Here is a 461,373-nt window from a genome sequence, read left to right as displayed (position 1 = left end):
CTGGAAACCCCAAAGTTGCCATTATAGCCTGAGTAAGAAAGATGGTTGTGATACTAAATTCTATATTGATAGATGCCGTCATATAGGATGAGAGCATAGCTAAAAATAAGCTAGTGACGCCATAGTCTCTTGGTATGTTTATTGGATTGCCATAAACTTATTTTTGACTTCAGATACGATTCTTTGCGCTATTTCAGCTCGTTCTTTAGTAAATGTATCTGAATGACCGTAGCAAAACTGAACTGGGTTTCCTCCCAGATTCTTAGCATAAGTAAATTCAATACCGTCTAGATACTCATCATGTAGCCTAAGTAATTCGTTCACATAACGAATACTTAGTGTATTTTTTGAACTAACAATTTTTTATCTTCTCGGCAATTTTCGTAAAAATTAACCTAGATTTTAAGCTCGTTCACCACTTGAACAAGAATTGAACGAAGTATTCTCGAACTCAGCCATTACGAATCACCTTCGGCGAGGAGAGCTGAAATCTGATATCTTTGACCTTCGGTCAGTTGCTGATAACTCATGGTAATATAGCTTTGATTTTGGCGATGAGAAGCATACCACTCGATCAGTCGCTGACTTTCTCTCACTAGTTCAACCATGAGTGTTGCACTTATTATCTGAATTCAGCGTTCACTTATAAAAATTCACTATCTTCATCCTGATTTTTATCTTTATTTTTATTCTTAGAAAGATGTTTAGCAGCTTTGGCTCTCATCGTGTCTATGCAATATTTAGCTCCCAACAGGCTAAACCGAGACACCTTAAATTGTCCACTTTCCATAGGAACCACTACACCTAATTTAGAACTAGTTCTCACGATCTGATCTATTTTATCGAAATTATTAAAAATAAGAACATTTTGATGATCGACTTTATTTCCACATGACAAGGTGAGATTTAATGCCCCCTGTTCACTATTGACTAATACTGGATATTGATGCCCTTTATGACAGGTAATATCTATCCCAATCAAAAACAGGCAACTCTTATTTTTAAAATAACAATATTCACCAAAGACATGGCCACTTTTGTTTTTAGTTGCAGCGTAATAATAACTATCACCTTCTGTATTAACGGCCCAATCTTTATAGATTTTTATCTTTGCCGATATTGGAAAACAAACCATCATAGAAATTAAGATAACAATAAATCGATTCATAATAATCCCTTATATTTTACAGCGATAACGATTTGGTAAGAGTACAACCCGATGAACGCCCCAATCTAGCTCATATTTTTATCCCTTTAACGTTTGGTTATGCCCGATTTCAAATAATAAGTGCGACACTTAAGAAAAGGCGTAGAAGAGGAAACCAACTGCTGAAAGTGGTACGCTCTTCTCGCCAAAGAAACAAACAGTACGGCCAGTTATCTGGCAGTTCACCTAGGGTGAAAAGATATCAAATTTCGACCCTTTTGGAACTGGGAATCTCTATCTCTGAAATTACCCAAAAAATAAAGTTGTCGATTTAATTTCTTATATTGCTAACTCATGAGCTTATTTATGGTGCGCTCTACATAGATTCTCACTGTTGGTATTTTAGTTAATGGAAAGGCCTTGTTGATCAAATCTGTGTGACAAACGCCGTTTTTCCAAGGCCTTATTCACATCATTGGGTTGCCTAATGAACAGACATACCGAGTCTGTTCATATATGCTTAAAACACAACAGAGGCCAGATACAAACAGGGCAGACCTTAAGACCAGCCCTTTGGGTTAGCAAATGCATGCTCTCACTTTATCTCATGCACTGAGTTTCGCGGCAATTTCTGCCACATGACGACCTTGGAAACGAGCCATTGCCACCTCTTTCTGTGATGGTTGGCGGCTACCATCAGCGCCCGCAATGGTACCAGCACCTAATGGAGAGCCACCTTTCAATTCACTTATATCGGCCAATTCAGGACAAGAGTAAGGTAAGCCAACAACAACAAAACCATGATGGAATAAGGTTGTATGGAAGGATTGGATCGTGGTCTCATTGCCACCGCCAGTCCCGGTTGAAGTGAACACACTACCAACTTTACCGACTAACTTACCTTTGGCCCATAAGCCGCCGGTCATATCGAGAAAATTTCTCATCTGAGCGGCCATGTTACCAAAGCGCGTAGGCGAGCCAAAAATGACAGCATCATAATCAACCAGATCGTCAGGCTTCGCAATTGGTGCGGCTTGATTCAATTTGACCCCTGCGTTTCTCGCCACATCCTCTGGCATCAATTCAGGAACACGCTTAATATCTACCTGAGCACCGCTACTACGAGCACCTTCAGCTACTTCATTCGCCATTGCCTCAATATGACCATAACTTGAGTAATACAATACTAATACTTTCGTCATCTTCCTCTCCTTTTGTCGTCCAGTCATTAATCCTAGTCGTTGAACCTAAGAATGAAAGCTGGGAAGTCCACAATGAATTCTTTTGAGTTTTGACATTCAACAGCTAGTTGATATGGCTTCCTTGATACTTCAGCAGCTTGAGCAATAAATTCGTTTTGTTAAATTGAATTACCACGGGAGCAGGCCCGTTTCTAAACTAATAAAATCCCGATTATTTAGACTATTACTTTTTACCAATTCGACCAACTTTTTAGCGGATGCACTTGGTGTCATATGCGCGTCAGTCGAAGCCATTTTTGTCAATAATCGACCTGGGTGAATAGACACAACCTTAATACCAATATCTTCTAAATCATCAGCCAAACACAAAGAGAGCATATTTTGCGCCGCTTTACTAATACGATAGGAATATGAACAACCACTTCCTTTTGCGGCTAACTCTGATTGCATAGAGAGTGACCCACGCCGTGAGCTAATGTTGATGACAAGTGGCGATAACGAGCGTTTTAACGCGTTCAAACTGCCTTTTACTGTAGAAAGTACAGCGATGCAATTTGTCTCGAACTCTTTTCGTAAATACTGCGCTTGTGTCGATTCGAGCGAAGGCGCTTTTGTGCCCGAACCTGCATTATTAATGACGACATCTACTGTCTGTTCACTAAGCCACCGACCTAGTGTTGATTGATAGTTCTCATCAGTGACATCGCAAACCAGTACACACGCTGTCGGGAACTTATTGAGTAAGCTCGTTTTTGATCCCTCTGAGCGCACGACTAACAGCAGTGAAAAACCGTTATTTAAAAATTGCTCTGCAAGCGCTAATCCTAGCCCTCTACTTGCACCAGTAATCAATACTTTCTTCATAACATTCATTGGTAATTTAACGTTGCCAGAATTTGCCGACTGAAGCAGAGCGTAAGGCGGTCAAATTGATGGCTTTGTTAAGGGGTTTTAAGCACTCTGGTTAATTCTGATAAATAATGAATTTTAAAGCAATTATCAGGCACTGCTAGCTCTGAATTAAACCCCGTAAGAAGTACGCTATACATACCTGCATCTAGCGCTCCTTGGCTATCTATAACTGGATGATCTCCAACATAAACGCATTCTTGAGGAGAAAAACCGGCTTTATTTGCTGTTTTAATGAAGATGTCTGGATTCGGTTTTTTCACTCCAAATTCTTCGGAGCTAACCAAATTACTAATTAAACCATTAAAACTTGTTGATTTTAATGTATTTTCCCTACTCAACTTGGAGCCATTGGAAATAATTCCAATATAATAACCGTTGTCAAACAACCAATTGAGCAGTCTGTTTGCCCCCGGCATCTCAACGGTAGACTTTGGAAATTGTTCTCTCCAATAAGTTGTAATTTCACTAGAGCTTATTTCTTTTGACCACAATAAACTGGATCTCAATTCACAACCTATTGCTTCATAAATTTTCTTATATTTAGATCCCTTAGCTAGATAACCTCCGTTATCAACCTGTTGGATCAGTGACGCAACTTTGTGCCAAGAAACACTAACTAAATAATCGGAATAATGAGCGACAAATGTGCGAGCAAATCTTTCTATACTTGCTATTCGATCAACTAATGTATTATCTAGATCAAAATATATTGCTTTAATCATCCGTTAATTCAACTCTCTAACGCCAAATTAAGATGTGAACAATGCTGACACCTCAGCTAACCCATTGTGCTATAAACACTAAATTAGATTGACGTGAAAACGCCAAGCATTGTGAATCACTCATAAATTTCTTGTTATATGTAGGGGGGCACAACCAAAAATTCTAAAACTTAAGCAATGACTATAGAAGTTCAAACTTTTCGCATGGCGTTCCTTGATGATATTTCATCTGCCAACCTTGACCGGTGAACACCCAGATCGACGAACGCTTAGTAAACGCGCTAACTTCACCCGCTTCTGAAACCCATGCTGATTTGTATAGAAGTAACTGAACTGAAGGTTCTAACAAAATACACTCAAAGTCTTGAGAATGAATGTGACCATTTGAAGGTTCTTCACTTTGCATCATTCCCAAAATAGAAGAGTAGTCAAAGCTACGCCCCGAACGCCCAACTTCTTTAAAGCTCGAATGAAGCAACCTTGCTACTTCGTTCAGATCTTGCCTAATTTCATACCGATGTAGAGCGATTTCCTGCTCAATTAGAACTTCCATTATGTCTCCAATGCTTAAATAAACATATAACGCCTCAATAACCAGCGCAGCTTTGCTGCGTCCGGCGCGGTATTGATTGACTTGTTACACGTTTACTCATGCACAAGCCGCGATAACTTGCTATACATTGAACTTACCAAAGAAGATTTATTGACTCCATAGTGCATTTCCCTGTGGCAGTTTGGGCACAAAGCCACAGCATTTGAAACAGTGTCTGAACCCCCGTCAGCTAAACGACGAAGGTGATGAATCTCTAAAAAAGGCTCACCTTCTGCTGTTGTAAATGGTGCATTAGAGCTACAGCACTCACATTTCCCAGATGCCTCTTTAAGAACCCATGCTTTAACTTTTGGGTCCCTCTTGAAATGAGTTACTTGTGAATAGGCTTTATCAGGCTCTTTGATGCCACGTGGTTTGGAAAGATTTGCTTTTGATTTATAGGAAATAACTTGAGTTTCGAACTCAGCGACCTTGGGTAAGCTTTGCCCTTCTACTTCAGAGACTAGTCTTTCAATTACTGCTGCGTTATTTGAGCCTACATTTTTTGCAGGTTTTAGACCTGAAACCCATTCACGCCCCATAAGCGAGTATACATAGGAGATATTCTGCATTCGATATTCGAATGATTTTTCAGTTCGGCCAAAACGATTAGCAAGTCCAGAATAAATTTGCTTTTTAACACAAGGCACTCCATTCGCCTCGTCAGAGTGCATCTGAACGTATGCTTCCACGGCTGCTTTTAGCTCTTCCTCTGTCCAATTATCACTCAAGTGTAATTCCTATAAACATATAACGATGACATAAACGGCGCGACGTCAGGAGCCTCCGGTGACCGAAGGGAGTATATTTGATGTCGTTTTTATAACGTTTTTATTTATATTCAGTTCATTTTAATTAAATATTTTATTTATTGTTAAACAAATTTTGTCTAGATTCTCTTCTAATATGAAAGGGAAATGACCAGAATCCTTTATTTCCAACTCAATTATATCTGCATTAAATTTTTTAAAGGATCTTGGGATTTCTATTGGAAAGCGATAATCTTTTTCTCCGAATATATTCAAAATAGGGAAAGTAATCGTTGATAGTTCATTAATAATATCAAAGTCTGCTAAGAAGCTTTTAAATAGCGAATCAAATGTTTCTTCTGATAATGTGCTAGACATATTTTCAAAAAAATCTCTCCCATTTGTTTTTTCTTTTTCGGTCATAAATATATCTTCAGGATTAGCATCTTCCAAATCATAAAATTTAAGCATATCTCTATATTTTAACCATTGCTTGGTATTCAACCCTGTATTCAAGAGTATTAACCCACTGATTTTATTTTTAAACAAAGATATATATTTTAATGCGAGAACTCCACCCCAAGAATGTCCTAATAGTATTGGTTTATCTTCACATTTACTTACTAAAACATCTATTTCTTCTATTAATTCATCTATGGTTATATCAAAACCTTTCTTTTGACTATAAAAGACACAATTAAATGTGTCATTTAAGATTGAAAAATATGATTCAAGGTAATCATCAAAACCAGGTCCGCCATGTAAATAGATAATTGTTTTTTTATTCATAACCACCATAATCTAAGACATATCAAATGCTTTAAGCTTCATATAATTTCTTAATTATCATAATTTATTCCATTACAAATACATATTTCAATATCACTTCCCATATATTCTTTTTAAATTCCACTATATTTGCCTGATAAATCTACATAACGATAAAGCGTGCTGGCGTAAAGCGTCCACGTGGCGCGCCTTGTTATGTGGTCGTCTAAAGAGCAGACCTCTGTTTTCATGAGGGCTTAGTTATAACCTCTCGGCCATCTTTAGCCAATCATTGACGGAATTAACTCCCAGTGACAATAGCAAATCTTGCACAGATACCACACGTGTAAGCATCGTACCGCCATCAGATTCTTCCCGTTCCTCAGCTTCTGCAAAAAGCCGGGTCACTAACTGGACAAGCTGATTGTTATGATCGTAAAAATAAGTCTTGGCACGACTAACATGGGCTAGGTAAATTTCTGTTGCAACCAAGGCGAAATCTGGATCGCGCTGTGAAATGGCGTTGAGCCATTCATCAAACCCAAACCATTGATGTTTGTTTTCACTATCAATCTCGAACACATTGAAGCACAGTTGAATCAATTCTACCGGGATGGTTACAGGAGGCGTTTTGTCCTGAAAGATCTTCTCGGTCTGTCGAGCAACTATCGCTGCATGACGACTGTCTGTTCTTAGTCCCGTCTCAATACCAGTAAGACATTGCTCGCGATGCTGTTTGATATTTTCAGGGTGGGTCCAAACGCTTGCCGCCCCCTGCCAAGCTTCGGTAATGTCCAATATGTTCAACTTTCTAACCAAATCGGCAAAATTGATATGCCCCGTTAAAGCAGATAGTGCTGAAATGCGTCCCCATGTTTCCATGTCTTCCTTGCGGCCCTCACGGCGGAGGCGCTCAAGCAAAGGGGCAACCTTCTCGAAGTGATCGAGATAGGCGTAATACAGACAACGTTCTGCGGATTTCCAAAGACCTGCGGAATCCTGCATGGCACAGAAAAATAAATCCCAACCCAGCTCGGGATACCGGCTTTGGAGATACGGCAAGCGTCGTAAAATTAGAGCGCGGATAGCAGGGTGTTCGTTGCTGGCGAATCGACGTAGTGTTGGTGGTAACAATTCGGGTAATGCAATGTTCTGCTCTTGAAAGTTGTTGACCAAAATCATCAAGGCTTCAGCAATATTTCCGGTCATCATATTGATACCAGTGGTAAGCAAATCGACCGAATCCCCATGGATAGTGCTTTCTTCCTTAAGCTTTCCAAAGCCTATTGATAAGAACACCAGCCGCGCAGCAGCTTGTGTCTCATGGATGACGTGTGCACAGGCTTTCAGGGCCTTGGCTGCGGAGCGAGTGAGCTGCCAGTGAGCGGGATGCCTTTCTAGTTCATCAAGAATTTGGTTCGCCAAGGCAGGTGCATCAGGCTCATCGATTGGTATCCAAGTAGCGTTAGCTTGCAAGTTGCCGTAGCGATGTGCCAGGTAGTTGGCAATACCGTCCATGATGTCATTGCAAAATCCTGATGAAATATCTGCCCAATGGGATTTCAGTAATCCCAAGAATCGCGATGGGTGGCGAGATGAAGCCTCGTGTAGCTGCCAACCGACCTCTCGTTCACCACCGACTAAAAAGTCATCGAAATCTCGGTTATGTCCAGTGTAGTGCGCGAGCAAATGAAGTATCCCACCATCACTGGCATTGAGGAAAACCTCATATGAAAATGGGGCGGCGACAGTGCCGCCTCTCGTGCCGATGTATGGCTGTCGATAAAATGTCCCATATATCTTTTCGTATGCATCTAGTATCGCTTGGGTTTCTGATGAACGCAGATGGCAGGGAATCGTGGATATATATTCTGCTCGTTTCTTCAGTACCCATAAACGTGTTTCCTCGTCCGTTACTTGCTCATCATTCCACAAGGTTTGTATTGTTGCCATGACTGAATCTTGTGTATGGCTATCTAGGTAAATAAATGCAGTCTGTATCAATGCGCCTAATTCATAGGAGAGTTCACATTTGAGCAAATCCTTGTCGCATAATAGACGACCGCTCAAGTTTATATTTGCCTCAGGGTTGCTGATTAAAGCGAGGATGGCGAAGTAAACCAACGCCCTTTCGTGGTTAAAGCACAAGCGTTCTCGGTTGTCTTGCCACCAGTCAGAGTGATTTTTGGCGTGATCTAGAATGGCTGCTTCGACAGCATCTAGTAAAAACCGTTCACTATCTATGTACTTATGATCGTTTTGCGTGTGAGTATCTCTATAAGAACTGTCATTCAGGAACCCACTGCGATAGCCTATTCTGTTAACAGATCGGATTTGATTCCATTGTTCGATTGTTCCCAGTGCTAAATCGAGTAAAGCAGTGGATATCACCATCCGCTGTGTCAGGAAGTTTTCACCCTTGTAATCAAACTCATGGGGTTTGCAATGCAATTTATTATCAAAATGATATTTCAATACTTCATCATCATTGATCTCACCAACGATATAGTGCCATAAGGTTTTGTCATCAATAGCGCCAGCAGTGACACTACGTGCAACAGTACGCCCCAATAAACTATGGTCTGGTTTCGGCATACTGAGTAGTCGCTTTAGTAAGGGGGCGACAAGTGGTAAATTTTCTGTCCGAATGTCGGATAGAGAAAAAACTAATTGCTCTGAGATTCTGTTGCCGTCAAGCCAATCTAACGCAATTGAATCCATCCAGAATGCCAATACGCCTGTAGCATCATCATTTGCCCACTGCGCTACCCGATGAACATGGGCTGTAAGTCCATCGGCGTCGTGCGTTTCCTTCAATGCGGGAACCAGATGAGAAAGCCAAAAATGATGCCACTCAACCAACGATGCTTGGTTGTAAATCACCTGGAAAACCTCGCGATGATGGGCGTACAAATCTCGTATCAGCGGCCAGTCATCATCCAGAGGCATCTGCTGGGAAAATGATTCGGCAATCAGGCGGCGGATATGGAAGGCGGCATTGCCTGTCAGTACTGTCCGCAGTTGCTTCCTAAATTCGCGCCGCTCTCCAGTCGCCAACTGCGCAACAAAGCTACGTATACTCGGACGTACGAAGGGCACGGGAGGCAAGTCTTGGATGAATTCATAGAGCGAGACGTCCCGGCGAACAGCGCCACTAATCACCAGTACATCTAGTAGAGTTTGATGGCCAAACGTCAATTTACCATCATGGGTATCGAGCAGGACATTGAGACTGTGGAGTCGTCGCAGGATGTCCTCTGAAGCATTGAAGCGTTGATTCGAAATAGACAGGCTGCGTGACTTCAGCATTGTGTCGGCGATGGCTTCAATCGCTTGCATGGCTTCATCCCCCAGCGTGGGATCGGCCTTTACGATGGTATCGAGGTAGCGTTGCGCCAATACTTGACTGGTCACTACGTTGAAGCTTCCTTCACGCTGAGCCAGTTCGACAAACAGGGCAAGTTCGCGAGGATTACGGATTAGTTCACGGGTGACGGAATCAATAGTCGTCGAATCGATTCCAAGCTTGTCAAGAAGCGGTACAATTTCATTCTCCCAGTCCAACGGCAGGCACTGCAATTCGCAGTCCCATTGCCGAGCGGCGATGCGTCGATCGTATTTACGGTCGAAGTCGCGGCAAGCTGTAATAACGGTAACATTGGGAATCAGTAGCAGCTGGTCAATTTGTGCCAGAAAGTACGTCAATATGCTGTGCTCGCGAGCGATGGACAAGACATCCAGTGAGTCGATAACTACGACAACATGTGCGTCTTCAGCTAAACGGGCGGTCTGTTCTACCCATTGCTCTGGCAGGCCCTGTGCCTTGCGTTCTAGCGCCGTCGCTAGGTCTGCGAATTCGCGTGACTGTATAAAGAGCGGTACTAGGTCAGCTCGGGCTTGCATACGCTGTTCTAGTGCTTCTTGCAGGCTCAGCATCACACAGGTTTTGCCAGAACCAGGCAAACCCGTTAGCAAGACGGAACGTTTCTTGGCATCGATAGCTACTAGGAGTTCCCCCACAACTGGGCTAGAAATGCGCTGCCCGGCAATGTCCCGATGCCAATGCCTGCCAATGACCGAAGTGCTGGCAAACGATTTTCGCACCTCTGAAATGTCAATGCTCGGAACGAGCATTGCGCCCGAGCGATGAAGAATACCTTTGATGTCGTCTTTGGTCAGTCGATGCGGGGTTGAGGCGGATAGGTTCCCGTCCTCTAGCCGACCACCAAGTTTATCGAGGCGTATACAAAGAGCGTTGAAGGCAGCATCTGAGCTACTTACCATTTGGCGCAAACGTTCACGTAGTAAAATCTCCATGCGATCAAAGTCTGGGGTGATCTCGAAGGAGGTACGGTGTAGGAATTCATACACCGAAAGATTGGACACCTTACCGGTAATGCGAGCAGCCAAGTCGCTATTTGTTTTTTCATGCTCTTTGGTCAATTTCGCAAGATAATCGGCCTCATTGCCATGGAGGGTGCTGAATTCACGTAGTTTGGCGAGTGAGCCAAACTCGCTACGCGAATAAAAGCGGACTTGGGCTTGTTTATTTCTAGTCAGTGCTAGAACCGCCTTGTCCAGCTCATCCGCAAGATCAGCAATCGACCATGCCCTGAAATTGGTCTGGTTCTTTTTGCACTGGCAACAAATTAGGGATCCGTCGGATTTTCCAATTACAACATCATCCACCAGATAGGTCGTAGAATCTATCTCAAGCCATTGAAATTCTGGATCGGACAGGACAGTTAATGCCCAGTCAAAGGCAACAAGGGTCTGATAAATATCACCACGGTTGGAGAGTATTCCTGCGATGCTCATTTAGTCGCTTGCCAGAACTTTTGCATTCACATTTCCTACTTTAGAAGGTGTGCATTTACGATTACTTTAGATGGAGCAGTTGTTGGTGCCGCTATTAGTGTTGGATCAGCCCCTTCAATTACGGAACGCTGTCGATCGATATCTGATATAGGGTATAGACATATACACCTATGGACGCTCCGCTTTTGGCAAGTAAAAACAATCGTGATTTTCAGATCTTGCAGCCATATATCCGGATTCTATGTTAAAGGCTTCTGCCTTGATCTCTGATGAGTTCCGCTCATTCATTCCTAATCATTTGTTCCGTACTTTTAAATACGATGTTAGGGACAGGTTTATAAATGTCGATCTGACCTAAATGCCATCAATTGTCTTTGCCTACGCAACCTCTGCGATCCGTTTATTCTTTTATAACTTGTTCTTTAAATTTATCATGATACGCTAAAATTGCCCATGCTATCCGTGCGAGTTTATTTGCTAGAGCAACGATCACCACATTTGGATGGGCTCTCAAACTTAATGCATGTAACCATGACGTCCAACTGTGCTTGGGATTCATATGCCGAATGACGGCTCTCGCTCCGTATAAACAGCCGTCTTAGGTAGCCATATCCTCGCTTATTCATGCCTAGTAATATTGCTCCTTAATAACATAGATATGCCTAAGTTTAGAAAAGGAACGACCATCTCATTATTTGTATATTGCGCGCTCAAAAACTGCATGCACACTTTTATTCTCAATTTATATAATCGTCATGTTATCAGATAGATACATGCGTTTGCTTAAATACACCTAGAGGCAAAGTGTGCGCGCATAATATCTCCCCTGCCATGCCCGATAACTCACCCGCAATAGATCATAACCATCTGATTTATAGTTATTTGGTGTATCCACTTAAAAATAGAGTGTGCGTAAAGAGCTATCAAATGCATTAAATTTTCTAGCGCCCAAAATAATATTCGTTATGTATACCGCATTGGCTATTTAGCTACTCAGCGAACCTAATGCAGAAGTAATGCATTTAACAATCTCTGATAACCACCACGCTACCGCCCCAGGCAAACAGAGACGTTCCTGTCTAAATGATATCGCAATCGCTTCGGACCGCAGATCCACAGGCGAAGTCTTTCAAGAGGAAGCAATTGATATTTTTGATTGTAAATGGTCGGATGAAGAATGCTATGGCTGATTTGATATTTTTTGATTGGGATCAGGCTACTTTTTTGCCCTCATAACGCATTGATAATGAATGACTAACCTAAAAGTAGTAATCGATTGAATAACAATACGAGTTGGATAGATGCACAAAATAAGTGGAGGGATAAAGGTCAGGTTTCATTCACGGGGTTGATAGCGAGCCACTAAATGGCTCGCTATCAGGCAAAGTTTAGTCACGTCGCTGACGGACAGCTTCAAACAAACAGATCCCCGCAGCAACAGAGACATTGAGGCTTGAAACACTGCCGGCCATGGGCAATTTCACCAGTTCGTCACACGTTTCTCGGGTTAAACGACGCATACCCTTGCCTTCTGCGCCCATCACCAGTGCCAAAGCGCCATTTAGTTTGCAATCGTAAATCAACTGCTGCGCTTCGCCTGCGGTCCCGACCACCCAGACACCTTCTTTTTGTAACAGTTTAAGCGTTCTGGCTAAGTTGGTCACCGAAACTAATGGCACCGTTTCAGCAGCCCCTACGGCCACTTTACGAACCGTGGCGTTTAACTGCGCTGATTTATCTTTCGGCACAATCACCGCACACACGCCAGCCGCATCGGCATTACGCAAACAGGCGCCAAGGTTGTGTGGGTCGGTCACACCATCGAGCACTAAAAAAAGCGGGCTTGGATTGGCTTGGATCAGCTCGGGCAGATCATGCTCAGTGTAATTTTTTGCTTCTTTCACGCGAGCCACCACGCCTTGATGGTGTGGGTCTCCCGCGCGCTCATCCAACGCTTTACGATTCATTCGCTGAATACTCAATCCCATCTTTTTAGATAAAGATAAAATTTGTTGCATGCGTTCATCATCACGCCCTTGCAACACGGCTAAATCGATAACTCGTTCGGGATGGCGCTGTAAAATAGCCTGCACCGCATGCAGGCCGTATACATAATATGGACGACTCATAATAATTTAAGACTTCGATGTATTTTTCAATTTGGCCCGTTCTTTTTTACCAGGCCGGCTTTTACGTTTTTTCTTGCGTTTAGGTGTTGCTTCAGTGGTTTTCGGTGCAACCTTTTTCTTTTTCGCTTTACTCGATTTGGGCTTCTCGGGTGCTTTTGCTGGCTCAGCAGTCGAAGTTTTCTTAGTGGCTTTGCGACGGCTTTTACCCGATGGGTTAGCATTTTCGCCAGAAGCTAGCATCAAATCAATTTTACTATCATCCATATTCACACTGGCGACTTTCACTTTAAGCGAATCGCCAATCCGATACCGGATACCACTGGCGCGTCCAATCAAGCTCTGGCGGGCATTATCATATTCAAAATAATCACGCCCCAGATTGCTAATATGTACCAATCCATCAATGTGCAGCTCATCTAAACGGATGAAGAGCCCAAAATTGGTCACCGCTGCCACCTTGCCACTGCGAATTTCTCCGACATGGTCAAGCATAAACTCACATTTCAGTTTATCGCTCACCGAGCGGGTCGCTTCATCGGCTCGCCGTTCTGCCATTGAGCTGTGTTCGCCGAAATTATCCATCTCTTCGATTTTATACAGATAGCCACCATTGGGCGTCCAACGGTGTTTTGGATTGGCCTGCTCTTTGGCTAACAGATATTTTATCACCCGATGTAACAACAAGTCAGGATAACGGCGAATCGGTGAGGTGAAATGCGCATAGCTTTTCAGTGCCAAACCAAAATGGCCGATGTTATCCGGCTGATAAACCGCCTGCATCATCGAGCGCAGTAGCATCGTTTGAATCAGCTCTTTATCTTCGCGTTCAGTAATCTGTTCTACTAGGGCAAAATAATCCTTAGGCTCGGCCTCATCACCACCGGTTAAGGTCAATCCCAACTCATTGAGAAAGCCTCTAAAGTTATTGAGCCGTTCGGTACTGGGTTTATCATGCACTCGAAATAAAATCGGGGCTTTATGTTTTTCAACAAACTTCGCCGCGGCGACGTTCGCCTGGATCATGCACTCTTCGATCATCTTATGCGCATCATTACGTTTTAACGGCACAATCTGCTCAATTTTGCGTTGCGCATTGAAAATAAAACGAACCTCTTCGGTTTCCAGTTCAATGCCACCACGCTGCGCTCGTGCTTGTTTTAGAGCCAGATACAGTCGATGCAACTGTTTAAGATGAGCAACCTGTGCTTGATAACGCTCTTGCAACAGTTCATCCCCGGCTAAAATTGCCGCAACTTTGTTGTAGGTAAGCCGAGCATGGGAGTGCATCACCGCGGGATAAAATTTATATCCAGACAATCGCCCCGCTTCAGAAATCGTCATCTCAGCAACCAAACAAGCCCGGTCAACCTCAGGATTCAGTGAACACAGCCCGTTCGATAACTTCTCAGGTAACATCGGGACCACTTGATCGGGGAAATAGACAGAGGTCCCGCGCTCAAATGCTTCATTATCCAATGCGCTACCGTGGCGAACATAATAAGAAACATCGGCGATAGCAACCCACAGTCGCCAGCCACCCGATTTCTTCCGTTCACAATACACCGCATCATCAAAATCTCGAGCATCTTCGCCATCAATCGTCACCAACGGCAACTGGCGCAAATCGACTCGATTTTGATAGTCCTGTTCACTCAGCTGCTCACCGATACTGTTGATCTGCTTTTTCACATCATCGGGCCAAGCATGCGGAATATCATAGTTACGCAGTGCGACTTCAACTTCAATGCCAGGGTCCATCTGTTCCCCCAACACCTCTATAATTTGGGCTCGTACCACCGGGTCGCTTTTGCTCCCCCGAATTAACTTGGCGACCACGACCTGACCTTGTCGTGCTCCCAAAGTGGCTGAGTCATCCACCCAAACATCAAAATTAAAGCGGCTGTCATCAGGCACAATGAATGACCCTGAACGCTCTTTAAAAAAGCGCCCAACAATCTCTTGCTGTCCAGGTTGTAAAACTCGCAGTATGCGAGCTTCCTGACGCCCTTTTTTATCGACAGGGCCGGGAGCTGCTAAAACGCGATCCCCATGCATCGCACCGCCAAACTTACTAGCAGGAATAAATAGATCATTGCCTTTATCAGCGCAGCGTAAAAATCCATAGCCATCCCGATGGCCGATAACCTCTCCCACAACTAACCCAAGACGTTCTGGCAGGGTATATTCACCTTTACGAGTTGAAGCAAGAACCCCTTGCTGACATAAAGATTTTAAATGAGAATTCAAATCAGCTTCAGCCAGTGAAAACTGATGAGATAAAAACGTAGAAGAAACTGGAGCATCTTGCTGCTTGATAAAAGCGACTAATTCAGACGGGATATCGACATGATTGTCGTCGTTGGGCATATATTCTAACCTTTTATAATCTCGCAAAAAGTAGGCGAGCAATGAGAGTATGGTATAGCTAATTCGGCTCACAGGCTAGTTCTATAAAACTCAACCTCAATTAGCAATGTTATTATTATTGTTCAGGTCGAGCGTCCTTAATCTGGGCAATCACACCTGGCGGCATTTTTTCAGCTAGCGATAAAAGCAACATTGTAGCCTGTTTATGCTGCTTTTTATCGGCAATGATCGAATTATACAACCACTGATAAGCTTGTTTATAATCATACGGACTTCCATAGCCTTGTACCAATAAATTTACGTACTCTAACTTCGCTTTTAAAAAGCCCAGACTGGCCGACTCTCGCAATAACTGAACCGCTCGCTCAGGATTGGCCTGCACTAAAGTTCCATGCGCATAATAACGGCCTAATTGTTCCAATGCCGCAGGTAACCCTTGATGGGCAGACTGCCACATATAATGAATTCCAAGTTTGACATTGCGCGGCACACAAACTCCCCACGCCAGCATGTCGCCCCATAAAAATTGATAAGCGGGTAATTCAAGCTTTTCCGCCCGTAGTTTAATATCCTGATTAAGCTGACAACGATCAGCCTTGACGCGAGCTAACTGCTGATTCTTATTAATCAAATCTAACAGTTCATCTTGAGAATAGATCTGCACGGGCTGCAATGGCGGAGGAGCGCTCGAATCATCTTTAGATTTTTCATGGCTCGTTGCCGATGCGGGTGAATTAAGCTCTGGTGCTGTCATATTGGGCAAAGCATTACTATTAGCCGTCGCACTGATACTACTGGCCGATATCATTAACCCTATAAGACCGATTAAATATACATATAAACGCATGGCAAACTCATGAAAATCTTACCTAACGATTCTATCGGCCTAATATGACAAAACTATAGCCAGCCAGAACTTTTATTCTGACTGGCTTATTTTTGCGAGTTTCAATCAAAGCTGCCGAGCCTGTTCAATCTCTGATTTCAAAATCGGCAGCATTTGATCAAACTGTTCTTGCTCATAGTCACTCAGCGGTCCAATCGGCAAGATTTTCTCTATACCATTTCGCCCAAACACAATTGGCATTGCAAAAAATCCCGCATACTGGCCACCATCATCAATGTAAGCACATATTTGTAAGTCAGGCGTCCCTAAAAGGCCGTTGACTAATTTAAGGCAAAACGCACCAGCAGCTTGCCCCATTGACAGTGTTGCAGAGCCCCCTCCGGATTTAGCATCCACCACTTCTGTCCCCGCGTTACGAATGCGATCGGTGAGCATCTCTACTTCGGCGCGAGTAAAATCGAGGCCTAACTGCGAAAGCAGCGGCAAAATGGTAACGCCACTATGGCCTCCAATCACAGGAATGCGCAGTGGGGTTGGGTCAATTTTTTTACACTGCCCAACAAATGTTTTGGCTCGGGTCACATCCAACGTAGTCACGCCAAATAATTTGGCTGGATCATAAACGCCTTTTTGGCTCAATACCTCTTTGGCTACTGGCACCATGGAATTGACCGGATTAGTAATAATTCCAATACAGGCTGTTGGACAAACAGCTGCAATTTTTTCCATGATCCCTTTGATAATGCCAGCATTGATACTAAATAAGTCAGCGCGATCCATTCCCGGTTTACGCGCTACGCCGGCGCTAATCATCACGACATCTGCATCTACCAAAGCAGGCGTCGGATCATCTCCACTAAACCCTATGATATCCACGTCTGTAGGAATATGGCTTAAATCAACAGCAACGCCAGGAGTCATCGGTGCGATGTCATACAGTGCTAAATGACTATGTTTGGGAAGTCTGTTTTTCAACATTAGAGATAATGCTTGGCCGATACCGCCAGCGGCACCCAATACAGCAACTTTCATATTCATCGTCCCCTTTTGAATCCATGCAGAAATTGCAAGGAATAAAGAAACAATTAGCACAAAATTCAAACAAAAAAACTACTATTGCCGATAAATTGTCGTCAGGATCACGACTAGCAAAAAATATCAGTACATTAATGTGGTGTATTTAGTTATCTGAAGAAACATCTGAAGGATGATCAGGAAAATATTTTTGATAAATTTTTTGGTAGGTGCCGTTCTTGCGAATGGCGCTAAGTGCATCATTAAGGCGTTGTTTTAGCTTGATATTGTTTTTACCAACAGCAATAGCAAAGCCTGCACCAAAATAATCTTTGTTCGTGATGGGGTCAAGCATCGTGTATTTAGGATGTTTTTTTAACCACAATGCGGCAACCGCCTCATCAACAAAAACACTATCGATCTTATTTTTAGCCAGATCATTCAGTGCCATCTGGTAGCTCGTATAAGGCACAATGATAGAGCCATGACGCACATAACGGTCCAGCAAATATTGTTGCTCAGCGGTCCCATTTTGCACCGCTATCACTTTCGAAAAAAGCTGGCTATACGCATCATACTCGCCTTTGGGAACCACAAACACGGCACCATTTAAGAGATAAGGATGGGTAAAAGCTACTCGTTTTTCGCGCGATGGCGTGATATCAATAGCAGAAATTGCGGCATCGTATCGACCAAATTCAATACTGGCCAACAGGCTATCAAATGGTTGGTCGGTAAACACACAATGTGCTTTCATCTGCTCACACAAGGCCTTCACCAAGTCAATGTCAAACCCTACGAAATGTTTATCAGAATTAAGCGATTCAAATGGTGGATAGGAAGCTTCAGTTGCAAATTGAATCACATCGCTATTAGCCATGGCACTATAAGAAAAAAGAATCGCAAGCATCGCTAACGAACTTAGTATGTTAAAGAACTTACGCTTGTACATCACAACCACAACTAAGATCCTATCAACTAAATGAAAATCTGAGATTTATACTATTTGGTGAACATCTTAACAAGCATCCAAATTCTGGCAAAGATGAAAGTAATGCTTTGAATAATTGTTGAATGAATATGCAAATTTGCTGTATATAAAGTTGAATTCCAAAACCAACCCAGTAAACTTGAACCGTAACCAGTTTTAAGAGTCGAACTCATGAAGACCAATTCAGACCGACAAGAATACCTCATTCAAGCATTTAAAGCTTTATTAAAAGAAGAGCGTTTTGGCTCTCAAGCAGAAATTGTGACGGCCCTACAAGAATTGGGGTTTGATAACATCAATCAATCGAAAGTGTCACGCATGTTATCTAAATTTGGAGCAGTACGGACTCGCAATGCTAAAATGGAAATGGTCTATTGCTTACCCGCAGAATTAGGAGTTCCAACGGCAACCAGTCCACTGAAAAACCTCGTGATCGAAATCGACCACAATGATGCCCTCATTGTGATCCAAACCAGTCCAGGGGCCGCACAGCTCATTGCTCGACTACTAGATTCATTAGGCAAAGCTGAGGGGATTTTAGGTACTATTGCGGGTGATGACACAATATTCATCACACCCACGCAGGAAATGGATATTAGCCAGCTACAAAACGCAATTAAAGAACTATTTGAACAAAGTGCAGCACCTTTTGCGTTTAACAGCTAATCTCATTCATCATCCTAGCTGCACAGATCGCCTCAACACTTAAAGAGGCGATCATGTGTCTGCCACGACACGAAGGGAAGGGGCAAAATTTACTTAAATTGCTTCGTCGTCAACTTCCCCGGTACGAATACGGACAACGTGAGCCAACTCATGAACGAAGATTTTCCCATCACCGATTTTACCCGTATACGCAGCACTGGTAATGGCCTCGATAATGCGATCAACATCATCATCTTGGGCCGCGATTTCCAGTTTGACTTTAGGTAAGAAGTCTACTTGATATTCCGCACCACGATAGAGCTCGGTATGCCCTTTCTGGCGACCAAAGCCTTTTACTTCAGAGACTGTTAATCCTTCAACCCCCACTTCAGCAATCGCTTCACGGACGTCATCAAGTTTAAACGGTTTTATAATTGCACTAACGAGTTTCATCTGACCTTCCTCCGAGTCAAATTCTTGTTGTAATCCTTATGATAGCTAAACAACTCTCATGCCAACAATATAAAATTATTTAAAATCATATAGTTAATATATAATTATAGAATCCATTATAAAATATGCATTAATTTGGTGCATATTCCATTCTTAATTGCACCAATTTGGCCATTTTTGTCTGAATTGCTCTCAAAAGAACAAATTAACTTATTGATCCTGTTTGTATTTAATTTAGGTAATCCAGCAAGTGAATATAATCATCATAGCCGCAGAGAGCCTCAACATCCAGTGCAACCAGTGAATCACCGTTATCATCTGTTGGCTCAACCCTCTCATTATGATGAGCATAAATAATGACTTCATCGGCATCAATCTGAGCAGAAAATTCAATTCCTTGGATCACCATAGGTAAGTGCTCAACACAGCGACTTTTTTGCAGTTGACATTGAAAATTCTGATCCTGCCAACTTTGTTCCAGCCACATTGCCAAAGGGCGATGTTCATCCCCACAATCAATACTAAAAGAGCCATCATCAAGATAGGTTAATTCAATGTCCATGATACTTTGATGTTGTTTAAAACGCGGCACTTTAACGCGCGCGTGTTTTATAGGCAAGTAACAAAAAGCCAACCTTACGGTTGGCTTTATCATATTGCTTAGCTTAAGGCCCGTTAGACTGCTTGTTGAATAATCACGTCTTTAGCAACGTTGGTATATTCATCCAACTGGTCAAAATTGAGGTAACGATAAGTATCTGCTGCAGTAGTATTAATTTTTGCTGCATACTCAAGGTACTCTTCAACACTTGGCAAGTGCCCTAAAATTGCCGCAACGGCAGCAAGTTCGGCCGAAGCCAGATAAACATTGGCGCCATCACCTAAGCGGTTTGGAAAGTTCCGCGTCGAAGTTGAAACAACCGTTGAATTGCTGGCAACTCTTGCCTGATTCCCCATACATAATGAACAACCCGGGATCTCAGTACGTGCACCGACACGGCCAAATATGCCGTAATAACCCTCAGCGATCAGCTGTTTTTGATCCATTTTAGTCGGTGGTGCGACCCACAGACGAGAAGGTAATGCACCTTGATAGTTATCAAGTAATTTACCGGCAGCACGGAAGTGGCCAATATTAGTCATACATGAGCCGATAAAGACTTCATCGATATTTTCACCCGCCACTTCACTGAGTAAACGCGCATCATCGGGATCATTAGGAGCACATAAAATAGGTTCTTTGATCTGGTTAAGATCGATTTCAACGACTTCAGCATATTCGGCATTGCTGTCGGCTTCCATCAATTTCGGATCGGCAATGAATGCTTCCATCGCTTGAATACGCCGCTCAATTGTACGACGATCACCATATCCCTCAGCAATCATCCATTTAAGCATCACAATATTTGAATTGAGGTATTCAATAATTGGTTCTTGATCAAGCTTAATCGTACACCCGGCAGCAGAACGCTCTGCCGTCGCATCAGACAACTCAAATGCCTGCTCAACTTTGAGTTTTGGCAGACCTTCAATTTCAATAATCCGGCCTGAAAATGCGTTTTTCTTACCGCGTTTTTCAACTGTTAATAAACCGTCTTGAATCGCCTGATAAGGGATCGCATGAACCAGATCACGCAAGGTTATCCCGGGTTGCATTTCCCCTTTAAAACGAACTAGAACCGATTCGGGCATATCCAGTGGCATCACCCCAGTCGCGGCGGCAAAAGCTACCAACCCAGACCCGGCAGGGAAAGAGATCCCAATCGGGAAACGCGTATGTGAATCGCCGCCGGTACCGACGGTATCAGGGAGCAACATCCGGTTTAACCACGAGTGAATAATCCCATCACCAGGACGCAGCGCGACACCGCCACGGTTCATAATAAAGTCTGGCAGTGTATGGTGCGTTTCAACATCGACAGGTTTTGGATAGGCGGCGGTGTGACAAAATGACTGCATTGTCAGATCCGCAGTAAAGCCTAGACACGCTAAATCTTTGAGTTCATCACGGGTCATAGGGCCAGTCGTATCCTGAGAGCCAACCGTGGTCATCTTCGGCTCACAATATTGGCCAGGACGAATGCCCTCGACACCACACGCTTTACCTACAATTTTCTGAGCTAACGTAAACCCTTTGTCAGAAACCTGACTAGGTTTGGGACGACGGAATACCTCAGATAATGGCAACCCCAGAGATTCACGAGCCCGGTCGGTCAAACCACGACCAATAATCAATGGAATACGGCCGCCGGCACGAACTTCATCTAAAATAATGTCGGTTTTCAGCTCAAAACTAGCCAACAACTCATCGCTGTCATGGCGAGTCACTTTACCTTCATATGGATAGATATCAATGACATCGCCAGTATTAAGATTAGAAACATCAAACTCAATTGGCAGAGCTCCCGAATCTTCCATGGTATTGAAGAAAATAGGTGCAATTTTACCGCCAAAAACATAACCGCCAGCGCGCTTGTTCGGGACATTAGGAATGTCTTCGCCCATCAACCACAAGACTGAGTTCGTTGCCGATTTTCGCGATGAGCCGGTCCCAACGACATCACCGACATAAGCCACTGGATAACCTTTCTCTTTAAGCGAATTAATCAGTTTAATCGGCCCAACTTTGCCAGCTTCATCGGGTTCAATGCCATCACGCGGGTTTTTAAGCATTGCCAGGGCATGTAGCGGAATATCAGGACGTGACCAAGCATCAGGGGCAGGAGAAAGATCATCTGTGTTGGTTTCGCCAGAAACTTTAAAAACACTCAAGGTGATTTTTTCATCTAATTTGTGACGCTGTAAAAACCACTCGGCATCAGCCCAACTCTGCATCACTTGCTTGGCATAAGCATGCCCAGCTTTGGCTTTTTCTTCTACATCATAAAAAGCGTCAAACATTAACAAGGTGTGCGATAAGGCTTTGGTCGCAATCGGAGCTAGTTGCTCATCATCCAGCAGGCTAATCAGCGGCTCGATATTATACCCACCTTGCATGGTACCCAGTAATTCAGTTGCTTTTTGCTTTGAAACCAAAGGAGAACTTTCTTCACCTTTAGCAACCGCAGCTAAAAAACCTGCCTTCACATAAGCCGCTTCATCAACCCCGGGCGGAATACGATTTTCTAGCAAGTCGAGCAAAAAATTCTCTTCGCCCTTAATTGGATGTTTCAATAATTTAACTAACTCAACAGTTTGTTCAGCAGACAGCGGCTTAGGAACAATCCCCAAAGCAGCTCGCTCCTTTACATGATCTCGATAAGTTTCTAACACAACTCGCTCCTTAATCGATTCCATAACGTTTCATTATGGTCGTTAAAATGGCCTGACAATCAGATGATTTTTTAACTTTGAATATTTAAGTATCTAACTGTGTGGAGGTCAATACACTGTGGACAGTAGGTATCATTAACATAAATTCAACAAGTTGTCGACTGATCGCTGCTGATGTTGTGACTACCTATAAAAAAATCAAAAAAAAGAAAAGGCCATTCAAACGTCCTTTTAAGCATGGCTTAATGCACGACTTTTTCAGGATGATGGCATTGTTTAAGACAATGCTAAACAACTCGCGCTTTCACCGCAGCCTCACGGAGCCGCACATCGTACCTCTTTAAATATCAGCATCGGTTTAAAAGCATCCATAGCCGTTTTTTCAGGGATATCCATCTACGAATCACACCGCCTGAGGCCGAACTGCCACGCGTTGCCAAGCTCGATAAACCCTGACAATCGCCACTTGTTTAGAAACCATTTGAGCTCGTCGGCGTAACAAGCAAAAGCACACAGCTTTTTACGAGCAATACACTCGCTGTTTGAAGCGTTTGTAATTTAATTTAAGTAGAAAATTAGGGCAGTCAAATGCGCTTTCAGTTCTGGATAAAAAGTTGGAGGCATCCATTTTGTTACACTTTATGCCGATGCTCAGCGTTAGCGGTATTCGCATATTCCGACAACAAACAGCTAACATTCAGCCAAAAAAAACCCCGGCACACAGCCAGGGCTCATATTGTCTTGCAAGAAAAATGGTTATTTTTTCTTGTTCGCTTTTTTATTTGGCAAGTCAGTAATCGAACCTTCAAATACTTCAGCGGCTAAACCAATGGATTCATGCAAAGTTGGATGCGCATGGATCGTCAGTGCGATATCTTCGGCATCACAGCCCATTTCAATCGCCAGACCTATTTCACCTAACAATTCACCACCGTTGGTCCCGACAATCGCACCACCGATCACTCGGTTAGATTGTTTGTCAAAAATCAACTTGGTCATACCATCGGAACAATCAGAAGCAATTGCACGACCTGAAGCAGCCCATGGGAACAGTGCTGTTTCAAACGCAATACCATTAGCTTTTGCTTCTTTTTCTGTCATCCCAACCCAAGCGATTTCTGGCTCAGTATAGGCAATACTTGGAATAACTTTTGGATCGAAGTAATGTTTTTTGCCGGCAATTACTTCGGCTGCCACATGGCCTTCATGCACACCTTTATGCGCTAGCATGGGTTGACCCACAATATCGCCGATCGCATAAATATGTGGGATATTGGTGCGCATCTGTTTATCAACTTCGATAAAGCCGCGTTCAGTCACGTTCACACCCGCTTTATCAGCATCCAATGCCAGACCGTTAGGAACACGACCCACAGCCACCAATACCGCATCATAACGCACTGGCTCATCGGGAGCTTGTTTGCCTTCATAACTAACGTACAAGCCATCTTTTTTCGCTTCAACACCAACGACTTTGGTTTCTAGCATGATGTTGAATTTAGATTCAACACGTTTAGTAAAGACTTTCACGACGTCTTTATCTGCAGCGGGAACTAACTGATCAGCAAATTCAACAACATCAATGTTGCTGCCTAATGCACTGTATACTGTCCCCATTTCTAGGCCAATAATCCCGCCACCTAAAACCAATAGCTTCTCAGGAACCTCTTTAAGTTCCAGCGCATCGGTTGAGTCCCAAACGCGTTCATCATTGTGTGGGATAAATGGCAGTTGAACCGGACGAGACCCCGCAGCGATAATCGCATTATCGAAGTTCACAACAGTCGTGCCTTCTTCGCCTTCAACGGCTAAGGTATTCGAGCCAGTGAACTTAGCCAGACCATTAACAACTTTTACTTTGCGCTGTTTAGCCATGCCACCTAAGCCACCAGTCAACTGACTGATCACTTTATCTTTCCAACTACGAATTTTTTCAATATCGGTAGTCGGCTCACCAAAGACGACCCCGTGAGAAGCCAATGATTTAGCTTCTTCAATGACTTTCGCTACGTGCAGGAGCGCTTTAGAAGGAATACAACCAACATTCAAACAAACACCACCTAAGGTGCTATAGCGCTCGACGACTACAGTCTCTAAACCTAAGTCAGCCGCACGAAATGCTGCAGAATATCCTGCAGGCCCAGCGCCCAAAACAACTACTTGAGCTTTAATCTCGTTACTCATGGGTTAATAACCTCTCGGGAATAATAACTGTCGGTTTTATGCTCACTGACCGACTCCGCGTTATAAGAGTGTAACGAATCACCTGCGCATTGAGAACTCGTTGGCTCACAATGCAGTGATTTGAGTAAAAAAGCCGGAGATTATTTCCCCGGCTTTTTACTACTAATTACAGAACCAATTTACGCAGATCACTGAGCGTATTGCTGATAGTAGTAATAAAACGTGCCCCATCTGCACCATCGATGACTCGGTGGTCATAAGATAGTGCCAGTGGCAACATCAATCGCGGCGCAAATTCACTGCCATTCCATACTGGTTTCATCGCACTACGAGAGACACCTAAAATCGCAACTTCAGGGGCATTCACAATTGGGGTGAACTGTGTACCACCAATCCCACCTAAACTTGAGATAGTAAAGCAGCCTCCTTGCATATCAGAAGAAGTCAATTTACCACCGCGAGCTTTCTTAGAGATCTCTGTCAGTTCACGAGATAACTCATAAATGCCTTTTTTATTGACATCACGAACAACAGGTACAACCAAGCCATTTGGTGTATCAACAGCGATACCGATGTTGATATATTTTTTCATGACCAGGCTCTGCTCATCATCAGAGAGTGAAGCATTAAATTTAGGATGCAATTCCAGCGCTTTGGCCGCTGCTTTCATCATAAAGACCAGAGGCGTGATTTTAAAGCCAAGATCTTTTTTGGCGACCACTTGGTTTTCGGCTTTACGGAACGCTTCCATATCAGTGATGTCAGCTTCATCAAACTGAGTCACATGTGGGATTTTCACCCAGTTGCGATGTAGGTTTGGACCAGAGATTTTCTGAATGCGTGATAGTGGCTTCTCTTCAACCTCACCAAATTTGGCAAAATCAACTTTCGGCCATGCCAGTACATCCATACCACTGCCGCCACTACGGCCAGATTCTGCACGACTCACCGCATCTTTCACGTAGCTCTGAACATCTTCTTTGGTAATGCGACCTTTGCGGCCGGTTGCCTTGATTTTCTCAAGGTTCAAGCCAAATTCGCGAGCCAAACGACGCACAACAGGGGAAGCATGAACATAGGCAGTATTTTCGACAAAATCATCCGACTTCGCCGGCGCACTGGCAGGTGCTTTGGGTGCGGCTGTTTTCTCTTCAGTTTTAGCAGTGCTAGCAGCGGGAGCCGCAGCAGCGCCTTCAACTTCAAAGATCATCATCAAAGAGCCGGTTTTAACTTTATCGCCTTCGGCTAATTTAATTTCTTTAACAGTACCAGCCATTGGCGCAGGCACTTCCATTGAGGCTTTATCGCCTTCAACGGTAATCAGTGACTGTTCTTCTTCAACTTTGTCGCCTACTTTCACCATGATTTCAGTGACTTCGACTTCGTCGTCACCAATATCTGGGACTTTAACATCTTGGGTTGCAGAAGAAGCTGCAGGTGCCGCCGCTGGTGCGGTTTCGGCTGCTGGCGCTGAAGCTGCGCTTTCAGTTTCAAAGACCATGATGAACGATTCTGTTTTAACCTTATCGCCTTCGGCTACTTTAATTTCTTTGACAATACCAGCCATTGGCGCAGGCACTTCCATTGAGGCTTTATCGCCTTCAACAGTAATCAGTGACTGTTCTTCTTCAACTTTGTCGCCTACTTTCACCATGATTTCAGTGACTTCGACTTCATCATCACCAATATCAGGAACCTTAATGTCATGACTCTCGCGAGCCGCAGGAGCCGCAGTATCTGAAGGAGCCGATTCGTCAGCAGGTTTATCCGCAGTTTCACCCGCTTCATCTTCAAATAACATAATAAACGAGCCAGTTTTAACTTTATCGCCTTCGGCCACTTTAATCTCTTTAACCACCCCAGCGTGAGGCGCTGGAACTTCCATTGAGGCTTTATCGCCTTCAACGGTGATCAGTGACTGCTCTTCTGCAACTGTATCGCCCACTTTAACCATGATTTCAGTAACTTCAACTTCATCATCACCAATATCTGGTACATTAATTTCAATACTCATTCTTCTTAGCCCTTATGCGTGCAACGGGTTAATCTTGTCCGCATCGATACCATATTTAGTGATCGCCTGTGCAACGACACTTTTATCGATTTGACCTTGTTCAGCCAGTTGGTGCAGAGTCGCAACGACAACATAGCTGGCGTTTACTTCAAAATGAAGACGTAAATTGTCACGGCTGTCACTACGTCCGAAACCATCAGTCCCTAATACACGATATGGACCAGGAACATAATGACGAACCTGTTCACCAAACGTTTTGACATAGTCAGTTGAGGCGATAGTCGGCAAGTTATCCAAAACAGTGCTGATGTATGGCTGACGCGGTTCATCCGTTGGGTGCAACATGTTGAAACGTTCGACATCTTGGCCGTCACGAGCCAGTTCAGTAAATGAAGTTACGCTAAATACATCACTTGCAATAGAATATTCTTCGCTAAGGATTTTCGCAGCTTCACGCACCTGCAACATAATGGTCCCTGAACCTAACAGCTGGACTTTCGCTTTGTCGCCACTGTAATCTTCAAGTTTATAAATACCTTTACGAATACCTTCTTCAGCACCTTCAGGCATAGCTGGCTGATGATAGTTTTCATTCATCAGGGTCAGATAATAGTAAACATTTTCTTGTTCACCATACATCCGGCGTAAGCCATCCTGCATGATGACTGCAACTTCATAAGCAAAACTAGGATCGTATGAAACACAGTTTGGAATGACACTAGAAAGGACGTGGCTATGGCCATCTTCATGTTGCAAGCCTTCCCCGTTCAAGGTGGTCCGACCAGCAGTCCCGCCTAATAAGAAGCCGCGCGCCTGTTGATCCCCTGCCATCCATGTAAGGTCACCAACGCGTTGGAACCCAAACATTGAATAGTAGATATAAAACGGAATCATCGGCAAGTCATTGCTCGAATATGAAGTTGCAGCTGCAACCCAGCTTGCCATTGCACCAGCTTCGTTAATTCCTTCCTGCAGAACCTGACCTTTCACATCTTCTTTATAGTATGCAACCTGTTCGCGGTCTTGCGGTGTATATTGCTGACCCCCAGGGTTGTAAATACCAATCTGGCGGAACAAACCTTCCATACCAAAGGTACGAGCTTCGTCGGCTATAATAGGTACGATGTGATCTTTAAGTCCTTTGTTTTTCAGAAGAACATTCAGAGATCGAACGAAGCCAATCGTGGTCGAGATGTCTTTTTTCTGTTCTTGTAACAGTGCGCTAAAGTCATCCAGTGCCGGAATCGGTAACTCTTTGGTAAATTTGCGCAGACGCTGTGGCGTGTAACCGTGCAATGCTTTACGACGGGCATGCAGGTAATCATATTCAGCCGAACCTTCGTCAATAGTCAGATAAGGTAATTCTTTAACTTTCTCATCATCAATATCAAGTTCTAAACGATCGCGCAGGTGCATAACCGAAGTCATGTTCATTTTTTTCACCTGGTGAGCAATGTTTTTCCCTTCGGCAGCATCACCCATGCCATAACCTTTGATGGTTGCAGCCAGAATGACGGTTGGTTGACCTTTAGTCGCTTTAGCATTCGCTAATGCAGCATACACTTTGCGAACATCATGACCACCACGGTGCAGGTTATAAATCTGTTCATCAGACAGATCTTTAACCAATTCAGCGGTTTCTGGATATTTACCAAAGAAATGCTCGCGCATGTAGGCGCCATCTTTTGAAGAAAGTGTCTGGTAATCACCGTCGATAGTTTCGTTCATCAACTGAATCAGTTTACCTGAGGTGTCACGCGAGAGCAGGTCATCCCATTCGCTACCCCAAAGTACTTTGACAACGTTCCAACCTGAGCCTTTAAACTGACCTTCTAGTTCCTGAACAATTTTGCTGTTACCAGAAACAGGGCCATCTAACCGCTGCAAGTTACAGTTAATGACGAAGGTTAAGTTGTCGAGTTTTTCACGAGCAGCAAATGCAATCGCACCGCGTGATTCAGCCTCATCCATCTCACCATCACCTAGGAAAGCATAGACATGCTGCTCAGAACAATCTTTGAGTCCGCGATTAGTAAGATATTTTAAGAATCGAGCTTGATAAATAGATGACAGTGGCGCCAGTCCCATGGAAACCGTTGGGAACTGCCAAAATTCAGGAAGCAATTTAGGATGAGGGTAAGAAGGCAACCCTTTGCCTTCAACTTCCTGACGGAAGTGATCCAGCTGTTCAGCACTCAAACGGCCTTCAACAAAAGCGCGAGAATAGATCCCTGGAGAGATATGTCCCTGATAATAAACTAAATCGCCACCATCTTTTTCGTTAGGTGCACGAAAGAAATGGTTAAAACATGTTTCGTAAATTGCTGCAGCAGACTGGAATGAAGCCATGTGGCCACCCAGCTCTAGATCCTTTTTAGATGCCCGTAAAACAATCATTACGGCGTTCCAGCGGATAATCGCTTGGATTTTACGTTCCAACTCTATATCACCCGGATAGTCAGGCTGATCTTTTAAGGCAATGGAGTTAATGTAATCGGTTACTGCTGGGGCACCAGAGGCCGAAACACCCTCAATACTAGCTTGATGTAATACCTGTTCAATTAGGTACTGGGCCCGCTCAATTCCTTCTTCGCGAATGACTGATTCAATCGCATCAATCCATTCATTGGTCTCAAGTGGATCCACATCATGTTGCAGAAGATCTGACATGGCATATTCCTCAATCATTAAGCTATCTAAAAGATAGTTTTAAGTTATTCTAACTTCCGGTTTTTTTATCCGGTACGAATTCAAAATTGTTCTGAACGGCGCAAAGATCGTTCAATCCGGCTAGATTCACGCCCGATATCTAACAGCGTTTCTTCAATAAAGGCGAGGTGTTGATACGAGGCATCACGAGCCTGCGCCGGCTGTCTTTGTACAATTGCATTGAGCAACAGTTGCCGATGCTGAGTAATTTTCGCAGCGACAGTTGTACGGATGTACAAAATTTTGAAATTATGCAGGATGTTTTGCAAAAGGAGCGGCCGCAAGCCACGAATTAAATGCAAAAACACCATATTATGTGAAGCGTTGGCTATCGCTTCGTAAAAATCCATTACCGCTTCTGATTCAGCCTCAACGTTCCCTTGGTTCTGAGCCATCGCAATATGAGCGTGACAATCGTTGATCTGTTCGAAATCAGCTTCGGTTCCACGCAGTGCCGCATAATAGGCTGCAATCCCTTCAAAAGCATGGCGAAACTCGAGTAGATCTAATTGTCCTTCAGGGTGATCAGAAAGCAGCTGAAATAGCGGATCGGTTAACCCTTCGCGCAAATCTTGCTGCACATAGGTACCGCCACCTTGTTTTCGGATCACAAGGCCTTTGGCTTCCAATTTCTGAATCGCTTCACGTAAAGAAGGCCTAGAAACATCAAACTGCCGAGCCAACTCTCTTTCAGCAGGTAACCGCTGACCTGGCCGAAAACTTCCTTCCAGGATCATAGTTTCCAGGTTATGAACAATCAGATCAGATAATTTTGGATGTTTGACCTTTGGATAAGTCACTGGCTAATCTCTATTGGTAATACCAATTTACAGCGGGCACGTTAACAAAACGTCCTAATGAAGTCCAGTAGTTTTGACCTTGATCAAACTATGGATAATTCACTAAAAAATAAAGAGATGTTGGAAAAAAGCGGCGAGAAAATCAGCCGCCATTAAACAAAAAATAGAGTTTATTCAATGAAATAAAACATGTATTTAACATGAAAGCTCTAAATAAACCGCAATAAAAATAACACTGTAAACGAGTGTTTTGAGAGGTATAAAAAATGCTAAATTTTTGTGAAGCATCTCACATCTTGCTACTCAGCTAATCAACAGACACTTCACCCAGTTAACTAAATTAACCAACCATAAATCGTAAATAATGCGATGATCGCTAATGCCACAAGCAGACTACTTTTTAAGAGCTGCATCATCGCCATTGCATGTTCAGTATTTGTTTTGACTTGCGTGGGAGCGCGAATACACTCACGAGCGATCTGAGCCAGCCAATAGGCATTGCTATGCTGAAAATCACGGAAGCTGGCTAACCAGATTTTAAATCCAGCAGCACTGCTGTAGGTCAGTGCATAACTTAATGCACACAAACGACTGGGGAGCCAATCTACAACATACATCAAACGACGAATAACATGGGGGTTACACCCTTGCTCAGGATGCTCAATCGCCCAGTGTTCCAACGAACGCAGCAGTGCATAACCGACGGCGAGCGCAGGGCCTCCTATCGCAAACCAGAAGACGATGGCAAAATAGTAGCGAAAATTAATCCAACACAAAAATAACCCAGTCTGAAACTGCGAATCGATGGGATGGTTAAGACAACCGGGAAAAAGCTTCGCTAAACGTTCATTAAAATGCTGGCTTGCTAATTGTGGCGCAACGCCTCCTTGGCGCAGATAATCACGAAAAGCACGCTGTAGCAGAGGACACCCAAGCACTAATAACGGCAGGACGATCCACCAAATCAATGAGAGCAAACCAAGCAACCATCCCTGAATGAACCATTGTACTGCCCCTAAAACCAGTGTTGGCAGGACAAAGCCAAATAACAGCCAACTCCAACTATGCCGACATGGCAGCCAACGATACCAGTGTTCACATAATTCATGAAACACCCAGCGTGACTGGCTATGCCGGGTTCGCTCCAGCAACAAAGCAATAATCAAAGCAATCAGGGACATCCCTCATTCTCCTTATGATTTAAAACATCAGTTGGTGGTTGCTGTATCAAAGCCAAGTAGTGCGACCAGTTGAAACCGCTGCCTGGATCTGTTTTACGACCAACTGCAATAGTGCTATGGCCTACCACACGCTGTGGAGTGATATTCGGATAAGTCTGCATAATCACATATGTTAATGCAACCAAAGCATGATATTGTGCTGCACAAAAGTCGCTATCATCGGTCCCTTCCAGTTCAATACCGATTGCAAAGTCATTACAGTTATGCCGTCCATTATATTCGGAAACACCCGCATGCCAGGCTCTTTTATTCAGAGGGACAAACTGTTCCACTTCTCCTGTGCGATCAATCACAAGATGAGCCGAAACATTCAGCTCACTGACGTCATCAAGCTCTGGGTGAATATGACGTGATACCCCACGGGTAAATAGACGCCGAATCTGACCATTGCGGTAGTGGCCTCGAGGAAGGCTGATACAGTGAATGACCAACAGCGAGATATCATCAGGGTCTGGGCGCTCATTATAAAAAGGACTCGGCGTGTGGCGCACCCCATTCAACCAATCCTCAGAATTGTGTCGATTTACCAAATACTTCGTCATTTGCATACGTTATCTTCTGTTATCCCGTTATCTTCAATCATTAACCTTTAATTACCTAATTATCAATAAAGAAAGATAGCCTGTTGATCCATAAATCGAACAAGTGCATTATTAATATAAATATCAGTAAAAATTCCTTTAATAATGTCACGCCTTCAAACAGAAATCAGAAACCAAGGGTTTACACTCATCGAGTTGATGATCACTTTAGCTATCATCGCAGTATTAGCAACAATGGCGATGCCTGTTTATCAAAACTATATGAACCAAGCTCGCTTTAGTTCTGTCATTAACGCAACAGAACCAGTTAAAACCGCTCTGGAAATCTGTATGCAAAGCCATAGCATCGATGAGCTTGAAAAGAGCAGTGATGATAACCCCTGCATCCAAGCAACTGACAGCTACAATGTCAGCAACGATACCGAGACCAACGCCCAAATTAGCTCATTAAATATCAGCCATGAAACCAATGCTTACACCGTGACTGCTAAGGCTAAGGACCTCACAGCTGATGACAACGAACCGGTCAGCTATATTTTAACGGGCACTTTTGATGAACAAACTGGAGTGGTTAGTTGGCGGCGCAGTGGCACTTGTGTGGAACTAGGGTGGTGCTAATGACCGATACGCTTTGTGATGAAGTCTGTCACAGTGATACGGCGAGAAATTTACTAGCTCGGCTAAAAACACACTACCCAAATCGGCGCCAACGCTGGCTTCTAACTTTGGTTAAACAACACAGCATAAACGAGCACGAGCTCTATCAAGCTGCTTGTCGGCGCAGCCATTTGCCAACATTAGATTTGCCCCACCAGGTTACAATGTTACCAGGACAACTAAAACTCCATCATTTACTGGATTTTCAGGTCATTTTAACCAGCCACTACGCGGGCGTTCTGCAGGTGGGATTAATTGACTGCGAAGATCAGTTGCTCATTGATGAGCTAGCCAACCTCAGTCAGCAGGAAATTGAGCCATTAGTGGTGCATCCTCACTGGCTTGCAACGCAGCTTACACAGTTAAGCGAGACCGCAGTATCATCGGCGACGGCCCCATCAGCTCCGGACAATCAGGATGACAACATTGCCATCGCACTCTCACAGCTTATTTATCAAGCAAGCCTAAGTGGCATCTCTGACTTACATTTTGAACCAGTCCCTCAAGGCTACCGAGTGCGAGCGCGAATTGACGGCCTATTGCAGTACTATTACCGATTTACCTCTGAACAAGGTCCTCGAGTTGTCAGTTGGCTTAAGATGAATGCCAATCTTGATATCGCCCAAAAAATGCATCCCCAAGATGGCCGGCTACATCTTCCCCAATGGCAAGCACACCCCTTAGATATCCGGGTTAGCACATTACCCACCATTCATGGTGAAAAGGTGGTCTTACGCTTATTGGGTAGCGATCAACAGCATTTATCTCTATCACAACTGGGAATGGATGAAGCTCAGCTGACACGCGTCTATTATCATCTCCAGCAACCGAGCGGGTTAATTATCGTTACCGGACCAACGGGTTCAGGAAAAACCCGCACCTTATATGCAGCACTCTCACACTTAAATCATCCAAGCGTTAATATAGCGAGTGTCGAAGATCCGGTCGAGATCGAGCTCGCCGGAATCAACCAAGTCGCAGTAAATCCTGCCGCACAGCTTACTTTTGAAAACGTCTTACGCGCTTTACTACGCCAAGATCCAGATATTTTAATGCTCGGTGAAATTCGTGATCAACAAACACTCGAAATCGCCTGGCATGCTGCTCAAACGGGCCATCGAGTTTTATCTACACTACACACCAACAGTGCACTAAAATCGATCGAACGATTACACCAACTTGGGCTCAGTTACCATCAAATTAGCGAATCATTGCAACTGATTATTGCACAGCGACTACTGCGTAAACTCTGTCCCAAATGCCGAGTTAAAACAGCCGATGATCAATATCTGCCACAAGGATGTCGCCATTGTCACGATGGCTATCATGGCCGCATTGGTATTTTTGAACTGCTCTCATTTAACGCAGCGATTCGTCAAGGGATCACTCACCAATTGCCCATGGACGAACTGGAGCACATCGCCTACCAACAAGGGATGCGTACTCTTTATCAACAAGCGACCGAGTATGTTCGACAGGGCATCACGACATCAGCAGAAATATTAAGGGTGTTAGGCCATGCTCCCGAGTAATCTCAACTGCTTTTACTGGCAAGGGATCAATCAAAGCGGACAATCGTGTCGAGGAATTCATATCGCTGACTCGCAATATACATTGATTGAACAACTCGAGTTACGCCAGATCAGTTTATTAAAAACGCACCAGTTACCACGCATCGTCGCTCAAACGTATGCGCGTAAACTCTCAGTAACTAAGCGCCACCAGATCATCGAGCAACTAGCTAATTCATTAACCGCTGGTTTATCGGTTAAACAAACACTTTCGTTAATGCTCAACAGCATCAGTGACAAACGTCTTGCGGCCGTTCTGAGCTTTCTGCACCATCAGATCTCTCAGGGCGAATCTTTATCTGAATCACTGCGGCAAAGTGGGCATTTTACCCACCTTGATCATCAGTTTCTTTATATCGCCGAACAATCAGGTCAACTCTCGCAAACTTGCAACTATTTAGCACAGTATCTAACGGGCCAAATCCAATTGCGGCGCCGTCTCATTAAAGCGCTCAGTTATCCTTTGGTTGTCACGATCATGGCGATTGGCATGTTTGGGTTTCTACTGGAATTTATTGTTCCGCAATTTACACAATTATTTACCAGCTTACACACTCCGCTGCCTATTTATACGCAATGGATTATTAAATTAGCGGCGTTGAGCCACTATTCGTTTGAAATACTAATTTTATTCGTTGGGCTTATTTTTATGGCTCGATACCATTACCAACACCATCACCGCTTTAAACTACGCGTTGATGAATTCATCCTCCACATCCCCGTACTAGGCAAAATGATCCAGTTAAAAGAACAGGTCAAATTAACCACATTGCTCGCAGCGACCTATCAAAGCGGCATGCCGATTAAACAATCCTTTGAATGTGCCGAGCAAATCTGTACCAACCAAGTATTTGTTAGACAAGTCACAGGCTGCGTTAATGCCCTCGAACATGGACAGAGCCTTTATCAGGCTGTGCTTGATGTTGGACTTTTTAACCTCGAGCAACAGCAGCTATTAAAGATCGCACAAGAAAGTGGTACTTTGGCAACAATTCTCGCTAAAATAGCAAAAATGGATGATGACCGACTTGATGTCGTAATGCATATCGCGGTAGACATGATTGAGCCTATCGTCATGGCTTTGGTTGGGCTTTTAATCGGTGGTGTGATTATCGCAATGTATCTACCGATTTTTGAAATTGGCAACGTCATTCACTAAGCTAAGCAGCCTTTTAGAATCTAACAGTATAACTGAGCATACATGGCCTATTTGCACACAATCTGGCAACAACTTCCGATCTTTTTCTGGGTATTATGCGTCGCCGTTGCTTTAGTCATTGGTTCGTTTATGAATGTGCTCATTTACCGACTGCCGTTGATCCTGAAACGGCAGTGGAAAAATGAATGTGAGACATTTTTAGCAGAGATAAAAGATGAACCACAGTTACCACAAGGTCGCTTTGATCTCGCGTATCCACGCTCTCAGTGTCCACACTGTCATCACAAAATTCCGTTTTGGTGGAATATTCCAGTTCTTAGTTTTATCCTTTTACGGGGTCGTTGCCATAACTGTCGCCAAGCAATTAGCTGGCGTTATCCGATTGTAGAGCTCCTCAGTGTAGCTATCACCATATTACTTTTTTGGCGATTTTCACTCTCAATACAATGGCTCTGGGCATGTGTATTTGCGCTGGCCCTTATTGCCGCAGCGTGTATCGATTTAAAAACACTGCTACTGCCCGATCAGCTCACGTTGCCGCTATTATGGTTAGGATTATTAGTCAATACTCATCAGCTCTTTGTATCGACGCATCAATCGCTATGGGGAGCGGCTTTTGGATATAGTTCCCTCTGGGTTCTTTATTGGTGTTTTAAGTTACTAACCAAAAAAGAAGGAATGGGTTATGGCGATTTCAAATTATTCGCCGCCATTGGTGCTTGGTTGGGTTGGAGCTCATTACCCATTATCTTATTGTTCAGTTCTGCCGCCGGAGCTCTCGTAGGCATCGCTGTATTAGCGAAGCAGCGCAAACGACAACAACTACAATTACCATTTGGACCATTTCTAGCGGCGAGCGCTTTAGTTTATCTCGTTTTTGGCGAGCAAATTTACCATTTGTACTGGATGATGCTCTAGGGAGGAGTACGTGATTGTGGCATTGACTGGCGGCATCGCCAGTGGCAAAACGACAGTCGCCAAGTGGATTGCCCAGCAAGGCATCGATTGTATTGATGCTGATGTCATCGCACGGCAGATTGTAGAACCAGGGCAAGACGCTCTCAAGGCAATTTGTCAGCATTTTGGAAAACAAGTACTGACTGCTGATGGCCACTTAAATCGACGTCAACTCAGAGACTATATATTTAATCATCCGGAGCAGCGACACTGGTTAGAAAACTGCTTACACCCACGCATTAAAAATTTGATTGATGAGCAATTATTACGCACATCAAAAACACCTTACACCTTATTAATTGTTCCACTGCTCATTGAAAGTGGCTTTGATAAACTGGCTGATCGCATCTTAGTGGTCGATATTGATCCACAACAACAGCTAAAAAGGATTTGCCAACGCGATCAAGTTGTAATGGAGCAAGCCGAGCAGATTGTAGCAAGTCAGAGTACGCGACAAGAGCGTCTAGCCATCGCTGATGATGTCATTTATAACGACGGCTCACTGGCTGAGCTTAAGCAAAAAACCATGGCAGTGCATCGGCAATATCTGCAATTAGCCCAAGCAAAGTTCGCTTAAGGGCCGTTTGACTCAAGCCTAAACTATCGATAAGTGACTCAAACCCAATTCATTCATATGACTGAAACCAAGAAATTTAAATCCTTGGGTAAATATTCATTACCCATGTGTATCAATAGGCAATGACAGCGCATGATGCAATCGATACACTACACTTAATATCAATAAGTCATCAAAGGTTAGAGTTTTTAATTGTGACTAGTGAATTAGTTTTTGAACATCCACTAAATGAAAAAATTCGCACTTACCTGCGAGTGGAAACACTATTTAATCAGCTTGAGCAGATCAAAACAACTTTGGACGAGAGCGACAGTAGTGTTCAAAATTTTTTCCGCACATTATTTGATTTAAATGACGTGTTAGATCGCTGTGAATGGCGTAGCGATCTACTCAAAGATCTAGATAAGCAGCGCCAGCTGTTCCGACAATGGGCTAATGCACCAGAAATTGATACGAGTAAAATAGATGAGTTAGTCTTAAAGACTGATAATTACTTTCGCACCATTAATCAACATCCGAAACTGGCCAATTTGATAAAAGAAGATCGGTTGTTAAGCCTCATCCGACAGCGCTTAACCCTCCCTGGAGGAGCCTGCAGTTTTGATCTTCCCCAGCTCTATTTTTGGCAACACCAAAGCCTTGAACAACGCATTAGTGATATCGAAAAGTGGCTGCAGCCATTTGCCACCATCGCTGAGGTCATGGGCTTTCTACTCAGCATGCTCAGAGAACAGAGTGTCGCAGAGCAAGTCATCGCTCATGGCGGTTTTTATCAGGGTCAGCGCGAAGGCTGCGCCATGCTCAGAATTAGCATTAATGGGAATGTCAGAGGGTATCCAACCATCAGCGGCCATAAAAATCGTTTTGCAATTAAGTTTATGTCACTTGAAGGCGCCATTACTAATGACCTAAACTTTACGCTAACCTGTTGCAGGAGTTTTCAATGAGTAAAAAGACTTTGGTAAATTGCCCAATTTGCCATAAACAAGCAGAGTATTCAGCCAATAACCCGTGGCGCCCTTTTTGTAGCGAGCGGTGTAAATTAATCGACTTAGGGGAATGGGCGAACGAAGAAAAAGCGATCCCCGGACAATCGATTGCCGAGGATGAAGATAAACCAGATAGCTGGAATTTTTAATGTTCCGACCGTAGTTCATCTAAAATTGGCTGATTAGCTTCAGGAAATGGGTAATCCGCTAATTGTGATTTTGTAATCCATTTTAGCGGTTGCCCTTCTCGAGCCTGTTCTATACCTGTAAAATCACTCACCCAGTAAATATTCAGGTTTACCGCTTTATCGGGATATTGATGGTGGATCTGCTGACGCTTTTGACAGGCTTTAGGATTTATATCAATACCAAGCTCCTCATTTAGCTCTCTGGCTAACGCTTCGACCTCACTTTCACCAGCATCCACTTTGCCCCCAGGAAACTCCCACAGACCTCCCTGATGCTGTTTAGCATTGCGCTTGGCGATAAGGATCTTGTCATTTCGGATAATCACACCCACCACGACATTCACTTCTTCCGTCACTATTTACTCCTTTATCGTCTATAAAAAAGCCCGGAATCAACCGGGCTTTTCGCGTTTAACTTAAACGCCCATGGCAGTGTTTATATTTTTTGCCACTCCCACATGGACAGGGGTCATTACGCCCAATTTTTTGACCTTCGCGAATATACTGCTGAACTTTACGAGTACCTTCCTCATCAGCCCCAGCATTATTATAATCACCGGCACCTTGATGCTGAGCATTCTCGCTCAGTTGTTGTGCCTGTTCACGACGCAGACGCTCCATCTCTTCCACTTCTTCAGGCGCTTGGACCTCAACTCGACTGAGGACACTAATCACATCATATTTAAGTGAATCAAGCATCTGCGTAAACAGTTCAAATGACTCGCGTTTATACTCTTGTTTAGGATCACGCTGGGCATAACCCCGTAAGTGGATCCCTTGACGCAAATAGTCCATCGCGGCCAGATGCTCTTTCCATAACTGGTCGAGTGTTTGCAGCATCACTGATTTTTCGAATTGCCGCATCACCTCTTCACCGACCAATTCAACTTTGACCTGATAAGCCTTGGTTGCTTCTTCGATGATCCGTTCGCGCAGCGTTTCTTCATAGAGCTTGTCGTCTTCATCCAGCCAATGCTGAATCGGCAACTCTAAACCAAAATCATTCTTCAGATGCTCTTCTAATCGTTGGATTTCCCATAACTCTTCCAGCGATTGAGGCGGAATAAAGTTATCAATAGACTGATTCAATACATCTTCACGAATAACATGAATTGTGTCAGAAATATCCTCAGCATCCATCAACTCATTGCGCTGTTCATAAACGACTTTACGCTGATCGTTGGCAACATCGTCAAATTCAAGCAGCGATTTACGAATATCAAAGTTACGACCTTCAACCTTGCGCTGAGCATTTTCAATCGCCCGCGAGACCCAAGGATGTTCAATGGCTTCACCTTGTTTCATCCCTAATTTTTTCATCATGCCACTGACTTTGTCAGAAGCAAAGATACGCATCAATGGATCATCCATCGACAGGTAGAAGCGGCTTGCCCCCGGATCCCCTTGACGACCAGAACGACCACGCAACTGGTTATCAATACGACGAGACTCATGACGCTCAGTACCAATGATATGTAAACCGCCGGCTTCAATGACTTGTTCATGCACTTTTTGCCACTGAGACTTAATTTGTGCGATTTCTTCCTCGGTTGGCTCCTCAATCGCGTCAATTTTCGACTTCCAGTTCCCACCTAAGATGATATCTGTCCCACGACCCGCCATATTCGTTGCAATAGTAACAGCACCGGGAATACCAGCTTGGGCAATAATGTCAGCTTCGCGTTCGTGCTGTTTTGCGTTTAAGACCTCGTGTTTAATCTTATTTTTTTGCAGAAGATCCGATAAATACTCAGAGTTCTCAATAGATGCAGTCCCGACCAGAACCGGTTGACCGCGCTCCATACACCCTTTGATATCTTCAATGATGGCGTTATATTTTTCTTCAGCTGTTAAAAAGACCAAATCACCCATATCCTTACGGATCATCGGTTTGTTGGTTGGGATCACAACTGTATCTAATCCATAAATCTGCTGAAATTCAAATGCTTCAGTGTCAGCCGTCCCGGTCATCCCAGCAAGTTTGTCATACAACCTGAAATAATTCTGGAAGGTAATCGAGGCTAACGTCTGGTTTTCACTCTGAATCGGCACCCCTTCTTTAGCCTCAACAGCTTGGTGCAAGCCTTCAGACCAACGGCGTCCTTCCATCGTCCGCCCGGTATGTTCATCAACGATAACGATTTCCTGTTTTTCGTTGACGATATAATCGACATCACGCTCAAATAATGTATGAGCCCGCAGCGCCGCATTAACATGGTGTAATAATGAGATACTAGAGGCTGAATAAAGTGATTGTTCTTCAGCGAGCAACTCTCTCTCATGTAGCAGTTGCTCTACATATTCCTGACCGCGTTCAGTCAGATAAACCTGTTTGGCTTTTTCATCAACGGTAAAGTGCCCGTCACCGGTATATTCTTCGCTATCCTCTTTATCCTGTTTTTCAAGAAAGGGGATGACCTGATTGACTTGGATATATAGCTCAGAGCTATCTTCTGCAGCACCGGAAATAATCAGTGGAGTACGGGCTTCATCAATTAAAATAGAGTCGACTTCATCGATCAACGCGTAATACAGTGGCCGCTGCACACGTTGCTCTGGCGCATAAGCCATATTGTCCCGCAGATAATCAAAACCGAATTCATTATTGGTCCCGTAAGTAATATCTGCTTTATAGGCGGCAATTTTTTCCTCAGGTGACATTCCGGAAATATTCACCGATACGCTCATCCCCAAGAAATCAAACAATGGGCGGTTCGAGTCAGCATCACGCGTCGCCAAATAGTCGTTCACGGTAATAACGTGAACGCCTTTGCCGGTTAAGGCGTTTAAGTATGCGGGTAATGTTGCGGTGAGTGTTTTACCTTCACCTGTACGCATTTCGGCGATTTTATTGTCGTTCAGTACCATGCCGCCAATCATCTGGACATCGAAATGGCGCATTCCAAAAATTCGTTTTGAAGCTTCTCGAACTGTTGCAAAAGCTTCAGGGAGTAATGCATCAAGCGTTTCTCCCTCATTTAATCGCGAACGAAACTCTGCTGTTTTAGCCTGTAGTTGTTCATTGCTAAGCGCTTCAAAATCAGGTTCCATTTCATTGATTTGTCGGGCAATCTTGCGTAGCTGCTTAATCGTACGCTGGTTTCGGCTACCAATAACCTTGGTAAGAATTTTACTTATCATGCGTATTATCTTTTAAGAGTCATTCAAATTATGATGACACAAAGTGATGACTGACCACTCTGTGAAAATCGTTTCCAAACCGGACAAATTCTGACCTTTAACTCTCAGATGAGCAAACTGGCCAAAATAATTATAAACATGGCGAATTACCATACCATTAACGGATACAATCGCAAATTCATCCTTGTCCATACAAAACAAACGCCTCCACTGAATCGCGGTGCAATGAAAACATGAAGGTTTTAAGGCATGCTCTCAGGATCAGACTGACGTCTTAGATCATCGGCTATCTTGATAGATGGAGGCGTTATATTAAAATTCAACTCAAATAAATTGAGTTTATCCTATCATTTCATTTACGATGGGCCGAGAGTATTGACTCAACTTTCATTTTTAGCAAAATTGCTATTCAATCGCCCATTAACCCGCATCGCAAGGAGTGATCATGGCCAAACGTATTCACCAGCCGGTTGATATTGATCGCTTGTTTTCGCGCGGATCTTTAGCTCAAATAAAGCAAAACACTGAGCAACGAGATAAATTCAGCAAAAGCACGCAACATATTCTACACCAATATCACTTAGATAGCTGTCAGCTCACTCATTTAGAGAACTCAAAAGCAGTGATCAGTGCTCCCAATGCCGCTTGGATGACTCGTTTAAGGCAACTCAAAAGTCAATTGATTAGCGATCTTCGAAAAGTATATCCGGGACTGATTTCACTTGAGATCAAGGTCAATCCAAATTTGGCTAGTATTAAACCAGAACCCACTGTAAAAATCACTAAATCACGTCAAATTAGCACGCAAAGCGCACAAAATATCCGTGACTCAGCCAAGCATCTACCTGATGAATTAAAAGAGAGGTTGGAAAGGATAGCGGCGCTTTGCGGAGAGAAGAAATAGCGCGCCGCTATACAAAATTACTTAGAATGCCTGCAGAGGCTGACTGTAAGTGAGCGGCACTTCAGCAGCTTCATCATCAAAGGTGACAATTTCATAGGCCTGTGGTGTTGCTAACAATTCTCGAGCCAGCATATTGTTTAATGCATGCCCTGCTTTGTAAGCACATAGATGTCCCAAAATTGAATGACCTGTTAGGCAGAGATCGCCAATCGCATCAAGCACTTTATGCCGGACGAATTCGTCTTCGTAGCGAAGACCTTCATCATTGATGATGCGGTATTCATCCAGAACAATGGCATTTTCTAAGCTGCCCCCTAATGCCAAATTATGCGCTTGCATAAATTCAACATCACGCAAGAAGCAAAATGTTCTGGCACGGCTCAACTCTTTGACAAATTTAACACTGTCAAATTCCATTGAAATGCTCTGGTTACGTCCAGAAATCGCAGGATGTTCAAAATCGATGGCAAAATCAATTTTAAAACCGGCAGGATTTGGCCGCAATTCAGCCCATTTTCCTTCTTCGGCCTCTACCCGCACTGTTTCTTTGACACGGATAAATTTTTTCAATGCATTCTGCTGTTCAATGCCAGCTGACTGCAGCAAGAAGACAAATGGACTCGAACTGCCATCCATAATTGGAATTTCCGGCGCATCAACTTCAATGACCAGATTATCTAAACCTAATGCAGCGACAGCTGATAACAAGTGTTCAATGGTCGCAATACGATTACCACGCTCGTCCACTAAACCAGTACAGAGCACTGTATCCTGGACTAAATCAGCGCTTGCCGGAATAGATACCACCGGGTCGAGATCAACCCGCCGGAATACGATTCCAGTATTGACAGGTGCCGGATTGAGCGCAATAGTCACTTTGTTACCTGAATGCAGACCAATACCAGTCGCATGCACAGGTTTCGCAAGTGTTCGCTGTTTAATCATAGGCACTAAAACCCCTCGTCAAATCCGGCCACAGTAAAAATTAGTCGGATATTCTATCATAAGTAAAGACAATTCCACAGCTCATTTAACATCTTAATCCGCTTGACGGCGTAAAAATGCTGGAATATCTAGATATTCTAGATCATTTTTTTGCTCAGCAGGAGCTGGTGAATGCCCACCTACCGCAGCTTTACTTTCTGGTGCAGGTGCTGCAGTTTTCTGCATATTTGATGCCACTGGTTGTGGTTTAGCCGTTTCGTTGCTGACTGAATTATTCACCAGAGTAATATCAGGGCGACGTTCCGCACCAATCCCAGTTGCAACAACAGTCACTCGCAACTCTTCGCTCATATCAGGGTCAATCACCGCGCCCACAACAACTGTCGCATTTTCAGATGCAAAAGCCTTAACGGCATTACCCACTGTTTCAAATTCTTCGATGCTCATATCAAAGCCAGCAGTAATATTTACCAAAATACCGCGGGCACCAGCGAGATCGACATCTTCCAGAAGTGGGCTAGAAATGGCAGTTTCAGCCGCTTCTTCAGCTCGATCATCACCTTTCGCAACACCTGTTCCCATCATTGCTGTTCCCATCTCACGCATCACCGTGCGAACGTCAGCAAAGTCAACGTTAATCAGGCCCGGACGGGTAATCAGCTCGGCAATTCCCTGAACCGACCCCAGCAGGACATTATTCGCAGCTTTAAAGGCATCTAACAGCGAAACACCGCGCCCCAACACTTTAAGCAGCTTATCGTTTGGAATTGTAATTAATGAATCGACAGATTTAGACAATTCATCAATCCCACTTTGGGCGTAGGCACCACGTTTTTTACCCTCAAAGGCAAATGGACGCGTTACCACCGCAACCGTTAAAATTCCTAACTCTTTGGCCACTTCCGCAACCACAGGAGCTGCCCCGGTACCTGTACCGCCGCCCATTCCGGCTGCGATAAATACCATATCGGCACCTTCGAGCAAATCTTGAATTTGTTCACGATCTTCGGTTGCTGCGTCACGACCGACTTCTGGGTTTGCTCCCGCGCCAAGGCCTTTTGTAATGCTACCGCCAATCTGCAGCGTTTTATCTGCACTGGCGTTACGCAATGCCTGGGCATCTGTATTAATTGCAATAAATTCAACACCTTCAATCGATTGCTGAACCATATGCTCAACGGCATTGCCGCCGCCACCACCGACACCAACCACTTTTATAACGGCTTCGTCAGTATGACTATCCATAATCTCAAACATAATTCTCTCTCCGCATGATTCGTTGACCTTTAGGCCAACGGATTAAAACTCACCCTGAAACCAGCTCTTCACTCGTTTCAAAAGATTACTTACAGAACCGGGCGTTTTATCATCAGTAAAACGCTCGTAGCGGTTTTCCCTTCCGTAATGCAACAAACCAACTGCCGTTGCATAAGTTGAAGATTGAACATACTCGGTCAGACCAGCGACCCGCTCAGGCTTACCGACCCGGACCTGACACTGCAGAATTTGCTCAGCACACTCAACAATTCCTTCCATCTGGGCAGCCCCACCCGTTAAAACTACACCTGCACCTAACTGATGCTTCACCCCTTGTTTTTTTAACTTATCACGCAATTCATCTAACTCAGCTTTGACCATTGAGAGCAATTCGCTATAACGCGGCTCAATGACCTCAGCTAATGTTTGACGCTGCAAACTTCTAGCCGGACGCCCCCCTACACTCGGGACTTCAATGGTGTCATCGCGACTGACCAGTTGGCCTAAAGCACAGCCATACTGGATCTTAACATTTTCAGCATCGCCCAACGGCGTACCAAATGCGTACGCAATATCACTGGTCACCGCATTTCCAGCATATGGGATCACAGTAGTATGCCGTAATGCCCCTCCAGTATAGGCTGACAAATCCATCGTTCCGGCACCAATATCAACCAGACAGACACCCAGCTCTTTTTCATCTTCGGTTAACACGGCATAGCTTGAAGCAAGCGCCGAAAAAATCAGTTGGTCAACTTTCAAACCACACCGTTCGACACATTTCACAATGTTACGGGCCATATCATTGTGACAAGTGATCAAATGGACTTTCGCTTCCATTCGTACGCCCGATAAACCGATCGGGTTTTTAATCCCTTCTTGGTAATCAATTGCAAATTCTTGAGGCAAAACATGTAGCACGCGATGTTCATCTTTTAAACGTACCGATTTCGCAGTATGAATGGCATTATCAACATCTTCTTGGGTGACTTCATCTTCGTTAATCGGCACCATACCTTTTTCGTTCATACAGCTAATATGTTTGCCTGAAATTCCAAGATAAACAGAACTAATCTGGCAATCGGCCATCAGCTCAGCTTCATGCACAGCCCTTTGCACTGATTTTACAACGGCTTCAAGGTCATTCACGCCCCCCTTATCCATCCCTTTCGATGAATGCGAACCAACCCCAATGATATTTAATTGGTTATCAGGGAGTACTTCACCGATCAGCACTGCTACTTTTGAGCTGCCAATGTCTAATCCCACAATTAGATTTTTATCTGTCGCCTTGGTCATTCGCCGTCTAATCCTGTTGATGTTTCCAGCCTACTGCCAGGCCATTGTTATAACGTAAATCTGCATAAGCCATTTTTTCCGGATGCAACTGATCATATAAACTAATAAACCGTTGCAACCTTTTTATTCGGTCACGCTGCCCCAGCCGCAACTGAATACCATTTGTTAGTGTCAGAGACCATGAACGCCTTGCATTTAAGGTCACCGATTGTATTGATAAGTGTTTCGCACCAACCAATTTCTGCATGTTTTTCCATGCATTCAGTATTTCGTCAGCAAAATCATCCGGGCCATTTAAATGCACCAGTGGTTTATGAACATCACTCACCGGTGCCTTAAATATCTGGCCCTCAGGATTAAGCAGCTCTTTATTATTCCACACCGCTTCTGGCTGCTGCTCCTGCAAGTATACGCGAAGCTTATTCGGCCATTGTTTACGAACACTGACGTGCTTTACCCAAGGCAGCGCTTCTAGCGCTTTTTGCACCTTATTTACATCTAAGGTAAAAAAATTGCCTGCCTGGGGCACCTGTTTTAAAGCCCTTTGTAAATCAGTATCACTCACGTAATGACGTTCCCCCGAAATCAAAATCGAGGTCATCGGCATCAACTTCGAGTTACTCAGCCGGTGGTAGATATCCACTCCACCACTGACGAAGAAGAGCACTACCGCCAGAAAAAATAACACTCCGGCAAAATACGGTTTATCAATCCGCCCACTGATTGCGCTAGCCGATCGCAACAGTCTGGGAATTGTCCTCAGTGCTACGCGCACCTATCATTCCTACATTCAAAACTGGTTATTATAACGCCAGCTTCTGTACCTTTAAACGCTAGATTTAAAGCCTTAACAACAAAATTCATCGATATCTTGTAATAATGAACTTTCTCTCTAGCAACCATCAGATAACTCTTTCATTTTTTCAATATTCAATCCAAGTTCACCTAACTGCCGAGCGAGTGCACCAATATTGCCAGCACCTTGCGTGATCACCAGATCCTGATCTTGGATAACCTCAGCCAAGCGTACTGGTAATTCCTGAGGAGTTCGCACATATATAGGCTCTAAACCACGTTGCCGCAACGAACGGCATAATGCCCGACTATCAACACCTGGGATCGGATCCTCACCAGCACTGTAGACTTCAAGTAACAACAACTGATCGACCTGACTGAGCACATCTAAAAAATCTTCATAAAGATCACGCGTTCGCGTATACCGATGTGGCTGATAAGCCATCACGAGTCGCCGCTGCGGCCATGCTTGACGCGCAGCAGCAATGGTTGCTGCCACCTCGGTCGGATGATGGCCATAGTCATCGAGTAAAATCGCTTGACCGCGCCCTGTTTCAAATTCGCCATATTGCTGAAAACGCCGGCCAATCCCTTGAAAATTATTCAATGCTTCGACAATAAACTCATCCCGAATACCATCTTCACTGGCAATCGCAATGGCTGCCGCGGCATTTAACGCATTATGTCGTCCGGGCATCGCTAGTTCGATAGCCAATGGGGGTAAGTCATGACGAGTCACATTAAAATGACAACGATCCCGCAACTGTTTGAAATCACTGATCCTTACATCCACGTTCTCAGAAAACCCATACGTAATGACCTGACGCCCAATTTGCGGAATCAGTGAGCTCACGACTGGATCATCAGCACAGACAACCGCCACCCCATAAAAAGGTAGATTGTGTAAAAACTTGATAAAGGTCTGCTGCAAACGACTAAAATCGCCAGCATAAGTATCCATATGATCAGCTTCAATGTTAGTCACTACCGCCATCATCGGCTGCAGATGTAAAAATGAAGCATCACTTTCATCGGCTTCGGCAATCAGATAGCGACTCGTCCCTAAACGCGCATTGGTTCCAGCACTGTTTAATAATCCGCCAATCACGAAGGTCGGATCGCGCTGCGCTTGGGCATAAATAGAAGCAATCAAACTGGTCGTTGTAGTTTTACCATGAGTTCCGGCAATGGCTACGCCATGGCGATAACGCATTAACTCAGCAAGCATTTCTGCCCGCCGTACCACAGGAATACGCAGTTCTCGCGCCGCTTGCACTTCAGGGTTATCGTCATGAATCGCTGAAGAAACCACCACGACACTAGCCCCTTGAACGTGTTCAGCTTTATGCCCAAAAGTAATATCAGCGCCCAATTCGCTCAGTCGGTCTGTCATCAGACTATGCTGCTGATCGGAGCCACTCACCTGATAGCCTTCGTTTGCTAAAACTTCAGCAATTCCGCCCATTCCGGCACCACCGATCCCAACAAAATGGATCCGTTTAACCCGCCGCATTTCGGGGATCATTAAGCGTAATTTAGCCAATTCGACTTTTGTCATTGTTCTACTCATTTTTTACCCATTTGCTGGCACACATCAGCCACTTGCTGAGTCGCATCATTAATTGCCAACTTTAAAGCTTCGCGTGACATCATTTCACGCACCGATGGTTTCGCCAGCTCTTGTAATAATTCACTTAAATGCAAGGCATCAAGTTGGGCTTGCGGTAATATTCGCGCGGCACCATGATCGGCCAGATATCTTGCATTTTTAGTCTGATGATCATCAACCGCGTGAGGTAAAGGCACAAAAATCGCCGGTAATCCCGCGGCAGCTAACTCACTCACAGTTAGCGCACCAGCCCGGCATATCACTAAATCAGCCCAGCGATACGCTTGCGCCATATCATCAATAAATTCATCAACTTGTGCATGATTTACCCCAAGTGCTCGATAACGCTGCAAAGTTGAATCGCCGTTACCTCGGCCCACCTGATGGTGAACCTGTAAGGCTAAATTCCCACATGATTGGATGGCTCCGGGAAGTTGTTCGTTTAAAACACGCGCCCCTAAACTGCCCCCAATCACCAATATATTCATCCGGTTTGTAAAAATCCGCGCGCCTCGGCCTACCTCAACAATCTCTAAGCGCACCGGATTGCCAACCTGTTGTGCGCCTGGCAACGCTTCTGGAAAAGCCACCAAAGAACGATTCGAAAAACGGTTAAGCCAACGATTCGTCATCCCTGCGACAGCATTTTGCTCGTGGATGACCAAAGGGATCCCCATCATTCTCGCCGCAATGCCTCCCGGTCCACTGGCAAAGCCACCCATTCCCAACGCGACATCAGGGCGAAGCTTCTTAAACACGGAGCGCGCCTGCATCACTGCTCGGATGATTTTCCAAGGCGCCGTCAGTTTACGGATCAAACCGTTGCCACGCACCCCTTTAATATCTAAAAACTCAATATCAAAGCCATGCCGAGGGACTAAATCCGCTTCCATACGACTGGGAGTTCCCAGCCAAGTAATTTTCCAACCACGCGACTGCATCAATCGGGCAACCGCTAATCCTGGAAATACATGACCACCGGTCCCGCCGGCCATCACCACCAAATGAGGCATATGCTGGTTCATTCGCCCTCCCTGCGATAGGCTTGTTGATTTGCCTGACGCCATTCATAGTCAATTCTCAGCAACAGACCAATAGCAATAGACATCACCAACAAACTTGAGCCACCATAACTAACAAGTGGCAATGTCAATCCTTTAGTCGGCATCATTCCCGATGCCGCGCCAATATTTACAGCACTTTGAAAGGCAATCCAAAATCCGATGCCGCTCGCTAAATAGCCTTCAAACGGTTGATTGCTTTTCAAAGCACGCTGACCAATAGCAATTGCTTTATAAGACAGCCAAGCAAATAGTGCTAAAACGATACACACACCAACAAAGCCAAGCTCTTCGGCCAAAATAGCCATTACAAAGTCGGTGTGAGCTTCCGGCAAATACTCCAGCTTTAATACTGAATTGCCTAACCCGACGCCAAACCATTGCCCCCGCCCAAATGCCATCAGCGATTGTGTAAGCTGATAACCACTACCAAACGGATCCTTCCATGGGTTCAAAAATGATGTCACCCGTTCCATCCGATACGGTTCAGCCGCAATCAAAATCACCACGGCCACAATTCCGCTGAACATAAGTCCAATAAATTGGACCAATTTGGCGCCGGCAATAAACAGCATCCCGATGGTTGCAACAAACATCACGATGACTGTACCTAAATCTGGCTGCGCCAAAATCATGACCGCTAATACACATAAAACCACCAGCGGCTTTAAAAACCCTTTAATACTTTCGCGGATCTCCTGATTACGGCGAACTAAATAACCAGCCAGATATACGAATAGCGCCAATTTAGCAAACTCAGCGGGCTGAACATTGAGGGGACCAAAGCCGATCCAGCGCTTACTCCCGTTAATATCGTGTCCGATGATCAAAACCAATAACAAACCCGCCATCGTCGCCAAAAGAAATTTGGCATTATGCTGCTTCCATAACTCAACCGGACACTGCACCACGACTGCCATCGCTATCAAACAAATCACCACATATACGGCATGATGTTTAACGAACAAAAATGCACTATGATGAGAAGCCATGCTTTCAGCAATAGAAGCTGATGCGACCATAACCAATCCTAGGCATAACAGAGCGATAGATAACAGCAATAATTGCCGATCATATAACCGTCCGGTTTCAGGGGCTTGTGGTTCTCTTATCCACCGCCAAGGACGCTGCAGTTTCGGGGTTAACCTTAGCTGCATAAACCCTCCACCAACGCTCTGAAATGTTCACCGCGAGCAGCAAACCCGGGATACATATCCCAACTTGCACAAGCTGGCGACAACAAAATGCGATCACCTGATTGTGCTTGAGTCGCTAAATAATCGATGGCCTCAGCTAAGTCCTTCACGCGATGTGCTTGAGGATAAACATTGGCTATCTGATCAGCATCCTGCCCGAAAATAGCGACACCAGCGGTTTTCGCTAACCATGGTGCAAGCTCTGTAAAATCAGCACCTTTACCATCGCCTCCGGCAATCAACCAAGTCTGCCCGGTTTCGTGTTCAAACCCTTGTAAAGCGGCAATGGTCGCACCTATGTTGGTTGCCTTTGAATCATTGATATAGCGAACACCCTCAAATTCAGTAATAAATTCACAACGATGCGTCAAGCCACCAAAGGTTCGAAGAACCTCAATCATAGCGCTACGTTTGAGTCCAGCAGCATCTCCCAAAGCAACAGCGGCCAACGCATTGGCCCAGTTATGGCGGCCACTCATTTTTAACTCACTGCAGGCGATCAACTTAACCTGGCCGGCCATCAACCAATATTCATCATGGTCTTTGAATACCCAGTAATCAGCACGTTGATTTAAAGAAAACTGTTTAATGGTTTGCGTATCCGCATGCTCTGGCGTAGTGGCGAGATCATCAGCATTAACCAAACACGTCTGACAATGTTGATAAATACGGCGTTTCGCATCACGATAATCAGCCAAATCACGATAACGATTCATATGGTCGCTACTGACATTTAATACGGTTGCCGCCAGTAACTGCAGCGAGTCTGTTGTTTCAAGCTGAAAACTGGACAATTCCAACACATACAGCTTGGCATCATGACCAAGCAACTCCAATACCGGAGTTCCAATATTTCCACCAACCTCAACCTTAACACCGGACGCTTTAGCCATCTGACCAACCAGCGTGGTCACTGTTGTTTTACCATTGCTTCCAGTGATACCAATCACAGGGGCATCACAGTGGCGGGCAAATAATTCAACATCGCCCATAATGGCTTTACCAGCACTACGTAATCGCGCAAAAAGTTCGCTGCGCACACTGAGCCCCGGTGCAACGATCAACGTATCCAGAGCCATCAACTCACTCTCAAACAGCTCAAGTTGACCCTTAAAAAGTGATACCTGTGCAGGCAATTGCTCTGCCAAGACAGGATTTTCACGAGTATCAAACACAACGGGCGTAATCCCCTGGCGCAATAAATACTGAACAGTTGCCAGCCCTGAGCGACCCAGTCCGATAACACCATAATGTTGTGCGATTTGCATTTCCATTTACCGCTTGCCTCGACTAACGAACTTTTAAGGTTACTAGACCAATGAGGACTAAAATCAATGAAATAATCCAGAAACGAACGATGACACGCGTTTCTGGCCATCCTTTTAACTCATAGTGATGATGGATGGGAGCCATCCGAAAGATCCGTTTTTTGCGCAGTTTGTATGAACCAACCTGCAAAATAACCGAAACAGTTTCCGCGACGAACACGCCGCCCATAATCACTAGTAAAAACTCTTCGCGCACCAGCACAGCAACCGCGCCTAGCGCAGCGCCAATAGAAAGCGAGCCTACATCACCCATAAAAACCTGTGCCGGATAGGTGTTAAACCATAAAAAGGCCAAACCAGCACCACTTAATGCTGTACAAACAACCATTAACTCACTGGCTTGATGGACATATGGAATAAACAGATACTGAGAAAATTGACTATTTCCAGTCACCCAAGCCAACAGGGCAAAAGCCCCAGCCACCAGCACACTCGGCATAATCGCCAGTCCGTCTAAACCATCGGTTAAGTTAACCGCATTACTCGAGCCAACGATGACAAAATAAGTCAGTGGAATAAATAACCACCCCAACTGCGGCATTATCTCTTTCACAAATGGAATCACCAATTGCGTTTGAGCGGGGTTATCAGCAGTCACGTAGATAAAAATACCGACGCTTAAAGCCACGACCGACTGCCAAAAATATTTCCAGCGAGCCACCAAACCATCAGTATTCTTGCGCACAACTTTTCGGTAATCATCGACAAAGCCAATGAGCGCATAACTGCCAAACACATACAGCATGATCCAAACATACTGATTATCTAATCGAGCCCATAACAGCGTCGAAAGAAATACCGAAGCCAGAATCATCAAGCCCCCCATAGTTGGGGTACCGGCTTTAACCAAGTGACTCTTAGGTCCGTCATCACGCACAGTTTGACCCACTTGTAACAGCTGCAAACGATGAATGACTTTCGGACCGATCCATAACCCGAATGTCAGCGCCGTCAAAAGACTCATCACCGCCCGAAAGGTCAGATAATCAAATAACGCAAAAGCGTGGATGTATTGTTCTAAAAATCCCGCTAACCAAACTAGCATTGGTGAACCTTATTAAAATTTTGTTGAATAAATTGAACAGTCTTTTCCATTTGACTACTCCGAGACCCCTTAACAACGACCATGGCCTCGGCATGATGGGCGTCCAGCATATGCAGACGCTCTAACAGTGCTTTTGCCAATGCCGGTTGATCGTCATAATAGTGACCATAATCTCCTGCACCCTGAACGGCATATTTCATTTGCGCTCCGGTGGCAATCAATTCAATCTGGCGAGCTTTAGCCTGTTCTCCCAGTGATTGATGCGCTTGCTGACTTTGTTCGCCTAACTCGCCCATATCCCCAGCCACCAACATGACAAAGCCATCTCGACCGCTTAAAACATCTAAAGCGGCATTAAACGAGTTCGGGTTAGCATTGTAGGTGTCATCAAAAAGCGTTATATGTTCAGATAGCTTCAACCGCCGTAACCGACCGCTGACACCTGCAAATTCACTTAATGCTTTAGCGCACTCATCTAGCGACATCCCCATTTGCAGCGCCAGCGCAGCGCTCGCGCATGCATTTTTCACATTGTGCAACCCGGGTGTTTTTAATCTGACCCAAGCGCAATGATGCTCAGAACATAATTCAAATTGATAGCACCCGTCACTTAAACACTGTGCATTGCTAGCCCAGATATCCGCCTCTTGCTCTAGGCCAAAACTCACGCAGCGAGCATCGCTTGCTTTTTGTTTAAATAGAGAAAGATAAGGACTATCAGATTCAAAAACAGCGCATCCTTGTTCACTCAATGCGGCAAATATCTCACTTTTTTCATCGGCCACACCCGTGCGACTCCCAAACCCCTCGATATGGGCATCACCAACATTATTAACCAGCGCCACATTAGCTTGCGCAATATTCGCCGTATAAGTAATTTCTCCGGGATGGTTGGCGCCTAACTCTAACACCATGGCCTGATGCTCTTCATTCAAGCGCAATAAGGTCAAGGGCAAGCCGATATCATTGTTAAAGTTGCCCTGGGTATACAGCACGTTATATTTAAGAGCTAAAATAGCACTGAGCATTTCTTTGACAGTCGTTTTACCATTACTGCCCGTAATCGCAGCAACAGGGCCTGAAAATTGCTGGCGTTGAAAAGCTGCGATCTGACCTAATGCAAGTCGCGTATCCTGAACTCGAATCACAGGAATATCCAGCTCAACATTCTGGCTGACCAAGACAGCACCAGCGCCACATTGTGCAACTTGCTGAAGATAGTGGTGACCATCAAAACGATCCCCTACCAGAGCAATAAACAATTCTTCAGGCGCAATATGGCGACTGTCGGTACAGATTGAGCGGATCGGCTGATCTTCACCAATAAGTTGCCCTTGGCAAACTGAAGCGATATCAGACAGATGCATCATTAACATAGGCACTCCTTCACGGCTTGCGCGACAAATGAGCGCTCATCATAAGGAAACTTGTCATGGCCGATAATTTGATAATCTTCATGACCTTTCCCAGCCACCAAGACCATGTCCTCGTGTCCAGCTTGCTCTAATGCAGTTTTGATCGCTGTGCGGCGATCTAGAATCACGCTATAGGGAAAGGAATCGGAAAAACCACGACAGATATCTTGTGCAATTTGCTCTGCAGGTTCAGTTCGCGGATTATCATTGGTTACAATCACGACATCTGCATAGTGTTCGGCGGCCTGAGCCATCAATGGTCGTTTACCACTGTCACGATCGCCCCCGCAACCGAAGATACAATAGAGTTTGCCTTGGCAATGGCTCCTTAATCCTTGTAAAGCTTTGGCTAAAGCATCAGGGGTATGCGCATAATCAACCACAGCCTGAGAGCAGCCATTGAACAATTCCATTCGTCCAGGAACTGTTTTCAATTGATCGCAATCGGTTAACTGACTAAACGCAACCAAACCTAACTCATCTAAGCAGCTGGCTGCGGCTAGCAGATTACTCACATTAAATTCACCTAACAAAGGCACATCTAGCGCATAACATTCCTCGCCATGATAAACACTGATCTGAACCCCTTGAGGCGTCATCGCCACAATTTCAGCCTGCCAATCTGAGTTAACATTCTGACCGTAGCTTACGGCATGCGGATGACGAGCAAGTAACTCAAGTCCAAATGGATCATCACAGTTGACCAACTGCACCTGTGAATCGGTCAGATCAAATAGCTGTTCTTTAGCCTGCCCATATGCCTGCATAGTACCGTGGTAATCAAGATGATCCCGTGTGAGATTCGTAAAAATAGCCGCTTTGAAGTCTATACCAGCCACTCGACCTTGATCTAACCCATGCGAGGATACTTCCATCGCTACCAATTGAATGCCTTGGGCTGCAAACTGACTTAGAGTTCGATAAATAGTGAAAATATCAGCTGTGGTATTCAGTGCGCGATGTAACTGTCCGGGACGTCCATTACCCAATGTGCCCATCAGCGCTGCTGGAATATTGTGCTGATTGGCTAACGATGCCAACAGATGCGTGGTAGTGCTTTTACCGTTAGTCCCCGTCACGCCGATGACATACTCGGGCAGAGGCCCGAAACAACACTTCGCCAGTGTTGCTAACTGCATCTTTAAGCCGTAACAATAAATAACCGGAACACCATTGCGTTGTTCTATAGTGCCATCTTGCTCTGGGCTCAGTGTCTGAGCTAAAACTCCAACAGCACCATTGGCAATTGCCTTGTCGATATATAACCGACCATCACTTAAAGTACCCAGCACAGCCACAAACACACAGCCCGGTTTTACTTGGCGACTATCAATCACCAGATCATCCAAGCTGATATTAACTGATTCTGGCAGCGGGATATCTAACCAGCCCGCCAGCAGCGAAGCTAGTTTAACCTTCATCATCTTTATCCTGTATTGTTGAACCATCATCTAACGAGACCAGACGAATGCCTTGTCCATCAGGGGGGACATTTAAATACTGTAAACTGCCGGACATAACCTTAGAAAACACGGGTGCGGCAATCTGTCCACCGTAATAGCGATCCCCTTTAGGGTTGTTAATTACCACAGCTATCGCCAGCCGTGGGTTACTCACCGGCGCAACGCCAGCAAATAAAGCCACGTAGTTATCACTATAACCACCGGCATCGGCTTTACGGCTCGTTCCCGTTTTACCTGCTACTTGATATCCTGCAACTCGCGCTTTAGGTGCGGTGCCCTGATCGCTAACCACCGACTGCAACATTTTCAGCACCATTTCAGTGTGTTTACGGTCAAAAACTCGGTGCCCTTTAGGTGCTTTATTAAGTTTGAGTAACGAAACAGGCCGGTCAATTCCGCCGGAGCCTAAAATCGAATATGCATGAGCCAATTGCAGTGGTGTCACCGTCAGTCCATACCCAAAAGCCATCGTTGCCAACTCAAAATCAGACCAATGTCGCCGCTGCGGAACAATGCCAGTTGACTCACCATCCAGCCCTGTCCCTAAAACATTTCCAAAACCAACCTTGTAAAAAGTTTGCATCACAGAGTTAATCCCGGAGCGAATCGCCAGTGTCGCGGCGCCAATATTACTCGATTTTTCCAAAATCGTAGTCAAACTCATCGGTCCAAGCACTTCATCGTCACGCACAATATGGTGCCCAATGCGAATATACCCTGGCCGATTGTTGATAATGGTGTCTTTATTAGCCACGCCTTTTTCTAAAGCAGTCAACATAATAAAAGGCTTCATGGTTGAGCCGGGCTCATAAGCATCCGTAACAGCGCGATTTCGATACCGATAACTCTGCAACTGACTACGATCATTTGGATTGAACGAGGGGCTATTGGCCATTGCTAAAACTTCCCCCGTTCGAATATCTATCACAACGACACTGCCAGAAGTTGCTTTGGTTGCTTCAACTTCTCGTTTAAGCTCACGGTAAGCGAGTGTCTGAATCCGCTGATCTAGGCTCAACTCAATAGAATGCCCTGGTTGTTGCTGCTTAATGACCGAGAGATCCTCAATCGTCCGTCCTAAACGATCCTGACGAACTAACCGTTCACCAGGTTTCCCACTCAACCATTTGTCATAGGAACGCTCGATGCCTTCCTGACCATGATCGTCAATGTTTACAAATCCAACTAGATGCGCACTAATTTCACCGGTTGGATAAAAACGCCGTGACTCAGGCTTCAAATACACACCAGGGATATCTAACTTGGACACATAGTCGGCTAAGGAACTGCTCACCTGACGACGCAAATACACAAATCGCCGTTTCGGATTATCCAGCCGACTCTCTAAATCTTTCACATTGGTATGAAGCACCTTAGCTAAGGCTTGCCATTGCCGTCGTTTATCAAAACTATGATGTTGCTGAATCCGCAGTGGATCGGCCCAAATAGCCTGCACCGGCACGCTAATGGCCAGTTCACTGCCGTGACGGTCAGTAATCATGCCGCGCTGTTCACGGGTCGTCTCAACACGTACCGAACGTTTATTCCCTTGACTAATCAGTTGCTTTGCATTCACAACTTGGATATATGCCACTCGTCCAACCAATGCCGAGAAAACCAAGGCGACAGAGATTATCACGACAATGAAACGCCAGCGTATATAGAGATTCCCTAATTTCGGTTTCCGTTTCATGGCGTCACCAGCACTTCATCTTTAGGTTGAGGACGTACCATATGCAGTTTCTGTTTAGCAATCTGTTCAATACGGTTATGTTCATCTAGCGCATTTTCTTCAATTAATAGATGGCGCCAGTCATTGTTTAACTGATCATGTTGATCGATAAGTGCGGCTCGCTGAGTGATCAGTAAGCGAGTATCTTGGGTCGTCACAACAATTGCCATAGCACTGGCCAAACACAAAACGGCAATCAGCCAAAACACCTTAAAATGCTTAAGGTCGCTTAGGATAATGCCGAGTAAAGTGGGCTGGCGAGTGCTCTGGTTCATAGATAAATTCGCTCAGCGACACGCAACACAGAACTACGGGAACGGCTATTAACTGATACTTCCTCAACAGAGGGTTTACGCGCTTTTCCAACTGCTTTTAAGGTTCGTCCTTCATTCAGTTGTGCCTCAGTGAGTGGCAAACCTGGTGGGTAATCTTGACCCTTTTGCTGCTTACGAATAAAGCGCTTAACCAGCCTATCTTCTAATGAATGAAAACTAATGACCGACAATCGGCCTCCGGGAGCAAGAACCTCAACCGCCCCTTCGAGAGCTTGGCTAATTTCATCAAGCTCACTATTAATAAAGATACGGATCGCCTGAAAACTGCGTGTAGCAGGATGCTTATGTTTTTCTTTTACAGGCATCGCTTGGCTAATCAAATTGGCTAATTCAAGCGTGCTACGCACAGGTTGTTGAGCTCGTTGCTCAACAATGGCGGTGGCGATCCGTCTTGCAAACTTCTCTTCACCAAAGGTTTTTAAAACCCAGACAATATCCTCCAGATCTGCTTTCTCAAGCCATTGTGCAGCGCTTTGTCCATGCGTCGGATCCATACGCATGTCTAAAGGCCCATCTCTGAGAAAACTAAACCCACGCTCAGGGTCATCCAACTGGGGTGATGAAACCCCTAAATCTAATAAAACACCATTGATCTTTTTCGCTAATCCAAGTTGCTCAACATACTCATGTAAATGAGAAAAAGGCCCTTTTAAAACAGTGACTCGCGGGTCCTCGAGCGCCAGTTGTTCGGCCACCGCAATCGCTTGTGGATCTCTATCAATCACCAGCAGTTTTCCATTTTTGCCCAACTGTGACAAAATCAGACGGCTATGACCTCCCCGGCCGAACGTTCCATCGACATATATTCCATCGGCAAAAATTTGAAGTGCATCGACTGATTCATTGAGCAATACACTTTGATGTTTAAATTGTTCCGTCATCTATAAAGAAAAATCCCGCAGCTGGTCACTTAAAAATTCGTCGTCATCCGACACGTTTAGATCGCTTTCGATCTGGTCATTCCAATTCTGATCCGACCATATTTCAAACTTGTTCAATTGGCCAACCAACATTACCTGTTTTTCAAGTCCAGCATGTTGGCGCAGCGGTGCAGAAATCAGTAACCGGCCATTTTTATCCATCTGGCAATCGTCTGCATATCCCAATAACAAACGCTGCAAACGACGCTCCGCCGGATTCATACTCGATAACTTACGTAGCTTGCGCTCAATCTCTTCCCACTCGTTAAGTGGGTAAAGCAACAGACAGTTCAAGTTAATATCAACGGTACAAACCATCTGTCCTTGGCACTCTTCGCTGAGCCAATCACGATAACGAGTCGGCATTGCCAGCCGGCCCTTGCTATCGAGGTTGATCGAATTCGCGCCACGTAACATGAGTATATAAGTCCTTTCTGATCCACAATGATCCACTTTTTACCACGTTAGTAAGTTTAAGGAGCCTCCAAGCCCTTTGCAAGCTACCTTGTGCATCCAATTGAGTAATTTTTCAACTTTCTGTTAATAACTGTGGATAATTATCTGATAAGGCAAAAGAATTAAGTCATTCATAAAAAAGTATGAAAAAGCTGAAATAATGCAAAAAGTGAAGTAGATAAGGGATAGAAAGCCCTTAAAAGAGAAAACATCCAGTCAACCCGTTTCTATCTCAGTAAAAACAACCGATAAAATTGAGCTTTTGACACAAATAAAAAAGCGGCTCTCTGAGCCGCTTCATATCCAATCAAGTGCATAAAATTAGGCAAATGGATGACGAAGAATAATTGTTTCTTCGCGATCCGGCCCCGTTGAAATGATATCAACAGGAACACCTAAAATATCTTCTATACGGGCGATATAAGCCAGAGCATTCGCTGGCAACGCATCGCGACTTTTAACACCAAAAGTCGACTGATCCCAACCCGGCAAAGTTTCATAAACGGGTTCAACATGTTCATACCCATCTGCGGCCATGGGGGGAATATCACGAAGCGAACCATCAGCCATTTTATAGCCAACGCAAATTTTCACTTCTTTAAGGCCATCAAGCACATCCAGTTTAGTCAGGCATAACCCCGAAATACTGTTGATCTGAATAGCTCTGTGCATTGCAACAGCATCTAACCAGCCAGTACGGCGACGACGTCCCGTAGTTGCGCCAAATTCCTGACCTTTCTGACAGAGGATTTCACCCACATCATCGGATAATTCGGTTGGAAAAGGACCCGCCCCTACACGCGTTGCATAGGCTTTGGTAATTCCCAAAACGTAATCTATGTAACGAGGACCAAATCCACTGCCTGTAGCAACACCACCTGCTGTGGTATTAGATGAGGTCACAAATGGGTAAGTTCCTTGGTCGATATCCAACAACGTCCCTTGCGCCCCTTCAAACATAATGCCATCACCATTACGTCGGGCTGTATCAAGCAGACTACCAACATCTTTCACCATAGAAGTTAGCAGTGGTGCCAGCTCTTGCATGCGAACAAGAACATCATCATAACTGACTGGATCAACATGATAATAGTGAGTCAGTTGGAAGTTATGATAATCCAAAACTTCTTTCAATTTGACGGCAAATTGCTCCATATCGAACAAATCACCAACGCGCAGACAGCGGCGTGCAACTTTATCTTCATAAGCTGGCCCAATGCCTTTGCCTGTCGTACCAATCGCTTTTTTACCAAGAGCTGCTTCACGGGCAGCATCCAACGCGACATGATAAGGCAAAATTAACGGACAAGCTTCACTCAGAACCATCCGTTCACGAACAGGAATGCCACGTTCTTCTAAGGTGGTCATCTCATCGATCAATGCTTCTGGAGATAAAACGACACCGTTACCAATTACACAGGTAATTTTTTCACGCAATATGCCAGATGGAATCAGGTGAAGGACTGTTTTTTCACCATTAATGACAAGCGTATGGCCAGCGTTATGGCCACCTTGGAAGCGCACTACATAAGCGGCTTTATCGGTCAGCAGGTCAACGACCTTACCTTTTCCTTCGTCTCCCCATTGGGAGCCGAGAACAACTACATTCTTTCCCATTATCCTAATTCAACGCAGTAGTTAAAAATAGAGTCTATCAAATTTACCCAAAAAATGGGAGTCAGAACGCTCAAATATCCAGCGAATTGGTTAAATAGAGTAATAACCGATAAAAGCTCTTCAATCCATTATTTTGAACAAATATTAATAAAAAAACCGACCTTAAAGGTCGGTTTTTAGTTCATTCAGCGACGGTTACTTTTGCAAAGCATCCGGGCCTTTTTTAAACACATCGAAAAACTCGCTATCGGGTTTAATCACCATCACATCATGGCCCGATTCAAAGCTGGTTTTATAGGCTTGCAGACTTCGCCAGAACTCGAAAAACTTCGGAGCTTGAGTATAGGCTTTCGCGTAAATTTTGGCAGCTTGTGCATCTCCTTTACCGCGAATTGTGCGCGCTTTACGATCCGCATCAGCAATCAATACCGAAACAGTTCGGTCAACATTCGCGCGAATAATTTCAGCTTGCTCACGACCTTTAGAACGGTGTTCTGTTGCAACCGCATGGCGTTCAGCCCGCATCCTTTCGAAGATACTGCTACTGACTTCCTTGGGTAGATTGATCTGCTTAATTCGCACATCAAGCACAGTAACCCCAATTTCCGATGATCGAGCAGAACGTTTTAACGCTTCTTCCATAATCGCACTACGTTCACCCGAAACAATTTGATCAATCGTTCGGCCACCAATTTCACTACGTAATCCGTTACTAATTTTACGTTTTAGTAATGACTCAGCCTGAGCAATGCTCCCACCCGTTGTGAGTAGAAATTTACGAAAATTACTAATGCGCCATTTCACATACGAATCGATAATTAGATCTTTTTTCTCAGACGTGAAATATCGGTCAGGTTGACCATCCATCGTCTGGATACGAGCATCCAGTTTTTTAACCGAGTCAATAAGGGGCACTTTAAAGTGCAAACCTGGCCCATAAACATCTGGCTGTTGGTCACTGTTGCGTTTAATTTTACCAAACTGGATAACCAAACCACGCTGACCTTCCTGAACCTCAAATACAGAAGAGTAGGCAAGCAGCAACACCACAATGACGGCAATAATTGAGAACTGTTTCATTTAATTTCTCCCATAGCGGTCAGTGCGTACATCAGTGCGTACATCATCGCTGCGCAAAGGAGCATTGCGCACATCCTTTTGGCTATTAGATGATGATGAAGACGAAGTCGTTGCAGAACCACCAGACTTACTCATATCACTGTTGTCCAAAGTGCTTGACGATTTTTTATGTTTCGCCTGCTCCAATAATTTATCAATCGGTAAATACAACATACTGTTGTTATTTTTAGCATCGATAAATATTTTTGGCGTATGGGCATAAATGCCTTCCATTGTTTCCATATACATACGCTGGCGAGTAATTTCAGGCGCTTTACGATATTCAGGTAACAGCTGATCAAACTGTGACACTTCACCTTCAGCTTTCATGACAACTTGCTGTTTATAAGCTTCTGCTTGCTGAATCAAGCGCTGTGCACGGCCACGTGCTTTAGGTTCGACTTCGCGCTGATAAGCTTCAGCTTTACGGATATAAGTCTGCTCATCTTCTTGGGCAGCAATCGCATCATCAAACGCTTTTTTCACCTGTTCTGGTGGTCGGGCTGGCAAGAAGTTCACATCGACAACCGTAATCCCCATATTATAAGGTTTGATAATTTTATCGATCAGCTTCCAAGTTTCCTGACGAACTTTTTCGCGTCCAACCGTTAAAATTTCATCCATTTTGGTGTGGCCAATAACATAGCGCAGCGCACTATCTGTCGCCTGTCGCAGGCTATCATCAGCATTGGTCACACTAAACAGATATTTCTCAGGATCGCTCACCCGATACTGCACATCTAGTTCAACTCGAACGACATTTTCATCCTCAGTGAGCATAAATCCAGATGCAGGTAGAGAACGAATTTTCGCGACGGCAACCGGAATTACTTTATCAATAAAAGTCGGTTTCCAATGTAACCCAGGCAGTACTTCCCCCTGATAAGCGCCAAAGCGCAGTAAGACACCCCGCTGTTCTTCCTTAACAGTATAAAAACCGCTGACCGCCCAGATGATAACCAACACCCCCACGACAGCAGCTAATACTTTAGGATGGAAAAAACTAGTGCCAGAGCCACCCGGCCCTCCAGGCGATTTTTTTCCGCCTAACAAGGCCATAATACGTCGACCCAGTTTACCAAAAATCGCATCTAAATCTGGCGGTCCCTGATTCTTGTTCTTGTTCTTGTTACCCCAAGGATCACGATCACCGCCTCCTTTATTGCCTCCAGGCTCGTTCCAGGCCATTTGACTCTCCGCTGTTTATTCTGAATTAAAACTTAGTCCGTATCTTGCGAATTGACCACATCTGGCAGCTCATCATAATGTTTACATAAACGTGCCCATTCTACTTGAGGAACGCGAATGTCAAGCAACCAATTGCCTTGTTCGTCCATATTTTCTTCACTGATAGCATCCAACTGATAGAGCTGACTTCTTAATCGGCCCGCTGTTGGAGGCAACATAATATGCTGCTCAACCATCGTGCCTGACAGTCGCTCTTGAATGGCTTGCATCAAGTAATCAATACCAACGTTTTGACGCGCACTAATCCAAACCCTTATCGGGACACCTTCGTCATCACGATCAACATGCGCCTGAATTCCTTCAACTTCATCGATTTTATTCATCACTAACAGCTGAGGAACTTCACTGGCCCCAATTTCATCAAGCACCAGTTGTACTTGCTCAATATTATCACTCACACGATCATCACTACAGTCAATGACATGAAGCAATAACTGAGCATCATGAGTTTCTTGCAATGTCGCTTTAAATGCAGCAACGAGATCATGCGGCAAATGCCGAATAAATCCGACCGTATCAGCCAGAATCGTTGGCCCTACGTCCTGAATTTCTAAACGACGTAGCGTCGGATCGAGTGTTGCAAATAATTGATCAGCCGCATAAACCTGTGCCGTTGTTACACGATTAAACAGAGTTGATTTACCCGCGTTGGTATAACCGACTAATGAAATCGTAGGAACCTCCGCCCGCTGCCGAGCCCGACGGCCCTGCTCACGTTGTTTACTTACTTTTTCAAGCCGTGCCAAGATATTTTTAATCCGAGCGCGCAATAAACGTCGGTCAGTTTCCAACTGTGTTTCCCCAGGACCACGCAGCCCAATTCCGCCTTTTTGTCGTTCCAAATGCGTCCAGCCTCGGACCAATCGGGTCGACAAATGACGCAACTGAGCCAACTCAACCTGCAACTTACCTTCATAAGTTCTAGCTCGTTGGGCAAAAATATCCAGAATTAATGTCGTCCGATCTAAGACTCGGCACTGACATAATTGTTCTAAATTTCTCTCTTGAGCAGGGGATAACGCGTGATTAAAAATAACCACATTGGCTTCATGTTGGAGAACTGCCTGAGCAATTTCTTCGGCTTTCCCTTCTCCAACATAATATTTAGGATGAGGAACATTACGGCTTCCGGTCACCACGGCCACTGAATCGACGCCAGCAGAGCTGACTAACATCTCCAGCTCTTGCAGATCTTCACGGTCATCTTCACTTGAAAAGTGAATATGTACCAGCACGGCCCGCTCACCAGCTTCATAGCGGTCAAACAAGCTTTAAAACTCCTTATTAACAGGCGTAAAACCTGAAAAACAATTAACTTTCGCCACCCTCAGTCGGGGTATGATGCGAAACAGGGCGCGCAGGCACTACCGTTGAAATCGCATGCTTATAAACCATTTGACTGACGGTATTTTTGAGCAAAATAACAAATTGATCAAATGACTCAACTTGCCCTTGTAACTTAATGCCATTGACCAAATAAATAGAAACAGGAATACGTTCGCGCCGCAACGCATTCAAAAATGGGTCTTGTAATGATTGCCCCTTAGCCATTGATGGTTTCCTTATATTGTTATAGTAAATTTACTGTTATTAGTTTTTTTTGACGGTCTTAGTTTTAATTATATACCAGTAACTTGAGGCCTTATAGGCAGAATTTCAAGTTTTCCGGCAAACTCAATAGAAGTTTTGTTAGCGCATTCGCATCCATGCTATCCAAGTGAATGATTTGTTGCCAACCCCGAAGCCAAGTGAGTTGGCGTTTAGCAAGCTGTCGAGTCGCGGCAAGCGCTTTCAGGCGCATCTGTGTATAGTCAAATTCTCCAGCTAGATATTGCCACATTTGCCGATAACCAACACAGCGCATAGATGGCATCTGCAATGATAAATCACCCCGCGCCATTAATTGGCAAACCTCTTGCTCAAACCCTTGCTCTAACATCAAATCGAAACGCTGCTCAATTCGCTGATGCAATACGTGACGATCCTGTGGGGCAATCGCAAATTGATACAGTGGATAAGGAAATTCTGGTGGTTTTTGCGCATTCAATTCCGTTAACGTTTTGCCACTTAAACGGTACACTTCGATGGCGCGCATCAAACGCTGAGGATCATTAGGATGAATACGTGCCGCGCTTTGCGGGTCGTATTCATGAAGCTCTTGATGGAGTCGCTGCCAACCCATTTCATTAGCCTGTCGAGCAATCTCTTCACGCACCGCAGGGTCGGCACTGGGTAATGTCGCAAGCCCTTCAATTAACGCTTTATAATAAAGCATTGTTCCACCCACCAGTAGTGGAATTCTTTGAGCCCGATGAGAGCGTTCGATCGCGTGGAGGGCATCGACTCGAAAATCAGCCGCGGAATAACTCTGAATCGGATCACGAATATCGATCAGTTGATGGGGGTAACGCGTCAATTCATCAGCAGAGGGTTTAGCCGTACCAATATCCATCTGACGATAAACTAATGCCGAATCAACGCTAATCAGGTCGATCGGCAGATGGTCACACAACTGCATAGCCAACGCAGTTTTTCCCGATGCAGTAGGCCCCATTAACGTCAGTACAGGAGCTTGCTCAGTCATCCTTTAATCCCTTTAAAATCACGCACTCATCCAAAAATGTTAGTAATTGTTCACTTAAAACACCATCGTTAAGTTCTAACGACTGCTGATAAACTCCAAGTGCAGATGACCAATTAAACTGCAGCTGAGAACTGCCAGCGATTGCTAATTGCTGACACAACCATGAAGCATCTTCTAAAGCATCGACATGTTGCATCAAAATAGTGACTAACTGTTCTATAAAAGGTTGCTGAGCAGCTCGGCGTAAACTACTTGGAATCGCCAACAAAGTCAGATGCGTTTTGTCATCGCGCACGGCAATGCCTAATTGAGCTAAAAACTCAATATGAGACCGGCTCCAATCGATAGCTTCGCTATCCAAAACGATTTTTTGTGGAAGTAATAATGGCGCAGAAACCACCTTCGGCCACTGCGCAATAAATTGTTTGGTATAAACTTGTTGCCAAGCTTTCGCTAAGTCTAATAATGCCAATTGCGACACTTGGTCGCCGACCAGTAAGTGGCTACCCCCAAGCAACTGCAGTGGACGTAACGCCCCCTGAGCAGAGGAAACGCTCGTCGCTTTGCTAGAGTCGGTCTGCGCATCGGCAAGCCACTGACTTTGCGTCGCTAACTGTTGTTTACTCGGCGCATCATGATGTTTATAACGAACAGGAGTCGGTTGATAGCTGGCGCTCTGGGAACTACGTGTCTGTTGTTCACCCACATTCTGAGGCTCAGGCTCAGCCACTGCATAATTATGATAGTGAGGACTAACCTCTTGGGCATATTCCTGCTCAAAGTGAGGTTGAATGACTTCATTGAGTACTTTTTGAATGTAATCATGAATCAATCTTGCTTGATGAAAGCGCACTTCGTGTTTGGTCGGATGCACATTGACATCTACTTGTTCCGTTGGCAATTCTAGATACAAAACAAAACTTGGATACAATTTATCGTCAATGAACTGAGCAAAGCTCTGGCGAATCGCGTGCAAAATCAGTTTGTCACGAATGACTCGGCCATTCACATAGAAGTATTGTTGCTCTGTACTTGCGCAGGCCGCTTGCGGCGTTCCAAGCCATCCCCACAATCGCAAATTCTGATGCTGATTATCAATCGCCCATGATTGCTCAATAAAGCGCTTCCCAATTACCGCTGCCACCCGCCGGGCATACTGTTCAGGCGTTTTAGCGCCGCGATACTGACGCAGCAGTTTGCCGTTATGCGTTACTTTAATGGTGATATCATAGTGACTCAGCGCTAAACGCTTTAATAGTTCATCAATATGAGTAAATTCGGTTTTTTCGCTACGTAAAAATTTCCGTCGCGCTGGCGTATTAAAAAACAGATCAAGAACTTCAACACTCGTTCCCACTGGATGGGCTGCAGGAGTCACATTAACCCCCATATCCCGACCACTCGCCTGTGCCTGCCAAGCTTTATCCTGATCTTGAGGGCGCGAGGTCAATGTTAACCTGGAAACAGAGCTAATACTGGCCAACGCTTCACCGCGAAATCCCAATGTATGAATATGCTCTAAATCATCCTGTGTCGATAGTTTACTTGTCGCATGGCGAGAAAGAGCCAACGTCAAGTCTTGCTCACTCACTCCACAACCATCATCTCGTACCAAGATCCGCTTGTGCCCTCCGCGATCAATGAGCACCTCAATGCTACGAGCACCAGCATCGATGCTATTTTCGACCAGCTCTTTAACCACCGAGGCAGGTCGTTCAACGACCTCACCAGCAGCGATCTGATTCGCCAGTTGTGCGGGTAAAATGTGAATCGACATTTGTGGTTCCCTGACTACGATTTCGGTATCACCAACACTTGGCCAATTCGCAGCACATTGCTGCGTAATTTATTGGTACTTTTCAAGGCCCCAACACTGGTGTGATAACGCTGGGCGATAAGCGAAAGTGAATCCCCTCTTTTAACGGCATATTTGACTTTACCATAATGAGCTGCATACCACGTTCCGATCGGAGGATGCTGACGGTAATAATTACGCACCCCCATAAAAATCGCATTGGCAATGCGTTGTTGATGGCGAGGTGAAATCAATAATTTTTCTTCTTTCGGATTGGTAATAAAACCTGTTTCCACCAACATGGAGGGGATATCTGGCGCTTTTAGTACGGCAAGGCTAGCGTGCTGAGGCTTATTTTTATGCATATAAGTGACTTTTTTAAGCTGAGCAACAATATCAGAGGCAATCACAAATCCAGTATTCATCGAATGATCCATGCTCATATCAAGCAATGCATGCGCCAAATATTGATCGTTCGGCGAGGTTTTAAGCACTTCTCCCGCTCCACCTAGTAGCTCAGTCGGTTGTTTACTCTGATCTAACCAGCGGTTAATTTCACGGTTTGCCCGACGTGCCGACAAAACCCACACAGAAGCACCATGTGGCTCAGGAGATGCAAAACCATCGGCATGAATGGAAATAAGCAGATCAGCATGATCTTTACGAGCGATCTCCGAGCGCTTGTCCAATGGGATGAAATAATCCCCTTTACGAGTTAACATCCCTTTCATACCGGGCTCTTTGTTAAACAATGCCGCCACTTTTTTGGCAATCGGCAATGTCACATTTTTCTCAAACTTATGATCGGGACCAATCGCCCCCGTATCTTTACCGCCATGACCAGCATCTAATACCACGATAATGTCGCGCATGGCTTTACGGGCACTGGCCTGCGTTTTAACCGGCTTCACCGGAACAGCTTTTTTAGGTACAGGGCTGTTATCAGGCAGATCAATCACTAACCGAGGTTTTGACTCTTTAGTCGCTGGCAGTGGGAATACGGACGGCTTCACTCGCCGAGATAAGTCCAGCACTAAGCGATAATCCACCTTCTTTGGTGGTCGGCTGCGCCGAATGTGCTTGAGTAATTTACCGCGAATATGAACTTTCGATAAATTAACGTTATTGTGAGTCGCGGCCAAATCAACCACGAGCCGATCCGGATTCCGTAATCGAAAATAGCTAAATTGGGGCGCTTGAGTCAGATCAAGAACCACCCTCGTATGTCCAGAGCCAGACCAAGTACGAATACCAGTGATCTGATTGCTCTTAACTGCTTGTGCACTGAATGTCCAAAACAAGACACTTAGTGCAACACACCACTTTAAAAAACGACGCTGCATGATACCTTTATATAAAAATGACTATGAATAACTGTCTATTAACCCTGTTAACAAACGCTTAGCTGCGGGAGAATAAGTCCTAAATTCAACCTCGCGAGAGAGCCCTTGATAGCTCAATAAGATAACCAAATCAGGTTCGCCAATCATCCCTTCGCCTTTTTCAGGCCATTCAATAATAGCAATTTGCCCAGGTCCAAAATAATCTCGAATACCAATAAACTCCAGCTCTTCAGGGTCAGCCAATCGATACAAATCAAAATGATTGATCTGCCACTGACCTAACGAGTAGGGCTCAAGCAGTGTATAGGTTGGGCTTTTCACATTTCCTTGGTGCCCCATTCCCTGAACAATCCCTCGGGTTAGAGTCGTTTTACCCGCACCAAGTTCCCCATTAAGAAATATCGTTAATGGCGCATCGATCTGCGCTGCAATCTTACGACCTAATTCTACTGTTGCCGAGCTATCGGCTAATTCTAGCTGCCAGTTCATCTTATCTATTTAGTTTTCCGGATTAACCAATACCCGAATATGGGCAAATAAATCACTGGCTAACATCCCTCGTTCACCATCTTTAGCTGCACAATCCGCCGCTTGACCATGCAGACACACAGCTAAACATACGGATTCAAACATTGGAAGATGTTGAGCCAGTAAACCTGCAATCATACCTGAAAGTACATCCCCCATACCACCACTGGCCATCCCCGGATTTCCCACATTCAAAACTCGCACTTCACCCGATGGGCTCGCAACAATAGAGCCCGCCCCTTTTAGCAAAGTAACCGCCTGATATTTTGAGGCAATTTCTAAAGCTGCGCTAAACCGGTCATCCTCAATGTCCGCCACCGAACATCCCAACAACCGGGACGCTTCACCCGGATGTGGAGTTAAGACCCAGTTGCGTCGCTCCAAGGGCGATTTTGCCAATAAATTTAGCCCATCAGCATCAAGGACCAATAGAGCATCACTGGCAATCACATGGTTAAATAACCAATGTGACCATTGACTTTGCCCTAAGCCGGGTCCTAAGACATGAACATCTGTCGCTTGCAGAAACTGTGTAACAATGGCTTCATCATCAATATGCACGCCGCGCGCCATCAACTCAGGACGACCACTTAAAATAATAGGTAAGTTCTCAGGCTGCGAGATAACCGTCACCAATCCAGCCCCAACTCGCTGACAGGCTTCGCCGGCCATGCGAATCGCCCCTGGGGTTCCCAAGTCGCCCCCAAACAGAGCAACCCGACCAAACATCCCCTTATGCGCAGTTCGAGAACGTTTGGGAAGTAACCCTCGTAATTTTGAATAGTCACTGCGTTGGCAAGATTTCGGTTCGTGCTCTTGTAACACTGAATCAAGTCCCAAAGAACTATAGTAAAGTTTCCCACAATAATTAGCCGCTTGAGCTGTCAACAAACCTTGCTTAACTCCAATAAATGTAATCGTTGCATCACATTTTAAAGCACATCCCAGAGCCTGACCGGTATCAGCTGATAAACCAGATGGGATATCAAGTGCTAAAATCGGCAATTCCAACAAATTCAGTTCATTGATTAACTGCGCAGCATCATCACGCACATGGCCTTTAAGCCCTGCGCCTAACAGTCCATCAACCACCACATCGATATCTTTGGGAGCCTCTGACAACGTGTTAATTTGCGTTAACTGCTGCAAAGAGAGCTCTTGCCATGCTTGCGCCGCCTCCGCTGGAAATCGGCTGACATCACCATGGACAAGCAGTGATACCTGCATGCCAACCTCTATTGCCAATTTTGCGATCACTAAGGCATCACCACCATTATTACCACCACCGGCGATAATTAATAAATGCTGAGCCTGTGGCCAGCGCTGACGAAGCAGCGCAAAACCATTCGTCCCGGCTAATAGCATTAATTGATATAAAGAAACTTGAGCTTGGGCTGCCAATTTGGGTTCTGCGCGCTTAACTTGGTCGGCAGTCCATAAAGAATATGGTAAAGTCGCGCTATAGTCTGGTGTTATACGAATCATGGCCGAAAATTCCAAAATCGATTTCAATCAATTAGCGCTCGATATCAAGCAATGGGGCAAACAACTTGGGTTTGCACAGGTTGGTATTACTGATACCGATGTGAGTGAACACATTCAATCCTACCGCGATTGGCTATCGCGTGGCTACCACGGTCAGATGAGTTTTATGCAGCGTAACCAGCAATTACGTGAAGATCCAGCGCAATTACATCCCGGAACACTGCGGATTATCAGTGTCCGGATGAATTATCTGATCAACGATGCAGGGTTTGCTTCCACACTCAAAGATCCAAATCGAGCTTATATTAGCCGTTATGCTTTAGGTCGCGATTACCACAAAGTATTACGCAAACGCTTAAAAAAGCTAGCAGAAAAAATTAAGACTGTTTGTGAACAACTCGATTATCGCCCCTTTGTTGATTCCGCTCCAATCATGGAGCGCCCTATAGCTGAAAAATCAGGGTTAGGTTGGACGGGTAAACATTCCCTTCTGATTCACCCAGACGAGGGGTCTTGGTTCTTTTTAGGAGAGCTGTTGATAAACTTGCCGCTCCCAACCGATAGCGCAATCGAGCCTCAATGTGGGAGTTGTGTTGCCTGCATGACCTTATGTCCAACCGGAGCGATTACTGAACCTTATCAAGTCGATGCGCGGCGCTGTATCTCCTATCTGACGATCGAAAACCCAGGTCCGATTGCCGAAGAGTTGCGGCCACTGATGGGAAACCGAATCTATGGCTGTGATGATTGTCAGCTTGTCTGTCCCTATAATCACGAGAGTCAATTGGGCGAAGAAAATGACTTTTTACCACGTCATGAGCTCGATAAAACAACACTACTGAGTCTGTTTGCTTGGGATGAAACCACATTTTTAAGCAAGACTGAAGGCTCACCGATTCGTCGGATTGGCCATGAACGTTGGCAGCGTAATATCGCGGTTGCGTTGGGTAATGCCCCGGCCTCCATCGCAATCATTCAAGCACTTGAAGATGCGCGCCCACAAGCTTCTGAGCTCGTTAAAGAACATATTGACTGGGCACTCAACCAACATCATAAACAACTTTCAACGGTCACCCGTCAAACCAAACGACTCATTCGAATCGTTGAAAAAGGTCTGACACGCGATGCTTAAATCTTAAAATGAACGAAGATACCATGTATTGCAACGGCTATGGCCAGTTTGCCCTAGAGGCTGACTAATCCGTTTAAAGCCATTACGCCGATACAATTTTTGAGCACTATCCATGTGATCCAGTGTTTCTAAATAACACGCTTGATAATAGTGCTGAGCAAATGCCAGACAGGTTTGCATTAATTGTTGACCAATTCCCAAAGAACGCCCTTCTGGTAACAAATACATTTTCTGCAGTTCACAAAAGCCTTCGGTGGCAGTTAACGGCCCAATTCCTGCGCCCCCCAATACTTTATTATGCTCATTGAGCGCCACCCAGTAGTTCATTTTTTCTGGGCGATAAAAGTGGCTCAACGATTTAAGTTGTGGATCAGCACAGGCATACCCCGGTCCACTGGCACCAAATTCAGCCAAAACTGTATGCACAATCTGCTCAATTTGCGCATCATGTTCAGGCTTAATCAATTCGATAACGGCCATAAATGCAATTTCCTAATGATAAGCGTCCAGCGCTCATGTTCTAACATACACGACAGAGCGATCAAAAAAGCCCTGTAAAGACAGGGCCCAAAATGGTGACTCTGCGAACTCACAATGACTGAATAAGTACATTGGCAGTTCGATGTTCCATAAATGATATCCGACTGATTTTATGATGATTTTTTAGTTAGTCGCCGCATACAAAGAATTATTATCTCCAGCTTTAATAACCAGAGCAAGTAATTTTTATTTGCCACAGAAGCAAATACTACCCATAGTTAAAGATTGGATCTAGTCAACATCGCACCATTTAATAACTCGCTTATCTTGTTACATTTTTTCAACTTAAGCTTGACCGTCTCAATGATGCTAGCTAGGATTTCGGCAAATCAACAAGGGCGATACCAATGACTGAACTTGCTCCGGCCATTTCCTTGATAGCCGCCATTTCATTGGCAGCCCAATGGATTGCTTGGCGACTTAAACTTCCTGCGATTTTATTTTTGCTCGCGGCAGGGCTGTTACTCGGTCCTATAACAGGCGTGTTACATCCGGATCAATTACTCGGTAAGCTGCTTTTCCCGATTGTTTCCATTGCTGTAGCGATTATTTTGTTTGAAGGTGCGCTAACATTGCGCTTTCATGAAATTAAAGGTCTGGTGAAGGTCGTCTGGAATTTGGTGAGTATTGGCCTGATTTGCACCTTCATTATTTTAGCCTTTGCCTGCCATCTACTGCTTGGGATCTCTGTTGAAGTCTCGATGCTGTTCGGTGCGATTATGGTGGTCACAGGCCCTACCGTCGTGACCCCCATGCTGCGGACCATTCGCCCACGAGCTGAGCTCGATAAAATTCTGCGCTGGGAAGGGATTATTGTTGACCCACTCGGTGCTATTTTTGCAGTACTCATGTTCGAGTTTGTCATCATTCAAGCCTCTCAAGAAGCAGCGGTACACAGCCTTGCAATTATTAGCAAAACCATTGGCTTGGGGGGAACATTGGGCCTTGGCGCTGGCTATGCGATAGCGGAAACCCTTAAACGGGGTTGGCTCCCCATGTATTTGCGCAAAGTTGGAGTGCTAGCCATTGTGTTACTGGCATATTCACTGAGCGAGCACTTGCAACACGAGTCTGGGCTACTCACGGTCACCGTCATGGGGATGGTGCTGGCCAATCGCTCAGATATCGACATCGGCGATATCATGGAATTTAAAGAGGATCTGTCGGTGATCCTCATCTCAGCATTGTTTATTCTATTAGCGGCCCGAATTAACTTAAATAATCTGGTCGCTTTAGGCTGGCCGTTACTGGCGCTGTTAGCCGTTGTGCAATTTGTGGCCCGACCCATTTGTGTCTTAATCAGTGCCTCAACCCCTAAGCTAAACTGGAAAGACCGCGCCTTTTTATCGTGGATTGCGCCAAGGGGCATTGTTGCTGCCGCGGTCAGTTCACTGTTTGCATTGCGTCTCGAACAGGCTGGGATTCCAGATGCGAGTAAACTCGTATCGCTGTCGTTTGCGGTCATCATCGCCACAGTCGTTTTGCAAAGTTTAACCGCAGGACCAATTGCCCGAATGCTTGGCGTTGTCCAGCAAGCTCCGCGTGGCATATTAATTTTTGGTGCAAATACGCTAGCACGTTCTATCGCTAAAGCTCTGCAAAAAGCTAATTTTGAAGTATTACTTGCTGACCCGGTTTGGGAAAATTATCGCTTGGCTCGAATGGATGGACTCAACGCTTATTATGGCAACCCGCAGTCAGAACAAGCTGAAGCGACACTTGATTTCTCTGGCATTCATCAGGTCTTAGCGCTTTCTCCTAATCGCCACCAAAACGCCATTGCGATTACTCACTTTGCTTATCTGTACAATAGCGAACAAGTCTATTCAATTCGCTCAACTCAGGGCAAAGGGTTTGCGAATCAAGAAAGCGCCACGTTCCGAGCCCGGCAAATTCTGTTTTGGGAAGACTGCACGTTTACCAAACTGAATTCACTACTCAAGCAAGGCTGGCAAGTGAAGCTGACCAAACTTAATGAGACCTTTACTTGGAAGGATTACTCAAATCGCCAGAAAGAAGCTTTACCGTTATTTATTGTCGACCAAAAAGATCAACTGAACCCAGTTGTCAACCAAAGTCAGGTGCCACAACCGGGAGAAACACTCATTGCTTTATCCCCACCGAACGAGTCCAAAGTAACGGCTCATTCTACGGCTAATTAATCAAGCTTATGACCGTTCACCCTGTCATCATAATTTAGCACCATTTAAACGCGCCCAGAACTCATTCAAGTTCAGGCGCGTTTAATTGACTTAGCAAGCTTCATTTAAGCATCACGAGCATATGCCGCAGCTTGCGCAAATAACTCATCATCAGGACGCTGGCCCGTATACAGCGCAAATTGCTCGACTGCTTGCAATGCAAACACTTCACTGCCTTTAATGACGGTTTTACCTTGACTTTGGGCCCGCCGAATCAATGGCGTAAACTCAGGCATCGCCACAACGTCAAAAACGATCTGAGCTTGATCAACCATCACCTCTGGAAATGACAAATCTTGTTCATTAGCCCCTTGCATCCCAATTGGCGTGACATTAATTAAAAAATCTGCCTCAAGCATCTCGGTTGTACTTTGCCAGTTGTACCCATACAAATCTGCCAACTGTTTGCCAGTGGTTTTATTGCGAGCGACCACGGTGCCGCTATTAAATCCGGCCTGCTTTAATGCACAAGCCACCGCTTTTGCCATGCCACCACTACCATACAAGGCAAAGGTCAGATCGGTTGATACTTGATAGCGTTTTAACAATGCTTCAATCGCGAGATAATCAGTATTATAAGCGCTTAAATAACCATTATCGTTGACAATCGTATTGACCGATTGAATCACGTCAGCCGAATGATTCAACTCATCAACATAAGCAATCACTTGCTCTTTAAACGGCATCGAAATGGCGCAACCTCGAATGCCCAACGCACGAATGCCCGCAATCGCAGATTTTAAATCAGATGTCGTAAAGGCTTTGTATAAATAATCCAGCCCCATCGCTTCGTAGAGATAATTGTGAAAACGAGTTCCAAAATTACCAGGTCGTCCCGCCAATGACATACATAAAGTTGTATCTCTGGTGATTTGACGCATATGAGCATGCTCCTTTTTCTCAGACAGTGAGCAATCATCGGCTGATTATCACTGCTTATCGTCAAGTGTTTATCCCACAACTTTATAGATCCCCCCCATAAGCGCAAGCAACTTTAAACGACCTCAATTTAGCAATGTATAAAAAACCCCGATAAAACTGTGATCAAGAGCAATAAGTCTATTTACATTTGATAGCGATTAGTCGGCGAAGGCGTACGCCAATTTTCCTTGAGAAGAAACCAATTTAGCTAGTTGATGTTTATTAAAATGACGCAATTCGCCAAGCTCTCCAACACGGAGCTCTTTCGCCTCAGCTTGGACTAAATATAGTATTTGGAGCTAACTTAACCATTTTATGCACGCTAACAGCCGTTACCATAGCGCTAACATCAGAAGAACGTTTATGGGATCGAACTGAAACCGACTGACTTGGTAAGCAACGTCTTGAATACCCACTTCAGGTTGGGTTGGATGTGAGTAGTCCTATCATGAATTATCAGCTAAGAAAGTCCGGTCAAAATCGGCAGAAGCATTGAACGCAGCATTGTATTTTGCCCACCCATAATAGCTCTTGGAGATGAGGTGCATGCGAAAACGCCAATGGTTTGCTGAGGCAATCTGTATAGAAAGGGACGAACTTGAGAACGGTGACGAAGAACGATATAGAGTTTGCTCAATCATCGTCCAAAAAAGTGTTTAAGGTTCAAGCAGTATTTTTAAAGCAATAATAATGACCGTTTGAGATCAGAAAGTGTCGCACTTTGAAGTTGAATTCGGGGATGAATAATCATGCAGGATATAAAGAATATTGGAGCGGCACACGAGGTTCGAACTCGTGACCTCGACCTTGGCAAGGTCGCGCTCTACCAACTGAGCTAGTGCCGCATCATCGATGTCTCTAGATTTGGAGCGGCACACGAGGTTCGAACTCGTGACCTCGACCTTGGCAAGGTCGCGCTCTACCAACTGAGCTAGTGCCGCTTCACAATTGCAAAAACACGAGAATTCTCATGCCTTACAGGGCTGCGAATTATACGAGAAAAATCGTCCTTGGCAACCCCTTTTTAAAATTTTTAGCCATTTGCTTTAAAAATGATTATTTTGCATCCAGATTAAAAAAAGTATGCTGATAATGTTGTAATTCAGTGATCGATTCACGAATATCGGCCAAGGCTAAATGAGTGCCTGTTTTCTTCACACCTTCTAAAAGTTCGGGACGCCAACGTCTTGCGAGTTCCTTAATGGTGCTAACATCAATATTGCGATAATGAAAAAACTGCTCAAGTTCAGGTAAGTGCACAGCCATAAAACGACGATCTTGACCAATCGAATTGCCACACATCGGTGACACCCCTTCAGGTAACCACTGGCGGAAAAATTCTAAACACTGGTCGCTCGCCTGTTGCTCATCAATATCACTTGCTCGAACACGCTCAACTAACCCTGAACGTGTATGATGAGTCGTGCACCACTGGTCCATCGCATCAAGTTCAGATTCATCTTGATGAATCGCGATAACTGGCCCTTCGGCGAGAATATTAAGCTGTGAATCGGTGACAATGGATGCGATTTCAATCACTTTATGCTGCAGTGGATTGAGTCCGGTCATCTCCATATCTACCCAAATCAGGTTTGTTGCACTTACTGTCATAATTCACCTTTTAACACTAAAATTTTCTGTCTAACGCAAATGCGTTATCATAGACCTTTATCTTAACAGTTTAAAAGCGACATTGTGGCCAAAAAAAAGCGACTCAATCAGGGTCAACTACGCAGAATGCGGGTCAATGCCCAAAAACGTCTCCACAGCGAAATAAGCTATGAGTGGAATGACGAGCAGCTTGGCAAGAGCGAGGATGGCGTTGTCATCAGTCGCTTTGGTCAGCACGTTGATATTCAATCAGAGCATGGGGAAATATTTCGCTGTAATATTCGTCGAACAGTTGACTCGTTAGTCACCGGCGACGAAGTCTTATGGCGTCGCGGCCAGGAAAGTCATTCGGGCATTAAAGGTGTCGTCGAGGCTGTTCAGAGCCGCCGTAGTGAATTATCTCGGCCGGATTATTATGACGGTCTCAAAACGATCGCCGCTAATATTGATCAGGTAATCATTGTTAGCGCCTTAAAACCGGATTTTTCCAGCGACATGATTGACCGCTATCTGGTTGCAATTGAGAACTCCCACCTTAAACCGGTTATTTTACTCAATAAAATAGACTTGCTTGACGATACACTCCGGCCTCAAATTTCATCTATTTTAGAGCAATATCAATCGCTTGGTTATCAAACCTTATACGCGAGCAGCAAAACCGAACATGGCTTAGATGCGCTTAACGAGCAGCTTAGAGGCCAAACCAGTATTTTTGTCGGCCAATCGGGTGTTGGTAAATCATCCCTGGTGAATATGTTACTACCGCAAGTTTGTGCGCAAACGCAAGAGGTATCAGATAACTCCGGTTTAGGCCAACACACCACCACTGCAGCACGTTTATATCCCCTGGCAGATGGCGGGCGGTTGATTGACTCTCCTGGCATTCGCGAATTTTCGCTCTGGCACCTAGAATGTGATGAAGTCACTTATGGTTTTCGGGAATTACGACAATTGCAGGGACACTGTAAATTTAGAGACTGTAAGCATCAAAATGATCCAGGCTGCGCCTTCGTAGAAGCAGTTAAGAAAGGTGATGTCAGTCAATGGCGTTATCAAAGTTATTTGCGTATTTTGCAAAGCATGATAGAAAAACGCCCTGCACGACATATTCCCCCACGTTAATTTTTTATGAGGTTTACAACACGTGCTTGATAAATTACAAGTCGCTTTTCAGTACATTCTTCCCAAAAAGTGGTTATCACGATTATTGGGATATTTGGCATCTGCTCGATGTGGGCGCATCACCACTTGGGTGATTCATCAGTTTATTCGTTATTATAAAGTGGACATGAGCGAAGCGTTAGATAGTAATCCGCAGAACTATCCGACCTTTAACGCATTTTTCACCCGTGAGCTCAAACCCAATGCTAGGCCACTGGTTGAAGGTGACACGACATTGGCACTGCCGGTAGATGGTCGCGTTAGCCAGGTGGGTCCGGTGCGCTTTGACAGGCTCATTCAGGCCAAAGGCCACGACTACAGTGCTCGCGAACTGCTCGGGGGTGATGAAGCTCTCGCCAATGAATTTGCCGATGGCCAGTTTGTCACGATCTATCTTTCTCCCAAAGATTATCACCGCATTCATATGCCCATTGATGGGACACTGCGCACTATGGTCCATGTGCCAGGAGAGCTGTTTTCGGTTAACCCGGTCACCGCACAATACGTTCCTGAGTTATTTGCCCGGAATGAACGGGTTGTCACCATCTTTGATACGGCCATTGGCCCTATGGCGATGGTTTTAGTCGGTGCGACAATTGTTGCCAGTATCGAAACGGTTTGGGCGGGAACCATTGCCCCAGCAGGCGGTCAGGTCAGTACTTGGCAATACCAAACACCGACCCAAGTTAGCTTGAAAAAAGGCGAAGAAATGGGCCGATTTAAATTAGGCTCCACCGTCATTTTATTGTTTGGCCGAAAAGCCATTGAACTGGCCAGTGCAGTTCGTCGTGGTGAAGTCACCCGAATGGGGGCTCATCTAGGTGATTTTCGCACTGAACCTGAATCAGAGCCGGAGCCTTGGCCTGAGACGGAAACTGAGACTGAGTAAAATATTGCCAGAATAACCTTAGTTGCTCCGGTACTTGGGTACTGGAGCATAACTGCCAACGCCAATGTGCTGGCAACAAGCGCTGGTAATCGATCTGGGTAAAACGATCGTCCACTAAAATAACGGTACCGATGTCCTGCTCACTTCGAATCAAACGCCCAACCGCCTGCACCACTCGTTGCATGCCAGGATACTGATAGACAAGCGCAAAGCCATTCTCACCGCGCTGATCCAAATACCTTCGCTGGCATTCATTACTCGGATTAAACTGCGCTAACCCCACGCCGACCACCATAACACTTGAAAGCTGACGCCCACTTAAATCAATCCCTTCTGAAAAAATCCCCCCTAGGACTGCAAATCCCAAAGTGGGCTGATCGGTATTAGCAAGCTCTGCTATAAACTGCTCTCGCTCGCTGTCATTCATATGTGGACTTTGTAGCAACAACGCTAAACGGTCATCGATAAGCTCAGCGACGCTTTGCAAATAAGCAAAGGATGGGAAAAAAACCAGCTGATTGACTTGCTGGGTTGTAAAACTTTGCTCGATTAAGCGGGCCAGCGGCAGATAACTTTGTTGACGGTGACGATAACGTGTAGAGATATCACCAATCAGGAAAATCCCCTGTGATGATGGGTCATAAGGACTAGGTAAACAAAGCTGGTAATGGTCATCATTCAATCCGAGCGAACTTGCAGAGCTGGCCAGCGGTTGCAAGGTTGCAGAAAACAGCACAACTGAATGAGCATTTCCCCAGCGTTTTTTCAAAAGTGGCGCAGGATCCAAACACGTCAATTTCAGTAACACAGTTCCAGGCCGCTCGCCTTGTGTGCTGTCACAGCGTTCTAACTGATAGCGATAAACTTCGCTAAATTGCTCACTTAACTCCAGTAATTGATAAACCTCAAAATAAACCTCCAATAATGCCTCATCCAGCGAGCCATATTGCGCCAAATACTGCTCACAACTGAAGCAAAAACGCCGAGCCGCTCGAAGTAAAGCTTGCGGTGGCTCAAGGGTCACCAGATGCGAACCATCATTTAAAGAAGCATTAATTAACCGGGTCAGTTGACGGCGTAATGACGTTAAAGATCGAGCGATTGAGCTGTCATAATGCGCTTTAGCAATACGCTTCAATCGTAACTGATTCAGCTGGGCACTGTAGAGTGATTTAGCTCGTTTGCAAACATTGTGTGCTTCATCAACCAGAAGTGCATAACGCTCTTGTTGCGCCTCGGTCAACCAGCTTAACGAGCCTTCATTATCCAGCCCATAGTTATAATCACCGATTATGACATCAAACCACGGAGCCAACATCTGAGCTAAAAAATAGGGGCAAATTTGCTGCTCTTTTGCCTGCTGCTCAAGCGTTGCAAAATCAAGTATTGAAGTAGTTAATAGCGATTCTCCAACAGTATAAAATTTATCATAAAAATTAGTAGCATAGGGACAACTTGGCAAGCAAGCACCGGTGGGATTTAAACAGGCACGCTGCTTCCCCGTAAGGACGATAGCCCTTAACCTCGCGCCTTGTTCGTTCAATTGTTCAACTGTTTTTAAAGGTAGATACTGGGTCGAGTTTTTAGCACTCAAATAAACAACTTTATCAATACACTGGCCTAACTGACGTACCGCCGGAAATAGTGTGGCTAATGTTTTACCAATCCCGGTTGGCGCTTCAACCAACAGTTGTTTGCCCTTGGCAATAGTGCGATAAACTCCCGTGGCTAACTCGCGTTGCCCCTGACGAAATTGCGAATAAGGAAACGCGAGTGTCTGTAAAGCCGTATTGCGTTCAGTTTTTAGTTCATCGAAACACAATTGCCAGCGAATAAACCGCGTAAACCAGTTTTCGACTTGCGCACTATCCTGCTCATGCTGATAATCTCTTTGATGCTGAACCAAGACTTTGCCAGCCTCATCAAGGTAGGTTAAAACCAGCGACACCGCATCGGTCTCATTCACTTTGCACCACAGATAGGCATAGATGTAAAGCTGAGAAAAATGAACACTACGCTGGGCATCACTGACTTGATCGGCATTCATTTTAAGCGTTTTGATCTCTTCTAAATAATCACGCCCATCAGATGTAACCCCGGCACCATCAGCGCGACCACTAATATTTAGAATGGCTAATTCATTTTGCCAACGACCCGTTAATTTTAGTTCGCGTTGATAGTGGTTTCCTTGACGCCGCTGATATGCTTTCTGCGCCATAATTCCAGCCATACCGGTTGGCGCAGGTAAAAAACGACTATCAAGCGAGCCATTATTAGCAAAGCGCTCACACAGCTGGCGAACCCCTACCCGAAACGAGTGCATCAGGCACGCTCAATACCAAAACTGACCACGTCGCTCAGCTCGCTTTTCTCAAGTGCTAGCATAAAAACGCGATCTAGTCCTAAAGCAACACCTGAACAATCTGGCAAACCTGCACCCAGCGCACTAAGCAGATTTTCATCCAACGTCATGACTGGTAGATTATTTTCTGCACGCAACTGATTATCACGTTCAAAACGAGTTCTTTGTTCTTGAGCATCACTGAGTTCATGAAAACCATTCGCCAGTTCAACCCCTTTAAAATACACTTCAAAACGTTCTGCGACTCTGGTGTCATCCGGACTGACGCGGGCCAGAGCCGCTTGGGAAGCGGGAAATAAATCGATAAAACAAGGACGCTCTCGGCCGATATTAGGCTCAACACCGAGTGCAAACAAAATTTGCAGTTGACTGTCACGATTGTGTTCTTCACATAACAGTTGTTCAATTGCAAATGTTTTGCCCGCCTGAATAATCTGTTCACGGCTGGCACTCAGTGGATCGATACCCAAATATTGCATGAATGCATGCTGATAACTCATCCGCTCACCTGGGTCACATTTGAGTAATCGCATCAGTAATTGGTCCATTTCATCCATCAGCTGCTGATGGTTAAAGCCAGGGCGGTACCACTCCAACATAGTAAATTCTGGATTATGAATACGCCCGGCTTCTTCATTGCGAAAACTTTTACAAATTTGATAAATAGCGCCACTGCCAGAGGCGAGTAATCGCTTCATATGAAATTCCGGTGACGTCTGTAAATAGAGCGTTTTACCATCTGCAGCTCCAGGGCCGACAAATTGAGTTTCAAAATTACGCAGGTGTAAATCACTGACGCCATATTGACTTAACGCCGGGGTTTCAACTTCTAATACGTTACGTTCGCTAAAAAAAGACCGAATAGATTGCAACAACTTAGCTCGTTGCCGCAGTACTTGAATACTTGCAGAAGGTTGCCAGTTAGCAGAATACACGGCTGCTTGATTACTCATGAAATAATTGCCTTTTCTGTCAGAAACATGCTCAGGATGTGAGCAAATCCAAATTCAATTAACTAATGTTAAGAGGAACAACAAACTGTTGACTTCAATCAACAAGTCCTCCGCAGGGCAAGCCACAATACAAAGAGTATATTAACCGTCAAGGAGAACCCCGTGAAACTGATTCAGACGGACGTTGCTATTATCGGAGCCGGAGGAGCTGGTCTGCGCTGCGCAATCGAGATCGCCCGCACCGAACCCGATCTTAACATTGCTTTAATTTCCAAAGTATACCCGATGCGCAGTCATTCCGTCGCAGCCGAAGGTGGCGCCGCCGCTGTCGTACAAGAGAATGACAATTTTGACAATCATTTTAATGACACTGTCTCAGGAGGCGATTGGCTGTGCGATCAGGATGTCGTCGATGAATTTGTCAAACGCTGCCCACAAGAGCTCACCCAACTTGAACACTGGGGCTGTCCATGGTCACGTAAACCTGACGGTTCAGTGAATGTTCGTCGCTTTGGCGGCATGAAAATCGAACGCACTTGGTTTGCCGCCGATAAAAGCGGCTTTCATATTCTGCATACATTATTTCAAACCTCCATGCAGTATCCCTCGATTCACCGTTTCGATGAACATTTTGTGGTCGACCTGATCACGAATGACAACCAGATCCAAGGGATTTTAGTCATCGACTTGATGGAACACGAAGCCAAGTTAATTCAAGCCAAGTCGGTTATTATCGCCACCGGCGGTGCTGGTCGGGTATATCGCTACAATACCAATGGCGGCATCGTCACCGGCGATGGTATGGCATTGGCATATCGCCATGGTGTTGCGTTGCGAGATATGGAATTTGTGCAGTATCACCCGACCGGGCTGCCCGGCACGGGAATTCTAATGACCGAAGGTTGCCGTGGTGAAGGTGGAATTTTAACCAACAAAGATGGTTATCGTTATCTGCAAGATTACGGATTAGGGCCAGAAACCCCGATTGGGCAACCCAAAAATAAATACATGGAACTCGGTCCTCGTGATCGACTCAGCCAAAGTTTTTACCAAGAAGCTCAAAAAGGTCGGACGATTCAGGGGTCTCTTGGCGATTACGTCAACCTTGACCTTCGCCACTTAGGTGCCACCTATCTAAAAGAACGCTTGCCATTTATCTGTGAGCTGGCTAAAGCTTATATGGGCATTGACCCAATAAAAGAGCCGATACCAGTGCGTCCAACCGTGCATTACACCATGGGCGGGATAGCAACAGACGGCCACTGTGCCACCAGCATGCAAGGGCTATATGCAGTGGGCGAATGTGCCTCTGTTGGGCTACATGGCGCCAATCGTTTAGGGTCTAACTCCTTAAGCGAAATTATTGTCTTTGGTGCTATCGCCGGCCAACAAGCTGCAGAATATGCCAAAACGAGCACCTTTAGTGATGCCAATATACTTGAACAGCAGGCCCAACAGAGCCTTGATCAGGTAATGGCTTTGAAAAATCCAGATGGCGACGAAGACCCAGCCACATTGCGCAATGAAATGGGCGATTGCATGGAAGCGGGCGTCGGCATTTACCGCACTAGTGAAGGAATGCAACAAAGTATCGAAAAATTAACAGAGCTTAAGCAGCGCTACAAAAACATCAAATTAACCGACTCATGTAATGTCTATAACACCGAGTGGCTCTACGCCATTGAGTTAGGTTATTTGCTCGATGTAGCCCAAGCGATGGCCGTCAGTGCTTGGCACCGCAAAGAATCGCGAGGCTCGCACCAACGTTTAGATGGCTATGAGCAACGTGATGATGAAAACTTCCTGAAGCATACTTTGGCATTCTACCAAAACGAGCAATTGCCAAAAATCGAATATTCAGATGTCACAATTACTAAATCACAACCAGCAACTCGCTCTTATGGCGCGGCCTCTGAACAGGCAGCCAGCGAAACGAAGGGAGCATAATGATGGCTGAAGAACTCACGCTACATATCCAACGCTATCGTCCCGGTTACGATAGCGAACCAACCCTGCAGGACTTTCAAGTTCCTTACACCAAAGAGATGTCGCTGTTAGAGGCACTGGGGTACATTAAAGACAATCTTGATTCATCGTTATCTTATCGCTGGTCCTGTCGCATGGCTGTTTGTGGCAGTTGCGGGATGATGGTAGATGACATCCCCAAACTTGCTTGCAAAACATTTCTGCGCGATTACGTCGACCAAGGAGAAATGACAGTCGCACCTTTAGCGCATTTCCCCATTGAGCGAGATTTAATCGTTGATATGAGCGGATTTGTTGAAAAACTACAAGCCGTTAAACCCTATATCATTACCGAGCAGCCCCGTAATGTTGCCGATGGCTGCACCACCCAAACGCCTGCACAATTGGAACGTTACAAACAATTTTCAATGTGCATTAATTGCGGTCTATGCTATGCCGCATGCCCTCAATACGGACTGAATCCAGATTTTACCGGTCCTGCGGCACTGGCACTCTTACATCGCTATAACCTTGATAGTCGCGATGAAGGCAAAGCGCAGCGGATGGAAGTCCTCAATCAAGAAGACGGAGTTTGGAGCTGTACTTTTGTCGGATACTGCTCACAAGTCTGCCCCAAAGATGTTGACCCAGCTGCCGCAATTCAACTCGGAAAAGTGGCTAGCAGCAAAGACTATCTATTACATCTAATCAAACGGGAGAAATAAGTATGTCGATTCGTCAACCCTATATTCGCCCGATGAAGCATAACTGGTGGCTCAAAAACAGTTTCTATCTGAAATACATGATCCGTGAAGGCTCGTCGATTGCGACCGCCATTTACAGCTTGGTTTTATTGTGTGGTCTATTTCGTCTAGCACAAGGAGAAACAGCTTTTGCCAATTGGCTGCATGCCATGCAAAGCCCGGTCGCCATTATCTTTCATCTGGTTGCGCTGTTTTGGGTCCTTTACCATAGTGTGACTTGGTTTAACTTGGCCCCCAAGGCAGCTGATCTCTGGTTTAAAGATAAAAAAGTGCCCGATAGTGTCATTGTGAAATCAATGTATGCATTACTGGCGATTGTCAGCCTACTCATTTTAGTCATTGTCAGTATTTAGGGGGAGCTATGAAACGTTCTAATGAGCCAATTTTTTGGGGATTGTTTGGTGGTGGTGGAATGGTCACGGCAATTGTCATCCCTGTGTGCATTCTCATCACAGGGTTACTGATTCCGCTTGGACTGCTCAACAGCGATACCTACAGTTTTGCACGTGTTGCAACATTAGCCAGCCACTGGCTGGGAGCGCTTATTTTATGGGTGATCATTAGCTTACCCATGTGGCATGCAATGCATCGCATTTATCATGGCTTGCATGATTTAGGCGTCAGGACATGTGCACTGCATAAATGGTTGTGTTATGGGCTAGCCTTGATTGTCACCATCGCCAGCGCCGTTTTGCTCCTGCAAATGCTAATGCGCTAATCAAACAAAAAGCCTGCAAAATGCAGGCTTTTTGTAACAATAGGGTTTACATAGCCGATTTATTTACCAACACGGCTAACGTATTCACCACTTCGAGTATCCACTTTAATCACTTCACCAATCTGGATAAACAGTGGGACGCGTACCACTGCACCGGTGTTTAACGTCGCGGGTTTACCGCCAGTACCAGCTGTATCACCTTTGAGTCCAGGGTCTGTATCAGTCACCTCTAACTCAACAAAGTTTGGCGGAGTAACAGCAATAGGCGCTTCATTCCAAGTGGTAATCACACAAGGGTCTTGTTCAACTAACCATTTATCATTATCACCGACTGCTTTCGCATCTGCGGCAATCTGCTCAAAAGTATTATTGTCCATGAAATACCAGAATTCGCCATCGTTATACAGATAGGCCATTTCCATATCCATGACATCGGCTCCTTCAACAGTGTCACCAGACTTAAACGTTTTTTCCAGTACTTTACCGTTGAGTAAGCGACGCAGTTTAACACGGTTAAACGCCTGTCCTTTCCCTGGCTTTACAAATTCATTTTCCAGGATGGCACATGGTTCGCCATCGAGCATAATCTTTAGCCCGGAACGGAATTCATTGGTACTATATGTTGCCATTATGTCCTCTTAAACCAATTATTCATTTTTCAAATGACGCAAATTGTAACCCGAAACCGCCATAGTTTGCATAACTATTGGCAAAAAGAGCTAGCAGATGTGATCACATCCGTCGATGAGCTCCTTGAACTGGTTGGTCTCAACCCTGATGATTATGTCGAAGACCGCAAAGCAAAACAGCTTTTTGCACTGCGGGTACCGCGCTATTTTGCTAGCCTCATTGAGCCAAACAATCCGGCCGATCCGCTGCTACGACAAGTTTTGCCGATGCATCAGGAATTTATTGAAATGCCCGGATTTACAAGCGATCCGCTTCAAGAGCAACAAGGACCAGTGCCCGGACTTTTGCACAAATACACCAATCGAGTGTTGCTGATTGTCAGAGGTGGCTGTGCCATTAATTGTCGGTATTGTTTTCGTCGCCATTTTCCATATCAAGATAATGCTCCGGGCAGCCACGGTTGGCAGGCCGCGATTGATTACATAGCGCAACGCACTGAGATCAACGAGGTGATCTTCTCTGGGGGTGACCCCTTAATGGCCAATGACCGCCATCTAGCCAAACTCATTCATGCGCTCGCTGAAATTCCACATTTGAAACGGCTGCGAATTCACTCGCGCCTGCCAGTCGTTATACCAAGTCGCATCACTAACGAATTGGTTGAGCTCCTAGCAAAATGCCGACTCAAAACGATTTTGGTGACTCACATCAACCACCCGAATGAAGTCAGCCAAACTTTGACAGAAGCACTAAAACCACTCAAATCACGTGGTATTTGGTTGCTAAACCAAAGTGTCTTATTAGCCGGGGTAAACGATGATGCACAGACTTTAGCCAACCTCAGTGAAGCCCTCTTTGCCAGCGATATTCAACCCTACTATTTACATCTGCTCGATAAAGTCACAGGCGCCACTCATTTTGATGTTAGCCATCAGGATGCAGTTGCCATAATGCACCAGCTTTATGAACTCTTACCTGGTTTTTTAATTCCCCGACTCGTGCGTGAGGAGCCACATAAACCCAGTAAGACCCCTCAGGATCTCGGATTAAGTCTGTTATAATGGCTAATCAGAAATTTCAACCAAAGATGAGTCATGAATCAAGAAAAAGTCATCGAGCAGCTTAAGATTAATATTAAAGCCATCTATCACAAAGCAGTTGATGCCGATAAAGTTATCAGTGCTCAGCAAGCGGATGGATTGGGTCAGTTCGATAAAATCTTCGTTAATGACAGTCCATTTAGCACTGAAGCAGATCATTTTTTGCCCTATGTCGAGGAACTCGCCAATGATCTACTCAGATTGCAACAGTGTGAAGATGAACAAGATTTTAAAAAAGTCTTAGAAACATTAGTGGTTAAAATCGAACTAGCCCATAAAACATTGGCATCATTTAAACAGCTATTAGGCTAGGGACTGTTGACCTCTTGGAAGCAGAAGGCATTGGTTTTGCCATGCCGGCTGCTTTACGCTTGGTTATCTGCGTTCAATAAGCAGGGTTAAGTAATTCTTTTAAATACAGCTCTGTTTGTTCGGTATCCATGAACGGTGCAAAAACCGCCCCGCAAACATAAGCCTGAGGAAATGCGGTTTCAATCTGATATAGCTGTTCGCGATTACTCACCCCTTCAAAAATCACCGTTAACTTTAACTCTTTCATAAAATTAGCTAACGCATCAAGCTGCATAATCCGCTGGGGTTGGGTCAGCTCGGCGCTTAACGGTACCGTTAAGCGCACAAACTCATAACGTGAGCGAAGTAACTGCTGCCAGCTAACGCCGTGAATCACATTATCATCGACTAACACTCGAACTCCGGCCTGATGCAATTTTTTCAATAGATAAAACTGGCGGGTACCGACATATAAATCACCTTGTTGACAAGCCAGCATAAATTGCGCGACCGGGATCTGAAGTTCATTAAGTTTATAAACCAATAGTTGAATAAAAGGCTCATCTAACCAATCCACGGGTAGAGCAAATAACAACATTAATCGCTCATGGCCAATACTCGACCAATAACGATGTTGAGCTAGCGCTAAAGCTAGCCAATGCTCTTTGAGTAGCTGACAGAGCTCGGTTTGTTCAGCTAATTTTAGTAATTCTTCATGTTCAATGCGCCCATATTGAGGATGAATCCAACGTAGCCGCATCTGCAGTGCGACAGGCATTTTATGATTCACCCGTAAAATGGGTTGATAAAGGAGCTGTAAGTGTCTATTAGAGATCGCCTCTTGGAACTGTTCACAGAGATCAATCCAACGCTGCTCACGAGTCAGTAGCTCATGGCGATAATAGTAGATAGATTCATGGTTATTACGGGCTTGCTCAAAAGCTAAGGTGAGACGCAGCAGGCCATCATCGGCTCGATGTAGCTGATGTATATTTTCCACCAGCACTAATTTGCTTCGCAACTGACAACTTTGTTCAGCAAGAATCAGCGTCAAACGCAGTTGCTGATAAAATTGGTCAATAAGTTCTGAGCTGAAATGCTGCGCATCCAGCACCAGAGCAAACTCGTTTTCACTAAACCTTGCAAACTCTAGTACTGCGTTACCCAACGATTGTTCAACCGTTGCTTTGAGCCGTTCACTTATCACGCTCAGTGGATTGATGTTGAGCCGGCTCATCCAAACAGACAATTTTTCAAACGAGATACCGACCAGTACAACGCGAGTATCCTCATCTAAATAATGCTGTAAACGCGAATGTAATGCCCGTCGATTCAATAACTGTGAGAGTGAATCGTGCTGCTTTAACCACCGATAGCGATGTCTTTGAATCAAAATAACCAAAACCAACAGGGCGAAGCAAAAAAATAATCCAGCTAACGCACCCGCTAAAAAGTTTTGCTGCGACTGTAGTTGCGTTTGCAAAACTCGTCGCGATTCCTGAATCCGGTGAAATTCGCGATTTACCAGAACATTAACGGGCCCACTAAAATTTTCGAGCCAGTGGAGAATTTTAGGGATTTCGATATCGTTACGGGGTAACCCTTCCAAAATAGGTTCAATCCGTTGCACTTCTGAAAACATATCGCGAATCAATGCATTGGCCCCATTAATCTGACGCAAATAGTTTGACTCATCGCCATCTAAAAGGACGGGGAAACGACTCCACAAAATATTGTAGCGAAACAGTAGCTGCTGCTTACTTACTCCTTTATATTTATAGAGTTGCAGTGTATTGATAAAACGGCGGTGTTCTTCTTGGAGTTGAACTAATCCCCACACAGCCGAATGAGGCTGCCGCTCAATCATTTTAGAGGTTTGATAAACCTTAAATGCTGCTACAAAACTTACCAGAAGAAATCCCGTGATAATAATGAGAATACCGAAATTGAACAACTGGGAGTTTCTAAACCATTTACTAATACCCATTGAGTTCCGTTATTGATTCACAATTATTTTTCGAAGCTGCCAAATCATATAAGTATTCATTCCTGTATTTTTAAGAGCCTTCGGATAACTATCGAGCGGAAACATCAACCACAAAGGTCCGCGATCACGTACCGTCATCGTCTTGCCATCATCCGACCAAGCCAGAATCGGTTTATATTTGATCACCTTCGACATATCCATATTGACTCGGTAATCGTTCAACGCGACCAACGTTAAACGAGGTGATTCAGCATGGACACTTTTTAATATATCAGCAAGCAGCGGCCCCTTATATTGATGTGGCTTATCCACCCAACGATTAGTCGTTTTATAGATGTATTGCGGAAATTTTTGCAAATCATTGAGTGTAAAATTTACTTTGCGTACGCTGAGCGTAGGTCGAATGTGTCCAGAGATGGTCAGAATAATCGGTTCTGAGGCATAAACCATTTTGCCCCAAGCGCACAAAGCCAGAAAAACCATGACTTGAGCACAACGACTCATCAGATTGGCCATCTATGTTCTCCTCTGATTATTTTTGATATATCAATAGAGTGAATTAGAAAATCTTTACTAGCATAGACGCAAAGCACTCATTCTGCTTTGGCTCCTTATTGCTTTGTTCATTCAAAATGGATTGCTCTTGAATCGTTAAAGATAAAAACATCATTAAAAAATCAAGTCGTTATGAGTATAACTTAAAGTACTAATTAAACGTTAGTAAAGATTAAGCCTTCATAGACATGACACGTTATTTATCACTAAAATAAATATTCATATAATTATAATATTTAGCTATAAGAGATAAAAACTAATAATTTTAAATAACCATGCATCTCTCTTAAAATAGCAGCCAAACATAACGGATGATAAAAAGATGAATAAACTAATTATCGTAGGCTTATTAAGCATCGCTGGAGCGTTAGGAAGTGCTTATGCGAAAACCCCCACAAATACGCTCGTGGTTGCCCAATCACTCGATGACGTTACAAGCCTCGATCCAGCTCAAGGATTTGAACTGACTTCTGTACAAAGTTTTACCAACCTATATCAGCGGCTGGTTCAAGCGAATCCGAAAAAACCCACTGAACTGATGCCAACACTTGCCAAAAGCTGGCAAGCTAGCCCACATAGCCTGACGTTTACACTGCGCAGTGATGCGAAATTTGCCAGTGGTAATCCAGTACGCCCTGAAGATGTTATTTTTAGTTTGTCACGAGTTGTTAAACTCAATCTGGCACCTTCTTTTATTCTCACTCAATTAGGATGGGATAAAAATAATGTAGATCACTACATCAAGAAGGTTGGCCCGCATCAGGTTAAAATTAGCTGGGACGTCAATATTGGCCCGTCATTAGCATTAAGCCTTTTATCGGCACCAGTCTCATCAATTGTCGATGCTAAAACAGTACTCGCGCATGCACATAATGGCGATTTTGGCCATCAGTGGCTCAATACTCATTCCGCCGGAAGCGGCGCTTTTATGATTCGTAAATATGTGCCTCATCAAGTTCTGCTCATGCAAGCCAATCCAAATACAGTGGGTGCAAAGGCAAAAATGAAATATATTTTGCTGAAAAATGTACCTGATGCAGCAACTCGCGCCCTGTTATTAGAACAAGGCGATGCCGATATTATTCGCAACTTAGGCAGTGACCAATTTGCTTCACTTAGCCATAAATCTGGCATCAGAACCGAAGCACTGCCGTACGCATCAATTTATTATCTGATGTTTAATACCAAGGCCAAAAACAATCCAGTCTTGGGCAACCCCAAATTCTGGGAAGCTGCTCGCTGGGCATTTAACTACCAAGGCATTGCCAAAGATCTGCTCAAAGGCCAGTTCCAAACCCAACAAGCATTTTTGCCAGCAGGTTTCAAAGGCGCTTTAACAGGTCAGCCTTACCATTACGATCCGGCTAAAGCCAAAGCTATTTTGCAAAAAGCCGGAATTAAAAACCCACACTTTAAATTGGTTGTCAGCAATCAGCCGCCTTATCTGGACATTGCTCAAGCACTCCAAGCCAGTTTTGCCAAAGCAGGGATTAAGGTTGAAGTCATTCCTGGGGTAAGTTCACAGGTCTCAACCCAAGTTAAAGAACACAATTACGAGGCAGACCTGTCCTCTTGGGGTCCCGATTATTTCGACCCAAACACCAATGCCTCAGCCTTTGCCTATAATCCAGGCAATGGCAGTAAGACGCTGGCATGGCGTGCCAATTGGGAAATTCCACAGTTAAATAAGCTGACACTCCAAGCACGTGCGGCAACCAATGAAACCCAACGGGTGAAACTTTATCAGCAACTACAACGCAAAGTTCGTGCAAGTTCACCATTTGTGTTAGGTCTTCAGAACAAAAAACTGGTTGCGATGCGCTCAACCATCAAGGGTTATATCCAAGGGATTACACCCGATATGGTTTATTATCAGAACGTGACTAAATAATGACACAAACGATACGTTCCGATAACGGGCCACACCGTTCTTGGTTAAGCACAGGCCGCTCATGGATTAGCGGCCTGATTGCCTTGATTTTAACTTTACTCGGGCTTTTGGTGTTTACGTTTGCCTTGTCCCGTGCAGCACCTATTGATCCAGCACTGCAGTTGGTCGGCGATCATGCCAGTCAAGCGACCTATGAACAGGCCCGTCACCAATTAGGACTGGATCAGAGCCTTCCGATGCAGTTTTTCCATTATGTCGACCGGCTCAGTCATGGTGACTTAGGTGTCTCGCTAATCACTCAGCAGCCAGTGCTAAATGATCTCAAGAGCGCTTTTCCAGCAACGCTAGAATTGGCCACCTGCGCCATGTTTTTTGGAGCATTATTTGGGATTACACTCGCCATGTTGGCGGCATTTAAACCGGGGAGCATCATCGATCACCTAGCGCGACTGATTTCGCTGTTAGGTTATTCCGTCCCTATTTTTTGGTTAGGGTTACTCGGGTTATTGCTCTTTTATGCAACCTTGCATTGGTCAGCGGGTCCTGGACGTTTAGATGACATCTATACCTACACGATGGAGCAAAATAGCGGTTTTATCTTAATTGACGCAATTCGCAGTGGCGATCCGGCTATTATAAAAAATGCGATTGCCCATTTATGGTTACCTACCGCCGTATTAGCGTTGTTATCAATGGCTTCGATCACACGATTGTTAAGAGCCTCTCTGCTTGAAGAACGCAATAAAGAATACGTCATATTAGCCAAAGCCAAAGGCGCGAGCGATCTTCGTATCCTATGCAAACATGTTTTTCCAAATGTGCTCGGCACACTCATTACTATTTTGGCGCTGTCTTACACCAGTTTATTAGAAGGGGCTGTTCTAACCGAGACTGTCTTTGCCTGGCCCGGATTGGGGCGCTATTTAACGCAGGCTCTTTTTGCCTCAGATACGCCGGCCATATTGGGTTCTACCCTCTTAATTGGAACCTGTTTTATTTTACTCAATGCGCTTGCTGATACACTAACCCGTTGGGTCGACCCGAGAACACGATGAATCGATCAATACCGCTATCCAGCCGCTGGCAATGGCTAAGCTGGTTTAACACTTTTAATCTGGGCCTAACGCTGGTGATACTATTAATTGCCTGTGCATTGTTTGCCCCACTATTGTCGCCAGCTGATCCGAATGTACAACATATCAGTCAGCGCCTGTTAGCTCCCGATGCCCAGCATTGGCTGGGTACAGACCGCTTTGGCCGAGATTTACTTTCACGAGTCCTGTATGGCGCTCGTCCGACGTTGATCCTTGTCTCTTTGGTTGTGCTGATCACTGTCCCGTTTGGTTTAGCCATAGGTATCTGTGCTGGTTATTTTGGCGGCTGGGTTGAGCGAGTGTTGATGCGTCTGACAGATATAGTTATGTCACTACCGAGCCTTGTTATTGCGCTGGCACTGGTCTCAGTGTTGGGACCTGGATTAATGAACGGGGCATTAGCGCTGGCCTTTACCAGTTGGCCATCCTTTGCCCGTCAAGCTCGCAGTGAAACCCTGGCTCTGCGCCGTAGTGACTATCTTGCAGCGGCCAAAATGCAAGGGATCACCGGAGGAAGACTGATTATCGGCCACATTTTACCGTTGACATTACCCAGCGCAATTATTCGAGCAGCCCTTAATTTAGGTGGCATTATTCTCTCTGCCGCAGGTCTTGGCTTTTTAGGAATGGGGATCCAGCCACCTACGGCTGAGTGGGGGTCGATGGTTGCCAGTGGCAGCCGAGTTATTTTCGATCAATGGTGGGTTGCTGCTGTCCCAGGGCTCGCTATTCTGCTGGCAAGTCTGGCATTTAACCTGTTAGGGGATGGCCTGCGCGACAAAATGGATCCTCGTAATGACTGATACTTTAGTGACGGCCAAAAATCTAAACATCTCACTGACCAACAGCGATAAAGCGCTGGTTAAAGGCATCGATTTTTCGATTGGCCGGGAGCGCGTTGCATTAGTGGGTGAATCAGGCTCAGGTAAATCATTAACGGCTCGCAGTTTAATGGGTCTTTTGCCGGATGCTTTAACCGTCGATGCACAAGAGCTCAAGATCCTGAATAGGGACGTTCAGAACTTTCGTGTTCGTCAATGGAATCAGCTGCGCGGCAAAGATGTCACGATGGTGCTGCAAGATCCCAAATATGCCCTCAACCCCACCCATACCATCGGCCGTCAGGTTGAAGAGCCTCTTATCCTGCATCAGAAATTATCTCGCCGACAACGTCAGCAACAGGTGGAAAACATGCTCGATGCGGTAGGCCTTAAAAATCCCAAACAGCTCAAAAAAATGTATCCACACCAGCTCTCTGGCGGCATGGGACAAAGGGTTATGCTCGCTATTGCCCTAATTAATGACCCACAATTATTAATTGCCGATGAACCAACATCGGCACTGGATCACGCAGTACGTGATCAGGTGTTAGAACTGATCTACCAGTTAGTCGAACAGCGCAATATGGGGCTTTTGCTGATTAGCCACGACCTTGAGCAAGTCGCTGATTATTCGGAACGGGTGTTAGTCATGTATCAGGGCAAAATTGTCGACCGTTTGCCGGCCCAAGAGCTGCCAAATGCGCAACATCCATATACCAAAACATTATGGTCATGTCGGCCGAACCGCGATAAACGCGGTCAGAGTCTACCGGTTTTAGACCGAGCCAAGCTGGAGGAATTCGATGAATCAGCTTGAACTAACCCATGTCAATGTTACCCATGTCATGGGCCACCAGCGTAACACCGTGGTACATAATGTAAGTTTTAGCGTTGAAAGTGGCGAATGTTTTGGCCTAGTCGGTCCCTCCGGATGTGGCAAATCCTCGCTATTATGGGTACTGGCAGGGCTCAACCCCCATTGGGACGGGCAAATAAAGATGCGGGGACAACCGCTAAAAGCGGGAAAACCCTTTACCGGCAAACTGCGCCGTCAAGTTCAGATGGTGTTTCAAGACCCCTACGCATCACTGCATCCGAAGCATCGGTTGCGCCGAACCTTAAGCGAACCGTTGAAACGACTAGGCATCAAAGACATTGATGATCGTCTCGACCAAGGTTTTAAACAAGTGGGGTTAACCTCCGAGATGATTGACCGTTATCCCCATCAACTTTCTGGAGGACAACGACAACGGGTAGCAATTGTTCGAGCATTACTCCTCGAACCCGAATTATTACTCTTAGACGAGCCGACATCAGCACTGGATATGTCCGTTCAAGCCGAAATCTTAAATTTATTAAATGAACTTAAAAGTCGCCATCATCTGAGTATGATTCTGGTCAGCCACGATCCAGATGTTATTGATTATATGTGTGATCATGCGGCAGTTATGCAAGCAGGTCGAATTGCCCAACTGCACGACTATGCAGATGAATGAAGTTAACTAAAACTGGATGAGTCGCTTATTTCATAACATAAGCGGATTTATTAACTAACAAGGAAGATTTATGCGCAAACTACTTGTGGCATTATGCTTAGCCCTCAGTAGCCTAGCTATCTCGGTACAAGCGGCAACACCGAACAAGGTCATTGTCGTCGCTCAATCACTGGATGATATCATCAGTTTAGACCCGGGAACCGGATTTGAACTGTCATCAATACAGAGTATCTACAATACTTACCAGCGACTCATTCAACCCAACCCCAAACAACCCACTCAATTAATTGCTGGGTTAGCCCAATCGTGGAAAATCGAATCACACCAGATCGTCTTTGATCTCAAACCCGGTGCCACTTTTGCTAGTGGCAATCCCGTTCGCCCTCAAGATGTTATTTTTTCTCTGACTCGGGTGATTAAACTTAACCAATCACCCGCGTTCATCTTGGCTCAATTAGGCTGGAATGCCAGCAATGTCGATAACCACGTTAAACAAACGGGTCCTCATCAGGTCACCGTGAGTTGGGATAAAGCAATTAGCCCGCAGGTCGCGTTGGCCGTGTTATCTGCACCAGTGGCGTCAGTTATCGATGAAAAAACAGCCATGAGCCATGCGCAGAATCATGATCTGGCCAGTGGTTGGTTAAAAATGCATTCAGCCGGTAGTGGTGCCTACAGTATCAAACGCTACATCCCCCATAAAGTATTACTGTTGCAGGCCAACCCAACCTCTCCTGGCGGAGCGCCAAAAACACCGATGGTACTCATTAAAAACGTCCCTGATGCCTCAACTCGGCAATTATTGGTTGAACAGGGTGATGCCGATATCGCTCGCAACTTAGGCGCAGATCAAATTGCATCACTGGCGCACAAAGCGGGGGTGAAAACACTCTCTCTGCCCTATGCAACCGTTTATTATCTGATGTTTAATACCAAAGCGAGTCCAACATTAGCCAATCCTAAATTCTGGCAAGCGGCTCGCTGGGCATTTGATTACCGAGGAATTGCCCATGATCTGATGCGCGATCAATTTCAGGTTCATCAGTCATTTTTGCCTATTGGCTTTAAAGGGGCTCTTACTCATAACCCATATCACTTCGACCCCAGCAAAGCCAAACAGATTTTACAATCAGCAGGGATAGAAACCCCCCACTTCACCCTACTGGTTAACAACCAACCGCCATTTGCAGATATTGCCCAGGCTTTACAAGACAGTTTTGCCAAAGCCGGGATTAAGGTGACATTGCACCAGGCCATTAGCTCTCAGGTCGCAAGTCAGGTGAAAGAGCATAACTATCAAGCGACCATTAATTTTTGGGGGCCTGACTATTTCGACCCACATACCAATGCCTCCGCATTTGCCTATAATCCCGAAGATGGTCAGAACAAGACCTTGGCTTGGCGAGCAAACTGGCATATTCCAAAACTGAATCAACAGACTCTGGCGGCTCTGGCCGAACCGAACCCAGCCAAACGCACCCAAATGTATAAAATACTGCAAACAGAAGTCCGTGATAACTCACCATTTGTCATTGCGTTGCAGACCCGTAAATTACTGGCCCTTCGCGAGTATGTGAAAGGTTTTATTCAGGGCACTGCGCCCGGTATGGTTTATTATCAAGATGTGACTAAGTAATTCTGATGGAATAAGATTCAACTTCATCAGATACCGGCAGGTTCTGATGAAGTTTTGTTGCGACGTTTTTTAGAACACAACCAGATCCCGAAAATAATCAGGGCAGCACTGACTAAGTGATACCAATGCAATGTCACAGCGGTAAACCAGATACTAAAAATCCCTCCCGAAAGCGGGATAATATGGGTGTATACCTCACCCCGAGTGGCACCGATTTCACCAATTCCTTTGTTCCAGAATACATACGATAACCACGACGGAAAGATAATCAGATATCCTAAGCCCAATAAAAAACCCCATTGTAAATATGGCGCAATACTTGGTGGCTGATTGACCGCCAATGCTATCGCTGTGACTGGTATTAATATAATCGCCCCCAACAACGAACTAACACCCACAAAAGCCTGGCCATTAATCTGTTTATTTTTTAAGCGTAAGAAAGCACAGTAAAATGCCCAGCTCAATGCAGAACCCATGGTCCATAAATCCCCACGGTTAAAACTAGAAAGTCCAGAGAGCCCACTCAGTTGTCCTTTAGTCAGTAAGAAAACCACTCCAAGCGTTGAAAAAACGACGCCCCAAATACTATTGCCGTGAATATGCTCTTTAAAAATCAATGCATTAATCACTAAAACCATTGCCGGGGTCGTTGACATATATATGGCAGCATTCAGTGATGAGGTATATTGCAGACCAATGTATAAAGTCAGCGGAAACAAAACCTGGCCAAAGAGTGATAACATAGCGACAACTAGGAAGTTTTTCCGTATTAGCGGCCAATTTCGCTGAATCGAGTGCCCATATAAAGCGCACAGCAATAGAGCGGTTAACAACCAGCGGGCTTGCGTTAAGATAAATGGGTTATTATGGGCAACCATTAAATGTCCAACCACATAGTTACCTCCCCAGAACATTGCGGCGAAGGCTAGACATAGGTAAGGCATAAGACGTCTCCGTGTCCGATACTAAGTTGTATCATGATAAGCTTCTTATTAGATATATCTAGCGAACTAATATGATTAATTAGATTTAAAATGAGTTAGATCAAGTGAATATGATAGACTTGCAAACAATACTAAATAGTATCCATTAGTAATGAATTCAAAACGCAAACAACTCATCGAGCAGAGCGCTAAACTTTTTAATCGCGAAGGATTTCGAGCCCCGAGCATTGACCAGATCGTGGCCTACGCCAATATTGGTAAGATGACCTTTTATCGCTACTTTCCCGATAAAATTAGCTTGATAGAAGCCATTCTGGAGCAACGCTTAAATAGCTTTTTAGCTGAGTTAAGCCAACAATTGGCGCAAGTTGATAGCGCCAAAGAGAAACTCTACACGCTGTTTCATTACTATGCTCAATGGTTTGTCAGCAACGACTACAACGGCTGTCTATTTACCCGTTCAAGTTTAGAGTATGGCCAGCAATACCCTCAAATTGCCCACTATAACTGCCACTTTAAAAGTGCATTGACTGAGCAAATTCAGCAAATTTTACGATTATGTCTCAAACCTGAGCCAGCGGAACGAGTCAGCGTCATGGTGTTAATGTTAATTGATGGTGCCATTGCCAGTAGTCAGTACCAGAGCACCTTAATCCGAGAATATCAGCCTGCCGAAACCGCCTTTCAGGCAGCCAAAGCACTTATTTATAGTGAGGGTGGTACGCTTTAATCGCCATGACTTTTGAGTTTTTAAGCTGCCCTTGACGGGCATCTGCAAAAAAAATATGGCTCCCAAACGGCTCACAGTAAAAGGATGAACCCACCTTTGGTCACAAAAAATCCGATATGAGTGCCTCAATATCGGATTTACATTCGGCTCAAGAACAACTTAAGCGATTGATCACATTGTCTTCACGGAGCGTGATAAATCTCAGGTCTCGTTGTTTTAGCAATTGCTTTGATTGTTCGCCAGTGATGAGCTGAACCGATAACGCCAACAACAAAATCCACACATTATAAATCCTGCACCCGCCACTAACGCACCCACTTCACCGATATGAGCCATGCCCAACTGCAAACTCACTTGGCTCCCCAGCAATGCTCCAGAACCAATGCCAAGATTCACAATCCCGGAAAAAAACGCCATCCCCACATCCGTTGCATCTTCGGCCAAAGCCAGCACTCGCAGTTGAAGGCTTAAGAAAAAGAAGGTAATCGCCCCACCCCAAACCAGTGCCAAAAGGCTCATGGTTAATTCTGAACCACTTAAAGCTAATAAGCTTGCCATCACAATGGCCAAAATAGCGACAGCACCATTGAGTAATAACATAGGAAAACGCTGATTGAGATAACTAAACAGAAAACTTGCAGCGATCCCCGCGATTCCGAAGACAAACAAAATAGAGGTTGCAAACTGGCTGGATAACCGGGCAACTTGCTCAATAAACGGTTCAATATAGCTATATGCACTGTAATGTGCGGTGACGACCAACAACGCTAGAATATACACACTCACCAGTGCTGGACGCCGGAATAGCACCGGAATGCTGGCCGCTGATCCGGCATTTTTACTTTCGACCACGGGTAATAGGCGATAGAGCAATAAAGCGACTATCAACGCCGCAAGGCCAATGGCAGCAAATGATGCCCGCCAATTAAAGGCTTCATCAATCACCCGCCCTAGCGGTAATCCTAGGATCATCGCAATTGAAACGCCAAGAGCAACCATACTGATAGCCTTAGTCTCTCCCCCTTTCGGCGCAATCCGCACCGCCAGTGATGGGGTAATCGCCCAAAATACCGAGTGCGCAATAGCAACCCCAAGCCGAGAGACCATCAGAACCTGAAAACTCCAAGCAAATGTCGACAAAATATGGCTTACGATGAACAGAGCAAACAGGCCCATTAACAATTTACGCCGTTCCACATGCCCGGTTAGCAACAAACATGGCACTGACAATACCGCCACACACCATGCATAAATAGTTAGCATAATGCCCACTTCGGCAGCCGACATGGAAAAGGAATGCCCAATATCAGTCAGCAACCCTACCGGTACAAATTCTGAAGTATTAAAAATAAATGCGGCAATCGCCAGCATCGTCACTGGCACCCATGCGGCCACCCCTGAACGACTCATTAATTCTGCCCCAAGCTCAAGTATTACAGGATATCTATAAATGTGATCAAGATCATATAGAAGAGCCTATCTAATAGCGATAGGCTCTTAATTAAATATTTTTAAAATGATTTATTGAGTTGATTTATAAAATATTTTTTATATACCAAACCGTATAGGAGCAAAAGCACGCCCTACTCATACACTCAAGCAACAGTTGCTTGGATATCCTATAATGAATAAACAGTCATTATCCTCACCCGTGACGGTTATTCAGGACATTGAGCCAAAACTGCCACTTTTTCTTGAGTATTTGGGTTAAACTTCAGGCTCCAGACATAGCGACCATCTTTAGGGATCACAGCGACCGTATCTTGGCCGTAACCCCCCAGTTTAACCTTGCCTGCAACACCAGGGGATAAACTCAGCTCTTTGAGGGTATATTGATGATGCCATCCTGGCGTTGCAAATTGAAAGTGATAACTTCCTTTTTTTTCAGTAAAAACAAGTTGGTATAACCCTTTGCCTTTATTATGAAATTGGCGAGCTTGGTTAAATTTCCATTGACTATCTGGGAAATTCCCCACTAAGTAAAGTGGTTCTCCTTTCGAGTCTGCGGCTATATCCGGATTATCACACCGTCCCATCACACCTTGATAATGCAGCGAATGCAGCTGATGAACAACCACCGGGAGTTGGCCAGTAGGGTGCATGACCTGTAAAACACGCGATTGAAAACCGGCAAGTGGCAGATGATAATCCCCTTTTTGATCAGGCCGAATGAGTGTGTGTTTGAGCAAATCCTGCAAGGCACCTTTTGAGGCAATTTCGCTTTGGCTCAAAGTAATATCCTGATGCGTCGTCACCATACTCTGCACATACAACACCACATCATTATGCTGGTATTTATAGTCAATAAAAACGAAAGGATCAGCTCGAATATTGATTCGTTTGCCGTTATATAAGGCGGGATGCTGGCTACGGATATGCATCAACTTTGTCACGAAATTGTGCAATGCTTGCTGATGATTCGAAAGCGTTCCATTAACACCGGAAATAACGGCTGGACTCCGGGCCACATGATCATCACACAACCCCTGGTCGGCACAAATACTTGAAGGCACCTTATCTTCAAAATCTGGTACTTCAGAACCTATCTCTTCACCATAGTAAAGCGTAATCGGCCCGCTATACGACCCCAAAAATGTCAGTGCAGCCCGATGCCGTTGCCAATACATAGGCTCGTCTGGATCGGCAATGCGTCCCCGTTGAAGCAGATCACCAAATCGAACTAGATCGTGATTGCCTATCATTAAATTAGGCTGCGCGTATTTCGGGTAGAGAAGATGTTGTAGAGCAAGGCCTTGCGCCAACCATTTTCCGCCCTTATGGCTGACACCATTCTCATCTACCGCAAAAGCCTCAACCAAGCGATAGCGAAGCGGGAAAGCAAACGCCGAACACATTCCCACTTGATGTCTATTTCCATAAACTTGTTTAGTGATCTGCTGCTGACTCTGAGACCAGTCTTCGCCAACCATATACCCCAATGGGTGAACTTGCTGTCCTTTATCATTGATATAGGTCTGTGACTGACTCGCAGCGCGGACCGTCTGACGCAACTTAACCCATGATGAAAGAGGGACTTGATAAGCCTGATCAAGCCGCCATCCATCAATTTTTAACGTTTGAGTCCAATACCTTATCACTTCTTCATAAAACGGGAGGCTTTGCGGATAACTGACATGCTCGGCAGGTCCTATGGGTAATCGGCCTTCGGGAGATGGCACTATATTGGATTTATGGTGCCCAAAAACACCATCCAAAAACACATAAAGACCTTTCTTATGAGCCTTCTCAACTAACTCTTTTGCTTTAGCCAGTGTGCCAAAATGGGGATCAATCTTAAAATAATCGCTCGCATAATACCCGGTTGCATCAAGACGAGTCATTGCTCTGGTTTGATTAGGAATAGGTTTGGAGTCGAAAATAGGCGTTAACCAAATTGCGTTCATTCCCAATGACTTAATATAGTCTAATGAATCGATCACCCCTTGTAAGTCCCCACCATGCGAACTCGTTCCATAGCCATCTTGATAACCAATACTCGGATCACCATCAACAAAGCTCTCGACCATGATCTGATAGATCCGTAATTGGTTCGTTTTGGCGGCTAGCTCAGCAGGACAGGGAATATCAGTGGCTAACGCTATCTGACTACACATGAGGCTCATCACGACAATCACTAATTGCCAATAACGTTTGAAATAGAACATCACCGCCGCTCCCTTGCATAGATTTGCTCATTTCATTATTGCCATTTCAGCTTATAAAACCCCATCCTTAAGTCATTATTTTTCAGGCGTAGAGCCAAGGATGAGTCGCTAATTAGAATATCCCATCATTGCTAAAAATATTTCGGCTTGATGAATGGCTTCGCGACGATGGCTGATCCCCAGCTTCTGATACAAATTGCGGATATGAGTCTTAATAGTTGTCGCTGCGACATCGAGTTCATCGGCGATCTGCTCATTGCTAAAACCCGAATAGATCAGCCCTAAAACCTGCCACTCCCGAGACGTTAACGGACTCACTTTGATCAATTCGGGCACATCCGGCATCGTGAGTAACTGTTGCACAAATTGCTCATCAAAGTGAGCGACCTTATGTTTGTCATGCTGAGCGATTTGTCGCAGTATTGAACGAGCCCGGTGCATCTCAAGCTCATTCAGCACTTCTAATTGCAATAATTGACGCAGTTGTTGCGCTAATATTTCGCCTTCAATCACAAAATGGCTAATGAATCCGGTCCGAGTCGCGAGGCGAAGGGCCTCAATTAGTGCCTGTTGTGCTTTATACGGCTGCTGAGTATGCCAATAAAGACTATTTAAAATTAGGTAATTTCTATTGAGATCACTAATTAAATTAAATTGTTTAGCATTCTCATTGAGCAATTGTAGTGTTTGTTCAGCCTGTTCATACTGCCCGACAATGATCTGGGCTCGCGCAATATTTCGCCACTGACTCTGCAGAAAATGATTTTCGGCTCCCTCTGGTTTAACCGTTAAATCCAACCATTGTAATGCTGCCTGTTTATCCTTTGTCATCTGCCAGTAGATCACCCGAGGCTTATTGGCATTAATAACCCAATCAATATGTTCATAGTGATGACTTAAGAGATTTTCACAACGCGTCAGATGCTGTCTGGCATTATCTAAGTTACCGCGAACCAAATCACATTTAGCCAACATCGCTAAACATTGTAATTGTTGATGTGCAGAACAGTGCGCTAATACTTCAAGGCCTTTGCGTGCTGCCTGTTCAGCTTCATCTACTCGCCCCCAAGCCCAGAGCAACTGCGAGCGAAGTCGCAATAAAAACTCATGCATCGGAAGCTGTTGTAAGTGCTCAGATTCAACCAGATTAAAAGCCCGGTCCTGAACTTCATAAGCCGCTTGTAACGCCCCTTGCGCAATCAAAATTTCACTCTGTTGGAGCAATGACCATAACGCGTAGTGAAACACCTGATGCTGCATCGCCATCGCTTCACACTGTATCATTGCTTTTAATCCTTGCTCGAGTTGGGCGCGGCAATGCCAAACTTCGCCAATCACGGAAAGTGCCACAATTCGAGCATAATAGTTGGACGCCGATAAATGCTCTTGAGAGTAACGGGCATATTCTTCAGCTTTTGCTAAATCACCATTATTAATCGCCACTTGCGCCCTCAACACACAAAACTCAGCGTGCAGTTCACTATTGATTTCCACGTGATTTGTCTCAAGTGCACTCTGGGCCTGTGTTAATAAAGTTGCGGCTTCATCGATGCGATGTTGACTCTGAGCGAGCCAAGCTCTGAGTAACAACAGATGAGGATAGTTAACAAGTTCGGCAGTTTGAAAATGCTTAAAACACTGGTCCAGTAACATTAATTCACTGCGGTTGAAGAGCGCCCACCCATACTCATTTAAAATTGACATCAGTAATTGGGTATCACCACTTTCTAGAACATGAGCAATCGCTTCATTTGGATAACCTAAACTCAGCCATCCATTGGCTGCATCACGATGGAGCTTCGCTAACTGATCAGCCCTCTCTAGCTGACACCGTCGACGCAGAAAACTCGCGAAAAGCGGATGAAAACAAAACCATTGACCTGAATCATCTAAACGCTGGACAAATAGACCTTGCTGTTCAATCTCCTCAAGGCGTTGCTGAGAATGAGGTTCTCCGGTTACCGCTTCAATTAGTTCGGGGGACATTGAACGAAGCAGTCCACAACGCAGCAAAAAATCACGGGTTTTAGGATCGGTTCGATTAATGACTTCATCTAATAAATAATCTTGCAGATGAGCTGCATTGATCCCGATGAGTCCCTGACTATTGAGCTGCAATCTTTCCTGCTTCTGGCCTCCTGAGGAAATGACTAAAAGCTGTAAGGCGGTCACCCAACCGGCAACATCATCGCACAACTGATCACTGCGCTCTTTGGTGATGGCAACGGGCAAACGACAGGAAAAAAATTGGTGTGTCTCTTCATGATCAAATGCTAACTGCTGACTCCCAATTTCAAGTAATTGCTCGGTAATACGCAGCTTCGCAATACCCAGTGTTGGAATTGTGCGAGATAACAATACTAAGGTTATGTTTTCAGATAAATTCTGAATGAAAAAACGCATAGCCTTGTGAATATCTGAATTTAAAATTTGATGATAATCATCCAGCACCAAGTATAAATGCTCGGGCCATTGAGAAAGTTCCACCAGTAACTGACTAATCAGCGCCGTCAAACTAGCATATTGTCTTTTATTAGCCATCACCGAACTTCGCTGACAAAAATGATCCGTAGCCAGTTGCACCGATTCCACCAAGTAGGCTGCAAATTGCTCAATCGAATTATCTTGCTCATCAAGTGACAGCCAGCCAACGCATTCGACCTGTTCAGCCCATTGAGTCATCATCGTTGTTTTGCCGTAACCTGCTGGGCTAGTCAATAACACGAGTCGATAATGTTCAGCCCCCGCGAGCATTTTTAAAACTCGCGCTCTTGTAACCACATTTTTTAACTGCCTTGGACGACTCAGTTTGCCAGGTAATAACATATTGATTTCATCTTCCCTTATGAACTTCCGGAATCATTTAATTCTATGCCGATAGTTAGACAACGGTTCGAAAGCATGATCGTTTGTAACAATTCATGCTATTTTTTGCACAAATTTATCGCTATTTAGCGGCGTGTTTCACACTTATTCCTACGCCTTTTCTATCCTCCGTTAATTTTCTATATCGCGGATGATGTCCCGTTCGCCCAAAAACTCCAGCATATCTATATGTATATCAACCATGTCTAGAAAGCCTGACAACTAAAATCAACCTAATGGGAACCTTAGCTATGGGACAGCCTTTTAACAGTGAAAAATTTCGAAACTCATTAGTAAACTATTTAAACCATTTGGGATATCACAACCCAACAACATCACAGCAGCCACTCTGGCAAGCCGTATGTCTTGCGATTCAGGATCAACTGCCTAAAACGTCCCCAAAAAAGGCTTTTGCATCTCGCCACGTCAATTATCTTTCCATGGAATTTCTACTTGGTCGACTCACACTGAATAACCTCCAGAATCTAGGATGGACCGAATCTATTCGGAACAAACTCCAAGAATATGATGTACAACTCGTCGATCTTTTAGAATGTGAGCATGATCCGGCGTTGGGAAATGGTGGATTAGGCCGTCTTGCAGCTTGCTTTTTGGATTCGATGGCAAGCATCGAACAACCCGCAACAGGCTATGGGCTGAACTATCAATATGGATTATTCCGACAATCATTTACTCAAGGTCAACAAACTGAATCGGCCGATGACTGGGACAGGGATCATTATCCATGGTTTTGTCAAAGCCCTATTCCTGCAGTAGAAGTTGGTTTTGGGGGCCAGGTTCATTCGAAGAACGGCATCCTTCAATGGATTCCTGACTTTCAGGTGATTGGGAAAGCTCACGACATTGCGATTATCGGCTACCGCAATCATCACCAACAACCACTGCGCTTATGGCACGCCAGTCACCCCCATCCATTTAATCTTAAAGCTTTTAATTTAGGACATTATGCCAACGCCGAAAGCAATGCAATCGAAGCTGAAAAAATCACCAAAGTTCTCTATCCCAATGATAACCATGCTGCCGGAAAACGACTCCGTTTGATGCAGCAATACTTTCAATGCACCTGTGCAATCACTGATATTATTTATCACCACCGTCAAGCAGGCAGACCGCTAGCAGAGCTTCCAAAATACGAAGTCATTCAACTGAATGATACCCACCCTGCCATTGCGATTGTTGAATTACTCCGTCAACTCGTAGACCTGTACCAATGGGAATGGGCGGATGCCTGGCAACTCACCCAACAATTATTTGCCTATACAAACCACACTTTAATGCCTGAAGCACTCGAATGCTGGGATTTACACCTTTTCAAACGGTTGCTACCTCGTCATTATCAATTGATTGAGCAAATTGATGCTTGGTTTTCTGCCACTCTTAAAAATCACCCCGATAAACAACATTACAAAACCAGCAACGCACTATTAATCAAAGGTCACGGAAAGATTCGAATGGCGAATCTTTCCGTGATCGGCAGTTATGCCGTCAATGGGGTCGCCAAGCTGCATTCACGTCTTGTCACCGAAGAATTATTCCCAGAATATGCCAAATTATGGCCCACCAAATTTACCAATGTCACCAATGGGATTACGCCCCGACGCTGGTTATTGATGTGTAATCCAAAGCTGGCTGAACTGCTCAATGACACCATTGGCGAACAATGGCAACACGATCTGTCTTATTTACAATCCTTAGAAAACCATCTTGATAACGCCTCATTTCTCCAAGACTATCAAGATGTCAAACAGAGCAATAAGAACAACCTAGCCGCTCTGATTGCCCAAACAACCGGGATAGAGATCAACCCAGAGGCGATGCTGGATGTACAAATTAAACGCCTTCATGAATATAAGCGTCAACATTTAAAATTACTCCATATATTAGCTCTTTACCAACAGCTCAAAACCCATCCGGATCCCAATTTACCTCCTCGGGTTTTCCTCTTCGCGGCCAAAGCGGCTCCTGGCTATGACTTAGCTAAAAATATTATTTATGCCATCAACCAAGTTGCGGCGGTCATTAACCATGATCCAGCGGTGAACCAACAACTGCAAATCGTCTTTATGCCTGATTATCGGGTTTCTCTGGCCGAGAAAATCATTCCGGCAGCCGACCTTTCTGAGCAGATCTCAACGGTAGGCAAAGAGGCTTCTGGAACTGGCAATATGAAGTTAGCACTTAATGGCGCTTTAACGGTCGGCACCCAAGATGGCGCTAATATCGAAATATTAGACCACGTCGGAGCAGAGCATATTTTCATCTTTGGCCAAACGGTCGAGTCGGCTCGACAACTCTGGCAAAACGAATATCATCCTGAGCAGATCCTCGCTAATAATCCTCAACTGCAAGATATTCTAACCCTGCTCAAAGATGGGACATTTGCTCAGGGCAATAAACAAGCCTTTAAGCCCTTAGTGGAAAGTCTCACCACCGCTGGGGACCCTTACTTAGTGCTTGCCGATTTTGCCAGTTATCTCGACATCCAAAATAAAATCGACGTTCGCTATCAACATCCGACAACTTGGTTCCGTTCCGCCGCAATCAATACCGCTCGCTGCGGCATTTTTAGCTCAGATCGTGCCATCAGAGATTACCAACAACGGATCTGGTTATCTGACGCTCAGCGGATAAAGGGGTAATTTGATGGTCGCACTAGAATCGGGGGAAACGAATTCCCCTATTGCATCTCATTATATCGATGCGCGAGGAGAAGAGATCACCATCGCGCCTCACATCGTAAAACATATTACAACATTAATGGCTTCGCCCAGCTCGTCTGGCCTCACTGATACCGTTGTTCTTTATCCCAGTCACGATTTAATAACACCAACCACAGGATTTATGCCAACTTCCTGGAAATTTATCCCCGAAACAGGAGAACCATTAGAAGGGCTTTGGCAAAGCGGGCAAAAAAGCTGGCGACTCCCAGCCAATACCCCGTTCGGTTATCATCAACTGCGACTTGAGAATGGCATTCAACGCTACTCAATGATGATTATCTGCGCTCCGCAGCGCTGTTTTATTCCCCCACAACTTCAACACTCGGCAGTTTGGGGAAGCTGTATCCAACTCTATACGCTGCGCTCACAAACTAACTGGGGAATAGGTGACTTTGATGATTTAAAAGAGTGGATCACTCGCTGTGCTCAGCAAGGGGCTTCCTTTGTTGGATTAAACCCTATTCATGCCCTCTACCCTGCAGCACCGGAACAAGCGAGCCCGTATAGCCCTTCATCAAGAGAATGGCTCAATATTATCTATATTGCCGTCCCCAAAGTATTAGCATTTCAAACCAGCAAGTGGGCCCAAAAATGGTTCCATCAGCATAAAATACAGCAACAACTTGAGTCACTGCGAAACATGAATTGGGTCGATTATTCGCAGGTGACGAAATTCAAACTCATTGGTTTGCACCTCGCTTTTCGTGAATTTAGGCGACATCCTGATTTTAAAGCAGAGCGCCTAAAATTTGCTGAGTTTCTTAATAAAGGCGGAACCAGCCTTTATCGACAAGGCACTTTCGACGCCTTACATCGCTTCCTGCGCAACAGATTCCCTAATGCTCAAGGTTGGTCACAATGGTCAAGCGCGTATCACTCCCCCGAAGCCCCAGAGGTCGTGGCCTTTCAACACCGTCACCCTAGATTGATCCAATTTTATTGTTGGTTACAGTGGCTTGCCGCAACTCAATTTGCAGAATGCGCAAAAAGAGCTATTCGTTGCCAGATGCCCATCGGATTATACCGAGATGTCGCGGTTGGTGTGACTGGACATGGCGCCCAAACATGGTCTGAACGACACTATTACTGCATGGATGCAGAAATAGGCGCGCCACCGGATATTCTCGGACCGCTTGGGCAAAACTGGAAATTGCCGCCGCTTGACCCTCAGAAGTTAAAACAATTTCATTTTCAGCCTTTCATCGAAATGATCCGAGCCAATATGAAAGGTTGTGGCGCACTTCGCCTCGACCATGTCATGGGGTTACTACGCTTATGGTGGTTACCCAAAGGTGAAGATGCCAGACACGGTACCTATGTGCACTATCCGATCGATACAATGTTAGCGATCCTCGCGTTAGAAAGTCAGCGACATCGTTGTATGATCATTGGTGAAGATCTAGGAACCGTCCCCCAAGCAATTGTAACGAAATTAAAAACAGCAGGTATATTCTCATATAAAGTGCTCTATTTTGAAAAAGATCGAGAACACAATTTCATGCAGCCCGAGCACTATCCAAACCAATCGATTGCCACTATATCGACCCACGATTTACCAACGCTAAAAGGGTTTTTCGCGCATTTAGATCTAAAACTTGGCAAGCAACTGGGACTCTATCCCGACGCAACAGTTCTGAGCGAACTTCATGATGAGCGAACATTAGATTGTCAGAAATTAATCACAACGATAAAGCAGACGTTTAACCTCACACGGTTGCCTGAATCCCAACTCAATCATTTTGTCCATGCTTTCTTAGCGAAAACGCAAAGTGCGCTGCTCGGCTTACAGCCTGAAGATTGGTTAGGCATGACGCAACCAGTTAATATTCCGGGAACGGAAACAGCTTATCCAAACTGGCGGCGGAAACTAACATTGAACATCGATGAGATATTTAGTCATACGGACGTCCTTGAACTTCTAGCACTTTTAGAAGGCATCCGCTCACATCCACAACCAAATGATGAATGAAGTGCCATAACAACGATTAACCTATCGTGCTTTCATCCTGTGAAGATTCAGGCAATCTCTTCGCAGGATATTTGCGCCTTTTAACCACTCAGACATCGCTTTGGTATTACTCCGATACACCACCAAAACGCCTTTATTGAATATAACAAACCAAAAAATCCCTTCTAATTGATGAAGGGATTTCTGATTGATGAAGGGATGAGTGATTCGTCTATCCTTTCACTCCCCCGGCAGTTAAGCCATTAACTAACCATCGCTGAGCAAGCAGGAAAACAACCGTAATCGGCACCGCAGATAACACCGCAGATGCCGCAAAATCTCCCCACAAATAGTTCTGAGGATAAAGATACTGCTGCATCCCCACCGCGAGGGTGTAACTATGCACATCCTGTAATAGTAAAGAGGCCACAGGAACTTCGGTAATAGCCGCGATAAAAGATAAAATAAATACGACTGCAATAATAGGTACAGAAAGCGGTAATAAAACCAAGTAGAAAGCTTGCCAAGGTGTCGCACCATCAATGGCTGCAGCTTCTTCTAACGAGCCGTCAATGGTTTCAAAATAGCCTTTAATCGTCCAGACATGCAGCGCAATCCCGCCCAAATAGGCAAAAATAACGCCACCATGCGTATTTAGTCCCATCCATGGAATGTAATTGCCTAAACGGTTAAACAATGCATATAACGCCACCAACGACAATACCGATGGAAACATTTGAAAAATCAACATGCCTTTTAGCAACGTCTCCCGCCCGGAGAAACGCATCCGAGCAAACGCATAGGCACTGGTGGTCGATAAAGCGACAATTCCTAATGAGGTTAACGTCGCAACCTTGATCGAGTTCCATAACCATAACAGCACTGGGAACGGTGGCAGTGTCACACTGCCATCCGCGTGGTGTACGGTCATTCCTAAGGCTAACTCCCAATGTTCCCAAGAGATCTGCTTAGGAATCAAACTCCCCGTCGAAAAGTTACCCGCCCGCAGCGAAATAGCGATCACCATTAATAGTGGAAACATAATCAACGCGATAAAACAGATCATGATCAAATGAGTCATGAACAACCGCATTTTTTGTGATTTTGCCTGTACTCTTGCCATAATAAGCCTCACTGATCAAACTGAATATGGGATGCTTTCAAGTTAATGACCGCCAAAGCCCCGACCAATAGAAAGATAACGGTTGAGATAGCTGCCGCGAGGCCAAAATCTTGCCCGCCACTCCCTTCAAAAGCGATACGATAGGTATAACTCACCAACAAATCGGTATAACCAGCTGGCGTTGTTGTTCCGAGCCGATCAGGGCCACCATTTGTTAATAGTTGGATCAGAACAAAGTTATTAAAGTTGAAGGCAAAACTAGCAATCATCAATGGCATTAATGGTTTTATTAGCATTGGAAAGGTGATGCGGAAAAAGTTCTGTATGACATTGGCCCCATCCATCGCTGAAGCCTCATAGAGATCATCGGGGATTGCTTTAAGTAATCCCATACACAGGATCATCATATAGGGATAACCTAGCCAAGTATTGACAATCAAAACCATAATCTTGGCCAGCAGTGGGTTATTAAACCATTCTGGCTGAATGCCAAACAGTTGCCCAAGTAATAAATTAATTTCCCCAAAACTTTGATTAAATAGTCCTTTAAAAATCAAAATAGAAATAAAGGCAGGCACCGCATACGGAAGAATAATAAAGACACGATAGATAGCCCTTCCGCGCAAAGCTTCCCACTGGACCAAACAGGCTAACACCATCCCTATTGCCACCGTAAAAACAACCGTTAAAAATGCAAAGATAATGGTCCAGAAAAATATGCCAATAAAAGGAGCGCGGATCCCAGGATCCATGACAATCCGAACAAAATTATACCACCCCACATTAACCGTAAACCCAGGGGTCAGAACATCTTTTCCCCATTCACCATTCGCGAGCACTTGCTGATAATTGCCGACCTTCATATTTGGCCGGTAATGAACCCCAGTTTGTTGATTAATCAGCTCTTGGTTATCCCCTGTTTTATAAAGAGGTATCATGGCGGCAAACGCTCTGAGTGAATTCATCGCTAGCGATTTATCACCAATATGCAAACGTAATTGATTCAGTTGAGAACGATATTTAATAATGGTTCTTAAATTGGCAGCTTTTGCTGCTGGTAATTTAGAGCTCGTTTGCATCTTCAATGTTAAACGAGATTTGCCGAATTGGAACGGTGGGGATCGCCAATATTGGGAGTCAACGGGCCCTAAGACAATAAACCATTTTTTATCAGCAGAATATAAATGAAAAGGATAGCGTTTCGTTTCGACCACTTGACGATCAAGTAACACATTTTCAGCCCGCTCAAGGGTCAGCTGGTGATCACTGCTATAATTCGTAAAACCTATCGAAATGGTATAAAACAACGGAAATAATATAAATAGCCCCATACCAGCTAGCCCAGGATAAACATATCGCCAAGCATAAGTTTTCGAATTCGCAAAAATAAACAACCCTGTACCAACAATTAATATAGCCAGAGCGGCAAAGAGATATTCCTCATGCAAATACATCAAAATTGCGAGATAACCTGTGATACAGGCCAAAAATACGAGCAATCCCCATTTTAAGGTCCGAGAAGATAAGCAGTTGCGCATCACGGAATGATTCATTTGTCACCTCAAATCTAAGCCCGGCTAAACACCGGGCTTGCAAACTTAATGCACAATTCGTTTCTCAGCGGAATTCAAAGCTTCTTTAACACTCTGACGACCACTTACAACATTATTGATGGCACTTCTTTCGGCATACCAGAAAGCACTCATTTGTGGAATATTCGGCATTATTTCACCATTTTTAGCATTTTTCATGGTCGCTTCTATTCTCGGATCTTTAGCTAATTTCGCTTGATAGCTCTTCAACGCGACGGCACCAAGAGGCTTATCGGCATTCACTTCAGCCAAGCCTTTATCCGTGATAAGGTAATTTTCCAAAAATTCCTGAGCTAGCTCTTTATTCGGACTGGCTGCATTGATCCCAGCACTCAAAATCCCGACAAAGGGTTTAGAGGGATGTCCTTCAAAGGAAGGTAAAACTGTTACACCATAGTTAATATGGCTTTTATCAAGGTTTGCCCACGCCCACGGACCATTAATCGTCATTGCTGTTTGCCCTTTGATAAAGGAACTTTCTGCAATGGAATAGTCACTATCTGCATTAATATGGCCGTCTTTCACCAATTTTTGCACAAAAGAAAGTCCTGCCTGAGCCCCTTTATTATTAACGCCAACATCTTTAACATCATAATGGCCATTCTCATATTTAAAGGCATAACCACCCGCGGCAGCAATAATTGGCCAAGTAAAATAAGGTTCTTTTAAATTCCACATAATGGCTGATTTGCCTTCTTTGCGCAGTTTGGTATCTAACGCTGGAATTTGTTCCCACTTCGTTGGTGGTTTCGGTAATATGTCTTTGTTATAGATAAGGGATAGCGCTTCAACAGCAACCGGATAACCAATGATATGGCCCGAATAAGTTACGGCCTTCCAAGTAAATGGAAATAGCTTATTTCGAAACGCTTGAGATGGATGCAAATTGGCAAGCAACCCCGACTTCGCCCATTCGCCAAACCGATCATGGGCCCAAAAAACAATATCAGGTCCGTCACCACTGGCAGCCTGTTGGGAGAATTTTTCTGGTAATTTATCCGGATGTTCCACTCGCACAGGAATGCCTGTTTGAGCTTCAAATGTTTTCCCTACTTTCGCCAGACCATTATAACCTTTGTCACCATTGATCCAGATAACTAACTGGCCCTCTTTAATATTTGCATAAGTTGCTGCAGAAAAAAGGGCAGCCGTCAAAGCCGATAATGCTAGGGCTCTAAAACCTCTTTTGCTCGATACCATGATTATATCCTTCTTAATGTATCTACCGAACAGCTATCGTCTTGGCTACAACTCTCTTACAAAAGAGAACCTTCCGATATCCTCAGCTGATTGTGGAACACATCGTTAGAACTATCATCATCCCTATTGCTACTCCTATAGTCTAGGTTCTGTGATCCTCTCCGCGAAACCCATTGACTTAGCTCTCAAGGGACGAGAGAAACCGCAGATTTTGCATGGCATTATATGTGTTATAATGCGAATCGCCCTGTCGCCTAGTTAGAGCTCATCCATACTTCTCCCCCTTTCATAATCAAGGCAATGGATGATTTCACCCACTAAAAATTAGCCCATAATCTAAGAGTGAAAAACTTGCCAAATACATACTGGCACGGCCAAATTAAGGAGTTATAACGAATGGCTGATCTCAGACTCAATCATGTGACAAAAGCTTTTGGAGAAACAGTGATCTCCAAAGATATTAACTTAAAAATCAATAATGGAGAATTTATAGTTTTTGTCGGCCCTTCAGGGTGCGGAAAATCGACACTACTACGCATGATTGCGGGGTTGGAAACCATAACCTCTGGTGAACTGTATATTGGTGATACGCTGATGAATGATGTCCCACCCGCCAAGCGAGGGGTCGGTATGGTTTTTCAATCTTATGCGCTCTACCCTCATCTAAATGTCGCTGATAATATGTCGTTTGGACTCAAACTTGCGGGCACCCAGAAAGAACAAATTACATTGCGAGTTAACCGTGTTGCCGAAACACTCCAGCTTGCTCACCTGCTTAACCGTCGTCCCAAAGCACTCTCAGGGGGACAGCGCCAACGGGTAGCGATCGGTCGAACCCTTGTCGCCGAACCAGACGTCTTTTTATTAGATGAACCGCTCTCCAACTTGGATGCAGCACTTCGAGTCCAAATGCGCATTGAGATCGCCAAATTGCATAGTCGCTTAAAACGCACGATGATCTATGTCACGCATGACCAAGTGGAAGCCATGACACTCGCCGACCGTATTGTGGTTCTAGATAAAGGGAACATTGCACAGGTGGGGAAACCGCTGGAACTCTATCATTATCCAGTCAACCGGTTTGTCGCTGGATTTATTGGCTCCCCAAAAATGAACTTTATACCGGTCACAGTGACGAATACGGCCATTGACCAAGTTCAAGTGATGCTTCCCAACCAACAGCAAATCTGGTTGCCAGTGCAAAGTGAAGGCGTCACCATTGGCGATGCAATGTCACTTGGAATACGCCCAGAGCACTTACAAAATGCTGAATTTGCTGACATCACCCTCAAAGGTGAAATTCAAGTCGTTGAACAATTAGGTCCTGAAACCCTTATTCATATAGAAATTCCGCAAATCAATGCTTATCTGGTTTATCGAGAAAATGACGTTGTCGATGTTCACCAAGGACAGCAATTTGCCGTAGGACTCCCGCTACATCGGTGTCATCTATTTAATCAAGAAGGTTTGGCATGCCAACGCTTGCATCAAGAAGCAGGGCTCTAGAGGAATAGGGAGAGTCACCTCCCTACTTTTTTAGAATGAACTTTAATTCATTTAGAGGGAGGCATCTGTTCTTTAATGGCTTGGATAAAAAATGTCTTCGCTTGGGTGATCCCAACGCTCTGAGCTTCCCGTTCTAACTGCATCGCTTTAGCTATATCACGTTGCTTAACAGCCTTTTTAATAGCTTGTTTAAAATAATTCGCCGTTTCGGGTAATGCTTTGCTCACTAATGGCGTTCTAATTTGCCCTACATGGACCGCCCCAATCTGCTCATTTAACTGACTGGAAATCGACAATTTTAGCGTACCATTCGCCACATGATGGGCAATCGGATCCGGAATGTCAGGAACCGCATGATTAGTCCCTCTGGCAAAGGCTTTCGCCGGTGCGATCATTTGGGTAGTCTGGCTCAAATCACGCTGATCCGTGTAAAAAAGAATATAGAGAAAGCGCTGGCCAGGACGAGGAACCAATTTAATCTGACCGACCACCCGGTCTGGATTTAAAAATTCGGCAGGCTGGTACTGCCATAGATGAGCGGGATAAAACCGTTCTGCAATCTTTTGGCCATCTAAGACCAATACATTCGGCACATATACCTGACCATCATGAATATCACTTTCAAAATTAATCGTTAAATCTCCACGGTCAGCAGGAATTGCCAGTGCCGCAAATTTACCGCTCACTGAACGTCCCAATATTGAACCCGCTAATGACGGCTCCACTTGCTTCTGATATGGCAATTGGACGGGTTGCCAAGGAATGTTAGCAAACGAGCTTTGCGCAATAGCACCAGCTTTTGAAGCCTCGACGCCCACAATAGGTTGGGCTGCCAAAACACTCGTCAAGCAACTAAAGAAAACGAGCAGTCCAAGCGGCCAATAAATGATTTTTTTCATGCGTTACTCCTTTCAAAAGGGCTGTATCAACAGCCCTTCGAGTCATCATTACCACCAGGCTTCCATCTGAGCGCCAAAAGTGACCTCTTTGTCATCACCCCGGCTGTATGTCGTCGTCATCGTATCGGCAACTTCATTGTTCCCACTGATTCCCCAATTTTCATTCCAATCAGCATAAGTGACAAAAAGCCGCAATGCCGGACGTGACCAAATACTATTCCCCGCCTGCCACTGCTGTGCTAGAGTGACTTTGATCTGGTTATTGGTAGCACTGACAGCCTGCGCTTTAACTCGATCATAGCCCACTTCAAGTAATGTACTCATGACGTTACTCCATTTGTACATTGGCCGAACTCCAGCGGTATACCAAGTGCTTCCTTGACGACCGTCCAAGTTTTTTCTCTGGTACATCGCGACATACATCATGTCCCATTTAGGAGCCAGAGTAACGGCACCGTGATCGAGTACTCGAACTAAGTGACCATCATTATTCACTGAGCCACCACTACTCCGGCCATTACCAGCCGTCATTGAGTTAGTTGCATACTGAACAACAAATTTATTAAATCCACTCATGATGCTTTGAGTGTGTTCAGCCGTCAGCATAAAGCCATTTTTAGAGGCACCATTAGCCAACCGATAACCACTTTTGGTTCGCGCTTTGCCATAATCAAACCCAAGCTCTAATTTGCCATCCTTATTCACAGCCAAATTAGCTAAACGCACATCAAACGTATCGTTATACACGTTATCAGTCCCATTTATGAAACTAGTCGCGCCCCCGGCTTCGGTATTACGTGTTACAGCCAAAGATAATTTACCAAACCCCAGATCGATATCTTCAATCCCCGCACCCGGACCTGAAATATCCCAGTAATAAAAGTCGATCATGTGGACATCATGACGTTTATAATATCGCTTACCAGCCCAAATAGTTGCCCCAGGCAATGAATCGATTAGGTTCCGCCCTTGCACATTCATTTCCCGAAATGCAGGAGAAGTTGATTCCCAATCGTTATCTTGCTTAACGGAATAAGCCACCAAACTGTTCAAATAAAAACTCTTATCTTTATCACGCCATGCTTCTTCACCTAACACAATTTCTGCGTATGTTTCGCACTCATTGCCAAGACGGTATTTACTACCTGCTCCTGTTGCCTGAAAACATTCTTGTTCTCCTCCACTACCAGTCCATCCTATTCCTGAACGGGCATAGCCATGAAAATCAACAGCAAAACTTTGTGCCGACGCTAAGCTAACTGTTGCCGCAATAGCTAAAGGTAAAAATCGAAGCCTCATAAACACTCTCCTTCAGTTATGGCAAAGCTGGTGTTATTGCTGTTCAGCCCTGCCCTCAACACTTGCATTCCAAGCAAGTTGGTTCCTCATTCGCGCTGAGTATGAGCGCAAATTTCAAGGTGGAAATCATCCAAGAGAGTAGAAATTAGAGGGGGATTCAGGTGGAGGACTATCCAGCTTTAACCGCGCGAGGCTCACGCAAAAAATCGTCTAACGCCGGATTTTTTACAAAAATTATGTGATCTATTACTAACAACTTGGCCCATATTAGAATTGCATCACATTTTATCGGCTTGGGGCGTAGTTCGATGAAGGACGGAGGAATAACCATTGCGTTTAAGAGGCTTGCGTAACGCCAACAAATTCGAAGACGTTTGTTTAAGCAAATCACGGTTCAAGAATTTTTTCATGCCATCGGTACAGTTATAGAAAGTATCGATCACAAAAACAATCCTAAAATCACTAATAGCGATCAGAATTAGCAATATTTTGCAAAACCAGCATTCTTACCAAGCTAACGCTGTACTTGGAATATGTATTTTAGATATTCCAATTAGTATCTAAAAACAAATATAAATGTTTTAATTACATTTAATGATATTTATTAACAATGACTTATTTGCGGGCATCAATATACTAAAGCCCGGTAAAACACCACTCCTTAATATATTAAAATGATAACCCCATAGAAATAACACCTTAAAAAATAACTATTATTTTTATTGCACTAAACCATCCAGATAAATAATTTCAACCATATATGATAAAAACAACATCAACGCTATTATTAATTTTATTAAATGTGATATTAATCAGATATTGACGCGCCATTTTTTATTTCAGGTTTATTTAGTGACCAGCTTCAAGTTTTAATTTTTCTGAAATCAATAGGGTAAATAACGAAATCGAAAGGATGAACTGTAGTAAATTGCTGAATCGATTCAGCATGACTCTAAAAGATAACTAGGAGCTCTTTATGAATAAATTGTCGGTACTTACATCCAGCGTGATTCTAGCATTGGCGAGTACATCAGCGATTGCAGCGCAATATGATATTACGAACCAAGGACATTGGGTTCTAACGAACAAAGACGTCGGTACAGCCAAACCATTTAAAATTGAGCAAACTGTTCTACATGGCGGGAAACAAGATGGTGTGAAAGTCCTGACGGTGAACAACGGAGTCATGAATATCACCCTCATCCCCACTCGAGGAATGGATATCTATCAAGTCAAAAGCGGTGATATAACATTGGGTTGGAAATCGCCAGTTGAGCAACATGTCAATCCGAAATTTATTAATTTAGAAGACCGTAACGGACTAGGTTGGTTAGAAGGTTTCAATGAGATGATGGTACGCTGTGGCTATGAGTGGACCGGTCATCCAGGGATGGATAAAGGGGTCATGTTGACTTTACATGGCCGTGCTGACTATACGCCAGCCACTCAGGTGATTGTCAAAGTCGACGAAAAAGCACCTTATGCCATTCATATCAAGGGGGAACTCTTAGAACAACTGTTTAAAAAGGTAAACTTTCAAACCTGGACAGAACTAAGTGTCATCCCCGGACAAAAAGAGTTCAAAATTCATGATCAGCTGACCAACAAAGGGGATTATCCTCACGAATACCAGGTGATCTATCACAGCAACTTTGCTCAGCCACTCCTGGAAGCTGGTGCTAAAATTGAAGCGCCAGTTAAACAGATTTCACCATTTAATGATTACGCGAAACAAGGCTTGAAAACTTGGCAGACTTATCTGGGACCAACTCGTGATTTTGATGAAATGGTTTACAACATCTATCCATATGCCAATAAAGAGGGGAACACGCTAGCCGTTCTGCACAATCGCAATGCAACCAAAGGCATGGCGATTCACTATAATGTGCATGAACTCCCTGTGTTGGGATTGTGGAAAAATACCGATACCATCGGGCAAGGTTATGTCACTGGGATCGAACCAGGAACCAGTTTCTCGTATAACCGCAGCTACCAGCGCGCGCTAGACTTAGTGCCAACGATAGGGGCCCATCAGAAAAAAGACTTTCATCTGACCTATCAGATCCTAGACGGGAAAAAAGCGGTAGCAGCACAAGTTAAAGAAGTTAAAGCCATTCAAGGTAAACAAAAAACGGAGCTTCGTGAGGAACCTTTAGTCAAAGGTGAAAATTTATAATCGGTTGGCATAAAGTCGGAGCATTTCCGGCTTTATGCCTATTTGCTAAATGTGCAGTCAACCAACAAGACAAGCAAAGAAAAAGCAAAATAACAAACAAGGTCCGGAAATACTTTGATTCGGAACCATGACCTTAATGCACTACAAAATCGATCTGCGAATCATTGCCTGTTCATGACATTCATATGATGCCCTAGTCACACGCTTGCATGATCCATAGCACTGTCATTTTATCTCTAAACACCCACAAAGCCATCGTCTCTTATCAGCTATCTTAAGCCGCGACCACCGTACTATCTGTATCAGTTATCTTCAGTGCGTGCAAAGTATCTATCACCACCTTATCATAACCAGTAACACCCCGTATTTTTTACTCTTTATTCATATAGAGAACGCTAAAACAGTTGATTCACTGAAAATAACATAATCAATATAATATCAAACAAAATGCACTGAACACTCACTTGCAATCAAGGAGACATCTACATGCAATATCGTAAGCTAGGTCAAAGCACTATCGAAATAGCACCCATCGTTTTTGGGGGGAACGTCTTCGGTTGGACAGCCGACGAACAACAATCGTTTAAATTGCTGGATGCTCTAGTCGATCATGGGATCAATATGGTTGATACCGCAAACGTTTATTCAGCGTGGGCTGAAGGTCACGTGGGAGGTGAATCAGAATCGATTATAGGTAAATGGTTTGCTAAATCAGGGCAACGCGACAAAATCGTGCTCGCGACCAAAGTCGGGATGACAATGGGCGACGGTTCTCAAGGCCTTAAAAAAGACAACATCGTTAAGTCTGCTGAACAATCACTCAAACGGCTCCAAACAGATTATATTGACCTGTACTATGCCCATAAAGATGATCCAAATACGCCCATAGAAGAAACACTCAGTGCATTTGAAACACTGATTAAAGATGGCAAAGTTCGAGCGATCGCCTCTTCAAACTACAGTGCCGAGCGGCTCAGCGAAGCACTTGACGTTGCCAAAGCTGAAAACCTGCCGTCATACATTGCCCACCAGCCCGAATATAACTTATTTGATCGCAGTGATTATGAATCGACACTAGAGCCCGTGTGTCAGCACAACGAACTGGCAGTTGTGACTTATTTTTCACTGGCCAGCGGCTTTTTATCCGGTAAATATCACACCAAAGCAGACTTAGAAAATGCACCACGTAAAGATTTTTTAGGTAAATACATGACCCCTCGCGGTGAAAAAATTCTCGCAGCACTGGCAAATGTTGCAAATGCTCACCACGTGCCTATGGCCACCGTTGCACTCGCTTGGATCATGCATCGCCCAAGCGTGACAGCCCCGATCGCCAGTGCAACATCGCTGGCTCAGCTCGAACAGCTCGCTCAGGCCGCGACCTTGAATCTTAGTACAGAAGACATGAATATATTGAACGATGCAAGTGATGAGCCGTCAGCCTAACAGGCTATTTTTAATACGGTAGGCTTTGCCAACTTAAGTTAAAAGTCGCTTATTACAACTAATATCAGGCTGGTACGCCACTATTTGCAATGAACAAGTACCAGCCTGAGTTATCCAGCACCACTGAACAAAAGGTGCATCTAAAAAACCACATATCAGAGATGCAAATGCAGTGGAATCAATCTCGCTTGAGCTCGTTTGATAATTTATGTCGCTGCCAATACTCAGATAATTTTTCGAACAACAAAATAATCCCTAATGTCAGCGTCGCTAACACAATAATCGCGGCACTAGCGGTCACATCGATAAAATAAGCGCCGACCAGTCCTCCGACACAGAAAACAAAGGAGCTGAATGCAGCGACGATCATCATCTTCCACAAGCGGTCAGCATAACGCATGCCAATAAATGATGGAATGGTCAGTAATGCGATCGTTAAAATAATCCCCACCACACGGATCAACACCACAGTGGCACAGGCGGTCATTAACAATAGCAAGGTATAAATCAGCCAAACAGGCACGCGTTTAGTCCGAGCATATTCCATATCAAAGGAGATCATCAGTAGCTCTTCGTAAAAAATCGTAGCCAGCACGACAATCAGTGCCACAGCCGAACCCATTACCCACAGATCAAATGATGAAACCGCCAACATACTGCCGAAAAGATAGCTCATCAGATCGACATTATAACCATTCGAAAAATCGAGTAGTAAAATACCAATCGCCATCCCAACCGCCCACATGGCCCCGATCAGCACCTCAGTTCGTTCACGCCGTTTTACTGTCAAAGCCCCCATCAATAAAGCAGTGGAACTGGTAAAGCACAACAGTGTAGGTAACATCGGTAAGCGCAAGGTAATAGCGGCGCCAACACCGCCATAAGCCGCATGGGCAACTCCACCGGCTAAGAAGACCAGTTGGTTAATAACAATTAAGGTTCCAACGACTCCGCAAGCGATACTGGCCAATACTGCCGCCATTAGGGCATGTTGAATAAAAGTGAAGGAGAAAAATTCATGCATAGCGGTGCAATACTCTTAAGCGTTTGAACTGTTAATAATCATTCGCACAACGGGGTAACTGCTCAACAGTTGTGCCAAAGGAAAGTGCCAACATCTGCTCAGTCAGTTCAGGGCCTTTATGGTGAATAACCTGGCGATTAATAAACGCAATATCACTAACGGGCAACGCAGAAGTATTGGGATCGTGAGTAATCAGTACAATCGTTGCGTGCGCATTTAAATGAGATAATAGCTGATAAATCTGCTCCTTAGATTGAGCATCCACATTCGCGGTTGGCTCATCTAATAAAATCAGTCGTGGGGATGAAACCAGCGCCCGAGCAATCAAAACTCGCTGGCGCTCTCCCCCCGAAAGACCACTAAATTTTCGCTTCGCCAATTGAGATAACCCAACAGTTTGTAATGCATTCATCACTCTTAATCGACGCTGAGAGTGTGATAACCCCTTACATTTATACAAACCAAAGTTAACGACATCAAAAACACGAATCGGAAGACGCGATTGAGTGACTGTTATTTGCGGAACATAGCCGATATCAGACAAAGCACAATGCGGCGCTTGCTCAAACAATTTCACCCGTCCGGAAGTCGGCTGAATTAACCCTAATAAGAGTTTAGCAAACGTTGTTTTGCCACCACCATTGGGACCTAAGACCAATAGGAAACCTTGTTCGACGAGCTCTAAACTCGCCTCCTTGAGGACCATTGATTGTTCATAGGCAAAACTAACTGCATTAAATTCAACCGCAACCGGCATTTGCTCGCTCTTCCTTTATTTCGTTCTTATTTCAGCGCTTTAGAAAACGCATGCGCAACAGATACTAAGTTTTTACCCCAATCCGCAGCCAGCGGATCAACCGCAACGACTTGGCCACCGATTTCAGATGCAATTGTTTTAGCAGCTCGTTTTGAGAACTGAGGTTCAACAAAGACAACTTTAATCTGTTTTTGTTTCGCAATATTAATCACTCTTGCTAACTGAGCAGGTGTTGGATCGGTACCGTTAACCTGAATAGGTAACTGATGCAGACCATAAGCCCGTGCAAAATATCCGAACGCAGGATGATACACCAAGAACTCGTTCGCATGTGGATTATTCAGTGCTTTTAAAATTTCGCTATCAATTTTATCAATGTGCAAAGCAAACTTACGGTAGTTCTGACGATAATCAGCCGCATGTGCTGGGTCTTTTGCAATCAATGTGTCACGAATAGTACCTGCCATGATACGGACTAATACCGGAGACATCCAGATATGTGGGTCACCACGGCTAGGTCGACAAGGATATCCTTTAGTTTTTACCGAACCGCCATCATCATCACCCACCCCTTCTGGCCATTGGCGACGACAGATACGGCCATAAACAGGGACGACATCCATGTTAGGATTCACACTGGCGATCCGAGACTGCCAAGCCTTTTCAAATGGAACCCCCATTGGAAAATAGATTTGAGTTTTAGCCAAATCTTTCATCTGCGCAGCTTTTGGGGCATAAGAGTCCGGCTCAGCTCCCGGTGGCACGATAACGGAAACATCCACATGCGAACCGCCGACCTGTTCAACAAAATATTTTTCTGGAACAACACTCACCGCCACTTTAAGTGGCTGCGCATAAGCCAGCGCAGGGAACGCCAGAGCAGTTGCTAAAAGCAACTTGGCAAGTTTAGATACCATTGAAATCAAACTCCTTTAGATAGCAATAAAAACAAAGTACCCGCGGCATATTGAAACCGAGTACTTCTATGTCCTCATTTTGAGTTTTGTTATGTTATAACGTTTTCATTGCGCTTTCAACGTACCTAGACCAATGACACCACAATCTTACTTATAACTCGTTAAAGATTTTTTTATAACCTTCCACTAATGCATTATTCGCGCTAACCACAGACTCTGAAAACTCGGAATACTGCGGCGGAACTTTAGCAATACTCGATAAATCAAACCCAGCACTGACATTCGTCATCGGTGGAATATGAAAATTAGGGCTTAAATCGATGCTATCAACCACACTATTATGACGGATGACACAGCCGTTGCCTATGTGAGTATTAAAAACCACGCTATTGAAGCCAATAAAGACATCATCACCAACATAACAGGGACCATGAACAATACTGCGGTGTGCTATTGAGCTGCGAGCACCAACGTGAATCGCCGCCCCTTCTTTTGAGTGGATCACAACCCCATCTTGAATATTAGAATCACACTTGATCACAATCGGTTCAATTTCTCCGTTTTCAGCTACCTCATCAGCACGAATAACCGCATATGGACCAACAAAAACGTTATCTTCAATGATCACATGACCACAGATAATCGCAGTGGGATCAATAAAAGCTGATTGCGCAACTTGCGGGTAATGGCCTGTCGGATTCTTTCTTAGCATGGCTGCTATCCTTTTATAAATGGTTTTTATAATCAATCGCTACCGCATTGTGCGCGTGTAAACTTTCCTGATGTTCAATCTTAAACCAGTAATCGATGATAAAGTTAAATGACTCAAGCGCCGCTTTGAGCTTACGTGCGGCATCTTCACAAAACATTAAATGTTCGGCATTGAGTTTAGCAAATGCTTGCTCATCTGCTCGCTTAACGGCCGTTTGCACTGGCGTGGCTATTACCTGTTCAATATGCTCAAGCAACACTGAAAAATCAGGAAAATAGCCTTTAACAAACTCTAACTGCAAATAGGCAAAAGAACGCTGACTATGCGGTGTCGCAACCGTCCCCTGCTCACTCACCAACCAATCCAGTAAAGCTTGCTTGTCAATTTTATCTGAGAGAAAGCGCTCTTCAACTGTTTCTTTGTATAACTGACGTGACAACGAGGCTGAACACGGGCAGGTACTAGAATAGATAATTTGTAATTCAGCACTGAGCTTGATCTCATCTGCGATCTGGACAATCGACAATTTAAGCGGATAAGTTGCATAGCCAACCTGCTCACTAAGCAGTGCCTTTTTAGCTATGATTAAATCAAAGGATAAATCGACTCGAGCAGAATGACTCATTCCCTTTTGCGATTCAATCAGCTCTATAAGCAGTGTTTTAAGACAATCAAGAGTGAGTGGCCGGTTGGCTAGATGTTCACACAACTTAAGATACAAGCGCGACATATGAATACCTTTTGCCAGCGGGTCATCAAGACTGACAAACACATTGGCTTGAGAACTGACACTCAACGGCTCATGAGACGGGCCGGAGACCACTATAGGTAGAACGATTTTTTCCATCCCAACCCATTTGATCGGATAAGGTTGTCTCGCGCGTTGCGTCGCCGCCACATCGGGCAAAATAGGGTGATTTATATTTAACATTTCAATTTCCATCTTTACAACATACTGAATGATTTTGTAATGCGCGCCTAAACACACGAAAATTAGAACACATCAATTTATTTTGAAATGTTATATCATAACAATAAATAGCTAAATTTCTTTTACTAAAATTGGTTCCCTAACTAGGGACTATTTCTAAAAAATAATAATGCGAACATTGCCGCAGTAAATGATATGTTCAATGAATAAATGAGGTTTTTCGCATAAACTATTAGTAATTTTTTTATCACCATTCTTATTCATCACCCCCAGAAGGGACTATTGGGAGTAAACGCAGTGAATCATATCTATCGCAGTATTTGGAATGCGGCTCGACAGGTTTGGCAAGTTACCAGTGAGCTAGGGTCTCGCCAAGTAAAAAGCGCAACGAAATCCGTTTTAAAATTAGCGGCCGGCATGTTAATTCTCGTATCAACTCATGTTTTAGCGGAATTACCCACTGGCGGACAAGTCGTTGCGGGCCAAGGTTCCATCGCTCAGGCCGACTCGTCGATGACGATTCATCAATCCAGTCAAAATATGGTTGTTAACTGGAATAGTTTTTCAATTGGTAAACAAAATAAAGTCCAGTTTGTACAACCTGGTTCTTCCTCAGCTGTTTTAAACCGCGTCACCGGCTCCGAAGTCTCATCCATTCGCGGTCAACTGAGTGCAAATGGTCGAGTATTTCTGATTAACCCCAATGGCGTGTCATTTTCCAAGAATGCCCAAGTTAATGTCGGGGCACTTGTGACGTCAACATTGGGGATCTCGAACAAAGACTTCATGTCAGGCCATTATACCTTCTCCGGTGATAGCAATAATGCCGTCATTAACCAAGGCAATATCACAACGGCAGAGGGTGGCTATGTTGCGATGATCGCAGCGAAGATCATCAACACCGGCCATATCACAACTCCCAAAGGAGCCACTTTAATGGGAGCCGGATCGACGGTCACATTAGATATGGGAGGTCCCGTTAAGATCCAAGTCAATAAGTCGTTACTCGATACCTATATTGAACAAGGCGGTGCCATCAAAGCCAATGGTGGCTTAATCTATTTAACGGCTAAAGCCGCTGATGCGCTCTCTTCAAGTGTGATCAATCACACCGGGATTTCTCAAGCGCAAACTCTAAGCAGTAATGCAACAGGTGAGATTGTATTACTGGGAGATATGAAAAATGGTCACATCAATGTTGCAGGAACACTAGATGCAAGTGCCCCTAAACAAGGGAACGGGGGGTTTGTAGAGACCTCAGCTGCGCATGTGAAAATCGCTGCCAATACCAACGTCACCACACTTGCCAAAACAGGAAAAACTGGTCAATGGCTGATCGACCCGACCGATTTTAATATTGATTCAGGGAGTGCGACACAGACCAGTAGCGGCATTGGAGCAACCACACTCTCCAACAATCTCGGTACTAACAATGTCACCTTAGCGACGTCAGCAACGGATACTGGCAGTGAATTGGGAGATATCAACGTCAATGCTGCTGTGAGCTGGAGCAGTAACAACACCTTAACACTGAACGCCCATAACAATATCAATATTAATGCCTCGATAAATGCCAGCGGAGATAGTTCCGGTTTAGCACTTAATTACGGGGGCTATACTCAAAACAGCACAGTGACTAACGGCACCGATTATAATATTAACGCTCCGGTTACGCTCTCGGGAAGCAATGCTTCACTCAGTATTAATGGTCACTCCTATTCGTTGATCCATTCGCTGGCAGAAGCACGCCAATACTTTGCCTCAGGAAAAGGAAATTATGCACTCGCCGAGGATTTAGATTTAAGTAACCTCCCAACACAAACAGAAGCCATTATTCCCTCCTTAGATGGCATCGTAACAGGCCTTGGCCATACCGTTAGCCATATTTCAATAAGTAGCGATTTATACGGCAATGTAGGCTTATTCGGTGAAGTTAAAAATGATTCAATTGTTCGAGATATCGGTGTAACGGACAGCTCAGTACAAGGCTATCAGGATGCAGGCTTACTCATTGGAATCAATCGAGGGACAGTTCATAATGTATATGCGATAGGAACGGTATCCGGACGTTATAGTGTCGGCGGATTAATTGGTCATAACTATGGTAATGTAGACAAAGCTTTTGCCATCGGAACGGTTCAAACTTGGCTTGATTATGGTAGCAATATTGGTGGCTTAGTTGGCTTTAACGAAGGTTCTTTGGATAATGTTTACACGGATACTACCACCACAGTCAACTTTAACAATGCAGGCGGCATAGCTGGCTACAACCAAGGCACGATCAATCATGCTTATGCCGCTGGTGCGACGATTTCCACTCAGGACTCAGGCCGCGCTGCAGGGATCGCACCAAACGGCACCGTCACAAACAGCTACTATGCAACCACCAATGCCGACGGTGAAACGATTAACTCAGATAGTAGCCAAGGGGTCGGTAAAACACGATTAGAACTCGCTCAACAAAGTACCTATTCTGGCTGGGATACCTCTATCTGGAGCATCAATGGTTCTCGAGGCAATGCAGTAGCAGGTTATGAGCTAGGCATGTTCCCTTATCTATCTGGATTAACGCCAAGTAGTTTAATTCAAAATGTCACTGCGTTTAACGCAGGTTTTGGTACCGAGGCAAACCCTTATCAAATCACGCGCTGGTCGCAACTGCAAAATATCAATAATAGTGAGATTCTCTCAAAAGGGTATCACTTTACGTTGGAGAATGACTTAAACAGTTCATCAGCTGCATATAATTTCTATGCCAGTAATAGCGCCAATAGCGGTGCAGGATGGGATCCTATTGGCGACTCTACCCATAACTTCGATGGTTACTTTAACGGACAAGACCATACAATATCTAATCTAACGATAAAGACTAGCAATGATGGTTCAGGCTTGTTTGGCTATACCTCAGCAGATAGTGAGCTCACAAACCTAGCTTTGACAGATATTAATATTTCTGGTGCAAGTTATGTAGGTGGGCTCGTTGGCTATAACCAAGGAACAATTAGCAATACATCCGTAAATGGCCAAGTAAGCGCGAGTGGTGCTAATTTGGGTGGGTTAGTCGGCTATAATAGCAATCAAGCTACGGTATCATCTAGTTATTCAGTGGCTACTGTGACGGGTAAAGGAACAAGTATTGGCGGCCTTGTGGGCTCTAACCACGGTGCTATCAATACGTCCTATGCTGCAAGCTCTGTTACAGGAGAGACATCAGGTAATAACGGACGTTATACTGGAGGATTGGTCGGCTGGAATAAGGGTACGATCACGTCGACATACGCCACATCAACAGTCAATAGCGCAAGTGATCATGTAGGGGGATTAGTTGGCGGCAATGACGGTGGCTCAATCTCGCAAAGTTATGCGCTTGGAGCCGTTAGCGGCGCAGCAACGGTTGGGGGACTCGTCGGTTTTAGCGGTAATGGTGGTACAACAAGTGATAGCTATTATGCAACGACGAATGCTCAAGGTAATGCGATTAGCGGTTACGATTCACTTATCGGTCAGGGCTACAGCTATAGCGATTTACACAACGCGTCGACCTATGCTAACTGGGATATTTCCAGCTCTGGGGGAAGCAGTGCTATCTGGCGCATTTATGATGACCATACAACGCCTTTACTGAGAACATTCTTAACAGCCGCCACTTTAAGTACCAGTAATTCGTCTGCGACACAGGTGTATAATGGTTCAACCGAACTCACCGCAGCCGTTGCGATCCACTGGAATACGGCCGATCACTCCACCTTTGATTCAACATTGGTCAGTGGGAATCTCACCTTAGATGAGAAAAATGTCGGGGCTCGCTCCTTGGTCAATCATTATTATTCAACTCAGCAAGGTTATGACATCATCACTGATTCAAGCCTTAAAAACTTAACCGTACAGGTCACCGCCAAGACACTGAGTTCAGTCTCTATCAGCGCCCGAAATAAAGTGTACGATGGCACCACTGTGGCCAGCTTAAATACATCTTCGGCACACTTTAATGGCATGATCGCAGGCGACAATTTAACTATCGCATCAGCCCGCGGCCAGTTTAGTGATAAAAATGTAGCAACGAATAAAACGGTTTCTATCAGTGGCATTACTTTAGGAGGCACCGATGCTAGAAACTATTCGTTCAATTCGGGAACTGCCACGACAATCGCAGATATTACCCCTCGCCCAGTCACGGTGAGTGCAGATAACCAAAGTAAAATGGTTGGAAGCCCTGACCCAGAGTTTACCTATCAGACGAGTTGTGGAAATTTTAACAGCGATTGTGGACTTGTTGCAGGCGAATCACTGACAGGTCAATTAACCCGAGATAGTGGCGAAAATGCTGGAACTTATGCGATTACCCAAGGCACATTGACCAATAGCAATAATCCTAACTATACGCTGACCTATCAGCCAGGCTCATTGGTGATTAATCCCGTACCTCGCACAGTTGTCATTACTCGGACCGTTTTAGAGCAACCCCGTAGTCATGCTCTCTCAGGGCAAACGGTTAATTCATCAATAAATACGCCCTTAAATAAAAATGAGTCACATATGAATGTTAAGTATGTTTCTAGTGTGAAAGATATCCCTCAAGTGAACTCAAGTCGCTCTCCACTTTATGTTGTAGGGAGTGGTTTGTTATTACCAACCCAACAGTTAAACAATCAATCTATGGAGAATTAAGGAAAACATACATGGACTGTCTTAAAAAATCATTTCCTTATTTGTTTGTGCTGGTGAGCTCGGGTGCAGCGGTTGCTGCGCCGACATCACCACCGAATGCTGGATTAATTTATCAGCAGCAACAAAATCGTGGAAATAACCCTCCTCCGTCCTCAACGCTCCCTTTAAACTTAAAGGGGCAATCGCTTGGCAAAGCGAAGCAAGGAGGAACGAAGGTGGCACTGAAAAAAGTGAATTTCACTGGCAATACTATCTACTCTGATGAGCAACTCCAGCAGGTTATTGGTTCTGTTCAAGGAAAATCATTTGATTTAGCAGGTTTAAAAGAGCTAGCCAATCAGGTCAGCCGTTATTATCGTGAACATGACTATAGTTTTGCTACTGCATTCTTGCCGGCACAAAACTTAAGCTCCGGTGAGCTAACCATTCAGGTCGTAGAGGGGCGGTATGGTCAAGTGACGGTCTCAGGGGTGGATACCTCACTCAATGACGCCATTAAACCCTATCTGAAGCCGTTAAAAAATGGCGAAGTGATTAAGTCTTCATTACTTGAACGCCAATTATTACTCATCAAAGATCTACCCGGTGTCAATGAGCTGCCTGTTTTAAAACCCGGCACCCAAACAGGCCGTGGGGATCTCGATGTGACCGTTACGCCACAGCAACGTGTACATGCACAGTTTGGCGTCAACAACTATGGCAGTCGGTATTCAGGCGAATATCGGCTAAATGCAACTTTAAGTGCTAATCATCTATTTAAGGTTGGTGACCAGCTAAGTTTATCCGGTTCTTATTCGAACGAAGACACTTGGTTAGGAGGCATCAACTACTCACTCCCAGTGAGCTATAATGGACTGCGGGCAAACATTGGCTATTCACACACCGACTACCAGTTAGGACATGGTTTTAATGGCTATACCGGGACGGCGGATATCTACTCCGCAGGTACAAGTTATCCCGTTCTTCGCTCTGAAAACGCAAATCTGTCATTAAGTGCCTCTTATCAATACAAACACCTAGATGATGATATTTTATCCGCCTATGACCGAACAGCGCATAGCCAAAGTATTCCGCTGGCAATTAATTTTAACCACCGAGACACGCTATTAGGTGGCGGAGTGACATGGGGACAGTTGACATTGACCCCAGGTAAAATCAAAGTTGATGAGACTGGTGTCCACTCAAAAAATAGTGGCTTTACCAAATGGAATCTCGATCTATCACGACTACAAAATGTGGGCGCTGGATTTAATCTTTACGCACATGTGCGAGGTCAATGGGTCGATCACCAAACAATCGATGGCTCAGAAAGTTTCTACCTCGGGGGCCCAGATGGGGTCAGAGCTTACCCAGTCGGTGAAGGTTCGGATGCCAGAGGTGTACTGGGACAAGTTGAACTGCGCTATCAAAATTTACCTTATGGACTCAGCCCCTACCTATTTGTTGATAGTGGCTATGCGCCAAATGGCGGTATCGACACCGACGATAGCCGTCGTTTAACCGGTGCTGGTTTAGGTCTCAGAGCCAATTATCATGGCGTTAATTTAACCACTGCCGTTGCTTGGAAAGTGGATGGTGGCGATGCCCTTTCTGACAGTGAACAACGCAACCCTAGAGTTTGGTTCAGCGCCGGCTATCAGTTTTAAGCCAATATAACCCATCAAGGCCAAAGGAGTGTCCCGACACTCCTTTATTTTTGCCTAATTTTCTTGATTTGAACAAATCACTTGAGCATGTCGAAGAGATGGTATGAACCGTGGGGCAAACATATTTATCACCAACGCTATAGCAATGATCACTCCGCCGATGAGCTGATGAAAATTCATCTTTTCACCTAATAATATGAAAGCGCTGAGCAAACCAAATACCGGTACAAGTAACGACAAAGGCGCAACTTGTGAGGTTGCATAGCGGCTCAATAAAAAGCTCCACCCTCCATAACCGACAATAGTGGCTAAAAATGACAGATAAGCGATTGAGAAAATATTATGCCAAGCAATATGTTCTAATGCTTCAATCATGACCGTACTGCCATCAAATAAGAGTGATGTCAGAGCAAAAGCGCCGGTTGGAACGAGTGCGCTCCAGACAATCAGCGACATTGTTGGGGCTGGATGGTTATGCATAATCACTTTATTGGCAATATTTCCCATCGCCCAACATGATGCCCCTGCGACACCTAACGCTAACGCTAAAAGCGAAACACTCTGGGCACTGGAGCCTTGCGCTATCGCCAGTATAAAAATCCCAACTGCGGCTAATATAATGGCCACGATATTATGGAGCTTAATTTTCTCTTTGAGGAGCAGCGCCCCTAACATGATCGTCACAAAAGCTTGCACCTGAGCAATGAGCGATGCTAATCCTGCGGGCAACCCAATTTTTAATGCCCAGAACAATAACGCAAATTGCCCAAAACTAATGGTGATGCCATAGATAAATAACCACTTAAATGGCACTGGCGGACGCTTGACGAAAAAGATCGCCGGAAAAGCCACAAAGAAAAAGCGTAAAAATGCCAATAATAGAGATGGCATACCTTCAAGGCCAACTTTAATCACCACAAAATTCACGCCCCAGATCAGCACGATACACAGAGCTAACAGTTTGTCCCGCAGTAACATCAGCACCCTTTAAACATCCCTTAATGCTCTATCATTATGAGCAAATGAGCTAACGTCAATGTATTTCTGCAGCCCTGTGAATGAACTGTTGAGCCGATATAGGTTCCAACCCCACTTTAATGGAGTGGATTTAAAACTTAATTTGCGGGTTGCGGCGCATTATTGCTCGTATTGTTCTGCTGATACCCGCCCATGCCTTGTCCTTGCCCTTGCCCTTGCCCTTGCCCCATCATCCTTGGCCCCATACCATAACCATTCGCATTATTCGTTTGATAACCGCGCATAGGCTGCCCCATATACCGATGTTTCATAGCATGACGCATATGGCGGCCATAAGCGTTCCCCATCCTCGCATTTGGTCGGCCCGCACAATCACGCCGCTGATTCAGCCGCTGCTGGGGGTGACACTGATTCCGAGTCATTGGCGTCATATTTTGATTTCTCGGATTTACGTTCATATTTGTTCGCGTACTCGAATTATTGGTCTGCCAGTTGGCATAAGCCCCGACAGACATAACTAAAGCAGTTACAATAAAAGCAGCTTTGGTAAAAGTTTTCATGGTTTGTCCCCTTCATCACAATCATTTACCGACATAGCTATTACAGCAATTTTGACGGTGAAATGTGTGTCGCAACTGCTTTGTTTTCTGACGAAGATTGACAAACGTCCCGACTGACAAATTTCGACACACTTTTTAGTGCAAGCTGTATATAGTAACAAGGGGAGAGATTTCTAAGAGGTTGAAATGCAAAAGGCTTATCAAATACTTGTGGTTGATGATCATAAAGATATTCGGGATCTCCTACAGCGATTTTTAAATCAGCATGGTCTTCTCGTCACCACCGCAGCAGATGGCAACGAGATGTATGAGAAAATAACCACAGCGCATTTTGATTTACTGATTCTTGATTTAATGCTCCCCGGTAAAGATGGTATTACCTTATGCAGGGAATTACGTGCTACGACCAATCTGCCAATTATCATGCTAACCGCATTGGGCGAAGATGTGGATCGCATCGTTGGGCTGGAAGTCGGAGCCGATGATTATGTGCCCAAACCTTTTAATCCACGTGAATTGCTGGCCCGAATCAAATCAGTTCTGCGGCGCCATTTTGCCATTCCCAATCTAGAAGAGCAGCTCAGCGCCAATCCAACCCATTATGAATTTTCCAACTGGAAACTCGATACCACCACTCGCGAATTGTTTGATCCACAAGGCACATTGGTCCCCCTCACATCCAGTGAATTCACCATGCTCGCAGCATTTTTGTCACATCCTAATGTCGTACTCAGCCGAGAAGATCTGCTTAAACTGGTTCAGGGACGAGGTGCCGATGTCTATGATCGAGCCATTGATACACTCATTAGTCGCTTGCGCAAAAAAATAGAAACCGACCCCAAACACCCTAAATTGATCAAAACTATCTGGGGCGGTGGTTACCAGTTCAGTTGCGAGGTTATTCATGGGTAAATGGTATCAACGCCAGAAGCTAATCCACCAAATTGCATTAGTAATCTTAGTTGGATTTGCGATCAGCTTTTTTTTAACGTTGTACTTACTCTCGTACGATAAATCACAGCGGTTCCATCAGTTATCGATTTCTGGCGCACTGGCCAGAATTGTTTCGGTCAGTGAAATGCTGGAGAAAACTCCCGACAACCTGCATGATTCAATCCTTTCGGCCAGTCGTAGCTCAGATTTGCACCTGTCATTGAGCCGTTCGCCTCGGATCTCCGCTCATGATGGAACCTCTCCAACCGCACAGCGGTTACTTAGTCAACTTCACTCAAGTGGGATCCAACAAGTACGGCTTAGCTTTGTCAACCAACCCCAGCGACCGATGATGAATCTCCCTTACCAACAAATGCAATCGATGCATCAGTCGATGATGGGAGCCAACAATATCCGGCCCAATAGAAGTTCAATGATGCCAAGACAATCCATGATGGGGGCAGGCAGCAACCGAGCAGAGCACAAAGGCTCTGGCAACCATTATCGTCGCTTTGCTAATGCCGCGGCCTACAGCGCAACCATCAATGGCTCAGTGCAGTTGAGTAATGGACAATGGCTCAATTTTTCATCCGGCATTGAAAATAAAATAACCCACTGGTCCACCAGCGTGCTCATTGCTCTGATCACGATGATGCTTATCACTGTCTTACTGTCCCTTTTTATTATTCACCGCGCCTTAAAACCTATTCGTGAGTTAGGGCAAGCGGCGCAGTCCTTTGCCAAGCACAAACAAGTGAACGAAGTTAGCAACAATGCCCCGCTCGATTTAGCCCCAACCATCAGTGCCTTTAACAATATGCAGCATCAGGTGACTGATTACATTGCCGAGCGGACCAAATTATTAGCCGCTATATCACACGACCTACGAACCCCATTGACAAGTTTGCGGCTACGACTTGAATTTATCGAAGATAGCGAAGACAAACAGCAGATGCTGACTACCCTAGCTACCTTGGAAAAAATGCTGACCGAGACCATGCGCTTTGCTAAAAATGATACGCAAAAAGAAGCCCGCCAAATGACCAAGATCGACAGTTTGCTACAAACTATCGTGGATGAATACGATGAAAAAGGCATTGTAATCAGTTATCCAAAGCCAGCTGCTTTTAGCGCATCAATTGCCCCTGTCAATGTGCGACGCATGATTGAAAATCTCATCAACAACGCTATCCAGTATGCAGGAAATAACGCAACCATTGCGCTGGATGCTAAAAAGAACCATAACCAACTGATCATCTGTGTCAGCGATGATGGCATCGGTATTCCCGAAGAAAAGTTCGATGACGTTCTAAAACCTTTTACCCGCCTGAACGAAGCCCGCGACACCCAAAGTTCCAACATTGGACTGGGGCTTTCAATCACACAATCGCTTGCTAGCGCTTATGGTGGGCAATTGATACTGGAGCCTAACGAGCCACACGGACTCAAAGCAACCATTACCATTGCTTTAAGCTGAATGAGCTAAACAGTTGAAGATGAATTGAAAAATATCAGCCCTACCTGAAGCACTAGTGATCTGCCACATGTTTGAATGGTTTGTATAAATCAATGGCTTAATACTGGTATCTATTTAAAGCAGTCTCAAAAAACAATCACTCCCACTATTTTTTATTCTCGATGTTGTTTTCTGTAGCCTGATGTATCCGTGCTTACTTATTAAGGCTCATCTAAGCATGTTTATTCCTATGGGACTGTTCACAAATTCCCCGGTAAAATGATCATTCGCTCGCAAAAACCAAATAATAAACTCACTTTAGCTTATTATTTGATCTGTGTTAGCTATCAATAACCGTGTCATTGCTAACTTGCAATAAGTGAGTTTATCCAATGGTTAAGGACAATCTTGGTGAGGCTATGCAATTTAGCGCCTGTTTCGTGCGTTTTATCAACTTTATTGATGCTCTCATTCGTGGCTAAAGCAACCACAAATGCTTGCGATCCGGCTAGCCATCATGCCATTGCAGATGGCAAAACAGTCATCACCCAACAATTACAACAAACCATTGATGCCTGTAGCCAACAAGGTGGTGGCATTGTTTCTTTACACAAAGGGCTCTGGCTCAGTGGTCCATTGTCACTCAAAGAAGGTGTAACGCTCAATCTTGAGCAAGGCAGCACCCTACAAGCCGATAACCGTGAAAAACAATTCAAACACGCCTTCATTGAGATGAAAGCGCAAACGGGTGAGGCATTTATTTTAGCCAACCATGTCAATCATGTCGGGATAACAGGCAATGGAACCCTCAATGGCTCAGGGAAGAAGCTCTGGAGGCTCGAAGCTCTAAAAGTGCACCAGATTATAAATTTTCCAGCCACTAAAGAGCATTTGTTCACTCACTCGCCGGGAACACTGACCAATAATATTCCCAAGCCATGGTTAATCGAATTTAATGCTGTAAAGCACGGTCAAATTGGCGCAATTTTAGCAACGAAGTCGCCCATGAAAACCATTGTATTGCGCAATAGCCAATACATTTCGTTGGATGGAACTCGGATTAGCAACCCAGAAAACATCCCCAATAGCGATGGCATCCATATCATCGCTTCACAGCATATCACCATGAAACATCTCGATATCTCAACCAAGGATAATGACATTGCGATTCAATCTGGACGAGCAAACGAGCCATCCAGACCCCATGCAAGTTCTGATATTAATATTTTGGACTCAGTGATTCACCAAGGGCAAGGTATCTCAATCAGCAGCAACACAGCCAACGGCATTGGCAAAATTTATATTCATAGGGTGCGTTTTGCTAACACTCTTAACGGGTTTCGAGTACATTCCACGCGAGGTTATGGTGCACCAATTGGCCCGATTACGATCAATAATATTAAGATGATTGATGTAAAAACACCGCTTTTATTAACTGAAAGTGATGCCGAACCCGCTAGTATCGCCGTGCCCGCATTATCCACTATAAAAGCAGTCTTAAAGCCCAAAACTGCACCGATTATTCACGATGTCAGTATTATCAATTTAGTCGCAGTCAATGCCAATGTTGCTGGCGTATTTAATGGGTTACCTGAGTCTCCCCTGCAAAATATTCAGCTCAAATATATCGATATTCGTTCTAAACGCGGCATCAAGACAAGCTACGCACACATTAGTGCCGCTCATGTTCACATTAGTACTGAACAAGGCCAACCCTTCAACCTAGGGCCAGGCACGGAACTAACGGCCAATTAAACTAACGCCATCACGCCATCAGTATTTGAGATAGATAGCCAGTCAGATATCAGGGGAGTTAAATTTTTCATCCAGCGACCGTCATACATCAGTCAGAGCAATGACTATTTAGGCATTGGGATCAATTTTAAATTACCATGACTCACCCCACGCTGAGAGGTCAGTGAATCAGAAAAATGCTGGAGTGATTGGCGCGGCCCTTTCAAAATCGTCACTTCTAAGCAATCGTCATGGTTAATATGCATGTGTAAGGTAGATACCGATAAATCATGGTGATCATGCTGCAAGTGGGTAAGCCGGCGTGACAGTTCACGGGTTTCGTGCTTAAAGACATAGGTTAATACACCCATACACAGTTGATTATCTTCACTGTCATCCAATATCAATGATTCTCTAACGAGATCACGAACCGCTTCAGAACGGCTGCTATAGCCGCGTGATTCAATCACCTCATCTAAGTGTTCCGCTAAATCATCATCGATCGTTATGGTGATTCGTTGCATTTATAAGCCTCTTTTACTGAGTAAATCCAATTAGTTGTACTGACCATCTTATTTTCCAATAGAGCATTGCTCTATTGCTATAAAAATAAGCAGAAGCAACTGGTTTTAGGAATAATCAATCCAAACAAGATCATCTGCATCGATGTTTCTCATTACAAATGGGACAAAGGGGTAATTATAGTCTTGCTCTGAGCACAGATATCCCTTCAGAGAGTTTAATCTCGAGCAAGAGCTTTTAATAGCACGATAAAAGCAGAACTTAATATCACTTAAGCCATTAAAGCTTGATAGTCAAATCAAGAGATTTCAAGCAAGACCAACACTTTGAAACGACTCTTCCATTCATTAATATTAAATCTCGATAATAAAAAACCCCGGAAATTAAAAACTTCCGGGGTTTTAAAGATGTTATGCGTTTCGATGAAACGTCATAGACTCATGATTACATCATGCCGCCCATGCCGCCCATTCCACCCATACCGCCCATATCAGGAGCAGCTGGAGCATCTTTTTGAGGTTTGTCAGTTACCATACATTCAGTTGTGATCATCAGACCTGCAACAGAACCGGCGAACTGCAGTGCGCTACGAGTCACTTTAGTTGGGTCAAGAATCCCCATTTCCAGCATGTCACCGAAGGCTTCAGTGCCAGCGTTATAACCAAAGTTACCTTCGCCTTCTTTCACTTTGTTAGCAACAACAGAGTCTTCTTCGCCTGCGTTACAAACGATTTGACGCAGAGGTGATTCCATTGCACGCAGTGCCAGACGGATACCAACATTCTGGTCTTCGTTTTCACCAGTGAGTTCGGTAATTTTTGAAGCAGCCCGAATCAGTGCAACACCACCGCCAGGGACAACCCCTTCTTCAACGGCTGCGCGAGTTGCATGCAACGCATCTTCAACGCGTGCTTTTTTCTCTTTCATTTCAACTTCAGTCGCAGCGCCAACTTTGATGACGGCAACACCGCCAGCCAGTTTAGCAACACGTTCTTGCAGTTTTTCTTTATCGTAGTCAGATGAAGTTTCTTCGATCTGAGCGCGAATTTGGCTTACGCGAGCTTCAATTGCAGCTTGCTCACCTACACCATCGATGATAGTGGTGCTGTCTTTGTTAATCACAACACGTTTAGCACTACCTAAGTCTTCCAGTGTTGCTTTCTCAAGATCCAGACCTACTTCTTCGCTGATGACAGTACCATCAGTCAAGATAGCAATATCTTGCAACATGGCTTTACGGCGGTCACCAAAGCCAGGCGCTTTAACCGCAGCAACTTTAACGATACCACGCATGTTGTTCACAACCAGAGTCGCCAGTGCTTCACCTTCAACATCTTCAGCAATGATCAACAGCGGTTTACCCGCTTTAGTCAGGCTTTCCAACAGTGGCAACAATTCGCGGATGTTAGAGATTTTTTTATCAACCAACAATACAAATGGGTTTTCCAGCTCAACACTGCCACTTTCTTGGTTGTTGATGAAATAAGGTGACAGATAACCGCGGTCGAACTGCATCCCTTCAACAACATCTAGTTCATCTTGCAGACCTTGACCTTCTTCAACAGTAATAACGCCTTCTTGGCCTACTTTTTCCATTGCTTCAGCAATGATATTACCGACTGTTGTGTCAGAGTTTGCAGAGATAGTCCCAACTTGAGCAATCGCTTTGTTGTCTGAACATGGCTGAGACAGTTTTTTCAGCTCTTCAACCGCTGCGATCACAGCTTTGTCGATACCCCGTTTCAGATCCATTGGGTTCATGCCAGCGGCAACAGCTTTTAAGCCTTCGTTGACAATTGACTGAGCCAGAACAGTCGCGGTAGTTGTACCATCACCAGCTGCATCATTCGCTTGAGATGCAACTTCTTTAACCATCTGAGCGCCCATGTTTTCGAATTTATCTTCTAATTCGATCTCTTTAGCGACTGAAACACCATCTTTAGTGATAGTTGGAGCGCCGAATGATTTATCCAGAACAACGTTACGGCCCTTAGGACCCAAAGTTACTTTAACGGCGTCTGCCAGGATGTTCACACCTTTGAGCATTTTGGTGCGAGAATCATTTCCGAATTTGACGTCTTTAGCTGCCATTTTTAAAAATCCTTCGCTAATTGAAAATTAAAACTGTGAATTAAGCTTCTACGATAGCCAGAATGTCTGACTCGCTCATGATGAGGACTTCTTCGCCATCCAATTTTTCGGTTTTCACACCATAACCGTCGTTGAAAATAACCAAATCCCCGACTTTCACGTCAAGCGGCTTCACATCACCATTGTCCATGATGCGGCCAGTTCCGACAGCAATCACTTCACCACGAGTGGACTTTTCGGCTGCAGAACCAGTCAGAACGATACCGCCAGCTGACTTGCTTTCTTGTTCTTTGCGCTTAACGATGACGCGATCATGCAACGGACGAATGCTCATTGCTTAGTCTCCTTAAAAAAACATAGCGTGTTACGTATTGTTTATGTTGATTACTGAGTGAGAAAGACTAATTTGCAACCCACCCAAAGATAAAACTCTTAAGTGTCAAATAAAATGGGGTCGCATTTTTCAGTTCCAAGGGTTAGAAGCAAATTTTTTATAAAAAATTTTCCCTAACCCAAAAATGCCCCCATGGACACTTAGTTCAGCCGGTCATTATCGTGATCATCACGACGATGAAACTCGCCTTCAAAGGTGTTCCCATCGCCCCCACGTCCTGGCGGAACCTGAAAGTTAATATGTTTAGAATTAAGGACTCGCTTGGCAAAATACGCTCGAACCGGCGGAATTAATAAAATCATCCCACAAAAGTCTGTAATAAAGCCCGGCATAATCAAAAATGCCCCAGCAACGACTAACATTAAGCCTTCGATGACTTGTTGAGCAGGGATTTGACCTTCACTGATTTTTTGCTGAGCCTTAAATACCGTTTGCAACCCCTGGCTGCGAACCAGCGACGCCCCGATAATAGCAGTCAAAATCGTCAGGCCAATCGTAGGTAAGGCACCAATCACCGCGCCGACGTGGATCAACACATACAATTCGGCCATCGACAGCCCGGCAATGATTAAAAATAGGTACAAAAACATGCGCTCCTCCTTTAGTGTGGCGCTGTCATTACTATGGAGACGAATTGAGCATTTTTAAAGCTTAATAGGGGTAATTCGTTACATTCCCCCTACGAAAGGATGTATTTAACGTGCAACAGTGTGTAAAATCGGCAGTCATCTTTTTTGATTGTTAATGACATAAATAGAACAGGTTGAATCATGACAACGACAAACGAATTACTGGCCGATTTACAGGCCCGCGGGTTAATTAGTCAATGCACGGCCGAAGAGGCACTTGGCGAACATTTAAGTACGGGGACCCGCCGTTTGTATTGTGGCTTCGATCCAACTGCTGATAGTTTGCATATCGGTTCACTTGTTCCGCTTTTAACTTTGCGCCGTTTCCAGTTGGCAGGACACAAACCGTATGCCCTAGTGGGTGGCGCAACTGGCCTAATTGGCGACCCAAGCTTTAAGGCCACTGAACGCCAACTCAATACCAAAGATGTGGTCAATAATTGGGTGGAGAAAATAAAAGCTCAGGTTAGCCGTTTCGTTGATTTTGATGATAGTGAAACGGGTGCTGAAGTAGTCAATAACTACGACTGGACAGGAAATATGAATACCATCGATTTTCTGCGAGATGTAGGCAAACACTTCAGCGTAAATGCGATGATTAAAAAAGAATCCGTCCAGCAACGGATTAATCGTGAAGGCTCGGGGATTTCATTTACTGAATTTAGCTATATTTTACTGCAGTCCTTTGACTTTGCAGAATTATCTCAGCGCAATGAGGTCACGATACAGCTAGGTGGTTCAGACCAGTGGGGCAATATCACTGGTGGGATTGATTTAGCGCGTCGGATGTACGCAAAACAAACCTATGGCTTAACCATGCCACTGGTAACCAAATCAGACGGCACAAAATTTGGTAAGACAGAAACAGGCACTATCTGGCTCGATCCAACCAAAACTTCACCGTACGCTTTTTACCAGTTCTGGATCAACACCGCGGATGCCGATGTGTACAAATTCCTGCGTTATTTCACTTTCTTACCGATTGAGACGATTGCTCAAATTGAAGAAGATGACAAAAATGCGCAAGGGAAGCCTCAAGCCCAGGGAATTCTAGCGCGTGAAGTTACACAATTAGTTCACGGTGCCGAAGGACTAGCCTCAGCACAGCGCATTACTGATGCTCTGTTCTCAGGCGATCTATCTGATTTAAGCCAGAGCGATTTAGAACAGCTCGCTTTAGATGGCCTGCCCGCAACGCGTGTCACAGGTGATAGCGAATCATTGGTTGAATTGCTGAAACAAACCGAGTTAGCTAAATCCAACAAAATGGCGCGCGAATTTATTGGCAATGGTGCGGTTTTAGTCAACGGAGAGAAGCAAACAGATAACGCTGCCGAAGTTGCCCGAAAAGATGCGCTATATCAACGCTACACCCTGCTCAAACGTGGTAAAAAATTATTTGCGTTACTTATTTGGGAATAATGTGACGACATTGCCAGAGGCAGTTCTGGCAATTTGTCATCAATGATGGGCATCCACACGATGCCCTTTTTTATCAAGGGGGTTGTATGAACGAGAAACAAGAAGTCAGTATGCAAGAGATAGTCAAACTGGCAAATGATGCACTAAAGACTAATGACGACTATATTCATGGCGTTGTTGTGTACGAAGCCGTCCAAACCCCTGACTGCATCGTCTTTAAAGGAGAAAACTTTTTAGATGAAAAGGGTCTTCCAACAGGCAAAAGCATGGCAGCATTTAACCTGTATAAATGGTTAAGCTATCAATTTACGCCACTGTACACTGTCAAATAAATCATTCAGGTAGGTCGTAAGCAAAACGACCTACTCCGTTGTCGGGTCCCTTTCCACTCTTTACACTGACATTTTCATGCTTGCTTAATTATCATACAGCCATCACATTCCTTAGAAAAAAGTAAACAAAATAGCAGCAACTTTGCGGTTATTTTACGAGAAATTTAGCTTATCGTGAAAAATATGGTATAACATGCATCTAGAGCAAAGATAATTGCGCTATAATGCACAATAAAATATCTAACTAGCAAATATGAGGATTTCGGCGAAAATGACGGGTAAATACCGAATATTGGTGATCAATGGCCCCAATTTAAACCTTTTGGGAAAACGCGAGCCAGAAATTTACGGTCACCAGACACTCGACGATATCAACATCCAGCTAGATCAACAAGGACAGTCATTAGGGGTTGAACTGGAACATTTTCAGTCTAACCACGAAGGAGCAATCGTTGATCGCATCCATCAAGCGATGGGGGTTGTCGACTTTATTATTATCAACCCAGGGGCATTAACGCACACCAGTGTGGCTCTGCGTGATGCACTACTTGGGGTTGCAATACCATTTATTGAAATTCATTTATCGAACGTTCATGCCCGCGAACCCTTTCGTCATCATTCATACCTGTCAGATCAAGCAGTCGGTGTGATTTGTGGTCTCGGTTCCCAAGGGTATCAGTTTGCCTTAAATGCCGCTGTAAATCAGTTGCACAACTCAAAGAATTGTTAAAAAGAGAGCAATATGGACATCCGTAAAATAAAGAAATTAATCGAACTGGTAGAAGAATCAGGTATTTCTGAACTTGAAATCACCGAAGGTGAAGAGTCAGTTCGCATCAATCGTTATTCTCCAAATCCTGCTCAACCAGCAGTCTATAGTGTTGCCCCACCGCAAGCAGCGGCTCCAGCAGCTCCTGTATCGGCAGCGCCGGCGGCACCAATTGAATCAGCAGCACAGCCGACAGGCCATAAAGTTCGCTCCCCAATGGTGGGAACATTCTACCGTTCACCGACACCAGATGCGCCAGGCTTTGTTGAAGAAGGCTCGCATGTGAGTGTAGGCGATACACTGTGTATCATTGAAGCGATGAAAATGATGAACCAAATCGAAGCAGACAAAGCAGGCACTGTCACTCATATCTTAGTTGAAGACGGCGATTCTGTTGAGTTTGACGAACCGTTGTTCATCATCGAATAAAAGAGGCTATTATGCTCGATAAAGTTGTCATCGCGAACCGCGGCGAGATCGCTTTGCGGATCTTGAGAGCCTGTAAAGAGCTGGGAATCAAAACTGTTGCCATTCATTCCACAGCCGACCGGGATCTAAAACATGTGCTGCTGGCTGATGAAACCGTTTGTATTGGTGAGCCAGCCGCTACCAAAAGTTATCTGAATATTCCGCGCATTATTGCCGCTGCTGAAATCACTGATGCTGTTGCAATTCATCCGGGATATGGCTTTTTATCAGAAAATGCTGAGTTTTCTGAAATGGTTGAAAAAAGTGGTTTTATCTTTATTGGTCCAAAAGCTGAAACCATCCGCATCATGGGCGATAAAGTAGAAGCAATAGCTGCCATGAAAAAAGCAGGGGTTCCATGTGTCCCAGGCTCAGATGGACCACTCACTGACGATTCCAAACGTAACAAAACCATCGCCAAACGCATCGGTTATCCGGTGATCATCAAAGCTGCTGGCGGTGGTGGTGGTCGTGGGATGCGCGTTGTTTACGAAGAAAGTGAACTGGTTAAAGCTATTGAGTTGACTCAAGCTGAAGCAGGCTCGGCCTTTGGTAACAGCACTGTTTACATGGAAAAATATCTTGAAAACCCTCGCCATGTCGAAATTCAAGTACTTTCTGATGGCCAAGGTAATGCCATTTACTTAGGTGAACGTGACTGTTCAATGCAGCGACGTCATCAGAAAGTTGTTGAGGAAGCACCAGCACCGGGAATTACTTCAGATATGCGCCGTTATATTGGTGAACGCTGTGCCAAAGCTTGTGTCGAAATTAATTACCGGGGTGCCGGAACCTTTGAATTTTTATATGAAAACGGTAATTTCTATTTCATCGAGATGAATACCCGTATTCAGGTAGAACATCCCGTCACTGAGATGGTCACTGGCGTTGACTTAGTCAAAGAACAGCTGCGGATTGCTGCCGGTCAACCGCTGTCCATCAGCCAAGACGAAGTAAAAATCTCCGGCCATGCGGTCGAGTGTCGAATCAATGCCGAAGATCCGGATACATTTATCCCATCACCAGGTCAAATTGACATGTTCCATTCGCCCGGTGGCCCTGGAGTGCGTTGGGATTCTCATATCTACTCTGGCTACACCGTACCACCTTATTACGATTCTATGATCGGCAAACTCATTACGTATGGTGAGAATCGTGATATTGCGATTGCCCGTATGAAAAACGCCCTCGCAGAACTGGTAATTACTGGGATTAAAACGAATATTCCGCTTCAGCAGCGAATTATGGAAGATGAAAACTTCCATAATGGTGGCACTAACATCCACTACCTCGAGAAAAAACTCGGGTTATAACGTTAAAGCAGAATAATTGCTAAAATAGGCTCTGCCTGATTTCAGGCAGAGCCTATTTTATTTGCAGGAGAAATCGGATGCCTTGGATCCAACTCAAAATTAACGCCACACAAAGTACAGCGGAGCCGATCGGTGACCTGTTAATGGACTTGGGAGCCCAAGCCGTCACATTTTTAGACCGTCACGACACCCCTGTTTTCGAACCTAAACCGGGCGAAACACGGTTATGGGGTGATACCGATGTTCAGGGGCTTTATCCTGCCGATACCGATATGCAACCTATCCTCACCATTTTGCGTGATGCACAAATGCTTAGCGAGCATAACTATCGTCTCGACCAGCTAGAAGATAAAGACTGGGAACGCGAATGGATGAAAAACTTTAAACCCATGCAATTTGGCGAGCGACTGTGGATCTGTCCAAGCTGGCTACCCGTACCAGATCCTAATGCGGTGAATGTCCACCTAGACCCAGGCCTCGCATTTGGTACAGGCACGCATCCAACCACTGCACTATGCCTAGAATGGCTTGAAGGACTTGATTTAAGTGATAAAACGGTGGTCGATTTTGGCTGTGGCAGCGGTATCTTAGCCATTGCAGCCTTAAAACTAGGTGCCAAGCGCGTCGTCGGTATCGATATCGATCCTCAGGCGCTGCAATCAAGCCATGATAATGCCACCCGCAACGGCGTAGCCGAGCAACTCGAACTTTACTTGCCCGCCGATCAACCCCGCGATTTTAAGGCCGATGTTGTGGTCGCTAATATTTTAGCCGGGCCATTAAAAGAGCTCTGTGACGTCATCTGCGGCTATTTAAAACCTCAGGGGCAACTTGCCCTATCTGGTATATTAAATGAGCAGGCCGAAGCGGTGAGCAACGTTTACCAAGAGCAAATTCATTTAGATCCAGTCACCTCTTGTGAAGATTGGTGTCGAATCAGCGGAATAGCGAAATTTAGCTAGGGGCCCTGCCAAAAAGTACGCAGAAAATCTAGTACTTTTTATAAAAAATGTTCAAATAATAACCTTTTCACCACGTCCAAAAAGGCGTAAACTACGCCGCCTTTGGATGTGAAGATAAAAGGCTTTTAAACGATGCAAATTGGCCCTTATCGGCTCGATAATCCGGTCATTCTTGCCCCAATGGCAGGAGTAACCGATCGACCTTTTCGGATCTTATGCAAACGTTTAGGCGCAGGGCTAGCCGTCTCGGAAATGCTTTCAAGCAACCCCCGAGTTTGGAATAGCCGTAAATCACGTCAACGAATGGACCACCTTGGGGAACCAGGGATCCGAAGTGTTCAAATTGCAGGAGCAGATCCAGAGTTGATGGCTCAGGCCGCCCAAGTCAACGTTGATAATGGCGCCCAAATCATCGACATCAATATGGGATGTCCGGCAAAAAAAGTGAACAAAAAATTAGCAGGCTCAGCACTAATGCAAGATCCACCTTTGGTGGCTCGTATTTTAGAGGCTGTTATTAATGCCGTGGATGTACCGGTCACGCTGAAAATGCGCACCGGTTGGGCGCCTGAGCATCGCAATGCGGTGATGATAGCCAAGCTTGCAGAGCAGGCTGGAATACAAGCGTTAGCCGTCCACGGTCGCACCCGAGAGTGCATGTATAAAGGTGAAGCTGAATACCAGACCATTGCGGCAGTCAAACAGGCAGTCACGATTCCCGTTGTTGCTAATGGTGATATTACCTCACCAGAAAAAGCGAAGCAGGTGTTAGAGCTGACCCAAGCAGATGCCGTGATGATTGGTCGCGCAGCCCAAGGGAATCCATGGCTGTTTGCTCAGATTAATCATTATTTGGAAACAAGTGAGCGTTTAAGCCCACCACCTAAACAGGACGTTACACAGGTGATGAAAGAACACCTGGAAAATCTCTACCGATTTTACGGTGAGCATATGGGGATACGGATTGCCCGCAAACATGTGGGATGGTATGCCAACAATCACGCGGACGCAGCTACATTTCGCCGCGACTTTAACCGACTGGAGTCGGCCTCGGCACAACTAGCTGCGATTGATCATTTTTAATTATTAAACTTATAACAGAAAAGAGCGACGAGTATGTTTGAGACTAATTTAACCACAAATACTCTTTCAACAGTGACCACCACTGCTGGTAGTTCAGAACCAAAACAGCGTCCACTACGCGACTCCGTAGAACAAGCCCTGCGTAACTACTTTGCTCAATTAGAAGGCGAAGATGTCACTGAGTTGTATGAACTGGTTTTATCCGAAGTTGAAGCACCGATGTTAGATGTCGTCATGCAATATACTCGTGGCAACCAGACTCGTGCATCGATCCTGTTGGGTATTAACCGCGGCACTTTGCGTAAAAAACTGAAAAAATACGGCATGAACTAAGCCGTTAAAATTTATTATTATTTTTCAAAGGCTTACCCGCTTTGGGGTAGGCCTTTTTCGTATGGGCACACACCGGGCTACACACGGGAAAATATCCAAGTTCACAAAAAAACACAGCAAAAATCAAAAAACGATTTAGCTTTGGCAGGAATATACGCTCGAATTTTGCACACATCTTGAAAGACTTCTATAGAGCCATCAGCCCGTTTCTAGACCAATTGCCAAATTGACAGCCAAACTCATTTTTGGATAGAAATAAGCTAGAGAATATTCTCTAGCTATATAAATTTAGAGAAGAAAATTTAAGGATACTTACCAATATGACAATGTTATTTATTCAATAACGATTCTACAGCTTCAATTGCTTTTTCTGGCATGGTAGTTTTGACTCCTACCATTGGAAGGTTTATCCCTTTTTTCTGAAATTTTTCTAAAAGCTGTTGAATGAAAACTCCTTCTCCATTGACCTCTTCACTATCAACAGAAGTAGTCTCTATACCACAACTTGGTGAACGGTTTACACCGATAACACCATGAATTTTAAAACCATTTTTTAAATACTCATCAACCTGAAAGAATACATTATCCACAATGGTTTTTATTCTCTTTTGGCTACTTTCAGTAAGAAGCTGTTGTCGAATTCTAGAATTTTCTTCTAAAACACTACGATTATAACCATTAATATCCCCTCGTTCTAAACCAAGACATAGTAGCTCAGGGCAAGGCATCTGAATGATTCCAACATTCTTATCTACTAATTTATTAATAATATCGGTAAAGGTTCCTGCATAATCAGCCGTTCCGTCCGAGATAGAGTTTTGATTTAATAAACAATGTGATACTAAAACTAATTTTTTGCTTCTATTATCTTCAAACATCTTTTGCTTTCCTTGCAACAAGCCTCAAAGAATAATGATGCATAAGTATTTTTAAGTCAAAGAATGCAAATCGTATAGGGTTGAAAATAATTTCATAAATTAAAATGGGGCAAATTTGGTTTAGCTACCTTACGTGGCATGTTGATGGACACAAGCATGTTAGGACGTCGTCTGTATCAGGTGAATTTCGGATAAAAATTTCTATGGGCTTACGATTAGAACAGCAGTACCTAACCATTGTACCAACAGGTGTCTTAGTGAAGACTTGAGTCAAGAGCGATGAAACTAGCACGATCGGTTCTTAGAGGGCGGAATTTAAAAACACGTGTCGTCTACTCGACAAAATGTGCCAGTTACTTTGCTAGTTAGGCTAATAACGTATTTCAAAATTATGAAAAGCTTTCGGCTTAATAACAACATTTTCCCATGATTTTCATCGTCAATATAGGTAAATATATCAATTATAATATCTACGACATATCAATTGATTTAGATCAAAAAAGAAGAAAAAAAACGAGAGCATATTTTATTTGTTGCATATAAATTTATAATAAACAAACCAGTGTGCATATATTTTTATATATGCACAGATCATATGAGTAGTATGGTAAATTGTTAAATTTTATGTAATAGACTTTATTATTTCTATTTAAATAAATAAGGAAATAAGGAAATAAGGAAATAAGGAAATAAGGAAATATTAATAGAATTAATATATATAATTAATTGGAAAAGTTATGGAATTACAAGTTTTTTTACCATTTATACTATTTTCTTTTTTTGCTAGCGTAACTCCCGGCCCAGCTAATCTAGCAATTTTTTCTCAATCTTGCAATTCAAAGTGGAAACAGATTTTTTTATTCTGCCTAGGTGTTTCCATAGGTTTTTTATTTGTTCTATTTTCATGCGGAATAATTTATTTATCAGGAATATCACACGTACAAATAAATTATTTACTTAAATTATTTGGAAGTTGTTACTTTATATACTTAGGTATAACAATATATAGTACAGACGTTAGTCATATTGATAATTGCAATCAACTAAAATCGTTTATAAAAGGATTATTCGTTCATCCATTTAGTTATAAAGCGTGGCTATTTGTCATATTAGCTTATAGCTCTTTTATTCCACCTGCATTACATACTAAAATTATATATTTCGGTGGGATATTTTTATTATCATCTATTATTTCTATGATCCCATGGATTATCACTGGTTATGTCATTGGGAAAAAAATTAATCCAGAAAAATTAACAATCATTAATCGAATTTCGGGAATTGCGTTGATCAGTCTAGTTATTTTTATATGGATTATTTAAACATGAATTCAACTTCGAAGTGCAGGACTATCTAACATCAAGGGGGCAGCTTTTTTTAGCTGATAGCCCCGTAAATTGGAGTTGGACAAAAGCTTATTACAATTTCCATCCTGACACATCAATTCAGATGACTAAAACTAATGCCAGCTATGACTGCTGGCATTGGTGAATAAATCTGCTTAGTTTTATTTATCGCTGAGCAAGTTTTTGATTTGTACCTGTCGGCAACCAAAACGAAATGATGGTCGGATACCCATAGACAGGCTGAGAATCCCCACATTTGGAATACCCATCTTGATAGAACTGTCCCTATTAAGCATCCCATTGCGTTTGCCATTTAGTAAAATCCGACATCCAGAGAGACACCATCGTCCTTGACATATCTGATGATTAAGTATGAGTACAGTGACGAGTTCACAGCAAACACCGCACCAAAAATCATCAATCCAACGACAATGATCTCTTCTGGGTGCAATTACAGCTACACACTATAAGCAATCACGCCAGTCACTACAGACAATACCAACGCCCACGCTATAGCGGCTTTACCAACTGGAGTATGCCCCGATTACTTCCTGTTATCTATTTTAACCAATCTATAATTGCTTCAGACTTTGGAATACCTCCAGCGTGAACTACTACCTCATCCATGACGACGCCTGGCGTAGACATCACGCCATAATTCATAATCGTTTCAAGATCGGTTACTTTTTCAACTGAAACCTCAATGCCTTGCTCTGCGGCTATTTTTTCAATCAGTTTCGCGGTATTGACGCAGTTGGCACAACCTGAACCTAGTACTTTAAATGCTTTCATGTTTATCTCCTAAAATTGCCAGAACGGTAAGTTAAATATCCACCCCATAACAGTAAATGCTGTCAGTAGCAGACCAAAAAGAAGTCCCAATAAGCGCCATTGCATCACTTGTTTTAGCATGACAAATTCAGGCACACTTGCAGCGACAGTGCTCATACAAAACGCTAATGTCGTACCAATGGGAAGACCATCTCTCAGTAAACTCTCCATGATGGGGATCACACCCGTCGCATTGGAATACAAAGGGATACCAATCAATACTGAAGCAGGAACAGACCACCACTGACCCGCACCTAAGTGAGCTTCTATCCAGCCATCGGGTACAAAGCCATGTAAGCCTGCGCCTATACCCACGCCAATAAACACCCATTTCCAAACCCGACCGATGATCTCAACCATTTCTTGTTTGGCAAACTGATGTCGATATGAGAGTGTGATAGTAGGCTCTGCGTTGCTGACGTTCAGATTGTCCTGCGTATGTTGTTGGGCTTGGGCTTTCTGCATGGCTTTCGCGGCAAATGGCTGTAACCAACGCTCAGCTCCAATGAGATCCAGTAACCAACCACTCAACATCCCGATAAGCATTCCAATAAGCACATACATGATGGTGAACTTCCATCCTAGTAAACTAAACAGAAGCAATACTGCGATTTCATTGATCAATGGCGAGGTAATCAAAAATGCCATGGTGATCCCAAGCGGGATACCTGTGGATGTAAAGCCAAGAAAAACGGGAATACTTGAACATGAGCAGAATGGGGTGATCGCCCCGAAAACACTACCCGTCACATAGCCAAAAAGACGCCGTTTGCCTGCAAGATAGTGTCGTACTTTTTCAACATTTAAAGAAGCGCGGAACAAAGCAATGACGTAAATCATGACGACCAGCAACACCATGATTTTACTAATGTCTTCTATAAAAAAATGAATAGCATCTGCCAGCTTAGTACCTTGCTGTATAGCAAATAGCTGGTAGGTCATCCAATCAGCAAGATGGGTAAATACTTCAAACATTTTGTTTCCTTCAGCCTCATAATTTGTCTTTGATGTCACTAAGACGAAATTGGTGCCGAAAGGATGCAAAGAATTTTATGAATATTTATTTTACAGGGATGCTCTGATACTAAATTTGATTCAAGAAACGATCTATTCTCGAAAAAAACAACAGACTCGCTGCTGTTCGTCGAAACGTATATGACATTGCGTTTGCAAAACGTGTTTAAGTTTTTGTCTAGCACGCTGAATGCGTGATTTTGTTGCCACTAAAGTGAGTCCATTTTTCTCAGCAAATTGTAGTTGAGTCAGTCCTTGTAGGTCACACTGTTTAATAATTTCGCTCTCAGACTCAGTCAGTTTTGATAGAGCTTTAGGTAGGCATTGCGCAAGGCTATCGACAGCGGGAAATTCATGCTCTTCCCATATCGACTCATTATCACTCAGATCCTGAACTTGTTCTTGGTTTGCTCTACGTTGCTTATCAGTCAACATATTTCTTGCTACGCGAAATAACCATGCTCTTTGGTTTTGAATATCGCAAAACGCTTGCTTCTGCTGTAATGCTTTTAAGAAGGTGTCTTGTAGTAAATCAAAGCTCTGCTCAGGATCACCTGTTTGCTTAAGCAGCCAATAGTAAAGTTCGGACTCGGAAAGATGCCATGTTTCAATGAGACATGGCACTGCTGAAGTTTGTTTTAAAACTGTTTCTTTAGGCATAGTATTTATGTTTCATTCTCAAAGCGACGTTAACCAAAGCGATTAATACAGGCACTTCAACCAAAGGTCCTATCACACCAGCAAACGCTTGATCAGAGTTTAATCCAAATACAGCGATTGATACGGCGATAGCCAGTTCGAAGTTGTTACCTGATGAAGTAAAGGCGATAGAAGCATTTTGGTCGTAAGGGATCCCGATACGTTTCCCGATGTAGAAGCTCGCAAAAAACATCACCATAAAATAGATGATCAGTGGTACTGCAATACGGAACACATCCATCGGTCCCACGAGCCAGTTCATCACTAAAGAAAGTGTTATCGCACGTTTATCACGAGTCACCTCACCCAAAAGACTATAGTTCACTTTCGCCAATGGCGGGTACATCATTCAGATTAAGCCAATGGCAAGTGGGATATTGGTTGAACCAACAGATAGGCTTTCGTTCCACTGAGCGACTTGAGGAAATAACACGCCAATCCCGACACCTACTGTCATTGCAAGAAAAATCCATACGGTTAAGTATCGATCAAGAAAACTCATTTTTTGAGAAGCACTTGCTTCATTACAACTTGCTGTGTCACCCATATAAACCTCTTTAAATTAAACTCGTTATAAATTTGTACGTTATTGATACCTAGCTATCCATACCGTTTGAACAGGACTGACTTTTTATCTTCACTCGTTCTATGTCAATAAATGCCACATTGTGTATTAAAGTAAGCTCCAAAATTTGCTTTACCCATTGTGCCAAATCAGGGTTAATTCGGTAGTAAACCCATTTACCTCTGCGTTCATCAAGAACGAGATCATGCTTACGTAATTCAGCAAGATGTCTAGATACTTTCGGCTGACTGATACCAAGTGCCTCCATCAGGTCACACACAGCTCTCCTTCACTCTGCTTTAAGAGCAGAGATTTGAGACGATTTTCTTCTGAAAGTGCTTTATAAAGCAGAATTGGATCGAACATAACGTAAATTGGTGGTCAATACATATGAAATATCATATGTGTTATTTTTTATATATGTCAATTTTCCAACTAAAAACGTGCCTTTGAAAGATAAGTTAGATTAGAAAATGTAAGTCGATAATGAAAAGAAATTAGCGTCTTAGTATTGATACAAAATTGGAATGAGGCAGAAACGTGTTTGCGCTCGTCATTTCTCATCCCTAAAGCGAACTGATGAGTTAACGCTAACTATCAGCCCTCGCTTTCTCCAAGCCCATTACTTGATAATGACGCTCGACAGCCTGAGTCACAGATCCCGATTGAGACGCTTTCACGCGTTGCTGATAGGCGTTCAAGACGGCCAAATCATCTGGCGGGACTATGATATATGATAAATTCACTTATAACCTCTCATAAGCTGTCTGTCCTTATTAAATTAGAGCTTTTGGTAACCTTGTATCCTTAAATACTTATTTTTTGACGAGCTTTCTCGCGGCGAAAGCAGCCGAGCAAAACCTTCAACTGTATTGGTCAAGTAAAACTGGCCACGGTTTTATAGTTTTTCCAGTACAACTCTTCAGCTTCATTCGGTGGCAACAGATTGTTGTGTTGATGTGACCTGACTTGGCTGAAATATCATCCTACGATGTCATCTGTTATAGCGTGCTTGGCTTCTAAAAACGTTCGATAGCTTAGCTCTGGCATCCATTCTGTTTTCAGACTTCTAAAGAAACGCTCCATCGGCGCGTTATCCCAACAGTTTCCGTTTGTTTGATTTGGTATCGCCACAATAACTGTCGATATGTCACACGCGTATATTGGCAACCCTAGTCTGAGTGGAACAGCAACCCTCGAGGCCTAACCTCTGAGCTCATAAGCCATCGTCAGCGCTTTACGGATAAATTTACTATCTGTGCTCAGAGAAATCGCCCAGCCAACGGGTTTTCTGGCGTATAAATCGAGAACAACAGCCAAATAAGCCCAACGATTGCCAGTCCAAACAGAAGTGATGTCACCACACCAAACGGTGTTAGGTGTTTTTACAATAGAGTCGCCGGGGATGGCCAACTTTTCCGTATTGCATTTTGATGCTTAGAAACCCCTGTTGGACGCAATATTCAAGATAGCGTCGAGCCGTGGTTTTACTTAAGCCGGTGTCTTCGACAATGTCATCGATGGTAAAGAGTTTATCTTGTTCCGCGTCAAACGCATTGAAGACAATTTTAAGGGTGTTTTCTTCAATGCCTTTTTCAGCTCGTTCTCGGAAATTTTTTGATTTGAGTTGAAATAAATTATCAACGTTTTTTTGATCAACCACTTTATAACACTGTCGGGTGCGGGTGAATTGGATAAACCGCTCCAAAGATTGTTTCAGACGATTCCATGAAATCGGTTTGAGAATGTAATCAAAGGCACCATAACTGATGGCTTTGCTGCATATATCCATTTCACTGGCTGCCGTGATAAAAATGACAGATGAATTTTCGCTTTCAATTATTTTATTGGTTAAAAGGTCAACTCCTTGTCCATCAGGGAGGTAATTATCAATCAATAACAGCTGAGGCTTTCTTTCGGTGACCATTTTGACTGAATTTTGATAATTGTTCGCAATACCAATAAGCTCTAGGTCAGGAAAATTTTGAATAAAATCAGAGTATAACTGAGATAATGTAAATTCATCTTCAATAATTGCGACCGTGATTTTATCTGATTGTTTCATTCATTTTTCCTTCGACCATCATAGTTGCTTAGGGATAAAGATAGAACACCGAACCCCTTTGGGGGAATTAGGTGTAAATTCGAGATATCCATTGGCTTTGCTTACATAATTAGATACCAGATGTAACCCTAGTCCGTGCTCGACTTTATCTTTTTTAGAGGTCACCCCTTTAGTAAATAGATTATCGATCTTTGACTCATCAATACCGATACCTTGATCGGATATATCGATAATGAACTCATTATTATTCTCTGATAAATAAATATTAATGGGTTCATATTGCTCTGATTTGAGTGTCGCTTCAATGGCGTTATCGATTAAGTTGCCAATAATAGACATAAATTCAGTCTCGGTAAGGGTATCAGGTTTGCTCCTTAACTCGCAAGCTGGATCAAATTCAAGCACAACGCCTTTTTCCTTAGCTTTTGAATACTTACCTAGTAAAAGCCCACATAGATAAGGAGAGGTAAATCGTTTGGATACAAAATCAAGAACGCCCTGTGTATCGGACGACTGCAGTTCTATGTATTGAATGGCTTCCTGATATTTTCCAAGATGCAATAATCCGGCTAAAGTCGCTGTCCAATTTAATTGTTCATGACGAAGTATTCGTAAATTATCTGCGTATTTTTTGACTTGGCTTAACTTCTGGGTCAGACTGTTAATATCATCTTTATCACGAAAGCTAATAACCCAACCTAATAATTTATTGTCTAAGAATAATCGATTCCGGCTTGCAATAACGGGCTTATTATTAAACATAAGAAGTTGGTCTGAAATATCATTCTCTTCCATTTCCTCTTTATTTAAAAGTGAACAATCGGTGATGAGATTTGATATTTTTTCGCCAATAATTATTTTGTTTTTTTCGGTAGCTTCAAATGTCTTACGTGCCGATTGATTAATATGGGTAATGGTTAATTGGCTATCAATTGCAATAACCCCTTCATAAATGTTTTCTAATAACACTTTTTGCTGTCTGACCAGGTAGGCAATTTCATCTGGTTCCATAGAAAACATATGTTTTTTCATATTTTTTGAGAAAAACCAGATAAAGGTAAATAAACAGGCTAACGCAATGATCGAAATATAGAGGACATGATCGAGCTTGGCATAAGATACTTTTTCAATATACTTAATGAGGTAACCAACCGATGCTATGCCTATCACTTGATGTTGTGCATTGAATATGGGCGTTTTACTGCGTAATGAGAACCCCATTCCGCCTTTTCGGATGGTGACGATATGTTTGCCTGCCAGAACGGGTTTGTTATCGCCCCCAACCATATAGAGGCTCATATGTGGGGGCGGATTGGAGTGATAGAGGTGCCGAGCGTGGTTATCTCCAATGACCAGGTAACTCGCATCACTTTCTTGGGCTAATGGATTCATGATGGCTTTGATGGCGGCTTTATCATGATCTTCAATGGCCTGAATCAGGCTTTTTAGATGAGCAATTTGATTTGATTGGATCTCTGCTTTTGAACGGATTTGACTAAAAAATAGGTGATCGAAGTCCAAAGAAAAAGTCATGGTCATAATGACAATGAGTAATGATGTGAAAAGTGATAAATAAATGAATAGTCTTATGTGAAAAGGTAAACGCTTTTTCATATCAAAATAACCGAATTATGTTTGTCTAGTTGCTTGGTTCGTTACTGAGCATGTCTAGAATCAATGCGGCTCTTGAATATATTTTACATTGCATCTGCCACTGCACCCTATCAACGCATTTAATATGTACAAAATCGAGCATTCCAAGATAAATGGCCCTTAAACTACCATTTTCTATTTTTAGAGCATAATCCAGGTGCAAAGAGTGTGAACAACTCAGCAAAAATATATGGATTTAGTTGGATTGTAGCGAATAAAAACCATAAAAACTTTTTTATTTATTAAATCTATAAAAATAATTAAAACTGATTAAATTTATTAAATTTTAAATAATTCATAGAAACTTTAATGGTTTTAAAAGGGGTGAGGAAAGTTTGATAATATTCACATAAGAATTGTATGGGAAATAGCTATGATTGAGTCCTCATTTAGAGGAGCCCATTATGAATACAATAAATAATGTATCTGTTACAGCTGAGACAGATACGCAGAAAACAGGTATCAAGACTTCGTTAAAAGAAAAATGGTGGCATATTATGGACCACTGGAAAATAGGTATTATTCCATTACCCCTATTTATCTTGTGTGGCCTTTTAATTGGGTTAGATTGTATAACCCATAGCTTAAAAAGTAATTTAGTTGTGATGGTTGCAACATTAGCTTTTTTTGGATTTGCATGTGGTGAATTCGGAAAACGATTGCCGATTTTAGGAAAAATGGGAGCGGCGGCAATTTGTGCGACATTTATTCCATCCGCTCTAGTTTTTTATAATTTACTTCCTCATGAAGTGGTTGTTTCGACCACCCATTTTTTTAAATCAACGAATATTCTATATCTCTATATTTGCTGCATTATTGTCGGCAGTATTATGAGTATGAATCGTAAAGTGTTGATTCAGGGCTTTTTGCGGATCTTTTTTCCAATGGCGTGTGGCGAAGTCGTTGGTATGGTTGTTGGCATATTAGTCGGCATCGCGTTAGGTATGTCGCCATTTCATATCTTTTTCTTCATTATTTTACCAGTTATGGCTGGTGGTGTTGGTGAAGGAGCAATTCCTTTATCGATTGGTTATGCCACTATTTTACATATGCAGCAAGGGGTTGCATTTGGCGAAATCCTACCGATTGTTATGTTAGGTAGCTTAACTGGCATTATTACAGCAGGTTGTTTGAACCAATTAGGAAAACGTTACCCACATCTAACCGGTGAAGGTAGCCTTCTGCCTAGTAAAGACGATCTGGATGGCGTTACAACTTTAACCAGTGAAATGACTGGCAAACTCGATGTAACCAGTATTGCTTCAGGTGTATTGCTCGCTGTATTGCTGTACATGGTTGGTATTTTAATTCAAAAAGCGATTGGTCTGCCTGCACCAGTTGGAATGCTCTTTATTGCGGTACTGATTAAGCTGTTCAATGGTGTCTCTCCTCGCTTACTGGAAGGTTCTCATGTGGTTTATCGTTTCTTCCAAACATCTGTTACTTATCCCATTCTGTTTGCGGTTGGGGTTGCTATTACACCATGGCAGTCATTAGTTAATGCCTTCACGTTTTCAAATATCATTGTGATTGTTACGACGGTTCTGTCGTTGGTTGCAACGGGCTTTTTCGTGGGTAAAAAAATTGGGATGTACCCTATCGATGTGGCAATTGTTTCTTGCTGTCAAAGCGGACAAGGCGGTACAGGTGACGTTGCTATCCTGACTTCGGGTAACCGCATGGTATTGATGCCTTTCGCGCAAATTGCGACCCGTATTGGTGGTGCAATCAATGTATCGGTTGCGTTATTAGTCCTAGGTAATTTCATTGTTCATTAAGTAAAAAGAGGGGATATGAAAATTGCAAGCTATCGGTATGCTCATCAGTTAAGTTACGGGATCGTTGTCGGTCAGAGCATTGTTGATGCAGGCGCAGAACTTCGTAGTCGTTACCCTGATTTAAAAGCATTACTAGATGCCGGCGCATTACATGAATTACAGCAACGAAACAACCTGCTTTGTGACTTATCACAAGATGATGTGAGCTTTTTACCTGTCGTTCCTAATCCTGGAAAAATATTTTGTGTTGGAATGAACCACCAGCAAAAACGTCAGGAATTTGATGAACATGATCCAGCACCGACATTGTTCGTTCGTTTTGCTGATTCACAAACAGGTCATCTTCAGCCTGTGATTAAGCCTCGTTATTCTCAACAGTTTGATTACGAAGGTGAGTTGGCTGTTGTGATTGGTCGAGGCGGGTATCAAATTAGCGAGCAAAATGCCCTATCCCACGTGGTTGGATACAGCTGTTATATGGATGGTTCTGCCAGAGACTGGCAACATGCTTGGTTTACTGCGGGTAAAAATTGGCGTTGCACGGGTGCCTTTGGCCCTTGGCTTGTAACCACTGATGAAATCCCCTATCCACATACGTTGACTTTAACAACCAAACTGAATGGTCGACAGGTTCAGCAAGATAATACGGCCCATATGATACATCGCATTCCTGAGTTAATTCGTTATATTTCAACGTTCTCAGAATTAAAACCAGGTGATGTCATTATTACTGGTTCACCGGGCGGAGTTGGTAAAAAAAGAAATCCACCTCTGTTTTTACAGCCTGGTGATGAAATTGAAGTCGCTATTTCTCAGATCGGTTGTTTGCGCAATCAGGTCACTGATGATGAGTTACCTTTGTCGGTTTCATCCACTGCAGCACAGGAATCGGTGGGCTCAATCGCGTGTTGAGGTAGGAGAAAGCATATGGACGATTATATTCCACTTCAATTTGAATGGCATACTTTGGAGCATTTGTCTGAACCTTCATTGCAGGTTAGTGAATTACTGCATGAAGTTGATATTGATTATGATGCTTCATTGGATTTTTTATTGACTGTGCATTCAGACAATAAACTGGTTAGCTGTGCCGGGCTTGCTGGGTCGACCATTCGTTGTGTGGCTGTTTCTCCCCAATGGCAGGGTGAAAATCTAGCGGTTCGAGTGCTCAATGAAGTCGAGAATTTTGCACATGAACAAGGGAGAACCCATCTCTTCCTTTATACCAAGCCAGAGAATCGGGATATTTTCGGCCAATGCGGTTTTTATCCATTGGTTGAAGCGCCCAATCAGGCTTTATTGATGGAAAATACACCGGTTGGGATCCAATGGTATTGCCAGAAGCTTGCGTCATCACGACATGAATCCGGTGAGCAAGGTGCGATTGGCAATGGTACAAGAGGGGATTGCTGATCTGCCCCGGGTGACGGTCCATGCCGGTGGGGAATATTTAATTTCTAGGGCGACTTTTCCTAGGGACTATTGACCTTTCGTGATTAGTTTTGCAGAAATCTGAGAGGGATTTAGGCAAGGCAAACGTTGTGCCGTGTAGTTATTCTCCACAAAGAACGTTTAACGCTGGATAAATTCCTCTCAGATACTGCCCTTGGGGTTCATTTAAACGCATCCTGAACTTTGTTGCTCCCTGCTTGCTTCACTCTAAGCGACGCAGGGGGAGCCGCGTTCAAAATGCGTTTAATTTGAACAAAATTTAACCACCAAAGGTCAACAGTCCCTAGTTACTTTATAAAAGAGAGTCAGCAGGTCGAACATGCTTATGCAGCTATCGACTTATTATTGTTTCGTTGTTTTATTGGCCCAGCATTGGGTATTACCCACCGTTTTGTTGGGACTGAGCCGTATTGTCTTGTAACCGCAGCTTATAATGCCCAGATGTATTACTGGTTAGCTAATCGCGCTGTCACATCTTCGCCTGTTATTGATGTCGTTGAAATCCCGCGGGTTTGTGGTTCTAAGGGTAAACCGATATCAGCATCCGCAGTACGACAGCTGCTTCGTCAGCAGAATTTTCAGCAGGTCCACCGCCTCGTACCCAAGACGACCCTGTCAGTGATTCAACATCATGTTGAACCTCTTTCTGTTTAATATTTCATTTTTTAGGTAATTCATTATAAATATCGTGCAAGAGGCTATCGCGGGGATGCTGGAGTCCAGTGATCTCATGGTCAAAATATCCCCCGATCCTGAACGCTGATTTATTGGCAGTGAGTTATGTGCTGAGCCACTTTTCATCTTGATACTTGCTGAGTTCAAAGCTAGAGTCAGATTAAATCTTGTTTATGTTTCGACTTAATTTAAACAATCAGAGACCGATGGACCAGAAGTCGTGCTTCTTGCAAAAATCCATTTATTTTCTTCAAATTATCCGTCAGCGTCGTCCAAAATGCTCCCTTTGGTCTGGATTGTGTTGACTATTTTGGATTATGAGTCAGTTGTCGCTTGTTTTCGGGTCTCTATCGCTGTTAATCTGTTTTATCGATAATTACTGTAAAAGAATGATAAAAAATCAGTAGGTCCCCATCATGTTAAAGTTAAATGAATTGTCTAATCCAGTTGATGATCTTTCCGGTCGTTATCAGATTGTGTTAGTTCCTGGTATCGGGAACAGTCCAGAGGAACATTGGCAAAGTTACTGGCATGAACAATTTCCTTCTTGGTTAAGAATTAGTCAGAAACATTGGAAGGAGCCAGATTTATATGCCTGGACATTAGCAATTCAACGAACGTTGCGGACACTACCATCAGACGAGTCGGCTATTTTAATCGGACATAGTTTTGGAGCATTATCCAGTGTTGCTCTGAGTTTATCTGAACCCGAATCAATTGCGGCAATTGTTTTAGTGGCTCCTGCTGATCCTATTCGTTTTGAACTATCAGATGAGCTGCAAGCTAAGCCAACGTGCCCGGTACTGATGTTCGCGAGTCATAATGATCCTTTAATGGGATGGGAGCGAGCGAATCACTGGGCAGATACTTGGGGAGCGCAGTTAACCGATATGGGAGAAGCTGTTCATATTAATGCACAATCTGGGTTTGGTAAATGGCCCTGGGGGCTGCTTCATATCCACCAGTTTTTAGTTGAACACCTCAATAGTAACTAGGGCATGGAGACTGTAAATAATTCTGTGTAACAGTCAGGGTTACATATACTTAGTCTGTCTTCGAATATAATCATAAAGCGATTTAGCTTTTTGATGGGGTTGTCCACTGTTTAGACGCATCTTGGATCGCTAAGTTGAATTAAAATCTCCGGGGTCTTTGACAAAAACTTTGGGGCTTATGGCATCAACCACAAGGTAGGCGGTCTGGGCCTGGCTCGGCAAGCGTACCTCCCCTCAACGGTATGGGTTCGTTTACTGATGCAACTGTAATTGAGCTGCAAATCAACTTTGCGTATACGAAAACCGCGAGTTGGTAAAGCTTTCCCACCGAGCATTAGCTGAACCTCTTTCATCATCAAGGCCGTGACTCTGTGGGTTTGGTTACCACCGCAACGCCCAGCTTTATCGTCCATTCAGAAAAAACGAACTAAATTGTTTAAGTACCCTATTTACCCTATTGTGCGAATGCCCGTTGGTGATTTTACCTTTTGCCTTGCTCATAGAGCCTGGTTCACAAGTTGTCGATACGGATCAGCGCTTCACTTATCGAATTAATTCAAACAATGTTGAACTTGGGTCACTATGTACTCATCTTCTAGATCCTTGCCCACCATAAGTTGATGATTTAATAGACCAAGCATTAACGTAAAAAGCTCATCGCTATGAGATGTTGATACGTAGTTAGTAAGCATAGTCAGGTATTTCTGGTTGGCAGTATACATGCACGGGTCGTCAGCAATGTTTTCTAAACCGATGACGTCGATGTAATCCATCACCAGCTTAATTTCCTGAAAAAAACGAGGTGCGATTTGACGAAAGATCAGCAGGAAGTTTTCGATTTTCTGCTCAAGAGACGCTTCAGTTACTGATGGTCTAGATTCAAGAACAATGGCATCGAAGTTAACAATTGCCTCTGTGGCGGCTAGAAACAACTCATCTTTACTCTTGAAATAGTGGTAAACAGCGCTTTTGCTCATTCCAAGTTGTTCACAAAGCTGCCTCATACCAATATTTTTATAGCCATGTTCTAGGAATATTTTGGTCGCGTTTAAGGCTATTTCTTCACGTTTGGCATCATGATCAACGACTTTTGGCATCTGTATTTTTTACTCTATGAAATACTGAGATCCGCAGTATAGCATAGTGATTTTTATTTAGACCAAGTGGACAAAAACCTTTACTTCAGGTTCGAAACGGCTTATTTTTAAAAGACCAGATGGTCTAAATAAGATTATCGGGATTGACGATGGGCTGGGAAGTCGCCCCCGATAGGAGAAAAGAGCGATTCTCCCTAAAACCATCAATGAGCCATACATGATGAGAAGTCCAGAATTCGAGTCGTCTGAGGAAAACAATGATGAACATCCAAAATCGCATTTTAGTCGCAGGTTCTACCGGCTATCTGGGATCACATATCGTTCGCCAATTATTAGCGGATCAGGTTGAATTTAATGCATTGGCACGAGATAAAACTAAGCTGTTATCTATGGGGGTTGATGATGAGAATATTATCGAGGCTCAGATCACAGACCCTGAGTCGCTCGTCGGTATTTGTGATGGAATTGATGTGGTTATTTCATGTATCGGCATTACCAGACAACGTGATGGCCTGCATTACATGGATGTCGATTACAAGGCCAATATCAATTTACTGCAGCAAGCAGAGCATGCAGGTGTTCGTAAGTTCATCTATATCTCTGCATTTCATGCCCAGAAATATCCCGATGTCAGGTTGCTAGATGCCAAAGAACGTTTTGCTAAACGACTCTTGAAATCTGAAGCTCTCACACCATGCGTCATCAGGCCAAATGGCTTTTTTTCAGACTTAGAAGAGATGTATAACATGGCGACGGCAGGACATATCTATTTATTTGGCTCTGGCGATCTGAAACTCAACCCTATTCACGGCGCAGATCTCGCCAAGTTCTGTCTTGAAGCGGTAGATCAATCTGAACAAGAGTTAGAGGTCGGTGGCCCTGAAGTCCTATCGGGAAAGGAGATTGCTGAATTAGCTTTTTCAGCCCAAAGTAAACCGAGCAACATTACCTATTTACCCGACTGGCTAAGACGCTTGTTTTTAGCGGTGGTCAAAAGGATCCCAGAAAAATGGGGAGGGCCTTCAGAGTTTTTTTTAACGCTGATGGGGCAAGATGCTGTGGCGCCATGCTATGGCACACATTACCTTAAAGAGTTTTATTACAAGTTAAACGCTAAACGATAAGTTAGGAACAGAGCTCTAAAGCAGGTGTCGATGTGTTTATTCGGCCTACTATGACCTTATGAAGAAAAGCATTCATAGTAATAAGCATTTGGGACATTCTTAATCCAATACAGTGACTTACAAGTCACTGCAATACAACAAAATCAACTCAATCAAGTTTTTTCACCGCAAGACTCTTTTCATGATTTATTCAGATTAGCAAGCGTAATCAAGACTCAGGGAGTAACTTGGATCAGCACAGGCCTCAGCATTGGTGTAACTCAAGAGAGACCAATTTGTGAACAAATGATCGATAGCAATGGACCCCAAACAGGGTTCATCATTCTAATTTTGGCAGGGATTGGGGGATAGTCGAATCTGAAAGTGATGCTAAAGCACAAATAGCATCTAGATGCTTTAATCACAATAGTGGAAGATTGATGCCCTGCAGAACCTGGGGGTTATCTCTATCTTCTCAATATCCGTCATATATCTAGGAGTCTACGAGCGTTTCTGGATGTGATTAAAGACAGGCCATGGTATTGTCTGTCCGTCATTCTGACTCACTAAAAGAGGTCTGTTCAATCGACAACTATTGGCCCCATCGCTATTCGATATAGGAAATAGATGACGAGAACGAATCGAAATTCTAGAGCAAAATCTATCTATGTATCTCTCTGATAAATTAGAATAAATGCCCTAATACATTAAGAATTTGCATTGACAAATCGTTCAGCACTCGCAAATAAATTATCACATATTTTTTTCTGCTTAACATACTCTGCGGTACCTTCAACCATAGAATCGAGGATTTCTTTCGCTTTATGGTATTCGCTAACCATCGAAGCAAACCGCTCTTCAAAGTTGCTTTTCTGATTTTTTTTACCTGATCTTCTAACTGCTCTTTTCATATATGACTTACCTCGTCGATCCCATAATTGATACTGTTCGCCTTCGCAACGATTATACTCTACTTTTACCTGTACCAATTGGGTCATTTCAGATTGAAAACACATTAATTTGCTCAAAATGAAATGCCGATTTAGTCATTACTCTATTCAGATATAATGCCTGGTACATCATTATTTAGCTGATATATGCTAAATAATCAAAGAAGCTTCTTATAATGAATATAATATTTAATTTAGAACAGCTAATTTTTGTTCTTTAGGTATTTTTTGCTCACGCAAAGTGTAATACCAATATAGTTTTCGATTAGTTCTTCGACTCATTTGATTCCTTACTTAGTACTTGAAGAGATCTCACCATAATGATGAAGCAGGTAAGACCTCAATTGGGCTACGACTTATAATACGATAACGTTAGAAGCATGGGGGCCTTTGCCACCTTCTTCGACATTAAAGGATACATTTTGACCTTCAGCTAATGTTTTGAAACCGTCGCTAACGATTGCACTGAAGTGAACAAATAGATCCGCACTACCATTCTCAGGTGTGATAAATCCGAAGCCTTTTGATTCGTTAAACCATTTTACTAAGCCAGTTGTTTTATTTGACATATTTTTCTCGATAGATTAATTAAATTGAAAAGGAAGCTACTAAATAAGGATGAAGAAAAAGGTATCGCAGGATAAATATGACAAATTAAATCAAAAAAAGCTGAGAAGATCTTAAACTAAATATTTTATCAATAGCTCACTGTTTGAGCTGATGAGTACTATACACTATATCTACACAATAGATATCTATTTTTTCTTTTATTTTTAGTGCTTATCCCAATCACCTACTTCAAACCAGGCCGCAGAACAGCTCTATCTTGGCTTAATAAAACAAAATTCTCTCTTAGAGGAACAAAGTTAAGACAACAATCATCTATATTTTTTAAAGTCTACGGCTTAACTTGCTTTTTGTACGTGGCAGACCTTCAGATAACGAGCCAACGCTCGCCACAACACGAAGCTTGACGCTGAGGCAACTCAAGAAATGATGGTCCAGACACAACCCAACGTTTAGAAACGCTTCAGGTTTGGCACTAAAACCAGTTTCCCCAGCAGGTCATGCGACTCAAGTAAAGCATGCGCTATAGCGTAGTCAGCTAGAGACAACACCTGCGAGACTTTCGCTTCCATTGCACCGGTTTGGAGTAATTTCGCGACACAGGCCATGTCACAATGATCAGAGCGCATTAAAATAAACTTAAACTGCTTCGCCTGCTGTTTCGCCAAACGAGACATTTCTTCGACATTATGGGGGAGTAAGGTAACAAGCGTTCCTCCCTTTTTCAAAAGGGGTAACAATGCGCGAGTATTATCGCCACCAGCTGTATCAAGAATATAGTCAAAATCCTGAGGATATTCAGACCATTGAGTCTGCCGATAATTAATGTAATGCGCGACACCCAATGATTGAATAAACTCTTTTTTATCTAGTGATGACGTGCCAAAAACATCAGCACCAAGAGACGATGCTAGCTGCACAGCCATATGCCCCACGCCTCCAGAAGCTCCGAAAACCAAAATTTTATCACCCTTTCTAATTAAAAAATCAGGTCTAAGAGCCTGCCAAGCCGTTAATCCGACCATCGCTGCGGCCGCACATTGCACATGTGAAATGGTTGTGGGTTTAAACGCCAAGTGATCCACATGAACGGCGACATATTCGGCATGCGTTCGCCCTAACCCGGGAAAGCCAACAGAACCAAAAACTTGATCGCCAGGCTGATACTCGGTAACGTCTGGGGCGCACCCGATAATGGTTCCCGAAACATCCCACCCCAGAATCATAGGTAACTTCACTAAGGCGTGGTTAGCGGCACCTTGACCTCTTCGAGTTTTAATATCAATCGGATTTAAAGAGCTCGCCTCAACTTTCACTAATACATGTCGTTTGGATAATGATGGTATCTCAATATCTTTAAGCGATAACTTATCGATCCCACCAAACTCATCAACCATCAGTGCTTTCATTATGTAGCCTCGTTCAAATTTACGGGAGTTGTCATCATAGACTCTTGGCTTATCTGATATAATGCAGCATTAATCACTTATAATGCTGCAAAAATGCAGATGTTATAGCGACAGGACAAATCATGAACTGGGACAATTTACGATACTTCCTTTGCGTCGCCCGAACCGGCAGTGCTCGGGCCGCCGCGCTTAAGATAGGAGTGGATCAAGCAACCGTCGCCAGACGATTGCAAGCTCTTGAACAAGCACTCGATACACAATTATTTTATCGCCACCGTGATGGCTATCAGTTAACCGAGGCGGGTACAGCACTCATTGCTGAGGCAGAGTTGATGGAATCTTCGGCTAAGAGTATCCAGAAGAAAGTCTGTGAACCGGCGTCTAAATTATCTGGAAAAATTTGTATCGCAACGACAGATGCGTTGGCACATTACTTTGTTCTTGAGGCTATAACACAACTGAAAAAGACGGCCCCAAAAATTAGCTACACTATTTTAGCCAACATCAAACTGGCGAATATGAGACAAGAGGATGTTGATATCGCGATCCGCAGCGAACGACCAACCGATAATGGACTCATCGTCAAACTTCTCAAAACAACAACATTGGGATTTTTCGCCAGCGAAAGCTATTTGCGCCATCATGGCGAGCCTAAAAAAGGAAGCGGATTTTCTGGCCACCAGCTTGTTATGTATCACCAACAAACACTGCCCAAATACTGGCAAACGCTATGTGGTGAATCCATTAACCACGCTCAAATCGCCCTAGAAACGGACTCTCAAAATGTATTGATTGAAGGGATTCGCAAAGGCCTCGGCATCGGTGTCCTATCGACAGATATCGTGGCCAGTCATTACCCAGACTTAATACAAATCATGACCAGTAGTATTGATATCAAAGAAATATGGCTAGTGATTCACCCTGACAGCCATCGAACACCCCGAACCCAAAAACTAGTTGAGGCCATTACAGCCCTATTTGACTAGGGTCACATGAAGCGACGATCAGCGTAAATCTTACTCTGTCATCTTCATTATCGAGAAATCCAAACAACGCAAGACATGCACGAGCAACAGGTGTTTATCTAACCAATAGAGCGCTTAATGGCTAACGCTAATTTTTCTGGGTTTTCCCATGCCATTGAATGTCCTGCATCAGCAACAACTTCAACGCGAATGCGATGGTTCATCAATTCCGAAAAATCCGGATCCGGTAAGCTGTGACTGCCATAAATGTATGTTTTGGCAGTATCTAACGAATAGTAAATTTGACGCCAACTTGGATTGCAACCTTTGATCAAAGAAATTGCATTGCGATGGATCGCCATAGGTAAGCTGTTGGATATACTGGCAGCCCACTGAGTATTACCACTTAAAAGGCACTCTTGGAGCAACTCGGAATAGCCAAATTTTATAAAATCAGATTCACTATAACTCGCAATTTTCTGACTAAAGAATCCCCCACCAGAATCGAGATTAGCTTCACTCAAAATGAGCGCTTGAACTTTATCCTGTACTCGATGAGCAAATTCAATAGCGACCGCCCCTCCCATACTATGACCAAAAATAATCCATTGGTTGACAGATAAATGATTAACGAATTCTTCAAGATATTTTGCATGATTAGAAATCGAATAATCAAATGAGGTCGTTGGCTTGTCGCTAAAACCAGAACCGATCAAATCAACCAAGATACGTCTATGGTTGGCCAACCCACTCATAGACACAACTTGTGGATAATCAAATGAAGAAGCACAACCTATCCCGTGAATAAAAATAATGGGGATTTCGTCACCGGGAAGATCGTGATATCGCAGCACTACATGATTATCGAGTTTAAACTCTTGCATTTTCCAAATCCAAGTTCCGCATATTACTCGGTGAATAATAGCATAAATACTGTTTTTATATACAGTTATATAAAGTAAATGAGAAGCGAGCTACTCAACGCTGATTTAAGCATTTCTAACCTTGTTTTAGAGCCGATAATGTCTCAGTATAATGCCTCTCAGCTATTGCAGCCGACTCATTGCGAATATGGCTAGGGACTGTTGACCTTTCGTGATTAGTTTTGCAGAAATCTGAGAGGGATTTAGGCAAGGCAAACGTTGTGCCGTGTAGTTATTCTCCACAAAGAACGTTTAACGCTGGATAAATTCCTCTCAGATACTGCCCTTGGGGTTCATTTAAACGCATCCTGAACTTTGTTGCTCCCTGCTTGCTTCACTCATTAAGCGACGCAGGGTGCGCCGCGTTCAAAATGCGTTTAATTTGAACAAAATTCAACCACCAAAGGTCAACAGTCCCTAGGCATTCATCTCAGACTTGGAGAAAACATGAAAATTGCAGTCATTGGTGCAGGTGCAATGGGATGCCTGTATGGGGCCTATTTAAGTCAATCTCACGATGTTTATATGATCGATGCTTTACCCGAGCAGGTAAATGCAATAAATAACCACGGCATCACTGTAAGCGAAGAAGATGGCCGACAACAGAATTATCCAAATGTTGTCGCTTATTTGTCAGGACAATGTCCTCAGGTGGTTGATCTAATCATTATCTTTGTGAAATCGACCTATACCGAGCACGCTTTAGCACAAAACCACCATTTGTTTAAACCTTCAACCATCGTCATGACACTGCAAAATGGTGCAGGCAATGACCGGAAAATATCCCAATATATTGCCCCTGAAAACATCATTATCGGAACCAGTAAGCACAATGTCGTCAATCTTGGTAATGGCTGTATTAACCACTCAGGAAGTGGTGTCACAAATATTGGTAGTAATTACGAAGCGACGCCTCTGATGACCAAGGTATCGGACCTACTAACTCAAGCAGGATTTGAGATCAACGTCGCTAATGATATTCAGCGCATTATTTGGAGTAAGTTGCTGGTTAATTTGTCAGTCAATACATTTACAGCCATCACTATGACCCCGATAGGCTATATGATAAAAAATGACAGCGCATGGGATTTTGCCAAAAGGCTCATCTACGAAGCAATTGAAGTTGCAGAAGCCGACGGCACTTATTTTGATCGCCGCGAAGCACTCGAAATGGTTAAAGATGTCTGTATCAAAGCAGAGGATGGTTATTCCTCCATGTATCAGGATCGCAAACGACGGGTGAAAATGGAAATTGATGCGATCAATGGCGCTATTGTCGAGCAGGCTAAACAATATGGCGTTCCAACACCATATAACACACTCATTGTCGCCTTAATTCATGCCATTGAAGGTGCCTACGATCTTTATGACTAAAAAAGAAGCATAAGTCAGTGGCGCAGCCAAGCTCACTTCCTACCCCTAAAAAGTATTTTGCCATCAGTGATGGATTGCCTTAATCCCTTTATAAAATAATGACAAAATTAGATGGATAAGGTCAAAATCATTGATTGACTCAACATTAAAAAACAATTTATATCTTTAATTAGGCGTAATTAATAAAATAACTCATCATGAATGAGGAGCTATTGAAAATGTATAAGTGAAAATATTCAATTAACCTAATGAACAGGCGACCTCATGAACATCAGCGAACACTGAGCTATACTCCTGCATAAAACTATCCCACTCCTCATGCACTTTCATCATGCTTATGTGAGAGAAATGACGACGAAACCAGTATTTGAATCCATTCTTACGGGCCCCAATACCATCAATAATAACTAATCTATAATGGTTTTTAGAAACTTCCTGAACAAGAACATTACTACAGTTAGCATCGTAAAATAAGATATGCTCTTTAAATACAAATGTTCTTAAATCTACGATGAGTTGATCTAATACCGATTTAGGTAATAACTTGTTCTGAATAACTTCAAATAAAGATTTAGAAGCACTGGAATCATAATTATAAATTCGTTGAAACATTAATCCAGTCCCTTCGGATGTATCAACCCAGCCAAAACATGGAGCAATATGTATCATATGTCGAAAATCATTAGAGAATATTTTTTTTAAATAAATATACTCTAATAAATTAGGATCATCTCGCTTCTTTCGATTCTTCTTTATTTTAATAACTTTATCAAAATCAGTCGGGTGAGCATAACAATAGCGATTATTCCCCTCGCCAATCAGAGAATCTGGATCTAGATTAACCATAACTTCTACTGCGTCCCTATAGCTTGTTACTTATTAAATATTTTAACTTGTTGATTTAATTTATTTTATTAGACATTGAAACCGTTCAATGGACATCAACAATCTTCATCAACTATTCATGATTTTGTCATATTTTTATAAAAAAAGTTAATTAAGTCAAGCAGTAACATTCTCACAGCAAGCCTGCTTACGAAACCACCAACCAGCTATGCTGTGTGACAATTTAACATTTAATAATGACTTATTTTCATATTAATAATAGCTATCAAGATCACATTTAATTATCCCCAATTTATCGTATAATATTCTGCTTTGCTCACCATCTTTTCTATCATGTACATTACGTGATCTATTTCGTGCTTTAGGCTAAAAAGCAAAAAAATATTTTGAGGTTGTTCCGTTTGCTATTATTTGTGGAATGACTTGGCCTCAACGTTCTTTTGATGAGCGGGAAAAGGATCTAAAGCCTTGCTCTGATTTTGCTATATATGCTGTATATATTGGGAAATATTCCCTGATTACGTACCTGTAGGGCATGATTACCACCATTCCTAAACAGTGAGTCTTGTTACAATCTTATCAATTTATCCTTTCAATAGCCGCGGACAGCTGCTCTGCAATGTGCTCAACAGTATGAAATGTAGCCCCTTATTCATTGGAGATGATAACGATAGGGATCAGGCAATTACTATTTTAGAAACGGTTATGTTTATCATCTCGCTTGCAAGCACGCACAATTTCATCACAGACGACAGCGCCTAGCTAGTTCGATTGTTTACAACCTTAAAAGCTATCAAATAGTTCGATGAACAACTGATTGCAGCAGTAATGAAATAACCTTTAAAGTCCATGGCATCAGCCATAACGGCTCAGTTTACCTAGGCAATAATTTGACACTGAATAGCATCTATCTTTAGCAAAGGTCTTATTTTATGTGATTTGTAGAAGATCGATTAACAATTCAGTTATAAAAAACGGCCTCTTGTCTCACTAAGAGTATAAAAACTGCGTGGTTTTCCCTCGAGGATAGAGCTGACAATCACCCGTTTTGTCCATTTAGCGACTCTATTTTGTTTTTAGGCTGTTCGAATCATTTATAATTTAATAAACTCATGGTAAAAGTCATACTAATCACCTTGAACCATTTATTATTTAACAGTTTGTCGGCAACCTTATGATTAGTTATCAGTTTGGACAAAATAAATTTAACTTTCGCGCAGCTGCGATCATGATTGAGCGTGAACATCTACTCATTCAACGCGAAGCTGATGATGATTTTTGGTCGCTGCCTGGCGGTCGAGTCGAATTATTTGAAGATTCTCAATCAACCATCCATCGTGAAGTGCGCGAAGAACTCGGTTGGGAAAATGATGTTGGACCACTGTGTTTTTATGTTGAAAACTTTTTCACCTTTAAGGGAGTTCATTACCACGAACTTTCTACTTATTTTCAGGTCAATCTGCTCTCTCCCCCTGAATTTATTCCTGAACACGATTTTAATGGTATTGAACAAGAAGTTGATGTTGTCTTTCGCTGGGTTGCTATCGAAGATTTAGGCAGCTATAACTTAAAGCCCAGTTTTTTAATGACGCGATTGATGCACCCTCTCCCACTTGCGGGAGCCGAATATCAAATTGAACAGGAGTCAGCCCCCGGGTCGACAGATAAATAACGGTGATTTAAATCGATGGGGGCAGCATAATCACTGTGCCAAAGCTGCTGATGGATAGTTTCGATCTGTTCAGCAAGTGAAGGGAACGGCACAACCAGTTCTACATTGCGTGAAAAGTCCAAATACCCACCTTCCCAATTACTTGTACCAATCCAGGCAAGTTTTGCATCAATACTCATTGCTTTAGAATGTAACACACGAGCATAAGCGATAAACGATTGGGAAGGCTGTGGGATAGTAATGATTTTAATGGTGATATTAGACAGAATAGCAAGACTTTTAACATACTGAAGTTCACTTTCACCGCGATACCAGTTCGATACTAATAACTCGACCTTAACCCCCCGTAGCGCTGCTCTGCGTAAAGCATCATCAATTGTCGGATAAAATACGCGATGCGTTAATGAAGGCTGCGCCAGTGGCAAATATTTCATCACCATAATACGAATATGAGTCTGTGCCCGATCAAGCAGTTGTACCAGCGCCAATTGCGAATCACCAATCGTTGGCGGATTATACGCATTCGGACTAGCAAGTAGCGTTGCTCTACTAAAATTGCCAGGAGAAATACGATGGTAATTCAAGGCTAAGATGGGAATATTTTGAGCCTGAAGATGCTGTGCATGCCAGTCAAAATCAAAAATAGTTTGAAGCTGTGCGACTATACGCTTATGACAAATGAGCAAACTCAATTCATGGATATGGCACATCGCTCGCCAATCAAAGTTATGGCTGCCCAGTGTCGCTTTTTGTCCATCTACAATGACATATTTAGCGTGCATGATCCCACCGCTGATCGACTGATAATCAATATATTGAATCTGAACTGACCGCAGTCCGGCCAATTGAGCTAGCGTGTGCCGTGTTGAAAGTGCCAGACCTTGCTTGGCAAGCAGGATGCGAATCGTAACGCCTCGTTGGCTAGCGCGCACCAAAGCATCGATAACTTGGCCAAACTGGCTTTGGGGCTGACAATTCAGATAAAATTGCGCAATATCAATCTGGTACTTGGCACTCTCAAATAGCTCACAAAAAAACGCCACGGGCTCCAAAACCTGTGTTTGTAAAAGTGATGTTTCAATAGGTTGCGTATAAATGAGCTGAAAGTCAGAGCCTTGTTTCATGACAACCTCATACATCTGCTATTAATATCTAAGTGATTAGAGTCAATATAGAAAATGATTATGACAAATTCGCGTGATGATACAAACCATATTCGACTAATGTTGCTTATATAACAAGTTCTTACGATATTGTATGGCTTCTGCCATGATGAGCCGTGTTGAAAAGAAGTGGTATGGACTCTTGAACTATCAACATGTTGCAGCAAATGTAGATGTAACGAAAATGTAGCTAAATTTCAGTTTAGCTCCACTTAGGCATGTTATAATTAGCCACAGATTTAAGTTAATCGATAAGCAATATGTAGAAAATAGCTATATAAATTGCATTTCATTTCAATCTCTCCCTTTGTAACAAATTGTAACAGCAACATTTCATATCGAATAAAAAACATTCTAAACCCGTGTCATATCAGGCTCTTCTTAAAATTAAGAAGGTTTTTACGGCAACTTATTGTTATCTCAATAAATGCCAACAGTCACATTTTTTATTGTCCACAATCGCTATTGTAATAAAGCAACGAGCAAAGGTAGTGAACCAACCAGAATGAACACCAAACGGATTCAAGAATTTTTGGCAAGTTTACTATTTTTAGGACCATCAAATATATGAGGGAATAAGCGTGAGTATAGCGATCATTATCGGCACTCATGGCGCAGCCGCCGAACCTCTTCTGCGTAATGCAGAAATGTTAATTGGCGATCAGCAAAACGTGGCCTTCATCGAGTTCAAGCCCGGTGAGAATGCCGAAACACTGGTAGAAAAATATAAAGGATGTCTGTCCGAGTTAAATACTGAGAAAGGCGTCTTATTCTTAGTGGATACCTGGGGAGGCAGTCCGTTTAACGCCGCAACGCGCCTTGCCAACGAACACGACGATTATGATGTCATCACTGGCGTTAACGTTCCAATGTTAACGGAAACATTCATGACTCGTGATGACGACCCTTCACTAAAAGAGTTGATTGAAGTCGCTCTGGAAGCAGGCAGCGGTGGAGTCAAAGCCTTTAAAACGAAACTAGAGAAACAAGCTCCAGCGCCTAAACCTGCCCCAAAAGCAGCACCCGCTGCTCCCGCAGGTCCAGGTGGACATATGAAAATTGGGTTAGCGCGTATCGATGACCGACTCATCCATGGTCAGGTTGCCACTCGCTGGACAAAAGAAACAGGCGTTAACCGAATTATCGTCGTCAGTGATGAAGTAGCCCAAGATACAGTGCGTGCAACCTTGTTAAAACAAGTTGCTCCGCCAGGAGTAACCGCTCATGTGGTGGATGTTGCAAAAGCGGTTCGTGTTTACAACAACCCTAAATATGCTCACGACAAAGTCATGTTGCTGTTTACCAATCCAACAGACGTCCTTGCACTGGTGAATGATGGCGTTGAAATTCCGTCGATTAACATCGGTGGGATGGCATTTAAAACGGGGAAAACGCAAGTAAACAACGCCGTTTCTGTTGATGCAAAAGATATCGAATCCTTTAAAGAATTAGATAAAAAAGGAATTGAGCTAGAGGTACGTAAAGTCGCAACTGATAGCAAGTTGAAGATGATGGAACTTATCAAAAAAGTCGTCTAATCGCTGCCATTCATAAGGGTTTATGTTCCTTGTCTAAGGAGAGATTTCATGGAAATCACCACATTACAAATTGTTTTAGTATTTATTGTCGCCTGTCTAGCCGGGTTTAGCTCGATTCTAGACGAATTTCAGTTTCACCAACCACTCGTTGCCTGTACCTTGATCGGGTTAGTTCTGGGGGATATGAAAACCGGGATTATCATTGGTGGTACCTTGCAGATGATTGCACTAGGTTGGATGAATATTGGGGCCGCGGTTGCACCAGATGCAGCACTTGCCTCAGTCATTTCAACCATTCTGGTCATCGCTGGTGGGCAAAGTATAGGTGCCGGTATCGCACTAGCTATCCCTCTGGCAGCAGCGGGTCAGGTTCTAACAATTATCGTCCGTACCATCACTGTGGGCTTCCAACACGCTGCCGATAAAGCTGCCGATAATGGCAACTTAAGCGCCATTAGTTGGTTGCACTGTGGTGCTCTGATTTTACAAGCAATGCGTATCGCAATCCCAGCAACAATTGTTGCGGTCACGGTGGGAACTGAAAGTGTTCACGCCATGTTGGATGCAATTCCAGAAGTGGTCACCAATGGTTTAACCATTGCAGGCGGTATGATCGTTGTTGTTGGTTATGGCATGGTCATCAACATGATGCGCGCCGGTTACCTCATGCCATTTTTCTATCTAGGATTTGTAGTCGCTGCATTCACCAACTTCAACCTAGTTGCTCTGGGTGTTTTGGGCGTGGTTATGGCTATCGTATATATTCAGCTACACCCTAAATATAACCGTATCCCTGGACAAGTTGTTCAAAGTCAGGGTGGCGAAGATTTAGATAACGAATTGGATTAACAGGAGCATTGGATCATGGTTGATAATCAACAGAAAAAAATTACCAAATCGGATATTATCGGGGTATTTCTGCGTTCAAACCTATTCCAGGGTTCCTGGAACTTTGAACGGATGCAGGCACTAGGATTTTGTTTCTCCGTTGTGCCAATGATTCGCCGGCTTTATCCAGAAAATAACGAAGAACGCAAAAAAGCGGTTCGTCGTCACCTTGAATTTTTTAATACTCATCCTTATGTTGCGGCCCCTATCTTAGGTGTCACACTGGCGATGGAAGAACAGCGCGCCAACGGTGCTAAAGAAATCGATGATGCAGCTATCAACGGGATTAAAGTTGGGTTGATGGGGCCATTTGCCGGTGTGGGTGACCCAGTATTCTGGGGAACAATGCGGCCAGTATTTGGTGCATTGGGTGCCGGTATTGCCATGAGTGGCAGTCTCTTAGGCCCTGTTTTGTTCTTCGTCTTGTTTAACCTGTGCCGCCTGTTAGTTCGCTATTACGGGGTTGCTTATGGTTATCAGAAAGGGGTAGCAATTGTTCAGGACGTCAGTGGCGGCTTTTTGCAAAAACTGACCGAGGGGGCATCGATTCTGGGGCTCTTTGTCATGGGGGCGCTGGTCAACAAGTGGACCCATGTTAATATTCCGCTAGTGGTGTCAAAAGTCACGAACCAGGCTGGTCAGACCCATGTTACAACGGTTCAGTCTATTTTGGACCAGTTGATGCCAGGTCTGGTACCATTGCTACTGACCTTAGGTTGTATGTGGCTGATGCGTAAAAACGTCAACCCACTGGTGATCATCTTAGGATTCTTTGTCATTGGGATCTTTGGTTACTGGATTGGCCTATTAGGTTTATAATAGGTACTTTATTTACCGGGGCTCATGCCCTGGTAAATAATCAATAAAGGACTCGTGAGGGGTTTATGTCATTAACAGATTGGGTGTTGTTAGGTTGTATTGTGTTAATGCTTGCTTATGCTATTTATGATGAGTTCATCATGCCCAGACGCCGAGGAGAAACCCTGTTACGCGTCCAACTACTACGAAAAACCCGTCTTGATTGTCTTATTTTTGTTGCCTTAATTGGTATCTTGATCTATCAGAATATCACCACAGGTGGCACAACTTTTACCACCTATTTACTTACGACTATTGCATTTGTTGCGATTTACTTAGCTTATATTCGCCCTCCTAAAATGCTGTTTAAGCCTGAAGGTTTTTTCTTTGCTAATGCTTTTATTGCCTACAACCGCATTAAAACCATGAAACTGAGTGAAGATGGCGTGTTGGTCTTTGGTTTAAACACCGGAAACATTCCGGTAGAACTACACAGAATTGATGATTTAGACAAAATTACTGCGTTATTTTCCCCAGCTCAGGGCCAAACTCCGACGCTCACGGAAAAACCTGCTAAATAGCGATTGAGTCTCCCAACATACCGACAAACTGCTTTATTTTATATCTATGTCAGTTACACTGAATAAATAGCCAGTTCAACTGGTAGCTTAACGACAAATAATTTATGCAGGGACGATATGCGCATTGTAAGTTTAATTAACTTATCTTTTGCCGCTGCCACGCTCTTAGCCGGCTGCAATGGATATCCGCCACCGCTTAATCCGAGCCAATTGGATCAAACGAACTGGAAAGCAACATCACCTTACGATGCCAGAGAATTTGTTGAATTTAAGCTCGTCAAAGCTGGCCGCTCATTAGCACTATACGGCCATGGGGGATGTCATCGGCTCGCAGGCGTGATGCAAATCTCAGGCAATCGAATTACTCTAGCAACCCCTCTCGTTGAACGCCCAATCAAAGACTGTGTTAGCGGTCGCGAATATATGGTCAAACGCTACATCGCAGCCATTAAACAAGGACTCATTTTGGATAATGGTGCTTTCTATACTAGCGACGGCAACGTGATGTTTATTAAGCAAAAAAGATCGGTTAAGACGAACTAACATCATGGTGGTGGTGTTCAACATGACGCTCGCCGAGAATGTCATCTAACGTTTCTAAAATAGCACAATGCGTCGCACTTTCATCACCACCACAACAGGTCTGACTGAGATCAGATAAAGAGTATTCAAAACTTTTAAGCTCTTGGATCTGTTTGCGAACAATGGCTAGTTTATTATCCACAACCTGACGAACATCTCGACAGGATAACTGTTGACGATTTTCTCGTATTGACACCATTTCCAACATATCTGAGTTGGATAAGCCTGCATTTTTTCCTCGCAATATAAATCGCAGTCGCCCCAAATCTTGATCGCTATAAAGTCGATAACCATTCGCGGCTCGAGAGGGCTCTTTCAGCAACCCCTCTTTTTCGTAAAAACGAATCGTTTCTGTGCTTATCTCACAGAGTTTGGCTAATTCACCGATCTGATACATAGTTGCTCCTTGGCCAATTTACCTCTAAGCGATAAATCATCAATATAATCTAAGTATAAAGCTTAAACGAGACTCCAAAGTCAACCCTCGAAGACAAATTAGTTAGCAATGAAGCTCGGATTTTTTTTACTGATGATCGCCTTTACCCTGTGTTTTCGGTTACCATTAGGAAGTGATATAGGCAGTCCCCCCTGCCCTCAATTAAAAACAATTAGAGGAATACACTCGCAATGGAAAACGCTCGACCAATTCGACGTGCGCTAATTAGCGTTTCCGACAAAACCGGTATTGTGGATTTTGCTCGTGCCTTAAGTGAGCGCGATATCGAAATTTTATCAACCGGAGGCACCTGTAAGTTACTCAGCGACAATGGCATCGCCGTCGTTGATGTTTCTGATTACACAGGCCACCCAGAAATGATGGATGGCCGCGTGAAAACACTCCACCCAAAAATTCATGGTGGGATCCTCGGACGCCGCGGGATCGATGATGACATCATGCATCAGCATCAAATCGATCCCATCGACATGGTCGTTGTGAACCTCTACCCATTTGCACAAACCGTTGCCAAACCGGATTGCTCACTAGAAGATGCAATTGAAAACATCGATATTGGCGGACCGACCATGGTTCGAAGTGCAGCGAAGAACCACAAAGATGTTGCAATCGTGGTAAACAACAGTGACTATCAGCGCGTTTTAGAAGAGATGATTGCCAATAATAATTCGCTAAATGAACAAACCCGCTTTGATTTGGCAGTCGCGGCATTTGAACATACAGCAGCTTATGATGGCATGATCGCCAACTACTTCGGCACCATGGTTCCAAGCTATGGCAAACCCGAAGAGAACGATCCGACATCGAAATTTCCCCGCACCATCAACTTCCAGTTCCAGAAAAAACAAGACATGCGTTATGGTGAAAATAGCCATCAACAAGCTGCATTCTATGTCGAAAACGATACACCAGCCGGCTCAGTTGCCAGTGCCAAGCAGTTACAAGGTAAGGCGCTCTCTTACAACAATATTGCCGATACTGACTCGGCCCTTGAATGCGTCAAAGAATTTGCAGAACCGGCTTGTGTGATTGTCAAACACGCAAATCCTTGTGGCGTTGCCATCGCCGATGATATTTTAACCGCATATCAACGCGCCTTTTCAACCGATCCAACATCATCATTCGGTGGCATTATTGCCTTTAACCGTGAATTAGATGCTGATACAGCCGAGGCCATTATCAGTCGTCAGTTTGTCGAGGTGATTATCGCCCCTAGCGTGAGCAGTGATGCCAGACAAATTGTGGCGGCTAAAAAGAATGTCCGTCTGTTAGAAGCTGGCGTTTGGCAAGATAAAGCACAAGGCTACCAGTTAAAACGAGTCAATGGTGGCCTATTAGTTCAAGACCGTGATACAGGCATGGTGTCTAAAGATGCCCTGAAAGTCGTCACCAAACGTTCGCCCACCGAACAAGAACTCAATGATGCGATATTTTGCTGGAAGGTTGCTAAATTTGTGAAATCAAATGCGATTGTCTACGCCAAGGATCATATGACGATTGGCGTCGGTGCTGGCCAGATGAGTCGCGTTTATAGCGCTAAAATCGCGGGAATTAAAGCGCATGATGAAGGGTTAGAAGTTGCAGGAAGCGTGATGGCTTCGGATGCTTTCTTCCCATTCCGTGATGGCATTGACGCTGCAGCAGAAGCTGGGGTGACCTGTGTGATCCAGCCAGGTGGCTCTATTCGAGATGAAGAAGTCATCGCTGCCGCAGATGAGCATGACATCGCCATGGTCTTTACCGGAATGCGCCACTTTTTCCATTAATTGACGCATGGCTGAGCCTGACACGCTCAGCCATTAGGAGCACTATGAACGTTTTAATCATTGGCGGCGGTGGCCGCGAACATGCACTGGCTTGGAAAGTTGCACAATCAGCCAAGGTCTCTCAGATTTTTGTCGCTCCCGGCAATGCCGGTACCGCTCAAGAGCCCAAAGTGACCAATGTTGCCATTACAGTAGATGCTATTGATGAGCTACTTGATTTTGCCCAAAACAACCAAGTCGACCTAACGATTGTCGGTCCAGAAGCACCACTTGTAATCGGTGTAGTTGATAAATTTCAAGCCGCTGGACAAGCGATTTTTGGCCCAACTCAAGCCGCCGCACAATTAGAAGGTTCGAAGGCTTTCACTAAAGACTTTCTAGCCCGGCACAATATTCCCAGTGCCGCGTATCAAACCTTCAGTGAAGTAGAACCAGCCCTAGCATATTTACATCAGCAAGGCGCCCCCATTGTTATTAAAGCGGATGGATTGGCCGCTGGCAAAGGCGTTGTCGTCGCCATGAGTGAAGACGAAGCAGAAGAAGCCATTCGCGATATGCTCTCGGGGAATCGTTTCGGTGACGCTGGTTCCCGAGTCGTCATTGAAGAATTTCTTGAAGGGGAAGAAGCCAGTTTTATCGTAATGGTTGATGGCGAGCATGTTCTGCCCATGGCAACGAGTCAGGACCATAAGCGCGTCGGAGATGGTGATAGCGGCCCGAATACGGGAGGGATGGGCGCTTATTCACCTGCCCCGGTAGTCACCGCTGCAGTTTATCAACGGATTATGGATGAAGTCATTTGGCCGACAGTCAAAGCGATGGCCAGCGAAGGTCATCCATATACCGGGTTTTTATATGCCGGATTAATGATCTCAGACACTGGCGAGCCAAAGGTCATTGAATATAACTGTCGATTTGGTGATCCAGAAACGCAACCAATTATGATGCGTTTACAATCGGACCTGGTCGAATTATGTCAGGCGGCATTGGCAAAAACCTTAGATCAGGTCGAAGCTAAGTTTGCCCACCAACCCGCAGTGGGTGTGGTGATAGCTGCAGGAGGTTATCCTGGACCTTACAATAAAGGGGATGTCATTAGCGGTCTTCCAGAACTTGCAGCCCCCGGGGAAGATGTCGAAAGTAAAGTCTTCCACGCCGGAACCCAGTTCAATGAACAGCATCAAACGGTAACCAATGGTGGCCGAGTTTTATGTGTCACAGCGCTAGGGGATTCAGTCAAAGACGCTCAACACAAAGCCTATACTCAAGTCGAAACCATTCATTGGGATCAGTGTTATTACCGTACTGATATTGCTTATCGGGCGATCGCTCGAGAAAATAGTTAAGAGCCCCAAACTGGCCCATTCGAGGCCAGTTTTTCTTCTTTAATTTATTTTGATAAAACACATTTTAATTAAAACTTTTTAATAAAAATGTCGTTATTCTTAGAAGAAAATAGCCTAAAAAATCCTTTTTTTCTTCTTTACTCCCCCCGCGACTACTGCGACTATGAGCTTATCACGTGAGCATCTCTCACGTTATAACTGGGCCGCTTGTACTCATCCCACAAGTAGCCCATGACCTACTTGATTGGTTTGGAGTGATAGGGAATGAAACGATCTAATCGCCCTCAATTTGATGATGATGAAGACTGGATGGACGAGAATGATGACCGTAAACATGCTCGTAAAAGTCATCAAGACCACCGCGGTCGCTCAAAAGGGCAAGCGCGCCGTGGTATTGAAGATTACCTGGAGCAGAAACAGCTGCGGGAATATTTGCGTGAGGGATATGACGATTAATAATTAAACTCTACGGCTTAGAAGCCATAAAAGATCAATAAGGCTCGCTTTTTATAGCGGGCCTTTCTTTTATAATTTGGTTAGAACCATCGATTACCAGAAACAAGCGCAGTCATACGACCAACATTAACTAACTTCCCTTCACTGGCTCGCGGATTGATATAGGGTTTATATCAATCCATCGTAAAGATTGTTGCTGTTTAGTTCAGCATCGAAGCCAATGATGACACAATTGCTGCGGCTAATGCTGCAATCCCCGGAACAAGCACCTGTGAACCACATCAGTCCATGCCACTGCCGCTAAACCACCATAAAGAGAATAGACAACCGCAAACAAAGCCAAACCCGCAATGGTATAACTCAGTGGAATCCCTAATATAGCCTGTATATGCTAGCCCACCCAGGTACAACTGCAGTAAAGTTGACAAAGAAAGATATATAACGCCGGCCAAAAGATAGCCAAAATGGACTTGAGCTGCCGGTTATAACGTTTTTTCACAAACTCAGGAATAGTATAAATCTGTCTTTTAATAAAGATTGGCAGAAAGTATTGACCAACCAAAATCAGTGTGAGTGCTGACATCCATTCATATGAAGCAATAGCCAGCCCTATCGCAAATCCAGACCCCGACAGACCAATGGACTGTTCAGCCGATATATTTGCAGCAATTAATGAAGCACCAATCGCCCACCATGGCAATGCTCTACCCGCTAAGAAATAGTCTTTCGTCCCTTTAGTTTGAGCACCGTTGTTTCAGGAGACCCACAATCCTAATCTGACAATCACTACGACATAAATAGCCAATATCACATAGTCCAAGGTGTGCAGCCCCAAACTACTTGTATTCATATAACCCCTCTGCTCAATTGGTTCCAAGGAAGTGGAATAGCCAATATATAATTAACCATTCATTTATTAAAAATAAGAAATGTAAACGATTACATACTAAGGTTCTGAGAGATGCGTCACGTTTAACTTTTTAGCCCAAAGAAACGAGAAGAACTTCACAAAAATGAAAAAATATTAAGGCTCGATTAAGTAGCGAGAAACTGAGTGACGGCGGATCAAAGTGGGTTTATAGATCCCAGAGCCTTGAGCCGTTTGTTCACCCTGCGAGAGTCGAATCGCTAAACTCGCGGCTTTTTGAACCATTTGCACCATCGGGTAGCGAATCGTCGTTAAGCGAGGATGAACATAACGAGCAATCAGCACATCATCAAACCCGACAATAGACAACTGCTCCGGGACCCGAATACCATTATCATAGGCAATTGCTAACGCTCCCGCAGCCATGGGATCGTTGTAACAGATAATCGCTGAAAAAGGAGTTCCCATATTTAACAGCTCGGTCATCGCTTGCTCTCCGCCAACGTGATCGGGAGAACCATAACCAACCAGAGTCTCATCAAACTCAATCCCGAAATCTGCCAGCGCATCACGATAGCCATTTAGACGATCATCTGCATCTGAAATGGCATGATTAGAGCACAAAAAGGCAATACGCCGATGTCCTTGGCTCAGCAGATGATTCGTCGAAAGCCATGCGCCATAGTGATCATCCAAAGCTAAACAACGGTGGGCATACTTCTCTACCATCCGGTTAATAACCACCATGCCAGGAATCTGCTCAAAATATTCCCCCAATTGTTCATCGCTTAACATCTTAGCGTGCACAACCAAGGCATGACAGCGGTGCCGTTGCATCTGCTCAATGATCCGTTGTTCACGTTCCGCACAATGGTATCCATTGGCGGTCAAAAGAAATTTATTATTTTCTATCGCAACCTGATCGGCAGCTTTAACCATATTGCCAAAAAAAGGATCGGAAACATCAGAAACGACTAATCCAAGCATTTCTGAATCCTGATGCGCGAGCGCTCGCGCACTGGCATTAGGCTGGTAACGTAACTGCACCATCGCCTCTTTAACTTTGGTCTGCGACTCTTTACCCGCTTTGGGTGAGCCATTAATCACTCGTGAAACTGTTGCAACAGAAACACCAGCAATCCGAGCCACATCTTTAATTGTTGCCATACTGTCCTTCTATAACACTTTGAATTCAGCTGTCATGTATCACCTCTGCATCACCAAGATTCCTTAAAAACTCAGACTTAGCAAGTAGAGGCCATATTCATTAATAGTATCTGATGTATGGTAACGTTTACAAAAATCATCAGAAAAATTTTGCGGTTTATATAAACTCGGTCACGTTAGTCTGTCGTAGTAAATCAATAGTCTGTTGATAAGCATGGCTTTTTAACAATATTAGAGCGTAAACGCAGCTCCCTCATCTGAACGCATAGGGTTTAGATGAGTACAAATAAGCGTTGGGCATATTCAAAGACATCCAGTTTTTGAATTTTTCCATCCCGTTTAATCACGTCCTTTCTGCTCAGATTCAGATAATTGCGTTGCACAACTTATCCCACTTCCCTTCTTGAGTAGGTGATTTGGCTACGGTTGATGATTTGAACCGATAAAGCTGCACCAGATTGTTTTCATGCGACATCCACGCACACGACTTTAGGCATAGCCAGTATGGATCTCAACGCGTAGAACCCGCTTCGACCGCCAAAACAAAATAGCCAACAGCTAAATAACGATTCTTTTAATGATGACATGATGTAGGAAAGCACTATGTTTGGCATATTCATATCCAAATCGGCCAGAAGTTACTCCGAACGGAGTCATGTTAAGCCAGCTAAGTGAAGTCACGACAACCACAGTCAAAGCGGAATTCACCATTGTATTTGACGGGGATAATCGCTAGGGACTGTTGACCTTTCGTGATTAGTTTTGCAGAAATCTGAGAGGAATTTAGGCAAGGCAAACGTTGTGCCGTGTAGTTATTCTCCACAAAGAACGTTTAACGCTGGATACATTCCTCTCAGATACTGCCCTTGGGGTTCATTTAAACGCATTTTGAACAAAATTCAACCACCAAAGGTCAACAGTCCCTAGGCAATGGATCATACCCACAAACCACGTAACAAAGGTCCATTATTTTTAGCCGAACATCAGACAATTAAAAATCAGAGCTTACACTTTGGCTCAAGAACCAATAATCTAGCTGGAGTGCACAGACAAAGAGAGAATTTTATGAGAGATCAATCACGCTTTAATAAGTTGGCATTTCCCTCTTCCGTTAAAAACGCTATACATTATAATAGTATCATGTAAACGTTTACACTTCATAGCTGATAGGTGTTTTAAACATGAAAAATATATTGGTAACAGGCGGAGCAGGTTATATTGGCAGCCATACCTGTATCCAGATGATAGCAGCAGGCTATACGCCAATTATCTTTGATAACTTCTGCAACAGTAAGCCCAGTGTTATCGAACGGATCACTAGCCTTGCAGGACAAGCCCCGCTTGTTTATCAAGGAGATATTCGCAACCAAGCTCAGCTGGAAAAAGTATTTGCCAAGCATGATATTGACGGTGTGATCCACTTTGCCGGCTTGAAAGCTGTCGGCGAATCGGTTGCAAAACCCGTTGAATATTACCAAAACAATGTCGCCGGCACCCTGTCATTACTGCAAGTGATGCAGCAAGCGAACGTGAAAAAGATCATTTTTAGTTCGTCAGCAACAGTCTACGGTGAACCTGAATCAATGCCGATTCGCGAAGATTTTCCCACACTCAATGCAACCAATCCATACGGTCAGTCAAAGTTAGTCATCGAGCGGATCTTAAAAGATCTAACGCATGCTGATCCACAATGGTCCACCACACTATTACGCTATTTTAATCCAATTGGAGCCCATCCAAGTGGCACTATGGGGGAAGACCCTCAAGGGATCCCAAATAACCTTGCCCCCTATATTGCGCAAGTTGCGATTGGTCGGCGTGAATATTTATCCGTCTTCGGCAATGATTACCCAACGCCAGATGGTACCGGCGTTCGCGATTATATTCATGTCATGGATTTAGCCGACGGACACGTTGCAGCACTAGAACATAAGCTCAGTGAATCAGGCGTACACATCTACAATTTAGGGACCGGACAAGGGTATAGCGTGCTACAGGTTATCAACGCATTTGAAAAAGCCTGTGGGAAAAAAATTGCTTATCAAATCTGCCCACGCCGTGCCGGCGATATTGCCGAATGCTGGTCTGATGCCAGTAAAGCCAAAGCGCAACTGAACTGGCAAGCGAGTCGCGGAATTGAGCAAATGGCTGCAGATAGCTGGCGCTGGCAATCGAACAATCCGAACGGTTATCCAGAAGTTTAAGCACGAGGTAGTCATGCAACCATTTGATCCATCAGAACATCCTCATCGCCGTTACAACCCACTAACAGGGCAATGGATTTTAGTCTCGCCTCATCGGGCCAAACGCCCTTGGCAGGGACAACAAGATGAACCCGATCGCAGCACTCGCCCCAGCCACGATCCAGATTGTTATCTATGTCCGGGCAACTCCCGTATTACAGGGGAACAAAACCCGAATTATACAAGCACTTATGTATTCGGTAATGATTTTGCTGCCTTACAGGCTGACACGCCTGATGTTCCAGAGCATAACGATCCATTGTTTCGTGCATCCAGCGCTCGTGGGCTAAGTCGAGTGATCTGTTTTTCGCCCGATCACAGTAAAACTCTGCCACAACTTTCATTACAAGCCATTCGTGGTGTCATCGACACTTGGGCAGAGCAAACCGCAGAACTGGGCCAAACTTATCCTTGGGTTCAAGTATTCGAAAACAAAGGCGCTATGATGGGATGTTCTAATCCACATCCACATGGACAGGTCTGGGCCAATAGTTTTTTGCCCAATGAAGCCGCCACTGAAGATCATCATCAGCACGAGTACTTTGCCCAATACGCTCATCCGCTACTACTGGATTACGCGCAAAAAGAAACCCAGTCAGGTGAACGAACCGTCTGTGAGAATGAGTACTGGCTAGTCGTCGTTCCCTATTGGGCCGCCTGGCCGTTTGAGACATTATTGCTGCCTAAATTTAAAGTCCAGCAACTGCCCCAATTAACCGATGTACAACGCGATAGTTTAGCGCAGATCTTAAAACAGCTGACTTGTCGGTATGACAACCTGTTTCAGTGCTCATTTCCCTATTCAATGGGATGGCACGGCGCACCATTTAACAATACCGATCCAGCCCCTTGGCAGTTACACGCCCACTTTTATCCGCCACTGCTGCGTTCTGCTAGCGTTCGTAAATTTATGGTGGGCTATGAAATGCTGGCCGAAAGCCAACGAGATCTAACCGCCGAGCAAGCCGCTGGGCGATTACGAGAATTAAGCGATATCCACTATAGCGAAAAATTATAAGAGGAATTTTCAATGGCTATTCAGGACCTAATTGATATCACAGAACGAACTTTCGCTGACCAATTTGGACATCCAAGTGAACTGAACGTTCAAGCCCCAGCCCGCGTGAATCTGATTGGTGAGCATACCGACTATAATGATGGCTTTGTGCTACCTTGTGCAATTGACTATCAAACCGTCATCAGTGCGGCTAAACGCTCAGATAATCTGATCAAAGTCGTTGCCGCTGATTATGACAATCAGATGGATAGTTTTGAACCCAGTGCCAAATTGCATCGCCATCCCGATTATCTTTGGGCCAACTATGTTCGCGGTGTAGTGAAATATTTATGTGAACGTGGTTATCAATTAACGGGCGCTGAGCTGGTCATCAGTGGAAACGTCCCTCAAGGCGCGGGACTCAGTTCATCCGCATCGTTAGAAGTCGCTGTTGGGGAAACATTTAAGCAACTGTTTGACTTAGATCTCGATGGTAAAACCAATGCTTTAAACGGCCAACAAGCAGAGAACCATTTTGTCGGCTGTAATTGTGGCATTATGGATCAGTTTATCTCAGCCCTTGGCGAAGCAGGTAAAGCGCTACTCATTGATTGCCGATCACTGCAAACCGAAGCGGTAACCATGCCTGATGGTGTTGATGTAGTGATTGTCAATTCCAATGTGCAACGTGGACTAGTCGATAGTGAATACAACACTCGGCGTACCCAATGTGAGAATGCCGCCCACTTTTTTCAAGTGAAAGCACTTCGTGATCTAACAATGGAACAGTTCGAAGCGCGCGCCGAGCAACTTGACGCTGTTGTTGCTAAACGTGCACGCCATGTGATTAGTGAAAATGAGCGGACACTCAAAGCATGTGAGGCGTTAAAAGCCGGCGATCTCAAAGCAATGGGCGAACTCATGGCCGCCTCTCATGTATCCATGCGCGATGACTTTGAAATCACCGTCCCAGCGATTGATCATCTAGTCGAAATTATCAAAAAAGAGATTGGTGACCAAGGAGGTGTGCGCATGACTGGCGGCGGTTTTGGCGGTTGCGTTGTAGCCTTAGTTCCCCACTCGCTGACCGACCAAGTTTGTCAAGCAGTTGAAAGCCAGTACCCTAAGGTTAGTGGTCTGAAACCCACCATCTATGTGTGTGTACCCTCGGATGGAGCCGGAAGAGTTAACTAAAACAACAAACAAAATAAAGCATAGCAAGCGATAAATAAAACGTAACAAGCCTCATTTCAGGGAAGCGAAACGCTTCCCTTCTTTTTGATTATGGCTGCCAAAAACTACGGGAAAAGACGATCAGAATAGGGAAAATTTCCAGTCGACCAAATAACATGGCCGCAGACATCACCCATTTGGCTGTATTTGACAAAGTTCCAAACGTCTCACCAGTGACACCATAACCGATCCCCATATTATTCATACAGGCCGCAACTGTCCCAAAAGCGCTTTTGATGTCATACCCTAATGCCAACATAATCCAAATAAAAATGCCGGCAAACATCATATAAACAAAAAACAAACCATATACAGAGTTAATCACCCGCTCAGAGACCCGGTTATTGTCGAGTTTAATCAGATAAATCGCCCGTGGATTAATCAACTGACGCAATTCCAGATCGCTGCGTTTATACAAGATCAGGAATCGAATCGCTTTAATTCCCCCGCAGGTTGAGCCAACACAGCCGCCAAAGAAGCTGCTCGCTAACAACAGAATCATCACATACGTGGGCCATTTATCGATATTATTGGTCATTAACCCATTATCGGTCATCATCGAAGCACTTTGGAAAAAGCCATGCACAAATGCGTCTTTAAAATCGTAGGTGTGAGTTAAATACAACGACAAAATCGTAAATGCCGCAACGGACAGCGCCACTGAGATATAGAAACGAAACTCTGCGTCCTGCCAAATAGCCTTCAAGCTGCGTCGGTTAACCGCCAGAAAATACAACGCAAAATTCACCCCGGCTAGTAGTGAGAAGACACCACCGACCATCTCAATTGCAGAGCTGTGGTAATAGCCCAAACTGGCACTATGCGTTGAAAATCCCCCCAGTGCCACTGTAGCCAAACTATGACAGATAGCATCGAACGCATTCATTCCTGCAGCATAGAACGACAATGCACAAACGATTGCTAATGCGACGTAAATAAACCAGAGGTGTTTGGCAGTATCGGTCAATTTCGGCGTCAGTTTATCTTCTTTTAACGGGCCAGGTGTTTCCGATAGATAAACTTTCGATCCCCCGATCCCTAGTGAACTAAAAATCGCTGTCGCTAAGACGATAATCCCTAACCCACCGAGGAAATTAAGCTGCGCGCGGTAGTACAATATGGCTTTGGCAGTGCCATCGACCTGACTGATGACCGAAGCACCTGTGGTCGTGATCCCCGAAACCCCCTCAAAAATAGCGTCTGCAGCTGAAAAATGCAGATGCTGATCCAGCAAAAAGGGCATGGCGCTCATCAGTGAAAAAAGCACCCAAAAGATAACGACAACTAAAAAACCATCACGCCCTCGCAAGCGAATATCAGTGCTACGCTTGGTCAATCGACCAAAAAAACCGATAGAGAAAGTAATGGCAAACGTGATGAGAAAGGCCGTGATATCACGTTCTTTATAGATAATGCATAAAATAATCGGGATAATTAATGATAAGCTAAACAAAAATATCAAATAACTACAGATATAGAAGATTGCTGAAAAACGACCTTCGTAATACTTCGCATTTTTAATCATGGTGCGGTCTTCACTAGTCTAATAATTAGGCTCGAAAGCTAAGGAAACCAGCTTGAATGTTCTTGCATGGAAGAACGCCTAACAAATTAAAAAATGATATATAGTCGATGTCACCCACCTACAACGCGCCGATCATGCCACTGTTCGACTAAATTGCGAAGCTTTTTATCTCAGCTGATTTACTAACCAATATGCAACATCTTGACATTGGGGATCGCTAAGGATGGGCTCTGGCGCGGTTAAAATCTTCTGCTGTAACACCTCACCTTGATATGGTTGCCCCACTAAACACGCTTCTAGCGCCAGTAATGGTTTAGGATTTAAACTATCAGTAAAAATTTTGACCTGCTCTAAATGCCCTTTTTTAACATCAAAATGTAATTCGATACTGCCCCAATCGAACCGTTCATTTAAATAATGGCTAAACTCAGGTGCTTTGCCATAATTCCAGTCCCAACTGCTTTGCAGTGCAAAGCGCTCGGCAAATCCAGGTAAATCAGGAAAACTGTCTTTAGAGATAATCTCAGGTTCAATCGGACCACATTGATAATACTGTTCAAAGGCATAGCGGATCTGCTGCGAGATACGTTCATGATTCAGTTGTGGATTGATTTGGCATAAATTCATCACCCGCGAGCGAACCGACCGAATCCCTTTGCTTTTCAGTTTTTTAGGATCTGGATTAAGATAATCCGCCAGTCGTGAGAGCTGCGCGTTGAGCAATAACGTACCGTGATGAAAACCGCGATCTTTGGCTTCACGATAAGCAGAACCCGATATTTTCCTCACCTCGCCGCCTTCGAGCTCGACTTGTAAATCATTACGCCCCGAAGCCTGAACACTGAGTCCCAGCGAAAGCAGCGCATTTAAGATAATTTGCGTTGAAACTTGCCTATCATAACCAGGCTTAGGCGCCATGAACGTAAAACAACTATTGCCCAAGTCATGAAAGACCGCACCACCCCCACTACTTCGTCGGGCCAGCTTAACCCCATCTTCATCCATCTTGCGGATATTACATTCCTTCCAGGGATTCTGTGCTTGACCGATCACCACGGTATTGTCATTTTGCCAGAGGAACAAAATTTTTTGATTATGCATCGCCCTGAAGATGCATTCTTCCACGGCTAAGTTGAACCACGGATCATGTGACTGCGAAACTAAAACTCGATATTCATGCATAATAGTGCCAATAAAATACTAGGGGCTGTTGATTATTTGTATTAAGCACAGTATACACAAACGGCTCTAGAGTCATATCTTGTTTATCTATGACACAAACACCCTTTTTAGCTATTTCTCAATACATTCAATTCTGATACTTTTGATACTCGTGTGTTCAACAATCGACGTAAAATCGATACCCAATAGCATTCTAAGGGCTGAACGATTATCGGGAATAGGTTCTTTTGTGATTGAGCCGATGTAGGGAGAATATCAACGAGCACATCCGCTCCGAGTTTAAAGCCGGCTGCGTGTACTCAAAGATCCATATGGAAGATGAATACTATCGCCAACGATTGTTCAATCTTAACGAACAACTCAATCAATTGGCGCAAACCAATCTACCCCAAACATACAATGAGCTGTTAGATTTAAGCTCACAGATCAGCCTGACAGCGATGCAGGTAACGAGTCATTTATCCAAACAAAAAAAAATTCTGCGTAAGAAACAACAACGACATGTGGATCGTTTGAAGCTTATTTTACAAGGCGCCGCGGTCACTATCTGGGAATTAGAGCTTTCATCCAGACAGGTTTCGTTATCGGGTGATTTAAAACTCCCTAACACCCTAATGCTCAATAAACAATATCAACAGTGCCTCTCAGGCTTACTTAAACTTATCCATTGCGAAGATCGGCAGCGTTTAAAAACGGAATTTATTCAATATCTACGTGCAGAAAAAGCCTATCTGGATATCAAGTTTCGCATGTATGACCGGCTTGGAGGCTACCGTTTTATCCAATGTCGAGGCGTTGGTAACGGCTCACCACGTAGCAGTTATCCAACTCATATGGCGGGAACACTCAATGACCTGACTGATAGCCACTACCTCAATACCGACAGCGGATTGATGAATCTCAATTATTTCTCCGATGTATTTGATGATGAGGTGCAAAAAGACGAGCCACTTGGCTGTATTGTGATTAAGATTGCTAATATGCATGACCTAAGCATGATGCTCACGACCCAAAGCCGCATCAAGTTGATTCGACGGATTATTCAGCGGATCGGCAAAGCAATCAGTGCCCATGATCTGTTATGCAGTATCGATAAGAGCCAATTTATAGTGCTAATACGCCATCTTGATAGTAGCCATTTAGCAACTATCGCCCACAAGCTGGTACAACTACTGGATCGCTCTTTGTATCTGGATAATCAACGCCTATGGATAACACCACAGGTTGGTGCAATTGACGTTAAAGCCCACCAGCTCAATAATGCCGAACAAGTTCTTGGCGCAGCTCGCTCAATATTGATCGATCTTCAGGGCAAGCATCAAGCGAGTGCAATTTATGAACATAGTTATCGGGAGAGAAAATCACTCCAGTTAGAAACCGAACAGTGGATTCGCCAAGCCATTGCGCGCGACTGGCTGGTCCCCTATCTACAGCCATTGGTGGACTTTGATACTTGTACCATCAGAGGTTACGAAGTCTTGACTCGGATTGAGCATCCTCAACGAGGGTTGATTTCGCCAGGGCAATATATCAAGATTGCAGAAAAAACCGGGCTGATTGTCCCCTTAACTGAAGTTTTGATAGAAAAAGCGATCAAAATAGCCCAATCTCCCGAGCTAAACCAACAACACCAAGATCCTTTCCGCCTCAGCATTAACATCTCTGCTAAACAGTTCCATCAACGTTCGCTACCGAGTCAACTGGCTAAGCAGCTAAAAAGTGCCAACATTGACCCACACCGGATCAAAGTTGAGCTAACCGAATCAGACGTGATGGAAAATATCGATGCGGCAGTTGGAATCATCGAAAATTTTCAATCTTATGGGATCAAAGTAGCATTAGATGACTTTGGTACGGGGTATTCATCGTTGGCTTATCTGCGCCAATTACCACTTGATATTATCAAACTCGATCGCAGCATCGTCAGTGGCGTGACCGAAAATGAACGCCAATCGGCAATTGTAGAAATGATCCTGTTGCTTGCTAAACGCATCAATATGCAGGTCATTGTCGAAGGAATCGAAACATCACATGAATATCATTATCTACGCAAGTTAGGAGCTAGCTGGGGACAAGGCTATCTATTTGCCAAACCACTGCCTCAAAGTGAAATCATCACCAAGATCCCGGCCATCGTAAAACAACTCAAAGCATTGAACGGCATGCCCCTATAAAGACATGAACCATTGGGCAGAGCAAAACATAGGACTATTCCATGTCAGTCCTCATGATTTTTCAGCGCGCAAACGCTGACAATGCCAAGCTTTGCTATATCGATAGCCCGTCACGATGCAAAAGGTTGCTCAGTCATCCAACGGCCAGATTATTCAGATAACTAACCTGGCCGGCCACTCGATGCACCTTAGGTTCACCCATCTAAATTCACTTGAGCTATCCCAATTTAAAGTCATTTTAACCACTCCTTGCAAACAACCGCTGCATCGACCCCCAGAAATCATGTATCATCGCAGCAGTGCTCATACATCATGCGATAGCACTTTAAGAATTGCCGCATTCAGAAGACAATTCTTCCACAGCTAGCCACAAAAAGGCCCAGTTTAATTCTGAAGTTATGAAGTGATTAGGGAACTATGTTTGCACAAAACCAGACCGCCAGTCTGTCGCTACGCGATTACAAAACGATTATCCTTTCCATTTTGGGAGGAGCTCTGGAAATCTATGACTTTGTTATTTTTTTATTTTTATCAGTGACGATTGCCAATGTCTTCTTCCCTCCAGAAATTCCACAGTGGCTGCGCCAATTAGAAACCATGGCTATATTCTCGGTCGGCTATCTGGCTCGCCCTTTAGGTGGCATCCTCATTGCGCACTTTTCAGATAAAATTGGCCGCAAGCATATGTTCAACCTCACCGTTTGCTTCGTAGCCATCCCTTGCTTAATGATCGGATTATTACCCAGTTATGCACAAATCGGGATCTGGTCGCCATTATTGCTTCTGTTAGCCAGACTCATCCAAGGTGCCGCTTTAGGAGGGGAAGTCCCCAATGCTTGGGTGTTTGTTGCTGAGCACGCGCCCAAAGAGCACCGGGGTTATTCACTGGGGTTATTGCAAGCAGGTCTAACCTTGGGGTACATGTTTGCAGCATTAACTACAACACTCATAACCACTCGCTACACCGATCAACAGATACAACAGTGGGCTTGGCGAATTCCGTTTATTGTTGGGGGATTCTTTGGCTTTATCTCAGTCTGGCTGCGCCGTTGGTTGAACGAAACACCAGTCTTTTTAGAGCTCAAGCAGAACAAAAAGCTGGCTAAACGGCTACCGCTTGGCGAAATTTTAAAACACCATCGCCAAGCAGCCATCCCCAGCGCTATTTTAACCGCAGTATTGGCATCGGCGGTCATTATGGCCATTGTTGTCACCCCAATCACCTTACAAAATGAGTACGGTTTAAGCGCTGGAACCACCTTTGAAGTCAGTTGCATTGCCATTTTATGTCTGAACTTAGGATGTGTGATTGCTGGGAAAATTGCCGACTGGATTGGCCCATGGCGGACCATTGCTTTGTATAGCGTACTGCTGGCATTTGGCACAACACTATTGACTTGGTCACTGAACAGTTCGCTCAATGTACTGATTATCTGCTATGCCATTGCTGGATTGTGCAGCGGCGTGATTAGTGCCGTACCAGCCATAGTGGTGAAATTATTCCCACCCGCAGTGAAAGTCACAGGGATCTCGCTTATCTATAACATTGCCTATTCTGTATGTTCTGCTGTTATTCCAATGGCATTGTTAGCACTATTGCACTTTGATCACTGGGGCATGGCCTTCTATTCTTGGCTGATTATGCTACTGGGGTTAGTCACTGTGTACTTTTATCGCACGATCAAAACGTATGGTGATTAGCGTATTTTTTAAAATTTACTGACAGGCGAAGTACGCGCTTCGCCTGCTTATCTGTATATAACTACTGACATTTATCTAAAAATCTGCCAATTTATATCCCTTTATGGGTACTCACATCTGCTCAGAAATTCGTTAGACTCTTAAAAACTTACAACACAGTAATGTATTATACAATTGTTGTTCTAAGCTCAACTATGAGCCCATTCAATGTCCCATCACAACACAGTGAGGTCAATAACCGTTTATGAGCCAAGAATTTTCCCTCAAACGCGCCAGTGGATGGACAATGCTGGTCTTATTGGCAGGATTTACCCAACATAGTTTTGCTTTTGGTTTATCGAATGTCACAGCTAAAGCACAAAAACTAGCCGCAGAGCCTTATCATCCGCCTCAAAATAATCTCTCGCCGACGTTTAAAAAACTACAATTTGCCGATTATCAGCAGATCAAATTCAAAACCAGCCATGAACTCTGGAAAGCAGCAAATCTACCATTTAAGCTAGCTTTTTATCATCAGGGAATGCAGTTTGATAGTCCCGTTAATATCTATCAAATTGATCAGCAAAATGTGACGCAAATTCCTTATCGGGCAGATGATTTTACATTTGGCTCAGTCAACCACAATGCCAAAGCGGTCAAAAATTTAGGCTTTGCTGGATTTAAAGTCCTCTACCATCTCAACCCTAACCACCAATGGGATGATGAGATAGCCAGCTTTCTCGGGGCAAGCTATTTTCGGGTAATCGGCCCTAACCAAACTTATGGCTTATCGGCACGCGGCCTAGCGATTAACACCGGATTAGCACAGCCAGAAGAGTTCCCCCGCTTTAAAAGCTATTGGATTGAAAAACCCAAAGCAGGTGATGATCACCTGACCTTGTATGCACTATTAAACTCCAAAAGTGCAACGGGCGCTTATCAATTTAAAATCTACCCAAACTATCAGCATAAAGGCGATGCTCGCGTTTATGTCAAAAGCCGAATTATCCTGCGGCGGCAGGTCAAACGGCTCGGGATTGCCCCACTGACCAGTATGTTCTTATATGGGCCAAATCAACCCTGGCATACCCAGAACTTCCGACCACAACTGCATGACTCAGACGGTTTAGCCATACATACGGGTAAAGGAGAATGGATCTGGCGGCCGCTAGAAAATCCGCTCAACGATCCACAACACGTCTCATATAGCTCGTTTGCCCTGGACCATCCAAAAGGTTTTGGTCTCCTGCAGCGCGGTCGTGATTTTAATACCTATGAAGATTTAAAAGACCGTTATGATCGTCGCCCAAGTGGCTGGATCGTACCAGATAATGATTGGGGAAAAGGCCATGTCACGCTCATTGAGATCTCATCACCCAATGAAACCAATGACAATATTGTGGCTTTTTGGGAACCGGAAAAAATGCCAAAACCAGGGCAACTACTCAAATATGATTATCATATTGACTTTAGTACCCATGAAAATCGGCTGCGTAGTCAAAAACTAGGATATGTGCAAAATACCATGCGCACGCCAGGCAATATTTATCAGAACAACCTAATCCGTAAACCCGATGGGACACTGGCATTCTTAGTTGATTTTGCCGGTGGTGATTTAGCCAAATTAGCAGCCAACCATACGGCCCTCAAATCCCAAATCAGTGTCAGCAATAATGCCGAGCTCATCAGCCATCATCTGCAATATAATCCGGTCAGCAAAGGTCAGCGCTTAGATCTTCGCATTAAAGTCAAAGACCCAAGCAAACCGGTTGAAATGCGCGCCGTATTAACTAAAAACGGCCAACCAGTGACCGAAACATGGAGCTACTTGCTCAACCGCACCCAGTAGTCTTGATTGATAATCCCCGCCCAGGCGGGGTTTTTTATCTCATTTAAAATACTAGCCCGTGGCAACCTTATCCGAGTTTTGAAATTCTTAACCGCCATCGCCTAAGAGCGTCTTCACCGATGACCTGCTCTTCGTACCAAAACTTCATTGACTAACGGATTCTTAATAAGCTTGTTCCTAAATCTAAATAGCAAGTACAACTCTTGCGGATAAATCGATAAGAAAAAATCTATTCTAAATCGCAATATCGATTACAGACCATCCAAGTGACATGAAGCCATCAGGACAACTGAGTGATTGGAAAACTGACTTAGATCTAAGTCAATCAGGGGCTAATGCGTTGAACACGCCATCTAAGCCAAAAGGCTTTAGGCATGATCTACACAAGGAGCATACAGTATATCAATGACACCTATTTGCTAACGTCTTGGCTTCGCCACCCAACATCAAACTTTAATAAAAATATTAATAGATATATCATTAATGTAAACCAGTTCTCATAACTTGTTATGATGACTGGCTTCATAAGGTTGATGTAAGGAAATATACCAAGTATTGCTGCTATAGAAACGATTCTTATGTGTGATTTCCTTACGCCTCCTGACCCTTTTATTTATATCCATAAGCGTAGTAGTAAACTGAATGATGTCTCATCAAATAGGTTGAAGCTAAAAGCTGTGATTAAGAGACAAAAGGAGAGAACTCGATGCAATCTTTTCGATTAACCCGTAGTTTAATGGCTATTTCAGTGTTTGGAGTAGCCCTAGCGACTTCTGGTATTGCTCGCGCAGATGACACGGTAGCGACAAGTGGTGACCTCGAAGCTGCAATCGGTGCCTATCCGGGGACTCAATCAAAAGTAAATGGTAATGTTGAAGCCGAATTTGAAGATGGTTATGTCAAGATCGAATATGATCTGACAGGATTAGAACCCAATGCCAATGGCGGACTGCATATTCATTCAGGAACTAGCTGCAAAGATGCTGAAAAAGTCGGTGGCCATTACTATGCACCAAAAGCTGACGGCGATTACTGGAAAAATGCAAACTGGGTTTCTGATTCCAAAGGTGAAGCCCACGGCAGTTTCCAACTCATTTCCGGTTTAAACAGAAAAGACAACTTAGGCCATGCCGTTGTTGTCCATGCCAGCAATGGTAGCCGTATAGGTTGTGGCATTTTAGAAAAAGAGTAATTGAACTTTTGTATCAAATCCCTTGCACTCAAGCGAGGGATTACTCTAAACATAATACCGATTCGCCTGTCACGCCGAGACTGTCCTGATTTAGTTGCACAAAACAGTATTGATTCTCCCGCAGTTAGAGGCCCTGGCCAACTCGGTCATACTCGGTTTCATAGACCTTCAGTCATTCGTCGGCAAGGCTGATGATAATGTCGACCGTGTGCGCTTTGGCATTGGGGTTCAGTTCGCTATCATAACCAAATGCTGCATGCACTTAGCATCAATCATCCAGAATTATCAACGATAGTCCCTGATTATTTTTAAAATAACCCCAACACTTTTCAACCTCTTGACCCTTTATATAGAAGGCTAATAATAAGAGAGTGGTTTTATCAATCAAAATCGCTGACAATTCACCCACCAAGAGAGGTCAATATGCAACCCAATTGGATTAAGTTACTGCGCGATGAAGATTTTAATGGCTATCTATCCTTACCTCCTGCCGGTAAAGGCCCAGGCCTGGTATTGATTCAGGAGATCTGGGGAGTCAACGCCCATATTCGCGCCGTAGCCGACAGTTATGCACAAGCAGGCTTTGTCGTGCTCTGCCCAGATGTATTCTTTCGTCTAAGCCCAATGCTCGATCTCAATTATGACGAACCGGGAACGCAAAAAGCCTTTGAGTGCAATTCAAAACTCGATGTAGCGCAGGCCGTCAAAGATCTTTGTGTCGCCGTTGATGTCTTAAAGAATCGCCCCGAAGTCACCGACAAAGTGGGAATAATCGGTTATTGCCTTGGCGGTAAACTGGCCTACCTCACCGCAGCTGCATCCGATGTCAATGCCGCAGTTTGTTACTATGGCGGCGGCATCAGTAATTATTTAGATCAAGCCCAAAACTTAACGCAGCCGGTTATTTTTCATCATGGTGAACATGATGATCACATCCCACAAAGTGATGTTGCTAAAATAAAAAGTGCATTTGCCGAACACGACAATGCAACTTTTTACGATTATTCCGATGCGGGTCATGGTTTTAACTGTTGGGGTCGACCAGGCATGTATCATCAGCCATCCGCCGCATTGGCACAGGGCCGCTCTTTGGCGTTTTTAGCCAAACAGCTCTGCTTCTAAAACCCAGCATTTAATGAGCCACAATAAATGCCGATTGCAGCGTAAAGTTGCCGTCGGCATCAATACCGAAATAAGATCGAACTTGTTCCCCAGCCAACCCCATTAAAGAGTGAATTGTCGCAACATGTTCATCGGGTGGCTGCATTCGCTCAATCCACGCTTGAAACTCCAAAAATAGTCCAAACTGCTGACAGGCTTCTAACTGAAATCCTTGTCTGGATAAGCCTTCGAGCCACTGCGACAGAGAGAAATTACGCACATGCGATGGATCTCGAATCATCTCGATAGTTTGTAAAAAACTATCCAGCAGCGGATTGTCACACGAAATCACATCAATGATTATCAGCTTACCTGTAGGTTTAAGCACGCGACGCATCTCACTCAATGCCGTTTCCCACGAAACCCAGTGATGAGCACTATAGCGGCTCACCACAAAATCAAAACGATTCTCGGCAAACGGTAAACTCGCTACATCGCCCTGACAGACATCAATGTTGGTTAGGCCTCGTTGACTGGCTTGTTGGGCAACAACGGCCAGCATCGGCTTTGAAATATCATAGGCACTTACGTGTTTCACAAGAGGAGCCAGAGCAAAACTAACATGGCCGCCGCCACATCCAAGATCCAAAATTTGCGCCTGAGGATTACCATCGATTTGTTGTTTTAATAGTAACAAATCGTTACCTTTAGCATGGACAGTACTATTTAAATAGGCACTTGCCTGTCGATCAAACTGCGTTTGCACTAACGTTTGATGAGAATTTTCGCTCATGATCTGTTCCTTAGCGATCCATTGGTAAAATACACATAGCTATTGTGTAAATAGCGGCATCGAGTAACAAGTAGAGAAAATATAGGGGGATAAAAGCTACCATGCTAACGGAGCAAAATTTATTGGGGCAATTTATCCGCGCTCACCGAGAGCAACTTACGCCACCAGAGGCTCAGAGCGCCCGTCGACGCACGCCCGGTTATCGTCGCGAAGAACTAGCCGAAGCCGCGGGGTTAAGTACGAACTGGCTAACCCGATTAGAACAAGGTCGCAGCCACACAGCCTCTGTTTCCGTGTTGGCTCGACTCGCCCAAGTACTTCAACTAAACGCGGCTGAACGAGCGACTTTATTTGAATTAGCGGGTAAATATGACCCTTATCCGGATCAGCAAAATGCGCCTCTGCAACCTATTGACGAAGCGATTTTAAAACTGCCAGAACAGTTTAACGGCCCCTGTTATCTGCTGGACTCATACTGGAATGCATTAAGCTGGAATGCCAAAGCAGCGCAGCTATTTATCGGCTGGCTGGATCAACCACACGGGGATCGCAATCTGCTACGCTATACTTTTTTAAACCCAGCCGCTCAAATGCTAATTCCCAACTGGTCAGCGCGCGCACAGCGTCTAGTGGCTGAGTTTCGCCCTGAATATGCTCATCATAGTGACACCGAAAAGATGGTTTTGTTTGTTCAACAGCTAGTGAGCCAAAGTCCGCAATTCTCATCGCTATGGCAAACCCATCATGCCCGCTATCGCGATGGTGGTATCCGCTATTTTAACCATCCAACGCTTGGTAATTGTCAGTTTCAACAGATCAATTTACAGGTCAGTGCCGATAGCGACCTAAAACTAGTATGCCTGCAGCCAATAGTGTGACGTCTATTCAGCATTAAAAATAAATAGCTCATTTAATGTTACAACATGAATTCTTTTCATGTGGACGTCTAAACGTCCATGCTAATCTATATGAATTCAATAAAAACAGCATTGCTTTTTAAGGAACTCACTATGTCGCAAGCACCACTTCACGCCCCATTTAATGCCGATATCGTTGGCAGTTTTTTACGACCTCAATACCTGCACGATGCTCGTCGCCAATTTGCCAATGGGCAAATCGATGCCGAACAATTAACCGCCATCGAAGATAAAGCGATTACCGAGCTGGTAGAGAAACAAAAAGCAGCCGGCCTAATCGGTATTACCGATGGGGAATACCGTCGCAGTTGGTGGCATCTAGATTTCATGTGGGGACTCAACGGTGTAGTGAAAAAGACCATCCCCAAAGGCTATATTTTTGCTGATGTTGAAACACGTCCAGAGAGTGCTGAATTAACAGGCAAAATCAATGGTGAAAATCATCCATTTATCGAGCATTTTAAATTTTTAGCTAATTTAGCGGGCCCCTCGCACCTGCCACGACTGACAATTCCGGCACCCGCGCAATTTTTAGCAGAGCTCGAACGAGCGGATAATATTAGAAAAACTCGACAAATTTATCCAAACAGCGATGAACTAATTCACGACATTGCAGAAGCTTATCACACTTTTATTCAAGAACTTTACCATGCCGGTTGTCGCAACTTACAGCTCGACGATTGCACTTGGGGCATGCTAGCCGACCCTAAATTTGCCTCCAGAGGTGCTGCCGATACACCATCACCAGACGAAGTTTGCAGCTGTGGCCATACTCACACAACCTTAGAGCAAACGGCCAGTATTGCTGATACCGCTGAAAAATATCTCAAAGTGAATAATGCAGCCATTGCCAACGCGCCTTCGGGATTAGTGATCAATACGCATGTCTGTCGTGGTAACTATCGCTCAACTTGGGCCGCAAGTGGTGGGTATGGCCCCGTGGCGAACACGCTGTTTGGCCGCGAAAATGTGAACGCATACTATCTTGAATTTGATACCGACCGCGCGGGTGATTTCTCCCCGCTCGCCGAAATCACTGGCGACAAAAAAGTCGTGTTAGGTCTGATTAGCTCTAAAACTCCGAAACTGGAAGATGCAGATGCGATTATCGCGCGCATTCAAGAAGCCACCCAGTATATTCCTCTCGAGCGGCTCTATTTAAGTACTCAATGTGGCTTTGCTTCAACCGAAGAAGGCAATGCTCTGAGCGAGCAACAACAATGGGATAAAATTGCGTTGGTTCGTGAAGTGGCTCAACGTGTTTGGGCATAAAAAAATAGCAGGCCAAACACTAGACCTGCCACACTGACAGCCACTCTTGGCTAAAAAATTAATCGGGGATTTTGAGCTTACGGGGCTCAATCCCCAATTTACGGATTCGACTATAAAGAGTTGTTTTCGGGATCCCTAACACTTGTGCTGATTGCGAAATATTACCGTCATGGCGGCGTAATTCATCAATGATCAGCGTTTTTTCAAAACTGGCAATGTAGTCGTCTAAATTATATTCCCTTTCATTGGCAAAGTCGGCCACATTTAATCCCAGCACAAATCGTTCGGCCACATTACGCAATTCTCGAACATTACCCGGCCACTCGTGTGTCATCAATTTGTGCATAAGTTGCGAATCAACTTCAGGTACCGGGCTTGCTAAGCGCTCGCTCATCTCCTGAGTAAACTTAGCAAATAAAAGGGGAATATCTTCGCGTCTCTCCCGAAGCGGCGGGATGATAAGCGTCACAACATTCAAGCGAAAATTGAGATCGGCACGAAACTCACCCCGCTCAGCCATTTCAGCCAAGTTGGCTTTAGTCGCGGCAACTGTTCGAAAATCGACACTGCGCGGTTGATTATCGCCGAGTCGTTCCACTTTTTGGTCTTGTAAGACCCGTAAAAACTTCACCTGCATCTGCATTGGCATACTTTCGATTTCATCAAGAAACAGCGTGCCTTTATTGGCATATTCAATTTTACCGATACGCCGCTTGGTTGCCCCAGAAAAAGCCCCTGGCTCGTGACCAAACACTTCACTTTCAAACAAACTCTCAGGCAAACCACCACAGTTTAATGGGACAAATTCGCCACTGCGACCACTCAGTTCATGCAGACAATTCGCGACTAAATCTTTTCCGGTACCTGTTTCACCGAGTAACATGATATTGGTTGGTAATGGGGCAACCTGCTTGATCGTTTTACGCAACTGGACAATGGCATCGGAACCACCAATGATGCGACTTTCTAACCCTTTGGACTGATTCAGCTGATGGCGTAATGAGCGAACTTTCATCACCAATTGCCGTTTATCCAGCGCACGATGAATAACGGCCACCAATTGCTCTGGCTTAAATGGTTTCTCGATAAAATCATACGCACCATCACGCATCGCCTGCACCGCTGTTTCAATGTTGCCATGGCCGGTAATCAAGATCACTGGCAGCTCCGGGTCGTCCCCCATCAACTGCTGTAAGTAATCCAAGCCACTCATCCCCGGCAGCCAGATATCAGTGACAATCACACCATGAAACTCTCGTACATCCAACGATTGTAGCTTTTCAACCGCATCGACCCCGATCGCATCAATCCCCTCTAATTTGAGTGTCTGGACACAGCCGAAACAGACATCTTCATCGTCCTCAATGACAATGACTTGTTGTTTTTCACTCATATTTATCACCTGTCAGTACTGGCAGTTCAATAGTAAAACAGCTCCCGGGATTTTGACTTTCAGCCAACAATTTACCGTCAAAATGGCGAATAATGCTGGCTGATAGCGCTAAGCCCAAACCCAACCCCGTATTTTTCTTGGTTGTAAAAAACGGTTCGAACAAATGTTTCTTCACTGCATCAGTTAACCCAACTCCGTTATCATAAATCTGAATGCAAATACGATGAGTATTTGAATACCAATAGATATCAATCAGTTTTTTCTCATTATTCTCTAATGCATCAACCGCATTACTGATGAGGTTGACTAAGACTTGTTCAAGTTGCACAGCATTAGCACGTGTATACAAAGGTTTAGCGGGTGCATAGCAGGCCACCTGAACCTGCGCTTTGCGAATCTGGTAATTTAAAAGCTGTAAGGCACCATCAATACAACTATCAATATCAATGACCGAAAGATGATCATCACCGCGACGAGAAAAATTCCGTAACTGCGTCGTTAATTTGGCGAGTCGGTCCACAAGAGAAGAGATCCGCTGTAGGTTTGATTTGACATTTTCGACATCCCCCTGCTCTAAAAATCGTTCAGTATTCCCCGAGAGCGTACTTAATGCTGCCAGTGGCTGGTTAATTTCATGGGCAATCCCCGCCGAAAGCTGACCGATAACCGCATGATTTTCTGTCCGAATAAGCTCTTTCTGAAACCCTTTTAGTTGCTCGAAGGCTTTATTCTTTTCATCAATTTCAGCTCGTAATTTTGCAATCGTCTCTCTCAGTTGCGAGCTGCGTTTTGCTACCTTTTCTTCAAGATGAGTATTCAGCTCTTCTAACGCGAATTGCGACTGACGACGAATAGTCAGTGCCTTATGGCGCAGCACCAATGAGAGCCAAACTAAAAAGAGCACGGCCGATAACGTCCCAACGGCGAACGAACGACTATAAGCGAGCGAGTGAACACTGTTGGCACTGGTTAAAACAGTGAGAGTCATGCGCAATTTCGGCATATAACGCGATACCGCTAAATAACTCTGTCGATGCCCATCAATGCTAATCGCGACCATCTCGGCCGTCTGATTTAAAGTTTGTAGTGTCTGCCAGTGGAGGCTTTGTAGAACGCGATGATCATAACGTTGCGTTTGATTTAACTTTTTTAATACCGATTCAGACAGAGGTTTTAAAGAACGATACTGCCAGTGTTTTAGCGACGAAATAACCACGACGCCATAGCGGTCAGTGAGTAACACCGGATGCTGACCATGGAAGCTATCTTGCTTAAAGCTATTTAAACTAACCTTGGTGACCGCCACCCCCAGTCGCTGGCCATCACGCATAATCGCGGTGGTCAAAAAATAACCTGGCCGCGCACTGGTCGTCCCGATACCATAATAACCGTTGACCTGATTATCCTGAGCCGTTCGAAAATAGGGACGGTACGAGAGATCCCGCCCCACAAAACTGTCTCTCTGCTGACTATTACTGGCTGCGATCACAACGCCTTTGTCATTCATAATGTAACTGGCAATTGCGCCCACGGCTTGATTAAGATGCTCTAGATAACGGTTGAGAGATTTTTGTCTGGCGGCTGTTAATGGGGCATTCAAGGTTTCCATCACCCGCTTATCATGGCTCAGATACAACGGCAACAACCCATATTTATTAATCTGCTGATGGATATTCTGTTGAAACAAATTCAAAAATGAGAGCTGACGTTGTTCTAACTCACTCAGCTGGTTATGAGTTGTATATTCATAACAGATCCAGCCGATTGAACTTGTCACTAAAATCGCGATTAAAACTAAAAACCGGGTGTCAGAACGGAAGAACTTGGCGAACAAATGACGAGCTTGCACGAGTGGTTTTCACCTTGAACAAAATTAATTAAAAAAGTCACTGAACTGAGCCAATCCATTCAGTGACTTATGACTTCACTAGGGACTGTTGACCTTTTGTGATTAGTTTTGCAGAAATCTGAGAGGGATTTAGGCAAGGCAAACGTTGTGCTGTGTAGTTATTCTCCACAAAGAACGTTTAACGCTGGATAAATTCCTCTCAGATACTGCCCTTGAGGTTCATTTAAACGCATCCTGAACTTTGTTGCCCCCTGCTTGCTTAACTCTAAGCGCCGCAGGGGGCGCCGCGTTCAAAATGCGTTTAATTTGAACAAAATTCAACCACCAAAGGTCAACAGTCCCTAGTATTTAGAAGAAATTGATGACAACCACTGTAAGCAACGCCATAACCACCCTCGATACCGCGTAGCCAATGGTATAACCTAACACAGGAACGTTACTATCGCAGGCATCAACCACCGCCCCTAATGCAGCAGTCGTTGAACGAGCCCCTGCACACGCACCGACTAAAATGCCGGGATGGAATTTAAACACAAAATGCCCCAGTATCAAACCAACGAATAATGGAATACAAGTGACCAGAATACCCGCGATAAACAGCATCACGCCATAGTGTTCTAATCCTGAGATAAATCGAGGAGCAGCGTTCAGGCCAACAATCGCAATAAAACCATTCAACCCAATGTTGTTAAACACCCAGATAGCCGCAGACGGGATCTGACCAAAACTGCGTTTTTTATGATGAACATAGCCACACGCAATCCCCGCGATAATCGCCCCTACCGAGGTTCCAAAACTTAATGGGATCCCGGCAATATGGATAGTAATCGCACCTAACAAAGAGCCTATAACAATCCCAAAACCCATGAAGGAGACGTCAGTTTTGTTGCCTTTGGCGGCAATCTTACCAATCTGTTCGGCAACTTTTTTAACATCCTGATATGCACCCAACAAACGAATAACATCACCCTTAACCAAAATCGGATCGCTTTCGGTAAGTTCCGCATCGTTTCGGCTCACTCCTTTGATAAACAATCCTCGACCTGGCTCACTCATCAACTGAGTATGTAACATACTCATCGGCTGGCCGATAAACTGACTATTTTGCACAACGACTTCGAGCTCTTCAGTGCGAAATTCTAACAATTGAGAATCGTGCACCTCTTCACCCAACAACGCTTCAAATTTCAACAGGTTATTCATCGAGCCAGACGCAATAATCGTATCGTTGTTACAGACCTGCGTATCGCCTTGTGCTTCATAGATTTGACCATTGTGACGAACACGACGAATGAAAATCTGGCCTTCACACAATTGGGCGATTTCTCGAACCGTCTTTCCGGCAGCACTGCTGTGAGTAACTTTATAAGCGCGGGCAATCAGATTACGGTAAGCAGTCGTGCCTGCATCACCGGTTGAACCATGCTTACGTTCATAATCGCGGCAAACTTCAGGAAGATTGAACCTAAATAGCTTAGGCGCCAATGTCCCTAAGATCCAAGCAGAACCCGCTGTACCAAATGGATAAGTCACGGCATAAGCAACCGGTAATAAGGCCAGTAGTTCGGCAATTTTTTCTTTGCCTATACCGCTGTTCGCGATCAGGTTATTGGCCACCCCTAACACAGTTGAATTGGTATATCCCCCCGAGAGCAGACCAGCAGTCAGCGCATTATTATAGCCCAGCATATGACCCAGAACCCAAGCGGTTGCCAGACCACTTAAACAGACAATAATGGCGAAAAAGACTTGGGGCAGACCATCCGAACGGATCGCCCGAATAAACTGCGGACCGACGGAGAAACCGACTGCGAACAAAAACATGGCAAAGAAGGTTGATTGCAGAACATGAGGAATAGGCACGCCTATCTGACCAATAATCAGACCGGCAATCAGCGTGGTGGTAACAGTTCCAAAACTAAAGGAACCAAATTTTAATCGTCCAGCCCAGAATCCCACGGCAAGCGTGAGATAAATAGCAATATCTGGATAGCGATGAAAGGTATTGATAATTGCATGAATAACGAACATGACTGAATGTCCTTTTAGCAGAGCCCGGGCATCGCCCAAGCTCTTTTACATAGTTCTAGGGCGTAATTAATATTTAGGAGTGTACAACTGGCCTTCAATCCAATCTCGGATATCTGCCGGACGTTCAACCTGAGCCAGACCTGAATCAAACATATACTCCACGACCTTCGTCGCCGTTTGAATTTCAGATTCCAGGATGTTGTCCTGACTCGGGAATAGCATGCCTTGTTCACGCATTTCTGGATTGATTTGATCAGCAACCGCGTGAGCCGCTACGATGAAGCATTCATCGTTGAGCCGTTTGGGTTTAGCAACATAAGTAGCCAAGCCAATGGCAGGATAAATGTAGAAGTTATTCGCTTGACCTGGACGGTGCAATTTGCCGTTCAATTCAAAATCAGGAAACTGCACTCCGGCAGCAAACAACGCTTGACCTTTTGACCAGGTATAAGCTTGTTCCGCTGTACATTCAACTTTAAAAGTAGGATTAGAAATGGCGAAGATCATCGGCTGATCGCTAAATTCACAGAGTGTTTCGACGACTTCTTGGGTAAACCCACCCGCATGCGTACTCGCCCCAACAATAATGGTTGGTTTGAACATTCTAAGCGCTTCCACTAGATCGGAAGTATATTCAACGTTATGCGCAAATGGCGCTTGAGCTTCATTTAGATCATTGCGAGTGCTACAAATCAGCCCATCCACATCAAACATAGCAATGCGTGAATTTGCTTCTTCTTCACCAAGCCCTTGGGTCAGCATTTCTGCTTTCACCAGTTTTGCAATCCCCGTTCCCGCAGAACCGGCACCATAAAAGAACACCCGCTGATCTTTAAGTACTTCACCTTTGATATTCAGGCCACCTGCGATCCCTGCCAGAACCACACTGGCGGTACCTTGAATATCATCGTTATAGCACAGGATCTGATCTTTATAACGATTCAGCATCCGGATAGCCTGAGTCCCTTTCCAGTCTTCAAAGTGCAAACAACAGTTTGGAAAAACTTCCTGAACGGCCTGAACAAACTCTTCGGTCAGTTCATCCACATCTTCTTCGCCAAGAGGTGCTTCACGAGTCCCTAAATAATAAGGGTCATTACGCAACTGTTCGTTTGACGTACCAATATCAAACAATACAGGTAACAATCCTTCGGGCGGAACCGCTGCACATGCTGTATAAAGCTGCAGTTTCCCAACCGGGATCCCCATCCCATTGGCACCAATATCACCTAACCCAAGAATACGGCCACCGGTGGTCACACAGATAAAACGCACATCTTTTTCAGGCCAGTTACGTAAAACCTCAGTCATACGCCCTTTCATGTCACGCGTGATATATAAACCGCGAGGACGACGGTAAATATGGCCAAATTTCAAACACGCATCAGCTACTACTGGATCATAAAGAATTGGGATGAAGCGTTTAGGGTCACTCATAATTGTTTTATAAAAGACAGTCTGATTACGCTCTTCTAAATCGATCAGATAAACATACTGATGCAGTTCATCCTTGATTTCACCTAAGTGCTCTAAAACTCGTTTAACCTGCAGGTCTAAATCTTCAATTGAAGGAGGAAGCAGCCCTTCTAGATGTAAATCTTGGCGCTCGGCTATTGAGAAAGCGGTTCCTTTATTAATATCAGCGCGAGAGAGAACCTGACGGCCACTTAATGCACTAGTTGTTTGTTCAAACATCATCTTTCCTTTCACTAAATTATGTAAGTCATAGGGATAAGAGCAATGCTTGTGCCAACTTAAAAATAAAAAATAAGATATTGAAAAATATCAATTTATTTTATTTCAGTTGATATTAAATGTTTGATATCTGGGAAAAAGGAACCCCGCTACGTTCGAGATTTCGAACGTTAACAGAGGTCGCTCAACTGGCAGAAGGAAATTTTCTTCACGCCCAACTGAATTTGAAGCCACGGCAAACGATAACCAGCTAATTAATTTAAGACGATATCTGATGTCTAGGTATTAAAATGAAAAATATTGCTACATATTGATTTCATTGAAGAATCAGGGTTAGACTTTGCTATATCTTAGAAACTTTGTCTAGGGTAGCAAAACACCCAGGCTATTCAATGTTTCAGTTGTCATTGTGCCCGTGACTTGCAGACCCATAACGCTTTGATATTGCCTTAGCGCTTTAGCCGTATCCGGACCCATAACACCATCAATTGCACCCACATCGTATCCATTTTTGAACAGAGCTAATTGAACTCGCATCACCAGTATTTTCAGTTTTGGGGTACTTTTATGAATAGGTTTGGGATGTGTGACAGGCGGTGTTGGTGTCGTTACTGGCGGATAATAAGGGGGAGATGGATCACTGTAGACTGGGGTTGATGGCGATGAATAACCACTGGTTCTCGAGGAGTAATGTGAACTGTGGCTCGAATGAGAACTATGACTGGAATGGGATGCGTACAAGTTATCAATATTCGCGTTAAGTGGGGTATCAAATTCTACTAAGCGATTGAGTTGAGCTGTATCTATGTCCTGGTTGGTCAATACCGCTTGCATGCCATACGCATGGGGAGCTATAAGCGCGCTTGTTCCAATACTTGCGACAGATAAGCCAGGTATATATTGGCTGATAACTTGACGAATTTTTTTCAATTTAAATTCCATGAGTTTCACTCCTTAGAGATTGAATGGGGATAATGCGTTGATGACCGAATCGTTGTCGATGAGATTGAAAGAATCCACTGCATTGACTGATTTTTTCGCAGCTATTGCATTCGTCTCGATAGGTATTCTTCCACTCCGAAATACTTTGCGCGGCAATCGGATGGAGTGTTTCAGGTAAGTGACAGAGCGGAATATTGTAGAGTGCCGTGTGGATCCCGTTACTTTGTAAGCGCTTCACACTGTCAGATAGGGAGCATTGATAGTCGGTTAATTCACACCAGACTTGCTGATAGTTGGTTCGAGCAAAGCCCGTCGGTTCAATGCCCATGAAAGCCACCGTTTCAACAAAAGCTAGATTTCGGGTAATGAATTCAGCAATGTCTTCAATGTGCTTCACCACATGTTGGGTCAATACAATTCGGAGCTCAATGTGCTGTTTGGCATGACCTAAGTTGTAAAGACCGTGTATTGTTTGATTAAATGAGCCTGTGACTTGGGTATGGTAATCATGGTGTTGGGGTGTTGCTCCATAGATGGGGATCCCCCAGATGATGTGTGGATGGGCAAGCGTTTGTATTTTTGATACGTAGGTAAAATCTTCAAAAGCACACCCATTCGTTAGGATGTGAAGGCTTGTCTTAGGTAAAGTGTCTTTCGCATGTTGAATGAGTTTTAGCAGCTCATCGCCCAAGAGTGTGGGTTCACCACCACTAACACCTAATGTAGTCGTATCGTCATCAATCAACTCGATCAGCTGATGGCACTCGTTTATTCGCCATGTGTCGTCAATCTCTTTCGGTGGTTGGGAGCACATAATGCATCGGTGGTCACAACGCTCGGTCACAAACAGCAGGTTTGAATGACTACTTCGACGATAGAGTACATTAATTCGTTTTAAGCTGATCACGATAACATCGCCAGAGGCTATGGCGTTCGGAAATTCTAGGTCGGTTGCAATGGGGAGACGATTATCTATTGGCGGGGATATCTCATTAATAATGATAACTGCGCCCCAGTCTAATTTGAGGATCGAATCCAGTGATGGCGCATACTCATGTATCAGTAAACAATGTTTATTATTGCAATCTCCTGAAGAAATAAACGACTCTAGGTCAATCACTTCCAGCATCAATGGGGCAGTTAGATTCTCAATATTAGCTTTCGTTTTAAGCGGTTGTCCATTACGCATGAACGACCTCCCTTGCTGGATGATATTGGTTTTTGGGAAGCCAAGTGTAGAAAATATCTCGACAGGCTGGGTCTTCTAGTCGCTTAAATAGATCTTGATACAAAAACTTCTGTTTTTGACAAAATGCATTCGTCGCCCGGTGCCCAACCATATTTCCATAGCGGGAATAATTTTGAACTGGATTGGAACCACAATACGGAAGGTAAGCGCAGTGTGAACACCCTGGGAGCGCTTCGGCAACGCCCGACTGGAGAATTGTTTGTAGGGGCTTGGCTGTCATCAGCTCCCTATAAGTACTTTTAACTGAGCCCAGAGCGAGAGAATCATCACCCATTTCGACCAACATTCGTGATTCATCCGATGGGTAAACTTGCCCATCATAGTTATATACCAGCACTCCCGTTCCATCCCCACACGGGGAGCGCATATCAACAAATCCGGAGGCCTTCGGTGTTAGGATATTATTTAACGCCAGAGAAGCATTAACTTCCTCTAGATGGTAGCCCTGTTGATTGAGTTCAATAATGTAATCTAATGCTTTTTCATAAAAGGAATTGAATTCATGGGCGGAATACCCGACCTTACTTTCTTTTTTGACCGCAAATCCGTACATGTTTAACGGCCGTAAAAAAATGGAATGAAAGCCTAATTTGACGTATTCATTCACGATGGCATGAGGCATTGCTAAACTGCTGCGAGTAATGGTCGTCATACCTGCGATTTTGTCATGCCCTAAGATTTTTCTTGCCGCTTTAATCCCATTGACTGCTTGACTGTAACTATCAGATGCGTGATTAGGACGATTGTGTTCATGCAACCATTGTGGGCCATCCATGGATGTTGATATGTGGACATTGTGTTGGCGAAAAAATTGTAGCATTGGGTCATCGATATTCTGCAGGCTTGTTGCGACCACAAATTGCAAAATTTTATGGTGATGTTGATTGAGCTCGACACTCAATTCCACAATGTACTTCAACAAATCGAATACCAGTAAAGGCTCTCCACCTTGGAATTCAATGGTGAGTGCATGAGCTGGTGATTCAAACATACGATAAACCGACTGCTTAGCTGTTTCCTCCGGCATATCATATTGTCCTGCATTTGGACTTCGTCGTGTGACCTGGCAGTACTCACATGAATTTTCACACCGCAATGTCAGAACAAAAATATGCAATGCCGGCCCTTCGAATAAAAATGACTTTCGAGCGCGGTATTGGGCACAGAATGTTCGTAACACATAATTGTTGTGGTCAGTGTAGACAAAGGATTTGGATTGTAATTTTTCAAAAGCGGGGCTATCAGTAGCAAGTGTTCCATCAACCAGCATTTCTAGTTCTTGGGTGTTCAGATAACAATATTCACCTACTTCATTGATAAGCAAACACTGATTAGAGTCAACTCGCTCGAATCGAAAAGGGAGCAGCTGATAGCGATGAGGCATGAAATCTTCAGGCGCGGCAATATCCATCAATTAGAAATCCCCTTTTGCATGACTTAGTGCCGCATGAATCAAGGTTTCACGGATAGACTGTGTTTGTTGCACAATTTTTTCACGGAGTTGATAGTCAATTGCAACTGTTCGAAATTGGGTAATCAAGTCATTATCAGACTGAATTTGTTTCGAAAGTCCGGTAGCCAGCACGACAATATCGTTGTCCTGTATTCTAATATCAAATGCTGCCAACTCAGCTAATTCATAACAAGCATGAAGAAGTGCTTCTTGACTAAAAATATGACGATCAAACGAGATTGTGACTTGAGATGGCATGAATTCTATCATCCTTGATTATTAGATATGATTCACTATACCGTTGATATATTAAACTACTCCTTTTCAAGGGGCATAATATCTACACAGATCATGAAAAATCCCTTAATGAGCTTGATATGGAACAACCAACATTTGTACGAAATCTCGAATCTCAGGTGACAGGTTCAGCCGAAGACGGTTTATGCACCCGCCGCGTAACCCACCAGCAAACTAAAGAGCCAATGCTAATGAGTAAACATCCTTGCCAAAATGGCCAATTTAAAGCCACCCCTAACTGCCAAGCAGCAATCAGCGCTGAAAACACGGGAATAAAATAAGAAAAAACAGCTAATAAAGTCACATTGCCATTTAAAAGCGCTTTATTCCAAGCCGCATAGCCTCCCCCCATCGCAATGGCTGCTAAGACGAGATAACCATACAATGGTGCAGAAAACATCGAAAATGACAACGCAGGCTCATCACTGAACAAATACTGAATCCACAACGATAACGCCACTAACGCAAAGAAAAATACGATTCCATCATGGCCTTTGGCGAGATGCTTAGTTAACACACAATACAGTGCCCAAAGCACCGCTCCGACGGTAGCTAGGATATAACTCAAAGGATTGTTCATCAGATGTTCACGGAGCAAAACCCAGCTGATCTGCCCCTGACCAACCACTTGTAGCGCGCCAAACAGACACAATACAATACCAATATAGAGCCCAATATGTCCCAGCCGTTTTTCGCTTAACAGCGCAAACCAAACAGTCAAAGCAGGCCATAGGTAATTGAGCATACTCACTTCAATGGCTTGTTGATCACTTGTCGCAAAGCCGACTGAAAGCGACATACATAACTCGTAGCTGACAAATAAACCAGCCCCGAGGAACAGATAAAGTCGTGGAAAATTTTTTAATTTCGGCCAGCCAACCAACCCAAATTGCAGCAGAGTGCCCAGTGAATAAATCAGTGCTATCGACCCTAGCACCGGAAGGGAACTACTCAGTATTCGAAGCGACGCAGTAATACACGCCCACAGGCCTATAGCAACTAAACCAAGCCCTGTCGCTTTTGCCGGAGTAAGCAAACTTGAGTCCTCAAAGACGAAATTTGTCAGTGTGACTCAAGCCTACTTATGGCGCAAGAGCTAACGCCATTTTTCACTGACAATCGAGAATCGACCCGCGCCATTAAATAGAATAACTAATGACATCATCACATAAAACATCAGGCTCTCAATCGCCCATGCCCCATACTGGTCGACAGCAAAGGTCGACCCCTTGTCGACTAATAACCAAGCCACCACCATCGTGCCAAAAATAACAATGGCACAAGGGCGACATAAAACCCCTAAAATAATCAAGATCGGAGCGACAATTTCTCCGACATAAACACCATAGGCGACATATTCAGGCACGCCATGAGCAACCAGCATCGCGCCAATTCCACCCACACCTGCCATGACTTTATGAAATCCATGAAATAACAGCATACCCATTGACAAACGCAAAAGTAATTTTGCCAAATCGGGATGGTTACACTTCTTATTTAAGGCATTTAATAACGACGTAACCACAATTTTTCTCCTCGAAAATCCCTGAATAATGGTCACCTATTAAGCTACCTATGATCTGTTTTAATCAATTGATATAGGTCAATAACTTCCTGATGTTCATATACTTTGAAGCAAATAAATGTAGAAAAATTGATCTGAAAAGCAAGTTTACATAACATCACATCTCGCCCCTTTAGTCAGACTACTTTTCTATAAAATCATCGCTGCAACCCACCCACTAACTAACAGTGGTAAGTTATAATGGATGAACGTCGGAATAACGCTATCGCGAATGTGATCATGTTGACCATCAGCATTCAGACCTGAAGTTGGACCCAACGTCGAATCGGAAGCTGGTGAACCAGCATCCCCCAGCGCGGCAGCCGTGCCCACCAGTGCAACAGTGGCGGTATGATCAAAGCCCAGCTGCAGACACAGCGGCACATAAATCGTGGCAATAATTGGAATCGTGCTAAACGATGAGCCAATCCCCATCGTAATCACCAGCCCAACAATCAGCATACTTGCCGCTGCCACAGCTTGATTACTCCCCAACCAACCACTTAACGTATTCACCAGCGCATGGACATCCCCTGTGGCACGAATCACCGCCGCAAAACCAGCGGCACTAATCATGATAAAACCGATCATGGCCATGAGTTCAACTCCGCCAGAAAAGACGTGCTGGGATTGCTGCCAACTGATTTGGCGAAACAGAAAAAACACAGTCAGGCCACTGAGCGCCCCAAAAATCATTGAACCAGAATACAGCTGTACTCCCAGTGCAACGAGCGCCGCAGCCACAGCGACGATAATCGAAAATAAAGAGGGAGTGCGAATTTCCGGCAGTTCTTCAAGCAGCTCTTTATCGGCATAAATCCGTGGTTTTCGATAACTAATAAATACCGCAATTAACAACCCAACCACCATCCCAATGGCGGGGATCCACATCGCCGGAGCAACTTTACTCGGATCGATCTGCAACCCGTTTTGCGCTAAGTTACCAGCCAATAACTGATTTAAAAAGACACCGCCAAAGCCAACGGGCAATACCATGTATGGCGTAATAAGCCCAAAGGTGAGGATGCAGGCAATTAAACGTCTATCGAGTTTTAGGTGGTTCATCACATTAAGTAGTGGTGGCACTAGAATAGGAATAAAGGCAATATGCACTGGGATCAGGTTTTGACTGAATATCGCCATCATTAACAGCAATGCACCCACCAACGTGCGCATCAGCAAAATATGGCTAGCAGAGGGCGACTCTTCAATCCGAGAGATAATCTGTGAGGCCATCCAATCAGTCAGACCCGAACGAGAAATCGCTACGGCAAAAGCCCCTAGCATCACATAACTTAAGGCAATTTCAGCCCCCTCGCCGAGCCCATTTTCAAATACTTTGGTGACTTCAGAGAAACTCATACCACCAAGCAATCCTGCAGCGACAGCGCTAACGCACAAGGCAATCACTACATTTAAACGCAGTACACTTAACAACAACATAAGGCAAACCCCAACAACCACTGCATTGGTGTTTGCCATCAGATAAGAAATCAACCTTGACTCCCTTTACTTTCAGATATAACGACGACCATTGCTTCACCAGCCAGCAGAACAACGCCAGCTCGAGCAGCCTCTGTATACCGTTTTTCCACCTTACTGCCAAGCTTCAGACACTGATATTGAGCAATTTATGAAAATACTCGCACTGTTCGTTGATATTTCATTCAATTTGAGCGAGTTATGCCAAGTTTTAGGCTAGCCGAACGGTATCGCTCAACAGCCAAGCTAAAAATACCGAGAGCGACGAATCGAGACGATTCAAGTGAAAATGATAAAAAGGTAGGTCAGGCTGTTTTATTAGCCTTCAATAAAAAGCCAGTCATGAACAGACTGGCATGTTCGCCCTTAAGGCCGCTTGTACATCGAAACCACGAGCAACTATGGCGCAATCGAATCGACGACACCACCATCCACACGAAGCGCCGCCCCACTGGTTGCAGAAGACTGCTCAGAGCAGGCATAGACGATCATATTGGCAACTTCTTCGGTGGATGCCATCCGCTGAATGACCGACGAGGGGCGATTAGCTTTGACAAATGCAATGCCCGCCTCTTCAATACTCTGGCCTGCTTGCTCAGCTTGCTCTTTGAGCATGTCTGCCACCCCTTCGCTCATCGTGGGCCCCGGCAGCACTGAGTTCACCGTAACCCCGGTACCGGCCATGCGTTTAGCCAAACCACGAGCAATGCTAGTATAAGCTGTTTTGGAAACCCCATAATGGATCATATCGGCTGGAATATTAAAAGCGGATTCAGAAGATAAGAAGATCACCCGTCCCCAGTGTTTTTCAGCCATCGCGGGCAGGTAATGCCGAGCAAGTCTCACCCCCGACATAACGTTCACCTCAAAATATTGTTGCCAGAGATGATCATCGGTTTCAAAGAAATCTTTCGGGCCAAAGATCCCCATATTATTTACTAAGATATCGCACTGCGGCTGGGCTTGGATCAATTTATCACAGCCCTCGCGGCTACCAAGATCGGCGGCCACTGCGATTAACTGAGCATTGGGAACCCGCTGTTTAATTTTAGCGATAGCCTGTTGTACCGCCGCTTCGGTACGACCATTGACAACAACGGTGGCACCGCATTGGGCAAGTCCCGTTGCAGTTGCCAAACCAATCCCTTTTGTGGAGCCTGTTACAATAGCAAGTTTATCGGCTAAGTTAATTTGCATCGATTTCCCCTTTGGTTAATGATTTGGCGGTATCTCAGCAGAACCATTCTGCCCCCGTCAATTTATGTTGTATTTGAATATCTTAACAACTGGTCAATAGTGCTCAATGAAAATAAACCACCTATAGCCGAGTTGCACGGTTAGCCCTCTAGTAAATCGCTAAATTGGGCATGCACCAAGTCAGCTAATGATAGCGTATCGACCAGCATCGCTCGCCCCACCTCCCCCGCAGAAACACAAATTTGCCCTTGATGACGCGCTTTATTTTCAAAGAAGATAGGATAGCCTTTGCTCCGCCAAATCCCCACCGGATTATTAGCGCCATGCTCATAGCCGGTTGTGGCAATAAGCTTGGCTTGATCGAGTAGGCCAACACTGCGATTACCCGAAACCTTAGCAAGTTTTTTATAAGACATTCGCGATTGCACTGGCACCACTGCTATTACCGGACCAGTACGTTTGCCTGTTAGCGCTAGTGTCTTATAAACTTTATCCCAGCTGACAGTCGGCTCCGTTCGCACCTGAGTATTGGGTGTATCGCGAATAAATTGAATACTTTGATAGGGGATAGCTAATTCATCTAAAAACAATTCGACGGCAGTTTTCTGCAACATGACAACTCAACCTCTGACAACAACTTTCTATGCATGTAAACATTCAAACAAGGTGCAAAGATGATTTTATCATGGCCCAGCAATTTATGTGGGCATCACTCTCCCAACGATTCACCCTAAACGTAAAAAAGAGCCAGCTCATAAAGAAGCTTATATAAGCCATTACCATCATCAGTCGTTGAGCTCAGTCATCTTTGGTTTTCAACGCCAAGAGAGCCCGCCAATATCATGTCGAGCGGGTATCCGAATCGGCCACGCTGTGATACAACTAACTGAATTGCAAACCCGCAATTGCTTCATAAAGGAGTCGTATGAAACTGTATTATACGCCGGGAGCCTGCTCACTCGCTCCCCATATTGTTCTTGAAGAACTCGGAGTGTCTCACACTTTAGAAAAAGTTGATCTCAAATCAAAGCGGACTGAAAACAACGAAGACTATCTCAGCGTCAATGACAAAGGTTATGTGCCAACTTTGCGACTTGATGATGGCAATGTTTTAACCGAAGGCGCTGTTATTAGCCAATATTTAGCTGAGCTTCATCCTGATCAACAATTATTTCCAAACTCTGGGCTGGCTCGTTACCAGTTACAAAGCCTGATGGTTTATATTTCGACTGAAATCCACAAAACCATCATCCCGCTAATGCAATCAGGCCAAGATGCAAAAAGTCGAGCAGCCAGTGAAGCGTTAATGAATAAACGACTGGGATGGGTCAGTGAAAAACTTGGCAACCGGGAGTTTATCTTTGGCGAACACTTCAGCATTGCCGATGCTTATCTGTTTACCACGTTAAACTGGATGAGTATGGTCAAAATCGATTTAAACCAATGGGCAAATCTGGTGCAATATCAGCAGCGCATCGGCTCTCGCCCAGCGGTGCAACGCGCATTAAAAGCTGAAGGGTTGATTTAACCATTCAAGTCGCCGCACATGACTTGGCCGTTCATTGTGCGGCATAACCAACCGTTCGAGTTAAATCCACTCGATATATAACTTTTTCATGAACTCGAGCAAAGCCCCTCAATCATTGCAGATCTTTAGTTTTTTCCGTCACTTTTTATAGATTTGAGCTTCGTTATAAACATTTCTGACAATGGTCATCTTTAAGCTAAGATGGTTTTCAGTGGTATATCGCAGTATGGAACAAAGCTCATTCGAGCCCAAGATACCACCACCATTGAACATGGCCCCCTATGAGGGTCTTTAAAACGGTTGATTCTATGGAGAATTTTATGGATTTTAAACGAACACCGCTCAATTTATTTGTTGTACTTTACGCATGTTTGGGAACTGCCAGCGTTTACGCAGCAAATGTCCCGGCTGGGGTAAAACTCGCGAAAAACCAATCCATTGTGATTGATAATAAAGCCGAACCAGAAACCCTAGATCCTAACCTCATCGAAGGAATTCCGGGCGCCCATATTGATGATCAGCTTTTTGAAGGCTTAGTGATCTTCAATTCACACGGCAAGATGATCCCTGGAGTCGCCAAAAGTTGGGAAAATAAAGATAATAAAGTCTATATTTTTCATCTACGCCATGATGCCAAATGGTCAAATGGTAAACCTGTCACTGCCCAAGACTTTGTCTATTCTTGGCGCCGGCTAGCCAATCCGAAAACCGCATCACCATATGCTTATTATCTGCAATTGACTAATATGAAAAATGTTGATGCGATTGTGAATGGGAAAATGAACCCCGATAAACTCGGCGTTCAAGCACTCGATGCTCATACACTCAAAGTCACACTGGCCAAGCCAGTTCCCTATTTTGTGAAGATGATGGCCAATTCATCTGTTCTTCCTGTTTACCCACCCGTAATAAAAAAATGGGGAGACAAATGGACCCAGCCAGATCATATCGTTTCCAACGGCGCCTATAAGTTAACTAAATGGGTCGTCAATGGTCAGATCGATATGGTTCGAAATCCCTACTACTGGAATAACGCTAAGACCGTCATTAATCATGTGAAAATGCTACCACTGTCCAATGCCCAGGCAGCGATGAACCGTTTCTTCGCGGGTGAAATTGACATTGCCCATTTTCCAACAGTCCAGTACCGCCATCTCGAACATGAATACCCACAAGATCTAAAAGTCACTGGTATCTTGGGATCCTATTATTACAGTTTCAACCTCAACAAACCGCCACTGAATGATGTTCGAGTTCGTAAAGCACTCTCTTATGCCATCAATCGCAACATTATCACCCAAAAAATCCTCGGCCAAGGACAACTGCCGGCTTACAATTTAACCCCAGCAGCCGTTGCCGGCTATACTCCTCCGACCCCAGCTTATGCGACATGGACCCAAGCACAGCGGGATAAAAAAGCAGTCGAGTTGATGAAAGAAGCCGGATATGGAAAAGGAGGCAAACATCTCAAACTGACCATCTTATATAACACCCGCGAGAACAATAAAAAAATTGCGCTAGCCATTGGTGAAATGTGGCAGAAACTCGGTGTAAAAGTTAACTTAGAAAATCAAGAATGGAAGACCTATCTGCAGACTTTGCAACAAAGACAGTTCCAAGTGGCCCGTACCGACTGGTATGGAGACTATAACGAACCATCAACCTTCCTGTCGCTGATGACCACTGGCAATGTGCAAAATAATCCGCAGTTCTCCAATAAAAAATATGACACCTTGATTCACACCGCCATGAATATCAGTAATGAAGCCAAACGTTATGCCGATTACCGCAAAGCTGAACTGATTCTGGCCAAAGATATGCCAATTGCACCTATCTACCAGTTTGTGAATGCTCGATTAGTCAGACCAACCGTTGGCGGTTATCCAATGCATAACGCCATGAATGATTATTACGTCAAGAATATGTACATGAAAGCCAAATAATCCATTTTTGAGCTCATTGAATGAGAGCTTAACTCCCCTACAAGGAAGTAGGGATATTAAAACCGCACCAGAACACCTCCTACAGCCATTCAAGCCCCTGATAAGGGTTAGATTCAAGCGCTTTAAGCCGACTGGCTAAATCGCCAATATGAATCTCCAGCTTATAGCCATCGGGATCAAGTAGATAGAGAGATTCCCCTTCACTGGTATTATCTTGCCACTGTGGCACTAGATGTTCTTTTAAGCGCTGGCAAAGCGCATGAAATGTTCCCGGCTCAACACTCAACGCAATATGGCTGTAATCCGCTTTAGGGCAAGGCTCACCCAAAGTTAAACAAAGCCACAAATCCCCCGCTGATAAGTAAGCACCGCGTTGCCATTTCACATGGCCTTTAAACCCTAGGGCCTGTTGACCTTTGGTGGTTGAGTTTTGTTCAAATTAAACGCATTTTGAACGCGGCGCACCCTGCGTCGCTTAATGAGTTAAGCAAGCAGAGGGCAACAAAGTTCAGGATGCGTTTAAATGAACCCCAAGGGCAGTATCTGAGAGGAATTTATCCAGCGTTAAACGTTCTTTGTGGAGAATACTACACGGCACAACGTTTGCCTTGCCTAAATCCCTCTCAGATTTCTGCAAAACTAATCACAAAAGGTCAACAGTCCCTAGTAAATGTTGATAAAAATTAAGGGCACATTCAAGATTTGAGACGACAATAGTGATGTGATTTAATCCGGTAATCATCGTGTTAGCTCATCTACGATTAAAATCAATGGGGCGGTATTATAGCGATATGGTTATCGAATCTTCTCGCAAACGAATACCCCAATGAGGCTCTGTGAGAGGTCAAGATAGCAAATGTCTGCTCAGAGGAAAAATCATATTGGACAGGGCAAAGACCATTACAAATTATTATTTCATTGTTAGATAAACAGCCGCTTAGCGAAAGCGGCTGGAACGATTTCCCATCACTTATGCAATCGAGGCAAACGCCTTTTTAATAACGGCTGCTGAATCTGCAAAACGTTGACGCTCTTGGTCAGTCAGTTCCACAGGCACTGGCTGCACAACACCTTGAGCAGCAATGATGGCTGGCTGACCAATCTGCGTCTGCAACGTCTCATCAAATGCTGAAACAGCAAACACACTATGGGCATCACTAAACACAGCATCCACCAACCGTGCCGTGGCGGATGCAATGCCAAAACTGGTCCACCCTTTACCGGCTAAGATATCCCAGCCACCGTGGCGCACTTGCTGCTCAAGCGCCATCAGATCAACCCCCGAAGCGGCTGGCCATTGAGTGAATGGGATACCTCCGACACGAATCGTGCTCCATGGAACAAACTGCGATTCACCATGTTCGCCCATCACATAGCCATCCACTGAGGCCGTTGCAACGCCAAGCGTATCAGCCACCACTCGACGCATCCGCGCACTGTCAAGCGAGGTACCAGTACCAAACACGCGTCCTTGGGGTAATGCCAACAGTTTCGCTAAATGAGCCGTAATCACATCACACGGATTGGTAATATTAATGACAACTCCATCAAAATGGGCAGCTTTAATTTTCGGCACCCACTGCGCAACCGCTTGACTGGTCTCAAACACCTCATTTAGACGATCGGTTTTTTCGGTCGCCTTCGGGCCAACGGCCACCACAATAATATCGGTCGTAGCCAACTGAGATTCATCATTGCAGTCAAAACGCACATGCGAGTGAATCAATGAGCTCATATCTTTAAGCTCAAGCATCTCAGAAAATGCTTTCTCTTCTTTTTTATCAAACAGACTAATGTGATCGGCCAGATTTTGACTCGCTAGGCTAAAAGCGACATCGGCTCCGACATGGCCGCAACCGATAATAGAAACATGACGACTCAATGGAAATTCCTCCTTAGAATAATACTAAACTTATCGCAGCTGCTGGCATCAAAGCGAAAGCGCTGCTTAGAACGTGACGGATAGATGTCGCATTCGGTCATAAAACCCACCATAACAAAATTTATTTATAGTGGGCAGATAGTTAGCTTCTTTGGACTCACTAATTAAGGTGTTGAACCATAAATATCAAATGAGAAATATTTCTGAGCAATTTTCTGATAAGTCCCATCTTGTCGCATCTGCGCAATCGCTTGATTAAGCTGAGCCTTCAGTTGATTATCTGCTTTTCGTACCCCAATAGCGGAACCAACACCGAAGATTTTTTGATCCTCAAGAGGCTTCCCTTTCATCGCAAATGCCTGGCCACGGGGCTGACTTAAAAAGCTTAAATCAGCACTCACACCAGAGAGCACCGCGCCATCTAACCGGCCATTTTGCAAATCCAAATAGACTTGGGCGACATCTTTATAGGAGTGCACATCCACCCCTTTATTTTGCCAGTGTACTTTTACATACTCTTCCTGAGCAGAGCCCGATTCAACCCCAATTAATTTACCTTTAAGGGTACTTAGCTTGGATGCATCCAACGGGCTTGTTTTTTTAGCCACCAGATAAGAGCCGATAGAATACAATTTATGGGTAAAATCAATCTGCTTTAAACGCGCACTATTGACATACATCGCCGATAAAATAGCATCAAATTTACGCGCTTTCAGCGCCGGAATAATCCCATCAAAACTGGTATTCACCCACTTACAATCGCGCTTGAGATGGGCGCAGATCGCATTGCCCAAATCAATATCAAAGCCCTTGAGTGAGCCATCGGTTGCCACTGACTCAAATGGCGGGAAAGTGGGCGCCACACCAAATGTCAGAGTCTGAGCCATCGCGGCAGGCGTCATCAATCCAAGGCAAACAGCCAAAATTACTTTTTTCATAACAATCCTTATCTATTTATTCGTTCCATCCATCAACGCAAATAAGCTTCGACCAGTTTGACCCAGTAACTCGCAACGATCGGTAATAAATCATCGTTAAAATTATATTGCGGGTGATGCAGCGAGCGATTCGGATTATCCGGCCCATCATTGCCGACAATCAGATAACACCCCGGTACTTTTTCCAGCATATAAGCAAAATCTTCGCTACTCATGATCGGTTTTAGATCGGCAATGATCCCCTCTTCACCCACCCAGTCTTGTGCCACTTGCCGGGCAAACTCAGTTTGTTCGGGAGTATTGATCAACACGGGATAAGGCTCTTCAAATGAGATCTCAACCTGAAGCCCGTACATTTGCGCATGTTCGCGAGCAATCGCTTCAATACGCTGATTTAACAATTGTCGAACCTCTGGGCTCATCGCTCGCACAGTGAGATCCAGTTTTGCTTCGCCGGGGATGACATTGGAAATATCACCACTATGAAAACGCCCGACGCTAATCACCGCAGGCTCAAACGGGTCAACATTACGGGCTACAATGCTCTGCAACGCCATAACGAAAGAACTTGCCGCCACTATCGGATCAGCAGTTTTGTGTGGCATCGCCCCATGCCCACCCTGACCGGAAAACGTGACAAAAACGGTATCTGCAGAAGCCATGAGCGCTCCTGGATAAAACCCAAGTTGCCCAGCCGGGTAACCGGGCATGTTATGAAAGCCATACACAGCATCACAAGGAAACTTCTCAAACAGTCCCTCACGGATCATCATATCAGCACCGCCACCGCCAATGCCTTCTTCCGCAGGCTGAAAAATAACTCTCAATGTCCCATTAAAATCATGCTCTTGCGCTAAAGCTTTGGCGCTTGCAAGTAACGATGCAGTATGTCCATCATGGCCACAAGCATGCATGGTTCCGTGATTTAAACTGGCATATTCCAAACCGGTCTTTTCATTAATAGGCAACGCATCCATATCCGCTCGAAGGGCAATAATACGCTGACCATCGCCTTTTTTTAGAGTGCCAACTACGCCTGTTTTTGCCAGCGCTCGATGCACTTCATATCCCCAGGATTCAAGCAATCGAGCCACTAAATCACTGGTTCGATGTTCCTCAAAACTGATTTCTGGATAGGTGTGAATTTCTCTTCGTAAAGTAACCATCTCATCACGGATGGCAGCAATGCTTGGCAATATGTTTTGCCTATTCATGTGGTTGTCGCTCCTTCAACATCTGACCCAACGTCGGCCATTTATGGGATACTCATCCAAAAGACAGATGATTTCAATAGACTCTTTGAATAACTCACTCTATTTTGAAGAATTGCTTGAGAGTTGATTCATTAGTTAGGTAAGCTAGCAACTAATTTTTGTATAGTTATGGCACAAATGTGCCAAATGAGGAGGAAACATGCACAAAGTTGGCATTATTGGCTTGGGGTCAATGGGCGGCGCCTTTGCAAGTCAACTAGTTAAAGCTGGTTATCAACTGTTGGCATGGAACCGCAGCCAACCCTCACACACCCAACTGCTCAATGCTGCGGGTATTACGCTGGTTGATACCCCGCGCGAGGTATTCGGCGCCGATGTGGTGCTATCCGTGCTCTCTGATGATGAATCCTACAAGGACCTGTTCCTGAAGAAGGGACTCATCGATGCCATCCCCGAGGGCAAAGTTCATGTCGTCATGGCGACTATTTCACCCGATTTTGTTCAACGTTTTGCCGAAGAACATAATAAACGCGGCTTGCATTATGTTGCAGCCCCAGTGCTGGGTAACTCTTTGCTCGCTCAAAGTGGCAAGGTGCATGTTTTAGCCAGTGGTGAAATCGAAGCAGTCCATAATGCCGAAGCCATGCTGCGCGCATTGGGCAGCTCATTCCGCTATGTCGGCCTAGCTCCGGAACAAGCCAATATTGCGAAGTTGGCGGTTAACCTTCTATTAAATAATGCTGTTCAATCACTGGCGGAAGCATTTGCACTGACAGAGAAAGTCGGCATTGAAAAAGAGCAATTTGCCGAGCTCATTACCCAAACGATGTTCTCAGGGCCAGCCTATCAAACTTACGCCAGTGCGATGAGTCAAGAATACTTTCATCCTGCAGCGTTTGCTCTTGAAATGGGCGCGAAAGATATCAATCTGGCCCTAGAACTCGCGAAGAATCATGGCTTGCAACTGCCGGTGTCTAAACAAGTCAGCCAATGCTTAGATAACGCCATACAAGCGGGATTCAGTCAATACGACCTCAGTGCGCTGCTGTTAGCTCAGCAACATAAAACTGAATGACAGATAACGCTAGGGTCTTTAGACCCTAGGGACTGTTGACCTTTTGTGATTAGTTTTGCAGAAATCTGAGAGGGATTTAGGCAAGGCAAACGTTGTGCCGTGTAGTTATTGGCCACAAAGAACGTTTAACGCTGGATAAATTCCTCTCAGATACTGCCCTTGGATATCTTGGTCGCTTTCTCATGTAATGGGAGATTACCGCAGCCACAGGCTACATGTGGTCACTGGTTTCAGAAGTCGTATTATGGCGATTTCACTCTAAAAAATGCGTCTCTGGCATCGTCGCGAGTATTGTGCAAATCATACCTGGGGGCATTTTTAAGTGATGTTATATTTGCTTGCTGGGTTGCTTATCCAACCTGCATTATCCTACTAGCTCAAGCGTTTCAAGACCCAAGCATCATTGCACCGATTCAGTTTACATTTAATCTTCAGTCAATCCATGAGCGCTAACACTTAGCAACCAATCCATACTGCGTTGCCATCTTTTGCTGGCTGCCTGAATCTTCTTGGCAAAAGTACGGTACGGCTCATCGAGATCCTTTTAACCCGCCTTGATAAAGTGCATCAACTGCATCTGTTGAGTAACATATTGAATGTTATCGAATAACCTAACATAGTTATCAAATCGATATATGATGCACTCCTTCTTGCTCCTATATTTATTTTATTTCGTATATTCATTATGGTTTTTATCTTTTTTGATAGGAGTCACAAACAGCTATTTTGCTTTAATTACCATGATTTTTGTATATCAGTTTTATTTAATAAATACACTATCTTTGCCACATGTTTTTATTGATTTCATAAAATTGAAACAATGTTCACATTAAGATGAAAAAACGAATCATTTTTTATTTTTATAATGTGATCTTTATCTAAAAAATATAAATAAATTTGAGAGATCCGTTCAATACTGATAGAGATGAACTCTCATATTTATTTTTTATAAGTCATACTCGAAGCTGTTGGTTAATCACAATTCATAATAACTGAGCATTTAACAATCCATTATAAATATAACTTATAAACAACCCAAAAATGCTACAAATTTTTACTTCAGGATAAAAATCAGTTAACCAGGAAAGGTGTTGTATGATGTTGATTCAAGTTGTTAATCAGTATATCAATAAAATCCTCTGTTGGATCTTAGCCATTTTTATGAGTGCTATGATCATCGCTGTAGTCTGGCAAGTTTTTACCCGTTTTGTTCTACGCGACCCCGCCAATTTTACCGATGAGCTCTCCAGATACCTGTTGATCTGGATAGGCATCTTGGGGGGAGCATATACCTTTGCGATCAAGCGCCATCTGGCATTAGAGCTCATTATTCCGCATTGCCAACGCAGGGGACAATTACTGATGAGCATTTTAATTAATGCCATCGTAGTCGCTTTTGCAACCGTCACATTCATTTATGGTGGCTGGTATCTAGTTAGCGACACATTGATGCACGGACAAATCTCTCCCGGAATAGCGTTTGGCTCTCACCATTTACTCATTGGATATGTCTATTTAGTCGTCCCCATTGCCGGGGTACTTATTAGCTATTTTGGTATCGTCGAAATCATTACTGACCTGATTGAATTATTCAAAGGTAATCATCCACTATCATCGGCAGAAAAAATCTAATGACTCTCATTGACCTTCTTTTTAGCCAGCACTTTCTTGCGCATGCACCGGATTTTTTCTATGACATTTTTCCGGTCATCGTTTTGTTCGGTATCCTGGGATTCTTACTTATTATTGGCGTACCGATTGCTTTTTCTATCGGTATTGCCGCCTTTTTTACTGTATTTATTGATTTTCCAATTGAGCAATCTACAGTGCTCGTTTCACAAAAGCTCGCCAATGGGCTCGATAACTTTGGTCTGCTCGCACTCCCGTTTTTTATTGTCGCGGGGAACTTAATGAACCGAGGAGGACTCGCAGCACGCTTAATTAACTTTGCAATGATCTTTGGCGGCCGTTTAAATGGCTCATTAGCCCATGTGAATGTCATGGCAAACATGCTATTTGGCTCACTTTCTGGCTCGGCAGCGGCATCCGCTGCCGCAGTCGGAGGTATTATGAAGCCTTTGCAACAAAAACATCATTACCCCATGGATTTTTCCACTGCGGTCAATGTTGCATCTTGTCCATCCGGACTACTGATCCCACCGTCGAACATTCTGATCCTCTATGCGCTCGTCAGTAGCACCTCGGTGCAATATCTTTTTATCGCTGGCTATTTCCCAGGAATTCTCATGGGACTCGGCATCATGATCGGCATCTTATTGCTTGGCAAACGCTACAATATTCCCCGTGAAAAAATCGTATTTACGGGCAGTGTCGGTAAGGTGGTTCTTGATGCTATTCCTAGTTTGAGTCTAGTGATCATTATCATGGGCGGGATTCTCGCCGGCATTTTTACAGCCACTGAGGCCTCAGCCATTGCCGTGGTTTATGCATTGATTTTGGGATTTGCCTATCGTGAGCTGAAAATTTCTGATCTGATGCCGGTGCTGGTAGAAAGCTGCGTGACCACCTCCATTGTGCTGTTGATGGTCGCGACCTCTTCAGCCATGTCATGGGCGATGGCCAATGCCGACATCCCAGCTTTTATCTCTGACTTTATCCTCAAAGCATCAACCAACCCGATAGTGGTTATTTTATTGATGAATGTCATTTTGCTCATCATTGGCACCTTTATGGATATGACCCCTGCGGTATTGATTTTTACTCCCATATTCCTACCCATCGCTACCCATTTGGGATTTGACCCTATCCACTTTGGCATCATTTTGGTCTTTAACCTTTGTATTGGTATTTGCACACCACCAGTAGGCACAGCGCTATTTGTCGGTTGTAGTGTCAGCGATATGAAGCTCGGCCAAGTGGTGCCCAAACTCGTACCACTATTTGCGATCATGGTGGTCACCTTAGTCATTGTGACGTTGATCCCTTCCATCTCTTTATGGCTGCCCAGTTTATTGGGCTATCAAATGTAAGATTAGTAAGGAAAAAATAATGAAGATTCTGCCCAAATTGTTATTAGCAAGTGCCATAACTGTCTTATGCGGCACACAAACCGGTATGGCAAAAACGCTCAAACTAGCGCATGCCCTGCCAACCGACCATCCAGTTCATGCCTCGTTGACTTGGTTTGCCAAACAGGTATATAAAACAACCCACATCCGAGTCAAAGTCTACCCTAACGGAACGCTAGGTAACGAAACCAGTCTGCTCCAAATGGTGCAAAATGGCACGATTGCCTTTACCAAAGTCAGCGCGGCACCACTGACCGCATTTGCCCCAGAATACAAAGTGCTCTCACTCCCTTATCTGTATAAAAACCGCACGCAGTATGACAAGATCCTGCAAGGGAAAATCGGTGATAAGATCCTTGCCTCATCTCGCTCAGCAGGTTTCATCGGATTGGCTTTTTTGGATGCCGGTTCACGTAACTTTTATACCGACAAACCCATTATTGAGCCCAGTGACTTAAAAGGGCTGAAAATTCGAGTACAAAACTCAGCCATCTCCATTGATACGATTAAAGCATTGGGAGCAACCCCAGTACCACTGCCTTATGGCGAACTTTACTCGGCGTTGCAACAAGGGGTGGTTGATGGCGCCGAAAATAATATTCCATCATATTACTCATCTCGCCACTATGAAGTGAAAAAAGTCTTCTCATATGACCATCACACCATGATCCCCGATGTATTGGTTGTATCAACAAGTGTCTGGGATGGTCTAACCCCCAAACAACAGCAACAGATCCGCAAAGTTGCGAAAGAAACGGTTGCCGTTCAACGTAAAAACTGGGATGCCTATGTGAATAAAGCATTAGTGGCACTGAAAAAACATCACATCCAATTTGTTCAAAGTGATGTTCCAAAATTCCAGGAAGCGGTAAAACCCGTTTATGTAAAATTCAAAAAAGAGAACCCCAATTTAGTTCCACTATTAAATGAAATTCAAGCCAGTGAGAAAAACTAGTAAGAAATAGTTGGCAACAGCTAAGATAATAAGCGAATAGCACAACCGAGCCGATATCGACTCGGTTGTGCTTGCTGTATTTTATTGAAAATAGATCGCAGGAATGAATGATATTGATCATTCATTTTTAGAGTTGTCCATCAGCCTTGGCTAACAGGATTCATGGTCTGAAATAGGCTTATCGGTAAATAAGAATTTTTTTAACTGTTTGGCAAAAACGGGATGATTGCGTCGCAGCCATTCAATCATCATTGCCGCATGTTCAATCTCTTCATCGCGGTTATGGGCCATAATGGCTTTCAGATCTTTATTCTCACTAGCATCCACTCGCTGCGCATACCAATCGACTGCTTCTAACTCTTCTTGTAATGACATTAAAGCGCGGTGTAATTCCAATGTTTGCTGGGATAATTTTTCACGAGGTTCATGTATTGATTCACTAGACATATCTTTTCCTCACATTTATCGAAACTGAGTCGAACAGAATGAATAACATCATTACCATACGCTCATAAAGAGTGTTGAATCAACACCTCCGATAACGGCTAGATAACAAATATGGCATCAATCAGCAAAAGCAAGGGCGCTAAAAACCACGCCCTGCTTTTTTAATTTTTAGCCGCAAAAGCGACCCGTTTCGATTTCTCCAGCGCAGGACTCTCAAAAGACTTAAACGTTTTCTTATCTTTGCGAATAAAAAATACGGATAGATGCTGCTTTTTGGCAACTTCAAGCCCTTGCTTTGGCCCTAAACATAGCATCGCGGTAGCCCATGCATCACTCACTTTTGCCACATGACCAAAGACTGACGCAGAGACCAAATCATGAGTAATCGGCGCCCCAGTACGAGGGTCAAGAATATGCGAATACTCTTTGCCTTTGTCATCAAACGAATGGTGATAAGTCCCCGAGGTATCAAGGGTTACCCCACTTTCATCGTTAATTGTCACGATACGATACGGCTCAATACCATCCTGAGTGGGAATCGGTCTCTCAATGGCGATACGCCACTTCTCCCCCCCCGGTTTATGGCCTTTTATCTTCATATCGCCACCAAATTCGACAATATAGTTATGGATACCATCATGTTCTAAAATCTGGCTTAATTTGCCGATGGTATAGCCTTCACCCATCGATGAAAAATCCAGTTGCACCCCTGGCAGCGTTTTGCGGATCATACCGCGGGATTTATCGACTTTAATTTTATCAATCCCTAGATCATGTTTTACCGCTGCGATCTGGCTGGCACTTGGCACATGCAGGACATCTTTATGAAACCCCCACAAGTCAAACAATGGCCCAATGGTTGGGTCGTAACAGCCGTGAGTTTTGGCATTGATCTGTTTAGCTAGCTCAATCAGGCCGATGAAATCTTTAGAGGCTTTTTGCCATTGGGTCGAAGAGCTTTGGTTAAACCGAGAAATATAAGAATCATTACGCCAAGTCGATAACTCTTTATCGATACTGGCTAACTTATTAGAAAACTGCCCCTGAACTTTGTTTTTAGAAATGGGCTTCTGACTCCACCAGCTAATGTGATAGGTCGTCCCTTGCGCATATCCTGATAATTTTTCGATTTTAATTGGCTTCGAACAGCTACTTAAAAACAAAGCTAATGAGCCCATCATCAAGCAGAAGATGCCTGAGCGAAACAAATGGCGCTTAAACATGAACGAGTTTATCCGGCAATATAAATAAGCAAAGTCTACCAGCGCACCGAGCACTGTGCTAGCGCGATAGGCCCTTGAGTCAGACCAAGATTTATCATTGATCAATTCACGCGCAATTGAGAGCTGAACATCGTTAAAAAATCGCTTGATTCAGGAGTCATTGCATCATAAAAGCCCGAAATTAACCGCACCGGGACATAACTTCGCTCACAGCAGTCGCTCATACATCAAATCACCTGAGCCGAAAAGGCATCGAATTCGCAGCCAAGGCATTGCCATGATCGCGCCCTCGCAACTCATATCCACCCGCTGGGGAGCATTATTCAAGCGATGATAGAAGGACTCTGGCAGAACCAAAAACTCAAGCGTGAAGATAATTATATAGCCAATTAACGGGTTCAACCTCCAATCAAGCCTGCCCATACGGCACATGGTTTCAGACAGGTTTTGGCAGTTGACTGCCAGCCATGTCTTTAAAAATAAGCATTGATTCGTCTATCGATTCAGTTACATTTACATGTATATACTAATTTGATAGACATACCCAGTCCCCCACTTAAGGAGAGTCCATGCCAAACACAAACGCATCTATCCATTCGCTGGTTAGTCAGTATGTCCAGCCACTAGCCAGTTACAATGCCGGACTCTCCTTAGAAGAGCTAAAAAAACGCTACAACGTCACTAAAGTCGCTAAGCTAGCGAGTAATGAAAATCCATTTGGGACCTCCGCAGCGGTAGCGAAGGTGCTCAATGATGCAGGAAATCTCGCCTACTATCCCGACCCAAACTGCAGCGAACTCCGGCAATTATTAGGCCAAAAATTTAATGTGGATCCCCAGACATTGGTCTTTGGGAACGGCTCGGAAGATATCATCAGTGTTCTGTGCCGCGTATTTCTAGAAGCAGGGGATAACGTCTTAACGATTGTGCCCTCCTTTGGACTACACATTTTGTATCCGCAGTCATGTGGGGCAAATGTATTGATCGCCGAGATGAGTGACACACTTGAATTCGACATTGAGAAAATTGTCCAGCAATTACAAACCCACCAGCCAAAACTATTTTTTATTGCCAGCCCCAGTAACCCAGTTGGTACCGCGCTGAGCCAAGCCGAAATAGAAACAATTCTCGATGCGCTCACCGACCAAACGCTCTTGATCTTTGACGAAGCCTATTATGAATATGCGCAAACAGATGCTAACTATCCAAATGTTCAACAGATTCTAGAGCAATCAGGCAAGCCTTATGTTTTATTACGAACCCTATCAAAAGCCTACTCTTTAGCTGGACTTCGAATCGGTTACGGTATTTGCAGCGAACCAAGCATTGCCGGTTATATCGACAAAGTACGCACACCATTTAATGTCAATCGCATCGCCCAAAAAGCTGCGATTGCAGCGCTTAACGACGCAACTCATATAGAAAAGACTTTAACGTGGAATGACCAAGCTCGCCAAACGCTGAGCGAGCAACTTAATGAGTTGGGGATCCAACCGGCCAAATCACTCGGTAACTTTTTATTTTTTAAAACGGATTACCCAGCCATAGAACTTGCGCAAAAACTCTTGAAGCATGGCGTCATCGTTAAGCCTTGGCTAGAAGCAGGTTATGAACACTATTTGCGCGTATCGATTGGCTCGCAAGATGAAAATGAGCATTTCCTCAGCGCATTGAAAACTATTTTAAACGCCTAAAAAATTTGTTGGACGTGCACGGTGTGCGTCCAGCTTTTTCATCTTCGCTACGCCCGGATAGCGATGTTATTCCACTTTTGAAGACTTGATTCTATTCACCCACCATGCCAGTCAGCCTAGGGACGGTTGACCTTTGGTGGTTGAATTTTGTTCAAATTAAACGCATTTTGAACGCGGCGCACCCTGCGTCACTTAATGAGTTAAGCAAGCAGGGGGCAACAAAGTTCAGGATGCGTTTAAATGAACCCCAAGGGCAGTATCTGAGAGGAATTTATCCAGCGTTAAACGTTCTTTGTGGAGAATAACTACACGGCACAATGTTTGCCTTGCCTAAATCCCTCTCAGATTTCTGCAAAACTAATCATAAAAGGTCAACAGTCCCTAATTAGCCAACTCTAATCGAAACAAATGCACAAAAAAGCACCAAAATAATGCGGATTTACACAGTTTTTAACAATTTATGCACACTTTTAACGCATCGATAACTAGTTTTTTGTCGGTTCGCTATTACTACCCTATTTAAAATCAATAAGTTAAATATATCACCAAGATGGCACACTTATTGATTGTATATACATATCTATGCATTCGATCATTAATCAGCATGACTCAGGGAGTATCAGAGATGAAGTTAACCAATTTTTTCGCAAAAATGAGGAAGGTAACCTGTTTGATCGCGTTATTAGGATCAATGACTGCCCATGGCGCAGAGCATCTTGGCTCTTTAAAAATGGGCATTGAACCTTGGTTAGGTTATGGCCTGTGGTATGTGGCAGCTCACGATGGCCTATTTAAGAAACAAGGATTTAAAAACGTTGATATTATTAACTTCACCGAAGATAAAGATATTAATGCGGCCCTTGCCAGTGGTCAAATTGATGTAGCCAATATCGCAACACATACAGCCATGGGCATGATCGCCGCCGGACTCCCTGTAAAAGCCGTGTTACTGCTCGATCAGAGTAATACTGCCGATGCGATACTCGCCTCTGCTAAAATCAAATCACTCAAAGATATCAAAGGCAAGAAAGTCGCTTATGAGCAAGGTACCACCAGCGATATTTTATTGCACAGTGCCTTAAGCTCGGTGCACCTGAGCGAAGCCGATATCATTCCAGTACCAATGCCCGCCGCTAACGCCGGGAGTGCCTTAATTGCTGGTAATGTACCAGTGGCTGTCACCTATGAACCTTACATCAGTGTCGCCGAGAAAAACGATCCGAATTTAAAAATGCTCTATAGCGGTGCATCCGATCCTGGCCTCATTAGTGACGTGCTGGTCGTTCGGCAATCGGTTATCAACAAGCATCCCAAACAAGTGGCTGCCCTCATTGAGGTTTGGAAAAAAGCACTCGCGAACTATCGCCAACACACCCAACTCGACCGCAACATTATCGCCACTGCAATTGGTGCCACACCGGATGATCTTAAAACCGCCTTTGATGGCATTAAATATATCGATATCAAAACCAACAAACAGATGCTCGAAGGTGCTTTTCGCACCCAAACATTTCCCCACATCTTAAAGGCTGCAAAAAGCGCATCACTGGTGCCAACTAATGTGAAATTTACCCAAGTTTTTGATGATTCTTTTGTCAAAAAAGCGAAGTAGAAAGGAGGAGCCATGCCGACCACTCCTGCGCAGAGCCAAACTATTATGAACACCAAAGCAAGAGAGAAAAAAACAAGAAAGCGCTGGTCACTGTTCACAATTGGCCGCTCCCCCACAAAGTGGCAGGCCATCAGCTTAGCTCTGGCAACCTTTATTGTGTTGCTGCTGGGATGGTGGTTTGTTACCGCGACAGGACGAGTTAAACCGATCTTTTTACCCGGGTTAGACCATGTCTTCACCCGCATGTTAACTCTGAGTGAAAATGGCATATTGTGGAAAGATATTCAGAGCAGTTTATATCGGATTGCTATCGCATTTGCGATTTCATCAGTGATGTCAATCGTCATTGGGATCTTGGCGGGCTGTTATGGGTTTTTTAAATCAATCGTCGAGCCATTGGTTGATTTCATCCGTTACATGCCAGTGGTTGCCTTTGTCCCTCTGACGATTTTGTGGGTCGGTACCGGGGACATTCAAAAATTCTTAGTGATCTGGATCGGAACCTTTTTTCAACAAGTGCTCATGATGATTGATGCAGTCAAGCGAGTGCCGAAAGACTATATCGGCCTTGGACGAACCCTCGGCATGACAGATCGCGGCATTTTGCTGCGCATCGTGCTCCCCGCGGCTTTTCCCAACATTTGGGATGCTCTTCGTATTAGTCTCGGCTGGGCCTGGACTTGGTTGGTCTTGGCGGAACTAGTAGCCTCGACGTCAGGGCTGGGGTATCGAATCGTCGTCTCCCAACGTTATTTTCAGACCGACACCATCATCGGCTACATCTTGTTGCTCGGTGTTCTGGGATTGATTAGCGATCAGGTGATGCGCGGCGCCGAAAAAGTTCTTTTTAAATACAATCATCGAGGTTAAGAATGGCCAGCTTAACGATTCACCAATTAGATAAAAGTTATCCGTTGGCTAAACGACAGCGAAATTTGGTGCTCAATAAAATAGATCTAAGCTTAAATCACAACGAATTTGTCTCGATTGTGGGAGCGTCAGGATGTGGTAAGAGTACTTTATTATCCATCGCTGCCGGCCTTGAAGATTTTGACCATGGCAATGTACTGGTGGACAACCAGCCCATTCAAGGACCGGGTATTGATCGTGGGGTCGTTTTTCAAAGCTATACTCTATTACCTTGGCTAACGGCTCAGCAAAACATCGAATTTGCACTTAAATCAGCGGGCTATTCACGCTCAGAACGCACTGAAATTGCCAAAGAACACCTCGAGCTGGTCAAACTCTCACATGCCGCTGATAAGTGGCCATCGGAGCTTTCCGGCGGTATGAAACAGCGCGTCGCCATTGCGCGTGCCCTCTCTTATCGTCCCAAAATTTTGTTGATGGATGAACCGTTTGGTGCACTTGATGCGATGACCCGTCGCCAGATGCAACAGTTACTTTTAGAGATCTGGGAAGTTCATCGTCTGACGGTAATGTTTGTCACCCACGATATCGAAGAAGCCGTCTACCTCTCGGATCGCGTTGTAGTCATGAAACCGGGCGCAATCGATCAGTGTGTTGATGTTCCAATTACTCGGCCTCGTGACATGAGCGTGACTCGCAGCCCTGAATTTATCGATATTCAGAGCGGAATTTTTGAACGAATTAGCAAACCATTAGAAAACGCTTAACCTATGAGGAGTTTTTGACCATGGAAGTCTCATTCTATGACCTTAGCAATAAATCGATTCCGTCAGAGCTACTACAGCGAACCGAGTCGGATTTATCCTTTTTTAGCGAAAAGGTGACTCCAATTATCGAAGCTGTTCGCACAGGCGGCGATGCAGCGCTGATTGATTTCGCTAAAAAGTTCGACAAAGTTGCCGTAGATAGCTTCAGTGTTAAAGCCCAAGAGAGTGAATTTAAAGCCGCCTTTGAACGCTTAGATCCAGAGGTCATTGAGACCATTCGTTACTCAGTTGAAAACGTCCGTGCCTTTCATCAGGCGCAAAAACCAGAAGAGATGTGGCTCAAAGAGATGAAACCCGGCGCTTTTGCCGGGGATCGCCACGTTCCAATTGAAGCAGTGGCTTGTTATGTCCCCCGCGGTAAAGGCTCGTTTCCAAGCGTTCTAATTATGACGGCCGTACCTGCTATTGTCGCAGGCGTGCCAAAACCAATTGTCATTACCCCGCCCGGGCCGGATGGCACAGTAGATGATGCCACGTTGGTTGCAGCCCGTTTAGTTGGCATTGAACAGGTGTATAAATGCGGTGGTGCACAAGGTGTTGCAGCCGTGGCATTTGGAACTGAATCGGTGCCTAAATGCTTAAAAATCGTTGGCCCCGGAAGCCCCTGGGTAGTGGCGGCTAAACAGCAGCTCACCCACCTGCTCGACCCCGGTATTCCAGCAGGACCAAGTGAAAGCATCATTCTAGCGGATGAAACCGCCGATGGCCGACTGGCTGCGCTAGATTTGTTGATCGAATCAGAGCATGGCCCCGATTCATCCGCTTATTTGGTGACCAATTCCAAACCCGTTGCCGAGAAAGCGATCTCAGCATTAGCCGATTACTGGCAGCAAATTACCCCGCAACGCGCTGAATTCTCGCAAGCGGTGCTGTGTGGCCACCATGGTGGTGTAGTGCTAACCGATAACTTTGATAAAGCCATTGAGTTTGTCAATCAATATGCCCCTGAGCATTTGGAAATTCTAGCGAAAGAACCGATGGCGACAATGCCGCGGATTATCAACGCCGGTGAAATTTTGCTGGGCAGCTATACACCGATTTCTATCGGCAATTTTGTACTCGGCCCTAATGCCGTATTACCCACCAACGCCAAAGCCAAAACCTGCGGCCCGCTGTCAGTATTTGATTACATGAAACGGATCTCGGTCGGTTATGTCACGCAGTCCGGTTACGCAGAGCTGGCTAAAAATGCCAACCGATTTGCGCATTATGAAGGGTTCCCCGGGCATGCATTAGCTGTATCAGAACTTCGTGATGAGTTATTAAAGGGCGAGCATGATGGATAATCAGGCCCCCCTTGCGGCACAGGCAAACACATTGGCTAAACAAGGCCAGTGGCAACAAGCGAGCGATAAACTCGCCTTGTTGATTGCCCAAATCACTGGCCACACCGTGCAAACAATACAGATTAACCGCGACCAATATAGTCTCAACTCTCTCAATGGGTTTACTCAGCTAGATACCGACGAAGCACTATTTTTTAAATATCACCATGAAGAAGGTGAAGAGAAATCGATTGAGGAGTATTACCGAGCTGAATTGCTAAGAAATTATGGATTTCCAGTGGACTTACCACTCTATGCCTGCAAAGAACCAGGGCGGCAATTACTACTTTATCGCAAACGCCATACCGAGCGTTTTGCCGATGTTTGTCGGCGCTGGGAGGCTCACCCTGATGCGACAACATTACCCAAACTGATCAAAGCACAACAGCAATTAGACCAACTCACTTTGACCAAAGCCCGCAACAGTCTGCACCGCGTAAGTGTTCAGCAAGTTAAACAAGAGGCTATCCACCAGCTTTTTTATCACCGCTTAGTCGATGATCATCATCCTCTGGGTTTAGGGGGACGCGTTGCCAAATTTTATCTTGATAAAACGATTAAACTGGGCCAGCAAAGTCTCGATTGGTCCCAGTTTAGTCGCTATCGTTGGCAAATTAACGGCATTCATTATCCATTCACTGTCGCTGAGCTCTTTAGCCAATCGGCACAACGACTCGCCCCCCAATCATTGGCCGATCACGGTGCTATCGTGGCGCATGGTGATGCGCACAATGCTAATGTCTGGTTTGAGGATGAGCAGACTTTGACCCTCTTTGATCCCGCGTTTGCAGGAGAGAACATTCCGGCACTCCTGGCGGAAATCAAAGCGACCTTTCACAATATCTTTGCCCATCCTTATTGGCTTTATGAACCCGATATTGCCCAAGAGCATTACCAAGTAGAGGTCAGGATTGACCATCCAACCCAGCAGATTGTGGTTCAGCACAACTGGCAACTGACTGACCTGCGCCAAGCCTTTTTAGATAGCAAAATCAACAACTACTGGCGACCACTCATAGCCCAACTAAAAGCCCAGCAGAGCTTGCCTGAGCATTATCAACAAGTGATTCAACTCGCATTATTTTGTTGCCCAACATTAGTCTTAGATCTAACCGCCAACGGTTACGGTCAGCACAATCAACAAAGCTCAGCATTAGGTTGGGCCATCGCAGTGGCCCTTGGCAATGGCGGCCAAGGGCCAGGCCAGTGGATCAGCCAATTGCTGTAACTCACCGGGGGTATCTATGAAAGCGGCACAATTGTATGGCATTAATGATATTCGCGTTGAAGATGTTTCCATGCCACAAACGCTCGATGGCAACGAAGTTCGCCTGATGGTTGATGCAGTCGGGATCTGTGGCTCAGACCTGCATAATTTTCAAACCGGCCAGTGGATGGACCAACTCCCGATGGTTCCAGGCCACGAAATGACGGGAACGGTCATAGAACTGGGGCAAAATGTTCAAACATTGTCACTGGGCGATAAAGTTGTTGCTGACTCAAGGGTTTGGTGTGGGCAATGCTCAGCATGCCAAGCACAGCGCTATAATCACTGTCCATCCCTGGCATTTGTCGGTGAAAGCATGGCAGGCGGGATGAGTGAACAGGTGGTACTTAAAGAGCAGCAACTGCTCAAAGTAGCGAACAATTTAGCCGCCGACATTCGGGTTTTAAGTGAGCCGCTAGGGGTCTCGCTGCGAGTGGTCAAACAACTTGCTGCAACACCCGGCGCTCTCGTTCATGTCGCAGGTGGCGGTGCCATAGGCGGCTTTGCAGCATTGCTGTTGCAGGATATCTTTGCCCATCCAGTGCAACTAAGCGAGCCTAATCAGACTCGTTTTGCAAAGCTCAGTGCGCTCATGCAACTCTCACCAAAGCCACGGCCTTTTCACTTTGCCATCGACGCAACTGGCATTCCAATGGTCATCAACCAACTGATTGAGCAGATTGAACCTGGCGGCCGGATCGCTTTAGTGGGGCTGCCTCAGCACAATGACAGCATTGATATTCTGCGCGTGGTAGAAAAAGAAATTACGCTGGTCGGTTGCAGTGTTTTTGATACCGAACAGCGTGAAGCGATAGCTTACCTTGCAGCACTGCAAGATAAGCTTAAATCATTGATATCGCCCCCGCTGCAGTTAAAGGATGTACCCGATACTTACGACAAACTCTGTCGCTCTCATGTGGATTACCTCAAAGCAGTGATTTATCCCAATCGCCATTAAATTCAAGGAACAACGATATGCCTGATACACAATTTTCGGTCGCAGATAAACAGATTGTGATCACCGGAGCTAGCAAAGGCATCGGCTTTGCGTTGGCACAAGGATTTTGCAAAGCGGGCGCCCGTGTCACCATTACGGCTCGCAATCAAAAGCAGCTGAGCGAAGCCCATGAGGCGTTGTTAAAATTAGATCCACGCGCTAGTGCTCAAGTACTCGATGTGAACGATGACACGGCGATCCGCGATTTTTTTGCCGCAACGCCCATCGATGTTTTGATTAACAATGCTGGGGTAGAGCACGTCTGCGAGTCGCTCAATATGAGCGAAATGATTTGGGACAAGATCGTTGATACCAATTTAAAGGGAAGCTTTTTCTGCGCACGAGCCGCCGCTGAGGTGATGAAATCTCAAGGCAAAGGCACCATCATTAATATGTGTTCACTAACCAGTGCCGTTGGCGTACCGGGAGCGGTGCCCTATAGCGCCTCAAAAAGTGGCCTACTTGGTGTCACACGGGCACTAAGTAGTGAATGGGCAAAGTATAATATTCGAGTCAACGCGATCGGTCCGGGCTATTTTCAAACCGACATGACCGATGTATTTTATCAAGATGCGCAATGGTGTGAATCAATGCTAAAAAAAATTCCAATGCAACGCTTTGGTCAATTAGACGATTTGGTTGGCACTGCGATATTTCTAGCCAGTGAGGCTTCTGCTTATATGACCGGACAGGTGTTATATGTCGATGGCGGCTATCTGGCCTCGATCTAGCGATAGAGCCGTCCCCCATTGAACTAGTGCATCTGCCCCGATGGCAGATTTGTCATCCCTGATTCTATATGATTAGGAGCCCTCAGGCTCTGTGTGCAATGTTGCAAAGAGCATCAGCACTTGGAGTCCACTTTTGCTCTTTTGCGTTATTCTTGGTAAAGCAGATCGCTGGTTAAATCTGCCATAGAACAACAGCCCAATTGCGCTATGGTTCGATCTATTTCCCCTTTGAGCAGATTCATCACATCCAGAGCCCCTTGTTCGCCGGCGGCAGCCATCGCATACAGCAGGGGCCGACCTAACAATACACCATTAGCTCCCAGTATTAACGCCTTAACAACATCGGTACCACGACGAAAACCACTATCGATGAAAATCAGTGGATCACCACCAATCACTCTGCGAATTTCAGACAATAATAAAATTGGGCTGATAGTTCCATCCAACTGACGTCCACCGTGGTTTGACAACACCACGCCATCACAACCAACTTCAATCGCTTTGCGGCAATCATCGGGGGCGACTACCCCCTTAAGGAGCAACGGCCCTTCCCAGAGAGAACGAAGCCATGCCAGAGTGCTCCAATCCAGAGCAGTTTCCATCTGTTCGGCAAAATAGGTGGCTGCCCCGACACCTTTTTGGTATTGCTCGGGGAGATAGGGCTTTAAATTGCCAAATCCCGGGATCCCTTGCGGTAAAATAGTCCGACAAACCCAACCAGGTTTGGTGGCAATATTAAAGTAGCTTTTGAGCGATAACTTCATCGGCCGAACATAGTTGCGTTTATCACGTTCACGATTCCCAAAGTGAACCGCATCAACAGAGACGACCAGAACCTTGCAGCCACTGTCTCTGGCACGTTTTAACAAGTCTTCTGTCACTTTCTTATCTTTTAAAACATAGAGCTGAAACCAATGATGCGCATGGCTATGGCGACCAATCTGTTCAATTGAGCTGGTTGAGACGGTGCTCTGAATATAGGGGATCCCCGCTTTGGCAGCCGCACTCGCAAGTAGTTCATCCGCACGATGACGCAGCATACCGTTATACCCCGTTGGGGCAACGGCAACTGGCATCTGGTAGCTTGTTCCGAACCAGTTCACACTGAGATCGCGAACAGAAGATGCCTTAAGCACCGGGGGAACAAATTGCCAACGCGTAAACACCGATTGGTTGTCAGCTAGGGTGCGCTCATCTTCCGCGCCTCCATCAACATAATCGAAGGCAAACTTCGGTAGTTTGTGCTGGGCGGCTTGTCGGTAGTCGTTTAGGTTCAATAACATCTTATATCCCTATCGTAATTTCAGCTTGGCTAAATTCATACCCATAGTGATCATTCTAAGAACACAGTTAGACTTGTCTATACAAATTCAACGATAAAGGGGAATTAATTGAACTGATGAGGGGCAATCACAACAACATGGGTTTTTAACCAAGGCATCAACCCGTGGCTTGAACCTCATCCAGAAAATTCTGTAGAAAACCAAACCGCTCGATAGAACCAGTACTCAACGTAAAACGGAACAGCTGGTGGTGCTGGGCGATATCATAATAAAGCAACATATCGTCCTGATACGCGATCGTCACACACCGCTTACTATGCTCGAGGGTCATTGGGGCACGCGTGGTTTTAGCCAGCTCGTTGATATAGGCATAAAGTTGATCACAAACTTTGACAGCCGAGTGAGCAATCAAGACATTTTCCTCAAGCTTATCTTTGCCATAGATATGCCATAATTGCCCCCGATAAATCCGTGAACTGCTGACATCAATCGCATTGATCCATTGCAGATAATATTCAGGTAGTCTGATGCTCATCGTTCATCTCCCCTTCAGCGATACAAGAGGTTATAACGAAAACCAAACTTGTTATCTTTTCCAAAATACAACTTGTAATAATAAGTCTAGTAGTGCCATCAATAGGTTGAAACCTGCTAAACAGAAGATCTCAGTCTCCCGCCCATATCATCATCATTTTTAATAAAAAATAATCTGAACAAAAAGCGCTTTTAACACGCAATAAAAAAGCGGGATCAATTCCCGCTCTTTTACTGTCAAAGTAAACAGCTAAGCTGCTGATATTGCCAAGTCCAACCGAGGGCGAAAGCGCATCACCGCAAGGCTGGCTAACACACCGACAACACTCACACCAGCAACGTAATACATCGGTGCATAGGCACTTTTCATGATCATCGCACTGACGAACATCGGTGTTGTCCCACCAAAAATAGCGTATGCCACATTATATGAGAATGACAACCCAGAGAATCGAATCGGCGCCGGAAAACTCTTAACCGCAATCGCCGGAACAACCCCAACAATCCCCACAAAGAAGCCAACCACGGCATACATTGGGAACAGATAAGTCGTATCTTGCAACATAGTTGAATAGAACACCCAGTAACTCACCGCCAGACCGATACTAAAAATAGCCATAATCGGACCATTACCAAAGCGGTCGGCTAAGGCTCCCGAAACCAAACAACCAATCAGAATGCAGACAATGGCAACACTATTGGCTTCAAGCGACGTCTCAGGATTAAGATGAATCAACTTTTGCAACAATGAGGGGGTCATCAAAATAGTGACCACAATCGCAGCGGTTAATACCCAAGTTACTGCCATTGAGACCAAAACCGATGGCGTATGATCTTTTAACACTGATTTAATCGGAAGCTCTTCGGCAAGCTCTTTATCTTCCTGCATCTGTTTGAATATGGGGGTTTCATGCAGCCAACGACGCAGATACATGGTAATAAATCCAAACACGCCGCCCAACAAAAATGGCAAGCGCCAGCCATACTGCTTAATTTGTTCAGCACTCATCGATGAGTGAAGACCCGTTGCAACGAGCGAGCCGATTAAGATCCCTGCAACCAAACCAGCCGATAACGTCCCACAAGCCAAACCGATGTGACGTTTAGAGACATGTTCGGTAACAAACACCCACGCCCCCGGAGCTTCACCACCAATGGCTGCACCTTGAAAAACGCGGCATAACAACAGCAACAACGGTGCTAAGATCCCAACACTCTGGTAGGTCGGCATCAAACCGATCGCCATTGTTGGTACCGCCATCAGGAAGATACTTAGCATAAACATACGCTTACGCCCGAGCAGATCCCCGAAGTGCGCCATAATAATGCCCCCAAGAGGGCGAGCAAGGTAGCCGGCAGCAAAAATACCGTAGGTCTGAACTTGGCGCATCCAATCTGGCATATCAGCAGGAAAGAACAAGCCACCGACCACATTGGCAAAATAGACAAAGATAACAAAATCATAAAACTCAAGTGCGCCGCCAAGAGCAGACAAACTTAAGGTTTTACCGTCCTTCCAAGTCAAATGCCGATGTTCAGATTGGGTCGTGCCCTGAATATTACGAGTTTCCGTGTCCATAACAATCCATCATTGCTCAATTTATGCTTTTAAGTTTAAAAACAAGCTCATATTTCTTACTATTTTAAATTTTTTCATTAAAAAAAAGCAGAAATAAGAAATTTCTATTTATATAAACAATGATAATACTGAGACTCATATAGAAAATAAAGCTATTTTTGCGGATATTATCAGCAATTTTTCACCCTAGTTGATGGCTTATTTGAGTGAAATTCTCCTCTCTTGGAGAGACCTTGGCATTCTATGCTACGATAGAAACCAATCCTTTTATATTATTTGGAAGATATCCCTATGAACCCAACAATTGATCTTCTTCGCCACCACACATCCGTGCGCAAATTTACCGACGCCCCAATAAGCAATGATCAGTTCAATACCATCATTGAATCAGCACAAATGGCCTCAACCTCTAGTTTTTTGCAAACCGGTTCAATTGTTCGGGTCAGCGACCCACAACTTCGGGAAAAATTTGCCACATTAGCAGGGGGGCAAACGTGGATCATTGAAGCAGCAGAATTTTTAGTTTGGTGTGTCGATTTTCATCGCCACCAGCAAATCGCTCCCGAAGCCAAACTCGGGTTTAGTGAACAATTGCTTATTGGTGCCATCGATGTGGCATTAATGGCTGAAAATGCGCTCGTTGCGGCCGAATCGATGGGTCTGGGAGGGGTATTTATTGGTGGGATCAGAAACGATCCGAAACAAGTTGCCAAACTCCTCGAACTGCCCAAAAACGTACTCCCATTATTCGGCATGTGCTTAGGCCAGCCGAATCAGGAGCCGAGCATTCGCCCTCGACTTCCTCAGCCATTGGTCGTTCATGAGAACAGCTATCAGCAAAAACTCGACAAACAGCTGTTAGCTGAATATGACCAGCAAGTGGTCGACTATTATAGCCAGCGCGCGGGTTCTAACACCAAAGTTGCAAGTTGGAGCGAACAGATTAGTGCCATCCTGAGCAAAGAATCCCGCCCTCATATTCAAGCATTCTTAAATGAACAAGGCTTCGCTCTTAAATAACTTTGTCAGAGCAAGCTTAACCAAGTACACAGGCAGTCCAAATCACCCACAAAATCTCGCTACGATAGTGACTCTTCCATGAGCGAAGAGTCACCCCATATTAAACACTCGTATGTCTTGGGAAACTAACTCGGAAACAGTTCACTCCCGAATAAGGTAATAACGTGACACTGCCGGCATGTATCGCGACAATGTCCTGGCAAATCGCCATGCCTAAGCCAGCACCATCCCCTTTTTCGGGATTTTCTCGGTAGAAGTTTTCAAAGATTCGTTCACGAGTTTCATCACGAATCGGCGCGCCATCATCACACACATCGATATGAATCTGTTGTGTCTGAACCGTTAAATTCACACCAATATGGCTTTGCTTGCCCGAATAACGAATCGCATTATCCACTAAATTCGAAAACAACAATTCAAGCAACAGTTCATCCCCTTGGATCTTCACCATCGGCTCACCATCAAGACCAATTTCCTGATCATTTTGCAATGCCAGTGGTACGAGCTGAGCAATCACATTTTGTAATAAAGAATTAAGCTCAATCTCGCCAAATTTTTGATCGGATGGTTTGAGACTTTCTACACGCGCCAAAATGAGTAATTGATGAATTAAGCGGTCGGAGCGTTCAATGCCAGAGAGGATCCGCTCAAGATCCTCCTTCAATTGCTCTTCATTCTTGCTGCTCAACGCATTTTCGGCGTTGATCCGTAAAATAGCGAGCGGTGTTTTGAGTTCATGGGCTGCGGTGCGGGTAAAACGTCGCTCTCGTTGCCAGGCTTCGTCCAGCTGGTGAAGTAAGCGGTTCAAGGTGTTCACGAGTGGCTCAAGCTCAAGTGTCAGCTCACTTATATTGACCGGTGTCAGCTGCTGAATATCGAGATCGCCGATGGCTTGGCGCAATTCAACCAGAGGTCGAAACTGACGATTAATCAGTACCACCATAATAATCGCCAGCAATGGGATAATGATGAGCAATGGGAAGCCGCTCGCCATCGCCAATTTACCCATGATGTCGCTACGCACCGATTCACTTTCAGCCACCACAATCATATCTTTATGGCCATTCATCTCGGGCGCAAAGTACTGGAAATAACGCCATTTTTGCCCTTTGATTTTAAAATAACCATATCCGGGATGGGATATAAGATGGGTCACGCTACCAAAGCTATTGTGAGTATTCCAAAACATCTTGCCATCTCGGTAATACTGAATGAGCTCTTTGAGCTCATATGGATGGCCAAGACGACTTTCCATATCGTGATCATGATGTAAACGCGTCTCTAATTGCTGCATCCACTGGTTAAACAGCTTTTGTTGCTTAACCAGTTGAGACTGACGCATTGGAATTGTTAACAACAGCTGTTTGGCCGTTTGCCCAAGCCGCGCATCATAAACCTCTTTAATTTCATGACGGGCAGCCAAATAGCTAATGCCCAAAGCTATCAAAATGGCAAACAGAGCTAATGAGATCACCGAAATGATCAGTCGATTTTTAATGGAATAAAGTTTTTTACGCTGAGTCTTTGGCAAAGACATACCCCACACCGCGAATCGTCCGGATAAAACTAGCAGGCAGCTTTTTGCGCAGATTATGGATATGCACTTCCAGCGAATTATCACTCCCGCCTTCATCCCAGCCATACAACGCCTGATGCAACTGCTCTTTACTTAAGACTCGTCCGGGCTGCGTCATCAGCGTTGACAATAACTTAAACTCATGGCGCGTTAACGTAACGGTTTCTCCTGCCACCGTCACTTTCTGTTCCGCCAGAGAAAGACGAATAGGACCATGTTCCAAAATCGATTCGCTGTAACCTCCGCGGCGCCGAATCAGGACTCGTAATCGAGCCAGCAGCTCTTCGAGCGCAAATGGTTTCACCAAATAATCATCAGCTCCACCATCCAGCCCACGGACTCGATCGGAAAGTTCATCTCGGGCAGTTAAAATCAATACCGGTAAATCGAACCCTTCCTTACGGATTTTAGCGAGCAAGTCTAAGCCATCAATATCAGGCAACATCAAATCGAGAATAACACAAGCAAATTGGTCTGTTTTCAGTGCACTGAGAGTTCCTTTTCCCTGTTGCAACAAATCCACTGTATATCCATTACGACTTAATGATGTCACCATCGATGGCCCCAGCATCTGGTCATCTTCTATCATCAGTACACGCATGAAAACTTATAGCTCCTTAAGTTTTGCCAAGATCTCTTTTCTTCTTCCAGCATCAGCGAGAGGACGAGATGGCCGTTTAGGGGCAGCAAGCGCCTTCTCAAAGTATTGCTTCGCCGCCTTTTTATCCCCTTGGTCACGTAAAAAATCTGCATAAAAATAGTTTGAATCAATCCCGTTGGGGTTCATAGCTAAACCTTTTTTAAGCATTTTTTTGGCTTTTTTATCGCTGCCAAAACCAATCGGCCACCCTGGTACCTGATAGTATAGAACGCCAAGGCTGGTATAAGCTGAACCTTCGAGGGTATTCGGGGCTTTTTTTATCACCTGTTCAAACTGTGCCTTGGCCTTTTTAACCAACGACAGAGCCCCCAATCCGCCTTTAACTCCCGCTTGTGAGCTCAAATTAATACCCATCCAAACATGCAGTTGCTCATCTTGCGGATGCGCTTTAAGCGCCTGAGCATTCTCGTTCACTAAAGTATCAAAGCATTTTTCGCGGTCCTTTTTCGAAGGCTGCTGATACTGACAAATCGCCCATTGATGTTGAATTTGATGCAGCGATAAAGTCGTTGCGGCCTGAACAGAGCAACAGACCGCTGCCAGTGTAATAAACAGTAATTTCATTTTCATTGCGGTTGCTCCACATCATTTTTATCAAGGGCGGCAGCAATCACCGGATATTGGCGACGAATCGCTGACCCCACAATCCCCGGTAAAAGCTGGTTTAGTCGGGCAAACAATTTCTCAGGCCAACCAATAAATCGAGAGCGTTGTTCGCGTAACACAAGCTCGATAAATTGTTGAGCAACAAGCTCTGGTGTATCACTTTGATTGCCCAATTTTTGATTAAGCTCTTCCACTATCGTCGGGTTCAATTGCGTCTTCGTCGCTCGCGGAGCCAAATAGAGCACGCGGACGCCTTGGGCACTAAGTTCTCGGTCTAGCGCTTCAGAAAAACGCTGCAATCCTGCTTTCGCGGCACAATAACTGGCATAGCCCGGGTAACCAATCGCCCCGAAAGTCGAGCCGATATTCACAATCCAACGAGGTTGCGTTTTTTCACTAAGCAAACGATGAGACAATTCTATCGGCCGTAACAAGTTCAAGGTAATCTCATCGTCCAAGGAATTTTCAGTGCGTTTAGCAAACCAACCAAACTGATTACAACCGGCATTATTAACCAATCCGTCGATGGGTTGTCCATCCAACGCTTGCAGCAATTTATCAATCCCACCAGAGGCTAATAAATCGACAGCGAAGACACGATGACTCTCACAGTTGGGCAACTGTGCCTTGAGCGCCTCAAGTTTATTCTGATCGCGCCCAACCAACATGAGACAAGCGCCTCGTTCACTTAACGCTTTGGCAATAGCCGAACCAATACCACCGCTAGCCCCAGTCACCAGCCAGGTTGTTGCTCGAATTTCCATTCCACGCTCCTTATGCCACATGCATCACAGGCAATGGCAAGTTCTCAAGCATCGCGGTATATAAACGAAATACGTGTCGCGCACTATCAATAATCACCTGCTGGTCTTGCGGTGACTCAATTTGGCCCATCAGTTGTTCAAAGAATTGAATATGTTGAGTATCCAGTTCACTGTGCGAGAGCAGATAAGTCATCGCACTGTCGGGTAATTCAAGAGTTTGTTGAACCATTCTGGCCATAGGACCACCGACCGAAACACTGGTACCTTCAAGCATCCAGACCATGCCAAATAACGCCAACGGATTGCCTCGGTCAATTTGGTGATAAAGGTAAGAAACCATCAGCTCAATAGGCCAGTCAACCGCGCCTTCACCAGTCCCTTCACGTACCAGTTGCGAGTCAAAACCAAGCGCTTCGATATCATTTAAAATCCATTCTTGGTGGCCACTTTCTTCTTCAATGTAATGTCCCAAAGCGACCCGTAGCCCCTCATAACGCTCATCTAAACGGCCACCACACGCCATCAATAGAGGCACTGTATGTTTTACATGATGATAGGCTTGGGTTAAAAATGCGCGATAACTCTGGCGATCAATCTGCCCTTCTTGACACGCTGCGAAAATTTTAGACTGTAGCAGCTGCCCGCGGGCAGCTTCAGTTTGCTGCTTAAGCTCATTAAAAAACTGATTCATAGTTTTCCCCGAAATTGGATGATGATGAGTATCAAGTAAAAAATGTGGGCAACTCTGACTGAACTGCTCGATGGCCGAACGGATGGGTCTGGCATTAAACGTGAATAACATTGAGCTGGGTTGATTCTCACACCAGATTAACTGCGCAATTTGCGCATAATCGGGAAGCTGTTGGTTAAGCTCATGTAATGCTTCTATGACAGCATCTTTATCGGGATGGATTACAAAAGCACTTAAATAATCTTCACCATCCCCCATGACAACGAATTGTTTAAGCGCTGAATAATCGCGAGCCAGCGTTTCAATCCACTCAGGTGAAATATTGCGCCCATAACTGGTGATAATAAGATTTTTCAGCCGACCATGAATCGTTAAAAAGCCCTGCTCATCAATAGAGCCTATATCGCCAGTGGCAAACCACTGCTGAGAAAAAGGTTGGCCAATGTAACCGAGCGCCATATTGCCACGAACCAATACTTCGCCGCGCTCGCCAATTTTGATCTGTTGGTGACCCAGCACTTTTCCGCAACTGCCAAAACGGTGACTCGCCGGGGTATTAACAGCAACCACCGAGGCACATTCTGACAAGCCATAGCCTTCGTAAACAGGTAACCCCAGTGCTTGCGCCCGCTCTAAAAGTCGTTTTGGCACGGATGCCCCACCGACGGCGATAAATTTAAGGCTCTGACTTAACTCGCTGTGATATTCAACGACATTGACCAGAGCTTCGAGCAGTGCAGGGGTAAGGACCAATGAATTCGGCTGAAAACGGCTCAGCGCTTGAACAAAACGTGCTGGATCAAAGTGACTTGAGCCCTCAAGTCCAACATCTGGGCCGGCGAGAACCACACTGGTTTTCCCCAGCAATAGCGGCACATATACCCCGGTAATATTTTCGAGCAAAGTCGACAGGGGAAGCATGACCAAATGGCGTTCAACCGCCACATTCTGTGCAATCACCTCTGAGAGTTGCAAACTGACCGCATCGAGCTGTTCTGAGCTTAAGCAAACCCCTTTTGGGGTTCCTGTTGAGCCAGAGGTAAAAGTGACTTTGGCAGTCTTGGCTAATAAAGGCTCAAATGCCTCCTCAAGCTCTGGCGGCGTGGTTAAAAAATCCCAGTCACCGATCAAGTGGTCGACACCGCTTTGCTGAACGCTATGCATCGCCTGTTCTGGGGTAAAAAAGGTAGGAACAGGCAACAATGGAATTTCGCCAGCCAGAGCCGCCAAATCATTGATCACCCATTGCAAACAATTCTCGCCACGCATTGCTAGACAGTATGGTTGGAGATTTTCCAATTCGTGCTGGCGAGTTTGAATCTTCGCCCAAAGATCACGATAGCTAAGCTCGGACAACTCACCTTGCGCCGTTGTCCCGATCAGAGCAATGGCATCGGGTTGGCTCTCAGCCCAATGACAAATGGATTGAATAATACGACTACTCATACAACACTCCTAAAAGTGATTGAGCTGGTTGTGGCGATAAAATCTGAAGCCCCTCTTGTAGGCACCCGACAACGATCTGGGGACGGTGTTGATAGTAACTTCCCCAACGGGAGACATTAGTGACTCGAGAATCATCCGCGTTGTGCACAATATTTAGGCTGAGTCCCATGCGTTTCATCAATGCCATCAACGGTTGAGTCGCCGTAAAAATACAGTAACGAAATCCCTGATTAATAAGCTTCTGTGCCATTAAATGAAAATGCTCTCTGGAAAACCCCATCGAGAAAGAGGCGAGTTGACCAAATTCAATCAGTTCAGAGCGTTTAACTTCAGTCCCAAGTGCGTTACTAACCAGAGTTTCAGCACTCTGATCCAGATATTGCTCTAAAAACAATGGGCTCGTGTTTGCCGCGCGAATGCCACAAACAGATACAATTTTCTCTCCTTCAAATAACGTCAGGAATACTGGCATGAATTCATCCAGTTGAGCATTGAACGCTCTTTTGTAACGTCGATAAACATACTTACGAACGGTATTGCACTGAGGATGGGAGACATCAACCCATTGAAGTCTGTGCATCTTGGGACTCCACTCTTTTACTAGCGATGCATAAAAGAGTAGAAAAGTAACCTTAAGAAACTCTTAAGTTATAAAAGTTTCTTAAAATTTAAAAAACGCAGCAATTGCTCACCGACAAGTAACCATGGTATGAGAAAGGGCAAAGCTGCGTGGAGGCTGATGCATTAAGGGCGGATATAGGCATATCCAGCAGATTGTTTTTCTATGATTTCTAACACTCCCACACCGACAACCTGCACAAACTCACTTAAAGAATCTCGCTCAATCTTAAGACCCGTTAAAGAATTCTGACAGGCTTCAAAGCAGACCCCATCGGCGGCCAGCGAAGCCATCACCGGTTGATGTTCTGCCGAGTCGGCGGTATAAGCCAACACCGCTTGACTATTCGCTAATACCACAATGTGAGAGTGCTGCGGATCAACCACCTTAAGCAGATTCTTCACATTTGCCAGAACCATTGGCCACTTATTAGTTTCGTCTATATGAAAAATAACCTGAACCGTTGACATCTCCATCTTTTACTCCTAAATCAAAGAGATATTAAAGCACCTATTAATAACAGGCTTTGCGCGCTTTGGCGACTAGTTCGCCGTCATCATTGCGTTTATAACAAACACCATCAACCTGCTTTAGCTCATTTGCCTGCCAGCGATAGTGATCAACACTTATTGAACGCCCCGCACAACACTGGTTTGTTGACGTTACAATTTTACTTTGTTGGTTAAAGCTTAACGTCACTAACATTGAGAGCGCTTGATTAAATCGATACTGTTTTTTTTGAGGCTGATAAAGATAGTAATTGCGAGTCGTATTCGGGCCGGCGAAGTACTGGCCAGATGTTGAAAAATCAGCGAAACCATCAAAATTGTAATCGCCAACAACAACGTTATACATAGACTGGCAAGCACTACTTTCCACCATGAGTTGCTGACTCAGCTGATCGCTAGATTTATCGATCATCATCATTTGAGCACCGCCTTGCAGACACTTCACTCGAATATAACGGTTTTTAAATGAGGAAGACTGGATGACCCCTCGCGGATCGGTGCTTGGCTTAAGATGCACACTCAAGTGCTGGTGCGTTTTCACATTGCACCAATAGCCCACCAACCGCTGGCCGTTAACTTGTAGATGAAATTCCCCGACCGGTTTGCCTTCGGCGTTTGTCTCAATAAACAGTAAGGCATTTTGACCTACAGAAGGAGCACTATCTAAGTCAATTGGGGTTCGGTATCGATCGTAAAAATATAGCGCAGCCCCCTCATCAAGCTGAAACGTAATCGGTAACTTGCCTAATGTGCCACTATATTGCGCACCCTGAGCCCCGGCACAGAGGAAAAACCCAACAATGGTGCTCCCCCATAACCGCCACTTCAGCGTCAATTTATTATAAAAAACATGCAAAAATAGCTCATAAGGGCAGCTCAAATAAGGCCAGATTGCTCGCCATGCTTGGTTATTCATCATAAGGCAAACAAAGATCCCCTTTCAAAACAATCACCGCCTGACCAAATAGCTTAATGGCGTTGTTTGACGCTCGGCTAACGCGAATATATCCGCCACGAGAAGACGCCTGATAACCAAGCAGTTCTTCTTTAGCAAACTGTTCAAACCAGTACACCGCCAACGCACAGTGTGCCGATCCGGTTACAGGGTCTTCATCAACACCGATCCACGGGGCAAAATAGCGAGAAACAAAATCAGTACGCGGCATCTTGGCTTGCGCCGTTACCACCACACCACGTCCAGGGAGTTGCTTCAAACGGCTAAAATCAGGTGATAAGGCCAGTAACGTTGCTTGCTCATCGACCACAATCAGCGCCTTACTGCCAAACTGGCACGAGTCAATCAACTGAGAAGTCTCAATGCCAACAGCACTGAGTAACTCACTGCTAAGTTGCGTTTTAACCAGCTGTGGCGCAGGCAAAATCAACTCAATTGCAGCATGATTAGCACAGGCAATCAGCTCGCCCGATAGAGTGTGAAAAACAACTTCATCCCCCTCACTTAACAGGCCTTGCTGTTTAAGAACATAAGCGGTAGCCAAGGTTGCATGGCCGCATAATTCAACTTCAGTTTGGGGGGTAAACCAGCGCAAACGCATCGTATCAAGAGCTAAAAAGGCCGTTTCAGAAACCGCCATTTCTTGAGCAATTCTCTGCATCAAAACCGCATCTAAAGCCGAGGGCGTGATACAAACCCCGGCAGGATTGCCGGTAAAAGGCTCTGTGGTAAAAGCGTCCACCTGATAAATTGTTAACCCCATCTACAAATCTCTCTAAAATTAGCCAGTTAACGCCTAAGGACTGTTGATTAATATACCCTAAAATCAAGCGCATTAACCATCGCTAACCAGAGAGATCTCACTCAACGGGAAACCATCTTTAGTCACCCGCGGCAACCGGAGGCAAATCATGGACACTTTGACAGACTTTATGCGCCGGACAATATTTGTCGAGCAACATAATCGTGACACCGTTAGTCCAGCCAAAACCATCCTGCAACGGATATTCACCGCCACCACCACCGCCAAGGGTGCGTCCCTGAACCACATATTTTTCCACCAGCTTATGTTCACTGTCATACGTTGCTTGGACGTTTTTCAAAAATCCCATGGCAATACGTTTAGCCAATGCTGGATGGTGATAGTTATTCAGCCCGACTACAGCGACCCATTGCAGGGGTGCCCAGCCATTAGGGGCATCCCACTGCTGGCCTGTTTCGACAGTTGTAGTGGCCAAACCACCAGTGTGCACCAATTGCAATAACACGGCTTTGGCCGTTGCATTGGCCTGTTTGTCGGTCGCAATATTTAAAAACAATGGGAATAACGCCGCGGCTGTCAATTGCTCGCGCACATGCCCGGTCGTCCAGTCATAATCGCAATACCAACCTTGCGTTTTATTATATAGATAAGTGTTTATCGCTTTCGCCCGCGCAGCTGCCAACTGGCGATAGTGTGCAGCCAGTTGCGGATCACCTTTTAACTGATAGCCTTTGGCCAACACCTGCTCAAGGTGATACAGCAAACTGTTCAGATCTACAGGAATAATATGGGTGACCTCAATGGTACTGAGATGCCGATAATCGCGAAACCATCGGGAGCTATAATCCCATCCGGAGGCTGCTCCTGAGCGCAACTGTCGATATAGTGCTGGTTTGTCTTTAGCTGGCACATTCGAAGCCGTTTTAATATCAGCTAACCAAGACTCTGGCCGCGGCACATCACGCGCATCCCAATACCGATTCAACAATGTACCATTGGCAAGTCTCACCACTCGATTTATCGCCTTACCTTTGGCTAAATGAGCACTCCCCGCCATCCAGTAGTCATACTCTTTTTGTAATTGCCCCAAGTAATGGACATAGACTTGATCGCCTTGATGTTGGGCATAAAGCGAGACCATTAAACTAAAAAAGGGAGGCTGGGAGCGGCTTAAATAATAACTGCGGTTGCCATTTGGGATCAGACCATACTGATCAAGCTCCCAAGCAAAGTTATCCAACATATCTTTAATCAACGGCCAATGGCCACTTTCAGCCAGTCCCAGCATGGTAAAATAGCTGTCCCAATAATAGACCTCGCGAAAACGTCCTCCCGGGACAACATAAGGTTTCGGAATCGGTAGCAACGAGTCATATTTTCCCGCCTTTTTCGCACTCCGCGTCAGTTCACTCCATAACCCATCGATATGGGCACGCAAGCTCTGATTGGCTGGCGGAACATAAGCTGAATGGGTTGCTGGCAGGGTAAAATTGGCCAATACGAATTTTTTTAAATCAAATCCTTGCTGCGATTTTTCCTTTTGCCAATCGGCAACAATCAATTTCGGTGAGCGTTTAGCAACGGCATCCGCAAAAGTTTTCTGATCACTAAATAACTGTGCTCTTTGCACCGCATCAAATAGCGGGCCAAACAGAATATCGGGCGATTGAGGAACACTCTGGCGAGCAATAGAGCTTTGACAAACCAGTAACAAAGCCAATATTGCAACGCTAACAACATTACGCCAGCCCTGCCAAAACACTCTCGATGAATGACTCAATTTAACCATTAGTAAACTCCTTTTACCGTCGTCAACAATAGCTACTGAGTCATCCTAAAGTGCCAAAAGATATTTTAAATTGACAAATCACACAGAAATGAAGTTCACGCCATGCGTCATCGCTTAACAAATGGCTGACCGACACCGGCTAAAATATGGCCATTTTTGTGTTGTTTCCCCCCTCAGTGGTCAAACTACGTCAACAGCTGCCGCGAGACATTGGCAAGGAGGGTCACCGCATAACAAGGGGGGTGCTGAATCTGTTTAAATAGCGTGGCGATGGGCAAGACTTATACCTTAGCGCTTCACACAGCTCGCCAGCTGACTTAACAGCGCCTCATCAAACAAAGGATGAGAATGAGCTCCCAATACCAAGGCAATTTCCACCGAAGGAAGTGCCGGCATCTGCGATAATATTTTTAAATCGTCACTGACACTCAGCCGCCCCATTGCGCTAATGCCAAGCCCTTGACGGACAATAGCGCACAGCGCAGAAGCACTGTCACAACACGTCATCAACTGATGCGCTCGCCCCTGTTTAGTGAGCCTATCGATAGCAGCAGCTTGATAGTGACAATCACTTTGAAACAGAACCAAAGGCAGTGAGGGATGTTCATCCATATTAAACTCAGGCGCACTCACCCAGACCCCCTGATCATAGGTAAGATAGTAGCCCTCTTCTGAGCCACTGGCGCGCGTGACAATGGCAGCATCCAGTTTCCCCTCATCCAGCCAGGTTCGTAATGTGGTACTTGGGTGACTAAAAACCTGAATCGAACACGTTGGTTGCATGCGCCGAATAAGTGTAACGACCTGAGGCAAAATGACCTGATTAAAGTCGTCAGGACACCCCAAATGCAGCGGTCGTTTGTTTTCGTAGCGGCGGACCTGTTTGAGCGCCTGATGATGTAATCCCGTCAGTTGCTGTGCATAACCGCGAAGCGCTATTCCGGCCTCACTTAACACCAAATTGCGCCCCTGTTTTTCAAACAGTTGTACATTCAATTCGTTTTCTAATTTATGCATCTGGGCACTAAATGCCGATTGAGTTCGGTGCACTTGTTTTGCGGCTCGAGTAAAACTGCCCGTCTCCACAAACGCCAAAAACCCTTTGAGGGCATCCATATCCATGAAAATCACTTTGAAAGTTATGCTTAAGATGCCTTAAAGCTATCGGCTAATGGATGCTAAAGCAATAATTTGTACAACCCCACAGCAGCGTTAAAAAAAATCACGGCCAACAGATGCTGGCCGATAAAAAGTTAATCTTTACGGACAAAGAAGGCGTAACTAATTGCCCCCATCAGTAACAATCCAGCACCCAGCATAAAGACATCTGTAAATTGCCCTGTTGCATCAAGCACCATCCCCGCCACAATAGGCGCACAAGCGGCACCAAGGAACCCCCCAAAGTTTTGAATGGAACCTAATGATGACACCTGATCGCTGGGAGCTATATCCGAGGCCAGTGTCCAAATCGCCCCTTGCGGTAATTGCGAGAAGAAATAGCCAAGACTTAACAGTGCGATACTCAATCCATAACTATGCACAAACGGGACAGGCGCCACAGAACAAGCCGCAAAAGCAGCCCCTGCAACAATTGGCACTTTTCGCGAAGTCACTGGATTGAGACCTTTCCGCACCAGAAAATCAGACAGACTACCGCCGCACAGCACCCCTAATATTCCGGCAATAAAAGGGATTGAAGCGACCCAGCCGGTTTCTTTAATACTCATGCCCATGCTATTTTCTAGATAACTAGGCAGCCAGGTCAGATACACCCAAATGGTAAACATAATGCAGAAGTTGCCAATGATCATGAACCAAGTCGAACGGCGTTTAAACAGAGCCCCCCAATCCACTTTGGTTTGCTCTGAGACAGCCTGATGTAATTGTGTATCGTCTTCGCGGTGAATCTCAGCATATTCAGCACGAGTTGGCGCTCGGAAAAATTTAAGCCAAAGTAAAATAATCGGAATACTCATCAACCCGATGACCACAAACATCCCTCGCCAGCCTAAAGTCAGCATCAATATTGTCAACAGGGGTGGCGCAACCGCATTGGCTATTTGCGAGCCAGTATTGATCACCGAAGTTGGTAATCCACGCTCCTTATCTGAAAACCACATATCAGTGACTTTAATACCCGAAGTAAAAAAGGGCGACTCAGCTACCCCAAGCAGAACCCGCAACGCGTATAATGTGCCATATCCAGAGGTAAAACCGGCGACCACGGTCACCGCAGACCAAAGCGTTAAGCCACCTGAAAATATTTTCTTGGGCCCAAAGCGGTCAACTAGCCAGCCAGCGGGCAGATTAGCAATCGCATATGGCCATAAAAAAGCGGATAACAAAAAGCCCATTTGAGTCGAGCTCAATCCGAACTCTTTGGCAATAGTTGAATTAGCGATACTTAAATTCGAACGGTCAAAATAATTAATAACGGCCGCCACTAGAATTAAAGTAACAATTCCCCATCGAAAATTGCCACCTATTTTTGCATTATTATTTTCTAATGTATTTATATCTTGTAGAGATGCAGATGTTTTCATAATAAAGCCTTTTTAAGTTAAACGCAAAGTGCACTCCGAAGCATGCTTGAGACATAGCAATAGCAAAGGGTGATGAGCCATCACCCCAGTCATTATTAAAATTTTTAGATATTCTTAATTTTATTTAAATAAAACTCAGTGCCCTCTTTAATTTGATTTAATAACACATCGAGAGCCCAATATTTTTCAATAACATCATCTTTAATCACCCGACAATAATCACTTTCAAAATTGTGGTTATTTAAAAGTTGATGATAAATTTTGGCATTTTTGGGATACCCTAAATTTTCCACCACCGCGCTTAATGACAAAAAAATAGATAATTCATTGGCCAGCGATAAATCCTCATTACGCTGATGATATAACCAGTGATAAAGCTCAGGGTGGAAGTTGGTAAATACCCCGCAAAAACCTTTCGAACCAGCTTGCATTGCCGGATAGGCAATTGCTGCATTAGCATTAATAATGTTCAGCGGAGTTTCGGCGACTAGGTTGACCCGATGCGTCACCGTAGCCAGATCACAACTCACATCTTTAAGTGCGACAAAACGGCCACTATTGGCACAGTAAAGCAATTCCTCATCACTGAGCAGACGCCGGTATGGGGCCGGACATTCATAAAGCCCCAGAGCAAGAGATTCAGGTAAGCTGGCTAAAATCGTGTGGAGCGATTCATAAAACACATCACTACCTTGCTGCTCAGGATCCAAATGGTTGGTGACTAAAACCAGTACATCCGCCCCTGTTTCAGCCATAGCCTGTAATTCATTGACTTGTGTCTGGAGATCATCGCTAATATGCCCGGAGGTCATCACCGGCACTCGTCCAGCCACTTGCGCAACCACACAGCGGGTGATCTTGACCCGCTCTTCAAGCGATAAATATTGCATTTCACTAGACTGACAAGCTGCAAACAAACCATCAACCTGGTGGTCGAGATACCACTGAACTAACCGCTTCAGTGCTGCATAATCCACATCGCCACTGTCAGTAAATGGCGTCAACATCACTGGAATAACACCTTCGATAGACTTCATAACAACCTCTTTAAAAATATGCATTACGCAAATGCGGCAGAAATAGTTGGATTTTGAGAATGCATCCGACTCAGAACCTGCTCTTTATCAGGCATCGCCGAAGCTCCTTCGAGTTCAACCGCAAGGGATGCAAAAGCGGCGGCAAATTTAACCGCTTGTGGTAATTTCTGGCCGGCGCTTAAAGCAGCCGCCAGCGCCCCCGTGAATGAGTCGCCCGCCCCCGTAGTATCAACACTTACGGCCTTAAAGGCGGGCCAGTAGTGCGCCTTACCATGATCGTTGCTGACCACCCCATTCGCCCCTAAAGTAATGACCACCTGCGACACACCTTTTGCCAGAATTCGCTCAGAAGCAGCAATAGCAGAGGCCTTATCCGTGATCGCCATACCGGCTATCTCACTGGCTTCGGTTTCATTAGGGGTGATCAAATCAACATAGGGCAAACACAATTCAACATCGCTGGAATAAGGCGCAGGATTTAAAATAGTGAAAACTCCTCGCTGTTTGGCTAATTTGAGAAGACTTAACGTCGCTGAAATATTATTTTCTAACTGCACGACCAACACAGCGGCCTGTGCTAGCTGTGGCTCTATAGCCTGAACTTCCTCATCGGTGAAGGTCTGATTGGCCCCAGGGCAGATCGCAATCATGTTTTCACCGTCATTTTGCGAAACATAAATCAAGGCATTGCCCGTTGGGTCACTATCAGATTGATATAAAGTAAATGAATGGATTCCAGAATTTGCTAAATGCTCAAAGGCAACATCACTGAAATGATCTTTGCCGACTTTAGCCACAAAGTGCACTTGAGCCCCTGCCTTACTCGCAGCCAGAGCCTGATTCGCACCTTTGCCTCCTGGGCCCAAAAAACTATCCAGCGCCTTTAACGTTTCGCCTTTTTGTGGAAATCGCTGTACCTTAGCCACAATATCCACATGAAATGCCCCCATGACACACACATAACCATTCATAACAGTGCTTTTGGTTTGATTTGGCTTTGGTTCTATATTTGTTTTAAATATTGAATTAATTTCACTGCCATATCGCTTAATAAGCTGATCCTGCATTTTACGTCGGATTAAAATAGCGCCGCCATAACACCGGGAAACCACATTATTTTTAGAAAAAAAATTAAAGTCATTGCGGATCGTTTTAGCTGAAACATTAAACATCTCGGCTAATTCATTCACGGTTGCCCTATCATGCTGATTTAAAAATTCTAAAATTAATCGGCGTCGCTCTTCTGTAAACATAGGCTCCTCTCAATCTGACATTAAACAGATTAAGTTTCTGACAGAAATTTTTAGTGATACAGCTCGGAGTTTCTATCGTAAAACGGAAACAAACGGAAACAGCAGCAATGGCCGAATAATATGAATAAATGATAAGTCAATAACTATAAATTAAATAACAGCAGGACCAACCACAAACAAATGGCAAATTAGCGAGTGATATTAAATAAACAGATTATTTATACTACTTTCAACTTATCTTGTTTAATTATAAATAAATCAATAATAAAAACGGATATAAAAATGAATCATTCCAAGAATCCATCGTTATTGTAAATAGGTCACATCAAAACTATCTGTTAGTCGTTCCTAAATAAATAACTTAAGCTCAGTTCATCCCCCCTGACACAGGATAGAGCAACAAATGCAACTATATATTGGCAATCAAAACTACTCGACTTGGTCACTCCGAGCATGGTTAATTATCAAACAATTTGACTTAGAGGCCGAAATTACCAAGCTGAAACTTTTCAGTGATACATTTTATCAAACATTGGAGCCCATTAACCCTGCTGCCAAGGTTCCAGCATTGGTCGATGGCAAAGTGGCGATTTGGGAATCACTGGCAATTCTAGAGTATATCAACGAAGTCTATTTAGACGGTCAAGCCTGGCCGAGTGCAACTGCTGAACGCGCTAAGGCACGCGCGCTTGCCTGCGAAATGCACTCGGGGTTTGCGGCCCTTCGCTCTGAAATGCCAATGAACATCCGCGCCAAACGCAACATTCAACTTACAGAACAGGCAACAAAAGATCTCGCCCGTATAGAGAACCTATTTGGCGAACAGATGAGTCTATATCCCGGAGGTTGGCTGTTTGGTGACTGGTCAATCGCCGACGCAATGTATGCCCCGGTGGTTTTACGTCTTCAGACATATGGGATTACGCTCAACGATAAAGCTCAGCAATATCTGGATAAACAACTTAACAGTCCAGCCTTAAAGCTCTGGATTGAGCAGTCACAGGAAGAGACCGATATTGTTCTCGAAGACGAAATCGGAGAACCTTCAAAGTAATCGCTTGGGATTTTCAAACAGAGCTGCCAGATTGGATACAGTAACGCCCAGCATAGCAGTTCGTGTTTTCCTTCTGTTAGAAAAAAAGTCCGGTAAAAACACCGGACTTTTTCACATCTTTCCAATAAATTATTGTTCGTGCCAAGCCCGCAGTTTCGCTTTAGTCCACGCCCCATAGGCAGCATTGGGCAAGACAATCCAGTCGCGGCCAAAATGCTTGCGGTTTTTCTCAACAAGTTCGCGGTTATAATGTGTACCTTTCTTATTTTTAAAGATAGCCGACAGGTCCGGTAAACTATCTCCCATCAACATAATGATATGGTAATGTTTGCGAATATGTTCGCGGCGTTGTTGTTTCGACGTGCTGTATAACAAGACGTGATCATCTTTGACTTGAGGAAGTCCCAGCTCTTTGAGCGTATGCATCGTATATTTCTTATTTTTCTTGTAGCGATCCGAAACATAGAAAATATTCACACCACGTCGATTAGCATACTCAATAAATGCTTTGGCTCCCGGAATTAGTCGAGGGTGACCTTTCACTTCCCAATCTGACCAAGTATCCCAATGCGTATAGTCATGGCAATTTTGCATATCACGAACCAATAACGCGGTGTTATCCAGAATTGTTTCGTCTAAATCCATCACCACTGCCAACTTATGGTGGTCTTTTTTGTGCCTTAAGATCTCAGCCAATCGTTGCTGAGCAAAATGGTAAGTCTGCAATTGCAAAGCGGCAATTTCAGCCGATTGCTGCTGGTAACGCAGCCCCATCTCATAGGTTTTTGCCTGACAAACATTCGCTGACTTTGCCGCAAACGCAGCAGAAGAAAACAGCGCAACGGTGGCGATAGCCGAGAATAATAATGCGTGCTTTTTCATGATATGAACTTCATTGTGAGTCGGATGAGCCAGAAGATAACCACTCAAGATGACGACAATATGACAACCGTACACCAGCGAGATATGGCATACGTTGTATCCAGCCACGGCTGGCAAAACACCCACTAATGATAAAAAAGTTAATTACAACACCATATTGGCTCTGTTATCTTATCTGCGATGAAATTTTTTACCGGACCATACATCATTCAAAATTGCTATAGTTTTAGGCTTGGAGCTTGATTTTTGAACTCACCAAAATCGAAACGATCCCCAACAATCCGTGATGTCGCAGCCAAAGCAAATGCGGGCCGAACGAGTATTTCACGTTATTTCAATGGCGAAGCCCATTTACTTTCAGAGCAACTCAAAGCACGGATTGAATCAGCCATCCAAGAATTAAATTATCGTCCTAATCAGATGGCACGAAGCCTGAAACATGGCAGTTCGCAATTGCTCGGGTTGATTGTTGCAGATATTAGTAACCCATTTTCTATCGAAGTGCTCAAAGGCGTTGAATCAGAATCGATGAACCATGGATTTATGGCCGTGGTCTGCAATGCCAATAATAATATTGAGTTAGAGTGTGAATTTATCAGGCTACTCAAAGGGTACCGTGTGGATGGTTTGATCATTAACTCAGCTGGCGTCAATGAGAGCGTCTTAAAAGTTCTCAAAGAAACAACACTCCCGTTTGTATTATTAGATCGAAAAATCCCCAATGTTCTTTGCGATATGGTTGGGCTGGATAATATTCAATCGGCGCAAATGGCATTTAAACACCTAGAAAAACAAGGATTTGAAGCGTTATGTTTTATTTCAGAGCCCATTCAATACAATAGCGCCCGTCAGGAACGTCTCGAGTCATTTCTGGCAGCAATCGAAAATTCACCCCATATTCAAGGCGAAGCTCATCAGCTAGAATTACCCAACGCAGCGCAACTCGTTGCTACGATCAGTACATTCTGTCAAGAATATTGCGGCATGCGCAAAGCCATTATTGCAGCCAACGGTGTTTTAAGTTTACAAATCGCATTTGCTCTTAAGCGCTTGGGATTATCTTGGGGAACAGACATCGGTTTTCTCAGTTTTGACAACCTTGAATGGGCAGACTTAGCCGGGAAAGGGATTACCTCAATATCGCAACCAACAGCCGATATGGGAAAAATGGCCGTTACTATTCTGCTCGATAAACTAGCCAATCCGAACCATCAAGAACAAGAGCACTTATTTAATGGCGAATTAGTCATTCGAGAATCCACCTTTTTTTAAACTCGGATGATGATTCTGCTGCCCCCAAACGTGTGCATCAGATAGCGACATTCTTTATATATTTGAGCAAACTCGCCGGGTACTTTTACGACAGGCCAATAGAGCAATAAAAAGGGTTCGAGCGCTTTAAAGCGCTCTCAATCAGCGGACCAGCCTTGTTTAACGACACTCAATGCTTGAATCTATCTCAGCGCTGCATCATATAAAAGGCTAGTTGACTGACTGATAAAAGTGATTGTTGATGCGTTCTCTCCCAACCATGCGAGCTATCACAGGCATAACAAATAAGCGCCATACGACAATCGGCCCCGGCGATGGTGGCTGAATGAGTATCCGAGTAGTAATAACGAAAAATATCTTTGCTGTAGGCGATATCTTTCGCATTACACACCGATTCCAGATCTCGGATCAGATGGCGATTATAAGGTCCAGATAAATCCATCATCGCCAGCGTTACCCCTTTGGGGTGTGAGGACTGTCCAGGCCCCATGACCGCTAAATCAATCGCGACTAAATCACCGACATTATTGGCCACAATATGGCCAGCGCCGGTGCCAACTTCCTCACTATTGGTAAAGTAAAGATGAATATCTCGCTTGGGGGTCAGCTGATGATCCATTAACGCTTTCACGCTGGTTAATAACGAGGCGATGGCAGCTTTATTATCTAAAAAACGCGAATTGATATATTCGCCATTAAACTCCGGCTGCGGATCAACGCAAACGAAATCACCGACTTCAATACCAAGCGCTAAAGTGGTTTGCGACTGTTCACTATCAACATCCAGACGCACCTCAAGATTGTCCCAATCGCTAGGTTGGGTATCAACTTCTTTACTATAGCGATGCCCCGATGCTCGCAGCGGCAAAATGGTGCCTCGGATCGCGCCACCATCCTCTTTGATAACGCTGACTCGCGCACCTTCGGCAAATCGCGCCGACCAAGTACCAATGGGAGCCACGGCTAATCGGCCATTCTCTTTCACCTGACGCACCATCGCCCCAAGCGTATCCATATGCGCACTAAAAGCCAAGGCGGGTAACTCCGACTGACCCCCCGGAATCACCGCTTTCACCGCGCCGCGAAGCGTTCGCGATGAAGACAGGCCTAACTTTAAGAGCTCTTGTTCAATCAATGTAGCCATTCCGTCCGTCATTCCCGTCGGACTTGCTTGATGCAGTGCATCTTTTAGCACGTGGGTAAGATAGTCGGTGTCTAAAAAATACGGCATGTCAGTCATAAATCATTACTCAACATTTAACGGGTAGTGACAGGCAAATTGAACTTGCGCATCATTATGGAAAGGTTGTAGCTTTGGGGCATGCTCACGGCATTTAGCCTGAGCTTGAGGACAGCGGCTAGCAAACGCGCAACCTTGAGGAGGATTAATCGGATCCGGCAGCTCACTGGCTTGCACAGGGACCTGTATTTTTCGCCCCACCACTGGCGCACTATTGGCCAATAGCTTGGTATATGGATGATGCGCTGCGCTAAAAATCTTCTCAGCGGGCGCCATCTCGACGACTTCACCAAAATACAACACAGCCACCCGATCGGCCACGGCTTCAATGACGGCTAAATCGTGACTGATAAATAGATAAGTTAAATCCAGTGACTCTTTGAGCTCAGCCAATAAATTCAGAACCTGTGCTTGCACAGACACATCCAGTGCAGAGACCGGTTCATCAAGAACCAACACTTTCGGATTACAGACTAAAGCCCGAGCAACGCCAATTCGTTGAGCCTGCCCGCCGGAAAACTCATGTGGGTAGCGCTCTAAAAACTCTCGACGCAGACTCACCCTATCAAACATCTCATTAACGACTCGAACCCGCTCCTGTTTTGGCATATTAAATAGATACTTAAGGGGCGCTTCCATGGTCTGGCGGATCGTTTTACGCGGATTGAGACTGCTGATCGGATCCTGAAAAATATACTGAATTTCTTTGCCTAGCGAGACACTATCATGGTGCTGCAATTGGTTCTGGCCCAAAGTGATCGTCCCTTCTGTAGGGGCATGTAAGCCAACTAACATCCGCGCTAATGTTGATTTACCACATCCTGATTCACCGACAATGCCAAGGGTTTCCCCCTGACGCACAGTTAGATCAATCCCTCGAATCGCACTCACCAATGTTAAGGGTTTTCCCCAAAAAGAGCGTTTGACCACGTATTGCTTACTGAGTCCTTTGACTTCTAAAACAGGATTGCAACTCATTACAAAACCTCTTCAGGAAAACGACATAACACACGACGTTGGCCGTTACGATGTTCTTCGACCGGCTTTTCTCGACAACTGGCTTGGGCTTTATCACAACGCGGAGCAAATGCACATCCTAGCGGTAACTGATCAACCACTGGCGGCAGGCCATCAATTGAAGGCAAGTGCCGTTTACCTGCCCCTAATTTCGGAACACAAGCAATCAATCGGCGAGTATAAGGGTGCGCCGGATGCGCTAATACAGCATTCACTGGGCCACTCTCGACAATTTTGCCCGCATACATCACTGCGACCTGATCACAGAGCTGAGCCACCACACCAAAATCGTGAGTGATAAATAAAATACTGAGCTGGCGTTTTTGGCGTAGCTCATTGAGCAGTGCCAGAATTTGCCCCTGTACGGTGACATCCAATGCCGTCGTTGGCTCATCAGCAATAATGAGATCAGGGTCATTCACCAGCGCCATCGCAATGGCAACTCGCTGACGCATTCCGCCCGAGAGCTCAAAGGGAAGAATATTCATCCGCTCTTTAGCATTAGGGATATAGACTGCATTTAATAGGGAAAGAGCTTTTTCGCTGGCCGCTTTTTTACTGATCCGCTGATCGTGCACCTGGATAGCTTCGATCATTTGTTCACCGATACTTAAGAGCGGATGCAGTGTTGAAAGCGGATCCTGAAAAATGTAAGCAATGCGATTCCCGCGAATATGGCGCAGTGTTTGATAGTCACAATCAATCAGGCTTTGGCCCTGAAATTGAATATCACCGCCGGTAATGATCCCTGGCGGAGAAGCCACTAATTTAGTCACCGACAGCGCGGTTACCGATTTTCCTGAACCACTTTCACCGATTAAACCAAGACATTCGCCTTTACTAACCTGCAGATCGATGTGATTGACCGCTTTAAAGGAACGCCCGCGGATTTGAAACTCTGTGACTAACTGGTGCAATGAGAGCATCTGAGAATCAGCGTCACTGACGATATTGGCAGGTATCTCTCGCTTAGATTCCACAGTGGTGGCAGCTCTGGGTCGGGATAACGCCCCTGAACGCAGCCGTGGATCTAACACATCACGAATCCCATCCCCAAACAGGTTGATACACATCACAATCACGAAAATCATCGCGCCGGGAACAACCGAGGCAAAAGGCGCGATAATCAAAGCGCTCCGAGCCTGTCCCAGCATTGAGCCCAAATCGGCCTGTGGTGGCTGCGAACCTAATCCCAAAAAAGATAACCCAGCGGTTTCCAGAATCATCCAGCCAATCGTAGTCGACATAGCCACCACAATAACGGGTATCACATTCGGAATAATTTCGGTGGTAATAATTTGCCGCGCATTCATCCCCGACAAACGTGCCGCTTCGATATACTCTTGATTCACAATCCCGACAGTCACACCGCGAATATTACGGGCAAAAAAAGGAATGTTTACAATAGCGACTGCCAGCAGTGCATTCACAAGCCCCGGACCCAGTGCCGCGACAATCGCCAACGCCAACAAAATATAAGGGAACGCCATCAACATATCGATACCGCGCATGATAGCGTTATCCCAGCGGCGCTGCGCGTAGCCAGCAATCACCCCCAATAATGAACCGATAATTGCGGCAAATAATGAGGCGCAAATCCCAACGATTAAGCTTAACCGTGTCCCCCACATCAATCGCGATAACAGATCGCGTCCTAATTGATCCGTACCTAATGGATGAGCCATCTCTGTAAATGGATGGACAAACTTATGTGCTGCATCGGTATGCGCAGGATCAGCCAGACCCAGCCACGGGGTTAATATCGCTAACACCACAAGCAGCAAAATGACACAGCCACCGACACTGGCAAGCATATTTCGCGAGAGTTGTTTAAGAAAATCTTTCATGAGCGGATCCTTGGATCAAGCCAGGTCTGGATGACATCCACAATGATATTAAACAAGACATAGCAAACCGCGACGAACACAACGCCACCTTGCACCAACAACACATCACGCTGCAAAATAGCCTCGACTAACATTCGCCCGATACCTGGCCATTGAAAAACAGTCTCGATATACACCGCACCGGATAGTACAAATCCCGCCTGAATCCCAAGAATGGGGACAATATTAACGATGGCGCTGCGAAAGGCATGTTTACAAACCACTCGGTATTCTGATACGCCCTTCGCCCGTGCCGTTCGAATATAATCCTGACGTAACACCTCCAGCATCGCTGAACGCGATAAACGCGCCACCACGCCTGCGGCTACCACGGCTAAAGAAAGTGCCGGCATGCACAGGTGCGAGAGCAAATCCGTCAGCCCCCCGCCCCCATAGAGCGAGTACATTCCCGAGACCGGAAACCAGCGCAGATCAATGGCAAAGAATAGAATCATCAACATGCCAAGGAAGAATGAAGGAATAGAAATACCAATCAGCACGATAAATGTTAAAAATTTATCAACGACACTGAATTGTTTAGCGGCCGAGATAACCCCCACCAGTATTCCAAACACGGAGCACAAGACAAAGGCACTTCCAGAGAGGATCATGGTGGCGTTGAAGTGTTCTAAAACTTCGCTTAACACCGGGCGATTTAATGCATAGGAGCGTCCCCAATCACCATGTAATAAGTTATCCAGCCAGATAAAATATTGACTAACTAACGGCTTGTTTAATCCCAGCTCTTGATTAATGCGGGCGATATTATCTGGCGTTGCATATGCCCCCAAAATGGCGGTCGCCGGGTTTCCCGGGATCAGTGCCATGATAATAAATACAATGACAGTAATCCCTAGAATGACCGGAACGGCATAAAGCAATCGAGTGAATATATAGCGGCCCATCACTGTATCCTTTATTGAAGAGCAAGACATTTGTAATGGCTGACACTTAAACCTCAGTCAGTATCAGCCATATTACTCACTATTTTTTATAAACATTCTTCAGTAGCAACAAGAATGAAGGTTGTAGCTGGAAGTTCTGTACAGCCGCGCTCGTGACTGCATTTTGTTTCCAACTGGCGATAAATGCCCATGGTGCATCGTTGTGGACAATCACCTGCATTTTTTTATACAGCTTGGCACGAGTGGCCTGATTCGTGGAACTGCGCGCCTCAGCTAACAATTTATCGACCTCAGGATTAGAGTAATAACCGGAGTTAAAGCCGCCTTTGTCAGGAAACGCCCCGGTGCGCAATGTCAGATAAGGAAGCGTATCAGGATCATTGGTCATCCATGCCATTTCCGCCATATCGGCATTGTCTTTCAGGCCAGCATTCACTTTGCCTAAAAAGGTGTTCCACTCATAAGTCTGAATTTTGACATTGAGTCCAACCGCTTTGAGATCGGCTTGAATCGCAGTCGCCATAGCCACTGGGTCAAGCATTCCCGATCCCCCATTGGTGACATAAAAAGTGACCGTTTTGCCGGTTGCCCCAGCTTCTTTGATCAATTTGCGCGCTTTCGCCGGGTCGTAAGGATATGGTTTGAGCTTATTGTTGTATGCCCATTTAAAGGCTTTAGGAACAGGGCCAGCCGCAACCGTTGCCGTGCCATCTAAGACATTATTCACTAGCGACTTTTTATTAATGGCATAGTTAATCGCTTGGCGTACTCGTTTATCTTTAAAGACACCATGGCGGGTATTGAGGATTAAAAACCACAGATGCGGGCCAACTTGCTCATAGATTTTATAATGGCTTGATTTAAATATACTGAGCGAATTCGGTGGCACTTCCGGCATAATATCTAATTGCCCCGACATCATTTCCGCCACCCGAGTATTTTCATCGGTGATCGGCCGGAATATGACCATCTTCGATTTCGCTTCACCATCCCAATAATGCGGATTGCGAACCAGTACAACTTTAGAGTTGGGTTCCCAGCTTTTAAACTCAAATGGCCCTGTGCCAACCGGATGACGACCAAAATCTTTGCCATATTTTTTAACCGCCGCTGGAGAGACAATTAAGCCAGTTGGATAGGCAAGATTAGCCAAAAACGGGGCATACGGTTTGTCTAACACAAATTGCACGGTGAAATTATCAATCACCTTAATTTGTTTGACCGCAGAGAAGAAAAACGCCAACGGGAATGGCCCGGTGTCATGATAAGGACTTTTGGTATCCAGAATTCGCTCAAAATCAAATTTTACCGCCTGGGCATTAAATGCAGTACCATCTTGAAATTTAATCCCTTTGCGCAGATGAAACGTGTATACCGTCCCTGCCTTATTAATCGTCCAACTCTTCGCTAACGCTGGCTCAACCTGCAATGAACCACTTTTAAAGCGCACCAGACCATCATAAATATTCACCAAAATACGAAAGTCATTGACGGCGGTATCCACTTGCGGGTCCAACGATTTGGGTTCAGCAATCTGCCCTACGACTAAGATATCTTTAGGCACTTGAGCAGAGGCCGAAAAACTAAACAACAAACCTAGGGCAATCATCACCAGCGCCATCGCTTGCCGCCCTTTGATCAATAAATTGCAATTCATGACCAGTATCCTTTCATGTAAGTGATAGTGAAAATATGGCACATCTAAGACGGTAGCCTTCATCCTGAACATGCATTTTTTACATCGCTTTAATTTTTATATCATAATAATTATTCACTTTGAAACATATTTATCATGATAAATTAAATATAGCCAAAAAATGAGCGAGGATCAGACTCTGATCACTCGCTCATGCGCGATTAAGCTTCAATAAAGCGTTTTTGCATATCCACTTCATGCAGGCGCATGATCATTCGGGCGTGCTCCATATGAGTCCGCATGGTCAAGCGTGCTCGCTGCTCATCACCACTGGCTAACGCATGAAGTAAATCCAATTGGTGATCGACCCCCTTGCGCCATAAATCAAAGTTTTTTGGCTCATATAAACGTCGATTAATGGTTAATTCACTCAACAGCTGGGTCGTAAAGCGAATAATAAACATCAGAAGTTGGTTATCAGAAAACGATGCCAGAATCCGGTGAAATTCAATGGAGGCAATGTGGTGGATTTTCTCTTCTTCAAGTGTGAGCGGCGGTGATAGGTACAAGCTGATCTGATCGCGCAATTGATTCAATTGTGCCTGAGAGAGCTTTCCGGCCAACGATGCGGCTAATTCAGGCTCGAGGACACAACGAATTTGATAAATGTCAGCAATGGTCATTTCTTTAAAAAAGAAATAATTACTCACCAGCATCGTCGCTTTCTCTTCGCTGACTTCACTGACAAACACCCCGCCTTTGGGGCCTGTTTTAGTCACCAACAAGCCTTGTGCATCAAGCAAGCGCATGCTTTCGCGTACGGTACTTTTGGAAGCACCAAACGCTTGCATTACATCAATCTCATTTGGCAATCGATCACCAGGTTTAAGGTGATGTTCTTCAATCCAATTTTTGATTTGTTGAGCGACCTGTTCTGTTCTGCGTTTTTTCTTTGACACAATAATCCTTTTATCGATCACGCAAATGCGAATTCAACACTATATTTATCATGATAAATTATATAGACTCATAAAAATAGCACGATGGATCGCTTTAGTATAACTGGGACCCATTCATAAAGAGAAGTCACAATGCAACAAGTCGCGCAGCAATTATGGCAATGGCTAGAAGAAGCCGCACAATGTTCAACCACCCAGTGGCAACAACAAGGTGTCACAAGGCTCATTGCAACGGCTGAACACCGGGCACTTTTGAATCAGCTCAAAAAGTGGATGAAGGCTGCGGGAATGACGACCCTAATTGATCCGGCTGCAAACCTGATTGGTCGCTATCCAAGCGCATCCCCGCATGCCAAGACGCTGATCTTTGGCTCTCATCAAGATAGTGTCCCCTGCGGCGGCAAATATGATGGTATTTTAGGCATTTTGCTGCCACTAGCATTGGTGAACTATTTTCACCAACAGGGGAAGAAATTTAAGTTCAACATTGAAATCATTGCCTTTAGTGATGAAGAAGGCGCTCGATTCCCTTCAGCATTAATAGGCTCTAAAGCCATCGCCGGGATCTTTGATGGCCACGAGCTGGAGACAACCGATGCCCAAGGGATCACACTTCACCAAGCACTCAAAAATTTTGGCTGTGCCCCAGCGGCATTGCTCCAGAAACCACCAAGCTATGCACGCGATTCACTGCTGGGTTTTTTTGAAGTTCATATTGAACAAGGACCAGTGCTTGAACAAGCCGGTCTACCGGTTGGTGTAGTCAACGCCATTACCGGTATTGAACGCCATCAACTGACCATCACCGGCAAAGCCGGGCACGCTGGAACCGTCCCCATGTCTTTGCGACAAGATGCCTTAGTAGGCGCCGCGACGGTGATCAAGCTATTTAATCAGCTATGTCAGGACAACCCAGCGCTTGTTGGGGTCGTCGGTAAAATTACCAACTATCCCAATGGGGTCAATGTCATCCCAGAAACCACTGAACTGACGCTCGAGCTACGCTCCCCACAAGATGCCAAACGGCTGGAAGCCCGAGCCAAACTATATCAGCAAATAGACCAAGAACTAACCGCCCAAAAGTTAAGTTATCAACTTCAACAGAGTTATGAACAAGCTGCGGTTGAGTGTTCAAAACAACTCACTCAGACACTGACTAGAGCGATTGAACAAGCGGACATTCCCGTAAGAGAGCTCTTTAGCGGCGCCGGTCACGATGGCTTAGCCATGCATCACCTGACTGACATTGCCATGCTATTTATCCGCACCGTCGATGGGCTTAGCCATCATCGCGATGAAGCCATTGTGCAACAAGATCTAATATCGGCACTGAATGTTCTCAACAATTTATGTAAATTAATCAATCAGGAACAGCAATGACGCTATCACTACTGCATTTTAATCCAGCCACAGGAGTCGCGGCAGCAATCACTGCGACAGGAGGCCCGAGCGTAGGTGGCTATGTCCACCATTGCTGGAAAAATCTTGGCGCATTAGCCACTCAGGGATACTACACCAATCCATGGTATGCCGATTTTGCCAAAGAACAGCTCAAGCAAGGTGTGAGCAGCAAGAAGATCATTGAGCAACTCACCAAGTTAGACCGCGAACATCGCTATCGGCAGTGCTTAGTTATTGATAAACAAGGTCAGTCGGCCGTATTAAATGGCGCCGAAAACATGCCGCAGATCCACGCATTGACTCTCTCTCATGTCGCCGCGGCTGGCAATCTGCTGGCCAGTGGCGAAGTTATCGAAGCGATGACGCAGAGCTTTGTGGGGGCCATCTGTGCCAATCCCAGCGAAGTTTTAAGCCACCAGCAACCGCCGGAGTATCACCCCCATTATGAGAGCGAACTTGCCCATCAATTAATAAGCGCACTCAATCAGGCACTCATCCAAGGGGGCGACACCCGAGGCGTAAAATCAGCGGCGCTGCGCATTGAATCTCCCAACCGAGCCCCTATCGACATTCGAGTCGACTGGGCGAGCAACAATGTCATCGATCATTTACAAGATATCTTGCACCATGTCGAAGCAGACGATTTCCAAGACTTTTTATCGCATCTACCTAATGATGTTCAAGTCTAATCGTTAATCAGGAGCCGAGCCGTATGCTTGGCGGATTGCAGCGTTTACCAATAAGCTACACTACGTTCACCAGCATGTTCAGTCTTCGGAATGGTTGACCAATCACCTGTTGTTTGGGCATAACACCGGGGGAAAGCTGGCGAGTACGCCGCTGCGACTGAAACATCATCCGATGCATATCGGTCCTGTTTCGCTTCTATTGTTGCGTCTGCCGGTAAAGGTTTATCTGTGCTTTGATCGGCACTCTGGACGGGAACCACTTCAGCAAAACGTGCCAAAATATGCCTTTGTGACTCCACATCCGCCAGACGTGGCGGTATGTTCTTGCTGCTTTTTTCCAACTGCGCACGAGACTCGGCCATTTTGGCCTTGGCGTTTTGTGCCTGTTGCCGTGCCCACTTGATATAAGGCGTTAAATCGAAATCTCACTTATCAATAAACGCTTGGGGAATTGGCCCCGGCGCTTCACTCACCGTCATTCGCGCCTGTTCACGGGCAAACACCTTGTCCCAATCCAGCTCGGGATGTTCACTGCGCATTGTTTCCAGTTGTTTAAGCCGCTGGACTGCCTGTTTTTGCTCATAATCGGCCTGTGCCTGAGCGTACAATTTAGCGCGCCGCGCGGTTTCTTCTTCGCTGTGTTGCGGCAGTAACTGGGAAGCATTAAAGGCATGCCCTGCGGCGGTTTTTGGATCTAACCGCTTGTTTAATACCTGTTGGAAATAGACTTTATCACGAGGCTTATCCCCAACATTTTCAAGGGCAAGCAAAAGGTTTTTAATATCCAAGCCCGCCGAGTCATAGGCAGGTAACACCCCTCGGTGAATCGCTATACCAAGTTCCAATTCTGGAAAAAACCAAACCGTATCAATATGTGTAGGAATTTCTATAAATTCTGAATGTTCATGGTGCTCTTGGGTCACAAACGCCCTCACCAAAACATTAGGCAAATGTCCTTCGATCCGGCTTTTTTCTGGGTGGAAACCCGATAAAGCGTAATGTTCACTAGGTAAAAAGTCGCCTTTTCGTTGTTGTTCAGGCGGTGCCACATTAAAGAGTCGAGGATCTGTATCATGTGGAAACCCTGGTTGGATGTGGTCTAACCAATGTTGATCATATGTTCCTTGATATTGGGCGCGTTGGGGGTGATCTTGCGCTGTTAAAGACTTCTAAACAAACCGAACCGATAAAGTCCAATGACTTACCTCTAACTCGTTGACTTTAATGTGGTAAAATAGTCTTTCTTCAGTTGCTAAAACTGAAAGTAGCTGAAAGGTCGACTTTAAAGCGTTTTCATGTTCAATTGCAGCAAATGGTGAACAAATATGCTGGAAAGTCTTACGTTCAGCGGATAGGCGTTTTCTAAGTGCTTTGAGTAGTTGGTTGTTGATCCTGCAAGAGAAGGAAGCTCTCGAAAGACAGAAGGAATAAACAAGTTTCAAAGCATAAAAACAAAGGTGAAAGAGCGATGGAACTTCGGCAGTTTAGGTACTTTTTAAAGGTCGTTGAATGCGGCAGTTTAGGTAAGGCCGCCCTTGAGTTAGACGTCGGGACTTCTGCGTTAAGTCAGCAAATATCAAAATTGGAAAACGAACTGGCCACACGGCTACTTAACAGGACATCAACGGGCGCTCTTCCGACGAGTGCAGGCATTGCATTTATGCATCATGCTCAACTTGCCATAAGGCAAGCAGAGCAGGCAGCCATGGCGGCTCAAAAAGAGCGGACAAGTGGCTATGTCAGTATCGGCATGCCACCGACGACTGCTACCGTTCTTGCTCTCCCTTTAATTTGCGCAATGCGAGAGAACTATCCTCATATCCATCTTCATATCATAGAGATGCTATCTGGACATTTAGAAAATATGCTGAATACGCGACAGCTAGATTTGGCAATATTATTCCATAAAGAGACAGTTCATCGCTGGAGTACAAAAGCGTTACTCGATGAAGAGTTATTTCTCATCTCTTCACCAGAAAACTTGAATGCATCTGGCGCCTTGTCTCCCGTACATATCAAAAATTTAGCGGATATAAAACTGATCATGCCAAGTAGGCAACATGGATTGCGAACCAGTTTGATGGCTGCTTTTGAGCGACACAATATTCACCCCAATATCATTATGGAAATTGATGGGCTTACGCTTCTAATGGACACGGTTCACCAAGGCTTTGGGGCAACAATTCAACCTGGAGCGGCTGCCGCTCGCTTTGGTAAAAACGGATTATCTATCCGTCGCATTGAAGATAACCAATTAATTCGTCGAAACTATCTGGTCAGTTTACCTGACGATGACCTTTCTCCGAGTGCGCTGGCGGCTCGTGCAATCATTATCAAGGTGGCCAAAGACTTAGTGAATAGCGGTATCTGGTCTGGGGCAAACTGGATCGGTTAGCATGAAAATAGAGTTTAATTTTTCTAAATACCTACCTGCAAAACCGCACTGTCGATGAGTGCTTTCGCACAATAGTATTTCTCCGATACTGAAAAACTATGCTGCTTCTCATGTAATAGGAGAGCTTATGATCGATGTTCTGGTTATTGGCGGTGGTAACGCCGCTCTGTGCGCCGCCCTGATGGCCCGTGAAGCGGGGGCTAGCGTCTTGTTGCTTGAGGCTTCACCACGTGAGTGGCGGGGTGGTAACTCTCAGCACACCCGAAACCTAAGGTGCATGCACGATGCCCCCCAAGATGTACTGGTTGACGCCTATCCAGAAGAAGAATTCTGGCAAGACCTGCTGAATGTAACAGATGGCAAGACCAACGAAGAGCTGGCTCGATTGGTGATCCGAGAATCGTCCACCTGTCGGGATTGGATGCGTCAACACGGTGTTCATTTTCAACCGCCTCTTTCCGGTGCTCTGCATGTCGCACGGACTAATGCGTTTTTTATGGGGGGCGGAAAAGCTCTGATTAACGCCTACTATCGGAGCGCTGAGCGGTTAGGTGTGCAAATCCGATATGAAACTCCTGTTGAAGATTTAGAAATCAAAGATGGACGGTTTGTCGCCGCATTAATTCCTGAGCGCCAAGTAAATGGTGTTCACCTTGCGGCGGAACGTATCGAAGCCAAAAGCTGCGTGTTAGCTGCGGGTGGATTCGAATCCAATCGAGATTGGTTACGCGAAGCTTGGGGGCAAAATGAACGGGGTGAATACCCGTCCGATAACTTTTTGATTCGTGGTACTCGTTTCAATACCGGAACATTACTCAAACGCATGCTCAGCCTCGGCGCTGATCGAATAGGAGACCCAACGCAGGCTCATATGGTCGCCATTGATGCTCGTGCTCCTTTATACGATGGCGGCATCTGTACACGTATCGATTGTGTATCCCTCGGTGTTGTGGTGAATAAGGAGGGTGAGCGTTTCTACGACGAGGGAGAAGATTTCTGGCCTAAGCGTTATGCAATATGGGGGCGCCTAGTGGCCCAACAGCCAGAGCAAATAGGTTTCTCAATCATAGACAGTAAAGCGGTTGGTCATTTCATGCCACCAGTGTTTCCCGGTAGTAAAGCCGATTCATTAGAACAACTCGCTGATCAACTAGAGCTTCCCCGCGAGACCTTCTTGCGCACTCTTCAACGCTACAATAAAGCCTGCAGATCCGGTTCTTTCGATCATACGAAATTGGATGATTGTGCGACAGAAGGAATCTCACCTGCCAAAACTCATTGGGCTCGTCCTATCGATACGCCACCGTTTTACGGCTATGCCCTCAGGCCGGGAGTGACGTTCACTTATCTAGGGCTCAAGACGGATGCAACCGCAGCCGTACGTTTTGCTAATCAACCGAGCAAAAACTTGTTTGTCGCAGGAGAGATGATGGCTGGAAACGTACTTGGTAAGGGTTATACCGCAGGTGTTGGTATGTCAATTGGCACCGCTTTTGGCCGCATCGCAGGCCACAATGCAGCCCTCTCCTGCTTGGACAGACAGCCCGAAAGTAACCTGATTCCGCTATTAAACACCGCCGAAGAAGACGTCAACCGACAGATGCAAATCTGTAATGCCTGTCGCTACTGTGAGGGCTTTTGTGCTGTTTTCCCTGCCATGACACAGCGCTTGGAGTTTAATAAAGCCGATATTCATTATCTAGCCAATTTGTGCCATAACTGCGGAGCTTGTTTGCATGCTTGCCAATACGCGGCGCCACATGAATTTGATGTCAATATACCTCGAGCTATGGCCAAAGTACGTCTGCAAACCTATATAGACTTCGCTTGGCCCAAAAAACTAGGCGCGCTATACCAGCGCAATGGAGTAACTCTCGCCCTGTCCAGTGGGTTGGCACTCTGCCTTTTTCTGATTCTCACCTTGTTAATACAAGGCAACCTCTTCACAAAAATTGAAGGGGGGAATTTTTACCATATATTCTCACATAACACCCTAGTTGCCCTGTTTGGCTCAGTGTTTGTTTTTTCTATTCTGGCATTATCAGTGGGAGTCGTTCATTTCTGGCGAAAAGTGACGCCAAAAGAGGAGAAACGACAGCAAGAACCTTTACCTGCCATGCTACAAGCTGGTAAAGCGGCCTTAACACTTAAGTACTTAGATGGAGGCCATGGACAAGGATGTAATAATGAAGATGATGCCTACACATTATCTCGTAGCCGTTTCCATCACTTGACCTTTTATGGCTTCATGCTCTGCTTTGCAGCCACCTCAGTGGCGACTCTTTACCACTATATTGGGTGGGAAGCGCCATATCCTGTCTTCAGTTTACCCGTCATGCTGGGAATCATCGGTGGTTTAGGCTTGCTGGTGGGGCCTGCTGGGCTACTTTACTTAAACTATAAGCGACATCCCGATCATGGGGACCAAGCTCAGCGTCCCATGGATCGTGCCTTTATCGTTCTGCTATTCATGATTAGCTTGACTGGTTTATTGCTGCTTTGCGTCAGAGAAACCACCTTGATGCCACTCATGCTTGCGCTGCATCTTGGCTTTGTCATGGCCTTCTTCCTAACAATGCCATACAGCAAATTCGCACATGGTTTCTATCGTAGTGCCGCACTTTTTAAGTCATATCTTGAGTGTGTTAAAGAGAAAAAAGCCAAACAATAAAAACTATAACTAAATAACAGTGATTGTCGTACATACAAGTAATAACAAAACTAATGCTGGACATAAAAAATGTCTGGAACTGTAATTTACGAAATGTGTGATATTTATCATGGAAGGTAATGGGATTATTGATAATGATATTCTAATTGAATACTCGGTGGTACTAATAATTAATTTAGTATGGTCTATTGCAATAAGCTAAAAGAAAATAATAAAAAGGAGTTCGCCATGATAAATAAATGCCTTAAACTTTTATTAAGCATGTCTATAGCTCTAATATCTATTTTAGGATTGACTTCACCGAGTGCTTTCGCATCCGATTTAACCGTACGATTTGCATGGTATATGCCACCGCATACAGCTACGGCTAATCAAGCAGAAACCATTGCAAAAAACATCAAAGAAATGAGCCATGGTAGCATTAAAGTGCTTACCTATCCTTCTGGCTCTCTCCTCAAAGCCTCTAACATCGCCAATGGTTTAGCGAATAACACGGCTAATATGGGCATTAATGCCATGCACTGGTGGTCTAAATACGCGCCAGCGCTACAGTGGGACACCATTCCTTTCCTCGCACCAAATGCGACAACATTACTAAAAGCATTACACGGCAAACTGGGTAAAGATGTTGATGCTATTTTAGAAAAGCACGGCGTTCACGTTGTTGCTTGGGGCTTCTACGGTTATGCTAAATCTTATGTAAACAGCAAAAGAACAATCATCAAACCAGCAGACCTTAAAGGCTTAAGAATGCGCTCAGAAGGTAGCCTTTCTGCCATGTTCCTTAAGAGCCAAGGAGCCACTCCAGTTGCCATGGACTCCAGTGAAGTCTATACCTCTATGCAACGAGGCGCTTTAGATGGCGCGACCTCGGGCCTATCTACCATCACGTCACGTAAATGGTATGAAGTAGGCAAATACGTTACCGCTATTCACTATGTTCCTTTAGTTTACCCTGTTCAAGTCAACCTCAAATGGTGGAAAGGGCTAACTCAACAACAGCGTGATCTGATCACCAAAGCCGCTAAAGCGTCAGAAAAAGCAGCCGTTCAAGACATCGAAAATGAATTTACTAATGACATCAAACTTCTAAAAGCGAAAGGCAACCACGTCACACAATTAACTGGCAAGCAGCTGACGCCTTGGAAAGAAACCGCTGGCGTCATGGAACGTAAATTGTATCTTAAAGAAACAGGGGCAACTGGTCAGAAAATTCTCGATGACCTAAAACCCTACAGCAAGTAACACGCCTCCTTTTCTTCTAGGTATATTCAATGACACATCCAACTGAGACATCCCCATTTGGCCGTTTGGTCAAATGGGTAAGGGATCTAACGGGAGGGCTGGCTAAATTAGTCAGCACCATCGCGGCCCTATCCCTCATCTTATTATCCATGTCCATCATTGCCGGTATCGTCCTACGCATGATTCACATAGACAACTCTTGGACTTACGATCTTGATTTATTTTGCCTAATTTGGCTGGCTTTTACGGGGGCCGTTGCGACGGCAATGGGCCGTCATCATGTAACAGCAGGTATTGCCCTAGAAAATATAATCGGACGAGGAAAACTACTGATCATTCTGCGTTTTTTAATCCTATTTAGCTTTTTGTGCTTTATGTCATACGCTGGCTTTTTGCAGGCATTAGACAGTTTCACCATGCAAGAAATCACTTTAGATGTGGTTCAGTGGCCAGTATGGATTGCTAAAGCCGCTATTCCTTTGGGAGCAGGTGTCTGGGCGGTGGCAGAATTGCATAAGTTCATACTGGATATCAGCCAAACCGATTAGAAACATTGCTACGACACATGTTTCATAAATTCGCGACTTCGTGAAAAAAGTCTCGATTAATTAATATTTATTGGAACTCATCAATGACCTTTACGATCACTATCTGTGCCTTGGCTGTACTCATGATTTTTGGGTTGCCAATCTCCGTATCACTACTCATTAGTGGTATGCTCGGTTACATGATAACCATTGGTGTTGGGCCAGGCATTGACGCGCTCACACAAACGGCCTACAGTGACCTCAACTCTTTTGTTATTATTGCCATTCCGCTCTATATCTACATGGGCCAGCTCATGCTCAAGGGAGGAGCAGGAAAAGACTTATTCAGCTTTGCTCATCGCATAACAAGAAAACTTCCTGGTGGTCTCGCCATCGCTGCCACGTTAGCCAGTACTATATTTGCCGCGATTTCAGGCTCTTCCACGGCCACTGCTGCGACTATTGGTTCGATTAGTATTCCTGAAATGCGTGAGCGTGGTTACCCTAAACGCCTCAGTGCAGGCTGTGTTGCAGTATCGGGTACATTAGGTATTTTGATACCGCCAAGCATTTCATTCATTCTCTATTCATTAGTCACCAATAGCTCTGTTAACCAGTTGTTTTTAGCAGGCATTATTCCCGGCTTAATGTTGGCTGGATTGTTTTCGCTCTATTCCATCTATGCCATGCGTAAGCGTAAGCATCCCATTAACCATACAAATAGCGAGCAATCGGCAGAGGTGAAGGCCCCTATTACCTTCGATATGATTGCCAGCTTGTTATTGATTCCAGTGGTGCTGGGCGGGATCTATACGGGACTATTCACCCCAACAGAAGCCGCTGGTGTCGGGGTGATCTATGCCCTATTACTGACCATATTTGTCAAACGCAGTTTATCACTTAAACTTTTCTGGCAAGCCACCATGGCCAGTGTCGAAACCAGCGCCATGATACTGATGTTAATCGCAGGGGCATCCGTATTTGGTAATACGCTATCACTTCTGCAAGTGCCTCAAGACGTAGCGCAATGGATAGATTCACTGAATTTATCCGCCATTCAGTTTTTAATCTTAATCAACATCCTTTACTTAATACTGGGTATGTTTATGGATGCGGCCGCAGCGATTCTTGTCACTGTCCCCATTCTGTTACCAGCACTACAAGCATTGGATATCAACCTTGTCTGGTTTGGCGTGATTCTGGTTATCAATATGGAAATCGGGGCCGTGACGCCACCTGTTGGCATGAATCTATTTGTGGTCAAAGCCATCTGTGAAGATTACACCATAAAAGATGTACTGGTTGGTGCCTTTCCTTACGCCATGATGGGATTGTTAGGTTTGACTCTAATTATGATATTTCCTGATATCGCTATATGGCTACCAAGCCTTTCAAAAAATTAAATACGACTTTAGACGACCTACTCGGTCGTCTTATTGTCTTAGCTATTTCTTTTTATTATGAGGGCAGCACATATCATAAATAGTCGTCCCTGAATAATGGCGCTTCAAGCAAGAAGCGCCATTATTCAGGGACGACTAAAGAGTCAAAAAATGTACTTATATAGCGCTAAAGAAGTCAGGCAAGCGACTTTTTATCAAATTAGACAAAGTATTGCATCCTTTCTAACCCTCTACTCAAGTGCAAAAGGAGGAGTTGTTCAAGAGGGCGTAAAAAGACTCTCAAAAGGCAATCAAGTTGCAGTTAGTAACATTCGGTAATGTTTAGGGACTGTTGACCTTTTGTGATTAGTTTTGCAGAAATCTGAGAGGGATTTAGACAAGGCAAACGTTGTGCCGTGTAGTATTTATTCTCCACAAAGAACGTTTAACGCTGGATAAATTCCTCTCAGATACTGCCCTTGGGGTTCATTTAAACGCATCCTGAACTTTGTTGCCCCCTGCTTGCTTCACTCATTAAGCGACGCAGGGGGCGCCGCGTTCAAAATGTGTTTAATTTGAACAAAATTCAACCACCAGAGGTCAGCAGTCCCTAGGTATAACCATGGCTATTTTTTTATATTGTATTACTGCTATGTTATGGACGATAAGTTGCGTTATGGTTATACTGGCGTTGTTGGTCAATTCAGTGCTAAGAGCGCAGTAACCCCAAGGGTTGCAGCGTATTACCCACCTGCCTGACGAGCAGACATACCTAGCCCGCTTATCTTGTTCAAGGCCTTCACCCCAGCCATGATTTAGCCCACTTGGACGTTGTAACAACGTCAGCTCAATTTACCACTAAGCAACTGCTTAAATCGGTACATTGCGGTCTCGGATAGCGAGCGTAGGTGGTCGCCTGAATCCGTCTTCCACTGCCTCAGTTCACCATGCTTAAGCGCGTCCACGGCGACGTTTCGGGGGTGGCCATTTTCCCAATACCCTGCATTTTTCCTAGGCGGGAGAAGCGCATTCGCCCGCTTGCGCTGGACTTCCTTATAACTCTGGCGGGTATCGTAAGCGCCATCTGCGCTAGCAGTGGCTATCTTTCTTCTAAGAGGGCGCAAAAGCGTCGGTAAAACCTCGCTATCATGCACCCAGTCCATTGAGGCCTCTGCACCCACTATTGGGTGAGTTGCCGCATCTACCGCTAGGTGAAGCTTACGCCAAACACGGCGTTTCTCGGCACCGTGTTTACGCACTTTCCATTCACCTTCTCCGAATACCTTGAGGCCTGGGGCGTCAATCACTCAATGTGCAACGTTGCCGTTGGGAGGCGGTCGTTGACCTCTACTGTTTTCGCTCGCTTGCTAATGCAGCTGTAGTCAGGTGACTTTAAATCGACTTGGAGTAAGCGAAACAGTGAGTTGATAAAACCTTCAAGGGCACGCAACGGTCACTTGAATATGCCTTTAATCATTAGCGCAGTAGAGATTGCGGTATCACTGTACGTTTGGCTGCGTCCGCGTCGTCCCGTAGGCGTAGTGTTGTACCCGTTTTTGATAGCCTGCTCATCCATCCAGAACGTTAATGAACCACGTTGCCTGAGTGCTGCATTGTATTGCTTCCAGTTGGTGATTTTGCGCCTGGCTTTACCCATATGATGAACCAAATTGTCTGGCCTACAGATCTGATCGCTCAGAGTTAAAATGGTTCAATCTGATTTGGGCAACAACGCCCCACATTTCCTATGCTGGCTCGTATCCCGGAATTACTCAGTAAACGGCGGTAACGTTTACTTATACATGGTCGGCCTCTATCATACCTATTATGATTTCTTGCTATTATTCGACCGACAGGAAAATCAACGCTATATTCAGCCGCTAAGCTTCGATTGGATTGTTTGATATTGAATGGTCAGCCAGACATACACATACTTGGAAAGCGTTTTTCGCTAAACGATACCAACAATTTTAATATCTAAGATGGGACTCTATATTGCTTTTGAGCACAAAGCCTGGCACACGCGTGACGAAGTTTAGGTACGGAAGAATCCATCATATCACTACAATCTTCACCTATAATGAAATTTAAGGTCACAGGGGAAATATTCTTATCTGATTATTCAGGGACAATAAATCGATATCCAATGCCAGGTAACGTTTCTATCAATTTAGGATGTTGCGCATCATCTCCTAGTTTTCTACGAACATTCGCAACAACAATGCGCAAATAGTGGTTATCATCAATATGCGTTGGTCCCCAAATTTGACGAAGTAGTTGGGATTGAATAATCACCTTACCCGGATGTTTCAGCAATTCATATAAAAAAGCATACTCTTTTTTTGAAAGTGAAATTTGCTGATTATTGAGTGTTAATTGATGTGTTGATGGATCTAATACTAACTGATTATTCAAAAAATGCAGCATGGGTTGCACGGCCACCGATGCCACCGAATTTCGCAATAACACATTAATTCTAGCAATAAATTCTTGTATTCCAAACGGTTTTGTTAAATAGTCATTTGCCCCAGCATCTAAAAGGCGGACCTTTTCAGATTCATTTTCCCGAACTGATAGTACAATCACAGGCCATGTATATAATTGGCGAATTTCCAAGAGAAGATCGCTCCCATCACCATCGGGTAAACCAAGGTCGAGAACAATAACATCAGGCGTATGTGAATCTAATTGCTCCCGAGCCTGAGCTAAAGAGGACGCTTCGATTACCTTATGTCCCTCAGATTGTAAGCTTATTCGTAAAAACCGACGAATTGCTAATTCATCGTCAACAATCATGATTATAGCCATCAGGCAGATTCCTGTGTGTTTTGGTCTAAAGGTAGCGAAATTCGCATATAGTTGCCATTGCCATATTGTCCTGGAAAGCTCCATATCTTGCCGCCATGAGCTTCAATCATGGCTCTTGAAATAGCTAACCCTAGTCCTGTTCCTCTATTGCCACTATCACCCACTGGATGGGTATAGAATAACTCAAAAATACGTGTTCGTTCTAAATCTGACAGCCCAGTCCCCTGGTCGATCACGTCAATAATAAAATCTGGTGGCGAGTATAGTGTTTGGATAAGAATCGGCTGATCAGATGGGGAATAACGGATCGCATTATCCAGAAGGTTAGTGAGCACCTGTTCAATAAACTGCTGATTGGCAAAAAGTAATTTAACTTTCGTATCTAAGGTAAGTTGGACTGAGCGCCCCTCAATTTGAGAGTGCAATCGCTTCATGACATTTTGACAAGCTGTTTCGATTGAAAAAACGTCTCTCTTTAACTGAAAATCATTTTCCCCCAGCCGGATCATATCTAATAAATTTTGAATATAGCGGGTTAAGCGCTGAGCCTCTTGATGAATACCTTGAATCAGTTCCTTTTGTTCCGCGGACTCCAGCTGAAACTGATAGTTTAAGAAAGTAGTTGCTGAACCGATAATCGCTGACAGCGGTGTTTTTAAGTCATGGGAGACGGAAGAGAGAATCGCAGCTCGGATGCGGTTTGTCTCCGCTTCAAAACTTATTTTTTGTAGTTGATCGGTTAATGTCACCCGGTCAATGGCTGCGCGGACATCTGACAGCATACTGTTGAGTTGATGTTGGATAGTGAATGACAGTGGTGTTGTGAGCGCTAATCCGATCACAAGTGTTTTATTTAATGGGTGAAATTGAAACCGAGAGCCATTCAGAGTATCCGTGAAACACCCAGCTAATTGTTGATGTTTCAAACTCCAATGAATGGCGGCCTGTTCAGTGATCCCTATTTCAACGGACGCTTCTATGAGCGGTGTTTGCTGCTGCGAATCAAATATCACTACATGACAATCCAATGCTTGTCCAATAATCCTCTGAACATGTTGTGCTATGTCCTGTAGGTTATTGGATGCACTTAATGTCTGGCTTAAATTCAACAACATTTGAGTGATATGTTGCGATTTACGCAATGCTCTTAACTGTTGTTGGTGATGAGCCGCTAGCCTCCCGACAACCAAGCCAACGACTAATAAAACAAATAAGCTCAATAAGTCACCGTTATCGCTCACTTTAAACGTGTACATTGGTTGTGTAAAAAAGAAGTTGCAAGCAATGAACGATAATACTGCTGACAATGTTGCCATAGCAGGACGGGTTATTAACGCGCATAACAAAACCGTTAATATAAAAAGTAATAGTGTTGCACTGGCTGGCAACCATGGCGATATGATAAGTCCAACCCCAGTGGTTAAAACAATACCAAACAAGCATATGCCTAATTGACTGGCCACTTTATCGAACTGCCAAATACCCAAAGTATTCTTGCGTTTCTTTTCTTCTGAGCGGGAATTCACTCTGGATAGCGTCAGTTCTATATCCCCCAGATGCCGCTGTAAATAACCAATCAAAGAGATTCGGAGAAAATGGCGTCTCTTTGTTCTGCCAATAATGACCTGAGACACAGATTGTTGACGAGCCAGTCTTACAATCGTTTCTCCAATATGGGGGTCTATCACCGTAATGACCCGCGCCCCTAAATCCGTTGCAAAGGCTAATGTCTCCTCTATGAACTCAGATAAATGCTCACCCGTGCTGACATACAATACAATCCAAGGGATTTGCTGACGTAATGCCACACGTTGTGCTATTCGAATTAGTTGCCTACTTGCAGATTGCCCATCAATACACACCATCACCTTATCTTGCAGGGCAACGTATGCTTTACCTTGAGTTGCCTGATAAAGATTCATTTCTCCCTGTACGTGACTCGCCACAGTTTGAATTGCAAGTTCCCGAAGAGCCGTTAGATTACTGGCCGAAAAAAAAGCTTGCAGGGCAGCTTGAGCTTGAACAGGTAAATAGATTTTCCCCTCTCTTAACCTTTGAATGAGTTGCTGTGGGGGAAGATCAACGAGTAAGATCGTATCAGCGTTCAAAACTAATTCATCAGGTACAATTTCTTGAACTCGAACATGAGTTAGTTGATAAACAAGATCATTCAGGCTTCCTAAGTGCTGAACATTAAGCGTGGTATAAACATCAATCCCTGCATCCAATAGCTCTTTTACATCCTGAAAGCGTTTCTCATGACGACTCCCTGGAACATTTGTATGTGCAAACTCATCAACAAGAATTAAGGCTGGTTTTCGTTGTAAAATACTATCTAAATCTAGTTCGTTATAGCGTTGTCCTTTATAGTAAATCAGTTGGCACGCTTGCATAGGCAGTAAATTTGCCATTTTTTGCGTTTCAGAACGCCCATGAGTTTCGACAATTCCTATAAGAACATCAGTCCCTTGCAGAAAAAGTTGATGCGCTTCATGTAGCATTGCATAGGTTTTGCCGACGCCCGCTGCGGCCCCAAGAAAAATTTTCAGGCGTCCCCTTGAGGAAGCCTGATTTTGTTCTAACTCCAACTTTTTCAATAGAGCATCAGCTCGATTTTGATTCTGCATGGCACACTGGCTTTAAGGCTAAGTTAAACGACACTACATTGACTATTTCAGGACCTAATAAGCCAGATTTACGCTGATGAGACAATATCTGTTTCAGGGTTGCTTGCGAAATATCGCAACTTTTCGAGATGCGAGGAAACTGCATGACAGCTGCAGGAATGGGAATATCGGGATCGACGCCTGAACCTGAATAAGTGAGCATAGCTGGGGGCTGTTTCTTGACCGATGAACTTGCGATTATCGAACTTGCTAAGGTCCGGCGTTGAGGCAGCATGAGCGGCCAATTAGAATGGCCCGCGGCATTGGGATCATAATTGCTAAACGAAGGGCGACCATGCAAGTAAAATGGTGATTGAAACGATTGACCAATCAATAAAGACGCAATCACTTGCCCCTGCCGATTTTTAACCAGGCTGCCATTCGCCTGATTTGGCCAAAAAGATTGCGCAAAGCATGTCACCAAGAGCGGATAGCCGCCACCAAGAATGATGGTTAATAAAATAAATGTTCGAAAAGATGACAACATAAGTATTCTCCTCAAGCCAAACCTGCTGCGTGGATCACCAAATCAATCAGTTTGATCCCAATAAAAGGAACTATCAGCCCGCCCCCGCCAAATACCAATAGGTTTCGACGTAATAAACCAGTCACAGAATGATTGATATTGACCCCTTTTAGGGCCAGCGGAATCAATCCAATAATGATTAAGGCATTGAAAATAATGGCTGATAAGATAGCGCTCTCAGGACTACTCAAGTGCATAACATTCAAAATACTGAGCTGCGGATATGCCGTGACAAATAATGCGGGAAGAATAGCGAAATATTTAGCCACATCATTGGCAATGGAAAATGTCGTAAGGGAGCCTCGCGTAATCAGTAGTTGTTTGCCCACTTTAACGACATCCAGCAGCTTAGTTGGATTTGAATCAAGATCAATGAGATTACCTGCTTCCTTCGCAGCTTGAGTCCCTTCATTCATAGCCATTCCGACATCTGCCTGGGCCAATGCAGGCGCATCGTTGGCCCCATCACCACACATAGCAACTAAGTTGCCTTTTGCCTGTTCTGCTCGAATATACTCAAGTTTCTTCTCGGGAGTTGCTTCTGCGACAAAATCATCTACCCCAGCCTCAGCAGCAATCGCAGCCGCAGTCAGTGGGTTATCTCCTGTCACCATCACGGTTCGGATCCCCAATTTGCGCATCGCTTCAAAGCGCTCACGAATCCCTTCTTTGATGACATCTTTTAAGTGAACAACACCGAGAATCTGCTCCTGCTGACTAATCAGTAATGGTGTTCCCCCTTGTTTCGATATTTGCTCAACAGATTCAGTAAGAATTTGAGGTAAATCTTCCTTTTTAAGTTTGGCATGAGCCAAGATCGCATCAACAGCGCCTTTGCGATATTGAATAAGAGCTCGATTAAGACCACTCAATCGAGTTTGCGCGCTAAACTCTATAACTTCATCATCGGGTTGGCGTTGTTCAACCGCGCCATAGGTTTTTGCCAATTTCAATAATGATTTGCCCTCCGGGGTATTATCCCCAAGAGAAGCTAATATAGCGGCCTTAGCCAATAGTGTTCGGTCGACTCCAGGAGCACTAATCAGTCGTTCAGCAATACGATTACCATATGTAATCGTTCCGGTTTTATCTAATAACAATGTTTGTATGTCACCAGCTGCCTCGACCGCTCTTCCTGACTTTGCAACCACATTGAGTCGAATCAATCTATCCATTCCAGCAATGCCAATCGCAGACAATAATCCACCGATGGTTGTTGGAATTAACGTAATAAACAAGGCTGTCAAATAAATAGTTGGCACGTGAGCATGACTATAGCTAAGGAATAACGGCAAACTCATCACAACCAGCAAAAAAATCAGTGTTAGCCCAACGAGCAGTGTATTTAGCGCTAATTCATTAGGAGTTTTTTGGCGACGTGCACCTTCAACTAAACCAATCATTCGATTTAAGGTTCCGGCCCCGGGGTCCTGAGTGATCTTGACATACACCTCATCTGACATGACAGTTGTCCCTCCAGTTACGCCACTGCGGTCTGTACCGGACTCGCGAATCACGGGAGCAGATTCCCCTGTAATAGCCGCTTCATTTACTGATGCAATACCCTGAATAACCTCTCCATCAGCCGGGATTGTTTCTCCAGCCTTAACAAGCACTATATCGCCTGCTCTCAATGCGCTAGCCGCGCACATTTCACCGCAACGGTCTGCAATATTTTGCACCCGGCACGCAGTTAACCCCTCATGACCTGATTTAAGGCTATCAGCTCGAGCCTTTCCCCGCCCCTCCGCTAAGGTTTCAGCAATATTTGCAAAAAAAAGTGTCAACCAGAGCCATCCAGTTAATTGCCAGCTAATCGAGGCCCCAACTAACTGCGAACCAACAATCGATTGAAGAGAACTCAATACAGCAGCGACCCAAATGGAAAATAGAATAGGTGAGCGGATCAAACACTTTGGATTAAACCGTTTAATAGCTTCTAGGGTGGAATCGATATAAATGGTTGAGTTCATGTTACATTACTCCTTGCAGAAATTCGGCAATTGGCCCCAGAATCAGAACCGGTAGGAAAGCCAGCATTCCGATTAAAACAATACAACTCATTAATAAGAAGCTAAAAAGAGGTCCATGAATAGGGAACTCTCCGGCACCGACTGCAATATGTTTCGCGTTGACAAAATGGCCAGCGATAATTAGCACCGGGATCATCATGCCGTAGCGCCCTAATATCATGGCTACAGATAAGAGATATTCTTGTAAAGAGTTCGCGGCATTGAATCCTCCAAATGCAGAGCCATTATTACCGCTCGTTGAGGCATATGCATATAACAAGCGAGTTAATCCATGCGGCCCTGAAACTCCTATAACCTGACTAATATCAGGTAAACAAATACTCAGTCCCCCTAGCAACAGCACTCCTACAGGCATAATTAACATCGTTAATATCACCCACTTCATGACATCAAGTGACAAAGGTTTTCCCAGATATGTAGGGGTATGGCCCACCATCAGTCCACATAGAAATACGGTTAGAATCACAAATAACAGCATCCCATAGATCCCCGAGCCAACACCGCCAAAAATAACCTCTCCACTTAGGATATTCATCAGAGCAACCATCCCGGCAAAAGGAGAAAAACTATCCAACATTGCATTTACAGAACCATTCGAGGCAGCACTGGTCGCTGTTCCCCAGATGGTCGATAACACAACGCCAAACCGGCTTTCAATGCCTTCCCAAAGCCCCGATGAAGAACTTAAGTGAAGCAATGCAGGGTCATTTGCAGTCTGTTGCCATAGCGATACTCCCAACCCCAGAACCAGCAATACACTCATCGAGACTAAGATAGTAAAACTGTGCTTCCGATTGCCTATATACTCTCCATAAGTGCACACTAAGGCGGCAGGAATGAGCAAAATAGAAATCATTTCCAACCAATTAGTAAAGGCTGTCGGGTTTTCAAGAGGATACGCCGAGTTTGCGCCGTAATAGCCGCCTCCATTCGTGCCAATTTGTTTGATCGCCTCTTGGGAAGCCACCGGACCTAAAGTGAGGTGCTGAATAGAAGATGAATCTATGGAATGAATTTGGATCAGACTATGAAATGTCTGAGGAACACCTTGGCTAACCAAAATAAGTGCAAGGATGAATGACAACGGCAGTAGTAGGCCAAAACAAATTCGGATTAAATCCTGCCCAAACAGACCTAATGTTGTCTCACAGCCTTGCGTTCGCCGTTTTAATGAACGGAATAAAACGATTGCGACAGCAATGCCTGAAGCTGCAGAGAGGAAATTTTGAACAGTTAACCCAACCATTTGACTGAATGCAGAAAGAGCTGTCGCTCCATTATATGACTGCCAATTTGTATTAGTGACAAAACTAATAGCCGTATTCAATGCCATCGGAAACGACATTCCAGGTATATGACTTGGGTTAAAAGGCAAAAACTTTTGGCACATTAGCATTACAAGTAACACTACACAGCCAATCAAGTTCAGCAGCAACAAGGAGATGAGATAGCTTCGCCAGGTTTTATCTGAGTGCTCTCTAATACCACACAGCTTCAATAAAACAGATTCACCTTTGAAGGAGGGGTGTTCCATTAGCCAATAGATATATCGCCCTATCACTGGGGCTGGCAAAAGCACAAGTAATAAGAATATAGCTGGATAGACCAGCAGAGGCCAGTTCATACGTTTTTCTCCGGATAAATAAGGCTAACCACCAAATAAACCAAGAGAAATACAGCCAGAATGCCACTAAGCCAAATCATTTCTGATATCCAAATAAAGAATTAATGTGCGCTCTACCATACTGAACAGGGACGTTAAAATACTATAAAGAAATCTTTATATCCCGTAAAAAAAGTATAAAGTTTTCCATTATCAATGGCCTCAAAACTCGTCAAACTATTAAAACTATAGTTTTGATATGATCTCATCATATTATTTATCATCAAAAGATAAATTAAATGTTTTTATAAAAATCCAGATCGATTCTTAATTATTAATATTTAATAATAGTGGCCATAACGAAATCAAAAATATTCAGTAGCTACTTTATTTAACTATTCAATAAGGATATGGTGAATGAAAAACACCAAGCGAATAAACTAGCATATTAAATAATCAACTCTCTAATATTTAGATTTTTTATTACAGTCCTAAGATGTATGAAATCGACTTTTTTCTATTTAATATTTTTTTAAAGTGTAAAAAACAAAAAAACCAGCATTTCTACTGGGTTTCGTCATAATTAGTGTTTTAACAGTCTTGATTATTGCAACGGCTAGAAGCAGTAGTACCCAAAAGAAATTTAAACTCGCTAGTGAATAAATGAGTAAACACAATTATATAACCTTTTGATTTTATTTAAAATAAAAAGGCTAGCGTCACTTCAGTGATGACAGCAAATTTTATAGTTAACAAGAGAGTGTAATCTTAGACTTGGTGGCGAAGCCATCCATGATTTTTTTTGACATTTTCGCATCACAATCAAGATCCAAAGCTCTGCTCCCGCTTTATGTCATACATAGCTATAAAGGAACTGCTTTGAACATAGAAATGCTAGAGGAATCTACATCCAAGAGTTCAATAGCCTTAGCCCCCTCAGAACTCAGACCTAAAGCCTTAAAATGCTCCACATTCTCATGAACTTTGATAGAATGAACTTGCTATTAACGAAGTTCGCTCAAGGGTACTTCAAAGCTCGAGAAGCCGTTCAAATCGACGCATATCAGGACTCTGTTGATAATGGATTAAATGACCTACGGGCAGTAATAAAACCCGCCCTGCATTTGATAACTTCCTGCTGTCGATACAAAAAAGATGTACAGCATACTGACACTATTGTAAGGCAATTTGCAGTTAAAAATGGCCTAGACGTAATGCTGTTCGACAGTGGCCGTAAAGAGCGCTATTTCGGATCAGATTGACTTAAAAATCACATACTCAAAGCTGGTATTTCAAACATTGGGGAAGCTTTCCCCCAATTTGCTCATTGTAATGACATTCTTCTCTAAGCTAGTAACAAGACAAGGAGAGAGAAGGTTTTATGAAGTAATACTCCCAATTATCAAACCGTAGATTTGCGGTGCAAATGGATCAACTGAAGACGGAGTCTCGTTATGGCAAGAACTGTTGACCAATGCAGCCAATAGAAAAAACTAAAGTTGTAGTCAAAACTACAGAAGGCTGCCACTATAATAGTATTAATACATCTACTAGGCTGCTGTAGATTCTTGGGAGCATAGACTTCACCAACAAAATATTACTCCGACTCTGGGGGGAATACATCCGAAAATCTCCGAAATGGACAATTCAAAGTTAGGGATTAGATCGATTCAACAGCATCTCAGATAACACATATGGCTCAAGCATTTTGTGAGTTCAGTTCACGATGTGACTTACTTCATTTTGCTAACATGACCTAATCTGAAAGATAAATTGGGGAGCTAATTCGATTCTCGCAGAAAGACGACTCCAAGCCTAATCGATGGATAATGGCTTGTACACATAAGTGATAAACTATCATTCGCTTTAATGAAGAAAAGGACTGCTAATAAATGCCCCCACTACAAACATCAATGGCCAAATCTATCGATGTACTAATAATATGTGCTTTAAAAGATGAATATGATCAGGTTCTAAATGTAAATGAAGGGATGATATCTGACGGCTGGATACAATTGACAAGTAATAAGGGCCAAATTATTTCCGAGGCAACTTTCCAGACCTCCTCTGGACGGCCTCTAATCATTCAAACGACTTGGGCTTCTCACATGGGCCGAGAGCAAGCGATATCAATAGCGAGCACTTTAATAAACTCAAATAATGTACGCTGTATAGCAATGAGCGGAATATGTGGAGGGCGAAGAGATAAAGTAAGCTTAGGGGATGTGATTTTCGCAGACAGGCTTTGGTCATATGATGCAGGAAAGTTAGTGGTTGAAGATGGGCACGAAAAGTTTCAAGGAGATGCACTGCAATATCGCCCAACCGATCTCTGGGTACAAAGAATGCAACATTTTTCCATCCATTTAAATCACTGGAGTGTTACTCGCCCAGCGTTGCCACTAGAAAGCCAAGAGGATTGGGTTCTAATAAGGCTTCTTAACGCTGAATTGCCTGCTCATCACCCTGAGTTCAGTAAAAGATGCCCTGACTGGCAACAAACCTTAGAACGGCTAATAAAAAAATCTTGGGTTGATGATGAATTAAATCTAACACCACTTGGTAGATCACAAGCACAAAAACTATCTATAAAATATCCATCCGAACTACCAAAACCGCCTGATTTTGCTATCCATGTAGCTCCCATTGCTACAGGAGCTAAAGTTGTAGAAGACGAGGGGTTATTCTCTCGTCTATCTTCAAATATGAGAAAAGTGCTAGGTGTTGATATGGAAGCTAGTGCTGTAGCTGCCTTTGGAGAAATCAACCAAGTTCCTGTAATCATAGCCAAGGCTGTGTCGGATTTTGGTGATAAATACAAAGATGATAGGTATAGAAAATTTGCTGCTCATGCCTCAGCTCAATGTCTGATTAAATTTTTCAGAGATAATATTGATTTACTTCCAGAAGCGATTTCAGTTGTTAACCAACACCATATGACAGAAATTGATATAAAGCTGATTACAATAGACCAACTAATCGATGTTCTAGCCGAAGAATACCCAGATCCGCGAGATGCGAGAGCCTTATGGCAAAGGGCTGGAGGAAAATCGTATGACATTGAAAACGTACCCCGTCCTCGTGATTTATGGCAGAAAATTTGGCAAAAAGCTACTCAGGGCGCCATTGTTACACCCGCTAAACTTCTCGCACAAGTAGCATCGGAATTACCAAATAACGACGTTATTTTATACTTCCTTAATCAACATTCAGCTTAACAAAAGAGGAACAGGGAGAGGTACAGTGACAGAGATACTTACACATTTATTAGCAGCTGGTTTGATAGAAAATATAGATGGTGACGAAACTAGGTTTGGAAAAATAGAAGTTGCAGCTCAAAAAATTGCAACGGAGCTAACGGAAACTCCAAAAAAACTCATCCCAGCACTGCTCGCTGGTATCAATCCAGATGTTAACTCTAGCGATCCCGCTATTGAGGAGGCACAAAATGCGTTGGTAGCTGAGTGGAAAACAATGAGTTCCGCGTACCCTTCTCCTCCAATCAATTTATTTAGAGCCATTTTGCTTGAAGCATGCAGACAAGCAGCAGAAAAAAGTGATAAACATGCTTCCGTTTTGTGGCTTACTGCCGCAGACTCAGTTTGTTTAATGCGACTATCTAAAGAAGAATCAGTAGTTCGTAATCTACTAAAAAACTTTGCTGAAAAAACCGAGCGATGGGCAACTTCAGCGGGAGACGTCCCGAAAGCCCCAAGGCAAGCTGTCGACAAACTATCTTGGACGCCTGTTTCGTCTAACATCGAAAAAGTCAATCGGCAAAAGTTACGCCCCAAAATGGGAGATGCTGCTGGTAACTCCCATATTCATTCTGATGGCTCTAATAAAAATGGCGGAAATCCAAATAACAATTGGCCTTCTCAAAATGCTGCTACCGCTGCTGCCTGGGCAGGCGATTTTGCAGAAAGGATGACTAACGCAATTGGTGATGAGTTAGATAACTTATCTCTGCAATTGTCGTCCGTTTTGGATAATCAAAGTCAAAACTTCTCAAAACAAATTGAAAAGAGCTTAAACGAACACAGAAAATTTATACAAAGAATTTCTAAGGCAAATTTATCTGAACAACAAGCTGAAATAACCAGACTCAATGTACTTTGGTGGAGCGAAGCATTGTACTCCATATCATTTCAACAAAGTTATCGGGAACTAGAGCTACCACTCGCAATTATAGCTATGCCATGGGATTTACTGTCTGAGGGACTTGCGATTCCAACTCCAGCCAGTGTGAGCTATATGCTTTCAGAGTCAGTATGTAAATTGGAAAAAGCCTCATTCGAAGACCAAATCGTTTTGTGTGACTTATTAGCTTTATTAAGTAGTAAAAAGGATATATTTCCAAAAGAATTTATCGATTCTATTTCTGCGGCTCCCTTAGAAGGTATGCTTACACTGAGAGACCTAGTAGCCTTGGTTTTGAAGGAACAGCCAAGCGATTTAGAAGAATTACTGAAAAGAGCAAATATCGCTTCTGACTTCAAAATCAGTGTTCCTGTACTATCAAGAGCTGTGTTTCGGCAAGAACAAGCAATACGGCTTATTGAGGAGGAGTAATGGTTGGTTCATGTTCAAACCCTAACTGTTATGCTGCTGATGGTGAGTCATGTGCCTTGGGAGAACCTGATCATAAAAAGTGCTGTAACTGGATATCAGATCCGAAGAATCCTTCGAAAACTAATTCCGGCGCTAATGAAGAAGCTGTCGCATATAAAATCCCTTGGTCAGGTAGTGCATTAGGCATTAACGACTTTATCAAACTTACTCCTCGTGGCCGTTCGATTTTGATCGGGATTCTCGGTGCGGAGAACTCAGGAAAGACAACCTTTTTAGTTGGCAGTTATCTTAAACTCCTGGCAGGAAGTTCTATTGATAACAAAGCGTTCTGTGGATCACAAACTCTTGGAGCATGGGAATCTTTGGCATCTTGGGTTCGTTTTGATGATATAAATCATTTGAGTTCTTTCCCTCCCCATACCCCACGAAGTTTAGATAGAGTGCCAGGTATACTTCATTTAGCTCTGAAAGATATTACAAACAGTCAGCATCGTGATGTACTGCTTACAGATGCTCCTGGAGAATGGTTCTCCAGTTGGTCATTGAATGAGAATAACCAAGAAGCCGAAGGTGCTCAATGGGTGGTAAAAAACTCTGATGCTTTTATCATTTTTGCAGATTCAGAGAAATTGAGTGGTAGTGAACGGGGGCAGGCAAGAAATGAGCTGAGGCAGCTTATCGAAAGACTTAGTGACCACATTGGGGACAAGCCTGTCTTTCTGTTTTGGGCGAAAAGCGACCAGAAGCCGAACAAAACAATCGTAAGTAATATAAGAAAGACCTTGAGCGAAAAAGTAAATAATTCGCATGAGCTGTCCGTATCTGTTGAGAATAATGAATCTTTAGTTCAAGCATTATCATCTGTTATTCACGAAGTATGGCTCTCTCCATTGGCCGACCAAATTAAGGAACCAGTATGTATCCATTCTCCATTTTATGCGTTTAGGGGACGAGTATGAGAAAGCCTGTAGTTTTATTATTAGGAGGTCCGAACAGCGGGAAAACTCATTATGCAGGACAACTCTATGGTCGTCTACAAAGAAAACCAGGTATGTTAAAGCTCAACTCTAACCAAACCACCCCGCCGAATTTGAGCGCCTTAGGAGAGGTATTAGGGCAATTGGAGAATGGTAATTCAGCTGAACATACTCCTAGCGAAACATGGTCAGAGATAACGCTAAATCTGGTTGATGACCAAGGGCAAGAGTTACAACTTAACTGGCCTGACTATGGAGGAGAACAATTAAAAGAAGTTTTCAAAAACAGAGAAGTACCAGAGAATTGGCGGAATAAATTGCTCAATGCTGATGGATGGTTCGTGTTAATAAGGCTCTCTAGTGAAACGGTTTACTCTGATGCAATAGATAAACTCAAAACAGGTGTGGGAGTGGCTAAAAGTTCAAGTTGTCAACGAGCAGTCAACTGGGATGCGAATGCTTATTGGATTGAAACATTTCAGATTTTAAAGCATGTTGCGGGCCTCGATTCAATAAGTTCCTTAACCACTCCACGATTAGCCATACTGCTATCGTGCTATGACGAGCTTACTACTACTGATCAACCCCCACTAGAAGTGCTAAAAGCAAAATTACCTTTATTCGAGTCGTACTTAAGCTCTACTTGGCATGAAAGTGCAATATCCATATGGGGACTTTCATCCCTAGGGAAATCTCTTGGAAGTTCAACTAATGATGATGACTTCATCGATGAAGGACCAGAATATCATGGTTGGGTCTGCACTCCAGATGGAAAATCAAACGACGGTGATTTGACAAAACCATTGGCATGGTTATTAAAAAACTACGATGATTAAACCTTTTCAAGCTATTTACGGAGCCAGAAATTCCGCTCACGACCTTTTGTTTTGGGACAATCCTAATGAACAACCACCAAGGTCATTATTAGGATTAACAGATAAACCTCCCGGCCTTTTATCACCCCAAGATATTTGGTGGCCCGCATTTGGTTGTGGGCCGATTGATGATTGGTGGGGAATGTGGTGGGTAACTCCTGATAACAGCGCAAAACGAAAGGGTATGGTTCGAAGTAAAGTCATGTTATGGAAGCGTTGCGATGTCCATAAAGTAAATGACTTATTGCCCTTTATCGAAGATATTTCCGACAGGACCTTCATTGCTAAAGAGACTGAATGCAGTCTACTACTTGCAACTTCAAAAGCTCTTATTTCAAGTGATGAGCATCAATTAATAGCTTTACAAGAAAGTAACTTAGGATATCCGTTATTAGTTGGTTTACTTTGGAAACATCTATGGCCTTCGGCAAAAGGCTCTTTTTCCACTAGGTATGGGATTAATCCACCACAAGGAACGAACAGACAGCGGAGCTGCACCTTTTACTGTGTTCCTCAATCACACATTAATCAGTGGAAAACTGAAAATGTAGATGTTGTTACAGATATAATCGATACAGTAGATAGAGGAGTACTTTATTTAGCAAACGGTAATGATTATACAATAGAAAAAATATTAAGTGAATATCCCCCAAAAAGGGCACAACTTAAAATCATGTCTATGATCGCAAGATGTGCTGATAGACTTGATATGTTCACACAGCAACCAACTGTAGAACGCGCTTTAACCTTATTAAGAACATTAGTTGCACTCTACCCTGAGAAAAACGATGCGACAAACCTAAAGTGTGATGCTCTGAAATTTATCTCTACTAATATCGATGAGACTCACAAAGATCGCATATTGGGACTAGCTAATCTAGATGGCAACTCATTGCCGTCCACCACGCTCCTTGAGCTCCCTTTGAGTAAAACCTGCGGTAAACTTTTCAAAACACTGCCTCCTGAAAATATGCAACCTTTCTTTAAGCGAACTTCCGATGAAGAAGTTCAAACTTGGTGGAAAAATTGCATCCAAGAAGAGTTAAAAAAAACCATCCAAGAAGCCACCATGAGTGCTCAGAGACGTTTACTATCGTGGCTTGGTCAAGATAACTCTTTAGTTCTACTTAGTTTGATTCCTTCGGATGAAAGCACAGAGAAGTATTTAGTCGACTCTGCAAGTAAAAATGAGTTAACGGCAAATAATATAAAGAATATTCAATCATTTGCCATAGAAATGAAGTGGAGCAAATTATTTGCGTGGTGTTTATTGAATGATAATTCCATTGAAGATCCGCTCGTCGAGTTAAATAAAGTTTTTGGAAGAAATTCACGTGGTCATGGCTATCTTATTCAACATTTACCCATCGAGAGTTTAGTGAACGAAATATTAACTGGATCTCAAAATGTAACCTTCGAAGAGACCGCCAGCCGAACAAAAAATAGTCCTGACATATTTCTCAATTTAGATATCAATACTTCAGCGGTAATGAAACTTTGGCTTGCTCATATAAAAGCAGGCGGCGCCCCATGGCCTTTGGGTATAGATAAAGAGATTTATGCCCGTGCTTACTTAGATGAGCTGATGTTATCAAATGTTTCAGATGTGGTGAATTATATAGCTAAAGGAATTGCACATGCTGTGTTACATCACCCAAAAAGATGTTCAATTTGGGCATTAATCCCCAGAAAAGAAAGAGAATGTCTTGCCAGAGAAGTCGCAGATGCTTATATCATTAGTCATACAGAGACTGGGATAGATAATCAACAAGAAACAGTCCTCGCTGACAAAATTATCGAAAAAATAAATGGTAAGTCCAATATAGAAGGGACCTTATTACTACGTGTCCTTTCATGGCCAAGACATTTCACAGAAAATATGATAATCAAATGGGTTGATAAGTTACCAATGTCTCAGTGGACAATTTTTTCAAAGTCTTTAGGAGAGATGATATATCAACATCATTGGATAACGGTAGCTGAACATATTTACTCAAAATGCTTTGATACTTCTTTGAGCTATGAACAAAAATATATCCCCGCCATACTTGAATTTGTTGAATTTTTAGATATTTTAAAACAATTTAGAGTGAAGTGCGTTTCAAATGTAACGCTCCACCTAGCTCCTTCAGAACTAGTTCTGGTAGTGGCAACAATAGGAAGCACTTTAGCTTGTAACGAACTAGAAGAAATATGGATTAGAGCTGGTGGGAAAATAGGGGAATTAAAACATTCAAATTACCCTAACGAAAACTGGCTCGATGCTGCAACAAAGGCTGAAGAGGGTAAACTGAAGTCTGGATTACTAGGATTAGTAGAACAACTACTTTTGTCTTATCCTTACAATAAAGATCTATTAGAAATTAAGAATATTTTAAAAAATTAGAGGTCATTTTATGATAGATTCAGAATATAGCCCTGCCGAATACTGCCAAAAACAAATATCCCATTTTAAAAATAAGGCATCTCACAATAAAAATGAGTCTCTTTGGTGCTTTCGCCTAATAATGATTGGTACTTTGTTAGCCCCTTTATTTGTCTCTCTCGGGGGAGAGATGTGGACAGGAAAAGTAATTCCTTCGTTTTTATCTGTTTTAGCTGCATTTTGCACTGCATGGATGCAATTAAGAAAACCGAATGAGTTATGGTCTCTATACCGAACAGCAGAACGAGAATTGGAAAGCCACTTAGTCCGTTACACCTTTAAAATAGACGATTATTCCAATACCGAAAGTGCCGATAACATTTTAGTTAAAAACGTTACAGATTTAACATTAAAAGTTCATAAAAGTTGGATTCCGATAATTCCAACATCTGAAAACCTACCTAAAAATGATTCTAACTAGTAGTCTCTTCTGTATTGTATTCAGAACTTGGAAATCCTACATTTTCCCGCTACTCCTTCTCAGTGGCGTTAAAATCCATTAATTAGAACAGCACGACATTAGGCATATCTCATCTGTATTTTAAGTTATATTGTCTTGTTCTCTTATGATTAAAGTTTTCGATCCCTAGATCAATAACAGGAATATATTTTTTTCACCTGGATAAGGCGAACAGTCTAGCCGTTTTCTCAATAATTTTAAGTCACGGACACAAGCAAACTTTGTAATAACTTCGTAGAACTGCTCAACAGACATATTGTTAAACCATTCGCGACTGGTATCTTGCCGGTCGTCAGCAAAATACTTGTGTAGCTTTTGTTCCAAATCGCGGGGATGCTTTACGTAGAATCGAGCCAAAATTCTGTAACCTTTAGCTCCTTGACCTGAACTATTATTTAGCTGAGACATACGTGTAGATGTATGGTGCTTGGTGAAACCAATTTTTAAAAAGTCAGTTCTGTAACCATCAGCTGTCGCCAAGTAGACCTGCCCTCTCGTTTTTGGCCATTTACGTTCAGCGTCCGTTGTAGGGGTGACATTACTCATAAGTAATCCTAAATCTAATCCTGATTTTTGAAATATAATAGGGCAACTGACATCTGGCAATGTTATATGTAACAGATAAGACCTCAATAACTACACTCCGTAGGATTTCTAAAATTTGGTCAACAGTAGTTTGTTGCCACAATTCGCATTAATGGATGCTATATTGTCAACCCCCACTCTCACATTGGTCGATTTAGATTTTTATTACACTTTCAGAATGTATAAAATCGACTTTTTGCTATTTAATATTTTTTTAAAGTGTAAAAAACAAAAAACCCAGCATTTCTACTGGGTTTCGTCATGATTGGTGTTTTAACAGTCTTGATTATTGCAACTGCTAGAACGGGATATCGTCATCAAAATCCATAGGTGGCTCATTATAAGTCGGTTGCTGAGGACTTTGTTGAGGCGCCGGTTGCGGACGTTGTGCCGATTGATTGGGGTTGTTATTAAAACCACCCCCTTGTGGAGGTTGTTGATTAAACCCACCTTGGCCCTGCGGCTGAGGTTTCGGCTGGTAACCTCCACCCGTTTGGTTTTGATTGTTCCAGTTACTTTGCGCTGGTGCACCTTGGCCTTGGCTCATCCCTTGACCGGCACCGCGACTATCGAGCATTTGCATTTCATTCGCTACAATTTCAGTAGTATAGCGATCTTGGCCTTGCTGATCCTGCCATTTGCGCGTTTGCAATTTGCCTTCGATATAGACTTTTGAGCCTTTGCGCAGATACTCGCCCGCAATTTCAGCCAAACGACGAAACATCACGACGCGATGCCATTCAGTTCGTTCTTGTTGCTGCCCTTGTTGATCTTTCCAACTTTCTGACGTTGCTAACGTCATATTCGCCACTGCGTTACCATTAGGCATGTAACGCACTTCTGGGTCCTGTCCTAAATTACCGACTAGGATGACTTTATTTACACCTCTGCTGCTCATACATGCCTCTTTTTAAATCGATTTCAGACCATTTAAGATGTTTAAAAACAATAGATTCGCAACCTTCTAAGATGCGATAGTCTGCCTTGAATCAGGCAGGCGACACTGCTTTTATTATGAAGTGAATTATAAGGGAGGTTAGAACCACGATCCACACCCTTTATGACAATCTCTGTGACAAATGCGGCTTAGCTGCTCGCTAAGCCGCGGGAGCCTTGCATCAGCGCTCCTAAAATGATGGGTCAGCACGACCAAACTCATGCACCAATGCCTGAGCATAAGCTAAATCGAACTGTTTATTGATGACTTTCAGATAAGCGGTTTTATCATCAGGGATCACCACCACTTCTTGCACGCCATCCAGCTGCCCTAAATGGTTGGCCAAAGCATCGGTATCAAGATTCTGTTCAAAGCTAATGGTATAGTTTTTAAGCCCACTTTGCACTTTGAGTCCTAAGGCGATCAGCGCCCAAATCACTAGCACAATAATCGCTGCAATCACCAATGGCTGCCGCCCTAACTGGCTCATGACGACCCCTGCTAAACTGCCACCGACGAACGCACCAATAAACTGGCAGGTCGAATACACCCCCATCGCTCCCCCTTTTTGCCCGGCCGGAGCCAGTGAGGAGATCATCGCCGGAAGTGACGCTTCCATATAGTTAAAGCCAGTGAAGAATAACAGTGCACTGACAATCAGCATGGGCAAACTGCTCGCAAATAACAAGATGAGGTTAGAAAGCAAAAAGATAGCCAGAGCTAACAGAAAATAGCCGCGATGTTGGTTGCGTTTTGCGGCAAGTATAAGCATCGGCACCATGAGAACAAAAGAGCCAAACAACACGGGTAAGTACAAATACCACTGATGAGATGCTGGAAGCCCCGCTTCGACCAAACGGCCAGGAAACTGCACAAATTCAGCTGTCAGCAGTAAGTGCAGAGCAAAAATACTCCAGTCTAAACGCAACAGCTGCGGGTTTTTAACTGCTTTAACAAACTGAGGCAGTGATGCTGAAACTTCTCCCCTCGGAGCATGAGTTGATACACTGGGTACCGCTAGACACACTGCCAGGATCCCCAAGATGGCAAATCCAGCACTGACCCAAAACATACCATTTAAACCAATCCAACTGGCTAATGGTGGGCCAAAGACCAATGATGCAGCAAATGCCAAACCAATACTCATACCAATGGTTGCCATCACTTTCGAGCGGTGTTCCTCACGACTTAAGTCGGCGGCTAATGCTAAAATAGCACTCGCGATCGCCCCCACACCTTGGACCGCGCGCCCCACAATAATCCCCGTCATCGAATCGCTCATTGCAGCAATCACACTACCGATAGCAAAGATGATTAACCCAGCGACGATCACCGGTTTGCGGCCAATCCGATCGGAAAGATAGCCCATTGGGATCTGTAAAATAGCTTGTGTTAAACCATAGGCCCCAATCGCAAGTCCAACGGTGACAGGGGAGAATCCTTTAAGGTGTTGTGCAGCGATCGCTATTACCGGCATAATCATGAACAAACCGGCCATCCGTAGCCCAAATACCAGTGCTAACGACATGGCGCTACGCTTTTCTGTTGCCGAAATCGCTTCTTGAGCCATATCTTATTTCCTAGGAAGTTATGAAAGGTTTACAAGTGAACGCATCATAACATGGCTATTTAACCCACGTCAGCCATGTAAATGGGTGCTCATATCATCTGATTATGCGATACTGCTGGATTAAATATTAATTTATGCCTTAGGTGATATGGATAATATTGAGATACGCGGGGCCCGCACCCACAATCTAAAAAACCTCAATTTGACACTCCCTCGAGACAAGCTGATTGTCATCACCGGTTTATCCGGCTCAGGGAAGTCATCTCTAGCTTTCGACACGCTTTACGCCGAGGGGCAGCGCCGTTATGTTGAGTCGCTTTCGGCTTATGCACGTCAATTTTTATCCTTGATGGAAAAGCCGGATGTGGATCATATTGAGGGACTTTCTCCTGCGATTTCTATTGAGCAAAAATCGACCTCTCACAACCCTCGCTCAACGGTCGGAACAATCACCGAAATTTACGATTATTTACGTTTACTCTATGCGCGTGTCGGAGAGCCACGCTGTCCTCATCATGATCAACCATTAGCGGCCCAGACCGTTAGCCAGATGGTGGATAAAGTGCTGGATCTCGATGAAGGGGCACGTTTGATGCTGTTAGCTCCAGTGGTTCAAGAGCGCAAAGGTGAACATGTTAAATTACTGGAAAGCCTTAATGCGCAAGGGTTTATTCGCGCCCGGATTGATGGCGAAGTTTGCGATCTCTCCGATCCACCAACCTTAGAATTACGAAAAAAACACACGATTGAAGTGGTGGTCGACCGGTTTAAAGTTCGCCCCGATTTGCAGCAGCGTTTAGCCGAATCATTTGAAACAGCGCTGGAGCTTTCAGGAGGCACTGCCACTATTGCGGCCATGGAAGGACAGATGGAAGAGCTGATTTTCTCAGCGAATTTTGCCTGCCCAATCTGCGGTTACAGCATGCAAGAGATCGAGCCTCGGTTGTTTTCATTTAACAACCCAGCGGGAGCCTGTCCACACTGTGATGGTTTGGGCATCGAACAGTTCTTTGACCCAGAAAAAGTGATTATCAACGCCGAGATTAGCCTTTCAGGCGGAGCGATCCGCGGCTGGGATAAACGCAATTTCTATTATTATCAGATGTTGCGCTCATTGGCAGAACACTACGATTTTGCGTTGGATATTCCCTATCAGGAATTGCCTGACAAAATTCAGCAGTTATTGCTCTACGGCTCGGGTAAGACCAAGATTTCCTTTAAATATGTCAATGATCGTGGCGATATTACCCTGCGCGAACACCCCTTTGAAGGGGTCATCCCTAATATGCAGCGACGCTATCGCGAAACCGAGTCCAACGCAGTGCGCGATGAACTGGCGAAATATATCTCCAGTCAGCCCTGTCCACATTGCCATGGTAGCCGACTGCGCGAAGAAGCACGCCACGTATTTATCCACCAAACCAATCTGCCAACGATTACATTGATGTCGATTCATGAAGCGCTGGAATTTTTCCAGAGTCTAGGATTGACGGGCCAACGCGCTCAGATTGCCAGCAAAATCTTAAAAGAGATCAATGACCGATTAACCTTTTTGGTCAATGTCGGGCTTGATTATCTGTCGCTCTCCAGAAGCGCAGATACGCTCTCTGGTGGTGAAGCTCAGCGAATCCGACTGGCCAGTCAAATTGGTGCCGGCTTAGTGGGAGTCATGTACGTTCTGGACGAACCCTCCATTGGCCTGCATCAACGCGACAATGAACGGCTGTTAAATACTCTAACCAGCCTGCGTGATATGGGTAATACGGTTATTGTCGTTGAGCATGATGAAGATGCGATCCGCAGTGCCGATTATGTGGTTGATATTGGCCCGGGAGCCGGTGTACACGGCGGTCGAGTGATTGCTGAAGGCTCGGTTGAAACCATTATTAACACACCAGACTCACTGACAGGTCAGTATCTGTGCGGTAACAAACGGATTGATATCCCAGCAACACGGCATGCCCCAAGCCAAGATTGGTTAGAGATCGTTGGCGCCAGTGGCAATAACCTCAAAGAGGTGACGGCTAAATTTCCAATCGGCTTATTGACCTGCGTTACGGGGGTTTCAGGCTCCGGTAAGTCAACACTCGTCAACGATACCCTGTTTAAAATTGCGCATCGCGATTTGAATCGTGCCGAAGGTAACGATATTGCTCCTTATGAAGCGATCCATGGGCTGGATAAACTGGATAAAGTGGTCGATATCAACCAAAGTCCGATTGGCCGAACCCCACGTTCGAATCCAGCCACTTATACTGGAATTTTTACCCCCATCCGTGAACTCTTTGCTGGCACCCCAGAAGCTCGCGCTCGCGGCTATAAACCGGGCCGTTTTAGCTTTAACGTCAAGGGTGGACGCTGTGAAGCGTGTCAAGGCGATGGCGTGATTAAGGTAGAAATGCACTTTTTGCCTGATATTTATGTGCCATGCGATACCTGTAAGGGCAAACGCTACAACCGGGAAACCCTGGAAGTGAAATATAAAGGCAAGAGCATTCACGAATGTCTGGAAATGACGGTGGAAGAAGCCCGCGAGTTTTTCGATGTCGTTCCTGCCATTGCGCGCAAACTGCAAACACTGATGGATGTTGGCTTGTCCTATATCAAACTTGGACAAGCCGCCACCACTCTCAGTGGTGGTGAAGCACAACGCATCAAACTGGCACGCGAACTGAGCAAACGCGACACCGGTTCAACGTTATATATTCTCGATGAACCGACCACCGGGCTGCATTTTGCCGACATTGATATGCTGCTCAAAGTCATCCATCGACTACGCGATCAAGGCAATACCGTGGTGGTAATTGAGCACAATTTAGATGTCATTAAAACCGCCGATTGGATTATTGACCTCGGTCCGGAAGGAGGCAAAGGGGGTGGCGAAATTATCGCAGCAGGCAGTCCAGAAGATATTGCTGAGAATCAAGTGTCACATACTGCACGCTTTTTAAAACCTATATTAGCGCGTGGTTATTAAGCGCTTTCAATAAAAAACCGCTGGAATCCTCTCAGCGGTTTTATCTAACACCATCTATCTATATACAACTATCCAACCCGAGCGATAGGCTCTACGTTTGCATGAGCCCCTTGGACATCCTTAGTGAGGTAATCCGTCAACGCGTTCACATCTGCCTGCTCGGTGATAATGCCCAATTTAGTACGCCGCCAGAGGATATCGTCTGTACTCATGGCCCATTCATGCTCGACCAAATAATCCACTTCACGCTGGCTCAATTGCTCACCGAACCATTGCCCTAGATCTTCTTTTTTCTGAGCACCATCCAGCCAATGACTAGCATTGCTACCATAGGCATGCGCAATCCGTCGACAGTTCGCTTGACTTAAAAACGGATAGTCGCTTTGCAGTTGAGAGCTGAGCTGTTCAGGGTCACAATCCCCACCGGGAAGAATGCTCTTTTGACTCTGGCAGTGACCGCAATGTAAATAGTGCCGCAGTTTATCCACTGCCGCTTCCGAAAGTTTACGGAAGGTCGTGAGTTTGCCACCAAATACCGAGACCAGCGGGGCCGCTCCGTGCTCATCTTGAAGCTCAAGCGTATAATCACGTGTGATAGCCTGAGGGGAATCCGATTCATCTTCACACAGAGGCCGGACACCAGAATAACTCCAGATAATTTCCTCACGACGAATATTATGTTTGAAGTGCTTATTGACTACATTACATAAGTACTCTATTTCAGATTCGTTGATATGCACCTGACGAGGATCGCCTTTATATTCCAGATCAGTGGTTCCAATTAAGCTGTATTTATCCAGATACGGGATCACAAAGACAATACGACGGTCTTCATTTTGGAGAATATAAGCACATTTTTCTTTATGAATTTGGGGAACCAAAATATGGCTGCCCTGAATCATACGGATGCTGCGAGGCGATGACAATTTAAGTTGCTCATCAAAAATTGATTTCACCCAAGGGCCACCCGCATTCACGAGCGCTTTCGCGCGCACTTGTGAAGTTTCCCCCGAGCGTTCATCCTGAACCGTGACCAGCCACTGGCCATTTTCACGAGAAGCGCTCACACAAGGTGTGTAGTTATACACATCGGCCCCTAACTCACGCGCATGCAACAAATTGGCAACGACCAAGCGTGAATCATCAACCCAACCATCTGAATACTCGAAACCTTTGCGGATCTGACTTTGTAAAGCACTGGTGTGCGGGTTAAAGCGGATCCCACAACTTGCTGGCAAGGTAACTCGTTTAGCCAAATGGTCATATAAAAATAGCCCAATTCGAATCATCCATGCTGGACGCAGATGGGGACGGTGAGGCAGACGAAAGCGCATCGGTGTAATCAGATGCGGTGCTTTTTTCAATAACACTTCTCGTTCACCGAGCGCTTCACGAACCAACCGGAATTCGTAATGCTCTAGATACCTCAGACCGCCGTGAACTAACTTCGAGCTCGCCGAGGATGTCGCACTTGCAAAATCTTTTGCTTCAAATAATGCGACTTTGAGTCCGCGCTCAGCAGCATCAGCAGCGATCCCCGAACCATTGATGCCACCGCCAATCACAACCAGATCATATTCGTGAATCGCCATAGTTCCTCCAACAACAAATGTTAAAAACTTTTAACACCCATTATTGTTCGAAAACGAAAAATTTCAATCATTTTATTAAAAAATTTTCGAAAAAAAACATATTGGCGTATAAACCCCTCCATTAACCCCTACCAGCGCGGGACTGGTCGGAGATTAACCGAGGTAGATGACAGTTTGATGAGCATGAGAGCTCATCATCCGCAGGGAACGCTTAGCAAAGGTGGCATTCAATATGGCTGGCTTTTAACAGCTCACTAATCTTTTTAGGCGGCTCGGCATCCGTATATAAGGCCCCTATTTGGGTAATATTCCCCATATTGACCATTGCATTGCGACCAAATTTACTCGCATCAGCAGCCAAAAAAGTGTGCCGTGCGTTGGCAATAATAGTCTGCTTTACCCGCACTTCATGGTAGTCGAAATCAAGCAATGAACCATCTTCATCAATCCCTGATATCCCCAAAATGCCATAATCCATACGAAACTGTTGAATAAAATCACGGGTTGCTTCACCGATAATGCCACCGTCTCGGTGACGCACTTCTCCCCCCGCTAAGATCACCATACAATCTTCGTTTTTTAATAAGGTGCTCGCCACATTAATATTGTTGGTGACAATCCGCAGCCCTTTGTGTTCAAGCAATGCCTGCGCTACCGCTTCAGCCGTAGTACCAATATCGATAAATAGAGATGCACCATGTGGGATCTGTTCAGCAATGGCTTGAGCAATGCGATTTTTTGCTTGCAGATATGCCATTTTGCGATTTGGATAAGGATCATTTTCAGTGCTCGTTTGCAATGATGCTCCCCCATGGTGGCGCTGAATACGGTGCTGCGCAGCAAGGTCGTTCAGGTCGCGCCGGATCGTTTGCGAACTCACCCCAAAATAATTGACCAACTCTTCAGTACTTAAAAAACCATGTTCGCCAAGATGCTTAATAATCTGGCTATGACGTTCTAACTGCTTCAAAGACTCACCTCTTATTGATTATTTTGACAAACTTTGGAGCCATCACGCAGAAGAAATGGCCTGAAAAGTTTATGAATAATCTGATTCTAGCGAGTTTTTAACACAGTGTCGTGTTCAACTATTTGGATAGACATGGAGAAACGAACCTTTTAAAGTTCGAAAAAAAACATTTCAAACACATCAATGAGTGATATCGCTCAAATTTTCGATAAAATATGTTTCACAAATGTTTAATCGTTGTCAATAATTCGTTCGCTGCACATAACAACTAATAGATAGAGAGGCAACATGAAGCAACAAAACCCGTCACTATGGAATGAATGTCTTGCCGAAATTATCGGTACTGGAATGTTCATGTTTATGGGTACTGGCTGTGTCGCAGCTTTAGTACTTACTTCAGCTCAGTTTGGTCAGTGGGAGATCAGCATTATCTGGGGGCTAGCTGTTGCGATAGCAATCTATTCTGTCGGTGGGATTTCCGGGGCACATATCAATCCTGCAGTCACTTTAGCTCTGGCTAGCTTCATGGGGTTCAAATGGCAAAAAGTACCATTTTATATCGTCTCCCAGTTTATAGGGTCAGCGATTGGCGCCGGACTGACTTACCTTTTATATCAGCCGTTGTTCACACATTGGGAAATTCAGCACCATGTGGTTCGAGGTACGATTGAAAGCCTACAAACGGCTGGTATATTTACTACTTTTGCCAATGCCAACATCTCTACTGTCCATGCCATGTTTGTTGAAATGGTGATCACCGCCATTCTAATGTTGGGTATTTTAGCTTTTGGCGATGACAAAAATATCGGCCCCAAAGGTATCTATACCGGAACGTTAGTTGGGATATTGGTCGCTGTGATTGGCGCTTCTCTTGGCCCACTCACCGGGTTTTCGATGAATCCAGCGCGAGATCTTGCCCCCCGAATCATGATCGATTGGCTCGGTTGGGGACATCTAGCCATGACCGGAGGACGACCACACATTTATGCTTGGGCACCAATCGTCGGAGCGATTCTCGGCGCCCAAATAGGAGCAGCTTTATATAGTCGGGTGTTAGCGCGAGCCATGCCTAAGAGCGAATCGACAGCACCAGAAGTAACAGAAGCACAAGAACGGGAGTCGTCGTTACCACCTGCGGCTCATCAATCTTCAAAAGTTTAATAAGGTATTTATTATGAGTGATTCAATACCAAATAAAGATTACATTGTCGCTCTTGATCAGGGGACTACCTCTTCACGTGCCATTATCTTTGATCAAAAAGCCCATATTGTTGGTGTTTCGCAGCGCGAATTTACCCAGTATTATCCGCACACCGGTTGGGTGGAACACGACCCAATGGAGATCTGGTCTAGCCAAAGCTCAGTATTAGTTGAAGTGCTCGCTAAAACAGGGATCCGTTCTGATCAAGTTGCAGCCATTGGGATCACCAACCAACGCGAAACCACTATTGTGTGGGATCGTAAAACCGGACGCCCCATTTATAATGCGATTGTCTGGCAGTGTCGGCGTACCAGTGACATCTGCGATGATTTAAAAGCCCGAGGCCTCGAGCAATATATCCGCGAAAATACGGGTCTGGTGATTGATGCCTATTTTGCCGGGACAAAAATTAAATGGATCTTAGATAATGTCGAAGGGGCTCGAGAAAAAGCACAACGTGGAGAACTAGCATTTGGCACCGTAGATAGCTGGCTCATCTGGAATATGACCCAGGGACGTGTCCATGTTACAGACTACACCAATGCTTCACGCACGATGCTCTTTAATATCAATACGCTGGATTGGGATGAGCGCATGCTCGATGAGCTGGAGATCCCCAAATCCATGTTGCCAGAGGTCAAAGGCTCTAGCACCGTTTATGGCAAAACCAATATCGGGGGTAAAGGCGGAACTCGTATCCCCATCGCTGGGATCGCCGGGGACCAACAATCTGCATTGTTCGGTCAGCTGTGCACCCAAAAAGGGATGGCCAAAAACACCTATGGCACCGGCTGCTTTATGCTGATGAATACCGGGACTAAAGCCGTTAAATCTGAGAATGGTCTGATCACGACTTTGGCTGTCGGCGATAAAGGTGAAGTCAATTATGCTCTGGAAGGCTCGGTATTTATGGGAGGAGCAACTATTCAGTGGCTACGTGACGAAATGGGGATCATCCATGAAGCCAGCGATACCGACTATTTTGCCAGCAAAGTTAAAGACACGAATGGCGTCTATCTCGTCCCCGCATTTGTTGGATTAGGTGCACCTTATTGGGACCCACATGCACGCGGAGTCATGGTTGGCTTAAGCCGTGGTGCCAATCGTAACCATATTATTCGCGCTGCACTGGAATCTATCGCTTACCAAAGCCGCGATATTCTGGATGCGATGCAGCAAGATTCAGGGTTAAAACTGGCCAAACTGAAAGTTGATGGCGGTGCGGTTGCCAATGATTTCTTAATGCAATTCCAATCAGACATTATGAACACCCGTGTTGAGCGGCCCAAAATGATCGAATCCACAGCCTTAGGGGCAGCGTTACTTGCAGGCTTGGCCGTTGGTTTTTGGCCATCAACCGATGCCATACGTCAGTCTCTAGAAATCGATCACCTCTTTGCTCCACAGATGCCACGCGAAGAACGTCAAAGCCGTTATGAAGGCTGGCAGGACGCTGTGAAACGCGCCTTATCAGCGAGTTAACCCCTCGCCCTCCCCCTTGAAAATCAGGGGGAGGACTCATGTTAGCACGGCTGTTCATCTTATTGCTCGGCCAATCAGACGAAGTAAAAACAAAGACAGCCCTCGAAGCTGAACCCCCGAGTCCGCCAATTTGCTGCACTGCATTGGGGCTACCAAACCACAAATATTTCCTAAAAAACAATCAGTTTACTCCGCACCTTGGCAAGGGGAAGCGTGGAAGGGCTTATCTTTATCTACAGACACAAAAAGGCCCCACCATGACCAACATGGAAGGGCTTACGAGGTAGAGTGATCATTATTTGGTCGGGCGTTTTTCTCGTTTCACGAAGTTGCCCCAACCCGGCTCGCCGACAAAATCACCGTGGTCGTAAACTAAGCGGCCCCGTGAATAGGTTTGTACCGGATAGCCTTTGACCTGAATACCTTCCCAGATTGTATGGTCGTAGTCTGAGTGCATGTTATCAACAGAGATTGTGAAATCGACACTCGGGTCATAAATCACAATATCCGCATCTTTTCCTACCGCGATACTACCTTTATCGGCACAGCCAAAAATTTTCGCTGGATTGCTAGCGCATAACGCAACGACTTGATTATAAGAGAGCTTACCTTGGTTGGCAGCCGATAACATGTAGGGATAGAGGTTTTCGATACCAGCGCAGCCATTGGGAATTTTAGTAAAGTCATTAATGCCCCAATCTTTTTCATGCGACTGGAACGGACAGTGGTCGGTTGCCACGACATCGATGCCACCATTTTTGATGGCCTTCCACAATGCATCCTGACTTTCCTGGCCTTTTATCGGTGGTGAACAAACGAAGTTTCGACCATCGTCGCGTTTATACACCTCACTGGTAAATTCTAAATATTGTGGGCACGTTTCAATATAGATATTGCTGTTTTCTTTTTTCGCTTCAATCGCCGCTTCAAGGCCTTCTTTATCAGCCATATGCACCAAATATAGCGGCGCTTCTAAATGTTTTGCCCAGTGCACGGCACGTTTATCCGCTTCGGCTTCGACATATTCTGGGCGACTTAAGTAATGGTACCAAGCAGAGGTTTTCCCTTCGGCTAAAAACTTCTCAACATTGTAATCAATCAGATCGGGGTTTTCCGCATGTAGATTGAGCATTGCGCCCACTTCTTTAGCTTTGAGTAGTAACCTTGCAAAGACGCCATCATCTACCATCATGCCTTCTTTTTTATAGACAAAAAAGCATTTAAAACTAGTGATCCCAGACGCGACGGCTGATTCCATCTCATCTAAAATCGCACCATCATTTAAATCGGTAATAATGCAGTGATAGGCATAATCAATACAGGCTTCTTTTTCACAGATGGCTTTTTTAGAATCAATCACCTGTTTGATCGTCATGCCTTTGCGTTGCATGGGATAATCAAAAACTGTGGTTACCCCGCCGCAGGCCGCCGCTCGAGTCCCCGCTAAATAGCCATCGGCAGAGGTCGTGCCGCCAAATGGCATCGCCAAATGGGTATGTACATCAATGGCGCCTGGCAGTACTAATTTGCCGGCTGCATCAACGACTTTGGCGCCATCAAGCGGCAAATCAGCCCCCATTGCGACAATCTTGCCATCACGAATGGCGACATCGGCTTTGACGGTATCAGTGGCGGTGACCACAGTCCCGTTTTTAATGATTAAATCCATGAGATCTCCTTATTCAGCATCGGCTTTTAATACGGCGTTTAACAGAACTGTTGCTCCACAAGTACACTGCTCTGGTGACGAGTATTCCTGTTCACAATGAGATAAACCGTCTTTTGATTGCACAAAAATCATCGTGGTCGGCATCATATAAGCGGCAAACTGAGCGTCGTGTCCGGCCCCTGAGTGCAACACCTGATGTGATACCCCGGTTTCTTCTGCCGCGGCTTTGACAAAACTGACTAAGGTGTCATTCCAGTAGACTGTATCGCGGTTCCACATTTTATCGACTTTACAGCTGCATCCAGCCCACTGTTTTTCGCTACAGGATTGAACGACGGCTAATACTTTGGCGCGAACTTCGGCACTTTCATGGCGGACATCAATACTAAAATCAACTTCATCGGGCACGCAGGTATGAACGTTCGGATGACATTCAATTTCACCGGTTGTATAGACCAAATCGCTATAACCCAACTTGTCGATTTCATCATGCAGATAACACAACGCCTGTGATGCGGCGTAAAGCGCATCGCGCCGTTTCGGCATAGGGAAGGTTCCTGCATGCACCGTTTGTCCATAAAACCGTAAGCGGTAGTTAAACATCCCGAGAACACAGTCAACCACGCCGATGTCATTGCCTGCATCTTCTAAAATCGGGCCTTGCTCGATGTGAATTTCAAACATGCATTTGTAGTTATCAGGGCTGAGTCGGTTGGCAATATCGCCTTTAAACTCAGATGCGTCGAGTGCTTGGCCAAAAGTGGTCTGTTTATCCAACACACTTGTTGATTGCATCATGTCTTCGTATTTAAATTTGCCTCTGACATCTTCTGGTAAATAGTCGTAACACACCACTCCTGAGATCATCATCGCTGGTGGATAAAGAGAGCCTTCTTCATTGGTCCAAATCATCGCTGTCAGTGGATGTTTATGCGCAATATTGTTCTGGGCGACGGTTTCCAAAACTTCCATCGCAGACATAACGCCTAAAATGCCATCGTAATTTCCACCATTTTTAACCGAATCAGAGTGAGATCCCATGACGATCCGTTTTGCACTAGCATCACTGCCGGGCAGAGTCGCGTAAATATTGGCTACATCATCGATTTCGATGGTTGCGCCAATCGCTTGCATTCTTTTGATAAATTCGTTTCTGGCCAAAACATCTTCTTTAGACAGCGTATAGCGAGTAATCCCGCCATGTCCGGCATCACCAAATTGACTAAACGTATTTATCTTATTGGTCATTCTCTCTAAGCTACATTCGTACATTTTGCACCTCTAATCCGTCTATAAAGTTCCATCTGCCGCCGTAAACCCACCATGACTTGTCGTCATCACAGAGTGTTTTATTGGACGGTTCCGTGTGAAGTATCGATTGCCTGATAATTGGTAGTCGGTACTGACTAAAGCTTTTCTTTTCACTGATTGTGTTCTCATAACCCAATCCTTATTCAACAACAGGTGTGGCAGGCTCAGGGCTGGCCAGAGGGTTGTTGGGATGTTGCGTCCAGTTGGCATAATCGGAGCGAACTACTTCACCGGTGCGTTGATCTACTTCGCCTGGCGCCAGAGCGCGCATCGTGATGCAGTTTTCAATCGGACAGATAGATACGCACAGATTACAGCCCACACAATCTTGTTCTTTGACCTGATAATGTCGTTCACCATCAAGGGTATGAGTGATGGCTTGATGTGAGGTGTCTTCACAGGCAATGTGGCATTTACCGCATTTGATACAAAGACTCTGATCGATCACCGCTTTATTCACATGATTTAAATTTAAATAGCGCCAGTCGGTGACTGAGGGCAGTGCTTTGCCTCGAAAATCTTCGATAGTGCGATAACCCGCTGCATCCATAAAATTAGACAGGCCGCTTATCATGTCTTCAACAATGCGAAAGCCATGCACCATCACTGCGGTACAAACCTGCACGTTAGAGCAGCCAAGCGCGATAAATTCGGCGGCATCTTTCCACGTTGAAATACCACCAATCCCTGAAATTAAAAGATCACTGGTTTCGGGCGCACGGCCAATTTCACTGACCATATTTAAGGCAATTGGTTTGACTGCTGGGCCACAATAGCCGCCGTGCGAACCTTTATTTTCGGTATGTGGACTCATCAACATCTGGTCGAGATCCACTCCCATCACCGAGTTTATGGTGTTTATCAGTGAAACCGCGTCAGCGCCGCCTCGTTTGGCTGCTTGAGCTGGGTAGCGAATATCGGTGATATTAGGGGTTAATTTGACGATAACGGGAATAGAGCAATACTGTTTGCACCAGCGGGTGACCATCTCGATATATTCTGGAACTTGCCCAACAGCGGCACCCATGCCACGCTCACTCATGCCATGAGGACATCCAAAGTTAAGCTCAATGCCATCTGCGCCAGTTTGTTCAACCAATGGCAAAATGAATTTCCAAGACTCTTCATCGCACGGCACCATAATGGAAACTACGAGAGCGCGATCCGGCCAGTTACGTTTGACGCGGGCAATCTCCTCTAAGTTTATATCGAGGGAGCGGTCAGTAATCAGCTCAATGTTGTTGAGCCCGATGATCTTGCGATCAGATGAACGTAGCGTGCCATAACGAGGCCCTTTGACGTTGACAACATGTGGGTCGAGTCCAAGTGTTTTCCAAACAACCCCGCCCCATCCCGCTTCATAAGCTCGCACTACGTTGTATTCTTTATCGGTTGGCGGTGCTGAAGCCAGCCAAAACGGATTAGGGCTATGGATGCCCAAAAAGTTCGATGTTAAATCAGCCATTGGACACCTCTTTTTCTAAAATTGGACTCATCTGAGCATTCAAGCGCATCGCTCTATCCATCGATTGCGCAGCGAGTTTGCCAAGGCGCACGGCATCAACGGTTAGATCTTGGCCACCATCAACACAGTCTCCACCAGCCCAAACACCCACAATTGATGTGCGGCATTCATCGTCAATAGCGATTCGGCCATTTTTAAGTGTTGGTTGCAGCGTTTCTGACCATGGTTGATAACGTTGGCCGATCGCTTTAAGCAGCATGTCAGTTGCAATCGTAAAATGTTCATCAGTCTCTACCAGACGACCATGCTGGGTGGCGGTTTTAACAAAGCTCACCGCTATTAAGCCATCCTCGCTATGAATCGCTTTGGGTTTGGCCCAACATTGGATAGTGACACCATTTTCGCGAGCCCAATTAATTTCGTGTGCTGAGGCTTTAAAATCCGCTTCGCCACGCCGATAAACCATCGTAACCTCAGTCGCACCAAGTTTTTTTGCTTGTACTGCGGCATCGACGGCGGTCATCCCGCCACCAATGACGAGCACATGATTACCCACTTGCAGTGTGCCTAAGTCATCTGCTTGGCGAAGCTCTTTGATAAACTCAACCGCTTCTCTGATCTCAGGTAGAGCCGGCTCTTTAATGCCTAGCGAATTGACGGCGCCAAGCCCGAGTCCTAAGAAAACGGCATCGTATTGAGCCGTTAAATCGGCAAGTTGAAAGTCTTGGCCTAACTTCCTATTGGTACGTACTTCAATGCCGCCAATTGACAATAGCCAGTTGATCTCTTGTTGGGCAAATTCACTCGAAGTTTTATAGCGCGCTAAACCATATTCATTGAGACCGCCCAATTTAGGATTGGCATCAAAGAGCACGACATCATGGCCTTGACGCGCTAAACGATGCGCGACCGTTAGCCCTGCAGGACCTGCTCCCACTACAGCAGCTTTACAGCCACTATCTGTCGCGCGCTTAAATAATGGCTTGCCTGGATTGGCAAAGTACTGATCGGTCGCAAAGCGCTGCAGGCGACCGATTTCCACTGGTTTGGCCTCTTGAGCTTGGCGCACGCAAGCTTGTTCACAGAGCACTTCGGTTGGGCAAACTCGAGCACACATGCCACCGAGTTCATTCGCGCTAAGAATAGTTTCAGCCGCCCCGCGAATGTTGTGTTCAGCTATTCGATGAATAAATTGCGGAACATTAATCTCAGCAGGACACGCTTTCATGCATGGCGCGTCATAACAGTAGTAACAGCGATCAGTTTCAGCCATCGCCGCAACAGCAGAAAGTGGTGCAGGAAAATCACAAAATGCGGATTTGCAACCTCCTGATTTTGGATGTTGCTCCGTCACCTTCGGCGAAGGAGGATTTCGATGAGTCATACATTGCCCCTTGGTCATTATTTGGCACAAAATCCTGACCAATTGGTTAGGATTACCTATTAAGAAAGCGATTTGTGTGCCAACTTGACCAGTTGGTCAGAAATGTTTAAAAAACCAGCTATTATGGGGAAATTAGTGATAAATCAGAGATCAAGAAATTATGGAAAGTCACAAGAATGCACAAATACTGTGCTTTTTTGCTTAGATAATGTGCAAAGGCCACACTTTTGCTATGGAAAAGATAAAAGCTTAGTCGTCTAAGCCACAGCTGCGAAAGACCATTGTCAGCACATGTTCAATTGCGCGTTCTTGCTGATCGTGGTGGTGGATAGATTGACCAAGGACCGCATTAATCTGCACATCGAAATCAGCATAGGTTTGGGTCATTGCCCACATCGAAAAAAAGAGTTGAACGCTATCAATAGGTTTTATCTTCCCTTCACTAATCCACTGTTCAATCACTGCTGATTTTTGTGCCACTAGCTGTTTTAAGGTGGTGTGTAATAGGCCATTCAAAACTTTCGCGCCTTGGAGCAGCTCATTGGCAAACAGTTTTGATGCTTGGGGGCGATCAAATACCAAACGCATTTTTTGCCGCACATAAGCTTCTAAAGCGATTTTAGGGTCAGCTTCGAGATAGATTTCAGACATTGGATCTAACCACTGCGTCAAAATACGGTTGAGTAGGTGCAGGTATAGATTTTTTTTACTGGAAAAGTAATAGTGTAGGTTCGCTTTAGGCAGACCTGCTTCTTCGGCTATCTGCGCCATCGTCGTGCCTTTAAATCCATATTGGGAAAAGGCGCGTTCGGCAGCCGCTAAAATTAGATTTTCATTACTTTTGCGGATCCGTCCCTTATTCATTGCGCTGTTTTCCCCTTCAGCTTGCAAATGCAATAGATTAGCCACGTCATCCGGCTTGAAAATACCACTCATGATTTGATTTAGCCTATTTGAATAAAACAATGATTAGAGGTTGGCCACAGTATAGTGATCATTGTGATATTTGACAAAGCGCCTATTTTCTTAGCGATTTAAGCAGAAAATTACGGCCCATCTTGTCCATTGAATGAGCCGTTTTTATTAACACAACTAGGGGCTATTTTGATCAACCGCCCCTAATCTAAAGCTAACTTACTATTTTTTCATCGCTAGTTCCCAGACAACGTGTGTCATAGCACTGTCGCCTGGATCTTTTTTAATGACGGTCTGTTGGCCACTGTTGAGCAGCATTTTTATGGTGCGGTGATAAGCATCAGGTTCAAGATAACCCATCTTATCGGTATTGGCGTAAGTGATAAGTTTGGCAACGTTTTCCATCTGTCGGGTTTGGACTCTGAGTGTTGCAGCGCCTGACATATCTTGTGCAACAACAATTTTGGCTGCTTCTTTAGGATGTTTCACCGCATAGTTCCAACCTTCGAATGTTCCGGCTAAAAATTTCGCCATTTTGGCGACAAACGCAGGGTTTTTGAGATTAGGCGATAGCACATATAAGCCATCTTCTAAGGTTGAAACACCTTCATCTTCATATGGGAATGAGATCAGTTGATCTTTTTTCATCCCGGCATCAATCAGCTGCCAGTACTCATTGTAGTTCATCGCAGAAATACAATCAGCCTGGCCATTCAGTAGCGGATCAACATTGAAGCCTTGTTTTAGAATATGAATATCTTTGCCCGGTGTTAAATGAAGTTTGGCCATCCAGTTAAAAAATGGATATTCGTTGCCACCGTACCAAACCCCTAATGTTTTTCCTTTAAGATCGGATGGGGTTTTAATTCCTGAGGATTTTTTACAAGTGAGCATCATGCCTGAACGGTTGTAGATCTGTGCAATATTTACCAGAGGGACGCCAGATTCACGAGCAGCGAGAGCATCTGGCATCCAGTCCACAATCACGTCTGCTGAATGGCCAGCAATAACCTGAACAGGGGAGATATCCGTCCCTCCAGGTTTAATGGTGACATCAACTCCATGGTCTTTATAAAACCCTTTTTCTTTGGCAACGTAGTAGCCAGCAAATTGTGCTTGAGGCACCCATTTTAGCTGCAGTGTGACCTTATCCATGGCATAAGCAGTGGTGGTGATCGATGCCACTATCATCGCAGCACACGCACTACGCAGCAGGCCCTTCAACTTCATTTTTTTCATCATCCATTCTTCCCTTATGTAGTAACACTTTCAAAAGATGCGCCCAAGCCAATAAGACGCTCTTGCATTTGGTTTAGTTTTACCGTGTGATCACAGCCATCAACTCTGGGCTATGAGTGAATTACGCTTTGCGAATCGCGGGATGCCAAAAAGTGACTCGCCGCTCTAGATACACCAACAGTGCATAAAGTAGTGAACCGGCCACCGATGCCACCACAATGGCCGACCAGACTATCGGCATATGCATGCGTGCGGCTTCAACTGAAATTCGAAACCCTAAGCCCTGGGTGGGTGAGCCAAAATATTCCGCAACAATTGCGGTGATAAGCGCTAAAGCTGAGTTAACTTTAAGAGCATTGAAGATAAATGGCATTGCTGCTGGCAGTCGTAAGCATTTTAGTGTGAACCAATAGCTGGCCGCGTATGAATGCATTAATTCTTGCTCAAGTTTATTGGTCGATTGCAGACCTGCCAAGGCAGACACCAGCGCGGGAAAATAAGTGACTAAGACAATCACGGCCGCTTTTGATGGCCAATCAAATCCAAACCACATCACAGCAATGGGGGCCACACCGACTAGAGGTACAGTGCTGGTGAGATTTGCCAGTGGCAAAAAGCCGCGTCGTAAAAAGCTGGAGCGTTCAATCACAATGGCACTTAAAATTCCTAGTCCATTGCCCAAAAGATAACCAATGACAACCGATTTAATCACGGTCTGGACAAAATCACCCCATAGCATCACGGTATTAGTAATAAGCGCATGACCAATCGCCACCGGAGTTGGCAGTAAAACTTGCGGCACTTGTAATACTGTTACAATCAGTTGCCACAGATACAAACACCAAAACCCAAATAGTGCTGCAATAATTAATTGCGAAACAGCCACATCCGGTTGTTCAACGAAATATTTAAGGCAAAGGTTGGCAGATAATATTAAGGAAATAGTTACCAACCAAAATTGAATAATATTGGATGCCTCATGCTCGGCGCTTTTTAATAAAAAGTAACTGGCGAGCAAAGTAAGCACTTGAATGATGAGAACATGCTTAAAACGAACGGCTGCAAAACAACTCCAAACTGCCACTATAATTAAGCAAAGGCTGGCAAGGCACGGCATATAATCAATGGTTAAATTTGGCTCAGTGAAGTCAATATGAATGAACTGAGTCAGTCCTAATAGCGCAAAGACCAGAGTAAAAATAATGAGTAAAGCCCCCGATTTATAATGCTTCATGCTATTCTCCTATTTCGCATCACCCAATATTCAATGACACTGACAACACCAGTTAAAAACAAGCCTAATAACGAAGCCACCACGAGAGCTGACCAGATCATCAGAGTGTTTCCGTAATAGGAACCAACCAGTAACCTCGCACCTAAACCGGCTTGAGCTCCGGTTGGTAATTCAGCGACCATCGTTCCCACCAGCCCTGCGGCAATTGCAACTCGACAGGCGGGAAATAAAAATGGTAAAGCGGAAGGAAAGCGCAGCATTTTCAAGGTATCAAGGTTTGTAACGCCATAGGTATAAAAGAGCTCCATTTGCATTTTATCTGGTGAGCGCAGCCCCTGAACCATGGCAATCGTAATGGGGAAAAAGCACAAATACATGGCGATCACCGCTTTGGGAAATAATCCGGTGATATTAAGGCTCCCTAAGATCACCAATACAATCGGTGCAATCGCTAAAACAGGAATCGTCTGCGAGGCTACAATCCAGGGTAACAAGGCTCTATCGAGCATCTTGGAATGCACGATGATAATTGCCAAAACAATACCTAACACAGTGCCCATGGCAAATCCGGTTAATGCCGCGCTGGCCGTTACCCAGGCGTGATAGAGCAAGTTTCGCGGCGAAGAAACCGGCCATTGAGTGATACTGTTATAAACATCAATGATGATTTGATGCGGTGTTGGCAATACTGGCCGAGACATATTCCAAGTGGCGGCGAGCAGATCCTGCCAGCTCCAGTCACTTGGCAAAACTCGCGCTATCACCCCTGATGCGTTCATCGCGATAGCCAGTGCATACCAAAGCACAATGAATACGACAAGTACGACGCCCATTGGGATACTGTGGCGACGTGCAAGGCTTAAGCTAATGTTCATGATGCCCCTCCGATAGCGCATCACGCACTCGTTGAGTCAGTTGAATAAATTCATCACTATCTCGGATGGCAGCGGTCCGCTCACGCGGCAGTGGCGAGTCGATGACTTCGACAATGCGTCCTGGCCGAGGTGACATCACCACAATTTTGGTGGACAGATAAACCGCTTCTGAGATGGAGTGAGTGACAAACACCACCGTGCGCTGTTGTTCGCGCCACAGCTGCTGTAACTGTTGATTAAGATTATTGCGGGTGATTTCATCTAACGCGCCAAACGGCTCATCCATCATTAAGATTTTGGGCTCAAAGCCTAGAGCTCGAGCAATGGACACTCGTTGCTGCATCCCCCCTGAAAGCTGCCACGGATACTTATCTTCAAAACCACTCAAGCCCACTTTGGCCAGTTGCTCGCGGGCAATGCGCTGCGCTTCTTGTTCTGGACGCTGTTGAATAACCAGCGGTAACATGACATTGGCCAGCACGGTGCGCCACATCAGCAAAGTTGCTGCCTGAAAAACATAGCCATAGGCTCGCTCTTGGCGCGCTTCACTGGGTGTCATATCATTGACCAAGACATTGCCAGAGGTAATCGGTTCTAAGTCTGCAATGACTCTTAATAGAGTGGTTTTCCCACACCCTGACGGACCAATTAGCGAGACAAACTCACCCTTGCGAATTAATAAGTCGACATCGGCCAGCGCATGCACGGGTTGGTCGGCGGACGGATAGATCACATTGAGTTTTTCGGTGCTTACCACAGGGCGAGATGGTTGTTGTGATTGGGCCTCTGGCTCGAGTTCAGCTACAGACTCAGAGGTAAGAACCTGAAATAGTTGATTCATGCAGCGCTCCTTCAATTCGCATTTAAAATTCCTGACCACTTGGTTAGTTTTTATAAGCACAATATATGCCACATAAATAAAATGGTTATTTTGTAGCGATAAAGTCACTGATTAAAATAAATACGATGGCGTTATTTAAATTATTTTGAAGCCATTGGTAGGGAATATTTCACTGATGGTGCACCATCTTGAACAATCTGCGCTATTGCAGCGCATTTTTTGAGCAGTTATTTTTTGACATAGATAGCGATTTTAATTAAACATAAGCATAAAAAAACCAGCAACTAAATAAATTAGTCGCTGGTTTAAAATTTATTTCTATTATATTAAGCGTTGTTATATCGCATATTTAGTCAGAACCTGATCAATATAATCCATACCCAGATGAACTTCTTCTGCAGTCACAACACAAGGTGGAACAATATGGATACGGTTGCCAGCAACAAACGGTAACATTCCTTTGTCGATCAACCCCGCTTTAATCGCTACCATGGTATCCGCATCCAGTGGCGTCTGTTTATCCGGATCACCAACCAGTTCAACTGCCCAGAACACTCCTTTACCGCGAACTTCACCGATCATGGCATGTTTTTTCTGTAAATCGGCTAACTGTGGTGCAATCACTTCTTGACCGATCATCGCCGCATTCTCGACCACTTTTTCTTCCTCCATGGCATCGATGGTTGCAACAATCGCCGCCATTGCCAGAGGATGACCGGAATAAGTCAAGCCACCGGGGAAGTAGTGGTCATTAAAGAAATCAGAGATTTTTTCTGAGATGATCACTCCCCCCGCAGGGACATAACCGGCGTTCACCCCTTTGGCAAAGGTAATGAGATCAGGCGTGACATCAAAACCATCCAGAGCAAACCATTCACCAGTACGACCGAAACCGGCCATCACTTCATCGAGGATCATAACGATGCCAAATTCGTTACAGATTTCCTGCACCCCTTTAAGATAGCCTGCGGGTGGCATTAAGATCCCAGCAGTCCCTGGAATAGTTTCCAACAGCAATCCAGCAATTGCTTCCGGACCCTCCAGTTCTATCACGCGGCGCAGATGAGCCAAAGCGCGTTCACATTCCTGCTCTTCGGTTTCACTGTGGAATTCACTTCGATAGAGATAAGGCTGGAAAAAGTGCACATGGCCGGTGGCATATTCGTTCGGGATCCGTCGCGGATCACCGGTGGCCACAATGGCGCTGCCGGTATTGCCGTGATACGAACGATAGCCGGAAAGAATTTTGGAACGCCCGGTAAAGACTCGCGCCATACGGATCGCATTTTCGTTAGAATCAGCTCCCGCATTGGCAAAAAACACTTTTTTAAAGCCTTTAGGAGCATGCGCGATGATCCGTTTTGCTGCTTCACCACGAGCTCGGTTGGCCATTGCCGGAGCAATCGTCACCAGTTCACTAGCCTGAGCACGGATCGCTTCAACCACTTTGGGATGTTGGTATCCTATATTCACATTCACCAGCTGGCTGGAAAAATCGAGATACTCATGACCTTGGTAATCCCATAATTTGCAGCCTTTGGCACCCGCAATCACCATTGGATTGAGCTGTCCCTGAGTGGACCATGAATGGAACACATATTCCCGATCTAATTGATACACTTGCTCGTTGGTCACCTTGACCCCCTTATGAATACTCATTGCGCAGCTTCGTACACAACCATCCAAACTTCGCTTAATTTCAGTCGATGATCTCAGACTAGGAACAAATACGCAGGACCGATAGAGCCAGTAAACAAAAATAATTGAGTCAGATAAACAATGCCTATAAAAAGCCCCAGCAGAGCTTATCAAAAGTGTCCCGCCAAGCTTGTGCCACTGGCTCTATGGCTCGCACGAGCATGGATCTAAAGTAAAGCGATAACCTTTGCTTTCGCTGTATATTTGGATCAAGGAGAAAATATGAGTCAGGTGGTTTTTATTACCGGAGCAACATCTGGTTTTGGACAAGCGGCGGCCCATTGCTTTGCCAAAGCGGGTTGGTCAGTCATTATCACTGGTCGACGCGAAGAACGGCTGCAACAACTCGCTGCCCAGTTAGCTCTACGGGCTCCAGTTCACTATGCGGTGTTGGATGTTCGCGATGAAACAGCCGTTAAAGCTGTCGTCGCCGAACTACCAACAGGATTTAAACAGGTTACTTCGCTCGTTAACAACGCCGGTTTAGCGTTATCCCCCCTGCCTGCTCAGAAAGTTGATCTAGCCGACTGGCATACCATGATCGATACCAATGTCACCGGATTGGTCAACGTCACTCATGCCCTATTACCAACATTGCTAGACACTGGCGAAGGGGCGTCGATCATCAATCTTGGTTCGATTGCGGGTCAGTGGCCCTATCCGGGCAGCCATGTCTATGGGGCATCCAAAGCCTTTGTAAAACAGTTTAGTTATAACTTGCGTTGTGACCTTCTCGGTACCGGAGTGCGCGTCACCGATTTAGCCCCTGGAATAGCAGAAACCGAGTTTACCCTCGTTCGTACCAAGGGCGATCAAAGCGCATCCGATAAACTCTATAATGGTACAACCCCGTTAACCGCCGAGGATATTGCTGAGCAGATCTTCTACATTGCAACTCTTCCCGCCCATATCTGCATCAATCGACTAGAAGTGATGCCAACTCGGCAGGCATGGTCCCCATTTGCTGTGGATCGCGACGAGTAACTTGATTGACGCGGAGTTGAAACACTATCGTAAAATGGCGACAGCTACGATTGTCCAAGGAGGGGAAATCCCTGATTCCGCTCCGCTGCATCAGGCTACAAAAACAATCATACCAAACGGATCGTAGCCCGGATGAAACTTGTGTAATCCGGGATCAGGCTTGCAATAGTCTCCCAAAGCGAATACCAAATTCGACCTCGAATTGTTATGCATTATCCTCGTTATTGCGCCCGGAATCAGCCTTTCGAAACCCAAAACAAACCTTCAGGGTTCATCATCTGGCGTTCAATACCAGAGATAACCAAACAGACTCTATCAACCAGTTTCCCCCTGATTCCGCTGTGCTGCATCAGGGCTACAAAAACAATCATACCAAACGGATCGTAGCCCGGATGAAGCTTGTGTAATCCGGGAGCAGGCTCGCAATAGTCTCCCAAAGCGAATACCTAATTCGACCTCGAATTGTTATGCATTATCCTCGTTATTGCGCCTGGAATCAGCCTTTCGAAACCCAAAACAAATCCTCAGGGCGCATCATCTGGTGCTCAATACCAGAGATAACCAAACAGACTCTATCAACTGGTTTCTGACCAGCGGAAACGAAGATGATTATAATCTAGGGACTGTTGACCTTTGGTGGTTGAATTTTGTTCAAATTAAACGCATTTTGAACGCGGCGCACCCTGCGTCGCTTAATGAGTGAAGCAAGCAGGGGGCAACAAAGTTCAGGATGCGTTTAAATGAACCCCAAGGGCAGTATCTGAGAGGAATTTATCCAGCGTTAAACGTTCTTTGTGGCCAATAACGACACGGCACAACGTTTGCCTTGCCTAAATCCCTCTCAGATTTCTGCAAAACTAATCACAAAAGGTCAACAGTCCCTAGGCTAAGTGAAACATTTGGTCGTATCTGTGATCGCCGCCATTTATGGCGGCGAACTTATCTATCGGCGGTTACCCATTATTTAGGGCGCTCTATGGTCAGAATATCGCCAGGTAACTGATAAATATCACCGCCCAAACGCGCCAGTGGCATAAGTTTTTGTGGATTAATGATAATCCGTCCCTGCTCATTGATATAGCCAATGTCATCATCAATATAGGCTTGCATAATCTGACCGAAGATTAATGTCTGAGTCCCCTCATGACCAATCGTTTGCAATTGATGCAATTGACACCCGAGCGCCACTTTGGCTTGGCTAATCCGCGGCAAGGCAAATTTGGTCATCTTACTCATGGTCAACGAGCTCGCCCCTGCTTCAGAGTGGTTCCTTGGCAAGCTTGCCGCGGTTTGAGTCACCTGCTCGGCCAATGATGCATCGGCAATATGCACGACGAACTGACGGCGTTGACGAATATTATAAAGGGTATCTTTCTCGCCACGGTTATCTGTTGCGGGCGCAACCGAGAACATAATTAAAGGTGGGTTCGCACACACGGCGTTAAAAAAAGAAAATGGCGCAATATTATAGTTACCTGAATCATTTTCGCTTAAAACCCAAGCGATTGGACGCGGGATGATGGTCTGGATCATGGCATGGTAACTATCATTGCCTTTGAGTCGTGAAAAATCTAAATTCACAAAACCTCCTATCTTTTCGCATCTATCTTCATCATACGCAACATCGTCAAAAGATGTCAGGACTTACTCGCAAATTTTTTGCTTCGACTCGCTTTTCAACTGCTGACATATTTATTCATTAAGTTAGCTGAAAACCGCTAATATATGCATAAAAAACGGATATATCAAAAACCTCATTTGAGTTAAATAAATTTATGTGAAAATTTTGTTAAATTTAATATCATAAGGTTTCTTTCCAATTCCCTACATTAGTCACAAAAACCCCCACAGTAGCTGCAATAATTAATGTATATAGGTTTTCACTGATGCAGATAATCAGTTATAGCCATCGCTATGAGTCTTAACATTAGTGTGAATACAGCAGCATATATTCATTAGAAAAAGTAATCCTTAGACATGAGTTTTGATCGTTTGATTACTATACAATCCATGACTATTATCTGCTCAGAATTTACGAAGGAGGAATCCACTATGACTACAAAAATCGCTCAGGTTGAACACCGTAACCAACCCGCCATGACATGGCGTCAAATTTTTCACAAAGCAGCAGTTGTCATGAATCACTGGCAAGATCGCCATCACACTCGCCAGCATTTACAGGATATGCCTGAATATCTGCTTCGCGATATCGGTTTAGACAAACAAGAACGTCAAGACGAAGTTAATAAATATTTCTGGCAACGCTAGTATTTTTAACGGATTCGTCTTCTTAACTTCGGCACGCTCAGCGTGCCGATTTTGTATTCACACCATCGTCTATATGCAGTCCCCTGACAAAAGCTTTGTTCGAAGTAAACAAGGTTTGTTAAACTTCGTCAGGTTTTAATCGTCAAGCATGCATATGTCTTTATCAAATCAATACAATCTTCTGGTAATTCTCGGCCCCACCGCATCGGGTAAAACAGGGTTGGGCGTTCAGTTAGCTCGTCATTATCACGGGGAAATTCTATCTGCGGATTCACGTCAGGTTTTTAAAGGGATGGACCTCGGTGCAGGCAAAGATCTAAATGAGTATGGAGAGATCCCCTACCACCTGATTGATTTAGTCGAACCGGGCTCGGACTACAGTGTTTTTCACTATCAGCAAGATTTTTTTCGCGCCTACCAAGACATTTGTCAGCGCCAAACACTGCCCATTATGGTCGGAGGCACAGGGCTTTATATTGATGCGATTACCCAAAATTTCACGCTGAAAGAGGTCCCGATTAACCATGAGCTTCGCCAGTCACTTAGCACATTGACATTAGCGCAGTTACAAGAAAAATTACTGACCCTCAAACCCGAGCAACATAACAATACGGACTTGTTAGTCAGGCCGCGTCTAGTTCGCGCAATTGAGATCGCACTGGGTGAAAAAGAATCGCTTGAACCCCCATCTTATCCGCCAATTAAGCCGCTAATTTTAGGAATTCAATGGCCTCGAAGTGAACTTCGTGAGCGTATCACTGAGCGCCTGAAAGAACGTTTCAATCAAGGGATGTTAGAAGAGGTTGAAACGCTGCACCAACAAGGTGTCAGTTATGACAGATTAGAATTCTTTGGACTGGAATATCGCTTGATTGCGCAACATCTCAAGGGCGAACTCAATTATAATGATATGTTTCAGAAACTAAATTCACAAATCCACCAATTTGCCAAACGCCAAGATACTTGGTTTCGGAAAATGCAGCGCCGTGGTGATCAAATCCACTGGCTTGATGCGCATCAGAATTTAGTGGAACAGGCGCTGACGGTGGTTAATCAATTTAACTTTGTTTCACCCGAAACTTTATAATAAAGCGCCATCACTAAATGCGCCACCAGCAATAATGCCGCCGAGCCAGTCACAAAGATTGCGAGCCAACGGTAAACCGGCGTCATGGATTCGCTCCACCACAGGGTCGCAATGCCGATGAGCAATAACAACACATTGAGCAATATACATTGACGGCAGCGCCCTAGCTTTTGCCAAAACCAATCGCTCGAACAGCGTTGACAACTCATCATTCATCTCCCAACCGTTATCGCTAGATTGTGTACTCAACATTCCTAGGGACTGTTAGTCACTTAACGCGATGACAAATACCCACACCAGCGAAGCCTCGCCCTCTTGGTCACCTTCTTCATTTGGTTTTCCAATCAGGTACAGTCACAAATATTCACTATGGTCTCTTATGCCATTTTAGCAGGGCCTTATTCAGCGCCCAAGAAGACTTGCTAAAATTACTTGGCTCAATAATAACTTAGCACAGCGGCTATCAATGTGATTTGATTGCTTTATACTGATTATTTTGAAATAGCGGCAATTTGCCTGCTCACTGAAGACACGAAAAATTGAAAAAACGGGAGTGTGCCCGTGTTGGCAACGATGAACAACCGTGAATACTCATGAAAGATATCAGCCCCAGCCACTTTAAACCGACCTGGTACACACGAAACCGCCATATACAAACCATTTGGCCCACGATACGTGTGCAACCGCAACCAGCGGTTCATTGGCAAACATTACCCACGATGGATGGTGATTATGTTGAATTAGCGTGGGACACCGAGCCTAATTTATCAACCGATGTCATTGTCATCTTACTGCCGGGTCTGGAAGGCTCCATTGCCAGCCACTATATCTGCCGTTTACTTCCTAAATTGCGATATCAGCATCGCGCTAATGTTGTATTACACCATCGAGGCTGCGGAAGGCATAGTAATCGATTATGGCGAAGCTATCACAGCAATGATCAATTTGGGCTGCGAGCACTGGTGCACTACTGCCAAAAACATTACCCAAGTGCTTCGCTCTATGCCATCGGCTATTCAATGGGGGCAAACTTACTGGCCAACTATTTAGCAGAGCACTCACTCAATGGCGCGGCACTGATCTGTCCCCCATTGGATTTAGCTCAAAGTGCAGAGCTTTTAAATCAACCTGCTCGGCGGATCTATCGTCATTATCTACTGAGTCATTTAAAACAAAGCTTGAGCGACAAAATAAGGCAGTTTGCTGATGCCCCGCTCACTCAATCTATGGTAACAAACATTCAGACTCTCGCTGAATTTGATGAGTGCTATACGGCTCCGGCATGCGGCTTTCACAGTGCCAGCGATTATTATCAGCAAGCGAGTTGTCTGCCAAGGCTAGCATTGATCAAGACGCCGACTTGGTTATTGAGAACGGCCGATGATCCTGTTGTTGATCCCGAACCTGAACATTTCACTCAGCACTTAAGTTCCAGCATTGATTATCAGCTCAGTCGCTATGGGGGACACGTTGGGTTTCATCAGGGATGGCGCTTACAGCATTGTTGGTTAGATGACGCGTTGCAGCACTGGCTGCAACGCTCTATCTCGAGTTGACCTATATCAGCACTAGCGCCCTAATGCGGCATCAAACTGCGCCCAGCACTCTGTCATATCAATGACTGATTTAGTTTTGCGCGCTTCGTCAATTTTAATCGCCGTCAGCCCTGCCTCTAGTGCATCGATAACCGACACTTGTAACGCAGAACCGGTCTTAAGATGGCGAACCACTTCTTCGGCCATTAACGTATCTGAGCCGTAGTGACCATCATAGGCACTGCCGGTGTAGGTTTTATCGACTAATGCTTCACTCGTTCGAGCATCATGCACTTTAAAAAAGTTTCGAACAAAATCACCCTCAGCCTGACCATCAGTGCCCATCACACAAAAGCGACGAAATTCATCGGGAACATTGAGGTTGGCATGAAAGCTTAAGGTTGCTCCCCCGGCAAACTCGACCATGGCGCACTGGTAATCAACAATATCTGCATCGCTATCAAACACCGCATCCGTACTTGACCAACCACTGGGTTTACTATGATAAACCTCAGATTCAGGTGTAATGTGACCATGTGGGGCATGTTGTGGCGTAAACGATTTGCGACCACCAAAGCTGGCAACGCGACTCGAGCGTTGCCCAATTAAACCTTGATAGAGATCGATATCATGACAACATTTTTCCAAAATATAAGGGCCAGCATATTTTTCAAAACGTCGCCAATCCCGCATAAAAAAAGCGCCGTGGAATGGCCGAATGTGTTCGGTTGCTTCAATTGAGGTAATCTCGCCTAATGAACCATCTGCTTTGCTAGCCACTAGGTCACGATAAAGCGGGGAATAACGCAGCACCAATCCGATGATAATCTGATCTTGACCATATTGGGCAATTAATTTAGCAAGCTCGAAACTCTGCTGTTCAGTCGTCACCACCGGTTTCTCACTAAAAACGCGGTAACCCGCTGCTAAGCCGGCTCTAATATGCTCTAAATGCATAAAATTGGGGGAGCCAACCATTAATAAATCAAATCCACCCGCTTCGAGCATACTGGAAAGCGACTGAAAGCTTTGACCCGGATCAATCCCAAACTCTCGCATATTAGGCAATCCTGCTGGTTCAGGATCATAATATCCAACAACGGTAAATTCAGGATCAGCCTTTTTAAACTCCTTGGCGACATGAGAGAGTCGAAACCCTAACCCCACAATTGCAACTTTCATTTTTCCACCTTATGCGTCAGCCAGCGAACTGTTATGCCGATAATCATCCCATCAAAGATGTGTTGATCTGTTACCCTCAATTTATTACACATAAAAAAGTAATGTCAAATAAAAACAAAATAGCTTGTATGAATTTTAAAATAACTATTTGAAAATTATATTTAAAATAATATTTCCGGTTTTAATCTTTTTTTTATAAAAACTAATTAGTATTGATATTTCATCTTTTTTCCCCTAATCTTCTAGCGGTAAATCACTGACTTGTGCAGCGTTTTAGAGACAAAGCTAGCTCTATAGGAGAACCACTCACTTGCAACCGCAATATTTTATTGGTGTCGACGGCGGCGGAACGCGTTGCCGAGTGAAGCTGACAGACCAAGTGGGTAATCAATTAGCTCAATGTATTGGTGGCCCAGCAAATGTCTATTCAAATTTTGAGCAAACCATGCAAACCGTCATGCAGCTCATTGACCAGGCTTTATCTGAAGCAAAGTTGCCATTGACCGCAGTGGAGCAAACCTCAGTGGTCCTTGGGTTAGCCGGCGCTAATGTGCAAAGTGCCAGGCGCAAAGCCCAAGCATATCCGCAACCATTTCAAAATTATCGTGTTTATACAGATGTGGAAATTGCCTGTATTGGGGCTCATTTAGCCCAGCCCGGCGGCGTATTGATTATCGGCACGGGAAGCCAGGGCGCCTATTGGGATACTCAGCAATTTCATTGCGTGGGGGGCTGGGGAATGACGATTTCAGACCAAGGCTCAGGCGCTCAATTAGGATTAAATGCAGTACGTTTAGCACTGCAAGCGCAACAAAACTTGCTCAGCCAGACGCTATTTACACAACAAATTATGGCTAAATTTTCTTATTCACCAGAGCAATTACTCAAATGGAGCCATCAAGCGACGCCAGCTGATTGGGGACAATTTGCCCCGATCGTTTTTGCGCATGCAGACAATGATCATCACGCCTGCACACTGATTCGTCAAACAGCTCAGGAAATCAGCGTGATGCTGGAGTATTTAACCTGTAAACATGACATTCCCGTGGCGTTAATGGGCGGCTTAGCCGAGCCGATTCTTCGCTGGCTTCCTATAGCGCTTCAAGCTAAAGTAGTCCCCCCTCAAACAGATGCATTAAGCGGGGCCTGCCTGTTAGCCAGAAGCCCAATAGTGGGGACCCGACGGGCCAGCCAAATTGGCCAAATTTCAACCTATTAAAGAATATTTGGATACCCCTTGATGACAGCACCTTCAATCACAACACGCATCTTACGCTTAGTTGTCGAGCAGGCCCCAATTAGTCAATCCGGCCTCAAAAAACTTAGCGGTTTAAGTATGTCTGCAGTCTCTCAAGCAACCAATCGACTGCTCGCCAAAGGTCTCATTCAAGAGCTAGGGTTGCGGCGTGTTTCGATGGGACGACCCAAAATGTTACTGGGGCTCACACCGGATTATGCCAATGTCATTGGTGTCCAACTGAATGCGGATCGCAATCTGATCATCATGACCGACCTCAGTGGTAACCTGATTAGTGAGCAACAGCTGCCGTCGGGTGAGTTGTCACCTAAACAATTGAGTGACGCATTGGCCAAATTTTTAAATACCAATCGTGACAAACATATTGGCGCAATTGGCTTGGCCATATCAGGGCTAGTCGACCCAAACAGTGGTGAATGTCTTCGCTCAACAGTCCTTAATTGGACTCGGGTACCAATCGCTCAGCAATTGACAGAGCGTTTTAACATTCCGGTCTATATCGAAAATGATGCCAATGCGATGGCGCAGGCAAGTTTGGTTTTCGGTCAACTCGGTCAGGCAAAATCGGCCATTATTACCACCTATGGGCAAGGCATCGGTGCAGGAATTATCATCAATCGTCAGCTTTATCGGGGAAACCACGGTACCGCAGGCGAAATTGGCAGTGCGTTATTAGCAGATGGCTCAGGGAAAGTACTTGAAGACGTCGCTTCAACCAAAGCGATTTTAAGTCAGTTAGCCGATGATCCTTTCCAAAAAACGCCACTACAGCACCTGCAAGAACTTGACCATCAACCCAGTGAATTAGCTCTTGAAGTGCTGACCCAAGCCGGACACTATCTAGGGATTGCTTTGGCGAATTTGGCCACGGCATTTGATCCAGAAGTGGTTTATCTTGTCACAGAACCCCAAATGGCTTCGCGCATTTTACTTGACCAAGTGACTCAAAGTTTCCAGCAGTTTCGTCTTAAACTGGCTCCGCAGCTAACACCTCTGCAATTTATTGCCGAATCAAGAATGTCAGCGCAAGGGGCGGCCGGATTGGCGGTTAATCGGTTGATTGATGAGATCTCAAGCGAGATGTAATCTCCATGGGATAAGACATCGGCTCAGTTTGCATCTTACAATCATTTTGAAGCATCAATCAGTAGGATAACGACTGGGGTATTGCTAACTGATATATGAAACTCATCCTTGGTTTTGTCTGACCACTCATTGTTTTAAGCGGATTCGAACCTTTGGTTCAGAACACTTCTCTGTGAACCGATACCAAGCAACAGTCCGTATCACAAACAACAATTGAGCGCCGCTTTAGAGGGCTGTCGATGCCCTCCATTCACAACGACCATGAATCAGCGCACTCTGGCACCATCAGCATCAAAAAGTAATACTTTTTGCGGATCGATGGCTAATCGCAACGAAGCATGCGTCTTGAGTGTATCCGCATTGCGATCTTCGAGAACAAACATGGATTCCCCACCGATATCTAAATAAAGGTAATGAGTATGACCGAGGTGTTCGGCATAGGCAATCGTCGCCTCAAAGGCATTGATTTGCTCACCCGATACTTGGCTAATGACATGCTCGGGGCGGATTCCAAGGGTTAATTCTGTCCCTTCTGCGATGGGAGATTGAACCTCACAAATCAGTTGTTTAACCCCGATATCAGCTACTTCTAATTGCAACTGAGTCCCGTGACAAGCACTGACCCGGGCTTTTAAAAAATTCATCCGTGGCGAACCGATAAAACCGGCCACAAAAATATTATTGGGATCGTGATAGATAGCAAGTGGTTTGCCCACTTGTTCGATGCGACCATCGCGAAACACCACAATTCGGTCAGCCAGCGTCATCGCTTCAAGTTGATCATGTGTCACATAGATCATGGTATTGCCTAGTGCTTCATGCAATTTAGCGATCTCAATACGCATCTGCAAACGCAACTCCGCATCCAAATTAGACAACGGCTCATCAAACAAAAATATTTTAGGCTCTCGGATGATCGCCCGACCAATTGCAACGCGCTGGCGTTGCCCACCAGAAAGCTCTCGAGGAAGGCGGTCAAGGAGCTCCGTCAGATGTAGCTTTTGCGCGACATCGAGCACTTTGGGGGTGATTTCATTTTTTTTCTTTTTCGCCATTTCCAGAGGGTATGCCAGGTTGGCCCGCACGCTCATATTGGGATATAACGCATACGATTGAAACACCATCGCAATCCCCCGATCAGCAGCATTTCGCGCCGTCATATCCTGCCCATCAATCAAAAGTGAGCCTTCACTAATGGCCTCTAAGCCAGCGATCATGCGCAATAGGGTTGATTTGCCACATCCTGAAGGGCCAACAAAAACAATGAACTCACCATTTTCAATCGCCAGATCAATGCCATGGATAACTGTATTCTGATCAAAACTTTTCGTTAATTGTTGTAGTGCTAAATTGGCCATCTTATTCCTCGTCTAAACGCAGCCCCATATATATTGCATGGCTGCGAAAAATGGTCTCAAAGCCGACTTTTTCATAGAATTGACAGACTTTTTCATTGGCTAAATTCACCCCTAAATGCACACCACTGACACCGGCGTCCTTGAGCGCACAAAGTTGATGAGTCATCATCTTCCGCCCCCATCCGCCAGACTGTGCTTGGGGTAGTAAATTAATATGCAAATGTGCCGGCCAGCGTTCTAACAACTCCGGGCTGGCTTGCGATGGATTGCGAATCTGACCCAGAACTTTGTGATCTAAAGGCGCAATTTCTTCTCGCGAGGCATATTGTGTTCTTAATTGGGGCCACCATAGCTCCCCGAGTGTTTTCTCGAAATGAGCTGTATCGGCAGTTGCAACAACATATCCGACCACTTGCTGGTCCATCTCTAAAACAAAGGCAAACTGCGGCTCGAACAGTAAATAAGGGACCACATAAAGTTGGCCTGGATACTCTTGATCACTATATAAACCCGTTGCATCTTCTCCAGCCTTCGCCGTCTGTAGACAAATCTGGTAAAGCGCTGGCTTATCCGTGAGCTTAGCATGGCGAATGAAAGCAGCTGGCTGATCCATCGGATAACTCCTTATACCATCAGTAAACGGTGATGAATAAATCATCAAACTTAATTTTTAGTAAATAATAAATATGGTTTCCATGCAAGTGTTATTCAGTGTGGGTGTTCTATTTTATGAGCCTGATGGCAACCGAGAGTCTGTTATGAGAGCTGTAACCAATCATGGCAAAAAGTGGTTCTATCCAACTCACTCAATAGGAACCCTAAAAAAATAGATTAATAACCTAATGAAACAATAATAATAAGTTGAAAAATCTAGTAAATTAGCCAGTTATCAGCTTTTAATCTCACCATCGAATAGCTCTCAGTTTTTTGTAGCACAATAATTTATAACTAAGAAATGATTTAATGTTTTTTAGATCCAGATCGAAATCCGAGGACAATCTAGAAAGAAACAACTTTACTTTATATATAAAAATAAGTAAGTCTATATATAGAATGTTCGGAATAGTTGATGTGACACGACCAACATCCATCATGAAACTTGATGAAAAGAGGATACAATTATGCCAAATCCACAATCTATTCATAACTGGATACGTTACACCAGCTTATCGATAGCAACTTTAGTGGGGGTTGCCGTCATTCCCGCGGTGCACGCGACAACTTCTATTACATTAAAAGAGTGGGATATTTATAACTACCCTGAACAAATGGCTGTCATCAACCAAGCAATTAAAGATTTCAGCGCCCAACATCCAAATATCAAAATCAACCGTTCGGTCCATTCCTTTGAAGATATGCGTATTCCACTGAAATTAGCCCTCTCATCTGGCGGAGGGCCACAGGTGGCCCAAGTGAATCAGGGCGGCGGTGACATGGGTGCATTAGTGAAACAAAAATTGTTAGTCCCCATGGATCGTTATGCCAAACAATATCACTGGACAGAACGATTCCCACCTTCCATTTTAAAAAGCAATCGCTGGTCAAAAGAGCTTAAGTTTGGCAAGGGTGCATTATATGGCGTCGCAAGTTTAGGGGAGATGGTTGGTTTTTATTATAATAAAGCCGTTTTAGATAAAGCGGGGCTCAGCGTTCCCAAAACGATGGTTCAGCTCAATGCTGACATGGCGAAACTAAAAAAACAGGGCGTGGCACCGATGATGCTGGGTCTATTAGATGGCAACGCAGGTCAGCAAATGCTTAGCGCCTTATGGCAAGACCAGATTGATAGCAGTCAACGTAAGCCCCTTGACAAGCTCATTTATGATCAAGGTGGCACATTCCATGATCCGCGACTCGTTCGTGCGGCAAAACTCATGCAGACATGGGCCAAAAAAGGTTACTTCTTCCAAGGTTTTCAGGGCATTGGGCATGATGATGCAGCCACTTTATTCCAAAATGGCCAATCTGCTTTCTTTATCAGCGGTACTTGGTATATGGGACAGTTCAAAGCCAATAAAGATATCCATTTTGCGGCATTGCCCAAATTTAAAGGTGTCCCTCATCCATTAATGGAAGGAGGAACCGATTTACCATTTTCCATTACAACTGCGGCCAAAACCAAAGCCCAACGTGATGCAGCAGCAGCGTTTATCAATGAGTTAGTATCTGAAAAAGTTGCCAATGCGTGGTTACAACACGGCTTTTTAGCGGCGGCGGTCACCAAAAATGCCAAACTGCCAGCCAATAATCCTTTATTAAGCGATGTCCATCACGTTTGGGTCGAGGTCAATCAAAACAATGCATTAGGTCATTATATCGATTGGGCAACACCGACTATGTTAACGACCATTAATCAAAGTGTGCAAAAGTTAATGGGGGGACGAATGACTCCGAAACAGTTAACCGATGTTCTCGATAAAGACTATCAAAAATATATCGCATCACTCTCGCATTGATTGTCCAGAGGCTCGGCTTACAGCATTGTAAGCCGAGTCCGATATAAGGAGTTGCTTAATGCTCAATCGCTCGTTATTAAAAAACTCACTGTATATACTGCCAGCACTACTTATCTATAGCGTATTTTTGCTTTTTCCATTAATTGCTTCATTATTAATCAGTTTAACGGCTTGGGATGGCAGCGGTTGGCCCATTTTTGTTGGAATGCAAAATTTTGTCGCAATTTTTGGCGATTATCAATTTTGGATCGCCGTTGGAAATAACGTCATCTTAATGCTGTTCTACACGCTCTTTCCAATAACTCTTGGGTTAGCGCTGTGTAGCTTTCTGAATCAACTCAAAGGAAGTAAAGAGTTAACGCTACTCAGAGCACTTTTTTTCTTACCCTATGTGATGCCAATGGCTGTTTTAGGGGTCGTTTGGCGCTGGCTATATAACCCTGCATTTGGCCCGATCGATCAATTTTTTCGTTTCATCGGCATGCCACAGTTAGCGATCGCTTGGTTGGGTGATTTTACTTGGGCACTTCCTGCAACTGGCATGGTTGCTATTTGGTACTTTTTTGGCTTCTGTTTGGTGTTATTTATGGCCGGGATCCAACGAATGGACCCATCCATCCATGAAGCAGCCGAACTCGATGGTTCATCAAGCTGGCAAAAATTCAAACGGATCACGCTGCCCGGACTGCGTCCTGAGATCAAAGTGGCTTTAATTTTAACGGTGATCGCTAGTCTAAAAGCCTTTGACCTTATTTTTGTGATGACGCGCGGTGGCCCGGGAACCTCAACGCTAGTTACCAATATGTATATGTACCAACAGGGCTTCGATCTGCGTCACTTTGGCTATGCCTCAGCGGTCGCCATCTTAAGCATGTTGATTATTTTTATTGTTAATGGCCTGATTCATCTTATGATTCGAGAACGTAGAACATGCTAAAAAATTTCACGATTTCGCGCTTATTTTTATGGCTACTTGGACTCCTGACGGTGGCCCCGTTTCTGATGGTGCTCGCCGCGTCGTTTAAAACCCAATCGGAGTTATTCCAAGGGTTGTTCGTTTTACCAAGTCATATCGATTTACGCAATTACATCCAAGCTTGGCACCAGGGACATTTTCGGACCTATTTTCTCAACTCAGTGATTGTCGTCATCCCGGTCGTGGTCAGTAGTCTGTTTCTTGGGATTTTATCTGGCTTCGCCTTTGTTTTTTTAAAGATACCCGGTAAAACATTAATCGCGGCATTGATGGCTTTAGGGATGGTACTGCCCTCGGAATCTTTCATTATTCCGCTATACCAAGAACTCCGCTTAATGGGATTAACCAATACTTATTGGGCACTGATCCTGCCACAAGTGGCTTTATCATTACCGTTTACAACATTGATGGTCGCCACGGCCTTTCGGCAGGTCCCCAAAGAACTACTTGAAGCTGCAGTCATGGATCAAACGCCACGTTGGCAAGTGCTCTGGAAGGTCTTGATCCCCTCGATTATTCCGACGCTATCGACATTGGCATTACTGTTGTTTATCTGGACCTGGAATGAGTTTTTGATCCCACTGATTTTGGTCAATCAAGATAGCTTGCGTACCCTCCCAATTGGCATGATGTTCTTTCAAAACCGCAATACCATTGATATTCCGGTACTCATGGCAGGGGCAATGATCGTCATTATTCCGTTAATCTGCGTCTTTATCATCTTTCAGCGCAAATTTATCAGCGGTGTCACCGAAGGTGCAGTTAAATAACTCGCCCATCTTTTGTTAAGGAAGTTTTGTCGATGCAAATAACGCTAACCGCTCTTGCTCACCACCAAGGTCAACAAGATGTCAGCACTGAATTTCAACAGGCCCTCGACCAGATCGCTCAAGCCGGTGGCGGCACGCTGACAATCCCGACCGGACGCTATCGAATCGGGGCATTACAATTACCTTCAAATTTATATCTGTGGTTAGAGGCAGGGGCTGAGCTAATAGCTAGCCCTGACTATCAGGACTTTCAAGGAGCCCCCACCTTATCTATTGCGGAAAACTCAGATCGCGCCATGCTTTATGCCCGCCATCAACAAAATATCACGATTGCAGGCCCCGGAGTGATCAACGGCAACGCCAACGCTTATTTTACGACGCAAGCAGATGAACAAGGCTATCGTTTGCCTGCGCTACATCGCCCGCGCTTAATCGTATTTGAAGATTGCCAGCAGATCCGACTGCGCGATTTCACGATTATTGATGCCCCCATGTGGACTGTTCATTTAGTCAGTTCGGCACATATATTTATCGACCAACTCACGATCAACAATGACCTAACCATGGCAAATACCGACGCACTTGATATCGATAGTTGCCAATATGTCCAGATCAGCAATTGTCATTTTAGCTCTGCTGATGATGGTATTTGTCTCAAAACTACCGATAAACCCAGCGAACTCCGTCGCCCGACCGAACATGTGTTAGTGCAAAATTGTCTACTTCGTTCATACAGTTGTGCATTCAAAATTGGCACTGAAACCTTTGCTGCAATTAACGATATTAGTGTGAACCATTGCACCATCTATGATAGCAACCGCGCAATTGGTATCGTCAGTCGTGATGGCGGCGTCATTCAACGGCTCCGATTCACTCACATCAACTTTGCTTGCCACCATGTCCACCCTTGCCATTGGGGCAAAGCCGATCCGATTTTTATCTCCTGTCGCCATCGCGATCCAGCGGTTACTCCTGGGGCGATTCGTTGGGTCAGTTTCTCGCATTTTAGCGGAACTGCCGAAGGCGCCATTAATATGCATACAGATACCTCGGGTAGTTTGCAGCATATCTTGCTAAATCACCTACACATGCAACAATGCATCAATGATCACACTGAACAAGGATTATACGATGTGCGTCCGCCCTGTAATCCGGAGCATCCGACTGGCATGGGATTAGATAATGCTTATCGACTGAACCCTAATACCGGGCAAGCTTTTGGGGTCGAACCCTACCCCAAGGGTCTGCCCGCCATCTATACACAGGGGGTTGAACAGTTGCATCTTGAACATCTGATCATTGAAAGACCCCCTACTCTGCCAAAAAATTGGGACATTCATCCGATTGTACAGATACCCTAGCGCTATTAAGCCGTATCAATAAAGCATCACACGGTTGTCGTTATCGGTCTTCAGCAGCAACATCAGCTTATATATAAAGGCTCGAGATGGTTCGGTGTGTTTAGCCGATCTCTTCACAACAACCGCTCACCATCCAGCTCTCGTTGAGTAACCATTTGATGGCGTATACGGCCGGAGGAATCATCGGCCGACGCGGCATTGCGCCTTGAACTCTATCCAAACCAGCCACCGATTTCAACGTATGTCAAAACACAAATAACTATTAAAACAACTAGTTATAATAGTTATTAACTGCTGTATTTCGTTATCGGGATGATGAAAAATAATTGAATTAAACAGGATCGATGATCTGTTGTATGATAACAATTCAATATCTTCTGCAAATAGGTGTATTGATGATTATTCCTTGGCAACAACTTAATCAGGAAACGCTCACCAATTTATTGGAATCTTTCGTGCTGCGAGAAGGCACTGATTATGGCTCTGAAGAGCTCTCGTTTGCCCAAAAAGTCAATGCACTGCGCACCCAGCTTGAGTCAGGCGATATTGTAGTCGTTTATTCTGAGTTACATGAATCGGTTAATTTGATGTCAATCCAAGATTTTAAAGCCCAGCAGTCAAGCACGATGAAGTAACCGGACGCCACGATACAGGAATCATTATGTCAAGCAAACACCCTATCATCGCTGTTACTGGCTCATCAGGAGCAGGAACAACCACAACTAGTGAAGTATTTGCTCACTTATTTCGCCAACTTCATCAACGAGCAGCCTTTATCGAAGGGGATAGTTTTCACCGCTATACCCGACCTGAAATGGATATTGCGATCCGCAAAGCGCGCGAACAGGGTCGCCATATTAGCTATTTTGGCGCCGAAGCCAATGACTTTCAGCTGCTACATGATTTTTTTAAAGAATATGGCGAAGAGGGGACAGGGCGTTATCGGCGCTACTTACACACTTTTGATGATGCAGTTCCTTACAATCAGATGCCGGGTACATTCACCCCTTGGCAAGAATTGTCAGCGGATACGGATCTACTCTTTTACGAGGGGCTACATGGCGGTGTCGTCTGGGAAGATATCAACGTCTCCCAGCATGTTGACCTACTCATCGGCATGGTGCCTATCGTCAACTTAGAATGGATCCAAAAACTGATCCGTGACACCACTGAACGAGGTCACTCGCGTGAAGCGGTGCAAGAGTCCATCGTGCGTTCGATGGATGACTACATCAACTACATTACCCCACAGTTCTCACGCACTCACATTAACTTTCAGCGGGTTCCCACCGTCGATACGTCTAACCCCTTTAGTGCTAAGTCAATTCCGAGCGCAGATGAAAGCATGTTAGTGGTGCGTTTTCGCGGCATGAAAAATATCGATTTTCCATATCTGCTGCAAATGATTGATGGCTCGTTTATGTCGCGTATCGACACCATGGTAGTCCCAGGTGGGAAAATTGGCTTTGCGATGGAACTGATCTTATTGCCCATTTTAGAGCAATTATTACAAACAGGCAGCGTCCGTTAGACGCTGCTATAGGCACTATTGGTTAATCACCACTTCGTAGCTGTGTTCAATCGGGCAATGTTTGGAAAGCATCAGTGATACTGAGCAATATTTTTCCATCGATAGATCAACTGCCCGAGCAACCTGTTTCTCACTGAGCTCACTGGAACCGGTGACCGTGAAATGTAGATTGATTTTAGTAAAAACTCGAGGAGCAGTCTCCGCTCGCTCAGTCGTTAGTTCGACCTGGCAATCGCAAATCGGTTGGCGTGCTTTATTTAAAATCGAGACCACATCAATTGAACTACAACCACCCGCGGCCAACAACACCATTTCCATGGGACTTGCCGCCGTTTTCGCGCCATTGCCATCCATGACGATCGTATGGCCGGAACCGGATTCTCCAATGAACTGCATATCACCAGCCCATTTCACTTTTGCTTGCATCAATTACTCCTACTGCTCCATTTCAAATAGTGCATCAGCTTAATCAACCTCAACCGGAAAGGCTAGCGCTATTGACATCAGCACGTTCTAAAACAGAATAATTTTACAAGCTATTAACTTGATATCTTTCTAGTTAATTGTAATAGTTGGCAAATTTAAAGATAAGCAATTGAGCTTTAGCGAAACCGAAGCCTGTATATTGCAAAAAAGCCTCTTGCAGCGACTGTTCAAGCCGCTTATGCTATGAGCTTAAGGGATGAATCGAAGTGCTCGGATTTCTTGCACTATTTCAATATAAAACTACAAAAATATAGAGGACTACCTATGGTACTCGGAAAACCTCAATCGGACCCTGTATTAGAATGGTTTCTATCACACTGTCATATTCATAAATACCCTTCTAAAAGTACCCTCATTCACGCAGGCGAAAAGGCTGAAACCCTTTATTATATCGTGAAAGGTTCAGTAGCCGTTCTGATTAAGGACGATGAGGGCAAAGAGATGATCCTCTCTTACCTGAATCAAGGTGATTTTATGGGTGAACTAGGGCTATTTGAAGAAGATGAAGAATCAACTCGCAGTGCGTGGATCCGGGCTAAAACTCCGTGCGAAGTTGCCGAAATATCCTACAAAAAGTTTCGCCAGTTGATTCAGGTCAATCCTGATATTTTAATGCGACTGTCCACTCAAATGGCTAAACGTCTGCAGGTCACCAGTCAGAAGGTGGGGAATCTGGCATTTTTAGATGTCACCGGGCGAATTGCCCAAACACTGCTGAATCTTGCCAAACAGCCTGATGCAATGACACACCCAGATGGCATGCAAATTAAAATTACCCGTCAGGAAATAGGACAGATTGTCGGTTGTTCACGAGAAACCGTTGGTCGTATCTTAAAAATGTTAGAAGAGCAGAATCTGATCTCGGCTCATGGTAAAACGATTGTCGTATTTGGAACTCGATAATTTACAGAGAAGTTAGCTATAAAAATTTATGGCTAACTTTTCTTCTCTCCAGTATGTGCGATATTTTTACACAAATGATATTACCAGCTCATATATTACGTAGTTTATAATACATCCCCACCAGAGCATTGAGATGTGCTGGCCTGCTGCACTTAGTAGTTACTTAGCGGCTGCCATCGAAGAACACTAAATGAATTTCAGACTAACGGGATAGATCGCTATTTTGCTATCTGACTAATCAATTGTATGCGAATGGTGACCAAGCAAAAGTTTGTGGCTCAATATCTACTAACATATCAGTGCAAACCAGTCATCGCGCTTTAGTAACCATAAAAAACGCACAATATCGAATTAATATTGTGCGTTGGAATGGGAAATAATCGAGGTTCTACTTACTCAACTGAACTGCGAATCAGGTAATCAAAAGCGCCAAGCGATGCCGTTGCCCCGAGCCCCATCGAGATAATAATTTGTTTATATGGACTGTTAGTCACATCTCCGGCGGCAAAAACTCCCGGCATAGAGGTCTGCCCTTTCGTATCAACAATCACTTCACCTCGAGAAGTAAGCTCAACCATCGTTCCTTCAAGCCATTCACTATTAGGGACCAATCCGATCTGAACGAAGATCCCCGCTACATTTAACTGTACAGCTTCGCCTGTTACTCGGTTGGTGTAGGTTAAACCTATGACACGCTGACCATCCCCCAATACTTCGGTCGTGGCTGCCTCAGTGAGGACGTCAATATTCGGCATCGACTGCACTTTTTTCAGCAGCACTTCATCGGCTCTTAGAGTATTGGAATACTCCAGCACCGTCACATGTTCAACGATACCAGCCAAGTCAATCGCAGCTTCGATCCCGGAGTTACCGCCACCAATCACAGCAACTCGTTTACCTTTAAATAACGGGCCATCACAATGCGGGCAATAAGCCACCCCTTTGCCTCGATACTCACGCTCACCGGGCACATTGATCTCTCGCCAACGGGCTCCAGTGGCAATAATGACTACTTTACTTTTTAGCTGCGCACCATTTTCCAACTCCAATTCAAACAGCTTGTTCTTCGCCAATTTGGCAACCCGCTGTGGCTTGATAATGTCCACGTCGTAATCAAGCACATGCTCTTCCAAACTTGCCGCTAATTTCGGGCCATCTGTAGCTGCAACAGAGATAAAGTTTTCAATCGCATTCGTATCCAAAACTTGCCCCCCAAAACGTTCGGCAACCACTGCAGTCCGGATCCCTTTGCGTGCTGAATAGATAGCTGCGGCGGCCCCTGCCGGCCCCCCACCAACGATTAACACTTCATAGGGGTCTTTTTGTGATAGCAGCTCGGCTTGTTTTGCGCTCGCACCACTGTCGAGCTTATTGACGATTTCCGCCAGCGTCATCCGCCCCTGTCCAAATTCTTCGCCATTGAGGTAGATGGTCGGTACGGCCAGAATATTGCGCCGTTCCACTTCCTCTTTAAATAACGCGCCATCAATCATCGTGGTGGTGACTTGTGGATTGACGCGAGCCAATACATTCAGAGCCTGAACGACGGTCGGGCAGTTTTGGCAAGATAATGACGCATAGACTTCAAAATTAAGGGGCTGAGCCAGCGCTCGCGCCTGTTCAATAACCGCCTCATCTTCTTTAATCGGGTAGCCGCCCGCTTGCAGTATGGCTAAAACGAATGAGGTAAATTCGTGACCCATTGGAATACCGGCAAAACCAATCCGAGGGGTCTCACCTTTAGGGGCAATCTGCATGAGAGGCGCCCGGGAATCACGAACATGATGGATCTGACAACTGATTTTATCCGATATTACGCTAACTTCTTGGGCAAGCTCTGCTAACTCTTTGGCTTTAGCTGAATCATTGATAGACACAGTTATTTCTATCGGATTAGTGATATTTTGAAAATAGGTGTCTAATTGTTGTTTTACATTTGAATCTAACATCGAGGTTAACCCGTAACTGTGTATATAAAAAAATGGTAGGCGGCAAAGAGCAGGGATCCCTGCTCTTTCAGCTCACTTAGATTTTACCAACCAAATCCAGTGATGGAGCTAGGGTGTCTTCCCCTTCTTCCCATTTTGCTGGGCAAACTTCACCGGGATGAGCAGCAACATATTGAGCAGCTTTAAGTTTACGTAGCAGATCATTGGCATCACGACCAATACCTTCAGCAGTGATTTCCATAGCTTGGATAATGCCATCTGGGTCAATTAGGAAAGTTGCACGGTCAGCCACACCTTCATTTTCACGCAGCACGCCGAAGTTATTGGCCAGCAAATGTGTAGGGTCGCCAATCATCGGGTACTGGATTTTAGAAATCGTGTCTGATGAATCATGCCATGCTTTATGGGTAAAGTGGGTATCACAAGAAACAGAATAAATTTCAACACCGCGTCTTTGAAATTCTTCATAGTGATCGGCTAAATCACCTAATTCAGTAGGGCAGACAAACGTAAAGTCGGCCGGATAGAAGAAAATAATAGACCATTTGCCTTTAAGATCTTCGCTAGATACTTCAACAAATTCGCCTGCTTTAAAGGCGGTCGCATTAAAAGGTTTAATCGCAGTGTTAATCATTAATTAATCTCCTCAAATAAACACACTGTTTGTTTAACGAGGTTTAATATAGATTAATTTTTTGATTGATGAAAATTGTTAAAACCTTAATGATTGATAACCATGCGCTATTAATAGCACATAAAAAATAGGGATTTAGCCTTATCCCTATTTTGTTGCATTGATTAAGCTAACCGGTCGCTCGCATATTAGTGCTATCAAAAATTTTGTCTGCCGAGGCTTCAACAAAGCCTTGATAAAGCTTACCGCTGGCATCCGGGTAACGCAGGGCAAACTCATAAAAACAGGAAGGGATCAGCTCTTTTTGGTCAATAAAATTAACACAAACATGCTCTGCGAGTGTTGACGATTGCTCTAACATATCAGATCGACTCCCTTTGATCAGCCCCCCACTAAGATTAAGCTGATAACCATTCTCCATGAGCACGTCATTAACATCCTCTAAGGTATTAAAGCTTTTCAGAGCATTCACACTGACGGTAAAGTGATTCGCCCGATAACCAAACGCAGCCAGCCAGGCGGCATATTCACTTTCACTGAGCAGGGTTTGATAATCTTGATAACTCAAATGCCAAGGCCGTCCACTATATAAAGCCTTGCACTCTTTCATATAACCAGTGGGGAGTTGCTGATAGAGCTGCCCGATAATACGCTGCGCGCTGCTTGAAAGTTCATCGACTTTCAGCTCACTGATAAACACTTTGGGGACCTTTGGATCCGGGTGCAGCAGATACCGAGCACGTAATTTTTTGAGCTTAAATTGATACTCATCTTTATAACGATATCCCAATGCCGTGAAATGGCGAGCTAAGTCTTCCAAGCGAATATCGGGTAACGCGTAAGTACGAAAGGCAACGTGATCATTAATGACCTCGCCTTCATCACAAAGTAACTTCTGAATGGGCTTTGCACAGGGGGTTACTTCAAGGTATTGCAACCACAATTTGGCAAATAAGGCATCAATTTTCATTACCACCTCCGGCCACGAAACTCATCATTGAGCATGTGAATATCTTTATCTTAACCGATATCTGGTATTTCCCAACCCTTAGCTTTGTGAGATGACTCACGGATCTAACTAGCTGAACATAAAAAGCTTCTTTTATATCATCAATTTTATCACTGAATTTAACAAAAGAAGCCGCTAGGGGGCTGTTGACCTCTCGTGATGAGTTTTGCAGCAATCTGGGAGTGATTTAAACACATCCTGAACTTTGTTGCCCTCTGAGTTAGCTTAACTCATTAAGCGCCCCAGACTGCATCGCGTTCAAAATGCGTTTAATTTGCACAAAATTCGACCACAAAAGGTCAACAGCTAGACAGATTGAATTGACCGCTAAAAATGGTAGTCAATCTGTGTTCTGAACAGATGTCGCAACGCATCGTGGTCAATCGTAGCATCGGCAGACCGGTTACGCCGTTGTATCGAGAAGAATGTTTCCCAGACGACATTTTTAAACGGAACAAACGTTGCCCCCCAGATCCAGCCTTTGGTATCACCGGGTAGCGAGCCCCATTCATCATCATGGGAATAATCCCCATAGCGTTCAAAATCAAAATACCGAGTATAAAGCCCCCACGAGCCGACATCTTTGAGATCATACCCTTTATAATCAATCCGATATTCTTGGCTGATATTATCCTCGTCGGCATTGGTTCGAACCATAGCGCTTCTGAGTAAAATATCTTTGGTCACCTGAAATTGTAGATCCAACGCGGCCAAATTGTTCATTTTTTGTTCGTTGTCATGGTTCCCATTATTCGCATAGGTCACACTGGATTTAAAATAGTCCGTCCAAGTGGTAGTCACATTTATCCCACGAATATTGGTTTTAGAACCATTGGGCATGCTGATCAAATCTCCCTGACGAGGACGCAACCAAAATCCTTTCACATTCCAGTTTTGAACCACGTCGTAATCAACTGAGACCCCATCGGCGGCATGGCCAAACGGCACATTCTGAAACCCTAAGCCCCACCATTTAGTTCCCAACGCAATATTGATATTGTAGGGGGTCCCCTCAACCCAGATACGTTGAACCGTACCATCTTGGTCGGAGCTACCGGCATCGCCTTTACGCCATGATTGATTCACTGTATAACCTTTGCGAGTTTCGCTTTGGAAATGGGCATACCAATCTTTATTGACCCGCATTTTGGCTTCTAAATCCATATAGAAATGTTTGTTGTTACTTCCTGAGCCAATTCCAGAACGGTCATCGTCATCATATTTCGCCCGGAAGAAACCATAAATGTCGATGCGGTCCAAAGCATGTTTTAAGGTTTCATACTGACGATTATTCGCCTGACGAGAGGTCTGATCGACCACCGCTTGCGATTGTTCTTTTGATTTATCGAGATCATCAAGTTTCTTCTGATATTGCTCCCTTAGTTGTTTCATCTTTGCCAGTTCAGCTTCATACGATTGCTGCATCTGACTCATCTTCTCAATCTGTGATTTTAACTTGGCTGCATCATCACTGGGGGGCGTTGCTGCGCTAGCTGCAAAACTTCCGAGTAACGAACCGCTACAACCAATGGCAACGGCCAGAGATAGTGTTCTGATTTTCATAATTAAGATCCTTCAAGCATCCATTGGCGTGTACTTGTCTATGCAAGCTGCTCGATTATCAAAAAAATGAATCAGCGATCATCCCAATCGTGCTAAATTGCCTTAATTGGAAATCGATTTCCAATTAAATCCTTACTTAGGGTCTCAACGCTGTTTCATTGTGAGCTATAAAAGACAGGACTTCCCTGCCATTTTATTTTAATTTTCAACAAGAGATTAGAGGATTGGATTTAAAGAGAGTGTGTTTAACCGCACATTTATGGAAACCGTTTTCCGTATTTAATCCATTTATAACCCAAAATGCGATCTAAACCACTTAATCGAACACTTAAGAACGTACAGACAATAAAAAACCCCTGATAAACAGGGGCCTTTTATCGGAGTGAAAAAAGACGAGGTTAAAAAACAACCCCAGGGGCCAATGCCTCAGGCATACTCAGGTGATCATCCTGAACACTGGAAACAGGATATGAACTGTAATCAGCAGCATAATACGCGCTGGCTCGATGGTTGCCGGAATCACCAATGCCACCAAACGGTGCACCACTCGAAGCTCCCGTAATCGGTTTATTCCAGTTCACAATCCCAGCGCGGCTGCGCTGATAAAAATCAACCCAGCGCTCTTGACTGTCACTTAACAACCCCGCGGATAACCCATATCGGGTATTATTGGCAATCGCGATGGCTTGATCCCAAACCTGATAGCGAATCACTTGCAATAATGGTCCAAAGAACTCTTCATCAGGAACTTCAGCGCCAGTCACATCGATAATACCAGGAGTTACAAAGCCTTTTTGTTCATCGGCCTGCTCAAGCTCCACCAATGAACGGGCGCCTTGAGATAACAGCATTTGCTGTGCTTTCACCATATTATGAGCAGCTTTAGCACTAATCATCGCCCCGATAAATGGTTGGATCGGATCATCATAAAGGCCAACACGCAACTGTGAAGTTACCTCTATCAATCGCTCAAGAATCGCTTCACCTTGTTCGCTGGCAGGTAAAATGAGTCGTCTCGCACATGTACAACGCTGCCCTGCAGAGAGAAATGCAGACTGAATAATGGTATAGACGGCAGCATCAATATCGCTCACTTTATCTACGACCAGCGGATTATTGCCTCCCATCTCAAGGGCTAAGATCTTATTGGGACAACTGGCAAACTGTTCATGCAGCAATTTTCCAGTGCGTGAACTCCCTGTAAAAAACAGGCCATCAATATCGCGATGTGATGATAAGGCTTTACCGGTTTCGACTTCCCCTTGCACGAGGTTAATCACCCCGTTGGGTAAGCCGGCTTTCTGCCAGAGTTGCACCGTCGCTTCTGCCACAGCAGGCGTCAACTCCGATGGTTTAAACACCACGGTGTTGCCAGCCAGCAAGGCCGGGACAATATGACCATTGGGTAAATGACCGGGGAAGTTATAAGGGCCAAACACCGCCACGACGCCATGGGGTTTATGGCTGACAACGGCTTGTCCACCAGTCGCCATATCTTGACGTTTTTCACCCGTCCGTTCGTGATAGGCTTTTTCTGAAATAGCCACTTTGCCAATCATTGAGTTGACTTCAGTCCGAGTTTCCCATAAAGGTTTCCCTGTTTCCTGAGCAATCAGAAGTGCCAGCGATTCACGGTTTTCATCAAGCTGTTGAGCAAATCGCTGCGCAATGGCCAGCCGTTGTTCAAAACCAGTCAAATACCAGCTTTGCTGTGCTTTACGAGCGGCCTGAACGGCTCCATCGACCTGTGCGTCACTGGCACTGGCACCTTCCCAAATGATCTGGTTTTTAGCCGGATCAACCGAAGAGAATTTTTCACCTTGACCTTCACTCCAAACACCTGCAATTAGCTGCATAGGGTCTCCTTATTAAATATTGGTATTAGCGCACCGCAACCAAACGCAGTGGATCACCTTCATTGACACGCAGTGCTTTTCCCGTCGCGGCAGTGATCGTCACTTCAGCTCGTTTGGTATTTAAGTTTACTTTATCAACACATGCTCGGAACTGGCTGATATTAGTATTAGCCAGCAACATTTCATCACCACCGATCACATCACCAATGACTACATGCACTTTCTGACTCTGTGCCACTGAGCGAATGTTATCAAGCCGACATTCAATCGTTGGGCCTGCATCAAAAATATCGACATAGCCACGATTTTGAAACCCTTCGCCCTGCAACAGTTTCAGTGCAGGTATAGTTTTGCTGTGTACCTGACCAATCACTGACTGTGCCTGCTCTGAGAGCAAATTGACATAAATCGGATGTTTCGGCATCAGCTCGGCGATAAACTCCTTACGTCCCACGCCAGTGAGATAATCAGCCGTTGGAAAATCAACGCTAAAGAAATGCTGTTCCAGCCATTGCCAAAACGGTGAATTCCCCTGTTCATCAGAGACCCCTCGCATTTCAGCAATCACCGTCGGATGAAACACTTCAGGGTGCTCAGCTAACATTAAAAACCGACATTTAGACAGTAATCGGCCATTATTGCCACTGCGATACGCCTCACGTAGAAATAATGTACACAACTCAGTCACACCAGTGTAGTCATTACTCAGAGTCAGCGTTTCAACCACGTTATAGACATTTAAACTGCGTGAAGCATGGACCACTTTGCCCAGATGATAGGTATAAAATGGCGTCGTTAACCCCACAGCAGCATCAATTGCCGAAGTTCCTACCACTTCGCCCGTTTCACTGTCTTCGGCGACCATTAAGAAAAATCGTTCTGGCTCTGATTCGCCAGCAAATGAGCGCAGCGAATGGGCAATCTTATCGCGTAATAAGGGTTCATCAACTGGCAGAGAAGTAAACCCAACACCAGATTCATCAGCCATCGCAAACAGCGCGGCAAAATCGGACTGTTTAATTGGACGAACGACTAACATAACGTTCTCCCTCAAGCATCCATTACTTTTGCAACCGCTTGTTCAAAACGAGCCAGGCCTTCTTCAATATCTTCCCGAGGGATAATCAAAGAAGGCGCGAAACGTATCACATCCGGTCCGGCAACTAACACCATTACACCACACTCAATCCCCGCCATTAAAAACTCACGAGAACGGCCCTGATATTCAGGCTTCAGTGCAGCACCTAACAATAACCCTTTGCCACGAACTTCAGTGAAAATATGATGCTTTTCATTGATCTGGTTAAGTCCTTCACGCATCCACTGTTCTCGGGCTTTTACACCGCTTAGCACTTGTGGTGTATTCACCAACTCAACAACTTTATTTGCGACAGCGCAAACAAGCGGGTTGCCGCCATAGGTGCTACCGTGTGTTCCCGGCTGGAAATGCTCAGCAACTTCATTAGTGGTAAGCATAGCAGCTATTGGAATACCGCCACCAAGCGATTTCGCGGTGCTTAAAATATCCGGTGTGACGCCCAGCCCCATATAGGCATACAGTTCGCCGGTACGCCCCATTCCGGTTTGAACTTCGTCAAAGATCAGTAGCGCATTATGTTGGGTACATAAATCACGGACCTGTTGAATAAATTCAGCATCAGGCGGAATAATGCCGCCTTCACCCTGTAGGGGTTCAATCATTACGGCACAGGTCTCATCATCGATGGTCGCTTTAAATGTTTCTAAATCGTTGTATGGAATGTGCGTAATGGCCCCTGGTTTAGGACCGAACCCATCCGAATACTTAGGCTGTCCACCAACCGTGACGGTAAAAAATGTCCGACCATGAAATCCTTGTTTAAAGGCAATGATTTTATTTTTCTTTTCACCGAATTTATCAAATGCATAACGCCGAGCAAGTTTCAGGCATGCTTCATTCGCTTCGCCCCCAGAATTGGCGAAAAACACTTTATCGGCAAACGTACTATCGACTAGTTGTTTGGCCAACTTCAGAGCAGGTTCATTGGTCATCACATTACTGAGATGCCAAATTTTATTCGCCTGTTCGTTGAGTGCACCAACTAAGGCTGGGTGACAATGACCTAAAGCACTGACAGCAATCCCACCGGCAAAATCGACATATTCGCGTTCATCCTGATCCCATACTCGAGAACCTTCTCCGCGCACTGGAATAATAGTCGCAGGATTATAAGTTGGCACCATCACTTCATCAAAAAGAGCCCGGGTGGGATGGTTTGCATTGGTCATTACTCTCTCCTCATTATACCGACCTGTTTATTATGCAATCACTGAGGGGTTGTTAACCTTTTGTGATTATTTTTTGCAGCCATCAAAGACTGATTTAGCTAAGGTAAACGTTTTACCGTGTAGTGACTCTACACGAACAAACATTTAACGCTGGATAAATCAGTTTCAGAAGCTGTCCTTCAAGTTCATTTAAACTCATCCTGAACTTTGTTGCACCCTGTTTGCTTAACTCATTAAGCAGCACAGGTTGTGGCGCGTTCAAAATACGCTTAATTTGAACAAAACTTAACCACAAAAGGTCAACAGCCCCACCATTACTTTTATTGGGTCATCGAATTATTCCAAAATTTAAGCCAAGTGTCTGGATCGTTCCTGAACTTATCCAGCAGATGTTTCGATGAATAATCGCGCTAAGCGCATTTAATGTCCATTATAATTGCTCTTAGTGCATCACCTAGAGTTATTGATTATTCACATAATGAATAATTATTCATTTCTTATTCATTCTAAAAAAATATCGAGATACTAGCCATTTACGCCTTTTAGTTCGATTTATTCGATTCAAGGAAGGTGTGTAGCATCGCTAAACCATGTTCGCTCAGAATACTCTCTGGATGAAACTGCACACCTTCAATCGCCATAGTCTTATGCCGGATCCCCATAATGGTCGCTTGAGTTGAATCACATTCATCATACGTCCAAGCCGTCACTTCAAAACATTCAGGCAAATGCTCCGCATCCACCATCAGTGAATGATAGCGCGTCACCGAAAAAGGTGATGGTAAGGTAGCAAAAACTCCCTGACCATCATGATGTAATGGGCTGGTTTTACCATGCATCAGTTGTGGCGCGCGCACAATGGTTGCGCCAAAATATTCGGCAATGCACTGATGTCCTAGACAGACTCCAAGAATAGGAATTTTTCCAGCAAATTGCTGGATCACCGATAAAGAGATCCCTGCTTGCTGTGGTGCTTTAGGGCCTGGTGAAATTACTAAATAGTTGGGAGCTAATTGTTCTATTTCAGCGATCGTGATTTCATCATGGCGATAAACGCACACTTGCTCCCCTAATTTCGCGAAATATTGGTAAAGATTATAAGTAAATGAATCGTAATTATCGATAATGAGCAGCACTGCAAAAACCTTGTAAACAGGCGGCGGAAATATAAAATCCAATCAGCTCGAGAGGCTCTCCTGCGCTGATTGGTCCACCGCCATCGATAACCGACTAGCGAGTTTAACGCCCCGTAGTCGGCAGTAACCATCTATCTAAGCTACCATAATTTCTAAAAGAATGAGTACTATGAAAAGCTTATGTAACTAAACTTACTGAGTTTGTGCGGATGTATTCGTTAACATCGGCATTGTAGCCATTCATCACCATCCTACAGGGGCAAATCAACCCGGCCTATCGCCTAGGTGAAAACAGCCAAGACCAGTTCTCTCACCCCATTAATGGACAATTACCAAGCTAAAATTACCCTACCAAATGCTCGGGTTGCACTGTTCGATATCGAGCATGGCATCACAATGAAGTTAAAATGGGCTGGCTATTTCAATCTGGCCGAATCGCGGCTACCTGTATTTTATTCCACCAGACAAAGCCAATCGAACCCAATCTCGCTTATGACAGCAGTTACCGATGCGTAAAAAAGAGCATGTCCACCCTAAACACACCTTTAATCCGATTTTGTGAGTGCTATTAAGATGAAGGAACCATCCTATAAAAAATCCGACATCAGTAACTGATATCGGATCTTAAACCGTATTTTTTCTTAACGAGAGGCATTCAACACATATCGGTTAAATGTTAATCGAAGAGCTTTTCGAGATCACAGATGCTATCACTCACCCAATCGGGATGACTCTGTGCAATCGGAACACCATAGTTATAACCATAAGTGACCGCATAACTTGGACAGCCTGCCGCTTTGGCCGCCAGAATATCGTTGCGAGAGTCACCAACCATCAGCATTTGCGAAGGCTCTAGTGCACGTTTTTCCAAAACATACTGCAACGGATCAGGATCCGGCTTACGCTTCGGCAGTGACTCGCCACCTAAAACAATATCAAAGTAGCGATCAAATCCAAGCTCAACTAATAATGCTTGAGTAAATGGATAGGGTTTATTGGTCACAACCGCCATTGGGATCTGTTTAGCCTGTAAAGCTTCCAGGGTCTCAGAAACGCCCGGATAAGGCTTAGTATTAATACACAAGTTTTCCGCATACAAACGGTCAAAACGAGCCCGGGCATCACGATAGAGTGCATCATCTAAATTGGGATCGATCGTTTGCTGACCACTCAAAGCACGTTTGATGAGCACTTCGACCCCATTGCCAACCCAGCCTTGAACAACCGCTGAATCAAAGGAGTTTCGACTGAGCTCTTCGAGCATTAAATTAATTGCTAAAGCCAGATCCGGCCCGCTATCAATCAATGTTCCATCGAGATCAAAAGCAACTGCTTTTAGCGCGAAACGGTTCATACGCTCTCCAACTCTTGACGCATCTTAGCAATCGCTTGCGCATAATCAGCTTGATTAAAAATAGCTGAACCGGCTACAAACGTATCGGCACCCGCCTTGGCTATCGCGGCAATATTATCGACGCTCACCCCACCATCAACTTCAAGACGAATTTCGCGACCGCTGGCATCAATAAGTTCACGGACTTGGCGAATTTTAGCCAATGTCGTCGGAATAAATTTTTGCCCACCAAATCCAGGATTAACTGACATCAGCAGAATTTGGTCGATTTTATCGATGACAAAATCCAGATAACTCAATGGGGTCGCTGGATTAAAAACCAAACCACAACGGCATCCATGGTCTTTGACCAACTGCAAAGAACGATCAATGTGTTCACTGGCTTCGGCATGAAACGTAATCGTATTCGCCCCTGCTTTTGCAAAATCGGGGATAATCCGATCCACCGGTTTCACCATCAGGTGAACATCAATTGGGGCACGAATTCCGTAATCGCGCAGAGCCTGACAGATCATCGGGCCAAAACTTAAATTGGGGACATAATGGTTGTCCATCACATCAAAATGAATTTGGTCAGCACCTGCTGCGATCACTGCTGCGGTCTCTTCCCCTAAGCGGGCAAAATCAGCTGACAAAATAGAAGGTGCAATATGATTAGGTAATTTCATGATGCCACCGTTGGTTAAAGAATAGAGGGTCGATATTAGCGCACTTTAATATCACCAGCCAGACGAGCTAATGGTTCAACCTCATGTTGGGCCGGATAAAGAGCTAACAATTCATCGACTTTAATGCGCTGTTTGCCCTTACGGCTAATGGTACGACGCACTTTGAGTGAGCTTAACTGCGCGCGCTGATAAATTTCTTTGGTAAAAGCCAGCTCGTGATTACTAATTAACACCGTCGCCCCTTGATAGGTACTAGCATGTTCAGCCAACTGCGCGAGTCGAATTTGATCTTGGTTGGTAAAGCCGCCACTGGTATATCCCGTAAAGCTAGCTGTAGCCGACAATGGCGCATATGGCGGGTCACAATAAACGACATTCCCCGCCTGCACCTGGGCAAAGGTTTGTTCATAGCCACAGCAAAGAAACTGCGCTTGCTGCGCTTTTAAGGCAAACGCTTCAAGTTCAGCCTGAGGAAAATACGGCTTTTTATAACGACCAAATGGTACATTAAATCCACCGCTTTTATTATACCGACAAAGCCCATTATAGCCGTGACGATTTAAATACAAAAAGAGCAATGAACGCTGATAGGTATCATGGCTACGGTTAAACTCTTGACGCAGCCAATAATAGCGCTCTGACTGATTATTTTGCTCGTTAAAGAATGTACGGGCATCCCGAATAAACTGATCCGGGCAGCTTTTAAGTAAATTATATAGGTTAATCAGATCGGCGTTGATATCTGTGAGCAAATAGCGCTTATAATCCGTGTTAAGAAAAACAGATCCAGCACCGGTAAACGGCTCAACTAGAAGATCGCCATCTGGCAAGTGGCGGCGAATATCCTCAATTAAATGATATTTACCACCGGCCCATTTCAAAAAAGCCCGAATTTTCATCGTCCTTGCCAACAACGCTTAACAACCTATGACTGCTTGAGTTCAAACTGAACTTGGCGGAAAGATTTCAGCAGACTCACTTGGCCTTTGGCTTTTAACTTGCGTTTCTGTGTTAGAGCTTGCTGACGAGAACTAAAATCCCCCATAATCACTTTATAGAGAATTTGTGAACTACCTTGGAAAGGATAAACCCAAGCGGGAGAAAATCTACCCTGTTTGACAAAATCAGTCGCTGCGCGCATTGAGCTAAACGCACCCAGTTGTAATGTGTAATGGTTAGGCGCCTTAGCGCTTAATACGCTTTCGGTATCCTGCGCTTGGGCCCCACTACGAACAGGACTCGAACTCGAGGCCGTATTGGCAGATGAGCCAGAACTAGCAGGAGTCGAAGCCGTATTTTGAGCATTGCTGTCTGAGCTCTGAGTATCATTCGCCGGCATACTTTGAGTGCTACTGGCACTATTATCTTGAGCTTGTTTCCCTTGAGTAGAAGACATCCCACTATTGGCTGAACCGTTATCATCACTTTGCTGGTTAGCGTCAGCTCCTTGCTGGGCTTTTAAAAGCTCATCAACAACTTTGTCATCGACAACAACGCGTTTTTGCCCCACGTCAGGAGAGCCATTGTTGGTAATCGTCTGATCGGCCACTGGTGCAGGTAGTTCAGCGGTATCATCTTTTTGCAAAGACCCATCATCGGTCGATGAAGCACTATTTACCTGAGCGGTTGATGTTGAATTGTCGTTCGATTGGTTTTTCGATGGCAAGACAACCGGAATTTCGCTATTGGGCTTCAATGGCACAGACTTTTCCGCTTCAAGTTGATCATTTGAATGCAATAACTGCACAGCCAAACCGGCAACGGCGGCAATAATGACAGCAATGATCATCCAAATTAAATAGGGCTTGCGTGCTTTGTTCTGCTCTTCAGACATGATCCCAGCTCCTGAAATAGTTTGCTCAACGACCTGACAAATAGCGCGAGGGTTCCCTTGCGCAGCTTCGATTAACTTGGCCAACGCCTGTTTGTTAGCAACACTTGGTTGATATTGCGCACGAACAAAAAGCTGTTTGGCGAGAAGATTCGATTCGTATTCATCAAGAGGCTCGAGTTCTAACTCTAAAACATCCGTCACCTGCCAATTATAATCGCGAGCAAGTTGGCGATATCGACTTGATGAAAAAAACACGACATTTAATGCATCTTTATAATGTTCTGAATACTTTTCAACCAGCTCAAATAGTTCACCATAGATTTGAGGTGACACTAATTCAGCTTGATCGACGACCAACAACTGGGCACCACCTGCAGATTGCTGATTACGGGACAAGCTATCCCATAATGGATCCTCAGCATTAAAAAGCGGATCGCTGAGCCATTGTTGAAGCAACGGCTCACGAATCTGCGAGTCGCTTAACTCAGGTTCTACACAAATCCATGCTTGATTAGCAAACTGACAGCGGTCCAGCAAACTTTTCGCCAGGGTGGTTTTACCACTACCCGGATCACCATGGACAAAAATAATGTGACTGGAAAAACGCGTTAGAGTTTCCAGTCGTTCAAGCAATTGGTGTTGGGAAGATAGCTCGACCAACGCAGTTTGCATCATCTTGCCCGGAGTGCTCCTATGACACTTTCAATATCAGCCTGACTCAGTACATCAGTAATGATAGCTGATCCGATGGTTGTCGGTAAGATGACTCGCAATTGTTGATTGAGGACTTTTTTATCGCGCATCATGTGCGTCATAAAATCATCAATACTCATTGCCTGCGGGGGTTTGACAGGAAGGCCTACTTGATCAATCAGCGCAATGATCCGCTCAACTTGTCCATCATTGAGATAGCCTAATTTTTGTGCAGATAATGCGGCCATGACCATGCCAGTTGCCACCGCTTCACCGTGCAACCAATTGCCATAACCTTGATGAGCTTCAATCGCATGACCAAACGTATGTCCTAGATTAAGCAGCGCCCGAATGCCATGTTCAGTTTCATCTTTAGCAACGACCTCTGCTTTAATTTCACAGCAGCGGTAAATGGCGTGCGTAATCGTCTGTTCATCCAGTGCATGTAAGGCGTCTAAATGATTCTCTAGCCAAGTAAAAAACTCACCATCATAGATGATGCCATACTTAATGACCTCAGCCATGCCAGCACGATACTCGCGTTCAGGAAGAGTTTTTAAGCAATCGATATCGATGACCACACTTTGTGGCTGATAAAAAGCACCAATCATGTTTTTACCAAGCCGATGATTAACTGCCGTTTTACCACCGACAGAAGAATCGACCTGGGCCAGCAATGTCGTCGGCACCTGAACAAAGGGGATTCCACGCTGATAACATGCCGCCGCAAACCCAGCCATATCGCCAATCACGCCACCACCTAACGCGACAATTGTCGTATCTCGGCCGTGGCATTTTTCCAGCAAGGCACTATAAACGTCATCTAAAACTTCACTCGTTTTATACTGCTCGCCATCAGGCAGTGTCACCACATCAACCTGATAAGCCGACAACGTTTTAACTAATGTATCAAGATATAATGGGCCAACCGTATCATTGGTCACCACCATAATCTGACGGCCTTTGATAGCCTGCTGAAAAAAATCGGGCTGACCTAACAGGCCTGGCCCGATTGAAATGGGATAGCTTCGATCACCTAGTGCGACGGTTAGTCTTTTCATATGCTCCCTTTAGAAGCCTAACAGTTCGATAATCTGATTAGCGACTGCTTTGGCACTTTGATCATCAGTAACAACCCGATAATCAGCAATCTCTTCATAGAGCGGACCGCGTTCTTTGGCCAACTCTTCCAAACGTTCTCTTGGATCTCCACAGTTTTGCAGTAAAGGACGACGCTTATCACGCTGCGTGCGAGCAAACTGTTTATCAATAGATGTTTCCAGATAGACAACAATACCGCGAGCCGACAACCGATTTCGGCTTTCTTTACTTTTTATGCAGCCGCCTCCAGTTGCCAAAATGATCCCTTGTTGTTGGGTCATATCATCAATTACTGTCTCTTCGCGGGCTCGAAAGCCGTCTTCACCTTCGACATCAAAGACCCATGAAATATCGGCACCAGTGCGGCGCTCTATTTCACTGTCAGTATCAAAAAACTGCATATGTAGCTGTGAAGCCAAATGACGACCAATGGTGCTTTTTCCGGCACCCATTGGGCCGATTAGGAAAATATTTCGTTTTTCAGCCATGTCTCTATATTAACAATCTATTGCGTCAATTTTTCTCCGCGTAGACAAAAATGCGGAGTACCATCATAACCAACCTTTTTGATTAACAAAGATCAGGTGCGCGATTATCGCAGTTTGCGCCCCGTTTTGGCAACCACAAAATCAGTTCCCTTGGTTTACAACACCTTCTTTTGCGAAGTCATAATGGTCGGCGTTACAAATATTAATAATTCATTTTTTTGTACCCGATCGCTGGTATGACGAAATAAGCCACCGATACCGGGGATATCTCCCAACAAAGGCACTTTTTCAACTGATTTTTGTTTATGTTGCTGATAAATGCCACCTAGCACGATAGTTTCGCCATTTTGTAACAGTACCTGAGTTTTGATCTCTTGGGTATTAATTGTTACAGCACGTCCAGTCGACGTATTGACCTCATCGCCAGCATTATTTTGCGTAATCAACAGATCTAGAATGATACCATCATCTGGCGTAATTTGCGGGGTCACCTTCAAACTTAGCTCAGCTTTTTTATAAGTAACCGAAGTTGCCCCGCTTGCAGCCGACTCAACATAAGGGATTTCACGGCCCTGTGCAATATAAGCGCTATGGCGGTCAAGCGTGGTAATTTGCGGGCTGGCAATAATCTCACCTTTATTTTCTTGGGCCAGCGCAGAGAGTTCTAGATTGAGCTGTGAAGCAACCCCAAGCCTCGCCACTTTGAAAGTTGCTGTTGTCGTTGGTGAAGGAACCGGCAAATTAATGTTCAGTTGATCTGGCGTACTTTGTTCAATAGAACGCGCTGATCCGGCCTGCCACTGAATTCCCAGCTCTTTGGAAGCCTGTGAGCTAACCGTCACCATTTTGGATGCTATCGCTACTTCACGGACCGGCAGGTCGAGGTGTTGAACTAATTGGTGCAATTGTGGCAGCTCTGATGCTAACGCTCGAAGAATAATGGTATTGGTGCGTTCATCGGCCGAGATAGAACTGCGCGAAGAAATAATGTGCTTAGCCGCTTTATTGATAATTTTGGCCAGTTTAGCTGCCCGCGCATAGCGTATTTTAATAAACTCTGTCTGCAACGGTGCTAATCTCTGGGCCATTTTTTGCTGCACTAAGCGACTTTTTTCTTGCTTGGTTAATGCGTCAACTGACTCAACATACCAGCCGTGTTGATGAACTCTGGCCACCAAATTACAGATATCTAGCACCCAATGAAAAACTTGCTGCCAGCTCTGCTGATACACCGACAAACTAATAGAGGGTAAATTCGACGCTTTGAGTAACAAACTTTGGTGCTGTTGCCGAGCTAGCCATAGTAATAATTCTCCAGCAGGCATATCCGCGACATCCATGGTAATTTGTAGCGAGCGATGCTGTTGATGACGGCGAGACAACGTAATAAATAGATTCGCTGGCGGCTCAGACTTGGTAATTAAGGCTGAAACCTTAGGCACTAAGCTCACCGTTAAACGTGCTAGTTTAGGTTGCCAAGTTATAGTATCGATGAAACGATTATGGCGACGAATATTGGATAACTGCGAAGTTTGAAATTGGACGGCAGAATCGAACCATAATTGCACTTGGTTGCCGTCCACACTCGCTCGATAATGTACCAATGTTGGTGCAAACGTTAACTCCAGACGATGATGATTCTTACTTTGTTTGATGAAACCGTGAATAGACTGAGCCCTAACTGAACGAATATAGAACCCACTACAAATTAAGAAGATGATGACTAACGCTTTAATACACAGTGAGAATTGCGCTTGAAGTTGGTAAGTATCAGTTGATCGCTGCCAATAATATGAATTTTCCATGCAGTTCCTGCTAGTTGCTGTCCTTGAAAAAATTGCGACACATGTTGTTGGTGTTTTAGAAGCGCTCGTAATTGATGATAAACCACCATGTGCCCTATATAACGCCATCCCGACGGGCATCTAAGCAGCCGTTCAGGGTGAGTCTCAACTTCATTCAGCTTTTTCTTTTTCATGGATGGCCAATGAGGGGGTTCGGTTGGTTTCAGTGCATCTTGGTTGGACCGCTCCTGTTTGAGTGTTTGCAGCCCAGGAACAAATGGATCCCTGATAAGAGGAACGTCAGATGATTGCGCTTGAGTCATCGCTGTAACCAATATCAGTAGCCCACCCACCAACTTAGAAACTTTCATCGTGGTCGCACTTGTCGATTCGAGAGTTTCAAGCGAATGGTTAAGTCATTAGCACTAGGGGACTTAGACAAGTTAATTTGTTGGATGCGCTCGTTAATCGCCAAATTAGCCGGATTTCCTAACCATGCAATCAATGCTGCAAAATCGCCTTGCCCATTTAAAATCAACATATTTCCGTGTCGCTTGTACGCCTTTAACTTAAAAGGCAATTCACTGAGCCATGAACGGTTTATTTTCAGATTTGAGCCGTTCTTTTTATTCTTGTGAGCACTAACTAACTTCTGTTTTAAGATAATCTGCTGGCGTAGCTGATGAGCATCATACGCACAATGCAGCCAATCGATACCTAGCAGAAGTACCATGATTATCCAAAGCATCCAATGCCATGAACTTTTCTCAATACGCATCAGTTAAAACTCAAGGTTAAAACGAATGACTGTGATGATGAACCCATAGGAGCTTTTAACTGCTCTAAACGCACGTGTTTTACCCAATTTAAGTGGCGCAACGAACGCTGATAGCTTTTTAGCCACTTAGCATTTAGGGTCTTTCCCTGCAGTCGCAGAAGCGACTTTTTAAAATCAAGCTGCTCAAGATACATCTGCTCAGGCAATGCTCGTGCGATCGCCTTAAGGCATTTAGCCCAGTCAATCGCGTGATGATTTAGATGATGTTGCTGCTTTAGCACGCGAGGCAGCTGATGAAGATATTGCTGTTGCGAATACAGTGATTGATGAAGTTGCCAGTTATGCAATCCAAGTAGCCCAATAAATAGCCACAAGAATATAAGGTAGTGACGTTTTAGCCGTTGGGGTGCTTGCGAGTCTGGGGAAAAATTATAGCCACTCATAAACCTTCAACGCCCCACCCAAAGCTGCCATTTGACTAGCATCATGAATACCGTCGAGCTTGAACTCAAATTGCTCTAATGGACATTCCAGATTCGATAAGTGTTCATCACCAAACATGCGCGCCTGTTTTAATCGCACTCCGGGCAAACATCGCCATAATAGCCCCAACTGAGCTAAATAATTGACCAGTGACTGGTGATTGACTGGACTAATTTGACACCAATCCAATAAACGCCGAGCCAAAAACAGACAGACTTCCAGCGTATTGTTCTGCGCCACCAGATGTAACTCAGCAAATCGGCCCGCACATGGCCGTCGCTGCTGCCACCAGCAATATGCACGAGCAAAACAAGCAAGATCAATACAGCTTAATTGCCAGTGTAATGTGCGACAAACACCATCAATGACACCAATTAAACGTTTAGGGACACCGACTGCTTGGAAGAGCTGATGACCAGGATGGCGATGATCATTAGCCAACCAACGGATTTGAATCTGCCAGCTAGCAGAAAGATCCATACCATTGCGCTGACACGCCTGGGCGATCTGATAATCGCTATATTGGTGCTCGTTCAACGGCAGTGAAATAATGCCCATCTGAATGCATGCCAGTGGAACATTAAACATCACACGAACACGTTTTGTATTCAGCTGTGACTTAATCTGAGCCATCGCCTTAAGTAATCGTTCACTGTGTTGCCATAGATTTTCTGGCCAATTGCCGGAGGTTAAAAAGTCGCAGTGAAAAAACCTTGTCGGCCGGTCCGGATTATATAAAGCAGCCTGAATAGCATCCTCTTGCAGATTCACGCCGAGAACGGCATAACGACTCACAAACATCCTCCGGTTTGACTAAGTTAGGCGCTAGTTTAGCCTTTTAGTGATAAATAAATCAATAATGAGGATTAAAGAGTAATATGTTATTTCAACAAAATGGGTCGAATCATAACCGCAGTTACCTATATAATTGACTCTTATGAAGACACCAACAGGTAACCATATTTAATGACGTGGCTTAAACGACTTTTGGGGATCATGCTTCTCGGTGCCATTGTTGGCACGGCAAGTGTCGGTGCAATGTATATCTATGTACGTCCCGAACTACCAGACGTCAGCACCCTAAAAGATGTTCAGTTGCAAACACCAATGCGTGTTTATACTGCTGATGGTAAACTTATTTCACAATTTGGCGAAAAACGCCGAATCCCACTGCCGATTCAAGACATTCCGCTCAAAATGAAGCAGGCATTTATTGCAACTGAGGATTCCCGTTTTTACCAAAACCCAGGAATCGACCCCATTGGGATTATACGAGCGGCAATTAATCTCGTGGTCACAGGTAAAAAATCGCAAGGGGCCAGTACAATTACCCAGCAGGTCGCCCGCAATTTCTTTCTCACTCGTGAGAAAACCTATATTCGTAAAATCAAAGAGATCTTCCTGGCCCTACAGATTGAACATGTTTTAACTAAAAATGAAATTCTCGATCTCTATTTGAATAAAATTGCGTTAGGTTATCGCGCCTATGGGGTTGGCGCCGCAGCTCAGGTTTATTACGGCAAATCGGTTAATCAGCTAACTCTGGCGCAGATAGCCATGATCGCCGGTCTACCTAAAGCCCCCTCCGCCTTGAATCCACTACATGATCCGGTGCGTGCTAAAGATCGACGCAACACCGTGTTAGGCCGAATGCTTGAGCAAGGCTACATCGACAAAGCAACCTATGAAAAAACGCGTCTCGAGCCACTGACAGCAACCTATCATGGCGCGGAAATTCAGGTCCACGCCCCCTATCTTGCCGAGATGGTTCGCCAACAGATGGAAGCTAAATATGGTGATAAAGCCTATACCCGTGGACTAAAGGTCTATACGACTGTCACGGCAAAGCGCCAGTTAGCAGCTGAACATGCGTTGCGTCAAAATCTACTCAATTACGACCAACGCCATGGTTTTCGCGGACCGATTATGCATCTATGGAAAGCAGGGAAGCCAGAGCTTACTCATGACCAGATTAATCACAAACTGGAAACATTACCCAACTACGCCCATCTGATTGCCGCGGCCATTACTCAGGTTGATGGCCAACAGGCCAAAGCTGTACTCAAAGGTGGCAAAAACATTACTTTAAACTGGGACGGCATGAAATGGGCCCGGCGTTTTATTACCGATAGCCGCCAAGGGAAAGAGCCCAAACAAGCAAGTGATATCTTAGCTCCTGGTGATGTTGTCTGGGTGACTAAAGAGAAGGATTCGGATGATTATCGCCTCTCACAGCTACCGGATGCCAGCGCAGCGATCATCGCGCTCAATCCGCAAAACGGCGCTATAGAAGCAATCTCCGGAGGTTTCAGTTATAACCAAAGTAAATTTAACCGAGCGACGCAGGCCCGCCGTCAGGTCGGCTCAAATATTAAGCCGTTTATCTATTCAAATGCGTTTGCCAGTGGCATGACACTGGCAACACTGGTCAATGATGCCCCAGTCAACCAATGGGATCAGTCTCTCGGTGTCGCTTGGCGCCCGAAAAACTCACCCCCGGTGTATGCTGGCCCACTGCGTCTTCGCGTGGCATTGGCTGAATCGAAAAACGTGGTGTCAGTGCGCTTGGTTCGTAAAATGGGTATCGATAGCGTCATTAAACACTTAGAGCTATTTGGCTTTAACAAAGACGAATTGCCGCACAATGACACCATTGCACTGGGATCAGCATCACTCACTCCCCTGCAATTAGTGCGCGGATACGCAACTTTCGCAAATGGTGGTTTTTTAATTTCACCTTATTTTATCGACCATGTTAGCGATTCAACCGATCAAATCATCTATCAGGCACAACCTAAAATTGCTTGCCGATATTGTGATAAATCGGCCAAAAGCCCATCGATCAAAGAGTTACTCAGCATCAAAGGCAACCCGTTGCAACAATGTCCCATCCAGTATGCCAACGCGAGCCAGTTAGCACCGCGAATTATTTCGGCGCAGAATGCTTTCTTAGTCGCTCAGGCTATGCACAGTGTTATTACTGGGGGTGGCAGTTGGGCACATCATACCGGCTGGAACGGCACAGGCTGGCGCGCGCTCACTCTGCATCGAGATGACCTGTACGGTAAAAGTGGGACAACCAATGCTTCCCGAGACGCTTGGTTCTCCGGTTTCGCCCCAGGAATTGTCGTCACGAGTTGGGTTGGTTTCGATAACTTCGACCGCGATTTAGGCCACACGAGTTACAACAATAATCTGGGTAAAGATCAGGTTTATGGGGGAGAATTTGGCGGTAAAACAGCTCAACCAGCTTGGATCTCACTGATGCGAGAAGCGCTTAAGGGTGTACCTGAGCAACCGGTCCCAATACCAAATGGTATTGTCACCGTGCGTATCGATGATAAAACCGGACTGCTTAGTAACAAAACTGACTACACCAGTCGCTTTGAATACTTCATCGATGGCACGCAGCCAACGCAATATGCCCGACCAAATAATGCTGAGCATGAAAGTATTCAGGATCAGATTTATTAGCATTGATAGAAGGCCAAAGCATTGCTTTGGCCTTTTATCATAACAGCCCCATAGCTGATCGATAACGTGGCCCAAATTACTCTGAACGCTTTGGGATAGTTCTTGCCCGATTCAGGGCACTCAATGGATCAAAAAACCAACTTCTTTTATTTGCCCATCTATTTCTTTAATGAAATAGCGCGCCAAAAATTCACCAGGTACTTTACGACTCGTCTGCTTCCAAACAATCTGCGCAATGTGCTCACGCCGCAGTACTCCCAGAATTTCTCGTTCCAGATTTAAAGAGGTGAAAAGCTCATTCTCTTCCCATAGTTTGAGCACGTTATTTTTGTTTTCTGGATCCTGAGCTTCTGCCTCGGTTTGATACATACTAAACAAATCCCAATCTTTTTGATTCGAGGCTTTGATGACGGTATCAATCATCGGCAGAGCTATGGCAATCAGCTCTTCATCTGTTTTGTTCGTAATGGACACCTTCTCTCTCCTTGTTAAGTAATGACGAGTACAGGGCGCTTCACTCTGTTACACCTTATAACGAAAAGCCCCAAATCACTAACGCTACCACTAAATCGCGAACCGAACTCATTCACTAAGACGCCATGCTTACAACCAGATCTGGCCGCCGATGAAGACGCACCATAATCATTACCGATACAACGAGAACAGCCGCTGCGATAAAAAACCCCAAATGGATGAAATCAAAGTGGCTTAATAACGCAATGACAACGTAACTGAGGCTTTGCGCAAGATTCGAAAACATTTTTAGTCCACCTTCGGCTCGCCCACGTTGCCCGATATCGATACGGTGATGCATCATGTTCACTCGGGCAATCCGATTTAAGGCATTTAGCAGCCCAAAGAAAAAAGTAAATACCATCAAAAGTGGCAGCGAAGCCGATATGCTCATGCCAATGAGCATCACAGCGGCCAGCCCCATAGCCACAAGGATAATACTCGGATAGGGCCCTATGCGTAATAAGCGACTGATGAATAACCCCGTCACGAGAGACCCCATCGAAAAAGAAATCTCATAACCGGCAAACCAATCCCCAGAAATCCCCATTTGTGCGAACCAAATAGGCACCAATTTGTCCAGAAATGTCAGTATCGGATAGCACAAAGCAGATAACATTAAGAACAAATAAAAATGGGGTTGCTGGGTAAAAATCATTCGACTCTCAATTAACTGTCTAACAAATGAAAGAGCAGCCGAGTGGCGTAATTGTAATTGACGCCGATAAGGACAGAGCAGGTAGCAAATAATGGCGATAGCTGAAGCCATTGCCGCAAAAATAGAAAATTCAAACATCCCCCAAGTCTGTAACAGCACCACACCCAGCGCACCAGAGCCCAATGTCGTCGCTTGCATCGTCACCTCTTGTTTCCCGGATATGGAGGCATACTCTTGAGGGTGAAAGTTCTCTTGTGTAAAAGCATGGTTGGTAGTCCAAGCCACATTACCAGAAACCCAAAAAACTAACTGAGCGGCAGCCAACAACCAGTTTGACGCATATCCTAATCCGTAGACTAACGCGACGACCGCCGCTGAGCCAGATTGAACAACCTGCACAAGAATCAGAATATTTTTACGAGAACAACGATCTATCAGTGTCGAAAAAAATGGCGTAAGCACAAAAGAAACCACTGTACAAACCAATGCAACTAAGGCAACAAATACCCCCATATGAGGCGTTGAGAGCATGATCCAGGGCAAAGCCATCATGAACAGCCCAGAGGAAATACCATCAAAGAATCGCCCGGTTAAATAGGCTCGTGCAGGAGTTTTTACATGAAGTTCCATATTTTTGATTTCCTTGGCAATAACGAATCACCACCCTAAAACCTAAAGTTAACTTGAGGAAAAGTATTTTTTTATTTATTGTAAAAACTCTTGGTGAAAAGGAAAAAGCAATGGAGATGACGGTAGGCGAAGTTGCCAAACGAGCGGGGGTAAAAGTATCAACCCTGCATTTTTATGAACAAAAAGGGCTTATTTATAGTTGGCGAAATCAGGGGAATCAGCGCCGCTATCATCGCAGTATACTGCGTCGAATAGCAGTGATAAAAGCCGCACAAATCGTTGGGCTAAGCTTAGAAGAAATTGCTGACTCACTCTCGGTATTACCCAAACACCATGCGCCAACTCGGGAGCAATGGACACAGATGGCATCCAAATGGCAAGCCATGCTTGAGCACCGCATTGCGCAGTTGAATGCATTACAAAACAACCTTGGCAATTGTATCGGTTGCGGCTGTCTGTCTTTAGAAGACTGTGCCCTATATAATCCGCAAGATATTCGCGCAAAAGACGGTGCAGACAAAACGCGCTTGCTCCAACCTGAAGAATGGACTCAAAAAATTTGAACATTCCACACCTAAAAAGAGTCCACCCTAGGGACTGTTGACCTTTTGTGGTTGTTCCAAGCACTATTCATAGTCGTCGCCATAGCAACATCAGAACTGGATCTGGTTTTGTATCAATTTAGCTAACTCATTAAAGCAGGGGCGACGCACTGAATGCATTCGATAAACCAAACTGATCACTCGCCCGGGCTGCGGCTCACTAAAGCGTTTATAAACAAGCTCCGTATCGGATTTCGGCACAGCCAACTCGGGAAGCAAAGTGATACCACAATCGGCGGCAACCATATGGCGCAATGTTTCTAAACTGGTGGCTTTAAAGCTGGTATCTTCTTTGGCTCCGGCGGTAAAGCAATAGCCAAGGGCTTGATCGCGAAGACAGTGGCCATCTTCCAGCATCAACACACGATGCCCTTTGAGATCTTCTAATACGATCCGCTCACGGTCTTGCAGAGGGTGATCTTTAGGCAGCGTCAATAAAAACGGTTCACGATATAAGTCGATATGTCCAAACCGTTCCATATCTGGCAACAATGCCAGAATCAGGCAATCCAATTCTCCCTCTTCGAGTCCTTTGATCAGCTCTTTGGTCTGCTCTTCATAGAGAAAAAGCTCCAAATTAGGAAACCGTTCACGTATCGGTGGCACAATTTTAGGGAGTACATAAGGAGCTACGGTTGGGATCAAACCAATGTGTATTGGCCCAGAAAGCGGAGCCTGATAGTTTTTGGCAATGTCTTTGAGCCCTTTTACTTCCATTAAAATCAGTCGGGCTTTCGCCGCAATATCTTCGCCAGCATGAGTAAAAATCACCTTGCGTGAAGTCCGCTCGATCAATAACAACCCTAATTCTTCTTCAAGTTTTGAGATTTGGCCGCTTAAAGTCGGCTGACTGACAAAACATTTTTCAGCCGCTTTACGAAAGTGTTTTACCTCTTGAAGTGCAACCAAATACTCTAAATCTCGCAAGTTCATATCATTTCCTGTTGGCAAGATAGCGTGAATCATGAAAATGAATCATCGACAACGCTCTGTGTAGCACTATCTAAGGATAGTGCCACCCTATATCGTTTGATAGCCTTATTGTGCACAGATTGATAGTTTCAAACAATCAAAAATACGAGGCAAATAAAAATCAAAAGGAAAGAATTCACCATATAAGAATATTAATTCAGGATTTAAAAAGCCTGTTCTGGGGGGATAATAGATATGCAACGCCGCTCAAATGATGTGTGACGATCTAATAGCTCAGCCGCTGTCATTTTCCGAGACTGCGCGCAAACCAGCTAATAAAAATCGTTGCAAATGGTCCACCAATTGTTCTGAGGGATAATTAAAAATACCTGACAGTGGCATCTGCTGCTCACGATTAGCAATCAGCATCATCAAACACGGCGCAAGTACATTAAAGATGGCTGGCAACAAACGAGGGTCATCTTCAGCTAAACCAGTGAGTTGCGATATTAGAGTATTTAAACGAGTAAACTTGGGTAAAATCTGTTCATTCACGACATAGGATAAAAACTCAGAAGGAGCCGCAATCTCCCGCGCCCAAATCCTCAGTTGCCAGTTTTTCGCTCCCAGTATTGCTGGAATTAGCGCCCCAATAAACGTGTGAAATTTTGCTTCCGCCTCAAGCTCACTATCCATTAACGCATCTAGGTGTTCAAGATCCATAAAAGATTCATGCACTTGTCTTAAGATCACTTTATATAACCCTTGGCGAGAACCAAAGTGATAATTCACTGAAGCTAAATTCACACCACAACGCTGGCAGATCGCTTTACTGGTTGTCCCTTGATAACCATATTGGGCAAACAGTTCACCAGCCGCTTCTATAATCTGCTCACGCGTTTTATCGCCGTCAGGGCGCCTTTTTCGTTTAGGCTCCATGGTCACCTTCTTCACTCTGCTCTACTGCCCTTGGTCTGTTCATGGCTCGACCAAAGAAACGGTTTTAATGAGTCACTGTCATATAAATATTTATTAATTTATCAAACTATACTTTAAATTTAAATTTGAATTTAATATAGTGAAGAAAGTCTTTGTTGCTGGGAGTCGGTCATGCGTAAAAGCATCCTAATTGCGGTCATATTCGTCATCATTGTTGGAGGCGGCAGCTACTATTACTTCCAGAAAGAACAAAGTGATCAACCGCCTGTAACACTCTACGGCAATGTCGATATTCGCACCACCGCATTGAGCTTCCGTGTGGGGGGGCGGCTCAAATCACTAAATGTCGATGAAGGTGATACGGTTCATAAAGGGCAAGTTATTGGCGAAATAGACCCTCGTCCCTACCAAATTGCGTTAGCCCAAGCAAAAGCCCAGTCTGACGCAGCCAAAGCGAATCTGGATCTGCTCAAGGCCGGTTATCGCAGTGAAGAAATTGCCCGAGCTCGTGAAAAGGTCAAACAGCTGACTTCAGCTTATCAATATGCTCAGAGCTCTTACCAACGCTACCGGGCATTACGCCTTAAAAAAGCCATTGCCCAAGAACAACTCGATGCGGCCAAAGATAAACGCGATCAAGCCCAGGCAGATCTATTAGCCGCTCAGCAGCAACTTGCCCAGTATCAACAAGGCAATCGGCCACAACAAATTGAACAAGCGAAAGCTCAATTTGAGCAAGCCCAAGCTGGTGTTGCCAAAGCCCAGTTAGATTTAAGCGATACGCAATTAAAAGCCCCCGCGGATGGGACCATTTTAGTCCGCGCGCACCAACCAGGTGCCATGCTCAACCCAGGCACAACTGTCTTTACTCTCGCACTGAGTCACCCGCTGTGGATTAAGGCGTATATCGATGAACCTCATCTGGGCATGGCACAAAGTGGCCGTAAGGTCACGATCACTAGCGACAGTAGCAAACAGATATTTCATGGTCACATTGGCTTTGTTTCACCGACGGCTGAATTTACGCCCAAAACCGTTCAGACCGAACAGCTTCGAACCTCGCTGGTGTATCGCTTACGCATCATCGTCGATGACCCATCGCCGCAACTGCGACAAGGGATGCCGGTAACCGTACATTTTGCCAAATAGGTGAGCCATGGCTGCAGCAACAAAGGTGGTGCTCCAAAATATTGTCAAGCGCTTTGCATCGATGTCAAAGCCTGCGCTGGCAGCACTTAATCTCACCATTGACTCAGGTTATGTGACCGGCTTGATTGGCCCGGATGGGGCCGGAAAAACCACGCTATTACGAATGATTGCGGGGTTGATGGTGCCCAGTGAAGGCTCACTTCAAGTCGCCGGATTCGATCCGGGCAAACAGGCAGCAGCACTCCACCAACAGCTGGGGTATATGCCGCAAAAATTTGGCCTGTATAGCGATTTAAGTGTTCAAGAAAACTTAGATTTATATGCCGATTTACGCGGCGTTGACCTAAAAACCTGGCCTCAGACCCGCCAGAAACTGCTGGATTTTACCGATCTGGGACGGTTTACCTCTCGTGCGGCAGGCAACTTATCAGGTGGGATGAAGCAAAAACTGGGGCTGGCCTGCACTTTGGTCGGGCAACCTCAAGTGCTGCTGTTAGACGAACCCGGCGTTGGCGTTGATCCCATCTCTAGGCGCGAGTTGTGGAAAATGGTTCATGAATTAGCCGACGATGGGATGCTCATTATCTGGAGTACTTCGTATCTGGACGAAGCTGAACAGTGTCAACGAATTTTGTTGATGAACGAAGGAGAATTGCTCTTTGAAGGTGTGCCACAAAAACTCACTGACACCATTCAAGGACGTAGTTTTTTAGTCGATGGAGGTGAGCATCCGCGCCAAAGATTGGCTCAGATCTTAGCACTCAATGATGTCCGAGATGCTGTGCTCCAAGGCCAGCAAATTCGCACCATTACCAACACTCCCGATACCAGCTCATTGCTCACCGAAAATCTACATCTTGCTAGTCAAGCGATACAGCCCACCAGCGCCCGCTTTGAAGATGCGTTTATTGATCAATTAGGGGGGCAGGAAAACCGCCATTCAGCATTAGCTGATATTCTGCCGCAGATTGAAAATGACCACACCAAAGCCATTGAAGCAATCGACTTAACCCGCCGTTTTGGAGATTTTGTCGCTACCGATCATGTCAATTTTGCAGTGCAACGCGGCGAAATATTTGGCCTACTGGGGCCCAATGGTGCAGGTAAATCGACCACCTTTCGCATGATGTGTGGCTTATTGCCAGTCTCGTCCGGACACGCCAAGGTACTGGGGATTGATCTCAAACGCAGTCCTGGCAAAGTACGTCAGCGATTAGGTTATATGGCTCAGAAGTTTTCGCTTTACTCCAATTTAACGGTTTGGCAAAACTTGCAGTTCTTCTCCGGTGCCTATGGCCTGCATGGCAAACTGCAGCGCCAAAGAATAAACGAGATGGTTGAGACCTTTCAGTTCCAGTCCATTTTAAAACAAACACCAGAATCACTTCCGTTAGGGTTTAAACAGCGCTTAGCGTTGTCCTGCGCGCTAATGCATCAACCTGATATTCTATTTTTAGATGAACCGACCTCTGGCGTTGATCCCCTGACCCGTCGGGAATTCTGGCTACATATTAACGGAATGGTCGAAAAAGGCGTGACGGTAATGGTAACGACTCACTTTATGGATGAAGCAGAATATTGCGATCGCATCGGTTTAGTTTATCAAGGCCGTCTGATTGCGGTTGATCCCCCAGACCAACTCAAAGCCGAAGTGATGCAAGATGGGGAACATGACTTAACCATGGAAGAAGCGTTTATCCGGTTGATTCAAGCCCAAACGGAGCCAGCCTAATGTCAATTTCCATGCGCCGTCTGGGCGCTATGTGTCGCAAAGAGAGCTACCAGATCATCCGCGATCCAAGCAACGCATTGATCGCGATTGTGATCCCAATATTGTTACTCTTTATTTTTGGCTATGGCATTAACCTTGATACCGGACGACTCCATATTGGTATTGTGAGCCAATCGCAGGGGCAAGCCAGTCAGAATCTTCTGAACACATTCCACAATTCGCCTTACATACAATTGACGATCAGCGACCATCGCGCGCCACTTGAAGCAATGATGCAAAAAGGTGATTTACGTGGCATCGTCGTTATAGGGCCTGATTTTGATCGTAAAGTCGTTGCTGGCCAACTGCCTTCTTTACAGGTCATTACCGATGGCAGTGAACCCAACACAGCTCGGTTTGTGCAAAGCTACGTCCAAAGTATCTGGCAAATTTGGCAACAGCAGCAAGCCAGCGCCAAAGGCCAGCATGTTAAGCCTCTCATCTCTGCCAGTGAACGAGTCTGGTTTAACCCGGCCGCGATAAGTCGCCATTTTATTATCCCCGGCGCCATCAGCATTATTATGACCGTGATCGGCACCATTCTCACATCCTTAGTCATTGCCCGCGAATGGGAAAACGGCACCATGGAAGCCTTACTCGCGACGCGGCTGACGAGAGCGGAATTGCTGCTCAGCAAACTCCTGCCTTATTATGTATTAGGGCTAATTGCTATGGGCTTGTGCGTGGTGGTTGCCGTCGGCATTATGAATGTTCCTTTCCGTGGCTCGCTGTGGCTACTGACACTCACGACATTGTTGTTTTTAACCAGCAGCATGGGCATCGGGTTATTAATTTCGACATTAACTAAAAATCAATTTAACGCCGCCATGATCGCCCTTAATGCGGCTTTTCTGCCGGCGGTGATGCTCTCGGGATTTGTCTTTGAAATCGACAGCATGCCTTCGATTATTCAGCTTGCCAGCTATATTGTGCCTGCACGCTATTTTGTCAGTATTTTAAAAACTATCTTTCTGGCAGGCAATCTTGGCACGTTAATCTGGATTAACAGCCTGTATCTGATTGGCGCATCGGTGATCTTTATTGGCCTGACTTACTGGAAAACAGCCACACGGTTGGAGGACTGATAATGTTTCATCGCCTATTCACACTGATTATCAAAGAACTGCAATCTCTGCTACGTGAGCGCCAGACACGCAATATCCTGATCCTGCCCGTGGTACTTCAGGTGCTAGTTTTTCCATTTGCTGCAACGCTGGATGTGAACCACATTAATATCGCAGTTTTCAATCAAGACAATGGCCATAGCGCAACCGAACTCATTCAACGACTGCACCATGCTAGTGCTTTTTCAAAGGTTGAAATGGTGTACTCAGAACACCAGCTAAGGCAATTAATTGATAATCAGAAAGTTCTGTTAGCCCTTCGGATCCCAGATAATTTTTCAGGTAAAATTGCCGCTAAGCAACCTGTTAAAGTGCAGATCTTGCTGGATGGGCGCAACTCCAACAGTGCCCAAATTGCGGGTGGCTATGTCCAACAGATTGTGGCGCGCTTTAATCAGGAAAAAACCGGCCAAGATGAGCTAGCATCGTTAGTTTATCGTAACTGGTATAACCCCAACCTTTATTATAAATGGTTCATTGTGCCATCGCTGATTGCCTTGATTACCACCATTGGGGTGATGATCGTCACGTCACTATCAGTAGCCCGTGAACGTGAACAGGGCACCTTGGAACAGTTATTGGTCTCACCGCTGAGTACCGCTGAAATATTCTTAGGCAAGGCGATTCCTGCAATTATTGTCGCAGTATTGCAGGCCACAATCGTGTTCTTAAGTTCGGTGTTTGGCTACCAAATCCCTTTTCACGGTTCACTACTACTTTTTTATGGCGCGATGGTGCTTTACGGCTTGTCACTGATCGGGGTCGGTCTGTTCATTTCAGCATTTTGCCGCACCCAACAGCAGGCATTTATTGGCGTATTTGTTTTTTTAATGCCCGCTATTTTACTTTCAGGCTATGTGGCCCCCGTTGAGAACATGCCCCCGTGGCTGCAAACCATGGTCTGGATAAACCCCGTTTTACATTTTACAGCTATTACGAAAATGGTTTATCTCAAGGGCGCTTCACTCAGTGTTATTGCACCTCATCTATGGGCCATGCTGATCATCTGCTTGGTCACCACCAGTACTGCTTATGTTATTTTTAAACGAAAAGTCAGTTAGTGATCTGACTGACTCAATTGCTCACGGACGCGGCGACGCTGCTGAACAATTAATTGGATCACGCAAATCAAAGCAATACAGGAAAAAAACAGGGCCAATCCCAACTGGGTTTTGTCATCAGTTGGAAAAACAAAACTCAAAAGAGTGAAAATGAGGCTTAAGATCAACCGAATCCAGTCTTTATTACCTTGAGAGAGTTTAAAAAACTTAAACGCCATGACTCATTCCTCTAAGTGGTTATTAAACACATCCGTTAAACGTTGCATATCATCACTGGTTTGCGGATAAAACACATTAAAGCGAGCGCTCGATTCGTCTGCGTGATTCCACCAAACTTGCTTCGTTAAAGTAATCGGTCCAAGGTGCGCATGACAACGTTGGTAGTCTAAATGCTCAAATGGTTGAACACGCTGATGTTCCCAAGCCTGAGAAAAATCTCTCGAGCACTGCTTAAATGTTTCAATACGCTTACTAAAAATCGGGTCGTTACGCCGAGTCATCCAGCGACTGCGCAATAACCCAGCCATTCGCTGCAGATGGCCAGCCAAAGCTTGCTCACTATCGCTCTGTAAATACTGTTGCCATTTAGCATTATTAATTGTGAGATAAATATAATTGCGCTCATGTACTGGCAGTTGGCTCAGCTCGACCCCACAAAACAATATGAATGCGCGATTGGCCCCGAGGATATCAAAATAGTCATTCATAATTAATGCGGGCAAAGGATTGACCTGTTTCAGTAGCAATTGACTTTGCTCCGAGAGGATTAAACACGGATCAAGCGTTGCCGACTCCGGGTCCTCACTCAGCGAAAGCAGATATTCGAGCTCTTGGGTGGTAAATTTTAGAGCATCTGCCAACGTCTTCAGCACACTTTTGGAAACACCAGTTGCTTTACCCCGTTCTATTTTACTGTACCAGACAGTACTAATTTGCGCCAAAGCAGCCACATCTTCGCGCCTTAACCCCGGAGTACGACTACGTGGCGAGCGAACAAAACCAACTTGCTCTGGGTCCATCGCTTCTCGCTTTTGGCGCAAAAACGCCCCGACTAATTGCCAATGATCATGACTGGTTTTCATCAAAACTGTTCTCTCCCTAGACGAGTTAGAATGACGACTGTAACACGCGCAAAGGCTGATTCACCCAACCTGAAAACAACAGCCTAATACTTTTTATACGTGTCTGGTCAATTTCTTGTACACCTCTTATAACTGTTCATAATAGCATGCTCTGGTTCACCTGCTGTTTTAAAAACAGCATTTACACTCTGAGCTCACTCTATGCAGAAAGATCACACGTTATCCTCATTAGGACTCATTTTATTGGTCATGGGGCAATTGCTACCGCAACTGGACTTTTCAATCGTCAATGTCGGGCTGAATGTGATTGGGGCTTCCCTGCATGCCAATACGACTGCACTGGTATTAATTGTTGCCTTGTATGGCGTCAGCTTTGCCGTCTGTATTGCGACCGGCGCAAGGCTCGGCGACCGCTTTGGCCGACGTAAAATTTTCATCCTAGGCATGGCCGGTTTTGCAGTCGCTTCAGCACTTTGTGCGATCTCAAGTTCAATTGTGATGATGCTATTCGGACGTTTGGCACAGGGATTATTTGGGGCACTGTTAATGCCACAGATCTTAGCCACCATTCACGCTTGCTTAAGCGGGCAAAAACATAGCCGGGCTATTGGCATATATACGGCAGTTGCTGGATTATCCGTGGCGCTAGGACAGATGTTGGGTGGGTATTTAATTAGTGCAGATTTCTTTGGATTGGGCTGGCGAGTTGCCTTTTTAATTAACTTACCCATCTGTGTACTCATCATTGCCTTGAGTTTTAAACTCATCCCAGAAACTCGCTCTAACCATATCAGTTCGATGGATTTCAAAGGGATGGGGCTTTTTAGCACACTGTTATTATCGCTTCTTATCCCCATCAGCATGGCTGAACATTGGCCACTATTATGGTTGCTGCTGCTTGCGTCCGCACCACTTTGTTACTGGCTGTGGAAAATCGAAAAACATCTAGAGCGCCACGCTGAACAACCTCTGTTACCGCCTTCTTTATTTACAGTTAAAATAACCCGCATTGGCTTTTTAAGTGAATCGGCGGTGACCTTCTGTTACGCCGGATACTTGTTTGTGAGTGCGCTCACGCTGCAAAAAGCACTGCATTTTTCGCCCCGCTTATCCGGTGATAGCTTTATTGCGTTGGGAATCATGTTTTTTGTGGGCTCCATGATAAGTCGCTCGCTTGTCAGGAAAATGAGCTACTTCTCAAGCTTTGCGCTAGGCTCATTCATAACCTTGGTAGGGTTTATCACGACAGCCGTCCTGATTCACCACTATAATGCGACGATTACACTCGTGCAGTTGTCGTTTGCAACCGGTCTGGTTGGGCTAGGGAATGCATTTATGCTCACCTCAGCGTACCGCATTGCCTTAAGCAATGTCCCCCTGCATCAAGCAGGGGCCGCCAGTAGTGCCCTCAATACGATTCAGCAAAGTTGCTTTGCCTTGGGGACGGCCGTTGCTGGCGCTTGCTATTCGCTATTTCTAAATCACGGCGCCCTCAATGCTCTGGGACATGCGATCACGGTCTTATCGGTGATTCTGGTGTTGATTAGCTTAAAAGTGATGCACTTTAAACATCACCCGCAACGTGAAGCCGCGCTGGAACCGGGACAATAGTCTCCAATGGCGAGATAAAAAAAGCGCTCTTCAGTTGAAGAGCGCAAAACTTTAATTGCTTAAAGACAAGGACTTTAATTGCTTAAGAAACATCCTATCGAGGATAAGCCTTTGAACCTATTGGCAATAGTAATAATCAATCTACCCATTTCCCTTTATATCATTACCCAAAATCCCCAGAAAAGCGCTGAATCAGGGACAAGCTCAGCAAAAAATTAAACTTCAGCTATGATCCTCTGTGATCTTTGGAAATCGCAATATAGCGCTTGGTTAAACATCAAACAATCTAGAAACTATCGGCTTAGACTAAATTTCCAAAGAAAATTTTACAAAGAATGGTATTTAATCTAAAAAACGACGAGAAATACATCAAAAAAATAGGTAAAATACCGCGAAATTTTGTGTCTCCAACTGAGTATTGTTATGACAGACCTTCTAAAATACCGAAACATAGGCATTTTTGCCCATGTTGACGCTGGTAAAACCACAACAACTGAACGAATCTTGAAATTGACTGGTAAAATTCATAAAACCGGTGAAGTTCATGATGGTGCAGCAACAACCGACTTCATGGAACAGGAAGCAGAACGTGGGATTACTATTCAGTCCGCTGCAACAACCTGTTTTTGGAAAGATCACCGCCTGAACATTATCGATACTCCAGGACACGTTGACTTCACAGTTGAAGTATATCGTTCTCTGAAAGTTCTCGACGGCGGTGTGGGTGTATTCTGTGGTAGTGGTGGCGTTGAACCCCAATCAGAAACCAACTGGCGTTATGCAAACGAATCTGAAGTTGCCCGTGTGATCTTTGTCAATAAACTTGACCGTATGGGCGCGGACTTCTATCGCGTTGTCAAACAGATTAAAGATGTACTGAAAGCTCGCCCACTGGTTATGACGCTGCCAATTGGCCGTGAAGATGACTTCAAAGGTGTTGTTGATGTTCTTCAACAAAAAGCTTACATCTGGGATGAAACCGGACTTCCAGAAAACTATGAAATTGTTGATATTCCTGCAGATCTAGTTGACGACGCGCAAGCGTATCGCGAAGAGCTGATCGAAACAGCTCTGGAATTAGATGAAGACCTGATGATGGAATACCTTGAAGATGGTACCGAGCCAAGTATCGAAGATCTTAAACGGTGTATCCGTGAAGGGACTCGTAAACTTGAGTTCTTCCCAACTTATTGCGGTAGTGCATTTAAAAACAAAGGGATCCAGCTGGTACTGGATGCTGTTGTTGATTATCTGCCTGCGCCAACTGAAGTTGACCCTCAAGAGCTGACTGATGAAGAAACAGGTGAACCAACCGGTGAAAAAGCCATTGTTTCTGCAGACGAACCGCTGCGCGCATTAGCATTCAAAATTATGGATGACCGTTTCGGTGCCCTCACCTTTATCCGCATCTACTCTGGTGTGATGAAAAAAGGTGACACCATTTTGAACGCTGCAACCGGTAAAACAGAACGTATCGGTCGTATGGTCGAAATGAACGCAAATGACCGTACCGAGCTGACTTCAGCTCAAGCTGGTGACATCATCGCAGTTGTAGGGATGAAAAACGTTCAAACCGGTCATACTTTGTGTGATGTGAAACACCCTTGTACTCTGGAACCTATGATCTTCCCAGAACCAGTGATCTCAATTGCTGTTTCGCCAAAAGACAAAGGTTCTGTTGAAAAAATGGGGATCGCAATCGGTAAAATGGTGGCCGAAGATCCATCATTCCAGGTTGAAACTGATGAAGATTCAGGTGAAACCATCCTTAAAGGGATGGGTGAATTACACTTGGATATCAAAGTTGACATCCTTAAGCGTACTTACGGTGTTGAACTGGATGTCGGTAAACCTCAGGTTGCTTACCGTGAAACGATCACTCAGGAAGTTGAAGATAGCTACACCCATAAGAAACAGTCTGGTGGTTCTGGTCAGTTCGGTAAAATCGACTACCGCATCAAACCTGGTGAAGTGGGTTCAGGCTTCAAATTCACCTCAACCGTGGTTGGTGGTAACGTACCTAAAGAATTCTTCCCAGCCATTGAAAAAGGCTTCGCTGGCATGATGCAGGAAGGGGTTCTGGCGGGTTACCCAGTGCTTGATGTTGAAGTTGAACTGTTTGATGGTGGTTACCATGCAGTCGACTCCTCTGCAATTGCGTTTGAAATTGCAGCGAAAGGCGCATTCCGTCAGTCTATGCCAAAAGCAGGCCCTCAGCTGATTGAACCGATCATGAAAGTTGACGTATTCACTCCTGATGACAATGTTGGTGATGTTATCGGTGACTTGAACCGTCGCCGTGGTATGATCAAAGCTCAGGATCCAGGTGCGACAGGTGTACGTATTAAAGCAGATGTACCATTATCAGAAATGTTTGGTTACATTGGCCACCTGCGTACAATCACCTCTGGTCGTGGTCAATTCTCTATGGAATTCTCTCACTATCTGCCTTGTCCACAGAACGTTGCTGAACAAGTGATTGCAGAAGCTAAAGCTCGCAAAGCAGCTAAATAATTAGCTAACTTGTGGATTAAAAACCGTCGCTCTTGCGGCGGTTTTTTTATTGGTTAAATTCACCACAAAACTATTTACATCGAGATAGAATGAGCTGATAAAGATTGACAGATAATAACGCACCTTCAGTGGTGAAAGGTTTCAAGTTAATATGCGGAGCATAGTCCATGGAAGTCACATGTCATTGTGGAAATATCCATCTCAAATTACCAGCCTCCCCTAGCGAGGTCGGTCAATGTAATTGTTCAATATGTCGAAGATATGCGGCGTTATGGGCCTACTATTCTCCAGAAGAGATAACCGTCTCCCACACAAAAGAAAATACGGTTTTTTATATTTGGCAAGACCACGAAGTTGAATTTCATCGTTGTAATCTATGTGGTTGCATCACCCACTATGTTACAACACCAAAATGTGACGAGCAGATCTTAGCCGTCAATATGCGCATGGCAGGCCATGAAATTTTAAAAAACATCCCGGTCAGAGCAATTGACGGAGCATCACGATAAATGAGCTGAGAATGCCCGACAACAGGGCCCAGATACTGTGGTTCACTGAGCATATTGCATCTTTTTGAGCAGACTCAGCAATTTTTTACAATACATTTTTAATGTTTAAACGCGACGCTGCCTTCTTCATCGCTGCTATTTAGAAAATAGCTTCTCCGTTTCTGATTTTAGGTATCAGTCTAAATGTACAACTAGCAAGTCGACACTCACATTATTCACCAGCTTTGCAGCTGAGCTGAATAAATGAGTGACAGAGCGGTCGCGATGCCCGCAAACCACTAAATCGACATGTTCCTTTTCAACCATCCCAGCCACTTTGACGACTAAGTCACCAATCACCACCGAAGTGTCAGTAATCGGGTAATCACATTGATCCACCAATTGTTGCAACTGCTCTTTATAGTGCTGTCGATCTTTTCGTTCTTCGACAATATGGTCTACGTCAACATAGACAATCGATACCTTGGATTGACTAGGGACCGCTTGTTCGAGTGCTTTCTCGACTAGCATTTTGCTTGATTCGTCAGACAAATCAATGGCAACTAAAATGTGTTTATAGCTCATAACGTTTCTCCTAGAGAGATAGCGATGTGCCTACTATAAGGGTAGACTCTAATCGCTAACCTTAACAGTTATCCACTCTATTTTGTCTAACCCTCTGAAGAGTCTGGATCAATTCCCATTGAATTTTGGTAACGCCACCAATATTGTTAATTACATTATTATTAATAAATAACGATAGGTAAGATGAACAGAAAAGTAAGTATATTAGGGCGATGTATTATAATCATTGGAGGGGCTTATTCTGCACAACTAAATCAGGACACTTTTCTTAAAGGAGTTTGCTCATATTCAACTGGCGACAAATCACCATCAGCCGTATATTGAATTATTATATTCGATTATTAAAGTGTCCGGTTCAATTAGAGCAGATCACTCATGTTTAGACTGGCGTGAGAGGACATAAAGAACTGCATCGTCCCTGTATTTTGCCTTATCACTCGTACTTCAATGTTTCCGTCGAATTTCACAGATACATATATTGGAGCGAATCGAAATATTACCTTGAATTTTTCCTTTAATGACAATATAACAAGAGGATGGCATGGGTGGAATTTTCTTGTTTTTTATTGATGAAACCTTAAAAAGTAAGTCATCATCCATGCCATCCTGCCCCCATGAGAATAGTCAACTTTTTGTTATCGATAAGCTATTCACGCATCAGCTATCGCTCCTTCTGAGGACTTGCTGTAGATAGAAAACCAAGAAACAGAGCCCCCAATACGATTAGTAGTTTACAAGCTCTAGCTCCGTTTTATATAATCATTAGGCCTTCAGTTAACACAATCGCAACATTTGGATGTGAACCTACCAACTTAGGGATTTCTGCAATATTGTTCCATTAATCATTGCACCTGCACACTGAACGCAAAGCCATTTCAAGAATGACCCTTTATTAAACAATGGAATTGTTTGCTTATAACTTGTAACGGATGCAAGTCATTCTATTTAAAACAATAAAAGTTAGTCAAAGAAGCCAATAATTAAGGGGTAGCAGTGATGATCGTCCAATCGGCTCTTAAAGCCTGTGCGCACAATAAAAAACATAAAGCACGTCAAGTGAGTAAGTTTATCTTTCGTGCCTTAGTTTTTTATCCTTATTTTCGCAAAATGGTAAAATTTGTAGCCCAAGGCGACCGCATGCTGCTGCTGAATAAACAGCCCAAGTATCTAATGAAATGCATGGTGCCTTTTATCCATGTGGGTCTAAACAAGAAAGCAACTCTAGAATGGCTCAATGATCATTATCACTGGCTGGAACAGACGTTTACAGCACAAACCCGTGAAACTATCTATTTGGACGAAGTCGTACTGGCACAGCTTGATAAAGATGAGCAGCACTATCTGGTCACATTAAGCTTTGATGGTAAAGCTCGCAAAGAAGGTGAATTAACACTGTCGTTAAAAGATACTCAAAACAATGTTTATTATCTGTTGGCGTTTACCTATCATGCGGGTAGTTTTTATATCGGATGCATACAAGGAAGCACCAACGATAATGGCTTCAGCCATCAGTTTACCAAAACCTTTTATGGCATGCGGCCGAAGTCTTTTATGGTTATCACATTACAACTGCTAGCCCAACAGCTTGAGATTAAGTCACTCTATGCAGTGAAAAATGAAGCACATATTTATAACGCTAAACGCTATCATGGCAAAGCACAGCGCTTTAATCTGAACTATGACCAGCTTTGGGAAGAGTTAGAAGGGGTTAGCGCTGATGAATGGTTTTTCCAGTTACCTGTTGCGACAAGCCGCAGACCCATTGAAGAAATCAAACGCTCTCGGCGTAAAACATACCGCGAGCGCTATGCCTGGTTAGATCATTACGAAGATGAATTATCGAGCGCATTAATGCCCTGTTTGAGTGGCCATTGTCTACCCCATCAGCAATGCGCTAATCCCGGTATGAATCAACTGCATTCAAAATGCTTTGGATGACAACACCAACCCATTGTGATTACAATGGATTTCTTAAGTTTAGTATCCGTATGCAATACTCAATGCAATAAGGAGACAAATATGAGCAATGATACTTATCAGGTTCCTAAAGTCTGGCACAACGACAGTGATGCAGGCGGTACCTGGTCTAGCATTAATCGTCCCACTGCAGGTGCTCGCTATCAATCTGACCTTCCCCAAGGCAAACATCCATTGCAACTTTATTCAATGGGGACCCCCAATGGTCAAAAAGTCACGATTATGCTTGAAGAGCTGCTGGCATTGGGGATTGAAGGTGCTGAGTACGATGCTCATCTCATCCGCATTGGCGAAAGCGAACAGTTCTCCAGCGGTTTTGTTGAATTGAATCCAAATTCTAAAATACCGGCATTGCTAGATACCCATGCAAAACCTTCTGTTCGCGTGTTTGAATCAGGCCATATTTTGCTATATCTAGCCGAAAAATTCGGCGAGTTTCTCTCAGCAGATCCATCTATTCGTGTTGAACAGATGAACTGGCTCTTCTGGCTTCAGGGGAGTGCTCCTTATTTGGGCGGTGGTTTTGGTCATTTCTACAACTACGCACCAGAAAAAATCGAGTATGCGATTAATCGCTTTACCATGGAAACCAAACGCCAACTTGACCTGCTCGACAAGCAATGTGCCCAACACCCATACATTGCAGGAGGCGAATACAGTATTGCGGATATCGCGATTTGGCCTTGGTATGGTTCACTGGTATTAGGCGACATATATGATGCAGCTGAATTCCTTGACGTGAATACCTATCCGAACCTGCAGCGCTGGGCACAGCATATTGCAGAGCGTCCTGCAGTCAAACGAGGTAAAATTGTCAACCGAACCTGGGGAGAGCCCCATCTAGACGAACGTCATGATGCCAGTGATTTTACCGCGTTAAACCTCTAACTTTTTCATTTCTATTCTAAATAAACCCAGTGATGAACGTGTTGATGACTCAATAATGGGCATCACTGGTTTATAATGCACTTAATAAAGATGCTAAGCTGGTGCGGATTTGCCGATGGAGTATTCTAAAATTTACTGGCTCACTCAAAAATAGCCGTAGAGATGGGCAATCGAACACCACTGACCCGCTCGATTTCAGTGACATTAAAATTGTTGAGAGTTATGGCAATCTGAATGGCATCAGTGTTTATCGCAAATGCCCCATGGCCGAGTTCTAAAACCCTAACTAACGAATCGCCCCAACCGCTAGCAGTGGCAAGTAGATAGAGTTTAAACAAAGACAATCCCATGATATTTATCTAACATCGGGGCATCTTTATGTACCATTTTTATAAGAGGGAGTATGAACTTTGATCTTACCTCCCCAGTCTTTGTGCCGATAAATTAAAGAGATAAAAAAACCGCCATTCGTGGCGGTTTTTGTCATTGGTGCTTTTAAGCTTAAGCGATGATTTTAGAAACCACACCAGCACCAACTGTACGACCACCTTCACGAATCGCAAAACGCAGACCTTCGTCCATTGCGATTGGGCAGATCAGTTGTACTGTGAACTTCACGTTGTCGCCAGGCATAACCATTTCAACACCTTCAGGCAGTTCAACAGCACCGGTTACGTCAGTTGTACGGAAGTAGAACTGTGGACGGTAACCTTTGAAGAAAGGAGTATGACGGCCACCTTCTTCTTTGCTCAATACATACACTTCAGCTTCGAAGTGAGTATGAGGTGTAATTGTACCTGGTTTAGACAGAACCTGACCCCGTTCAACCTGTTCACGCTTAGTACCACGCAACAGTGCACCAACGTTTTCACCAGCGCGTCCTTCGTCCAACATTTTGCGGAACATTTCAACACCGGTACAAGTGGTTTTCTGAGTATCGTGAATACCTACGATTTCAACTTCTTCACCAACTTTCAAAATACCACGTTCAACACGACCAGTAACTACAGTACCACGGCCAGAAATTGAGAATACGTCTTCAATAGGCAGCAGGAATGGGTGGTCAATATCGCGAATTGGTTCTGGGATGTTTTCATCCAGAGCTTTAGCTAGCTCAAGGATTTTTTCTTCCCATTTAGCTTCGCCTTGCAGCGCGCCCAGAGCACTACCCTGAATAACAGGAACATCATCACCTGGGAATTCATATTCAGTCAGCAGTTCACGAACTTCCATTTCAACCAGTTCGAGCAGCTCTTCATCATCAACCATGTCACATTTGTTCATGAATACGATGATGTAAGGAACACCAACCTGACGAGACAACAGGATGTGTTCACGAGTCTGAGGCATAGGGCCGTCAGTTGCAGCAACAACCAGAATAGCACCGTCCATCTGAGCGGCACCAGTGATCATGTTTTTCACATAGTCAGCATGTCCGGGGCAGTCAACGTGCGCATAGTGGCGAGTTGGCGTATCGTACTCAACATGCGAAGTGTTAATAGTAATACCACGTTCACGTTCTTCAGGGGCGTTATCAATTGCAGCAAAGTCTTTCGCTGCACCACCATAAGTTTTTGCCAAAACAGTTGTGATCGCGGCGGTCAGTGTAGTTTTACCGTGGTCAACGTGACCGATGGTACCAACGTTAACGTGCGGTTTCGTACGTTCAAATTTTTCTTTAGACACAGTATTTACCTTCTATATTGTCAGGCCAGTGAAAGCCAAGCCTTCGTCTAAATGGATTTATTTAGTTTTAGCTTCAATTACAGCTTCTGCAACATTTTTTGGTGCTTCATTATACTCTTGGAACTCCATTGAGTATGATGCACGCCCTTGCGTTGCAGAACGCAGGTCCGTTGCATAGCCGAACATTTCAGCCAGAGGCACTTTGGCACGGATGATTTTTAGGCCAACTGCGCCTTCATCCATGCCTTCAATAATACCACGGCGACGGTTCAAGTCACCGACAACATCACCCATCCACTCTTCAGGGGTAGTCACTTCTACTTTCATCATCGGTTCAAGCAAAGCTGGAGATGCCTGAAGAGCGCCTTTTTTGAAGCCCATAGAAGCGGCGATTTTAAATGCCATTTCATTCGAGTCGACTTCATGGAAAGAACCATCGAACAAGGTTGCTTTCACATCTAACATTGGATAACCAGCGAGAACCCCTTGAGACATCTGCTCACGGATCCCTTTATCAACTGCTGGAATGTATTCTTTAGGAACAGCACCACCAACAATTTTGTTCTCGAATGTATAACCTGTGCCAGATTCTTGTGGCTCCAATTTCAACCACACATGACCATACTGCCCTCGGCCACCTGATTGGCGGACAAATTTACCTTCAACTTCAACCGCTTTACGAATTGTTTCGCGATAAGCAACCTGAGGTTTACCCACGTTACATTCCACTTTGAATTCGCGTTTCATACGATCAACGATGATATCAAGGTGTAATTCACCCATACCAGAAATAATTGTCTGGCCAGATTCTTCATCAGTTTGAACTCTGAACGATGGATCTTCGGCCGCCAGTTTACCCAATGCAAGCCCCATTTTTTCTTGGTCAGCTTTAGTTCTGGGTTCAACAGCAATCGAAATAACCGGTTCTGGAAATTCCATCCGTTCCAAGATCACTTTGCTGTCCATATCGCACAGCGTATCACCTGTAGTGACATCTTTAAGGCCAATTGCAGCAGCAATATCACCCGCACAAACAGCCTTAATTTCTTTACGATCATTTGAATGCATCTGCACCAAACGACCAATGCGTTCACGTTTAAGTTTAACTGAGTTATAAACTTGGTCACCCGAGTTTAAAACCCCTGAATAAACACGTAAGAAGGTCAATGTACCAACAAATGGGTCGGTTGCTATTTTAAACGCCAATGCAGAAAACGGTTCGTCATCACTAGCATGACGTTCAACAGTATTGCCTTCTTCGTCTTCACCTTTAATTGATGGCACCTCAACAGGTGAAGGCATAAATTCAATCACTGCATCAAGTACAGCTTGAACACCTTTGTTTTTAAAAGCACTACCGCAAGTTGCAACGACAATTTCATTATTGAGCGTGCGAATACGCAAACCTGCTTTAATGTCGTCTTCTGAAAGATCACCTTCTTCAAGGTATTTATCCATCAGTTCTTCATTCGCTTCTGCGGCAGATTCAACCATGTACTCGCGCATTTTTGCAGCTTTTTCAGCTAGCTCAGCAGGAACGTCGCCGTAGGTAAAGGTCATCCCACGATCTTCATCATTCCAATTAATTGCCTTCATTTTAATCAGGTCAATTACACCTTTAAATGCATCTTCAGCACCAATATTGAGCTGAATAGGCACACAGGTTGCACCTAAGCGATGACGGATTTGTTCACAAACCCAGTCAAAATCCGCTCCGGCACGATCCATTTTGTTGACGAACACCATCCGAGGGACATGGTACTTATCAGCCTGACGCCATACTGTTTCAGACTGTGGTTCGACACCTGAAGCACCACAGAAAACCACGACAGCACCGTCAAGAACACGTAATGAACGCTCTACTTCAATAGTAAAGTCCACATGTCCGGGAGTGTCGATAATGTTGATTCGGTGACGAGGGAACTGTGCCTGCATACCTTGCCAGAAGGTTGTCGTGGCAGCAGAAGTAATGGTAATACCACGTTCCTGCTCTTGTTCCATCCAGTCCATGGTGGCAGCGCCATCGTGTACCTCACCAATCTTGTGAGACAGACCTGTATAAAACAGGATACGTTCTGTCGTGGTAGTTTTACCAGCATCCACGTGAGCAACAATACCGAGATTACGGTAGAGCTCGATTGGAGTTGTGCGAGCCATTTTATCCTCTTACTAAGGGCAACCCCTTAGAAAAAATGCGATAAAGAAAAAGGCGGCAGCATGGAACTGCCGCGACGAGGAAATTACCAACGGTAATGAGCAAACGCTTTGTTTGCATCAGCCATACGGTGAACGTCTTCACGTTTCTTAACCGCAGAACCTTTGTTTTCAGCTGCGTCCAGGATTTCTCCTGCCAAACGCTGAGCCATAGATTTTTCACCACGTTTACGTGCTGCATCCACCATCCAGCGCATACCCAGTGTGTTACGACGAACTGGGCGAACTTCAACTGGAACTTGGTATGTAGAACCACCAACACGGCGAGATTTAACTTCCACCGCTGGGCGCACGTTTTCCAGAGCTACTTCAAAAATTTCCTGGTGGCCTTTGCCTGATTTCTCAGCTGCAATATCTAGCGCACCATATACAATTTTTTCAGAAATAGATTTTTTACCGTCAACCATTACTACGTTGACAAATTTAGCCAACAATTCTGATCCGAATTTAGGATCTGGCAGAATTTTACGTTGACCGATGACGCGACGTCTAGGCATCTTAGTATTCTCCGATATGCTTCAGGTTACCCCAAAACGAAAATTAAAAAACTTCGTAAAATGAATGTTTGGCCTTACTTAACGGAGAACCATTAAGATTTTGGCCGTTTCGCACCGTATTTAGAACGACCTTGACGACGGTCATTCACACCAGCACAGTCTAATGCGCCGCGAACAGTGTGATAACGAACACCTGGTAAGTCTTTAACACGACCACCACGAATCAGAATAACTGAGTGTTCCTGCAGGTTGTGACCTTCACCACCAATGTATGAAGTCACTTCATAGCCATTAGTTAAGCGAACACGCGCAACTTTACGCAGTGCAGAGTTAGGTTTTTTTGGTGTAGTAGTGTATACACGAGTACATACACCACGACGCTGTGGGCACGCTTGCAAAGCCGGTACGTTGTTTTTAACAACTTTAGGGCTACGCGATTTGCGTACCAACTGGTTAATAGTTGCCATTGAAAATAGCTCCTGGTTCAAATTTTTTAAACATGTGAAAAATCCCCCGCAATAAACGGGAGGCGAAATTTTATTCGCTTAAGCTAACAGAGTCAAGATATACGATACGCTTTAATGCGTGATATCAAAGGCAACGAGGCCGCTTATTCATAAAACAGCAAGGGGCTTTGTTATATGCTCTTTTAGTTGCCTAATTTTACTGCCAATTTATGCTGCCGTCATAACATTTCGTCAAAATTCGCTCACCAAGTTAACGATTTATCATGCTCAACGCTTAAGCTGACCCACTTAGCCATATCCGCTCGCTGATAAACTGCGTCGACACTCAGTCCTCGAGCGACAACATCATCAACGAGTATAAAAACTTGGCCTTGTTGCGCCCGTTTTTTCAGTGGCTCGATTGGGTTTTGGCTCAGATAAACTCCGTCTTCAATTAATAACAGAGCGTCACTTGAACTCATTTGATACAGACAGCGCTGCAAGTCACGGCCGAGAGAATGGCTGCCACGATAAATATGCAACATTAAAACCTCACTATCAGCGAATGTTGCGCCAACAAATCAGCCGCTCTGGCATCATCGATAATTTGCAGATCGATGCTCATTTGCTCAAAGGCAATGCCGCGCTCTTCTAGATCGCTCTTACATGCATAACAGTGCTCAATGTCATAGAGGCTGAGCATCCCGTAAGTAGGCTCGATATGGCGCTGTAAAATCGCCTGCGGTTGCTGGCCTTTCATTAATTGCCATACCCCATCCCCTTCAAACAACACACTGATCTGGTCACAAACCGCCGAAGCTGCTAATACCGCATCTAAGCCTTCACGGGCAAATGAACTGCCATGCGGTGCATGCGTCAGGATAAATAGCATCGATTTCATAGCTGCATCACTCGATCCGCTTGTTGCATAGCAATTGTCATTTCAGCAAGGCCTGAGACCTGAAACGGCTCACGAAGATTAAACATCGAATTTTTAGCTTGGCAGTGATCAATATAACCACGCCGAGCCGCAGCACCGACACAGACTAATAGCTGACATTGAGTCTGTTGGCAAAGCTCACACCAACTTTGATACAAATGGTGCTCATCAGATGCTGGTGACAAAAAACAGTTGGCGTTCGATGTGCCTTCTAAATAGAAAAACACCGATTTAAGGATATGCCCTTGCTCAACCAAAGCTCTGGCAAAACGCAAAGCAGTTGTGCCGCCTTGCCGCCCATAGGCAGCGGATGTCACCAGCAATGTATAGGTCAGAGGCATTATTTCAAACAAGCAATGGCTTCAACTTCGACCAAAACATCTTTCGGCAAACGCGAAACTTCAACGCATGAGCGAGCTGGAGGCGTTTCCAAAAAATAGGTTCCGTACACTTCGTTAAACGCTGCAAAATTATTCATGTCGCTTAAAAAGCAAGTGGTCTTAACCACCGTTGAGTGATCAGCGCCGCCCGCTTCTAATACCGCCATCAAGTTATCTAACACGCGTTTTGCTTGTTCTTTAATACCACCTTCAACCAAAGTCATGGTCTTCGGGTCCAATGGGATCTGACCGGAAGCATAAACAATCCCATCAACTTTAGTACCTTGTGAATAGGGTCCGATAGCTGCGGGGGCATCATCGGTAGAAATAATCTGTTTTCCCATAATAAATTCCTAACATGATCAATATTACTAAAAAGTTAGTCTGTGCAGCTTCAAAGCTGTTGTCAATGGTTACTGGCACAAAATAATAAGGCGACCCAAAGGCCGCCTTAAGCACTTAAAACCAGTAAAGATTGCGCTTTATTCGCCGTGATCAGCTGCGTTAAGCAAATCTGCCAGATTCTGTTCTGCTTCATCAGCAGTAATCTGTGGTGCTGGTTCATTACGGCTACGACGTTGCTGGTGATAAGCAAAGCCAGTACCGGCAGGAATCAGTCGACCTACAATAACGTTTTCTTTCAGGCCGCGTAATTCGTCCTGTTTGCCGCTGACGGCCGCTTCAGTCAATACGCGAGTCGTTTCCTGGAACGATGCAGCTGAGATAAATGACTCAGTTGACAACGATGCCTTAGTAATCCCTAACAGTTCGCGCTGATAAGTTGCGCCCTGTTTGCCTTCGGCTTCCAAACGACGGTTTTCGATATTAACGCGCGCCACTTCAACCTGTTCACCCGGTAAGAAGTTACTGTCACCTGCAGTGCTGATAATACATTTACGCAGCATCTGACGAACGATCGTCTCAATGTGTTTGTCATTGATTTTCACGCCCTGCAAACGATATACATCTTGCACTTCGTTCACGATATAAGCTGCCACTGCATGAATACCACGCAGACGCAAAATATCATGTGGTGATTCTGGACCATCGGCAATGACTTCACCTTTCTGGACTTTTTCACCTTCGAACACGTTCAGATTACGCCATTTTGGAATCATCTCCTCGTACGCATCACCTTCACTTGGTGTAATGACCAGACGACGTTTACCTTTGGTTTCTTTACCAAAACTAATCGTACCGTCAATTTCTGCCAGAATAGCCGGCTCTTTGGGCTGACGAGCTTCGAACAAGTCGGCAACTCGTGGCAGACCACCGGTAATATCTTTGGTACCGCCAGATTCCTGAGGAATACGAGCCAGAGCATCACCGATATTAATCTGCGCGCCATCTTCGAGGTTGACAATCGCTTTACCAGGCAAGAAGTAAGATGCAACCACATCCGTACCAGGGATCAGCAGATCTTTGCCGTCATCATCAACCATTTTCACCATTGGACGCATTTCTTTACCTGCGCCAGAGCGTTCATTTGCATCCATCACTACGATGCTCGACAAACCAGTCAACTCATCGGTTTGACGACTAATGGTAACGCCTTCGATCATATCAACAAATTTAATATGACCAGCTACTTCGGTGATAATTGGGTGAGTATGTGGGTCCCAGTTGGCAACGATATCGCCCGCTTTCACTTCTCCGCCATCTTGCGCTTCAAGGATACTACCGTAAGTCAGTTTATGACTTTCTTTAGTACGCCCCATTTCATCAATAATGGTCAGTTCAGTTGAACGCGATGTGATAACCACTTTCCCTTCGGAGTTTTTCACATACTTAGCGTTGTGCAGTTTCACAGAACCAGAGTTTTTCACCTGAATGTTACTTTCTGCTGCTGCACGAGATGCCGCACCACCAATGTGGAACGTACGCATGGTCAGCTGAGTACCCGGTTCACCAATTGACTGTGCAGCAACAACTCCCACCGCTTCGCCAATTCCAACCTGATGACCACGAGCCAAGTCACGGCCATAACATTTAGCACACACACCATAGTCAACCTGACAGCTAATGACAGAGCGAACTAGGACATGATCAACTGAGTTGGTTTCTAGAACGTCACACAGTTTTTCGTCGAGCAGCGTATTACGCTCAACCAGCACTTCGTTATCCGTTCCTGGTTTAATGACGTCTTCAGCAACGACTCGACCCAGTACCCGTTCACGCAGTGGTTCAACCACATCACCGCCTTCAATCAGCGGAGTCATCATCACACCATCATGAGTGCCGCAATCGTCTTCAACAATGACTAAGTCTTGAGCGACGTCAACCAAACGACGTGTCAGATAACCTGAGTTTGCTGTTTTCAGTGCAGTATCCGCCAAACCTTTACGAGCACCATGCGTAGAGATGAAGTACTGGAGTACGTTCAAACCTTCGCGGAAGTTCGCAATAATAGGCGTTTCGATAATAGAGCCATCCGGTTTTGCCATCAGACCACGCATACCAGCGAGCTGACGGATCTGAGCGGCACTACCACGCGCCCCTGAATCGGCCATCATATAAATACTGTTAAACGAATCCTGCGATTCTTCTTCACCATCACGGTTAATAACCGTTTCAGTTGAAAGGTTAGCCATCATCGCTTTAGACAGTTTGTCGTTGGCAGTCGCCCAGATATCGATCGCTTTGTTATAGCGTTCACCAGCAGTCACCAAACCACTTTGGAACTGTTCCTGAATTTCGGTAACTTCCGCTTCAGCATCACCAATAATTTGTGCTTTTTCAGGTGGAATTTCCATATCGTTAATGCCGATAGAAATACCTGACAAAGTTGCATAGTGATAACCGGTATACATCAATTGGTCAGCAAAAATAACAGAAGCTTTTAGTCCCAAACGACGATAACAAACGTTGATCAGTTTTGAGATCTGTTTTTTACCCAATGCATTATCTAACAGTGAGAAAGGCAGACCGTCAGGGAAGATCAGCCACATAATGGCACGACCAACGGTGGTATCTTTTAATTCGATTTTTTCAACACGAGAGCCGTCATCTGCAACCTCAACTTCACGGATTCGGACTTTTACTCGCGCATGCAAGTCAACCACGCCAGCACGATAAAGCTTCTCAGCTTCTTTCGGGCTTTCGAGGTACATCCCTTCACCTTTAACGTTAATTTTCGGGCGAGTTGCATAATACAAGCCCAAGACAACGTCCTGTGAAGGAACAATAATTGGATCACCGTTGGCAGGCGATAGCACGTTGTTAGTTGCCATCATCAACGTCCGCGCTTCAAGCTGTGCTTCAAGTGTCAGCGGTACGTGAACGGCCATCTGGTCACCATCGAAGTCGGCGTTATAAGCCGCACACACTAATGGGTGCAACTGCATCGCTTTACCTTCGATCAAAACAGGTTCGAATGCCTGGATCCCCAAACGGTGCAAGGTTGGTGCACGGTTAAGCATAACCGGATGTTCACGGATAACTTCTTCTAAGATATCCCAAACTTCAGCCCCTTCACGCTCGACCATTTTCTTGGCCGCCTTGATGGTCGTCGCCAGACCACGCGCTTCAAGCTTGCCATAGATGAATGGCTTGAACAGTTCAAGTGCCATTTTTTTAGGCAAACCGCATTGATGCAGACGCAGGTATGGACCTACAGTAATCACTGATCGACCTGAATAGTCGACACGTTTACCAAGCAAGTTCTGCCGGAAACGCCCCTGTTTACCTTTGATCATATCGGCCAAAGATTTCAGAGGACGCTTGTTAGAACCGGTAATCGCACGACCACGGCGACCATTATCAAGAAGCGCATCGACGGCTTCTTGTAGCATCCGTTTTTCGTTGCGAACAATAATGTCTGGTGCTGCCAGATCCAACAGTCGTTTCAGACGGTTGTTACGGTTAATCACCCGACGATACAGATCATTCAAATCTGACGTTGCAAAACGGCCACCATCGAGCGGTACCAACGGACGCAGATCCGGTGGCAGTACAGGTAGCACAGTCAGAATCATCCATTCTGGCTTATTGCCAGACTGTTCAAACGCTTCCATTAACTTCAAGCGTTTCGTCAGTTTTTTGCGTTTTGTTTCAGAATTAGTTGCACCTAATTCTTCACGCATAACTTCAATTTCTTTGGCCAGTTCAATCTGACGCAGCAAATCGAGAACCGCTTCGGCTCCCATTTTTGCTTCAAATTCATCTCCGTATTCTTCTAATGAATCCAGATACTGTTCTTCAGTCAACATCTGACCCCGTTCAAGGGTCGTCATGCCTGGTTCAGTCACAACAAACGATTCAAAATATAGAACACGTTCAATATCACGCAGTGTCATATCTAGTAACAAACCGATGCGAGATGGCAGCGATTTTAAAAACCAGATATGTGCAACTGGCGATGCCAGCTCGATGTGGCCCATACGTTCACGACGTACTTTGGATTGAGTAACCTCAACACCACATTTTTCACAAATAACACCACGGTGTTTCAGGCGCTTGTACTTCCCACACAAACACTCGTAATCTTTTACCGGACCAAAAATCCGGGCACAGAACAGACCGTCGCGTTCAGGCTTAAAAGTCCGGTAGTTAATCGTTTCCGGTTTTTTTACTTCACCAAATGACCAACTACGGATCTGATCTGGTGAAGCCAGACCAATTTTGATCCCTTCAAACTCTTCGGTCTTATTTTGTTGCTTAAGAAACTTAAGTAAGTCTTTCACGTTTCTCTCCAGTGTGGAGTCAAACCTAGCGGGAGGTGCAAGCACACTCCCACAAAATTGATTCACCCGTTAAACGACGGCTATTCCTGATCCAACTCAATGTTGATACCGAGTGACCGGATCTCTTTGAGCAATACGTTAAATGATTCTGGAATACCAGGTTCCATTTTATGGTTACCATCAACGATATTCTTATACATCTTCGTACGACCGTTCACGTCATCTGATTTAACAGTCAGCATTTCCTGCAGCGTATAAGCTGCACCATATGCTTCCAGTGCCCACACTTCCATCTCACCAAAGCGCTGACCACCGAACTGAGCTTTACCACCCAGAGGCTGCTGAGTAACCAGACTATAAGAACCGGTTGAACGTGCATGCATTTTGTCATCAACCAAGTGGTTCAGTTTCAGCATGTACATATAACCAACCGTGGTCTGACGTTCAAATGGCATCCCGGTGCGGCCATCGTACAATTGGATCTGACCAGAATCTGGAATATCAGCCAAACGAAGCAGTTCCTTAATCTCTGGTTCATGGGCACCGTCAAACGCAGGCGTTGCCATTGGCACACCTTTACGTAAGTTTTGCGCCAGAGTCAGCAGTTCTTCATCGCTGTATTCGTCTAAATTAACTTGCTGACGAGTATGACCTAAGTCATATACTTTCTGGATGAATTCGCGAATTTTCGCCAATTCAACACCACGTTGATCTTTGAGCATTGCATCAATTTTCTCACCGACACCTTTCGCTGCCATCCCCAAATGGGTTTCGAGAATCTGACCAATGTTCATACGTGATGGCACCCCTAGCGGGTTCAACACGATATCAACCGGGCGACCTGTTTCGTCATAAGGCATATCTTCACGAGGCACAATAATTGAAACCACACCTTTGTTCCCGTGACGACCGGCCATTTTATCCCCAGGTTGGATCCGACGTTTCACGGCCAGATAGACTTTGACGATTTTCAGCACGCCTGGTGCCAAATCGTCACCTTGGGTAATTTTGCGACGTTTAATATCCAGTTTTTTCTCAAAATCAGCTTTCAGCTCGTCATACTGCTGAGCAATCTGCTCCAGATGAGTCTGCGCGTCTTCATCGATCAAGGCAATTTCAAACCAATCAGCAGGTTTCATACGACCTAAATCAGCTTCTGATTTTCCAGCACTTAACAGCAATGACTTAGCTCGAGCTAAAATCCCTTCTTCAAAGATTTTAAACTCTTCTGTCAAATCTTTCTTCGCTTCGCGCAGCTGGGCATCTTGGATATCAATAGCACGTTTATCTTTTTCAACGCCATCACGAGTGAAGACCTGAATGTCGATCACGGTGCCGTATGTTGAGTTCGGTACCCGCAAAGATGTGTCTTTCACATCCGAAGCTTTTTCACCGAAAATCGCTCGCAACAGTTTTTCTTCTGGAGTCAGCTGGGTCTCACCTTTAGGCGTGACTTTGCCTACTAAAATATCACCAGGTTTGACTTCAGCTCCAACATAAACAATCCCGGATTCATCCAGTTTGCTTAAAGCAGATTCACCTACATTTGGGATATCCGCAGAAATTTCTTCTGGCCCCAATTTGGTATCACGAGCAATACAAGAAAGCTCTTGAATATGAATCGTGGTGAAACGATCTTCTTTTACTACATCTTCATTGAGCAAGATGGAGTCTTCATAGTTATAACCATTCCAAGGCATGAACGCGACGCGCATATTTTGGCCTAGTGACAACTCACCTAAGTCAGTTGATGGGCCATCAGCTAATACATCACCTTTCATGACCGGCTCACCCGTTTTAACAACTGGGCGTTGGTTGATACAGGTGTTCTGGTTTGACCGGGTATATTTAGTCAATGAATAGATATCAATACCCGCTTCGCCTGGACGCAACTCATCTTCGTTAACTTTAATCACAATACGAGATGCATCGGCATAGTTAACAAAGCCACCACGTTTAGCCACCACAGTCACACCTGAGTCGACAGCAACAGCACGTTCGATCCCGGTACCAACCAGCGGTTTATCTGAACGAATAGTCGGTACAGCCTGACGTTGCATGTTCGATCCCATCAGGGCTCGGTTCGCATCATCATGTTCAAGGAATGGAATCAATGAAGCCGCAACAGAAATAATCTGCTGAGGAGACACATCCATAAACTGAACCTGATCCGGTGTCATATATGTAGATTCACCACGATGACGACAAGGAACCAGCTCTTCGGTTAAACGACCGTCTGCATCAAATGGCGCATTTGCCTGAGCAATGACATATTTACCTTCATCAATGGCTGACAAAAACTCAACATCATCAGAAATGACACCACTATTGACGCGGCGATAAGGCGTTTCCAAGAAACCATAATCATTAGTGCGAGAATAAACCGCCAAAGAGTTAATCAGACCAATGTTTGGTCCTTCTGGCGTTTCAATTGGGCACAACCGACCATAGTGAGTTGGGTGTACGTCGCGCACTTCAAACCCGGCACGTTCACGAGTCAGCCCACCCGGACCTAATGCAGAAATACGACGCTTATGGGTCACTTCTGACAGCGGGTTGTTCTGGTCCATAAATTGAGACAGTTGCGAAGAGCCAAAGAACTCTTTCACCGCTGCCGAAATCGGTTTAGCGTTAATCAGATCCTGAGGCATCAGTGAGTCAAGGTCACCCAAGCTCAAACGTTCTCGAACCGCTCGTTCAACACGAACCAAGCCAACTCGGAACTGATTTTCAGCCATCTCACCGACACTACGGATACGGCGGTTACCCAAGTGGTCGATATCATCGACTTCACCATGACCGTTACGAATGTCGATCAGAGTTTTCATGACAGACAGGATATCGGTTTTATCCAAAATACCTGCTTCATTACCATCTTCACGGCTGACACGGCTGTTAAATTTCATCCGACCAACGGTAGACAGATCATAACGATCTGTGCTGAAGAATAAGTTTTCAAACAGTGATTCTGCAGCTTCGCGTGTTGGTGGCTCACCCGGGCGCATCATTCGATAAATTTCAACTAACGCTTCCAAGCGGTTCGTTGATGCATCGCTGCGCAGAGTGTCAGAAATAAACGCCCCATTATCCAAATCGTTGGTATAAATGGTTGTCAATTTAGTAAAGCCAGCTTGCGATAATGTTGCAACCAGCTCTAAGGTTAATTCGGTATTGGCACTTGCAACCACTTCACCTGTTGATTCATCAACATAGTCATGGGCAAGTACTTTGCCAGCCAAATATTCCAGTGGAACTTCAAGCTCACTCACGTTTGCTTTTTCCAACTTACGAATATGACGAGCAGTAATGCGACGACCTTTTTCTACAAGCGTATCGCCTTCGAGGAGAATATCGAAAGAAGCAACATCGCCGCGTAGACGTGAAGGAACAAGTTCCATCCAGACTTTGCCATCACGAATTTCAAAATGAGTCGAATCGAAGAAATAATTCAGGATTTCTTCGCTGCTCATATCCATTGCTCGCAAAATAATAGTTGCTGGCAATTTACGACGGCGGTCAATACGCACAAATAGGTTATCTTTAGGATCGAACTCAAAGTCCAACCAAGAACCACGGTAAGGGATTACTCGGGCGTTATACAGAACTTTCCCTGAGGAATGCGTTTTACCACGGTCATGATCAAAGAAAACCCCGGGACTACGATGTAACTGCGATACGATAACCCGCTCAGTACCGTTAATCACAAATGTACCGTTCTCTGTCATGAGAGGAATTTCTCCCATGTACACTTCTTGCTCTTTGATATCCTTGACAGTGCCCGCTGGTGCATCTTTATCATACAGCACCAACCGTAGTTTTACCCGCAATGGAGCAGAATAGGTAACACCACGGATTTGACATTCTTTCACGTCAAATACCGGTTCACCTAAACGGTAACTCACATACTGCAACTCTGAATAGCCAGAATAACTAGCTATTGGGAAAACACTACGAAACGCTGCTTCCAGGCCATACTCGCCTTCAGGATCGACTTCGATAAATTTCTCGAAAGAGTCAAGCTGGATAGATAGCAGGTAAGGCGTATCCACTACTTGAGGACGTTTCCCGAAGTCCTTACGAATGCGTTTTTTCTCTGTATAAGAGTAAACCATATGGTTCCTCAGCTCGCTGATAAGTGACCCACTCTGTCCTTTGACGGGACAGTTCTAACTTACGTCATTTCCTAATCTGAAGTATGCAGAATACGCATACTTAAGGCGCAAGATAATCGGTTGAAATGGCGTGAAATTACCGACATCCTACAGCGCAAAAAGGCCGGTGATTAAAAAATCACCAGCCAATGCCTTATTCAGGCTGTAATCTACTATAACGCAGATTACTTAACTTCAACTTCAGCACCAGCTTCTTCAAGCTGAGCTTTAAGCTGTTCAGCTTCTTCTTTAGAAACGGCTTCTTTAACTGGCGTAGGTGCAGCTTCAACCAAAGCTTTTGCTTCTTTAAGGCCAAGACCTGTTGCACTACGAACAGCTTTAATAGCTGCAACTTTGTTCGCGCCAGCCGCTTTCAGGACAACGTCAAACTCAGTTTGTTCTTCAACTGCAGCAGCTTCGCCTGCACCACCGGCAACAACAGCTGCTGCTGCGGTAACGCCGAATTTTTCTTCCATTGCTTCAATTAATTCAACTACGTCCATTACTGACATTTCAGCAACAGCTTCGATGATTTGGTCTTTAGTGATAGACATGACTCAAAATCCTAAATCTTAGATAAAAATTTAAACAGTTAAGCAGCAAATTGCAAATTAGGCTGCCACTTGCTCTTTCTGATCGCGAATCGCAGCAATGGTACGAACCAATTTGCCTGCGGCAGCTTCTTTCATTGTTGCCATCAATTTCGCGATAGCTTCGTCGTATGTTGGCAGTTTCGCCAAAACGTTTACGTCTGCTAATGCACCTTCAAATGCTGCAGCTTTAACTTCGAAGTCGGCTTGTTCTTTTGCAAAATCAGTGAACAAACGAGCCGCAGCTCCTGGATGTTCGTTCGAAAATGCAATCAGAGTTGGACCTTTAAAGGTATCAACCAGACATTCGTAGTCAGTTCCTTCCACCGCGCGACGTGCTAATGTGTTGCGAACAACACGCATGTAAACGCCTGCTTCACGTGCTTTAGCACGTAATTGAGTCATAGCGTCTACAGTTACACCGCGAGAGTCAGCTGTAACAGCAGAAAGGGCACCTTTGGCAGCTTCGTTGACGTCAGCGACAATTTGCTTTTTGTCTTCGAGTCTTAATGCCATTGGCTTTACTCCTGGATTCCAAACTAGGTAATAACCTAGTACTAATGATCCCCTAATTGAATCAATCAGGGCTCTGTACGGCTACAGATCCAGAATAAGTCATAAAAACTATTCAGGGTTCTTTCACCGTCTGCGCAGGGTATTTAAGATGAAAGCTCATCTCCTGCGGTCTTGGACGTGGGCTAAAATTAACCCAGACCCATAAAGATAAGGCGCGCAATTTTACATCAATTGCGCGACCTTGTAAACCTAGAATTTATTAGGCTAACTGTTCTAAAGAAGCCACATCAATAGAAACGCCAGCACCCATAGTGGTAGACAGGCTTACTTTCTTGATGTATTGACCTTTAGACTGTGCTGGTTTTGCTTTACGCAAAGCACTCAGCAGCGCTTCTAAGTTTGCTTTGATTTTGTCATCGTCAAAATCAGCTTTACCGATAGTCGTATGGATAATACCATTTTTGTCGTTACGATAACGAACCTGACCAGCTTTAGCGTTATTAACCGCTTCAGCAACGTTAGGCGTTACAGTACCAACTTTCGGGTTTGGCATCAGGCCACGTGGACCTAAGATCTGACCTAATTGACCAACTACGCGCATTGCATCAGGAGATGCGATAACGACGTCGAAGTCCATTTCGCCAGCTTTTACTTTGGCTGCCAAATCATCCATACCCACGATATCAGCACCAGCTTCTTTAGCTGCTTCAGCGTTTGCACCTTGAGTGAACACTGCAACGCGAACGCTACGGCCAGTACCGTGTGGTAGAACTGTTGCACCACGGACGTTTTGATCAGATTTACGAGCATCGATGCCCAAATTTACTGAAGCATCAACACTTTCAACGAATTTTGCAGTTGCCAATTCTTTGAGCAACGCAATCGCTTCGTTGATTGAGTAATCTTTAGTTGCATCCACTTTTTCGCGGATAGTACGCATACGTTTAGAAAGTTTTGCCATCGTCTTAGCCCTCTACTACCAGGCCCATTGCACGGGCTGAACCTTCGATTGAACGAACCATCGCGTCTAAATCAGCACCAGTCATATCGGCTTCTTTAACTTTCGCGATTTCTTCTAGTTGCGCACGAGTTACTGTACCAACTTTCTCTTTGTTAGGAACACCAGAACCTGATTTGATGCCTGCTGCTTTTTTAAGCAGGAATGATGCAGGTGGTGTTTTCGTTTCAAAAGTGAAAGAACGGTCATTGTATACTGTGATAACGACAGGGACTGGTGCACCTTTTTCAAGGCTATCAGTACGAGCGTTAAACGCTTTACAAAATTCCATGATGTTCACACCATGCTGACCCAGAGCAGGACCAACTGGTGGACTTGGGTTAGCAGCGCCAGCTGCAACCTGTAGCTTGATATAAGCTTCGACTTTCTTAGCCATAATTACCTCTAAATTGGGTTCAAACGCCTAGGTCACTAATTGACTTTGGCTTCCCGATATAACAAAAGGGCAGCGGATTATAAAATATCCTCTGCCCTATCACAACCATTTAGGCGAAAATTCGATCAACCTTTTTCGACTTGACCAAATTCTAACTCAACCGGTGTTGCACGACCAAAGATCAAAACCGATACTTTAACGCGGTTTTTCTCATAATCAACTTCTTCGATGGTGCCATTAAAATCGGCAAATGGGCCATCGGTCACTCGAACCACTTCACCAGGCTCGAACAATGTTTTTGGACGCGGCTTATCAGCAGACTCATTAAGGCGATCTAGGATATTAGCTGCCTCACGGTCACTAATTGGTGCTGGACGCTCTGGGGTGCCACCAATGAAACCCATCACCCGCGGCACATTACGAACGAGATGCCAACTTTCATCGTTCATGTGCATCTGAACAAGCACATAACCGGGGAAGAACTTGCGTTCGCTTTTACGTTTTTGGCCCGCACGCATCTCAACGACTTCTTCAGTCGGAACTAAGACTTCACCAAATAAATCTTCTTGGTTGTGGATCTTAATGTGCTCGCGCAGGGATTTAGCGACACGGGCTTCATAGCCAGAAAATGCCTGTACTACATACCAGCGTTTTTTCAGTTCTTCACTCATTTAAATACTCACCCCTGTTATAAAGCTCACGGCACGGACCAATACGCCATCAAGTCCCCACAACACCAGTGCCACAACGGCAGACACGGCAAGGACCATTAATGTTGTCTGCATCGTTTCCTGGCGTGTCGGCCAGACCACTTTACGAACTTCTATGCGCGCTTCTTTAGCAAAAGTCCATGTAGCCTTTCCTTTCGTTGTTAGCATTGCAACACCGAACGCTAGGCCAACAGCAATCACTACACCGATAACCCGAAACAGAACAGAAACTTCTGTTGAATAATAATAGTTACCGACCACGGATGCGGCGAGAAGAATGACGACTAATCCCCATTTTAAACCATCCATAGATCCGCGTTGGTTCTCTGTATTCGTTGACATAAACTACCTGTTATCCCACACTTTAAACAGCGCCACTAGCGCTTTATTTGACTGTATCGACCGAATCGAGATGCATCGATTACCGGCGCACGCGCACTTTTGGCAGGGGCGGAGGGACTCGAACCCCCAACCATCGGTTTTGGAGACCGCCGTTCTACCAATTCGAACTACACCCCTGTAAATAAAGCCCCATATTATAGGGGCTTTCACAAAAATTGTAACCCTTTGTCGAGTACAACTCTACTTGTGTCATATAATATCAGAAATCTACTGCCCTGGCAGGATGAAAAAGCAGATATCAATCGATTTGTGGAAAAATTTAGTACGGCTCAGCGCAGCGTTTCATAAAGCTCCAACGGTAAATCATCAGGGTCTTTAAAAAAAGTAAAGCGCTGGTTGGTGATGGGGTCGATCCGAATCGGTTCAACAACAATGTCATTGGCCTCAAGATGGTCAATGACAGGTTCTAACGACTCGACTGCAAAAGCGAGATGGCGCAGTCCACACGCTTCCGGTTGACTCACCCGAGCCGGCGGGTTGGTAAATGAAAATAACTCAATTTGTCCCCCACCGGGCAATGCTAAGTCTAATTTATAAGAATCCCGGTCACGGCGATAATGTTCGTGGATAATCGCAAGCCCTAAAATTTCATGGTAAAAATACTTTGAAAGTGGATAGTCACGACAAATAATCGCAATATGGTGAAAGGCTTTGAGCATACAACCTCCGCAAAGAATGGTTTATTAACTTAAGTAAATCTCTGATAACCCAGCATTACATTCCACTCAACATCTGCAACTATATCAAGCGGCAAGATTTGGCGCTCCCCCATTCAACGCAATTAACCAACGACTCTTTAAATTTTGCTCTCAAGGCGGATTCTCATTAAAAGATGCTTAAACGAGCCACAATTAAGACAGAATGAATGAGATAAATCGCAAAATTCCATAGAGCCTCTTGTCCCCATTCAGCAGTTCAAATTGAGCTCGATTCTAATCCAGAATAAAAATAATTTATGGCGCTACCTTTTGGCACATAGGCTCATCATTGTGTTGGTAGTTCTGACATTGCCAACTGAATAGCCATACCGATGATCACATCTGGCCCTTTTATGATGCAATCGCTATCTAGTCCTTTTTAAAAACCACTTTAAAGTCTTGCGGGTTGACTGCTTTAATCGCCAATTTGGTCTTATTCGCATCACGCTGGTAGACAACTTTCCCATTAATAACTTTATAAGAATAAATCGATGCCTAGGCTGCAAAACTTCCCAAAGCTAAGATAACCAACAGAAAAGCACCCACTAAAATCCTTTAACATATGAAGTCGTTATTAAATATCGGTTAAAACTCCTCACACCACCGATAAATCATTTAGCAAGGCTGAAGAAATAGACAGCTTTTTCCGCTAAGTACAACCCAATCGGATTATAAAGTATTTTATCTATAAATTAATAACGCGGTATCTCGTTCAATTAGCCGCTAAGTTGTCAGAGAAAGAAAATTAAGAAGGGAATACATCAATAAGGGGAAATGAAAAAAGGTCGCATCAGCGACCTTTTTATCAGCAATTCACTAAGTTGTGATTAAGCGATGATTTTAGAAACCACGCCAGCACCAACTGTACGACCACCTTCACGAATCGCAAAACGCAGACCTTCGTCCATTGCGATTGGGCAGATCAATTCGACAGTGAATTTCACGTTGTCGCCAGGCATAACCATTTCAACGCCTTCAGGCAGTTCAACAGCACCAGTTACGTCAGTTGTACGGAAGTAGAACTGTGGACGGTAACCTTTAAAGAAAGGAGTATGACGACCACCTTCTTCTTTGCTCAGTACATACACTTCAGCTTCGAATTGAGTGTGAGGAGTAATTGTACCTGGTTTAGCCAGAACCTGACCACGCTCAACGTCATCACGTTTAGTACCACGCAACAGCGCACCAACGTTTTCACCAGCACGGCCTTCATCCAGCATTTTGCGGAACATTTCAACACCGGTACAAGTCGTTTTAGTAGTATCTTTAATACCAACGATTTCGACATCGTCACCAACAGTCAGAATACCACGTTCAACACGACCAGTGACCACAGTACCACGACCTGAGATTGAGAATACGTCTTCAATAGGCAGCAAGAATGGGTGGTCGATATCACGAACTGGTTCTGGGATGTTTTCATCCAGAGCTGTTGCCAATTCGATAATTTTTTCTTCCCACTGAGCTTCGCCGTTCAGGGCACCTAATGCACTACCTTGAATTACAGGCAGGTCATCACCTGGGAAGTCATATTCAGTCAGCAGTTCACGAACTTCCATTTCAACCAGTTCGAGCAGCTCTTCATCATCAACCATGTCACATTTGTTCATGAACACAATGATGTAAGGAACACCAACCTGACGAGACAGCAGGATGTGTTCACGAGTCTGAGGCATAGGACCGTCAGTTGCAGCAACAACCAGAATTGCACCGTCCATCTGAGCTGCACCAGTGATCATGTTTTTCACATAGTCAGCGTGTCCAGGGCAATCAACGTGCGCATAGTGGCGGTTAGGAGTATCATACTCAACATGAGAAGTGTTAATGGTAATACCACGTTCACGTTCTTCAGGCGCATTATCAATCGCAGCGAAGTCTTTTGCTGCACCACCATAAGTTTTTGCCAAAACAGTTGTAATCGCGGCAGTCAGTGTAGTTTTACCGTGGTCAACGTGACCGATGGTGCCAACGTTAACGTGCGGTTTCGAACGTTCAAATTTTTCTTTAGACATGATCGTCCCTCATACAAGGAGTCAACTGGTGTTCTAGCACCAAAGGTTGTTGATTAAAAAGTAAATAATCGGTCTCAGGTAGGGCTAAAGAGCTGGTGCTGATAGGCAGATTTGAACTGCCGACCTCACCCTTACCAAGGGTGCGCTCTACCAACTGAGCTATATCAGCGCTGGAGCGGGCAGCGGGAATCGAACCCGCATCATCAGCTTGGAAGGCTGAGGTAATAGCCATTATACGATGCCCGCTTTTAGTCTCTTTTCAGACCACCTCAAACCGAGAAAAATGGTGGAGGGGGACGGATTCGAACCATCGAAGCTTTCGCGGCAGATTTACAGTCTGCTCCCTTTGGCCGCTCGGGAACCCCTCCATATTTTAACCTAACGATGGTGCCGACTGCCGGAATCGAACTGGCGACCTACTGATTACAAGTCAGTTGCTCTACCTACTGAGCTAAGTCGGCGTCGTTAAGTGCTGCGCATTCTAGGTAATCCGATTTTTAATTGCAACCGCTAAATTGAAAAAAAACTGACTTTAGCGATTAAATGCATACTTTTCATTCAAAAATCGCATTATTGGGGTCTTAAAGAAACCTCTCCTGCGTCGAAAGAGCGCAAATTACCTAGCTGATTTAAAAGCAACTTCCCTTGTGAGTCAATCCCATTGACCTTGCCATTGACCACGTGACCATCGGAAAAAATCAATTTAACGCTTTCACCATGGAAAATATCCAGCTGATTCCAACGCTCAATAAATGGCGCCAACCCAGATTGGCAAAATTGCTCATAGGCCTGCATGAGATGCTGATAACAGGTTAACAACAGTGTATTGCGGTCAATAAATGACTCAGAAAGCTGGCTCAAATCCGTAACTGGTTGATCTATCGAATCCCTGACTTCACCGAGGCGAATGTTCAAGCCAATCCCGGCAACAATATGCAGCAGTTGTTGCGGCTGGCCATTCATTTCAATCAAAATACCCGCTAATTTAGCATATCCGGCATAGATATCATTGGGCCATTTCAGACCAATATGTTCAAAACCTAGCTGTTTGAGTGCTTCCGCCACAGCAATTCCCACGACCAGACTTAGCCCCTGCATGCTTTCAAAGCCACCTTCAAAAGTCCAGTGCAATGAAAATGGCAGCTGCCCTGCAACTGCAGACGCGAAACTACGCCCTCTTCGACCCCGTCCTGCGCTTTGGTAATCACAGCTGACCAGCTCACCATGCTCGAGCTGCTCTAAGCGGTGCATCATCCAGCTATTGGTCGAATCCATTTCAGAAAAGACATGGACCGGGGCCTTCACTTTACTTTGTAACAGCGTTTCATCAAGCAGTGAGATAGGATGAGCCAAACAATAACCACGCCCTTTGACTGAATAAATATCCACTGCCATTGCCTGTAACTGGTGAATGTAGCTAGCAATCGAGGTGCGAGAAACTCCCAAAGCATCCGCTAATACTTGGCCTGAATGAAAGTGGCCATCACTTAAGCGATGCAGCAATACAAATGCTTTGTCATGACTTTGCATAGTTGGACAATACCTCTTGTGGGTTTACAAATCCTTCTGTACTGATGAATAAAACCTCAGGGTCAAGCCTAATCGCAAATTTCTGATAAACCTCATCCTGAATATGACCGGCCAGACGAACAATCTCGGCACCGCTGGCATGACCTGACTCATTGATCAACACAAGTGCTTGTTTAGCATGAACCCCGGCTCCCCCCATTTTAACCCCCTTCAGGCCGCACTGCTCAATCAGCCAGCCAGCGGCAACTTTAAATGTTCCGTCAGGTAACGGGTAAATTGGGATCTGCGCATAAAGCGGTTGAAAACGTTCGACCCATTGACGCTCAACAATTGGGTTTTTAAAAAAACTTCCAGCGTTCCCTACCTTTTTAGGGTCGGGCAGTTTAAGCCTGCGCGTCTGGCATATCATATCAAACACTTGTGAAATGCTAACCGAATCAGAATCAAGTGATTGCAGAGATCCGTAGTTTAAATTCGGCTGCCATTGTTTACTCAGTTTAAGTCCAACCCGAGTTACAATACACCCTTGCATTTGTGGTGTTTTGAATATGCTAGAGCGATAACCAAACTGGCATTGAGCATGAGTCAGTCGAGAAAATTGCTCAGTATGGCTGTCCCAGATTTCAACCCAATGGCAAAAATCACTCAATTCAGCGCCATAAGCACCGATGTTTTGGACTGGAGCGGCACCGACGGAGCCCGGAATTAATGCTAAATTTTCTAAACCGCCCACATTGCGAGAGACGAGCCAACAAACTAGCTCATGCCAGTTTTCTCCTGCGGCAGCTTCTATTAGCCATGCATCATTGCACTCGATAAGTTGGCGAGATCGGAGTCGATTAACAACTAATGTCCCCTCATAATCACCCACAAACAATAAGTTAGAACCTTCACCACAACACACCCATGGTTTACCCGCGCCACTAAGGGAATGAAGTGATTTAAGATCATCGAGGTTACGAATCACCAGAACCTGGCCAACCTTCGCCGATACAGCAAAGGTATGATAAGCCCGGGCATCGTTCATAAGTAAGTACCTTCGTAAAGATGGGCCTGAACTAATTAGCCCTTATCATTAATGGCGCAACAAAACTTGTTCCATGCGATGGCTGGCGCCTTTATGCAAGATCAAATCCGCCTTATTGCGAGTATGCAAAATATTATCTTTAAGATTCACCAAGTTGATACTTCGCCAGATTTCACGAGCAACTCGAACCGCTTCTTCATCGTTCAGATTAGCATAATGATTAAAGTAGCTGTTGGGGTCACTAAAGGCACCTTTGCGAAACGTCAAAAATCGTTGAATATACCATTGTTCAAGTTGCTCAATCTCGGCATCAACATAAATAGAGAAATCTAGGTAATCTGAAACAAAACGGCGTACTCCAGCATCATCTGTCGGATTAGCCTGTAACACATTAAGCCCTTCGAGGATGAGAATATCCGGCTGATCGACCACTCGATGCTGATTTGGCATAATATCGTAAGTGACATGCGAATAAACGGGGGCTTTTACCTGACGTTGTCCGGCCTTAACGTCCGCCATAAATTTAATCAAAGTTCGCACATCATAACTCTCGGGAAACCCTTTACGATGCATGATATCGCGCTTTTTTAGCTCAGCATTGGGATATAAAAAGCCATCGGTTGTCACCAGAGCCACTTTAGGATGTTCACTCCAGCGGTCTAACAGGGCTTGTAAAATCCGGGCCGTGGTACTTTTTCCGACAGCGACACTGCCAGCAATCCCGATAAAGAATGGGATTTTATGACTGTGCCCCAGAAATTCACCGGTCACCTTACGACGGTCTTGGCGCGACTTCACGTAAAGATTAACCAGTCGCGATAACGGCAGATAAGTATCTCGGACTTCTTCTAGCGAGATGGCTTCATTAATACCCCGCAGTCCTTGTAACTCGCCTTCTGTCAGTGTTAATGGCACAGAATTACGCAGTCTTGACCAGCTTGGGCGATCAAAGGTGAGATAGGACCGTAGTTGTTGTTCTTCAAACATAAGTCGCTTCCTTGGCAGAGCTTGAAACATTACCTTAAAAAAAAGGCTCTGACCACTAATGCTTATGGGTTCATTGTGTCAACGTAGAGACGAAGAGGATAGCTCGAATTCTTACTGGAAGGATATAAAGGGCTCGTATAGAGCCCTTTGATATTTTAGGCTTTTTCGACTACATCAACCAAAGTCCAAGACTTAGTCTTAGAAATTGGGCGGCACTCTTTGACAATCACAACATCGCCTTGAGTAGCGGCATTGTTTTCATCATGTACGTGCAATTTAGTAGTACGAGTCATGAATTTCCCATATACAGGGTGTTTTACACGACGTTCGATCAGGACAACAATCGATTTGTCCATTTTGTCACTGATCACTTTACCTTGTAATGTACGGATAGTTTCGCTCATTTACGCACCTGCCTTCTGATTCAGAATGGTTTTTACACGTGCGATGTTACGGCGCACATTTTTCAGCAAATGTGTTTGAGCCAACTGACCCGTGCTTGCTTGCATGCGCAGGTTGAATTGCTCACGCAACAGGCTTAACAGCTCTGTATTCAGCTCTTCAACACTTTTGTCTTTAAGTTCGCTAGCTTTCATCACATTACCGTCCGAGTTACGAAAGTAGTACTAATCGGCAGTTTAGCCGCTGCCAACTCAAATGCTTCGCGTGCCAAAGATTCTGGAACACCATCCATTTCGTACAATACTTTACCTGGCTGGATCTGAGCGACCCAATATTCCACATTACCTTTACCTTTACCCATACGAACTTCGAGGGGTTTTTCAGTAATAGGTTTATCTGGGAAAATACGGATCCAGATTTTACCTTGACGTTTAATATGACGAGTCATTGCACGACGAGCTGCTTCGATTTGACGAGCAGTTAGACGGCCACGACCGGTCGCTTTAAGACCAAAGTCACCGAAGCTTACTTGAGTACCTTTAGCAAGACCACGGTTACGGCCTTTATGAACCTTACGGAACTTAGTACGTTTTGGTTGCAACATTACCGTGTCTCCTATTTACCGCGACGATCTTTACGTTTTGGCTTAGCGGGAGCTTCAGGTTGCGCAACAGGCATACCACCCAGTACTTCACCTTTGAAGATCCAAACTTTCACGCCAATAATGCCGTAAGTTGTCGATGCTTCAGAAGTTGCATAATCGATATCAGCACGCAGAGTGTGCAATGGCACACGACCTTCACGATACCATTCGGTACGTGCGATCTCAGCACCGCCTAAACGGCCACTGACTTCAACTTTGATACCTTTCGCACCCAAACGAATAGCATTCTGCACTGCACGTTTCATCGCACGGCGGAACATAACACGACGTTCCAGCTGACTTGCGATAGAATCGCCAACCAACTGACTGTCTAGTTCAGGTTTACGAACTTCTGAGATGTTGATCTGAGCTGGAACTCCAGCTAGTTTAGCCACGCGTTTACGAAGCTTTTCAACATCTTCACCTTTTTTACCGATCACAACACCTGGGCGAGCTGTGTGAATAGTCACACGGATGCTTTTCGCAGGACGTTCGATCACGATGCGAGCCACAGACGCATTTTTCAGTTCTTTAGTTAAGAACTGACGCACTTCGTGGTCGCTATTTAAATTTGCTGCATACTCGCCTTTATCAGCATACCAGGTAGAGTTCCATGGTTTGACGATACCTAGGCGAATACCATTAGGATGTACTTTCTGACCCATTGCTTATCTCCTAGTTATCAGATACAACCACAGTAATGTGGCTGGTACGCTTGATAATGCGGTCTGCTCGGCCTTTTGCACGCGGACGTACACGTTTCAGAGTCGGGCCAACATCAACAAAGATTTTGGCAACTTTCAACTCGTCAATATCTGCACCTTCGTTATGCTCAGCGTTAGCGATAGCAGATTCTAAAACTTTCTTAACTAAAGCAGATGCTTTTTTGTTATTGAAAGTCAACTCAGCCAAGGCTTTCTCAACAGGCAATCCACGAATCAGGTCAGCGACCAGACGGGCTTTCTGTGGAGAAGTACGGGCAAAACGGTGTTTAGCTAATGCTTCCATCACTTTCCCCTTAACGCTTTTTCGCTTTCTTATCAGCAGCATGGCCGCGATAAGTGCGAGTTGGTGCAAATTCACCCAGTTTATGACCAACCATTTCGTCGGTGACAAAAACTGGAACGTGCTGACGACCATTATGGACAGCGATGGTCAACCCGATCATATTAGGGAAGATCGTTGAACGACGGGACCAAGTTTTAATTGGTTTTTTTTCCCCGCTTTCCACCGCTTTCTCTACCTTCTTCAGCAAGTGCAGGTCAATAAATGGACCTTTCTTGAGAGAACGTGGCATGGTGAATCCTCTTATTTCTTAGATGTACGACGACGTACAATATATTTATCGGTACGCTTGTTGCTGCGAGTTTTCTTACCTTTAGTAGGCAGACCCCAAGGTGATACAGGATGACGACCACCAGAAGTACGGCCTTCACCACCACCATGTGGGTGATCCACAGGGTTCATGGCAACACCACGTACGGTAGGACGAACACCACGCCAACGGCTGGCACCCGCTTTACCTAACTGACGCAGCATGTGCTCAGCGTTACCTACTTCGCCCAGAGTTGCACGGCAATCAGCCAGAACTCGGCGCATTTCGCCACTGCGCAGACGCAGTGTGACATATTCGCCTTCACGCGCTACCACCTGAGCATAAGCACCAGCACTACGAGAGAGCTGAGCACCTTTACCAGGTTTCATTTCGATTGCGTGAACAGTTGAACCAACTGGAATATTACGCAATGGCAAGCAGTTACCTGCTTTAATTGGCGCATGAATACCGTTTGCGATTTGGTCGCCAGCCTGCATGCCTTTGGCAGCCAGGATGTAACGACGTTCACCGTCGGCATAACAAACCAAGGCAATGTTTGCACTACGGTTTGGATCATATTCCAGACGTTCTACTTTTGCAGAAATATCGTCTTTATTACGTTTAAAATCGATAATCCGATAATGCTGTTTATGGCCACCGCCGATGTGACGTACGGTGATCCGGCCGTTGTTGTTGCGACCACCAGATTTACCTTTGGTGTCCAACAGCGGAGCATACGGCTTGCCTTTATGCAGGTCTTTATTAACCACTTTAACGACGTGGCGACGACCAGCAGATGTAGGCTTAGTTTTAACAATAGCCATTTTAAGAAACTCCTCTTACTCTGCGCCGCCAACGAAGTCGATGTCTGCACCTTCAGCCAAAGTGACGTAAGCTTTTTTCCAATCGCTACGATGGCCCAAGCGCATCCCGTGACGTTTATTTTTCCCTTTTACATTCAGGGTACGTACACCGGTTACTTCAACTTCAAACATTTTCTCTACAGCAGCTTTAATTTCAGCTTTAGTAGCAGTTGTGGCAACTTTAAAAACGATTGTGTTGTCGTTTTCAGCAGACACAGTGCTCTTTTCAGAGACGTGCGGTGCCAAAAGTACTTTTAACAGACGCTCTTCACTGATCATTTCAGCCACTCCTCAATCTGCTTCACAGCATCTGCTGTGATCAACACTTTGTCGAATGCGATTAAGCTGACTGGGTCAAGACCCGCCACATCACGCACATCGACGCGATACAAGTTACGCGCAGCTAAGAACAAGTTTTCAGTGACATCAGCTGTCACGATCAGAGCATCGCTCAATTCTAGTTCTTTGAGTTTCGCGACCAGCTGTTTAGTTTTAGGAGCTTCAATTTCAAACTTCTCAACAACAACTAGACGTTCCTGACGAACAAGTTCTGACAGGATACTGCGGATAGCAGCACGATACATTTTAGTGTTGACTTTCTGACTGTGATCTTGTGGTTTCGCAGCGAAAGTTACACCACCACTACGCCAAATTGGCGAGCGGATAGTACCGGCACGAGCACGACCAGTACCTTTCTGGCGCCATGGCTTCTTACCACCGCCAGCTACCTCAGAGCGGGTTTTTTGAGCACGAGTTCCCTGACGGGCACCAGCTGCATATGCAACAACCACCTGATGAACCAGTGCTTCGTTAAACTCACGCCCGAAGGTAGTTTCGGAAACTTCAAGAGCGCTCTGAGCGTCTTTCAATACCAATTCCATTACTATCTCCTCAGACGTTATGCTTTAACAGCAGGTTTAACGATCACGTCGCTGTTGGTTGCGCCAGGGATTGCACCTTTAACCAGTAACAAATTGCGCTCAACGTCGACACGAACTACTTCCAGAGACTGAACAGTGACACGTTCAGCACCCATATGACCTGCCATTTTTTTACCTTTGAAGACACGGCCCGGAGTCTGGTTTTGACCAATAGAACCCGGAGCACGATGGCTCAAAGAGTTACCATGGGTCATATCCTGGGTACGGAAGTTCCAGCGTTTCACACCACCCTGGAAACCTTTACCTTTAGAAGTACCGGTAACGTCTACTTTTTTCACTTCATTGAACAGATCAACTTTCAGCTCACCGCCGACTTCAATCTCTTCACCTTCTTCGCCATTTAGACGAAATTCCCACAGGCCACGACCCGCTTCAACACTAGCCTTAGCAAATTGGCCAGCTTGAGGTTTGTTGATGCGATTCGCTTTTTTTGTGCCAGTGGTCACTTGCAGAGCGCGATAACCGTCTGATTCCTCGGTAATAACACGAGTCACACGGTTTGGCTCACATTCGATAACGGTAACTGGAATTGAAGCACCATCTTCAGTGAAGATGCGAGTCATTCCAACTTTACGACCGACTAGACCAATCATTGTAAAAACCTCTTATCTTTCCAGCTCTGCTTAGCCCAAGCTGATTTGCACATCAACGCCAGCTGCCAGGTCCAAACGCATTAATGCATCAACTGTTTTATCAGTTGGCTCAACGATATCGACCAGACGTTTGTGAGTGCGGATCTCATATTGATCGCGCGCATCTTTATTGACGTGAGGGGAAATCAGTACGGTAAAACGCTCTTTGCGAGTTGGAAGTGGGATTGGCCCACGAACCTGAGCGCCTGTACGTTTCGCAGTTTCTACGATTTCCGCTGTCGATTGATCAATCAGGCGATGATCAAACGCTTTCAAGCGGATGCGGATTCTTTGGTTCTGCATTGACCAGAGCTCCAAATAAATAAAAAGAACCTAACACACACCAACTCATCCATATCCGAAATCCGGGGATGGTGGTGCGCGCGACGACTAACAGTTGCTTCCAAATCGGAAGCTTTGTTACCAGTTTCTCATTGAAACCGGGCGGACATATTGCCCGACGACTTACTAATTAAGCTGCGCTATTATACGTAGTGGCGAGCAAAACGCAAGTTCAAGCGCAGAAATTTTCGTCAATTTATTCGCAGTCCTACAACTTGTCTCGCTAATCAGTTCCCTGCACCCACTAAGGCAGTTTATGGCGAGTCCGAGCTGAATGAAAAAACAGATGCGCTTGGGACAAGTAGTAACATCCCAGAGCGACAAACGCCATTAGGGCGGCCACATCGCCAATATGACCAATACCGCGGGTCAGTACAACTTGACCGCCAACTAAGGTCCCTATACCGACCCCTGTGTTGTAGATGGTTGAGTATAAAGATGTAGCAACATCAACCGCCTCATGGGCAATTTTTAGGACATTCAATTGTAAGGCCAAAGCACTCCAGGTAATCGCCATCGACCAGATCAATGATAAAATGAGTAGCATATCAGCTGAGGCAGAAAACACGAATAATAACCCAGTCGCCATCGCTTGGGCGAGCATAGAGCCAGCTAATAACATAAACGGGTAACGGTTGAACTTACTAAACAAGCTGCTGGCAATAATTCCAGCAAATCCAAATATAAACAACACGGCAGTAATGAGATGATTTCCACCGTGAGCCACCGTTGTTATAAACGGCTCTATATAGCCATAGGCACAAAAGTGGCCAGCGGTTAGAACTAGCATCAGCCAGTACATAAGCAATAGATTGGGTTTTTTAAACAAAGTTGGCAGCGAGTGCAGTGAACCGCTATTTTGGCTGGCTAAAGCTGGCAGTTGAAACCAAAGCAGGATAAAGCATCCCAGAGCCAATAATCCGATCGCTAAAAAAGCGATTCGCCAGTTAAAAAGTTCTCCTAAAATCCGCCCGCACGGCAACCCTAAAATAGCCGCCAAAGATGTGCCCATCACTAGCAGGCTCAAAGCCTTAGTTTGCCCATTGACCGGGGCAATACGCATCGCGATTGAAGCGGTAATGGCCCAAAAGATCGCATGCGCAACTGCAACAGCCATTCGAGCAATGACTAAGACTGCAAAATTCCAAGCGATCGAGCATAGAAGCTGGCCTGCGATAAACAAAATGAAGGCTCGTAACACCATCACTCGCCGATCGATTTTGCGGGTGAGCAACATGCAAGGTAAAGAGGTTAAAGAAACGGTCCAGGCATAAATCGTCATCAATAAACCAGCATCAGCAACAGGAGTATGGTAGCTCTGGCTAATGTCACTGAGTAATCCTACCGGCATAAACTCAGACGTTGAAAAAGTGAACGCGGCTATAGCCAAGCTGATCACTGGAAGCCAAGCAGATTGATAAGTGAATCGCACGGGAATACTTCGTAAAAAAGACAGTTTTAGGAGCGCGATAATAGTCCTGTTTTTTGCCTTTGACGAGTAGTAAATTACAATTTTTTTCGCTCAATAATCGATGCAAAATAACACCGTTTACGAGTGTCAAATTCAGCTAACGAATCGTCTCAAAATTTGCTCAAACTGTGCTGAAAAAAAGCAACGATCCTTCGTCCCAATTGATGCTGAAATGAGCGCCGATCAAACCCTGATGGATCTTCCCCTACCACCCCGACTTTTCCTTGAAGAGCCTTTGGAAATGGACTCAAAAAAGAAAAATGTCCTGCATTTGGGATCAGCTGATTGACCAGTTGACGTTGGTTCGGTAATCGTTTGGCGATTAGCTCAGCATTATCACTTGGCGTTAAGACGGAGTCGGCTTGAGCTGTAATTAACAATACCGGCTGGGTAACGAGCGCTAACGAATCATGACGGCGAAAGAATATTCCAACCGGAGCGAGTAATACCAACGCTTTGATTCGCGAGTCGGCAGTTTGCTCAATCTGCGCAGGTGGTAATTGCCCATTCTTCACCCGCTGGCAAGTGGGTTCAGCTGACCTTAGATGAGTATGACAATAGTCAATCATGGCTGGCGTATCTGCTTTTCCTCCAGCCGCAACCAATGCCGCATATCCTCCGGCTGAATGCCCGATCACAGCAATACGATGCGGCAAAATATGTGTGGCCATAGAGCGATCGGTGACTAAGCGATCAATGGCGTATTCAATTTGTTTGGGTCGATTTCGCCAAACCGAAAGGAGTCCGGCTTGCGAACTATCACGATAATTATCTCCTGGATGCAAAGGGAGTCCGACGATGTAACCATGCCTGACCAATGTCAATGCGAGCATTCGATAGTTAATCCCACTACCTGCAGACCCATGAGATAAAATCACTAAAGCAAACCGCCCTTGGGCGACGGGGGCTGAAAGGGCTACAGGCAAGGAATATGGGCCAAAATGGACTCGCGATGATTGCGCCATCGTTGGATACATCACCGTCAACGCAAAGGCGGGCGATGAGCCCCGCGCAGCGACAGTCAGATGCGCTAATCCCACGTGATAAGAGGGGGACTGAGCCAACGCTAAACCACTACTAAAGAAGCTCAACGCGATGACAAGTTTTGTCCATCTTTTCATACAGCTTTTACAGCGTCCCTGATAAAGCTTAAGCATGGCTCAAAAGAAAAGGGGCGTCAACGCCCCTCATTTATTCTCAGATTAAGCAACACGTTGCTTATAAATTAAGGAACGCTGATAAGGAATCAGATACTCCAATGCCACCTCGTCACAGGCGTGCCGACGCGAACATACATCACAATCTTTCATCACTTTTTCTGGTAAAAATGTTTTCGATGTTGGGCTAAAGCCAAGCTTCATAAAAAATTCTGGGACGCGGGTCAATACAAAGACACGCTCCAGAGCCATTTGCTGAGCTTTTTTGATCATAAACTCAACTAATGATTTGCCCTGCCCACCCCGCTGAAAATCAGGGTTCACACCTAGCGAGCGAATTTCAGCAAGCCCGGTGTCATACAGATACAAAGACGCACAGCCGGTAATCCGTCCAGCTTGTTCAGTCACCGCAAACTCACCAATCGAACGGGTTAGCTCTCGCCTTGAACGAGGCAAATTCTCCCCGACACCTGACCAATAGTTCACCAGCTCTTCGATACCATCTAAATCAGTCATCCGCGCGGCGCGAACATACATTCCAGGGATATCACGGCTATCAAGCCGTTTTTCTATTTCGTTCAGCGCAAATTCAATCTGTTGCGGAGCGACGCCGCCTAAGGCAGAGCGCTTCTCAAGCATCGACGACAACAATAGGTTGGGATAGACATCTTCTTCTATTTCTGGTGCCAGCGCTTTAAATTCAGCTAAACTCATGGCCTCTAATGGCACGCCTTTTTCAATCGCCTGTACCACGGCAATCCCAACGATATGGTGTGCTTCACGAAAAGGGATCCCTTTGCTAACCAAGTAATCGGCTAACTCTGTGGCATTAGAATAGCCACCCTTAGCCGCTTCTTCGGTTTTCTCTTCGTTCACCTTCATATCATTCAGCACCAGCTCAGCCATTGCCAAGCAATGCCCCCATGTATCCAGTGCATCAAACAGGCCTTCTTTGTCCTCTTGCATATCTTTGTTATACGCCAAAGGCAGTGCTTTCAAGGTCGTTAATATACCGTTTAAGGCGCCAAATACCCGGCCCGTTTTACCACGCATCAACTCCAGAGCATCTGGATTTTTCTTTTGGGGCATTAATGATGAGCCTGAAGTGACCTGATCAGAAAGCTCTAAAAACGCTGACTCCCCAGAGTTATAGAAAATTAGATCTTCTGACATCCGCGAGATATGCACCATCGACATCGAAGCAGTGGCAAGAAGTTCAACCACATGGTCCCGATCTGACACGCTGTCCAGACTATTGCGCGTTGCCTGTTCAAAACCCAGTTGCAACGCGAGTTTTTGCCGATCAATACCATAAGCTGTACCCGCCAGAGCACCGCTGCCTAATGGACACGTGTCAAGACGTTTTAGCGCATCGGCCAAGCGCGAATAATCGCGTTCAAACATCTCAACATACGCCAAACACCAATGCGCAAACGTCACAGGTTGAGCTCGCTGTAAATGCGTATAGCCAGGCAATACCGTATGTTGATGCTCACGAGCCAAGCGCACAAGCTTCTGTTGCAACATATCTAGCTGCCCCAGCAATGTCGCGCCCTCTTTCTTACACCAGAGTTTCAGATCGGTTGCCACCTGATCATTACGACTACGCCCAGTGTGTAGCTTTTTCCCCAGATCGCCAACACGCTGAATCAATTGGGATTCAACCCAGCTGTGAATATCTTCGGCATCTGAGCCTAAAATCTGCTGCGGATTTTCATTGACCTGTTCTGCGAGTTCTTCCAGAGCCTGTTGCAGTTGCCCCTGTTCGGTTTCAGTTAACACGCCAACTGTCACCAGAGCCTTGGACCAGGCAATCGACCCGATAATATCCTGATGTGCTAAGCGATAGTCAAACCGTAGCGAATCATTAAACTGTTTGAATCTGCTATCCGCTGCCTGACTAAAACGTCCGCCCCATAATGCCATTGATTTCTACCTTTATTGCACCTGTCGGTGCCGCTTACAAGTTGTGCAAGCGGCTCCCTATTTGAATTATTTTTGCTTCATCGCTTTAATCCGGCTTGACAGTGAGTATAAGCGGATAAAGCCTTCGGCATGTTTTTGGTTATAGACATCATCTTCACCAAAGGTCGCAAATGCTTCTGAATACAAGCTATTTGGTGAACGCTTCTGAATCGCAGTAACATGTCCTTTATAAAGTTTCAGAACGACATCACCGCTGAGGTCATCAGCTAATGACGTAGCTGCGGCCAACAATGAATCTTTAAGCGGTGTAAACCAACGACCATCATAAACCAGATGCGCAAATTGCTGACCAACTGTTTCACGCCAATCACGCGTGCGTTTATCATAAACCAGTTCTTCCATTGCCCGCAGAGCCGCAAGCAAGATGGTTCCTCCAGGAGTTTCATAACAACCGCGTGATTTCATCCCCACCAAACGGTTTTCAACAATATCGACCCGCCCAATGCCATGCGTTGCCCCAAGTTCATTGAGCGATGCAATCATCTCATAAGGGCTTAACGACTGACCATCTAATGCAACCACTTCCCCTTTGTCCAAGGTCAGTGTGATTTTCTGTGCCTCATCAGGAGCTTGCTCAGGTGAGTTGGTCCAAGTCCAAACCTGATCTGAAGGCTCGTTCCACGGGTCTTCTAGTTCGCCCCCTTCAGTTGAAATATGCCAGGCGTTGGCATCGCGACTATAAATTTTGGTTAAACTAGCTGAACATGGAATATTACGTTCAGACAGATAAGCCAACAGCTCCTCACGTGAACGCATGCTCCATTCCCGCCATGGTGCAATCACTTCCAGATCGGGCGCCAATGCGGCAAAGCAGCCTTCAAAACGGATCTGATCGTTCCCTTTACCCGTGCAACCATGAGCCAAAGCATCCGCCCCGACTTTACGGGCAACTTCCACTTGCGCTTTGGCAATGACAGGGCGTGCCATTGAGGTACCAAGCAGGTAGGTTCCTTCGTATATTGCACCGGTTTTCAATGTTGGATAAATATAATTCGTGGCGAATTCATCTTTGAGATCAACTACATGACATTCACTCGCACCTGAGGCGATCGCTTTTTCTTCGATGCCCTTGAGGTCGTCTTCGCCCTGGCCTACATCCGCGCAAAATGCGACGACTTCACAACCATAGGTTTCTTTTAGCCATGGAATAATTGCAGAGGTATCTAAGCCACCTGAATATGCCAGCACTACCTTTTTAAATTGAGCCATTGTCTATAATCCTTGTTCGGGTTGAATCAGTGAAAGGAGCACTGCATTTTGCGCATGCATCCGGTTTTCTGCCTGATCAAAAATAATTGATTGGGGACCGTCCATCACTTGCGAGGTAATCTCTAAACCACGGTGAGCGGGCTGACAGTGCAACACATGACCGATCCCATAGCGGTCAAGCATCTGTTGATTAATCTGATAAGGTGAAAAGCGATCTTTAACCTGTTCCAGCGGCGTCTCATCCCCCATGGAAACCCAGGTATCACCATAGACCACATCATAACCGTCCAGTGCATCTAACGAATCGGAAACAACAATTTTGCCACCGTTAACTTTTGCTAATTCATTAGCGGCCAATACCACTTGAGCATCCGGGCTTGATCCCATCGGACAAATGGCTGCCACTTCCATCCCCAATATTGCCCCACCGAGCATCAGCGAATGGGTCACATTATTGCCATCACCTACATAGGCAAGCTTCACTTTGCCAAGATCTTCATAGTGTTCCGCAATGGTCTGAAAATCAGCCAGTGCCTGGCATGGATGATAAAGATCACAGAGTGAATTAATAATCGGTACCGTGGCATATTGGCGAAAATTCTGCAGTGTTTGATGACTAAATACCCGCGCTACAATAGCATCACACCAGCGGCTTAGATTTTTTGCATAATCTTTTATCGACTCGCGCTGACCGATTGCACCATTTTGCTGATCCAGATAAACCGCATGTCCGCCCAATCGATTCACTCCAATATCGAAAGTCACCCGGGTTCGCAATGATGGCTTTTCAAAAAGTGTGACGATACTTTTACCTGCAAGAGAAGTGCTATAGTTCTCTGGATTAGCCTTAATTTTTTTAGCCAAATCCAATAGCCCGATGATCTGCTCGCGGGTCAGATCTTTTAACGTCAATAAATGGCTAATTGGTTCCATATTTTTATAATTCCCGCTTTAATATTTCTCTATTGTGTTTGTCGCGTTCACAGTTGTACCAACTGACTCGCCCATTAATAATTTTGCAAGCGCATCGGCATCTTTCCAACCGGCCAAAATAACAACCTGCTGCATCGCTTCAGATGCATCCAACGCCGCCTTTACTTTCACAGCCATGCCACCGTGAATGGTGCCACTAGCCATCAGTTGTTCAGCCTGCGATTGATCAAGTGACTCGATCAATTGGCCGTTCTCATCCAGCACCCCTGGTACATCAGAGAGTAATACCAGAGGTCCTTGCAACATCTTACCAATCGCAACCGCAGCTTGATCGGCATTCACATTGTAAAGCTGGCCATCATCCCCGATACCAATAGAGCTGATAACGGGTAGATAGTGCTGTTCCAACAAGGTGCTTAAAAGTTCAGGATCACCACTATCACACTGACCTACCGCACCAAATTTGGCATCCAGTTCAGTCACACGGCATAACCCACCATCCCCTAAGCACAAACCAACCGCGGCTCGCCCTTGACGCAAAATTGCAGCCGTTAATTTCTTATTCGCGGTTCCGGCCAATGCCCCAGTCACATAATCAATTTGAGTATGAGGCGTGACCCGAAGCCCTTCGATTTTTTCACTCACCAGCCCTAAATGAGCCAGCAGTGATTCGACAATCACACCACCTCCATGGACGAGCACTAATGGCCGCTCCTGCACCGATGCCAATGCTTGGCATAAGTTCGCAAGTGCAGTTTCATTTTCAAAAATCGCGCCACCCAGTTTTAAAACTATCGGTTCTAGCATGCCACGTCTCCAGTCAACGCTAACGTACTGGGATAACCATAATGGATGTTAAAGCACTGGATCGCTTGTGCTGAAGCGCCTTTGAGCAAGTTATCTTCGGCGCTAAAAATAATCAGATGATGGCCTTGCAAGGACCAGTTCAGATCGACAAATGGCGTATTGGCCACCGCTTTAATCGCGGGCCAAATGCCCGGTTCCAATAGCCTTACCAGTGGCTTATCAGCATAAGCACTTTGGTAAGCTTGATTCACATCAGCCAACGTCACATCGGTTTTAAGATCCACATGAATGGTCGCCAAAATACCTCTTGGAAAGCTGCCCAGATGCGGCGTAAAAATAACTTCGCGGCCAAGGTGATAACTAATTTCTGGCTGATGACGATGCACTCCCACGCCATACGGATTAAGGCTCACTTCACAAAAGTTACTCGTCAATGAGGCCTTCCGCCCTGCCCCACTGACCCCACTGGTTGCATCAATGACGGGGGTACAATTATCCGTTAACAATCCAGCGTGCTGCAGTGGTTTCAAGGCACTTAATGAGGCGGTGGGATAACACCCCGGCAACGCGATTAACTGAGCATCGCGAACCCCTTCAGCTTGCCATTCAGCCAAACCATATACGGCTTTATCTAACCAGTCAGCATGATGATGTTCAAACCCATAGAATTTAGGATAAAAATCAGCCTGATTAACCCGAAATGCTCCTGATAAATCAAAAACCTGACAGCCACATGCCAAAAACTGCGGAGCTAAATCATGGCTGACACTATGGGCCGTTGCCAAAAAGACCGCGTCAATATCAGCAAATGTTTGAGGGTCAATCGTTGCTGCAAGGGGGGTTAATGGTAGATCCACAACGCCACGAAGTTGTCCATAAAGTTGGCTGATCGGCTTATGGGCATCTTGGCTGTTCTCAGATACATATAATCCACATAATTTAGCGTAAGGATGACGTTCGACCTGGGCGGCTAACTCGGCACCAGTGTAGCCACTTGCGCCGACAATAATGACATTTAACTGGTCTTTTTCATTCATCCCTACCTCACTTTCTATTCCAACTGGAGTTGTGGTTTTCATACGCAATGCAACTTATATAACGCTGTATCAATGTCTAGTATCTGACAAATTACAAAGTAAGAGCAGAGGATACCATGGATAGCTATTTATGCAAATATATTGAATTTATATTTTATTTAGATTGTTTTTTATACCCCGCTTAAACAGAACTAACATTCTTTTATTACAAGGAGCCATCCATAGTCTTACTAAATAAATAAATTCTCAAAATCATCACTATTTATGCAATTCAGGCATGATGTATGCTTACTATGCAAAATACATTCACACCAGCAGCCTATACAAAAAATTTCCTCTTTAAGTAGCATTTAGGGTTGAAACTAAAAAGTTAACGTCATATAACGGAACACTGTTGTTGTGAAATTAACCAACACACAATATCTGTTTTGGGCGCAAAACAGGGCTATATAAAAAAGATAAAACCTTTGCCCCCCTGCATAATATGAAAATTTTAATAATAAACATGATTCGTTGAATCGATACCAGCTCACCGAAATGGATGTAATATTACAAACATGCTAAACAATTTTGAGCAAAATTTAACCTGAAGACAGTAGGCAAGTCACCCGTGAGAGATCTCGGTTAAATCATCAGCACGGTCGGTAATTTAACTGCAGTCTAAGGCAAAGACACAGGAACCATAAAATGACACAAGTAGATAAGACCAAAGCGTTACGTTCTAACGTAAGCTTTCTCGGTCAATTGTTAGGGAAGACAATACAAAATCACCTCGGCGAAGCACTTCTACAAAAAGTAGAGACAATTCGTAAATTAGCGAAAGCCTCGCGCCAGGGAGATAGCCAAGCAAGGGAAGAGTTACTTGATACTCTGCGCAACTTGACCGACGAGGAACTGTTACCAGTCACTCGGGCCTTCAGCCAGTTTCTAAACCTAGCTAACATCGCCGAACAATTTCATACCGTTTCTCGCAGTATTAAACAATCCAATCCTGAAACACCGATTCACTCTTTACTAAAACGTCTAAAAGAAGAAAACATTAGCGAACAGGAAATTCGCCAAGCGGTTGAATCACTGAATATCGAATTGGTGTTGACCGCCCACCCGACCGAAATCACCCGTCGGACCATGATCGCCAAATATGTGCGGATCAACGAATGCCTCGACTTTTTAGAGCTAGGGAATTTAAGTACCCGGGAACGCCGGATGCTGCACCACCGCTTAGAGCAGTTGATCGACCAATCATGGCATACCAACGAAATTCGCCAGTCACGCCCAACCCCCGTTGAAGAAGCCCGCTGGGGATTTGCTGTGATTGAAACCTCGCTGTGGCAAGCAGTCCCCGATTTTCTGCGCATGTTTAATGAAGAAATTCAGGAAAATCTTGGTTTTGAACTCCCCATTGACACCCAAGTGATCAAACTCACTTCTTGGATGGGTGGCGATAGAGACGGCAACCCATTTGTCACCTCCAAAGTGACCGAAGAGGTTCTGTATTCAAGCCGTTGGGTAGCAACCGATCTCTATCTTAGAGATCTCGATTTGTTAGTCAGTGAGCTGTCGATGGCTGACTGTAACGAAGAGTTACGCGCTGCAGTTGGCCCCGATACCGAAGAGCCCTACAGAGCATTACTGAAAGATCTGCGAGTTCAGATGCGTGAAACTCGCGAATACCTCACTGCCGTTTTACAGCACCGTGAAACCCGTGCCAATGATATCATCACTGAGACGAGTCAGGTTTGGGAACCACTGATGCTCTGCTATCGGTCCCTCAAAGATTGTGGTATGGATTTAATCGCAGATAGTAACTTACTTGATATGCTGCGTCGTTTATCGTGCTTTGGAATCCAACTGGTTCATCTGGATATTCGCCAAGAAAGCACTCGCCATACCGAAGTCTTTTCTGAGCTAACTCGTTATCTGGGGATTGGCGATTATGCTCAGTGGAGCGAAGAAGATAAACAAAGCTTCCTGTTAAGCGAGTTAACCAGTAAGCGACCCTTAATCCCTCTGGACTGGCAACCATCTGAACCCGTGCAGGAAGTTCTCAACACTTGCCGCGTGATCGCCAAGCAAAAACGTGAATCACTCGGTATTTACAACATCTCAATGGCCAGTGAACCTTCTGATGTGTTGGCCGTACAATTGCTGCTTAAAGAAAATGGTTGTCCATTTATGCTGCCGGTTTCACCTTTATTTGAAACCCTCGATGATCTTAATAAAGCTGCAGCAACGATTCGTCGTTTATTGTCACTGGATTGGTACCGCGGCATTACCAAAAATCAGCAATATGTGATGATTGGCTATTCCGACTCAGCAAAAGATGCCGGAATTATCTCATCAGCTTGGGCGCAGTACCGAGCAATGGAAGAATTAGTCGAAATTTGCGAAGAACAAAACGTCAAACTTATTTTATTCCATGGCCGAGGTGGAACCATTGGCCGAGGTGGCGCACCAGCGCATGCGGCATTGCTTTCGCAACCACCGGGCTCACTCAAAGGCGGCCTACGGGTAACCGAACAAGGTGAAATGATCCGCTTTAAACTGGGCCTTGATAAAGTAGCTATCGATAATTTATCTATGTACGTCAGTGCCGTATTAGAAGCCAACCTTCTGCCCCCTATTGCCCCACAACCCCAGTGGCGTAAAGTGATGGATCAAATGGCAGAAACGTCCTGTAAGGTTTACCGTAACACCGTACGTGAAGATCCTGACTTTGTTCCCTACTTTCGCGCGGTTACCCCAGAACAAGAACTCGGGAAATTACCGCTGGGAAGTCGCCCATCGAAGCGAAACCCAAACGGTGGCGTCGAAAGTCTGCGGGCAATTCCATGGATCTTTGCTTGGAGTCAAAACCGCTTGTTGTTACCCACTTGGTTGGGAGCAGGCGAAGCACTTTCGGAACAACTCCAAAATGGTCACGAGCAGTTAATTCGGGAAATGTGTGAATGGCCATTTTTCGTAAACCGGTTAGCCATGCTGGATATGGTCTTTATGAAAACCGAACCCTGGTTGTTTGAGATCTATAACAAAGAGCTCGTTCCAGAGCACCTTCATTATATTGGTACGAAGCTTTGCGAAGAGTTGGCCTTAACTCGTGACATCATTGCCAAAGTGATGCCGCAATCAGGCTCGTGGACCAACGATGAATGGGTAGCCGAATCGATCGGTCTACGTAATCCTTACATCGATCCACTCAATGTCATGCAAGTTGAATTGCTACGCCGCTCCCGCCAAAACAAAGAGATTGAACCTAACGTTGATCAAGCGTTGATGGTCTCAATTGCAGGTGTTGCAGCAGGCATGCGCAACACAGGTTAGTATTCGCCATCAGTCACAAAAACCAAAGCCGCATTCTGCGGCTTTTTTATCTTAAGAGTTTTCAACGCCATTATGGAGCCGCGCAAACATGGGTATCTCACAAGGAACTTGCAAACTACGATAAGCACAGCTTCATAATGGAGTTAAAACAGCCATCAAATACCCAGAATCTGGGTATCAAAGATAGCAACGCGATTATTTTTCGACTCTATCGATTTTGAGCAAATGCCCCATCTGTTTCGCTTTCGTCTGCAGATAGAAATGATTATAGGGGTTGTCGCCAACCTCTAATGGCACGCGCTCAACGATTTCAATTCCCGCAGCATCTTGCATTGCCTTGATTTTCTGTGGGTTATTGGTCATTAAACGAACTTTATGTATGCCAAGATGGGCTAACATTGGCTGACATATTGAAAAATCTCGCATATCTGCGGCAAAGCCTAGTTTAATATTCGCCGCAACCGTATCGTAGCCTTGGTCCTGAAGATCATAAGCTCGGATTTTGTTAATTAAACCAATCCCCCGGCCTTCCTGACGTAGATATAAAATGAAACCTTTGCCCTGCTCGCTAATGCGCCGCATGGCAGATTCCAACTGATAACCACAATCACAGCGCTGACTAAACAGAGCGTCCCCAGTTAAACATTCTGAATGAATTCGACCCAAGACTGGTTCATCACTATCCCATTCCCCCATTGTGAGGGCGATATGCTCTTTGCCCGTTTCTGGGATAATAAACCCGTGCATGGTGAAATTTCCCCACCGTGTCGGCAAAAAAGATGAGGCAACAAATTCGACTGACATAAAAATACCACTTCAAGATAATTCAAATGCGATGCTTAATCGGCAAGGCGCGTTATTCTATCATTGAAGTCGGACGAACACCTAATGTATGACAAATGGCGTAGGTCAGTTCTGAACGATTCAGAGTATAAAAATGGAAATCTTTCACGCCCTCTCGACTTAAAACTTTAACCTGATCAATGGCAATGCTCGCCCCAACTAAATTTCGAGTTGTCTGATCATCATCGAGTCCTTCAAACTGCTGATGTAACCACTTAGGAATTTTCACATTGGTAAAACCAGCAAATTTACATAAGGTTTTGTAGTTGGATACAGGCAAGATACCAGGCACAATATCCTGTTCAATGCCCACCGCAACACAGCGGTCACGAAATCTCAGGTAAGATTCAACATCAAAAAAGAACTGGGTGATCGCCCGACTCGCTCCTGCCTGCATTTTTCGCTTAAGGGCTAACAAATCAGATTGTGCTGATTTAGCCTCCGGATGAACCTCAGGATAAGCGGCAACCGAGATATCAAAATCAGCAACCTCCTTAAGCAGTCTCACTAAATCTTCGGCGTAAACTTTCGGTTTATCACTCCCCTCAGGCAGATCACCACGTAATGCCACAATTTGTTGAATACCATTGTCCCAGTAATCTTGCGCAATTTGTTTAAGCTCATCGGCACTGGTGGAAATACACGTTAAGTGCGGTGCAGCTTTCAGCGTTGTACGCTTGGTAATTTCTTTAATAATGGTGTGGGTTCTATCACGGGTACTGGCATTTGCACCATAAGTCACGGAAACAAAAGATGGCTCGAGTATTTTTAGCCGTTCCACTGAGTTCCATAATGTCGTTTCCATTGCCGCAGTCGTTGGCGGAAAGAATTCAAATGAAACGCGAATATCATCATTCAGTTCACTCAGCTTCTGATTTAAGTTTTCGAGTTGTTGGGCCGTTTGGAAAGACATTTCGTGCTCCCGAGCAATGGTTAAGAAAATTATTTAGGATGTATAGATGTCTATACGCCCAAAATAACTTATTTTTTAATCAAGTCAACATATATTCATTCCCATGGATAAGATTATGAATTTATTTCATAGTCATAAGCCTTACCCGCGATAATGACCGCAAATTAATAATAAAATACTACCGTACAAATTTTATACTGCTATATTTACAATAGACATGGGTTTAACTGAGTTTGCTATTAATTAGTTCCTTGCTGATCAGTTTAGTCAAAAAGCGACATTGGATGCACATCACCTAAAGGGTGGTGAGTGAGGGAAAGGCAAAACGATAGCAAGTTAATTTGTAGTCAGGTCGTGAAAAGAGAGTATTTTTGTGGTTAATCAGATATCGAGTGCAGTTAGCCAAGGCCCACAGATGCAGGCTGCTCAGCAGGTGCTCCAGCCGATTCAACAGGCAGCAAACGCACCAGATGATCGAGCTCTGAAACAAAATATAGCTCAAATTATAGCCGAAGCAACTGCGCCTATGCCATCTGTTCGCTTAACCGGCGCACTTCCTCAAGATGGTCAGAACGGGGCGGATCCTGGCCGTGCTCAGGTCGCTCGGAGTACCCCCAAAGAAAGTCAACCGCGCGACTACCAGCCTAGACTTGTCCCTGCTTTAAATCATGATGAACAACTGCAAGATATCCCCCAGCAGCCCATCGCAGACAACACCATGGCACAGCAATCACGTCGTTCAGCCATGCTCATGCAGTCTCAGCAGCAGGTACAACCCAAACCCGAGCCAGCCGTGACCCAAGCCCGAGGGACGGGCCAAGGAACGCAAGCGCATGACCACACCCAACCTCGCGATGTAAGCAAAGGGGATGGCAACGAGCCACATCGCCAAGTTCAAACGAATCGACGGATAGCTCAAGCAGCCATTCAAGCTCAGAGCCAAGCCCGCGAAAGCATTTTTAGTGTTAACCAAGCTGTCGATCTGTCCAGCCGCTCATTACAACGTCAACTGATGTTAGCAGCCATGGCCAGTTCTCCAGAGAATTCAGAACAATCAGACCGTTCACCGCCATCCCGGCAGATTGAACAACAGGTGTGATTAACTTTGTTTACCAGGAAGTCGTTATGAGTGAACTCATAGGTAATTTAGAATTAATGCAGATGATGCTTGAGCATGATGGTTTGTTTAGCCGCCAGGCCACTCTTGCCGAAATTATTGACGTATTTTATGACCACCCCCATCCAACGCCTCTAAGTACTCGTGATATCGTATTTGCCAAACTGGATGCCCGCTACAGCGAACCCGACAAAAGTATAGTCGGTGAGTCAGCCACAGATATGCAGGATATGCAATTAGATGGTTACTTATAATCACTAACAAATATTAAATCCTGAATGTTTTCTTTATAAATGCTCTGCTAGACTACGCTCCCCTAGCTAGGGCAACCATCATTTTATTGAATTACGCAGCCAGTTAAGACTGGCTTATTTTTATCCCGAGGAGCTTTATGAGCCTGATTTCTGCGACATTAATGCTATTTTTGATCATGGATCCATTAGGAAATACGCCCGTGTTTATGGCGATCATGAAGCATATCGATCGAAAACGTCAGGTCAAAATTCTGATCCGTGAACTGATTTTTGCCCTGATGATTATGATGGCTTTTCTGTGGGCAGGGGAACAGATCCTAAGTTTCTTGAACTTACGTCAAGAAGCCGTAAGTATCGCCGGTGGAATCATCTTATTTTTAATTGCGCTCAAGATGATTTTCCCAGACGAACGCGGTTTGGCGGGCTTAGCCGCTGGGGATGAACCTTTTTTAGTACCGATGGCAATTCCTATGATTGCGGGTCCCTCCATTCTAGCCACATTGATGTTAATGGCACACCAAGACCCTAGCCGAATGGGTGAATGGAGTCTTGCTCTTATATTAGCTTGGATTGGCACGTCGATTATTCTAATTTGCGGTGGCTTTTTAACTCGCTATTTAGGCGAACGAGGCCTCACCGCCATTGAACGGTTAATGGGGATGGTGTTGATCATGCTATCTGTACAGATGCTGCTTGATGGTGTCGCCAAATATCTGCACTACGCAGCTCACATCTAAGCAGCTTCAAGGCGCATCATTTAATAATTGTTGCGCCTTTAACTAACAATCATCCGTTTTCGAATTTCCATCAGCGCAAACACGCCGAAAAACATCAACTGCAAACTATCGCCCTTGCACCAATAACCACTGTTTTTAATCGATGTTTTAATCAGCAACATCTGCATCGAGTGCAAAAATAAAACAAAAATTCCAGCACCAATCAGCAAAGGATAGATACGAGACATAGGCGACCACGGCGAGCTGATGATAAGGATCCACATAGCGATCATCAGCACTTTACCAATCTTAATCATCATAATGGTTACAGAACTCCTTATTCAACCTGATATAAACGACTTATCACTTGCCCTGCTGACTTTTGCCGATGTAATTGCCAAGGCACGACCAGCTCATCTAACTCCTGCTCACTTTCAATATAGACCCATGCTCCCGTATTTAACCACCCATGCTGGATAAGTAGATCACAACATGGCGCTATCATCTGTTTGCGAAATGGTGGATCCATAAAAATCAAATCAAACCCTTGTTCAGGTTTTTGCAGCAGAAATTTTAAGGTATCAACACACTGAACATTTAACTTCGATTGTGGCACATTGAGTCGCTGCTGATTTGCCTTAAGCTGACTGGCGGCTTTGGCAAACCTCTCCAGTGCAACAACATAGTCTGCCTGATGCGAAAGTGCTTCAAAGGTTAAACTGCCGCTTCCAGCAAATAAGTCCAGACAACGACGATTTGCCACTCGCCCCTGTAACCAGTTAAATAAAGTTTCTTTCACACGATCAGTTGTCGGTCGTAATCCTTCCCCAGCGAGTACAGGGAGTTTTCGACCTCGCCACTGTCCGCCAATAATACGGATACTACCGGTTTGTGATTTTGGATGCTGCGCCATATCCACTAAGCCTTTATATCGAAGCGGTTAATATATCAAATATCACTCGCGAGAAATTTTCAGATAAAATGCGTCCCACCCGTCAGTAAGTAGGGCTAACATTGTTAATGATTATCGATGCAAAAAGTGCCACAAAATATCATCGGCCACTTAATAATGATATTATTCACGCAAAATGTGCGTCGCATTGTACCAGTGTTCGAGCCGACGCAAAGGATCAATTAGCAACTTACAAGCTATCGTCGTAAGGTTTAGAAATTAATGGCAAAGAAAAAAGGTCTTTTTTCCTGGTTACGTCGCGATAAAGACGAACATGAGCCTCAGACAGCAACATCATCAACCGAGCAGGAACCATCACAAGTTGATGAAAATTCCTCTAATGAAAAAAGTGAACAGCAGGCTCAGCTACAAGGTGAGCGCAAGGCACAAGCTGAAGAACGAGTACGCCTAGCTGCTGAAGCCAAAGCTCAAGCGCAAGCCGAAGAACAAGCACGCTTAGCGGCCGAGGCCAAAGCCCAAGCTGAGGAACAAGCGCGTCTAGAAGCTGAAGTACGAGCCCAAGCCGAAGAGCAAGCACGCCTAGAGGCTGAAGCCAAAGCTCAAGCGCAAGCCGAAGAACAAGCACGCCAAGAAGCTGAAGCACGAGCCCAAGCCGAAGAACAGGCCCGCCTAGAGGCTGAAGCAAAAGCCGAAGCCGAAGAACAAGCACGCCAAGAAGCTGAAGCACGAGCCCAAGCCGAAGAACAAGCGCGCTTAGCGGCTCAAACAGCACCGGATAGCACTACAGAAAAGCCAGCAAAACGTCCCGGTTTATTGGCTCGTCTTCGCCAAGGATTAAAACGAACACGCACCAATATCGGTAGCGGATTTATCGGCTTATTCCGCGGCAAAAAAATCGATGAAGACCTATTTGAAGAGCTCGAAGAACAGCTCCTTATCGCTGATATTGGCGTCGAAACCACGCAAAAAATTATCAGCCATCTAACCGATACCTCCAGCCGGCGCGACTTAAAAGACGCTGAGACGCTCTATGATTTGCTGCGTGAACAAATGCAGCAGATGTTAATCGAAGTCGAACAACCGTTGGTGCCTGAAAATCCCGATGGCCCATTTGTCATTTTGATGGTGGGAGTCAATGGTGTCGGTAAAACAACTACCATTGGTAAATTAGCCAAACAGTATCAACAGCAAGGGAAATCAGTCCTGTTGGCTGCAGGCGATACCTTCCGAGCGGCTGCGGTTGAGCAATTGCAAGTCTGGGGCGAACGCAACCATATCCCAGTGATCGCACAACATACCGGTGCCGATAGTGCCTCTGTTTTATATGATGCGTACAGTGCAGCGAAAGCCAGAGGAATAGACGTATTGATCGCCGATACAGCAGGACGCTTGCAAAACAAAGCGAACCTGATGGAAGAGCTCAAAAAAGTCGTGCGGGTGATGAAGAAAATTAGCCCTGATGCACCACATGAAGTGATGCTGACTCTCGATGCAGGCACGGGGCAAAATGCCATCAGTCAGGCAAAATTATTTAATGAGGCAGTGAACCTCAGTGGCATTACTTTAACTAAACTGGATGGAACCGCTAAAGGTGGTGTGATCTTCTCGGTTGCGGATCAATTTAAAGTTCCGATCCGTTATATTGGGATTGGCGAGGGTATCGATGATTTGCGAACCTTTGAAGCCAAACCATTTGTTGATGCACTGTTCAGTCATGAAGACGCAGACTCCGTGTAACCGAACCATCGATTAGGAATCGCAGATGATCCAATTTAGCCAAGTCAGCAAAGTTTATCCGGGGCGCCATCAGGCGCTCCAGAAAGTGGATTTTCATATCAAAAAAGGGGAGATGGTCTTTCTCACTGGGCATTCAGGTGCCGGCAAAAGCACCCTACTTCGCCTTGCCACTGCCATGGAACGAGCCAGTGCTGGTCAAATTGAATTCGCCGGACAAAATATTACCCGTCTGGCCCCGCGAAAAATTCCCCTATTACGCCGCAAAATTGGCATCGTCTTCCAAGATTATAAATTACTTGCCGATCGCAGCGTCTTTGACAATGTTGCGTTGCCGTTGGTGATTGAGGGCTATGCTTTTCGCGATATTAAACCGCGGGTATTAGCAGCCCTTGATAAAGTTGGACTGCGCGACAAATATCAATGTCTACCGGCGATTCTTTCTGGTGGTGAGCAGCAACGCGTTGGGATTGCTCGCGCAGTTGTGAATAAACCGCCGTTGCTGATTGCCGACGAGCCAACCGGAAACCTTGACCCACTGTTATCTGAAGAGATCTTTAAATTATTCAGCGAATTTAATCACAGCGGTGTCACTGTATTGATTGCCAGCCATGATTTAGCCCTGATTAAACAGATGGATTATCGAACCCTGACGCTGCATGAGGGACGTCTGGTCGATTCACAGGAGCATACGGTATGAGTATTGGCGCATCTGTTCGCAGTGGCCTTTCTTTGCCACGCCGTTTTATCGCTTTTTGGGTTCGCCACTTTCAACAAGGTACTGCCAGTCTTGGCGAAATTTGGCGAAACCCGACGAGCTCATTAATGACTATTTTGGTCATCGGGGTCTGTCTATCACTGTTGGTGACATTTCATCTGGTGATTAAGAATGTTCGTCAAGCCGTCCCAAGTTGGCAGCAAAGTGCTCAAATTAACGTCTTTGTGACACCAGGGACTGGGGCTGATGCACGAGATGAGCTGATACAGCAAATTAAGAATTTCCCGGCTGTAGCCAGTGTCAAACTCATCGATAAACAGCAAGGACTCAAAGAATTTAAACAATATTCAGGCTTTGGTAAGGCACTTGATCTGCTCGATAAGAACCCGCTTCCTGACCTGCTGGTTGTCACACCCAGTGCTGATCAGCGCCAGAGCGGACAGCTTCAGTTATTACAGAGTAAATTAGCCAGTTTATCGAACGTCTCGCAGGCAAGACTCGATGTGCAGTGGTTACAACGCTTAGAGAGTATTCTCAACACTGCAAGGCATGTATTGGAATTACTGATAACCTTACTACTGATTTCAATTATCTTAACCGTTGGCAATACCATTCGGCTTAATGTCCTCAGCCAACGCAATCAGATTGAGGTGATGAAACTTATTGGCGCTACGAATGCATTTATTCAACGCCCCTTTTTATATATTGGCTTCTGGTATGGATTTATCGGCGGACTGCTAGCATGGCTGCTGAGTAATATTTTATTACTCTATCTCGGTAATTCAATCAGCACACTAGCAAGTTTATATCAGCAACAGATCTATCTGTCGGGGCTCAGCTTTAATGGCTTTTTAGAGCTTATGCTGTTTGCTTCTGCACTAGGACTAATTTCATCCTGGGTCTCTGTCAGCCATTATGTAAAATCCATCGAACCGCGTTAAAAGCATAAGGAAGGGCACAACCTCAGTTGTGTCCTTTAGTTGTTAATCAAACCGATAGCTTGATGCGCTAATGCCACCAAACAGATCATTTTGGTGATAAATTCGGCTGGCTTTGCCATCATCGGCCGCACCTAGCACAACCCATAATGGCAATAGATGCTCTTCACGTGGCTGCGCAATGCGGGCACTAGGTGCTTGTTGCCAACGACTTAACCGCTGATGACGGTCCTTTGCATCCTTAATCATCAACGTCTCATAGAGCCAATCATCAAATTCTTTTGACGGCCTAGCGGCTGAAGCATCAAAGTAGCGCAGGTTATGGTAACTTAAGCCGCTGCCAATCATTAATACTCCCTGCTCACGCAATGTTCGCAATGCTTGACCGGCTTGGTAATGCTGCTCAATATCTAAATTCGTTTTCAGCGATAACTGCACCACCGGTATATCCGCCTCAGGATACATCACTGCCAAAGGGGTGAAGGTACCATGATCCAACCCTCGCTGGGTATCACAACTGGCCTGAATGCCTTTGTGATTAAGCAGTTGCAGCACTTGCTCTGCTAGCTCAGGTTGGCCTGATGCCGGGTATTCAATTTGATAGGTGTAATCAGGAAAGCCATAGTAGTCGTATAGCATGCCCGGTTTTGCAGCTCCTGAAACCGTAAAATCAACCGTTTCCCAGTGCGCCGTAATCACCAGCAGAGCCTTGGGTTGCAGATCCAATGAAGCAGGGATCTGGCGTAAAGATGCAGCCAATTTGTCGTAGGTTGAACCAAATTCTGTCATCCATGGCCACGGACCACCGCCATGGGAAATGAAAAAAGTTGGAAGTGTGCGCATTACTCTGCTCCCGTTCAAAAATTTACACAAAGCAGGCGATTAGTCTGCATCCCGATGAGGTAAACATACCGCCTGACCCAATAAGATGCAGCTTTAAATTTTTGAACAATGTATTTAGAGGCTGTTGACCGTTAGTAACTAGTTTGGCAGCAATCTGTTCTCTTAACTCGTTAAGAGAACAGATTGTATCGTGTTCAAAATACGTTTGATTTGAACAAAATTCAGCCACAAAAGCTCAATTGTCCTTAGGGACTGTTGACCTTTTGTGATTAGTTTTGCAGAAATCTGAGAGGGATTTAGGCAAGGCAAACGTTGTGCCGTGTAGTTATTCTCCACAAAGAACGTTTAACGCTGGATAAATTCCTCTCAGATACTGCCCTTGGGGTTCATTTAAACGCATCCTGAACGTTGTTGCCCCCTGCTTGCTTCACTCATTAAGCGACGCAGGGTGCGCCGAGTTCAAAATGCGTTTAATTTGAACAAAATTCAACCACCAAAGGTCAACAGTCCCTAGTCATTAAGAGATTGGGGGATATCTCGCAATAAACCCTAGTAAAAATGCTAAAATTTCTTTTACTTTCAAAAATTACCCGATTTTCAAGAGTTCTTGGCGAAGGCCTAGGGAAGGATATAATGACGAAATCTCAGACTCAGTATTTCTATCGGATGCAAAATCCAATGCAACATTATGCATGGGGAACTACTGAGGTGTTAAATTCACTGTTTGGTATTGCTAATCCTGACGGACAACCTCAAGCCGAAATCTGGATGGGCGCCCACATCAATGGCTGTTCACTGGTTCATGAAACCAAAACCGACCAGATGATTAAGCTCAGTGACTTGCTCGAGCGCAATCCAGAGCTGTATTTAGGCAAACGCGTCCATCGAAAATTCAACCAACTCCCTTTTCTATTTAAAGTGCTAAGTGCCGCTCAAGCACTCTCGATTCAGGTTCATCCAAGTTTAGAACAAGCACGTCAAGGCTATGCGAAAGAGAACGAAGCGGGCATTGATATCAAAGCTCCAAATCGCAACTATAAAGATCCAAACCATAAGCCAGAACTCGTTTTTGCCTTGACCCCTTATCAGGCCATGAATGGTTTTCGTCCGATTCCAACCATCATTCAATTGTTTGAAAAAGTGAATGTTTCAGCTCTGGCAACACTGTTAAACACACTCAAAGAAAATCAGAATGAACAAGGATTAGCGCAGTTCTTTACAGGTGTGGTTGGTCTGAATGGTGCCGATAAGCATCATGCGCTCGAAGAGCTGCTGGGATACACCAGAACGCATCAAGATGATCCATTGTGTGAATTAATTGATGAATTGGCTCAACATTACCCAGATGATACCGGTTTATTTGCGCCACTGATGCTAAACGTCATTACTTTGCAACCGGGAGATGCGATGTTCCTATATGCCTGCACACCGCATGCTTATCTCAAAGGAACCGGGCTGGAAATCATGGCGAACTCAGACAATGTCATTCGAGCCGGTCTAAGCCCTAAACACGTCGATATTCCTGAGCTACTATCGTGCTGTGAATTTATCAGCAAAGATCCGGAACAATTGTTGATTCAGCCCCATCAGCATGGGGATAGCGATATCTATCATATCCCAGTCGATGATTTTCGCTTCGCCGTTTATCAAGACTGCGATGAACGTCTCAGTTGTGATAGTGCTGAAATCATTTTTGCGATTGATGCCAACGTACAACTGACTCATAGCGATGGTGAAATCGTGACGATTCACAAAGGCGAATCAGTCTTTATTCCCGCTCATACAGCCAGCTATCGATTAATGACTCCGGGTCAAGTCGCTCGAGCCTATTGCTAAACAATCACTGGGGCGCATCACTTCCATGTCGCCCCACTTTTGTGCAAAATCGACACTTTGGAGCGATCGCATTTGGTGCAGAACCGCTAATCTTCTCTTTTTTTATATCCACACGATCTCGCTATAAAATAAAAATATATATTTTATTCATATAGATATCATCCATTTAAAAAATCTAGTGATTTATGGCACATGTTTTGTAACTGCTCTAAAGGCTAAGTGCTTTCGTGCTTTAATTTTGCGCCTCTTTGCAGAACACCCGCACTGCAATATGGCATTTACGAAAACGAGGAACTGAGTATATAAGCGAACCTTCATTAAAAGCTTATGTACCAGCATAAATCAATTGACTGGGTCATTGAGAAATAAGTCACGATGATTTCTCAAGATCTAATATTCAAATGGATGAAGTAATAATGATAAAACGTATTGCCAAGTCAACACTGGTCGCAAGTGCGTTATTGCCCACCATGGCAATGGCTGGTACGACAGCCGCTAATGGAGCAAATAATGCATTTATGATGATTTGTACCGCCCTAGTGCTGTTTATGACCGTCCCCGGTATTGCGCTGTTTTATGGGGGGTTGTTACGTTCTAAAAACGTCTTATCAATGCTGTCTCAGGTGATGGTAAGCTTCGCACTAATCTGCGTCTTGTGGTTCATTTACGGCTACAGCTTAGCATTTACCAAAGGGGGCTCTTTCTTCGGTAGCTTTGATGCGTTTCTACTCAAGGGCATTTCGCCTGATTCTGTCTCAGGCAGCATCTACGAATATATCTTTATTGCTTTCCAGTGCTCATTTGCAACGATTACAGTCGCCTTAGTTGTAGGGGCTTTTGCTGAACGCATTCGCTTTAGCGCTGTTTTGATTTTTGCAGCCCTGTGGTTCACCTTTGCTTACCTGCCAATTGCCCACATGGTCTGGGGCGGCGGCTACCTCGCCAATGATGGTGCACTCGATTTCGCAGGGGGAACCGTCGTACATATCAACGCTGCTACAGCCGGCTTAGTTGGCGCTTACATGGTGGGCAAACGGATCGGCTTTGGCAAAGATTCCCTTAAACCCCACAATCTTCCTATGGTCTTCATTGGCGCAAGCATCCTTTATATTGGCTGGTTTGGCTTCAATGCAGGAAGTGCGGTCGCAGCCAATGACATCGCCGGTCTGGCCTTCTTAAATACGGTCATCGCCACTGCCGGTGCTATTTTGTCATGGAGCCTGGTTGAAAAGTTAATTCGTAGCAAACCATCGCTGTTAGGAGCAAGCTCTGGCTGTATCGCAGGTCTGGTTGCGGTCACCCCTGCGGCAGGGACAGTTGGTGTCGGTGGCGCATTGATTATCGGTTTAATCGCCGGTGGCGCTGGCTTCTGGGGTGTCACTTGCCTGAAAAAATGGTTACGTGTTGATGATGTCTGTGATGTCTTTGGCTGTCACGGTGTATGTGGGATTGTCGGCTGTCTCTTAACAGGGGTTTTCACCGCAAGCTCTCTGGGCGGTACAGGCTATGCTGAAGGTGTAACCATGGCCCATCAACTCTGGGTTCAGTTACTCAGTGTCGTCGTCACACTGGTTTGGTCTGGTGTCGTCAGCTTTATCGCACTTAAAATTGCTGATGTGCTGGTAGGTCTGCGCGTAGATAGTGATGTTGAACGTGAAGGGCTTGATATCAACAGCCATGGCGAAAGCGCCTACAACTCATAATCTTGTTAGGTTGGTCCACCTATAGCAGCTATAGGTGGATTTTAAATCAAACAATCTGGCGAAGTTCGCCAGATTGTTTTTAGTTTCATAGCCTAAATAATTTTTACAATATGAATGGCAATTTCGCAGCTCAAAAGCTCCCAAAATATCGCCATAGCTCCCCTGAATACACCACGCTTAAAATACTCCCGATAACACTTAACGAGCCTAGCTTTCACCTAGCGAAACGAGCCCCTATAAGCGAGATACAAAAGGCAGATATGGCTTTGAACAACAACTTCGGGCCGTTGCTCATATCTTTCACATCAACGGGCTCATTGAGGCTATAACTTGCAAGTCACATCCCGTTAAATCTCCATACCGCCTCTACAGTAATGAAGTGACATTAAGTTCGGTGGCTAAACCAGCAGGATCTAGCGTTGCTTTTTGATAATCGATTAGGCCGAGTAAAGGGGCCTCGATATTAGCCTTGAGGTAAGCAACATTGGCAGCCAACACCTCGGTTTTAGGTTGCACATGGTTGGCGACCCAACCGACAACCTCACAACCACGATGAGCGATTGATTCGATGGTCAACAATGCATGGTTAATACAGCCCAACCGAATCCCAACCACCACTATCACCGGCCAGCTATGTCCACTCACCCAATCGCAAAAGCGAGCGTGCTCATTGAGAGGGACTTGCCAACCACCCGCCCCTTCAATCAAGACAAGCTCTGCGCCTTCGCGCAAACGAGCCAATTGCTGATCCAAACGTGCCGTCTCAATCGGGCTACCCGCTTGCACCGCCGCAATATGCGGAGCAATCGCTGGTTCATAGGTGTTCGGATTCACCCAATCATAGGGTAATGAACGACCACTGTATTTTTGTAATGCTAGGCCATCTTCATTGGTCCACATACCATCTTGATATGTCGCACCGGATGCGACTGGCTTGAATCCATCGGCTAAGCAACCATGATTGTTCAATGCCGCCAACAAGGTACAACTCACCACAGTTTTACCGACCTCAGTATCGGTACCAGTTACAAAAACGATAGGATAATGTGCTTGACTCATTTGACTAAGACTCCGTAGATGATTTGATAGGTGGCAGGAAGTTGGTCATCGTTGGCAAAATGAGCGCGGTAGTAGCGGTCGAGCGTTTTCAGCTGCGCAGGGGTCATTAATCCACGACGGCGATGCTCAAGATGATTTGCCCCAAACCCTTTTAATTCGCGTAATAACTGGCGAATATTCGAGTAGAAAAGCACCATTGGCTCGCAGTAGAGCTTTATCGAATGCCAGTGGGCACTTTGCTGCACTTGGTTATGCACTTGCTCTACAGTTAAAAAAGAACGAATATGAGCGGCGTTATCCACCACTTGAAAACTTTGCTGAAGTTCATAGAGCGTTCCTTTTACCAGAGAGCTCCACAAACAATAACCACCGGGCATTAAAACGCGCCAACATTGCGCTAAAGCTGGTGCTAAATGCTCGCACCACTGCAACGCCAGATTGGAAAAAACCAGATCACAACTTTGCGTAGCCAGCGGCAAATTTTCAGCATCCCCTTGAACTAAGTCGACCCCAACATCGCGCTGACGGCTTTGGCCGAGCATGGCACGGCTTAAATCGAGCCCGATTAAATGATCACTGACCTTGGCCAATTTAGATAAAAAATAACCGCTGCCGCAGCCCAGATCGAGAGCTCGATGCACCGATATCTCAGGGGCTCGAAGGAGCCATAATTTTTCACCCGACTGACGCTGCAACGAAGCAAACAGATCGTACTGATGGGCCGCTCGGCCAAAACACTCGGCGATGGCCGTTTTAGTGTTCATTGAACGCAGTTCCGGGCAGAAAATAAGGTTCTAATTCAGCCAAAGTTGCCGCTAAACGTTGAATATCCCGCTCTTGATGAGCCGCAGTGATCGTCATTCGTAACCGAGCTTGACCGGGAGCCACACTCGGCGGTCGAATCGCACTCACCCAGATCCCTTTTTCGCGAAGCTTTCGTGACAGAGCTAAAGCAGTCTTACTACTGCCAACCCATACTGGCTGAATGGCTGTCGATGATGGCATCAATGACCACGACGTCGAAGCCAGAAGTGACTTAACAAGTTGAATATTATTAGTTAAACGAATCTGATATTCACCTTGGCGAATGAGTGCCAGTGACGCCTGAATGGCACATGCCTGTGCGGCAGGCATGGCCGTTGAATAGATATATTCGCGGCCAAAATTGGTGAACAAATCAATCAGTTCACGGCTACCACCAACCATCGCCCCACCCACACCAAACGCTTTACCAAAAGTGGCCATCAAGATCTCAGGGCAAATCCCCGCTAATGCACAACTCCCTCGGCCTTGCTCACCAAGCACGCCGACGCCATGCGCATCGTCGACCATCAACCACGCATTATGCTGCTGACAAAGCGAAGCAATTGCCTCCAGAGGCGCTTGATCGCCATCCATACTAAAAACGCCTTCGGTCACCACCAGCCGATTCTCGGCAGTAGCGCGCTGCAGGAACTTGGCTACAGCACTCGGCTGATTATGCAAAAAGCGGCGCATGGTCGCAGCGCTAGATAACCCCGCGTCAATCAATGACGCATGATTAAGCTTATCTTGCAGCAGCAAATCACCTTGCGCTAATAGGGTCTTCAACACTAATTGATTGGCACTAAAACCACTGCTCAAAAGCATCACTTGTTCACAGCCAAGCCAATCGCTTAATTGTTCAGCCAACTGATGGTGGGGGCGCTGATACCCCGTTATTAACGGCGAGCTTCCAGAACCCACACCGTATTCAGAAGCGCCTCGCTGATATGCTTGAATCACCTCGGGATGATGTGCCAAGCCTAGATAATCATTACTGGAAAAATTGAGATAGCTGCGATTATTGATGACACATTCCCCACTGCGGTGGGCATCATTGATGGAGAGCTTGCGATGTAAGGCACTAGCGCGGCGCTCAGCCAGCTTGTGCAACTGATTTGCAAAATGAACCATTACAAAGAGGCATCATAAAACAGATCAGACTCATTCCCTTGCTTGGTCACTTCGCGATACAACTGCGTTTCTTGTTCCTGATCCCCAAGCTCAACGGCCACCGACTCGGGCCGCATTCCCAATTTACGCAGTAATTTCATATCACTGCTTTCCTCCGGATTTGGGGTCGTCAGTAATTTACAGCCATAGAAAATAGAATTGGCACCCGCCATAAAGCACAGAGCTTGAGTCTGCTCATTCATCGACTCACGACCAGCTGACAAACGCACATGCGACTGCGGCATCATGATGCGGGCGACACCAATGCAGCGGATAAAATCAAAGTGATCGAGATCGTCCACATTTTCAAGAGGCGTCCCTTTCACTTTCACCAACATGTTGATGGGGACACTTTGTGGATGTGTCGGTAAATTCGCTAATTGCATAAGCAAGCCACTGCGATCCGAGGCACTTTCCCCCAACCCCATAATGCCACCAGAGCAAATTTTCATTCCTGCGTTACGCACATATTCAAGTGTGTTCAGGCGATCATCATAACTTCGCGTGGTGATAATGTGCTGATAAAACTCTCGCGATGTATCGAGATTATGGTTGTAATAATCAAGCCCCACCTGAGCTAATTCATCAGCTTGATGTTGATTCAACATGCCCAACGTCATACAAGTTTCCATGCCCAAGGCTTTGACCCCTGCAACCATTTTGCGCAGATATGGCATATCGCGCTCTTTGGGATTTTTCCAAGCGGCCCCCATGCAAAAGCGAGTCGAGCCGTTGGCTTTGGCTTTTTCCGCTTCACGGATCACATGTTCAACTTCCATCAGTCGCTCAGCTTCAAGCCCGGTGTCATAGCGCGCACTTTGCGGACAGTATTTACAATCTTCAGGACAAGCCCCCGTTTTAATCGAAAGCAATGTTGAAATTTGAACTTCGTTGGGATCGAAAAACTGTCGATGAATACTTTGTGCTTTAAACAGAAGATCATTAAACGGTAATTCAAAGAGCTGGTTCACTTGCTCTAATGTCCAGTCATGACGGATCAAATTTGACATTGGCTTCACTTGCTTGAAGGAATATTGAAAATTAATGGAATAGTTTAGAGCGAAAATGTAATCTGTCAACTTAATGATAAATATAACTTTACTATAGATTAAATAATGAACTCACTAATTGAACTCGATCGTCAAATGATATGGCATCCTTATACTGCGATGAGCAACCCGCTGCCCTGTTATCTCGTCGATCATGCCCAAGGTGTTTATCTTTATCTTGAAAATGGACAAAAGCTTATCGATGGGATGTCCTCTTGGTGGTCAGCCATCCATGGGTATAATGTGCCCGAACTCAATCAAGCCGCTTCCACGCAGTTGTCTAAAATGTCACATGTCATGTTCGGCGGTATTACTCATGAACCTGCCGTGCAGTTATGTCAGTTGTTGGTTCAGATAACCCCTGCCGGACTTGAAAAGATCTTTCTCGCTGATTCAGGCTCAGTTGCCGTTGAAGTCGCGCTAAAAATGGCGATTCAGTATTGGCAAGGCCGAGGAGAAAAGCGAACGAAGTTTGCCACCATTGGACGGGGCTATCATGGAGACACTTTTGCAGCGATGTCAGTCACCGATCCGGCCACCAGCATGCATTCAATGTATCAAGGGTTTATCAACCAACAATACTTTGCGAAACCACCGCAAATAGGCTTCGGTCAATGTTGGCAAGATTCAGATTTAGCCTCGCTGCAAACAATCGTTGAGCAACATCACCAAGAGATAGCTGCCATTATTTTAGAACCGATTGTGCAAGGAGCTGGCGGCATGCGCATCTATCATCCGGCGTATCTAAAAGGTGTTCGAGAAATTTGCGATCAGTATGGATTACTACTAATTGCCGATGAAATTGCAACCGGATTCGGCCGGACCGGTCGTTTATTTGCCTGCGAACACGCACAGATAAGTCCGGATATTTTGTGTATAGGCAAGGCGCTTACCGGAGGCTACTTAACACAATCAGCTGTATTAACCACTGAGCAAGTTGCCCACACCGTCGATCAAAGTCCTGCCGGTGTATTTATGCATGGCCCAACTTTTATGGGAAATCCATTAGCTTGCGCCATCGCATTAGCCAGTACTCGTAAACTACTATCGATGAATTGGCAACAACACGTCTTAGCCATCGAATCTCAACTCAAACAAGAGCTGTTGCCCATGCTGCAACTTAAAGTCGTCGCAGATGTCCGAGTAATCGGCGCAATAGGAGTAATTGAGCTCATGAAGCGGGTTGAACTGGCGACGATACAAAAGCAATTTGTCGAACAAGGGGTGTGGATCCGACCTTTTGGCAAGCTTATCTATATTATGCCGGCATACATCATCAGAGCTGACCAATTAACATCACTCACCCAAGCGATAAAAACCATCCTTGCAACTTTATAACAATCCCCTTAAGTTGCGCTGATGGCTTTTTTGGAAAGCTAATGAGAAGGCATCTCAGGATGAGGGCGCAATAGGCTCATCTCTCAAAGAAGAAAATGATCCCCAGTGCTCAAGATAACGACTAAATTCATCAATGAAGTAGCGCGCCCGAACGGATAGCTGTTGACGATTAGGGTATACGGCATTGATAGGCACATCGCCAAAATCATAGTCTTGTAGAAGCGGCACTAACTCATGGGTATCGAAAAAAGGTTTAGCCGCAAACATTGGGCACAGAGCGACCCCGATATTGCGGCTGGCTAATTCAGCACTGGCTCGAGCACTGTTCACATAAACCACAGGTTTTAAATCAAGCAAGTACTGCTGACCATTGAAACGCCCAACCCACCGCTGCCGTTCACTTTTTAAGTTACTATCAAATACCATTGGGAAACCAGTTAAATCATCCGGATGCTCAATACTAAAACCATCAATCATCTTGGGTGAAGCAACTAACAAAGAGCGACTGTTCCCCAGCTCTCGGGCGATCATCGTCGAGTCTTTTAAATTGCCAATCCGAATGGCCAAGTCAAACCCTTGCCCCACCAAATCAACGTATTGATCACTGAGCAACACTTCAATGTTAATCTTCGGATAGCGGGCCACAAATTCACCAATGAAGCCCATCATCACCTGTTCACCAAACGTATTGGGAACCGACACCCGTAAACGCCCGGCCATCTGTTGCTCACCCTCGCGTAAACCGACCTCCATTTCACTAATTTCATCGAGGATCTGGCGGGCCTGTTGATAATAACGTCGCCCAGCATCAGTGAGGTTAAAACCACGAGTCGAGCGTGAGATCAGTCGCACATCAAGAGCCTCTTCAAGCTGACGCACATGGGTACTCATCAAGGCTTTCGTCTTATTTAACTTAGCCGCAGCAGCAGTGTACGAGTGCAGCTCTGCAACATGTACAAAGCTGTTCATTAAATTAAGTTTATCCATGACTGTTAAATATTTTTGAACATTATTTCAATAAAAGCACAAATTGTTTAAGCGTGCCATGGCTATTACTCTAAAAAGCATAAAATTTATACCACTAAAAAAAGATGGGTAGCGTATGTTAATCAATGGCCAGTGGCAGAAAAAATGGGATCCAGTCCAAAAACAAGACAAAGAGGGTCGCTTTATTCGTCAAACGAGCAGCTTTCGACAACGACTCGATGCAACATCTGTCCTCCGGCTTAAAAATGGCGAGCGCCCCTATACCTTATACGTCGCGTTAATTTGTCCATGGGCCACCCGAGTCTTGATCGCTCGCTCACTCTTTGGTCTAGAAGAGTATCTACCTGTTAAAATTGTCGCCCCAGCGCTGACCGACTATGGCTGGCAATTTACTGACTTTCCGGGCGCAACCCCCAAAGACGAGGTAGAGTTTCATTATATGCATGAGCTCTATACCCTAAGCGATCCGAGCTTTACCGGTCGCGCTACCGTACCAGTGCTTTGGGATAACGAGAACCGTTGCATCGTCAATAATGAATCTGCAGATTTATTAAAAATTCTCAATGACGACCTGCGCGAGCTACACCAACATCCTTTTCAGTTACGTCCACAATCATTAGTGGCAGAGATGGATACGCTGGATGAGCGCATTTATCGCAAATTAAATAATGGGGTTTATCAGGCCGGTTTTGCTCAATCACAAACGGCTTACGATGAAGCCTATGCGAATATTTTTTCGATGCTAGATGAACTTGAGGAGCGCTTAGCTCACCAGCGCTATCTATTGGGTGAACAACTTACCGAAAGCGATATTCGACTCTTTGTCACCTTAGCTCGGTTTGATGTAGCCTACTATGGGATTTTTAAAGCCAATCGCCAACAGATTAGCGATTTTACCCATTTAAATCGCTATTTTCACGACCTCATCCAAATCGATGCTTTTGCCAAAAACACCAACATTGAGCATATCAAAACAGGTTATTACTCGATTAAAGCGCTCAACCCAACCCAAATTATTCCAAAAGGTCCACATCTGGACTGGTTCAAGTATCTCAAATAGTACAACTTAACTATGCCAGAGTTATCTGGCATAGTTAAACTTAAAGCATAGCGCCCGGCACACTGCTTTAACGGTGCGAGCGGTTAAATAACGGGGTATATAACCGATCCGACCAACGCTCAGAAATAAGCTTGCCGTCATAATATAGCGCCACTTGACCCAGATTAGGTTTATCGGCATCAATATCAAATTTTACGCGCAATATACCGTTGGCCAGCACTTTGGTTTCGACATGTTCAGGTTTTGAGTGGGCAAATTCCGTATGGACGTGCACATGCTCTAACTGCTTAGGTGTGAGCTGCTTAAGCGCGCCCCCTTTAAAGTCAATCACCACCTTGATAGGCCCACCGTGTGGTTTCATGCCAGCTAACCCACCCTGACCGATACGAGTGGCAACGACTTTGGCAAACCTAAGAGAAGTCTGCGGCAACGGAGCATTATTCCAGAGCATTCGATATTTAAAATGCAGATCCTGTCCCGGGATGATCGCTTGTGCAGGTTTATAGTAAAGGACAATGTTATCATTCGACTCTCGGGTGGTTGGCAACTCCACTAAATGCACATGACCATTGGCAAACGTATGCTCTAAAGGTGTGATCCACACCGAAGGACGGCGCTCATAAAACACCAATCCGTCCTGATAATGATCAAAGTTGCGATCCCGCTGCATCAAGCCAAACCCTGCGACATTTTGCAACGCAAATGTATGATTATAGGGATGATGCGGATTGTTCAAAGGCCGCCAAATAAACTGATGGTTATGTGTTTCCATCGCTAAACCATCGGAGTCATGCACTTCACCTCGCCAATCAAATACCGTATTGCGATTGCTTTGTGAATACCAATACATACTCGACAGCGGCGCAATACCAACTTGCTTAACTCGATGGCGAAAGAAGAGATGGCTATCAACCGTCACCGTCTGCCCTTTTTTTGCACTGTTATTGAGCGTCAATTGATAGGCCCCAGTGACACTTTTAGACTCAAGCAATGCATAAACAATTAACTCATTCGGCCGTTTGGGATCAGCCTCTAGCCAGAAATGGGTAAAATAAGGAAATTGTTCTTTAACTCCGACGATCCCTGAATTGATCGCTAATGCACGAGCCGATAGACCTTCCTGCTTGAGATTCCCACGCATTCGAAAATAAGAGGCCCCTAAAAAACTCCCCCAGAAATGGGACAGATCGGGCTCCATCACCGAAAATCCGGCATAGCCAATATCTTTTGGCAACTTCGCCAGTGGACTATCTTTCGGCATCGTAAAATTGTCCCGCTGGTACGCAAATGGGTAAACTTTGCCATCTTTGAGCTGAGCAATATGTACAGGGCGAGGAAATAACCGTCCCAACGGATAGAACTGAATTGGCATTTTGCCAACATAAACCGTCTTATCCGCTTTATATTTCACATGTAACAATGCTTCATAATCAATGGCATGAATAATGTTACTGTATTTATTTTCTGGCTCTTTATAAGGTTTGGCACTAAGCCTCTTGGCCTGGGCAATCAATTGTGTATAGCTAAATTGCGAACCGGCCCTCTGAGAGAGCAACGAATCAGCCCATAGCGGATGACAACTGAGCCCCCACAATACAACCACCAGCAGGTAACGAATCATTTCGGTTTCCTTTTTGCAGAATCTAACACGCGGTTTAGCCCACTATTTTGTATTGACTAACTATGACAAACCCACCTCATGGATGGCTAGCGTCATTGGCGGATCATGACTCTGGAAATGAACGCCACTAAGCTTCAGTGATCGCCGCTAAACGTTGGGTTAATCCAGAACGCCGTCGAGTACGATGCGCACAGGCCCGTTTTAAACTTTGCTCATCGGCAATCAGCGAAAAGTGGTTGCGAGCCCGAGTGATCCCCGTGTATAAAAGTTCTCGAGTTGGATTAGCCGAACCTCGCGCAGGCAATAACATCAGAACTTCTGCAAATTCACTGCCCTGACTTTTATGCACCGTCATCGCAAACGCGATTTCATGTTCGGGCAAACGTGCCGGCAAAATCCAGCGGATCCCCCCCTCTTGCTCAGCACTTTCAAATGCAACCATCAACGTCCCATCGGAGTTTTTGGCAAAAATGCCAATATCACCATTATATAACTGCTGAACATGATCATTGGCCTGCACCATCACCGGGATACCAGGACACCAGCCAGAGGCTTGCTCTAATAGCTGTTGTAAAAACAACTGGCGTTGTATACGTTGATTCAGACCTTCTACACCAAAGTCGCCTTGGCGCAGGGCCACCAGTAACTGAAACTGGTGGAATGCCTGAAAAACATTTTTAAGTGGCTGTTCATCATGCAACATCTTTAAATAGGCTGAATTTGCCTGAACACAGCGTTCTAACAAATAGCGATAGCTCTGCTCACTTAACGGACGCCAGTCAATATCACTAAAATGGGGATCATTAAGATAACGCATTGCTCGTTCACTATCGCCTCGATTCACTGAGTGCGAAAGCTGACCAATCCCCGAGCGATCATTAAAGCGATAGCTTTTGCGCAGCATCACCAGATTATCCGCCACAACAGGCAAAGTTTGAGAACTGGCATCAAGCGTTGCACCACCGCAGCGATTTAAATACTCAACCAATGAATGACTTTGCCCGACATCGATAAATTCACAGATATCAGCCAGCACCGAGCCGGCCTCAACCGAGGCCAGTTGGTCGCGATCGCCAAGTAAAATCACCTTAGTCTCTGGGCTTAGGGCATCAAAAAGATGGGTCATCAGCGACAAATCGATCATCGAAGCCTCATCGACAACCAGTAAATCAACCAGTAATGGGTTCTGAGCATGATGGACAAACTGACTACGTCCGGGGATCACACCGAGCAAACGATGAATAGTACTGGTCTGGGAGGGAATCGCTGCAATCACTTCAGCAGCACTTGAAGTCAACTTCAATCGGGCTTCAGCTATCGACTCACTTAAGCGCGCCGCAGCTTTCCCCGTCGGAGCTACTAGGGCAACCTCAAGCGGACGTCCTTGCGCCTTGAGCGCCAATTCTTGGACTAACGCTAAAAGGCGAGTCACCGTGGTGGTTTTACCCGTCCCTGGCCCCCCACTAATCACCAACAACTGCCGCTGGCAAGCCTGTGCAGCCGCCACTCGTTGCCAATCAGTCTGGGCTGCCATAGGGCCAAAAAGACGCGTTAAAATCGGCTTCACCTTTGCCGGCGCAAAGCCTTTAGACATCGGAGCAACCGCTAAACGCTGAGCTAACTGACACTCGTATTGCCAGTAACGGTTTAAATACAATCGCTGCAAATCAAAGACCAGTGGCTGATCTTCACCAACCAGTGCACTGTCATTAAGCCAGCGCACCCACTCCGGTTGCTGCGTATGAACACCGTAGCTTTCCAGCTCGGAACATAACATTTCAAGAGGGAGGCAACTATCTCCCCGGCTTAAAGCCTTGCTGGTCAGCGCTGCGGCTAAAGCAACCTCAGGTTCGGCCCCCAAACTTTGCATGAATCTGGCAAAGTGCCAATCCAATGAGCGCAACTGCGCCTCTTCACGCAGTCGAGTTAATAGCTGCTGCCAATCACTCATGCGCTCTCTCCTTGAAATAGCGCATCCAGAGCGTCCAGAAACGCCTCAGTTGGTCTTGCGAAATAAACGCCAGTTTGCTCACTGGCCTGAGCCACAACACCGCGCATAAAGATATAATAAACTCCACCGAAATGGTGCTGATAGGTATAGTTTTCAATACGCTGGGTTAAAAATCGGTGCAGCGCCAGCGCATAGATTTGATACTGAAAATCATAGCGATGTTCAATCATCGCCTGCTCCATCGCCGTACGATTATAATCACTGGCACTATCGCCTAAATAATTTGATTTATAGTCCAGCACGTAATAACGCCCTTCCACACAAAAAACCAAATCAATAAACCCTTTGAGCATCCCTTGAATTTGTTCAAAACGCAGGGGCTGCGCTTGCTGGCTAAGCGCATCATAACGGCTGAGCGTCTGATTAAGTTGCCGCGCCTGTAATTGGCCCAGCGGCATGACAAATTCCATTTCTGCCAGACGCTGCGAAGCCTCTACTTGCCCTAAGGAAAAGGGGCGCTGCGTCCCGTCATCATTCAGTGGCGCATGCAACACATTAGCTCGCAACCGCTTGATGACGTCCAACCATTTTTCATCGTAACCGGCACGCGCCATCAGTGGCAGCAATAGTTGTTCAACCGCTTCATCAGTGGCTTGAAAATCAATCAGCTCAAAAACACTATGCAAAAACGTCCCAGCCTGCGGTCCCCGCGCAAAGTGAAAGACATCCAGAATATCCTCGGGTACGTGCTCATCATCCTCAACCACGGTTTTATCTAACCAGGCTAGTTCTGTCGAAGCATCCCATTGACCATGATGCGATGATAGTGCCGAGTAGCTAGTCAACCACCAATCAGAGCGAACCTGACGGTTCAAAGGCCGTGCCATAAGTTCATCTGTCGCTTCATAAGCTTCGCTAAAAGGCTCAGGCCAATGGTCAATCGCTGCCTCATAATCAATATCTTCACTGCCTTGTGATAAAGCATCGAGTGCTGCCACTAATGAAGCTTTAGTGCCTTGTTCGCCATGCTGCAAAATAAATCCTAGGGCACTATTCTCGATACTCGTGGTGCCTTTTTTATTAGCTCTGGCACTCAACGCACCGACCCCGACACTACAATGATATTTCGCGCGAGTCAGTGCCACATAAAGTAAGCGTAGATCTTCGGCTAGCCGCTCTTGGTCGGCACTTTGCTTGGCTTCATCATTCCCATCCAGAGCATAGGTCAATGTGCCATTGGCATGGTAAATAGCCTCTTTGGCGCTACGATAACTGAGCATAAAGGGTAACAAGACGATTGGATACTCCAACCCTTTACTCTTATGAATTGTCACAATTTGCACTCGTTTCGCATCGCTTTCCAAGCGGATCTGGGTTTCATCTGCACCGCTTTCAGGGTTGAGCAATTGCTGAGCAAACCACCGTAATAATGCCGCCGGCGAGTCAAGCTGCTGAGCTTGACTCTGCAATAGCTCACCTAAATGCAGTAGATTCGTCAATTGTCGCTCACCGGCTCGCTCCGTTAAAATACGAGCAGCAATGTCGCGCTGTTCTAACCAGCGATAAAGCATCGGTAAAATACCGCGCCGCTGCCAAATACGCTGATAATTAAGATATTCATCAACGCATTGCTGCCAGCGCAGCTCATCGAGGTTCAGTTCTTCAAGCTGAGTAATTTCATACCCCATCAATGGCACCGCTAGCGCTGCACGCAACATCCGTTCATCGTTAGGATTTAAAGCGGCCGCCATTTGCAGATAGAGCTGATAACCTTCGTCACTGGCAAAGACGCTATCGCGATTGGCTCTTAACACGTAGGCAATTGACAATTTATCCAGTGCCTGAGCAATAAGCTGTCCTTCACGGTTCGTGCGAACCAGTACCGCAATATCTTTCGCTTGCACGGCACGGATGCCTTGGCTGCCTTCATCTAGTTGCCCGACGTGCAACCAGCGATGAATTTGCGCACTGCAATCTCGCGCCTGTAGCTGTTGGTAATCCTGACTATTTAACGTTGCGGCCCCATTATCGGCCAAGCGAAACGACAACGCAGCCGTAGGCTTACCATCAATCAATAACCCTTGGCTTTGAGAATGCCGTTCAGCACTATCGACCGCAATAAACTCAATGGCATCGCGATAGATAAAGGGATTTTCGTGAAATTCAAACAGCTGATTAACTGCATGAATCATCGCACCACTCGAGCGGTAGTTAGTTGGCAATGTATAATGAGCTTGTACCTGTTTTCGGGCCTGCATATAGGTAAAAATATCCGCGCCACGAAAGCCATAAATGGCCTGTTTAGGATCACCAATTAAAAATAATCCCGACCGAATCTGCTCATCAAAGGCATAAATCGTGCTGAAAATCCGGTATTGCTGTGGGTCGGTATCTTGAAACTCATCGATCATCGCAACCGGATAACGCCCTTGAATATGCTGCGCCAACACTCGCTGAGTATCATGGGTAAGCGCATCCGCCAAAATCGTCAATAGATCATCAAACCCAAGCTGCTGTAATTGCAGTTTTAGCTGCGCAAAGCGCTCACGGATCTGCACAATCAAACTCTGTAGCAACAGCGCTTTCAGATCGACTTCATCCTCAAGCAGCTGATCCACAGCGGCAATTAATGGATGCTGAGGCGCTGGCCCGGTTTTAGTCTTTTCGCTTAGTAATTGTGAGCCGAACCGCGCTATATTTTTCGGTAATTGTTCATTCTCAGTGGGCTCACTCACAAACTGATGGATCTCATCCAACCATTTAGGCAGATTACGTTTACTGTAACTGCGTTTATCAAGATCGGCGCTCTCAAGCGCCTCCCACAGCCCCTCAAATTCAGTTTGCCAACGCAACTTAAATTGTGTGATTTGCTTAAGGCGTTCGGTAAACCAATCGATAGGATCAACATCTGTTGTGATGCCGGAAAGCTTTAACTGTGGCTGACTAAGCACACTTTGCAATGAACGTAATAGTGCTTTGGGCTCACTCCAGAAACTCATAACGCGAGCCGTTAAACTTTTTGGCAATGGATAAAACTGGGCTCGCCAGCAATCTTCCACTGCTCGCAGACGCAAAGTAGATTCGGAAGTTAAAAATTCGCTTTCAAAGGCAATACCACTTTCAAAAGCGTGCTCTTTGAGCATCCGCTGACAAAACCCATGAATTGTAAAAACAGCGGCTTGATCCATATTCTGTTCGGCCTGCAATAATCGCTCAGCTGCCGCAATATGGTTCTCGGTCTGTTCAATTAGATGGCGCGTAAGAAAGTCTTCCGAGTGGCCACGCAAAAAATCCAACCGAGCCTGATGAATACGGCTTCGAATTCGGCCACGAAGTTCCGCCGTTGCCGCTTCGGTAAACGTCACAACCAAAATTTGCTCGATATTAAGCGGCTCACACTGAGGATCATCACCGAGCAGCAATCGCAACACCAACGCACTGATGGTAAAGGTTTTTCCGGTTCCAGCACTCGCTTCAATTAACCGAGTGCCCGTCAATGGGAAAGAAGTTAGCTCGAGACGCTCACTCATCGTCAAACTCCGTCATATAAACTTTCATCGGCACCAACAACTGCCTGACCCAAGGTTCCATATCATCCCAGTAAGGTGTGAAATCATCACCTAAGTACTGTGCAATGTAACGATTAGCGCTTTCACCAAACTCCCCCTGATAATGTGCCAAGGCCCGATTAAGCGCCTCATCGCGCACCGAACGCTCTTCACTTAGTTGCAACTGAGTCTCATCCCAAGCATGCTCCACATACAGCCACAAGGCCTCGATGGGAAACACAAACGGCTGTTGCCAAGCCACTTGTAATGCCATGAGCCACGCGCTGATATGCGTTGCAGCCTGCTCCGTGCTTAGCGGTTCAAAGCGAATCGCTTCATCAATCCCCAACAGATAGTTTTGCGTGGGGATCTCTTGGCTTAAACAGGCAATGAGATAATCCAGCCAAGCCAGGAGCTTATCTTTGGCTCGTAATTTACCAGGGCGAAAGGCCAGAAGCGCCTGAGGGCTTTGACTTGTCAACCAGCCATGAATGGCCGGGAACGCATCAGACAATGGCGCCAGACGAACCGCCCAGCGACTTGGGCTTAATGGCGGTAACTGCCCCAACCGAGCCACTAAAGGGTCTAGCGATTGCCAGCGCTTTTCGATACTTAACGAACCGAATGCACCATGCGGAAGATGGCCACTAGCACGCAACTGGTGACTCACTTGCTCGAAATCTTTATTTTGCAATCGCGCTTCCAGCAATTGTAAGTCTAACTGATAGCGGACCAAGCCCTCGAGGTGAAAACTTTCCGCTTCAACCAACTGCTCTTCAATGTTCGGATAATAGATGTTTAAGCGCCGTTTAAACAGCCATTCGCTGGGTGCCGCCACAAACTGTTGCAGATCCTGATAGCTTAGCGGTATATCCAGAGGCAAAGACTCCGTTAACTTTTGTGCCATTAACGAAGGCTCGTTTTCATCCGTCCCCCCAGCAAGCGCCCGAGCGGCCGACAACCAACGGGGATGATAGCTAAAAAAGCCGCTATTAGAACGAAAATAGTTCGGACTAAACGGCTGCAGAGGATGCTCCGTGGTCAGTGCAGCCAGTAAGCGTTCGCCAGAGGCATCACTATCCAGCGCTTGATCGTCTTTTAAACAACAACTTTGCGCCAGATAATCTCGAAGCTCACTGACCAAAACAGATGGCTCAAGCGGACTATTGTCGTTCACACTTCGCCCAACATAACTGATGTAAAGGCGTTGCTGAGCGGCTAATAAAGCTTCTAAAAATAGATAACGGTCATCTTCTCGGCGACTACGATCCCCGCGTTGTGGCGGATTTTCTGCCATTAAATCAAACCCTATATGGGGCACATTACGCGGATAATCAGCATCATTCATCCCTAATAGACAGACCACTTTAAATGGAATCGCCCGCATCGGCAGCAGTGTACAGAAATTGACTGGCCCGGCTAAAAAGCGTTGGCTACCGGAAGCATTACTTAACTGCGCTCGAGCATAGTCGTGGATGATCATCGCATCGATATCCTCACGATAATCGCAGCTCTGCGCACTGTCATACAACTGCTCGATCAGCTGTTGTAAACGCTGCTGGTCGAGCATATCAGGCTCATCAAAGTCGTAAAATGTCTCGACGATCCACAACAAGCGCTGCTGCCAGCGCTGATAGTCAGCCTTCTCTAACAGTGCATTGCGAAGTTTAATTAAGGCATCGATAAAATCAGCTAACACGCCCACCAGTTCCGCACTGAGCCCCTGACTCTCTGGATAGGGTAATACCTCTTGAACCAGTGTATGACTGGCCATAGCGTAGCCCAGCAACATCCGTTTTAAGCCAAATAACCAGGAATTTTGCTCACTGTCATCCGGATTAGACCACCGCTGCATGTCCGTTTTATCTAATCCCCAACGGACGCCAGACTCAATCACCCACTGGCGTAATTGCGGCAGCTTTTCCGGAACGATGCCAAACCGCCGACCAATAGCGGGGACTTCTAAAAGTGTTAGCACACCACTCGCGCTAGAACGTGACGTTGGTAGCCCAAGAAGCTCGATAAAACTTTGCAGCAATGGGCTCTCGTCGCGGGCACTGCGATCCGATATCGCATAAGGAATAAAATGCGCCTCATCCACGGAGCCAAATACGGCTTCGATCGCGCTACTATAAGCATTCACATCCGCAACCATGACGATCACATCTCGCGGCGTCAGCTCAGGATCGGCTTCAAACATCGCCAACAGCGAATCGTGCAGTACTTCTAATTCACGCCGAGCACTATGACAACTGATAAAACGGATGCTGGAATCGTCAGCATTGACGACACGCTTGTGCTGGCTGTCCTGCCAAGCCATCGGGTCAATGGGATTTTCTAAATACAAAACATCGCGCTGCACTGTCGCCAGCAGAGCTTCCCCCACCGGTTCAATAAACAAATCTAAATCAAGCTCTTGTTTGTCCGTTTCAGCCAACAGTTCTAGATAATCGCGCCCTAGTTTTCCCATTGAAGCCAATAATGGATTACCCGCTCGCGCCGGATCATCTCGCACATCGCCCCAATACTCACGGCTGGGGTTCCCCAAAAATAGATGGATATCGATATGCTGACCCAGTGCTTGCAAGGCGGTTAAATACGCCGGTGGTAACGCCGATATACCAAAGATAAACACCCGCTCGGGCAAACCATTCACTGGGGTACCAAGCGTCAATCGCTCGATAAAATCCTGAAATAAATTACCGCGATGATAAGGGCTCTCCATCTTGGCGACAGTATCATCCACCAATAGTCGCCAGAGTTTCGGCTGCCATGGCTGGGTTGCACTGACCTGCGGCAGATCATCGCCCGCTTCCCAACGGTTCATCCAGTTGGGGCGATACACCAAATACTGGTCAAATAAATCCGCAATTTTGCCGCAGAGTTGCCAGAGTTTACGCGCTTGATTGTCCACCTGATCATCAACGTAATGCAGCAGTGGCGCAAAATCAGGATCATGGTGTTGCTGCGGAAGAATACGCATCAGCCGCCAAGTCATTGCAGGTTTGTTAAAGGGGCTTTGTTCGGGCACATCATCTAACACGACATGAAACATCTGCCAAATGAAGCTCGCAGGGAGTGGAAAATCGATGTTAGCACTGACCCGTAACTGTCGAGCCAACTCCAACTTCAACCATTGTGCCATGCCCGGGCTTTGAACCAACACTTGCTCGCGAGACAATGGATTCGATAGCCGATTTTGTTGCATCAACGGGCCTATCAAACCGGCCAGCACATCCAGCTGATTGCTCTGATAGAAATATAACATGAGATGAAGTCATTCAATGAATGTGATCGTACAAGATTAACGTGTGCGCAAGAGAGAAGAAAGGAGGAAACGTGACCAAGGGGACAAAAGAAAATAGACGCAATGCAAAACGTTTAAAATTTCAACAGCAGCATCGAGTTCATCGCAGAGATAAATGCTCTATTATAATTGAAAAACAGCGTCAAACCCTTCGGTCTGACACTGTCATATGTAGTGATTGGATCTGTTTTTTGTCGATTAAACCCAGCTCAGGACATCAACAAAAACAACCGCAGAAGTCGCGCTGAACAATGCAGCTAATAAAGCAACCTCTTTCAATGTATTTTTGGTTTCACGGCTCATAAATGCTCCTTACATGTGATCCTTGTCACGTATTTTAGCGCATTTTTTGATCTAAATACAATTTTTTGTGATATATATCACAAAAAATAAAGCCATTTTTCCTTATTCAGCTATCGATTCGTGAGCCAGTTCAGAACACAACGCCGATATCTCTCTGATAACAACTCCTACCGCTTTTATTTTTCCAGGTAACAATCGGATTCAACACATTCAAATGATTACCGCTATACTAGGGACTGTTGACCTTTTGTGATTAGTTTTGCAGAAATCTGAGAGGGATTTAGGCAAGGCAAACGCTGTGCCGTGTAGTTATTCTCCACAAAGAACGTTTAACGCTGGATAAATTCCTCTCAGATACTGCCCTTGGGGTTCATTTAAACGCATCCTGAACTTTGTTGCCCCCTGCTTGCTTAACTCATTAAGCGTCGCAGGGGGCGCCGCGTTCAAAATGCGTTTAATTTGAACAAAATTCAACCACCAAAGGTCAACAGTCCCTAGGAGCACTATTAGTATGAACAAGGAGAGTGATTACTGTGGCAAACCATTTACCACCTTTACAATTGACAATGCGCATTGAACCCGGCTGTCTCGGCCCAGACGGTGTAGAGCACGTCGAACAGTTCTGTCAGTTCGCACTCGAACCATTCAATCGTCTGGGAGGACAGGCATTGCAATGGACCCTTATTCCTCGCTATGACAAACAACTGCCCGAAATCGAATATGGGTTGGGCCAGCACCGTCTAAGTTATGCTCAAGCCAAACGCTACCTCGAACACTGGTCACTCAATTTAGACGAAGAGGAAGAACATATCAGCGAGCTACTCAGCGAGCTGATCGATCAATTCTGGCAACGCTAAGTTCCCCCTCTGCCAGTCACCCAACGTATTTTTAAATTTTGAACTCTCCAATTACAAATACCGTAAGGAAGCAATCTAAAGGCCGCTACTCAACTCAATTAAGCTTTATCATTCAAATAGAGTACCCCGCTCTTACCTGACACCGAATTAGATTCAAATAAAATACGACTACAAACTTGAAAAGAGCTCTTTGTGAATCCATTCAGTATAAAAAATCAGCAAAACAGTCCCCCACTGACCGCCATTGCTTAAAAACTGACCGAGCAAGAAATTGCCCGCCGGGCAACTTTTTGCTCGCTCCAGGCAACTTCTTGCTCGACCAGCTCAATCCCTTACCCCACGAAAAATAAATAATGCTTAAAAACAATGCCTTATCATTTATAAAAAAGTGGCATGGATGTTGATTCCTTTTTTTATCGTTTCATCAATAAACCAAATCAAGAGGATTACATCTATGCCAACTCCTTGTTATATTTCCATCGAAGGTAAAACTCAAGGCAATATCACCGCCGGCGCATTCACCGCCGATTCCGTCGGCAACATCTACGTGCAGGGCCACGAAGATGAAATGCTGGTCCAGGAATTTAAACACGTCGTCACCGTCCCCACTGACCCGCAATCCGGTCAGCCAGCAGGCCAGCGGGTCCACAAACCGTTTAAATTCACCGTGGCGCTGAACAAAGCCGTGCCATTGCTCTACAACGCCCTGGCCTCCGGTGAAATGCTTCCCACCGTCACCCTGAACTGGTATCGCACCTCGGTTGAAGGTAAACAGGAACATTTCTTCACCACCACCCTGACCGATGCCACCATCGTCAACATCGATGCCCAGATGCCCCATTGTCAGGACCCGGCCAAATCCGATTTCACCCAGCTCATTGAAGTCTCCATGGCCTATCGCAAAATCGACTGGTCCCATGACATTGCCGGCACTTCCGGCTCCGATGACTGGCGCGCGCCGATGGAAGCCTAAAGGCGGCGTTGGATTTAACCGCCACCCCGAGCTGAGCGGGTGTCGCTCAGCTCGGATGTTTCACGTTCGTTTTACACAGCTGCCCCGGGTATGGCATTGCCGACATACCCGCGTTCTCCCGGTGCTTGGCCCTAAAGCAGCGGTGCGGTAGCTATGCCCATTTCACAGGATGGTTCGATTATGGCAGAGCCCAGCGGATTACAATTTACCCTGACGATTGAGGGGCTCACTGACCCCAGCCTGCAGGTGGTGTCCTTTACCGGTCAGGAAGCCTTAAGCACCCCCTTTGCCTTCACGGTGCAACTGGCCAGCCGCAATGACCAGCTGGACGCGGCAACCCTCATCGACCAGCCAGCTACCCTCACCGTCTGGCAGGATGGTGTCACTCAGCAGCGCTGGTCGGGTATCGTCAGCACCTTTACCCGGGGCGACACCGGCTTTCATCACACCCGCTATGCCCTGACCCTGGTGCCGGCCCTCAAGCGCCTCAGTCTGCGCCAGAACAGCCGCATCTTCCAGCAGCTCAATGCCCCGCAGATTATCTCGATTTTACTCCAGGAGATGGGGATAAGTGAGTATGCCTTTGCCCTGAGTGAGTCCCATGAGACCCGCGAATACTGCGTGCAGTACCGGGAGAGTGACCTGGCCTTTGTCGAACGGCTGGCCGCCGAAGAGGGGATGTACTACTACGTTGTCCATCAGGATAACAAACACACCGTGGTGTTCACCGACAGCACCCAGCAGGCC

At 44.8% G+C, this 461,373-nt stretch carries 390 protein-coding genes, 7 tRNA genes and 12 pseudogenes; 145 read left to right on the top strand and 264 right to left on the bottom strand.

Features of this window, described 5'->3' with window-relative positions; genetic code table 11:
• Positions 1-458 precede the first annotated feature (458 nt).
• The 14 genes from EV690_RS18240 to EV690_RS08275 form a co-directional block, all read right to left on the bottom strand.
• Positions 459-608, bottom strand: a complete 150-nt coding sequence (locus tag EV690_RS18240) for a hypothetical protein (RefSeq protein WP_165872682.1) — start codon at positions 606-608, stop codon at positions 459-461.
• Positions 609-643: 35 nt separating this feature from the next.
• Complete coding sequence (locus tag EV690_RS08335; RefSeq protein WP_131912523.1) at positions 644-1,168, bottom strand: hypothetical protein; 525 nt, start codon at positions 1,166-1,168, stop codon at positions 644-646.
• Between the two features lie 584 nt (positions 1,169-1,752).
• Positions 1,753-2,349: an NAD(P)H:quinone oxidoreductase gene (gene wrbA / locus EV690_RS08330; RefSeq protein ID WP_131912522.1), complete on the bottom strand. Its 597-nt coding sequence runs from the start codon at positions 2,347-2,349 to the stop codon at positions 1,753-1,755.
• Positions 2,350-2,517: 168 nt separating this feature from the next.
• Complete coding sequence (locus tag EV690_RS08325) at positions 2,518-3,213, bottom strand: SDR family NAD(P)-dependent oxidoreductase (protein ID WP_165872701.1); 696 nt, start codon at positions 3,211-3,213, stop codon at positions 2,518-2,520.
• A 77-nt stretch (positions 3,214-3,290) separates the two neighbouring features.
• On the bottom strand, positions 3,291-3,983 hold the full coding sequence (locus EV690_RS08320; RefSeq protein ID WP_131912520.1) for an HAD family hydrolase: 693 nt from the start codon (positions 3,981-3,983) through the stop codon (positions 3,291-3,293).
• A gap of 181 nt (positions 3,984-4,164) precedes the next feature.
• Positions 4,165-4,536, bottom strand: a complete 372-nt coding sequence (locus EV690_RS08315) for a nuclear transport factor 2 family protein (RefSeq protein WP_131912519.1) — start codon at positions 4,534-4,536, stop codon at positions 4,165-4,167.
• Positions 4,537-4,628: 92 nt separating this feature from the next.
• Positions 4,629-5,306, bottom strand: a complete 678-nt coding sequence (locus EV690_RS08310) for an HNH endonuclease (protein ID WP_165872700.1) — start codon at positions 5,304-5,306, stop codon at positions 4,629-4,631.
• A 120-nt stretch (positions 5,307-5,426) separates the two neighbouring features.
• On the bottom strand, positions 5,427-6,113 hold the full coding sequence (locus EV690_RS08305; protein WP_165872699.1) for an alpha/beta fold hydrolase: 687 nt from the start codon (positions 6,111-6,113) through the stop codon (positions 5,427-5,429).
• Between the two features lie 240 nt (positions 6,114-6,353).
• On the bottom strand, positions 6,354-10,910 hold the full coding sequence (locus tag EV690_RS08300; protein WP_131912517.1) for an AAA family ATPase: 4,557 nt from the start codon (positions 10,908-10,910) through the stop codon (positions 6,354-6,356).
• A 1,388-nt stretch (positions 10,911-12,298) separates the two neighbouring features.
• Entirely contained in the window at positions 12,299-13,039 is a 741-nt protein-coding gene (gene rlmB, locus EV690_RS08295; protein ID WP_131912516.1) for a 23S rRNA (guanosine(2251)-2'-O)-methyltransferase RlmB, read from the bottom strand.
• A gap of 6 nt (positions 13,040-13,045) precedes the next feature.
• Positions 13,046-15,406, bottom strand: coding sequence for a ribonuclease R (gene rnr, locus EV690_RS08290; protein ID WP_131912515.1), 2,361 nt, complete (start codon positions 15,404-15,406; stop codon positions 13,046-13,048).
• 115 nt (positions 15,407-15,521) lie between these two features.
• Complete coding sequence (locus EV690_RS08285) at positions 15,522-16,253, bottom strand: tetratricopeptide repeat protein (protein ID WP_224054926.1); 732 nt, start codon at positions 16,251-16,253, stop codon at positions 15,522-15,524.
• A gap of 105 nt (positions 16,254-16,358) precedes the next feature.
• A complete protein-coding gene (gene mdh / locus EV690_RS08280; protein ID WP_131912514.1) occupies positions 16,359-17,285 on the bottom strand; it encodes a malate dehydrogenase in 927 nt (308 codons plus the stop codon).
• Positions 17,286-17,433: 148 nt separating this feature from the next.
• Positions 17,434-18,219 (bottom strand): transporter substrate-binding domain-containing protein, encoded by a 786-nt coding sequence (locus EV690_RS08275; RefSeq protein WP_224055064.1) that lies wholly within the window; start codon positions 18,217-18,219, stop codon positions 17,434-17,436.
• Between the two features lie 210 nt (positions 18,220-18,429).
• Between EV690_RS08275 and argR the strand changes: the two genes are divergently transcribed.
• Complete coding sequence (argR, locus tag EV690_RS08270) at positions 18,430-18,924, top strand: transcriptional regulator ArgR (protein ID WP_131912513.1); 495 nt, start codon at positions 18,430-18,432, stop codon at positions 18,922-18,924.
• 93 nt (positions 18,925-19,017) lie between these two features.
• Here argR and glnK read toward each other — a convergent pair whose 3' ends face one another.
• From glnK to ampD, 9 genes are all read right to left on the bottom strand, one after another.
• Positions 19,018-19,356 carry a P-II family nitrogen regulator gene (gene glnK, locus EV690_RS08265; protein WP_131912512.1) on the bottom strand — a complete coding sequence of 113 codons (339 nt, stop codon included), beginning with the start codon at positions 19,354-19,356 and terminating at the stop codon, positions 19,018-19,020.
• Between the two features lie 229 nt (positions 19,357-19,585).
• Positions 19,586-19,918, bottom strand: a complete 333-nt coding sequence (locus EV690_RS08260; RefSeq protein ID WP_165872698.1) for a YacL family protein — start codon at positions 19,916-19,918, stop codon at positions 19,586-19,588.
• Positions 19,919-20,031: 113 nt separating this feature from the next.
• Positions 20,032-22,629: a bifunctional aconitate hydratase 2/2-methylisocitrate dehydratase gene (gene acnB / locus EV690_RS08255; protein ID WP_131912699.1), complete on the bottom strand. Its 2,598-nt coding sequence runs from the start codon at positions 22,627-22,629 to the stop codon at positions 20,032-20,034.
• A 756-nt stretch (positions 22,630-23,385) separates the two neighbouring features.
• Positions 23,386-24,813, bottom strand: a complete 1,428-nt coding sequence (gene lpdA / locus EV690_RS08250; RefSeq protein WP_131912510.1) for a dihydrolipoyl dehydrogenase — start codon at positions 24,811-24,813, stop codon at positions 23,386-23,388.
• 166 nt (positions 24,814-24,979) lie between these two features.
• The gene (gene aceF, locus EV690_RS08245) at positions 24,980-26,827 is read right to left on the bottom strand and encodes a pyruvate dehydrogenase complex dihydrolipoyllysine-residue acetyltransferase (protein WP_131912509.1); all 1,848 of its coding nucleotides are present in this window, start codon (positions 26,825-26,827) and stop codon (positions 24,980-24,982) included.
• Positions 26,828-26,839: 12 nt separating this feature from the next.
• Complete coding sequence (gene aceE, locus EV690_RS08240) at positions 26,840-29,497, bottom strand: pyruvate dehydrogenase (acetyl-transferring), homodimeric type (protein ID WP_131912508.1); 2,658 nt, start codon at positions 29,495-29,497, stop codon at positions 26,840-26,842.
• Between the two features lie 80 nt (positions 29,498-29,577).
• Complete coding sequence (gene pdhR / locus EV690_RS08235; protein WP_131912507.1) at positions 29,578-30,336, bottom strand: pyruvate dehydrogenase complex transcriptional repressor PdhR; 759 nt, start codon at positions 30,334-30,336, stop codon at positions 29,578-29,580.
• A gap of 335 nt (positions 30,337-30,671) precedes the next feature.
• On the bottom strand, positions 30,672-31,517 hold the full coding sequence (ampE, locus tag EV690_RS08230; protein ID WP_131912506.1) for a regulatory signaling modulator protein AmpE: 846 nt from the start codon (positions 31,515-31,517) through the stop codon (positions 30,672-30,674).
• Positions 31,508-32,125: a 1,6-anhydro-N-acetylmuramyl-L-alanine amidase AmpD gene (gene ampD / locus EV690_RS08225; protein WP_224054927.1), complete on the bottom strand. Its 618-nt coding sequence runs from the start codon at positions 32,123-32,125 to the stop codon at positions 31,508-31,510. The genes ampE and ampD overlap by 10 nt, the downstream gene beginning before the upstream one ends.
• Positions 32,126-32,317: 192 nt before the next feature.
• Between ampD and EV690_RS18610 the strand changes: the two genes are divergently transcribed.
• From EV690_RS18610 to yacG, 7 genes are all read left to right on the top strand, one after another.
• Entirely contained in the window at positions 32,318-32,737 is a 420-nt protein-coding gene (locus tag EV690_RS18610; protein WP_165872697.1) for a pilin, read from the top strand.
• Complete coding sequence (locus EV690_RS08215) at positions 32,737-34,308, top strand: GspE/PulE family protein (RefSeq protein ID WP_131912504.1); 1,572 nt, start codon at positions 32,737-32,739, stop codon at positions 34,306-34,308. Before EV690_RS18610 ends, EV690_RS08215 begins: the two co-directional genes overlap by 1 nt.
• A complete protein-coding gene (locus EV690_RS08210) occupies positions 34,295-35,506 on the top strand; it encodes a type II secretion system F family protein (RefSeq protein WP_131912503.1) in 1,212 nt (403 codons plus the stop codon). Before EV690_RS08215 ends, EV690_RS08210 begins: the two co-directional genes overlap by 14 nt.
• 42 nt (positions 35,507-35,548) lie before the next feature.
• On the top strand, positions 35,549-36,424 hold the full coding sequence (locus EV690_RS08205; protein WP_131912502.1) for a prepilin peptidase: 876 nt from the start codon (positions 35,549-35,551) through the stop codon (positions 36,422-36,424).
• A 10-nt stretch (positions 36,425-36,434) separates the two neighbouring features.
• Entirely contained in the window at positions 36,435-37,040 is a 606-nt protein-coding gene (coaE, locus tag EV690_RS08200) for a dephospho-CoA kinase (RefSeq protein WP_131912501.1), read from the top strand.
• Between the two features lie 194 nt (positions 37,041-37,234).
• Complete coding sequence (gene zapD, locus EV690_RS08195) at positions 37,235-37,987, top strand: cell division protein ZapD (protein WP_165872696.1); 753 nt, start codon at positions 37,235-37,237, stop codon at positions 37,985-37,987.
• Positions 37,984-38,178 carry a DNA gyrase inhibitor YacG gene (yacG, locus tag EV690_RS08190; protein ID WP_131912499.1) on the top strand — a complete coding sequence of 65 codons (195 nt, stop codon included), beginning with the start codon at positions 37,984-37,986 and terminating at the stop codon, positions 38,176-38,178. Before zapD ends, yacG begins: the two co-directional genes overlap by 4 nt.
• Here the strand turns inward: yacG and mutT are convergent.
• From mutT to secA, 3 genes and pseudogenes are all read right to left on the bottom strand, one after another.
• Positions 38,175-38,573, bottom strand: a complete 399-nt coding sequence (gene mutT / locus EV690_RS08185; RefSeq protein ID WP_131912498.1) for an 8-oxo-dGTP diphosphatase MutT — start codon at positions 38,571-38,573, stop codon at positions 38,175-38,177. The genes yacG and mutT overlap by 4 nt on opposite strands.
• A 55-nt stretch (positions 38,574-38,628) precedes the next feature.
• A pseudogene (locus EV690_RS18725) lies at positions 38,629-38,718 on the bottom strand (SEC-C metal-binding domain-containing protein); the annotation flags it as partial.
• A gap of 95 nt (positions 38,719-38,813) precedes the next feature.
• A pseudogene (secA, locus tag EV690_RS08180) lies at positions 38,814-41,358 on the bottom strand (preprotein translocase subunit SecA); the annotation flags it as partial.
• Positions 41,359-41,803: 445 nt separating this feature from the next.
• Between secA and EV690_RS08170 the strand changes: the two are divergent.
• Positions 41,804-42,262 (top strand): hypothetical protein, encoded by a 459-nt coding sequence (locus tag EV690_RS08170; protein ID WP_131912495.1) that lies wholly within the window; start codon positions 41,804-41,806, stop codon positions 42,260-42,262.
• A gap of 21 nt (positions 42,263-42,283) precedes the next feature.
• Here EV690_RS08170 and lpxC read toward each other — a convergent pair whose 3' ends face one another.
• From lpxC to EV690_RS08045, 25 genes are all read right to left on the bottom strand, one after another.
• The gene (gene lpxC / locus EV690_RS08165) at positions 42,284-43,207 is read right to left on the bottom strand and encodes a UDP-3-O-acyl-N-acetylglucosamine deacetylase (protein WP_131912697.1); all 924 of its coding nucleotides are present in this window, start codon (positions 43,205-43,207) and stop codon (positions 42,284-42,286) included.
• Between the two features lie 93 nt (positions 43,208-43,300).
• Positions 43,301-44,464 (bottom strand): cell division protein FtsZ, encoded by a 1,164-nt coding sequence (gene ftsZ, locus EV690_RS08160; RefSeq protein WP_131912494.1) that lies wholly within the window; start codon positions 44,462-44,464, stop codon positions 43,301-43,303.
• Between the two features lie 42 nt (positions 44,465-44,506).
• A complete protein-coding gene (ftsA, locus tag EV690_RS08155; protein ID WP_131912493.1) occupies positions 44,507-45,763 on the bottom strand; it encodes a cell division protein FtsA in 1,257 nt (418 codons plus the stop codon).
• A 7-nt stretch (positions 45,764-45,770) separates the two neighbouring features.
• Entirely contained in the window at positions 45,771-46,538 is a 768-nt protein-coding gene (locus EV690_RS08150) for a cell division protein FtsQ/DivIB (RefSeq protein WP_131912492.1), read from the bottom strand.
• A gap of 117 nt (positions 46,539-46,655) precedes the next feature.
• Positions 46,656-48,116: a UDP-N-acetylmuramate--L-alanine ligase gene (gene murC, locus EV690_RS08145; RefSeq protein ID WP_131912491.1), complete on the bottom strand. Its 1,461-nt coding sequence runs from the start codon at positions 48,114-48,116 to the stop codon at positions 46,656-46,658.
• A gap of 8 nt (positions 48,117-48,124) precedes the next feature.
• Positions 48,125-49,192, bottom strand: a complete 1,068-nt coding sequence (gene murG / locus EV690_RS08140; protein WP_224054929.1) for an undecaprenyldiphospho-muramoylpentapeptide beta-N-acetylglucosaminyltransferase — start codon at positions 49,190-49,192, stop codon at positions 48,125-48,127.
• Positions 49,189-50,385: a cell division protein FtsW gene (gene ftsW / locus EV690_RS08135; RefSeq protein ID WP_131912490.1), complete on the bottom strand. Its 1,197-nt coding sequence runs from the start codon at positions 50,383-50,385 to the stop codon at positions 49,189-49,191. Before ftsW ends, murG begins: the two co-directional genes overlap by 4 nt.
• Complete coding sequence (gene murD / locus EV690_RS08130; RefSeq protein ID WP_131912489.1) at positions 50,376-51,698, bottom strand: UDP-N-acetylmuramoyl-L-alanine--D-glutamate ligase; 1,323 nt, start codon at positions 51,696-51,698, stop codon at positions 50,376-50,378. The genes ftsW and murD overlap by 10 nt, the downstream gene beginning before the upstream one ends.
• A gap of 16 nt (positions 51,699-51,714) precedes the next feature.
• Positions 51,715-52,797 carry a phospho-N-acetylmuramoyl-pentapeptide-transferase gene (gene mraY / locus EV690_RS08125; RefSeq protein ID WP_131912488.1) on the bottom strand — a complete coding sequence of 361 codons (1,083 nt, stop codon included), beginning with the start codon at positions 52,795-52,797 and terminating at the stop codon, positions 51,715-51,717.
• Positions 52,791-54,173, bottom strand: a complete 1,383-nt coding sequence (locus EV690_RS08120; protein WP_131912487.1) for a UDP-N-acetylmuramoyl-tripeptide--D-alanyl-D-alanine ligase — start codon at positions 54,171-54,173, stop codon at positions 52,791-52,793. The genes mraY and EV690_RS08120 overlap by 7 nt, the downstream gene beginning before the upstream one ends.
• Positions 54,167-55,636, bottom strand: coding sequence for a UDP-N-acetylmuramoyl-L-alanyl-D-glutamate--2,6-diaminopimelate ligase (locus EV690_RS08115; protein ID WP_224054930.1), 1,470 nt, complete (start codon positions 55,634-55,636; stop codon positions 54,167-54,169). Before EV690_RS08115 ends, EV690_RS08120 begins: the two co-directional genes overlap by 7 nt.
• On the bottom strand, positions 55,623-57,368 hold the full coding sequence (locus EV690_RS08110; RefSeq protein WP_131912486.1) for a peptidoglycan D,D-transpeptidase FtsI family protein: 1,746 nt from the start codon (positions 57,366-57,368) through the stop codon (positions 55,623-55,625). Before EV690_RS08110 ends, EV690_RS08115 begins: the two co-directional genes overlap by 14 nt.
• The gene (gene ftsL / locus EV690_RS08105; RefSeq protein ID WP_131912485.1) at positions 57,365-57,682 is read right to left on the bottom strand and encodes a cell division protein FtsL; all 318 of its coding nucleotides are present in this window, start codon (positions 57,680-57,682) and stop codon (positions 57,365-57,367) included. Before ftsL ends, EV690_RS08110 begins: the two co-directional genes overlap by 4 nt.
• The gene (gene rsmH, locus EV690_RS08100) at positions 57,679-58,623 is read right to left on the bottom strand and encodes a 16S rRNA (cytosine(1402)-N(4))-methyltransferase RsmH (RefSeq protein WP_131912484.1); all 945 of its coding nucleotides are present in this window, start codon (positions 58,621-58,623) and stop codon (positions 57,679-57,681) included. Before rsmH ends, ftsL begins: the two co-directional genes overlap by 4 nt.
• Positions 58,624-59,079, bottom strand: coding sequence for a division/cell wall cluster transcriptional repressor MraZ (gene mraZ / locus EV690_RS08095; RefSeq protein WP_131912483.1), 456 nt, complete (start codon positions 59,077-59,079; stop codon positions 58,624-58,626).
• A 360-nt stretch (positions 59,080-59,439) separates the two neighbouring features.
• Entirely contained in the window at positions 59,440-60,735 is a 1,296-nt protein-coding gene (locus EV690_RS08090) for an adenylosuccinate synthase (RefSeq protein WP_131912482.1), read from the bottom strand.
• Between the two features lie 195 nt (positions 60,736-60,930).
• Positions 60,931-61,815, bottom strand: coding sequence for a protease modulator HflC (hflC, locus tag EV690_RS08085; protein WP_131912481.1), 885 nt, complete (start codon positions 61,813-61,815; stop codon positions 60,931-60,933).
• On the bottom strand, positions 61,816-63,042 hold the full coding sequence (gene hflK, locus EV690_RS08080) for an FtsH protease activity modulator HflK (protein ID WP_131912480.1): 1,227 nt from the start codon (positions 63,040-63,042) through the stop codon (positions 61,816-61,818). It abuts the gene before it with no gap.
• A gap of 32 nt (positions 63,043-63,074) precedes the next feature.
• Positions 63,075-64,370 carry a ribosome rescue GTPase HflX gene (hflX, locus tag EV690_RS08075; RefSeq protein ID WP_131912479.1) on the bottom strand — a complete coding sequence of 432 codons (1,296 nt, stop codon included), beginning with the start codon at positions 64,368-64,370 and terminating at the stop codon, positions 63,075-63,077.
• A gap of 43 nt (positions 64,371-64,413) precedes the next feature.
• Entirely contained in the window at positions 64,414-64,653 is a 240-nt protein-coding gene (hfq, locus tag EV690_RS08070) for an RNA chaperone Hfq (protein ID WP_131912478.1), read from the bottom strand.
• Between the two features lie 91 nt (positions 64,654-64,744).
• Positions 64,745-65,686 carry a tRNA (adenosine(37)-N6)-dimethylallyltransferase MiaA gene (gene miaA / locus EV690_RS08065; protein WP_131912477.1) on the bottom strand — a complete coding sequence of 314 codons (942 nt, stop codon included), beginning with the start codon at positions 65,684-65,686 and terminating at the stop codon, positions 64,745-64,747.
• Positions 65,679-67,463, bottom strand: a complete 1,785-nt coding sequence (gene mutL, locus EV690_RS18235) for a DNA mismatch repair endonuclease MutL (RefSeq protein ID WP_165872695.1) — start codon at positions 67,461-67,463, stop codon at positions 65,679-65,681. The genes miaA (EV690_RS08065) and mutL overlap by 8 nt, the downstream gene beginning before the upstream one ends.
• Before the next feature lie 14 nt (positions 67,464-67,477).
• Positions 67,478-68,824, bottom strand: a complete 1,347-nt coding sequence (locus EV690_RS08055; RefSeq protein ID WP_131912476.1) for an N-acetylmuramoyl-L-alanine amidase — start codon at positions 68,822-68,824, stop codon at positions 67,478-67,480.
• Between the two features lie 21 nt (positions 68,825-68,845).
• Positions 68,846-69,313: a tRNA (adenosine(37)-N6)-threonylcarbamoyltransferase complex ATPase subunit type 1 TsaE gene (gene tsaE, locus EV690_RS08050; protein ID WP_131912475.1), complete on the bottom strand. Its 468-nt coding sequence runs from the start codon at positions 69,311-69,313 to the stop codon at positions 68,846-68,848.
• Between the two features lie 9 nt (positions 69,314-69,322).
• Positions 69,323-70,837, bottom strand: coding sequence for an NAD(P)H-hydrate dehydratase (locus tag EV690_RS08045; protein WP_131912474.1), 1,515 nt, complete (start codon positions 70,835-70,837; stop codon positions 69,323-69,325).
• On the opposite strand from EV690_RS08045, the gene queG reads away from it, so the two are divergent.
• Positions 70,836-71,969, top strand: coding sequence for a tRNA epoxyqueuosine(34) reductase QueG (gene queG, locus EV690_RS08040; RefSeq protein WP_131912473.1), 1,134 nt, complete (start codon positions 70,836-70,838; stop codon positions 71,967-71,969). The genes EV690_RS08045 and queG overlap by 2 nt on opposite strands.
• A gap of 3 nt (positions 71,970-71,972) precedes the next feature.
• On the opposite strand, the gene EV690_RS08035 is transcribed toward queG, so the two are convergent.
• Positions 71,973-72,449, bottom strand: a complete 477-nt coding sequence (locus tag EV690_RS08035) for a GNAT family N-acetyltransferase (protein ID WP_131912472.1) — start codon at positions 72,447-72,449, stop codon at positions 71,973-71,975.
• Between the two features lie 407 nt (positions 72,450-72,856).
• Here EV690_RS08035 and EV690_RS08030 point away from each other — a divergent pair, with 407 nt between their 5' ends.
• The gene (locus EV690_RS08030; protein WP_131912471.1) at positions 72,857-74,671 is read left to right on the top strand and encodes a cation:proton antiporter; all 1,815 of its coding nucleotides are present in this window, start codon (positions 72,857-72,859) and stop codon (positions 74,669-74,671) included.
• Positions 74,672-74,775: 104 nt separating this feature from the next.
• Here EV690_RS08030 and EV690_RS08025 read toward each other — a convergent pair whose 3' ends face one another.
• The 4 genes from EV690_RS08025 to orn form a co-directional block, all read right to left on the bottom strand.
• Complete coding sequence (locus EV690_RS08025; protein WP_131912470.1) at positions 74,776-75,591, bottom strand: shikimate 5-dehydrogenase; 816 nt, start codon at positions 75,589-75,591, stop codon at positions 74,776-74,778.
• A gap of 809 nt (positions 75,592-76,400) precedes the next feature.
• Positions 76,401-76,476 (bottom strand) — tRNA-Gly (locus EV690_RS08020).
• Between the two features lie 20 nt (positions 76,477-76,496).
• A tRNA-Gly gene (locus EV690_RS08015) sits at positions 76,497-76,572 on the bottom strand.
• Positions 76,573-76,687: 115 nt separating this feature from the next.
• Positions 76,688-77,242, bottom strand: coding sequence for an oligoribonuclease (gene orn, locus EV690_RS08010; RefSeq protein ID WP_131912469.1), 555 nt, complete (start codon positions 77,240-77,242; stop codon positions 76,688-76,690).
• A gap of 84 nt (positions 77,243-77,326) precedes the next feature.
• Between orn and rsgA the strand changes: the two genes are divergently transcribed.
• Positions 77,327-78,364, top strand: a complete 1,038-nt coding sequence (gene rsgA, locus EV690_RS08005; RefSeq protein ID WP_131912468.1) for a small ribosomal subunit biogenesis GTPase RsgA — start codon at positions 77,327-77,329, stop codon at positions 78,362-78,364.
• Between the two features lie 22 nt (positions 78,365-78,386).
• Complete coding sequence (asd, locus tag EV690_RS08000; protein ID WP_131912467.1) at positions 78,387-79,292, top strand: archaetidylserine decarboxylase; 906 nt, start codon at positions 78,387-78,389, stop codon at positions 79,290-79,292.
• On the opposite strand, the gene EV690_RS07995 is transcribed toward asd, so the two are convergent.
• Both EV690_RS07995 and epmA read right to left on the bottom strand, forming a co-directional pair.
• Positions 79,201-81,615 (bottom strand): ATP-dependent DNA helicase, encoded by a 2,415-nt coding sequence (locus EV690_RS07995; RefSeq protein WP_131912466.1) that lies wholly within the window; start codon positions 81,613-81,615, stop codon positions 79,201-79,203. The two genes, asd and EV690_RS07995, sit on opposite strands and share 92 nt — an antisense overlap.
• Entirely contained in the window at positions 81,615-82,607 is a 993-nt protein-coding gene (epmA, locus tag EV690_RS07990; RefSeq protein ID WP_131912465.1) for an elongation factor P--(R)-beta-lysine ligase, read from the bottom strand. The genes EV690_RS07995 and epmA overlap by 1 nt, the downstream gene beginning before the upstream one ends.
• A 162-nt stretch (positions 82,608-82,769) precedes the next feature.
• Here epmA and frdA point away from each other — a divergent pair, with 162 nt between their 5' ends.
• The 4 genes from frdA to frdD are packed head-to-tail and all read left to right on the top strand — an operon-like array spanning position 82,770 to position 86,054.
• On the top strand, positions 82,770-84,554 hold the full coding sequence (frdA, locus tag EV690_RS07985) for a fumarate reductase (quinol) flavoprotein subunit (protein WP_131912464.1): 1,785 nt from the start codon (positions 82,770-82,772) through the stop codon (positions 84,552-84,554).
• Between the two features lie 2 nt (positions 84,555-84,556).
• Positions 84,557-85,297: a succinate dehydrogenase/fumarate reductase iron-sulfur subunit gene (locus EV690_RS07980; RefSeq protein ID WP_131912463.1), complete on the top strand. Its 741-nt coding sequence runs from the start codon at positions 84,557-84,559 to the stop codon at positions 85,295-85,297.
• A 2-nt stretch (positions 85,298-85,299) separates the two neighbouring features.
• A complete protein-coding gene (locus EV690_RS07975; RefSeq protein WP_131912462.1) occupies positions 85,300-85,689 on the top strand; it encodes a fumarate reductase subunit C in 390 nt (129 codons plus the stop codon).
• A gap of 8 nt (positions 85,690-85,697) precedes the next feature.
• Positions 85,698-86,054 (top strand): fumarate reductase subunit FrdD, encoded by a 357-nt coding sequence (frdD, locus tag EV690_RS07970; RefSeq protein ID WP_131912461.1) that lies wholly within the window; start codon positions 85,698-85,700, stop codon positions 86,052-86,054.
• Between the two features lie 59 nt (positions 86,055-86,113).
• On the opposite strand, the gene efp is transcribed toward frdD, so the two are convergent.
• Positions 86,114-86,683, bottom strand: coding sequence for an elongation factor P (efp, locus tag EV690_RS07965; protein ID WP_131912460.1), 570 nt, complete (start codon positions 86,681-86,683; stop codon positions 86,114-86,116).
• Between the two features lie 33 nt (positions 86,684-86,716).
• Here efp and epmB point away from each other — a divergent pair, with 33 nt between their 5' ends.
• Positions 86,717-87,745: an EF-P beta-lysylation protein EpmB gene (epmB, locus tag EV690_RS07960; protein WP_131912459.1), complete on the top strand. Its 1,029-nt coding sequence runs from the start codon at positions 86,717-86,719 to the stop codon at positions 87,743-87,745.
• A gap of 33 nt (positions 87,746-87,778) precedes the next feature.
• A complete protein-coding gene (locus tag EV690_RS07955) occupies positions 87,779-88,096 on the top strand; it encodes a hypothetical protein (protein WP_131912458.1) in 318 nt (105 codons plus the stop codon).
• A gap of 73 nt (positions 88,097-88,169) precedes the next feature.
• On the opposite strand, the gene EV690_RS07950 is transcribed toward EV690_RS07955, so the two are convergent.
• Both EV690_RS07950 and EV690_RS07945 read right to left on the bottom strand, forming a co-directional pair.
• Positions 88,170-90,062, bottom strand: a complete 1,893-nt coding sequence (locus EV690_RS07950; protein WP_131912457.1) for an EAL domain-containing protein — start codon at positions 90,060-90,062, stop codon at positions 88,170-88,172.
• A gap of 9 nt (positions 90,063-90,071) precedes the next feature.
• Positions 90,072-90,578, bottom strand: coding sequence for a putative pterin-binding protein (locus EV690_RS07945; protein WP_131912456.1), 507 nt, complete (start codon positions 90,576-90,578; stop codon positions 90,072-90,074).
• A 361-nt stretch (positions 90,579-90,939) separates the two neighbouring features.
• Between EV690_RS07945 and EV690_RS07940 the strand changes: the two genes are divergently transcribed.
• The 6 genes from EV690_RS07940 (at position 90,940) to EV690_RS07915 (ending at position 97,555) form a co-directional block, all read left to right on the top strand.
• A complete protein-coding gene (locus EV690_RS07940) occupies positions 90,940-92,508 on the top strand; it encodes an ABC transporter substrate-binding protein (RefSeq protein ID WP_131912455.1) in 1,569 nt (522 codons plus the stop codon).
• Entirely contained in the window at positions 92,508-93,563 is a 1,056-nt protein-coding gene (locus tag EV690_RS07935; RefSeq protein ID WP_131912454.1) for an ABC transporter permease, read from the top strand. Before EV690_RS07940 ends, EV690_RS07935 begins: the two co-directional genes overlap by 1 nt.
• On the top strand, positions 93,560-94,405 hold the full coding sequence (locus EV690_RS07930) for an ABC transporter permease (protein ID WP_131912453.1): 846 nt from the start codon (positions 93,560-93,562) through the stop codon (positions 94,403-94,405). The genes EV690_RS07935 and EV690_RS07930 overlap by 4 nt, the downstream gene beginning before the upstream one ends.
• On the top strand, positions 94,398-95,240 hold the full coding sequence (locus EV690_RS07925) for an ABC transporter ATP-binding protein (RefSeq protein WP_207907515.1): 843 nt from the start codon (positions 94,398-94,400) through the stop codon (positions 95,238-95,240). The genes EV690_RS07930 and EV690_RS07925 overlap by 8 nt, the downstream gene beginning before the upstream one ends.
• Complete coding sequence (locus EV690_RS07920) at positions 95,227-95,919, top strand: ABC transporter ATP-binding protein (protein WP_131912451.1); 693 nt, start codon at positions 95,227-95,229, stop codon at positions 95,917-95,919. The genes EV690_RS07925 and EV690_RS07920 overlap by 14 nt, the downstream gene beginning before the upstream one ends.
• A gap of 70 nt (positions 95,920-95,989) precedes the next feature.
• Positions 95,990-97,555, top strand: a complete 1,566-nt coding sequence (locus tag EV690_RS07915; protein WP_131912450.1) for an ABC transporter substrate-binding protein — start codon at positions 95,990-95,992, stop codon at positions 97,553-97,555.
• Between the two features lie 26 nt (positions 97,556-97,581).
• Here the strand turns inward: EV690_RS07915 and EV690_RS07910 are convergent, their stop codons facing one another.
• Positions 97,582-98,499, bottom strand: coding sequence for a DMT family transporter (locus tag EV690_RS07910; protein ID WP_131912449.1), 918 nt, complete (start codon positions 98,497-98,499; stop codon positions 97,582-97,584).
• A gap of 151 nt (positions 98,500-98,650) precedes the next feature.
• On the opposite strand from EV690_RS07910, the gene EV690_RS07905 reads away from it, so the two are divergent.
• Positions 98,651-99,229 (top strand): TetR/AcrR family transcriptional regulator, encoded by a 579-nt coding sequence (locus EV690_RS07905; protein WP_131912448.1) that lies wholly within the window; start codon positions 98,651-98,653, stop codon positions 99,227-99,229.
• A gap of 216 nt (positions 99,230-99,445) precedes the next feature.
• Here the strand turns inward: EV690_RS07905 and EV690_RS07900 are convergent, their stop codons facing one another.
• From EV690_RS07900 to malT, 3 genes are all read right to left on the bottom strand, one after another.
• Positions 99,446-100,639, bottom strand: a complete 1,194-nt coding sequence (locus tag EV690_RS07900) for a sugar transporter (RefSeq protein ID WP_131912447.1) — start codon at positions 100,637-100,639, stop codon at positions 99,446-99,448.
• Between the two features lie 248 nt (positions 100,640-100,887).
• Positions 100,888-102,894 carry an alpha-amylase family protein gene (locus tag EV690_RS07895; RefSeq protein ID WP_224054931.1) on the bottom strand — a complete coding sequence of 669 codons (2,007 nt, stop codon included), beginning with the start codon at positions 102,892-102,894 and terminating at the stop codon, positions 100,888-100,890.
• A 108-nt stretch (positions 102,895-103,002) separates the two neighbouring features.
• On the bottom strand, positions 103,003-105,720 hold the full coding sequence (malT, locus tag EV690_RS07890; RefSeq protein ID WP_131912446.1) for an HTH-type transcriptional regulator MalT: 2,718 nt from the start codon (positions 105,718-105,720) through the stop codon (positions 103,003-103,005).
• Positions 105,721-106,010: 290 nt separating this feature from the next.
• Here malT and glgP point away from each other — a divergent pair, with 290 nt between their 5' ends.
• Both glgP and malQ read left to right on the top strand, forming a co-directional pair.
• A complete protein-coding gene (gene glgP / locus EV690_RS07885) occupies positions 106,011-108,419 on the top strand; it encodes a glycogen/starch/alpha-glucan family phosphorylase (protein WP_131912445.1) in 2,409 nt (802 codons plus the stop codon).
• 4 nt (positions 108,420-108,423) lie between these two features.
• Positions 108,424-110,469 (top strand): 4-alpha-glucanotransferase, encoded by a 2,046-nt coding sequence (gene malQ, locus EV690_RS07880; RefSeq protein ID WP_131912444.1) that lies wholly within the window; start codon positions 108,424-108,426, stop codon positions 110,467-110,469.
• A 211-nt stretch (positions 110,470-110,680) separates the two neighbouring features.
• On the opposite strand, the gene malG is transcribed toward malQ, so the two are convergent.
• From malG to malE, 3 genes are read right to left on the bottom strand one after another with little or no spacing between them, the layout of a single operon-like run.
• Positions 110,681-111,571 carry a maltose ABC transporter permease MalG gene (gene malG / locus EV690_RS07875; protein ID WP_131912443.1) on the bottom strand — a complete coding sequence of 297 codons (891 nt, stop codon included), beginning with the start codon at positions 111,569-111,571 and terminating at the stop codon, positions 110,681-110,683.
• Positions 111,572-111,579: 8 nt separating this feature from the next.
• Entirely contained in the window at positions 111,580-113,124 is a 1,545-nt protein-coding gene (malF, locus tag EV690_RS07870) for a maltose ABC transporter permease MalF (protein WP_396022805.1), read from the bottom strand.
• A gap of 45 nt (positions 113,125-113,169) precedes the next feature.
• A complete protein-coding gene (malE, locus tag EV690_RS07865; RefSeq protein ID WP_131912442.1) occupies positions 113,170-114,363 on the bottom strand; it encodes a maltose/maltodextrin ABC transporter substrate-binding protein MalE in 1,194 nt (397 codons plus the stop codon).
• A 396-nt stretch (positions 114,364-114,759) separates the two neighbouring features.
• Between malE and malK the strand changes: the two genes are divergently transcribed.
• A complete protein-coding gene (gene malK, locus EV690_RS07860) occupies positions 114,760-115,869 on the top strand; it encodes a maltose/maltodextrin ABC transporter ATP-binding protein MalK (RefSeq protein ID WP_131912441.1) in 1,110 nt (369 codons plus the stop codon).
• 47 nt (positions 115,870-115,916) lie between these two features.
• On the opposite strand, the gene EV690_RS07855 is transcribed toward malK, so the two are convergent.
• The 3 genes from EV690_RS07855 to EV690_RS18230 form a co-directional block, all read right to left on the bottom strand.
• Entirely contained in the window at positions 115,917-116,768 is an 852-nt protein-coding gene (locus EV690_RS07855) for a MalM family protein (RefSeq protein WP_131912440.1), read from the bottom strand.
• Between the two features lie 48 nt (positions 116,769-116,816).
• A complete protein-coding gene (locus EV690_RS07850; RefSeq protein ID WP_317986177.1) occupies positions 116,817-118,067 on the bottom strand; it encodes a maltoporin in 1,251 nt (416 codons plus the stop codon).
• A 278-nt stretch (positions 118,068-118,345) separates the two neighbouring features.
• A complete protein-coding gene (locus EV690_RS18230) occupies positions 118,346-118,510 on the bottom strand; it encodes a hypothetical protein (RefSeq protein ID WP_165872694.1) in 165 nt (54 codons plus the stop codon).
• A gap of 533 nt (positions 118,511-119,043) precedes the next feature.
• Here EV690_RS18230 and EV690_RS07845 point away from each other — a divergent pair.
• On the top strand, positions 119,044-120,243 hold the full coding sequence (locus tag EV690_RS07845) for an aldose 1-epimerase family protein (RefSeq protein ID WP_131912438.1): 1,200 nt from the start codon (positions 119,044-119,046) through the stop codon (positions 120,241-120,243).
• 486 nt (positions 120,244-120,729) lie between these two features.
• Positions 120,730-121,689 (top strand): aldo/keto reductase, encoded by a 960-nt coding sequence (locus EV690_RS07840; protein WP_131912437.1) that lies wholly within the window; start codon positions 120,730-120,732, stop codon positions 121,687-121,689.
• Between the two features lie 178 nt (positions 121,690-121,867).
• Here EV690_RS07840 and EV690_RS07835 read toward each other — a convergent pair whose 3' ends face one another.
• From EV690_RS07835 to folE2, 5 genes are all read right to left on the bottom strand, one after another.
• Entirely contained in the window at positions 121,868-122,713 is an 846-nt protein-coding gene (locus EV690_RS07835) for a metal ABC transporter permease (protein ID WP_131912436.1), read from the bottom strand.
• Between the two features lie 31 nt (positions 122,714-122,744).
• Positions 122,745-123,470, bottom strand: coding sequence for a metal ABC transporter ATP-binding protein (locus EV690_RS07830; RefSeq protein ID WP_131912435.1), 726 nt, complete (start codon positions 123,468-123,470; stop codon positions 122,745-122,747).
• Between the two features lie 26 nt (positions 123,471-123,496).
• Positions 123,497-124,387 carry a metal ABC transporter solute-binding protein, Zn/Mn family gene (locus tag EV690_RS07825; RefSeq protein WP_131912434.1) on the bottom strand — a complete coding sequence of 297 codons (891 nt, stop codon included), beginning with the start codon at positions 124,385-124,387 and terminating at the stop codon, positions 123,497-123,499.
• Between the two features lie 151 nt (positions 124,388-124,538).
• Complete coding sequence (locus tag EV690_RS07820) at positions 124,539-125,099, bottom strand: DapH/DapD/GlmU-related protein (RefSeq protein WP_131912433.1); 561 nt, start codon at positions 125,097-125,099, stop codon at positions 124,539-124,541.
• 13 nt (positions 125,100-125,112) lie between these two features.
• Positions 125,113-126,030 carry a GTP cyclohydrolase FolE2 gene (gene folE2, locus EV690_RS07815; RefSeq protein ID WP_131912432.1) on the bottom strand — a complete coding sequence of 306 codons (918 nt, stop codon included), beginning with the start codon at positions 126,028-126,030 and terminating at the stop codon, positions 125,113-125,115.
• Positions 126,031-126,327: 297 nt separating this feature from the next.
• On the opposite strand from folE2, the gene EV690_RS07810 reads away from it, so the two are divergent.
• The gene (locus EV690_RS07810; RefSeq protein WP_131912431.1) at positions 126,328-130,698 is read left to right on the top strand and encodes a two-partner secretion domain-containing protein; all 4,371 of its coding nucleotides are present in this window, start codon (positions 126,328-126,330) and stop codon (positions 130,696-130,698) included.
• An 11-nt stretch (positions 130,699-130,709) separates the two neighbouring features.
• Complete coding sequence (locus tag EV690_RS07805) at positions 130,710-132,344, top strand: ShlB/FhaC/HecB family hemolysin secretion/activation protein (RefSeq protein WP_131912430.1); 1,635 nt, start codon at positions 130,710-130,712, stop codon at positions 132,342-132,344.
• A gap of 54 nt (positions 132,345-132,398) precedes the next feature.
• Here the strand turns inward: EV690_RS07805 and EV690_RS07800 are convergent, their stop codons facing one another.
• Entirely contained in the window at positions 132,399-133,322 is a 924-nt protein-coding gene (locus EV690_RS07800; protein ID WP_131912429.1) for an EamA family transporter, read from the bottom strand.
• 137 nt (positions 133,323-133,459) lie between these two features.
• On the bottom strand, positions 133,460-133,882 hold the full coding sequence (locus tag EV690_RS07795) for a hypothetical protein (protein ID WP_131912428.1): 423 nt from the start codon (positions 133,880-133,882) through the stop codon (positions 133,460-133,462).
• A gap of 186 nt (positions 133,883-134,068) precedes the next feature.
• On the opposite strand from EV690_RS07795, the gene EV690_RS07790 reads away from it, so the two are divergent.
• The 3 genes from EV690_RS07790 to EV690_RS07780 all read left to right on the top strand — a co-directional run bounded on the left by EV690_RS07790 (position 134,069) and on the right by EV690_RS07780 (position 138,026).
• Entirely contained in the window at positions 134,069-134,794 is a 726-nt protein-coding gene (locus tag EV690_RS07790; RefSeq protein ID WP_131912427.1) for a response regulator, read from the top strand.
• Positions 134,787-136,292 carry a sensor histidine kinase gene (locus EV690_RS07785; protein WP_131912426.1) on the top strand — a complete coding sequence of 502 codons (1,506 nt, stop codon included), beginning with the start codon at positions 134,787-134,789 and terminating at the stop codon, positions 136,290-136,292. Before EV690_RS07790 ends, EV690_RS07785 begins: the two co-directional genes overlap by 8 nt.
• 453 nt (positions 136,293-136,745) lie before the next feature.
• Complete coding sequence (locus tag EV690_RS07780) at positions 136,746-138,026, top strand: glycoside hydrolase family 28 protein (RefSeq protein ID WP_165872693.1); 1,281 nt, start codon at positions 136,746-136,748, stop codon at positions 138,024-138,026.
• 104 nt (positions 138,027-138,130) lie between these two features.
• Here the strand turns inward: EV690_RS07780 and nikR are convergent, their stop codons facing one another.
• The 4 genes from nikR to EV690_RS07760 form a co-directional block, all read right to left on the bottom strand.
• Positions 138,131-138,529, bottom strand: coding sequence for a nickel-responsive transcriptional regulator NikR (gene nikR, locus EV690_RS07775; protein ID WP_131912424.1), 399 nt, complete (start codon positions 138,527-138,529; stop codon positions 138,131-138,133).
• A 442-nt stretch (positions 138,530-138,971) separates the two neighbouring features.
• On the bottom strand, positions 138,972-140,618 hold the full coding sequence (gene groL / locus EV690_RS07770) for a chaperonin GroEL (protein ID WP_131912423.1): 1,647 nt from the start codon (positions 140,616-140,618) through the stop codon (positions 138,972-138,974).
• A gap of 40 nt (positions 140,619-140,658) precedes the next feature.
• Complete coding sequence (locus EV690_RS07765) at positions 140,659-140,952, bottom strand: co-chaperone GroES (protein WP_131912422.1); 294 nt, start codon at positions 140,950-140,952, stop codon at positions 140,659-140,661.
• A 200-nt stretch (positions 140,953-141,152) separates the two neighbouring features.
• Positions 141,153-141,602, bottom strand: coding sequence for an FxsA family protein (locus EV690_RS07760; protein ID WP_207907514.1), 450 nt, complete (start codon positions 141,600-141,602; stop codon positions 141,153-141,155).
• Between the two features lie 180 nt (positions 141,603-141,782).
• Between EV690_RS07760 and tyrS the strand changes: the two genes are divergently transcribed.
• The 8 genes from tyrS (at position 141,783) to fis (ending at position 148,323) form a co-directional block, all read left to right on the top strand.
• Positions 141,783-143,063, top strand: coding sequence for a tyrosine--tRNA ligase (tyrS, locus tag EV690_RS07755; RefSeq protein WP_131912421.1), 1,281 nt, complete (start codon positions 141,783-141,785; stop codon positions 143,061-143,063).
• A gap of 86 nt (positions 143,064-143,149) precedes the next feature.
• Positions 143,150-143,395 (top strand): DUF2498 family protein, encoded by a 246-nt coding sequence (locus EV690_RS07750; protein WP_131912420.1) that lies wholly within the window; start codon positions 143,150-143,152, stop codon positions 143,393-143,395.
• Between the two features lie 271 nt (positions 143,396-143,666).
• Entirely contained in the window at positions 143,667-144,125 is a 459-nt protein-coding gene (gene aroQ, locus EV690_RS07745; RefSeq protein WP_131912419.1) for a type II 3-dehydroquinate dehydratase, read from the top strand.
• A gap of 12 nt (positions 144,126-144,137) precedes the next feature.
• Positions 144,138-144,593, top strand: coding sequence for an acetyl-CoA carboxylase biotin carboxyl carrier protein (accB, locus tag EV690_RS07740; RefSeq protein ID WP_131912418.1), 456 nt, complete (start codon positions 144,138-144,140; stop codon positions 144,591-144,593).
• An 11-nt stretch (positions 144,594-144,604) separates the two neighbouring features.
• Positions 144,605-145,945, top strand: a complete 1,341-nt coding sequence (accC, locus tag EV690_RS07735) for an acetyl-CoA carboxylase biotin carboxylase subunit (protein WP_131912417.1) — start codon at positions 144,605-144,607, stop codon at positions 145,943-145,945.
• 77 nt (positions 145,946-146,022) lie between these two features.
• Positions 146,023-146,907, top strand: a complete 885-nt coding sequence (gene prmA / locus EV690_RS07730; protein ID WP_131912416.1) for a 50S ribosomal protein L11 methyltransferase — start codon at positions 146,023-146,025, stop codon at positions 146,905-146,907.
• Between the two features lie 132 nt (positions 146,908-147,039).
• Positions 147,040-147,990 carry a tRNA dihydrouridine synthase DusB gene (gene dusB, locus EV690_RS07725; RefSeq protein WP_131912415.1) on the top strand — a complete coding sequence of 317 codons (951 nt, stop codon included), beginning with the start codon at positions 147,040-147,042 and terminating at the stop codon, positions 147,988-147,990.
• A gap of 33 nt (positions 147,991-148,023) precedes the next feature.
• Entirely contained in the window at positions 148,024-148,323 is a 300-nt protein-coding gene (fis, locus tag EV690_RS07720; protein WP_131912414.1) for a DNA-binding transcriptional regulator Fis, read from the top strand.
• Positions 148,324-148,652: 329 nt separating this feature from the next.
• Here fis and EV690_RS07715 read toward each other — a convergent pair whose 3' ends face one another.
• Positions 148,653-149,201: a CD3072 family TudS-related putative desulfidase gene (locus EV690_RS07715; protein WP_131912413.1), complete on the bottom strand. Its 549-nt coding sequence runs from the start codon at positions 149,199-149,201 to the stop codon at positions 148,653-148,655.
• 737 nt (positions 149,202-149,938) lie between these two features.
• On the opposite strand from EV690_RS07715, the gene EV690_RS07710 reads away from it, so the two are divergent.
• A complete protein-coding gene (locus EV690_RS07710; protein ID WP_131912412.1) occupies positions 149,939-150,523 on the top strand; it encodes a LysE family translocator in 585 nt (194 codons plus the stop codon).
• A 189-nt stretch (positions 150,524-150,712) separates the two neighbouring features.
• Here the strand turns inward: EV690_RS07710 and EV690_RS07705 are convergent.
• The 9 genes and pseudogenes from EV690_RS07705 to EV690_RS07665 all read right to left on the bottom strand — a co-directional run.
• Positions 150,713-151,091 (bottom strand): annotated as a pseudogene (locus EV690_RS07705) (organoarsenical effux MFS transporter ArsJ); the annotation flags it as partial.
• A gap of 14 nt (positions 151,092-151,105) precedes the next feature.
• Positions 151,106-151,339, bottom strand: coding sequence for a thioredoxin family protein (locus tag EV690_RS07700; RefSeq protein ID WP_131912411.1), 234 nt, complete (start codon positions 151,337-151,339; stop codon positions 151,106-151,108).
• 9 nt (positions 151,340-151,348) lie between these two features.
• A complete protein-coding gene (locus tag EV690_RS07695) occupies positions 151,349-152,353 on the bottom strand; it encodes a permease (RefSeq protein WP_131912410.1) in 1,005 nt (334 codons plus the stop codon).
• 132 nt (positions 152,354-152,485) lie between these two features.
• A complete protein-coding gene (locus EV690_RS07690; protein ID WP_131912409.1) occupies positions 152,486-153,052 on the bottom strand; it encodes a sigma-70 family RNA polymerase sigma factor in 567 nt (188 codons plus the stop codon).
• A pseudogene (locus tag EV690_RS07685) lies at positions 153,045-153,638 on the bottom strand (arsenic resistance protein). Before EV690_RS07685 ends, EV690_RS07690 begins: the two are co-directional and overlap by 8 nt.
• Before the next feature lie 49 nt (positions 153,639-153,687).
• Positions 153,688-154,022, bottom strand: a pseudogene (locus EV690_RS07680) (metalloregulator ArsR/SmtB family transcription factor).
• Positions 154,023-154,532: 510 nt separating this feature from the next.
• Positions 154,533-155,075: pseudogene (locus tag EV690_RS18415) on the bottom strand (DDE-type integrase/transposase/recombinase); the annotation flags it as partial.
• A complete protein-coding gene (locus EV690_RS07670) occupies positions 155,032-155,721 on the bottom strand; it encodes a response regulator (protein ID WP_131912407.1) in 690 nt (229 codons plus the stop codon). The pseudogene EV690_RS18415 and the gene EV690_RS07670, both read right to left, overlap by 44 nt.
• 18 nt (positions 155,722-155,739) lie before the next feature.
• Positions 155,740-157,260, bottom strand: a complete 1,521-nt coding sequence (locus EV690_RS07665; protein ID WP_317986178.1) for an ATP-binding protein — start codon at positions 157,258-157,260, stop codon at positions 155,740-155,742.
• Between the two features lie 518 nt (positions 157,261-157,778).
• On the opposite strand from EV690_RS07665, the gene EV690_RS07660 reads away from it, so the two are divergent.
• The 6 genes and pseudogenes from EV690_RS07660 (at position 157,779) to EV690_RS07640 (ending at position 162,274) form a co-directional block, all read left to right on the top strand.
• Entirely contained in the window at positions 157,779-159,152 is a 1,374-nt protein-coding gene (locus EV690_RS07660) for a 2-hydroxycarboxylate transporter family protein (protein ID WP_131912405.1), read from the top strand.
• Positions 159,153-159,167: 15 nt separating this feature from the next.
• Positions 159,168-160,064: a fumarylacetoacetate hydrolase family protein gene (locus EV690_RS07655; RefSeq protein ID WP_131912404.1), complete on the top strand. Its 897-nt coding sequence runs from the start codon at positions 159,168-159,170 to the stop codon at positions 160,062-160,064.
• Positions 160,065-160,079: 15 nt separating this feature from the next.
• A complete protein-coding gene (locus tag EV690_RS07650) occupies positions 160,080-160,565 on the top strand; it encodes a GNAT family N-acetyltransferase (protein WP_224054932.1) in 486 nt (161 codons plus the stop codon).
• Positions 160,513-160,638 carry a hypothetical protein gene (locus EV690_RS18720; RefSeq protein WP_224055065.1) on the top strand — a complete coding sequence of 42 codons (126 nt, stop codon included), beginning with the start codon at positions 160,513-160,515 and terminating at the stop codon, positions 160,636-160,638. The genes EV690_RS07650 and EV690_RS18720 overlap by 53 nt, the downstream gene beginning before the upstream one ends.
• 248 nt (positions 160,639-160,886) lie before the next feature.
• Positions 160,887-161,258 (top strand): annotated as a pseudogene (locus EV690_RS07645) (nucleotidyl transferase family protein); the annotation flags it as partial.
• Positions 161,259-161,695: 437 nt separating this feature from the next.
• Complete coding sequence (locus EV690_RS07640; protein ID WP_131912402.1) at positions 161,696-162,274, top strand: RBBP9/YdeN family alpha/beta hydrolase; 579 nt, start codon at positions 161,696-161,698, stop codon at positions 162,272-162,274.
• A 551-nt stretch (positions 162,275-162,825) separates the two neighbouring features.
• On the opposite strand, the gene EV690_RS07635 is transcribed toward EV690_RS07640, so the two are convergent.
• The gene (locus EV690_RS07635; protein WP_131912401.1) at positions 162,826-163,371 is read right to left on the bottom strand and encodes a TetR/AcrR family transcriptional regulator; all 546 of its coding nucleotides are present in this window, start codon (positions 163,369-163,371) and stop codon (positions 162,826-162,828) included.
• Positions 163,372-163,631: 260 nt separating this feature from the next.
• Between EV690_RS07635 and EV690_RS07630 the strand changes: the two genes are divergently transcribed.
• The gene (locus EV690_RS07630; protein ID WP_131912691.1) at positions 163,632-164,495 is read left to right on the top strand and encodes an SDR family oxidoreductase; all 864 of its coding nucleotides are present in this window, start codon (positions 163,632-163,634) and stop codon (positions 164,493-164,495) included.
• A 686-nt stretch (positions 164,496-165,181) separates the two neighbouring features.
• Here EV690_RS07630 and EV690_RS07625 read toward each other — a convergent pair.
• The 3 genes from EV690_RS07625 to EV690_RS07615 all read right to left on the bottom strand — a co-directional run bounded on the left by EV690_RS07625 (position 165,182) and on the right by EV690_RS07615 (position 167,400).
• Positions 165,182-165,385 (bottom strand): hypothetical protein, encoded by a 204-nt coding sequence (locus tag EV690_RS07625; RefSeq protein ID WP_131912400.1) that lies wholly within the window; start codon positions 165,383-165,385, stop codon positions 165,182-165,184.
• Positions 165,386-165,780: 395 nt separating this feature from the next.
• On the bottom strand, positions 165,781-165,993 hold the full coding sequence (gene cspE / locus EV690_RS07620; RefSeq protein ID WP_131912399.1) for a transcription antiterminator/RNA stability regulator CspE: 213 nt from the start codon (positions 165,991-165,993) through the stop codon (positions 165,781-165,783).
• 450 nt (positions 165,994-166,443) lie between these two features.
• On the bottom strand, positions 166,444-167,400 hold the full coding sequence (locus EV690_RS07615) for an NADP-dependent oxidoreductase (RefSeq protein WP_131912398.1): 957 nt from the start codon (positions 167,398-167,400) through the stop codon (positions 166,444-166,446).
• 122 nt (positions 167,401-167,522) lie between these two features.
• Here EV690_RS07615 and EV690_RS07610 point away from each other — a divergent pair, with 122 nt between their 5' ends.
• Positions 167,523-168,386: a LysR family transcriptional regulator gene (locus EV690_RS07610; RefSeq protein ID WP_131912397.1), complete on the top strand. Its 864-nt coding sequence runs from the start codon at positions 167,523-167,525 to the stop codon at positions 168,384-168,386.
• 98 nt (positions 168,387-168,484) lie between these two features.
• Here the strand turns inward: EV690_RS07610 and EV690_RS07605 are convergent, their stop codons facing one another.
• Complete coding sequence (locus EV690_RS07605) at positions 168,485-169,249, bottom strand: alpha/beta fold hydrolase (RefSeq protein ID WP_131912396.1); 765 nt, start codon at positions 169,247-169,249, stop codon at positions 168,485-168,487.
• Positions 169,250-169,735: 486 nt separating this feature from the next.
• Between EV690_RS07605 and EV690_RS07600 the strand changes: the two genes are divergently transcribed.
• Positions 169,736-170,662 (top strand): ketopantoate reductase family protein, encoded by a 927-nt coding sequence (locus EV690_RS07600; RefSeq protein ID WP_131912395.1) that lies wholly within the window; start codon positions 169,736-169,738, stop codon positions 170,660-170,662.
• Positions 170,663-170,902: 240 nt separating this feature from the next.
• Here EV690_RS07600 and EV690_RS07595 read toward each other — a convergent pair whose 3' ends face one another.
• Positions 170,903-171,508: a YrbL family protein gene (locus EV690_RS07595; protein WP_131912394.1), complete on the bottom strand. Its 606-nt coding sequence runs from the start codon at positions 171,506-171,508 to the stop codon at positions 170,903-170,905.
• A gap of 1,174 nt (positions 171,509-172,682) precedes the next feature.
• Between EV690_RS07595 and EV690_RS07590 the strand changes: the two genes are divergently transcribed.
• Entirely contained in the window at positions 172,683-173,180 is a 498-nt protein-coding gene (locus EV690_RS07590) for an NUDIX hydrolase (protein ID WP_131912393.1), read from the top strand.
• Here the strand turns inward: EV690_RS07590 and EV690_RS07585 are convergent.
• Positions 173,138-174,304, bottom strand: a complete 1,167-nt coding sequence (locus EV690_RS07585) for a phospholipase D-like domain-containing protein (RefSeq protein WP_165872692.1) — start codon at positions 174,302-174,304, stop codon at positions 173,138-173,140. The genes EV690_RS07590 and EV690_RS07585 overlap by 43 nt on opposite strands.
• A 620-nt stretch (positions 174,305-174,924) precedes the next feature.
• Here EV690_RS07585 and manX point away from each other — a divergent pair.
• The 5 genes from manX to EV690_RS07560 all read left to right on the top strand — a co-directional run bounded on the left by manX (position 174,925) and on the right by EV690_RS07560 (position 178,691).
• Complete coding sequence (manX, locus tag EV690_RS07580; RefSeq protein ID WP_131912391.1) at positions 174,925-175,881, top strand: PTS mannose transporter subunit IIAB; 957 nt, start codon at positions 174,925-174,927, stop codon at positions 175,879-175,881.
• Between the two features lie 48 nt (positions 175,882-175,929).
• A complete protein-coding gene (locus EV690_RS07575) occupies positions 175,930-176,730 on the top strand; it encodes a PTS mannose/fructose/sorbose transporter subunit IIC (RefSeq protein WP_131912390.1) in 801 nt (266 codons plus the stop codon).
• A 15-nt stretch (positions 176,731-176,745) separates the two neighbouring features.
• A complete protein-coding gene (locus tag EV690_RS07570) occupies positions 176,746-177,588 on the top strand; it encodes a PTS mannose transporter subunit IID (protein WP_131912389.1) in 843 nt (280 codons plus the stop codon).
• A gap of 65 nt (positions 177,589-177,653) precedes the next feature.
• Positions 177,654-178,148, top strand: coding sequence for a DUF986 family protein (locus EV690_RS07565; RefSeq protein WP_131912388.1), 495 nt, complete (start codon positions 177,654-177,656; stop codon positions 178,146-178,148).
• A 117-nt stretch (positions 178,149-178,265) separates the two neighbouring features.
• A complete protein-coding gene (locus EV690_RS07560; protein WP_131912387.1) occupies positions 178,266-178,691 on the top strand; it encodes an META domain-containing protein in 426 nt (141 codons plus the stop codon).
• Here EV690_RS07560 and zntR read toward each other — a convergent pair.
• Positions 178,678-179,127: a Zn(2+)-responsive transcriptional regulator gene (zntR, locus tag EV690_RS07555; protein WP_131912386.1), complete on the bottom strand. Its 450-nt coding sequence runs from the start codon at positions 179,125-179,127 to the stop codon at positions 178,678-178,680. The genes EV690_RS07560 and zntR overlap by 14 nt on opposite strands.
• A 230-nt stretch (positions 179,128-179,357) precedes the next feature.
• Between zntR and purH the strand changes: the two genes are divergently transcribed.
• The 3 genes from purH (at position 179,358) to EV690_RS07540 (ending at position 182,752) form a co-directional block, all read left to right on the top strand.
• A complete protein-coding gene (purH, locus tag EV690_RS07550) occupies positions 179,358-180,950 on the top strand; it encodes a bifunctional phosphoribosylaminoimidazolecarboxamide formyltransferase/IMP cyclohydrolase (protein WP_131912385.1) in 1,593 nt (530 codons plus the stop codon).
• Between the two features lie 44 nt (positions 180,951-180,994).
• Positions 180,995-182,296 (top strand): phosphoribosylamine--glycine ligase, encoded by a 1,302-nt coding sequence (purD, locus tag EV690_RS07545; protein ID WP_131912384.1) that lies wholly within the window; start codon positions 180,995-180,997, stop codon positions 182,294-182,296.
• Positions 182,297-182,560: 264 nt separating this feature from the next.
• Positions 182,561-182,752, top strand: coding sequence for a PA3496 family putative envelope integrity protein (locus EV690_RS07540; protein ID WP_131912383.1), 192 nt, complete (start codon positions 182,561-182,563; stop codon positions 182,750-182,752).
• A 241-nt stretch (positions 182,753-182,993) separates the two neighbouring features.
• On the opposite strand, the pseudogene EV690_RS18715 reads toward EV690_RS07540, so the two are convergent.
• Both EV690_RS18715 and EV690_RS07530 read right to left on the bottom strand, forming a co-directional pair.
• Positions 182,994-183,452: pseudogene (locus EV690_RS18715) on the bottom strand (sodium:solute symporter family transporter).
• A gap of 324 nt (positions 183,453-183,776) precedes the next feature.
• A complete protein-coding gene (locus EV690_RS07530) occupies positions 183,777-184,787 on the bottom strand; it encodes a substrate-binding domain-containing protein (RefSeq protein ID WP_131912382.1) in 1,011 nt (336 codons plus the stop codon).
• A 1,181-nt stretch (positions 184,788-185,968) separates the two neighbouring features.
• Here EV690_RS07530 and galE point away from each other — a divergent pair.
• Genes galE through galK form a run of 3 tightly spaced genes read left to right on the top strand, consistent with a single transcriptional unit; the run spans position 185,969 to position 189,221 of the window.
• Positions 185,969-186,991 carry a UDP-glucose 4-epimerase GalE gene (galE, locus tag EV690_RS07525; RefSeq protein WP_131912381.1) on the top strand — a complete coding sequence of 341 codons (1,023 nt, stop codon included), beginning with the start codon at positions 185,969-185,971 and terminating at the stop codon, positions 186,989-186,991.
• Between the two features lie 13 nt (positions 186,992-187,004).
• On the top strand, positions 187,005-188,048 hold the full coding sequence (locus EV690_RS07520) for a UDP-glucose--hexose-1-phosphate uridylyltransferase (RefSeq protein WP_131912380.1): 1,044 nt from the start codon (positions 187,005-187,007) through the stop codon (positions 188,046-188,048).
• Positions 188,049-188,060: 12 nt separating this feature from the next.
• Complete coding sequence (gene galK / locus EV690_RS07515; protein ID WP_131912379.1) at positions 188,061-189,221, top strand: galactokinase; 1,161 nt, start codon at positions 188,061-188,063, stop codon at positions 189,219-189,221.
• A gap of 88 nt (positions 189,222-189,309) precedes the next feature.
• On the opposite strand, the gene EV690_RS07510 is transcribed toward galK, so the two are convergent.
• Both EV690_RS07510 and EV690_RS07505 read right to left on the bottom strand, forming a co-directional pair.
• A complete protein-coding gene (locus tag EV690_RS07510; RefSeq protein WP_131912378.1) occupies positions 189,310-190,785 on the bottom strand; it encodes a potassium transporter TrkG in 1,476 nt (491 codons plus the stop codon).
• Positions 190,786-190,950: 165 nt separating this feature from the next.
• Positions 190,951-191,967: a lipoate--protein ligase gene (locus tag EV690_RS07505; protein WP_131912377.1), complete on the bottom strand. Its 1,017-nt coding sequence runs from the start codon at positions 191,965-191,967 to the stop codon at positions 190,951-190,953.
• A 311-nt stretch (positions 191,968-192,278) separates the two neighbouring features.
• On the opposite strand from EV690_RS07505, the gene EV690_RS07500 reads away from it, so the two are divergent.
• The 5 genes from EV690_RS07500 (at position 192,279) to EV690_RS07480 (ending at position 199,984) form a co-directional block, all read left to right on the top strand.
• A complete protein-coding gene (locus EV690_RS07500; RefSeq protein ID WP_131912376.1) occupies positions 192,279-194,141 on the top strand; it encodes a bifunctional diguanylate cyclase/phosphodiesterase in 1,863 nt (620 codons plus the stop codon).
• A gap of 417 nt (positions 194,142-194,558) precedes the next feature.
• On the top strand, positions 194,559-195,842 hold the full coding sequence (locus EV690_RS07495) for an MFS transporter (protein ID WP_131912375.1): 1,284 nt from the start codon (positions 194,559-194,561) through the stop codon (positions 195,840-195,842).
• 244 nt (positions 195,843-196,086) lie between these two features.
• Positions 196,087-197,670, top strand: coding sequence for a glucan biosynthesis protein G (locus tag EV690_RS07490; RefSeq protein ID WP_317986179.1), 1,584 nt, complete (start codon positions 196,087-196,089; stop codon positions 197,668-197,670).
• 706 nt (positions 197,671-198,376) lie between these two features.
• Complete coding sequence (locus EV690_RS07485) at positions 198,377-198,862, top strand: superoxide dismutase family protein (protein WP_131912374.1); 486 nt, start codon at positions 198,377-198,379, stop codon at positions 198,860-198,862.
• A 423-nt stretch (positions 198,863-199,285) separates the two neighbouring features.
• Positions 199,286-199,984 carry a dienelactone hydrolase family protein gene (locus tag EV690_RS07480; RefSeq protein ID WP_131912373.1) on the top strand — a complete coding sequence of 233 codons (699 nt, stop codon included), beginning with the start codon at positions 199,286-199,288 and terminating at the stop codon, positions 199,982-199,984.
• 10 nt (positions 199,985-199,994) lie between these two features.
• On the opposite strand, the gene EV690_RS07475 is transcribed toward EV690_RS07480, so the two are convergent.
• Positions 199,995-200,756 (bottom strand): class I SAM-dependent methyltransferase, encoded by a 762-nt coding sequence (locus EV690_RS07475; protein WP_131912372.1) that lies wholly within the window; start codon positions 200,754-200,756, stop codon positions 199,995-199,997.
• Between the two features lie 101 nt (positions 200,757-200,857).
• Between EV690_RS07475 and EV690_RS07470 the strand changes: the two genes are divergently transcribed.
• Entirely contained in the window at positions 200,858-201,634 is a 777-nt protein-coding gene (locus EV690_RS07470) for a helix-turn-helix transcriptional regulator (RefSeq protein WP_131912371.1), read from the top strand.
• Between the two features lie 132 nt (positions 201,635-201,766).
• The gene (locus EV690_RS07465; protein ID WP_131912370.1) at positions 201,767-202,945 is read left to right on the top strand and encodes a 5-methyltetrahydropteroyltriglutamate--homocysteine S-methyltransferase; all 1,179 of its coding nucleotides are present in this window, start codon (positions 201,767-201,769) and stop codon (positions 202,943-202,945) included.
• Positions 202,946-203,003: 58 nt separating this feature from the next.
• On the opposite strand, the gene EV690_RS07460 is transcribed toward EV690_RS07465, so the two are convergent.
• The 13 genes from EV690_RS07460 to EV690_RS07400 form a co-directional block, all read right to left on the bottom strand.
• Complete coding sequence (locus tag EV690_RS07460) at positions 203,004-204,338, bottom strand: sigma-54-dependent transcriptional regulator (RefSeq protein ID WP_131912369.1); 1,335 nt, start codon at positions 204,336-204,338, stop codon at positions 203,004-203,006.
• Positions 204,331-206,187 carry an ATP-binding protein gene (locus EV690_RS07455; RefSeq protein ID WP_131912368.1) on the bottom strand — a complete coding sequence of 619 codons (1,857 nt, stop codon included), beginning with the start codon at positions 206,185-206,187 and terminating at the stop codon, positions 204,331-204,333. Before EV690_RS07455 ends, EV690_RS07460 begins: the two co-directional genes overlap by 8 nt.
• Before the next feature lie 348 nt (positions 206,188-206,535).
• Positions 206,536-208,218 carry an aspartate-alanine antiporter gene (aspT, locus tag EV690_RS07450; RefSeq protein ID WP_224054935.1) on the bottom strand — a complete coding sequence of 561 codons (1,683 nt, stop codon included), beginning with the start codon at positions 208,216-208,218 and terminating at the stop codon, positions 206,536-206,538.
• A gap of 66 nt (positions 208,219-208,284) precedes the next feature.
• Positions 208,285-209,916 (bottom strand): NAD-dependent malic enzyme, encoded by a 1,632-nt coding sequence (locus tag EV690_RS07445; protein WP_131912367.1) that lies wholly within the window; start codon positions 209,914-209,916, stop codon positions 208,285-208,287.
• Between the two features lie 360 nt (positions 209,917-210,276).
• On the bottom strand, positions 210,277-210,855 hold the full coding sequence (hxsA, locus tag EV690_RS07440) for a His-Xaa-Ser repeat protein HxsA (protein ID WP_131912366.1): 579 nt from the start codon (positions 210,853-210,855) through the stop codon (positions 210,277-210,279).
• Positions 210,845-212,044, bottom strand: a complete 1,200-nt coding sequence (gene hxsC, locus EV690_RS07435) for a His-Xaa-Ser system radical SAM maturase HxsC (RefSeq protein WP_131912365.1) — start codon at positions 212,042-212,044, stop codon at positions 210,845-210,847. Before hxsC ends, hxsA begins: the two co-directional genes overlap by 11 nt.
• Positions 212,037-213,515 (bottom strand): His-Xaa-Ser system radical SAM maturase HxsB, encoded by a 1,479-nt coding sequence (gene hxsB, locus EV690_RS07430; RefSeq protein ID WP_131912364.1) that lies wholly within the window; start codon positions 213,513-213,515, stop codon positions 212,037-212,039. The genes hxsC and hxsB overlap by 8 nt, the downstream gene beginning before the upstream one ends.
• 3 nt (positions 213,516-213,518) lie before the next feature.
• Positions 213,519-213,815: a His-Xaa-Ser system protein HxsD gene (hxsD, locus tag EV690_RS07425; protein WP_165872691.1), complete on the bottom strand. Its 297-nt coding sequence runs from the start codon at positions 213,813-213,815 to the stop codon at positions 213,519-213,521.
• A 154-nt stretch (positions 213,816-213,969) separates the two neighbouring features.
• The gene (gene yddG, locus EV690_RS07420; protein ID WP_131912362.1) at positions 213,970-214,890 is read right to left on the bottom strand and encodes an aromatic amino acid DMT transporter YddG; all 921 of its coding nucleotides are present in this window, start codon (positions 214,888-214,890) and stop codon (positions 213,970-213,972) included.
• A 60-nt stretch (positions 214,891-214,950) separates the two neighbouring features.
• Positions 214,951-215,379 carry a DoxX family protein gene (locus EV690_RS07415; protein ID WP_131912361.1) on the bottom strand — a complete coding sequence of 143 codons (429 nt, stop codon included), beginning with the start codon at positions 215,377-215,379 and terminating at the stop codon, positions 214,951-214,953.
• Between the two features lie 189 nt (positions 215,380-215,568).
• Complete coding sequence (locus EV690_RS07410) at positions 215,569-216,900, bottom strand: Na+/H+ antiporter family protein (RefSeq protein WP_131912688.1); 1,332 nt, start codon at positions 216,898-216,900, stop codon at positions 215,569-215,571.
• Between the two features lie 399 nt (positions 216,901-217,299).
• On the bottom strand, positions 217,300-218,097 hold the full coding sequence (locus EV690_RS07405) for an SDR family NAD(P)-dependent oxidoreductase (RefSeq protein WP_131912360.1): 798 nt from the start codon (positions 218,095-218,097) through the stop codon (positions 217,300-217,302).
• Between the two features lie 140 nt (positions 218,098-218,237).
• Positions 218,238-218,711 (bottom strand): YbaK/EbsC family protein, encoded by a 474-nt coding sequence (locus EV690_RS07400; protein ID WP_131912359.1) that lies wholly within the window; start codon positions 218,709-218,711, stop codon positions 218,238-218,240.
• A 311-nt stretch (positions 218,712-219,022) separates the two neighbouring features.
• Here EV690_RS07400 and gstA point away from each other — a divergent pair, with 311 nt between their 5' ends.
• Entirely contained in the window at positions 219,023-219,625 is a 603-nt protein-coding gene (gene gstA / locus EV690_RS07395; RefSeq protein WP_131912358.1) for a glutathione transferase GstA, read from the top strand.
• 320 nt (positions 219,626-219,945) lie between these two features.
• Positions 219,946-221,568 (top strand): peptide ABC transporter substrate-binding protein, encoded by a 1,623-nt coding sequence (locus EV690_RS07390; protein ID WP_131912357.1) that lies wholly within the window; start codon positions 219,946-219,948, stop codon positions 221,566-221,568.
• 79 nt (positions 221,569-221,647) lie between these two features.
• Here EV690_RS07390 and EV690_RS07385 read toward each other — a convergent pair.
• The 5 genes and pseudogenes from EV690_RS07385 to EV690_RS07370 form a co-directional block, all read right to left on the bottom strand.
• Positions 221,648-221,974, bottom strand: a pseudogene (locus tag EV690_RS07385) (VOC family protein); the annotation flags it as partial.
• A gap of 237 nt (positions 221,975-222,211) precedes the next feature.
• The gene (locus tag EV690_RS18710) at positions 222,212-222,310 is read right to left on the bottom strand and encodes a VOC family protein (protein WP_396022807.1); all 99 of its coding nucleotides are present in this window, start codon (positions 222,308-222,310) and stop codon (positions 222,212-222,214) included.
• 228 nt (positions 222,311-222,538) lie between these two features.
• Complete coding sequence (locus EV690_RS07380) at positions 222,539-223,450, bottom strand: lactate/malate family dehydrogenase (protein WP_131912355.1); 912 nt, start codon at positions 223,448-223,450, stop codon at positions 222,539-222,541.
• 164 nt (positions 223,451-223,614) lie between these two features.
• Positions 223,615-224,388, bottom strand: a complete 774-nt coding sequence (locus EV690_RS07375; protein ID WP_131912354.1) for a transporter substrate-binding domain-containing protein — start codon at positions 224,386-224,388, stop codon at positions 223,615-223,617.
• Positions 224,389-224,420: 32 nt separating this feature from the next.
• Positions 224,421-225,602: a M20 aminoacylase family protein gene (locus EV690_RS07370; protein WP_131912353.1), complete on the bottom strand. Its 1,182-nt coding sequence runs from the start codon at positions 225,600-225,602 to the stop codon at positions 224,421-224,423.
• 199 nt (positions 225,603-225,801) lie between these two features.
• Between EV690_RS07370 and EV690_RS07365 the strand changes: the two genes are divergently transcribed.
• The 4 genes from EV690_RS07365 to EV690_RS07350 all read left to right on the top strand — a co-directional run bounded on the left by EV690_RS07365 (position 225,802) and on the right by EV690_RS07350 (position 230,661).
• Positions 225,802-226,677 (top strand): NAD(P)-dependent oxidoreductase, encoded by an 876-nt coding sequence (locus EV690_RS07365; RefSeq protein ID WP_131912352.1) that lies wholly within the window; start codon positions 225,802-225,804, stop codon positions 226,675-226,677.
• A 1,095-nt stretch (positions 226,678-227,772) separates the two neighbouring features.
• The gene (locus tag EV690_RS07360) at positions 227,773-228,309 is read left to right on the top strand and encodes a TRAP transporter small permease (protein WP_224054936.1); all 537 of its coding nucleotides are present in this window, start codon (positions 227,773-227,775) and stop codon (positions 228,307-228,309) included.
• Positions 228,309-229,667: a TRAP transporter large permease gene (locus EV690_RS07355; protein ID WP_131912351.1), complete on the top strand. Its 1,359-nt coding sequence runs from the start codon at positions 228,309-228,311 to the stop codon at positions 229,665-229,667. The genes EV690_RS07360 and EV690_RS07355 overlap by 1 nt, the downstream gene beginning before the upstream one ends.
• A gap of 19 nt (positions 229,668-229,686) precedes the next feature.
• The gene (locus EV690_RS07350; protein WP_131912350.1) at positions 229,687-230,661 is read left to right on the top strand and encodes a TRAP transporter substrate-binding protein; all 975 of its coding nucleotides are present in this window, start codon (positions 229,687-229,689) and stop codon (positions 230,659-230,661) included.
• Positions 230,662-230,811: 150 nt separating this feature from the next.
• Here the strand turns inward: EV690_RS07350 and EV690_RS07345 are convergent, their stop codons facing one another.
• Both EV690_RS07345 and EV690_RS07340 read right to left on the bottom strand, forming a co-directional pair.
• The gene (locus EV690_RS07345) at positions 230,812-231,108 is read right to left on the bottom strand and encodes an encapsulin-associated ferritin-like protein (protein ID WP_131912349.1); all 297 of its coding nucleotides are present in this window, start codon (positions 231,106-231,108) and stop codon (positions 230,812-230,814) included.
• Positions 231,109-231,269: 161 nt separating this feature from the next.
• Entirely contained in the window at positions 231,270-232,331 is a 1,062-nt protein-coding gene (locus EV690_RS07340) for an FAD:protein FMN transferase (protein WP_131912348.1), read from the bottom strand.
• 569 nt (positions 232,332-232,900) lie between these two features.
• On the opposite strand from EV690_RS07340, the gene hisC reads away from it, so the two are divergent.
• From hisC to EV690_RS07300, 8 genes are all read left to right on the top strand, one after another.
• Positions 232,901-234,025, top strand: a complete 1,125-nt coding sequence (hisC, locus tag EV690_RS07335) for a histidinol-phosphate transaminase (protein ID WP_131912347.1) — start codon at positions 232,901-232,903, stop codon at positions 234,023-234,025.
• A gap of 625 nt (positions 234,026-234,650) precedes the next feature.
• On the top strand, positions 234,651-235,637 hold the full coding sequence (locus EV690_RS07330; RefSeq protein WP_131912346.1) for an ABC transporter substrate-binding protein: 987 nt from the start codon (positions 234,651-234,653) through the stop codon (positions 235,635-235,637).
• 45 nt (positions 235,638-235,682) lie between these two features.
• Positions 235,683-236,507, top strand: coding sequence for an ABC transporter permease (locus EV690_RS07325; RefSeq protein ID WP_131912686.1), 825 nt, complete (start codon positions 235,683-235,685; stop codon positions 236,505-236,507).
• Positions 236,508-236,509: 2 nt separating this feature from the next.
• On the top strand, positions 236,510-237,274 hold the full coding sequence (locus EV690_RS07320) for an ABC transporter ATP-binding protein (protein WP_131912345.1): 765 nt from the start codon (positions 236,510-236,512) through the stop codon (positions 237,272-237,274).
• A gap of 20 nt (positions 237,275-237,294) precedes the next feature.
• Positions 237,295-238,620: a histidinol dehydrogenase gene (hisD, locus tag EV690_RS07315; protein ID WP_131912344.1), complete on the top strand. Its 1,326-nt coding sequence runs from the start codon at positions 237,295-237,297 to the stop codon at positions 238,618-238,620.
• On the top strand, positions 238,610-239,887 hold the full coding sequence (locus EV690_RS07310) for a hypothetical protein (protein ID WP_131912343.1): 1,278 nt from the start codon (positions 238,610-238,612) through the stop codon (positions 239,885-239,887). The genes hisD and EV690_RS07310 overlap by 11 nt, the downstream gene beginning before the upstream one ends.
• A gap of 16 nt (positions 239,888-239,903) precedes the next feature.
• Positions 239,904-240,884 (top strand): zinc-dependent alcohol dehydrogenase, encoded by a 981-nt coding sequence (locus EV690_RS07305; RefSeq protein WP_131912342.1) that lies wholly within the window; start codon positions 239,904-239,906, stop codon positions 240,882-240,884.
• Between the two features lie 17 nt (positions 240,885-240,901).
• Positions 240,902-241,654, top strand: a complete 753-nt coding sequence (locus EV690_RS07300; RefSeq protein ID WP_131912341.1) for an SDR family NAD(P)-dependent oxidoreductase — start codon at positions 240,902-240,904, stop codon at positions 241,652-241,654.
• A gap of 146 nt (positions 241,655-241,800) precedes the next feature.
• Here the strand turns inward: EV690_RS07300 and EV690_RS07295 are convergent, their stop codons facing one another.
• The 3 genes from EV690_RS07295 to EV690_RS07285 all read right to left on the bottom strand — a co-directional run bounded on the left by EV690_RS07295 (position 241,801) and on the right by EV690_RS07285 (position 245,050).
• Positions 241,801-242,937: an alpha-hydroxy acid oxidase gene (locus EV690_RS07295; RefSeq protein WP_131912340.1), complete on the bottom strand. Its 1,137-nt coding sequence runs from the start codon at positions 242,935-242,937 to the stop codon at positions 241,801-241,803.
• A gap of 157 nt (positions 242,938-243,094) precedes the next feature.
• Positions 243,095-243,472 (bottom strand): hypothetical protein, encoded by a 378-nt coding sequence (locus EV690_RS07290; protein WP_131912339.1) that lies wholly within the window; start codon positions 243,470-243,472, stop codon positions 243,095-243,097.
• 249 nt (positions 243,473-243,721) lie between these two features.
• Positions 243,722-245,050: an MFS transporter gene (locus EV690_RS07285; RefSeq protein ID WP_131912338.1), complete on the bottom strand. Its 1,329-nt coding sequence runs from the start codon at positions 245,048-245,050 to the stop codon at positions 243,722-243,724.
• A 291-nt stretch (positions 245,051-245,341) separates the two neighbouring features.
• On the opposite strand from EV690_RS07285, the gene nfsA reads away from it, so the two are divergent.
• Positions 245,342-246,070, top strand: coding sequence for an oxygen-insensitive NADPH nitroreductase (nfsA, locus tag EV690_RS07280; protein ID WP_131912337.1), 729 nt, complete (start codon positions 245,342-245,344; stop codon positions 246,068-246,070).
• Between the two features lie 100 nt (positions 246,071-246,170).
• On the opposite strand, the gene EV690_RS07275 is transcribed toward nfsA, so the two are convergent.
• The 14 genes from EV690_RS07275 to EV690_RS07210 all read right to left on the bottom strand — a co-directional run bounded on the left by EV690_RS07275 (position 246,171) and on the right by EV690_RS07210 (position 261,282).
• Positions 246,171-247,607, bottom strand: coding sequence for a sensor histidine kinase (locus tag EV690_RS07275; protein ID WP_131912336.1), 1,437 nt, complete (start codon positions 247,605-247,607; stop codon positions 246,171-246,173).
• A complete protein-coding gene (locus EV690_RS07270; protein ID WP_131912335.1) occupies positions 247,582-248,247 on the bottom strand; it encodes a response regulator in 666 nt (221 codons plus the stop codon). The genes EV690_RS07275 and EV690_RS07270 overlap by 26 nt, the downstream gene beginning before the upstream one ends.
• 6 nt (positions 248,248-248,253) lie before the next feature.
• Positions 248,254-248,877, bottom strand: coding sequence for a tetratricopeptide repeat protein (locus tag EV690_RS07265; protein WP_224054938.1), 624 nt, complete (start codon positions 248,875-248,877; stop codon positions 248,254-248,256).
• Complete coding sequence (locus EV690_RS07260; RefSeq protein WP_131912334.1) at positions 248,874-249,677, bottom strand: SDR family oxidoreductase; 804 nt, start codon at positions 249,675-249,677, stop codon at positions 248,874-248,876. Before EV690_RS07260 ends, EV690_RS07265 begins: the two co-directional genes overlap by 4 nt.
• Positions 249,678-249,687: 10 nt before the next feature.
• Positions 249,688-251,814: an AMP-binding protein gene (locus EV690_RS07255; protein ID WP_131912333.1), complete on the bottom strand. Its 2,127-nt coding sequence runs from the start codon at positions 251,812-251,814 to the stop codon at positions 249,688-249,690.
• Positions 251,807-252,394 (bottom strand): thermostable hemolysin, encoded by a 588-nt coding sequence (locus EV690_RS07250; RefSeq protein WP_131912332.1) that lies wholly within the window; start codon positions 252,392-252,394, stop codon positions 251,807-251,809. Before EV690_RS07250 ends, EV690_RS07255 begins: the two co-directional genes overlap by 8 nt.
• A gap of 164 nt (positions 252,395-252,558) precedes the next feature.
• The gene (locus tag EV690_RS07245; protein WP_131912331.1) at positions 252,559-252,909 is read right to left on the bottom strand and encodes a DsrE family protein; all 351 of its coding nucleotides are present in this window, start codon (positions 252,907-252,909) and stop codon (positions 252,559-252,561) included.
• A gap of 37 nt (positions 252,910-252,946) precedes the next feature.
• Positions 252,947-253,861 (bottom strand): XAC2610-related protein, encoded by a 915-nt coding sequence (locus EV690_RS07240; RefSeq protein ID WP_131912330.1) that lies wholly within the window; start codon positions 253,859-253,861, stop codon positions 252,947-252,949.
• On the bottom strand, positions 253,851-254,660 hold the full coding sequence (locus EV690_RS07235; protein WP_131912329.1) for a PhzF family phenazine biosynthesis protein: 810 nt from the start codon (positions 254,658-254,660) through the stop codon (positions 253,851-253,853). Before EV690_RS07235 ends, EV690_RS07240 begins: the two co-directional genes overlap by 11 nt.
• Before the next feature lie 118 nt (positions 254,661-254,778).
• A complete protein-coding gene (gene treA / locus EV690_RS07230) occupies positions 254,779-256,449 on the bottom strand; it encodes an alpha,alpha-trehalase TreA (RefSeq protein ID WP_131912328.1) in 1,671 nt (556 codons plus the stop codon).
• A gap of 288 nt (positions 256,450-256,737) precedes the next feature.
• Positions 256,738-257,571 (bottom strand): LysR family transcriptional regulator, encoded by an 834-nt coding sequence (locus EV690_RS07225; RefSeq protein WP_131912327.1) that lies wholly within the window; start codon positions 257,569-257,571, stop codon positions 256,738-256,740.
• A gap of 131 nt (positions 257,572-257,702) precedes the next feature.
• Positions 257,703-258,992, bottom strand: coding sequence for an MFS transporter (locus tag EV690_RS07220; RefSeq protein ID WP_131912326.1), 1,290 nt, complete (start codon positions 258,990-258,992; stop codon positions 257,703-257,705).
• A gap of 104 nt (positions 258,993-259,096) precedes the next feature.
• Positions 259,097-260,029, bottom strand: a complete 933-nt coding sequence (locus EV690_RS07215; protein ID WP_131912325.1) for a dihydrodipicolinate synthase family protein — start codon at positions 260,027-260,029, stop codon at positions 259,097-259,099.
• A gap of 23 nt (positions 260,030-260,052) precedes the next feature.
• On the bottom strand, positions 260,053-261,282 hold the full coding sequence (locus EV690_RS07210; protein WP_131912324.1) for a PfkB family carbohydrate kinase: 1,230 nt from the start codon (positions 261,280-261,282) through the stop codon (positions 260,053-260,055).
• Between the two features lie 403 nt (positions 261,283-261,685).
• Here EV690_RS07210 and EV690_RS07205 point away from each other — a divergent pair, with 403 nt between their 5' ends.
• A complete protein-coding gene (locus tag EV690_RS07205) occupies positions 261,686-262,336 on the top strand; it encodes a glutathione S-transferase (RefSeq protein ID WP_131912323.1) in 651 nt (216 codons plus the stop codon).
• 129 nt (positions 262,337-262,465) lie between these two features.
• On the opposite strand, the gene EV690_RS07200 is transcribed toward EV690_RS07205, so the two are convergent.
• Positions 262,466-263,218 carry a 5'-nucleotidase, lipoprotein e(P4) family gene (locus EV690_RS07200; RefSeq protein WP_131912684.1) on the bottom strand — a complete coding sequence of 251 codons (753 nt, stop codon included), beginning with the start codon at positions 263,216-263,218 and terminating at the stop codon, positions 262,466-262,468.
• Between the two features lie 246 nt (positions 263,219-263,464).
• Between EV690_RS07200 and EV690_RS07195 the strand changes: the two genes are divergently transcribed.
• On the top strand, positions 263,465-264,490 hold the full coding sequence (locus EV690_RS07195; RefSeq protein WP_131912322.1) for a LacI family DNA-binding transcriptional regulator: 1,026 nt from the start codon (positions 263,465-263,467) through the stop codon (positions 264,488-264,490).
• A gap of 187 nt (positions 264,491-264,677) precedes the next feature.
• Here the strand turns inward: EV690_RS07195 and EV690_RS07190 are convergent, their stop codons facing one another.
• The 6 genes from EV690_RS07190 to EV690_RS07165 all read right to left on the bottom strand — a co-directional run bounded on the left by EV690_RS07190 (position 264,678) and on the right by EV690_RS07165 (position 272,139).
• Positions 264,678-265,730, bottom strand: coding sequence for an osmoprotectant NAGGN system M42 family peptidase (locus tag EV690_RS07190; RefSeq protein WP_131912321.1), 1,053 nt, complete (start codon positions 265,728-265,730; stop codon positions 264,678-264,680).
• A gap of 6 nt (positions 265,731-265,736) precedes the next feature.
• Positions 265,737-266,708 (bottom strand): ABC transporter ATP-binding protein, encoded by a 972-nt coding sequence (locus tag EV690_RS07185; RefSeq protein WP_131912320.1) that lies wholly within the window; start codon positions 266,706-266,708, stop codon positions 265,737-265,739.
• Positions 266,708-268,594 carry a dipeptide/oligopeptide/nickel ABC transporter permease/ATP-binding protein gene (locus tag EV690_RS07180; protein WP_131912319.1) on the bottom strand — a complete coding sequence of 629 codons (1,887 nt, stop codon included), beginning with the start codon at positions 268,592-268,594 and terminating at the stop codon, positions 266,708-266,710. The genes EV690_RS07185 and EV690_RS07180 overlap by 1 nt, the downstream gene beginning before the upstream one ends.
• Positions 268,591-269,538 carry an ABC transporter permease gene (locus tag EV690_RS07175; protein ID WP_131912318.1) on the bottom strand — a complete coding sequence of 316 codons (948 nt, stop codon included), beginning with the start codon at positions 269,536-269,538 and terminating at the stop codon, positions 268,591-268,593. Before EV690_RS07175 ends, EV690_RS07180 begins: the two co-directional genes overlap by 4 nt.
• A gap of 79 nt (positions 269,539-269,617) precedes the next feature.
• Entirely contained in the window at positions 269,618-271,147 is a 1,530-nt protein-coding gene (locus EV690_RS07170) for an ABC transporter substrate-binding protein (RefSeq protein ID WP_224055068.1), read from the bottom strand.
• Positions 271,148-271,395: 248 nt separating this feature from the next.
• Complete coding sequence (locus tag EV690_RS07165; protein ID WP_131912682.1) at positions 271,396-272,139, bottom strand: FadR/GntR family transcriptional regulator; 744 nt, start codon at positions 272,137-272,139, stop codon at positions 271,396-271,398.
• Positions 272,140-272,265: 126 nt separating this feature from the next.
• Between EV690_RS07165 and EV690_RS07160 the strand changes: the two genes are divergently transcribed.
• Together EV690_RS07160 and EV690_RS07155 are read left to right on the top strand one after the other, a co-directional pair.
• Positions 272,266-273,513, top strand: a complete 1,248-nt coding sequence (locus EV690_RS07160; RefSeq protein ID WP_131912317.1) for a M20 family metallo-hydrolase — start codon at positions 272,266-272,268, stop codon at positions 273,511-273,513.
• On the top strand, positions 273,510-274,223 hold the full coding sequence (locus EV690_RS07155; RefSeq protein WP_131912316.1) for a DUF1028 domain-containing protein: 714 nt from the start codon (positions 273,510-273,512) through the stop codon (positions 274,221-274,223). Before EV690_RS07160 ends, EV690_RS07155 begins: the two co-directional genes overlap by 4 nt.
• Positions 274,224-274,267: 44 nt before the next feature.
• Here the strand turns inward: EV690_RS07155 and EV690_RS07150 are convergent, their stop codons facing one another.
• Entirely contained in the window at positions 274,268-274,585 is a 318-nt protein-coding gene (locus EV690_RS07150; RefSeq protein WP_131912315.1) for a hypothetical protein, read from the bottom strand.
• Positions 274,586-274,648: 63 nt separating this feature from the next.
• Positions 274,649-275,362 (bottom strand): annotated as a pseudogene (locus EV690_RS07145) (DUF2169 domain-containing protein); the annotation flags it as partial.
• A 329-nt stretch (positions 275,363-275,691) separates the two neighbouring features.
• On the opposite strand from EV690_RS07145, the gene EV690_RS07140 reads away from it, so the two are divergent.
• The 6 genes and pseudogenes from EV690_RS07140 to EV690_RS07120 all read left to right on the top strand — a co-directional run bounded on the left by EV690_RS07140 (position 275,692) and on the right by EV690_RS07120 (position 282,464).
• A complete protein-coding gene (locus tag EV690_RS07140) occupies positions 275,692-276,618 on the top strand; it encodes a LysR family transcriptional regulator (protein WP_131912313.1) in 927 nt (308 codons plus the stop codon).
• Between the two features lie 127 nt (positions 276,619-276,745).
• Positions 276,746-278,146 (top strand): annotated as a pseudogene (tcuA, locus tag EV690_RS07135) (FAD-dependent tricarballylate dehydrogenase TcuA); the annotation flags it as partial.
• A gap of 3 nt (positions 278,147-278,149) precedes the next feature.
• A complete protein-coding gene (gene tcuB / locus EV690_RS18405; protein ID WP_224055070.1) occupies positions 278,150-279,289 on the top strand; it encodes a tricarballylate utilization 4Fe-4S protein TcuB in 1,140 nt (379 codons plus the stop codon).
• A 228-nt stretch (positions 279,290-279,517) separates the two neighbouring features.
• Positions 279,518-280,534, top strand: coding sequence for a TRAP transporter substrate-binding protein (locus EV690_RS07130; protein ID WP_165872689.1), 1,017 nt, complete (start codon positions 279,518-279,520; stop codon positions 280,532-280,534).
• Between the two features lie 29 nt (positions 280,535-280,563).
• A complete protein-coding gene (locus EV690_RS07125) occupies positions 280,564-281,082 on the top strand; it encodes a TRAP transporter small permease (RefSeq protein ID WP_131912311.1) in 519 nt (172 codons plus the stop codon).
• Between the two features lie 83 nt (positions 281,083-281,165).
• On the top strand, positions 281,166-282,464 hold the full coding sequence (locus EV690_RS07120) for a TRAP transporter large permease (RefSeq protein ID WP_131912310.1): 1,299 nt from the start codon (positions 281,166-281,168) through the stop codon (positions 282,462-282,464).
• 722 nt (positions 282,465-283,186) lie between these two features.
• Here EV690_RS07120 and EV690_RS07115 read toward each other — a convergent pair.
• The 7 genes and pseudogenes from EV690_RS07115 to kdpF all read right to left on the bottom strand — a co-directional run bounded on the left by EV690_RS07115 (position 283,187) and on the right by kdpF (position 292,180).
• Positions 283,187-284,100: pseudogene (locus EV690_RS07115) on the bottom strand (IS5 family transposase).
• Positions 284,101-284,561: 461 nt separating this feature from the next.
• Positions 284,562-285,251 (bottom strand): response regulator, encoded by a 690-nt coding sequence (locus tag EV690_RS07110; RefSeq protein WP_131912309.1) that lies wholly within the window; start codon positions 285,249-285,251, stop codon positions 284,562-284,564.
• Complete coding sequence (locus EV690_RS07105; protein ID WP_131912308.1) at positions 285,251-287,878, bottom strand: DUF4118 domain-containing protein; 2,628 nt, start codon at positions 287,876-287,878, stop codon at positions 285,251-285,253. Before EV690_RS07105 ends, EV690_RS07110 begins: the two co-directional genes overlap by 1 nt.
• A complete protein-coding gene (locus tag EV690_RS07100) occupies positions 287,856-288,404 on the bottom strand; it encodes a potassium-transporting ATPase subunit C (protein ID WP_131912307.1) in 549 nt (182 codons plus the stop codon). The genes EV690_RS07105 and EV690_RS07100 overlap by 23 nt, the downstream gene beginning before the upstream one ends.
• An 11-nt stretch (positions 288,405-288,415) precedes the next feature.
• Positions 288,416-290,416, bottom strand: a complete 2,001-nt coding sequence (kdpB, locus tag EV690_RS07095) for a potassium-transporting ATPase subunit KdpB (protein ID WP_131912306.1) — start codon at positions 290,414-290,416, stop codon at positions 288,416-288,418.
• 1 nt (position 290,417) lies between these two features.
• On the bottom strand, positions 290,418-292,100 hold the full coding sequence (kdpA, locus tag EV690_RS07090) for a potassium-transporting ATPase subunit KdpA (RefSeq protein WP_131912305.1): 1,683 nt from the start codon (positions 292,098-292,100) through the stop codon (positions 290,418-290,420).
• Positions 292,097-292,180 carry a K(+)-transporting ATPase subunit F gene (gene kdpF, locus EV690_RS18705; RefSeq protein WP_207907517.1) on the bottom strand — a complete coding sequence of 28 codons (84 nt, stop codon included), beginning with the start codon at positions 292,178-292,180 and terminating at the stop codon, positions 292,097-292,099. The genes kdpA and kdpF overlap by 4 nt, the downstream gene beginning before the upstream one ends.
• A 1,791-nt stretch (positions 292,181-293,971) precedes the next feature.
• Here kdpF and EV690_RS07080 point away from each other — a divergent pair.
• From EV690_RS07080 to EV690_RS07055, 6 genes are read left to right on the top strand one after another with little or no spacing between them, the layout of a single operon-like run.
• On the top strand, positions 293,972-295,297 hold the full coding sequence (locus tag EV690_RS07080) for a phosphorylase family protein (RefSeq protein ID WP_131912304.1): 1,326 nt from the start codon (positions 293,972-293,974) through the stop codon (positions 295,295-295,297).
• A gap of 25 nt (positions 295,298-295,322) precedes the next feature.
• Positions 295,323-296,651 (top strand): GTPase-associated system all-helical protein GASH, encoded by a 1,329-nt coding sequence (locus EV690_RS07075; RefSeq protein WP_131912303.1) that lies wholly within the window; start codon positions 295,323-295,325, stop codon positions 296,649-296,651.
• Complete coding sequence (locus EV690_RS07070; RefSeq protein WP_131912302.1) at positions 296,651-297,610, top strand: TRAFAC clade GTPase domain-containing protein; 960 nt, start codon at positions 296,651-296,653, stop codon at positions 297,608-297,610. The genes EV690_RS07075 and EV690_RS07070 overlap by 1 nt, the downstream gene beginning before the upstream one ends.
• Positions 297,607-298,464, top strand: coding sequence for a TRAFAC clade GTPase domain-containing protein (locus EV690_RS07065; protein ID WP_131912301.1), 858 nt, complete (start codon positions 297,607-297,609; stop codon positions 298,462-298,464). The genes EV690_RS07070 and EV690_RS07065 overlap by 4 nt, the downstream gene beginning before the upstream one ends.
• Entirely contained in the window at positions 298,457-300,889 is a 2,433-nt protein-coding gene (locus EV690_RS07060) for a GAP1-N1 domain-containing protein (protein WP_131912300.1), read from the top strand. Before EV690_RS07065 ends, EV690_RS07060 begins: the two co-directional genes overlap by 8 nt.
• 10 nt (positions 300,890-300,899) lie before the next feature.
• Positions 300,900-301,349 carry a DUF4231 domain-containing protein gene (locus EV690_RS07055; RefSeq protein WP_131912299.1) on the top strand — a complete coding sequence of 150 codons (450 nt, stop codon included), beginning with the start codon at positions 300,900-300,902 and terminating at the stop codon, positions 301,347-301,349.
• 165 nt (positions 301,350-301,514) lie between these two features.
• Here EV690_RS07055 and EV690_RS07050 read toward each other — a convergent pair whose 3' ends face one another.
• The 3 genes from EV690_RS07050 to EV690_RS07040 all read right to left on the bottom strand — a co-directional run bounded on the left by EV690_RS07050 (position 301,515) and on the right by EV690_RS07040 (position 304,480).
• Positions 301,515-301,934 (bottom strand): GIY-YIG nuclease family protein, encoded by a 420-nt coding sequence (locus EV690_RS07050; RefSeq protein WP_131912298.1) that lies wholly within the window; start codon positions 301,932-301,934, stop codon positions 301,515-301,517.
• Positions 301,935-302,271: 337 nt separating this feature from the next.
• Positions 302,272-302,871 (bottom strand): single-stranded DNA-binding protein, encoded by a 600-nt coding sequence (gene ssb, locus EV690_RS07045; RefSeq protein ID WP_131912297.1) that lies wholly within the window; start codon positions 302,869-302,871, stop codon positions 302,272-302,274.
• Between the two features lie 229 nt (positions 302,872-303,100).
• Positions 303,101-304,480 carry an MFS transporter gene (locus EV690_RS07040; RefSeq protein WP_131912296.1) on the bottom strand — a complete coding sequence of 460 codons (1,380 nt, stop codon included), beginning with the start codon at positions 304,478-304,480 and terminating at the stop codon, positions 303,101-303,103.
• A gap of 148 nt (positions 304,481-304,628) precedes the next feature.
• On the opposite strand from EV690_RS07040, the gene uvrA reads away from it, so the two are divergent.
• Positions 304,629-307,457: an excinuclease ABC subunit UvrA gene (uvrA, locus tag EV690_RS07035; RefSeq protein ID WP_131912295.1), complete on the top strand. Its 2,829-nt coding sequence runs from the start codon at positions 304,629-304,631 to the stop codon at positions 307,455-307,457.
• Between the two features lie 68 nt (positions 307,458-307,525).
• On the opposite strand, the gene glpD is transcribed toward uvrA, so the two are convergent.
• Both glpD and EV690_RS07025 read right to left on the bottom strand, forming a co-directional pair.
• Positions 307,526-309,049, bottom strand: a complete 1,524-nt coding sequence (gene glpD, locus EV690_RS07030) for a glycerol-3-phosphate dehydrogenase (RefSeq protein ID WP_131912294.1) — start codon at positions 309,047-309,049, stop codon at positions 307,526-307,528.
• Between the two features lie 211 nt (positions 309,050-309,260).
• Positions 309,261-310,019, bottom strand: a complete 759-nt coding sequence (locus EV690_RS07025) for a DeoR/GlpR family transcriptional regulator (RefSeq protein ID WP_131912293.1) — start codon at positions 310,017-310,019, stop codon at positions 309,261-309,263.
• A gap of 288 nt (positions 310,020-310,307) precedes the next feature.
• Here EV690_RS07025 and EV690_RS07020 point away from each other — a divergent pair, with 288 nt between their 5' ends.
• Positions 310,308-311,180 (top strand): MIP/aquaporin family protein, encoded by an 873-nt coding sequence (locus EV690_RS07020; protein ID WP_131912292.1) that lies wholly within the window; start codon positions 310,308-310,310, stop codon positions 311,178-311,180.
• 13 nt (positions 311,181-311,193) lie between these two features.
• Complete coding sequence (glpK, locus tag EV690_RS07015; protein ID WP_131912291.1) at positions 311,194-312,702, top strand: glycerol kinase GlpK; 1,509 nt, start codon at positions 311,194-311,196, stop codon at positions 312,700-312,702.
• A gap of 295 nt (positions 312,703-312,997) precedes the next feature.
• Here glpK and hydA read toward each other — a convergent pair whose 3' ends face one another.
• The 10 genes from hydA to EV690_RS06965 all read right to left on the bottom strand — a co-directional run bounded on the left by hydA (position 312,998) and on the right by EV690_RS06965 (position 325,294).
• Positions 312,998-314,371, bottom strand: coding sequence for a dihydropyrimidinase (gene hydA, locus EV690_RS07010; protein ID WP_131912290.1), 1,374 nt, complete (start codon positions 314,369-314,371; stop codon positions 312,998-313,000).
• A 9-nt stretch (positions 314,372-314,380) separates the two neighbouring features.
• Complete coding sequence (locus tag EV690_RS07005; protein ID WP_396022808.1) at positions 314,381-315,619, bottom strand: Zn-dependent hydrolase; 1,239 nt, start codon at positions 315,617-315,619, stop codon at positions 314,381-314,383.
• Positions 315,620-315,821: 202 nt separating this feature from the next.
• Complete coding sequence (gene preA, locus EV690_RS07000; RefSeq protein WP_131912288.1) at positions 315,822-317,147, bottom strand: NAD-dependent dihydropyrimidine dehydrogenase subunit PreA; 1,326 nt, start codon at positions 317,145-317,147, stop codon at positions 315,822-315,824.
• A complete protein-coding gene (locus EV690_RS06995) occupies positions 317,140-318,531 on the bottom strand; it encodes an NAD(P)-dependent oxidoreductase (protein ID WP_131912287.1) in 1,392 nt (463 codons plus the stop codon). Before EV690_RS06995 ends, preA begins: the two co-directional genes overlap by 8 nt.
• Positions 318,532-318,780: 249 nt before the next feature.
• Positions 318,781-319,467: a TetR family transcriptional regulator C-terminal domain-containing protein gene (locus EV690_RS06990; protein ID WP_131912286.1), complete on the bottom strand. Its 687-nt coding sequence runs from the start codon at positions 319,465-319,467 to the stop codon at positions 318,781-318,783.
• A 201-nt stretch (positions 319,468-319,668) separates the two neighbouring features.
• Positions 319,669-320,637 carry an ABC transporter substrate-binding protein gene (locus EV690_RS06985; RefSeq protein ID WP_131912680.1) on the bottom strand — a complete coding sequence of 323 codons (969 nt, stop codon included), beginning with the start codon at positions 320,635-320,637 and terminating at the stop codon, positions 319,669-319,671.
• 169 nt (positions 320,638-320,806) lie between these two features.
• Positions 320,807-321,919 carry an ABC transporter permease gene (locus tag EV690_RS06980; protein ID WP_224054939.1) on the bottom strand — a complete coding sequence of 371 codons (1,113 nt, stop codon included), beginning with the start codon at positions 321,917-321,919 and terminating at the stop codon, positions 320,807-320,809.
• The gene (locus EV690_RS06975) at positions 321,916-322,794 is read right to left on the bottom strand and encodes an ABC transporter permease (protein ID WP_224054940.1); all 879 of its coding nucleotides are present in this window, start codon (positions 322,792-322,794) and stop codon (positions 321,916-321,918) included. Before EV690_RS06975 ends, EV690_RS06980 begins: the two co-directional genes overlap by 4 nt.
• Entirely contained in the window at positions 322,784-323,635 is an 852-nt protein-coding gene (locus EV690_RS06970) for an ABC transporter ATP-binding protein (RefSeq protein WP_131912285.1), read from the bottom strand. Before EV690_RS06970 ends, EV690_RS06975 begins: the two co-directional genes overlap by 11 nt.
• A 336-nt stretch (positions 323,636-323,971) precedes the next feature.
• Complete coding sequence (locus EV690_RS06965) at positions 323,972-325,294, bottom strand: aspartate aminotransferase family protein (protein ID WP_131912284.1); 1,323 nt, start codon at positions 325,292-325,294, stop codon at positions 323,972-323,974.
• Positions 325,295-325,555: 261 nt separating this feature from the next.
• On the opposite strand from EV690_RS06965, the gene EV690_RS06960 reads away from it, so the two are divergent.
• Positions 325,556-326,317: an SDR family NAD(P)-dependent oxidoreductase gene (locus tag EV690_RS06960; RefSeq protein ID WP_131912283.1), complete on the top strand. Its 762-nt coding sequence runs from the start codon at positions 325,556-325,558 to the stop codon at positions 326,315-326,317.
• A 960-nt stretch (positions 326,318-327,277) separates the two neighbouring features.
• Here the strand turns inward: EV690_RS06960 and EV690_RS06955 are convergent.
• A complete protein-coding gene (locus tag EV690_RS06955) occupies positions 327,278-327,898 on the bottom strand; it encodes a flavin reductase family protein (RefSeq protein WP_224054941.1) in 621 nt (206 codons plus the stop codon).
• 471 nt (positions 327,899-328,369) lie between these two features.
• Between EV690_RS06955 and EV690_RS06950 the strand changes: the two genes are divergently transcribed.
• Together EV690_RS06950 and miaA (EV690_RS06945) are read left to right on the top strand one after the other, a co-directional pair.
• Positions 328,370-328,585, top strand: a complete 216-nt coding sequence (locus tag EV690_RS06950; protein ID WP_165872688.1) for a DUF1127 domain-containing protein — start codon at positions 328,370-328,372, stop codon at positions 328,583-328,585.
• Positions 328,586-328,739: 154 nt separating this feature from the next.
• A complete protein-coding gene (miaA, locus tag EV690_RS06945) occupies positions 328,740-329,672 on the top strand; it encodes a tRNA (adenosine(37)-N6)-dimethylallyltransferase MiaA (protein ID WP_131912281.1) in 933 nt (310 codons plus the stop codon).
• On the opposite strand, the gene EV690_RS06940 is transcribed toward miaA (EV690_RS06945), so the two are convergent.
• Positions 329,639-329,881 (bottom strand): DUF3624 family protein, encoded by a 243-nt coding sequence (locus EV690_RS06940; protein ID WP_224055071.1) that lies wholly within the window; start codon positions 329,879-329,881, stop codon positions 329,639-329,641. The two genes, miaA (EV690_RS06945) and EV690_RS06940, sit on opposite strands and share 34 nt — an antisense overlap.
• A 384-nt stretch (positions 329,882-330,265) precedes the next feature.
• Between EV690_RS06940 and EV690_RS06935 the strand changes: the two genes are divergently transcribed.
• A complete protein-coding gene (locus EV690_RS06935) occupies positions 330,266-331,228 on the top strand; it encodes a YheT family hydrolase (RefSeq protein ID WP_131912279.1) in 963 nt (320 codons plus the stop codon).
• A 12-nt stretch (positions 331,229-331,240) separates the two neighbouring features.
• Here the strand turns inward: EV690_RS06935 and EV690_RS06930 are convergent, their stop codons facing one another.
• Positions 331,241-332,389, bottom strand: coding sequence for a Gfo/Idh/MocA family protein (locus tag EV690_RS06930; RefSeq protein ID WP_131912278.1), 1,149 nt, complete (start codon positions 332,387-332,389; stop codon positions 331,241-331,243).
• Positions 332,390-332,699: 310 nt separating this feature from the next.
• Between EV690_RS06930 and EV690_RS06925 the strand changes: the two genes are divergently transcribed.
• Together EV690_RS06925 and EV690_RS06920 are read left to right on the top strand one after the other, a co-directional pair.
• A complete protein-coding gene (locus tag EV690_RS06925) occupies positions 332,700-333,608 on the top strand; it encodes a glucosamine kinase nucleotide-binding domain-containing protein (protein ID WP_131912277.1) in 909 nt (302 codons plus the stop codon).
• Between the two features lie 21 nt (positions 333,609-333,629).
• Positions 333,630-334,733 carry an ROK family transcriptional regulator gene (locus EV690_RS06920; protein ID WP_131912276.1) on the top strand — a complete coding sequence of 368 codons (1,104 nt, stop codon included), beginning with the start codon at positions 333,630-333,632 and terminating at the stop codon, positions 334,731-334,733.
• 266 nt (positions 334,734-334,999) lie between these two features.
• Here the strand turns inward: EV690_RS06920 and EV690_RS06915 are convergent, their stop codons facing one another.
• Both EV690_RS06915 and EV690_RS06910 read right to left on the bottom strand, forming a co-directional pair.
• Positions 335,000-336,091 (bottom strand): ABC transporter ATP-binding protein, encoded by a 1,092-nt coding sequence (locus tag EV690_RS06915; RefSeq protein WP_131912275.1) that lies wholly within the window; start codon positions 336,089-336,091, stop codon positions 335,000-335,002.
• A 1-nt stretch (position 336,092) separates the two neighbouring features.
• The gene (locus EV690_RS06910; protein ID WP_131912274.1) at positions 336,093-336,704 is read right to left on the bottom strand and encodes a GNAT family N-acetyltransferase; all 612 of its coding nucleotides are present in this window, start codon (positions 336,702-336,704) and stop codon (positions 336,093-336,095) included.
• Positions 336,705-337,212: 508 nt separating this feature from the next.
• Between EV690_RS06910 and EV690_RS06905 the strand changes: the two genes are divergently transcribed.
• The 6 genes from EV690_RS06905 (at position 337,213) to EV690_RS06880 (ending at position 343,185) form a co-directional block, all read left to right on the top strand.
• On the top strand, positions 337,213-338,547 hold the full coding sequence (locus EV690_RS06905) for an extracellular solute-binding protein (protein WP_131912273.1): 1,335 nt from the start codon (positions 337,213-337,215) through the stop codon (positions 338,545-338,547).
• A 58-nt stretch (positions 338,548-338,605) separates the two neighbouring features.
• A complete protein-coding gene (locus tag EV690_RS06900; RefSeq protein WP_131912272.1) occupies positions 338,606-339,484 on the top strand; it encodes a carbohydrate ABC transporter permease in 879 nt (292 codons plus the stop codon).
• Entirely contained in the window at positions 339,478-340,293 is an 816-nt protein-coding gene (locus EV690_RS06895; protein WP_131912271.1) for a carbohydrate ABC transporter permease, read from the top strand. Before EV690_RS06900 ends, EV690_RS06895 begins: the two co-directional genes overlap by 7 nt.
• Positions 340,294-340,325: 32 nt before the next feature.
• A complete protein-coding gene (locus EV690_RS06890; RefSeq protein ID WP_131912270.1) occupies positions 340,326-341,654 on the top strand; it encodes a glycoside hydrolase family 28 protein in 1,329 nt (442 codons plus the stop codon).
• A 395-nt stretch (positions 341,655-342,049) separates the two neighbouring features.
• Positions 342,050-342,289, top strand: coding sequence for a YheU family protein (locus tag EV690_RS06885; protein ID WP_131912676.1), 240 nt, complete (start codon positions 342,050-342,052; stop codon positions 342,287-342,289).
• Positions 342,290-342,315: 26 nt separating this feature from the next.
• On the top strand, positions 342,316-343,185 hold the full coding sequence (locus tag EV690_RS06880; RefSeq protein ID WP_131912269.1) for a phosphoribulokinase: 870 nt from the start codon (positions 342,316-342,318) through the stop codon (positions 343,183-343,185).
• A gap of 15 nt (positions 343,186-343,200) precedes the next feature.
• Here the strand turns inward: EV690_RS06880 and EV690_RS06875 are convergent, their stop codons facing one another.
• On the bottom strand, positions 343,201-343,611 hold the full coding sequence (locus tag EV690_RS06875; RefSeq protein ID WP_131912268.1) for an OsmC family protein: 411 nt from the start codon (positions 343,609-343,611) through the stop codon (positions 343,201-343,203).
• Positions 343,612-343,935: 324 nt separating this feature from the next.
• Between EV690_RS06875 and crp the strand changes: the two genes are divergently transcribed.
• Positions 343,936-344,574: a cAMP-activated global transcriptional regulator CRP gene (gene crp, locus EV690_RS06870; protein ID WP_131912267.1), complete on the top strand. Its 639-nt coding sequence runs from the start codon at positions 343,936-343,938 to the stop codon at positions 344,572-344,574.
• A gap of 392 nt (positions 344,575-344,966) precedes the next feature.
• Here crp and ahpF read toward each other — a convergent pair whose 3' ends face one another.
• The 19 genes from ahpF to EV690_RS06780 all read right to left on the bottom strand — a co-directional run bounded on the left by ahpF (position 344,967) and on the right by EV690_RS06780 (position 364,967).
• Complete coding sequence (gene ahpF, locus EV690_RS06865) at positions 344,967-346,523, bottom strand: alkyl hydroperoxide reductase subunit F (RefSeq protein WP_131912266.1); 1,557 nt, start codon at positions 346,521-346,523, stop codon at positions 344,967-344,969.
• A gap of 76 nt (positions 346,524-346,599) precedes the next feature.
• Positions 346,600-347,157: an alkyl hydroperoxide reductase subunit C gene (ahpC, locus tag EV690_RS06860; protein ID WP_131912265.1), complete on the bottom strand. Its 558-nt coding sequence runs from the start codon at positions 347,155-347,157 to the stop codon at positions 346,600-346,602.
• Positions 347,158-347,326: 169 nt separating this feature from the next.
• Complete coding sequence (locus EV690_RS06855) at positions 347,327-348,127, bottom strand: DUF1338 domain-containing protein (protein ID WP_396022809.1); 801 nt, start codon at positions 348,125-348,127, stop codon at positions 347,327-347,329.
• Between the two features lie 366 nt (positions 348,128-348,493).
• Positions 348,494-349,729, bottom strand: a complete 1,236-nt coding sequence (locus EV690_RS06850) for a hypothetical protein (RefSeq protein WP_131912263.1) — start codon at positions 349,727-349,729, stop codon at positions 348,494-348,496.
• A 398-nt stretch (positions 349,730-350,127) separates the two neighbouring features.
• A complete protein-coding gene (gene astD / locus EV690_RS06845) occupies positions 350,128-351,585 on the bottom strand; it encodes a succinylglutamate-semialdehyde dehydrogenase (RefSeq protein WP_131912262.1) in 1,458 nt (485 codons plus the stop codon).
• 25 nt (positions 351,586-351,610) lie between these two features.
• Positions 351,611-352,624, bottom strand: a complete 1,014-nt coding sequence (gene astA, locus EV690_RS06840) for an arginine N-succinyltransferase (protein ID WP_131912261.1) — start codon at positions 352,622-352,624, stop codon at positions 351,611-351,613.
• A gap of 11 nt (positions 352,625-352,635) precedes the next feature.
• A complete protein-coding gene (locus EV690_RS06835) occupies positions 352,636-353,853 on the bottom strand; it encodes an aspartate aminotransferase family protein (RefSeq protein ID WP_131912260.1) in 1,218 nt (405 codons plus the stop codon).
• A 542-nt stretch (positions 353,854-354,395) separates the two neighbouring features.
• A complete protein-coding gene (locus EV690_RS06830) occupies positions 354,396-354,989 on the bottom strand; it encodes an anthranilate synthase component II (protein ID WP_131912259.1) in 594 nt (197 codons plus the stop codon).
• 676 nt (positions 354,990-355,665) lie between these two features.
• Positions 355,666-356,343, bottom strand: coding sequence for a phosphoglycolate phosphatase (locus EV690_RS06825; protein ID WP_131912258.1), 678 nt, complete (start codon positions 356,341-356,343; stop codon positions 355,666-355,668).
• Positions 356,340-357,011 (bottom strand): ribulose-phosphate 3-epimerase, encoded by a 672-nt coding sequence (rpe, locus tag EV690_RS06820; RefSeq protein WP_131912257.1) that lies wholly within the window; start codon positions 357,009-357,011, stop codon positions 356,340-356,342. Before rpe ends, EV690_RS06825 begins: the two co-directional genes overlap by 4 nt.
• A 35-nt stretch (positions 357,012-357,046) precedes the next feature.
• Positions 357,047-357,910 (bottom strand): Dam family site-specific DNA-(adenine-N6)-methyltransferase, encoded by an 864-nt coding sequence (locus tag EV690_RS06815; protein WP_131912256.1) that lies wholly within the window; start codon positions 357,908-357,910, stop codon positions 357,047-357,049.
• Positions 357,911-357,936: 26 nt separating this feature from the next.
• Positions 357,937-359,520 carry an SPOR domain-containing protein gene (locus EV690_RS06810; protein ID WP_131912255.1) on the bottom strand — a complete coding sequence of 528 codons (1,584 nt, stop codon included), beginning with the start codon at positions 359,518-359,520 and terminating at the stop codon, positions 357,937-357,939.
• Positions 359,517-360,599, bottom strand: a complete 1,083-nt coding sequence (gene aroB / locus EV690_RS06805) for a 3-dehydroquinate synthase (protein WP_131912254.1) — start codon at positions 360,597-360,599, stop codon at positions 359,517-359,519. The genes EV690_RS06810 and aroB overlap by 4 nt, the downstream gene beginning before the upstream one ends.
• Before the next feature lie 9 nt (positions 360,600-360,608).
• On the bottom strand, positions 360,609-361,127 hold the full coding sequence (gene aroK, locus EV690_RS06800; RefSeq protein ID WP_131912253.1) for a shikimate kinase AroK: 519 nt from the start codon (positions 361,125-361,127) through the stop codon (positions 360,609-360,611).
• 155 nt (positions 361,128-361,282) lie between these two features.
• The gene (gene pilQ / locus EV690_RS06795) at positions 361,283-362,932 is read right to left on the bottom strand and encodes a type IV pilus secretin PilQ (protein ID WP_165872687.1); all 1,650 of its coding nucleotides are present in this window, start codon (positions 362,930-362,932) and stop codon (positions 361,283-361,285) included.
• Complete coding sequence (locus EV690_RS18225; RefSeq protein WP_165872686.1) at positions 362,851-363,282, bottom strand: hypothetical protein; 432 nt, start codon at positions 363,280-363,282, stop codon at positions 362,851-362,853. Before EV690_RS18225 ends, pilQ begins: the two co-directional genes overlap by 82 nt.
• Positions 363,279-363,644, bottom strand: a complete 366-nt coding sequence (locus EV690_RS06790; protein WP_131912251.1) for a hypothetical protein — start codon at positions 363,642-363,644, stop codon at positions 363,279-363,281. Before EV690_RS06790 ends, EV690_RS18225 begins: the two co-directional genes overlap by 4 nt.
• A 44-nt stretch (positions 363,645-363,688) precedes the next feature.
• A complete protein-coding gene (locus tag EV690_RS06785; RefSeq protein ID WP_131912250.1) occupies positions 363,689-364,132 on the bottom strand; it encodes a PilN domain-containing protein in 444 nt (147 codons plus the stop codon).
• A complete protein-coding gene (locus EV690_RS06780) occupies positions 364,119-364,967 on the bottom strand; it encodes a hypothetical protein (RefSeq protein ID WP_131912249.1) in 849 nt (282 codons plus the stop codon). The genes EV690_RS06785 and EV690_RS06780 overlap by 14 nt, the downstream gene beginning before the upstream one ends.
• A gap of 171 nt (positions 364,968-365,138) precedes the next feature.
• On the opposite strand from EV690_RS06780, the gene EV690_RS06775 reads away from it, so the two are divergent.
• On the top strand, positions 365,139-367,646 hold the full coding sequence (locus EV690_RS06775) for a penicillin-binding protein 1A (RefSeq protein WP_131912248.1): 2,508 nt from the start codon (positions 365,139-365,141) through the stop codon (positions 367,644-367,646).
• Positions 367,647-367,766: 120 nt separating this feature from the next.
• Here the strand turns inward: EV690_RS06775 and EV690_RS06770 are convergent, their stop codons facing one another.
• Together EV690_RS06770 and EV690_RS06765 are read right to left on the bottom strand one after the other, a co-directional pair.
• Positions 367,767-368,120 (bottom strand): hypothetical protein, encoded by a 354-nt coding sequence (locus EV690_RS06770; RefSeq protein WP_131912247.1) that lies wholly within the window; start codon positions 368,118-368,120, stop codon positions 367,767-367,769.
• A 115-nt stretch (positions 368,121-368,235) separates the two neighbouring features.
• Positions 368,236-369,447, bottom strand: coding sequence for an MFS transporter (locus EV690_RS06765; RefSeq protein ID WP_131912246.1), 1,212 nt, complete (start codon positions 369,445-369,447; stop codon positions 368,236-368,238).
• Positions 369,448-369,557: 110 nt separating this feature from the next.
• Here EV690_RS06765 and soxR point away from each other — a divergent pair, with 110 nt between their 5' ends.
• Positions 369,558-370,010 carry a redox-sensitive transcriptional activator SoxR gene (soxR, locus tag EV690_RS06760; RefSeq protein ID WP_131912245.1) on the top strand — a complete coding sequence of 151 codons (453 nt, stop codon included), beginning with the start codon at positions 369,558-369,560 and terminating at the stop codon, positions 370,008-370,010.
• 90 nt (positions 370,011-370,100) lie between these two features.
• Here soxR and oxyR read toward each other — a convergent pair whose 3' ends face one another.
• Both oxyR and EV690_RS06750 read right to left on the bottom strand, forming a co-directional pair.
• Positions 370,101-370,982 (bottom strand): DNA-binding transcriptional regulator OxyR, encoded by an 882-nt coding sequence (gene oxyR, locus EV690_RS06755; RefSeq protein WP_131912244.1) that lies wholly within the window; start codon positions 370,980-370,982, stop codon positions 370,101-370,103.
• A gap of 273 nt (positions 370,983-371,255) precedes the next feature.
• The gene (locus EV690_RS06750; protein ID WP_131912243.1) at positions 371,256-371,900 is read right to left on the bottom strand and encodes a TetR/AcrR family transcriptional regulator; all 645 of its coding nucleotides are present in this window, start codon (positions 371,898-371,900) and stop codon (positions 371,256-371,258) included.
• A 171-nt stretch (positions 371,901-372,071) separates the two neighbouring features.
• Between EV690_RS06750 and hlyD the strand changes: the two genes are divergently transcribed.
• The 4 genes from hlyD to EV690_RS06730 are packed head-to-tail and all read left to right on the top strand — an operon-like array spanning position 372,072 to position 377,005.
• A complete protein-coding gene (gene hlyD / locus EV690_RS06745) occupies positions 372,072-373,049 on the top strand; it encodes a secretion protein HlyD (RefSeq protein ID WP_131912242.1) in 978 nt (325 codons plus the stop codon).
• A 7-nt stretch (positions 373,050-373,056) separates the two neighbouring features.
• Positions 373,057-374,781: an ATP-binding cassette domain-containing protein gene (locus EV690_RS06740; RefSeq protein ID WP_131912241.1), complete on the top strand. Its 1,725-nt coding sequence runs from the start codon at positions 373,057-373,059 to the stop codon at positions 374,779-374,781.
• A complete protein-coding gene (locus EV690_RS06735) occupies positions 374,781-375,905 on the top strand; it encodes an ABC transporter permease (protein WP_131912240.1) in 1,125 nt (374 codons plus the stop codon). Before EV690_RS06740 ends, EV690_RS06735 begins: the two co-directional genes overlap by 1 nt.
• A gap of 2 nt (positions 375,906-375,907) precedes the next feature.
• Complete coding sequence (locus EV690_RS06730) at positions 375,908-377,005, top strand: ABC transporter permease (protein ID WP_131912239.1); 1,098 nt, start codon at positions 375,908-375,910, stop codon at positions 377,003-377,005.
• Here EV690_RS06730 and EV690_RS06725 read toward each other — a convergent pair.
• Entirely contained in the window at positions 377,002-377,223 is a 222-nt protein-coding gene (locus EV690_RS06725) for a hypothetical protein (RefSeq protein WP_131912238.1), read from the bottom strand. The genes EV690_RS06730 and EV690_RS06725 overlap by 4 nt on opposite strands.
• Before the next feature lie 3 nt (positions 377,224-377,226).
• A complete protein-coding gene (locus tag EV690_RS06720; RefSeq protein WP_131912237.1) occupies positions 377,227-378,087 on the bottom strand; it encodes an MmyB family transcriptional regulator in 861 nt (286 codons plus the stop codon).
• Positions 378,088-378,288: 201 nt separating this feature from the next.
• Here EV690_RS06720 and EV690_RS06715 point away from each other — a divergent pair, with 201 nt between their 5' ends.
• From EV690_RS06715 to EV690_RS06705, 3 genes are all read left to right on the top strand, one after another.
• Positions 378,289-379,698, top strand: coding sequence for an MFS transporter (locus EV690_RS06715; RefSeq protein ID WP_131912236.1), 1,410 nt, complete (start codon positions 378,289-378,291; stop codon positions 379,696-379,698).
• Positions 379,699-380,121: 423 nt separating this feature from the next.
• Positions 380,122-382,212: an elongation factor G gene (fusA, locus tag EV690_RS06710; RefSeq protein WP_131912235.1), complete on the top strand. Its 2,091-nt coding sequence runs from the start codon at positions 380,122-380,124 to the stop codon at positions 382,210-382,212.
• A 167-nt stretch (positions 382,213-382,379) separates the two neighbouring features.
• Positions 382,380-382,721, top strand: coding sequence for a GFA family protein (locus tag EV690_RS06705; RefSeq protein WP_131912234.1), 342 nt, complete (start codon positions 382,380-382,382; stop codon positions 382,719-382,721).
• 174 nt (positions 382,722-382,895) lie between these two features.
• On the opposite strand, the gene EV690_RS06700 is transcribed toward EV690_RS06705, so the two are convergent.
• Positions 382,896-383,285 carry a universal stress protein gene (locus EV690_RS06700; RefSeq protein ID WP_131912233.1) on the bottom strand — a complete coding sequence of 130 codons (390 nt, stop codon included), beginning with the start codon at positions 383,283-383,285 and terminating at the stop codon, positions 382,896-382,898.
• Positions 383,286-384,281: 996 nt separating this feature from the next.
• On the opposite strand from EV690_RS06700, the gene EV690_RS06695 reads away from it, so the two are divergent.
• Complete coding sequence (locus EV690_RS06695; protein ID WP_131912232.1) at positions 384,282-385,223, top strand: VirK/YbjX family protein; 942 nt, start codon at positions 384,282-384,284, stop codon at positions 385,221-385,223.
• Positions 385,224-385,304: 81 nt separating this feature from the next.
• Positions 385,305-386,150 carry a glutathione-dependent disulfide-bond oxidoreductase gene (gene yghU, locus EV690_RS06690; protein WP_131912231.1) on the top strand — a complete coding sequence of 282 codons (846 nt, stop codon included), beginning with the start codon at positions 385,305-385,307 and terminating at the stop codon, positions 386,148-386,150.
• Positions 386,151-386,290: 140 nt separating this feature from the next.
• Here yghU and EV690_RS06685 read toward each other — a convergent pair whose 3' ends face one another.
• The 45 genes from EV690_RS06685 to argC all read right to left on the bottom strand — a co-directional run bounded on the left by EV690_RS06685 (position 386,291) and on the right by argC (position 424,750).
• Positions 386,291-386,488, bottom strand: a complete 198-nt coding sequence (locus tag EV690_RS06685; RefSeq protein ID WP_131912230.1) for a hypothetical protein — start codon at positions 386,486-386,488, stop codon at positions 386,291-386,293.
• A gap of 163 nt (positions 386,489-386,651) precedes the next feature.
• On the bottom strand, positions 386,652-387,836 hold the full coding sequence (gene tuf, locus EV690_RS06680; protein WP_131912229.1) for an elongation factor Tu: 1,185 nt from the start codon (positions 387,834-387,836) through the stop codon (positions 386,652-386,654).
• 57 nt (positions 387,837-387,893) lie between these two features.
• Entirely contained in the window at positions 387,894-389,993 is a 2,100-nt protein-coding gene (gene fusA, locus EV690_RS06675; RefSeq protein WP_131912228.1) for an elongation factor G, read from the bottom strand.
• Between the two features lie 83 nt (positions 389,994-390,076).
• Positions 390,077-390,547 (bottom strand): 30S ribosomal protein S7, encoded by a 471-nt coding sequence (gene rpsG / locus EV690_RS06670; protein WP_131912227.1) that lies wholly within the window; start codon positions 390,545-390,547, stop codon positions 390,077-390,079.
• Positions 390,548-390,639: 92 nt separating this feature from the next.
• A complete protein-coding gene (gene rpsL / locus EV690_RS06665) occupies positions 390,640-391,014 on the bottom strand; it encodes a 30S ribosomal protein S12 (RefSeq protein ID WP_131912226.1) in 375 nt (124 codons plus the stop codon).
• A 242-nt stretch (positions 391,015-391,256) separates the two neighbouring features.
• Positions 391,257-391,538, bottom strand: a complete 282-nt coding sequence (gene tusB / locus EV690_RS06660) for a sulfurtransferase complex subunit TusB (protein ID WP_131912225.1) — start codon at positions 391,536-391,538, stop codon at positions 391,257-391,259.
• The gene (gene tusC, locus EV690_RS06655; protein WP_131912224.1) at positions 391,538-391,894 is read right to left on the bottom strand and encodes a sulfurtransferase complex subunit TusC; all 357 of its coding nucleotides are present in this window, start codon (positions 391,892-391,894) and stop codon (positions 391,538-391,540) included. The genes tusB and tusC overlap by 1 nt, the downstream gene beginning before the upstream one ends.
• Positions 391,891-392,286: a sulfurtransferase complex subunit TusD gene (tusD, locus tag EV690_RS06650; RefSeq protein ID WP_224054942.1), complete on the bottom strand. Its 396-nt coding sequence runs from the start codon at positions 392,284-392,286 to the stop codon at positions 391,891-391,893. The genes tusC and tusD overlap by 4 nt, the downstream gene beginning before the upstream one ends.
• Positions 392,274-392,657: a RidA family protein gene (locus EV690_RS06645; RefSeq protein WP_131912223.1), complete on the bottom strand. Its 384-nt coding sequence runs from the start codon at positions 392,655-392,657 to the stop codon at positions 392,274-392,276. Before EV690_RS06645 ends, tusD begins: the two co-directional genes overlap by 13 nt.
• Positions 392,658-392,795: 138 nt before the next feature.
• Positions 392,796-396,995 carry a DNA-directed RNA polymerase subunit beta' gene (gene rpoC / locus EV690_RS06640; RefSeq protein ID WP_131912222.1) on the bottom strand — a complete coding sequence of 1,400 codons (4,200 nt, stop codon included), beginning with the start codon at positions 396,993-396,995 and terminating at the stop codon, positions 392,796-392,798.
• Between the two features lie 80 nt (positions 396,996-397,075).
• Positions 397,076-401,107, bottom strand: coding sequence for a DNA-directed RNA polymerase subunit beta (gene rpoB, locus EV690_RS06635; protein ID WP_131912221.1), 4,032 nt, complete (start codon positions 401,105-401,107; stop codon positions 397,076-397,078).
• A gap of 224 nt (positions 401,108-401,331) precedes the next feature.
• Complete coding sequence (gene rplL / locus EV690_RS06630) at positions 401,332-401,700, bottom strand: 50S ribosomal protein L7/L12 (RefSeq protein WP_131912220.1); 369 nt, start codon at positions 401,698-401,700, stop codon at positions 401,332-401,334.
• A gap of 57 nt (positions 401,701-401,757) precedes the next feature.
• Positions 401,758-402,252, bottom strand: a complete 495-nt coding sequence (gene rplJ, locus EV690_RS06625; protein ID WP_131912219.1) for a 50S ribosomal protein L10 — start codon at positions 402,250-402,252, stop codon at positions 401,758-401,760.
• Positions 402,253-402,511: 259 nt separating this feature from the next.
• Positions 402,512-403,213 carry a 50S ribosomal protein L1 gene (gene rplA / locus EV690_RS06620; RefSeq protein WP_131912218.1) on the bottom strand — a complete coding sequence of 234 codons (702 nt, stop codon included), beginning with the start codon at positions 403,211-403,213 and terminating at the stop codon, positions 402,512-402,514.
• Between the two features lie 4 nt (positions 403,214-403,217).
• Complete coding sequence (rplK, locus tag EV690_RS06615; protein WP_131912217.1) at positions 403,218-403,646, bottom strand: 50S ribosomal protein L11; 429 nt, start codon at positions 403,644-403,646, stop codon at positions 403,218-403,220.
• A gap of 125 nt (positions 403,647-403,771) precedes the next feature.
• Positions 403,772-404,317 carry a transcription termination/antitermination protein NusG gene (gene nusG, locus EV690_RS06610; RefSeq protein WP_131912216.1) on the bottom strand — a complete coding sequence of 182 codons (546 nt, stop codon included), beginning with the start codon at positions 404,315-404,317 and terminating at the stop codon, positions 403,772-403,774.
• Positions 404,318-404,698: a preprotein translocase subunit SecE gene (secE, locus tag EV690_RS06605; protein ID WP_131912215.1), complete on the bottom strand. Its 381-nt coding sequence runs from the start codon at positions 404,696-404,698 to the stop codon at positions 404,318-404,320.
• A gap of 100 nt (positions 404,699-404,798) precedes the next feature.
• Positions 404,799-404,875, bottom strand: a tRNA-Trp gene (locus EV690_RS06600).
• A gap of 152 nt (positions 404,876-405,027) precedes the next feature.
• Positions 405,028-405,417: an SMU1112c/YaeR family gloxylase I-like metalloprotein gene (gene gloA2, locus EV690_RS06595; RefSeq protein ID WP_131912214.1), complete on the bottom strand. Its 390-nt coding sequence runs from the start codon at positions 405,415-405,417 to the stop codon at positions 405,028-405,030.
• Positions 405,418-406,283: 866 nt separating this feature from the next.
• Entirely contained in the window at positions 406,284-407,468 is a 1,185-nt protein-coding gene (gene tuf / locus EV690_RS06590; protein ID WP_131912213.1) for an elongation factor Tu, read from the bottom strand.
• Between the two features lie 93 nt (positions 407,469-407,561).
• Positions 407,562-407,637 (bottom strand) — tRNA-Thr (locus EV690_RS06585).
• Between the two features lie 2 nt (positions 407,638-407,639).
• A tRNA-Gly gene (locus EV690_RS06580) sits at positions 407,640-407,714 on the bottom strand.
• 38 nt (positions 407,715-407,752) lie between these two features.
• Positions 407,753-407,836, bottom strand: a tRNA-Tyr gene (locus tag EV690_RS06575).
• Positions 407,837-407,853: 17 nt separating this feature from the next.
• Positions 407,854-407,929: transfer RNA gene (locus EV690_RS06570), tRNA-Thr, on the bottom strand.
• 109 nt (positions 407,930-408,038) lie between these two features.
• Positions 408,039-408,998, bottom strand: a complete 960-nt coding sequence (gene birA, locus EV690_RS06565) for a bifunctional biotin--[acetyl-CoA-carboxylase] ligase/biotin operon repressor BirA (RefSeq protein WP_131912212.1) — start codon at positions 408,996-408,998, stop codon at positions 408,039-408,041.
• Positions 408,985-410,025: a UDP-N-acetylmuramate dehydrogenase gene (murB, locus tag EV690_RS06560; protein WP_131912211.1), complete on the bottom strand. Its 1,041-nt coding sequence runs from the start codon at positions 410,023-410,025 to the stop codon at positions 408,985-408,987. Before murB ends, birA begins: the two co-directional genes overlap by 14 nt.
• 48 nt (positions 410,026-410,073) lie before the next feature.
• Entirely contained in the window at positions 410,074-411,012 is a 939-nt protein-coding gene (coaA, locus tag EV690_RS06555; protein WP_131912210.1) for a type I pantothenate kinase, read from the bottom strand.
• A 155-nt stretch (positions 411,013-411,167) separates the two neighbouring features.
• Positions 411,168-411,416, bottom strand: coding sequence for a 30S ribosomal protein S17 (rpsQ, locus tag EV690_RS06550; RefSeq protein ID WP_131912209.1), 249 nt, complete (start codon positions 411,414-411,416; stop codon positions 411,168-411,170).
• Complete coding sequence (gene rpmC, locus EV690_RS06545; RefSeq protein ID WP_131912208.1) at positions 411,417-411,608, bottom strand: 50S ribosomal protein L29; 192 nt, start codon at positions 411,606-411,608, stop codon at positions 411,417-411,419. It lies immediately after the preceding gene.
• On the bottom strand, positions 411,608-412,018 hold the full coding sequence (gene rplP, locus EV690_RS06540) for a 50S ribosomal protein L16 (protein WP_131912207.1): 411 nt from the start codon (positions 412,016-412,018) through the stop codon (positions 411,608-411,610). The genes rpmC and rplP overlap by 1 nt, the downstream gene beginning before the upstream one ends.
• Before the next feature lie 11 nt (positions 412,019-412,029).
• The gene (rpsC, locus tag EV690_RS06535) at positions 412,030-412,722 is read right to left on the bottom strand and encodes a 30S ribosomal protein S3 (RefSeq protein WP_131912206.1); all 693 of its coding nucleotides are present in this window, start codon (positions 412,720-412,722) and stop codon (positions 412,030-412,032) included.
• A 10-nt stretch (positions 412,723-412,732) separates the two neighbouring features.
• Complete coding sequence (gene rplV, locus EV690_RS06530; RefSeq protein WP_131912205.1) at positions 412,733-413,065, bottom strand: 50S ribosomal protein L22; 333 nt, start codon at positions 413,063-413,065, stop codon at positions 412,733-412,735.
• Positions 413,066-413,075: 10 nt separating this feature from the next.
• The gene (gene rpsS, locus EV690_RS06525; protein WP_131912204.1) at positions 413,076-413,354 is read right to left on the bottom strand and encodes a 30S ribosomal protein S19; all 279 of its coding nucleotides are present in this window, start codon (positions 413,352-413,354) and stop codon (positions 413,076-413,078) included.
• Positions 413,355-413,365: 11 nt separating this feature from the next.
• Complete coding sequence (gene rplB, locus EV690_RS06520) at positions 413,366-414,196, bottom strand: 50S ribosomal protein L2 (RefSeq protein WP_131912203.1); 831 nt, start codon at positions 414,194-414,196, stop codon at positions 413,366-413,368.
• 15 nt (positions 414,197-414,211) lie between these two features.
• Positions 414,212-414,514: a 50S ribosomal protein L23 gene (gene rplW / locus EV690_RS06515; RefSeq protein ID WP_131912202.1), complete on the bottom strand. Its 303-nt coding sequence runs from the start codon at positions 414,512-414,514 to the stop codon at positions 414,212-414,214.
• Positions 414,511-415,116 (bottom strand): 50S ribosomal protein L4, encoded by a 606-nt coding sequence (gene rplD / locus EV690_RS06510; protein ID WP_131912201.1) that lies wholly within the window; start codon positions 415,114-415,116, stop codon positions 414,511-414,513. Before rplD ends, rplW begins: the two co-directional genes overlap by 4 nt.
• A 17-nt stretch (positions 415,117-415,133) precedes the next feature.
• Complete coding sequence (gene rplC, locus EV690_RS06505) at positions 415,134-415,769, bottom strand: 50S ribosomal protein L3 (RefSeq protein ID WP_131912200.1); 636 nt, start codon at positions 415,767-415,769, stop codon at positions 415,134-415,136.
• A gap of 30 nt (positions 415,770-415,799) precedes the next feature.
• Positions 415,800-416,111: a 30S ribosomal protein S10 gene (rpsJ, locus tag EV690_RS06500; protein ID WP_005307944.1), complete on the bottom strand. Its 312-nt coding sequence runs from the start codon at positions 416,109-416,111 to the stop codon at positions 415,800-415,802.
• Positions 416,112-416,394: 283 nt separating this feature from the next.
• Positions 416,395-417,582: a sugar transporter gene (locus EV690_RS06495; protein WP_165872685.1), complete on the bottom strand. Its 1,188-nt coding sequence runs from the start codon at positions 417,580-417,582 to the stop codon at positions 416,395-416,397.
• A gap of 149 nt (positions 417,583-417,731) precedes the next feature.
• The gene (locus tag EV690_RS06490) at positions 417,732-418,742 is read right to left on the bottom strand and encodes an alpha/beta hydrolase family protein (protein WP_165872684.1); all 1,011 of its coding nucleotides are present in this window, start codon (positions 418,740-418,742) and stop codon (positions 417,732-417,734) included.
• Between the two features lie 81 nt (positions 418,743-418,823).
• Entirely contained in the window at positions 418,824-420,704 is a 1,881-nt protein-coding gene (argH, locus tag EV690_RS06485; protein WP_131912197.1) for an argininosuccinate lyase, read from the bottom strand.
• A 66-nt stretch (positions 420,705-420,770) separates the two neighbouring features.
• The gene (locus EV690_RS06480) at positions 420,771-421,973 is read right to left on the bottom strand and encodes an argininosuccinate synthase (protein ID WP_131912196.1); all 1,203 of its coding nucleotides are present in this window, start codon (positions 421,971-421,973) and stop codon (positions 420,771-420,773) included.
• 3 nt (positions 421,974-421,976) lie between these two features.
• Positions 421,977-422,897, bottom strand: coding sequence for an ornithine carbamoyltransferase (locus tag EV690_RS06475; protein WP_131912674.1), 921 nt, complete (start codon positions 422,895-422,897; stop codon positions 421,977-421,979).
• A 27-nt stretch (positions 422,898-422,924) separates the two neighbouring features.
• Positions 422,925-423,713, bottom strand: a complete 789-nt coding sequence (gene argB / locus EV690_RS06470) for an acetylglutamate kinase (protein ID WP_131912195.1) — start codon at positions 423,711-423,713, stop codon at positions 422,925-422,927.
• Positions 423,707-424,750 carry an N-acetyl-gamma-glutamyl-phosphate reductase gene (gene argC / locus EV690_RS06465; RefSeq protein WP_131912673.1) on the bottom strand — a complete coding sequence of 348 codons (1,044 nt, stop codon included), beginning with the start codon at positions 424,748-424,750 and terminating at the stop codon, positions 423,707-423,709. Before argC ends, argB begins: the two co-directional genes overlap by 7 nt.
• A 687-nt stretch (positions 424,751-425,437) precedes the next feature.
• Between argC and ppc the strand changes: the two genes are divergently transcribed.
• Positions 425,438-428,071 carry a phosphoenolpyruvate carboxylase gene (gene ppc, locus EV690_RS06460; RefSeq protein ID WP_131912194.1) on the top strand — a complete coding sequence of 878 codons (2,634 nt, stop codon included), beginning with the start codon at positions 425,438-425,440 and terminating at the stop codon, positions 428,069-428,071.
• Positions 428,072-428,266: 195 nt separating this feature from the next.
• Here ppc and ribA read toward each other — a convergent pair whose 3' ends face one another.
• Both ribA and metF read right to left on the bottom strand, forming a co-directional pair.
• Positions 428,267-428,875, bottom strand: coding sequence for a GTP cyclohydrolase II (ribA, locus tag EV690_RS06455; protein WP_131912193.1), 609 nt, complete (start codon positions 428,873-428,875; stop codon positions 428,267-428,269).
• Positions 428,876-428,927: 52 nt separating this feature from the next.
• Entirely contained in the window at positions 428,928-429,827 is a 900-nt protein-coding gene (gene metF / locus EV690_RS06450) for a methylenetetrahydrofolate reductase (RefSeq protein WP_131912192.1), read from the bottom strand.
• Positions 429,828-430,200: 373 nt separating this feature from the next.
• On the opposite strand from metF, the gene EV690_RS06445 reads away from it, so the two are divergent.
• The 3 genes from EV690_RS06445 (at position 430,201) to EV690_RS06435 (ending at position 431,935) form a co-directional block, all read left to right on the top strand.
• Entirely contained in the window at positions 430,201-430,926 is a 726-nt protein-coding gene (locus EV690_RS06445) for a hypothetical protein (protein ID WP_131912191.1), read from the top strand.
• 26 nt (positions 430,927-430,952) lie between these two features.
• Positions 430,953-431,198, top strand: a complete 246-nt coding sequence (locus tag EV690_RS06440; RefSeq protein ID WP_131912190.1) for a hypothetical protein — start codon at positions 430,953-430,955, stop codon at positions 431,196-431,198.
• A gap of 137 nt (positions 431,199-431,335) precedes the next feature.
• The gene (locus tag EV690_RS06435) at positions 431,336-431,935 is read left to right on the top strand and encodes a YhgN family NAAT transporter (protein WP_131912189.1); all 600 of its coding nucleotides are present in this window, start codon (positions 431,336-431,338) and stop codon (positions 431,933-431,935) included.
• A 38-nt stretch (positions 431,936-431,973) separates the two neighbouring features.
• Here the strand turns inward: EV690_RS06435 and EV690_RS06430 are convergent, their stop codons facing one another.
• Positions 431,974-432,234: a DUF1145 domain-containing protein gene (locus EV690_RS06430; RefSeq protein WP_131912188.1), complete on the bottom strand. Its 261-nt coding sequence runs from the start codon at positions 432,232-432,234 to the stop codon at positions 431,974-431,976.
• 17 nt (positions 432,235-432,251) lie between these two features.
• Positions 432,252-432,827 (bottom strand): 16S rRNA (guanine(966)-N(2))-methyltransferase RsmD, encoded by a 576-nt coding sequence (gene rsmD / locus EV690_RS06425; RefSeq protein WP_131912187.1) that lies wholly within the window; start codon positions 432,825-432,827, stop codon positions 432,252-432,254.
• A 261-nt stretch (positions 432,828-433,088) separates the two neighbouring features.
• Between rsmD and ftsY the strand changes: the two genes are divergently transcribed.
• The 3 genes from ftsY to ftsX are packed head-to-tail and all read left to right on the top strand — an operon-like array spanning position 433,089 to position 436,220.
• On the top strand, positions 433,089-434,564 hold the full coding sequence (ftsY, locus tag EV690_RS06420; RefSeq protein WP_131912186.1) for a signal recognition particle-docking protein FtsY: 1,476 nt from the start codon (positions 433,089-433,091) through the stop codon (positions 434,562-434,564).
• Between the two features lie 25 nt (positions 434,565-434,589).
• Positions 434,590-435,261 carry a cell division ATP-binding protein FtsE gene (ftsE, locus tag EV690_RS06415; protein WP_131912185.1) on the top strand — a complete coding sequence of 224 codons (672 nt, stop codon included), beginning with the start codon at positions 434,590-434,592 and terminating at the stop codon, positions 435,259-435,261.
• Entirely contained in the window at positions 435,258-436,220 is a 963-nt protein-coding gene (gene ftsX / locus EV690_RS06410; RefSeq protein WP_131912184.1) for a permease-like cell division protein FtsX, read from the top strand. Before ftsE ends, ftsX begins: the two co-directional genes overlap by 4 nt.
• Positions 436,221-436,262: 42 nt before the next feature.
• Here the strand turns inward: ftsX and EV690_RS06405 are convergent, their stop codons facing one another.
• A complete protein-coding gene (locus tag EV690_RS06405) occupies positions 436,263-437,060 on the bottom strand; it encodes a DODA-type extradiol aromatic ring-opening family dioxygenase (protein WP_131912183.1) in 798 nt (265 codons plus the stop codon).
• A gap of 633 nt (positions 437,061-437,693) precedes the next feature.
• Here EV690_RS06405 and manA point away from each other — a divergent pair.
• Both manA and amtB read left to right on the top strand, forming a co-directional pair.
• Positions 437,694-438,896, top strand: a complete 1,203-nt coding sequence (gene manA / locus EV690_RS06400; protein ID WP_131912182.1) for a mannose-6-phosphate isomerase, class I — start codon at positions 437,694-437,696, stop codon at positions 438,894-438,896.
• 416 nt (positions 438,897-439,312) lie between these two features.
• Positions 439,313-440,599, top strand: coding sequence for an ammonium transporter AmtB (gene amtB, locus EV690_RS06395; protein ID WP_131912181.1), 1,287 nt, complete (start codon positions 439,313-439,315; stop codon positions 440,597-440,599).
• 366 nt (positions 440,600-440,965) lie between these two features.
• Here the strand turns inward: amtB and bioD are convergent, their stop codons facing one another.
• From bioD to bioB, 4 genes are read right to left on the bottom strand one after another with little or no spacing between them, the layout of a single operon-like run.
• Positions 440,966-441,658 carry a dethiobiotin synthase gene (gene bioD / locus EV690_RS06390; RefSeq protein WP_131912180.1) on the bottom strand — a complete coding sequence of 231 codons (693 nt, stop codon included), beginning with the start codon at positions 441,656-441,658 and terminating at the stop codon, positions 440,966-440,968.
• Positions 441,655-442,422, bottom strand: coding sequence for a malonyl-ACP O-methyltransferase BioC (bioC, locus tag EV690_RS06385; protein WP_131912179.1), 768 nt, complete (start codon positions 442,420-442,422; stop codon positions 441,655-441,657). Before bioC ends, bioD begins: the two co-directional genes overlap by 4 nt.
• Positions 442,412-443,593, bottom strand: coding sequence for an 8-amino-7-oxononanoate synthase (bioF, locus tag EV690_RS06380; protein WP_131912178.1), 1,182 nt, complete (start codon positions 443,591-443,593; stop codon positions 442,412-442,414). Before bioF ends, bioC begins: the two co-directional genes overlap by 11 nt.
• A complete protein-coding gene (gene bioB, locus EV690_RS06375) occupies positions 443,593-444,642 on the bottom strand; it encodes a biotin synthase BioB (protein ID WP_131912177.1) in 1,050 nt (349 codons plus the stop codon). The genes bioF and bioB overlap by 1 nt, the downstream gene beginning before the upstream one ends.
• A gap of 105 nt (positions 444,643-444,747) precedes the next feature.
• Here bioB and bioA point away from each other — a divergent pair, with 105 nt between their 5' ends.
• Positions 444,748-446,019: an adenosylmethionine--8-amino-7-oxononanoate transaminase gene (gene bioA / locus EV690_RS06370; protein WP_131912176.1), complete on the top strand. Its 1,272-nt coding sequence runs from the start codon at positions 444,748-444,750 to the stop codon at positions 446,017-446,019.
• A 54-nt stretch (positions 446,020-446,073) separates the two neighbouring features.
• Here the strand turns inward: bioA and EV690_RS06365 are convergent, their stop codons facing one another.
• A complete protein-coding gene (locus tag EV690_RS06365) occupies positions 446,074-446,988 on the bottom strand; it encodes a LysR family transcriptional regulator (RefSeq protein ID WP_165872683.1) in 915 nt (304 codons plus the stop codon).
• A 133-nt stretch (positions 446,989-447,121) separates the two neighbouring features.
• On the opposite strand from EV690_RS06365, the gene EV690_RS06360 reads away from it, so the two are divergent.
• Positions 447,122-448,066: a glutathione S-transferase family protein gene (locus EV690_RS06360; protein ID WP_131912174.1), complete on the top strand. Its 945-nt coding sequence runs from the start codon at positions 447,122-447,124 to the stop codon at positions 448,064-448,066.
• A 67-nt stretch (positions 448,067-448,133) separates the two neighbouring features.
• Here the strand turns inward: EV690_RS06360 and EV690_RS06355 are convergent, their stop codons facing one another.
• The 4 genes from EV690_RS06355 to recC form a co-directional block, all read right to left on the bottom strand.
• Positions 448,134-449,687: an OpgD/OpgG family glucan biosynthesis protein gene (locus EV690_RS06355; RefSeq protein WP_131912173.1), complete on the bottom strand. Its 1,554-nt coding sequence runs from the start codon at positions 449,685-449,687 to the stop codon at positions 448,134-448,136.
• 127 nt (positions 449,688-449,814) lie between these two features.
• Entirely contained in the window at positions 449,815-451,638 is a 1,824-nt protein-coding gene (recD, locus tag EV690_RS06350) for an exodeoxyribonuclease V subunit alpha (protein ID WP_131912172.1), read from the bottom strand.
• The gene (recB, locus tag EV690_RS06345) at positions 451,635-455,168 is read right to left on the bottom strand and encodes an exodeoxyribonuclease V subunit beta (protein ID WP_131912171.1); all 3,534 of its coding nucleotides are present in this window, start codon (positions 455,166-455,168) and stop codon (positions 451,635-451,637) included. The genes recD and recB overlap by 4 nt, the downstream gene beginning before the upstream one ends.
• A complete protein-coding gene (recC, locus tag EV690_RS06340) occupies positions 455,161-458,454 on the bottom strand; it encodes an exodeoxyribonuclease V subunit gamma (protein WP_131912170.1) in 3,294 nt (1,097 codons plus the stop codon). The genes recB and recC overlap by 8 nt, the downstream gene beginning before the upstream one ends.
• A gap of 875 nt (positions 458,455-459,329) precedes the next feature.
• On the opposite strand from recC, the gene EV690_RS06335 reads away from it, so the two are divergent.
• From EV690_RS06335 to tssI, 3 genes are all read left to right on the top strand, one after another.
• A complete protein-coding gene (locus EV690_RS06335; protein WP_224054943.1) occupies positions 459,330-459,653 on the top strand; it encodes a hypothetical protein in 324 nt (107 codons plus the stop codon).
• Between the two features lie 454 nt (positions 459,654-460,107).
• Positions 460,108-460,626, top strand: a complete 519-nt coding sequence (locus EV690_RS06330; protein ID WP_131911373.1) for an Hcp family type VI secretion system effector — start codon at positions 460,108-460,110, stop codon at positions 460,624-460,626.
• 180 nt (positions 460,627-460,806) lie between these two features.
• Positions 460,807-461,373 (top strand): type VI secretion system tip protein TssI/VgrG (gene tssI / locus EV690_RS06325; protein WP_131912169.1); only part of this gene is annotated, 567 nt, incomplete at its 3' end.

The organism is Celerinatantimonas diazotrophica (assembly GCF_004339545.1).
Lineage (GTDB): Bacteria > Pseudomonadota > Gammaproteobacteria > Enterobacterales > Celerinatantimonadaceae > Celerinatantimonas > Celerinatantimonas diazotrophica.
Note: the sequence above shows the minus strand (reverse complement) of the source record. Positions and strands in the feature narration are given on the sequence as shown.

Excerpts from the sequence above, each read along its gene's own strand:
- EV690_RS06435 (WP_131912189.1), top strand. The coding sequence starts at position 431,336 with ATGAGCCTGATTTCTGCGACATTAATGCTATTTTTGATCATGGATCCA.
- EV690_RS07150 (WP_131912315.1), bottom strand. The coding sequence starts at position 274,585 with ATGGCCGAGTCTCGTGCGCAGTTGGAAAAAAGCAGCAAGAACATACCG.
- EV690_RS07305 (WP_131912342.1), top strand. The coding sequence starts at position 239,904 with ATGAAAGCGGCACAATTGTATGGCATTAATGATATTCGCGTTGAAGAT.
- argB (WP_131912195.1), bottom strand. The coding sequence starts at position 423,713 with ATGCTAGAACCGATAGTTTTAAAACTGGGTGGCGCGATTTTTGAAAAT.
- kdpF (WP_207907517.1), bottom strand. The coding sequence starts at position 292,180 with ATGATTTGGCTTAGTGGCATTCTGGCTGTATTTCTCTTGGTTTATTTG.
- EV690_RS07945 (WP_131912456.1), bottom strand. The coding sequence starts at position 90,578 with ATGGCCAATCTGATGAGTCGTTGTGCTCAAGTCATGGTTTTTCTGGCT.
- EV690_RS07345 (WP_131912349.1), bottom strand. The coding sequence starts at position 231,108 with ATGTCTAGTGAATCAATACATGAACCTCGTGAAAAATTATCCCAGCAA.
- tusC (WP_131912224.1), bottom strand. The coding sequence starts at position 391,894 with ATGAAATCGATGCTATTTATCCTGACGCATGCACCGCATGGCAGTTCA.
- EV690_RS08305 (WP_165872699.1), bottom strand. The coding sequence starts at position 6,113 with ATGAATAAAAAAACAATTATCTATTTACATGGCGGACCTGGTTTTGAT.
- EV690_RS07340 (WP_131912348.1), bottom strand. The coding sequence starts at position 232,331 with ATGTTTAAGCGCCATTTGTTTCGCTCAGGCATCTTCTGCTTGATGATG.
- EV690_RS06815 (WP_131912256.1), bottom strand. The coding sequence starts at position 357,910 with ATGAAAATTCGGGCTTTTTTGAAATGGGCCGGTGGTAAATATCATTTA.
- glgP (WP_131912445.1), top strand. The coding sequence starts at position 106,011 with ATGGGACAGCCTTTTAACAGTGAAAAATTTCGAAACTCATTAGTAAAC.
- tyrS (WP_131912421.1), top strand. The coding sequence starts at position 141,783 with ATGACAACGACAAACGAATTACTGGCCGATTTACAGGCCCGCGGGTTA.
- EV690_RS06430 (WP_131912188.1), bottom strand. The coding sequence starts at position 432,234 with ATGATGATTAAGATTGGTAAAGTGCTGATGATCGCTATGTGGATCCTT.
- EV690_RS07055 (WP_131912299.1), top strand. The coding sequence starts at position 300,900 with ATGATAGATTCAGAATATAGCCCTGCCGAATACTGCCAAAAACAAATA.
- EV690_RS06980 (WP_224054939.1), bottom strand. The coding sequence starts at position 321,919 with ATGAAGCATTATAAATCGGGGGCTTTACTCATTATTTTTACTCTGGTC.
- argH (WP_131912197.1), bottom strand. The coding sequence starts at position 420,704 with ATGGCATTATGGGGCGGACGTTTTAGTCAGGCAGCGGATAGCAGATTC.
- EV690_RS07785 (WP_131912426.1), top strand. The coding sequence starts at position 134,787 with ATGGGTAAATGGTATCAACGCCAGAAGCTAATCCACCAAATTGCATTA.
- aceF (WP_131912509.1), bottom strand. The coding sequence starts at position 26,827 with ATGAGTATTGAAATTAATGTACCAGATATTGGTGATGATGAAGTTGAA.
- EV690_RS07650 (WP_224054932.1), top strand. The coding sequence starts at position 160,080 with ATGGACGATTATATTCCACTTCAATTTGAATGGCATACTTTGGAGCAT.
- EV690_RS07980 (WP_131912463.1), top strand. The coding sequence starts at position 84,557 with ATGGCTGAAGAACTCACGCTACATATCCAACGCTATCGTCCCGGTTAC.
- rsmH (WP_131912484.1), bottom strand. The coding sequence starts at position 58,623 with ATGACGGAACAATTTAAACATCAAAGTGTATTGCTCAATGAATCAGTC.
- kdpB (WP_131912306.1), bottom strand. The coding sequence starts at position 290,416 with ATGAACTCAACCATTTATATCGATTCCACCCTAGAAGCTATTAAACGG.
- EV690_RS08215 (WP_131912504.1), top strand. The coding sequence starts at position 32,737 with ATGACCGATACGCTTTGTGATGAAGTCTGTCACAGTGATACGGCGAGA.
- crp (WP_131912267.1), top strand. The coding sequence starts at position 343,936 with ATGGTACTCGGAAAACCTCAATCGGACCCTGTATTAGAATGGTTTCTA.
- malT (WP_131912446.1), bottom strand. The coding sequence starts at position 105,720 with ATGTTATTACCTGGCAAACTGAGTCGTCCAAGGCAGTTAAAAAATGTG.
- dusB (WP_131912415.1), top strand. The coding sequence starts at position 147,040 with ATGCAAATTGGCCCTTATCGGCTCGATAATCCGGTCATTCTTGCCCCA.
- nikR (WP_131912424.1), bottom strand. The coding sequence starts at position 138,529 with ATGCAACGAATCACCATAACGATCGATGATGATTTAGCGGAACACTTA.
- glnK (WP_131912512.1), bottom strand. The coding sequence starts at position 19,356 with ATGAAACTCGTTAGTGCAATTATAAAACCGTTTAAACTTGATGACGTC.
- EV690_RS18225 (WP_165872686.1), bottom strand. The coding sequence starts at position 363,282 with ATGAAAGTTTCTAAGTTGGTGGGTGGGCTACTGATATTGGTTACAGCG.
- hlyD (WP_131912242.1), top strand. The coding sequence starts at position 372,072 with ATGCGTAAAAGCATCCTAATTGCGGTCATATTCGTCATCATTGTTGGA.
- EV690_RS07590 (WP_131912393.1), top strand. The coding sequence starts at position 172,683 with ATGATTAGTTATCAGTTTGGACAAAATAAATTTAACTTTCGCGCAGCT.
- EV690_RS07160 (WP_131912317.1), top strand. The coding sequence starts at position 272,266 with ATGCAACAAGTCGCGCAGCAATTATGGCAATGGCTAGAAGAAGCCGCA.
- EV690_RS07855 (WP_131912440.1), bottom strand. The coding sequence starts at position 116,768 with ATGAAAAAAATCATTTATTGGCCGCTTGGACTGCTCGTTTTCTTTAGT.
- ribA (WP_131912193.1), bottom strand. The coding sequence starts at position 428,875 with ATGTCAGTCGAATTTGTTGCCTCATCTTTTTTGCCGACACGGTGGGGA.
- EV690_RS08210 (WP_131912503.1), top strand. The coding sequence starts at position 34,295 with ATGCTCCCGAGTAATCTCAACTGCTTTTACTGGCAAGGGATCAATCAA.
- EV690_RS06960 (WP_131912283.1), top strand. The coding sequence starts at position 325,556 with ATGAGTCAGGTGGTTTTTATTACCGGAGCAACATCTGGTTTTGGACAA.
- EV690_RS07915 (WP_131912450.1), top strand. The coding sequence starts at position 95,990 with ATGCGCAAACTACTTGTGGCATTATGCTTAGCCCTCAGTAGCCTAGCT.
- galE (WP_131912381.1), top strand. The coding sequence starts at position 185,969 with ATGAAAAATATATTGGTAACAGGCGGAGCAGGTTATATTGGCAGCCAT.
- EV690_RS07405 (WP_131912360.1), bottom strand. The coding sequence starts at position 218,097 with ATGCAAATTAACTTAGCCGATAAACTTGCTATTGTAACAGGCTCCACA.
- galK (WP_131912379.1), top strand. The coding sequence starts at position 188,061 with ATGGCTATTCAGGACCTAATTGATATCACAGAACGAACTTTCGCTGAC.
- EV690_RS07510 (WP_131912378.1), bottom strand. The coding sequence starts at position 190,785 with ATGATTAAAAATGCGAAGTATTACGAAGGTCGTTTTTCAGCAATCTTC.
- EV690_RS06990 (WP_131912286.1), bottom strand. The coding sequence starts at position 319,467 with ATGAGTGGTATTTTCAAGCCGGATGACGTGGCTAATCTATTGCATTTG.
- uvrA (WP_131912295.1), top strand. The coding sequence starts at position 304,629 with ATGGATAATATTGAGATACGCGGGGCCCGCACCCACAATCTAAAAAAC.
- EV690_RS07505 (WP_131912377.1), bottom strand. The coding sequence starts at position 191,967 with ATGCATGAATATCGAGTTTTAGTTTCGCAGTCACATGATCCGTGGTTC.
- EV690_RS07530 (WP_131912382.1), bottom strand. The coding sequence starts at position 184,787 with ATGGCAACAATTAAAGATGTGGCTCGGATTGCTGGTGTTTCTGTTGCA.
- hisC (WP_131912347.1), top strand. The coding sequence starts at position 232,901 with ATGCCAAACACAAACGCATCTATCCATTCGCTGGTTAGTCAGTATGTC.
- EV690_RS08335 (WP_131912523.1), bottom strand. The coding sequence starts at position 1,168 with ATGAATCGATTTATTGTTATCTTAATTTCTATGATGGTTTGTTTTCCA.
- EV690_RS07840 (WP_131912437.1), top strand. The coding sequence starts at position 120,730 with ATGCAATATCGTAAGCTAGGTCAAAGCACTATCGAAATAGCACCCATC.
- malQ (WP_131912444.1), top strand. The coding sequence starts at position 108,424 with ATGGTCGCACTAGAATCGGGGGAAACGAATTCCCCTATTGCATCTCAT.
- amtB (WP_131912181.1), top strand. The coding sequence starts at position 439,313 with ATGATAAAACGTATTGCCAAGTCAACACTGGTCGCAAGTGCGTTATTG.
- EV690_RS06835 (WP_131912260.1), bottom strand. The coding sequence starts at position 353,853 with ATGACCAATGCAAACCATCCCACCCGGGCTCTTTTTGATGAAGTGATG.
- EV690_RS07850 (WP_317986177.1), bottom strand. The coding sequence starts at position 118,067 with ATGAGGCTTCGATTTTTACCTTTAGCTATTGCGGCAACAGTTAGCTTA.
- EV690_RS07190 (WP_131912321.1), bottom strand. The coding sequence starts at position 265,730 with ATGACTGACATGCCGTATTTTTTAGACACCGACTATCTTACCCACGTG.
- EV690_RS07485 (WP_131912374.1), top strand. The coding sequence starts at position 198,377 with ATGCAATCTTTTCGATTAACCCGTAGTTTAATGGCTATTTCAGTGTTT.
- EV690_RS06785 (WP_131912250.1), bottom strand. The coding sequence starts at position 364,132 with ATGAGTGGCTATAATTTTTCCCCAGACTCGCAAGCACCCCAACGGCTA.
- EV690_RS07895 (WP_224054931.1), bottom strand. The coding sequence starts at position 102,894 with ATGTTCTATTTCAAACGTTATTGGCAATTAGTGATTGTCGTGATGAGC.
- purD (WP_131912384.1), top strand. The coding sequence starts at position 180,995 with ATGAACGTTTTAATCATTGGCGGCGGTGGCCGCGAACATGCACTGGCT.
- EV690_RS08055 (WP_131912476.1), bottom strand. The coding sequence starts at position 68,824 with ATGCAGCGTCGTTTTTTAAAGTGGTGTGTTGCACTAAGTGTCTTGTTT.
- EV690_RS07695 (WP_131912410.1), bottom strand. The coding sequence starts at position 152,353 with ATGTTTGAAGTATTTACCCATCTTGCTGATTGGATGACCTACCAGCTA.
- EV690_RS07040 (WP_131912296.1), bottom strand. The coding sequence starts at position 304,480 with ATGGCTCAAGAAGCGATTTCGGCAACAGAAAAGCGTAGCGCCATGTCG.
- EV690_RS07565 (WP_131912388.1), top strand. The coding sequence starts at position 177,654 with ATGTCATTAACAGATTGGGTGTTGTTAGGTTGTATTGTGTTAATGCTT.
- EV690_RS07130 (WP_165872689.1), top strand. The coding sequence starts at position 279,518 with ATGATAAATAAATGCCTTAAACTTTTATTAAGCATGTCTATAGCTCTA.
- EV690_RS07845 (WP_131912438.1), top strand. The coding sequence starts at position 119,044 with ATGAATAAATTGTCGGTACTTACATCCAGCGTGATTCTAGCATTGGCG.
- EV690_RS07790 (WP_131912427.1), top strand. The coding sequence starts at position 134,069 with ATGCAAAAGGCTTATCAAATACTTGTGGTTGATGATCATAAAGATATT.
- EV690_RS07205 (WP_131912323.1), top strand. The coding sequence starts at position 261,686 with ATGCAACTATATATTGGCAATCAAAACTACTCGACTTGGTCACTCCGA.
- EV690_RS18240 (WP_165872682.1), bottom strand. The coding sequence starts at position 608 with ATGGTTGAACTAGTGAGAGAAAGTCAGCGACTGATCGAGTGGTATGCT.
- EV690_RS07375 (WP_131912354.1), bottom strand. The coding sequence starts at position 224,388 with ATGAAAAAAGTAATTTTGGCTGTTTGCCTTGGATTGATGACGCCTGCC.
- hxsD (WP_165872691.1), bottom strand. The coding sequence starts at position 213,815 with ATGCCATCTCAAGTCACAATCTCGTTTGATCGTCATATTTTTAGTCAA.
- EV690_RS07690 (WP_131912409.1), bottom strand. The coding sequence starts at position 153,052 with ATGCCTAAAGAAACAGTTTTAAAACAAACTTCAGCAGTGCCATGTCTC.
- EV690_RS07490 (WP_317986179.1), top strand. The coding sequence starts at position 196,087 with ATGAGCCAAGAATTTTCCCTCAAACGCGCCAGTGGATGGACAATGCTG.
- tsaE (WP_131912475.1), bottom strand. The coding sequence starts at position 69,313 with ATGAACTGGCAGCTAGAATTAGCCGATAGCTCGGCAACAGTAGAATTA.
- queG (WP_131912473.1), top strand. The coding sequence starts at position 70,836 with ATGGCCGAAAATTCCAAAATCGATTTCAATCAATTAGCGCTCGATATC.
- EV690_RS07235 (WP_131912329.1), bottom strand. The coding sequence starts at position 254,660 with ATGGGGTTAACAATTTATCAGGTGGACGCTTTTACCACAGAGCCTTTT.
- EV690_RS06940 (WP_224055071.1), bottom strand. The coding sequence starts at position 329,881 with ATGAGTTGTCAACGCTGTTCGAGCGATTGGTTTTGGCAAAAGCTAGGG.
- EV690_RS06405 (WP_131912183.1), bottom strand. The coding sequence starts at position 437,060 with ATGCGCACACTTCCAACTTTTTTCATTTCCCATGGCGGTGGTCCGTGG.
- rpsL (WP_131912226.1), bottom strand. The coding sequence starts at position 391,014 with ATGGCAACTATTAACCAGTTGGTACGCAAATCGCGTAGCCCTAAAGTT.
- EV690_RS06810 (WP_131912255.1), bottom strand. The coding sequence starts at position 359,520 with ATGATGCAAACTGCGTTGGTCGAGCTATCTTCCCAACACCAATTGCTT.
- EV690_RS06850 (WP_131912263.1), bottom strand. The coding sequence starts at position 349,729 with ATGAAAATCAGAACACTATCTCTGGCCGTTGCCATTGGTTGTAGCGGT.
- EV690_RS07285 (WP_131912338.1), bottom strand. The coding sequence starts at position 245,050 with ATGGACACGGAAACTCGTAATATTCAGGGCACGACCCAATCTGAACAT.
- EV690_RS08120 (WP_131912487.1), bottom strand. The coding sequence starts at position 54,173 with ATGTTAATGATGCATCTGTCTGATATCGCTTCAGTTTGCCAAGGGCAA.
- bioF (WP_131912178.1), bottom strand. The coding sequence starts at position 443,593 with ATGGTTCATTTTGCAAATCAGTTGCACAAGCTGGCTGAGCGCCGCGCT.
- EV690_RS07065 (WP_131912301.1), top strand. The coding sequence starts at position 297,607 with ATGAGAAAGCCTGTAGTTTTATTATTAGGAGGTCCGAACAGCGGGAAA.
- ssb (WP_131912297.1), bottom strand. The coding sequence starts at position 302,871 with ATGAGCAGCAGAGGTGTAAATAAAGTCATCCTAGTCGGTAATTTAGGA.
- EV690_RS07925 (WP_207907515.1), top strand. The coding sequence starts at position 94,398 with ATGACTGATACTTTAGTGACGGCCAAAAATCTAAACATCTCACTGACC.
- rpsS (WP_131912204.1), bottom strand. The coding sequence starts at position 413,354 with ATGCCACGTTCTCTCAAGAAAGGTCCATTTATTGACCTGCACTTGCTG.
- ftsA (WP_131912493.1), bottom strand. The coding sequence starts at position 45,763 with ATGACCAAGGCGACAGATAAAAATCTAATTGTGGGATTAGACATTGGC.
- EV690_RS08170 (WP_131912495.1), top strand. The coding sequence starts at position 41,804 with ATGGCCAAACGTATTCACCAGCCGGTTGATATTGATCGCTTGTTTTCG.
- EV690_RS07100 (WP_131912307.1), bottom strand. The coding sequence starts at position 288,404 with ATGTTGTCATCTTTTCGAACATTTATTTTATTAACCATCATTCTTGGT.
- EV690_RS08285 (WP_224054926.1), bottom strand. The coding sequence starts at position 16,253 with ATGCGTTTATATGTATATTTAATCGGTCTTATAGGGTTAATGATATCG.
- EV690_RS07080 (WP_131912304.1), top strand. The coding sequence starts at position 293,972 with ATGCCCCCACTACAAACATCAATGGCCAAATCTATCGATGTACTAATA.
- rplC (WP_131912200.1), bottom strand. The coding sequence starts at position 415,769 with ATGATTGGTCTAGTCGGTCGTAAAGTTGGAATGACTCGCATCTTCACT.
- metF (WP_131912192.1), bottom strand. The coding sequence starts at position 429,827 with ATGTCTTTCCAAACGGCCCAACAACTCGAAAACTTAAATCAGAAGCTG.
- EV690_RS06750 (WP_131912243.1), bottom strand. The coding sequence starts at position 371,900 with ATGGAGCCTAAACGAAAAAGGCGCCCTGACGGCGATAAAACGCGTGAG.
- EV690_RS06725 (WP_131912238.1), bottom strand. The coding sequence starts at position 377,223 with ATGGCGTTTAAGTTTTTTAAACTCTCTCAAGGTAATAAAGACTGGATT.
- EV690_RS06975 (WP_224054940.1), bottom strand. The coding sequence starts at position 322,794 with ATGAACATTAGCTTAAGCCTTGCACGTCGCCACAGTATCCCAATGGGC.
- EV690_RS07265 (WP_224054938.1), bottom strand. The coding sequence starts at position 248,877 with ATGAAAATGAAATTACTGTTTATTACACTGGCAGCGGTCTGTTGCTCT.
- EV690_RS07370 (WP_131912353.1), bottom strand. The coding sequence starts at position 225,602 with ATGAATAGGCAAAACATATTGCCAAGCATTGCTGCCATCCGTGATGAG.
- EV690_RS07830 (WP_131912435.1), bottom strand. The coding sequence starts at position 123,470 with ATGCCGGTTGCGGTTGAATTTAATGCAGTTAGTTTTGCCTATGAACAA.
- EV690_RS07900 (WP_131912447.1), bottom strand. The coding sequence starts at position 100,639 with ATGAGTCGTTCAGGGGTGGCCGCATGGGTGCCAGTGACGATGCTGGCG.
- EV690_RS07575 (WP_131912390.1), top strand. The coding sequence starts at position 175,930 with ATGGAAATCACCACATTACAAATTGTTTTAGTATTTATTGTCGCCTGT.
- yghU (WP_131912231.1), top strand. The coding sequence starts at position 385,305 with ATGAGCAATGATACTTATCAGGTTCCTAAAGTCTGGCACAACGACAGT.
- mdh (WP_131912514.1), bottom strand. The coding sequence starts at position 17,285 with ATGAAAGTTGCTGTATTGGGTGCCGCTGGCGGTATCGGCCAAGCATTA.
- EV690_RS06885 (WP_131912676.1), top strand. The coding sequence starts at position 342,050 with ATGATTATTCCTTGGCAACAACTTAATCAGGAAACGCTCACCAATTTA.
- EV690_RS08325 (WP_165872701.1), bottom strand. The coding sequence starts at position 3,213 with ATGAAGAAAGTATTGATTACTGGTGCAAGTAGAGGGCTAGGATTAGCG.
- kdpA (WP_131912305.1), bottom strand. The coding sequence starts at position 292,100 with ATGAACTGGCCTCTGCTGGTCTATCCAGCTATATTCTTATTACTTGTG.
- EV690_RS07410 (WP_131912688.1), bottom strand. The coding sequence starts at position 216,900 with ATGGCAAACACCAATGCAGTGGTTGTTGGGGTTTGCCTTATGTTGTTG.
- accB (WP_131912418.1), top strand. The coding sequence starts at position 144,138 with ATGGACATCCGTAAAATAAAGAAATTAATCGAACTGGTAGAAGAATCA.
- hxsC (WP_131912365.1), bottom strand. The coding sequence starts at position 212,044 with ATGCGTAATGGACAACCGCTTAAAACGAAAGCTAATATTGAGAATCTA.
- EV690_RS07955 (WP_131912458.1), top strand. The coding sequence starts at position 87,779 with ATGAATCAAGAAAAAGTCATCGAGCAGCTTAAGATTAATATTAAAGCC.
- astD (WP_131912262.1), bottom strand. The coding sequence starts at position 351,585 with ATGCAGCTAATTGCAGGTGTTTGGAGTGAAGGTCAAGGTGAAAAATTC.
- hydA (WP_131912290.1), bottom strand. The coding sequence starts at position 314,371 with ATGGATTTAATCATTAAAAACGGGACTGTGGTCACCGCCACTGATACC.
- EV690_RS07480 (WP_131912373.1), top strand. The coding sequence starts at position 199,286 with ATGCAACCCAATTGGATTAAGTTACTGCGCGATGAAGATTTTAATGGC.
- EV690_RS07825 (WP_131912434.1), bottom strand. The coding sequence starts at position 124,387 with ATGGTATCTAAACTTGCCAAGTTGCTTTTAGCAACTGCTCTGGCGTTC.
- EV690_RS18710 (WP_396022807.1), bottom strand. The coding sequence starts at position 222,310 with ATGATTACCGGATTAAATCACATCACTATTGTCGTCTCAAATCTTGAA.
- rpsG (WP_131912227.1), bottom strand. The coding sequence starts at position 390,547 with ATGCCTAGACGTCGCGTCATCGGTCAACGTAAAATTCTGCCAGATCCT.
- EV690_RS07655 (WP_131912404.1), top strand. The coding sequence starts at position 159,168 with ATGAAAATTGCAAGCTATCGGTATGCTCATCAGTTAAGTTACGGGATC.
- EV690_RS07495 (WP_131912375.1), top strand. The coding sequence starts at position 194,559 with ATGTTTGCACAAAACCAGACCGCCAGTCTGTCGCTACGCGATTACAAA.
- oxyR (WP_131912244.1), bottom strand. The coding sequence starts at position 370,982 with ATGAACTTGCGAGATTTAGAGTATTTGGTTGCACTTCAAGAGGTAAAA.
- nusG (WP_131912216.1), bottom strand. The coding sequence starts at position 404,317 with ATGAGTGAAGAACTGAAAAAACGCTGGTATGTAGTACAGGCATTTTCT.
- EV690_RS06440 (WP_131912190.1), top strand. The coding sequence starts at position 430,953 with ATGAGTGAACTCATAGGTAATTTAGAATTAATGCAGATGATGCTTGAG.
- ftsX (WP_131912184.1), top strand. The coding sequence starts at position 435,258 with ATGAGTATTGGCGCATCTGTTCGCAGTGGCCTTTCTTTGCCACGCCGT.
- EV690_RS07400 (WP_131912359.1), bottom strand. The coding sequence starts at position 218,711 with ATGTTGCAGAAAACTGCCGTCGAATTGTTTTTAGATGAATTAGCTATC.
- EV690_RS06855 (WP_396022809.1), bottom strand. The coding sequence starts at position 348,127 with ATGAAAATTGATGCCTTATTTGCCAAATTGTGGTTGCAATACCTTGAA.
- gstA (WP_131912358.1), top strand. The coding sequence starts at position 219,023 with ATGAAACTGTATTATACGCCGGGAGCCTGCTCACTCGCTCCCCATATT.
- ftsY (WP_131912186.1), top strand. The coding sequence starts at position 433,089 with ATGGCAAAGAAAAAAGGTCTTTTTTCCTGGTTACGTCGCGATAAAGAC.
- EV690_RS07070 (WP_131912302.1), top strand. The coding sequence starts at position 296,651 with ATGGTTGGTTCATGTTCAAACCCTAACTGTTATGCTGCTGATGGTGAG.
- aspT (WP_224054935.1), bottom strand. The coding sequence starts at position 208,218 with ATGTTCGTTATTCATGCAATTATCAATACCTTTCATCGCTATCCAGAT.
- miaA (WP_131912281.1), top strand. The coding sequence starts at position 328,740 with ATGTCTTTATCAAATCAATACAATCTTCTGGTAATTCTCGGCCCCACC.
- EV690_RS07240 (WP_131912330.1), bottom strand. The coding sequence starts at position 253,861 with ATGATGAATAACCAAGCATGGCGAGCAATCTGGCCTTATTTGAGCTGC.
- EV690_RS07210 (WP_131912324.1), bottom strand. The coding sequence starts at position 261,282 with ATGTTTACAGAAGAGCGACGCCGATTAATTTTAGAATTTTTAAATCAG.
- EV690_RS08315 (WP_131912519.1), bottom strand. The coding sequence starts at position 4,536 with ATGGAAGTTCTAATTGAGCAGGAAATCGCTCTACATCGGTATGAAATT.
- EV690_RS07570 (WP_131912389.1), top strand. The coding sequence starts at position 176,746 with ATGGTTGATAATCAACAGAAAAAAATTACCAAATCGGATATTATCGGG.
- EV690_RS07105 (WP_131912308.1), bottom strand. The coding sequence starts at position 287,878 with ATGCAGAATCAAAATCGAGCTGATGCTCTATTGAAAAAGTTGGAGTTA.
- EV690_RS06985 (WP_131912680.1), bottom strand. The coding sequence starts at position 320,637 with ATGATAGTGGCATCGATCACCACCACTGCTTATGCCATGGATAAGGTC.
- EV690_RS06875 (WP_131912268.1), bottom strand. The coding sequence starts at position 343,611 with ATGCAAGCAAAAGTGAAATGGGCTGGTGATATGCAGTTCATTGGAGAA.
- ampD (WP_224054927.1), bottom strand. The coding sequence starts at position 32,125 with ATGCAAATGACGAAGTATTTGGTAAATCGACACAATTCTGAGGATTGG.
- EV690_RS07215 (WP_131912325.1), bottom strand. The coding sequence starts at position 260,029 with ATGAAGTCTATCGAAGGTGTTATTCCAGTGATGTTGACGCCATTTACT.
- EV690_RS06705 (WP_131912234.1), top strand. The coding sequence starts at position 382,380 with ATGGAAGTCACATGTCATTGTGGAAATATCCATCTCAAATTACCAGCC.
- EV690_RS06900 (WP_131912272.1), top strand. The coding sequence starts at position 338,606 with ATGCTCAATCGCTCGTTATTAAAAAACTCACTGTATATACTGCCAGCA.
- EV690_RS07255 (WP_131912333.1), bottom strand. The coding sequence starts at position 251,814 with ATGAGTAGTCGTATTATTCAATCCATTTGTCATTGGGCTGAGAGCCAA.
- EV690_RS06930 (WP_131912278.1), bottom strand. The coding sequence starts at position 332,389 with ATGAAAGTTGCAATTGTGGGGTTAGGGTTTCGACTCTCTCATGTCGCC.
- EV690_RS07760 (WP_207907514.1), bottom strand. The coding sequence starts at position 141,602 with ATGTTTTTGTACCTATTTTTAATCATTGCCGGGCTGTCGATGGCCGAA.
- EV690_RS06720 (WP_131912237.1), bottom strand. The coding sequence starts at position 378,087 with ATGAAAACCAGTCATGATCATTGGCAATTAGTCGGGGCGTTTTTGCGC.
- rnr (WP_131912515.1), bottom strand. The coding sequence starts at position 15,406 with ATGCCCAACGACGACAATCATGTCGATATCCCGTCTGAATTAGTCGCT.
- EV690_RS06950 (WP_165872688.1), top strand. The coding sequence starts at position 328,370 with ATGACTACAAAAATCGCTCAGGTTGAACACCGTAACCAACCCGCCATG.
- EV690_RS07295 (WP_131912340.1), bottom strand. The coding sequence starts at position 242,937 with ATGTTATTGAACCTAAACGACTACCGACAAGCCGCCCAGCACAAACTA.
- EV690_RS07355 (WP_131912351.1), top strand. The coding sequence starts at position 228,309 with ATGACTCTCATTGACCTTCTTTTTAGCCAGCACTTTCTTGCGCATGCA.
- rplD (WP_131912201.1), bottom strand. The coding sequence starts at position 415,116 with ATGGAATTGGTATTGAAAGACGCTCAGAGCGCTCTTGAAGTTTCCGAA.
- accC (WP_131912417.1), top strand. The coding sequence starts at position 144,605 with ATGCTCGATAAAGTTGTCATCGCGAACCGCGGCGAGATCGCTTTGCGG.
- purH (WP_131912385.1), top strand. The coding sequence starts at position 179,358 with ATGGAAAACGCTCGACCAATTCGACGTGCGCTAATTAGCGTTTCCGAC.
- EV690_RS07050 (WP_131912298.1), bottom strand. The coding sequence starts at position 301,934 with ATGAGTAATGTCACCCCTACAACGGACGCTGAACGTAAATGGCCAAAA.
- EV690_RS06490 (WP_165872684.1), bottom strand. The coding sequence starts at position 418,742 with ATGAAAAGATGGACAAAACTTGTCATCGCGTTGAGCTTCTTTAGTAGT.
- EV690_RS07605 (WP_131912396.1), bottom strand. The coding sequence starts at position 169,249 with ATGCAAGAGTTTAAACTCGATAATCATGTAGTGCTGCGATATCACGAT.
- fusA (WP_131912235.1), top strand. The coding sequence starts at position 380,122 with ATGACAGACCTTCTAAAATACCGAAACATAGGCATTTTTGCCCATGTT.
- rpsJ (WP_005307944.1), bottom strand. The coding sequence starts at position 416,111 with ATGCAGAACCAAAGAATCCGCATCCGCTTGAAAGCGTTTGATCATCGC.
- manA (WP_131912182.1), top strand. The coding sequence starts at position 437,694 with ATGACGAAATCTCAGACTCAGTATTTCTATCGGATGCAAAATCCAATG.
- EV690_RS07585 (WP_165872692.1), bottom strand. The coding sequence starts at position 174,304 with ATGAAACAAGGCTCTGACTTTCAGCTCATTTATACGCAACCTATTGAA.
- hisD (WP_131912344.1), top strand. The coding sequence starts at position 237,295 with ATGGAAGTCTCATTCTATGACCTTAGCAATAAATCGATTCCGTCAGAG.
- EV690_RS07470 (WP_131912371.1), top strand. The coding sequence starts at position 200,858 with ATGCTAACGGAGCAAAATTTATTGGGGCAATTTATCCGCGCTCACCGA.
- murB (WP_131912211.1), bottom strand. The coding sequence starts at position 410,025 with ATGAACGATGCCCGGGCTTATCATACCTTTGCTGTATCGGCGAAGGTT.
- EV690_RS07320 (WP_131912345.1), top strand. The coding sequence starts at position 236,510 with ATGGCCAGCTTAACGATTCACCAATTAGATAAAAGTTATCCGTTGGCT.
- murC (WP_131912491.1), bottom strand. The coding sequence starts at position 48,116 with ATGACAAAAGTCGAATTGGCTAAATTACGCTTAATGATCCCCGAAATG.
- efp (WP_131912460.1), bottom strand. The coding sequence starts at position 86,683 with ATGGCAACATATAGTACCAATGAATTCCGTTCCGGGCTAAAGATTATG.
- EV690_RS07365 (WP_131912352.1), top strand. The coding sequence starts at position 225,802 with ATGCACAAAGTTGGCATTATTGGCTTGGGGTCAATGGGCGGCGCCTTT.
- EV690_RS07185 (WP_131912320.1), bottom strand. The coding sequence starts at position 266,708 with ATGAGTTGCAATCCTGTTTTAGAAGTCAAAGGACTCAGTAAGCAATAC.
- EV690_RS08110 (WP_131912486.1), bottom strand. The coding sequence starts at position 57,368 with ATGAAACGGAAACCGAAATTAGGGAATCTCTATATACGCTGGCGTTTC.
- EV690_RS06715 (WP_131912236.1), top strand. The coding sequence starts at position 378,289 with ATGCAGAAAGATCACACGTTATCCTCATTAGGACTCATTTTATTGGTC.
- treA (WP_131912328.1), bottom strand. The coding sequence starts at position 256,449 with ATGGTTAAATTGAGTCATTCATCGAGAGTGTTTTGGCAGGGCTGGCGT.
- EV690_RS07630 (WP_131912691.1), top strand. The coding sequence starts at position 163,632 with ATGAACATCCAAAATCGCATTTTAGTCGCAGGTTCTACCGGCTATCTG.
- EV690_RS06920 (WP_131912276.1), top strand. The coding sequence starts at position 333,630 with ATGACAGCACCTTCAATCACAACACGCATCTTACGCTTAGTTGTCGAG.
- EV690_RS07110 (WP_131912309.1), bottom strand. The coding sequence starts at position 285,251 with ATGGCTATAATCATGATTGTTGACGATGAATTAGCAATTCGTCGGTTT.
- rlmB (WP_131912516.1), bottom strand. The coding sequence starts at position 13,039 with ATGAGTCGTCCATATTATGTATACGGCCTGCATGCGGTGCAGGCTATT.
- nfsA (WP_131912337.1), top strand. The coding sequence starts at position 245,342 with ATGAACCCAACAATTGATCTTCTTCGCCACCACACATCCGTGCGCAAA.
- EV690_RS07245 (WP_131912331.1), bottom strand. The coding sequence starts at position 252,909 with ATGGAGATGTCAACGGTTCAGGTTATTTTTCATATAGACGAAACTAAT.
- murG (WP_224054929.1), bottom strand. The coding sequence starts at position 49,192 with ATGAACCAGCATATGCCTCATTTGGTGGTGATGGCCGGCGGGACCGGT.
- EV690_RS08205 (WP_131912502.1), top strand. The coding sequence starts at position 35,549 with ATGGCCTATTTGCACACAATCTGGCAACAACTTCCGATCTTTTTCTGG.
- aroK (WP_131912253.1), bottom strand. The coding sequence starts at position 361,127 with ATGGCTGAAAAACGAAATATTTTCCTAATCGGCCCAATGGGTGCCGGA.
- EV690_RS07125 (WP_131912311.1), top strand. The coding sequence starts at position 280,564 with ATGACACATCCAACTGAGACATCCCCATTTGGCCGTTTGGTCAAATGG.
- tuf (WP_131912213.1), bottom strand. The coding sequence starts at position 407,468 with ATGTCTAAAGAAAAATTTGAACGTTCGAAACCGCACGTTAACGTTGGC.
- EV690_RS06775 (WP_131912248.1), top strand. The coding sequence starts at position 365,139 with ATGACGTGGCTTAAACGACTTTTGGGGATCATGCTTCTCGGTGCCATT.
- epmA (WP_131912465.1), bottom strand. The coding sequence starts at position 82,607 with ATGAGTAATCAAGCAGCCGTGTATTCTGCTAACTGGCAACCTTCTGCA.
- EV690_RS07225 (WP_131912327.1), bottom strand. The coding sequence starts at position 257,571 with ATGGATATGGATGCCCTCAAAGGGTTTTTGGCGTTTGTGGAGACGGGC.
- lpdA (WP_131912510.1), bottom strand. The coding sequence starts at position 24,813 with ATGAGTAACGAGATTAAAGCTCAAGTAGTTGTTTTGGGCGCTGGGCCT.
- aceE (WP_131912508.1), bottom strand. The coding sequence starts at position 29,497 with ATGTCAGATCTTCTGCAACATGATGTGGATCCACTTGAGACCAATGAA.
- EV690_RS07310 (WP_131912343.1), top strand. The coding sequence starts at position 238,610 with ATGATGGATAATCAGGCCCCCCTTGCGGCACAGGCAAACACATTGGCT.
- EV690_RS07995 (WP_131912466.1), bottom strand. The coding sequence starts at position 81,615 with ATGCACTCGTTTCGGGTAGGGGTTCGCCAGCTGTGTGAGCGCTTTGCT.
- EV690_RS06695 (WP_131912232.1), top strand. The coding sequence starts at position 384,282 with ATGATCGTCCAATCGGCTCTTAAAGCCTGTGCGCACAATAAAAAACAT.
- argR (WP_131912513.1), top strand. The coding sequence starts at position 18,430 with ATGAAGACCAATTCAGACCGACAAGAATACCTCATTCAAGCATTTAAA.
- EV690_RS07940 (WP_131912455.1), top strand. The coding sequence starts at position 90,940 with ATGAATAAACTAATTATCGTAGGCTTATTAAGCATCGCTGGAGCGTTA.
- EV690_RS07325 (WP_131912686.1), top strand. The coding sequence starts at position 235,683 with ATGAACACCAAAGCAAGAGAGAAAAAAACAAGAAAGCGCTGGTCACTG.
- groL (WP_131912423.1), bottom strand. The coding sequence starts at position 140,618 with ATGGCAGCTAAAGACGTCAAATTCGGAAATGATTCTCGCACCAAAATG.
- EV690_RS07625 (WP_131912400.1), bottom strand. The coding sequence starts at position 165,385 with ATGAAAAGAGCAGTTAGAAGATCAGGTAAAAAAAATCAGAAAAGCAAC.
- EV690_RS18610 (WP_165872697.1), top strand. The coding sequence starts at position 32,318 with ATGATCACTTTAGCTATCATCGCAGTATTAGCAACAATGGCGATGCCT.
- EV690_RS07020 (WP_131912292.1), top strand. The coding sequence starts at position 310,308 with ATGAAGCAACAAAACCCGTCACTATGGAATGAATGTCTTGCCGAAATT.
- EV690_RS06365 (WP_165872683.1), bottom strand. The coding sequence starts at position 446,988 with ATGAACAGCTTTGTACATGTTGCAGAGCTGCACTCGTACACTGCTGCT.
- EV690_RS07540 (WP_131912383.1), top strand. The coding sequence starts at position 182,561 with ATGAAACGATCTAATCGCCCTCAATTTGATGATGATGAAGACTGGATG.
- recB (WP_131912171.1), bottom strand. The coding sequence starts at position 455,168 with ATGAGTGAGCGTCTCGAGCTAACTTCTTTCCCATTGACGGGCACTCGG.
- EV690_RS07465 (WP_131912370.1), top strand. The coding sequence starts at position 201,767 with ATGTCGCAAGCACCACTTCACGCCCCATTTAATGCCGATATCGTTGGC.
- EV690_RS07350 (WP_131912350.1), top strand. The coding sequence starts at position 229,687 with ATGAAGATTCTGCCCAAATTGTTATTAGCAAGTGCCATAACTGTCTTA.
- rsmD (WP_131912187.1), bottom strand. The coding sequence starts at position 432,827 with ATGGCGCAGCATCCAAAATCACAAACCGGTAGTATCCGTATTATTGGC.
- EV690_RS08260 (WP_165872698.1), bottom strand. The coding sequence starts at position 19,918 with ATGGACATTGAATTAACCTATCTTGATGATGGCTCTTTTAGTATTGAT.
- miaA (WP_131912477.1), bottom strand. The coding sequence starts at position 65,686 with ATGACTGAGCAAGCTCCTGTACTGACGTTAATGGGGCCTACTGCATCG.
- cspE (WP_131912399.1), bottom strand. The coding sequence starts at position 165,993 with ATGTCAAATAAAACAACTGGCTTAGTAAAATGGTTTAACGAATCAAAA.
- EV690_RS07700 (WP_131912411.1), bottom strand. The coding sequence starts at position 151,339 with ATGAAAGCATTTAAAGTACTAGGTTCAGGTTGTGCCAACTGCGTCAAT.
- EV690_RS07360 (WP_224054936.1), top strand. The coding sequence starts at position 227,773 with ATGATGTTGATTCAAGTTGTTAATCAGTATATCAATAAAATCCTCTGT.
- rplA (WP_131912218.1), bottom strand. The coding sequence starts at position 403,213 with ATGGCAAAACTTTCTAAACGTATGCGTACTATCCGCGAAAAAGTGGAT.
- EV690_RS07180 (WP_131912319.1), bottom strand. The coding sequence starts at position 268,594 with ATGAAAGATTTTCTTAAACAACTCTCGCGAAATATGCTTGCCAGTGTC.
- EV690_RS06480 (WP_131912196.1), bottom strand. The coding sequence starts at position 421,973 with ATGGCTCAATTTAAAAAGGTAGTGCTGGCATATTCAGGTGGCTTAGAT.
- EV690_RS07805 (WP_131912430.1), top strand. The coding sequence starts at position 130,710 with ATGGACTGTCTTAAAAAATCATTTCCTTATTTGTTTGTGCTGGTGAGC.
- EV690_RS07660 (WP_131912405.1), top strand. The coding sequence starts at position 157,779 with ATGAATACAATAAATAATGTATCTGTTACAGCTGAGACAGATACGCAG.
- rpoB (WP_131912221.1), bottom strand. The coding sequence starts at position 401,107 with ATGGTTTACTCTTATACAGAGAAAAAACGCATTCGTAAGGACTTCGGG.
- EV690_RS07800 (WP_131912429.1), bottom strand. The coding sequence starts at position 133,322 with ATGTTACTGCGGGACAAACTGTTAGCTCTGTGTATCGTGCTGATCTGG.
- EV690_RS07750 (WP_131912420.1), top strand. The coding sequence starts at position 143,150 with ATGAACGAGAAACAAGAAGTCAGTATGCAAGAGATAGTCAAACTGGCA.
- EV690_RS07950 (WP_131912457.1), bottom strand. The coding sequence starts at position 90,062 with ATGGGTATTAGTAAATGGTTTAGAAACTCCCAGTTGTTCAATTTCGGT.
- EV690_RS06905 (WP_131912273.1), top strand. The coding sequence starts at position 337,213 with ATGCCAAATCCACAATCTATTCATAACTGGATACGTTACACCAGCTTA.
- EV690_RS07930 (WP_131912453.1), top strand. The coding sequence starts at position 93,560 with ATGAATCGATCAATACCGCTATCCAGCCGCTGGCAATGGCTAAGCTGG.
- EV690_RS06330 (WP_131911373.1), top strand. The coding sequence starts at position 460,108 with ATGCCAACTCCTTGTTATATTTCCATCGAAGGTAAAACTCAAGGCAAT.
- EV690_RS08045 (WP_131912474.1), bottom strand. The coding sequence starts at position 70,837 with ATGATTCGTATAACACCAGACTATAGCGCGACTTTACCATATTCTTTA.
- EV690_RS07975 (WP_131912462.1), top strand. The coding sequence starts at position 85,300 with ATGTCGATTCGTCAACCCTATATTCGCCCGATGAAGCATAACTGGTGG.
- ahpC (WP_131912265.1), bottom strand. The coding sequence starts at position 347,157 with ATGATTAACACTGCGATTAAACCTTTTAATGCGACCGCCTTTAAAGCA.
- EV690_RS08025 (WP_131912470.1), bottom strand. The coding sequence starts at position 75,591 with ATGCGTCAAATCACCAGAGATACAACTTTATGTATGTCATTGGCGGGA.
- EV690_RS06700 (WP_131912233.1), bottom strand. The coding sequence starts at position 383,285 with ATGAGCTATAAACACATTTTAGTTGCCATTGATTTGTCTGACGAATCA.
- malG (WP_131912443.1), bottom strand. The coding sequence starts at position 111,571 with ATGGCAAGAGTACAGGCAAAATCACAAAAAATGCGGTTGTTCATGACT.
- EV690_RS06995 (WP_131912287.1), bottom strand. The coding sequence starts at position 318,531 with ATGACTCATCGAAATCCTCCTTCGCCGAAGGTGACGGAGCAACATCCA.
- bioD (WP_131912180.1), bottom strand. The coding sequence starts at position 441,658 with ATGAGTCAAGCACATTATCCTATCGTTTTTGTAACTGGTACCGATACT.
- glpD (WP_131912294.1), bottom strand. The coding sequence starts at position 309,049 with ATGGCGATTCACGAATATGATCTGGTTGTGATTGGCGGTGGCATCAAT.
- EV690_RS07640 (WP_131912402.1), top strand. The coding sequence starts at position 161,696 with ATGTTAAAGTTAAATGAATTGTCTAATCCAGTTGATGATCTTTCCGGT.
- malK (WP_131912441.1), top strand. The coding sequence starts at position 114,760 with ATGGCTGATCTCAGACTCAATCATGTGACAAAAGCTTTTGGAGAAACA.
- EV690_RS06895 (WP_131912271.1), top strand. The coding sequence starts at position 339,478 with ATGCTAAAAAATTTCACGATTTCGCGCTTATTTTTATGGCTACTTGGA.
- recC (WP_131912170.1), bottom strand. The coding sequence starts at position 458,454 with ATGTTATATTTCTATCAGAGCAATCAGCTGGATGTGCTGGCCGGTTTG.
- EV690_RS07140 (WP_131912313.1), top strand. The coding sequence starts at position 275,692 with ATGGAACTTCGGCAGTTTAGGTACTTTTTAAAGGTCGTTGAATGCGGC.
- rplL (WP_131912220.1), bottom strand. The coding sequence starts at position 401,700 with ATGTCTATCACTAAAGACCAAATCATCGAAGCTGTTGCTGAAATGTCA.
- rpsQ (WP_131912209.1), bottom strand. The coding sequence starts at position 411,416 with ATGAGCGAAACTATCCGTACATTACAAGGTAAAGTGATCAGTGACAAA.
- EV690_RS07610 (WP_131912397.1), top strand. The coding sequence starts at position 167,523 with ATGAACTGGGACAATTTACGATACTTCCTTTGCGTCGCCCGAACCGGC.
- glpK (WP_131912291.1), top strand. The coding sequence starts at position 311,194 with ATGAGTGATTCAATACCAAATAAAGATTACATTGTCGCTCTTGATCAG.
- EV690_RS06935 (WP_131912279.1), top strand. The coding sequence starts at position 330,266 with ATGAAAGATATCAGCCCCAGCCACTTTAAACCGACCTGGTACACACGA.
- rplB (WP_131912203.1), bottom strand. The coding sequence starts at position 414,196 with ATGGCTATTGTTAAAACTAAGCCTACATCTGCTGGTCGTCGCCACGTC.
- yacG (WP_131912499.1), top strand. The coding sequence starts at position 37,984 with ATGAGTAAAAAGACTTTGGTAAATTGCCCAATTTGCCATAAACAAGCA.
- EV690_RS07290 (WP_131912339.1), bottom strand. The coding sequence starts at position 243,472 with ATGAGCATCAGACTACCTGAATATTATCTGCAATGGATCAATGCGATT.
- EV690_RS07200 (WP_131912684.1), bottom strand. The coding sequence starts at position 263,218 with ATGAAAAAGCACGCATTATTATTCTCGGCTATCGCCACCGTTGCGCTG.
- secE (WP_131912215.1), bottom strand. The coding sequence starts at position 404,698 with ATGTCAACGAATACAGAGAACCAACGCGGATCTATGGATGGTTTAAAA.
- hflK (WP_131912480.1), bottom strand. The coding sequence starts at position 63,042 with ATGGCCTGGAACGAGCCTGGAGGCAATAAAGGAGGCGGTGATCGTGAT.
- ahpF (WP_131912266.1), bottom strand. The coding sequence starts at position 346,523 with ATGTTAGATTCAAATGTAAAACAACAATTAGACACCTATTTTCAAAAT.
- EV690_RS07260 (WP_131912334.1), bottom strand. The coding sequence starts at position 249,677 with ATGGAAATTCGAGCAACAACCTGGCTGGTGACTGGGGCTAGCGGTGGT.
- EV690_RS07905 (WP_131912448.1), top strand. The coding sequence starts at position 98,651 with ATGAATTCAAAACGCAAACAACTCATCGAGCAGAGCGCTAAACTTTTT.
- EV690_RS07175 (WP_131912318.1), bottom strand. The coding sequence starts at position 269,538 with ATGGGCCGCTATATATTCACTCGATTGCTTTATGCCGTTCCGGTCATT.
- prmA (WP_131912416.1), top strand. The coding sequence starts at position 146,023 with ATGCCTTGGATCCAACTCAAAATTAACGCCACACAAAGTACAGCGGAG.
- ppc (WP_131912194.1), top strand. The coding sequence starts at position 425,438 with ATGACACAAGTAGATAAGACCAAAGCGTTACGTTCTAACGTAAGCTTT.
- aroQ (WP_131912419.1), top strand. The coding sequence starts at position 143,667 with ATGACGGGTAAATACCGAATATTGGTGATCAATGGCCCCAATTTAAAC.
- recD (WP_131912172.1), bottom strand. The coding sequence starts at position 451,638 with ATGAGTGATTGGCAGCAGCTATTAACTCGACTGCGTGAAGAGGCGCAG.
- EV690_RS07120 (WP_131912310.1), top strand. The coding sequence starts at position 281,166 with ATGACCTTTACGATCACTATCTGTGCCTTGGCTGTACTCATGATTTTT.
- hxsB (WP_131912364.1), bottom strand. The coding sequence starts at position 213,515 with ATGGATATTGCCGCGCCTGAAGATTTCATGCCTCATCGCTATCAGCTG.
- astA (WP_131912261.1), bottom strand. The coding sequence starts at position 352,624 with ATGTTAGTCGTTCGTCCAATTAAACAGTCCGATTTTGCCGCGCTGTTT.
- EV690_RS07520 (WP_131912380.1), top strand. The coding sequence starts at position 187,005 with ATGCAACCATTTGATCCATCAGAACATCCTCATCGCCGTTACAACCCA.
- EV690_RS07390 (WP_131912357.1), top strand. The coding sequence starts at position 219,946 with ATGGATTTTAAACGAACACCGCTCAATTTATTTGTTGTACTTTACGCA.
- EV690_RS07820 (WP_131912433.1), bottom strand. The coding sequence starts at position 125,099 with ATGCTAAGAAAGAATCCGACAGGCCATTACCCGCAAGTTGCGCAATCA.
- EV690_RS07615 (WP_131912398.1), bottom strand. The coding sequence starts at position 167,400 with ATGAAAGCACTGATGGTTGATGAGTTTGGTGGGATCGATAAGTTATCG.
- mutL (WP_165872695.1), bottom strand. The coding sequence starts at position 67,463 with ATGTCGATTCACATTTTACCCGCACAACTGGCGAATCAGATCGCTGCT.
- EV690_RS07935 (WP_131912454.1), top strand. The coding sequence starts at position 92,508 with ATGACACAAACGATACGTTCCGATAACGGGCCACACCGTTCTTGGTTA.
- EV690_RS07270 (WP_131912335.1), bottom strand. The coding sequence starts at position 248,247 with ATGCGTGTACTGATGATAGAAGATGACCAGATGCTGGGGCCATCGATG.
- EV690_RS06765 (WP_131912246.1), bottom strand. The coding sequence starts at position 369,447 with ATGGAACTTCATGTAAAAACTCCTGCACGAGCCTATTTAACCGGGCGA.
- EV690_RS07220 (WP_131912326.1), bottom strand. The coding sequence starts at position 258,992 with ATGAAAACATCTGCATCTCTACAAGATATAAATACATTAGAAAATAAT.
- EV690_RS07300 (WP_131912341.1), top strand. The coding sequence starts at position 240,902 with ATGCCTGATACACAATTTTCGGTCGCAGATAAACAGATTGTGATCACC.
- EV690_RS06915 (WP_131912275.1), bottom strand. The coding sequence starts at position 336,091 with ATGGCCAATTTAGCACTACAACAATTAACGAAAAGTTTTGATCAGAAT.
- EV690_RS07445 (WP_131912367.1), bottom strand. The coding sequence starts at position 209,916 with ATGATGTTTGAACAAACAACTAGTGCATTAAGTGGCCGTCAGGTTCTC.
- hfq (WP_131912478.1), bottom strand. The coding sequence starts at position 64,653 with ATGGCTAAGGGGCAATCATTACAAGACCCATTTTTGAATGCGTTGCGG.
- EV690_RS06355 (WP_131912173.1), bottom strand. The coding sequence starts at position 449,687 with ATGATTCGTTACCTGCTGGTGGTTGTATTGTGGGGGCTCAGTTGTCAT.
- fusA (WP_131912228.1), bottom strand. The coding sequence starts at position 389,993 with ATGGCTCGCACAACTCCAATCGAGCTCTACCGTAATCTCGGTATTGTT.
- EV690_RS08320 (WP_131912520.1), bottom strand. The coding sequence starts at position 3,983 with ATGATTAAAGCAATATATTTTGATCTAGATAATACATTAGTTGATCGA.
- EV690_RS07600 (WP_131912395.1), top strand. The coding sequence starts at position 169,736 with ATGAAAATTGCAGTCATTGGTGCAGGTGCAATGGGATGCCTGTATGGG.
- epmB (WP_131912459.1), top strand. The coding sequence starts at position 86,717 with ATGACGCAAATTGTAACCCGAAACCGCCATAGTTTGCATAACTATTGG.
- preA (WP_131912288.1), bottom strand. The coding sequence starts at position 317,147 with ATGGCTGATTTAACATCGAACTTTTTGGGCATCCATAGCCCTAATCCG.
- ftsZ (WP_131912494.1), bottom strand. The coding sequence starts at position 44,464 with ATGTTTGAGATTATGGATAGTCATACTGACGAAGCCGTTATAAAAGTG.
- mraY (WP_131912488.1), bottom strand. The coding sequence starts at position 52,797 with ATGCTAGTTTGGTTAGCGGGATTTTTAGAACAATACATCCACGCTTTT.
- lpxC (WP_131912697.1), bottom strand. The coding sequence starts at position 43,207 with ATGATTAAACAGCGAACACTTGCGAAACCTGTGCATGCGACTGGTATT.
- birA (WP_131912212.1), bottom strand. The coding sequence starts at position 408,998 with ATGCAAAGTCATGACAAAGCATTTGTATTGCTGCATCGCTTAAGTGAT.
- rpmC (WP_131912208.1), bottom strand. The coding sequence starts at position 411,608 with ATGAAAGCTAGCGAACTTAAAGACAAAAGTGTTGAAGAGCTGAATACA.
- murD (WP_131912489.1), bottom strand. The coding sequence starts at position 51,698 with ATGGAAATGCAAATCGCACAACATTATGGTGTTATCGGACTGGGTCGC.
- soxR (WP_131912245.1), top strand. The coding sequence starts at position 369,558 with ATGGAGATGACGGTAGGCGAAGTTGCCAAACGAGCGGGGGTAAAAGTA.
- bioC (WP_131912179.1), bottom strand. The coding sequence starts at position 442,422 with ATGAACACTAAAACGGCCATCGCCGAGTGTTTTGGCCGAGCGGCCCAT.
- rpsC (WP_131912206.1), bottom strand. The coding sequence starts at position 412,722 with ATGGGTCAGAAAGTACATCCTAATGGTATTCGCCTAGGTATCGTCAAA.
- ftsL (WP_131912485.1), bottom strand. The coding sequence starts at position 57,682 with ATGAACCAGAGCACTCGCCAGCCCACTTTACTCGGCATTATCCTAAGC.
- hflC (WP_131912481.1), bottom strand. The coding sequence starts at position 61,815 with ATGAAACAGTTCTCAATTATTGCCGTCATTGTGGTGTTGCTGCTTGCC.
- EV690_RS07155 (WP_131912316.1), top strand. The coding sequence starts at position 273,510 with ATGACGCTATCACTACTGCATTTTAATCCAGCCACAGGAGTCGCGGCA.
- fis (WP_131912414.1), top strand. The coding sequence starts at position 148,024 with ATGTTTGAGACTAATTTAACCACAAATACTCTTTCAACAGTGACCACC.
- EV690_RS06360 (WP_131912174.1), top strand. The coding sequence starts at position 447,122 with ATGTTAATCAATGGCCAGTGGCAGAAAAAATGGGATCCAGTCCAAAAA.
- EV690_RS06880 (WP_131912269.1), top strand. The coding sequence starts at position 342,316 with ATGTCAAGCAAACACCCTATCATCGCTGTTACTGGCTCATCAGGAGCA.
- EV690_RS07475 (WP_131912372.1), bottom strand. The coding sequence starts at position 200,756 with ATGAGCGAAAATTCTCATCAAACGTTAGTGCAAACGCAGTTTGATCGA.
- EV690_RS08275 (WP_224055064.1), bottom strand. The coding sequence starts at position 18,219 with ATGTACAAGCGTAAGTTCTTTAACATACTAAGTTCGTTAGCGATGCTT.
- hxsA (WP_131912366.1), bottom strand. The coding sequence starts at position 210,855 with ATGGAATTTAAATTGAAAAAAATTCGTCAAGTTATCAGCCAATATATA.
- rpe (WP_131912257.1), bottom strand. The coding sequence starts at position 357,011 with ATGAAATTACCTAATCATATTGCACCTTCTATTTTGTCAGCTGATTTT.
- EV690_RS07635 (WP_131912401.1), bottom strand. The coding sequence starts at position 163,371 with ATGCCAAAAGTCGTTGATCATGATGCCAAACGTGAAGAAATAGCCTTA.
- EV690_RS08035 (WP_131912472.1), bottom strand. The coding sequence starts at position 72,449 with ATGGCCGTTATCGAATTGATTAAGCCTGAACATGATGCGCAAATTGAG.
- coaA (WP_131912210.1), bottom strand. The coding sequence starts at position 411,012 with ATGTTTGAAGAACAACAACTACGGTCCTATCTCACCTTTGATCGCCCA.
- EV690_RS07795 (WP_131912428.1), bottom strand. The coding sequence starts at position 133,882 with ATGAAAACTTTTACCAAAGCTGCTTTTATTGTAACTGCTTTAGTTATG.
- EV690_RS06970 (WP_131912285.1), bottom strand. The coding sequence starts at position 323,635 with ATGAATCAACTATTTCAGGTTCTTACCTCTGAGTCTGTAGCTGAACTC.
- EV690_RS07560 (WP_131912387.1), top strand. The coding sequence starts at position 178,266 with ATGCGCATTGTAAGTTTAATTAACTTATCTTTTGCCGCTGCCACGCTC.
- malF (WP_396022805.1), bottom strand. The coding sequence starts at position 113,124 with ATGAATCATTCCGTGATGCGCAACTGCTTATCTTCTCGGACCTTAAAA.
- EV690_RS07765 (WP_131912422.1), bottom strand. The coding sequence starts at position 140,952 with ATGAGCATTCGTCCGTTGCATGATCGCGTCATCGTTAAGCGCAAAGAA.
- EV690_RS07665 (WP_317986178.1), bottom strand. The coding sequence starts at position 157,260 with ATGACCATGACTTTTTCTTTGGACTTCGATCACCTATTTTTTAGTCAA.
- frdD (WP_131912461.1), top strand. The coding sequence starts at position 85,698 with ATGAAACGTTCTAATGAGCCAATTTTTTGGGGATTGTTTGGTGGTGGT.
- EV690_RS18720 (WP_224055065.1), top strand. The coding sequence starts at position 160,513 with ATGAATCCGGTGAGCAAGGTGCGATTGGCAATGGTACAAGAGGGGATT.
- bioB (WP_131912177.1), bottom strand. The coding sequence starts at position 444,642 with ATGTCAAATTTGATCCGTCATGACTGGACATTAGAGCAAGTGAACCAG.
- EV690_RS06735 (WP_131912240.1), top strand. The coding sequence starts at position 374,781 with ATGTCAATTTCCATGCGCCGTCTGGGCGCTATGTGTCGCAAAGAGAGC.
- EV690_RS07500 (WP_131912376.1), top strand. The coding sequence starts at position 192,279 with ATGGAAGATGAATACTATCGCCAACGATTGTTCAATCTTAACGAACAA.
- malE (WP_131912442.1), bottom strand. The coding sequence starts at position 114,363 with ATGGTATCGAGCAAAAGAGGTTTTAGAGCCCTAGCATTATCGGCTTTG.
- rplV (WP_131912205.1), bottom strand. The coding sequence starts at position 413,065 with ATGGAAGCATTAGCTAAACACCGTTTTGCCCGTACTTCTCCACAGAAA.
- EV690_RS07710 (WP_131912412.1), top strand. The coding sequence starts at position 149,939 with ATGGAATTACAAGTTTTTTTACCATTTATACTATTTTCTTTTTTTGCT.
- orn (WP_131912469.1), bottom strand. The coding sequence starts at position 77,242 with ATGACAGTAAGTGCAACAAACCTGATTTGGGTAGATATGGAGATGACC.
- EV690_RS06790 (WP_131912251.1), bottom strand. The coding sequence starts at position 363,644 with ATGGTACTTCTGCTAGGTATCGATTGGCTGCATTGTGCGTATGATGCT.
- rplJ (WP_131912219.1), bottom strand. The coding sequence starts at position 402,252 with ATGGCATTAAGACTCGAAGACAAAAAGCAAATTGTCGCTGACGTCAAC.
- EV690_RS08300 (WP_131912517.1), bottom strand. The coding sequence starts at position 10,910 with ATGAGCATCGCAGGAATACTCTCCAACCGTGGTGATATTTATCAGACC.
- gloA2 (WP_131912214.1), bottom strand. The coding sequence starts at position 405,417 with ATGCTCAAAGCCTTTCACCATATTGCGATTATTTGTCGTGACTATCCA.
- EV690_RS08115 (WP_224054930.1), bottom strand. The coding sequence starts at position 55,636 with ATGATGAAGGTTAAACTAGCTTCGCTGCTGGCGGGCTGGTTAGATATC.
- EV690_RS06825 (WP_131912258.1), bottom strand. The coding sequence starts at position 356,343 with ATGAACCGTTTCGCGCTAAAAGCAGTTGCTTTTGATCTCGATGGAACA.
- EV690_RS07170 (WP_224055068.1), bottom strand. The coding sequence starts at position 271,147 with ATGATTGCCCTAGGTTTGTTGTTTAGTTTTTCGGCCTCTGCTCAAGTG.
- EV690_RS07715 (WP_131912413.1), bottom strand. The coding sequence starts at position 149,201 with ATGTTTGAAGATAATAGAAGCAAAAAATTAGTTTTAGTATCACATTGT.
- mraZ (WP_131912483.1), bottom strand. The coding sequence starts at position 59,079 with ATGTTACGTGGCGCGAATTCGATCAACCTCGATAGCAAGGGCCGGCTG.
- EV690_RS07670 (WP_131912407.1), bottom strand. The coding sequence starts at position 155,721 with ATGAAACAATCAGATAAAATCACGGTCGCAATTATTGAAGATGAATTT.
- wrbA (WP_131912522.1), bottom strand. The coding sequence starts at position 2,349 with ATGACGAAAGTATTAGTATTGTATTACTCAAGTTATGGTCATATTGAG.
- EV690_RS07910 (WP_131912449.1), bottom strand. The coding sequence starts at position 98,499 with ATGCCTTACCTATGTCTAGCCTTCGCCGCAATGTTCTGGGGAGGTAAC.
- rplP (WP_131912207.1), bottom strand. The coding sequence starts at position 412,018 with ATGTTGCAACCAAAACGTACTAAGTTCCGTAAGGTTCATAAAGGCCGT.
- ftsW (WP_131912490.1), bottom strand. The coding sequence starts at position 50,385 with ATGCAGCTAAGGTTAACCCCGAAACTGCAGCGTCCTTGGCGGTGGATA.
- bioA (WP_131912176.1), top strand. The coding sequence starts at position 444,748 with ATGAACTCACTAATTGAACTCGATCGTCAAATGATATGGCATCCTTAT.
- ampE (WP_131912506.1), bottom strand. The coding sequence starts at position 31,517 with ATGTCCCTGATTGCTTTGATTATTGCTTTGTTGCTGGAGCGAACCCGG.
- pilQ (WP_165872687.1), bottom strand. The coding sequence starts at position 362,932 with ATGGAAAATTCATATTATTGGCAGCGATCAACTGATACTTACCAACTT.
- argC (WP_131912673.1), bottom strand. The coding sequence starts at position 424,750 with ATGAATGAAAAAGACCAGTTAAATGTCATTATTGTCGGCGCAAGTGGC.
- EV690_RS07060 (WP_131912300.1), top strand. The coding sequence starts at position 298,457 with ATGATTAAACCTTTTCAAGCTATTTACGGAGCCAGAAATTCCGCTCAC.
- rplW (WP_131912202.1), bottom strand. The coding sequence starts at position 414,514 with ATGATCAGTGAAGAGCGTCTGTTAAAAGTACTTTTGGCACCGCACGTC.
- EV690_RS06730 (WP_131912239.1), top strand. The coding sequence starts at position 375,908 with ATGTTTCATCGCCTATTCACACTGATTATCAAAGAACTGCAATCTCTG.
- EV690_RS07460 (WP_131912369.1), bottom strand. The coding sequence starts at position 204,338 with ATGAGTGAAAAACAACAAGTCATTGTCATTGAGGACGATGAAGATGTC.
- EV690_RS06645 (WP_131912223.1), bottom strand. The coding sequence starts at position 392,657 with ATGGGAAAACAGATTATTTCTACCGATGATGCCCCCGCAGCTATCGGA.
- EV690_RS07330 (WP_131912346.1), top strand. The coding sequence starts at position 234,651 with ATGAAGTTAACCAATTTTTTCGCAAAAATGAGGAAGGTAACCTGTTTG.
- EV690_RS08030 (WP_131912471.1), top strand. The coding sequence starts at position 72,857 with ATGACTGAACTTGCTCCGGCCATTTCCTTGATAGCCGCCATTTCATTG.
- ftsE (WP_131912185.1), top strand. The coding sequence starts at position 434,590 with ATGATCCAATTTAGCCAAGTCAGCAAAGTTTATCCGGGGCGCCATCAG.
- zntR (WP_131912386.1), bottom strand. The coding sequence starts at position 179,127 with ATGTATCAGATCGGTGAATTAGCCAAACTCTGTGAGATAAGCACAGAA.
- EV690_RS07275 (WP_131912336.1), bottom strand. The coding sequence starts at position 247,607 with ATGTCTTTGCCAAAGACTCAGCGTAAAAAACTTTATTCCATTAAAAAT.
- rplK (WP_131912217.1), bottom strand. The coding sequence starts at position 403,646 with ATGGCTAAGAAAGTCGAAGCTTATATCAAGCTACAGGTTGCAGCTGGC.
- tusB (WP_131912225.1), bottom strand. The coding sequence starts at position 391,538 with ATGTTGCATATTTATCGTGGCAGCCATTCTCTCGGCCGTGACTTGCAG.
- EV690_RS08090 (WP_131912482.1), bottom strand. The coding sequence starts at position 60,735 with ATGGGAAAGAATGTAGTTGTTCTCGGCTCCCAATGGGGAGACGAAGGA.
- EV690_RS07005 (WP_396022808.1), bottom strand. The coding sequence starts at position 315,619 with ATGACCAATAAGATAAATACGTTTAGTCAATTTGGTGATGCCGGACAT.
- aroB (WP_131912254.1), bottom strand. The coding sequence starts at position 360,599 with ATGAAAAGACTAACCGTCGCACTAGGTGATCGAAGCTATCCCATTTCA.
- EV690_RS07250 (WP_131912332.1), bottom strand. The coding sequence starts at position 252,394 with ATGCACAGACTTCAATGGGTTGATGTCTCCCATCCTCAGTGCAATACC.
- EV690_RS07835 (WP_131912436.1), bottom strand. The coding sequence starts at position 122,713 with ATGCATGAATTTTTCTCCTTCACTTTTATTCAACATGCCCTAATGGCG.
- EV690_RS06910 (WP_131912274.1), bottom strand. The coding sequence starts at position 336,704 with ATGGATCAGCCAGCTGCTTTCATTCGCCATGCTAAGCTCACGGATAAG.
- EV690_RS07920 (WP_131912451.1), top strand. The coding sequence starts at position 95,227 with ATGAATCAGCTTGAACTAACCCATGTCAATGTTACCCATGTCATGGGC.
- EV690_RS07595 (WP_131912394.1), bottom strand. The coding sequence starts at position 171,508 with ATGGTTAATCTAGATCCAGATTCTCTGATTGGCGAGGGGAATAATCGC.
- EV690_RS06740 (WP_131912241.1), top strand. The coding sequence starts at position 373,057 with ATGGCTGCAGCAACAAAGGTGGTGCTCCAAAATATTGTCAAGCGCTTT.
- folE2 (WP_131912432.1), bottom strand. The coding sequence starts at position 126,030 with ATGTTAAATATAAATCACCCTATTTTGCCCGATGTGGCGGCGACGCAA.
- EV690_RS06965 (WP_131912284.1), bottom strand. The coding sequence starts at position 325,294 with ATGAGTATTCATAAGGGGGTCAAGGTGACCAACGAGCAAGTGTATCAA.
- EV690_RS06890 (WP_131912270.1), top strand. The coding sequence starts at position 340,326 with ATGCAAATAACGCTAACCGCTCTTGCTCACCACCAAGGTCAACAAGAT.